The sequence below is a fragment of the Streptomyces sp. BYX5S genome (genome assembly GCF_054724165.1).
This window is the reverse complement of sequence record NZ_CM138829.1, coordinates 395644-855567: the sequence shown is the minus strand read 5'-3', so window position 1 is coordinate 855567 and position 459924 is coordinate 395644. Positions and strand designations below refer to the sequence as shown.

General features: G+C 71.0%; 381 protein-coding genes, 4 tRNA genes, 6 rRNA genes, 1 other RNA gene, 4 pseudogenes and 1 riboswitch (1 of these 397 only partly in view). Of the genes and pseudogenes, 149 read left to right on the top strand and 247 right to left on the bottom strand.

Annotation, left to right across the window (positions count from 1 at the left end; all coding sequences use genetic code 11):
* The 5 genes from ACYBSK_RS03805 to ACYBSK_RS03785 all read right to left on the bottom strand — a co-directional run.
* Positions 1-1050: the 5' portion of a (2Fe-2S)-binding protein gene (locus ACYBSK_RS03805; RefSeq protein WP_460245169.1), read on the bottom strand. Its footprint begins 282 nt before the window's first position; the window shows 1050 of its 1332 coding nt (coding positions 1-1050); the start codon lies at positions 1048-1050; its stop codon lies beyond the left edge, outside the window.
* Positions 1047-1946 carry an FAD binding domain-containing protein gene (locus ACYBSK_RS03800; protein ID WP_460245168.1) on the bottom strand — a complete coding sequence of 300 codons (900 nt, stop codon included), beginning with the start codon at positions 1944-1946 and terminating at the stop codon, positions 1047-1049. The genes ACYBSK_RS03805 and ACYBSK_RS03800 overlap by 4 nt, the downstream gene beginning before the upstream one ends.
* 311 nt (positions 1947-2257) lie before the next feature.
* Positions 2258-3880 (bottom strand): beta-N-acetylhexosaminidase, encoded by a 1623-nt coding sequence (locus ACYBSK_RS03795; protein WP_460245167.1) that lies wholly within the window; start codon positions 3878-3880, stop codon positions 2258-2260.
* Between the two features lie 160 nt (positions 3881-4040).
* Entirely contained in the window at positions 4041-4337 is a 297-nt protein-coding gene (locus ACYBSK_RS03790) for a DUF3039 domain-containing protein (RefSeq protein WP_457475389.1), read from the bottom strand.
* Positions 4338-4390: 53 nt separating this feature from the next.
* Entirely contained in the window at positions 4391-4960 is a 570-nt protein-coding gene (locus ACYBSK_RS03785; RefSeq protein WP_457475388.1) for a YqgE/AlgH family protein, read from the bottom strand.
* Positions 4961-5211: 251 nt separating this feature from the next.
* On the opposite strand from ACYBSK_RS03785, the gene murA reads away from it, so the two are divergent.
* Positions 5212-6552, top strand: a complete 1341-nt coding sequence (gene murA, locus ACYBSK_RS03780) for a UDP-N-acetylglucosamine 1-carboxyvinyltransferase (RefSeq protein WP_457475387.1) — start codon at positions 5212-5214, stop codon at positions 6550-6552.
* Between the two features lie 231 nt (positions 6553-6783).
* Here murA and ACYBSK_RS03775 read toward each other — a convergent pair whose 3' ends face one another.
* The 13 genes from ACYBSK_RS03775 to ACYBSK_RS03715 form a co-directional block, all read right to left on the bottom strand.
* On the bottom strand, positions 6784-7065 hold the full coding sequence (locus ACYBSK_RS03775; RefSeq protein WP_016645140.1) for an HU family DNA-binding protein: 282 nt from the start codon (positions 7063-7065) through the stop codon (positions 6784-6786).
* 297 nt (positions 7066-7362) lie between these two features.
* Positions 7363-8796: an NAD-dependent malic enzyme gene (locus ACYBSK_RS03770; RefSeq protein WP_457475386.1), complete on the bottom strand. Its 1434-nt coding sequence runs from the start codon at positions 8794-8796 to the stop codon at positions 7363-7365.
* Between the two features lie 325 nt (positions 8797-9121).
* Complete coding sequence (locus ACYBSK_RS03765; protein WP_460245166.1) at positions 9122-11485, bottom strand: HelD family protein; 2364 nt, start codon at positions 11483-11485, stop codon at positions 9122-9124.
* Between the two features lie 111 nt (positions 11486-11596).
* Positions 11597-12403, bottom strand: a complete 807-nt coding sequence (locus tag ACYBSK_RS03760; RefSeq protein WP_460245165.1) for an anti-sigma factor family protein — start codon at positions 12401-12403, stop codon at positions 11597-11599.
* Positions 12400-13005 carry a sigma-70 family RNA polymerase sigma factor gene (locus ACYBSK_RS03755; RefSeq protein ID WP_457475383.1) on the bottom strand — a complete coding sequence of 202 codons (606 nt, stop codon included), beginning with the start codon at positions 13003-13005 and terminating at the stop codon, positions 12400-12402. Before ACYBSK_RS03755 ends, ACYBSK_RS03760 begins: the two co-directional genes overlap by 4 nt.
* 135 nt (positions 13006-13140) lie before the next feature.
* The gene (locus ACYBSK_RS03750; protein WP_457475382.1) at positions 13141-13749 is read right to left on the bottom strand and encodes a CGNR zinc finger domain-containing protein; all 609 of its coding nucleotides are present in this window, start codon (positions 13747-13749) and stop codon (positions 13141-13143) included.
* A gap of 67 nt (positions 13750-13816) precedes the next feature.
* A complete protein-coding gene (locus tag ACYBSK_RS03745) occupies positions 13817-14359 on the bottom strand; it encodes a GNAT family N-acetyltransferase (RefSeq protein WP_460245164.1) in 543 nt (180 codons plus the stop codon).
* Positions 14360-14635: 276 nt separating this feature from the next.
* Positions 14636-15799 (bottom strand): uroporphyrinogen-III synthase, encoded by a 1164-nt coding sequence (locus ACYBSK_RS03740; protein WP_460245163.1) that lies wholly within the window; start codon positions 15797-15799, stop codon positions 14636-14638.
* Between the two features lie 125 nt (positions 15800-15924).
* Positions 15925-17295, bottom strand: a complete 1371-nt coding sequence (locus tag ACYBSK_RS03735) for a nitrate/nitrite transporter (protein ID WP_457475379.1) — start codon at positions 17293-17295, stop codon at positions 15925-15927.
* Between the two features lie 376 nt (positions 17296-17671).
* Positions 17672-19099 carry an acyltransferase family protein gene (locus ACYBSK_RS03730; protein WP_460245162.1) on the bottom strand — a complete coding sequence of 476 codons (1428 nt, stop codon included), beginning with the start codon at positions 19097-19099 and terminating at the stop codon, positions 17672-17674.
* Positions 19096-21291, bottom strand: a complete 2196-nt coding sequence (locus ACYBSK_RS03725; RefSeq protein WP_460245161.1) for a polysaccharide deacetylase family protein — start codon at positions 21289-21291, stop codon at positions 19096-19098. The genes ACYBSK_RS03730 and ACYBSK_RS03725 overlap by 4 nt, the downstream gene beginning before the upstream one ends.
* Positions 21292-21990, bottom strand: coding sequence for a hypothetical protein (locus ACYBSK_RS03720; RefSeq protein WP_460245160.1), 699 nt, complete (start codon positions 21988-21990; stop codon positions 21292-21294).
* Between the two features lie 215 nt (positions 21991-22205).
* Positions 22206-23183 carry a LysR family transcriptional regulator gene (locus ACYBSK_RS03715; RefSeq protein WP_457475375.1) on the bottom strand — a complete coding sequence of 326 codons (978 nt, stop codon included), beginning with the start codon at positions 23181-23183 and terminating at the stop codon, positions 22206-22208.
* Between the two features lie 106 nt (positions 23184-23289).
* Between ACYBSK_RS03715 and ACYBSK_RS03710 the strand changes: the two genes are divergently transcribed.
* A complete protein-coding gene (locus tag ACYBSK_RS03710; RefSeq protein WP_460245159.1) occupies positions 23290-24483 on the top strand; it encodes an MFS transporter in 1194 nt (397 codons plus the stop codon).
* A 4-nt stretch (positions 24484-24487) separates the two neighbouring features.
* Here the strand turns inward: ACYBSK_RS03710 and dacB are convergent, their stop codons facing one another.
* The 6 genes from dacB to ftsE form a co-directional block, all read right to left on the bottom strand.
* Positions 24488-26071 carry a D-alanyl-D-alanine carboxypeptidase/D-alanyl-D-alanine endopeptidase gene (dacB, locus tag ACYBSK_RS03705; protein WP_460245158.1) on the bottom strand — a complete coding sequence of 528 codons (1584 nt, stop codon included), beginning with the start codon at positions 26069-26071 and terminating at the stop codon, positions 24488-24490.
* Between the two features lie 120 nt (positions 26072-26191).
* Positions 26192-26579: a transfer-messenger RNA gene (gene ssrA / locus ACYBSK_RS03700) on the bottom strand.
* A 98-nt stretch (positions 26580-26677) separates the two neighbouring features.
* Positions 26678-27226, bottom strand: coding sequence for an SsrA-binding protein SmpB (smpB, locus tag ACYBSK_RS03695; protein ID WP_457481643.1), 549 nt, complete (start codon positions 27224-27226; stop codon positions 26678-26680).
* Between the two features lie 31 nt (positions 27227-27257).
* Complete coding sequence (locus tag ACYBSK_RS03690) at positions 27258-28430, bottom strand: S41 family peptidase (RefSeq protein ID WP_460245157.1); 1173 nt, start codon at positions 28428-28430, stop codon at positions 27258-27260.
* A gap of 79 nt (positions 28431-28509) precedes the next feature.
* Positions 28510-29427: a permease-like cell division protein FtsX gene (ftsX, locus tag ACYBSK_RS03685; RefSeq protein ID WP_457475371.1), complete on the bottom strand. Its 918-nt coding sequence runs from the start codon at positions 29425-29427 to the stop codon at positions 28510-28512.
* A 41-nt stretch (positions 29428-29468) separates the two neighbouring features.
* Entirely contained in the window at positions 29469-30158 is a 690-nt protein-coding gene (ftsE, locus tag ACYBSK_RS03680; RefSeq protein ID WP_457475370.1) for a cell division ATP-binding protein FtsE, read from the bottom strand.
* 290 nt (positions 30159-30448) lie between these two features.
* On the opposite strand from ftsE, the gene ACYBSK_RS03675 reads away from it, so the two are divergent.
* Positions 30449-30640: a hypothetical protein gene (locus ACYBSK_RS03675; protein WP_351338145.1), complete on the top strand. Its 192-nt coding sequence runs from the start codon at positions 30449-30451 to the stop codon at positions 30638-30640.
* Between the two features lie 94 nt (positions 30641-30734).
* Here the strand turns inward: ACYBSK_RS03675 and ACYBSK_RS03670 are convergent, their stop codons facing one another.
* The 4 genes from ACYBSK_RS03670 to ACYBSK_RS03655 form a co-directional block, all read right to left on the bottom strand.
* Positions 30735-31541, bottom strand: a complete 807-nt coding sequence (locus ACYBSK_RS03670) for a hypothetical protein (RefSeq protein ID WP_460245155.1) — start codon at positions 31539-31541, stop codon at positions 30735-30737.
* A gap of 341 nt (positions 31542-31882) precedes the next feature.
* On the bottom strand, positions 31883-32989 hold the full coding sequence (prfB, locus tag ACYBSK_RS03665; RefSeq protein WP_457475368.1) for a peptide chain release factor 2: 1107 nt from the start codon (positions 32987-32989) through the stop codon (positions 31883-31885).
* A gap of 67 nt (positions 32990-33056) precedes the next feature.
* Complete coding sequence (locus ACYBSK_RS03660) at positions 33057-34298, bottom strand: serine/threonine-protein kinase (RefSeq protein WP_457475367.1); 1242 nt, start codon at positions 34296-34298, stop codon at positions 33057-33059.
* Positions 34299-34441: 143 nt separating this feature from the next.
* Complete coding sequence (locus ACYBSK_RS03655) at positions 34442-36088, bottom strand: serine/threonine-protein kinase (RefSeq protein ID WP_460245154.1); 1647 nt, start codon at positions 36086-36088, stop codon at positions 34442-34444.
* Positions 36089-36549: 461 nt separating this feature from the next.
* Between ACYBSK_RS03655 and ACYBSK_RS03650 the strand changes: the two genes are divergently transcribed.
* The 7 genes from ACYBSK_RS03650 (at position 36550) to ACYBSK_RS03620 (ending at position 48257) form a co-directional block, all read left to right on the top strand.
* Entirely contained in the window at positions 36550-39681 is a 3132-nt protein-coding gene (locus ACYBSK_RS03650) for an FHA domain-containing protein (RefSeq protein ID WP_460245153.1), read from the top strand.
* A gap of 323 nt (positions 39682-40004) precedes the next feature.
* Entirely contained in the window at positions 40005-41375 is a 1371-nt protein-coding gene (locus ACYBSK_RS03645) for an ABC transporter substrate-binding protein (protein ID WP_460245152.1), read from the top strand.
* Positions 41376-41382: 7 nt separating this feature from the next.
* The gene (locus ACYBSK_RS03640; RefSeq protein WP_460245151.1) at positions 41383-42816 is read left to right on the top strand and encodes a carbohydrate ABC transporter permease; all 1434 of its coding nucleotides are present in this window, start codon (positions 41383-41385) and stop codon (positions 42814-42816) included.
* Positions 42813-43718 (top strand): carbohydrate ABC transporter permease, encoded by a 906-nt coding sequence (locus tag ACYBSK_RS03635; protein ID WP_457475362.1) that lies wholly within the window; start codon positions 42813-42815, stop codon positions 43716-43718. Before ACYBSK_RS03640 ends, ACYBSK_RS03635 begins: the two co-directional genes overlap by 4 nt.
* 112 nt (positions 43719-43830) lie before the next feature.
* Positions 43831-46095, top strand: coding sequence for a bifunctional glycosyltransferase/CDP-glycerol:glycerophosphate glycerophosphotransferase (locus ACYBSK_RS03630; protein WP_460245150.1), 2265 nt, complete (start codon positions 43831-43833; stop codon positions 46093-46095).
* Positions 46005-46826, top strand: coding sequence for a class I SAM-dependent methyltransferase (locus ACYBSK_RS03625; RefSeq protein WP_460245149.1), 822 nt, complete (start codon positions 46005-46007; stop codon positions 46824-46826). The genes ACYBSK_RS03630 and ACYBSK_RS03625 overlap by 91 nt, the downstream gene beginning before the upstream one ends.
* 111 nt (positions 46827-46937) lie before the next feature.
* On the top strand, positions 46938-48257 hold the full coding sequence (locus ACYBSK_RS03620) for a hypothetical protein (protein WP_460245148.1): 1320 nt from the start codon (positions 46938-46940) through the stop codon (positions 48255-48257).
* An 11-nt stretch (positions 48258-48268) separates the two neighbouring features.
* Here ACYBSK_RS03620 and ACYBSK_RS03615 read toward each other — a convergent pair whose 3' ends face one another.
* Entirely contained in the window at positions 48269-48682 is a 414-nt protein-coding gene (locus ACYBSK_RS03615; protein ID WP_457475358.1) for an organic hydroperoxide resistance protein, read from the bottom strand.
* Positions 48683-48786: 104 nt separating this feature from the next.
* Here ACYBSK_RS03615 and ACYBSK_RS03610 point away from each other — a divergent pair, with 104 nt between their 5' ends.
* Positions 48787-49245 (top strand): MarR family winged helix-turn-helix transcriptional regulator, encoded by a 459-nt coding sequence (locus tag ACYBSK_RS03610; protein WP_460245147.1) that lies wholly within the window; start codon positions 48787-48789, stop codon positions 49243-49245.
* Positions 49246-49324: 79 nt separating this feature from the next.
* Here the strand turns inward: ACYBSK_RS03610 and ACYBSK_RS03605 are convergent, their stop codons facing one another.
* Both ACYBSK_RS03605 and ACYBSK_RS03600 read right to left on the bottom strand, forming a co-directional pair.
* Positions 49325-51028 carry a threonine/serine exporter family protein gene (locus tag ACYBSK_RS03605; protein WP_460245146.1) on the bottom strand — a complete coding sequence of 568 codons (1704 nt, stop codon included), beginning with the start codon at positions 51026-51028 and terminating at the stop codon, positions 49325-49327.
* A gap of 103 nt (positions 51029-51131) precedes the next feature.
* Positions 51132-51755 carry a TetR/AcrR family transcriptional regulator gene (locus ACYBSK_RS03600; RefSeq protein ID WP_457475355.1) on the bottom strand — a complete coding sequence of 208 codons (624 nt, stop codon included), beginning with the start codon at positions 51753-51755 and terminating at the stop codon, positions 51132-51134.
* 150 nt (positions 51756-51905) lie between these two features.
* On the opposite strand from ACYBSK_RS03600, the gene ACYBSK_RS03595 reads away from it, so the two are divergent.
* A complete protein-coding gene (locus ACYBSK_RS03595) occupies positions 51906-52832 on the top strand; it encodes an ABC transporter permease (RefSeq protein WP_460245145.1) in 927 nt (308 codons plus the stop codon).
* Positions 52825-53667, top strand: a complete 843-nt coding sequence (locus ACYBSK_RS03590; RefSeq protein ID WP_460245144.1) for an ABC transporter ATP-binding protein — start codon at positions 52825-52827, stop codon at positions 53665-53667. Before ACYBSK_RS03595 ends, ACYBSK_RS03590 begins: the two co-directional genes overlap by 8 nt.
* Positions 53668-53733: 66 nt before the next feature.
* Here the strand turns inward: ACYBSK_RS03590 and ACYBSK_RS03585 are convergent, their stop codons facing one another.
* Positions 53734-58674, bottom strand: a complete 4941-nt coding sequence (locus tag ACYBSK_RS03585; protein WP_460245143.1) for an NAD-glutamate dehydrogenase — start codon at positions 58672-58674, stop codon at positions 53734-53736.
* Between the two features lie 461 nt (positions 58675-59135).
* On the opposite strand from ACYBSK_RS03585, the gene ACYBSK_RS03580 reads away from it, so the two are divergent.
* Positions 59136-59702 carry a DJ-1/PfpI family protein gene (locus ACYBSK_RS03580; RefSeq protein ID WP_460245142.1) on the top strand — a complete coding sequence of 189 codons (567 nt, stop codon included), beginning with the start codon at positions 59136-59138 and terminating at the stop codon, positions 59700-59702.
* 527 nt (positions 59703-60229) lie between these two features.
* Here ACYBSK_RS03580 and ACYBSK_RS03575 read toward each other — a convergent pair.
* From ACYBSK_RS03575 to ACYBSK_RS03565, 3 genes are all read right to left on the bottom strand, one after another.
* Positions 60230-62527: a helix-turn-helix transcriptional regulator gene (locus ACYBSK_RS03575; protein WP_460245141.1), complete on the bottom strand. Its 2298-nt coding sequence runs from the start codon at positions 62525-62527 to the stop codon at positions 60230-60232.
* A 142-nt stretch (positions 62528-62669) separates the two neighbouring features.
* Positions 62670-63341, bottom strand: coding sequence for an HAD family hydrolase (locus tag ACYBSK_RS03570; protein WP_460246954.1), 672 nt, complete (start codon positions 63339-63341; stop codon positions 62670-62672).
* A gap of 41 nt (positions 63342-63382) precedes the next feature.
* Positions 63383-63901 (bottom strand): DUF6912 family protein, encoded by a 519-nt coding sequence (locus tag ACYBSK_RS03565; protein WP_460245140.1) that lies wholly within the window; start codon positions 63899-63901, stop codon positions 63383-63385.
* Between the two features lie 276 nt (positions 63902-64177).
* Between ACYBSK_RS03565 and ACYBSK_RS03560 the strand changes: the two genes are divergently transcribed.
* Positions 64178-64624, top strand: coding sequence for an Rv3235 family protein (locus tag ACYBSK_RS03560; protein WP_460245139.1), 447 nt, complete (start codon positions 64178-64180; stop codon positions 64622-64624).
* A 232-nt stretch (positions 64625-64856) separates the two neighbouring features.
* Here ACYBSK_RS03560 and secA read toward each other — a convergent pair whose 3' ends face one another.
* Entirely contained in the window at positions 64857-67685 is a 2829-nt protein-coding gene (gene secA, locus ACYBSK_RS03555; RefSeq protein ID WP_457475348.1) for a preprotein translocase subunit SecA, read from the bottom strand.
* Positions 67686-67875: 190 nt separating this feature from the next.
* Here secA and ACYBSK_RS03550 point away from each other — a divergent pair, with 190 nt between their 5' ends.
* Positions 67876-68451: a GNAT family N-acetyltransferase gene (locus ACYBSK_RS03550; protein WP_460245138.1), complete on the top strand. Its 576-nt coding sequence runs from the start codon at positions 67876-67878 to the stop codon at positions 68449-68451.
* 316 nt (positions 68452-68767) lie between these two features.
* Positions 68768-69964: a winged helix-turn-helix domain-containing protein gene (locus ACYBSK_RS03545; RefSeq protein ID WP_460245137.1), complete on the top strand. Its 1197-nt coding sequence runs from the start codon at positions 68768-68770 to the stop codon at positions 69962-69964.
* A gap of 47 nt (positions 69965-70011) precedes the next feature.
* Here ACYBSK_RS03545 and ACYBSK_RS03540 read toward each other — a convergent pair whose 3' ends face one another.
* The 7 genes from ACYBSK_RS03540 to mtnA form a co-directional block, all read right to left on the bottom strand.
* Entirely contained in the window at positions 70012-70764 is a 753-nt protein-coding gene (locus ACYBSK_RS03540; RefSeq protein WP_457475345.1) for a response regulator, read from the bottom strand.
* A gap of 203 nt (positions 70765-70967) precedes the next feature.
* Complete coding sequence (gene hpf, locus ACYBSK_RS03535; RefSeq protein WP_457475344.1) at positions 70968-71663, bottom strand: ribosome hibernation-promoting factor, HPF/YfiA family; 696 nt, start codon at positions 71661-71663, stop codon at positions 70968-70970.
* Positions 71664-72000: 337 nt separating this feature from the next.
* Complete coding sequence (locus ACYBSK_RS03530) at positions 72001-72843, bottom strand: ComF family protein (RefSeq protein WP_457475343.1); 843 nt, start codon at positions 72841-72843, stop codon at positions 72001-72003.
* 142 nt (positions 72844-72985) lie between these two features.
* A complete protein-coding gene (locus ACYBSK_RS03525; RefSeq protein ID WP_460246953.1) occupies positions 72986-74803 on the bottom strand; it encodes an LpqB family beta-propeller domain-containing protein in 1818 nt (605 codons plus the stop codon).
* Between the two features lie 28 nt (positions 74804-74831).
* Positions 74832-76958: an MtrAB system histidine kinase MtrB gene (gene mtrB, locus ACYBSK_RS03520; protein WP_460245136.1), complete on the bottom strand. Its 2127-nt coding sequence runs from the start codon at positions 76956-76958 to the stop codon at positions 74832-74834.
* A 1-nt stretch (position 76959) separates the two neighbouring features.
* Entirely contained in the window at positions 76960-77649 is a 690-nt protein-coding gene (mtrA, locus tag ACYBSK_RS03515) for a two-component system response regulator MtrA (protein ID WP_323179534.1), read from the bottom strand.
* Between the two features lie 4 nt (positions 77650-77653).
* A complete protein-coding gene (gene mtnA, locus ACYBSK_RS03510) occupies positions 77654-78841 on the bottom strand; it encodes an S-methyl-5-thioribose-1-phosphate isomerase (RefSeq protein ID WP_457475341.1) in 1188 nt (395 codons plus the stop codon).
* A gap of 140 nt (positions 78842-78981) precedes the next feature.
* Here mtnA and ACYBSK_RS03505 point away from each other — a divergent pair, with 140 nt between their 5' ends.
* The 5 genes from ACYBSK_RS03505 (at position 78982) to ACYBSK_RS03485 (ending at position 84676) form a co-directional block, all read left to right on the top strand.
* On the top strand, positions 78982-80358 hold the full coding sequence (locus ACYBSK_RS03505) for a glycerophosphoryl diester phosphodiesterase membrane domain-containing protein (RefSeq protein WP_460245135.1): 1377 nt from the start codon (positions 78982-78984) through the stop codon (positions 80356-80358).
* Positions 80359-80362: 4 nt separating this feature from the next.
* Entirely contained in the window at positions 80363-81055 is a 693-nt protein-coding gene (locus tag ACYBSK_RS03500; RefSeq protein WP_460245134.1) for a DUF4129 domain-containing protein, read from the top strand.
* Between the two features lie 125 nt (positions 81056-81180).
* Positions 81181-82347, top strand: a complete 1167-nt coding sequence (locus tag ACYBSK_RS03495; protein WP_460246952.1) for a DUF4350 domain-containing protein — start codon at positions 81181-81183, stop codon at positions 82345-82347.
* The gene (locus ACYBSK_RS03490) at positions 82347-83336 is read left to right on the top strand and encodes an AAA family ATPase (RefSeq protein WP_460245133.1); all 990 of its coding nucleotides are present in this window, start codon (positions 82347-82349) and stop codon (positions 83334-83336) included. The genes ACYBSK_RS03495 and ACYBSK_RS03490 overlap by 1 nt, the downstream gene beginning before the upstream one ends.
* Positions 83337-83365: 29 nt before the next feature.
* Positions 83366-84676, top strand: coding sequence for a DUF58 domain-containing protein (locus ACYBSK_RS03485; protein WP_460245132.1), 1311 nt, complete (start codon positions 83366-83368; stop codon positions 84674-84676).
* A 90-nt stretch (positions 84677-84766) separates the two neighbouring features.
* On the opposite strand, the gene rrf (ACYBSK_RS03480) is transcribed toward ACYBSK_RS03485, so the two are convergent.
* From rrf (ACYBSK_RS03480) to ACYBSK_RS03465, 4 genes are all read right to left on the bottom strand, one after another.
* Positions 84767-84883: ribosomal RNA gene (rrf, locus tag ACYBSK_RS03480) — 5S ribosomal RNA — on the bottom strand.
* Positions 84884-84971: 88 nt separating this feature from the next.
* Positions 84972-88095, bottom strand: a 23S ribosomal RNA gene (locus tag ACYBSK_RS03475).
* 304 nt (positions 88096-88399) lie between these two features.
* Positions 88400-89925: ribosomal RNA gene (locus tag ACYBSK_RS03470) — 16S ribosomal RNA — on the bottom strand.
* Together the 16S, 23S and 5S rRNA genes form the textbook arrangement of a ribosomal RNA operon.
* A gap of 572 nt (positions 89926-90497) precedes the next feature.
* Positions 90498-91505, bottom strand: a complete 1008-nt coding sequence (locus ACYBSK_RS03465) for a stage II sporulation protein M (RefSeq protein ID WP_460245131.1) — start codon at positions 91503-91505, stop codon at positions 90498-90500.
* A 105-nt stretch (positions 91506-91610) separates the two neighbouring features.
* Between ACYBSK_RS03465 and ACYBSK_RS03460 the strand changes: the two genes are divergently transcribed.
* Positions 91611-92576, top strand: a complete 966-nt coding sequence (locus ACYBSK_RS03460) for an RDD family protein (protein WP_460245130.1) — start codon at positions 91611-91613, stop codon at positions 92574-92576.
* 10 nt (positions 92577-92586) lie between these two features.
* Here the strand turns inward: ACYBSK_RS03460 and ACYBSK_RS03455 are convergent, their stop codons facing one another.
* Both ACYBSK_RS03455 and ahcY read right to left on the bottom strand, forming a co-directional pair.
* The gene (locus ACYBSK_RS03455; protein ID WP_460245129.1) at positions 92587-93201 is read right to left on the bottom strand and encodes a hypothetical protein; all 615 of its coding nucleotides are present in this window, start codon (positions 93199-93201) and stop codon (positions 92587-92589) included.
* Between the two features lie 243 nt (positions 93202-93444).
* The gene (ahcY, locus tag ACYBSK_RS03450) at positions 93445-94908 is read right to left on the bottom strand and encodes an adenosylhomocysteinase (protein ID WP_457475333.1); all 1464 of its coding nucleotides are present in this window, start codon (positions 94906-94908) and stop codon (positions 93445-93447) included.
* Positions 94909-95324: 416 nt separating this feature from the next.
* On the opposite strand from ahcY, the gene ACYBSK_RS03445 reads away from it, so the two are divergent.
* On the top strand, positions 95325-97493 hold the full coding sequence (locus ACYBSK_RS03445; RefSeq protein ID WP_460245128.1) for a fructose-specific PTS transporter subunit EIIC: 2169 nt from the start codon (positions 95325-95327) through the stop codon (positions 97491-97493).
* Positions 97494-97673: 180 nt separating this feature from the next.
* On the opposite strand, the gene ACYBSK_RS03440 is transcribed toward ACYBSK_RS03445, so the two are convergent.
* The 7 genes from ACYBSK_RS03440 to ACYBSK_RS03410 all read right to left on the bottom strand — a co-directional run bounded on the left by ACYBSK_RS03440 (position 97674) and on the right by ACYBSK_RS03410 (position 105368).
* A complete protein-coding gene (locus tag ACYBSK_RS03440; RefSeq protein WP_457475331.1) occupies positions 97674-98651 on the bottom strand; it encodes a cation diffusion facilitator family transporter in 978 nt (325 codons plus the stop codon).
* 85 nt (positions 98652-98736) lie between these two features.
* On the bottom strand, positions 98737-99888 hold the full coding sequence (gene manA / locus ACYBSK_RS03435) for a mannose-6-phosphate isomerase, class I (protein ID WP_460245127.1): 1152 nt from the start codon (positions 99886-99888) through the stop codon (positions 98737-98739).
* A 136-nt stretch (positions 99889-100024) separates the two neighbouring features.
* Positions 100025-101152 (bottom strand): SIS domain-containing protein, encoded by a 1128-nt coding sequence (locus ACYBSK_RS03430; protein ID WP_457475329.1) that lies wholly within the window; start codon positions 101150-101152, stop codon positions 100025-100027.
* Between the two features lie 34 nt (positions 101153-101186).
* Complete coding sequence (locus ACYBSK_RS03425) at positions 101187-101357, bottom strand: Trm112 family protein (protein ID WP_457475328.1); 171 nt, start codon at positions 101355-101357, stop codon at positions 101187-101189.
* Between the two features lie 344 nt (positions 101358-101701).
* Positions 101702-103069, bottom strand: coding sequence for a phosphomannomutase/phosphoglucomutase (locus tag ACYBSK_RS03420; protein WP_460245126.1), 1368 nt, complete (start codon positions 103067-103069; stop codon positions 101702-101704).
* 162 nt (positions 103070-103231) lie between these two features.
* Complete coding sequence (locus ACYBSK_RS03415; protein ID WP_457475326.1) at positions 103232-104848, bottom strand: L-lactate permease; 1617 nt, start codon at positions 104846-104848, stop codon at positions 103232-103234.
* A 142-nt stretch (positions 104849-104990) separates the two neighbouring features.
* Positions 104991-105368 (bottom strand): DUF3499 domain-containing protein, encoded by a 378-nt coding sequence (locus ACYBSK_RS03410; RefSeq protein ID WP_457475325.1) that lies wholly within the window; start codon positions 105366-105368, stop codon positions 104991-104993.
* A gap of 321 nt (positions 105369-105689) precedes the next feature.
* Between ACYBSK_RS03410 and ACYBSK_RS03405 the strand changes: the two genes are divergently transcribed.
* Positions 105690-106175: a metallopeptidase family protein gene (locus tag ACYBSK_RS03405; protein WP_457481639.1), complete on the top strand. Its 486-nt coding sequence runs from the start codon at positions 105690-105692 to the stop codon at positions 106173-106175.
* Between the two features lie 45 nt (positions 106176-106220).
* Here the strand turns inward: ACYBSK_RS03405 and ACYBSK_RS03400 are convergent, their stop codons facing one another.
* The 3 genes from ACYBSK_RS03400 to ACYBSK_RS03390 all read right to left on the bottom strand — a co-directional run bounded on the left by ACYBSK_RS03400 (position 106221) and on the right by ACYBSK_RS03390 (position 111769).
* Positions 106221-107678, bottom strand: coding sequence for a DUF5719 family protein (locus tag ACYBSK_RS03400; RefSeq protein ID WP_457475324.1), 1458 nt, complete (start codon positions 107676-107678; stop codon positions 106221-106223).
* Positions 107675-111340 carry a glycosyltransferase family 2 protein gene (locus ACYBSK_RS03395; protein ID WP_460245125.1) on the bottom strand — a complete coding sequence of 1222 codons (3666 nt, stop codon included), beginning with the start codon at positions 111338-111340 and terminating at the stop codon, positions 107675-107677. The genes ACYBSK_RS03400 and ACYBSK_RS03395 overlap by 4 nt, the downstream gene beginning before the upstream one ends.
* Before the next feature lie 165 nt (positions 111341-111505).
* The gene (locus tag ACYBSK_RS03390) at positions 111506-111769 is read right to left on the bottom strand and encodes a WhiB family transcriptional regulator (RefSeq protein WP_127831770.1); all 264 of its coding nucleotides are present in this window, start codon (positions 111767-111769) and stop codon (positions 111506-111508) included.
* Between the two features lie 628 nt (positions 111770-112397).
* Between ACYBSK_RS03390 and ACYBSK_RS03385 the strand changes: the two genes are divergently transcribed.
* The 3 genes from ACYBSK_RS03385 to ACYBSK_RS03375 are packed head-to-tail and all read left to right on the top strand — an operon-like array spanning position 112398 to position 115226.
* Positions 112398-112892 (top strand): cysteine dioxygenase, encoded by a 495-nt coding sequence (locus ACYBSK_RS03385; protein WP_460245124.1) that lies wholly within the window; start codon positions 112398-112400, stop codon positions 112890-112892.
* A gap of 43 nt (positions 112893-112935) precedes the next feature.
* On the top strand, positions 112936-113904 hold the full coding sequence (gene cofD, locus ACYBSK_RS03380) for a 2-phospho-L-lactate transferase (protein WP_460245123.1): 969 nt from the start codon (positions 112936-112938) through the stop codon (positions 113902-113904).
* Positions 113901-115226, top strand: a complete 1326-nt coding sequence (locus tag ACYBSK_RS03375) for a coenzyme F420-0:L-glutamate ligase (RefSeq protein ID WP_460245122.1) — start codon at positions 113901-113903, stop codon at positions 115224-115226. The genes cofD and ACYBSK_RS03375 overlap by 4 nt, the downstream gene beginning before the upstream one ends.
* 34 nt (positions 115227-115260) lie before the next feature.
* On the opposite strand, the gene ACYBSK_RS03370 is transcribed toward ACYBSK_RS03375, so the two are convergent.
* The 3 genes from ACYBSK_RS03370 to ACYBSK_RS03360 all read right to left on the bottom strand — a co-directional run bounded on the left by ACYBSK_RS03370 (position 115261) and on the right by ACYBSK_RS03360 (position 118942).
* Positions 115261-116298, bottom strand: a complete 1038-nt coding sequence (locus ACYBSK_RS03370; RefSeq protein ID WP_460245121.1) for a DNA-3-methyladenine glycosylase family protein — start codon at positions 116296-116298, stop codon at positions 115261-115263.
* Positions 116299-116442: 144 nt separating this feature from the next.
* The gene (manB, locus tag ACYBSK_RS03365) at positions 116443-117525 is read right to left on the bottom strand and encodes a mannose-1-phosphate guanylyltransferase (RefSeq protein WP_460245120.1); all 1083 of its coding nucleotides are present in this window, start codon (positions 117523-117525) and stop codon (positions 116443-116445) included.
* A 91-nt stretch (positions 117526-117616) separates the two neighbouring features.
* Positions 117617-118942 carry a peptidoglycan recognition protein family protein gene (locus ACYBSK_RS03360; RefSeq protein ID WP_457475318.1) on the bottom strand — a complete coding sequence of 442 codons (1326 nt, stop codon included), beginning with the start codon at positions 118940-118942 and terminating at the stop codon, positions 117617-117619.
* Between the two features lie 241 nt (positions 118943-119183).
* Here ACYBSK_RS03360 and ACYBSK_RS03355 point away from each other — a divergent pair, with 241 nt between their 5' ends.
* From ACYBSK_RS03355 to ACYBSK_RS03340, 4 genes are all read left to right on the top strand, one after another.
* Entirely contained in the window at positions 119184-119936 is a 753-nt protein-coding gene (locus ACYBSK_RS03355; protein ID WP_460245119.1) for a TIGR03089 family protein, read from the top strand.
* 248 nt (positions 119937-120184) lie between these two features.
* Positions 120185-121447, top strand: coding sequence for an LCP family protein (locus tag ACYBSK_RS03350; protein WP_460245118.1), 1263 nt, complete (start codon positions 120185-120187; stop codon positions 121445-121447).
* 275 nt (positions 121448-121722) lie between these two features.
* A complete protein-coding gene (locus tag ACYBSK_RS03345; RefSeq protein WP_460245117.1) occupies positions 121723-123438 on the top strand; it encodes an LCP family protein in 1716 nt (571 codons plus the stop codon).
* Between the two features lie 84 nt (positions 123439-123522).
* Positions 123523-125199, top strand: a complete 1677-nt coding sequence (locus tag ACYBSK_RS03340) for an LCP family protein (RefSeq protein ID WP_457475314.1) — start codon at positions 123523-123525, stop codon at positions 125197-125199.
* A gap of 79 nt (positions 125200-125278) precedes the next feature.
* On the opposite strand, the gene ACYBSK_RS03335 is transcribed toward ACYBSK_RS03340, so the two are convergent.
* On the bottom strand, positions 125279-126334 hold the full coding sequence (locus ACYBSK_RS03335) for a glycosyltransferase family 2 protein (RefSeq protein WP_457475313.1): 1056 nt from the start codon (positions 126332-126334) through the stop codon (positions 125279-125281).
* Between the two features lie 123 nt (positions 126335-126457).
* Between ACYBSK_RS03335 and ACYBSK_RS03330 the strand changes: the two genes are divergently transcribed.
* Complete coding sequence (locus ACYBSK_RS03330) at positions 126458-127930, top strand: LCP family protein (RefSeq protein WP_460245116.1); 1473 nt, start codon at positions 126458-126460, stop codon at positions 127928-127930.
* Positions 127931-128021: 91 nt separating this feature from the next.
* Here the strand turns inward: ACYBSK_RS03330 and ACYBSK_RS03325 are convergent, their stop codons facing one another.
* Positions 128022-128561, bottom strand: a complete 540-nt coding sequence (locus ACYBSK_RS03325; protein ID WP_460245115.1) for an acyl-CoA thioesterase — start codon at positions 128559-128561, stop codon at positions 128022-128024.
* A gap of 108 nt (positions 128562-128669) precedes the next feature.
* On the opposite strand from ACYBSK_RS03325, the gene ACYBSK_RS03320 reads away from it, so the two are divergent.
* From ACYBSK_RS03320 to ACYBSK_RS03310, 3 genes are read left to right on the top strand one after another with little or no spacing between them, the layout of a single operon-like run.
* A complete protein-coding gene (locus tag ACYBSK_RS03320; RefSeq protein WP_457475310.1) occupies positions 128670-129932 on the top strand; it encodes an LCP family protein in 1263 nt (420 codons plus the stop codon).
* A 7-nt stretch (positions 129933-129939) separates the two neighbouring features.
* Positions 129940-130698, top strand: a complete 759-nt coding sequence (locus ACYBSK_RS03315) for an SDR family NAD(P)-dependent oxidoreductase (protein WP_460245114.1) — start codon at positions 129940-129942, stop codon at positions 130696-130698.
* A 12-nt stretch (positions 130699-130710) separates the two neighbouring features.
* Positions 130711-131448 carry an SAM-dependent methyltransferase gene (locus ACYBSK_RS03310; protein ID WP_457475308.1) on the top strand — a complete coding sequence of 246 codons (738 nt, stop codon included), beginning with the start codon at positions 130711-130713 and terminating at the stop codon, positions 131446-131448.
* On the opposite strand, the gene ACYBSK_RS03305 is transcribed toward ACYBSK_RS03310, so the two are convergent.
* The 5 genes and pseudogenes from ACYBSK_RS03305 to ACYBSK_RS03285 form a co-directional block, all read right to left on the bottom strand.
* The gene (locus tag ACYBSK_RS03305) at positions 131449-132129 is read right to left on the bottom strand and encodes a hypothetical protein (RefSeq protein WP_460245113.1); all 681 of its coding nucleotides are present in this window, start codon (positions 132127-132129) and stop codon (positions 131449-131451) included.
* Positions 132126-133103: a WXG100 family type VII secretion target gene (locus ACYBSK_RS03300; protein WP_460245112.1), complete on the bottom strand. Its 978-nt coding sequence runs from the start codon at positions 133101-133103 to the stop codon at positions 132126-132128. The genes ACYBSK_RS03305 and ACYBSK_RS03300 overlap by 4 nt, the downstream gene beginning before the upstream one ends.
* A complete protein-coding gene (locus ACYBSK_RS03295; RefSeq protein ID WP_460245111.1) occupies positions 133100-133318 on the bottom strand; it encodes a hypothetical protein in 219 nt (72 codons plus the stop codon). The genes ACYBSK_RS03300 and ACYBSK_RS03295 overlap by 4 nt, the downstream gene beginning before the upstream one ends.
* Positions 133319-133587: 269 nt before the next feature.
* Positions 133588-134823 (bottom strand): annotated as a pseudogene (locus ACYBSK_RS03290) (IS3 family transposase).
* Between the two features lie 207 nt (positions 134824-135030).
* Positions 135031-135573 (bottom strand): hypothetical protein, encoded by a 543-nt coding sequence (locus tag ACYBSK_RS03285; protein WP_460245110.1) that lies wholly within the window; start codon positions 135571-135573, stop codon positions 135031-135033.
* Between the two features lie 134 nt (positions 135574-135707).
* On the opposite strand from ACYBSK_RS03285, the gene ACYBSK_RS03280 reads away from it, so the two are divergent.
* Positions 135708-136889 (top strand): tyrosine-type recombinase/integrase, encoded by a 1182-nt coding sequence (locus ACYBSK_RS03280; protein ID WP_460245109.1) that lies wholly within the window; start codon positions 135708-135710, stop codon positions 136887-136889.
* 199 nt (positions 136890-137088) lie between these two features.
* Here ACYBSK_RS03280 and ACYBSK_RS03275 read toward each other — a convergent pair whose 3' ends face one another.
* On the bottom strand, positions 137089-138246 hold the full coding sequence (locus ACYBSK_RS03275; protein ID WP_457475306.1) for an acyl-CoA dehydrogenase family protein: 1158 nt from the start codon (positions 138244-138246) through the stop codon (positions 137089-137091).
* A 192-nt stretch (positions 138247-138438) separates the two neighbouring features.
* Between ACYBSK_RS03275 and ACYBSK_RS03270 the strand changes: the two genes are divergently transcribed.
* Positions 138439-139764, top strand: coding sequence for a UDP-glucose dehydrogenase family protein (locus ACYBSK_RS03270; protein WP_460245108.1), 1326 nt, complete (start codon positions 138439-138441; stop codon positions 139762-139764).
* A gap of 14 nt (positions 139765-139778) precedes the next feature.
* Here the strand turns inward: ACYBSK_RS03270 and ACYBSK_RS03265 are convergent, their stop codons facing one another.
* Positions 139779-140282: a CGNR zinc finger domain-containing protein gene (locus ACYBSK_RS03265; RefSeq protein ID WP_460245107.1), complete on the bottom strand. Its 504-nt coding sequence runs from the start codon at positions 140280-140282 to the stop codon at positions 139779-139781.
* 87 nt (positions 140283-140369) lie between these two features.
* Between ACYBSK_RS03265 and ACYBSK_RS03260 the strand changes: the two genes are divergently transcribed.
* Both ACYBSK_RS03260 and ACYBSK_RS03255 read left to right on the top strand, forming a co-directional pair.
* Entirely contained in the window at positions 140370-140735 is a 366-nt protein-coding gene (locus ACYBSK_RS03260; RefSeq protein ID WP_457475303.1) for a VOC family protein, read from the top strand.
* 72 nt (positions 140736-140807) lie between these two features.
* A complete protein-coding gene (locus ACYBSK_RS03255; RefSeq protein WP_460245106.1) occupies positions 140808-141197 on the top strand; it encodes a VOC family protein in 390 nt (129 codons plus the stop codon).
* Positions 141198-141204: 7 nt separating this feature from the next.
* Here ACYBSK_RS03255 and ACYBSK_RS03250 read toward each other — a convergent pair whose 3' ends face one another.
* A complete protein-coding gene (locus tag ACYBSK_RS03250; protein ID WP_460245105.1) occupies positions 141205-142290 on the bottom strand; it encodes a dipeptidase in 1086 nt (361 codons plus the stop codon).
* Between the two features lie 794 nt (positions 142291-143084).
* Positions 143085-143843 carry a DeoR/GlpR family DNA-binding transcription regulator gene (locus ACYBSK_RS03245; RefSeq protein WP_460245104.1) on the bottom strand — a complete coding sequence of 253 codons (759 nt, stop codon included), beginning with the start codon at positions 143841-143843 and terminating at the stop codon, positions 143085-143087.
* Between the two features lie 48 nt (positions 143844-143891).
* On the opposite strand from ACYBSK_RS03245, the gene ACYBSK_RS03240 reads away from it, so the two are divergent.
* Positions 143892-144275, top strand: a complete 384-nt coding sequence (locus ACYBSK_RS03240; RefSeq protein ID WP_460245103.1) for a DUF4406 domain-containing protein — start codon at positions 143892-143894, stop codon at positions 144273-144275.
* Entirely contained in the window at positions 144272-144946 is a 675-nt protein-coding gene (locus tag ACYBSK_RS03235) for an NUDIX domain-containing protein (protein ID WP_457475298.1), read from the top strand. The genes ACYBSK_RS03240 and ACYBSK_RS03235 overlap by 4 nt, the downstream gene beginning before the upstream one ends.
* 15 nt (positions 144947-144961) lie before the next feature.
* On the opposite strand, the gene ACYBSK_RS03230 is transcribed toward ACYBSK_RS03235, so the two are convergent.
* Genes ACYBSK_RS03230 through ACYBSK_RS03220 form a run of 3 tightly spaced genes read right to left on the bottom strand, consistent with a single transcriptional unit; the run spans position 144962 to position 147851 of the window.
* Positions 144962-146158 (bottom strand): dipeptidase, encoded by a 1197-nt coding sequence (locus tag ACYBSK_RS03230; protein ID WP_457475297.1) that lies wholly within the window; start codon positions 146156-146158, stop codon positions 144962-144964.
* Positions 146155-146694 (bottom strand): 5-(carboxyamino)imidazole ribonucleotide mutase, encoded by a 540-nt coding sequence (gene purE / locus ACYBSK_RS03225; RefSeq protein WP_457475296.1) that lies wholly within the window; start codon positions 146692-146694, stop codon positions 146155-146157. Before purE ends, ACYBSK_RS03230 begins: the two co-directional genes overlap by 4 nt.
* On the bottom strand, positions 146691-147851 hold the full coding sequence (locus ACYBSK_RS03220) for a 5-(carboxyamino)imidazole ribonucleotide synthase (protein ID WP_457481637.1): 1161 nt from the start codon (positions 147849-147851) through the stop codon (positions 146691-146693). The genes purE and ACYBSK_RS03220 overlap by 4 nt, the downstream gene beginning before the upstream one ends.
* Positions 147852-148039: 188 nt before the next feature.
* On the opposite strand from ACYBSK_RS03220, the gene ACYBSK_RS03215 reads away from it, so the two are divergent.
* Entirely contained in the window at positions 148040-148564 is a 525-nt protein-coding gene (locus tag ACYBSK_RS03215; protein ID WP_460245102.1) for a GtrA family protein, read from the top strand.
* A 23-nt stretch (positions 148565-148587) separates the two neighbouring features.
* Here the strand turns inward: ACYBSK_RS03215 and ACYBSK_RS03210 are convergent, their stop codons facing one another.
* Together ACYBSK_RS03210 and ACYBSK_RS03205 are read right to left on the bottom strand one after the other, a co-directional pair.
* Complete coding sequence (locus tag ACYBSK_RS03210; RefSeq protein WP_457475294.1) at positions 148588-149865, bottom strand: ATP-binding protein; 1278 nt, start codon at positions 149863-149865, stop codon at positions 148588-148590.
* Between the two features lie 117 nt (positions 149866-149982).
* Positions 149983-150660 (bottom strand): response regulator transcription factor, encoded by a 678-nt coding sequence (locus tag ACYBSK_RS03205; protein ID WP_457475293.1) that lies wholly within the window; start codon positions 150658-150660, stop codon positions 149983-149985.
* Between the two features lie 514 nt (positions 150661-151174).
* Between ACYBSK_RS03205 and ACYBSK_RS03200 the strand changes: the two genes are divergently transcribed.
* Positions 151175-152668, top strand: coding sequence for a peptide MFS transporter (locus tag ACYBSK_RS03200; RefSeq protein WP_457475292.1), 1494 nt, complete (start codon positions 151175-151177; stop codon positions 152666-152668).
* 132 nt (positions 152669-152800) lie between these two features.
* On the opposite strand, the gene ACYBSK_RS03195 is transcribed toward ACYBSK_RS03200, so the two are convergent.
* From ACYBSK_RS03195 to ACYBSK_RS03170, 6 genes are all read right to left on the bottom strand, one after another.
* Positions 152801-154135 (bottom strand): hypothetical protein, encoded by a 1335-nt coding sequence (locus tag ACYBSK_RS03195; protein WP_460246951.1) that lies wholly within the window; start codon positions 154133-154135, stop codon positions 152801-152803.
* A gap of 38 nt (positions 154136-154173) precedes the next feature.
* Positions 154174-155319 carry a hypothetical protein gene (locus ACYBSK_RS03190; RefSeq protein ID WP_460245101.1) on the bottom strand — a complete coding sequence of 382 codons (1146 nt, stop codon included), beginning with the start codon at positions 155317-155319 and terminating at the stop codon, positions 154174-154176.
* Positions 155316-156065, bottom strand: coding sequence for a COG1470 family protein (locus tag ACYBSK_RS03185; protein WP_460245100.1), 750 nt, complete (start codon positions 156063-156065; stop codon positions 155316-155318). Before ACYBSK_RS03185 ends, ACYBSK_RS03190 begins: the two co-directional genes overlap by 4 nt.
* 255 nt (positions 156066-156320) lie before the next feature.
* On the bottom strand, positions 156321-157067 hold the full coding sequence (locus ACYBSK_RS03180) for an LPXTG cell wall anchor domain-containing protein (RefSeq protein ID WP_460245099.1): 747 nt from the start codon (positions 157065-157067) through the stop codon (positions 156321-156323).
* A 147-nt stretch (positions 157068-157214) separates the two neighbouring features.
* A complete protein-coding gene (locus ACYBSK_RS03175) occupies positions 157215-157706 on the bottom strand; it encodes an ATP-binding protein (protein ID WP_460245098.1) in 492 nt (163 codons plus the stop codon).
* A 283-nt stretch (positions 157707-157989) separates the two neighbouring features.
* Entirely contained in the window at positions 157990-158373 is a 384-nt protein-coding gene (locus tag ACYBSK_RS03170; RefSeq protein WP_457475287.1) for an STAS domain-containing protein, read from the bottom strand.
* A gap of 243 nt (positions 158374-158616) precedes the next feature.
* Here ACYBSK_RS03170 and ACYBSK_RS03165 point away from each other — a divergent pair, with 243 nt between their 5' ends.
* Both ACYBSK_RS03165 and ACYBSK_RS03160 read left to right on the top strand, forming a co-directional pair.
* Positions 158617-159528, top strand: a complete 912-nt coding sequence (locus tag ACYBSK_RS03165; RefSeq protein WP_457475286.1) for an RNA polymerase sigma factor SigF — start codon at positions 158617-158619, stop codon at positions 159526-159528.
* Positions 159529-159764: 236 nt separating this feature from the next.
* Complete coding sequence (locus tag ACYBSK_RS03160) at positions 159765-161411, top strand: ricin-type beta-trefoil lectin domain protein (RefSeq protein WP_460245097.1); 1647 nt, start codon at positions 159765-159767, stop codon at positions 161409-161411.
* On the opposite strand, the gene ACYBSK_RS03155 is transcribed toward ACYBSK_RS03160, so the two are convergent.
* The 3 genes from ACYBSK_RS03155 to ACYBSK_RS03145 form a co-directional block, all read right to left on the bottom strand.
* Positions 161365-162294 carry a hypothetical protein gene (locus ACYBSK_RS03155; RefSeq protein WP_460245096.1) on the bottom strand — a complete coding sequence of 310 codons (930 nt, stop codon included), beginning with the start codon at positions 162292-162294 and terminating at the stop codon, positions 161365-161367. The two genes, ACYBSK_RS03160 and ACYBSK_RS03155, sit on opposite strands and share 47 nt — an antisense overlap.
* A 103-nt stretch (positions 162295-162397) precedes the next feature.
* Positions 162398-162598, bottom strand: coding sequence for a DUF397 domain-containing protein (locus tag ACYBSK_RS03150; protein WP_460245095.1), 201 nt, complete (start codon positions 162596-162598; stop codon positions 162398-162400).
* Positions 162595-163377, bottom strand: coding sequence for a helix-turn-helix domain-containing protein (locus tag ACYBSK_RS03145; RefSeq protein ID WP_460245094.1), 783 nt, complete (start codon positions 163375-163377; stop codon positions 162595-162597). The genes ACYBSK_RS03150 and ACYBSK_RS03145 overlap by 4 nt, the downstream gene beginning before the upstream one ends.
* A gap of 113 nt (positions 163378-163490) precedes the next feature.
* Between ACYBSK_RS03145 and ACYBSK_RS03140 the strand changes: the two genes are divergently transcribed.
* The 3 genes from ACYBSK_RS03140 to ACYBSK_RS03130 are packed head-to-tail and all read left to right on the top strand — an operon-like array spanning position 163491 to position 164659.
* Entirely contained in the window at positions 163491-163907 is a 417-nt protein-coding gene (locus ACYBSK_RS03140) for an ATP-binding protein (RefSeq protein ID WP_457475281.1), read from the top strand.
* A gap of 51 nt (positions 163908-163958) precedes the next feature.
* Positions 163959-164255 (top strand): type II toxin-antitoxin system Phd/YefM family antitoxin, encoded by a 297-nt coding sequence (locus ACYBSK_RS03135; RefSeq protein WP_457475280.1) that lies wholly within the window; start codon positions 163959-163961, stop codon positions 164253-164255.
* Positions 164252-164659 carry a type II toxin-antitoxin system VapC family toxin gene (locus ACYBSK_RS03130; protein WP_457475279.1) on the top strand — a complete coding sequence of 136 codons (408 nt, stop codon included), beginning with the start codon at positions 164252-164254 and terminating at the stop codon, positions 164657-164659. The genes ACYBSK_RS03135 and ACYBSK_RS03130 overlap by 4 nt, the downstream gene beginning before the upstream one ends.
* Positions 164660-164677: 18 nt before the next feature.
* On the opposite strand, the gene ACYBSK_RS03125 is transcribed toward ACYBSK_RS03130, so the two are convergent.
* Entirely contained in the window at positions 164678-164899 is a 222-nt protein-coding gene (locus ACYBSK_RS03125; protein WP_457475278.1) for a hypothetical protein, read from the bottom strand.
* A 128-nt stretch (positions 164900-165027) separates the two neighbouring features.
* On the opposite strand from ACYBSK_RS03125, the gene ACYBSK_RS03120 reads away from it, so the two are divergent.
* Positions 165028-166680, top strand: a complete 1653-nt coding sequence (locus ACYBSK_RS03120; protein ID WP_457475277.1) for a hypothetical protein — start codon at positions 165028-165030, stop codon at positions 166678-166680.
* Positions 166681-166691: 11 nt separating this feature from the next.
* Here the strand turns inward: ACYBSK_RS03120 and hutI are convergent, their stop codons facing one another.
* The 4 genes from hutI to hutU form a co-directional block, all read right to left on the bottom strand.
* A complete protein-coding gene (gene hutI, locus ACYBSK_RS03115) occupies positions 166692-167873 on the bottom strand; it encodes an imidazolonepropionase (protein WP_460245092.1) in 1182 nt (393 codons plus the stop codon).
* A gap of 138 nt (positions 167874-168011) precedes the next feature.
* Positions 168012-169349, bottom strand: a complete 1338-nt coding sequence (locus tag ACYBSK_RS03110; RefSeq protein WP_460245091.1) for a formimidoylglutamate deiminase — start codon at positions 169347-169349, stop codon at positions 168012-168014.
* Positions 169346-170548 carry an allantoate amidohydrolase gene (locus ACYBSK_RS03105; protein WP_460246950.1) on the bottom strand — a complete coding sequence of 401 codons (1203 nt, stop codon included), beginning with the start codon at positions 170546-170548 and terminating at the stop codon, positions 169346-169348. Before ACYBSK_RS03105 ends, ACYBSK_RS03110 begins: the two co-directional genes overlap by 4 nt.
* A gap of 263 nt (positions 170549-170811) precedes the next feature.
* Positions 170812-172476, bottom strand: a complete 1665-nt coding sequence (hutU, locus tag ACYBSK_RS03100; RefSeq protein WP_460245090.1) for a urocanate hydratase — start codon at positions 172474-172476, stop codon at positions 170812-170814.
* A gap of 172 nt (positions 172477-172648) precedes the next feature.
* Here hutU and ACYBSK_RS03095 point away from each other — a divergent pair, with 172 nt between their 5' ends.
* The 5 genes from ACYBSK_RS03095 to ACYBSK_RS03075 all read left to right on the top strand — a co-directional run bounded on the left by ACYBSK_RS03095 (position 172649) and on the right by ACYBSK_RS03075 (position 176357).
* On the top strand, positions 172649-173992 hold the full coding sequence (locus tag ACYBSK_RS03095; RefSeq protein ID WP_460245089.1) for an APC family permease: 1344 nt from the start codon (positions 172649-172651) through the stop codon (positions 173990-173992).
* Between the two features lie 213 nt (positions 173993-174205).
* The gene (locus ACYBSK_RS03090; RefSeq protein ID WP_457475272.1) at positions 174206-174619 is read left to right on the top strand and encodes a hypothetical protein; all 414 of its coding nucleotides are present in this window, start codon (positions 174206-174208) and stop codon (positions 174617-174619) included.
* The gene (locus tag ACYBSK_RS03085) at positions 174616-175374 is read left to right on the top strand and encodes a transcriptional regulator (RefSeq protein ID WP_457475271.1); all 759 of its coding nucleotides are present in this window, start codon (positions 174616-174618) and stop codon (positions 175372-175374) included. Before ACYBSK_RS03090 ends, ACYBSK_RS03085 begins: the two co-directional genes overlap by 4 nt.
* A 44-nt stretch (positions 175375-175418) precedes the next feature.
* Positions 175419-175922 carry a roadblock/LC7 domain-containing protein gene (locus tag ACYBSK_RS03080; protein ID WP_460245088.1) on the top strand — a complete coding sequence of 168 codons (504 nt, stop codon included), beginning with the start codon at positions 175419-175421 and terminating at the stop codon, positions 175920-175922.
* Positions 175923-175982: 60 nt separating this feature from the next.
* Complete coding sequence (locus ACYBSK_RS03075) at positions 175983-176357, top strand: roadblock/LC7 domain-containing protein (protein ID WP_457475269.1); 375 nt, start codon at positions 175983-175985, stop codon at positions 176355-176357.
* A 106-nt stretch (positions 176358-176463) separates the two neighbouring features.
* Here ACYBSK_RS03075 and ACYBSK_RS03070 read toward each other — a convergent pair whose 3' ends face one another.
* The 5 genes from ACYBSK_RS03070 to ACYBSK_RS03050 all read right to left on the bottom strand — a co-directional run bounded on the left by ACYBSK_RS03070 (position 176464) and on the right by ACYBSK_RS03050 (position 180459).
* Complete coding sequence (locus tag ACYBSK_RS03070) at positions 176464-176895, bottom strand: hypothetical protein (protein ID WP_460245087.1); 432 nt, start codon at positions 176893-176895, stop codon at positions 176464-176466.
* 97 nt (positions 176896-176992) lie between these two features.
* The gene (locus tag ACYBSK_RS03065) at positions 176993-177937 is read right to left on the bottom strand and encodes an ABC transporter substrate-binding protein (protein ID WP_460246949.1); all 945 of its coding nucleotides are present in this window, start codon (positions 177935-177937) and stop codon (positions 176993-176995) included.
* A 20-nt stretch (positions 177938-177957) separates the two neighbouring features.
* A complete protein-coding gene (locus ACYBSK_RS03060; RefSeq protein WP_457475267.1) occupies positions 177958-178635 on the bottom strand; it encodes an ABC transporter permease in 678 nt (225 codons plus the stop codon).
* A gap of 7 nt (positions 178636-178642) precedes the next feature.
* Positions 178643-179305, bottom strand: a complete 663-nt coding sequence (locus tag ACYBSK_RS03055) for an ABC transporter permease (RefSeq protein WP_460245086.1) — start codon at positions 179303-179305, stop codon at positions 178643-178645.
* The gene (locus ACYBSK_RS03050; RefSeq protein WP_460245085.1) at positions 179302-180459 is read right to left on the bottom strand and encodes an ABC transporter ATP-binding protein; all 1158 of its coding nucleotides are present in this window, start codon (positions 180457-180459) and stop codon (positions 179302-179304) included. The genes ACYBSK_RS03055 and ACYBSK_RS03050 overlap by 4 nt, the downstream gene beginning before the upstream one ends.
* A gap of 179 nt (positions 180460-180638) precedes the next feature.
* Here ACYBSK_RS03050 and ACYBSK_RS03045 point away from each other — a divergent pair, with 179 nt between their 5' ends.
* Positions 180639-182102, top strand: a complete 1464-nt coding sequence (locus ACYBSK_RS03045) for an aromatic amino acid ammonia-lyase (RefSeq protein WP_460245084.1) — start codon at positions 180639-180641, stop codon at positions 182100-182102.
* A 93-nt stretch (positions 182103-182195) separates the two neighbouring features.
* The gene (locus tag ACYBSK_RS03040) at positions 182196-183077 is read left to right on the top strand and encodes a MurR/RpiR family transcriptional regulator (protein ID WP_457475263.1); all 882 of its coding nucleotides are present in this window, start codon (positions 182196-182198) and stop codon (positions 183075-183077) included.
* 302 nt (positions 183078-183379) lie between these two features.
* Here the strand turns inward: ACYBSK_RS03040 and ACYBSK_RS03035 are convergent, their stop codons facing one another.
* Positions 183380-184771, bottom strand: coding sequence for a cystathionine beta-synthase (locus ACYBSK_RS03035; RefSeq protein WP_457475262.1), 1392 nt, complete (start codon positions 184769-184771; stop codon positions 183380-183382).
* A gap of 159 nt (positions 184772-184930) precedes the next feature.
* Here ACYBSK_RS03035 and ACYBSK_RS03030 point away from each other — a divergent pair, with 159 nt between their 5' ends.
* From ACYBSK_RS03030 to ACYBSK_RS03020, 3 genes are all read left to right on the top strand, one after another.
* Complete coding sequence (locus tag ACYBSK_RS03030) at positions 184931-185977, top strand: SGNH/GDSL hydrolase family protein (RefSeq protein WP_460245083.1); 1047 nt, start codon at positions 184931-184933, stop codon at positions 185975-185977.
* 422 nt (positions 185978-186399) lie between these two features.
* The gene (locus ACYBSK_RS03025; RefSeq protein WP_457475260.1) at positions 186400-187620 is read left to right on the top strand and encodes an acetyl-CoA C-acetyltransferase; all 1221 of its coding nucleotides are present in this window, start codon (positions 186400-186402) and stop codon (positions 187618-187620) included.
* Between the two features lie 225 nt (positions 187621-187845).
* A complete protein-coding gene (locus tag ACYBSK_RS03020) occupies positions 187846-188649 on the top strand; it encodes a hypothetical protein (RefSeq protein WP_457475259.1) in 804 nt (267 codons plus the stop codon).
* Between the two features lie 129 nt (positions 188650-188778).
* On the opposite strand, the gene ACYBSK_RS03015 is transcribed toward ACYBSK_RS03020, so the two are convergent.
* Positions 188779-189090, bottom strand: coding sequence for a hypothetical protein (locus ACYBSK_RS03015; protein WP_460245082.1), 312 nt, complete (start codon positions 189088-189090; stop codon positions 188779-188781).
* A gap of 87 nt (positions 189091-189177) precedes the next feature.
* Here ACYBSK_RS03015 and ACYBSK_RS03010 point away from each other — a divergent pair, with 87 nt between their 5' ends.
* The gene (locus ACYBSK_RS03010; RefSeq protein WP_457475257.1) at positions 189178-189408 is read left to right on the top strand and encodes a DUF4287 domain-containing protein; all 231 of its coding nucleotides are present in this window, start codon (positions 189178-189180) and stop codon (positions 189406-189408) included.
* Positions 189409-189508: 100 nt separating this feature from the next.
* Here the strand turns inward: ACYBSK_RS03010 and ACYBSK_RS03005 are convergent, their stop codons facing one another.
* The 5 genes from ACYBSK_RS03005 to ACYBSK_RS02985 all read right to left on the bottom strand — a co-directional run bounded on the left by ACYBSK_RS03005 (position 189509) and on the right by ACYBSK_RS02985 (position 193360).
* On the bottom strand, positions 189509-190411 hold the full coding sequence (locus tag ACYBSK_RS03005) for a Bax inhibitor-1/YccA family protein (RefSeq protein WP_457475256.1): 903 nt from the start codon (positions 190409-190411) through the stop codon (positions 189509-189511).
* Positions 190412-190556: 145 nt separating this feature from the next.
* A complete protein-coding gene (locus tag ACYBSK_RS03000) occupies positions 190557-191732 on the bottom strand; it encodes a 4-hydroxybenzoate 3-monooxygenase (protein WP_457475255.1) in 1176 nt (391 codons plus the stop codon).
* Positions 191733-191824: 92 nt separating this feature from the next.
* Positions 191825-192685 (bottom strand): hypothetical protein, encoded by an 861-nt coding sequence (locus ACYBSK_RS02995; RefSeq protein WP_457475254.1) that lies wholly within the window; start codon positions 192683-192685, stop codon positions 191825-191827.
* Positions 192675-193130, bottom strand: a complete 456-nt coding sequence (locus ACYBSK_RS02990) for a hypothetical protein (protein ID WP_460245081.1) — start codon at positions 193128-193130, stop codon at positions 192675-192677. Before ACYBSK_RS02990 ends, ACYBSK_RS02995 begins: the two co-directional genes overlap by 11 nt.
* A gap of 147 nt (positions 193131-193277) precedes the next feature.
* Positions 193278-193360: transfer RNA gene (locus ACYBSK_RS02985), tRNA-Leu, on the bottom strand.
* 431 nt (positions 193361-193791) lie between these two features.
* Between ACYBSK_RS02985 and ACYBSK_RS02980 the strand changes: the two genes are divergently transcribed.
* Positions 193792-194565, top strand: a complete 774-nt coding sequence (locus ACYBSK_RS02980) for an ABC transporter ATP-binding protein (RefSeq protein ID WP_457475252.1) — start codon at positions 193792-193794, stop codon at positions 194563-194565.
* A 146-nt stretch (positions 194566-194711) separates the two neighbouring features.
* Positions 194712-197243, top strand: a complete 2532-nt coding sequence (locus ACYBSK_RS02975; protein ID WP_460245080.1) for an ABC transporter permease — start codon at positions 194712-194714, stop codon at positions 197241-197243.
* 72 nt (positions 197244-197315) lie between these two features.
* Here ACYBSK_RS02975 and ACYBSK_RS02970 read toward each other — a convergent pair whose 3' ends face one another.
* The 16 genes from ACYBSK_RS02970 to ACYBSK_RS02895 all read right to left on the bottom strand — a co-directional run bounded on the left by ACYBSK_RS02970 (position 197316) and on the right by ACYBSK_RS02895 (position 217826).
* Positions 197316-198620, bottom strand: coding sequence for a class I SAM-dependent methyltransferase (locus ACYBSK_RS02970; protein WP_457475250.1), 1305 nt, complete (start codon positions 198618-198620; stop codon positions 197316-197318).
* Positions 198621-198821: 201 nt separating this feature from the next.
* Positions 198822-200234 carry an NAD(P)/FAD-dependent oxidoreductase gene (locus tag ACYBSK_RS02965; RefSeq protein ID WP_457475249.1) on the bottom strand — a complete coding sequence of 471 codons (1413 nt, stop codon included), beginning with the start codon at positions 200232-200234 and terminating at the stop codon, positions 198822-198824.
* A 436-nt stretch (positions 200235-200670) separates the two neighbouring features.
* Positions 200671-201615 carry a Ppx/GppA phosphatase family protein gene (locus tag ACYBSK_RS02960; RefSeq protein ID WP_460245079.1) on the bottom strand — a complete coding sequence of 315 codons (945 nt, stop codon included), beginning with the start codon at positions 201613-201615 and terminating at the stop codon, positions 200671-200673.
* A gap of 128 nt (positions 201616-201743) precedes the next feature.
* A complete protein-coding gene (locus tag ACYBSK_RS02955; RefSeq protein ID WP_457475247.1) occupies positions 201744-202262 on the bottom strand; it encodes a DUF501 domain-containing protein in 519 nt (172 codons plus the stop codon).
* 26 nt (positions 202263-202288) lie between these two features.
* On the bottom strand, positions 202289-202780 hold the full coding sequence (locus ACYBSK_RS02950) for an FtsB family cell division protein (protein ID WP_457475246.1): 492 nt from the start codon (positions 202778-202780) through the stop codon (positions 202289-202291).
* Positions 202781-202874: 94 nt separating this feature from the next.
* A complete protein-coding gene (eno, locus tag ACYBSK_RS02945; protein WP_385769806.1) occupies positions 202875-204155 on the bottom strand; it encodes a phosphopyruvate hydratase in 1281 nt (426 codons plus the stop codon).
* A 285-nt stretch (positions 204156-204440) separates the two neighbouring features.
* On the bottom strand, positions 204441-205154 hold the full coding sequence (locus ACYBSK_RS02940; protein ID WP_457475245.1) for a transglycosylase family protein: 714 nt from the start codon (positions 205152-205154) through the stop codon (positions 204441-204443).
* Between the two features lie 4 nt (positions 205155-205158).
* A riboswitch (cyclic di-AMP (ydaO/yuaA leader) is annotated at positions 205159-205315 on the bottom strand.
* A 180-nt stretch (positions 205316-205495) separates the two neighbouring features.
* Complete coding sequence (locus tag ACYBSK_RS02935) at positions 205496-206491, bottom strand: transglycosylase family protein (RefSeq protein WP_460245077.1); 996 nt, start codon at positions 206489-206491, stop codon at positions 205496-205498.
* 329 nt (positions 206492-206820) lie between these two features.
* Positions 206821-208059 carry a cytochrome P450 family protein gene (locus tag ACYBSK_RS02930; RefSeq protein ID WP_460246948.1) on the bottom strand — a complete coding sequence of 413 codons (1239 nt, stop codon included), beginning with the start codon at positions 208057-208059 and terminating at the stop codon, positions 206821-206823.
* A 35-nt stretch (positions 208060-208094) separates the two neighbouring features.
* Entirely contained in the window at positions 208095-210362 is a 2268-nt protein-coding gene (locus ACYBSK_RS02925) for a hypothetical protein (RefSeq protein ID WP_460245076.1), read from the bottom strand.
* A 42-nt stretch (positions 210363-210404) separates the two neighbouring features.
* Positions 210405-211412: a nucleoside triphosphate pyrophosphohydrolase gene (locus ACYBSK_RS02920; RefSeq protein ID WP_460245075.1), complete on the bottom strand. Its 1008-nt coding sequence runs from the start codon at positions 211410-211412 to the stop codon at positions 210405-210407.
* A 52-nt stretch (positions 211413-211464) separates the two neighbouring features.
* Positions 211465-212136 carry a SurA N-terminal domain-containing protein gene (locus ACYBSK_RS02915; protein ID WP_460245074.1) on the bottom strand — a complete coding sequence of 224 codons (672 nt, stop codon included), beginning with the start codon at positions 212134-212136 and terminating at the stop codon, positions 211465-211467.
* Positions 212137-212310: 174 nt separating this feature from the next.
* The gene (locus tag ACYBSK_RS02910; RefSeq protein ID WP_460245073.1) at positions 212311-213033 is read right to left on the bottom strand and encodes a hypothetical protein; all 723 of its coding nucleotides are present in this window, start codon (positions 213031-213033) and stop codon (positions 212311-212313) included.
* Positions 213034-213272: 239 nt separating this feature from the next.
* On the bottom strand, positions 213273-214730 hold the full coding sequence (locus tag ACYBSK_RS02905; RefSeq protein WP_460246947.1) for a serine/threonine-protein kinase: 1458 nt from the start codon (positions 214728-214730) through the stop codon (positions 213273-213275).
* A 74-nt stretch (positions 214731-214804) separates the two neighbouring features.
* Complete coding sequence (locus tag ACYBSK_RS02900) at positions 214805-215428, bottom strand: hypothetical protein (RefSeq protein WP_460245072.1); 624 nt, start codon at positions 215426-215428, stop codon at positions 214805-214807.
* Between the two features lie 259 nt (positions 215429-215687).
* Entirely contained in the window at positions 215688-217826 is a 2139-nt protein-coding gene (locus tag ACYBSK_RS02895; protein ID WP_460245071.1) for an N-6 DNA methylase, read from the bottom strand.
* Positions 217827-218054: 228 nt separating this feature from the next.
* On the opposite strand from ACYBSK_RS02895, the gene ACYBSK_RS02890 reads away from it, so the two are divergent.
* Positions 218055-218891, top strand: a complete 837-nt coding sequence (locus ACYBSK_RS02890) for a DUF4190 domain-containing protein (RefSeq protein WP_457475236.1) — start codon at positions 218055-218057, stop codon at positions 218889-218891.
* Positions 218892-218983: 92 nt separating this feature from the next.
* Here the strand turns inward: ACYBSK_RS02890 and ACYBSK_RS02885 are convergent, their stop codons facing one another.
* From ACYBSK_RS02885 to ACYBSK_RS02870, 4 genes are all read right to left on the bottom strand, one after another.
* A complete protein-coding gene (locus ACYBSK_RS02885) occupies positions 218984-219766 on the bottom strand; it encodes a GNAT family protein (RefSeq protein ID WP_460245070.1) in 783 nt (260 codons plus the stop codon).
* A gap of 92 nt (positions 219767-219858) precedes the next feature.
* Positions 219859-223398, bottom strand: a complete 3540-nt coding sequence (gene mfd, locus ACYBSK_RS02880) for a transcription-repair coupling factor (RefSeq protein WP_460245069.1) — start codon at positions 223396-223398, stop codon at positions 219859-219861.
* A 307-nt stretch (positions 223399-223705) separates the two neighbouring features.
* Positions 223706-226282 carry an ABC transporter permease gene (locus ACYBSK_RS02875; RefSeq protein WP_460245068.1) on the bottom strand — a complete coding sequence of 859 codons (2577 nt, stop codon included), beginning with the start codon at positions 226280-226282 and terminating at the stop codon, positions 223706-223708.
* Entirely contained in the window at positions 226279-227067 is a 789-nt protein-coding gene (locus ACYBSK_RS02870) for an ABC transporter ATP-binding protein (RefSeq protein WP_457475232.1), read from the bottom strand. Before ACYBSK_RS02870 ends, ACYBSK_RS02875 begins: the two co-directional genes overlap by 4 nt.
* Before the next feature lie 296 nt (positions 227068-227363).
* Here ACYBSK_RS02870 and ACYBSK_RS02865 point away from each other — a divergent pair, with 296 nt between their 5' ends.
* From ACYBSK_RS02865 to ACYBSK_RS02855, 3 genes are all read left to right on the top strand, one after another.
* Positions 227364-228941 (top strand): MDR family MFS transporter, encoded by a 1578-nt coding sequence (locus ACYBSK_RS02865; RefSeq protein WP_460245067.1) that lies wholly within the window; start codon positions 227364-227366, stop codon positions 228939-228941.
* Between the two features lie 116 nt (positions 228942-229057).
* Positions 229058-229450, top strand: a complete 393-nt coding sequence (locus ACYBSK_RS02860) for a DUF485 domain-containing protein (protein ID WP_460245066.1) — start codon at positions 229058-229060, stop codon at positions 229448-229450.
* Positions 229447-231084: a sodium/solute symporter gene (locus ACYBSK_RS02855; protein ID WP_460245065.1), complete on the top strand. Its 1638-nt coding sequence runs from the start codon at positions 229447-229449 to the stop codon at positions 231082-231084. The genes ACYBSK_RS02860 and ACYBSK_RS02855 overlap by 4 nt, the downstream gene beginning before the upstream one ends.
* Before the next feature lie 18 nt (positions 231085-231102).
* Here the strand turns inward: ACYBSK_RS02855 and def are convergent, their stop codons facing one another.
* The 5 genes from def to ACYBSK_RS02830 all read right to left on the bottom strand — a co-directional run bounded on the left by def (position 231103) and on the right by ACYBSK_RS02830 (position 237956).
* Entirely contained in the window at positions 231103-231705 is a 603-nt protein-coding gene (gene def / locus ACYBSK_RS02850; RefSeq protein ID WP_460245064.1) for a peptide deformylase, read from the bottom strand.
* 172 nt (positions 231706-231877) lie between these two features.
* The gene (locus ACYBSK_RS02845) at positions 231878-232777 is read right to left on the bottom strand and encodes a cellulose-binding protein (RefSeq protein ID WP_457475227.1); all 900 of its coding nucleotides are present in this window, start codon (positions 232775-232777) and stop codon (positions 231878-231880) included.
* 143 nt (positions 232778-232920) lie between these two features.
* Positions 232921-233919, bottom strand: coding sequence for an LCP family protein (locus tag ACYBSK_RS02840; RefSeq protein ID WP_460245063.1), 999 nt, complete (start codon positions 233917-233919; stop codon positions 232921-232923).
* A gap of 67 nt (positions 233920-233986) precedes the next feature.
* Positions 233987-236956, bottom strand: coding sequence for an SUKH-4 family immunity protein (locus ACYBSK_RS02835; RefSeq protein WP_460245062.1), 2970 nt, complete (start codon positions 236954-236956; stop codon positions 233987-233989).
* A gap of 7 nt (positions 236957-236963) precedes the next feature.
* Positions 236964-237956 carry an SMI1/KNR4 family protein gene (locus ACYBSK_RS02830; RefSeq protein ID WP_457475224.1) on the bottom strand — a complete coding sequence of 331 codons (993 nt, stop codon included), beginning with the start codon at positions 237954-237956 and terminating at the stop codon, positions 236964-236966.
* Positions 237957-238266: 310 nt separating this feature from the next.
* On the opposite strand from ACYBSK_RS02830, the gene ACYBSK_RS02825 reads away from it, so the two are divergent.
* Together ACYBSK_RS02825 and ACYBSK_RS02820 are read left to right on the top strand one after the other, a co-directional pair.
* The gene (locus ACYBSK_RS02825; protein ID WP_457475223.1) at positions 238267-238830 is read left to right on the top strand and encodes a YwqJ-related putative deaminase; all 564 of its coding nucleotides are present in this window, start codon (positions 238267-238269) and stop codon (positions 238828-238830) included.
* Positions 238830-239327, top strand: a complete 498-nt coding sequence (locus tag ACYBSK_RS02820) for an SUKH-3 domain-containing protein (RefSeq protein ID WP_460245061.1) — start codon at positions 238830-238832, stop codon at positions 239325-239327. The genes ACYBSK_RS02825 and ACYBSK_RS02820 overlap by 1 nt, the downstream gene beginning before the upstream one ends.
* Positions 239328-239496: 169 nt before the next feature.
* Here ACYBSK_RS02820 and ACYBSK_RS02815 read toward each other — a convergent pair whose 3' ends face one another.
* Positions 239497-240813, bottom strand: coding sequence for a sensor histidine kinase (locus ACYBSK_RS02815; RefSeq protein WP_457475221.1), 1317 nt, complete (start codon positions 240811-240813; stop codon positions 239497-239499).
* A gap of 183 nt (positions 240814-240996) precedes the next feature.
* Here ACYBSK_RS02815 and ACYBSK_RS02810 point away from each other — a divergent pair.
* From ACYBSK_RS02810 to ACYBSK_RS02785, 6 genes are all read left to right on the top strand, one after another.
* Positions 240997-241068 (top strand) — tRNA-Gln (locus ACYBSK_RS02810).
* Positions 241069-241249: 181 nt separating this feature from the next.
* Positions 241250-242641 (top strand): bifunctional UDP-N-acetylglucosamine diphosphorylase/glucosamine-1-phosphate N-acetyltransferase GlmU, encoded by a 1392-nt coding sequence (glmU, locus tag ACYBSK_RS02805; RefSeq protein WP_460246946.1) that lies wholly within the window; start codon positions 241250-241252, stop codon positions 242639-242641.
* 122 nt (positions 242642-242763) lie between these two features.
* Positions 242764-243741 (top strand): ribose-phosphate diphosphokinase, encoded by a 978-nt coding sequence (locus ACYBSK_RS02800; RefSeq protein WP_457475219.1) that lies wholly within the window; start codon positions 242764-242766, stop codon positions 243739-243741.
* Between the two features lie 188 nt (positions 243742-243929).
* The gene (locus ACYBSK_RS02795) at positions 243930-244523 is read left to right on the top strand and encodes a 50S ribosomal protein L25/general stress protein Ctc (RefSeq protein WP_457475218.1); all 594 of its coding nucleotides are present in this window, start codon (positions 243930-243932) and stop codon (positions 244521-244523) included.
* A gap of 87 nt (positions 244524-244610) precedes the next feature.
* Positions 244611-245210: an aminoacyl-tRNA hydrolase gene (gene pth / locus ACYBSK_RS02790; protein WP_460245060.1), complete on the top strand. Its 600-nt coding sequence runs from the start codon at positions 244611-244613 to the stop codon at positions 245208-245210.
* 85 nt (positions 245211-245295) lie between these two features.
* Positions 245296-245751: a hypothetical protein gene (locus tag ACYBSK_RS02785; RefSeq protein WP_457475216.1), complete on the top strand. Its 456-nt coding sequence runs from the start codon at positions 245296-245298 to the stop codon at positions 245749-245751.
* A 58-nt stretch (positions 245752-245809) separates the two neighbouring features.
* Here the strand turns inward: ACYBSK_RS02785 and ppc are convergent, their stop codons facing one another.
* Positions 245810-248548, bottom strand: coding sequence for a phosphoenolpyruvate carboxylase (gene ppc / locus ACYBSK_RS02780; protein WP_457475215.1), 2739 nt, complete (start codon positions 248546-248548; stop codon positions 245810-245812).
* 302 nt (positions 248549-248850) lie between these two features.
* Between ppc and ACYBSK_RS02775 the strand changes: the two genes are divergently transcribed.
* The gene (locus tag ACYBSK_RS02775; RefSeq protein WP_460245059.1) at positions 248851-249837 is read left to right on the top strand and encodes an acyl-CoA desaturase; all 987 of its coding nucleotides are present in this window, start codon (positions 248851-248853) and stop codon (positions 249835-249837) included.
* Positions 249838-249849: 12 nt separating this feature from the next.
* Entirely contained in the window at positions 249850-250551 is a 702-nt protein-coding gene (locus ACYBSK_RS02770; protein WP_457475213.1) for a TetR/AcrR family transcriptional regulator, read from the top strand.
* A 334-nt stretch (positions 250552-250885) separates the two neighbouring features.
* Here the strand turns inward: ACYBSK_RS02770 and ACYBSK_RS02765 are convergent.
* Both ACYBSK_RS02765 and ACYBSK_RS02760 read right to left on the bottom strand, forming a co-directional pair.
* Positions 250886-251098, bottom strand: a pseudogene (locus tag ACYBSK_RS02765) (VOC family protein); the annotation flags it as partial.
* Complete coding sequence (locus ACYBSK_RS02760) at positions 251095-251901, bottom strand: trans-aconitate 2-methyltransferase (protein WP_460245058.1); 807 nt, start codon at positions 251899-251901, stop codon at positions 251095-251097. The pseudogene ACYBSK_RS02765 and the gene ACYBSK_RS02760, both read right to left, overlap by 4 nt.
* A gap of 88 nt (positions 251902-251989) precedes the next feature.
* On the opposite strand from ACYBSK_RS02760, the gene tamR reads away from it, so the two are divergent.
* Positions 251990-252487, top strand: a complete 498-nt coding sequence (gene tamR / locus ACYBSK_RS02755) for a MarR family transcriptional regulator TamR (protein ID WP_457475211.1) — start codon at positions 251990-251992, stop codon at positions 252485-252487.
* Between the two features lie 137 nt (positions 252488-252624).
* Here tamR and ACYBSK_RS02750 read toward each other — a convergent pair whose 3' ends face one another.
* Complete coding sequence (locus ACYBSK_RS02750) at positions 252625-253374, bottom strand: LuxR C-terminal-related transcriptional regulator (protein WP_457475210.1); 750 nt, start codon at positions 253372-253374, stop codon at positions 252625-252627.
* Positions 253375-253659: 285 nt separating this feature from the next.
* Here ACYBSK_RS02750 and ACYBSK_RS02745 point away from each other — a divergent pair, with 285 nt between their 5' ends.
* Positions 253660-254115, top strand: a complete 456-nt coding sequence (locus tag ACYBSK_RS02745) for a GNAT family N-acetyltransferase (RefSeq protein WP_460245057.1) — start codon at positions 253660-253662, stop codon at positions 254113-254115.
* Between the two features lie 16 nt (positions 254116-254131).
* Here ACYBSK_RS02745 and galK read toward each other — a convergent pair whose 3' ends face one another.
* From galK to galT, 3 genes are read right to left on the bottom strand one after another with little or no spacing between them, the layout of a single operon-like run.
* A complete protein-coding gene (gene galK / locus ACYBSK_RS02740) occupies positions 254132-255295 on the bottom strand; it encodes a galactokinase (RefSeq protein ID WP_460245056.1) in 1164 nt (387 codons plus the stop codon).
* A gap of 27 nt (positions 255296-255322) precedes the next feature.
* A complete protein-coding gene (galE, locus tag ACYBSK_RS02735) occupies positions 255323-256285 on the bottom strand; it encodes a UDP-glucose 4-epimerase GalE (protein ID WP_457475207.1) in 963 nt (320 codons plus the stop codon).
* Positions 256285-257349 (bottom strand): galactose-1-phosphate uridylyltransferase, encoded by a 1065-nt coding sequence (gene galT / locus ACYBSK_RS02730; RefSeq protein ID WP_457475206.1) that lies wholly within the window; start codon positions 257347-257349, stop codon positions 256285-256287. The genes galE and galT overlap by 1 nt, the downstream gene beginning before the upstream one ends.
* A gap of 250 nt (positions 257350-257599) precedes the next feature.
* Here galT and ACYBSK_RS02725 point away from each other — a divergent pair, with 250 nt between their 5' ends.
* Both ACYBSK_RS02725 and ACYBSK_RS02720 read left to right on the top strand, forming a co-directional pair.
* A complete protein-coding gene (locus ACYBSK_RS02725) occupies positions 257600-259285 on the top strand; it encodes a sodium:solute symporter family protein (protein ID WP_460245055.1) in 1686 nt (561 codons plus the stop codon).
* A gap of 17 nt (positions 259286-259302) precedes the next feature.
* Positions 259303-259614, top strand: a complete 312-nt coding sequence (locus ACYBSK_RS02720; RefSeq protein WP_457475204.1) for a hypothetical protein — start codon at positions 259303-259305, stop codon at positions 259612-259614.
* Between the two features lie 253 nt (positions 259615-259867).
* Here ACYBSK_RS02720 and ACYBSK_RS02715 read toward each other — a convergent pair whose 3' ends face one another.
* From ACYBSK_RS02715 to rsmI, 9 genes are all read right to left on the bottom strand, one after another.
* Complete coding sequence (locus ACYBSK_RS02715) at positions 259868-260557, bottom strand: helix-turn-helix transcriptional regulator (protein WP_457475203.1); 690 nt, start codon at positions 260555-260557, stop codon at positions 259868-259870.
* A 212-nt stretch (positions 260558-260769) separates the two neighbouring features.
* Positions 260770-262536 (bottom strand): outer membrane protein assembly factor BamB family protein, encoded by a 1767-nt coding sequence (locus tag ACYBSK_RS02710; protein WP_457475202.1) that lies wholly within the window; start codon positions 262534-262536, stop codon positions 260770-260772.
* 97 nt (positions 262537-262633) lie between these two features.
* On the bottom strand, positions 262634-264442 hold the full coding sequence (locus ACYBSK_RS02705; protein ID WP_457475201.1) for an ABC-F family ATP-binding cassette domain-containing protein: 1809 nt from the start codon (positions 264440-264442) through the stop codon (positions 262634-262636).
* Positions 264443-264805: 363 nt separating this feature from the next.
* A complete protein-coding gene (locus ACYBSK_RS02700) occupies positions 264806-265699 on the bottom strand; it encodes a 4-(cytidine 5'-diphospho)-2-C-methyl-D-erythritol kinase (RefSeq protein ID WP_460245054.1) in 894 nt (297 codons plus the stop codon).
* Positions 265696-266562: a 16S rRNA (adenine(1518)-N(6)/adenine(1519)-N(6))-dimethyltransferase RsmA gene (gene rsmA / locus ACYBSK_RS02695; protein ID WP_457475199.1), complete on the bottom strand. Its 867-nt coding sequence runs from the start codon at positions 266560-266562 to the stop codon at positions 265696-265698. The genes ACYBSK_RS02700 and rsmA overlap by 4 nt, the downstream gene beginning before the upstream one ends.
* Positions 266563-266740: 178 nt before the next feature.
* Positions 266741-268087, bottom strand: coding sequence for a ubiquitin-like domain-containing protein (locus ACYBSK_RS02690; protein WP_460245053.1), 1347 nt, complete (start codon positions 268085-268087; stop codon positions 266741-266743).
* Between the two features lie 168 nt (positions 268088-268255).
* On the bottom strand, positions 268256-269134 hold the full coding sequence (locus tag ACYBSK_RS02685) for a TatD family hydrolase (protein ID WP_460245052.1): 879 nt from the start codon (positions 269132-269134) through the stop codon (positions 268256-268258).
* 24 nt (positions 269135-269158) lie between these two features.
* Positions 269159-269599 (bottom strand): hypothetical protein, encoded by a 441-nt coding sequence (locus tag ACYBSK_RS02680; RefSeq protein WP_457475196.1) that lies wholly within the window; start codon positions 269597-269599, stop codon positions 269159-269161.
* 198 nt (positions 269600-269797) lie between these two features.
* The gene (gene rsmI / locus ACYBSK_RS02675; RefSeq protein ID WP_457475195.1) at positions 269798-270673 is read right to left on the bottom strand and encodes a 16S rRNA (cytidine(1402)-2'-O)-methyltransferase; all 876 of its coding nucleotides are present in this window, start codon (positions 270671-270673) and stop codon (positions 269798-269800) included.
* A gap of 63 nt (positions 270674-270736) precedes the next feature.
* On the opposite strand from rsmI, the gene ACYBSK_RS02670 reads away from it, so the two are divergent.
* From ACYBSK_RS02670 to ACYBSK_RS02650, 5 genes are all read left to right on the top strand, one after another.
* Entirely contained in the window at positions 270737-272509 is a 1773-nt protein-coding gene (locus ACYBSK_RS02670; protein WP_460245051.1) for a dolichyl-phosphate-mannose--protein mannosyltransferase, read from the top strand.
* Between the two features lie 125 nt (positions 272510-272634).
* Positions 272635-274266: a penicillin-binding transpeptidase domain-containing protein gene (locus ACYBSK_RS02665; RefSeq protein ID WP_460245050.1), complete on the top strand. Its 1632-nt coding sequence runs from the start codon at positions 272635-272637 to the stop codon at positions 274264-274266.
* A 145-nt stretch (positions 274267-274411) separates the two neighbouring features.
* The gene (locus ACYBSK_RS02660) at positions 274412-276127 is read left to right on the top strand and encodes a penicillin-binding transpeptidase domain-containing protein (RefSeq protein WP_460245049.1); all 1716 of its coding nucleotides are present in this window, start codon (positions 274412-274414) and stop codon (positions 276125-276127) included.
* A gap of 55 nt (positions 276128-276182) precedes the next feature.
* Positions 276183-276662 (top strand): YbaK/EbsC family protein, encoded by a 480-nt coding sequence (locus ACYBSK_RS02655; RefSeq protein ID WP_460245048.1) that lies wholly within the window; start codon positions 276183-276185, stop codon positions 276660-276662.
* A complete protein-coding gene (locus ACYBSK_RS02650; protein ID WP_460245047.1) occupies positions 276659-277510 on the top strand; it encodes an EamA family transporter in 852 nt (283 codons plus the stop codon). The genes ACYBSK_RS02655 and ACYBSK_RS02650 overlap by 4 nt, the downstream gene beginning before the upstream one ends.
* A 14-nt stretch (positions 277511-277524) precedes the next feature.
* Here the strand turns inward: ACYBSK_RS02650 and ACYBSK_RS02645 are convergent, their stop codons facing one another.
* The 6 genes from ACYBSK_RS02645 to ACYBSK_RS02620 all read right to left on the bottom strand — a co-directional run bounded on the left by ACYBSK_RS02645 (position 277525) and on the right by ACYBSK_RS02620 (position 282593).
* Entirely contained in the window at positions 277525-277914 is a 390-nt protein-coding gene (locus ACYBSK_RS02645) for a VOC family protein (protein WP_457475189.1), read from the bottom strand.
* A gap of 88 nt (positions 277915-278002) precedes the next feature.
* Entirely contained in the window at positions 278003-278776 is a 774-nt protein-coding gene (locus ACYBSK_RS02640; protein ID WP_460245046.1) for an SDR family NAD(P)-dependent oxidoreductase, read from the bottom strand.
* A 9-nt stretch (positions 278777-278785) separates the two neighbouring features.
* Entirely contained in the window at positions 278786-279958 is a 1173-nt protein-coding gene (locus ACYBSK_RS02635) for a serine hydrolase domain-containing protein (RefSeq protein WP_460245045.1), read from the bottom strand.
* A gap of 46 nt (positions 279959-280004) precedes the next feature.
* Positions 280005-280781, bottom strand: a complete 777-nt coding sequence (locus ACYBSK_RS02630) for an energy-coupling factor ABC transporter ATP-binding protein (RefSeq protein WP_460245044.1) — start codon at positions 280779-280781, stop codon at positions 280005-280007.
* On the bottom strand, positions 280769-281530 hold the full coding sequence (gene cbiQ / locus ACYBSK_RS02625) for a cobalt ECF transporter T component CbiQ (RefSeq protein WP_460245043.1): 762 nt from the start codon (positions 281528-281530) through the stop codon (positions 280769-280771). Before cbiQ ends, ACYBSK_RS02630 begins: the two co-directional genes overlap by 13 nt.
* A 1-nt stretch (position 281531) precedes the next feature.
* Positions 281532-282593, bottom strand: a complete 1062-nt coding sequence (locus tag ACYBSK_RS02620) for an energy-coupling factor ABC transporter permease (RefSeq protein WP_460245042.1) — start codon at positions 282591-282593, stop codon at positions 281532-281534.
* Between the two features lie 176 nt (positions 282594-282769).
* Between ACYBSK_RS02620 and ACYBSK_RS02615 the strand changes: the two genes are divergently transcribed.
* Positions 282770-283144: an SsgA family sporulation/cell division regulator gene (locus ACYBSK_RS02615; RefSeq protein ID WP_460245041.1), complete on the top strand. Its 375-nt coding sequence runs from the start codon at positions 282770-282772 to the stop codon at positions 283142-283144.
* On the opposite strand, the gene ACYBSK_RS02610 is transcribed toward ACYBSK_RS02615, so the two are convergent.
* Together ACYBSK_RS02610 and ACYBSK_RS02605 are read right to left on the bottom strand one after the other, a co-directional pair.
* On the bottom strand, positions 283134-285338 hold the full coding sequence (locus ACYBSK_RS02610) for an MMPL family transporter (protein ID WP_460245040.1): 2205 nt from the start codon (positions 285336-285338) through the stop codon (positions 283134-283136). The two genes, ACYBSK_RS02615 and ACYBSK_RS02610, sit on opposite strands and share 11 nt — an antisense overlap.
* A 102-nt stretch (positions 285339-285440) precedes the next feature.
* On the bottom strand, positions 285441-286028 hold the full coding sequence (locus ACYBSK_RS02605) for a TetR/AcrR family transcriptional regulator (RefSeq protein ID WP_457475181.1): 588 nt from the start codon (positions 286026-286028) through the stop codon (positions 285441-285443).
* A gap of 169 nt (positions 286029-286197) precedes the next feature.
* On the opposite strand from ACYBSK_RS02605, the gene ACYBSK_RS02600 reads away from it, so the two are divergent.
* A complete protein-coding gene (locus tag ACYBSK_RS02600; protein WP_460245039.1) occupies positions 286198-289515 on the top strand; it encodes a S41 family peptidase in 3318 nt (1105 codons plus the stop codon).
* Positions 289516-289759: 244 nt separating this feature from the next.
* Here ACYBSK_RS02600 and ACYBSK_RS02595 read toward each other — a convergent pair whose 3' ends face one another.
* Positions 289760-290449 (bottom strand): MerR family transcriptional regulator, encoded by a 690-nt coding sequence (locus tag ACYBSK_RS02595; protein ID WP_457475179.1) that lies wholly within the window; start codon positions 290447-290449, stop codon positions 289760-289762.
* A gap of 119 nt (positions 290450-290568) precedes the next feature.
* On the opposite strand from ACYBSK_RS02595, the gene ACYBSK_RS02590 reads away from it, so the two are divergent.
* The 4 genes from ACYBSK_RS02590 to ACYBSK_RS02575 all read left to right on the top strand — a co-directional run bounded on the left by ACYBSK_RS02590 (position 290569) and on the right by ACYBSK_RS02575 (position 294222).
* Positions 290569-292104: a flavin-containing monooxygenase gene (locus ACYBSK_RS02590; RefSeq protein ID WP_460245038.1), complete on the top strand. Its 1536-nt coding sequence runs from the start codon at positions 290569-290571 to the stop codon at positions 292102-292104.
* Complete coding sequence (locus ACYBSK_RS02585) at positions 292101-293045, top strand: alpha/beta fold hydrolase (protein ID WP_460245037.1); 945 nt, start codon at positions 292101-292103, stop codon at positions 293043-293045. The genes ACYBSK_RS02590 and ACYBSK_RS02585 overlap by 4 nt, the downstream gene beginning before the upstream one ends.
* Entirely contained in the window at positions 293042-293917 is an 876-nt protein-coding gene (locus ACYBSK_RS02580; RefSeq protein WP_457475176.1) for an SDR family oxidoreductase, read from the top strand. Before ACYBSK_RS02585 ends, ACYBSK_RS02580 begins: the two co-directional genes overlap by 4 nt.
* Positions 293918-294039: 122 nt before the next feature.
* Positions 294040-294222, top strand: coding sequence for a hypothetical protein (locus tag ACYBSK_RS02575; RefSeq protein WP_457475175.1), 183 nt, complete (start codon positions 294040-294042; stop codon positions 294220-294222).
* Positions 294223-294296: 74 nt separating this feature from the next.
* Here the strand turns inward: ACYBSK_RS02575 and ACYBSK_RS02570 are convergent, their stop codons facing one another.
* Positions 294297-295157, bottom strand: coding sequence for an exodeoxyribonuclease III (locus tag ACYBSK_RS02570; RefSeq protein ID WP_460245036.1), 861 nt, complete (start codon positions 295155-295157; stop codon positions 294297-294299).
* 7 nt (positions 295158-295164) lie between these two features.
* On the opposite strand from ACYBSK_RS02570, the gene ACYBSK_RS02565 reads away from it, so the two are divergent.
* Positions 295165-295671 (top strand): GNAT family N-acetyltransferase, encoded by a 507-nt coding sequence (locus ACYBSK_RS02565; protein ID WP_460245035.1) that lies wholly within the window; start codon positions 295165-295167, stop codon positions 295669-295671.
* A gap of 62 nt (positions 295672-295733) precedes the next feature.
* Here the strand turns inward: ACYBSK_RS02565 and ACYBSK_RS02560 are convergent.
* The 7 genes from ACYBSK_RS02560 to galU form a co-directional block, all read right to left on the bottom strand.
* Positions 295734-295807, bottom strand: a tRNA-Ala gene (locus tag ACYBSK_RS02560).
* A 91-nt stretch (positions 295808-295898) separates the two neighbouring features.
* On the bottom strand, positions 295899-297200 hold the full coding sequence (gene sepX, locus ACYBSK_RS02555) for a divisome protein SepX/GlpR (RefSeq protein WP_460245034.1): 1302 nt from the start codon (positions 297198-297200) through the stop codon (positions 295899-295901).
* 171 nt (positions 297201-297371) lie between these two features.
* Positions 297372-298016, bottom strand: a complete 645-nt coding sequence (locus ACYBSK_RS02550) for a GNAT family N-acetyltransferase (RefSeq protein WP_457475171.1) — start codon at positions 298014-298016, stop codon at positions 297372-297374.
* Between the two features lie 20 nt (positions 298017-298036).
* Positions 298037-298585 (bottom strand): MogA/MoaB family molybdenum cofactor biosynthesis protein, encoded by a 549-nt coding sequence (locus ACYBSK_RS02545; RefSeq protein ID WP_460245033.1) that lies wholly within the window; start codon positions 298583-298585, stop codon positions 298037-298039.
* Positions 298582-299100, bottom strand: a complete 519-nt coding sequence (gene moaC / locus ACYBSK_RS02540; protein ID WP_460245032.1) for a cyclic pyranopterin monophosphate synthase MoaC — start codon at positions 299098-299100, stop codon at positions 298582-298584. Before moaC ends, ACYBSK_RS02545 begins: the two co-directional genes overlap by 4 nt.
* Positions 299101-299195: 95 nt before the next feature.
* On the bottom strand, positions 299196-300542 hold the full coding sequence (glp, locus tag ACYBSK_RS02535; RefSeq protein ID WP_460245031.1) for a molybdotransferase-like divisome protein Glp: 1347 nt from the start codon (positions 300540-300542) through the stop codon (positions 299196-299198).
* 133 nt (positions 300543-300675) lie between these two features.
* Positions 300676-301578: a UTP--glucose-1-phosphate uridylyltransferase GalU gene (galU, locus tag ACYBSK_RS02530; protein WP_460245030.1), complete on the bottom strand. Its 903-nt coding sequence runs from the start codon at positions 301576-301578 to the stop codon at positions 300676-300678.
* A 94-nt stretch (positions 301579-301672) separates the two neighbouring features.
* Here galU and ACYBSK_RS02525 point away from each other — a divergent pair, with 94 nt between their 5' ends.
* Positions 301673-302299 (top strand): 5-formyltetrahydrofolate cyclo-ligase, encoded by a 627-nt coding sequence (locus ACYBSK_RS02525; RefSeq protein ID WP_457475166.1) that lies wholly within the window; start codon positions 301673-301675, stop codon positions 302297-302299.
* Positions 302300-302389: 90 nt separating this feature from the next.
* Here ACYBSK_RS02525 and ACYBSK_RS02520 read toward each other — a convergent pair whose 3' ends face one another.
* Positions 302390-305143: a penicillin acylase family protein gene (locus ACYBSK_RS02520; RefSeq protein ID WP_460245029.1), complete on the bottom strand. Its 2754-nt coding sequence runs from the start codon at positions 305141-305143 to the stop codon at positions 302390-302392.
* 237 nt (positions 305144-305380) lie between these two features.
* Between ACYBSK_RS02520 and ACYBSK_RS02515 the strand changes: the two genes are divergently transcribed.
* The 6 genes from ACYBSK_RS02515 to mscL all read left to right on the top strand — a co-directional run bounded on the left by ACYBSK_RS02515 (position 305381) and on the right by mscL (position 311085).
* A complete protein-coding gene (locus ACYBSK_RS02515) occupies positions 305381-306922 on the top strand; it encodes a potassium/proton antiporter (protein ID WP_457475164.1) in 1542 nt (513 codons plus the stop codon).
* Between the two features lie 237 nt (positions 306923-307159).
* Positions 307160-308452, top strand: coding sequence for an MFS transporter (locus ACYBSK_RS02510; protein ID WP_460245028.1), 1293 nt, complete (start codon positions 307160-307162; stop codon positions 308450-308452).
* A 69-nt stretch (positions 308453-308521) separates the two neighbouring features.
* Positions 308522-308851, top strand: coding sequence for an FmdB family zinc ribbon protein (locus ACYBSK_RS02505; RefSeq protein ID WP_457475162.1), 330 nt, complete (start codon positions 308522-308524; stop codon positions 308849-308851).
* Between the two features lie 84 nt (positions 308852-308935).
* On the top strand, positions 308936-309790 hold the full coding sequence (locus ACYBSK_RS02500; protein WP_457475161.1) for an S-methyl-5'-thioadenosine phosphorylase: 855 nt from the start codon (positions 308936-308938) through the stop codon (positions 309788-309790).
* Positions 309791-309939: 149 nt separating this feature from the next.
* The gene (locus ACYBSK_RS02495) at positions 309940-310494 is read left to right on the top strand and encodes a hypothetical protein (RefSeq protein WP_460245027.1); all 555 of its coding nucleotides are present in this window, start codon (positions 309940-309942) and stop codon (positions 310492-310494) included.
* A gap of 117 nt (positions 310495-310611) precedes the next feature.
* Positions 310612-311085 carry a large conductance mechanosensitive channel protein MscL gene (gene mscL / locus ACYBSK_RS02490; RefSeq protein WP_457475159.1) on the top strand — a complete coding sequence of 158 codons (474 nt, stop codon included), beginning with the start codon at positions 310612-310614 and terminating at the stop codon, positions 311083-311085.
* A 19-nt stretch (positions 311086-311104) separates the two neighbouring features.
* Here mscL and ACYBSK_RS02485 read toward each other — a convergent pair whose 3' ends face one another.
* The 3 genes from ACYBSK_RS02485 to pflB are packed head-to-tail and all read right to left on the bottom strand — an operon-like array spanning position 311105 to position 314483.
* A complete protein-coding gene (locus tag ACYBSK_RS02485) occupies positions 311105-311305 on the bottom strand; it encodes a hypothetical protein (protein WP_460245026.1) in 201 nt (66 codons plus the stop codon).
* Between the two features lie 46 nt (positions 311306-311351).
* Positions 311352-312164, bottom strand: coding sequence for a pyruvate formate-lyase-activating protein (gene pflA / locus ACYBSK_RS02480; RefSeq protein WP_460245025.1), 813 nt, complete (start codon positions 312162-312164; stop codon positions 311352-311354).
* Positions 312165-312212: 48 nt separating this feature from the next.
* Positions 312213-314483, bottom strand: a complete 2271-nt coding sequence (gene pflB / locus ACYBSK_RS02475; protein ID WP_460245024.1) for a formate C-acetyltransferase — start codon at positions 314481-314483, stop codon at positions 312213-312215.
* Between the two features lie 304 nt (positions 314484-314787).
* Here pflB and ACYBSK_RS02470 point away from each other — a divergent pair, with 304 nt between their 5' ends.
* The 4 genes from ACYBSK_RS02470 (at position 314788) to ACYBSK_RS02455 (ending at position 319449) form a co-directional block, all read left to right on the top strand.
* Positions 314788-315972: a low temperature requirement protein A gene (locus ACYBSK_RS02470; protein ID WP_460245023.1), complete on the top strand. Its 1185-nt coding sequence runs from the start codon at positions 314788-314790 to the stop codon at positions 315970-315972.
* A gap of 63 nt (positions 315973-316035) precedes the next feature.
* Complete coding sequence (locus ACYBSK_RS02465) at positions 316036-317160, top strand: P1 family peptidase (RefSeq protein ID WP_460245022.1); 1125 nt, start codon at positions 316036-316038, stop codon at positions 317158-317160.
* Positions 317161-317304: 144 nt separating this feature from the next.
* The gene (locus tag ACYBSK_RS02460) at positions 317305-318486 is read left to right on the top strand and encodes a L,D-transpeptidase (RefSeq protein ID WP_460245021.1); all 1182 of its coding nucleotides are present in this window, start codon (positions 317305-317307) and stop codon (positions 318484-318486) included.
* A gap of 183 nt (positions 318487-318669) precedes the next feature.
* On the top strand, positions 318670-319449 hold the full coding sequence (locus ACYBSK_RS02455) for a DUF6227 family protein (protein ID WP_460245020.1): 780 nt from the start codon (positions 318670-318672) through the stop codon (positions 319447-319449).
* 150 nt (positions 319450-319599) lie between these two features.
* On the opposite strand, the gene ACYBSK_RS02450 is transcribed toward ACYBSK_RS02455, so the two are convergent.
* The 5 genes from ACYBSK_RS02450 to ACYBSK_RS02430 all read right to left on the bottom strand — a co-directional run bounded on the left by ACYBSK_RS02450 (position 319600) and on the right by ACYBSK_RS02430 (position 324999).
* A complete protein-coding gene (locus tag ACYBSK_RS02450; protein WP_457475151.1) occupies positions 319600-319857 on the bottom strand; it encodes a hypothetical protein in 258 nt (85 codons plus the stop codon).
* 92 nt (positions 319858-319949) lie between these two features.
* Positions 319950-321989, bottom strand: a complete 2040-nt coding sequence (locus ACYBSK_RS02445; RefSeq protein ID WP_460245019.1) for a PTS fructose transporter subunit IIABC — start codon at positions 321987-321989, stop codon at positions 319950-319952.
* An 82-nt stretch (positions 321990-322071) separates the two neighbouring features.
* On the bottom strand, positions 322072-323019 hold the full coding sequence (gene pfkB / locus ACYBSK_RS02440; protein ID WP_457475148.1) for a 1-phosphofructokinase: 948 nt from the start codon (positions 323017-323019) through the stop codon (positions 322072-322074).
* A gap of 223 nt (positions 323020-323242) precedes the next feature.
* The gene (locus ACYBSK_RS02435; RefSeq protein WP_457475147.1) at positions 323243-324004 is read right to left on the bottom strand and encodes a DeoR/GlpR family DNA-binding transcription regulator; all 762 of its coding nucleotides are present in this window, start codon (positions 324002-324004) and stop codon (positions 323243-323245) included.
* Positions 324005-324222: 218 nt separating this feature from the next.
* Entirely contained in the window at positions 324223-324999 is a 777-nt protein-coding gene (locus ACYBSK_RS02430; protein WP_460245018.1) for a glucose 1-dehydrogenase, read from the bottom strand.
* 272 nt (positions 325000-325271) lie between these two features.
* On the opposite strand from ACYBSK_RS02430, the gene ACYBSK_RS02425 reads away from it, so the two are divergent.
* Positions 325272-326573 carry an extracellular solute-binding protein gene (locus ACYBSK_RS02425; protein ID WP_460245017.1) on the top strand — a complete coding sequence of 434 codons (1302 nt, stop codon included), beginning with the start codon at positions 325272-325274 and terminating at the stop codon, positions 326571-326573.
* On the opposite strand, the gene ACYBSK_RS02420 is transcribed toward ACYBSK_RS02425, so the two are convergent.
* The gene (locus tag ACYBSK_RS02420) at positions 326533-328203 is read right to left on the bottom strand and encodes an MFS transporter (RefSeq protein ID WP_460245015.1); all 1671 of its coding nucleotides are present in this window, start codon (positions 328201-328203) and stop codon (positions 326533-326535) included. The genes ACYBSK_RS02425 and ACYBSK_RS02420 overlap by 41 nt on opposite strands.
* Positions 328204-328273: 70 nt before the next feature.
* Here ACYBSK_RS02420 and ACYBSK_RS02415 point away from each other — a divergent pair, with 70 nt between their 5' ends.
* Positions 328274-329248 (top strand): helix-turn-helix transcriptional regulator, encoded by a 975-nt coding sequence (locus ACYBSK_RS02415; protein WP_460246945.1) that lies wholly within the window; start codon positions 328274-328276, stop codon positions 329246-329248.
* 165 nt (positions 329249-329413) lie between these two features.
* On the opposite strand, the gene ACYBSK_RS02410 is transcribed toward ACYBSK_RS02415, so the two are convergent.
* Positions 329414-330421, bottom strand: coding sequence for a sigma-70 family RNA polymerase sigma factor (locus ACYBSK_RS02410; protein ID WP_457475142.1), 1008 nt, complete (start codon positions 330419-330421; stop codon positions 329414-329416).
* 176 nt (positions 330422-330597) lie between these two features.
* Between ACYBSK_RS02410 and ACYBSK_RS02405 the strand changes: the two genes are divergently transcribed.
* A complete protein-coding gene (locus tag ACYBSK_RS02405) occupies positions 330598-331113 on the top strand; it encodes a GNAT family N-acetyltransferase (protein WP_460245014.1) in 516 nt (171 codons plus the stop codon).
* A 45-nt stretch (positions 331114-331158) separates the two neighbouring features.
* Here the strand turns inward: ACYBSK_RS02405 and ACYBSK_RS02400 are convergent, their stop codons facing one another.
* Complete coding sequence (locus ACYBSK_RS02400; RefSeq protein WP_457481632.1) at positions 331159-331920, bottom strand: dioxygenase family protein; 762 nt, start codon at positions 331918-331920, stop codon at positions 331159-331161.
* Between the two features lie 99 nt (positions 331921-332019).
* Here ACYBSK_RS02400 and ACYBSK_RS02395 point away from each other — a divergent pair, with 99 nt between their 5' ends.
* Positions 332020-332520, top strand: a complete 501-nt coding sequence (locus ACYBSK_RS02395) for a MarR family winged helix-turn-helix transcriptional regulator (protein WP_460245013.1) — start codon at positions 332020-332022, stop codon at positions 332518-332520.
* Positions 332521-332535: 15 nt separating this feature from the next.
* Here the strand turns inward: ACYBSK_RS02395 and ACYBSK_RS02390 are convergent, their stop codons facing one another.
* Complete coding sequence (locus tag ACYBSK_RS02390; RefSeq protein ID WP_457475139.1) at positions 332536-334065, bottom strand: MFS transporter; 1530 nt, start codon at positions 334063-334065, stop codon at positions 332536-332538.
* Positions 334066-334147: 82 nt separating this feature from the next.
* Positions 334148-334816 (bottom strand): TetR/AcrR family transcriptional regulator, encoded by a 669-nt coding sequence (locus ACYBSK_RS02385; protein WP_460245012.1) that lies wholly within the window; start codon positions 334814-334816, stop codon positions 334148-334150.
* 261 nt (positions 334817-335077) lie between these two features.
* Between ACYBSK_RS02385 and ACYBSK_RS02380 the strand changes: the two genes are divergently transcribed.
* A complete protein-coding gene (locus ACYBSK_RS02380; RefSeq protein WP_457481631.1) occupies positions 335078-336370 on the top strand; it encodes a M6 family metalloprotease domain-containing protein in 1293 nt (430 codons plus the stop codon).
* 164 nt (positions 336371-336534) lie between these two features.
* Here the strand turns inward: ACYBSK_RS02380 and ACYBSK_RS02375 are convergent, their stop codons facing one another.
* The 4 genes from ACYBSK_RS02375 to ACYBSK_RS02360 all read right to left on the bottom strand — a co-directional run bounded on the left by ACYBSK_RS02375 (position 336535) and on the right by ACYBSK_RS02360 (position 343413).
* Positions 336535-338220: a class I adenylate-forming enzyme family protein gene (locus ACYBSK_RS02375; RefSeq protein ID WP_460245011.1), complete on the bottom strand. Its 1686-nt coding sequence runs from the start codon at positions 338218-338220 to the stop codon at positions 336535-336537.
* Positions 338221-338318: 98 nt separating this feature from the next.
* Positions 338319-339776, bottom strand: coding sequence for an amino acid permease (locus ACYBSK_RS02370; RefSeq protein WP_460245010.1), 1458 nt, complete (start codon positions 339774-339776; stop codon positions 338319-338321).
* 205 nt (positions 339777-339981) lie between these two features.
* Complete coding sequence (locus ACYBSK_RS02365; RefSeq protein WP_460245009.1) at positions 339982-341325, bottom strand: type III PLP-dependent enzyme domain-containing protein; 1344 nt, start codon at positions 341323-341325, stop codon at positions 339982-339984.
* Positions 341326-341610: 285 nt separating this feature from the next.
* Positions 341611-343413, bottom strand: coding sequence for a PucR family transcriptional regulator (locus ACYBSK_RS02360; RefSeq protein ID WP_460245008.1), 1803 nt, complete (start codon positions 343411-343413; stop codon positions 341611-341613).
* A gap of 138 nt (positions 343414-343551) precedes the next feature.
* On the opposite strand from ACYBSK_RS02360, the gene ACYBSK_RS02355 reads away from it, so the two are divergent.
* A complete protein-coding gene (locus tag ACYBSK_RS02355) occupies positions 343552-343848 on the top strand; it encodes a DUF6401 family natural product biosynthesis protein (RefSeq protein WP_457475133.1) in 297 nt (98 codons plus the stop codon).
* Positions 343849-344081: 233 nt separating this feature from the next.
* Here ACYBSK_RS02355 and ACYBSK_RS02350 read toward each other — a convergent pair whose 3' ends face one another.
* Positions 344082-344864, bottom strand: coding sequence for a mechanosensitive ion channel family protein (locus tag ACYBSK_RS02350; RefSeq protein WP_460245007.1), 783 nt, complete (start codon positions 344862-344864; stop codon positions 344082-344084).
* A 156-nt stretch (positions 344865-345020) separates the two neighbouring features.
* Between ACYBSK_RS02350 and ACYBSK_RS02345 the strand changes: the two genes are divergently transcribed.
* Positions 345021-345093, top strand: a tRNA-Arg gene (locus ACYBSK_RS02345).
* Positions 345094-345237: 144 nt separating this feature from the next.
* On the opposite strand, the gene ACYBSK_RS02340 is transcribed toward ACYBSK_RS02345, so the two are convergent.
* Positions 345238-346815: a site-specific integrase gene (locus ACYBSK_RS02340; RefSeq protein WP_460245006.1), complete on the bottom strand. Its 1578-nt coding sequence runs from the start codon at positions 346813-346815 to the stop codon at positions 345238-345240.
* Positions 346812-347501: a helix-turn-helix domain-containing protein gene (locus tag ACYBSK_RS02335; protein ID WP_460245005.1), complete on the bottom strand. Its 690-nt coding sequence runs from the start codon at positions 347499-347501 to the stop codon at positions 346812-346814. Before ACYBSK_RS02335 ends, ACYBSK_RS02340 begins: the two co-directional genes overlap by 4 nt.
* 95 nt (positions 347502-347596) lie before the next feature.
* Between ACYBSK_RS02335 and ACYBSK_RS02330 the strand changes: the two genes are divergently transcribed.
* The 5 genes and pseudogenes from ACYBSK_RS02330 to ACYBSK_RS02310 all read left to right on the top strand — a co-directional run bounded on the left by ACYBSK_RS02330 (position 347597) and on the right by ACYBSK_RS02310 (position 352606).
* The gene (locus ACYBSK_RS02330) at positions 347597-347827 is read left to right on the top strand and encodes a hypothetical protein (protein WP_460245004.1); all 231 of its coding nucleotides are present in this window, start codon (positions 347597-347599) and stop codon (positions 347825-347827) included.
* Between the two features lie 152 nt (positions 347828-347979).
* Entirely contained in the window at positions 347980-349209 is a 1230-nt protein-coding gene (locus tag ACYBSK_RS02325; protein WP_460245003.1) for a DUF3631 domain-containing protein, read from the top strand.
* 208 nt (positions 349210-349417) lie between these two features.
* Positions 349418-350179 carry a DUF2637 domain-containing protein gene (locus ACYBSK_RS02320; protein ID WP_460245002.1) on the top strand — a complete coding sequence of 254 codons (762 nt, stop codon included), beginning with the start codon at positions 349418-349420 and terminating at the stop codon, positions 350177-350179.
* A gap of 313 nt (positions 350180-350492) precedes the next feature.
* Entirely contained in the window at positions 350493-350897 is a 405-nt protein-coding gene (locus ACYBSK_RS02315; RefSeq protein ID WP_460245001.1) for a plasmid mobilization relaxosome protein MobC, read from the top strand.
* Positions 350894-352606 (top strand): annotated as a pseudogene (locus ACYBSK_RS02310) (relaxase/mobilization nuclease domain-containing protein). Before ACYBSK_RS02315 ends, ACYBSK_RS02310 begins: the two are co-directional and overlap by 4 nt.
* Here ACYBSK_RS02310 and ACYBSK_RS02305 read toward each other — a convergent pair.
* The 4 genes from ACYBSK_RS02305 to ACYBSK_RS02290 form a co-directional block, all read right to left on the bottom strand.
* Positions 352571-352957, bottom strand: a complete 387-nt coding sequence (locus ACYBSK_RS02305) for a WbqC family protein (protein WP_460245000.1) — start codon at positions 352955-352957, stop codon at positions 352571-352573. The pseudogene ACYBSK_RS02310 and the gene ACYBSK_RS02305 sit on opposite strands and share 36 nt — an antisense overlap.
* A gap of 61 nt (positions 352958-353018) precedes the next feature.
* Positions 353019-353783, bottom strand: a complete 765-nt coding sequence (locus ACYBSK_RS02300) for an NAD(P)-binding domain-containing protein (protein WP_460244999.1) — start codon at positions 353781-353783, stop codon at positions 353019-353021.
* A 109-nt stretch (positions 353784-353892) separates the two neighbouring features.
* Positions 353893-354342 (bottom strand): hypothetical protein, encoded by a 450-nt coding sequence (locus ACYBSK_RS02295; protein ID WP_460244998.1) that lies wholly within the window; start codon positions 354340-354342, stop codon positions 353893-353895.
* A gap of 71 nt (positions 354343-354413) precedes the next feature.
* Positions 354414-355376 carry an alpha/beta hydrolase gene (locus ACYBSK_RS02290; protein WP_460244997.1) on the bottom strand — a complete coding sequence of 321 codons (963 nt, stop codon included), beginning with the start codon at positions 355374-355376 and terminating at the stop codon, positions 354414-354416.
* A 132-nt stretch (positions 355377-355508) separates the two neighbouring features.
* Here ACYBSK_RS02290 and ACYBSK_RS02285 point away from each other — a divergent pair, with 132 nt between their 5' ends.
* Entirely contained in the window at positions 355509-356162 is a 654-nt protein-coding gene (locus ACYBSK_RS02285) for a TetR/AcrR family transcriptional regulator (RefSeq protein ID WP_460244996.1), read from the top strand.
* Between the two features lie 9 nt (positions 356163-356171).
* Here the strand turns inward: ACYBSK_RS02285 and ACYBSK_RS02280 are convergent, their stop codons facing one another.
* Positions 356172-356381, bottom strand: a complete 210-nt coding sequence (locus ACYBSK_RS02280; RefSeq protein WP_460244995.1) for a hypothetical protein — start codon at positions 356379-356381, stop codon at positions 356172-356174.
* On the opposite strand from ACYBSK_RS02280, the gene ACYBSK_RS02275 reads away from it, so the two are divergent.
* Positions 356311-356514, top strand: a complete 204-nt coding sequence (locus tag ACYBSK_RS02275) for a DUF5994 family protein (RefSeq protein ID WP_460246944.1) — start codon at positions 356311-356313, stop codon at positions 356512-356514. The two genes, ACYBSK_RS02280 and ACYBSK_RS02275, sit on opposite strands and share 71 nt — an antisense overlap.
* 272 nt (positions 356515-356786) lie before the next feature.
* On the opposite strand, the gene ACYBSK_RS02270 is transcribed toward ACYBSK_RS02275, so the two are convergent.
* Genes ACYBSK_RS02270 through ACYBSK_RS02260 form a run of 3 tightly spaced genes read right to left on the bottom strand, consistent with a single transcriptional unit; the run spans position 356787 to position 359302 of the window.
* A complete protein-coding gene (locus ACYBSK_RS02270) occupies positions 356787-357575 on the bottom strand; it encodes a WbqC family protein (RefSeq protein ID WP_460244994.1) in 789 nt (262 codons plus the stop codon).
* Complete coding sequence (locus ACYBSK_RS02265) at positions 357517-358188, bottom strand: YdcF family protein (RefSeq protein ID WP_460244993.1); 672 nt, start codon at positions 358186-358188, stop codon at positions 357517-357519. The genes ACYBSK_RS02270 and ACYBSK_RS02265 overlap by 59 nt, the downstream gene beginning before the upstream one ends.
* Positions 358189-358204: 16 nt before the next feature.
* Entirely contained in the window at positions 358205-359302 is a 1098-nt protein-coding gene (locus tag ACYBSK_RS02260; protein ID WP_460244992.1) for a helix-turn-helix domain-containing protein, read from the bottom strand.
* Positions 359303-359455: 153 nt separating this feature from the next.
* Between ACYBSK_RS02260 and ACYBSK_RS02255 the strand changes: the two genes are divergently transcribed.
* On the top strand, positions 359456-360253 hold the full coding sequence (locus ACYBSK_RS02255; protein WP_460244991.1) for an ATP-binding protein: 798 nt from the start codon (positions 359456-359458) through the stop codon (positions 360251-360253).
* A gap of 427 nt (positions 360254-360680) precedes the next feature.
* Here the strand turns inward: ACYBSK_RS02255 and ACYBSK_RS02250 are convergent, their stop codons facing one another.
* The 4 genes from ACYBSK_RS02250 to ACYBSK_RS02235 all read right to left on the bottom strand — a co-directional run bounded on the left by ACYBSK_RS02250 (position 360681) and on the right by ACYBSK_RS02235 (position 364245).
* Complete coding sequence (locus tag ACYBSK_RS02250) at positions 360681-361907, bottom strand: TerD family protein (RefSeq protein ID WP_460244990.1); 1227 nt, start codon at positions 361905-361907, stop codon at positions 360681-360683.
* A 344-nt stretch (positions 361908-362251) separates the two neighbouring features.
* A protein-coding gene (locus tag ACYBSK_RS02245; protein ID WP_460246943.1) for an IS5 family transposase occupies positions 362252-363042 on the bottom strand; the annotation gives its coding sequence in 2 pieces (ribosomal slippage) (positions 362252-362727 and positions 362727-363042; 792 coding nt in all).
* Positions 363043-363538: 496 nt separating this feature from the next.
* Positions 363539-363796 (bottom strand): hypothetical protein, encoded by a 258-nt coding sequence (locus ACYBSK_RS02240; RefSeq protein WP_460244989.1) that lies wholly within the window; start codon positions 363794-363796, stop codon positions 363539-363541.
* 116 nt (positions 363797-363912) lie between these two features.
* Entirely contained in the window at positions 363913-364245 is a 333-nt protein-coding gene (locus tag ACYBSK_RS02235) for a hypothetical protein (protein WP_460246942.1), read from the bottom strand.
* 75 nt (positions 364246-364320) lie between these two features.
* Between ACYBSK_RS02235 and ACYBSK_RS02230 the strand changes: the two genes are divergently transcribed.
* Positions 364321-365052 carry a transporter substrate-binding domain-containing protein gene (locus ACYBSK_RS02230; protein WP_460244988.1) on the top strand — a complete coding sequence of 244 codons (732 nt, stop codon included), beginning with the start codon at positions 364321-364323 and terminating at the stop codon, positions 365050-365052.
* Positions 365053-365080: 28 nt separating this feature from the next.
* On the opposite strand, the gene ACYBSK_RS02225 is transcribed toward ACYBSK_RS02230, so the two are convergent.
* Together ACYBSK_RS02225 and ACYBSK_RS02220 are read right to left on the bottom strand one after the other, a co-directional pair.
* Entirely contained in the window at positions 365081-366160 is a 1080-nt protein-coding gene (locus tag ACYBSK_RS02225) for a GNAT family N-acetyltransferase (protein ID WP_460244987.1), read from the bottom strand.
* 152 nt (positions 366161-366312) lie between these two features.
* Positions 366313-366891 (bottom strand): GNAT family N-acetyltransferase, encoded by a 579-nt coding sequence (locus ACYBSK_RS02220; protein ID WP_460244986.1) that lies wholly within the window; start codon positions 366889-366891, stop codon positions 366313-366315.
* A 367-nt stretch (positions 366892-367258) separates the two neighbouring features.
* Here ACYBSK_RS02220 and ACYBSK_RS02215 point away from each other — a divergent pair, with 367 nt between their 5' ends.
* Genes ACYBSK_RS02215 through ACYBSK_RS02205 form a run of 3 tightly spaced genes read left to right on the top strand, consistent with a single transcriptional unit; the run spans position 367259 to position 369546 of the window.
* Entirely contained in the window at positions 367259-368200 is a 942-nt protein-coding gene (locus tag ACYBSK_RS02215; protein WP_460244985.1) for a sugar kinase, read from the top strand.
* A 3-nt stretch (positions 368201-368203) separates the two neighbouring features.
* Positions 368204-368950 carry an IclR family transcriptional regulator gene (locus tag ACYBSK_RS02210; RefSeq protein ID WP_460244984.1) on the top strand — a complete coding sequence of 249 codons (747 nt, stop codon included), beginning with the start codon at positions 368204-368206 and terminating at the stop codon, positions 368948-368950.
* Positions 368938-369546, top strand: coding sequence for a bifunctional 4-hydroxy-2-oxoglutarate aldolase/2-dehydro-3-deoxy-phosphogluconate aldolase (locus tag ACYBSK_RS02205; RefSeq protein WP_460244983.1), 609 nt, complete (start codon positions 368938-368940; stop codon positions 369544-369546). Before ACYBSK_RS02210 ends, ACYBSK_RS02205 begins: the two co-directional genes overlap by 13 nt.
* Before the next feature lie 124 nt (positions 369547-369670).
* Here ACYBSK_RS02205 and ACYBSK_RS02200 read toward each other — a convergent pair whose 3' ends face one another.
* Both ACYBSK_RS02200 and ACYBSK_RS02195 read right to left on the bottom strand, forming a co-directional pair.
* Positions 369671-371548 (bottom strand): MFS transporter, encoded by a 1878-nt coding sequence (locus tag ACYBSK_RS02200; protein WP_460244982.1) that lies wholly within the window; start codon positions 371546-371548, stop codon positions 369671-369673.
* A 141-nt stretch (positions 371549-371689) separates the two neighbouring features.
* Positions 371690-374107, bottom strand: coding sequence for a D-alanyl-D-alanine carboxypeptidase family protein (locus ACYBSK_RS02195; protein ID WP_460244981.1), 2418 nt, complete (start codon positions 374105-374107; stop codon positions 371690-371692).
* Between the two features lie 223 nt (positions 374108-374330).
* Here ACYBSK_RS02195 and ACYBSK_RS02190 point away from each other — a divergent pair, with 223 nt between their 5' ends.
* The 3 genes from ACYBSK_RS02190 (at position 374331) to ACYBSK_RS02180 (ending at position 376888) form a co-directional block, all read left to right on the top strand.
* The gene (locus tag ACYBSK_RS02190; RefSeq protein ID WP_457475116.1) at positions 374331-375068 is read left to right on the top strand and encodes a GOLPH3/VPS74 family protein; all 738 of its coding nucleotides are present in this window, start codon (positions 374331-374333) and stop codon (positions 375066-375068) included.
* A gap of 310 nt (positions 375069-375378) precedes the next feature.
* A complete protein-coding gene (locus tag ACYBSK_RS02185) occupies positions 375379-376236 on the top strand; it encodes a helix-turn-helix domain-containing protein (protein ID WP_457475115.1) in 858 nt (285 codons plus the stop codon).
* Positions 376237-376687: 451 nt separating this feature from the next.
* Positions 376688-376888 (top strand): DUF397 domain-containing protein, encoded by a 201-nt coding sequence (locus ACYBSK_RS02180; protein ID WP_457475114.1) that lies wholly within the window; start codon positions 376688-376690, stop codon positions 376886-376888.
* Positions 376889-377003: 115 nt separating this feature from the next.
* Here the strand turns inward: ACYBSK_RS02180 and ACYBSK_RS02175 are convergent, their stop codons facing one another.
* Positions 377004-377840 (bottom strand): hypothetical protein, encoded by an 837-nt coding sequence (locus ACYBSK_RS02175; protein WP_457475113.1) that lies wholly within the window; start codon positions 377838-377840, stop codon positions 377004-377006.
* A gap of 116 nt (positions 377841-377956) precedes the next feature.
* On the opposite strand from ACYBSK_RS02175, the gene ACYBSK_RS02170 reads away from it, so the two are divergent.
* Complete coding sequence (locus tag ACYBSK_RS02170; protein ID WP_460244980.1) at positions 377957-378754, top strand: SDR family oxidoreductase; 798 nt, start codon at positions 377957-377959, stop codon at positions 378752-378754.
* A 181-nt stretch (positions 378755-378935) separates the two neighbouring features.
* Complete coding sequence (locus ACYBSK_RS02165) at positions 378936-380510, top strand: sodium:solute symporter family protein (RefSeq protein WP_460244979.1); 1575 nt, start codon at positions 378936-378938, stop codon at positions 380508-380510.
* Positions 380511-380615: 105 nt separating this feature from the next.
* Here the strand turns inward: ACYBSK_RS02165 and ACYBSK_RS02160 are convergent, their stop codons facing one another.
* Positions 380616-381740: an ADP-ribosylglycohydrolase family protein gene (locus tag ACYBSK_RS02160; protein ID WP_457475110.1), complete on the bottom strand. Its 1125-nt coding sequence runs from the start codon at positions 381738-381740 to the stop codon at positions 380616-380618.
* A gap of 200 nt (positions 381741-381940) precedes the next feature.
* Here ACYBSK_RS02160 and ACYBSK_RS02155 point away from each other — a divergent pair, with 200 nt between their 5' ends.
* Complete coding sequence (locus ACYBSK_RS02155) at positions 381941-383008, top strand: tyrosine-protein phosphatase (RefSeq protein ID WP_460244978.1); 1068 nt, start codon at positions 381941-381943, stop codon at positions 383006-383008.
* 12 nt (positions 383009-383020) lie between these two features.
* Here the strand turns inward: ACYBSK_RS02155 and ACYBSK_RS02150 are convergent, their stop codons facing one another.
* The 4 genes and pseudogenes from ACYBSK_RS02150 to ACYBSK_RS02135 form a co-directional block, all read right to left on the bottom strand.
* Positions 383021-383458 (bottom strand): PIN domain-containing protein, encoded by a 438-nt coding sequence (locus ACYBSK_RS02150; protein WP_460244977.1) that lies wholly within the window; start codon positions 383456-383458, stop codon positions 383021-383023.
* Positions 383455-383721, bottom strand: a complete 267-nt coding sequence (locus tag ACYBSK_RS02145) for a ribbon-helix-helix domain-containing protein (RefSeq protein ID WP_457475107.1) — start codon at positions 383719-383721, stop codon at positions 383455-383457. The genes ACYBSK_RS02150 and ACYBSK_RS02145 overlap by 4 nt, the downstream gene beginning before the upstream one ends.
* Before the next feature lie 62 nt (positions 383722-383783).
* Positions 383784-384404, bottom strand: a pseudogene (locus ACYBSK_RS02140) (helix-turn-helix domain-containing protein).
* Positions 384405-384663: 259 nt separating this feature from the next.
* Entirely contained in the window at positions 384664-385080 is a 417-nt protein-coding gene (locus ACYBSK_RS02135) for an ATP-binding protein (RefSeq protein ID WP_460244976.1), read from the bottom strand.
* Positions 385081-385163: 83 nt separating this feature from the next.
* On the opposite strand from ACYBSK_RS02135, the gene ACYBSK_RS02130 reads away from it, so the two are divergent.
* Positions 385164-385973 (top strand): helix-turn-helix domain-containing protein, encoded by an 810-nt coding sequence (locus ACYBSK_RS02130; RefSeq protein ID WP_457475104.1) that lies wholly within the window; start codon positions 385164-385166, stop codon positions 385971-385973.
* On the top strand, positions 385970-386152 hold the full coding sequence (locus ACYBSK_RS02125; RefSeq protein WP_457475103.1) for a DUF397 domain-containing protein: 183 nt from the start codon (positions 385970-385972) through the stop codon (positions 386150-386152). The genes ACYBSK_RS02130 and ACYBSK_RS02125 overlap by 4 nt, the downstream gene beginning before the upstream one ends.
* Positions 386153-386190: 38 nt before the next feature.
* Here the strand turns inward: ACYBSK_RS02125 and ACYBSK_RS02120 are convergent, their stop codons facing one another.
* Together ACYBSK_RS02120 and ACYBSK_RS02115 are read right to left on the bottom strand one after the other, a co-directional pair.
* Complete coding sequence (locus ACYBSK_RS02120; RefSeq protein WP_460244975.1) at positions 386191-387081, bottom strand: RNA polymerase sigma factor; 891 nt, start codon at positions 387079-387081, stop codon at positions 386191-386193.
* A complete protein-coding gene (locus ACYBSK_RS02115) occupies positions 387078-387980 on the bottom strand; it encodes a haloalkane dehalogenase (protein WP_460244974.1) in 903 nt (300 codons plus the stop codon). Before ACYBSK_RS02115 ends, ACYBSK_RS02120 begins: the two co-directional genes overlap by 4 nt.
* A 135-nt stretch (positions 387981-388115) precedes the next feature.
* On the opposite strand from ACYBSK_RS02115, the gene ACYBSK_RS02110 reads away from it, so the two are divergent.
* Complete coding sequence (locus ACYBSK_RS02110; protein ID WP_460244973.1) at positions 388116-389150, top strand: AraC family transcriptional regulator; 1035 nt, start codon at positions 388116-388118, stop codon at positions 389148-389150.
* A 223-nt stretch (positions 389151-389373) separates the two neighbouring features.
* On the opposite strand, the gene ACYBSK_RS02105 is transcribed toward ACYBSK_RS02110, so the two are convergent.
* Positions 389374-391965: a bifunctional FO biosynthesis protein CofGH gene (locus ACYBSK_RS02105; RefSeq protein WP_460244972.1), complete on the bottom strand. Its 2592-nt coding sequence runs from the start codon at positions 391963-391965 to the stop codon at positions 389374-389376.
* Between the two features lie 127 nt (positions 391966-392092).
* Here ACYBSK_RS02105 and ACYBSK_RS02100 point away from each other — a divergent pair, with 127 nt between their 5' ends.
* Positions 392093-393595: a CehA/McbA family metallohydrolase gene (locus ACYBSK_RS02100; RefSeq protein ID WP_460244971.1), complete on the top strand. Its 1503-nt coding sequence runs from the start codon at positions 392093-392095 to the stop codon at positions 393593-393595.
* Positions 393596-393836: 241 nt separating this feature from the next.
* Here the strand turns inward: ACYBSK_RS02100 and ACYBSK_RS02095 are convergent, their stop codons facing one another.
* The 8 genes from ACYBSK_RS02095 to ACYBSK_RS02060 all read right to left on the bottom strand — a co-directional run bounded on the left by ACYBSK_RS02095 (position 393837) and on the right by ACYBSK_RS02060 (position 405538).
* The gene (locus ACYBSK_RS02095; protein WP_460244970.1) at positions 393837-395393 is read right to left on the bottom strand and encodes an APC family permease; all 1557 of its coding nucleotides are present in this window, start codon (positions 395391-395393) and stop codon (positions 393837-393839) included.
* A gap of 211 nt (positions 395394-395604) precedes the next feature.
* Positions 395605-397305, bottom strand: coding sequence for a serine/threonine-protein kinase (locus tag ACYBSK_RS02090; protein ID WP_460244969.1), 1701 nt, complete (start codon positions 397303-397305; stop codon positions 395605-395607).
* Between the two features lie 174 nt (positions 397306-397479).
* Complete coding sequence (locus tag ACYBSK_RS02085; protein ID WP_460244968.1) at positions 397480-398940, bottom strand: aldehyde dehydrogenase family protein; 1461 nt, start codon at positions 398938-398940, stop codon at positions 397480-397482.
* Entirely contained in the window at positions 398937-400676 is a 1740-nt protein-coding gene (locus ACYBSK_RS02080) for an N-acyl-D-amino-acid deacylase family protein (RefSeq protein ID WP_460244967.1), read from the bottom strand. Before ACYBSK_RS02080 ends, ACYBSK_RS02085 begins: the two co-directional genes overlap by 4 nt.
* A gap of 347 nt (positions 400677-401023) precedes the next feature.
* Positions 401024-402142: an LLM class flavin-dependent oxidoreductase gene (locus tag ACYBSK_RS02075; protein WP_457475093.1), complete on the bottom strand. Its 1119-nt coding sequence runs from the start codon at positions 402140-402142 to the stop codon at positions 401024-401026.
* Between the two features lie 126 nt (positions 402143-402268).
* On the bottom strand, positions 402269-403057 hold the full coding sequence (locus ACYBSK_RS02070) for an SDR family NAD(P)-dependent oxidoreductase (protein WP_460244966.1): 789 nt from the start codon (positions 403055-403057) through the stop codon (positions 402269-402271).
* 38 nt (positions 403058-403095) lie between these two features.
* Positions 403096-404022: an LLM class F420-dependent oxidoreductase gene (locus ACYBSK_RS02065; RefSeq protein ID WP_457475091.1), complete on the bottom strand. Its 927-nt coding sequence runs from the start codon at positions 404020-404022 to the stop codon at positions 403096-403098.
* Positions 404023-404269: 247 nt separating this feature from the next.
* Entirely contained in the window at positions 404270-405538 is a 1269-nt protein-coding gene (locus ACYBSK_RS02060) for an amidohydrolase family protein (protein ID WP_460244965.1), read from the bottom strand.
* A 229-nt stretch (positions 405539-405767) separates the two neighbouring features.
* Here ACYBSK_RS02060 and ACYBSK_RS02055 point away from each other — a divergent pair, with 229 nt between their 5' ends.
* Both ACYBSK_RS02055 and ACYBSK_RS02050 read left to right on the top strand, forming a co-directional pair.
* Positions 405768-408761: an AfsR/SARP family transcriptional regulator gene (locus ACYBSK_RS02055; protein WP_460244964.1), complete on the top strand. Its 2994-nt coding sequence runs from the start codon at positions 405768-405770 to the stop codon at positions 408759-408761.
* Positions 408762-408982: 221 nt separating this feature from the next.
* Complete coding sequence (locus ACYBSK_RS02050) at positions 408983-409162, top strand: hypothetical protein (protein WP_457475088.1); 180 nt, start codon at positions 408983-408985, stop codon at positions 409160-409162.
* Positions 409163-409255: 93 nt separating this feature from the next.
* On the opposite strand, the gene hemB is transcribed toward ACYBSK_RS02050, so the two are convergent.
* The 6 genes from hemB to ACYBSK_RS02020 all read right to left on the bottom strand — a co-directional run bounded on the left by hemB (position 409256) and on the right by ACYBSK_RS02020 (position 416093).
* The gene (hemB, locus tag ACYBSK_RS02045; protein WP_460244963.1) at positions 409256-410248 is read right to left on the bottom strand and encodes a porphobilinogen synthase; all 993 of its coding nucleotides are present in this window, start codon (positions 410246-410248) and stop codon (positions 409256-409258) included.
* Positions 410249-410400: 152 nt separating this feature from the next.
* Positions 410401-412077, bottom strand: a complete 1677-nt coding sequence (locus tag ACYBSK_RS02040) for a bifunctional uroporphyrinogen-III C-methyltransferase/uroporphyrinogen-III synthase (protein WP_460244962.1) — start codon at positions 412075-412077, stop codon at positions 410401-410403.
* Positions 412074-413036: a hydroxymethylbilane synthase gene (hemC, locus tag ACYBSK_RS02035; RefSeq protein ID WP_457475085.1), complete on the bottom strand. Its 963-nt coding sequence runs from the start codon at positions 413034-413036 to the stop codon at positions 412074-412076. The genes ACYBSK_RS02040 and hemC overlap by 4 nt, the downstream gene beginning before the upstream one ends.
* Positions 413033-414667, bottom strand: coding sequence for a glutamyl-tRNA reductase (locus tag ACYBSK_RS02030; RefSeq protein WP_460244961.1), 1635 nt, complete (start codon positions 414665-414667; stop codon positions 413033-413035). Before ACYBSK_RS02030 ends, hemC begins: the two co-directional genes overlap by 4 nt.
* Complete coding sequence (locus ACYBSK_RS02025) at positions 414664-415464, bottom strand: redox-sensing transcriptional repressor Rex (RefSeq protein WP_457475083.1); 801 nt, start codon at positions 415462-415464, stop codon at positions 414664-414666. The genes ACYBSK_RS02030 and ACYBSK_RS02025 overlap by 4 nt, the downstream gene beginning before the upstream one ends.
* Positions 415465-415805: 341 nt before the next feature.
* Positions 415806-416093, bottom strand: a complete 288-nt coding sequence (locus ACYBSK_RS02020; protein WP_457475082.1) for a glutaredoxin family protein — start codon at positions 416091-416093, stop codon at positions 415806-415808.
* A gap of 105 nt (positions 416094-416198) precedes the next feature.
* Here ACYBSK_RS02020 and ACYBSK_RS02015 point away from each other — a divergent pair, with 105 nt between their 5' ends.
* The 3 genes from ACYBSK_RS02015 to ACYBSK_RS02005 all read left to right on the top strand — a co-directional run bounded on the left by ACYBSK_RS02015 (position 416199) and on the right by ACYBSK_RS02005 (position 419737).
* The gene (locus tag ACYBSK_RS02015) at positions 416199-417146 is read left to right on the top strand and encodes an HAD family hydrolase (protein WP_457475081.1); all 948 of its coding nucleotides are present in this window, start codon (positions 416199-416201) and stop codon (positions 417144-417146) included.
* A gap of 324 nt (positions 417147-417470) precedes the next feature.
* Entirely contained in the window at positions 417471-418274 is an 804-nt protein-coding gene (locus ACYBSK_RS02010; RefSeq protein ID WP_457475080.1) for an ECF subfamily RNA polymerase sigma factor, BldN family, read from the top strand.
* A gap of 260 nt (positions 418275-418534) precedes the next feature.
* Entirely contained in the window at positions 418535-419737 is a 1203-nt protein-coding gene (locus ACYBSK_RS02005; protein ID WP_457475079.1) for a DUF5667 domain-containing protein, read from the top strand.
* A 76-nt stretch (positions 419738-419813) separates the two neighbouring features.
* On the opposite strand, the gene ACYBSK_RS02000 is transcribed toward ACYBSK_RS02005, so the two are convergent.
* The 16 genes from ACYBSK_RS02000 to ACYBSK_RS01925 form a co-directional block, all read right to left on the bottom strand.
* Positions 419814-420857, bottom strand: coding sequence for a lysophospholipid acyltransferase family protein (locus tag ACYBSK_RS02000; RefSeq protein ID WP_460244959.1), 1044 nt, complete (start codon positions 420855-420857; stop codon positions 419814-419816).
* A gap of 14 nt (positions 420858-420871) precedes the next feature.
* Complete coding sequence (locus ACYBSK_RS01995; RefSeq protein ID WP_457475077.1) at positions 420872-421945, bottom strand: NAD-dependent epimerase/dehydratase family protein; 1074 nt, start codon at positions 421943-421945, stop codon at positions 420872-420874.
* Positions 421946-422175: 230 nt separating this feature from the next.
* The gene (locus tag ACYBSK_RS01990) at positions 422176-422274 is read right to left on the bottom strand and encodes a 30S ribosomal protein bS22 (RefSeq protein WP_003948845.1); all 99 of its coding nucleotides are present in this window, start codon (positions 422272-422274) and stop codon (positions 422176-422178) included.
* A gap of 150 nt (positions 422275-422424) precedes the next feature.
* Positions 422425-422634, bottom strand: a complete 210-nt coding sequence (locus ACYBSK_RS01985; protein WP_266711274.1) for a helix-turn-helix domain-containing protein — start codon at positions 422632-422634, stop codon at positions 422425-422427.
* A 129-nt stretch (positions 422635-422763) separates the two neighbouring features.
* On the bottom strand, positions 422764-423579 hold the full coding sequence (locus ACYBSK_RS01980) for a phosphatase (protein ID WP_457475076.1): 816 nt from the start codon (positions 423577-423579) through the stop codon (positions 422764-422766).
* A gap of 367 nt (positions 423580-423946) precedes the next feature.
* Complete coding sequence (locus tag ACYBSK_RS01975) at positions 423947-425122, bottom strand: acetoin utilization protein AcuC (protein ID WP_460244958.1); 1176 nt, start codon at positions 425120-425122, stop codon at positions 423947-423949.
* Positions 425073-426326, bottom strand: coding sequence for an MFS transporter (locus ACYBSK_RS01970; protein ID WP_460244957.1), 1254 nt, complete (start codon positions 426324-426326; stop codon positions 425073-425075). The genes ACYBSK_RS01975 and ACYBSK_RS01970 overlap by 50 nt, the downstream gene beginning before the upstream one ends.
* A 70-nt stretch (positions 426327-426396) precedes the next feature.
* A complete protein-coding gene (locus tag ACYBSK_RS01965) occupies positions 426397-427041 on the bottom strand; it encodes an HAD family hydrolase (RefSeq protein WP_460246941.1) in 645 nt (214 codons plus the stop codon).
* Between the two features lie 70 nt (positions 427042-427111).
* Positions 427112-427228, bottom strand: a 5S ribosomal RNA gene (rrf, locus tag ACYBSK_RS01960).
* Between the two features lie 88 nt (positions 427229-427316).
* Positions 427317-430440 (bottom strand): 23S ribosomal RNA (locus tag ACYBSK_RS01955).
* 307 nt (positions 430441-430747) lie between these two features.
* Positions 430748-432273: ribosomal RNA gene (locus ACYBSK_RS01950) — 16S ribosomal RNA — on the bottom strand.
* Between the two features lie 674 nt (positions 432274-432947).
* Positions 432948-433772 carry a pyrroline-5-carboxylate reductase gene (proC, locus tag ACYBSK_RS01945; protein ID WP_460244956.1) on the bottom strand — a complete coding sequence of 275 codons (825 nt, stop codon included), beginning with the start codon at positions 433770-433772 and terminating at the stop codon, positions 432948-432950.
* A 105-nt stretch (positions 433773-433877) separates the two neighbouring features.
* Entirely contained in the window at positions 433878-434642 is a 765-nt protein-coding gene (locus ACYBSK_RS01940; RefSeq protein ID WP_460244955.1) for an ABC transporter permease, read from the bottom strand.
* Positions 434643-434676: 34 nt separating this feature from the next.
* Positions 434677-435456 carry an ABC transporter ATP-binding protein gene (locus tag ACYBSK_RS01935; protein ID WP_460244954.1) on the bottom strand — a complete coding sequence of 260 codons (780 nt, stop codon included), beginning with the start codon at positions 435454-435456 and terminating at the stop codon, positions 434677-434679.
* A gap of 651 nt (positions 435457-436107) precedes the next feature.
* A complete protein-coding gene (locus ACYBSK_RS01930; RefSeq protein ID WP_457475070.1) occupies positions 436108-436614 on the bottom strand; it encodes an EamA/RhaT family transporter in 507 nt (168 codons plus the stop codon).
* Positions 436615-436670: 56 nt separating this feature from the next.
* On the bottom strand, positions 436671-436994 hold the full coding sequence (locus ACYBSK_RS01925; protein ID WP_457475069.1) for an SH3 domain-containing protein: 324 nt from the start codon (positions 436992-436994) through the stop codon (positions 436671-436673).
* Positions 436995-437173: 179 nt separating this feature from the next.
* Between ACYBSK_RS01925 and ACYBSK_RS01920 the strand changes: the two genes are divergently transcribed.
* The gene (locus tag ACYBSK_RS01920) at positions 437174-439396 is read left to right on the top strand and encodes a protein kinase domain-containing protein (protein WP_460244953.1); all 2223 of its coding nucleotides are present in this window, start codon (positions 437174-437176) and stop codon (positions 439394-439396) included.
* 9 nt (positions 439397-439405) lie between these two features.
* Here the strand turns inward: ACYBSK_RS01920 and ilvD are convergent, their stop codons facing one another.
* The 4 genes from ilvD to ACYBSK_RS01900 all read right to left on the bottom strand — a co-directional run bounded on the left by ilvD (position 439406) and on the right by ACYBSK_RS01900 (position 444018).
* Positions 439406-441259, bottom strand: a complete 1854-nt coding sequence (gene ilvD / locus ACYBSK_RS01915; RefSeq protein ID WP_457475067.1) for a dihydroxy-acid dehydratase — start codon at positions 441257-441259, stop codon at positions 439406-439408.
* 122 nt (positions 441260-441381) lie between these two features.
* On the bottom strand, positions 441382-441993 hold the full coding sequence (locus ACYBSK_RS01910; protein ID WP_457475066.1) for a TetR/AcrR family transcriptional regulator: 612 nt from the start codon (positions 441991-441993) through the stop codon (positions 441382-441384).
* Positions 441990-442814: a sugar phosphate isomerase/epimerase family protein gene (locus ACYBSK_RS01905; RefSeq protein WP_457475065.1), complete on the bottom strand. Its 825-nt coding sequence runs from the start codon at positions 442812-442814 to the stop codon at positions 441990-441992. Before ACYBSK_RS01905 ends, ACYBSK_RS01910 begins: the two co-directional genes overlap by 4 nt.
* A 271-nt stretch (positions 442815-443085) precedes the next feature.
* Complete coding sequence (locus tag ACYBSK_RS01900) at positions 443086-444018, bottom strand: Ppx/GppA family phosphatase (RefSeq protein WP_457475064.1); 933 nt, start codon at positions 444016-444018, stop codon at positions 443086-443088.
* Between the two features lie 80 nt (positions 444019-444098).
* Between ACYBSK_RS01900 and ACYBSK_RS01895 the strand changes: the two genes are divergently transcribed.
* A complete protein-coding gene (locus ACYBSK_RS01895) occupies positions 444099-444959 on the top strand; it encodes a hypothetical protein (RefSeq protein WP_460244952.1) in 861 nt (286 codons plus the stop codon).
* A 30-nt stretch (positions 444960-444989) separates the two neighbouring features.
* On the opposite strand, the gene ACYBSK_RS01890 is transcribed toward ACYBSK_RS01895, so the two are convergent.
* Entirely contained in the window at positions 444990-446756 is a 1767-nt protein-coding gene (locus ACYBSK_RS01890) for a BACON domain-containing protein (RefSeq protein ID WP_460244951.1), read from the bottom strand.
* Positions 446757-446988: 232 nt separating this feature from the next.
* Between ACYBSK_RS01890 and radA the strand changes: the two genes are divergently transcribed.
* Together radA and disA are read left to right on the top strand one after the other, a co-directional pair.
* Positions 446989-448395 (top strand): DNA repair protein RadA, encoded by a 1407-nt coding sequence (radA, locus tag ACYBSK_RS01885; protein ID WP_457475061.1) that lies wholly within the window; start codon positions 446989-446991, stop codon positions 448393-448395.
* Positions 448396-448486: 91 nt separating this feature from the next.
* Complete coding sequence (gene disA / locus ACYBSK_RS01880) at positions 448487-449611, top strand: DNA integrity scanning diadenylate cyclase DisA (RefSeq protein WP_457475060.1); 1125 nt, start codon at positions 448487-448489, stop codon at positions 449609-449611.
* A gap of 108 nt (positions 449612-449719) precedes the next feature.
* Here the strand turns inward: disA and ACYBSK_RS01875 are convergent, their stop codons facing one another.
* Positions 449720-450547 (bottom strand): hypothetical protein, encoded by an 828-nt coding sequence (locus ACYBSK_RS01875; RefSeq protein ID WP_460244950.1) that lies wholly within the window; start codon positions 450545-450547, stop codon positions 449720-449722.
* Between the two features lie 154 nt (positions 450548-450701).
* On the opposite strand from ACYBSK_RS01875, the gene ACYBSK_RS01870 reads away from it, so the two are divergent.
* From ACYBSK_RS01870 to cseC, 6 genes are all read left to right on the top strand, one after another.
* A complete protein-coding gene (locus ACYBSK_RS01870) occupies positions 450702-451367 on the top strand; it encodes a phosphatase PAP2 family protein (protein ID WP_457475058.1) in 666 nt (221 codons plus the stop codon).
* A 103-nt stretch (positions 451368-451470) separates the two neighbouring features.
* Entirely contained in the window at positions 451471-452370 is a 900-nt protein-coding gene (locus ACYBSK_RS01865; protein WP_457475057.1) for an HhH-GPD family protein, read from the top strand.
* Between the two features lie 199 nt (positions 452371-452569).
* Positions 452570-453121, top strand: a complete 552-nt coding sequence (locus ACYBSK_RS01860; protein ID WP_457475056.1) for a SigE family RNA polymerase sigma factor — start codon at positions 452570-452572, stop codon at positions 453119-453121.
* Between the two features lie 95 nt (positions 453122-453216).
* On the top strand, positions 453217-453894 hold the full coding sequence (locus tag ACYBSK_RS01855) for a hypothetical protein (protein WP_460244949.1): 678 nt from the start codon (positions 453217-453219) through the stop codon (positions 453892-453894).
* 33 nt (positions 453895-453927) lie between these two features.
* Complete coding sequence (gene cseB / locus ACYBSK_RS01850) at positions 453928-454656, top strand: two-component system response regulator CseB (protein WP_460246940.1); 729 nt, start codon at positions 453928-453930, stop codon at positions 454654-454656.
* A gap of 144 nt (positions 454657-454800) precedes the next feature.
* On the top strand, positions 454801-456288 hold the full coding sequence (cseC, locus tag ACYBSK_RS01845) for a two-component system sensor histidine kinase CseC (protein ID WP_460244948.1): 1488 nt from the start codon (positions 454801-454803) through the stop codon (positions 456286-456288).
* A 405-nt stretch (positions 456289-456693) separates the two neighbouring features.
* On the opposite strand, the gene ACYBSK_RS01840 is transcribed toward cseC, so the two are convergent.
* Positions 456694-458247: an MDR family MFS transporter gene (locus ACYBSK_RS01840; protein WP_457475053.1), complete on the bottom strand. Its 1554-nt coding sequence runs from the start codon at positions 458245-458247 to the stop codon at positions 456694-456696.
* Positions 458248-458388: 141 nt separating this feature from the next.
* Here ACYBSK_RS01840 and ACYBSK_RS01835 point away from each other — a divergent pair, with 141 nt between their 5' ends.
* Positions 458389-458970 (top strand): TetR/AcrR family transcriptional regulator, encoded by a 582-nt coding sequence (locus ACYBSK_RS01835; protein ID WP_460244947.1) that lies wholly within the window; start codon positions 458389-458391, stop codon positions 458968-458970.
* A 23-nt stretch (positions 458971-458993) separates the two neighbouring features.
* On the opposite strand, the gene ACYBSK_RS01830 is transcribed toward ACYBSK_RS01835, so the two are convergent.
* Positions 458994-459680 (bottom strand): M23 family metallopeptidase, encoded by a 687-nt coding sequence (locus ACYBSK_RS01830; RefSeq protein ID WP_457475051.1) that lies wholly within the window; start codon positions 459678-459680, stop codon positions 458994-458996.
* Between the last annotated feature and the right edge of the window lie 244 nt (positions 459681-459924).

The window sequence follows — 459924 nt, the reverse complement described above, 5'->3', positions numbered from 1 at the left end:
GCCGGGCACGCAGAAACCGCACTGCACGGCGCCGCACTCGGCGAGCGCCCGCTGCACGTCGGAGGGCCTGCCGTCACTGGCAAGACCCTCGACGGTACGCACCTCACTGCCGGCGGTCGTCGCCGCGGGCACCAGACAGGACGCCACGAGCCGCCCGTCCACCTGCACGTTGCACGCCCCGCACTCCCCCTGCGAACACCCGTCCTTGGCCCCCGCGAGCCCGAGCCGCTCCCGCAGCACGTACAGCAACGACTCCCCGATCCAGGCATCCGTGACGGGCCGATCCGCACCATTGACCCGCAGGACGTAGCTGGCCAGGGGGTGATCGTCGTGCAGCGAGGACCGGACGGGAACCGCGTCCTCGACTTCGGCCTCGACCTCGGCCTCAGCGGCGGGAGTCTCCACGTCGACGGGCTCGGGCACATCGACCGCTGGAGCGGCGGGCTCCGGCGCAGGGCTCGGCACATCAAGCCCCGCCGGCGCTTGAGGCGCGGGATCCGGGGCAGGGCTCGGCACATCAAGCCCCGCCGGCGATTGAGGCGCGGGGTCCGGGGCAGAGCCCCGCGACGCAGGCTCGGCCGGCTGCTCCGGGACCTCCGGCTGCGCAGCCCAAGGCGCAGGCGCCCCACCGGGAAGCGTCGCAGGCGGCTCCTGGCCCCACGCCCGCCCCACCGCGGCAGCGGATGCGGTGAACTCCCCGGACTCGTCCGGCAGTTCACCCTCCGCGAGCGGAATCGACCACTGCCCGGTCTGCCCCTGCTGGGGCGCGGGCTCCACGGGGACGGCCTGCTCCGCGCCGACCTCCGCACCGGGCCCGACCAGGTTCTCCGGCAGCACCCACACCCCGGTGGCCGCCGGATCCGTCGCCGCCGCCCCCGTCGCCGGGCTCACCGTTATCTGCGGCGGCACATACCCGTGCCCCGGCGCGGCCAGCGGGGCCGCGTCCGGGAACCCCTCGGGCGGCAACTGCACGAAGGCCGTGGCATCGGAGTCGTACTCGCCCTGCGGCACCGGCTCCCAGCCGTCGGGTCCGGGGTACTCGTTCGTCACGACAGCGCCCTCCCAAGTGCACGTCGGGCCAGCACGGCGACCGTTCGCCGCAGATGCAGAACGGCGGGCGGCAACGCCTGTTGCGTACCGTCCGGAGCGGGTTCCGGGTCGGGTACGCAGGCCGCGGCGACGTACTCCCCGAACGCGTGCACGGCCTCCGGCACGAGCGCGCCGCGCTCCCCGTCCCAGTCGATGAGGGAGGCCACCCACTGCTCGGCCTCCAGGGGCCGCAACGGCATCGGCGCGATGGCCCCGACGGCGCACCGCACCCCTCGCCGCGCCGGGTCGAGGACGAGCGCGACGGACGCCATCGCGCGCCCCGGCCCCGTACGCCCGGTCGCCTTCAGGAAGACCTGCGGCGCGTGCAGCAGCGGAACCCGTACGAACCCGATCAGCTCGCCCGGAGCGAGCATCTCCATGCCGGCCAGCAGATGCGAGACCGGCACCTCGCGGCGCGCGCCGCCCTGCCCCGCGATGATCAACGTGGCTTCCAGCGCGGCCAGTACGGGCAGCGTGTCGCCCGCGGGCGCGCCGGAGGCGATGTTGCCGCCGAGCGTCGCCGCGTTGCGGATCTGGGGCGGCCCCGAGGCGCGCGCGGCGGCGGCGAGGCCGGGGATGAGCGCGGCGAAGTCGGGGCGGCCGATGCGCGCGTGGGTGAGGCCCGCGCCGAGCAGCGCGTTCCCGTCCTGGTACTGCCAGCCGCGGATCTCGCTGATCCGGCCGAGCCCGACGAGGGCGGCCGGGCGGAGTTGACCCGCGTTGACCTGGGCCATGAGGTCCGTGCCTCCGGCCACCGGTACGGCGGCGGGCATGGCGGCGAGCGCCGCGACGGCCTCGTCCAGCGAACCCGGAAGTACCGCGGCCTGTGTCGTCGCCTGCGGTGCGTGCGTGGTCAAACCGGCTGCCCCTTCCCGATGTCCGGCCGCGTGCCTGACGACGGCGTCGGTCCCCCGCGTGGTCTGCGCGTGACCGCCGTTCCCGCCGTTACGCCTGTTCCGCCGTACGGTACGTGCTGACAGGCCGGACGTGGCAACTCTGGCACATCTTCCTCTCGGCCCGGAGAGGGGGTCCGGTAGGAGGCATTCGCCCCTTCCGCCTCATGGATGACCGAAATCGCACCACATCACCTGTGGGCGCGAATTGACACTCTTAGGTGACGTATGAGGCGACGTAAGAAGCGAGGGGCGGCTCTCGCCGCCCCTCAAGCTCACACGTTCGGGGGTTCCCCTTCGAAGGGGCGTCCGAGCACCCCCGGTCGCCGCTGCCACGGCAACGGGCCGCCCGGCGGCCGATGGGCGACACCGAGCGCTTCAAGTCGCCGGTAGTGCGCGCCCATTCGCCGTTCGAAGTCCGCGAAGTCCCGCGCACCGGGCGCCGGCAGCGCGCTCCACGCGACCTCGCAGAACGCGGCCAGGCGCGGGTACAGCTGGTAGTCGACGCGCTGCTCGTCCTCCGTGACCTCGGTCCACAGGTTGGCCTGCGTGCCGAGGACATGGCGCGCCTCGGCCTCGCTGAGCTGCGGGGGAACCGGCTCGAAGCGGTAGACGTCCTCCAGGGTGCGGACGTAGCCGATGGGGACCGGCTCGTCCTCGCCGGGCGCCTCGCGGTAGTTCAAGTAGACCTGCTGCTCGGGGCACATGACGACGTCGTGGCCCGCCTTGGCGGCGGTGATGCCGCCCTCGTAGCCGCGCCAGGAGGAGACCGTGGCGCCGGGCGCGAGACCGCCTTCGAGGATCTCGTCCCAGCCGATCAGCCGCCGTCCGCGCGCGCCGAGCCAGGTGTCGAAGTGCCGGACGAACCAGGACTGGAGCTCGTCCTCGTCCTTCAGCCCCAGCTCCTTGATGCGCGCCTGGGCCGCCGGGGAGGCCTTCCACTGGTCCTTGGGGCACTCGTCGCCGCCGACGTGGATGAACTCCGAGGTCTCGGCGGGGAACAGGTCGAGGAGTTCCTCGAAGACGTCCTCGTAGAAGCGCAGGGTGTTGTCCGTGGGGGCCAGCACGTTCGGGTTGACGCCCCAGGTGTCCCAGACGGGGAGGGAGGCCGTGTCGACGACGTCGCTGTTGCCGAGTTCCGGATACGCGTGGATGGCGGCCTGCGAGTGGCCCGGGATGTCGATCTCCGGGACGACGGCGATGTGCCGCACGTGGGCATAGGCGACGATCTCGCGGATGTCGTCCTGGGTGTAGAAGCCGCCGTGCGGCCTGTCGTCCCACAACGGCGAGTCCCGGTGGCCGAGTTTGGTCCGTGACCGCCAGGAGCCGCGCTCCGTCAGCTTCGGCCGGCTCTTGATCTCGACGCGCCAGCCCTGGTCGTCGGTGAGGTGGAAGTGCAGGACGTTGAGCTTGTGGGCGGCCATCAGGTCGAGTTGGCGCAGCACCCCGGCCTTCGGCATGAAGTGGCGGGCGACGTCGAGCATCATGCCGCGCCACCGGAAGCGGGGCGCGTCGTCGACGGCGACGTGCGGGAGGGTCCACGTACGGCCGGGGAGCGGGGCCCGGCGGTGGGCGTCGGGGCCGAGGAGTTGACGCAGCGTCTGGGCGCCCCAGAAGACGCCCGCCGCGCCGCCGCCCTCGATCGTGACGCCGGTGTCCGTCACCCGCAGCCGGTACGCCTCCGGCTCCAGGGCCGGGTCGAGGCTCAGGCGGACGGTGTCGGGGTCGTCGGCGTTCTTGGGGGCCAGTTCGAGGCCGGTGGCGGCGCCGAGCGTGGCGCGCAGCCAGCGCGCGGTGTCCCGGGTGCCCTCCCCCGCGGCGATGCCGGTGCGCTCGCCCAGCGCGTAGCGGCCGTCGCCCGCGCGCGCGGCGCTGCGGGGTGCGGGGATGAGATCCATGAGGTCAGGCCCTTCCGTGCGACACGAGGAGGCTAAGAGGACTGGACCAATTCCCGCAATGGTGCGGCGCGGAATCCCGGACACGCGGAATCCCGGACATGCGAAACCCCGGGCACGCGTCACCGCACGCCCGGGGTCCGCCGGGGAAAGGAGGGGCCGGTTACTTGCCCTTGCCGCCGTCCTTGCCGCCCTTGTCCTTGTCGCCTCCGGCGCCCATGGACTCGTAGATCTCCTTGCACATGGGACACACGGGGTACTTCTTCGGGTCGCGGCCCGGCACCCACACCTTGCCGCAGAGCGCGACGACGGGAGTGCCGTCGAGGGCGCTCGCCATGATCTTGTCCTTCTGGACATAGTGGGCGAAGCGCTCGTGATCGCCGTCGCCGTTCGACGTCTGTGGCGTCGGCTCTACGAGGGTCCCCGTACCTGTCCCGCGCTCGGGCTCAAGAGTGCTCATAACCGCCAAGGGTACTTAAGCCCACCGCGTCCCGGAACGGACCTGGTGCGGTGTCAGTTGAGCGAGGGGTCGTCCGGATACGTCGCCACCATCGCCAGCTCGCTGCGCTGGCGCCGCAGCACCGCCCGCCACAGCCCCTCGGGCCGGGTGGCGGACACGTCGCCCGGCTCGGACTCCACGACGTACCAGGCGCCCTCGGTCAGCTCGTCCTCCAGCTGTCCCGGGCCCCAGCCCGAGTACCCGGCGAAGATCCGCAGGGAGCCGAGCGCCGCGGCGAGCAGCTCCGGCGGGGCCTCCAGGTCGACGAGGCCGATCGCGCCGTGCACCCGGCGCCAGCCGAGCGGCGTCCGCCCCGCCTCGTCGCCGGGGATGACCGCGACGCCGAGCGCCGAGTCGAGCGAGACCGGTCCGCCCCGGAAGACGACGCCGGGCTCGCCCGCGAGATCGCCCCAGCCCTCCAGGATGTCCGCGACGTCCACCGGCGTGGGCCGGTTCAGCACCACGCCGAGCGAGCCCTCCTCGTCGTGGTCGAGGAGCAGCACGACCGCCCGGTCGAAATTCGGGTCCGCGAGGGCGGGTGTGGCCACGAGCAGCCGCCCTGTGAGCGAGGACACCTCGGTCATGCGTGACATGATCCCGCATCTGCCCGTCGTAGGGGGAGCCAAGCGCAACAACCGCGTGAACGCAGCTCAGCGCGCATACAAGCGGAAGCCCCTCACTTCACGGGGCCGTCACGCTTTGTGCCCCTTTCGGCGCGCTTCGTGTTGTAGCGAACTCATGACGCTTCAGGTCGCCCACGGGCATACGAATAACGGGTTGCACCCCCTTACTCTTGAGGCTTGGCCCTGCCCACCCTCTTCGGAACGCGAGATTCATGACCGTCACCGACGATGTACTCCTTGTCCACGGCGGAACCCCGCTCGAGGGCGAGATCCGTGTCCGCGGCGCGAAGAACCTCGTGCCCAAGGCCATGGTCGCCGCGCTGCTCGGCAGCGCTCCGAGCCGGCTGCGCAATGTCCCGGACATCCGTGACGTCCGCGTCGTACGCGGGCTGCTGCAGCTGCACGGTGTGACGGTCCGTTCCGGCGAGGAGCCGGGCGAGCTCGTGATGGACCCGTCGCACGTGGAATCGGCCAACGTCGCCGACATCGACGCGCACGCGGGCTCCTCCCGCATCCCGATCCTGCTCTGCGGCCCGCTCCTGCACCGCCTCGGGCACGCCTTCATCCCCGGTCTCGGCGGCTGCGACATCGGCGGCCGGCCGATCGACTTCCACTTCGAGGTGCTGCGCCAGTTCGGCGCCACCATCGAGAAGCGCGAGGGCGGCCAGTACCTGGAGGCCCCGCAGCGGCTGCGCGGCACGAAGATCAAGCTGCCCTACCCCTCCGTGGGCGCCACCGAGCAGGTCCTGCTCACGGCCGTCCTCGCCGAGGGCGTCACGGAGCTCTCGAACGCGGCCGTGGAGCCGGAGATCGAGGACCTGATCTGCGTCCTGCAGAAAATGGGCGCCATCATCGCGATGGACACCGACCGCACGATCCGCATCACCGGTGTCGACAAGCTCGGCGGCTACACGCACCGCGCCCTGGCCGACCGCCTGGAGGCGGCCTCCTGGGCGTCGGCGGCGCTCGCCACGCACGGTGACGTGTACGTCCGCGGGGCGCAGCAGCGCTCGATGATGACGTTCCTCAACACGTACCGGAAGGTCGGCGGCGCCTTCGAGATCGACGACGACGGCATCCGCTTCTGGCACCCCGGCGGCCAGCTGAAGTCGATCGCGCTGGAGACGGACGTCCACCCCGGCTTCCAGACGGACTGGCAGCAGCCGCTCGTCGTGGCCCTGACGCAGGCCACGGGCCTCTCGATCGTCCACGAGACGGTCTACGAGTCCCGCCTGGGCTTCACGTCGGCGCTGAACCAGATGGGCGCGCACATCCAGCTGTACCGCGAGTGCCTGGGCGGCTCGGACTGCCGCTTCGGCCAGCGCAACTTCCTGCACTCCGCGGTCGTCTCCGGCCCCACCAAGCTGGAGGGCGCCGACCTGGTCATCCCCGACCTGCGGGGCGGCTTCTCGTACCTGATCGCGGCGCTGGCGGCCCAGGGCACGAGCCGTGTCCACGGGATCGACCTGATCAACCGCGGCTACGAGAACTTCATGGAGAAGCTCGTCGAGCTCGGCGCGAAGGTGGAACTCCCCGGCAAGGCCCTCGGCTAGCCGCCGCGTACGCCCGTCGGGCCTCACCGGAACCTTCCGGTGAGGCCCGATCTGTTAGGGGCGCGGGGAACTGCGCGCCCAGCCCCGGCAGGGCGGGCCTGCGGGTGCCGCTCAGCACTGTGGCCCGTCGCGCCTTTTCGACTGGTTGCGTTCGCGCAGTTCCCCGCGCCCCCAAACAGAAAAGAACGGCCTCCCGGAATCGATCCGGGAGGCCGTTCTTGCGCCTAAGACTTACTTGCCCTTGGCGGCTTCCTTGAGCTTCGAGCCCGCGGAGACCTTCACGCTGTAACCGGCGGGGATGTTGATCGGCTCGCCGGTCTGCGGGTTGCGAGCGGTGCGAGCGGCACGGTGGGTGCGCTCGAAGGTCAGGAAGCCGGGGATGGTGACCTTCTCGTCGCCCTTGGCAACGATCTCGCCGACGGTCTCGGCGAACGCGGCCAGCACGGCGTCGGCGTCCTTGCGGGTCACCTCGGCGCGGTCGGCCAGCGCGGCCACCAGCTCACTGCGGTTCATGTTTGTACTCCCGTGTTCTTCTTGCCGTTGAGGCGTGCCACGCGGCCAGGCCGCGTGTTGGGCAACAGCGAAACCGATGCTGCCAGGGTCTCGGTCAGGCCCAGGACCCGGGTCCGTCTTCCAGACCCATGCGCCTGAAGAGGCATCCTGCCCCTACCCACGGCGGTAAAGCCAATCCGGCACCCCTGGGGGTCACACGGAAAGCGTCACCGCGCCGGTCGCAGAGGCGGGCCGGGGGCCTGTTTCCCGGCCAGCCTATGGGGCCCGTGGGCCCCGCAAACCGCGACGCGCCGGTGATCAGGCGGTCGTGGCACCCGTCACAGCCGCACCCTGGGCCTTCGCGGCATCGCGAACGGCACCGGCCACGGCGCCCGCGACCTTGTCGTTGAAGACGCTGGGGATGATGTAGTTCGGGTTGAGCTCGTCCTCGGTGACCACGTCGGCCAGGGCCGTCGCGGCCGCCAGCATCATCTCCGTGTTGACCGTGCGCGACTGGGCGTCGAGCAGGCCGCGGAAGACGCCGGGGAAGACCAGTACGTTGTTGATCTGGTTCGGGAAGTCGGAGCGGCCCGTGGCCACCACGGCGGCCGTCTGACGGGCGATCGCCGGGTCGACCTCGGGGTCCGGGTTCGCGAGCGCGAACACGATGGCGCCCTCGGCCATCGCCGCGACGTCCTCGCCGTTCAGCACGTTCGGGGCCGAGACGCCGATGAACACGTCCGCGCCGACGACCGCCTCCTTGAGCGTGCCGGTCAGGCCCTCGGGGTTGGTGTTGTCGGCGATCCAGCGCAGCGGCGAGTCGCTGTCGGCGTCCTTGAGGTCCTCGCGGCCCGCGTGCACGACACCGTGGATGTCGGCGACGACGGCGTTCTTGACGCCCGCCGCGAGCAGCAGCTTGAGGATGGCCGTACCGGCGGCACCGGCGCCCGACATGACGACGCGGGTGTCGCCCATGTCCTTGCCCGCGACGCGCAGCGCGTTGGTGAGCGCGGCGAGCACGACGATGGCGGTGCCGTGCTGGTCGTCGTGGAAGACGGGGATGTCGAGGGCCTCGCGCAGGCGGGCCTCGATCTCGAAGCAGCGGGGCGCCGAGATGTCCTCCAGGTTGATGCCCGCGAAGCCGGGGGCGATGGCCTTGACGATCTCGACGATGGCGTCGGTGTCCTGGGTGTCCAGGCAGATCGGCCAGGCGTCGATGTCGGCGAAGCGCTTGAAGAGGGCCGCCTTGCCCTCCATGACCGGCAGCGCGGCCTTCGGGCCGATGTTGCCGAGGCCGAGCACCGCGGAGCCGTCGGTGACGACCGCGACGGAGTTGCGCTTGATGGTCAGACGCCGGGCGTCCTCGGGGTTCTCCGCGATCGCCATGCACACGCGGGCCACGCCCGGCGTGTAGACCATGGAGAGGTCGTCACGGTTGCGGATGGGGTGCTTCGACGCCATCTCGATCTTGCCGCCGAGGTGCATCAGGAACGTACGGTCGGAGACCTTCCCGAGCGTGACGCCCTCGATGCCGCGGAGCTGCTCGACGATCTCGTCCGCGTGGGACGTGGACGAGGCCGCGATCGTGACGTCGATCCGGAGCTTCTCGTGACCGGATGCGGTGACGTCGAGGCCGGTCACCGAGCCTCCGGAGGACTCCACGGCGGTGGTGAGCTGCGAGACGGCGTTGCCGCCCGCGGGCACCTCCAACCGGACCGTCATCGAGTAGGAGACGCTGGGCGCCGTTGCCATGGCCGACTTCCTCTGCTTTCAACCGTGTTGCTGTTGCCGTCCGATGGTCGCACCTACCGACGAGTACGTGGTAGTCGCATCGGATTTTGAAGCTAACGTTCATTCATCTTTCGGAAAGTGGTTTCCACCATACGAGAAGTGAGGGGAAACAGAAAGAGGCCCACGTCACCGAAGTGACGTGGGCCTCGTCTCACGTTCACGACACCGACCCGCCATGCTCGCCTCGCGGCAAGTGGTCCCTCTAAGGGACGATGGTTGGGCCCGGGGGCTTGGATCGAGCCGGTGCCGTCATCAACGGTAACACCGGAGACAGCAGGAGCAAGAGTCAGTCGCGGAGCAGATCCGGCACCCCGTCCGCGTCCGGTTCGTCCCGTTCCCCGGAGACCACCGTGAGCTGCTGCGTCGCGCGGGTCAGAGCGACGTACAGCACCCGCAGACCGGCCGGGGACTCGTCGGCGATCTCGGCCGGACAGACCACGATCGTCGCGTCGTACTCCAGGCCCTTGGCCTCCAGCGAGCCCAGCGCCACGACCCGCTCGCCGAGCCCGGAGAGCCAGCGCGCGGCCTCCTCCCGGCGGTTCATCGCCACGACGACGCCCACCGTGCCGTCGACCTGCTCCAGGAGCCGGGCGGCCTCGGCCCTGACGGTGTCGCCCACCTTGTCCCGGGCGACTTCGAACCTCGGCCGTACGCCCGTCGAGCGGACCGCCGAGGGGGACGCGGAGCCGGGCATGGCCAGCGCCAGGACCTTCGCGGCCAGCTCGGCGATCTCGGAGGGGTTGCGGTAGTTCACGGTCAGGGTGAAGCGGCGGCGGGGGCGCGTGCCGAGCGCCTCGTCGCGGGCGGCGGCCGCCTCGTCGGGGTCGGACCAGGAGGACTGGGCCGGGTCGCCGACGACCGTCCACGTCGCGTGGCGGCCGCGGCGGCCGACCATGCGCCACTGCATGGGCGTGAGGTCCTGCGCCTCGTCGACGATGACGTGCGCGTACTCGGTGCGCTCCTGGGCCAGCCGCTCGGCGCGCTCGCGCTGGGACTCCTCGCGCTGCGGCATCAGCTCCTCCAGGCCGGTGAGCTGGTCCAGCGGGTCGTACTCGCGCTTCTTCTTCGGGCGGGCCGGGGAGCCGAGGACGGCGTTCAGCTCGTCGAGCAGGGCCACGTCGTGGACCGAGAGGGCGTCGCGGCGCAGGGACCTGGCGAGCTTGCGGACCTCGCCCGGGTTGAGGACGCGGCGGGCCCAGCGGCCCAGGCGCCGCTCGTCCGACATGGCGGTCAGCACCGCGCGCGGCGTCAGCTCCGGCCACCACGCGTCGAGGAACCGCAGGAAGTCGTCCTCGCTCGTGACGTCCTCGTCGAAGGAGGAGCGCAGCTCGGCCGCCAGCTCCGGGTCGGAGTGCCGGCCCGCGGCGCCCGACTGGTCCCACAGCGCGTCGAGCAGCAGCTTGCGGGCGCGCGGGCGCAGATGGTTCACCGGGGCCGTGCCGCTGAGCGCGGCCTGCCGGATCCGGTTCAGCTGCGCCGCCTCCAGCTCCAGGCGGCGGCCGAAGGCGACGACGCGGAGCCGGGTGGGGGTCGCGGCCGCGGTGGCCTCGTCGGGCTCGTCGTCGCCGAACGCGAGCTGCTCCTGGGCGGCGGGCCGCCGCTGCGACCCCGACTCCAGGGCGCCGCGCGCCGCCTTGCGCAGCACCTTCAGCATCCGCGAGGACCCCTTGACGCGGGCCACCGACGGCGAGTCGTAGACCGTGGCCTCGGCGCCGTCGACGAGCGAGCCCACCGCGCGGATCGCGACCTGGCCCTCCTCGCCGAGCGAGGGCAGCACGCCCTCGGTGTACGCGACGAGCAGCGGGGTCGGCGAGACGATCAGGATGCCGCCCGCGTAGCGGCGCCGGTCCTGGTACAGCAGGTACGCGGCGCGGTGCAGCGCCACCGCCGTCTTCCCGGTGCCGGGACCGCCCTCGACGTACGTCACGGACGCGGCGGGGGCGCGGATGACCTGGTCCTGCTCGGCCTGGATGGACGCCACGATGTCGCGCATCGAGTGGCTGCGGGCCTGGCCGAGCGCCGCCATGAGCGCGCCGTCGCCGATGGCGGGCAGCCGCTCGCCGTTCAGGTACGCGGTCAGCTCCGGGCGCATCAGGTCGTCCTCGACGCCGAGCACCTTGTGGCCCTTGGAGCGGATGACGCGGCGGCGGACCACCCGGCCGGGGTCGACCGGCGTGGAGCGGTAGAAGGGGGCGGCGGCCGGGGCGCGCCAGTCGATGACGAGCGGCGAGTAGTCCGCGTCGAGGACGCCGATGCGGCCGATGTGCAGCGTCTCGGCGATGTCGGCGGTGTTGTCCTCGCGCACGGCGCCGTCGGCCGGCTCGATCGCCGTGTACGCGCCGTCGGGGCCCTTCTTGCCGTCCTTGCCCTGGAGCAGGTCGATGCGGCCGAAGAGGAAGTCCTCGAACTCGTTGTTGAGGCGGTTGAGGTGGATGCCCGCGCGGAACACCTGGGCGTCGCGCTCGGCGAGCGCGCCGGGCGTGCCGACCTGGCCGCGCTTGGTGGCGTCCTCCATCAGGAACTCGGCCTCGTGGATCTTCTCCTCGAGGCGCTGGTAGACGGCGTCGAGATGGTCCTGCTCGACGCCGATTTCACGGTCGCGCACCGAGTCCGCGTTCGCGTCCCCGTTCGCTTCCGTATCCGATCTCACCGCTGAATCGTGCGGAGCCTGAGCGGCCACCGGGCCCCCTTCTGACGTGCTGGGCAGCCGTCAAAGGTACGCGAAAGGGGCCCCGGAGGGCTACGTGCTGCGCCCGAGCGGTCAGGCGTTCACCTCCACGAGCCGCTTCCCGTCGAGCGTCTCGACCTCGAAGTGGTCGATCTGGTTGCGGTCGAAGGCCGCGCCGCCGTGCACGTACAGGGGCTGCTTGGCGCCGTCCTCCTTGCTGTTCTCGATGCCGTAGCCCCATGTCGGGACGGCCCAGGTGGTGACGGTCTCGCGTTCGCCGTTCTTGCCGACGGCGACGAGGGAGCACTTCAGCGGGCCCTTGACGTTCTTCAGCTCCAGGACGGCGTGGGTGCCCCAGGCCTTCTTCTCCATGCCGATCGTCGCGGTGACGTTCGTCGTGGCGTCGGTGGCCCTCACCTTGTCGGGCATGTGGTTGAAGAAGGCGTCCTTGGCGGGGCTGGTGGGGTGCGGGTCCGCGAGGGTCGACGGGCCGCCGCCGTCGTCCGTCACCGCCATGACGGTCAGCGGTCCGCCGATGATCAGGGCCGCGGCGGCCGCCACCAGGAAGAAGCCGCGCCTGCGCTTCTTGGCGCGGCGGCGGCCCAGTTCGTCGGCGAGGGACTCCGCGAGGCGGGGGCTCGGACGGGCCGCGAGGGAGTCGCCGAGCTGCGGGGTGGGCAGACGCGGGGCGCCGCGGTCGGCCGGCAGGTCGGCGAGGGCGGCGAGCATCGGCTCCATGCCCGCGAACTCCTCCAGGTGGCGCGCGCACCGTTCGCACGTCGCCAGGTGCGCCTCGAACGCGCTCGCCTCGACGTCGTCGAGGATGCCCAGCGCGTAGGCGCCGACGGTCTCGTGCACGTCCCCCATGGGTCCCATCGGCTCGTGCCCGTACATCGTCATGCCGTCACCCCCCGCTCCTCCAGCGCCAGCTTCATCGAGCGCAGCGCGTAGAAGACGCGCGAGCGCACCGTGCCGCTGGGGATGCCGAGCTTCTCGGCCGCCTCGTTGACCGTACGTCCTTTGAAGTACGTCTCCACGAGTACTTCCCGGTGGGCCGGGGTCAAGTCCTCCAGCGCGTCGGAAAGCGTCATGAGCCAGAGCGCCTTGTCGATCTCGTCCTCCGCGGGGATGACCTCCAGCGGCGACGGATCGACCTCCTGCGGCCGGGCCTGCCGGCTGCGGTGGCCGTCGATGACGATGCGCCGGGCGACCGTCACCAGCCAGGGGCGTACCGAACCGGTCGCTCGGTTGAGCTGACCGGCGTTCTTCCAGGCGCGGATGAGCGTCTCCTGCACCACGTCCTCGGCGCGCTGGCGGTCCCCCGCCACGAGCCGCAGCACGTAGGCGAGCAGCGGTCGCGCGTGCTCGGCGTAGAGCGCGCGCATCAGCTCCTCGTCCGGCTCCGGCGGCCGGGGCGCACGATGTCGGGCCCGGGGCGGGCGTTCATCGGCCACGGCGGAATCCTTGCGCACGCCTACCTCCGGTGTCCCCTGTTCGGCCATGTCTCTCGGCTGGGCTCACGGGAGGGATACGCAGACGAACGTGCCGGTGTTCAAAGGGAGTTGAGGATCACCGTGGTGACGGATGTCACGCGGGCGCGGGGCACCGCGCATGGCCCGCCGACCGCGAGGAGCCCCTCACACCCTCGCGAGGGCCGCCGCCCGGCGGCGATGCCTGGCCACCCGTTCGCGGTTGCCGCAGACCTCGCTGGAACACCAGCGGCGTCTGCGGCCGCGGGAGGTGTCCAGGTAGATGATGGGGCAGTTGTCGCCCTCGCACTGGCGCAGGGCGCCGCGGGCGGTCGGGTCGGTGAGGAGGTCGACGGCGTCCCGCGCGACGGCCGCGAGCAGGGCCGGGCAGGCGGGTTCGGCGTGCAGGACGCGTACGAGGGTGCCGTCGGCGGCGCGTACGGCGCGGGGTGCGGGCGGGGCGGCGCGAGCGAGCAGGTTGACCCGTTCCAGGGCGCCCGGGGCCGGGCGGGCGGAGAGTTCGCCGCGCACCAACTGGCCGATGTGGCCGCGCAGTTCACGGAAGGCGGCGAGCCAGGCGGGGATACGTTCCGGCAGCACGGCGGTGTCCGGGACGAGTCCCGCGCCGACCAGCCACGCGCGCAACCGGTCCGGGGACGTGAGGCGTTCGTCGGGGTGCGCCGTGGCGACGAGGTCCAGGCACAGGCGCCCGGAGTCGAACCGCAACTCGTAGGGGGCAGGGGCAGGGGGGCGGGGCCCCGTGGGTACTGCTGCCATGCCCTCTACAGTGCCCGTCCGCGCGCGAGGCCGGAACCCCTGCCGCCGGAAGTGGAGTCGACCGGCCCTAGGACCGGCCGTACGCCGGCGGGTCGTCGTGCAGGATGCGCTGGAACAGGACGTGGTCGCGCCAACCCCCGTTGATGTGCAGGAACTTGGGCGCGACCCCGATCCGTTCGAAGCCGCACTTGGCCAGTACGCGCTGGGACGCCGTGTTGTCCGTGAGGGTGCCGGCCTCGATGCGGTGCAGCCCCAGTTCCTCGCGGGCGGCGCGGCAGATCTCCTCGACGGAGGCGGGGATCAGGCCGCGGCCGCGGTAGTCGGCGTCGACCCAGTAGCCGAGGTTGGCGCTGCACAGGGGGCCGAGGTGGATGCCGCTGAGCGCGGCGCGGCCGACCACGCGGTGGCCTGCGGCGCGGTCGAACAGCAACCACGTCGCGCCGCTCGGCTCGGTGATCCGGGCCGCCTGGTCCTCGGGGGTGTAGTAGCTCTCGCTGCGGTGGGGCTCGTAGGGGGCCATGAACTCCCGGTTGCGTGCGACGGCTTCGGCGAGGGCGGGGGCGTCCTCGCGGACGGCACGGCGCAACTCGATGTCGTGGCTGATCACCATCCCCGCACGCTACCCCTCCGCCCCCTCCCGACTGCCCCCCTCAAGCCTCTCCGGCTGCCCCTTCGACCCCTTCCGGCTGCCCCAATCAAGCCCCTCCGGCTGCCCCCTTCAGCCTCTCCGGCTGCCCCAATCAAGCCCCTCCGGCGATTGAGGAGCGGGGTATGGGGCAGAGCCCCAAGCCCAGCCACGGCCACCCGTCGCACACCCCGGGGCTCCGCCCCGGACCCCGCTGCTCAAACGCCGCAGGGGCTTAATGGGCTGGGCCGCGCCCAAGGGTTACGCGTCCGCGTACTTCGCATCGGCCGCCGGATCCAACGCCAACCGATACCCCCGCTTGACCACGGTCTGAATCAGCTTGGGCGCGCCCAGGGACGACCTCAGCCGCGCCATCGCCGTCTCAACGGCATGCTCATCGCGCCCCGCCCCGGGAAGCGCCCGCAACAGTTCCGCCCGGGACACCACCCACCCGGGCCTGCGCGCGAGCGAGCGCAACAGGGACATGCCCGCCGGCGGCACCGGCCGCAGCGCACCGTCCACCACCACGGCCTGCCCGCGGATCTCCACCCGGTGCCCGGCGACCGGCAACGTACGGGCCCGCGCGGGCAGTTCCTTGCACAGCAGCTGCACCAGCGGCCCGAGCCGGAACCGCTCCGGCTGCACCGTGTCCACCCCCCGCGCCTGCAACGGCAGCGCCGTCACGGGCCCCACGCACGCCGGCAGCACATCGTGGTGCAGCGCGGCGAGCAGCTCCGCCACGAGACCCCGCTCCTCCGCCCGGTTCAGCAGCGCCGTGGCGGCGGGCGCCGAGGTGAACGTCAGCGCGTCCACACCGCGCGAGACGGTCGCGTCGAGGAGCCGGTCGACCGGCCCTATGTCCTGCGGCGGCAGCCACCGGTAGACGGGGACGCCCACCACTTCGGCGCCCGCCTCCCGCAGCGCCTCGACGAAGCCGGGAAGGGGCTCGCCGTGCAGCTGCACCGCCACCCGCCGCCCCTGGACACCCTCGTCGAGCAGCCGCTCCAGGACCTCCGCCATGGACTCGGAGGAGGGCGACCACTCCTCGGTGAGCCCCGCCGCACGCACCGCGCCCTTCACCTTCGGCCCGCGGGCGAGCAGCTCGACGCCGCGCAGCCGCGCGACCAGGTCCTCGCCGAGGCCCCAGCCGTCGGCGGCCTCCACCCATCCGCGGAACCCGATGGCGGTGGTGGCCACCACGACGTCGGGCGCGTGGTCGATCAATTCCTTGGTCGCGGCGAGGAGTTCACTGTCGTCCGCGAGCGGCACGATGCGCAGGGCGGGTGCGTGCAGCACCTGGGCGCCGCGCCGCTGGAGCAGCGCGCCCAGTTCGTCGGCGCGGCGTGCCGCGGTGACACCCACGGTGAAGCCCGCGAGGGGCCCGTGGGGCTCCTCCGGCTTCATGACCTGCTGTTGCTCGTCCATGCTGGTTCTCGCCCCGCTCGACGTGTCTCCCGTACACCGGGTCCACCGGTGCGTCCTTCGAGCCTGTCAACGCTCCGTGTCGGGCCCGGATCAACGCTATTGCGTGCGTGTTACGGGGCCAAATGTCACACCTCCGCGTAGCTGAGCTGGGGCTTCGCCTCGGCGGCGGATCCGGCGACGGTCCGCGAGGCCGAGCGGCGAAGGTATACGGCCCAGGTCACCACGAAGCACACGGCGTAGAAGGCGAGGAAGGCGACGAAGGCCCCGGTGCCGGTGCCGGCGGTCTGGAAGGACTGCCGGAACGCCAGGTTGATGCCGAGCCCGCCGAGTGCCCCGACGGCGCCGATCAAACCCATGGAGGCGCCGGACAGCCGCCGCCCGTACGCGGCCGCCTCCTCGCCCGTGAGCCCCTTGGCCAGCGCCTTCGCCTGGAAGATGCCGGGGATCATCTTGTACGTCGACCCGTTGCCGAGCCCGCTGAGCACGAACAGGGCGATGAACGCGACGGTGAACAGGGCCAGGGACTTCTGGACCGACGCCAGGGTCACCACGGCCGTCGCGAGGGCCATCGCCACGAAGTTCCACAGCGTGATCCGCGCGCCGCCGTACGTGTCGGCGAGCTTGCCGCCGACAGGCCGGATGAGCGAGCCGAGCAGCGGGCCGATGAAGGTGACACCGGCCGCCTGGAGCGGCGTACGGCCGAACTGGGTCTGGAGGACCAGGCCGAAGGCGAACGAGTAGCCGATGAAGGAGCCGAACGTGCCGATGTAGAGGAACGACATGATCCACGTGTGGCCGTCGCGCACGGCGTCCTTGGCGGCTCCGGTGTCGTTCTTCACCGTCGCCAGGTTGTCCATGAACAACGCCGAGCAGACGGCCGCGACCACGATCAGCGGGATGTAGATGCCCAGCAGCACGCGCGGTCCGCCGCTCGCGCCGATGACGGCGAGCGCGACGAGCTGGATGACGGGGACGCCGATGTTGCCGCCGCCCGCGTTCAGGCCGAGCGCCCAGCCCTTCTTGCGCAGCGGGAAGAAGGAGTTGATGTTCGTCATGGAGGAGGCGAAGTTGCCGCCGCCGACGCCGGTGAGCGCCGCGCACCACATGAAGGTGGTGTACGAGGTGCCCGGCTCCATCACCGTGAACGCGGCGACCGAGGGCACGAGCAGCATGCTCGCCGAGATGATCGTCCAGTTGCGGCCGCCGAAGACGGCGACGGCGAAGGTGTAGGGCACGCGGGCGAAGGCGCCCACCAGCGTGGCCATCGACACGAGGAAGAACTTCCCCGCCGGGTCGATGCCGTACTCGGGTCCCATGAACAGGACCATCACCGACCACAGGGTCCAGATGGAGAACCCGATGTGCTCGGACAGGATGGAGAAGACGAGGTTGCGCCGGGCCACCTTGGCGCCCGTCTCCTGCCAGAAAACTTCGTCCTCGGGATCCCACCGCTCGATCCAACTCCGGCTCCGGGTCGAGCCGTTCGAGCCTGCCATCTCACGCCTCCAGGTCACGGTTCGCGTCTGCTGCGACCGAAGGTAGGGAGGCGGGATTTCCGCTTCGTGGCGTGAAGTGACCACGGGGGAACTTTGCTCTCACCTGGTGGGCGGGCCGGTGGTGAGGCCGGGGCCCCGGCCTCACCCACAGCGGCGGCCGCTCAGCGGCGGCGGATCATCCGTCCCACGACGACCACCGTGACGATCAGGCCGATCACCACGGCCCCGATCGCGACCTTCGTACCCGTGTCCATGACGCTGAACATGTGTCCCCCCTGGGTCCCTGCTCGCGCGTTCTCGCGTGAGCAGGGACATCCTCGGGGCCCTCGCGCGGGCGCGTGGTCCACTTGAGCGGAAATTGAGGGCGGGAGCGGGATCAGCCGTGGCGTGCCGTGGAGCGGCCCTTCCGCGTACCCACCCGGCCGTCCGGCCACAGGCGCGGGCGGCGTTTGGCCGCGAGGTCCTCGACCCAGCCGGTGGCGACGATCGCGAGGCCGATGAGCGGCCAGACGAGGACGAAGGACCAGAGCATGTGCGTCGAGTCCAGCGCCGAGCTCAGCCGCTCGTCCATGAACGGCAGCTCGTACAGCAGGTCGATCAGTGGGAACGTCGCCATGATCAGCAGGTTGTGCCACAGGTAGATCGTGACGGCCCGGTTGTTGGCCAGGGTCACCAGGCGGTCCCAGCGGGCGAGTCTGCCGGGCAGCTGCTGCCAGGACGGCGCGTACTGGAGCAGGATGACGACGAACCCGAGGGACCACGTCGCCTGCGCCAGCGGGATCTCGTTGAGGTCCCAGCCCTCTTCGGACAGGTGCCCCGAAGCCCACCACAGGCCGAAGCCCATGAGCAGCGCGGCGCCGGACACCGCGGCGTACCGCGGCACCTTCTGGAGCACGCCCTCCTGGTGCGCGAAGCCGAGGACCCAGCAGCTGCCGTACACGGCGAAGTCGGTGACGGCGTCGCCGGTGCGGCCGGGGATCTCCACGAGCCCGGTGCCGACGACCGCGGTGAGCGCGAGCGGCGCGCACAGCGTCGCCCACGGCAGCTTGCGGAACGCCTTGAGCAGCAGCGGGGACGCGAGCACGAACCACAGGTAGGCCCGCAGGTACCAGAGCGGACCGATGCCCTGCTCGGCCCACGTGCTCTCCAGGAAGCCGGGCGGGTTGGCGATCTCCCACGGGTAGGCGGGGGCGCCGAACGGGATGATGTAGTTGACGATGCCGAGCCAGCCCCAGGCGCCGCCGCCGGTGTCGGGGTCCTTGCCCGGGTTCCAGCCGCCGACGAAGAGCAGCGGCAGCACGAGTGCGCTGAACAGCCACATCGGCGGGAGCAGGCGCCGCAGCCGTCCCCGTACGACGCTGAGGGCAGGGCGGCTCAGGGAACGCGCCATCAGCGATCCGGCGAGCGCGAACATCACGCCCATGGACGGGAAGACGACCGAGAGCCAGACCCAGCCGAACAGGTGGTAGGCCACGACGCGGACGAGCGCGATGGAGCGCAGCAGGTCGAGGTAGCGGTCCCGGCCGGGCTTCTTGGGCGCGGGCGCCGCCGGTGCGGGCGGCGGTCCGGTGGGGTCGGCCTGCGCGGGCACCTCGGGGAACCGGGCGGTCGCCTCGGCCGCCACTCCCCCGCCGGCCACCGCCTCGGTGAGCAGCGGACCGCCACCGGGTCCGCGCGGCGGCGCGGCCGGCCACCCGGACTCGGAGGCGGACGCGGCCACGGGGCCGCGCTCCGGCTTGGCGAACCAGTTCCCCTGCGCCGAGGGCTCGTTCACGCCGCCCCCGCCGTTCGTCGGATGCGTCATGCCACGGGCCTCCGGTCGTCGCCGGGGACCGAGGCCGTCCGCTGCCGGGGCAGCCGCGTGCCGTGGTCGGCGCCCACCACTCCGGTGCGGCGCAGCTTCTGCCAGCGCAGGCGGCCGCCGGTGAGCGCGGTGATCCAGGACTGGAGCAGCACCACGTACATCAGCTGCCGGTACAGGAGTTGCTGGAGCGGCAGGGATATGAGGTGCGTCATGCGTTCCTTGTCGAGCCGGAAGGCGTACGCCGCGCAGACCGCCTGGAGGGCGAGCACGCCGAACCAGGCGCCGACCGTCTTCTCGGTCGGGCCGAAGACCAGCCCGTAGAGGAGGAAGATGTCGATCAGCGGCGCGAGCAGCGGGGCCAGCACCATGAAGAGCGAGACCAGCGGCAGGCCGACGCGCCCGAAGCGGCCCGAGGGCCCCTTGTCGACGACGGCCCTGCGGTGCTTCCAGATGGCCTGCATCGTCCCGTACGACCAGCGGTAGCGCTGCGACCACAGCTGCTGCACGGTCTCCGGGGCCTCGGTCCAGGCCCGCGCCCGCTCCGCGTAGACGACGCGCCAGCCGTCGCGGTGCAGCGCCATCGTGACGTCGGTGTCCTCGGCGAGCGTGTCGTCGCTCATGCCGCCGATGCGCTCCAGGGCGCTGCGCCGGAAGGCGCCGACGGCGCCGGGGATCGTCGGCATGCAGCGCAGCACGTCGTACATGCGGCGGTCGAGGTTGAAGCCCATCACGTACTCGATGTGCTGCCACGCCCCGATGAGCGAGTCGCGGTTGCCCACCTTCGCGTTGCCCGCGACGGCGCCGACCTTCGGGTCGCCGAACGGCTGGACGAGTTCGCGCACGGTGGCGGGTTCGAAGACGGTGTCGCCGTCCATCATCACGACGAGGTCGAACCGGGCGTTCGCCAGGCCCCTGTTGAGGGCGGCGGGCTTGCCCGCGTTGTGCTGGCGGACGACGCGGACGCCCGGCATCCGCAGGTTCTCGACGATGCGCGCCGTGCCGTCCGTCGAGCCGTCGTCGATGACGATCACCTCGATGGGGTGCTGGCTCAGCGCCAGCGAACGCACGGTGTTCTCAATGCACTTGGCCTCGTTGTACGCCGGTACGAGGACGGAGACCGGTTCGGTGACCGGCGGGCCCCACGCGAAGCCCCTGCGCCGCACCTTGCGCGCGTGGGCCGCGGACAGGACGAGCATCAGGCCGAAGCGGCCCATGACGAGGACGCCGATGACGGCGAGCCCGACGACGAGGACACCCGTGATGTTGTCCGAGGCCTCCACCGCCAGAACCCACGCCTTGCCCTTCCACAGCTCGACGCCGCTGACGGGTGTGTGCGCGCTGGGCATGTCGAGGGCCTCGGTGAGGTTGGCGAACCTGTAGCCGTCGTCCTGAAGGTCGGGCAGGAAGCGGTCGAGCGCGGCGACGGTCTGCGAGCGGTTGCCGCCGGAGTCGTGCATCAGGACGATCGCGCCCTTGCCGTCCTTCGGCGTGGCCCGGCGGATGATCTCGTCGACGCCGGGGCGCTTCCAGTCCTCGCTGTCGGTGTTGTTGACGACCGTGATGTAGCCGCGCGAGCCGATGTACTTGGTCACCGGCCACGACGCGTTGTCCATGGCGTCGGCGAACGAGGAGTACGGCGGCCGGAACAGGGAGGTGCGCACGCCCGCCGCGCCTTCGAGGGCCAGCTGGTTCTGCGACAGCTCCCAGTCGATGCGCTTGTTCGACTGGTAGGAGAGATCGGGGTGGTTGAAGGTGTGCAGGCCGATCTCGTGCCCCTCCTCGACCATGCGGCGCACCAGGTCGGGATAGCGGGACGCCATGGTGCCGGTGACGAAGAAGACGGCGTGCGCGTCGTGCTTCTTGAGGACGTCGAGGACCTTCGGGGTCCACTCCGGGTCGGGGCCGTCGTCGAAGGTGAGGACCAGCTTGTGGTCGCCTATGGAACGGCTGGACTCCTGCCCGCCGCGCGTGTCGATGACGGGGCCGCCGTCGAGGATCTTCTGCGGCACCTTGGTGGTGGCCGCCTCGGGGCGGATGCGGTGGTCGGCGAGGATCTCGCTGTGGACGTAGCCGCGCAGCATCAGCATCGCCATGATCGCGACGAGCAGCAGCGAGGGCAGCAGATAGCGCAGCGGAAGGCGGCGCCTGCGGGCACGGGGCCTGGCCCGGGTGGAGCGTGAGCGGTCGGACATCTACAGGACGCTGCTTTCCAGGGGCGGGACGAGGGTCGCGACGATCAGGTCGGTGAGACCTTCGACGGCGAGGGCGTCCGTGTCGGTTCCCGCACCGTCCGCCGGGTCGCTCGGGTCGGCGCCGGGCTCCGTCGCGGGGCCGGTGGAGTCGTCGGTCGGGTCCGTCGTCGGGTTCGTGCTGGTGGTCGCCTTGGGCGGCTTCGTGGTCGGCGCGGTGTCGCCGCCCGTGGGCCGGCCGGAGGGCGAGGCGCCGGTGGACGGGTCCCCGGACGCGTCGGCGTCGGTCGACGGCGAGGCGCTGACGCCGGGCACTCCGGAGACGCCGGGCACGACGCTCTCGGAGGCGCTGGGCTCCGGGGTGGCGCTCACGGACAGTGACGGCGAGGCCGACGGGGTGGGTGCGGTCGACTCGGTGCCGACCTTGCCCGCGCCCTTGCCCTCGGCGGGCATCGGCAGCCAGGGCGCGCTGGAGTTGCCCGAGAAGACGGTGGCCACGATGACGACGGCGTAGACGGCGATCGCCAGGCCGGCGGCCACGCCGACGCGTCGGAAGGTGCGGCCGCGCCGACCCGAGTCGTCGACGAAGACGGGGACTTCCTTGTCGTCCGGCCCGCCCTCGCCCGGCCGCTCGACGGCGCCCGGTCTCGCACCGACGAGCCCGGCCAACTGGCTTCCCGTGAGGTCGAGTTGGACCGTCACTTCGTGCGGGTCATGAGTCGGCCCCGGTCGGCCGTCCGCTCGTGAATTCTCCACCGTACGCACATCCCCCCAAGGACACGTTCACGGATGCGCCGGTGATGTCACGGAGTCCTCGTCGACCGAACCGGGCCCCCACCTGATTCGAGCGCCCCCTCTTATCACACTGCACCCAGCCCCAAAATGTAGCGCACACCGGTGACACTCACGCGCACACCTCATTCACGACTCCACATAATCTGCGCATCTGCGGCCGGAATCCATGCCTCCGGGGGTCTTTCCAGCCACCGGTTCTCGGCCGCCAACGCGGCAGCAGCCGCCCGAAGCGCCTCAATTCCCGGGTGTTTGCGCCCTTTTCGCCAGACGAGTGACACAGGCGACAGCGGGACCGGGTCGACGAGGGGCCGCAGCACCGAGCCTGGCATGGCCGGGAAGTCCACCCCGGTGAGGACCGGATTGCGGTATTTCTCCATGATCCGGCGGAACTCCTCCTTGCCGACGGCGAGCGGCGCGGGCGGCGCGACGTGGATGCCCCGGCCCTCGAACAACCGCCGGGCCAGGTCCGTCCATTCGGGCGTGCGGGGGTTGCCGGCGCCCGCGTAGACCGACTCCCCGGCGAGCCGCCCCAGGGGCACGGCGTCGAGCGCGGCCAGCGGGTGGTCCTCGGGCAGCATGACCGCCATCGGCTCGTAGCGCATGGGCTGCTGGTCGAGGCGGGCGCGCACGGCCGCGTCGAGCCCGGCGAACCGGCCGAAGGACACGTCGAGGCGGCCCGCGAGGAGTTCGGCGGCGGCGCCGGTGAGCCCGCTCTCGTAGCGGGCCATCAGCTCGTGCTCCGGGGCGAGTTCGCGGGCCCTGGCGAGGACCCGCTCGTGCACGAGCCCCGGGCTGTTCACGTCGACGAGCAGCGGGCGGCCGGTGTCGGCGGGCCCGGCGAAGGCGGTGAGCAGCTCGTCCTGCGCCTCGATCACCCGCCGCGCGTGCGGCAGCAGCCGGGCCCCGTCCCCGGTGAGCGTCACCTGACGGGTGGTGCGCACGAACAGCTCGGCGCCCAACTCCCGCTCCAGGCGCCGGATGTCACGGCTGAGCGCCTGCTGGGCGACGTACAGCCGGGCGGCGGCGCGCGTGAAGTGCAGCTCGTCGGCGACGGCGAGGAACGCGCGCAGCAGGCGGGGTTCGACATTCGCTGGGGGCATCGGGCGAACCTACAACGCGCGCGCGTGGACATTGGCACCACAGGTGCGTGAATCAGCGCCGAGCAGGTGTTGGACCCCGCGCGTGACCTGCGGTGATGCTCATGGCATGTCCACCGCCACGTCCTACACCCGTCTCTTCGCCATCCCCGGCGCCCGCGCCTTCACCCTCGGCAACCTCATCGCCCGCTTCCCGCAGGGCATGTTCAGCATCAGCGCCGTGATCATGATCTCCGGTGCGCGCGGCTCCTACGCGCTCGCGGGCGCCGTCACCGCCACGGGCCTGGTCGCCAACGCGGTCGTCGGCCCGTGGACGGCCCGTCTCGTGGACCGGTACGGGCAGGCGCGGGTCGCGGTCCCGGCGACCGTCGTATCGGCCTGCGGCTCGGTCGCCCTGCTGCTGTGCGTACGTTTCGGGGCGCCCGACTGGACGCTCTTCGCCACCTACCTGGCGTCCGCGACGACCCCGAACACGGGCGGCATGTCCCGGGCCCGCTGGGCGCACCTGCTGAAGGAGACCCCGGACGACCTGCACGCGGCGAACTCCTTCGAGCAGGCCGCGGACGAGCTCTGCTACATGCTCGGCCCCGTGGTGGCCGCCTTCCTGTGCGGCTCGCTCTTCCCGGAGGCGGGCACCCTGGTCAGCGCCGTCCTCATGGTGACCGGCGTGCTGATCTTCGCCGCGCAGCGCGCCACGGAACCGCCGCCCCACGCGCGCACGAAGGCGACGAAAACGCCACTGCGCGCGCGTGGCATCCCGCCCCTGCTGCTCGCCTTCCTCGCCACGGGCGTCGTCTTCGGCTCGCTGGAGGTCGTCACGGTCGCCTTCGCCGACGCGCAGGGCCACAAGGTGTGGGCGGGCGCCGTCCTGGCGCTCCAGGCGGCGGGATCCTGCGCGGCGGGCCTCGTCTACGGGGCGTGGCGGCCGTCCGGCCCGGCGGCCCGGCGCCACCCGCTCTGCGCGGCGGCGATGGCGGCACTGATGTCGCTCCCGCTGCTCGCCGCCTGGTCCACGGGCTCCCTGTACGTCCTCGGGGGCGCGCTCCTGATCGCCGGCATGGCCACGGCGCCGACGATGGTGACGGGCATGACCCTGGTCCAGCAGCGCACGCCGGAGGGCCAGTTGAACGAGGGCATGACGCTCGCCGTGACCGGCATCCTCGGCGGCATCGCGGCCGGTTCGGCCACGGGCGGCGCCGCGGTGGAGCACTGGGGCCCCACCGCGGCGTACACGGTGCCGCTCGCGGCGGCGGCGTGCGCCCTGCTGCTGTCGCTGTACGCCTACGTGCGGTCCACCCGCTGAGCGGTCAGCACGTGGCCGGCTTGCGCCAGGAGCACTCCAGGTCGCCGTCCCGCTCGGCCGCCGGGACGGCGCGCGTGGACTTCGGGACGACCGCCGTCGCCTCCTCGGCCGTCGACTTCGCGAGCGTCACGACGACGGCGTCCTCCAGGGGCTTCACGGAGTCGGCCAGGTAGTTGTTCTGGACGATGCTGTAGACGAGCAGCCGCCCGTCGGCGTCCTTCACGTACCCCGAGAGCGCCGACGCCCCCGTCAACGACCCGGTCTTTCCGCGGGCGTTGAGGGCGGCGGGCGTACCGCACATGCGGCTGCGCAGCGTCCCGCCGACGAAGCGGTCCGGGTCGCACGCCACGGGCAGCGACGCGGACCAGTCCGCGTACCAGGGCTCGTCCTGCACGGAGAGCAGGAGGTCGGCGAGCTGCCGGGCGGCGAAGTTGTCCTTGCGGGAGAGCCCGGACCCGTCGACCTGCCGGATCTTGGCCGCGTCGACCCCGGCGCCCTTCAGGTAGTCGGCGACGGCGTCGATGCCGTCGCCCCAACTCCCCGGCCGTCCGGTCGTCTTGAACCCCATGGCCTTGACGAGCGACTCGGCGTGCATGTTGTTGGAGAGCTTCATGAACGGGACCAGCAGGTCCTTCAGCGCCATGGAGTCGTGCGTGGCGAGCTTCTTCGCGCTCGCGGGCGTGGCCTTGCCCAGCCTGGTGGCCCCGCCGACCTTCACCCCGTGGGCGGCGAGCGCGTCCCGGAACACGGAGCCCGCGTACCCGGTCGGCTCCCACACGGTCACCCACTCCTTGGTGGTGTCCCCGCCCACCGGAACGCTGCCGGTGACGGCGATCGTGTTGGTCCCGTGCCGCCGCTCGACGGCCACGGTGTCCGCGCCGCCGGCCCCGACCGTGGACGCCTGGAGGTCGATGCGGACGTACCGGTTCTTCGGGGTGACGCTGACGGTGGGCTTCTCCCCCGCCCTGGCGCCGGGCTTCACCTCGACGATGACGGTCCCGGTGTCGTAGTCGGTGTCGGGCGCGACACTCAACGCGCTGATCTGGGCGGCGTAGTACGAGGACTCGTCGTCGCCGCCCCAGGTGTCGCCGATCCGGTGGTCGTCGAACCGGGTGTCGTCCGCGACGAGCCGCCCGCTCACCCGCTTCACCCCGGCCGCGGCGACGTCGGCGGCGAGCCGGTCGTAGTCGGCGGCGAGGGTGGTCGGATCGCCGGTGCCGCGCAGATACAGGTCACCGGCGAGCACCCCGCCGCGCACCGGCCCGGCCGCGAGCACGTCCGTGCTGAACCGGTGGTCGGGTCCGAGGACGCCCATGGCGGCGGCGGAGGTGGCGAGCTTGGTGTTGGAGGCGGGCATCAGCCGCCCGGTGGGATTGTGCTGGTACAGGGTCTCCCCGGTCTTCGCGTCGGCCACGACGACGCTCGCCGCGCCGCCCTCCATTCGCGGGTCCCCGAGGATCGTGTCGATGGCCTCGGGAAGCCCACTGGGACTGGAGTCGGCGCCCGCGGGGGCGCTCCAACTGAGTGCGGCGGCCACGACGACGGCCACACCGGACAGGGCCCATCTCGATCCCTTGCGTCTCCTCATGCCACAGGAGCATCCCGGACGCACGGGGCCCCGCCAAGACCGCGCGACCGCATGCCCGCACGACCTCATGACAAAGGCCCGGCGACCGAGACGGTCACCGGGCCCTTGCCCACATGGGATGAGTGGAGATGGCGGGAATCGAACCCGCGTCCAACGGTGCAGCAGCAGGGCTTCTCCGTGTGCAGTTCGCTTCGATTTTCTCGGCCCCGGTGATCACGCGAACAAGTCGCCGACGGGCCCAGTCACTGTTTGATTTCCTCTTCCGCCCCGTGACCGGGCGGAAGAGTTTAGTTTCCTAGATTATGCCAGGATCCGGGTCGGAAACATCCCCGGGCTGACACCCTTTTAGGGTCCTTCAGTCGCTGTTATCAGGCAGCGAGGGCGAAGGACTGGGAATCGCGCTTGGTGTTGGCGATTATTGGTTGCGACATATGGTTAACGAGATCATTGCCGCTTCCTCGACACGCTTCCCCTGCTTCGACATCCGCTGTCGAAACCGATCATCCCCATGTTGATTTTTCAATCCGCGTCCTCGCCGTGGAGGACGTGGTCCATCGTACGTGAACAACGCACGACGATGCCAGCGTATTCCTGACGGGGTGGGGGTCAGCCCATCCGCTCGTTGTTGCGCTGCCGCCGCTTCGCCGCCGCGATCGCCCGGTCCGAGTCCCGCCGGTCCTGCTTCTCGCGCAGCGTCTGCCGCTTGTCGTACTCCTTCTTGCCCTTGGCGAGCGCGATCTCGGCCTTCGCCCGGCCGTCCTTGAAGTAGATCGCCAGGGTCACGATCGTGTGACCGGTCTCCTGGGACTTCGACTCCAGCTTGTCGATCTCGTCGCGGTGCAGCAGCAGCTTGCGCTTGCGGCGCACCGCGTGGTTCGTCCACGTGCCCTGGTTGTACTCGGGGATGTGGGCGTTGTGCAGCCACGCCTCGCCGCCGTCGATCTGGACGAAGGCGTCGGCCAGGGAGGTACGCCCCTGCCGCAGCGACTTGACCTCGGTGCCGGTCAGCACGATGCCGGCCTCGTAGGTGTCCATGATCAAGTAGTCGTGGCGCGCCTTCTTGTTCTGCGCGACCATCTTGTGCTTGCCGTCCTTCTTGCCGGACGACGCCCCCTTTTTGCCCTGCTTGGGCTGGGACTCCTTCGGTACATACATTGCCTTGGCCATAGTGCTGACCATTTTCGCACTACGAGGGGTCCCCGAGGCCAGTCAATACTGTCTCCGCCCTGCGCAGGGTGTCCGCCTCGGCCTCGAGGTCCGGGGTGATGCCGCGGCCGTCGACGGCGCGGCCCGAAGGGGTGCGGTAGTGCCCGACGGTCAGCTCCGCCACGGAGCCGTCGGGCAGTCGGCTCGGCATCTGGACCGAGCCCTTGCCGAAGGTTCTGGAGCCCACGACGACCGCGCGGCCGCGGTCCTGGAGGGCGCCGGTGAGCAGTTCGGCCGCGCTCATCGTCCCGCTGTCGACGAGCACGACCACCGGTCTGGACGTGTCGGCACCGCGCTGCGCGTGCAGGGCCCGCTGCGCGCCGCGCACGTCGTACGTCGCCACGAGTCCGCCGTCGAGGAAGGCGGAGGCCGCCTTCACCGCCTCGGTGACCAGCCCGCCGGAGTTGCCCCTGAGGTCGAGGACGACACCCGCGCGCGCGGGTGCCTCGGCCACGGCCGTACGCACCTGCTCGCCGACGCCCTTCGTGAAGGCGCTCACCTTCACGAGCGTCGCCCCGTCGGGCAGGCGCGTGGAGGCGACGGACTCGGTCGACAGATTGGCGCGGCGCAGGGTCTCGCTCCACGCGCGCGTGCCGCGCTGGAGGCCGATGCGGACGGCGGTGCCCGCGTGCTCGCCGCGCAGCAGGGCGAGGACCTCGGTGACGGGACGGCCGGTGACCGGTTCGCCGTCGACCGCCGCGATGCGGTCGCCCGCGCGGATGCCGGCGAGCTGGGCGGGCGAGCCGTCGCGGACCTTGGTGACCTGGACGTGTCCCTCGGCGGTGCGGCGGGCGCGCAGGCCGATGCCGGTGTACTCGCCGTCGAGGGACTGCTCGAACTCCTCGTACTCGCGCCGGGAGTAGACGGCCCCCCAGCGGTCGCCGCTGCGGCTGACGGCCTCCTCGGCCGCCTTGCTGGGCGACTTCCCGTCGGCCAGCGCCTCGGCGGCGGCAGCGCTCGGGTCGGTCGGGCCGGTCATCGGCTTGTCGTCCGCCGCGACCAGGGAAGCCTCCGCGTTCTCCGCGGGCTTCTGGTGCCCCGCGGGCAGGGAGCCGGTCGCGGCGCCGCCCGCGAGGACCCCCACGAAGATCAATGTCAGGGCCGCCCCGCGGCCGATGCGGCGGGGCCGGTACAACGCGTCCGGACCTGACATGTCGGTGAGTCTAGGACAACGCAGGGCGTCGTACGGGCCGTTGACCCGCACGACGCCCTGTGGCGGCGAAGGACTCTCGTCACACCTTGAGGTACTTGCGCAACGCGACGAACGCGGCAAGCGCCGGCATCAGCACGCTCACGGCGAGGATGAGCGGCAGCTTCGTCAACACCGAATCCCAGCCGATGAAGTTGATGAGCTGGAGTTTGTCGGAGAGCGCCACGCCGTTGTCGATCACGAAGTACTGACCGGCCGCGAGGAAGACGCACGCGATGCCGCCGCCGATGAGTCCGGCGACCGCGGCCTCCATGATGAACGGCGCCTGGATGTAGAAGCCGGACGCGCCGACGAGCCGCATGATGCCGGTCTCGCGCCGGCGGCTGAACGCGGACACCCGCACGGTGTTCACGATCAGCAGCAGCGCGACCACGAGCATGACCGCCATGACGGCGCCCGCCGCGTAGTTCAGGTAGCTCAGCAGCCGGAAGAGGTTGTCGAGCACGCCCTTCTGGTCCTGCACGGACTGCACGCCGGGCCGCCCGTTGAACGCGGTCGCGATGACCTCGTACTTCTCCGGGTCCTTCAGCTTGATCCGGTAGGACTCCTGGAGCTGGTCCGGGGTGAGGGAGCTGGCGAGCGGGGAGTCGCCGAACTGCTCCTTGTAGTGCTTGTACGCCTCGTCCTGCGACTCGTGCGCCACGTTGTCGACCACGGGGAGCTTCTTGAGGTCCCCGACGATCTCCTTCTTCTGCTCGGCCGTGACCGGGCCCTTGGCGCAGTTCGGGTCGGAGTCCGCGTCTCCCTTGTTGCACAGGAAGATCGAGACGTTGACCTTGTCGTACCAGTAGCCCTTCATCTGGTTGACCTGGTCGCTCATGAGCAGCGAGCCGCCGAACAGGGCGAGCGAGAGGGCAACCGAGATGATCACGGCGAAGGTCATCGTGAGATTGCGCCGGAGGCCGACGCCGATCTCAGACAGAACGAATTGGGCACGCATAGCGCTTTCTGAGCCTTTCGCAGCTTCTCACTCGGTACTTCTCAGTGCTGGTAGCCGTAGACGCCGCGCGACTGGTCGCGCACGAGGCGACCGTGCTCCAGCTCGATGACGCGCTTGCGCATCTGGTCCACGATGTTCTGGTCGTGGGTGGCCATGACCACCGTCGTGCCCGTCCGGTTGATCCGGTCGAGCAGCTTCATGATGCCGACCGAGGTCTGCGGGTCGAGGTTGCCGGTCGGCTCGTCCGCGATCAGCAGCTTGGGCCGGTTCACGAAGGCCCGCGCGATGGCCACGCGCTGCTGCTCACCGCCGGACAGCTCGCCCGGCATGCGGTCGTCCTTGCCGCCGAGGCCGACGAGGTCGAGGACCTGCGGCACGGACTTGCGGATCTCGCCGCGGGACTTGCCGATGACCTCCTGCGCGAAGGCGACGTTTTCGCCGACCGTCTTGTTGGGCAGGAGACGGAAGTCCTGGAAGACCGTGCCGAGCTGGCGGCGGATCTGCGGGACCTTCCAGTTGGATACGCGGCCGAGGTCCTTGCCCAGGACGTGCACTTGGCCGTGGCTGCACCGCTCCTCACGCAGGATCAGGCGCAGGAACGTCGACTTGCCGGAGCCGGACGAGCCGACCAGGAAGACGAACTCGCCGCGCTCGACCTCCAGGGAGACATCCCTGAGGGCGGGCCGGGTCTGCTTGGGGTAGACCTTGGAGACGTTGTCGAATCGGATCACAGGTGCACCACGGGTAGCCGGGGGTAGGTGAGCGTGACCATACGCGAACCGGTGCGCGCGGCGCAGGCGCCGTCCCCGGTTGAGCGTTTTGTCCCCGTGTGACGCGCGGTACGACGCCGGTTATGTCCGTCCCGCTCCAGGTCAGGGGCGGTCCTTCCGGGGGGACGCGCCGAAATTCCGCGAAGCTGGCACAGTGGTAGGGGGAACGGTTGCGTTTCCCGGAGCGTTGAGCGGAGAGAACCCAGGGGTACCCGGTGGCGTGCTCCGCCGCGCGGGAGGAGGAGAAGCGCATGACCTACGACCGACTGGTGTGCGCGAACTGTGCGGCGCCCGTGAGCGAGGGCCGCTGCCCGGTGTGCCGGGCGAACCGCGAGCGGCTTCAGCAGCAGAACCCGCTGGCCGCGCTGAGCCCCATGGCGCTGGTCGCCCTGGTGGCGGTGCTCGTGGCGGCCGTGGCGCTGCTCGCGCATCAGACGGTGTAGCCCCACCCCTCGGCGGGAGGCCCCCGCCGGAACCTCAGTCATGCGAAAGGGCCCACAGCCGACCGGCTGTGGGCCCTTTCGGGTGTGCTTGGCGTTACGCGGCGGCGCCGCGGTTGCCCGCGAGGCGCGGCAGGAGCCGGAAGCCGACACCGCCCGCGATCATCGTGGCCGCACCGATCACCAGGAACGTGGTGCCGGAGGAACCGGTCTCGGCGAGCTCACCGCTCGCCTGGGTGTCGCCGGAACCCGTGCCGGTCTGCTCGACCGGAGCGGAGCCGGTGTCGTTCAGGCCTTCCTTGCCCTGGCCCTGCTCGACGGGGTTGTTGTTGCCGTCCGGGCTGGTGTTGTCGCCACCCGAGGCGGAGCCGCCGGTGGAGGCGTCACCACCGGTGGACGAACCACCGGTCGAGGAGGAACCACCGGAGGAGGACGAACCGCCGGAGGAGGACGAGCCGCCACCGTTGCCGTTGCCACCGGAGTTGCCGTTGCCGCCGGTGGAGTCGTCGCCACCGTTGCCACCACCGTTGGTGCTGGTGCCGCCGGTCGAGTCGTCGCCACCGGTGCCACCGGTGGAGTCGTCGCCGCCGTTGGTGTTGCCCTCGGTGACGCCGGCGACGCCGCCGTTGGTGTTGCCCTCGGTCACGCCCGCGACGCCACCGTTGGTGTTGCCCTCGGTGACACCGGCAACGCCGTTGCCCGGGTCGTCGTCGCCGGGCGGCTCTTCGTCCGCGCCGTCGTCCTCGGTGGGCCAGCAAATAAGGCCGAGCGGGCCGCAGGTCTCGCCGCTCTGCTCGTCGACGGTGGCGGCGGATGCCGCACCCGCGGCGGTCAGCGAGGCACCGGCCGCGATCACCGCACCGGCCGCTATCCGCGCCACGCGGATCCGCGTCTTCTTGGTCATCAGTCTGCTACCCCCAGTAGCCAATCGTCAGTGGAGCAGCGCCAGGGACTTCGTTCAACAGGAGGCAGCAGGGGCCTCGTTCACCCCTCCCCCGTTCACACGCGTCCCACTAATACGCATGCCGCGCGCAAGCCTTTCCACTTTTCGAATCAACGTCAAGGGCGTTGCGCACGCTATGTCCGTACTTGAGGGAGTTGACCGCACTACGGACATGTGACTGTGACGTAAATGCCGGTCCAGTCTTCACGACTGGGACACAACTGGACGCGAGAGGCAGAAAAAACGAAAGGCAACTACCGCTCAGCGAACGGTAGTTGCCTTCGTTTCGTTGAAATGCGGAGTTACTTCTCCGTCTGCTTGCGCCACCGGATGCCGGCCTCGATGAAGCCGTCGATCTCACCGTCGAGCACGGCCTGCGGGTTGCCGACCTCGAACTCGGTCCGCAGGTCCTTGACCATCTGGTAGGGGTGCAGGACGTACGAACGCATCTGGTTGCCCCAGGAGCTGCCGCCGTCGCCCTTGAGGGCGTCCATCTTGGCGCGCTCCTCCTGGCGCTGGCGCTCCAGGAGCTTGGCCTGCAGAACGTTCATGGCCGTGGCCTTGTTCTGGATCTGCGAGCGCTCGTTCTGGCAGGAGACCACGATGCCGGTGGGGATGTGCGTCAGGCGGACCGCGGAGTCCGTCGTGTTGACGCCCTGGCCGCCGGGGCCCGAGGAGCGGTAGACGTCCACGCGCAGGTCCGACTCGTCGATCTCGACGTGGTCGGTCTGCTCGACCACCGGGAGCACCTCGACGCCCGCGAAGGACGTCTGGCGGCGGCCCTGGTTGTCGAACGGCGAGATGCGCACCAGGCGGTGCGTGCCCTGCTCGACCGAGAGCGTCCCGTACGCGTACGGCACCTGGACGGTGAAGGAGGTCGACTTGATGCCGGCCTCTTCCGCGTAGGACGTCTCGTAGACCTCGGTCTTGTAGCCGTGCCGCTCGGCCCAGCGCAGGTACATGCGCTGGAGCTGCTCGGCGAAGTCCGCCGCGTCGACGCCGCCGGCCTCCGCGCGGATGTTGACGATCGCCTCACGGGAGTCGTACTCACCGGAGAGGAGCGTGCGGACCTCCATCTCGTCCAGCGCCTTCTTGACCGCCGTGAGCTCGGACTCGGCCTCGGCGCGGGTGTCCGGGTCGTCCTCCTCCTCGGCCATCTCGAAGAGGACCCCGAGGTCGTCGATACGACCGCGCAGCGCCTCGGCCTTGCGGACCTCCGCCTGGAGGTGGCTCAGCTTGCTGGTGATCTTCTGCGCCGCCTCCGGGTCGTCCCACAGGGACGGCGCGGCCGCCTGCTCCTCGAGCACGGCGATATCTGCCCTCATCTTGTCGAGGTCCAGGACGGCCTCGATCGACTCCATGGTCGAGGAGAGGGACTTCAGCTCTTCGGATACATCGACGACTGCCACAGGACCAGCCTAACGGCTGGTGCAAGTGATCCGTCCCGGCCGTCCCCGAGCCCCCGCGCGGGCGGTCCTACGGCTCCGTGGGCGCGGAATTGTTGCTGTCCGTGGGCGGCGCCTCGTCCGACCCCGACGACGTGGCCGCCCATACGCCGCCGCCGACCGCGGCCACCAGGACCACCCCGGCGACCCCGAGCGTGAGGCGTCTGCGGCGCGCCGAGTGCCGGTTGCGGGCCGAGCCGGGGCGGGGCGAACCGGAGGCCCGGGGGGCGCGTGCCGTGCCGCGGGCGCCGCCGGCCAGCTCGTCGGGCGCGGGGACCCGCATCGACGTGTGCGTGTCGCGGTTGGAGTCCTTCGGCGCGGAGCCGGGGATCAGGGAGACGGCGCCGCGGCGGGGGCGCTCCGGGGGCTCCTGCACCGTCTCGGCCTGCGGCTCCGGCTCCTCGGCCTCGGCCTCCGTCTCCGGCTCGTCCACGTCGAGCGGGGGCAGGCCCGCGAGCATCGGCTGGAGCTCGCGCAGGCGCGCGGCCAGCTCGGAGGCGCGCAGGCGGGAGGCCGGGGCCTTGGCGAGGCACTGGATGAGCAGCTGCCACAGCTCGTCGGGGATGCCGGGGAGCGGGACCACCGTCTCGGTGACGTGGCGGCGCAGGACGGCGCCGGGGTGGCCGCCGCCGAAGGGGGTGAAGCCGGCGAGGAGTTCGTACAGGACCGTCGCGAGGGCGTAGATGTCGACGGCCGCGCGCGCGGGCAGGCCCTCGATGACCTCGGGGGCCAGGTAGTCCGGCGTACCGATGATCTTCGTGGCGCGGGTGCGGCGCGGGGTGTCGATCAGCTTGGCGATGCCGAAGTCGGTGAGCAGCGCGGGGTGGGCGCCGCCGGGGCCGAGCTCGCCCTGCATGTCGAGCAGTACGTTCTCCGGCTTGACGTCGCGGTGCACGATGCCGGCGGCGTGCGCGGCGGCGAGGCCCTCGGCGACGTCCGCGACGATGGCGACGGCGGCCTCGGGGGCCAGGCGCTTCTCGCGCTCCAGGCGCGTGCGCAGGTCCGTGCCGCGGACGAGGTCCATGACGAGCGCCAGGTCGTTGCCGTCGACCACGAGGTCGCGGACGCCCACCACGCGCGCGTGGTCGAGGCTCAGCAGGGCGGTGCGCTCCTGGACGAAGCGGCCGACCAGTTCCTGGTCGGAGGCGAGGTCCTCACGCAGCAGTTTGATGGCGACCGGACCCTCGGGTCCCTCGCCCAGCCACACCGTGCCCGCACTGCCGCGCCCCAGGATCTGGTGTGCGGTGTACCGGCTGCCGATCTTCCGTGCCAAGACTGCTCCTACAGACGCGTGTTGGCGCCCAAGCTACGCGGCTCGGACGCCAACCTGCGCATCAGAGGGGGAAATCACCCGTCGGATGTCGACAAATCTCCAACGTCATGGCGGAGTTGCCCCTGCGGGACCGACAACAGGCCCTAGTTGCCGGTTTTGCTCCCCAGGTCGCCGATCCAGTCGGACGCCGTGGAGAACCAGTCGGAGATCTGGGCCCAGTACCCCTTGCCGGTGCCGATCCAGTCCTGGAGCGGGGTGAACTCCCAGACCAGCCAGCTCACCACGAACAGCATCACGATCATGAACAGGCAGCCCTTGAGGCAGCCCAGGCCCGGAATCCGCATCCGGTTGGGGCTGCGACGGCGCGGTTCGCGGGGCTCGCGCGGCTCCGGAGCCGGGCGCGGGGCCTGCCGGGGCGACGGCTGCTGCGGCGGCGGCGCGTACTGCTGGGGCTGGCGCTGCGGCTGTTGCGGCTGTTGGCGCGGCGCGTACTGCTGCGGCTGCTGGGGCTGTTGCTGCTGCGGGCGCGCGACCTGGCGCTGAGGGCGGCGGCGCAGCGGGTCCTGGTCCGGGTCGAGGTACTGGACCTGCGTCTGCTCGTTGCGGTCGCGGGCCGCGCGCAGCTGGTCGCCCCAGGCGTCGGGCATCTGCTGCGGCGGGCCCTGCGGCATCGGCGGCAGCACGGCCGTCGGGTCGGCCTCGCCGCCGTGCTGGTCGTTGCCCTGCTGCGGCATCACGCTCGTCGCCGCGTTCGGGTCGTACGCCGCCGCGGCCGCGGCGCCCGCGATCCCCGCGGCACCGGCCGCCGCCGCGTTGTGCGGCAGCACCTGCGTGGGGTCCGCGTCCGAGACGCCGGGGGTGTCCGGGACCTGGGCCGGGTCGGGGTCCGGCATGAGGAGCGCGCCGACGCCCTCGGCGGCGGCGATCTGCGCGCTGCTCGCGTGCACGCCGATGCCCTCGGCGACGGTGCGCAGGCCCCGCGCGAGGTTCTCCGCGCTGGGCCGTTCGTCCGGGTTCTTGCGCAGGCAGCGCTCGATGACCGTCCACAGCGGGTCCGGGACCGTCGAGGGGCGGCGCGGTTCGGCGCTGAGGTGCTGGTGCAGGACTTCGAGGGCGGAGCCGCCGGAGAACGGGGGCCGGCCCGTGACCAGCTCGTACAGCAGGATGCCCGCGCCGTAGATGTCGACGGCGCTGGTCTGCGGGCGGCCCTCGGCGGACTCGGGCGCCACGTAGGCGGGCGTGCCGACGAACTCGTGGGTGCGGGTCAGGCCCGGGGAGTCGGCGAGGCGGGCGATGCCGAAGTCGGTGAGCATCGGGTGCATGCCGCCCTCGTCCTGCTTCAGCAGGACGTTCGCGGGCTTCAGGTCGCGGTGCACGACGCCGTCGGCATGACTGGCGGCGAGCGCGTCGGCGATCTGCGCGGTCAGCAGCGCGGCCGCGACCGGCGAGAACGGGCCGTTCTCGCGGAGGTAGCGGTGCAGGTCGGGCCCGTCGATCAGGTCCATCACCAGGGCGAGCAGCTCGCCCTCGACGACCAGGTCGCGGGTGCGCACGATGTTCGGGTGCGTGAGGCGGAGCAGGACGGAGCGCTCGCGCAGGAAGCGCATCACCACATCCGCGTCGTTCGCCAGCTCCTCCTTGAGGACCTTGATCGCGACGGTCTCGCCCGGCTGGCCCGCGACGGCCGCCTCCGCGCCCGCCGTCTCGCGCTGGCGGGCCCGCCAGACGGTGCCCGTGGCGCCGCGCCCGAGCGGCTCCTCGAGCAGGTACTTGCTCCCTACCGGCCGCACGTCATGCGCTCCCTGCATCGGTACTTGCTTGGGTCACCCGGCTCCGGGTGTTCCGACCCACTCTAGTGGCGGATTCCCCCGTACCGGCTGTCGATCTTCTGTGGTCCGGGCCGTCCCGGCCCACCCGGGGCCGACCCGTGTTCGACGGAAAGACGCTCAGCTGGGGCCATTGGTTGCCGAGGGGTGACGTGAGCGATCTCAAGAGATTCGCGAGCAGGCACTTTGAGGACGGAGTCGGCCAATCAAGATCACTTAGGCGTGACGGGAAGGTAATCTGCGGCCTGCAAGTCCTCGTTCGAGGGTGGTGGAGGGCGACGGGCGGGCGTGTTGTCAGCGGCAGGTGCAAGGATGCTTTGCAGCACTGGCTGACGTGCCCGTAGCGGTGGGGGGAATCTGCGGTGGGGGACCGCGGGCCAGCCCCTCGTCTCCGGGCGCCCGCGCAGAAGGGACCGCAGGCGGCGATGCAGATCCGGCTTACCGTCGTAGACCCCCTGGGCACGCGCCCCGACGCACTCGCCCGCGGTGACGACACACTCGCGCGCGGTGTTGACGTGCTGGTCACGGCCCCCGCGGGCACCGCCCTCGCCGCGGTCTCCTCCGGCCTGGCCACGGCCGTCGCGGGCGGCGAGGCGGGGACGACGACCCTGTACGCGGGCATGCAGCGGCTCGACGCGCAGCGCTGTGTCCTCGGCGAGCCCCCGTTGATCGACGGAGCGGTGGTCGCGCTCGGCGCCCCCGTGGACCCGGGGCCCGAGCCGGACGACGCGGCGGCGCAGCTCCACGTGGTGGCGGGGCCCGACGCGGGCGGCGTCCACCTGCTGCACGGCGGGCAGATCCGCATCGGCCGCTCCGCCGACGCGGACGTCCCGCTCGACGACCCCGACGTGTCCCGGCTGCACTGCGCGGTGACGCTCGACGCCGACGGCCGGATCTCGGTGGTGGACCTGGACTCGACGAACGGGACGACGGTGGACGGCCGCCCCGTCGACGCCCGCCCCGTCCGCCTCTCCCCCGGCTCCCTCGTGCGCCTCGGCGAGTCCGCGCTGCGGGTCTCCGTGGCGGGCGACGCGGCCCGCCCGAGGCCGCTGCGGACGGCGCCGGACGGGGACGGACACGTCCGGGTGATGCCCGCCGAGGAGCAGCCGGCCGCACCGGCTCCGGCCTCCGTGCCCGACCCCGACCAGGAGACGCGGCACGCGTACGGGGACGCCGCCTGGGGCTCCGCGGGCGACACCGCCGACGGCGCGCTGGGCGGCTCCCGGCCCGTCGTGCCCGCGCCGGAGGCGGACGACGGGACGGACGGCGCGCGGGGCGGCACTCCCGCGCGCGGGACCTCGCTGCCACGCGCCCCGCGCAAGCGCGGTGGGCTCTCCCGGCTGCTGCGGCGCGGCAAGCGGGACGGGCGCGACGACTACGACTACGACGACTACGACGCGGACGACCAGCAGCACGAGATCCACGAACCGCACGTGATGCGCGCCCCCCAGCTCTCCGGCTCCCGCCCCGCCACGTCCTCCGGGGCCGCGTCCTCGTACGAGGAGGAGTCCCGGCCCGCCGCGGCCACCGCGGAGACGTGGCCGGACGCGGCGGCCCTGCTGCTCACCGCGCTCGGCCCGGGGCCGCGGCTGTGGGAGCGCGGGCCCGGTCACCCGGAGGCGCTCGCGGTGCGGCTCGGCAGCGTGGACCGGCCGGGGCCCGGCGGTGTGGGGCTGCTGCCCGCGGTGCCGGTGACCGTGGGGCTCGCCGAGGCCGGGGCGCTCGGGCTCGCGGGGCCGCGCGCGCGGCTGGCGGGGCTCGCCCGCTGCGCCGTCGCCCAGCTCGCGACGTTGCACGCGCCGGAGCGGCTGGAGCTGGTGCTGATCTCCGCGGACCGGGCGCGGCCCCTGGAGGAGCGGGTCGCCGAGTGGTCCTGGCTCGGCTGGCTGCCCCAGGTGCGGCCCGCGCACGGCCAGGACTGCCGGCTGCTGCTCGCGTACGACCGGGAGCAGGCGACGGCGCGTACGGACGAGCTGCTGCGGCGGCTCGACGACCACGCGGCGGGTCTTCGCCCCTCGACGCAGGACGACGACGAGCCGATGGCCTCCACGGTCGTCGTGATCGACGGCGATCCCGGGTGCGCCTCGCTGCGGGAGGCCACGGTGCGGCTCGCCGCCGAGGGCGCCGCGGCCGGGATCCACGTCGTGTGCCTGGCCGAGGCGCCGGCCGCGTCGCCCGCCTCGCCGGCCACGCAGAGCTACGAGGCGGCGTGCGCGGAGAGTCCGGCGTTCCGGGCGTGCGGGGCGGTGGCGCTGCTGAGCGGTGATGTCGCGACGACGCTGCGGTTGCACCGGGCGGCGCAGGGCCAGCTCGTCGGGCACGGCACGGTCGGGACGGCCGACGCGGTGTCGCTCGCCTGGGCGGAGCGGTTCGCGCGGGCGCTCGCGCCGTTGCGCTCGGACGCGGTGGGCGGTTCCGGCGACAGGCCGGGCGCCCGGGTGTCGGCGCCGCTGCCCCCATCGGCGCGGCTGCTGGACGAGTTGGGTCTTGCGCGGGCCACCCCGGCGTCGCTCATGGCGCGTTGGGCCGCGGCCGGGGACGATCCGGACTCGATCGGCGGCCGGGTGTGGGCGGTGCTCGGGGCCGGTCCGCGCGGCCCGGTGACCGTCGACCTCGCGGCCGAGGGACCGCACCTGCTGGTCGAGGGACCGGCGGGCAGTGGCCGTACGGAGCTGTTGCGCTCGGTCGCCGCGTCGCTCGCCGCGGCGGAGCGGCCGGACCGGCTCGGGATGGTGCTGGTCGACGGGACGTCGGGCGGGGAGCGCGCGGAGGGCCTGCGGGTCTGCACCGACCTTCCGCACGTCACGACGCACCTCGCGGCCAACGACCCCGTACGGATGCGGGAGTTCGCGCAGGCGCTGAGCACGGAGCTGAAGCGGCGGGCCGAGCTGATAGGGCGCACGCACTTCTCCGAGTGGCATACGCAGCGGGTCGTGGCGGAGCGGATGATCACGCAGCGCGGGGCGCCGTCCGGGGGTGCGGGTGATCTCGACGCGGCGCCGAGTTCGACGATGCGGCTGCGCCCCGGCGTGACGCGGGAGAAGACGGAGGCCGTTCCTCCGCTGCCCCGGCTCGTGGTGGTCGTGGACGACCTGGACGCGCTGCTGTCGCCGCCGCTCGGGTCGCCGGGCCGGCCGGCCGCGGGGTCCGTCGTGCGGGCGCTCGAAGCCGTGGCGCGGGACGGGGAGCGGCTCGGGGTGCACCTCGTCGCGGCGTTCGCCTCCGGCGGCGCGGTGGGGTGGACGGCCAGGCCGCGAGTGGTGCTCGACGCGGTGGGCTCCGGCACGGACGATCCCGCGCCGGGGCGCGGGGTGTTGCACGGGGCGGACGGGCGTGACGTGGCGGTGCAGGCGGGCCGGGTGACCGGGCGCATCCCGCGGACGGCCACGCAGCGGCCGACGGTGGTGGCGCTGGAGTGGGCCCGCATGGGCGATCCGCCGGACCGCCGCCCGGTCCGCGAGCTGGGCAATGGCCCCACGGACCTCGCCCTCCTCGCCAGCGCCCTGGAACGCGCCACGCGCTCCGTCTCCGCGGTAGAGGTCCCCTCCCTCCTGTAACCCCCGGCACCCCGTACCCACGTCACGGGGCTCCGCCCCGAACCCCGCTCCTCAATCGCCGGAGGGGCTCCAATGTGGGCAACTGGCCGTCCCTGGGCCCGGTACAGGCAATGAAGCCTCTCCGGCGATTGAGGAGCGGGGTCCGGGGCAGGGCCCCGCGGCGTAGGTGCGCGGGGCGGGCCGGGGCGTATCACGACCCCGTCACGATCACCCGGTTTACAGCCCTGGCACCCTTGCCGGTTCTCCCTGGCCGGGCGTAGACCAGTGCGCACGAGACTCGCTCAGTACGTACGTTCAACGTTCAGGACGAGAACGGGGCAGTGATGGGCAGCACTCTTCGCACACGCACCTTCCGCAAGGCCCTCGCGGGCATCACCATCGGATCCCTCGCACTCGCACTCACCGCCTGCGGAGGCGACGACGACAACGGCAAGGGAGGCGAGGGCGGCTCCAAGTCGCCCGCCTCCTCCGTGAAGTTGCCGAAGCTGGACGGCAAGTCGGTGGAGATCGCCGCGGTGTGGACCGGCGACGAGCAGAAGAACTTCAAGCAGGTGCTCGCGGAGTTCGAGAAGCGCACGGGCGCGAAGGTCACCTTCGTCCCCGCCCAGGACCCGATCATCAACTTCCTGGGTTCCAAGGTCGCGGGCGGCGCCCCGCCGGACATCGCGATGCTGCCGCAGCCCGGCGCCATCAAGCAGGCCGTCGACAAGAAGTGGGCGAAGCCGCTGGGCGAGGACGTCCAGGCGCAGCTCGGCAAGAACTACTCGCAGGGCTGGCAGGACCTCGGCAAGGTCGACGGCAAGCAGTACGGCGCGTACTACAAGGCCGCCAACAAGTCCCTGGTCTGGTACAACGCCAAGGTCTTCGAGAACGCCGCCGCCGAGGAGGCGAAGACCTGGAAGGAGCTGCTCAGCACCTCGCAGGCGATCTACGACTCGGGCGTCACCCCGTTCTCCATCGGCGGCGCCGACGGCTGGCCGCTCACCGACTGGTTCGAGAACATCTACCTCTCCCAGGCGGGCCCGGAGAAGTACGACCAGCTCGCCAAGCACGAGATCAAGTGGACCGACCCGTCCGTGAAGGAAGCGCTCACCACGCTCGCCGAGCTGTGGGGCAAGAAGGACTTCATCGCTGGCGGCAACAAGGAAGCGGTGCAGACCGAGTTCACGAAGTCCGTCGAGCAGGTCTTCACGGGCGGCGACCAGCCCAAGGGCGCCATGGTCTACGAGGGCGACTTCGCGCAGGTCAACATCCAGCAGACGAAGGCGAAGATCGGCACGGACGCGAAGGTCTTCCCGTTCCCGGCGGTCGGCTCGGGCGAGCCCCCGGTGGTCAGTGGCGGTGACGCCGCGGTGATCCTGAAGGACTCCGAGGCGGCGCAGGCGCTGGTGACGTGGCTGGCCTCGCCGGAGGCGGCCACCATCCAGGCCAAGCTGGGCGGTTACCTCTCCCCCAACAAGAACGTGGACCTCGCCTCGTACCCGAACGCCGTGCAGCGCGAGATAGCCAAGGCGCTCGTGGACGCGGGCGACGAGTTCCGCTTCGACATGTCGGACCAGACCCCGCAGGCGTTCGGCGGCACCCCCGGCAAGGGCGAGTGGAAGGCGTTGCAGGACTTCCTGATGAACCCGAAGGACGTCGCGGGCACGCAGAAGACCCTGGAGGCCGAAGCGGCCAAGGCGTACAAGGACTGACGCGGCGATGACCTCAGCCGCCGGCGGCGGCACCCCGGAGCCCGGGGTGTCCGCCGCGGATACCGCCGCACCCACCGCCCCGCCCCCGGGCGCCGGAAAGACCCGCAAGAGCGTCACCGGCACCCGCAGGACCGTCGCGGCCCTGTTCCTGCTGCCCGCCCTCGTCCTGCTCGGCGCCCTGGTCGTCTACCCGATCGGCTACTCGATCGTCCGCAGCTTCTTCGACGCGGCGGGCGACTCGTTCATCGGGTTCGACAACTACGAGACGCTGTTCACGCGCGAGGACACCAAGGCCGCGATCAACAACAACATCTGGTGGGTCGTCCTCGCCCCGACGGTCGCGACGGCGCTCGGCCTGATCTTCGCCGTGCTCACCGAGCGGATCCGCTGGGCCACCGCGTTCAAGCTGGTCGTCTTCATGCCGATGGCCATCTCGATGCTGGCCGCGGGCATCATCTTCCGGCTCGTCTACGACCAGGATCCGGAGAAGGGCGCGGCCAACGCCGTCGTGGTGTCCGTGCACGACACGTTCGCCGAGTCCTCCGCGTTCCCGAAGGCGCATCCACGGCCGAACGGAACGCTCGCCGGCAAGAGCGGCGGGCCGTTCCTCACCAAGGAGCCGGTGCGGGCCGGAACGCCCGTGCTGCTGCCCCTCGTCGGCGTGTCCGCCGACCAGATGCCGGAGAACGCCGAGCCCGCGAAGGAGCCCGCCACCGGGAGGGCCGGGGTCACCGGCACCGTCTGGCAGGACTTCACCCTCGGCAAGGGCGCGGGCGAACTCAACAAGATCGACGCGACCGAGAGCGGCTATCCCGGCATGCGCGTGGAGGCCGTCAAGAACGGCAAGGTCGTGGCCTCGACGACGGCCGCCGCCGACGGCACCTTCGCGCTCTCCGCGGCGGCGGACGGGGCTCAACTGCGGCTGCCCGCCGCGAACTTCAAGGAGCCGTACAACGGCGTCGACTGGCTCGGCGACAAGAAGTTCTTCACCGTCCACCTCGGCGGATTCGACCTGTACCTCAACATCGTGACGACCTCGATCATGGTCGCGTACGTCTGGATGTGGGCCGGCTTCGCGATGGTGCTGATCGGCGCGGGCCTGGCCGGCATCCCCCGCGAACTCCTCGAAGCGGCACGGGTGGACGGGGCGAGCGAGTGGCAGGTGTTCCGGCGGGTCACGGTGCCGCTGCTGGCGCCGGTGCTCGCGGTCGTCCTCGTCACGCTGATGATCAACGTGCTCAAGATCTTCGACCTGATCTTCATCATCGCGCCGGGCGCCACCCAGGACGACGCCAACGTCCTCGCGCTCCAGCTGTACCGGTCGGCGTTCAGCGAGGACAACGAGGGCCTGGCCAGCGCCATCGCGGTGCTGCTCCTGCTGCTCGTGATCCCGGTGATGTGGTTCAACATGCGGCGGCTGCGGCGGGAGGGGCGGCGATGAGCACCCACGGCGAGGCGACCGCCTCGACGCACGACGAGACGGTGAAGGCGCCGCGTTCGCTGGCCGGCCGCATCGGCGACCGGCTGAGCGGGGGCCTTCTCCAGTTCGTGCTGCTGCTGATCGGCGCGCTGTGGCTGGTGCCGACGATCGGTCTGCTGTTCTCCTCGCTGCGCTCGCCGGAGGACATGGCGGAGAGCGGCTGGTGGACGGTGTTCAGCAAGCCGGCGCAGCTGACCTTCGAGAGCTACAGCAGCCTGCTGGAGAACTCGGACATCACCCGCTCGCTGGTCAACACCGCGTTGATCACGGTGCCCGCGACGCTGCTGGTCATCGTGATCGGCTCGCTGGCCGGATACGCGTTCGCGTGGATGGAGTTCCCGGGCCGCGACTGGTGGTTCCTGATCGTGGTCGGGCTGCTGGTGGTCCCGGTGCAGCTCGCGCTGGTGCCGATCGCCCGGCTCTTCGGCGATCTCGGCATCTTCGGCTCGATCTTCGGCGTGATCCTGTTCCACGTCGGGTTCGGGCTGCCGTTCGCGGTGTTCCTGCTGCGGAACTTCTTCGCGGAGATCCCCCGTGAACTCCTGGAGGCCGCCCGCCTGGACGGCGCCGGGGAGATGCGCCTGTTCCTGCGCGTCGTGATGCCGCTGGGCGGTCCGGCGATCGCCTCGCTCGGCATCTTCCAGTTCCTGTGGGTGTGGAACGACATGCTGGTCGCGCTGATCTTCACGGACACCGACAGCCAGCCGATCACGGTCGCGCTCCAGACCCAGGTGCGGCAGTTCGGCAACAACGTCGACGTGCTCGGCCCCGGCGCGTTCATCTCGATGGTGATCCCGCTGGCCGTGTTCTTCGCCTTCCAGCGCCAGTTCGTGTCCGGTGTGATGGCGGGCGCTGTCAAATAGAGCCGTGGAGGCCTCCGCGAAAGTTCCCCCGTATGCCACACCAGACGTGACGTGACCTGCGAGTCGGCCGTTTCCGGGCAGCATGCCCGCACCGACTCATGGATGTGTCACGTTGCCCCGGTTCAGTGTCATCGTCCCCGTCCACAACGTGCAGGCGTACCTGCACGCCTGCCTCTCCTCGGTCCTCGGCCAGTCCTGGCCCGACCTCGAACTGATCGCCGTCGACGACTGCTCGCCGGACGGCAGCAGGAGCATCGTCGACGAGTTCGCGGCGCGCGACTCGCGCGTGCGCCCGCTCCGTCTGAGCGAGAACGTCGGGCCCGGCCGCGCCCGCAACGCCGGGCTCCGGCACGCCCGCGGCGACTACGTCGTGTTCCTCGACGGCGACGACACCCTCGCGCCCGGCGCGCTGCGCGCGATCGCGGACCGGCTCACGGACACCGGCTCGCCTGACGTTCTGGTGTACGACTACGTACGCACTTTCTGGGACGGCCGCCAGGTGCGCGAACAGCCGCCGCACCTGCTCTCCGAGGAGGGCGCGGCGCCCTTCCAACTCGACTCCAGGGGCGGCCTGTTGGCGCTGCCGACAGTGGCCTGGAACAAGGCGTACCACCGGGATTTCATCGAGCGGGAAGGCTTCTCGTTCCCTCCCGGCCACTACGAGGACACCCCGTGGACCTACCCAGTGCTGATGGCCTCCTCGACCATCGCGACCCTCGACCGGGCTTGCGTCCACCATCGGCAACGCCGCCACGGCGGCCTCCTCGGCACCACCTCCCGTGACCACTTCGACGTCTTCGACCAGTACGACCGCGTCTTCGACTTCCTCGACCAGCAGCCGGACCTCGACGCGGCCTGGCGCCCGCTGGTCTTCCGGCGGATGGTCGAGCACCTGTCCGCGATCTACGTCAGGAAGGAGCGCCTCCCGGCCCGCGCCCGCCGCGAGTTCCTGCACAAGTCCCGTGCCCACTACGCCCGTTACCGCACGCCCGGCGTCCGCGTCCCGCACCGCACCCGCTTCCGGCACGCCCTGGTCCGCCTCGGCACGCACCGCACCTACCGGACCTTGTGGACGGCGCGCCGCGCCACGGCCCGGCTGTCCGGCGCGACGGCCACCGCCCGCCGCGCCCTCAAGGGGGCCCTGCTCCAGCTGCACTACCGGTGCCAACTCCGGCTCCCCGTACGGCAGAACGAGGCGGTCTTCGCCAGCGGTGACGGGCGCGGCCACGGCGGCAACCCGGGCGCGATCGAAGAGGCCTTCCGCACGTACGCGCCGCGGGTGCGCACCTCGTGGATCGCGCGGCCCGAGCACCACGGCACGGTCCCGGCGCAGACCCGCGCCCTCACGCCCGGCACGGCCGCGTACTGGACGGCGCTGGCCCGCTCCAAGTACCTGGTCAGCGACGCGGGTTTCGATCCCAAGGCGGTCAAGCGGCCGGGCCAGACCGTGCTGCGGGCCCAGCACGGCACTCCGCTGAAGAAGATGGGCCTCGACCTACAGGACCACCCGGCGGCGGCCCGCGGCATCGACTTCGCGGCGCTGCTGCGCGACGCCGACACGTGGGACTACCTCCTGTCCGCCAACCGCCACTCCACGCTCGTGTGGGAGCGGGTGCTGCCCGCCGCGTACGAGACGCTGGAGTACGGCAATCCGCGCAACGACCGTCTGCACCAACCGAGTTCGCAGGACGTCGCGCGGGCCCGCCAGGACCTCGGCATCCCGCGGGACGCGACCGCGATCCTCTACGCCCCCACCCACCGCGACTACCGGACGACCCAGCGCTCCCCGCTCGACCTGGACCGGATGCTGCGCCAACTGGGCCCCGGTTTCGTGATCCTCACCCGCACCCGTCCCACGCACGAGGAGCCGCCGTCCCGTGAGGCGGCGGCGCGGCTCGTCGACGTGTCGGACCACCCGAGCGTGGAGACGCTCTGCCTGGCGGCGGACGCGCTGGTCACCGACTACTCCTCGCTGATGTTCGACTACGCCTGCCTGGACCGCCCCATCGTCGTCCACGCCGACGACTGGGAGGCGTACGAGGCCGCCCGCGGCACGTACTTCGACCTGCGGTCCTTCCCGCCGGGCGCCATCGCGCGCTCCGAGGACGAGCTGACCGACATCTTCGCGACCGGCCACTGGCGCGGCTCGCGCTCGGCGCAGCTGCGGGCTGCGTTCCGCGAGCGGTTCTGCGCGTACGCCGACGGGCGCGCGGCCGAGCGTGTCGTCCGCCGGGTCGTGCTCGGCGAGATCCCCTCCCCAAACCACCGATCCGCAACGGAGTTGACATGCAGCACGAGCTTCCCCGCCCCGGCGCGCTCGACGACGTCAAGGGCTGGTTCCACAACATCGACCAGGTCCTCTTCGACTGGTTCCTGAGCCGGCAGCGGACGCTCGGCCAGCGCGGCGACCTCCTCGAACTCGGCGTCTACCTGGGCAAGAGCGCCATCTTCATGGGCCAGTACCTGGACGAGAAGGAGACGTTCACGGTCTGCGACCTGTTCGACTCGCCCGCCGACGACGCGGCCAACGACAAGGAGATGAACAAGTCGTACAGTACTCTCACGCGCGCCGCCTTCGAGGCCAACTACCGCTCCTTCCATGATGAGTTGCCGAGGGTGGTGCAGGGCCCCTCGCACGTGATCACGTCGCTGGTGGCCCCGGGCAGCTGCCGGTTCGTGCACGTCGACGCCTCGCACCTGTACGAGCACGTGCACGGCGACATCGCGGCGGCCCAGGAACTCCTCGGTGAGGACGGCATCGTGGTCCTCGACGACTTCCGCGCCGAGCACTGTCCCGGTGTCGCCGCCGCGACGTGGGGCGCCGTCGCCACGACCGGGCTGAAGCCGCTGTGCATCACGGCGACGAAGTTCTACGGGACGTGGGGCGCGTTCGAGCCGGTGCGCGGCGAGCTGGGCGAGATGCTGGCGGGCCGCGACGACTTCTGGCACGGCGCGGAGGAGGTCGCGGGGCACTCGATGATCCGCATCGACGGCCGCAAGGCGAAGCGCCCGGCCCAGCCGGTCTCCCGCCACGAGCAGGCTCCCGCCGCCGTGCCCGCGCAGGCTCCCCGTTCGAAGGGCCGGCTGCGCGCGCTCCTCGGCCGCTGACCGCCCCACCTCCGGTGCGCGGGCCCGCGAGACGGCGGCGCGGGCCCGCGCACTCACCCGCACGGCCCACGAAAGGCGGGGCGGGCCGCCGCGGCGGGGCAGGCACACCCCATGCCGTACACGACGACCACCGCACTCGTCCGGGGAGCGGCGCGCGGCGCGACGGCGCTGCGCGGCGGCCGCTTCTGGCGCCCGACGCCGTTCTTCGTCTTCGGCGGCCTGTACTGGCTGCTGCTGACGCTCGCGTACTGGTGGGTGCCGATGGCCCACGACTACGGGCTGCACGCGGCGGTGGTCGAACGCCTGAAGGCGAGCCTGCTGCACCCCGGCCACCCGCTGGTCGACCTGCCGGGCACGGGCAGCCCGTACGTCTCCTCCCCCTACGCGATCGCCGAGGGCGTCTTCGCGCGGGCGACGGGCCTGACGGGCTGGGAGGTGGTGAAGCTGGCGGGCCCGTTCAATCTGCTGGTCGTGCTGACGGGCCTGAACCGTGCCGTCCGCGCCCTCACGGAACGCCCGTGGGCCCCGGTCTGGGCCCTGTTGACGACGACTCTGCTCTGGGGAACGCACACGGACTGGCGCAGCGCGCCCCTCGCGGCGCGCTCGCTGACGATCGACCTCGGCTATCCGTCGACGTTCGCGATCGGCCTCGCCCTGTGGATCTGGGCGTGGGCGTGGCGGCTGCGCCGGGTGGAGGCGCGGTGGGCGGTGACGGGGGCCGTGGCCGTGGGCCTCGTCGCGGTGTGGCCGAACACGGACGCGGCGCCGCCGCACTGGCCCTGGCTCGCCCTCGTCGGCGCCCCGGCGCTGTGGCTGCGCGTGCGCCGGGACCACGGGGACCCGCTGGTCGTGCTGTGCGGGGCGGGCGTCGCGGCTCTCGCGTACGCGGCGCTGACGGCCCCGTCCGCGTACGGCGCGGCGCTGCTGCTGGTGGCGCTGCCGCTCCAGTGCGCGCTCGCGATCGCCCTCGCGGCGCCCCGCCCCTGGGAACGACGACGCCGCGCCCTGGCCGCGCTGACGGCGGCGGGCGCGGCGCTCGGCCTCGCGGCGACGGCGGCGCACCCGCCGCCGGACTGGCCCACGTACACCTGGGCGGCGCGGCACGTCCCGCCCGGCGACGTGGTCCTGACGGACGGCTACCGCGCCACTCGCTCCCTGCCGGGACACGGCCCGCTGCTGGTGGCGCCGCCGCGTCCCGACGCGGTCGTCGACGCGGCGGCGTGGCTGCGGCGCCGGGCGGCGGTCCGCGCGTACCTCTCCCCGGACTCCACACGCGCCGAACGCCGGGCGATCGCCGACCGCTACCGGGTGCGCTGGCTCCTGCTGGACAAGGGCGAACGACTGCCGCCGGAGGCGGTGCTCGTGGCGTGGAGCCCGCGCACGGGCGAGGTGCTCGCGAGGATCAACGGGGCCACGCCCCGCGGGAGTTGACCCGGTCGCTCCTACTCGACGACGAGCTGTACGTCGATGTTGCCGCGGGTGGCGTTCGAGTACGGGCACACCTGGTGCGCCTGCTCGACGAGCTTGCGGCCGGTCTCGGCGTCGACCGAGTCGGGCAGCTCCACGCGCAGCACGACGGCGAGCCCGAAGCCCTCGCCCTCCTTGCCGATGGAGACCTCGGCGGTGACGGCGGCGTCGGCGACGTCCACCTTGGCGTTCCGGCCGACGAGGCCGAGCGCGCTGCCGAAACAGGCGGCGTAACCGGCGGCGAACAGCTGCTCGGGGTTGGAGCCCTGTCCGCTGCCACCCATCTCCGTGGGCACGCCGAGCTGGAGGTCGATCACACCGTCGGAGGAGACGGCACGGCCGTCCCGGCCGTGGGTGGCGGTGGCGACGGCGGTGTAGATGGCGTCCATGGGGACCTGCCTCTCGGGTTGTCGGTGACTCCAGTAGACCACGCAACTCAATGATGCGCAATTAAATTGTGCGCAACTCAATCGTGCGGGGCTACCCTTGACCCATGACCAGCACGGACGATCTCCTCCGGCTCGACCGCCAGATCTGCTTCTCGCTCAACGCGGCGTCGCGCGCGTTCGGCGGCGTCTACCGGGCGCTGCTCAAGGACCTGGGGCTCACGTACCCCCAGTACCTGGTCATGCTGGTCCTGTGGGAGGCCGCCCCCGAGGAGGGCCCCCTCCCGGTCAAGCGCCTCGGCGAACGCCTCCGCCTCGACTCGGGTACCCTCTCGCCGCTCCTCAAGCGCCTGGAGACCAACGGCCTGGTCCGCCGCGAGCGCAGCACCACGGACGAGCGCTCGGTGACCGTCACCCTCACCGAGGCCGGCACCGCCCTGAAGCCCCGCGCCGCCGAGGTCCCCCGCAAGATCGCCACGGCCACCGGCTTCGACCTCACCGAAATCGAATCCCTCCGCTCCCACCTCGACCGCCTGACCCGAGCCCTGGACAACGCCGACCTCTAAAACACCTCGGAGCGCTCCCCTTCAAGCCCCGCCGACCTTTCGAGCCCCTCCGACCTCCGAGCCCTCCCGGGCGCCCCCTTCAAGCCCCTCCGACCTTCGAGCCCCTCCGGCGATTGAGGAGCAGGGCCCGGGGCAGCGCCCCGATCTTCGAGCCCCACCGGCGGCCGAGAAGCAGGCCCCCCACCTTCGAGCCCCTCCGGCGATTGAGGAGCAGGGCCCGGGGCAGCGCCCCGATCTTTGAGCCCCTCCGGCGATTGAGGAGCGGGGTCCGGGGCAGCGCCCCGATCTTCGAGCCCCTCCGGCGGCCGAGAAGCAGGACCCCCACCTTCAAGCCCCTCCGGCGATTGAGGAGCGGGGTCCGGGGCGGAGCCCCGTGACGTGCACCCCGGCGCGGCGCACCGGAAACCCGCCGCCACAACTGCGCCCCCTCCCCCGCCAACCCCACCCCCACGGCAATCGCCAACACCACGGCCGCCGCATGCACCAACCCCCCAACCCCCACATCCGTCCGCCCGGACGCCATCGCCGCCAACGCCACGTACAACGCACTGCCCGGCAACAACGGCGCAATCCCCGGCACCACCAACGGCAACGCCGACTCCCGCCGCCGCCGCGCCACCGCATGCCCCGCACATCCGACCCCCGCCGCCACGACCACCGTCCCCACCAACGACGGCAACCCGAGCGCCGCGAACTCCGCCGCCACCACGAACCCGCCCAGCCCGAGCAGCGCCGCCGGCGCCCAGTCCCGCCGCGGCGTCCGCGCCCGCGCCGCCACGGCCACCGAGAACACCGCCGCCCCCACCACCGGCGCCCCGAGGTACTCGGCCCGCTCCGCCGTCGGCACGACCGGCGCCTCGAACCCGACGAGCCGCCCCATCCCGAGCACGGCCACCACCCCCGCGACCACCGCGGCGAACACCAGCAACGCATCGAACAGCCGCCCGAGCGCGGTCAGATAGTGCCCGGTCAGCGCGTCCTGCACGGCACTGACGAAGGTCACCGTCGGCAGCAGCCCCAGCACCCCCGCGACCACGACGGACTGGACGGTCGACGGCGGCGCGCCGTGACTGAGGAGGACGGCCGCCCCGGCCGCCGGCATCGCGGAGACGGCCGCCCGGTAGAACGCGGGCACCCCGTTGCGCCCCAGCCACCCGCTCAAGTACGCCCCGAGCAGCCCCACCACGAACGCGCACACGGAGGCCAGCGCCCCGCCACCGAACGCGATACCGCCACCGGCGGCCACGAACCCGGTCTGCACCGGAACCCGCCACACGGCCCACCGCCCACGGTCCGCGGGCGCGTCGAGGATCCGCGCCGCGCCGGCCCGCGCCTCGTCGAGCCCCAGCTGCCGCGCGCTGATCCGCTCGACGAGCGCGTGGATGCGCCCCAACGTACGGAAGTCCGTGCCGTGCTTACGGATCACCCGGTTCGCGTGCAGCGGCGTCAGCTCACCGGGCGCGTGCCCGGACAGCGCCACGGAGCCGAGCGTGACCTGCGGCTCGCAGTAGCTGAGCCCGTACGTCTCGGCGACGACGAGCATCCCCGCGACGGCCTCCTCCGCGGAGGCCCCGTACGACAGGAGCGCCTCCCCGAGCCGCGTCGCGAGCTCGGCGACCCGCGCGCCGTAGGCCTCCATGTCGGCCCGGCCGTCGTCGTGCAGCAACTCCCCGCCGTAGCCGTAACTCCTGGTCGGCTCGATGCCGCGCAGCCGGGGCAGCGCCTTGTTCAGCCAGGGGTCGGTGAGGGCGGCGGAAGCGGGGGTGCGGGTCCTCGAAGGCATACAAATGGAGCGTAACGGACATCACACTTGAACGACTTAAGAGTTCCGCTCCGAAAAACAGCCCCCGTCACGCCGACCGCGACTCCCGCCGCCGAGCCGGCCGTCACAACGCCTTGAGCGCCGCCGCCGTCCCCGCGGACAACCGCCCCAGATACCCCTTCGGCAGCTTCGGCGTCCGCACCACCACCGTGCGCCAGTACAGCGGCCCCGAGACGAGGTCCAGGGCGAGCTCCTCGTCGAGGCCCGCCTTCAGCTCGCCCCGCTCCACCGCCGCCCGCACGATCCCGCTCGCCACCCCGTGCTGCCCCTCGCGCAGCGCCTTCTGGAGCGCCTCGGCGATGTCCGGGTTGCGGGCCGCCTCGGCCTGGAGGTCCGGGATGATCTGGCCCGCCACGGGGTGGCGCAGCGCGCGCGACGTGACCTCGTACAGGAGCCGGAGATCGCCCTCCAGGGAGCCGGTGTCGGGGGCGGGCAGGCCCTGCACCGCTATCGCCGAGACCAGGTCGAGGACCAGGTGGAGCTTGGACTTCCAGCGGCGGTAGACGGCCGTCTTGCCGACGCCCGCGCGGCGCGCGATGCCCTCGATGGACATCCGGGCGTAGCCCACCGAGGCCAGCTCCTCGAAGACGGCGGAGCGGATGGCCTCCGTCACGTCCTCGCGCAGGACGGCCGCGCCGGCGGGGGCCCTGCGGCGCGGCGGCTTCGGGGATGCGGCGTTGGTCGTCATACGGCACAGCATAGGTGCGCGACGACGAAACGGTTGCGTTCCGACGTAAGAACGGCCTACGCTCACGTCACGACGATACGGACCCGTCCCGACGTGAACGGCGGATGAACACCGGTCGTCGCCCACCCCCCTCGACCGAAAGCAGCGGATGTGAGCCAGGTCCTGGACGCGCCTCCCCCGCAAGAGGCGCCGCGGTCCGTCCCCGCCCCGGAGGATCCGGCGGCCCTCGCCGCCCGGCACGGGCTGAGCGTCAGCGGCGCGCGGCCCTCGCTGCCCGCGTACGTACGCCAGTTGTGGCGGCGCAGGCACTTCATCTCGTCCTTCTCGACCGCCAAGCTCACCGCCCAGTACAGCCAGGCGAAGCTCGGCCAGGTCTGGCAGGTGCTGACGCCGCTGCTGAACGCGGCGGTCTACTACCTCATCTTCGGCAAGCTCATGGGCACCAGCCGGGGCGTGCCGGACTACATCCCGTTCCTGGTCACGGGCGTGTTCGTGTGGACGTTCACGCAGTCGTCGGTGATGGCGGGGACGAAGGCGATCTCCGGGAACCTGGGGCTCGTGCGGGCGCTGCACTTCCCGCGGGCCGCGCTCCCGATCTCGTTCTGCCTCCAGCAGCTCCAGCAGCTGCTGTTCTCGATGTGCGCGCTCGTGGTGATCCTGCTGTGCGCGGGCGTGCCGCCGGCGCCGTCGTGGGTGCTGGCCGTGCCCGCGCTGACGCTCCAGTTCACGTTCAACACCGGGCTCGCGCTGATCATGGCGCGGCTCGGCTCGAAGACCCCGGACCTCGCGCAGCTGATGCCGTTCCTGCTGCGTACGTGGATGTACGCGTCGGGCGTGATGTGGAGCCTCACGCATCTGACCGCCGGCCGGGACGTGCCGTCGGCGGTGACGGTCCTGCTCCGGGCGAACCCGGCCGCCGTCTACATCGACCTGATGCGCTTCGCGCTCATCGACAGCTTCAGCGCGGACCAACTGCCGCACCACATCTGGGCGTTGGCGGTCGGCTGGGCACTGCTCGCCGGGGTCGGCGGATTCATCTACTTCTGGAAGGCCGAGGAGACGTACGGACGTGGCTGAGCACACCGGACAACAGGTCCCGACCGTCATCGCGGACGGCGTCGACATCGTCTACCGCGTCAACGGCACCGGCGCGGGCCGCGGCGCCGCGACCGCCGCCCTCAGCCGGATCCTCGGCGGCCGCAAGAAGGCCGAGCGCCGGGCCGGGGTGCGCACGGTGCACGCGGTGCGGAACGTGTCCTTCACCGCCTACCGCGGCGAGGCCATCGGCCTCATCGGCACCAACGGGTCCGGGAAATCCACCCTGTTGAAGGCCGTCGCCGGTCTGCTGCCCACCGAGAACGGACGGATCTACACCGACGGCCAGCCCTCCCTGCTCGGCGTGAACGCGGCCCTCATGAACGACCTCACCGGCGAGCGCAACGTGCGGCTCGGCGGCCTCGCGATGGGCATGAGCCGCGAGCAGGTCCGGGACCGCTACGACGACATCGTCGACTTCTCCGGCATCAACGAGAAGGGCGACTTCATCACGCTGCCGATGCGGACCTACTCCTCCGGCATGGCCGCCCGCCTGCGGTTCTCCATCGCCGCGGCCAAGGACCACGACGTCCTGCTCATCGACGAGGCGCTGGCCACCGGCGACCGCGCCTTCCAGAAGCGCGCCGAGCAGCGCGTCAAGGAGCTGCGGCGGCGCGCGGGCACCGTGTTCCTCGTCAGCCACAGCAACAAGTCGATCCGGGACACCTGCGACCGGGTGCTGTGGCTGGAGCGCGGCGAGCTGCGGATGGACGGGCCGACCGCCGACGTCCTCAAGGAGTACGAGGCGTTCACCAACGCCACCGGCGACAAGCCGAAGCCCAAGGCGAGGAAGCCGAAGGCACCCGTGGCCGCGTAGGCCGCGCATACGGGGGCGCCCCGAGCCGGACCGACCGGCTCGGGGCGCCCCCGTATGCGCAGACCTTTACGAGTGCGTGCGCAGCAGCGTCCGCATCGTGCGCATCGCCACCGACAGGTTCGCCAGGTCGAACGAGTCCGAGCCCTGGATCTCCTCCAGCGTGGACCGCGCCCGGCCCAGGATCGCGGCGTTCTTCTCCTCCCACGCCTTGAACCGCTGCTCCGGCGTCGAGGTGCCGTTGCCCGCCGCCAGTACGTCGGCGGTGAGCGCCGCGTGCGCCGCGTACAGGTCCTCGCGGATGGAGGCGCGGGCCATGGACTGCCAGCGGTCGGCGCGCGGCAGCTCGATGATGCGGTCCATGAGCTGCGTGATGGCGAGCCGGTCGGCGAGGTCGTAGTAGACCTCGGCGACGGCCAGCGCGTCCTTGCCGTTCCGGTCGGCGATCTGCACGATGTCGAGCGTCGGGAACGCCGAGGAGAACCCGGCGACGCGCTCCGCCAGCTCCTCCGGCACCCCGGCGCCGGTCAGCTCGTCGAGGATGCCCTGGTACCACTCGGCGTCCGCGCCGCGCAGCGTCTTCGGCAGCTCGGCCCAGACCTTGGTGACGCCTTCCTTGAAGAAGTCGATGGTCTCGGCCAGCTGGAGCGGCTGCGGACGGTTGTTGAGCAGCCAGCGGGTGCCGCGCTCGACGAGCCGCCGCGAGTGCAGCCGGATCCGCGTCTGGACGTCGGCGGCGACGACATTGTCGAGCGCCTCGACCGCGTCCCACACCTCGCTCAGGCCGAAGATCTCGCGCGCGGCGAGCTGCGCCCGCACGATCTCCTCCAGCGACGCGCCCGTCTCCTCGCGGAGGCGGTGCAGGAACGTCGAACCGCCCGTGTTCACGGTGTCGTTGACGAGGACCGTCGTGATGATCTCGCGGCGCAGCGCGTGCGCGTCGATCGCCTCCGCGTACTTCTCCCGCAGCGGCTGCGGGAAGTAGGCGTGCAGCAGGCGGCGCAGGTACGCGTCGTCCGGCAGCGAGGTCTGGATCAGCTCGTCGGCCGCCGTGATCTTCGTGTACGCGAAGAGGACGGCCAGCTCCGGCTGGCTCAGCCCGCGGCCCGAGTTGAGCAGCTCCCGGATCTGCCGGTCGTTCGGCAGGAACTCCAGGGCCCGGTCGAGGTGGCCCTGCTTGCCCAGGCGGCGCATGAACCGCTGGTGGGCGTGGAGCAGGGACGGCGCCTGGGCGCAGGAGTTGGCCAGCGCCGTGTTCTGCGCGTAGTTGTTGCGCAGCACCAGGTGGCCGACCTCGTCGGTCATGGCGGCCAGCAGCTTGTTGCGCTGCTTGACCGTCATGTCGCCCTCGGACACCAGCCCGTTGAGCAGGATCTTGATGTTGACCTCGACGTCGGAGGTGTTCACACCGGCGCTGTTGTCGATGGCGTCGGTGTTCACCCGGCCGCCGCTGCGGGCGAACTCGATGCGGCCCAGCTGGGTCGCGCCGAGGTTGCCGCCCTCGCCGATGACCTTGGCGCGCACGTCCTGGCCGTCGACGCGGATCGGGTCGTTGGCCTTGTCGCCGACGTCCGCGTTGGACTCGACCGACGACTTGACGTACGTACCGATGCCGCCGTTCCACAGCAGGTCGACCGGAGCCTGGAGGATGGCCTTCATCAGCTCGGCCGGGGTCATCTTCGCCTGGCCGGACTCGATGCCGAGGGCCTCGCGGATGTGGGCGTTGAGCTGGATCGACTTGGCGGCGCGCGGGAAGATGCCGCCGCCCGCCGAGATCAGCTCCTTGTTGTACTCCGCCCACGACGAGCGCGGCAGCTCGAACATGCGGCGGCGCTCGGCGTACGAGGTCGCCGCGTCCGGCTTCGGGTCGATGAAGATGTGCCGGTGGTCGAAGGCGGCGACCAGGCGGATGTGCTCGGACAGCAGCATGCCGTTGCCGAACACGTCACCGGACATGTCGCCGACGCCGACGACCGTGAAGTCCTCGGACTGCGTGTCGACGCCCAGCTCCCGGAAGTGCCGCTTGACGGACTCCCAGGCGCCGCGGGCGGTGATGCCCATGCCCTTGTGGTCGTAGCCCGCCGAGCCGCCGGAGGCGAAGGCGTCACCGAGCCAGAAGTTGTACGACTCGGCGACCTGGTTGGCGATGTCGGAGAACGACGCCGTGCCCTTGTCGGCCGCGACCACGAGGTACGTGTCGTCCTCGTCGTGCCGCACGACGTCGGCGGGCGGGACCACTTCACCGGCGACGAGGTTGTCGGTGATGTCGAGGAGCGCCGAGATGAACGTCTTGTAGCTGGCGATGCCCTCCGCCATCCACGCGTCCCGGTCCACGGCCGGGTCCGGCAGCTGCTTGGCGACGAAGCCGCCCTTGGCGCCGACCGGCACGATGACGGTGTTCTTCACCATCTGCGCCTTCACCAGGCCGAGGATCTCCGTACGGAAGTCCTCACGCCGGTCCGACCAGCGCAGACCACCGCGCGCGACCTTGCCGAACCGCAGGTGCACGCCCTCGACGCGCGGCGAGTACACCCAGATCTCGTACGCGGGCCGGGGCTCGGGCAGGTCGGGGATGGCCTGCGGGTCGAGCTTCATGGAGACGTACGCGTGCGGCTTGCCGCCGCCCGCCTCCTGGAAGAAGTTCGTGCGCAGCGTCGCCTTGATGACGGTGAGGAAGGACCGCAGGATGCGGTCCTCGTCGAGGCTGGCGACCTGGTCGAGGGCGCCGTCGACCTCTTCGAGCAGCCCGTCGATCAGCTCGGTCCCGGCGCGCTGCCGGTCCGGCGACATCCGCGCCTCGAACAGGGAGACGAGCAGCCGGGTGGTGTGGACGTTGGTCCGGAGGGTGTCCTCCATGTAGTCCTGGCTGAAAGTGGACCCCGCCTGGCGCAGGTACTTGGCGTACGCGCGCAGCACCATCGCCTGACGCCAGTTCAGGCCGGCGCCCAGGACGAGCGAGTTGAAGCCGTCGTTCTCGGCGAGTCCGGTCCAGGTCGCGGCGAAGGCCTCCTGGAAGCGCTCGCGGCCGTCGGCGCCGAGGTCGTCCCCGTTGCCGTTCGCCGGCTTCGGCATGCGCAGGCCGAAGTCGTAGATCCACGCGGTCTTGCGGTCGCTGCACCGCAGCTCGTACGGCCGCTCGTCGGTGACCTCGACGCCCAGGCGCTGGAGCACCGGCAGGACGGCGGAGAGCGAGACGGACTCGCCGATCCGGTAGATCTTGAAGCGGCGCTCGCCGGGGGCCGCGCCCACCGGCTCGTACAGGGAGAGCGCGAAGTCCTGCTCGCCCTGCGCCAGTTGCTCCAGGTGGACGAGGTCGGCCACGGCGGCGCGCGGCGAGTGGTCCGCCTTGTAGCCCTCGGGGAACGCCTGGCCGTAGCGGCGCAGCAGCTCGGCGGCGCGCTCCTCGCCGCACTCGGCGTTCAGCGCCTCCCCGAAGCCGTCGGCCCAGGAGCGGGCGGCCTCGACGAGGCGGGCCTCGATGCGGTCCTTGTCGGCGTCGGAGAGCTCCGGCAGCTCGGTGCCCGGCGGGACGCGGACGACGAAGTGCAGCCGGGAGAGGATCGACTCGGTGTTCCAGGCGGTGAAGTCGACGCTGGTGCCGCCGAGCTCCTCCTTGAGGATGTCGATGATCCGCAGCCGGACGCCGGTGGTGTAGCGGTCGCGCGGCAGGTAGACGAGGGCCGAGTAGTAGCGCCCGTACTCGTCCTGGCGCAGGTAGAGCCGCAGACGGCGGCGCTCCTGGAGGTAGAGGACGCTCGTGACGATGGAGCGCAGCTCGTCGGCCGGGGTCTGGAACAGCTCGTCGCGCGGGTACGTCTCCAGGATCTGGAGCAGGTCGCGGCCGTCGTGGCTGTTGGGCGAGAACCCGGCGCCCTTGAGCACCTCGGCGACCTTGCGCCGGATGACGGGCACGCGGCGCACGGACTCGGTGTACGCGGCGGAGGAGAAGAGCCCCAGGAACCGCCGCTCGCCGACGACGTTGCCCTCGGCGTCGAACTTCTTCACGCCGACGTAGTCGAGGTAGCTCGGCCGGTGCACGGTGGCGCGGCTGTTGGCCTTGGTGAGGACCAGCAGCCGGTGCTCGCGGGCCTTGGCGCGGGCGTCGGCGGGCAGCCGGTTGAAGGACGGCGAGACGGGGTGGTGCTCGTCGCGCTCGTGGTGCGGGTCGGAGCGCAGGATGCCGAGGCCGGTGCCGGGCACGGCGGACAGCGAGTCGTCCTCGCTGAGGTCGTACTCGCGGTAGCCGAGGAACGTGAAGTGGTCGGCGGCCAGCCAGCGCAGCAGCTCGCGGGCCTCCTCGACCTCCTGGTCGGGCAGGTCGCCGGCGGTCGGCTCGCCGGGCAGCTCCTCGGCGATCCGCAGCGCCGAGTCCCGCATCTTCTCCCAGTCCTCGACGCACTCCCGTACGTCGGACAGGACGCGCAGCAGATCGGCGGTGATCTGCTTGAGGTCCGCGCGGTCGGTCTCGCGGTCCATCTCGACGTGGATCCACGACTCGGTGAGCACGTCGTGGCCCTCGGCGGACGTGCCGGCCGGCAGCACTTCGAGGAGCTTGCCGGTGACGTCGCGCCGCACGGTGATCTGCGGGTGGATGACGACGTGGATGCCGCGCCCCTGCCGGGACAGCTCGTTGGTGACGGAGTCCACCAGGAACGGCATGTCGTCGGTGACGACCTCGACGACGGAGTGGCTGCACGTCCAGCCGTTCTCCTCGACGGTCGGGGTGTGCACCTTCACGTTGGCGGTGCCCTGCGGACGGTTCTCCGCGAGGCGGTGGTGCGAGTGCGCCGCCCCGAAGACGTCGACCGGGTCGCGGTCGCTCAGGTCCTCCGGTGCGGTGTGCAGGTAGTAGCGCTGGAGGAACGCGAGCACGCTGTCGATGTCCTTGGTGGCGTTCGTGCCCGAGCCCGTCGCCCCAGTGGGTAGGTTCCCCCCTACCGGGCTGTTCTCAGCTACCCGTGCCGCCCTGGTGAGCAGCTCGGCTTTGGCTTCGTCCAGCTTGGTCTGCATTGTCCTCTGGCTCCTGTCGCGCGCCGTTGCGAGACGTAGATGTGGCGTAGATGAATCGCTCGGCACAACGCCTCGACGCGGGGTGTCCGGTCTGGGACGACGTTATGCCGGGATGGGAGAAGTGCGGACGACAATGCGCCGTTTTCAACGAAAAGGCCATCCGCCCGAAATGATCAGCGACTCGGCGCCGGGCACGGCCGCTGTGGCGGGTCGTGTTCTCCCGGCGCGGGCAGGGGGCGACGATGCCCCCGCGAGATATCGCGCTGATCACGGGACCAGGCTATCGCTCCCCCAGGGTGAGTCGTCATGAGCCGTATGTGTACAAAACAAGCGGTGGAACTTTGACACTCTGCACAGAACCCCTGAACCCCTTGCGCGGTACGGGCTCTTGCCGACGCGGCGGCACGGCGCCACGTTGGGCTGACGACACGACGGATCCCGGCGAGGGGAGCGTGTGACCAATGGCACCCAAAATCCTGATCGTCACCGGCGACGCGGCGGAGTCGCTGGAAGTCCTCTACCCGTACCAGCGGCTGCGCGAGGAGGGCTACGAGGTCGACATCGCGGCCCCCACCCGCAAGAAGCTGCGCTTCGTCATCCACGACTTCGAGCCCGGCTTCGACACGTACACGGAGAAGCCCGGCTACACCTGGCCCGCCGACCTGGCCTTCGCGGAAGTCGACCCGGGCCAGTACGCCGCTCTGGTGATCCCGGGCGGCCGGGCGCCGGAATACCTGCGCGCCGACGCCGAGCTCCGCAAGATCATCAAGTCCTTCTTCGACACCGACCGGCCCGTCGCGCAGATCTGCCACGGCCCGCTCCTGACGGCGGCGGTCGACGGCCTGCGGGGCCGGCGCGTCACGGCCTACCCGGCCCTCGAAATGGACATGCAGGCGGCGGGGGCGAGCTTCCAGGACGCGGAGGCGGTGGTCGACGGCACCCTGGTCTCCTCGCGCGCCTGGCCGGACCACGCGCAGTGGATGCGGGAGTTCCTCACGGTGCTGCGGGCGAAGGCGCCGATGTCCTAGGGCGGCCGGGAAAGTGCGGTGGCTGCCCCGCCGACGAGGGCAGCCACCGAAACGCGCGCCGCTTCGTATGCAGCGACGGGGGGCCGATGCCACGACAGCCGTGGGGAGTTGACCATTGCCGTCCGGCACCCCGCCGCGCGATTCCTCCGAAGCACGCGACACCCCTACAGCCTGCCGCGCCCACCCCTCCGGGACATCGGTATCGCCCGTTCCCCGTATACGCATCTCCCCAACACGAAGGGAATCCGTATACCTAGCCGAATCAAGCCCTCCGGCGCCCTTCCCAGCCCTCCGGCGCCCTTTCCAGCCCTCCGGCGCCCTTTCCAGCCCTCCGGCGCCCATTCCAGCCCTCCGGCGCCCATTCCAGCCCCTCCGGTGATCTTTCCAGCCCTTCCGGCGAACCATTCCAGCCCCTCCGGCGCTTGAGGAGCGGGGTCCGGGGCAGAGCCCCGATCTTTTGGAGCCCCTCCGGCGCTTGAGGAGCGGGGCCCGGGGCGGAGCCCCGCGACCGCAACAACCGGCTCCGCCTACGCCCGCTCGACCCCCGACCCCATCACGGGAATCTCCGTCCTCGACCCCACCCCCAACTTCGCCAAAATATGCTCCACATGCGCATCCGCCGTCCGCTTCGAAATCACCAACCGCTCCGCGATCTCCCGATTCGACAACCCCTCGGAGACCAACGCCGCCACCTCCCTCTCCCGCCGCGTCAACGCATCCACCCCACCCCCACGCGCCGCAGGCATCCGCACGCCCACCGACACCACCGGCACATCCGCCCCCGCCCGCACCGCATCCAGCACCTGCGCCCCCGACAACCGCGCCCCCACCCCCCACCACCGCCGGAACTCCTTCTCCCCCAGCCCGGCCCGCACCGCCTCCCGCACCGCCTCCTGCTCCTCGAAGAGCGACGGCAGCATCCCGACCGGGTCCCCGCCCCCCAGCCGCCGCGCGTTCTCCGCGTACCCGAGCAGCCACGCCGCCCGCACATGCCGCTCACCGTGCGCCGCGGACCATGCGAGCCCGAGGCAGCACAGCGCCGCGACCAGCACCTCGTCGATCTCCGCCGCCGCCTCCAGGCCCCGGCACAGCGCCGCGACGGCCGCCTCCCGGTCCCCGGCGAGCCAGAGGATCAGCCCCTGCACCATGAGCGTCGACCCGAACAGCTGCCGCTCCCCCGTGCCCTCCAGGTAGGCGAGCCCCGTCCGGCACAGTTCGAGCGCGCCGTCCGTGTCCCCCAGCACGCCGAGCAGCAGCGCCCCTTCGTAGTGGATGACGGCGATGCCGAGCCCGTCGCCGCCCGCGAGCAGCCGCTGCCGCGCGCCCTCCAGGGCGTCGAGCCCCTCCGGCTCCCCGCACAGCGCGGCGAGCCCGCCCAGGTACGCCTCGCAGAACAGCTCGACCCGGTCGTTCTCCGAGCGCCGCGCGATGTCGACGGCCCGGTGGAACAGTTCGAGCGCGCCCGGCAGATCGCCCCGCCACACCGCGAACAGGGAGATCATGAACCGCCCCCACGCCTGCTCCTCGCCCACCTCGTCGAGGAGCGCGAGCCCCTTCTCGATCCAGTACCGCCCCTCGGAGAGCAGGCCGACGGCCCGCCAGTACGGCCCGAGCTGCGCGGCGAACCACAGCCCCGCGGCCACCGTTTCGGGGCTCTGGTACGCGTACTCCAGCGCGGCCCGGACATCGGCCTGCGCCGCGCGCAGCGTCCGGTAGTGGCCGACCTGCTCGGTCGTCAGGAAGTTGTCCCAGTAGCGCTGCCCGAGGTCGCGGTGGTACGCGGAGTGCCGGCGCCGCACCGCGTCCCCCTGCCCCGTCTCCTCCAGCCATTCGGCGCCGTACTCGCGGATCGTGTCGAGCATCCGGTACCGCCCGCCGTTCTCCCCGATCCGCTGGACGACGGACTTGTCGACGAGTCCGATGAGCTGCTCCAGCACATCCCCGCCCGTCAACTCGCCGCCCGCGCCCACGACTTCGGCGGCCGCCAGCTCGAAGGAGCCCGCGAAGACGGACAGCCGCGCCCACAGCAGCCGCTCCTTCGGCGTGCACAGCTCGTGCGACCAGCCGATGGCCGTACGCAGCGTCTGGTGCCGCGTGAGCGCGGTGCGCCGCCCACCGGTCAGCACCTCGAAGCGCTGCCCGAGCCGCTGCACCAGGTGTTCGAGCGGCACCGCCCGCAGCCGCACCGCCGCCAGCTCGATGGCCAGCGGAATCCCGTCGAGCCGCCGTGCCAGCGCCGCCAGCTGCTCCCGGTTCGCCTCGTTCACGGCGAACCCCGGCACCACGGCGGAGGCGCGCTGCACGAACAGCTCCAGCGCGTCGTCCGGCCCGAGCGGCGCGATGGCGCAGCACCGCTCCCCCGGAACGTCGAGCGGCTGCCGGCTGGTGGCGAGCACATGGACGCCCGCGGCCTCCCGCAGCAGTACGTCGGTGAGCATGGCGCAGGCGTCGACCAGGTGCTCGCAGGTGTCGAGGACGATGAGCAGCCGCCGCTCCCGCAGGTGCGCGACGACGGCGTCGAGCGGCTCCATGCCCGCCTGCTCCGGCAGTTCGAGCACGGCGGCCAGGGTGGCGGGAATCAGCTCGGGGTCGCGCAGGGCGCTCAGCTCGACGAGCCACACCCCGTCCGGGAACCGCTCGGCGCTGCGGGCCGCGGCCCGCAGCGCCGTACGGCTCTTGCCCACTCCGCCCGGCCCCACCAGGGTGACCAGACGGGAGCTGTCGAAACCGGCCCGCACCTCGGCCAGTTCGGCCGCTCTGCCGACGAACGTGGTGACTTCCACGGGAAGTTGACCGCCCCGCCGCTGCCCGAATCCGAAACCCATTGGCTCTCGCCCCCGTCGCCTCACCGCGCCAGTGATCCCAGCACAGCGTACGCAGCCGACAGCGGAGGGTGAACTGGGTCAGGGCAAAAGGTGGCGGTTCCGGTTCACTCGGCCCGCTCCGGTTGACCGGGCCGTACGGGGCTCAAGCAGCCGCGACGATCCGTTCGGCCTCGCGCACCGCGTCCGCCAGGGTGTCGACGACGGGTGCGCCCACCCTTTCGAGACTGGCCCGGCTGTGCGAGCCACCGGTGTAGAGCACGGCCTGGGCCCCCACGGCGTGCGCGGCCACCGCGTCGTCGGCGGCGTCCCCGATGACCACGGTCCGCTCCGGGGCCACGGATTCGAGCACGCGCAGGTGCCGCACCATGTGCTCGGCCTTGCTGCCGCCGGAAGGACCGGTCCGCCCGTCGACGCGCACGAACCGCTCGGCGATCCCCAACTTCGTTACCAGCGGCACGAGATCCTCGTGTCCGGCCATGCTGAGGATGGACTGGCTGCGGCCGGAGTCCTGCCAGCCGGCGAGCAGCAGCTCGACGCCCTCGGTGAGCCCGCAGTCCACGGCGTGGCGCGCGTAGTGCTGGTGGAACGCGCCGTCCATCGCCGCCCACTCCGCCTCGGTGGGCAGCCGCCCCATCAGCCGCTCGTAGAACTTGGGGATGGGTATGCAGTAGAGCTCGCGGTACTTCTCCAGTGTGATCGGTGCGAGGCCGACCGCCGCGAAGGCCGCGTTGCTGGCGCGGATGACGGCGTCGTTGTCGTGGAACAGCGTGCCGTTCCAGTCCCAGACGATGTGTGTGGCTGCGTGCTTCCCCATGGCCATGGCAGGAATCTACCCACTCCCCCGCGCGGGCCCCCTCAGCGGCCGGCCCCGCCCACCAGGCCCGGGATCTCCTGCGTGGCGAACCACAGCAGCTCGTGGTCCTCGGCGCCGTCCACGACGAACTGCGCGTCGGCGTCGCCCTTGTCGGCCGCGGCGAGCGCGTCCGCGGCGGCCGTGACATCGGCGTCGGCGTCACCGGAGTCGACGTGCACGGCGGCGACCTTCGCCAGCGGCACGGCCTCGCGCACGGTCAGCCCGCCGAGCGCGGCCGGGTCCGCCCCGCGGTCCGCGTCGGCGACGGCGCCCTGGTCGGGTACGTCCACGGCGACGACGACCCGGCGGCGCGCGGCGTCCGGGTCGGCGGCGACGAGCCGCAGCGAGGCGAGCGCGGCCCTGCCCAGCGCCGCGTACTCCAGCTCCTCGATGTCGTCGGAGACGTACCACTCGCGCAGCGCGGGCGTCACGCCGAAGGCGGCGACGGGCGCGGGCCCGATCGCACCGCTCTTGTACGCCTCTGCGAGTCGAGGCAGGGAGAGAGGGACGTACACGCGCATGGTCCGGCTGCTTTCTGGTCTGCGGCGGGATCTTCAGGATACGTGCGACCGTCCCCCTTCGGGCCGCCACCCGCACCGCTCCCCACGTCAACGCCCACCCGCGCCCGTCCGCCGCCCGCTCCCGGAGCCGTGGCCCCCGCACCCCGCCGACCACCCTGATAGGCGAACCCTTCGCCGCTCCCCGGCCCCGCCCACCGGCCCTTGCCGGGACGCTCCCCGGCCTCGTACAAGATCCCCACAAGGAGTTACTCACCGGTATCCGGAGGCGATGTCATCGTGCAGAAGGTGCTTTCCCGGCGGGACGCGCAGCGGGCCACCCGTCCCCCGAATCGCAGGGACAGCCGTCGCCCCGCCGACCGCCGCAGGGCTCCCCAGCCCCCGCCGCACCCCGCGGACCACTTCACCCAGCTGCTGCTCCTGGTGCTGTGCGGGCACCGGCCCCCGCACTGGTTCGCCCGCCACACCGCGGACCGTGCCTACGAGGATCTGCTGTGGCTGGTCGGCCGCCGCCCGCTCGGGACGGCTGGCCCCAGCCCCAGGGTCCACGACATCGGCCACTTCGCATCCTCCGCGGGCGCCTACGAGGTCTTCGCCCGCATCGCCGTGGGCCCCCGGCTGCACGCCCTGGCGTTCCGGCTCCACCTCCACCGGGACCGCCGCTGGCGCGTCACGGCGGTGGAACTGGACGGCCGCCCGCCGCGCGACACCTACGACAGCCCCTGAGAGCCTGTGAACAAACCCCCGTCGTCCGCCCGAAGGGCGGGCGCTGCGGCGTCCGGTGCGTGCGATCGCAAGGCGCCGGAGCGTCCTAGTAGCGGAGCTACTCGGGCGGTTCGGCAACGCCGCGAGCGTGCGTGCCGGGCGTCGCAGCGCAGACGGGGGTTTGTTCACAGGCTCTGAACACGGCGGAGGGCCGGGCAACCCGTGCCCGGCCCTCCGCCGTGTCAGCGCGACGTCACTTCTTGCGACGGCGCCCCTTCTGCTGCTTGCGGCGCTCGGCACGGGTCAGACCGTCCGCGGACGAGCGCGTGGGACCGCCCTCGGTCACGAAGTCGCCCTCGTCGACACCGCCCTCGGCGTTCGGCGCCTGGAAGTGCAGGCGGTCCGGGCGCTGCGGGGCGTCCAGGCCCTTGGCCCGGATCTCCGGGCGGGAGCCGGCCTGCGCGGGCACCGCGTCCTGCTTCTCCAGGTTCGCGGCCGGCGCCTTGTCCTCGACCGGGACCTCCTCGACCTGCTGCTCGACCTGGACCTCCAGGTTGAACAGGTAGCCGACGGATTCCTCCTTGATGCCCTCCATCATGGCGGTGAACATGTCGAAGCCCTCGCGCTGGTACTCGACCAGCGGGTCCTTCTGCGCCATGGCCCGCAGGCCGATGCCCTCCTGGAGGTAGTCCATCTCGTAGAGGTGCTCACGCCACTTGCGGTCGAGGACCGACAGCACGACGCGGCGCTCCAGCTCACGCATGATCTCGGAGCCGAGCTGCTCCTCGCGCGCCTCGTACTGCGCGTGGATGTCGTCCTTGACGGCCTCGCTGATGAACTCGGCGGTGAGCCCGGCGCGGTCGCCGACCTCGTCCTCCAGCTCCTCCACGGTGACCTTGATCGGGTAGAGCTGCTTGAAGGCGCCCCACAGCCGGTCGAGGTCCCACTCCTCGGCGAAGCCCTCGGCGGTCTCGGCACCGATGTAGGCGTCGATCGTGTCGTCCATGAAGTGCTGCACCTGCTCGTGCAGGTCCTCGCCCTCCAGGACGCGGCGGCGCTCGCCGTAGATGACCTCGCGCTGGCGGTTGAGCACCTCGTCGTACTTCAGGACGTTCTTGCGCGTCTCGAAGTTCTGCTGCTCGACCTGCGACTGGGCGGAGGCGATGGCGCGGGTCACCATCTTGTTCTCGATCGGGACGTCGTCCGGCACGTTGGCCATCGACATCACGCGCTCGACCATCTGCGCCTTGAACAGGCGCATCAGGTCGTCACCGAGCGACAGGTAGAAGCGGGACTCGCCGGGGTCGCCCTGACGGCCACTACGGCCGCGCAGTTGGTTGTCGATACGCCGCGACTCGTGCCGCTCCGTGCCGAGGACGTAGAGCCCGCCGAGGTCCTTGACCTCCTCGAACTCCGCCTTGACGGCCTGCTCGGCCTTCTCCAGGGCGGCGGGCAGCGCGGCCGCCCACTCCTCGACGTGCTCGACGGGGTCGAGGCCCGCCTGGCGCAGCTCGGCCTCGGCGAGGTCGTCGGGGTTGCCGCCGAGCTTGATGTCGGTACCACGACCGGCCATGTTCGTCGCGACGGTGACGGCGCCCTTGCGGCCGGCCTGGGCGACGATCGACGCCTCACGGTCGTGCTGCTTCGCGTTCAGCACCTCGTGCTGAACCCCGCGCTTGGAGAGCTGCTGCGACAGGTACTCGGACTTCTCGACGGAGGTCGTACCGACGAGGATCGGCTGGCCCTTGCCGTGCTTCTCGACGATGTCGTCGACCACCGCGTCGAACTTGGCGACCTCGGTGCGGTAGATCAGGTCCGCCTGGTCCGCGCGGACCATCGGCCGGTTCGTCGGGATCGGCACGACGCCCAGCTTGTAGATCTGGTGGAACTCCGCGGCCTCGGTCATGGCCGTACCGGTCATGCCGGAGAGGCCGCTGTCGTAGCCGTCACGCTTGTAGAGGCGGAAGAAGTTCTGAAGGGTGATGGTGGCGAGGGTCTGGTTCTCATCCTTGATGTCGACCCCTTCCTTCGCCTCGATCGCCTGGTGCATGCCCTCGTTGTAGCGGCGGCCGGCGAGGATACGGCCGGTGTGCTCGTCGACGATCATGACTTCGCCGTCGATGACGACGTAGTCCTTGTCCTTCTTGAACAGTTCCTTCGCCTTGATGGCGTTGTTCAGGTAACCCACGAGCGGCGTGTTCACCGACTCGTACAGGTTGTCGATGCCGAGCCAGTCCTCGACCTTGGCGACGCCGGACTCGTGGATGGCCACGGTCCGCTTCTTCTCGTCGACCTCGTAGTCGCCGGTCTCCTCGATGCCCTTCAGCGGGTTGCCCGCCTCGCCCTTCTTGAGGCGGGTGACCAGCTTGGCGAAGTCGCCGTACCACTTGGTGGCCTGGTCGGCGGGGCCGGAGATGATCAGCGGCGTACGGGCCTCGTCGACGAGGATGGAGTCGACCTCGTCGACCACCGCGAAGTTGTGGCCGCGCTGGACGAGCTCGTCCTTGGACCACGCCATGTTGTCGCGGAGGTAGTCGAAGCCGAACTCGTTGTTCGTGCCGTACGTGATGTCGCAGTTGTACATCTCGCGGCGCTGCGCCGGGTTCATGTTCGCGAGGATGCAGCCGACGGTGAGGCCGAGGAACTTGTGGACGCGGCCCATCATCTCGGAGTCGCGCTCGGCCAGGTAGTCGTTCACCGTGATCAGGTGGACGCCCTTGCCGGACAGCGCGTTCAGATACGCCGGCAGTGTGCCGACGAGGGTCTTGCCCTCACCGGTCTTCATCTCCGCGACGTAACCGAGGTGGAGCGCGGCGCCGCCCATCAGCTGCACGTCGTAGTGACGCTGGCCGAGCACGCGCTTGGCGGCCTCACGGACGGTGGCGAACGCCTCGGGCAGCAGATCGTCGAGGCTCTCGCCGTCCTGGTACCGCTGCTTGTACTCGTCCGTGAGGGCGCGCAGCTCGGCGTCGGAGAGGCTGACGAAGTCCTCTTCGATGGAGTTGACCTGGTCCGCGATGCGGTGCAGCTTGCGCAGGATCTTGCCTTCGCCTGCACGCATGATCTTCTGGAGGACGGACACGGGGGTTGGTCTCCTTGCCGGTCGGGCCTGGCACGGTCGGGTTTCTCTGAAAGCAACGGCCATCGTATGCGAGGACCCCACCGTGCCGGGAGGTCTGCCATCACGTCCAACGCACGGGCGGCTCCGAAGGTGCCGGTACGAGCCATGAAAAGTCATGGCGCCCCTGCCGCGCGCCGAGCAGAATCGGGCGATGGACCCCGTGACGCTGACCACCGACCGCCTGAAGCTGCGCACCTTCGTGCCCGCCGACATCGACGAGGTGTACGTCGCGGCCCAGGACCCCGACATCCAGCGCTGGACCACGATTCCGTCGCCCTACGCGCGCGTGGACGCCGAATACTTCATCAACCGGATCGTCGCGGACGGCTGGCGCGACGACACGGAGTACACCTTCGCGATCCGCACGGAGGACCTGGGCCCGGTGGTCGGCGCGGTCTCCCTGCACCACCCGCGCGCGGGGGCCTGGGAGGTCGGCTTCTGGACGGCGAAGCGGTTCCGCGGCCGCGGCTACATGACGGAGGCCGTCCTCGGGGTGGCCCGCTGGGCCTTCACCGACCTCTCCTGCCCTCGCCTGGAGTGGCGCGCGGAGGTCGGCAACGTGGGCTCCCTGACGGTCGCGGAACGCGCGGGCTTCACCATGGAGGCCACCCTGCGCGCGGCCATGCCCAACAAGGGCGTCCTCCGCGACTGCTGGCTCGCCTCCCTCCTCCCCCACGACCTCACCCTCCCCACCCCCCTCCCCTACATCCCTTCCCGAACCCCGTAGAGCCCCACCCCGCCCCGCCTTGGGCGATCGGCCGACGTTCTCCCCACCCACCCGAACCGCCCCCGCCTTGGGCAATCTGCCGACGTTCCCCCACCCACCCGAACCGCCCCCGCCTTGGGCAATCTGCCGCCAAGGGCGGCAGGGTGGGCAAGGCGGCACCCCGGCGCGGGCAGCGCCCTCGGTCGGCCCCGCCCCGCCGCCGCAGCCCCGGAACCTCGCCCCGCCCCACCACAAGCCCCGGAACCCCGCCCCGCGGCACCGCACCCACACCCACACCCACACCCCGTTGTCAGTACCGCCCCCTATCGTTCCGCCCATGACGACCCCGCCGCGTCCCACCGCCGCCTTGTCCGCAGACGAAGCCCGCCGCCTCGCCCTCCGCGCCCAAGGCTTCCTCGGCGCCCCCGACCGCAGGGCCGGCGTCCGTGGCGTACTGCGCCACCTCGGAGCGGTCCAGCTCGACACCATCTCCGTACTGGCCCGCTCCCACGAGCTGATCCCCTACGCCCGCCTGGGCGCAGTCCCCCGCACCGCGGTCGAGGCCGCCTACTGGTCCCCCACCCCGGCCGCACCCGGCACCGCCCCCCAGCCCCACGCCTTCGAGTACTGGTCCCACGCCGCCTGCATCCTCCCCATCGAGGAATGGCCCCACTTCGCCTTCCGCCGCCGCGCCTACCGCGCCCGCCCCCACTGGAACCACCACCTGCCCGACGGCGCCTACGACCAGGTGATCAAGCAGCTGCGCACCGAAGGCCCGCTCACCGCCACGGAGTTGGGTGGCGCGAAGAACAAGGGCGAGTGGTGGGACTGGTCCGAATCCAAGATCGCCGTCGAGCGCGCGCTGATGTACGGCGACGTCGTCTGCACGGAGCGCCGCGGCTGGAAGCGGATCTACGACCTGGCGGAGCGCGCGATCCCGTCGGACCTCCTCCACGACGACCTGGACGACACGGAGTGCGTCCGCCGCCTGGTCCTCCAGGCCGGCCAGGCCCTCGGCGTCGGCACGCGCGCGGACATCGCGGACTACCACCGCCTCAAGGGCGAGCAGTTCGACGCGGTGATCGAGGATACCGGCCTGGTGCCCGTCACGGTGGAGGGCTGGGGCGGCAAACCGACCTGGGCCGACCCCGCGGCCCTGGAGACAACACCCCGCGGCCGCCACCGCACCACGCTCCTGTCCCCGTTCGACTCCCTGATCTGGGAGCGCGCCCGTACGGAGCGGATCTTCGGTTTCACCCACCGCCTGGAGGCCTACGTTCCCAAGCCCAAGCGCGTCCACGGCTACTTCACGATGCCGGTCCTGTCCGGCGGCCGTCTGGTGGGCCGCGTCGACCCCGCGCGCGCGGGCAGCACGCTGGTCGCCAAGCAGGTCTCCCTGGAGGGCCCGAAGGCCGTACCGGCGGTGGCCTCGGCGCTCCTCGAAGCGGCGAGCTGGGTCGGCTGCGACAGCGTACGAGTGGAACGCATGGAACCCGCCCCTCTGAAGCAGGCCCTCGTCAAAGCACTCACCTGAACCGCTGAACCACTGAACCGCTGAACCGCTGAACCGCTGAACCGCTGCTAGCGGATCTCCAGGATCTTCTCCCGCATCGCGTACACCACGGCCTCCATCCTGGAGTGCAACTGGAGCTTCTCCAGGATGTTGCGCACGTGGTTCTTCACGGTGTTCTCCGAGATGAACAACTCCTTGGCGATGTCCCGGTTGTTCATCCCCGTGGCCACCAGCTTCAGCACCTCCAGCTCCCGGTCGGTCAACCGGGGCGCGGGCACGAGGCGGCGCTCGTCCGTGCGCTGGATCATCGACTTGAACTCGGTGAGCAACTTCGACGCCATCGACGGACTGATCTGCGACTGCCCGTCGGCCACGGCCCGAATCGCGGTGGCCACCTCGTCGGTCGAGATCTCCTTCAACAGGTAGCCGGTCGCGCCCGCCTTGATCGCGTCGTAGAGATCCGCTTCCTCATCGCTGATCGTCAACATGATGATCTTGGCGCTGGGTGCGACCTCCTTGATGGAGGTGCACGCCTCGATGCCGCCTCTCTTGGGCATCCGTACGTCCATGAGGACGATGTCCGGGAGCAGATCGGCCGCCTTGTCCACGGCCTCCGCCCCGTCCCCCGCCTCGCCGACGACCTGGATGTCCTCCTCGGCCTTGAGGACGATCTCCAGGCCGCGCCGGAACAGGGCGTGGTCGTCCACCACGAGGACCCGGATGGGCTCCTCGCGCGGGGATCCGGCATCCGGCCCCATGTCGGCGCCGTCCTCACCGGCGCCGGCGTCCTCGCCCCGCATCAGTCCGAAGCTGTCCGCCATCATTCCTCCCCCTGAAGGCCGCGGCCCATGTTCCTGTGCCGCGCCAACCCGAGGCACCAGCACGCCGGTTGACCCGACTCGGCCATGATTTCATGCCGCGCCCCGGCGCGACGGCCGTGCGGTGCACCAAGGGGTCGCACAAGGGTGCCCCTGGGGGCGCACACGCGCCGCAGGGGCACCGGTTGAGTGGGTGTCGGTCGAGGTCAGCCGCCGATGGCGTCGCCCGCGTCGGCGCTCTTGACCTGCGACACCATGGGGTCGGTGTTGAGGTGGATGACGCCGTAGTCGTAGGCGTGACGCCGGTAGACGACGCTGGGTTCCTTCGTCTCGGAGTCGACGAACAGATAGAAGTCGTGCCCGACCAGCTCCATCTCGTAGAGCGCCTGGTCGAGCGTCATCGGCGCCGCCACGTGGGTCTTCTCACGGACCACGAGCGGGCCCTCACCCTTGACCTCGAGCGAACCGATCTTCTTGGTCGGTACGCCGTCGGACTCGGCCTCGTCGGACCGGGCGATCGTGCCGTCCCCGTTGAGCAGGGCGGCGTCCGGAACGTGCTCGGCGACCTCCGCCGCGGAGATCCGCTTGCCGCGCCGCGACGACCGCTTGTCGTGCTGCTTGCGCAGGCGCGCGTCGAGCTTGTCCGTGGCCAGGTCCAGCGCCGCGTACGGGTCGCTTGCCGCGGCTTCCGCCCTGATCACCGGGCCACGCGTGCGCAGCGTGATCTCCACGCGGTCGCACCGGTCCGCCTGCCGGGGGTTGGGCTCCTTGGACACCTCGACGTCGAGGCTGATCACCTTGCCGTCGAGCTTCTGGATCTTGTCCAGCTTCAGCTTCTCGGCCACGTGCTTACGGAACCGCTCTGGTACCTCGGTCTTGCGGCCCTTGACGACGATGTCCACGCAGAACTCCGTTCCCGGATAGCTCCACTCCTTGGCGGAGCATCTCCCTTTTGCACCAGACTCCGGCCACTTCCGGAGTCTCGGACTCGGTGACTTCCACCTCCTCCTCCCCCGTGGACAAGATCTACACCCCACCGTGTCGGGGGATTGCGAAAAACGCCCGTTGCAATGTCCTGGCAAGCCAATCCATTGGCCGGAAGCGGCTCTCGCGATTCCTTGCCGAGTTCCTCACAACTGAACATATCTCGCCCGGACGGATGTCGGCACCCTCTACTGACACGTACCTCCGTCCGAGCGAATGAATCCTGTCTCTACCTGCAACGAAGCAGAATCTCGGTCAGTTCCGGTTTATTTCGAAGGATTCCGGAGACGCGGCTACGACGGCCGCCGAGAACATGATCTCGACGCCCTCGTCCGCCTTTCCCGGACCCGCCGCGAAGGAGACCCGAACCGACCTGCGTTGCACGAACCCCTTCCCCGAGGTCGCCTTCTTCGAACTGACCGCGACCGTTATTGCCCGAGCCGCCTCCGCCAGGGAAGCGCCGGTGGTCATGAGGTCGTCGACCAGCACGATCCGGCCACCTTCGGCGAGCAGCCCACCGCCACCGGCCACCACGTCCAGCGCACCCGTCACGTTGGCCAGCCGCTGCCGGGCGTCCAGGCCCGCCTGGTCCGCCACCGCCCCCCTCTGCCGCAGCACGGCGAGCACCCGCGCCGCCACCCCCGTACGACGCAGCTCGGCCGCCGCCGCGTACGCCATCCGCCGCGTCGGATCGTGCCCGCGCGCCCGCACGGCCCGCGCCGCCGACGGCACAGGGACCAGCGTCACGGCCTCCAGAGCCCCACCAGGCGCCCCGTGGGCCCCACCGTGCCCAAGGGCCCCACCGTCCGCGAGTCCGGCCCGCACAGCCCCCGCCAGGGCCGCGCCGAGCGGCCGGGCGAGGCCGAGCGTGCCCCGCTCCTTGTGGGCGAGGAGGACGGCCCGCACCGCGTCCCGGTACGGCGCGGCGCCGTGCACGACGGGCAGCCCCGGCGGCGCGGGCGACGGCCGCACCCGGCCCGGGGCGGCGCCGCGCACCGCCGCCGCGCACCGCGTGCACAGCGTCGTACGAGATCTGCCACAGCCGGCGCACTCGGCCGGAAGCACCAGATCGGAGAGGTCCTGCCACCACCCCCGCATACCCACCACTGTGCCGAGCCGTGGGCCGCGCTGCCACCCCTGTGGACAACGCCCTGTGGACAACTCGACGGTTGTGAACAGGGGTTGAGCCCGTACGAGTGCGACGCCGGGCAGAACCCGGGCGCACCGCGAGCCCACCCGCCTACCCGGGGTAGACCGGAGCCGTCCCGTCCTTCAGCACGGACTGCCACGCCGCCCCGGAGGACAGCCGGACGATGCCGTCGTCGGAGTGCGCGAGCAGCGGCAGCTCGTCGTTGTCGGAGGCCGAGATCTCGCTGACCCGGGTCAGCCCCGGCAGCGCCTGCCCGGTCGGCGTCGAACCGTCGGCCAGCACGTACTGCATCTGCTGAAGTCCGCCGGGCTCCCTGCCGACCACGACGAGCCGGCTGTCGCCCGCCCACGACACGGCCGTGACCTCTTCCATGCGCGGCGCGGCCGGGCGCAGTTCGGTCACCGAGACCTCCGTGTCGCCGTTGGCGTCGGGGCGTCGCTCGACCCGCCCGATCCACAGCTTCGTGGTGTCCTTCTCCGCGACGAGGAGCGCGATGCGCGCGCCGTCGGCGGACATCTTCACCGTCTCGATGGCGGCGTCCTCGCCGAGCCCCTCGACGCGGACGTCCTGCACCTCGTCGGCCTGCCCCTGCCCGAACATCAGCAGCCGCTGGTGCTTGGGGTCCCGGTCGGCCACCCACAGGTCCCCGCGCCCGTCCCAACTGGGCGTCGTGAAGCCGTCCTTCTCCGCCTTCGCACGGCTGCGCGCGACCGCGTCCCCCAGCGAGGCGCCGGAGATCAGCGAGGCGACGTACAGCGACCGGCCGTCGTTCGAGACGCCCGCAGCGCGCTCCTGGTCGCGCGAGACGGCCACCGAACGCAGCACCTGCTCGCCCTCGCCCAGCGGCCCCGGCACCTGCTCGGGGTCCTTGGCGGAGCTGCTCTTGCCCGGCATCCGCACCAGACGGCCCTTGGCGTCGAGGAAGTACTGGTCGGGCACCCGCCCGTTGGACCGCGGCGCCGCGAGCGCGTCGGCGCCGTCCTCGGTCATCGCGCACATGAACCGGCCGTCGGACCGCTTCAGTTCGACCTCGTTCACGCTCGACGACGACAGGTCCCGCAGTGAGAAGAGCAGTTGGGCCGCCATCTCCTTGCACTTGGCCTGCCCGGCCCTGCTGCCCGCCGCGTTCAGCGGCACCGTCAGCTTGTTCGCGTCGTCGGGCGCCAGCGACTCGACGCCCTTCTTCAGCGCGGCATGCGTCGGGAACGCCGTCCGCACCACCGGGTCCAGCCAGCGCGTCGGCCCCCTGAGCAGCTCCGTGACGGTCTCCGTCAACGGATCGGTCCACTGCCGTACGAAGACGGGATCCGCGACCATGCGCCGCTGCCCGGCCTCGTCACCGGACGTCGAATCCACCGCGTAGTAGTACTTGTTGACGGAGCTGTAGATCCGCTGGAAGTCGGACTCGCCGAGGACCACGCCCTCCGGGAGGGCGTCGATCCGCCACTGCTTGCCCTTCGCGGTGTTCACCTGCGTCAGGTGCAGATCGCCCCGGTACGACGAGTCCCCCGGCTGGTAGGCCTGCCGCTGGTCGACCGTGGCGACCTGATGGCCGGTCAACTGGTAGGAGCGGCCGTCGTTCCCGGAGTTCGGCCGGTCCGTCTGGCGCCTGCTGGGGCCCTCGTCGAGCACGACGGTCCGCTGCTCGGGCTCCCAGCTCTTCGCCGCCTGCGGGGTGAGGTACTTGCGCGCGATCGTGTACGAGGGATCGTCGCTGGTCAGCGCCTCCAGGAAGCCGTCGACGATGGCGGAGGGCCCGACGTCGTCCTTCGGCGGCAGGGCGAAGACACGCACCTGCGAGTCCGGCCGCTGCGAGGCCTCGACCGATTCGAGGCCTCCGTTGTCCGGCATCGACGCGCATCCGGCGAGCACGAGTGCGCCGCACCCGGCCAGCACTCCGGCCCGCATCCCGCGCCGCTGACGCGGCGCCCGCTGCTCATCCACGACTGCCGTCGCTCCCCTCGCCCCGCGACGTCGCCGCCGTCCGCCCCGTACGTGCCCGCGCCGACGCCTCGTCCGCATCCGACCGCTCGTCCCGCTCAGGCTGTCCGTCCCGGTCCCCGTGCCCGGCGGCGTCCTCCGCCTGCCGCGGCCCGTTCACCGCCCCGCCGCGCGCGACCACGCGCGCGCCGCTGCCGGGCAGCGCCGTGGGATCGGCGGGCACCGACGCCTGGGCGTACCGGGGGGCGATCGGCGCCTTCGCCGGTACGGGCGGCGCCTGCGCCGGCACCGTGGCGAGCTTCCTGCCGTCGGCGCCCGGCAGCCCGGCCTCACCGAGCCCGCGGTTGCGCCGCGAGTCCTCCGGCTCCAGCGGTATCGGCGAACCGCGCAGCGCCTCGTCCACGGTCCTCGGCAACGTCAGCCGGAACTGCGAACCGCCACCCGGCTCACCCCACGCCTGCAACCAGCCGCCGTGCAGCCGCGCGTCCTCCAGGGCGATCGAAAGCCCTAGACCCGTACCACCCGTCGTACGCGCGCGTGCCGGGTCGGCCCGCCAGAAACGGCTGAACACGCGAGTCGCCTCGCCCGGCTTGAGCCCCACTCCGTAGTCGCGCACGGCGACGGCGACCGCGCCGCCCGCGGCCGCGAGCCGCACCACGACGTCCTTGCCCTCACCGTGCTCCACGGCATTGACCACCAGGTTGCGCAGCACGCGCTCCACGCGCCGCGCGTCCGCCTCCGCGACCACCGGCTGTTCGTCACCGACGATCCGTACGCGCGTGCCCTTGCGCTCGGCGAGCGGCTCGGCGCCGCCCACCACCCGCCGTACGACCTCGCGCAGGTCGATCGGCTCGGCCTCCAGCGCTGCGGCCCCCGCGTCGAACCGGCTGATCTCCAGCAGGTCGGCCAGCAGCGACTCGAACCGGTCCAGCTGGTCGGCCAGCAGCTCCGCGGACCGCGCGGTCACCGGATCGAAGTCGACCCGCGCCTCATGGATGACGTCGGCGGCCATCCGCACCGTCGTCAGCGGCGTACGCAGCTCATGGCTCACGTCGGAGACGAACCGCCGCTGCATCCGCGACAGATCCTCCAGCTGCTGGATCTTCAAATACAGATTCTGCGCCATCTTGTTGAAGGCCTCGCCCAGGCGCGCGATGTCGTCCTCGCCGGTGACCTTCATCCGTTCCTGGAGGCGGCCCGCGGAGAGCCGCTCGGCGACCCCGGCCGCCATCCGCACGGGCGTGACCACCTGCCGTACGACGAGCCAGGCGATGGCCCCGAGCAGCACGACGACGAACAGCCCGGCCGTCGCCAGCGTCCCCTTGACCAGGCCGAGGGACTTCTCCTCCTGCGTCAGCGGGAACAGGTAGTACAGCTGGTAGGCGTTGCCCCGCGGGTCGTTGAGCCGCTTGCCGACGACGAGCCCCGGCTGCGACTCCTTGCCGCCCACGTAAACGATCTTCGTGTACTCCTGGGAGGCGCCCGCGGTCCGGTCCACCTGCGCGCGCAGGTCACCGGGCACGCTGCGGTCGGGGTCCACGCCGCCGGAGCCGCGCGGCGCCCGCCCGTTGCCACTGCCGACATCGCTGGAGCCGAGGGTCACCACGTCGAACGCGCCCTTGCCGCCACTGGCGAGCTGGGTGACGAGCTCACTCATCCACACGTTGGAGCTCAGCGTGGAGCGGCTGTCGTCGGACGCGCCGTCCCGCATCCCGGCCGCCGCCGAGTCCGCCTTGTCCTTGGCCGCGCGGAACCCGCCCTCGGCCTGGCTCTGCGAGGCCCGCACCTTGGCGTCCAGCAGCCCGTTGCGCACCGAGCCGATGACGACGATGCCGAGCAGCAGCACGACACCGAGCGACATCAGCAGCGTCGTGACGACGACCTTCAGCTGGATGTTCCGCCGCCACAGCCGCATCGCGGGCAGCAGCGGACGCCGCACCCAGCGCGCGAACAGGCGCAGCACGGGGCTGCCCTTCATCCCGCCCTGGAGCAGCAGCCCGCCGTCGATGGCCCGGCGCAGCCGCGAACCGCGCGCGGCGGCCGGCCCCGAGCTCGATCCCACAGGCCGCTCCGGGCGGGACCCCGGGGCCCCGGGCGCCGAAGCGGCACTGTCACGGGACACGTCAGCTCGGTCCTGCCTTGTAACCGACACCTCGGACGGTCACCACGATCTCCGGCCGCTCCGGGTCCTTCTCGACCTTGGAACGCAGCCGCTGGACATGCACATTGACCAGGCGCGTGTCCGCCGCGTGCCGATAGCCCCACACCTGCTCGAGGAGCACCTCACGCGTGAACACCTGCCACGGCTTGCGCGCCAGCGCGACCAGCAGGTCGAACTCCAGCGGCGTCAGCGCGATCGGCTGACCCTCGCGCTTCACCGAATGCCCGGCCACGTCGATGACCAGGTCACCGATGGCGAGCTGCTCCGGCGCGGGCTCCTCCGACCTCCGCAGCCGCGCCCGGATACGGGCCACGAGCTCCTTCGGCTTGAACGGCTTCACGATGTAGTCGTCGGCCCCCGACTCGAGACCCACCACCACATCGACGGTGTCGCTCTTCGCCGTGAGCATCACGATCGGCACCCCGGACTCCGCCCTGATCAGGCGGCACACCTCGATACCGTCCCGGCCCGGCAGCATCAGATCGAGCAGCACCAGATCGGGCTTGGTCTCACGGAAAGCGGCCAGCGCCTTGTCGCCGTCTGCCACGAACGACGGCTCAAAACCTTCACCACGCAGCACAATGCCGAGCATCTCGGCCAGTGCGGTGTCGTCGTCGACGACAAGGACTCGTCCCTTCATGGACCACATCATCCCATTAGCTCATCGTTACCTGAGGTGAGCTGGCACACAGTTCACCCAAGGCCTCACTTGTCACAGGCGACACAACGCCCCACTCCGTGACGATCGCCGTCACCAACTCCGGAGGCGTCACGTCGAACGCGGGGTTGTACGCCTGCGTTCCCAGCGGTGCCACCGGAATCCCGCCACCTGCCTCCACTCCGGCCAGCGGCGCCCGCGGCGCCGTGACCTCCGTCACTTCATGTCCGGGCCGCTGCTCCACCTCGATGGCGGCCCCGTCCGCGGTGGCCAGGTCGATCGTCGTCACCGGGGCGACCACGATGAACGGCACGTGGTGATAACGCGCCAGCACGGCGAGCGGATAGCTCCCCACCTTGTTGGCCACCGAACCGTCGGCCGCGATCCGGTCCGCACCGATCAGCACGGCGTCCACCTCACCCGCCGCGAACAGCGATCCCGCCGCACTGTCCGTGAGCAGCGTGTACGCCATCCCGTTGCGCGCGGCCTCGTAGGCGGTCAGACGAGCACCCTGCAACAGCGGACGCGTCTCGTCCACCCACAGCCGCCGCAACCGCCCCGCCCGGTGCGCGGCGAGCGCCACCGCGAAGGCCGTGCCCTCACCGCCGGAGACCAGCGCCCCGGTGTTGCAGTGCGTCAGGATGCGGTGGTTGCCACCGGGCACCAGCTCGTCCAGCAGCCGCAGCCCCTGCCCGGCCATCCGGGCGCTGGCCTCGGCGTCCTCCGCGTGCAGGGCCCGCGCCTCGGCGAGCGCCGCCGCGGCGGCCCGCTCCAGCCCCTGCGCCCCGTCGCCCGCGCCTCCCACGAACGCGGCCCGGTACGCCTGCTGCGCCCTGCGCACCCCGTACGCCAGATTCACCGCGGTGGGCCGCGCCTCCGCCAGCGCCTCCGCCGCTTCCTCCACGTCGAAGCCGCGGGCCGCCGCGAGCGCCACCCCGTACGCGCCCGCGACGCCGAGCACCGGCGCACCGCGCACCGCCAGGGTCCGGATCGCCTGCACCAGTGCCTGCGGGTCCGTGCACACGAGCTCGACCTCTTCCGCGGGCAACCGCGTCTGGTCGAGGAGCACCAGTACCGGGCCCTCTGCCGGTTCCTCCCAACGGATCGTCGGAATGTCGACGGCCTCGGGCTGTTTGCCGTCGATGGGCCGTATGTCCTCGCCGGATTGCGCGTACTGATCAGCCATCCGCCCAGTCTGCCCCGGACCGACCCGACAATTGAAGGCGTGCAGCCCTTACCGGGGCCGGTCATCCGGCACCCGCCCCATGGCACGATGGCAGCCAACCTGCTGCCGCGACCGCGGACGGGCACTGTGAAGGAGCGACGATGAACGACACTCCGGGCTGGGCATCGCCCGGATCTGCCCCCTCCGACGGCCCGGACGGCAACCGCCAGGACGGTCCCGGCCAGAGCGGCGACGCACAGGGCAGCGGTCCGCAGGACGCGACCCCGCAGGACTCCGCCGGCCAGGGCCCGAAGTGGTCCAAGGAACAGCCGCCGCCCGCCCAGTGGTCCGCGCCCTCCGGCCCCGGCCAGACGCCTCCCCCGCCCCCGCCGGCCCCCGGCCAGGGCCAGGGCGGTCAGGGCTGGGGCAACCAGGGCTGGGGCAACCAGGGCTGGGGCAACCAGGGCGGACACGGCGGCTACGGCCAGGGGCCGGGCGGCCCCGGCGGCGGCTACCCCGGCTGGGGCGGCGGCTGGCAGGGCAGGCCCCCGGCAGCGAAGCCCGGCGTCATCCCGCTGCGCCCGCTCGGCGTCGGCGAGATCCTCGACGGCGCGGTGTCGACGATGCGCACCTACTGGCGCACCGTCCTCGGCATCTCGCTGACCGTCGCCGTGATCACCCAGCTCCTGACGGTCCTCCTGCAGGGCTTCGTCCTCAACGACGCAGCGACCAACACGACCCTCGACGACCCCGACGCCACCCCGCGCGAGATCTTCAGCGCCCTCGGCGCGCTCCTGATCGGCTCCGGCGTCGTCGCCATCGTCACGCTGCTCGGCACGATCGTCGCGACGGCCCTGCTGACGACGGTCACCAGCCACGCCGTGCTCGGCCGGCCCGTCACCATCGGGGAAGCCTGGCGCGACGCCAGGCCCCAGCTCCTGCGGCTGCTCGGCCTGACGCTGCTGCTTCCCCTGATCGCCGCCGCGGTCATGCTCGTGTCCGTCGCCCCCGGCATCCTCGTCGGCGTCCTCGGCTCCCCCGACGGCGGCGTCGCGCTCGGCATCATCGGCGGTCTCGCCGGCTTCGCGGTGACGATCTGGCTGATGATCCGCCTGTCGCTGGCCTCGCCCGCGCTGATGCTGGAGAAGCAGACCATCCGCAAGGCCATGGGCCGCTCCGCCAAGCTCGTCCGCGGCTCCTGGTGGCGCGTCTTCGGCATCACGATCCTGGCGTCCCTGATCGCCGCGATCATCTCGCAGATCATCCTCGTGCCGTTCACCGTCATCGCCGGTGTGGTCAGCGGAGACGGCTTCGCCGGCCTGCTGGAGAGCGGCGGGAGCCTCGGCTGGGCGTTCCTCATCGTCACGGGCATCGGCTCGGTGGTCGGCTCCACCATCACCTTCCCGATCACGGCCGGTGTCACGGTACTGCTCTACATCGACCGCCGTATCCGCCGCGAAGCCCTCGACCTCGAACTCGCCCGCGCCGCGGGCCTGAGCGGCTACGGGTCCGGCTCCGACGCCGCCACGGGGAGCTGATGGGGTGAGCGCACTGGGGGGAGTGCTCCACGCGACGGTCTCGTCGGTGCTCGCCGGGGGCGACGAGCCGCCGGTGACGATCTCGCGCGCCCCCGCGCGCGAGGCGGCGCGGCGCGAGCTGTCCAAGCCCGCGTACCAGCAGGACGACCCGAACTGGTTCATCCGCGCCCTGAACAAGTTCTGGGACTGGATCGACGAGCTGTTCTCCGCCGCGTCCGGCGCCACCCCCGGCGGCACGGTCGGCCTGCTCGTGATCCTGCTGGCCGTCGCCGCCGTGGTCGCCGCCCTGTGGTGGCGCCTCGGCACCCCGCGCCGCTCCCCCGGCTCCACGCCCCCGCTCTTCGACGACCGCCCCCGCAGCGCCGCCGAACACCGCGCGGCCGCCGAGGCGCACGCCGCCCAGGGCCACTGGAACCAGGCCGTCCAGGAACGGATGCGCGCCCTGGTCCGCTCCCTCGAGGAACGCGCCCTCCTCGATCCGCGCCCCGGCCGCACCGCCGACGAGGCCGCCACCGAGGCCGCCCGCCCGCTGCCCCTGCACGAGGAGCGGCTGCGCACGGCCGCCCGCGACTTCGACGACGTCACGTACGGCGGCCGCACCGCGTCCCGGGAGACGTACGAGCGGCTGTCCGCACTGGACACCGAAGTGGAACGCACCACCCCCGCCCTCACCTCCACGGCGGGAGCACCCCGGTGACCGAACAGACTCCGCACCCGGGCCACGAGCCGGGCCCCGCTCCCGAAGCGCACCCCGGCCCCGCCGCCACGACGACCCTCACCGCGCCGCCACCACCGCCACCGGCCCCTGACACGAGCACCTCGATCACGCCCACGCCCCGCCAGGTCTGGACCCGAACCCGCGGCATCGCCCTGGCCCTGGTCCTCCTCCTGGTCGCGGCCGTCCTCCTCGCCGTGATCCGCTCCGGCGAGCAGCACGGCGCCCTCGACCCGCGCTCCGCCGACGAGCGCGGCAGCCGCGCCGTCGCCGAACTCCTGGCCGACCGGGGCGTCGACACACGCGTCGTCACCACGACCGCCGACGCCCGCGCGGCGACCGGCCCGGACACGACCCTCCTGGTCGCCGCCCCCGACCTCCTCACGGACCGGCAGCAGGCCGACCTGCAGGCCGCCACCGCCGACTCCGGCGGCCGCACCGTCCTCGTCGCCCCCGGCGCTGCAGCCGCCGGCACGCTGGCCCCCGGCGTCACCGCGGACCCGGAGCCCGCCACCGAGAAAGCCCTCGCCCCCGACTGCGCGCTGCCCGCGGCCCGCCGCGCCGGCCCCGCCGCGACCGCCGGCCACCGCTACGACACGAAGCTCGCCGGCGCCGACGCCTGCTACCCGAGCCATGGCTCCGCCACGCTCCTGCGCGTGCCGGCCCCCACCGGCGACGGCGACACGGTCCTGCTCGGCTCCCCCGACATCCTTCTCAACGAAAGCCTCGACGAGCAGGGCAACGCCTCGCTCGCCCTGCAACTCCTCGGTTCCCACCCTCATCTGGTCTGGTACCTCCCCTCCCTCTCCGACGAGGCGGCGTCCAGCGACGCACAGAACGACCGCAGCTTCGTCGACCTGATCCCCAAGGGCTGGCTCTGGGGCACCCTTCAGCTCTTCATCGCGGCAGCCCTCGCCGCGCTGTGGCGCGCACGCCGTCTCGGCCCCCTGGTCCAGGAGCGTCTGCCCGTCGCGATCCGCGCCTCCGAAACCGTCGAAGGCCGCGCCCGCCTCTACCGCAAGGCGAACGCACGCGACCGCGCCGCCACGGCCCTGCGTATCTCCACCCGCACCCGCCTGGCCCCCCTCATCGGCGTCCCCGTGTCCCAGGCCCACACGCCCGAGACCTTCCTCCCGGCCCTGGGGCGCCAACTCCCCACGCCCGCCCGGGACCCGCACGCCCTCCTCTTCGGCCCGCCACCCGCGACCGACGCAAGCCTCATCGCACTCGCCGACCACCTCGACGCCCTCGAAAGAGAGGTACGGAACACATGATGGACCCGACCACTGACAACGCCGGGCCCACGACCGATCCCCGCAGCTCAAGGGCGTCCTTGGAGGCCCTGCGCACCGAGATCGCCAAGGCCGTGGTCGGCCAGGACCCCACCGTCACGGGCCTGGTCGTGGCCCTGCTCTGCCGCGGCCACGTCCTCCTCGAAGGCGTACCCGGCGTCGCCAAGACCCTCCTCGTCCGCGCCCTCGCCTCGTCGCTCGAACTCGACACCAAGCGCGTCCAGTTCACCCCCGACCTGATGCCGAGCGATGTGACGGGCTCCCTGGTCTACGACACGAACACCGCCCGCTTCTCCTTCCAGCCGGGCCCGATCTTCACCAACCTCGTCCTCGCCGACGAGATCAACCGCACCCCGCCCAAGACCCAGTCCTCCCTCCTCGAAGCGATGGAGGAACGCCAGGTCACGGTCGACGGCACGGCCCGCGAACTCCCCGATCCCTTCATGGTGATCGCGACCCAGAACCCGGTCGAGTACGAGGGCACCTACCCCCTCCCCGAGGCCCAACTGGACCGCTTCCTGCTCAAGTTGAACGTTCCGCTGCCCACCCGCCAGGACGAGATCGACGTCCTGACCCGGCACGCCTCCGGCTTCAACCCGCGCGACCTGCAAGCGGCCGGCATCCGCCCAGTGGCCACGGCAGCGGACCTCGAAACGGCCCGCACAGCGGTCGCCAAGACGACGATCTCCCCCGAGATCACCGCCTACGTAGTCGACATCTGCCGCGCGACCCGCGAATCCCCGTCCCTCACCCTCGGCGTCTCGCCGCGCGGCGCCACGGCCCTCCTCGCCACGGCCCGCGCCTGGGCCTGGCTGACCGGCCGCGACTACGTCACCCCCGACGACGTCAAAGCCCTCGCCCTGCCCACCCTCCGCCACCGCATCCAACTGCGCCCGGAGGCCGAGATGGAAGGCGTGACCGCGGACTCGGTCATCAACGCGATCCTGACCCACGTCCCCGTCCCCCGCTGACCCGACGCCCAACGGAGGACGACACGACCATGGCTCTGACCGGACGTACGGCACTGCTCGCAGCGCTCGGCTCCCTCCCCGTCGGCATCTGGGAGCCCAGCTGGACAGGCATCCTGGCCGTCAACACCCCCCTGGCCCTTGCCTGCGCCTGCGACTTCGCCCTGGCCGCCCCCGTACGCCGCCTGCGCCTCACCCGCTCCGGCGACACCTCCGTACGCCTCGGAGACCCGGTCGACGTCACGCTCACGATCACCAACCCCTCCCGCCGCCCCCTGCGCGCGCAGATCCGCGACGCCTGGCCCCCGAGCAGCTGGCGCTCCGGCACGGAGTACGAGGCATCGCGCCACCGCGTGAACATCCCCGCGGGCGAACGACGCCGCCTCACCACCCGTCTCCAGCCCACTCGCAGGGGCGACCGGAAGGCCGACCGCGTCACGATCCGCTCCTTCGGCCCCCTCGGCCTCTTCACCCGTCAGGGCACACACAGGGCCCCTTGGACGGTCCGCGTCCTCCCGCCGTTCCACAGCCGCAAGCACCTCCCCGCCAAACTGGCCCGCCTACGCGAACTCGACGGCCGCACCAGCGTGTTGACCAGGGGCGAAGGCACCGAATTCGACAGCCTCCGCGAGTACGTTCCCGGCGACGACACCCGCTCCATCGACTGGCGCGCGACAGCCCGCCACTCCTCGGTCGCCGTCCGCACCTGGCGCCCCGAACGCGACCGCCACATCCTTCTCGTCCTCGACACCGGCCGCACCTCCGCGGGCCGGGTCGGCGACGCCCCACGCCTCGACGCCTCCATGGACGCCGCACTCCTCCTGGGAGCCCTGGCCTCCCGCGCCGGCGACCGCGTGGACCTCCTGGCCTACGACCGCCGCATCCGCGCCCTGGTCCAGGGCCGCACAGCAGGCGAAGTCCTCCCGGCCCTGGTCAACGCCATGGCCACACTGGAACCAGAACTCATCGAAACCGACGCCCGGGGCCTCACGGCAACCGCCCTCCACACAGCGCCCCGCCGCTCCCTCATCGTCCTTCTTACGTCCCTGGACGCGGCCCCCATCGAGGAGGGCCTGCTCCCCGTACTCGCACGCCTCACAAAGCGTCACACCGTCGTCGTGGCCTCGGTGGCCGACCCGGCGATCGAATCCATGGCATCGAGCAGGGGCAGCACAGAAGCGATCTACGACGCCGCATCAGCAGCCCAGGCAAAGGCAGAGCGCCTCCGCACAGCGGAACAACTCACCCGTCACGGCGTCACAGTCGTGGACGCGACCCCTTCAGCCCTGGCTCCAGCCCTCGCGGACGCATACCTGTCACTGAAATCCGCCGGCCGCCTATGACACAGCGGGGCCGCAAAAGGCCTTCGCCAGGAACCCCTAAACGCAGAAAAGCCCGGACCGTATCCCGGTCCGGGCTTTTCTCTAAAAATAGTTCGGCGGCGTCCTACTCTCCCACAGGGTCCCCCCTGCAGTACCATCGGCGCTGTGAGGCTTAGCTTCCGGGTTCGGAATGTAACCGGGCGTTTCCCTCACGCTATGACCACCGAAACACTATGAAACTGTCAACCGGAGTCGTGGCCTATGACTACGACGGTTGTTCGTGGTTTCAGAACCAACACAGTGGACGCGAGCAACTGAGGACAAGCCCTCGGCCTATTAGTACCAGTCACCTCCACCCGTTACCGGGCTTCCAGATCTGGCCTATCAACCCAGTCGTCTACTGGGAGCCTTACCCCATCAAGTGGGTGGGAATACTCATCTCGAAGCAGGCTTCCCGCTTAGATGCTTTCAGCGGTTATCCCTCCCGAACGTAGCCAACCAGCCATGCCCTTGGCAGAACAACTGGCACACCAGAGGTTCGTCCGTCCCGGTCCTCTCGTACTAGGGACAGCCCTTCTCAATATTCCTGCGCGCACAGAGGATAGGGACCGAACTGTCTCACGACGTTCTAAACCCAGCTCGCGTACCGCTTTAATGGGCGAACAGCCCAACCCTTGGGACCGACTCCAGCCCCAGGATGCGACGAGCCGACATCGAGGTGCCAAACCATCCCGTCGATATGGACTCTTGGGGAAGATCAGCCTGTTATCCCCGGGGTACCTTTTATCCGTTGAGCGACGGCGCTTCCACAAGCCACCGCCGGATCACTAGTCCCGACTTTCGTCCCTGCTCGACCCGTCGGTCTCACAGTCAAGCTCCCTTGTGCACTTACACTCAACACCTGATTACCAACCAGGCTGAGGGAACCTTTGGGCGCCTCCGTTACCCTTTGGGAGGCAACCGCCCCAGTTAAACTACCCATCAGACACTGTCCCTGATCCGGATCACGGACCCAGGTTAGACATCCAGCACGACCAGAGTGGTATTTCAACGACGACTCCACAACCACTGGCGTGGCCGCTTCACAGTCTCCCACCTATCCTACACAAGCCGAACCGAACACCAATATCAAACTGTAGTAAAGGTCCCGGGGTCTTTCCGTCCTTCTGCGCGAAACGAGCATCTTTACTCGTAGTGCAATTTCACCGGGCCTATGGTTGAGACAGTCGAGAAGTCGTTACGCCATTCGTGCAGGTCGGAACTTACCCGACAAGGAATTTCGCTACCTTAGGATGGTTATAGTTACCACCGCCGTTTACTGGCGCTTAAGTTCTCAGCTTCGCCACACCGAAATGTGACTAACCGGTCCCCTTAACGTTCCAGCACCGGGCAGGCGTCAGTCCGTATACATCGCCTTACGGCTTCGCACGGACCTGTGTTTTTAGTAAACAGTCGCTTCTCGCTGGTCTCTGCGGCCACCCCCAGCTCAGAGTGCAAGACTCATCACCAGACGTGGCCCCCCTTCTCCCGAAGTTACGGGGGCATTTTGCCGAGTTCCTTAACCATAGTTCACCCGAACGCCTCGGTATTCTCTACCTGACCACCTGAGTCGGTTTAGGGTACGGGCCGCCATGAAACTCGCTAGAGGCTTTTCTCGACAGCATAGGATCATCCACTTCACCACAATCGGCTCGGCATCAGGTCTCACCCTCATGTCTCCCGGATTTACCTGGAAGACGGGCTACACCCTTACCCCGGGACAACCACCGCCCGGGCTGGACTACCTTCCTGCGTCACCCCATCGCTCACCTACTACCAGCTTGGGCCGGCGGCTCCACCACTCCGAACCACGTCAAAGACGAGGACGGCGGTTTCACGGCCTTAGCATCACTGGATTCGATGTCTTTCGCGTCACAGCGGGTACCGGAATATCAACCGGTTATCCATCGACTACGCCTGTCGGCCTCGCCTTAGGTCCCGACTTACCCTGGGCAGATCAGCTTGACCCAGGAACCCTTAGTCAATCGGCGCACACGTTTCTCACGTGTGAATCGCTACTCATGCCTGCATTCTCACTCGTGAACCGTCCACAACTACCTTCCGGTGCTGCTTCACCCGGCACACGACGCTCCCCTACCCATCACAGCAGGCGTTGGCCCTCTTGCTGCAATGACACGACTTCGGCGGTACGCTTGAGCCCCGCTACATTGTCGGCGCGGAATCACTTGACCAGTGAGCTATTACGCACTCTTTCAAGGGTGGCTGCTTCTAAGCCAACCTCCTGGTTGTCTCTGCGACTCCACATCCTTTCCCACTTAGCGTACGCTTAGGGGCCTTAGTCGATGCTCTGGGCTGTTTCCCTCTCGACCATGGAGCTTATCCCCCACAGTCTCACTGCCGCGCTCTCACTTACCGGCATTCGGAGTTTGGCTAAGGTCAGTAACCCGGTAGGGCCCATCGCCTATCCAGTGCTCTACCTCCGGCAAGAAACACACGACGCTGCACCTAAATGCATTTCGGGGAGAACCAGCTATCACGGAGTTTGATTGGCCTTTCACCCCTAACCACAGGTCATCCCCCAGGTTTTCAACCCTGGTGGGTTCGGTCCTCCACGAAGTCTTACCTCCGCTTCAACCTGCCCATGGCTAGATCACTCCGCTTCGGGTCTTGAGCGCGCTACTATACCGCCCTATTCGGACTCGCTTTCGCTACGGCTTCCCCACACGGGTTAACCTCGCAACACACCGCAAACTCGCAGGCTCATTCTTCAAAAGGCACGCAGTCACGACGCAAGGAACAAGTTCCTTGCGCGACGCTCCCACGGCTTGTAGGCACACGGTTTCAGGTACTATTTCACTCCGCTCCCGCGGTACTTTTCACCATTCCCTCACGGTACTATCCGCTATCGGTCACCAGGGAATATTTAGGCTTAACGGGTGGTCCCGCCAGATTCACACAGGATTTCTCGGGCCCCGTGCTACTTGGGTGTCTCTCAAACGAGCCGCTAACGTTTCAGCTACGGGGGTCTTACCCTCTACGCCGGACCTTTCGCATGTCCTTCGCCTACATCAACGGTTTCTTACTCGTCCCATCGCCGGCAGACGATGGAAGAGAGATCCCACAACCCCGCACACGCAACCCCTGCCGGGTCTCACACGTATACGGTTTGGCCTCATCCAGTTTCGCTCGCCACTACTCCCGGAATCACGGTTGTTTTCTCTTCCTGCGGGTACTGAGATGTTTCACTTCCCCGCGTTCCCTCCACACTGCCTATATATTCAGCAGCGGGTGACAGCCCATGACGACTGCCGGGTTTCCCCATTCGGAAACCCCCGGATCAAAGCCTGGTTGACGACTCCCCGGGGACTATCGTGGCCTCCCACGTCCTTCATCGGTTCCTGGTGCCAAGGCATCCACCGTGCGCCCTTAAAAACTTGGCCACAGATGCTCGCGTCCACTGTGCAGTTCTCAAACAACGACCAACCACCCGTCACAACCCACCGAAGCAGATTTTTACCGGGGCCGGCATCGAGGATCGGGACAAGCCCGCGCCCTCAGACACCCAACAGCGTGCCCGACACCCTCGCCCCTCCATCTCGCTTTCCACGCCGAAGCAGTACTCGCGACCAGAGCAGGTCAAGTGTGCCGAATAATCAACGTTCCACCCATGAGCAACCACCGTCGAACGTTTGCCGACGTAGTGGCCTCTGAACCAAGCAAGCTTGGCTTAGAAGTGCTCCTTAGAAAGGAGGTGATCCAGCCGCACCTTCCGGTACGGCTACCTTGTTACGACTTCGTCCCAATCGCCGGTCCCACCTTCGACAGCTCCCTCCCACAAGGGGTTGGGCCACCGGCTTCGGGTGTTACCGACTTTCGTGACGTGACGGGCGGTGTGTACAAGGCCCGGGAACGTATTCACCGCAGCAATGCTGATCTGCGATTACTAGCAACTCCAACTTCATGGGGTCGAGTTGCAGACCCCAATCCGAACTGAGACCGACTTTTTGAGATTCGCTCCACCTTGCGGTATCGCAGCTCATTGTATCGGCCATTGTAGCACGTGTGCAGCCCAAGACATAAGGGGCATGATGACTTGACGTCGTCCCCACCTTCCTCCGAGTTGACCCCGGCGGTCTCCTGTGAGTCCCCATCACCCCGAAGGGCATGCTGGCAACACAGAACAAGGGTTGCGCTCGTTGCGGGACTTAACCCAACATCTCACGACACGAGCTGACGACAGCCATGCACCACCTGTACACCGACCACAAGGGGGCGCCCATCTCTGGACGTTTCCGGTGTATGTCAAGCCTTGGTAAGGTTCTTCGCGTTGCGTCGAATTAAGCCACATGCTCCGCTGCTTGTGCGGGCCCCCGTCAATTCCTTTGAGTTTTAGCCTTGCGGCCGTACTCCCCAGGCGGGGCACTTAATGCGTTAGCTGCGGCGCGGACAACGTGGAATGTTGCCCACACCTAGTGCCCACCGTTTACGGCGTGGACTACCAGGGTATCTAATCCTGTTCGCTCCCCACGCTTTCGCTCCTCAGCGTCAGTAATGGCCCAGAGATCCGCCTTCGCCACCGGTGTTCCTCCTGATATCTGCGCATTTCACCGCTACACCAGGAATTCCGATCTCCCCTACCACACTCTAGCTAGCCCGTATCGACTGCAGACTCGGGGTTAAGCCCCGAGCTTTCACAATCGACGTGACAAGCCGCCTACGAGCTCTTTACGCCCAATAATTCCGGACAACGCTTGCGCCCTACGTATTACCGCGGCTGCTGGCACGTAGTTAGCCGGCGCTTCTTCTGCAGGTACCGTCACTTTCGCTTCTTCCCTGCTGAAAGAGGTTTACAACCCGAAGGCCGTCATCCCTCACGCGGCGTCGCTGCATCAGGCTTTCGCCCATTGTGCAATATTCCCCACTGCTGCCTCCCGTAGGAGTCTGGGCCGTGTCTCAGTCCCAGTGTGGCCGGTCGCCCTCTCAGGCCGGCTACCCGTCGTCGCCTTGGTGAGCCATTACCTCACCAACAAGCTGATAGGCCGCGGGCTCATCCTTCACCGCCGGAGCTTTTAACCCACCCCCAGGAGGAGGAGAGTGTTATCCGGTATTAGACCTCGTTTCCAAGGCTTGTCCCAGAGTGAAGGGCAGATTGCCCACGTGTTACTCACCCGTTCGCCACTAATCCACCCCGAAGGGCTTCATCGTTCGACTTGCATGTGTTAAGCACGCCGCCAGCGTTCGTCCTGAGCCAGGATCAAACTCTCCGTGAATGTTTCCCCGTAATCGGGGTGACACCACGAGAGCGGAACAGTCGGAGGAATAATCCGACCGTTCACAGCGTCCTCGCTGTGTGCCTTCCGAAGAAGGACTTTTCAAAGGAACCTCGTCCCAGCGGATGCTGGAGACGGGGTATCAACATATCTGGCGTTGATTTTTGGCACGCTGTTGAGTTCTCAAGGAACGGACGCTTCCTTTGTACTCACCCTCTCGGGCTTTCCTCCAGGCGCTTCCCTTCGGTATTTCGTGTTTCCAACCCTACCAGATCCGTTTTCCGTTCCGTTTCCGGTTCGGAATTCATTTCCGGTGGCCGTTGGAGGGTCTTTGCCTTTCGGCGGGACCGACTTTATCAGAAGTTTGGGGCCGGTCTGACCGGCTTGAGATTCTGATTAATCGGAGGGCTTCTCGAAGAATTGAATTTCGTGAAGCGCGGTAGATAATAACGGTTGCGATCGAACCTGTCGAGTTCGGGGCAACTGTTCGAATCTACCTCCCCGGTCTGGCCGTGTCAACGGTCTTTCCGGGGCGAAGAGGAGACTAGCAGGTCAGCGACGGCGAACGCACATCAGGCAGCCGTCGGCAGAAGCGCGCTGCGTTCGTCCGTGGCTACGTCTCCCGTTTCGCCCTCCCGGGCCGCCCTGCCACCGAGGACGTAGACGTACGCCAGGAAGGCGAGTTCTGCCGCGATGCCGATGGCGATGCGGGCCCAGGTGGGGAGGCCGGAGGGGGTGACGAAGCCTTCGATGGCGCCGGAGATGAAGAGGACCAGGGCCAGGCCGATGGCCATGCCCAGCGCGGCGCGCGCCTCTTCGGCTAGGGCGGTTCTCCGCGTGCGCGGACCTGGGTCGATCACTGTCCAGCCCAGGCGCAGGCCGGTGCCGGCGGCCACGAAGACCGCGGTCAGTTCGAGCAGGCCGTGCGGAAGGATCAGTCCGAGGAAGGTGTCGAGGCGGCCGACGGACGACATCAGGCCGATGCCCACACCTACGTTGAGCATGTTCTGGAAGAGGATCCACAGGACTGGCAGTCCCAAGAAGATGCCGAGGACCAGGCACATGGCGGCGGCCTGGGCGTTGTTCGTCCAGACCTGGGCGGCGAACGACGCCGCCGGGTGGCTGGAGTAGTACGTCTCGTACTGGCCTCCGGGGCGGGTCATCTCGCGCAGTTCGGAGGGGGCCGCGATGGAGGCCTGGACGTCGGGGTGGGTGCCAATCCACCAGCCGATGAGGGCGGCCACGGCAGTCGATATCAGTGCGGTGGGGACCCACCAGTGACGTGCTCTGTAGACCGCCGCGGGGAATCCGTGGGTCAGGAAGCGCGTCACGTCGCGCCAGGAGGCGCGGCGGGTGCCCGTCACGGCACTACGCGCGCGTGCCACGAGTTGAGTGAGGCGGCCGATGATTCGGGGGTCCGGTGCGCTCGACTGGATGAGCGAGAGGTGGGTGGCGGTGCGCTGGTAGAGGGTCACCAGTTCGTCCGCTTCCGCGCCGGTGAGCCGGCGTCGGCGGCGCAGCAGAGCGTCCAGGCGGTCCCACTCGGCTCGGTGGGCGGACACGAAGACGTCGAGGTCCATCCGGTCTGCTGCTCCTCGCTTTCCGGCACCTGTTCGGCGCGATGTGCCTTCAGCTTGGCAGACTGGCGGTTCCTGGGGCAGCTCGTTGAAGGGTGGGTGGCCGGCGTGAGTGAGCTGGTGACGGGTGAGGCGGTGGCGCTGGAGCTGCGGCCGGCGAAGTTGCCGAGTCGGGCGCTTGCCGTGCTCATCGATCTGGCGGTGGCGTTCGCCGTCTACATCGTGGTGACGATGGTGTTCGCGGCGACGACCTCGTCGCTCGACGATGCCGCGGTCGCGGCTGTCGCGGTGGCGAGCTTCCTGTTGGTGCTGGTGGGGATCCCGATCGCGGTGGAGACGTTGAGCCACGGCAGGTCGTTGGGGAAGCTCGCGTGCGGGCTGCGCGTCGTGCGGGACGACGGCGGGCCGATCCGGTTCCGGCACGCGCTGGTGCGAGGAGCCGTCGGGGTCGTGGAGATCCTCATGACGTTCGGGGTCGTGGCGTGCATCGCGTCCCTGGTGTCGGCACGGGGGCGCCGGGTCGGGGACGTCTTCGCGGGGACCCTCGTCGTACGGGAGAGGGTGCCGGCCGGGCAGATGGCGTTCGTGCCGCCTCCTCCGCCGTGGCTGGTGGGGCGGTTCGCGGAGCTGGATCTGTCGGCCGTGCCGGAACCGCTGTGGCTCGCGGTGCGGCAGTACCTGACGCGGATGGGGCAGTTGGACCCGCAGGTCGGGTGGGGCATGGCCGAGCGGCTGGCGCACGAGCTCGCCGCGCACGCGGGGGCGCCGGTGCCGAGTGACATGCCGCCCGCCGCGTTCCTCGCCGCCGTGACGCACGAGCGGCAGTCGCGGGAGGCGCAACGGGCCTTCGCATCGAGTGCGCCGAACGGTGCGGGCGCTCACGGGGCTGCGCAGGCCGCGGGCCCCGTTCCGCCCGCCGCTGTTTACGTGCCTCCTGGTACTCCGGGCCCGGACTCTGCCCCCGGGCCGTACGGCGGGCAGCCCTCGGCGGCGCCCGCAGCCCCGGCCGACAACCCCACGCCCCAGTCCGGGAGTTCGGACGGACCGGCCACCGGGTTCGCGCCGCCGGCCTGAGTGCGCGGCGTCAGCGGAACGTCGACGGCGGGTTCTCCAGGTCCTCCAGCTCGATGCCGGGGGCCGCGAGGACCACGTCGCCAGCGATGTGGACCGCCTGCTGCTCCCCCGTGTCCAGGGCTGTGACCTGGTATTCGTCCACGGTCAGAGGTCCGTTGTCAGTGGCGTGTGCTTCGCTGTTCAGCAAGGTCCAGGACTGGTCCACGGTGCGGGGGGCGAGGACGGGGTCCGTCAGCGCGACGAGGCGGACGCGGGTCGCGGGGGAAGCGGGGGTGAGGCGGAGCAGACGGGCGGTGGCGATGAGGAACGCGGGGGACGTGCCCGTGAACGCGTGCGCGGGGGCGTTTCCTTCAGTGGCGTGAGTGCCGGTGGGGTCGGTGCGGACCCAGGTGACGCCGTCGATGGCGGCGCCTCGCACCTGCCAGCTCGAGGCATTCACTTCGACGCGGATGGGGCGGCCGAGTTCGTCGAGGGCGAGGTCGATCGAGCCGGCGTGCTCGCCGGAGGGGGTGGTTCGTTGCGCTACGTAGCGCCAGCCGGAGGGGCCGGGCGCGCACTGGAAGTGCTCTTCGCCGAGGGGGGTGTGATCGTGCAGATCGTGAAGCGAATAACGGCCGCGGGGCATGGCGTTCGTGGGGTCCTCTGTCTGGCCTGGTGACGGCCGCCGTCGGGTGCGGGCAGGCGGGCGTCGAAGGACGAGTCCACCGTAGCCAGCGGTGTGGGCCGGGCAAGGGACAGGCCCCCGACACGGGGGTGCGGGGGCCTGTCCTGCGAAGCGGTTCAGCCGACGGGCGGCTGGTGCGCGGTGCCGGGACGCCTGCTGAACAGGCGAGTGCTCAGCGGAGGCGTGCCCGGCGGGTGCGCGGGCTCAGTAGCGGTAGTGGTCCGGCTTGTACGGGCCCTCGACCTCGACACCGATGTACGCGGCCTGCTCCGGGCGCAGCGTCGTCAGCTTCACGCCGAGCGCGTCCAGGTGCAGACGGGCGACCTTCTCGTCGAGGTGCTTGGGCAGCACGTACACGTCGGTCGGGTACTCCGAGGGCTTGGTGAACAGCTCGATCTGGGCCAGCGTCTGGTCCGCGAACGAGTTGGACATCACGAACGACGGGTGACCCGTCGCGTTGCCCAGGTTCAGCAGACGCCCCTCGGACAGCACGATGATCACCTTGCCGTCCGGGAACGTCCACGTGTGGACCTGCGGCTTGACCTCGTCCTTGACGATGCCCTCGATCTTCGCCAGACCGGCCATGTCGATCTCGTTGTCGAAGTGACCGATGTTCCCGACGATCGCCTGGTGCTTCATCCTGGCCATGTCCGAGGCCATGATGATGTCCTTGTTGCCGGTCGTCGTGACGAAGATGTCGACCTGGTCGACGACCTCGTCCAGCGTCGTCACCTGGAAACCGTCCATCGCCGCCTGCAACGCGCAGATCGGGTCGACCTCGGTCACGATCACACGCGCGCCCTGACCGCGCAGCGACTCCGCACAGCCCTTGCCCACATCGCCGTACCCGCACACCAGCGCGGTCTTGCCGCCGATGAGAACGTCCGTGGCCCGGTTGATGCCGTCCACCAGCGAGTGCCGGCAGCCGTACTTGTTGTCGAACTTCGACTTCGTCACCGCGTCGTTCACGTTGATCGCGGGGAAGAGGAGGGAGCCGTCCCGGTGCATCTCGTACAACCGGTGCACACCCGTCGTCGTCTCCTCCGTCACGCCGCGGATCTCGGAGGCGAGCTGGGTCCACTTCTGCGAACCGTTGGAGATCGTGCGGTTCAGGAGCTGGAGGATGACGCGGTGCTCGTCGGACTCGGCGGTGTCGGGCGAGGGGACCTTGCCGTCCTTCTCGTACTCGACGCCCTTGTGGACGAGGAGGGTGGCGTCACCACCGTCGTCGAGGATCATGTTGGGGCCGCCGGTGGGCGTGTTCGGCCAGGTCAGGGCCTGCTCCGTGCACCACCAGTACTCCTCCAGCGTCTCGCCCTTCCAGGCGAAGACGGGGACGCCCTGGGGGTTGTCCGGCGTGCCGTTCGGACCGACGGCGATGGCCGCGGCGGCGTGGTCCTGCGTGGAGAAGATGTTGCAGGACGCCCAGCGGACGTCGGCGCCGAGCGCGACGAGGGTCTCGATGAGGACGGCCGTCTGGACCGTCATGTGGAGGGAGCCGGTGACGCGGGCGCCCGCGAGGGGCTGAGCGTCGGCGTACTCCTTGCGGATCGCCATGAGGCCGGGCATCTCGTGCTCGGCGAGGGTGATCTCCTTGCGGCCGAAGGCGGCGAGGGAGAGGTCGGCGACCTTGAAGTCCTGGTCCTGTCGGTTGGCGACAGAAGTCATAAGTGAGCTGCTCCTCGGTGCTGTTGCAGTCGGTCGAGGTGGGCTGACGCGCCTGCCCGCGGTACGGGCGCCGGCGCGCATGGCTGACCTGCGGCGTCCTGGGACAAGTGTCCCCTGAACGCTCGCGGCGCAGTCCGTCGGAGGCCCTCTCTCCCTCGGGTCGACCCGGCGTACGGGCCGCCCGACCGCCATCAGCAGCGACGTCTGGCTCATCACAAAGCTACACCGATCGGCCCAGTTGGACCCAGCCCGCCTCCTGATCCGGGCGTTCCCGTTCCGTCACGTGGGACACATGACCAGGGACCAGGGGATCCGGGACCTTTGCGGTGTCGGGGGTGTGCGTACGTGTTGCACCATGCTGTTACAGCCGCAAAGATTTGCGCGCTCTTGCACGGAAACGCTTGAAGGAGAGCCACGTGACCAGTCCGGCCGACCCCCACGCGGGCGGAGGGGCCGTCGAGCAGCGGAAGAAGTTGAAGCTGCTCGCGGTGACCGCATGTCCGACCGGCATCGCGCACACCTACATGGCGGCGGAGAAGCTGCAGCAGGCAGCGGATGCCGCCGGTATCGACATGAAGGTGGAGACGCAAGGGTCCATCGGGGCCGAGAACGTTCTCACCGACAACGATGTCAAAGCCGCCGACGGCATCATCATCGCCGCGGACAAGGACGTCGACCGAGCCCGGTTCGCCGGGAAGCGGGTGTTGTCGGTGGGGGTGTCCGAGGGCATCAGCCACCCCGAGCAGTTGATCGAGCGCGTGCAGAGCGCGCCCGTGCACGGTTCGGGGGACGGCGCGGCGCGGGAGGCCGCGGCGTCCGGTGGCAAGGAGCGCAGCGCGGCGTACAAGGCGCTGATGAACGGGGTCAGCTTCATGATCCCGTTCGTGGTGGTCGGTGGGCTGCTGATCGCCGTGTCGCTGGCGATCGGCGGGCATGCGACGCCGGACGGGATCCAGATCCCCAAGGACACGTTCTGGTTCAACGTCAACGCGCTCGGCACGCTCGGCTTCAAGCTGATGCTGCCGATCTTCTCCGGCTACATCGCCTTCGCGCTCGGTGACCGGCCCGCGCTCGTGCCGGGCATGATCGGCGGCTTCCTCGCCGCCGACGCCAGCATCTACGGCTCCGACGCGAACGCCGGTTTCCTCGGCGCCATCGTGACCGGTTTCCTCGCGGGCTATCTGGTGCTCGCGATCCGGAAGATCAAGGTTCCGAAGGCCATCCAGCCGATCATGCCGATCATCGTGGTGCCCATCGCGTCCACGCTGGCCGTCGGTCTCGCCTTCATCTACATCCTCGGCGGCCCGATCTCCTGGGTGTTCACGCACCTCACCGACTTCCTCGGCGGGATGACCGGGTCGAGCGCGGTGCTGCTCGGGGCGCTGATCGGTCTCATGATCGCGTTCGACATGGGCGGTCCGGTGAACAAGACGGCGTTCCTGTTCGCCGTCGGTCTGATCGGGACGAACAACGCGGTCATGGGTATGGCCGCCGCGGCGATCCCGGTGATGCCGCTCGGCCAGGGCCTGGCCACGATGATCCGTCGCAAGCTCTATACGCAGCAGGAGCAGGAGGCCGGTATCGCGGCGCTGTTCATGGGCTGTTTCGGCATCTCCGAAGGCGCGATCCCGTTCGCGGCGGCGCGTCCGGCGCAGGTCATTCCGGCGAACATGCTGGGTGGCGCGGTCGCCGGTGCGATCGCGGGGCTCGCCGGGGTCGAGGACTCCGTGCCGCACGGTGGGCCGATCGTCGCGGTGTTCGGCGCGATCAGCGGGCTCGCCTGGTTCTTCCTCGCGATCGTCGCGGGCACCGTGGTCACCGCGCTGACGACGAACGCGCTCGTCGGCCTGAGCAACCGCCGTTCCGCCGCCAAGCAGGCCGCGGCGGACTCGGCCGGGTCCGCCGGGCCCGCCGAGTCCACCGGGTCCGCGCAGCCCGCCGAGCCCGCCCTGGCCGGTGCGGTTCCGGCCGTCGCCGCCGAGAGCGCGCCCGCGGCGCACGCCACGGCGACGGTCGCCTCCACGTCCGCCACCGCGTCGCTCCAGGCGGCCGCGGCCGGCTCCACCGCGGCAGGTGCGGCCGAGGCCGATGCCTCGGTGGCCGATGCCCCCGAGGCCGATCAGCAGCCCGAGGTCCTCTCCGGCTACCTCACCGGCCGGACCGTCAAGGTGCGGCTGGACGCCCAGGACAAGGAGGCGGCGATCCGCGAGATGGCGGGGCTCGCCGCCCGCACCGGCAAGGTCGCCGACGAGGAGGAGCTCGTACGGACCGCGCTGCGCCGTGAGGAGCAGGGCACGACCGGGCTCGGCGAGGAGATCGCCATCCCGCACGCCAAGACGGACGCGGTGACCGCCCCGGTCGTCGGCTTCGCCCGGTCCGACGAGGGCATCGAGTGGGGTTCGCTCGACGGCACGAAGGCCAAGCTGGTGTTCATGATCTCGGTGCCGGAGGCGGCGGCGGGCGACGAGCACCTGCGGATCCTGGCGCTGCTGTCGCGCAAGCTCATGGACACGGACTTCCGGGCGCGGCTCCAGGCGGCGCCGGACGAGGCGGCGATCCTGCGGGTGCTGGCGGAGGTTCAGTAGGACGGAGCCGATACGTGGACGGGGCCGGCGAAAGCGTACTCGCCGGCCCCGTCCACGGAGAGGTCGCGTCCGGTCACGGCCATGGGGCGGGGCCGCGGATCGCCTCGGTCTCACGCCCCGGTACGCAGGTGGGGGCGCGCCGATGTTCTCGGCGCGCCCCCACTCGCGTACGAGAAGCGCTCAGTGCTCCGGCGTCGGCGTCGGGCCGCCGGGGCGGGCCTCCGGGTCGGAGCCCTTCGCGGCCTCGGTCTCGCTGTAGATGTCGGGCTCGAGGTAGATCACGCGGGCGATCGGGACGGCGGCGCGGATGCGGGCCTCGGCTTCGTTTATGGCGCGGGCGACCTCGGTGGCCGTGTCGTCGTGCTGCACGGAGATCTTCGCGGCGACGAGGAGCTCCTCGGGGCCGAGGTGGAGCGTGCGCATGTGGATCAGGCCGGTGACGGTCTCGCCGTCGACGACCGCCTTCTCGATCTTCGCGACCTCGTCGGCACCGGCGGCCTCGCCGAGCAGCAGCGACTTGGTCTCCAGGGCGAGGACGATCGCGATGGCGATCAGCAGGACACCGATGCAGAGCGTGCCGATGCCGTCCCAGACGGCGTCGCCGGTGGCGAGGGTGAGGCCGACGCCGCCGAGCGCGAGGATCAGACCGATGAGCGCGCCGAAGTCCTCCAGGAGGACGACGGGCAGCTCGGGCGCCTTGGCGCGCTTGATGAACTGGCCCCAAGTGAGCTTCCCGCGCAGCGCGTTGGACTCCTTGATGGCCGTACGGAAGGAGAAGCCCTCCGCGATGATCGCGAAGACGAGGACGCCGACCGGCCAGTACCAGTGCTCCAGGTCGTGCGGGTGGCTGATCTTCTCGTAGCCCTCGTAGACGGCGAACATGCCGCCGACCGAGAAGAGCACGATCGAGACCAGGAAGGCGTAGATGTAGCGCTCGCGGCCGTACCCGAAGGGGTGTTGCGGGGTGGCCTCGCGCTGCGCCTTCTTGCCGCCGAGCAGCAGCAGGAACTGGTTGCCGGAGTCGGCGAGCGAGTGGACCGACTCGGCGAGCATCGACGAGGAGCCACTGAAGAGGAACGCCACGAATTTCGCTACCGCGATCGCTAGGTTGGCGGCCAGCGCCGCAACGATCGCCTTGGCTCCGCCTGAAGCACTCATGTCGTTCCTGGTGTCCTTTCGAGGGTCTGCGTACGTCCCGTGCGCGGTGGGTCATTGTTGCAGCACGGGACGCCCCAGTTGCCTCTCAGGCCACCACCGTCGCGCGGAAGAGAGTGCCGGAACCGGACACATTGACCTTTTCGCCCGCCTGGACGAACGCCGACTCGCCCGGCGCGAGCGTCAGTTCACCGGCCCGGACGGTGCCCGCCGTGCAGAGCAGGATCTGCGGGGTCGGGGCCGTCAGGTCGTGGTCGGCGCCGCCCTCGGGCAGGACGAAGCGCGAGAGGCGGAACTCGTCGATGGGGGTGTCGTAGACCTCTTCGCCGTCCGGGGATGCCTCGGGGCGCAGCACGCCGGGGTCGGTGGCCTCGAAGCGGACGATGCGCAGCAGCTCGGGCACGTCGACGTGCTTGGGGGTGAGGCCGCAGCGCAGCACGTTGTCGGAGTTGGCCATGATCTCGACACCGAGGCCGTCGAGGTACGCGTGCGGGACGCCGGCGCCGAGGAAGAGGGCTTCGCCGGGCTGGAGTTGTACGTGGTTGAGCAGCATCGCCGCGATGACGCCCGGGTCGCCCGGGTAGTGGTGGGCGATGCCCGCGTACGGCTCGTAGACGCCGCCGAGGCGCTGGGCTGCGGCCGTGGCGTCGGTGACGGTGCGCTCCATCTCGGCCGGGTCCGCGCTGAGCACGGCGGTGAGGACCTCGCGCAGCGCCGCCTCCTCGGGGTGGGCGCGCAGCAGGTCGGCGTACGGCTTGAGGCTGTCGACGCCGAGGCCCTCGAGGAGCTTCGCCGCTTCCTCGGGGGCGCGGAAGCCGCACAGGCCGTCGAACGGCGTGAGGGCGCAGATCAGTTCGGGCTTGTGGTTGGCGTCCTTGTAGTTGCGGTCGGGCGCGATGATCGGTACGCCTTTCGCCTCCTCGGCTTCGTAACCCTCCTTGGCCTGTTGGAGGTTGGGGTGCACCTGGAGTGAGAGGGGCGCGCCCGCGGCGAGCAGCTTCAGGAGGAATGGGAGGCGGGGGCCGAACTTCTCGACCGCCTCGGCGCCCAGTTCGTCGGCCGGGTGTGCGTCGATGACCTCGTTCAGCGGGCCGCGCTCGGTGCGGGAGGGGGCGCCGGGGTGGGCGCCCATCCACATCTCGGCCTGGGGTTCACCAGTCGGCGCCGCGCCGATGAGCTGCGGGATGGCCGTGGTGGAGCCCCAGGCGTAGGGGCGGATGGTGTTGGTGAGGCGGTCCATGAGGAATTCTTTCGGTACGCGGGCGGTACGTGGGCTGTACGCGGTCGGGCGCGGTCGGGGCGCGGGCTTTACGCGGTCCGGGGCGGGGCGGTGCGGCCGGGTGCCGTCGTCCGGCCGGGGAAAGCGTCGGTCCGGGTCAGGCCCGGGAGGCGAGGCCCAGGTAAACGGCGGCGAAATCCGTGACGGCGATCAGTTCCGCGAGGGTCTCCAGGTCGCTGCCCTCCTCCGGTTCCAGTTCGCTGATCGCGGTGTCGTACGAGAGCGCGAGTTCGCGGGCGGCGGGGGCGGCGGTGAGGCCGCCGGTGGGGCGGTCGCGCAGCAGGACGACGCGGGCGCGCATCATCTGGACCTCCTCCACCCGGTCGCGGAAGAAGTCGTCGGGGTCGGCGCCCGCGGCCATGTCGCCGGCGAGGAGCGCGCCGTGGGCGGGCATCGCCTCCGGCAGGTCGGCGGCGAGCGCGGGGCGCCCGGCGAGTTCGGCGAGGGCGGCGGCGAAGCGGCGGCCCGCGGGGCCCGCGGCGGCGCCCTCGGTCCAGATCAGCGGCAGCGCCTCGGCGAGCTCGGCGGCGAGCGTCTTGGCCGGGTTGCTGTACGTGGCGATGGCGGGGCCGCAGCGCTCGGCGACCTGGTCGAGGCGGTCGGCGACCTTCTCCAGGGTCTCCGGCGGCGCGGTGAGCAGGCCCGTGCGGTCGAGGAGCGCGAGGAGGGGCGTGAGCAGCGCCCAGAGCGCGCCCGGCGCGGACGCGGCGGCGGGCTCGTCCTGCTCGTACGGGGCCGTGGCCATCGGTACGAACAGGCCGTGCGCCCTGGCGACGGACTCGGTGAGCGGGGCATCGGAGGGGCAGACGGCCACGGCGGTGACGCCGCGCCGGTAGGCCTGCTCGACGAGGAGCGAGAGGCTCGGTTCGGTGCCGTCCGGGGTGACGACCAGGAGGAGGTCGACCGAACCGGCCCAGCCCGGCAGCTCCCAGCGCAGGGCGCCGGAGGCGGGGGCCACGCCGGTGGAGCGGAGGCGGACGACCGGGCAGGACGCGCCCGCGAGGCGGCCGATGAGCTCGGCGACGCCGGCGGCGGCCGTGCCGGGGCCGGCGATCAGGACGGCGCGGGGGCGGCCGTCCGGCTTCAGCTCGGCGATGCCGGCCTCCGCGGCGTGCCGGGCCGCCGTGCGGACGCGGGCGCCGGCTTCCGCGGCGCCGCGGAGCAGGCCGCGGCGGTCGGCCCTGGCGAGCGCGTCCGGGTCGTCCAGGAGCGTTTCGTCGAACATGGCGTCGGGCCTCCTGCGGGCGGCGTCTCGGGGGTTATGCCGGGCGGCGGGCCTCGTCGACGAGGAGGACGGGGATGCCGTCGCGGACCGGGTAGGCCAGGCCGCACTCCTTGCCGGTGCAGATCAGCTCGGTGTCGGCCTCCTTGAGGGGGGCGTGGCAGGCCGGGCAGGCGAGGATCTCCAGGAGGCCGGCTTCGAGCGGCATGGTTCCCTCCGGGGGGCGTGGGGTTCGGGTGGGTGCGCCGGGGGGGCGGTCTCTTGGGCGACCGGGGTGTGGCGCTGGTCATTAGCGTACCGGCGGGTGGGCGGGGTGGGGCGGTGGGCCGTGCCTGTGCCTGTGCCGGGGGCGGGGGCGGGGCGGGTGGGCGTGGTTTCCCGGGCCCGGCCGGGGTTGACGACACGGGGCTCCGCCCCGGGCCCCGCTGCTCAAGCGCCGCAGGGGCTGGAGATGCCGGCCCCGCCGGGGTTGATGACACGGGGCTCCGCCCCGGACCCCGCTGCTCAAACGCCGCAGGGGCTGGAAACGGGCAGGCGCAGCGGCGGGTGGGCTCAGGCGCGGATGATGGACAGGGCCTCGTCCCTCGTCTTTTCCATGGTGGGGGTGTCCCGGGCCTCCGCGTTCAGGCGGAGGAGGGGTTCCGTGTTGGAGGGGCGGACGTTGAACCACCAGTCGGTGGACGTGATCGTCAGGCCGTCGAGGTCGTCGATGGTGATGCCCTCGCGGCCCGCGTACGCCGCCCTGATCGCGGCGAGGCGGTCGGCCTGGTCGGCGACGGTGGAGTTGATCTCGCCGGAGGCGGCGTAGCGGTCGTAGGACGAGACGAGCGCGGAGAGCGGGCCGTCCTGGCCGCCGAGGGCCGCGAGGACGTGGAGCGCGGCCAGCATGCCCGTGTCGGCGTTCCAGAAGTCGCGGAAGTAGTAGTGCGCGGAGTGCTCGCCGCCGAAGATCGCGCCGGTCGTGGCCATCTCCTGCTTGATGAAGGAGTGGCCCACGCGCGTACGCACGGGCGTGCCGCCGTGCTCCTTCACGACCTCCGGGACGGACCAGGAGGTGATCAGGTTGTGGATGATCGTGCCCGAGCCGCCGTTCTTCGCCAGCTCGCGCGCGGCGACCAGCGCCGTGATCGCGGACGGCGGCACCGGGTCCCCGTTCTCGTCCACCACGAAGCAGCGGTCCGCGTCGCCGTCGAAGGCGAGGCCGAGGTCGGCGCCCTCGGCGCGCACGCGGGCCTGGAGGTCCACGAGGTTCGCGGGGTCCAGCGGGTTCGCCTCGTGGTTCGGGAACGTGCCGTCCAGCTCGAAGTACATCGGCACGACGTCCAGCGGCAGGCCTCCGAGGACCGTCGGGACGGTGTGCCCGCCCATCCCGTTGCCCGCGTCGACCACGACCTTCAGGGGGCGGATCGCCGTCAGGTCGACGAGGCCGCGCAGGTGCGCCGCGTAGTCCTTCAGCGTGTCCCGCCGGGAGAGCGTGCCGGGCGTGGCCGCCGGTGCCGGGGCGCCCGTCGCGCTCCACTCCTCCGCGAGGCGGCGGATCTCCGCGAGGCCCGTGTCCTGTCCGACCGGCGCCGCGCCCGCGCGGCACAGCTTGATGCCGTTGTACCGCGCCGGGTTGTGCGAGGCCGTGAACATGGCGCCGGGCAGGCCGAGCGCGCCCGACGCGTAGTACAGCTGGTCCGTGGAGCACAGGCCGATCTCGGTGACGTCCGCGCCGAGGGCCGCGGCCCCGCGCGCGAACGCTCCCGACAGGCCGGGCGAGGAGGGCCGCATGTCGTGGCCCACGACGATCGCGTCGGCGCCGGTCACCCGCACGAACGCGGCGCCGAACAGCGCGGCGAGGTCCTCGTCCCACTGGTCCGGGACCACCCCTCGCACGTCGTACGCCTTCACGATCTGCGACAGATCAGCAGCAGCCACGGTCTGCCCAGCCCTCCTGGAGTCCTGCACGGACCCACAAAGTACCTGGCCGCACCGACAACGGACCGTGAACCCCTCATTCCTCCCGGGGAACCCGGCCGCCGACGTCCTCACTGGTCACAGCCGTGACAATCGGCCAGTGCGTCCCGGTGCCACCGGGGCTCACGGCAGCATCCAGCCCAGGACCGCGGTGCTCTGCCCCCACACGATCAGGCACATCACGAGCAGCAGCCCGAGGCTCCACGGCAGCACCTTGCGCAGCAGGTCGCCCTCCCGGCCCGCGAGGCCGACGGCCGCGCAGGCGATCGTCAGGTTCTGCGGCGAGATCATCTTGCCGAGGACGCCGCCGGAGCTGTTCGCCGCGGCGAGGAGTTCCGGCGACAGGCCGGACTGCTGGGCGGCCGTCACCTGGAGGGCGCCGAAGAGCGCGTTGGCCGAGGTGTCGGAGCCGGAGACCGCGACGCCGAACCAGCCGAGGACCGGTGACAGGAAGGCGAGCCCCGCACCGGCCGCGGCGACGAAGTGCCCGATGGTGGCGGCCTGCCCGGAGAGGTTCATGACGTACGCGAGGGCCAGCACGCTCGTCACCGTCAGGATCGCGAACCGCAGTTCGTGCACCGTGGCGAACCACTCGCGCACCGCATCGCGCGCGTGCACGCCGATGACGAACGCCGTGAGGACGCCCGCGATCAGGACGAGCGTGCCGCCGGTGGAGAAGATCGGCAGCGTGAAGACGTTGCCGCCGACGGGCTTGCCGCTGGGGTCGGCGACGTTCAGGAAGGGCCAGTCGAAGACCCAGTTGGCGCCGGCGAGCCAGTCCTTGACGGCGGGGATCTGCGCCAGCGAGAAGATCGCGACGATGAGCGCGTACGGGGCGTAGGCCCGCACTACCTCGGACCGCTCGTCCTCCTGGTCGAGGTCCTCGCTGCGTACGCCGGTCAGAACGGCGGCGCGTACGGGCTCGGCGGCCGGCCTGCGCGCGTGCGGCACCGCGACGAGGGCGCCGGCGCCCACCAGGGCGGCGCCGATGTCGGCGAGTTGGGCGGAGACGTAGTTGGAGGCCACGAACTGGGCGACGGCGAAGGCGAATCCGCACGCCACGGCGGGCACCCAGGTCTCGCGCAGGCCCCGCTTGCCGTCCACCAGGCCGACGAGCACGAGCGGCACCACCAGGGCGAGCAGCGGCGTCTGACGGCCCACCACGGAGGCGACGGCGTCCAGCGGGAGGCCGGTGACCTGAGCGAGCGTCACGACGGGGGTGCCCATGGCGCCGAAGGCGACGGGCGCGGTGTTGGCGACGAGCGCGACGACCGCGGCCTTCACGGGGTCGAAGCCGAGCGCGACCAGCATCACCGAGCAGATGGCGACGGGCGCCCCGAACCCGGCGAGCGCCTCCAGGAGCGCGCCGAAGCAGAACGCGACGACGAGCGCCTGGATGCGCGGGTCGTCGGAGAGCCGCCCGAAGGAGCGGCGCAGGATGTCGAAGTGCCGGGTGCGCACCGTCATCCGGTAGACCCACAGGGCGTTGACGACGATCCACATGATGGGGAAGAGCCCGAACACCGCGCCCTGTGCGGCGCTGGAGACGGTCTGGCCGAGGGGCATGCCGTACGCGAGCCAGCCGACGGCGGCTGCCACGGCGAGGCCGATGAGGCCCGCGCGGTGCGCCTTCATGCGCACGGCGCCGAGCAGGACGAGGACGGTCACCAGTGGCAGGGCCGCGACGAGCGCGGACAGGCCGAGCGAGCCGCCGACGGGCTCCAGTTGCTGGACGAACACGTGCGCCTCCCGGAATCCCGGAGTCGGGTGGCGAGAATCGTCATGTCCTCAACAAACGCGGGTCAACGCGTGCGACTGTGAAGATCCCGTGAAGACGAACGATCCGCAGGTCCGTGCGGAGACCGCCCCGCGAGGGAGTCGATCAGTTGTCGGGCGAGCGCAGCACCCGGAGGTGGCCGCGGCGGGCGACCTCCATGGGGTCCGCGGTGCGCGCCCCGGAGCCGCCGGCCTCGGCCGCGCGCTCCTGCGGGCGGGCCGCCTCGCGCACGGCGTTGGCGAGGGCCTCCAGGTCGTCCCCGCTGGGGCGGCTGGGGCCGCTGCCGTCGGAGAGGCGGACGACCTCCCAGCCGCGCGGCGCGGTGAGGCGCTCGGAGTGCTCGGCGCACAGGTCGTAGCAGTGGGGTTCGGCGTAGGTGGCGAGCGGGCCGAGGACCGCGGTCGAGTCGGCGTAGACGTACGTCAGCGTCGCGACGGCGGGACGGCCGCAAGCGGTGCGCGAACAGCGACGTACAGGGCTCACAGCGTTGGACGGTACCGCACTCTTGAGCGGGCCGCGACGACTCTCCCCGAGGTCACCCCACCGTGTCGTGGCGTGATACGGCGCACACCGCCGCGCGCGGGCGCCCCCATGACCTGCGGTGACCCGGGGTTGTGCGCCCCGTACGGGAGTTGAAAGCGGTCACCACTTGGGACATACGGCGTCAATTGCGGCGAGATCACCGATCCGGGAGAGAAGTTGAATCAAGCCCAACTTTGGCTTGATCGGTCAGGAAGCGACATGAGGGCGCCGGTCCGCGGCCGTCCCGCCCACGGCGCCGCGGAGGACTACGCTGCGTCAGTGATGGAAAGGCCAGTCAACACAGACGAACCGGCTTCGCCGCCCTCCGGGGAGCCGCGCCCGCCGCGCCGGCGCGACCGGCACGGGCGGGGCATGCGCGGCCCTGTGGCGCCCCCTCAGGTGCCGCTCTCCGCGAGCCGCGCCGAGGCCTTCTCCGACCTCGTGCAGGACTCCGTGGAGCGCCTGGAGCGGCGCTGGCCGCAGCTCGCCGAGGTGGACTTCCTGATCCTGGACGTGCCGCGCCTGACGGCCGAGGACGAGGCCTGGGGCGGCGACACGGTGCCGCTCGGCGGCACCGTCCCCGCGCGGGACGACACCCCCGCGCGCGTGGTCGTCTACCGGCGGCCCGTGGAGATCCGCACCAAGGGGCGCGAGGAACAGGCGGCGCTCGTGCACGAGGTGGTCGTCGAGCAGGTCGCGGAGGTCCTGGGGCTCACCCCGGAGACCGTCGACCCCCGCTACGGGGACTACGGAGACGGCGAGGACTGACCCCGCCGCCCCCGGCAGCGGTCGCCTCCGCGGTTGCTTTCGCGGTTACTTCTGAAGGACCGAGAGGTCCTCGTCGGACGTCGGCACCGACACCATGCCCCGGTCGTCCGGCAGCGTCTGCACCGTGAAGGCGGGGACCGAGCCCTGCTTCTCCTCCAGCATCCGGGAGCCGTACACCGGGCCGCCGGAGACCGGCTCCACCGTCAGCGCGTACGAACCCTTCAGGCCGGACGGGACGGGCGGGGCGACCGAGAGGGTCGTGCCGCCCTTGACCGTGTACTCCTTCGAGGTCGCGGTGCCGCCCTCGGTGCCCGCGGACGCGGTGACCTTGACCCTGCCCGTCGACTCGGGGGCGGTCAGGGCGAGCGTGGAGCCCTTCGCGCGGTTGTCGGCGACCGTGGCGCGCGCGCCGATGCCGCGCGTGGCCGGGATGAACGCGGTCTCCTGGGCGGACCCCTTGCCGCGGGTGACGCGCAGGGCGGCCACGACCGGCACGGACTCCTCGGTGGGCGAAAGGATCAGCGAACCCGCGTCGCCGCGCGTCACGGCGCCGAGGTCGACGGACGTGGTCATGCCCGACTTCAGGTGCAGCGTGTCGTGCCCGGCGGGCGCGATCTTGCCGCTGGACGTGGCGAGTTGGACCTTCAGGTCGGCATCGTCCTGGCCCGGCGCGAGGGCGACCAGGCGCACGTTGGTGGCGTCCTCGGGGATGCCGGGCAGCACGAGGGAGCCCGCCGGGTCCGCGGACGCCGGCAGCCAGTCGCCGCCCACCTTGTCGTCCACGTCCGACACGGCCGCACCGACCCGGCCGCTGCGCGCGGTCACGTGCAGCGTCAGGTTCGGGTACTCCTTGTCGGTCAGCGTCGACAGCAGCACCGGGACGCTGGTGTGCGGTCCTACGGTGATGCCCTCGCCGACCTCGGACTTGACGGCCCCCTTGGGCCCGTACATCTGCACGTCGACGACCGCGGCCTCGTCGTCCGGGTTCGTGAGGTGGATGTAGTCGCTGCGGCCCTTCTCGGTGCTGGCGCCCGGGAAGTAGAAGTCCGTGTCGGGCTCCGTGCAGTTCACGCCGAGCAGGCCGCGGCCCGACCCGGCGTCCACGCTGGTGGTCTGCTGCACGGTCCAGCCGGGCGCCAGAGCGCCGTCGGCGGTGCCGGTGAGGGCGGGGGCGTCCGCGCCCGTGGCCTCGCCCGCGGCGGGCGTGCCGGGCTTCTCCGGCGTGACGACCGCCTTGGCCTTCTTGCCGCCCTTGGCGGGCGTCAGCCCGGCCTCGCCCGCCTCCTCGGTGCCCTCCGTCACGGGCGTGTACGAGGTGTACGCGGTCTCCGCCAGGTCGGACTGGCTGGGCTCCGGGCACAGCAGGCTGGAGCGCTCGACGGGCAGGCGCGCGGCGGCCCTGCCGTCGGTCTCCTCCCCGCCGGGCGTCGTGGCGGCGGCGAAGCCCGTGACGGCGGCCAGCGCGGTCACGGCGGCGATCAGGGACAGGGTCGTGCGGTTCACTGCTGGCTCCCGTCGGGGCGCTCACTGTCGGCGCCGTGGCCGTGGCCGTGCTGCTGCTCGTACGTCGGGTCGTACTGCGGCTGCTGGGGCATCTCGTACCCGCCCTGGTAGGCGTACGGGTCGTACTGGGCCGCCTGGTACGGATCGGCCTGCTGGTCGTATCCGTAGCCGCCCTGGTACTGCTGCTGCTCCCCCGCCGCGTAGGTGCCGTAGTCGGCGCCCGCGTAGCTGGGCTGCTCCCACTCGGCGTACTCCTGCTGGTGCGGGATGCCGACCGCCTCGGGAACCTCCTCCGAAGGAGGAGGCACGGTGGCGTCGGCCGCCTGCGCGGCCTGCTCCGCCTCGGCCTGGGCGCGCAGCCTGCGGGCCCTGCGGCCGTCGCCCGCGAGGTCCTCGGCGGTCACCACGGGCTCGTCCGGCAGGTCGTCGTCGATCTCCTTGCGGCGGCCCGGCAGGGCGAGCACCACGAGGACGACGGCGAGCGCGCCCTGCGCCCACAGCCAGGCGGTGTGCGTGACCGGCGCGTCGTACGTGACGTCCAGCGTGCCGCCCGACGCGGGGAGCGCGAAGCCCTGCGCCCAGCCGTCGACGGTCGTCTTCGGCAGCTCGGTGCCGTCCAGGGTGGCGGTCCAGCCCTCGGCGGACTGGTCCGCGAGGCGCAGGATGCGGCCGTTGGCGCCCTGCGGCACCGTCGTGTGCACCTCGACGGGGCCCGCCGCGACCGGCACGACGCCCTCCGAGGTGGACCCCACGCCGGCCTTCGGCAGGACGACGGCGCGCGCCACCTGCCGGTCGACGCGCCACAGCGCGGTGCCGTCCTGCTGGCTGAGCCGGGTCAGGCCGGGGGTGGCGTCGAGGACGCGGGTCATCTCGCGCGGCGCGCCGTCCCGTACGAGGACGTAGCGGACGGCGAAGCCGCCGAGCTGGTCGGCCTGGTCGGCGCCGGAGCCCGCGACCAGGTTGGCGACGACCTTGTCGAGCTTGGCGTTCTCGCCCGCGGCCGCCGTCAGCTCCCCGTCACCGAGGCGCGCGCCCGCGCCCCGCACCAGCGAGTACGCGACGTCGCCCGTGGAGCCGTCCATGACGAGCGTGCGGGCCTGGTCGCGGGTACCGGCCTCCTCGGCGACGAACGCGGGCACCTGCACCGGGTCCCGGCGCTCCACGGGCCCGTCGGCGCCGCCGATCATCCAGCCCGCCGCGAGCAGCAGCGGACCGGCCGCCGCGGCGAACGCGATGAGCGCGGCGACCGGCTGACGCCAGCCGAAGCTCTGCTCGGCCACGCGCGAGCGCGCGCCGTCGGCGCCGAGCGCGGCCGCGGCCAGGAGCGCCATGCCGTAGACGAGGGTGGCGGGTCCGGCCCACGCCGAGCCGTTGGACAGCGCCGCGAAGACCAGGGCCACGAGGGCGACGGCCCAGGCGGTGAGGATCGCGGGGCGGCGCTCGTCGCGCAGCAGCGCGGCGAGCGCGGCGAGGACGATGCCGATGAGGAGCAGGCTGCCCGTGGTGCCGGAGCCGCCCGGCGAGGCGCCGAGCAGTCCGAGCGCGGTGGCGGCGCCCTCGCCGTACGGGATTCCGGCCTCCTTGAAGAAGCCGAACGGGAGCAGCGAGAGCGACCACGGCGCGAGCAGCAGCAGCGGTGTGCCGAGCGCGGCCAGGAAGCGCAGGCCGTAGGCGGTGATGTCGCCGCGGCGTACGACGAGCGGCGCGATGCCGAGGACGAGCGCGACCGGCCACACGATCGGCGTGAAGGCCGTCGTGATCGTGAGCAGCAGGGCGTACGCCCAGGTGGCGCGCCAGCTGCCGCGACCGCCCTGAGTGTACGTCAGGCCCGAGGCGGCGAGACCCGCGCGCGCGAGGAGCGGCAGCAGGACCGCGAGCACCGCGGTGCCGAGACGGCCGCCCGCGAGGGCGCCGGTGACGGCGGGCAGGAAGGCGTACGCGACGGCCGCCCACGCGCGCAGCAGGCGCGAGGTGACGAGCGGCCTGGACGCGAAGTACGCGGTGAACCCGGCGAGCGGCACGGAGCCGACGAGCAGCACGGTGACCGCGAGCCCGGTGGAGCCGAAGAGCACGGTGGCCAGGGTGGCGAGGATCGCGAGGTACGGGGGCGCCGCCTGCGTGCCGCCCGTGCTCGTGGCGTGCCAGGCGTCGATGTAGCGCGCCCACAGGTCGGAGGCGTCGGCCGGGGCGGGCAGCAGCGCGCCGCCCGCGAGTGCCCCGCCGCCCAACAGCCCTCTGCACGCGATGAGGGAGACGAAGAGCAGCACCACGACGAGTACCGGTCCGGGGTTGCGGGCGACGCGCTTGAGGCGCGCGAACCGCTCGACGCGGACGAACTCGGCGTCGTCGGGGGACTCGAGGCCACCGCCGCCGTGCCGTCCCGCCTTGGCGGTCTCCGGGTCGGCGCCGCCGAAGAGGCTGCCCGCGACCTGCTCGACGGTGGCCCGCACCGTCGCTCCCGGCGGCGGGAACAGCGGGCGCAGTTCCTTGTGGTCGACGACGCCGCCGCGGCGCTGTCTGCGGGCGGCGAGGATCCGCCCCGGCCGCAGCAGTGTCGCCAGCAGGCCGGTGATCTCGTCGAAGGCCTGCCCCGGAACCTTGCCGACGAGGTAGGCGAGCGCGCGCAGCACCGTGCCGAACACGATGCGGATCAGGGCCCACGGAAGCGTCGCCCCGCGCGCGTTGGCGAGCAGGGTGTAGACGGCGCCCGCCTTGTCGACCTTGTGCGGCGACGTGGCGGTGCGGCCCACGCAGTCGACGGTGCGGCGCTCGCGGGAGGACGCCTCGGCGTGCCGCACGACGGCGTCGGGGGCGACGAGGACCCGGTGGCCCGCGGTCTGGGCGCGCCAGCACAGGTCGACGTCGTCACGCATCAGCGGCAGCCTGCGGTCGAACCCGCCGAGCTGCTCGTAGACATCACGCCGGATCAGCATGCCGGCGGTGGACACGGACAGGACCGGCCGCACGTGGTCGTGCTGCCCCTGGTCCTGCTCGCGGCGGTCCAGACCGGTCCAGCGGCGGCCGGAGTTGGCGATGGAGACGCCGACCTCCAGCAACTGCCTGCGGTCGTACCAGCCGCGCAGCTTGGGCCCGACGATCGCGACGTCGCTGCCGGCCTCGCGCTCCCTCTCGACGACGCGCAGCATCTGCGCGAGCGCGTCGGGGTCGGGCGCGCAGTCGTCGTGCAGCAGCCACAGCCACTGCTCGGGCTCGCCGTGCGGGAGGTCGGGCAGGTCGTACGCGTCGTCGCGCCAGCTGCGGCTTACGGGATCCCAGCCGCTCGGCCGCTTCAGGTACGGCAGTTCTTCCGGGGTGAGGACGCCCGCGCTGCGCACGGCTTCGTCGACGGCCTGGCCGAAGCCGGTGCGGCGCGCGAGGTGCAGCACGCGCTCGTCACCGAAGGCATCGGCGACGAGCGCCGCGGAGTCGTCGGCGCTGCCGGTGTCGGCGGCCATCGCGTTCTGTACGGGGCGCTCCTGCGCGAGCAGTCCTGACAGGACGTCGGGCAGCCAGCGCGCTCCGTCGTGCGAGACGAGGACGGCGGTGACGACATGCCTGGGGAACTCGGGGGCGCTGCTCGGGTCGACCCCTGCTGCGGGCCCCGGGTTGAACGCGGCGGCGGCAGTGCCGAATTGGCCTGCCGAGTGGCTGTGCACGGACATCGAGGTACGGGCCCCGGTTCGCTGGACTGTGGTGGACGCCCGCGACCACTGGGGACACGGTGGCGTCCGGGACGGGGCCCCACACTAACGGCTGCCAACAAGAGCAACCCGCCGCCTGTGGACAACCACGGGCAGCGGGCCGAAAAGCACCGCACATCCTGGGGACTAGACAGCGGCCTTCTTCAGTCGACGGCGCTCCCGCTCGGAGAGGCCGCCCCAGATGCCGAACCGCTCGTCGTTGGCGAGCGCGTATTCGAGGCACTCGGAGCGGACTTCACAGGCGAGGCAGACCTTTTTGGCCTCCCTCGTGGAGCCGCCCTTCTCGGGGAAGAAGGATTCGGGGTCGGTCTGGGCGCACAGCGCGCGCTCCTGCCAGCCGAGTTCTTCTTCCGCGTCCTCGACCAGCAGATCCTGAAACGACTCGGTCATAGTGCGCCCCTCGTCTGTCCGTGCGTCCCCGTGATGTTGCCGTTACCGATTTCGGCTGAACGACACGAGTGAAATTACAAGTGTGCCGATCCGGGGCAGTCAAGCCGAGATCTGCTACTGGGCCCCTTATTCACTCTGCGGAACCAAGGCTATGCGGAAAGTGTTCAAATCGCCAAAAACCGTGACACTTGCCCGCGGCCCATCCAGGGCTGATGACCCCTGCGGAAGGACGCCTCGGAGATTCCCGCCGTTCCGACCGCGCCCCTCGATGCGAAACGGATCACATTCGGATCACAGGATCACAACGGCGTTTGCGTGCCGGGTTGCTGCGCCACATGTCCCCTACCGCCACTGCACAAACCTTTCGCCTCACAAAGACACCGGATGAGGTGAACTATTTCCCACATAGCGGACATTGGGTTGACAACAGGGGCATGAACCTGTGTCCTGATGGGCATGCTCGCTCATTCGGCACCCTCGACGACCCGCCCCGGGTCGCTTCGCGCTGCCTTCGCGTGCTGTTGCTGTTCCAGCTGTTGATTCGTTGAGCCCGTCGGCTCCGATCGCGCTTCTTCTCATCCCAGTACGGCCTTGAGCACCGCACTCCCTTGAGGAACACCACCACTCCATGAACAGCAACAGCGACCTCCAGATCGCAGGCGACATCCTCGAAGTACCGCACCTCCTGCAACCCATGCGTGAACACCCGGAAACGGTGGCCGAATTCATCGGTCTCGCGCGCTCCGTCGCCGCCGACCGCTCCCAGTGGGAGCACCTCGTCGAGTACGACGCCACCACCCGCTGGTACCACCGCCTGCGCACCGGCCCCGGCTACGAGGTGTGGCTGCTGTCGTGGGTGCCGGGCCAGGGCAGCGGGCTGCACGACCACGGCCGGTCCTCCGGCGTACTGACGCTGCTGCGGGGCGAACTGACGGAGCGTACGGAGTCCGGCGTGCGCACGCTGGGCGAGGGCGCGCAGCGGGTCTTCGCGCCCGGCTACGTGCACGAGGTCGTCAACGACTCCCTGGAGCCCGCGGTCAGCCTGCACGTCTACTTCCCCGGACTGACCGACATGCCGATGCACAGCGCCGCCTGCTCCGTCACCGAAGGCGCCACTGTCTGAGACCGGCCGACGCGCTGTCGGACCTGCCTGCGATGCTGGGCACATGCGCATTGTGGTTCTGGCAGGCGGCATCGGTGGTGCCCGGTTCCTTCGTGGTCTCCAGCAGGCGGCACCGGACGCGGACATCACGGTCATCGGCAACACCGGGGACGACATCCACCTCTTCGGCCTGAAGGTCTGCCCGGACCTCGACACGGTGATGTACACGCTGGGCGGCGGCATCAACGAGGAGCAGGGCTGGGGACGTACGGACGAGGCGTTCACGGTCAAGGAGGAGCTCGCGGCGTACGGGGTCGGGCCCTCGTGGTTCGGGCTCGGCGACCGGGACTTCGCGACCCACATCGTCCGTACGCAGATGCTGAGCGCCGGCTACCCGCTCAGCGCGGTCACCGAGGCGCTGTGCGAGCGGTGGCAGCCGGGCGTGCGGCTCATCCCCATGTCCGACGACCGCGTGGAGACGCACGTGGCGGTGGACGTCGACGGCGAGCGCAAGGCCGTGCACTTCCAGGAGTACTGGGTGAAGCTGCGCGCCTCCGTGGACGCGCAGGCCGTCGTGCCGGTGGGGGCCGCGGAGGCGAAGCCCGCGCCGGGCGTCCTGGAGGCCATCGCCGAGGCCGACGTGATCCTCTTCCCGCCGTCGAACCCCGTGGTGAGCGTCGGGACGATCCTGGCGGTGCCGGGCATCCGCGAGGCCATCGCCGAGGCGGGCGCTCCGGTCGTGGGGCTCTCGCCGATCGTCGGTGACGCGCCGGTGCGCGGCATGGCCGACAAGGTCCTCGCGGCCGTCGGCGTGGAGTCCAGCGCGGCGGCCGTCGCCGAGCACTACGGGGCGGGGCTGCTCGACGGGTGGCTGGTCGACACCGTCGACGAGAAGGCCGTGCCGCGCGTCGAGGCGGCCGGGATCACGTGCCGGGCCGTGCCGCTGATGATGACGGACCCCGTGGAGGGCACCGCCGCCGCCGAGATGGCGCGCGAGGCGCTGAAGCTGGCGGAGGAGGTGCGCGGCGCGTGACGACCTCCTCGGACGCGGGGAACGCTCCGTCCTTTCACGCGTGGGCCGTCGCCGGGATCCCCGAGGTCCGCGAGGGCGACGACATCGCCAAGCTGATCGCCGCCGCCGAGCCGGGCCTCGCCGACGGTGACGTCCTGCTGGTCACCTCGAAGATCGTCAGCAAGGCCGAGGGCCGCGTGATGCTCGCCGACGACCGGGAGGCGGCGATCGACGCCGAGACCGCCCGGGTCGTGGCGCGGCGCGGCACGCTGCGGATCGTGGAGAACAAGCTGGGGCTGGTGATGGCCGCCGCCGGTGTCGACGCCTCCAACACCCCCGCGGGCACCGTGCTGCTGCTGCCCGAGGACCCGGACGCGTCGGCCGCCGCGATCCGTGCGGGCCTGCGCGACGCACTGGGCGTCGAGGTCGGCGTCGTCGTCACCGACACCTTCGGCCGGCCGTGGCGCAACGGGCTGACCGATGTCGCCATCGGGGCCGCCGGCGTGCGCGTGCTCGACGACCTGCGGGGCGGCACGGACGCGTACGGCAATCCGCTCAGCGCCACCGTGGTGGCCACCGCCGACGAGCTGGCGGCCGCGGGTGACCTCGTGAAGGGCAAGGCGGGCGGGCTTCCGGTCGCCGTCGTGCGCGGGCTCGGCGCGGGCCTCGTCGGGAGTGAACAGGGCGGTTCCGCCCGGGAGTTGGTGCGCGTCGCGCGCGACGACATGTTCCGGCTCGGTACGTCGGAGGCGGTGCGGGAGGCCGTGACGCAGCGGCGGACCGTGCGGGCGTTCACCGACGAGCCGGTCGATCCGGGAGCCGTGCGGAGGGCCGTCGCGGCGGCCGTGACCGCGCCGGCGCCGCATCACACGACCCCCTGGCGGTTCGTGCTGCTGGAGTCGGAGGAGTCGCGGACCCGGTTGCTCGACGCGATGCGGGACGCGTGGATCGAGGACCTGCGGCGGGACGGCAAGAGCGAGGAGTCGATCGCGAAGCGGGTGCGGCGCGGGGACGTGCTCCGCAACGCGCCGTACCTGGTGGTGCCCTGTCTCGTGATGGACGGGTCGCACACGTACGGGGACGAGCGGCGGGACGCCGCCGAGCGGGAGATGTTCGTGGTCGCCACCGGCGCCGGGGTACAGAACTTCCTGGTCGCGCTCGCCGGGGAGCGGCTCGGGTCGGCGTGGGTGTCGTCGACCATGTTCTGCCGGGACGTCGTACGGGACGTGCTCGACCTGCCGGAGACGTGGGACCCCATGGGGGCCGTCGCGGTGGGGCATGCGGCCGGGGAGCCGGGGGTGCGGCCGGAGCGGGTCGTCGCCGACTTCGTCGAGGTGCGGTAGCGCGCGGCGGGGCCTTCCGAGAGCCCTCGGCGGCTCACCACTCCGCGATGTTCACCCTGCGCATCTTCGGTTGCCTGCGCGGCGGTGAGACGCCGCTGAGCATGATCAGGCGGGCCGCGCGGTGGCGCTGGCCCGCGTACGGGGTCAGCAGGTCCAGCATGTCCTCGTCCGTCGCGTCCCGGTTGGCCGCGAGGGCGTAGCCGACGATGCCCGGCAGGTGCAGGTCGCCCGTCGTCACCTCGTCGGGGGCGCCGTGCGTGCGCTGGACCGTCTCCGCGGAGGTCCAGGGGCCGATGCCGGGGACCAGTTCGAGGCGGGTGCGGGCGGTTGCCGGTTCCATGTGCGCGGCCTCTTCGAGGCGGCGGGCGACCTTGGCGGCACGGAGGATCGTCGACGCGCGCTTGTTGTCGACGCCCGCCTTGTGCCACTCCCAGGAGGGGATCAGCGTCCACGTGCGCGGGTCCGGCATCACGCGCATCCGCAGTTCCACGCCCGCCGGGCCCGGGGCGGGTTCGCCGTACTTGTTCAGGAGCAGGCGCCAGGCGCGGTAGGCCTCGTCCGTCGTGATCTTCTGTTCCAGGATCGACGGGATCAGGGATTCGAGGATCAGGCCGGTGCGGGTGAGGCGGAGGCCGGGGCGGCGGTGGGCCGTCCGGGCGAGCAGGCGGTGGCGGGGCTCGAAGGCGCTGGCGTCGTCCAACTCCCCCAGCAGCGCGGGGAGTTGGGCCAGGAACCAGTCGGCTCCCGGGCCCCAGGCGCGGGCTTCGACCGCCCCGTCGGGCTGTTCCCTCACGCGGAGGGTGGCGGGGCCCTCCGGGGTGCGGCTGGCGCGCCAGAGGGAGCCGTCGGGGGTGGCGCGGAAGGTGGGGTCGGCGGGGCCGCGGCGGAGGGGGGCGAGGGTGAGGCCCAGGTGGAGGGGGGTTTGGGGGGTGTGGGTCGCTGCGGTGTGGTGTGTGGTGGGGGTGGGAGTGGGTGCGGTGGGGTGGGGCGGTTGGTGGGGTACGTGAGGGTTGCCGCCGCGCAGGGGGGTGCGGGTGGGGGTGGGGCGGGGGGTGTGTCGGCGGCCGGCCACGGGGTCCTTCGGGTGGGGCGGGTGGTGCTTCGAGGGTAGGGGGTTTTCTCCCCAAACCGGGGGCTCCGCCCCCGGGCCCCCGCTCCTCAATCGCCGGAGGGGCTTAAAAGCGGGAACTGAGGGGCGGGAGGGGCCCGGCAGCGGTTACTGGTCGGAGGAGAAGCGGATGGTGGCTGGGGGGAGGGTGGTGTCGCACCAGATGCGGGCGCCGGTCTGGAGTTCGTTGTCGGCGCCGACGTGCGCGGCGTCGCCGACGACCGCCCCCGTGAGGATCGTGCGGGCGCCCACCCGGGCACCCGCGCCCACCAGGGAGTCCGTGATGACCGCGCCGGGCTCGACGACGGCGTCGGGCAGGATCGCGGAGCCGGAGATGCGGGCGCCCTCGCCGATCGTCGCGCCCTCGCCCACGACCGTGCCCTCGGTGAGCTTCGCGTCCGGGGCCACCCTGGCCGTCGGCAGGACGAGGCGGTCGCCGCGGCGGCCGGGGACCGCGGGCGACGGGGCGCGGCCCATGACGAGGTCGGCGGAGCCGCGGACGAAGGCCTGCGGGGTGCCGAGGTCGAGCCAGTAGGTCGAGTCGACCATGCCCTGGAGGTGGGCGCCGGAGGAGAGCAGGTCCGGGAACGTCTCGCGTTCGACCGAGACCGGGCGGCCCGTCGGGATCGTGTCGATGACCGAGCGGCGGAAGACGTACGCGCCCGCGTTGATCTGGTCCGTGACGATCTCTTCCGGGGTCTGGGGCTTCTCCAGGAAGGCGGTCACGCGGCCCGTGTCGTCCGTGGGCACCAGACCGAACGCCCGCGGGTCCTCGACGCGGGAGAGGTGCAGGGAGACGTCCGCGCCGGACGTGTTGTGCTCGTCGACCAGGGCCTCGATGTCGAGCCCCGTCAGGATGTCCCCGTTGAAGATCAGCACCGGCTCGTCGGGGCCCGAGTGCAGGTGCGAGGCGACGTTGCGGATGGCGCCGCCGGTGCCGAGGGGTTCGACCTCGGTGACGTATTCGAGGTGCAGGCCGAGGCGGGAGCCGTCGCCGAAGTAGGGCTCGAAGACCTCGGCCAGGTACGAGGTGGCCAGCACGATGTGGTCGACGCCCGCCGCCTTCGCCCGCGCCAGTTGGTGCGTGAGGAACGGCACACCGGCCGCCGGGACCATCGGTTTCGGCGTGTTCACCGTGAGCGGCCGAAGTCTGGTGCCCTTGCCGCCGACCAGGAGGATCGCTTCTGTCACCTGTCGTCTCTGCTTCCTGCTGGGGCCGGCCGAACTGTCTTTCGGCCGGCCAGTGTATGCAGACCGTGCGAGGCGACCAGGCCGGCCGGCGTCAGCGGCCCTGGAGACGAGCCGAACTGTTGCGGGCGCTGCCGAGCTGGTTGTAGAGACGGCGTCCCGGACATTCGGTCGCGAACCCGTCCCTGTGCCCGGAGATCACCTTGAGTCGTACATTCTTTCCCTTGCGGTAGAGATTGCCACCGCCCGACTTCAGATATGTCGACCCGCGCGGATTCGCCCCGTGCAGGCCCAGCTTCCAGGCCGTGAGCCGGGCGATGGCCTTCACGGCGGCGGAGGGCGGGTTGGAGTTGCTGTACGAGCCCAGGACCGCGATGCCCGTGCTGTTGGTGTTGAAGCCGAGGGTGTGGGCGCCCATGACCGGCTTGGTGACTCCGCCGGCCCGGCCTTCGTAGATGTTGCCGCACTTGTCCACGAGGAAGTTGTAGCCGATGTCACGCCAGCCACTGCTCTTGACGTGGTAGCGGTAGATACTGCGGATGACGGAAGGGGCTTGCGAGCAGCGGTAGTTGTTGCCGGAAGCGCTGTGGTGGACGAAGGCCGCCTTGACGGTCTTGGTGTAGCCGAATTTGCGTTCCCGCAGCTTTTCGTTGGCGCCCCAGCCCTTGCGCGTGATGATGCGCGGGCGGGGGCCGATGAACGGGCGGGACTTGGCGGCGGCCGCCGTGCCGTCGCGGGCCGCCAGCAGTTCCTTCTCGGTCTCTTCCTTGGTCAGAGCGGGGATCGCTGCGGCGCCGGCCGCCTCGGCGCGGGCGCCCGGGGTGGGTTCCTTGCCGGGGTCGACGAGTTCGAGGCGGAGGCCCTTCGGGAGGGCGGCGGGTTCGGTGGCGCGGGGGGCGGTGGAGGTGTCGGCGCTGTCGTGGGTTTCGTGGGTGTGGGACGGGGTGGCCGCGGTGTCGGGCTTCACGCGTACCTCTACGCCGTCGCTGTCGCCGACCCAGAGGGGGGCGGTCGCGCCGTGCAGGCGGCCCGAGGTGCGCTCCGCCGCCTCCAGGTCGGGGGCGTCGTTGTGGGTCTCCACGTCCTGCCAGGTGGACCAGTCCGTGGTGTTCGTGGTGCGGGTGCGCACCTGCACGTGACCGTGGAGTTCGGTGTCCGGGTCGTCCCAGACGACGCCGACGAGGGAGAACGGGCGGACCTCGCGGCGGGTGAGCCCCTGCTCCGCGGGGACTCCCGCGGCGCGGGTCGCCTGGCCGGCGCGGGGGGCGAGGGGGTCGAGGGGGAGGGACTGGGTGGTGCCGGGGACCCCTTCGCGCGCCGGGGTGGGTGGCGCGGCGTGCGAGGCCGTGGGGAGGGTGAGGGGGAGGGTCAGGGCGGCCGCGCAGGTGACGCCGATCGAGGAAGCAAGGAATCCACGCATGCGGATGATCGTGTGCGGGTTGGGGGGAATCGGCCATCGGGGTGTGTCATACGGGTGCCAGGGGGTGGGCGGGTGTCCCTGGTGCGCCGCGACGGTGGTGCGCTCGCGGGGCTCCGCCCCGGACCCCGCTGCTCAATCGCCGCAGGGGCTTGAAATGGGCTGCGCTGCCCCGTCGCCGGAGGGGGGCCGGGGCGGAGCCCCGTGGTGTGGGGACGGGTGGGGGCGTGCGTAGGGTGGGGGTGTGAATGGTGTGCGTACTGCTGCTGGATGTCTTCAGGCCGCTCTGGGTGCCGACCCGGGCCGTCCGCTCGTCACGTTCTACGACGACGCGACCGGCGAACGCGTGGAGCTGTCCGTGGCCACGTTCGCGAACTGGGTCGCCAAGACCGCCAACCTGTTGCAGGGCGACCTCAACGCCGAACCCGGTGACCGCCTCGCCCTCCTGCTGCCCGCCCACTGGCAGTCCGCCGTGTGGCTGCTGGCCTGTTCGTCGGTCGGTGTCCTCGCCGACGTCGGCGGGGACCCGGCCGCCGCCGATCTCGTCGTCAGCGGGCCCGAGACGCTCGACGCCGCCCGCGCCTGCTCCGGCGAGCGCGTCGCCCTCGCGCTGCGGCCGCTCGGCGGACGATTCCCGCAGCCGCCCGAGGGCTTCCTCGACTACGCCGTCGAGGTCCCGGCCCAGGGCGACCGGTTCGCCCCCTTCTCCCCCGTCGACGCGGACGAGCCCGCGCTCGTCGTCGCGGGCGCCGAGTGGACCGGCGCGGAGGTCGTGGAGAAGGCCACCGCCGACGCCGCCGGGCTCGGCCTGACCGGACCCGGCTCGCGGCTGCTGTCCGGCCTCGGTTACGACACCTGGCAGGGCCTCGCCGCGGGGCTGTACGCGCCGCTGGCCACCGGCGGCTCCGTCGTGCTCTGCCGCAACCTGGACCGCCTCGGCGACGAGGCCCTCGCCCAGCGCGTGGAGAGCGAGCGGGTCACCGCCACCGCCCGCTAGGGCCTGTCGTTTGGATCAGGCCGGATCAGGGAGCGGGGGCTGGTGCGTGCGATCGCAAGGCGGAGGAGGGCGTCGACGCGGAGCGTCGGCAACCGACGACAACGCCGCGAGCGCGCGTGCCAGCCCCCGCGAGCCCGGCCTGATCCAAACGACAGGCCCTAGCCCGTTCGGCTCAGCTCCTCCGGCCCCGCGGCGCCGGCGGGTCCATGGTCGTAGGTACGCCTACGTTTCCAGAGGGGGACCTGTACGTGACCGACTCCGCTGACCTGCCCCCGGAACCCGGACCGGGCCACGGCTCCACGCCCACCGGTGCCGGGCGGATCCGGCGGCGCAGGAGGTGGCTGCGGTACGCGGCGGTCTGCGCGGCGCTGCTGGTGCTCGCGGCGGGCGGGGCCGGGTGGGTGGCGTACAGCAGGCTCGACGGGAACATCACGAAGGACCACGACACCGCCGACGAGCTCGCCCGCTACGAGAAGGAGCGGCCCACCGTGCTGGCGGAGGGCGCGCAGAACCTGCTGCTGATCGGTTCCGACTCGCGGGCCGGCAAGAACGGGAAGTACGGCCGCAACGACGGTACGCAGCGCTCGGACACCACGATCCTGTTGCACATCGCCGCGGACCGGAAGAGCGCGACGGCGGTGTCGTTCCCGCGCGACCTGATGACCGACGTACCGGCCTGCCGGGAGCGGGACGGGTCGCGGCACGACGCGATGTTCGCGATGTTCAACTACGCCTTCGAGGTGGGCGGTTCGGCCTGCACGATCCGTACGGTCGAGAAGATGACGGGGGTCCGCGTCGACCACCACATGGTGGTGGACTTCCAGGGCTTCAAGGACATGGTGAACGCGGTCGGCGGCGTGGACGTGTGCCTGGACCGGCCGATCGACGACGACGACGCCCATCTGAAGCTGGCCGCGGGCAACCACCACCTCGACGGCGAGCAGGCCCTGGGCTACGTACGCGCCCGCAAGAGCCTCGGCAACGGCAGCGACACCGACCGGATGGACCGTCAGCAGCGGTTCCTCGGCGCGCTCGTCGAGAAGGTGCAGAGCAACGGCGTGCTGCTGAACCCGGCCCGGCTCTACCCCGTGCTGGACGCCGCGACCTCCTCGCTGACCACCGACCCGGGGCTCGCCAGCCTGCGCGGGCTGTACGACCTGGTGCGCGGCATGCGGAACATCCCGGCCGAGCGGGTCCAGTTCCTGACGGTGCCGCGGGAGTCGTACGTGTACAACGCCAACCGCGACCAGCTCGTCCAGCCCGCCGCCGACCGGCTGTTCACGCATCTGCGGAAGGACACGCCCGTCAAGGTCGCCGACGTCGAGGACGAATACGGCGCAGACGGCGAATCGTACGGATACGACGAGTCCGGATCGTACGACAACTATGCGGATGAGAGCGGCTATTCGGGCGACAGCAAGCCCCGCTCCCCCGGCGACTCTCCCGCCGCCTCTCCCCAGCCCGCCCCCACCTTCCGCGGCAACACGGCGGCGCAGGCCGTCTGCGGCTGAGACGGGGCGCCTCGGCGGCGCCTCAACCACCCCTGGGTAAAGCGCGAGTCATCAGGCGGCTCACAGGTTCAAAGAAATGGTCCGTATTGCCCAGTTGTAGGGGAGTGGAATTTGTCACCGTCCTCGCTTGACGCTGAACTGGGCGGATAGTGTGAGCGATCCGGTGCACCCGGCCATGCTTGCGAGCCCGGTCGCGCACTACTGACCGACTTGACCGGGCGCCCGCTTTGAGGGGGGTGGGGCGCCGCGTGGCCCCGACGGAGGACCAGACAACCGTGGACGCGCAAGGCCGTGGGCGGGCTGAGAACATCGACCCCGCAGATCAGTGGGTGCTCAACCCGCACACCGGTGACTACGAACTGCGACTGACTCCTTCCGGAGGGCAGTCGGCGGTGCCGGGCCCCCGTCGCTCCGCCCCCGGCGGCAGCGGCCGCCGCGGCGATCCCGGTGGCCGGGGCGACTCGGGCAGCCGGCGCGACGTGCCTCCGCAGCGCAGGCGGCGCGAGCCGCAGAAGGCGCAGGACCAGGGCCCCGGCAGGCGGCGTTCGCGGCCGAAGAAGAAGTCGAAGGCCAAGAAGATCCTGCTGTGGACGGCCGGCGGCATGGCCATGGTCGTCGTGGTGGGCGCCGGTGCCGGTTACTGGTACTGGGAGCACCTGAACGGCAACATCACGACGCAGGACGTCGTCGGCGCGAAGGACGGCTTCGCCAAGGACGAGGCGATCAACATCCTCGTCATGGGCACCGACAAGCGCACCGGCAAGGGCAACGAGGGCTACGGCGACAAGGGCAGCGTCGGCCACGCCGACACCAACGTGCTGCTGCACGTCTCCAAGGACCGTACGAACGCGACCGCGTTGAGCATCCCGCGCGACCTCGTCGTCGACGTGCCGGACTGCCAGGTGAAGCAGAAGGACGGCACGCTCAAGACCATCAAGGGCACGCCGAACGTCCGCTTCAACACCAGCCTCGGCCAGTCCGACCGGGACGCGGGCTGCGTCATGAAGACCGTCAAGGCGGTCACCGGCATCACCGTCGACCACTTCATGATGGCGGACTTCAACGCGGTGAAGACGCTGTCCAGCGCGGTCGGCGGTGTCGAGGTCTGTGTCGCCAAGGACGTCGACGACCCGGACTCGCACCTGAAGTTGACCGCGGGCAAGCACAACCTGGAGGGCGAGCAGGCCCTCGCCTTCCTGCGCACCCGGCACAGCTTCGGCAACCAGGGCGACCTGGACCGCATCAAGGTGCAGCAGCAGTTCCTCGGTTCGCTGGCGCGCAAGATGAGTTCGAGCAACACGCTCACCAACCCGGGCAAGCTGACGAGCCTCGCCGAGGCCGCGACGAAGGCGCTCACCGTCGACAAGGGCCTCGGCAGCCTGAGCAACCTCAAGGACCTTGCTCTTGAGATGAAGAAGGTGCCGCCGAAGAACCTGTCGTTCACCACGGTTCCCGTGGTCGACAATCCGGCGGAGCCGACGCCCGTGACCGTCGTCGTCAACGAGCCCGTCGCGAAGCCGGTGTTCAACGCGATCATCAGCGACGTCTCCCTCACGGAGACCAAGAAGAAGAAGCAGAAGGCGCAGGCGGCGAAGCTCAAGGGCCCCAAGGCCGACGCCTCCGAGGTCCGCGTCAACATCTACAACGGCAGTGGCACCACGGGCGCCGCTCAGGAAACTCTCACGGAACTGCAGAACAATGAGGGCGTGCTGAAGTCGAGCCAGATGGGCAACAAGCCGCATCAGGCGAAGACGAGCCTCGAGTACGCGCCGGACCAGGCCGATCAGGCCCGGCGGCTCGCGGACATCATGGGCCTTCCGGCGTCCGCGCTGAAGGAAGGCAAGAGCGAGACCAACGATCAAGGGTTGCCGGCGATGACGCTCGTCCTCGGCGGCGACTTCAAGGGTGCGGGGACACCCGTCGACGGTGCATCGGCGAAGGCGCCGGACGTCGACAAGACAACGGCGGACAAGGCTGTGTGCGCCAAGTGACCAACCTCGGCCGCCTGTTGACTGTCTAAGCAAGTGACAGAGGGCGGCCGAGGCTGTCACAGGGCGGGGAGGGCGGGGTAGGACATGGGGCGAGGCACTGTGCGCGGGGAGCGCTCACGGCCCGCGGGGCGGGGCGAACCACCGGACCAGGCGTCGGATCTGGGCTGGGACGACAGCCTGTACGAGGACGCGGCCGGCGCCTCGGGCGAGGACGCGGACAGCCGCGGCCGGGCCAGCCGGGGCAGGCAGCGCGCCGCCGTCCGGCCGCGCCGCCGCAGGCGCCGAATACTGCGCTGGAGCGCGGGCATCCTCGCGCTCCTGATCCTCGGCACGGCGGGCGCCGGCTATCTCTACTACCGGCACCTGAACGACAACCTCAAGACCGGCAAGCTCAATCTGGGCGAGCACAAGGCTCCCGAGCCGACGCCCAACGCGGCGGGCCAGACCCCGCTGAACATCCTGCTGATCGGCTCCGACAGCCGGAACACCAAGGAGAACCTGAAGCTCGGGGGGCACAAGCAGAGCGTCGGCTCCGCCCCGCTGGCCGACGTACAGATGCTGCTGCACCTGTCGGCCGACCGCAGCAACATGTCCGTGGTGAGCATGCCGCGCGACACCCTCACCAAGCTGCCCAAGTGCACCGACCCGGAGTCCGGCAAGGTCTACCAGGCCACGCTCACGCGGCAGATGGTCAACTCCTCGCTCGCCCGCGGCGGCGCCGGCTGCACGGTCGCGACCTGGGAGCAGCTGACCGGCATCCACATCGACCACTACATGATGGTCGACTTCTCGGGCGTGGTGTCGATGGCGGACGCCATCGGCGGCGTACCGGTCTGCGTCAACGCGAACGTCTACTCCCGGAACAGCTCCGGGGAGGGCTCCGGCCTGAAGCTGAAGAAGGGCACCACGTACGTCAAGGGCGAGCAGGCCCTCCAGTGGCTGCGCACCCGGCACGGCTTCGAGGACGGCAGCGACATCGCCCGCGCCAAGGCGCAGCACATGTACATGAGCGCGATGGTGCGCGAGCTGCGCAAGAACGCGACGCTGAGCCACCCCGGAAAGCTCCGCTCGCTCGCCGAGGAGGCGACGAACGCGCTGAGCGTCGACGAGGGCCTCGACACCGTCAAGAAGCTGTACGACCTGAGCAACGAGCTGAAGGAACCCGAGCCGGACCGCATCACGATGACGACGATGCCGTTCGTGTACGAGGGCGCGCGCGTGGTGCCGAAGCCGGAGGACGCCGACGCGCTGTGGCGCCTGCTCCGGGACGACGTCGCGCTCGACGGCAAGGACAAGAAGAAGGACAAGGCGAAGGACGAGGAGTCCGACGATCCCGCCGCGGCCGACGACAAGATCGCGGTGCAGGTGCGCAACGGCACGCGCACGGCGACCGAGGCGGCGGTGCCGGGGCGGGCCGCGCAGGTCGCGCAGGCCCTCACCGCGAAGGGCTTCGAGCAGGCCGTCGCCGACCAGGCGCAGTCCCTCGTGGAGGACCGTACGGTGCTCCGCTATCCGTCGGCCGACCTGGAGGGCGACGCGCAGGCGGTCGCCAAGTCCCTCGGGATCCCGCTGAGTTCGGTGCAAGAGTCGACGGACGTGTCCGGCGTGACGCTCGTCGTGGGCGCCGACTGGAAGACCGGCGCCGCCTTCCCGAAGGCCTCGGCCGACGAGGACGCGGGCAAGGCGCTGGACAAGGAGCAGACGCAGAACGGCGCGGACGACTCCACGTGCATGCAGGTGGAGCGCGGGTACACCTGGTAACGCGGGTAGACCTGGGAGTGCCGCAGACACGGCGAGGGCGCGGGAGGTGAACTCCCGCGCCCTCGCCGTGTGGTGACGATCAGTTGGTCGCGGGCTCCTGGCTGACCGCCGGGCGGCGCGACGCGATGACCTTCTTGGCGAGCGACTTGGGGCTGGTGAGGAAGCCCCAGCCCCACGTCATGTGCATCGTGGCGAGCGCGACGGGGATCTGGGCGCGCGCCTTCAGCGGCAGCCCCTTGCCCGCCGGGATCGAGCCCGCGACGATCGCCGCGAGGTAGCCGCCGGGGATCACGAAGCCCCACGGCGTGAGGGCGACGCCGACGACGGCGCCCGCCGCGATGGCGCAGAGGGCCGTCGGCGGGGCGAGGTAGCGCAGGTTGATCGAGCCGGAGTGGAAGCGGGCCACGACGTGCCGCCAGCGCCCGTAGTTCCGGTACTGCTTGGCGAGCTCCTTCACGCTCGGCCGGGGCCGGTAGGCGACCTTCAGCTCCGGCGAGAACCAGATGAGGCCGCCCGACTCGCGGATCCGGAAGTTCAGCTCCCAGTCCTGGGCGCGGATGAACTCCTCGTTGTACCCGCCGAGCTTCTCCAGCATCTCGCGCCGGAAGACGCCCAGGTAGACCGTCTCGGCCTGCTGCGCCGCGCCGCCGGTGTGGAACACCGCGTTGCCCACGCCGATCTTCGAGGTCATCGCGGCGGCGACGGCCTGCTCCCAGGCGTTGGTGCCCTGGGCGTGCATGATGCCGCCGACGTTCATCGCCCCGGTCTCCTCCAGGAGGCGGACCGCGTTGGCGATGTAGCCCGGCGAGAGCGCCGCGTGGCCGTCGACGCGGACGACGATCGGGTGGCGGGAGGCCTTGATCGCGGCGTTCAGGGCGGCGGGGGTGCGGCCCGTCGGGTTCGGGACCGTGGACACGCGTTTGTCCGAGGAGGCGGTCTCGGCGACGAGCCGCGCGGCGACCTCGTCCGTACGGTCGGTCGAGGGGCCGAGGGCGAGCACGACCTCCATCTCGCCGTCGTACTCCTGCGCGAGGATCGCCTCGACGGCCTCCTTCAGGTGCCGCTCCTCGTTGAGGATGGGCATGATCACGGAGACGGCCGGGGGCTGCGTGACAGAGTTGGCGGTTGCGTTCATCGCGGGTCACGTTACCGCTAATGGGGGACACGGGCGCGCGCCGCTGAGTCGCTGCCGTGGGCAGCAGATCGTATGGGCCTACTGTGCTCGCGTCCCACGCCCACCGTCGCGGAGGTGTCCCACGTGCCCACGCCGCCCCGCTCCCCCGGCCGCCCGCAACGCCCTGCGCACCCCCCGGGGCGGCCCGGCAGGACCGGCCGCCCACCGGCCCGCAAGAAGTCACGGTGGGCCATGCGAATGGCGACGGCGCTCTCGGTCTCCGTGCTCGCCGCGGCCGGTGTCGGGCACGCGCTCGTCACCGGCATCGACACCGGGCTGCACCGGATCGACCCCTTCAAGGACATGAAGAATCGTCCCGCCCCGGGGGACGGCATGAACGTGCTGCTCGTCGGCACCGACGGCCGCGACAAGATCAGTGAGGAGGAACGGCAGAAGTACAGGCTCGGCGGCGCCCCCTGCCACTGCACGGACACCGTGATGATCGTGCACATCTCGGCCGACCGCGAGCGCGCCTCCGTCGTCTCCCTGCCCCGTGACAGCTACGCGGAGATCCCCGCGCACACCGACCAGAACAGCGGGGAGAAGCACCACCAGCACCCCGTGAAGCTGAACGCGGCGTACGCGGAGGGCGGGCCGCAGCTGACGCTGCGCACGGTCGAGCACATGACGAAGGTGAAGCTCGACCACTACCTGGAGGTCGACTTCACCAGCTTCATGAAGACGGTCGACGAGCTCGGCGGCGTCGACATCTGCACGGCGACGCCGCTGAAGGACTCCTACACCGGGCTCGACCTGGGCGTCGGCACGCACCGGCTGAGCGGTGGCGAGGCGCTCCAGTACGTACGGGCCCGGCATCTCGACAGCGCGGGGGACCTCGGGCGGATGCAGCGCCAGCAGCGGTTCATGGCGGCGCTGATCTCGAAGGCGACGTCGTCGGGCGTGCTGCTGAACCCCGTACGGTTCCGGGACGTCGCCTCGACGATGCTCAGCTCGGTCCGCGCCGACAAGGGGTTCGGGACGGACGAGATGGTGGACCTGGCGCGGGCCATGCGGCACTTCTCGCCGTCGTCCTCGGAGTTCACGACCGTGCCGATCGGGAACCTCAGCTACCCCGTGCCGAACATCGGGTCCACCGTGAAGTGGGACGACGCGAAGTCGGCGGCGCTGTTCACGGCGTTGCGCGAGGACAAGCCGCTGGCCTCGCACCGGCCGAAGGCGAAGAAGGCGGCGGTGGTGGACGTGGCGCCGGGCGACATCCGGGTGCAGGTGGAGAACGGGACGGCGAAGGACGGCCTGGGCAAGAAGGTCGACGCGGCGTTGGAGGGGACGGGGTTCCGGACGTCCGGGGCGCCGGTGAACGCGGACGACCGGACGCTGGAGCGGACGGTCGTGATGTACGACCCGGGGTGGGACCGGTCGGCCAAGTCGTTGGCGGCGGCGTTGCCGGGGGCGGAGATGACGCCGGTGGAGGGGTTGGGGTCGACGTTGAAGGTGGTGGCCGGGGCGGATTACCGGGGGGTGCGGGAGGTGCGGGCGCAGGATGCGGATGCGGGGGCGGACGGGGCGGTGACCGGGGACCAGGTCGTCTGTCCTTGACGTCACCCGGGGGTGCGGTCGCGGGGCTCTGCCCCGGGCCCCGCTCCTCAATCGCCGGAGGGGCTTGATCGGGCCGGGCCGGTGACTCTCCTCAATCGCCGGAGGGGCTTGATTGGCGGAGTTCCTTGATGGCGCGGCGGCGGGCCAGGCGGTGTTGGCGGCGGATTTGGGCTTCCTGGTGGCGGCGGCGGTCGCGGTCGGTCTCGGGGAGGACCGGGGGGACCGTGCGGGGCTTGCCGTCGGCGTCGACCGCGGCGAAGACGAGGTAGGCCGAGCCGACCTGCTGCGCGGGGGTCGACTCGTTCCAGCGCTCGGCGAGCACCCGCACGCCCACCTCCATCGACGTGCGCCCCGTCCAGTTCACCTGCGCCTTCACGTGCACCAGGTCACCGACGCGCACCGGCTCCAGGAACGCCATCTCGTCCATGGAGGCCGTCACCGCGGGTCCGCCCGAGTGCCGGCCGGCCACGGCGCCCGCCGCGTCGTCCACCAGTTTCATGATCACGCCGCCGTGCACCGTACCCAGGAGGTTGGTGTCGTTGTGGGTCATGATGTGGGACAACGTCGTGCGGGAAGCGGACGTCGGCTTGCCGGGAATGTCCGTCTCCGCGCCGTGGGCCTGGTCTGTCATGCCACCAACCATATGCGCGCGTCGATTGTGTTAGCTCTGCAACAGCACTGGTGCGATTTCTCTTCAGGGCTTGTAAGGCACGCTCTCGCGCACTGCACACTGACCTCTATGAATGATTGGCCCGACGGGCGAGGCGACAGGCAGGGCGGCGCAGGCCGCGGCGGATACGGCCGCGGCAGCGGCAGCGCGCGCCCGGAGGGCGCCCGCGTCATGCGGCACGTACAGCGCCCCGTGCCCCAGCAGCCGCCGCCCCCCGCGTACGACGAGCCGTCGTACGACAGCGGGTACAACACGGGCCAGGTCTACGGGCAGCCGAGCCGCGGGGACCGGGGGCCCGGTTTCGGCGACGGCGGCGGCGACTACGGGCCGCCGTCCGGCCGCCCCGCGCGCCGGCCCAACTGGGGACGGCGCATCAAGCTGACCGTCATCACCGTGGTCGTCGTGCTCCTCGTCACGTCGGTCGGCACGTACTTCTGGGCCGACTCGAAGCTGAACCGCGACGTCGACCTGTCGAAGGTCATCGAGCGGCCCGAGGCCGGGGACGGCACGAACTACCTGATCGTCGGCACCGACAGCCGTGAGGGCATGTCCGCCGAGGACAAGAAGAAGCTGCACACCGGCTCCGCCGAGGGCAAGCGCACGGACACGATGATGATCCTGCACGTGGGCAGCGCCGGCGACACCCTCGTCTCGCTGCCGCGCGACTCGAACGTCACGATCCCGAGCTTCAAGGGTGCCGAGTCCGGCAAGCTCTACCCGGGCACCGGCCGCCAGGTGAAGCTGAACGCCGCGTACGCGGAGGACGGCCCCGAGCTGCTCGTGCGCACGGTCGAGGCCAACACCGGGCTGCACATCGACCACTACGCGGAGATCGGCTTCGGCGGCTTCGCGAGCATCGTGGACGCGGTCGGCGGCGTCGAGATGAACCTGAAGGAGGGCTTCAAGGACAAGTGGTCCGGGGCCGACTTCAAGGCGGGCAAGCAGACCCTGGACGGCCAGCAGGCCCTCGCCTTCGTCCGTACGCGGCACGCCTTCGCCCAGTCCGACCTCCAGCGCACCAAGAACCAGCAGCAGTTCCTCGCGGCGCTCGCGCACAAGGTGTCCTCGCCCTCGACGGTCCTGAACCCGTTCTCGCTGTACCCGACGATGGGCGCGGGCCTCGACTCCCTCGTCGTCGACAAGGACATGGGCCTGTGGGACCTCGGCAAGATGTTCCTGGCGATGAAGTCGGTCAACGGCGGCGACGGCAAGTCGATGAACATGCCGACGTCCGGCTCGGTCGGCGGCAACCTGCTGTGGGACAAGGCCAAGGTCAAGCAGCTCGTCGACCAGTTCAACAACGACGAGAAGGTGACGGTGACGAGCGACTGACGTCGCCGTGACCACCGCACTCGTCCTCGGTGCCGCCGGTGGCGTGGGACGGGCCGTCACGGCCCGGCTCGCCGCCGGCGGCACACGTGTGATCGCCGTCGACCTGAACCCGACGGTACGTCAACTGCCGTGCGTGGAGGCGGCGTTGGTGGCCGACGCCACCGAACCAGGCGCCCTCGCGCGGGCCTTCGACGCCGCACCCGAACCGCCCTCCGTCCTCGTGCACGCACTGCTGCACGAACTCCGTTCTCCACTCGGCGAGTTGAGCCCGTCGCAGTGGCACACGGTCCTCGACGTCGGGCTCGTCTCCGCCTGGCAGGCCGCCGCCGAGCTGGTGCGGCGCAAGGGCGAGGGTCCCGCGTCCGTGGTCCTCGTCGGCTCGGTGCACGCGCACGGCGCCGTGCCCGGCTGCGCCCCGTACGCCGTCGCCAAGGCGGGCCTCGGCGCCCTCGCCCGCGCGGCGGCCACCGAGTGGGGGCCGCTGGGCGTGCGCACCAACGTCGTCGAGCCCGGCTTCGTACCCGTCGAGCGCAACGCCCACCGCTGGCGCGAACCGGCCGCCCGCGCCCGTGTCGAGGCCGACTACCCGCTCGGCCGGCTCTGCTCCCCCGACGAGATCGCCGCCGTCGTCGCCTTCCTGACGGGCCCCTCGTCCAGTTACGTCAACGGCGTCTGCCTCCCCGTGGACGGCGGCTACCTCGCGGCGCTCCCGGAAGTGCGTCCAGGAGAGGTGCGTAAAGGTGATGCGGCGGGGCCCCGCCCCTGACACGCTGCGCCCGTGCACAGCGAAGAGATCTCCCGCATCGCCCACACCGACCACCCCGTCAAGGCCCCGCTCGGCGACGACTCCGTACGCGCACTGCTGCGGCACGCCCTGCCGCGCGGCGACGAACGCGTCCTCGACCTCGGCTGCGGCCCCGCCGAATGGCTGCTGCGGGCGCTCACCGCGCATCCGGACGCGCGCGCCGACGGCGTCGACCTGTCCGAGGTCTCCCTGGCCGAGGCCCGCGCCCGCGCCGAGGCCGCCGGGGTGGCGGACCGGCTCACACTGCACCTGACGGCGGCCGAGGACTTCGCGCCGGAGCAGCCGTACGACACCGTGCTCAGCGTCGGCGCCGCGCACGCCTTCGGCGGCCTGCTCCCCACGCTCGACGCGGCGCGCGCGCATCTGGCGCCGGGCGGCCGGGTCCTGATCGGCGACGGCTACTGGGAGTCCGCACCGTCCCCCGCGGCCGTGAACGTGCTCGGCGACTTCGCCGACCTGCCGACCACCCTCGACCGGATCGCTGAGGCGGGCTGGACCCCGGTCGCGGCCCACCTCAGCACCCGCCACGAGCTGGACGCGTACGAGTGGACCTGGCTCGGCTCCGTCGCGAACTGGGCACTCGACCACCCCGACCACCCCGACGCCACCGACCTCCTGGACCTGACCGCCCAGCGCCGCACCGAATGGCTGCGCGACTACCGCCCCTCCTTCGGCTTCGCCTGCCTGGTGCTGCGCCGGACGCGGCCCTGACTACGCCGGGCGCGGGGCGCTGTACGGCAGGCGCCGCGGGAAGGTGCGGCCGACCGCGTGCGATCCGTCGCTGGTGAACAGGACGGTCGTCCAGGAGCCGTCGCCGAAGCCCAGCTCGTGGGTGTTGTGCTTGATGTCGTTGCGGCTGCGCACCCAGGTCAGCGCGGTGCGCGGCAGCGACCAGGCCAACTCGGCGCGCGGACCGACCTCGCCGCGCGCGATCCGGCCCTCGACCCGCACGAGGTGGTACGCGTCGGCGGCCGCCACCAGGACGTGGCCGGGGTTCTCCAGCTTGCGCGGCACGAGGGCGCGGACCAGCAGCCCCGCGAGCGACTCCCAGTCACCGCGCATCGCCTCGCGCTCCTTGCCGCCCCGGACGAGAGCGTTGACGGGGTTCAGCCGGAACAGCCGGTCGTCGATCTCCCCGGCCCGCGTCAGCAGCCCCGGCGCCCCGTCGAAGGCGTTCGGACGCAACCGGGCCGGGGGCCGCGGCACCTGCGAGTCGACCTGGACGAGGTGCGCCGCGGACGCCCCGGCGCGCTCACCGGCCGGCAGCACCCCCAGAGCGAGCTCCTTGGCCCGGCCCGCGGTCTCCTTGGCGTCCACGGGCGCGAGCCACTCCTTCACCGCCCGCAACAACCGGTCCTGCACGCGCATGGGCTGGTGGTTCGTTCCCGTCATCCGAAGACGTCCCTCACTGGCTTGTCCTGGGCGGCCCCCTGGGTCCGGGGGGCTTCCTGCTGCTGTTCCATCCGGTCGTCGAAGGTGCGCGAGTCGGGCCGGGTCGCGTACTCGACGCGCTCCTCCGCGTAGGCCGGAGAGCCCTCCACCATGGCACCGGTGACGGCGCCTGCGGGGTCGACGCCGAGGACGCCCTTGACGCCCGTCTTGACGCCCTGCACCGCCATGAACTGGGCGACGTCGGAGGCGTCGGGGCGGTTGCCGCGGGCGAGGTCACCGGCGATGCGCCACTTGGCCTTCTTCCAGTCCTTGATGGTGTCCTTGTCCGCGTTGCGCAGATAGCGGCGGAGCCTGGACGCCTTGGCCAGCAGTTGGGTCCGCTTGGCGAGGTCCTCCAACTGTGTCGCCAGCTTGCCGGCGATTCGGGTCGCCTTGGCAGCCTTGGTGGCGGCGCCCGCGGCCGCGGCGACCGGGCCGATCGCGGCGGCCGCACCGGCGGTGAGCAGGGACAGCACCGCGGTGGTGGCAAGCGAGGCGAGGACCACCTCCACCAGTTCGACGAGCAGTTCCTCCATCGCCTGCTCGGCGATCTTGCAGGCCTCCGCCGCCTGTTCCAGCAGCTCGGCAATGGTGACGCAGTCCTCGGCCTCGCCGCGCAGGGCCTGTTCGTACTCCGTCAGCGTGCGGGAGAAGCCCTGGGCGGCCTCACCGGTCCACGCCCGCTCGACGGTCCTGCGCTCGGCCTCAAGGTCGGACAGGATGTCCTGGATCTCCTTGGCGCAGGTGCGCCACTCACCGGCGGTCCGCAGGAGCGTGTCGCTCTCGCCGGTGACCCAGTCGAACCAGTCGTCGACGCCGAGCTGGCCCAGAACCCCCTTGATGACCTCGTCCATGGTGGCGGCCAGCGGGTTGGCCCAGTCGAGGGTCCAGCTGACGCGGTCGAGGGCGCTGCTCGCGGCCTGCCCGATACTCATCGGCCCCCACCGCCCACGGTGTGCGCGTTGGACTCCTCGGTACCGTCGTAGCCGTCACCGGTGGAGCGGGCGGCCTCGGCGATGGATTCAAGGGTCCCGGCGGCGTCGCCCATGTCCTCCTCGGCCTGCCGCTTCTTGTCGAGGTAGTCGGCGCGCAGCGCGTTGGCCTCCGGAAGTTGCCCGAACACCCCGTCCGACAGATCGAGCTCGGACATTCTCTGACGAATGCGGCGCATTCGGTCGGCGCTCTGCTCGGCCGCGTCCGCATAACGCCGGAGCACCTCGCTTTCGACGTCAAATCCCGCTCCAGGCACGGGGGCTCCCCTTTCCCCTGACTCCACTTCCTGCGTATGTGACGCGTAATGCGGAGCTAAAAGTTCCCCCATGGGGAAGGAAAGACGGATGAGCCCCGGGCCGGCGCCGCAAACGCGAAGGACACTCCCGCACGCGGCCGGGGTGAAGCGCTTCGGGATCGATGGAGTCTCTATGTGTTGACTCCAGCCGCCGGTTGGAGCTGATGTCGAGCGTAGTAGTTGGTCTCGTGTTCGTGGGGCGGAAGGTCGCCGGTGGCGGTGTGGAGGCGCTGGTTGTCGAACCAGTCGACCCATTCAGCGGTGGCGAGTTCGACGTCTGCCAACTCAGTTTCGTAGGGGCCGATCTGGGATTCCATGAGGGCGTTGTCCAGGACGTCTCCGACGGTGCCGCTCGAGGCGTCGATGCCGACCTCGAGGAGGTGGGCGGTGAACGCGAAAGACGTGCACTGGCTGCCCGCATCCGAATGACGAACCAGCCTCGGACCAGCGGGAGTTCCGGCACGGCCCCGACGCCACAAGGACATGTCGAGAGCGTCGAGGACGAGCATGGTCCGCTTGCTGGTGGCGGCGGACCAGCCCACGATCGCCCGGGAGAACACGTCCACGACGAACGCCACGCAGACGGTCCCCAACCAGGTGGCAACGTAGGTGAAGTCGGCCACCCACCGCTCGTTCGGGCGGGATGCAGTGAAGTCGCGTTGCAGCAGGTCGACAGCCCGCTCATGGCCGTCGTCCCGGATGGTGGTGCGGATCTTCTTTCCGCGTCGGGCGCCCTCCAGGCCGAGGACGTGCATCAGCCGGGGGACGGCGCGCAGGGCCGCCGGTATGCCTTCGCGGTGCAGTTGACGCCAGACCTTCCGAACTCCGTAGACGCTGAAATCGTCCGCGTGGACGCGGCTGATCTGCCTCTTCAGCTCCGCGTCGCGCAGTGTCCGGGTGCTGGGAGCACGGTTCCTGGCCGCGTAATAGGTGCTCGTCGCGATCTTGAGTCCGTGGCTGGTCAGGACTCGGCAGATCGGCTCGACTCCGAACACCCCGCGATGGGCGTCGATGAACGCTACGAGCGCTTTGACGGCCGGTCGAGCTCGGCCGCGAAGAAAGCGGATGCCGCCTTGAGGATCTCGTTGGCCCGCCGCAGTTCGGCGTTCTCCGCTTTCAGACGCTTGATCTCCGCGGTCTCGTCGGACGTGGTGCCGGACCGCCGGCCGACGTCGACCTCGGCCTTGCGGACCCACGTCCGCACCGTCTCAGCTGCACCAATGCCCAGCTTCGCCGCAGTCGCCTTCACCGCGGCCCACTCGGTTGGGTGGTGCGGCCCAGTCGGTTGGGTAGTTGGGGCGGATCTCCGTGACCATGCGCACCGCACGCTCACGAAGCTCGGGCGGATAGGGGGACGGACGTGCCATGACTCGATCCTCTCAGGGAATCGAGCCTCCACCAGACCCGGACCGCTTCCCCCCTCCAGTTCCCATAGACCCAAGACCGAGGCCTGTTGGAGTAGTTGGCCACGTCACCAACAGTCATCAGCTTGGTCAATTTCTCCTCCAGAAACAGAAGCGCCCCCGAGGAGTCTCGGGGGCCTTTTCAAACGGTTATCGGGGCGGTCGCCACAACTACGAATCGTCGCCTGACATGGACTCCAGAACGCTCGTTGCCTTCTCGGTCAACTCTCCTCCGGCCTTTCCAGTAACCGCGCTGAGGTAGCCGTCACGCCTAGCCTTCTTCAAGTGGTCCTTCACCGTCTCGGGCTGCCTCTCGATCAGCCTGGCCAACTGCCGCACGGGAGCCACCGCCCCCACGTCAGCCATACCCTTGTACGTGGCTGCGAGCAGAGCCAAGTAGCGCTCCGAGACGCCTTCGTTGGCCAGTAGCAGCCCTGCCGCCTCCCCCGACTGTGTGTGTTTCCGAGCCTCATCGCCCAAGACGCTTTGTGCCTCCGGCGCCATCTTGGCCAGCTTGAGTGCTGCGGCGAGGTCGAGCCTGCGCAGCACAGTGGTCGAGATGCCCCGCGCTACGTCACCGGGGGGTGCGTCAGCGGTCGGCTCGATGGCGATGCGCTGAGGGCCACCGGTCACAGGCCCAGTCGGCCACCACATCCGGATCGTCCACCCTCCTTGCTGCTGCTCGATCTCAAAGCCGCTCTCGTCTGCTCGCATGCCCTCACGGTACACCACCCTGGGTGACCCACTCTGTGTTGACAACCCAGGGTGGACCATGCGCAGACTGAAGCGCGCCGGGTAACCGGCGAGGCGCCGGGCGGTCCGTGCGTCATCGGCGGGAGGGGAAGCCTGTGGCAAGGGCGTGGGTGACGCGACCCAAGGACGATCCGAAGAAGTGGACGACGTTCTGGTACCACCCGGACGGCAAGCAAAGGCAGAAGAGCTTCGACACGAGGAAGCGTGCCGACGATCACCGCAAGCGGAAGGAGCAAGAGCTCGAAGGGGGCACGTACTTGGACGACCGGCTGGGCAAGCAGCCTGTGACGGCCGTCTGGGAGCAGTGGATGTGTCAGCGGAAGCTGACCAACAGCACCAAGAAGCAGTACCGATCCATCCTCAACACGACCGTTGAGCCCTTCTTCAATGCCCGGTCCATCGTGTCCCTCGAGGTCGCGGACATTGAGCAGTGGTTGTTGTGGATGGAGCAGGATCGCAAGCTGTCAGCTCGCACCCGGCGTCAGCGGTTCTCGTACTTCTCCGGAATGATGGACTGGGCCGTGATCAACGAGATCATCGGCCGCAACCCGTGCAAGAAGATCCGGCACGCGGGCAGCCGCGCCAAGGAGATCCGCGAGCACAAGAGCAAGGCAACTCGCCTGACGACCCGTGAGGTCCTGGCGATGCTGGACGGCTGCCCGCCCAGGTACCGGGCAATGATGTGGCTCATGGCGGGGTGTGGGCTGAGGCTCGGTGAAGCCATGGCCGTTGCCCGGGATCAGATCGACTTCAAGACCGAGACGCTGCGCGTGGACTTCCAGATCACCGAGGACGGCGAGACCGAATCCGGCAAGAACAGTGCGATCCAGCGGCGGCACATCAAGGCCCGGGATGAGGAAGAGCCGGGGCGCCTTGTGCCGCTCCCGCCCAACGTCGCCTTCGAGCTGCGGCGGCACATCAAAAATCACGACGTATGGGGGCCGGACAGACTCCTGTTCCCCAACGTCACGCGCACCAACTATCTCTACGCGTCGTACTTCTACCCAAGGATTTGGATGGTGGCGCTGAAGAAGGGCGGGGTGCCCTACTGCAAGCCTCACTCTCTCCGGCACTACTACGGATCGCGCCTCCTGTACTCCGGAGTCCCCGAGAACGACGTAGCCGACTGGATGGGCCACAGCAGCACCGACGTGCTCAGGGAGCACTACCACTACATCTTCGAGGGGGCCGAGCAGCGCGGCCGGGCTGCCATCGCGACCATGCTGACTCCGGGCGCCGACGACCCCACGGAGAAAGAGGCGCCAGAGGTCGCCTGAACCACGTACGACAACAGCCCCCGGCATCGCGCCGGGGGCTGTGTTGTTTTCGCAGGTAAGTGGCTATGCCAGGGGTCCAACTCCCCCAGGATTTCCCAAGGATGACGCCCATGAACGCCCTTGATCGGGCTGCAACGGGCGGGAAGCCGAAGGCTCGCTCGCCATGTCGCCAAACAGCTTGTGACCTGCAAAAACCCTGCTACGGAAGGTTCCTTGCCATCACGATCCGCTGCACCTGATTCGTGCCCTCATAAATCTGCGTAATCTTGGCGTCGCGCATCATGCGCTCGACCGGGTAGTCACGGGTGTAGCCGTAGCCACCGAGGAGCTGGACGGCGTCCGTGGTGACCTCCATGGCGACGTCCGAGGCGAAGCACTTGGCGGCGGCGCCCTGGAAGGTGAGGTCCTTGTCGCCGCGCTCCGAGGCCGCGGCGGCGGCGTAGGTGAGCTGGCGGGCGGCGGCGATCTTCATGGCCATGTCCGCGAGCATGAACTGGATGCCCTGGAAGTCGCCGATCGGCTTGCCGAACTGCTTGCGCTCCTGGACGTAGCCCTTGGCGTAGTCGAGGGCGCCCTGCGCGACACCGAGCGCCTGGGCGGCGATGGTGATGCGGGTGTGGTCGAGGGTCTTCATCGCCGTGGCGAAGCCGGTGCCCTCGGCGCCGATCATGCGGTCGGCGGGGATGCGCACGTTGTCGAGGTAGACCTCGCGGGTCGGCGAGCCCTTGATGCCGAGCTTCTTCTCCGGGGCGCCGAAGGAGACGCCCTCGTCGGACTTCTCGACGACGAAGGCGGAGATGCCCTTCGAGCGCTTCTCCGGGTCGGTGACGGCCATCACCGTGTAGAACTCGGACTCGCCGGCGTTGGTGATCCAGCGCTTCACACCGTTGAGGACCCAGGAGTCGCCGTCGCGCACCGCGCGGGTCTTCATGCCCGCCGCGTCGGAGCCCGCGTCCGGCTCGCTGAGGCAGTACGAGAACATGCCCTCGCCCTTGGCCAGCGGCGCCATGTACTTCTTCTTCAGCTCCTCGGAGCCGGAGAGGATCACGGGGAGCGAGCCGAGCTTGTTCACGGCGGGGATCAGGGAGGACGAGCAGCAGGCGCGCGCCACCTCCTCGATCACGATGACCGTGGCGAGCGCGTCGGCGCCCGCGCCGCCGTACTCCTCCGGGACGTGCACCGCGTGCAGGTCCGCGGCCACGAGCGCGTCGAGCGCCTCGCGCGGGAAGCGCGCCTCCTCGTCCACCGCGGCGGCGTGCGGGGCGATCTTCGCCTCGGCCAGCGCGCGGATCGTCTCGCGGAGCATGTCGTGCTCCTCGGACGGGCGGTACAGGTCGAAGTCAGCCGATCCGGCCAAGGTCTCTCACGCTCCAAGCCACGCTTTTACCGATGCTAATTACCGTTAAGTAACCCGAATCTTAGGTCGCCACCCACACCGGCGGATACGTGAGCTGTGCGACAACTGGGAAGTTGCCCGGTGAGGGGCCTCCACATGCCACGGCTATGCTCGGCAGCGCCCTGAAGCACCCACACCTCTGGAGCCCCCGTTATGGCCCTCAAGATCACCGTGATCGGCACCGGCTACCTCGGCGCGACCCACGCCGCAGCCATGGCCGAACTCGGCTTCGAGGTGCTCGGCCTGGACGTCGTGCCCGAGAAGATCGACATGCTCACGCGGGGCGAGGTCCCGATGTACGAGCCGGGTCTGGAGGAGCTGCTGCGCAAGCACGTCGCGGGCATCGAGGGATCGAGCGGCCGGCTGCGCTTCACGATGGACTTCGCCGAGGCCGGCGCGTTCGGCGACGTGCACTTCGTGTGCGTGAACACGCCGCAGAAGCACGGCGAGTACGCCTGTGACATGTCCTACGTCGACGCCGCCTTCGCCTCGCTCGGGCCGCACCTGAAGGAGGGCGCGCTCGTCGTCGGCAAGTCGACCGTGCCGGTCGGCTCGGCGGCCCGGCTCACCGAACTGCTGCCGGAGCACGCGGAGTTGGCGTGGAACCCGGAGTTCCTGCGCGAGGGCTTCGCCGTGAACGACACGCTGCACCCGGACCGCATCGTGGTCGGCGTGACCAGCGAGCGGGCCGAGGAGCTGCTGCGCGAGGTGTACGCGAAGCCGCTCGCCGAGGGCACGCCGTTCATCGTGACGGACTACCCGACGGCCGAGCTGGTGAAGACGTCGGCGAACTCCTTCCTCGCCACGAAGATCTCCTTCATCAACGCCATGGCCGAGGTCTGCGAGGCGGGCGGCGGCGACGTCGCGAAGCTCGCCGAGGCCATCGGCCACGACGAGCGGATCGGCCACAAGTTCCTGCGCGCCGGGATCGGCTTCGGCGGCGGCTGTCTGCCGAAGGACATCCGCGCGTTCATGGCGCGCGCCGGTGAGCTGGGCGCGGACCAGGCGCTGACGTTCCTGCGCGAGATCGACTCGATCAACATGCGGCGCCGCGGCGCGATGGTCGAGATGGCGCGCGAGGCCCTCGGCGGCGGCGCGTTCCTGGGCAAGCGGGTCGCCGTCCTCGGCGCGACGTTCAAGCCGGACTCCGACGACGTACGCGACTCCCCCGCCCTCAACGTCGCCGGGCAGATCCACCTCCAGGGCGGTCAGGTCACCGTCTACGACCCGAAGGGCATGGAGAACGCGCGGCGCCTGTTCCCGACCCTCGGCTACGCGGACTCGGCCCTTGAGGCGGTGCGCGGCGCGGACATCGTGCTGCACCTCACCGAGTGGCGCGAGTTCCGCGAGCTGGACCCGGCGGAGCTGGCCAAGGCCGCCGCGAACCCCGTGATCCTGGACGGCCGCAACGCGCTGGACAGCACGATGTGGCGGGCCGCCGGATGGACGTACCGGGCGATGGGACGCCCGAACGCCTGAGCCCTCCTCGGCCGTCACCTGGCGCGGTAGCGCCGCATCTTCGCACGGGCCCCGCAGACCGCCATGTCGCACCAGCGACGGCGGCCGGCGGGGCTCCGGTCGTAGTACGCCCAGTGGCAGTCGGCGGCCTCGCAGGCCTTGAGCCGGGTCCAGGTACCGTCGCCGCGCGCCTCGGCGATGGCCGCCGCGACCCGTCCGGCCAGGGACTCGGCGTCGACCGGGACCAGACTCGCCGCGCCGTCCCGCTCGTCGACGGCCACCCGCAGCGGGACCGGGGCGAGCAGCTCGCTCAGCGGGGTCACGGCGCGGTGCGGCGGGTGGCCCGCGTGGGCGAGGCAGGCCGCGCGCAGCGACTCGCGCAGCTCCCGCGCCGCGTCGACCTCGCCCGCCGCGATGCCGAACCGCTCGCGCGCCTCGGCCCGGTCCAGCGCGTCCTCGCCGGTGGTGATGTCGAGCAGCGTGTTCACCAGTGCCTCGATCAGGGCGAGGCCGCCGGGCGGGGTCTGGCGGGCATTCATGCTTGCGACGTTACCCCCAATGCGGGAGCATCCAGTAACGCCGAAGTTACCGGTTGACCCCGTATAGGGGTAACACGAGGAGGCATCATGCCCGTCGCACAACTCGGAGTCGTCGTCCTGGACTGTCCGCGCCCGCGCGAGCTGGCCGATTTCTACGCCGCCGTGCTCGGCGGCACCGTCACGGGCGCGGAGGAGGACTGGGTCGACGTGGAGGCGCCGGGCGGCCACGCGCTCGCGTTCCAGAAGGCGCCGGGGTACGCGGCGCCTTCCTGGCCGGCCGCCGACCACGACTCGCAGCAGTTCCACCTCGACCTGACCGTGGAGGACCTGGACACGGCCGAGAAGGAGGTGCTGGCGCTGGGGGCCACGGTGCTGGACGCGGAGGACCGCGCGCGCAGCTTCCGGGTTTACGCGGACCCGGCGGGGCACCCGTTCTGCCTCTGCGCCTGCTGAACGCTGCGCGGTGCGCGGTGCGCGCTGAGCCCGGAAACTTCACCCCTGAGTCCTGAGCACCAAGGAGTCGTCATGGCCTTCGCGAGAATCGGCACCATCGCCTTCGACTGCCCCGACCCCGTCGCGCTCGCCGAGTTCTACGCGGCCGTGCTCGGCGGCGACATCGAGAACTACGAGGGCAAGGGGTACTGGTACAACCTGCACGTGCCCGGCGGGCAGCAGCTCTCCTTCCAGCGCGTGCCGGACCACAAGCCGCCGCGGTGGCCGGCCGCCGACCACGACTCGCAGCAGCTCCACCTCGACCTCGACGTGGACGACATCGAGGCCGCGCAGGAGAAGGTCCTCGCCCTCGGCGCGACCGCGCTCGACCTGGACGACCGGGGTGGGGAGCGCGACTTCCGGGTGTACGCGGATCCGGCGGGGCACCCGTTCTGCCTGATCCGTCCGGACGCGGGGCAGTGAGCGGGGCCTACGCGTTCGGGGAACCGGGGCGGCTGTCGGGGGTGGCGGTGGACGGGCCGCGGCGCCGGCGTGCGGCGCGGGCCACGAACTCCGTGCTGCGCAGCACGCGCTGGACGTTGCCCCAGGTGAGCAGGGCGAGGTCGGTGTCGGTCCAGCCCCGGTCCTGGAGTTCCGCGATCAGGGCCGGGTAGCCGGCGGCGTCGGCGAGGTCGTCGGGGTGTGTGTCCCCGGTGTCGTACGCGCCCGACAGGCCGACCGACTCGGGGCCCGCGACGCGGTGCACGTGGTCGAGGTGGTCGGCGACGTCGCGCAGGGCGGGGCCGGTGCGCTCCGCCGAGCACGGCACGAGGCACAGGCCCTTGTTCGCGCCGAGCGCCGCGAGGACGTCGTCCGGGACGTTGTCGGGGTGGTCGTTCAGGGCGTGGGCACCCGAGCGGGTCAGGACGGCGGGGGCCTTCGAGACGTCGAACGCGCGGGTGATGGTCGGCGCGGAGGCGCCGGTGAGGTCGACGAGCATGCCGAGCCGGTTCAGCTCCCGTACGACCTCCTCGCCGAAGCGGGTGAGGCCCGCTTCCGACGCCCATGACGTGCCGCTCAGGGTGAGGGCGCGCAGGCCGAGGCCGTGCAGGCAGCGCAGGGTGCCGAGGGAGTCCGCCATGGCCGTGGCGGGGGCCGGGCCCATCAGGACGGCGATACGGCCGTGGGCGCGGGCGTCGGTGGTGTCGGAGGCGGAGCGGGCGAGGCGGAGGTCCTCCGGGTGGCGGGCGACGACGTTGGCGATCAGGTCGAGCTGTTCCAGCGTCGTGGTGACCGGGGCGTCCGGGGCGGTGTGGGGTGCCCACAACTGGGCGCCGGTGCCGCCCGCGCGCAGGCGGGGCAGGTCGGCCTCGACGGCGCTCTCGCCGAGCTCCAGGTCGTACCAGGGGAGCGTACGGAGCACCTGCGGGAGGCCGCAGTAGCCGTCGGCGACGGGGTGGCGGGTGAGGAGGTCGCGGGGCGGGGTGGGAAGGGTCTCCCGGGCGGGCGCCTCGGTGTGGGATTCCAGGGCGCCTGCCTCGGCGGTGGCGTTGAGTTGGTCCTGCAGGTCTGCCATGGCAGGGGCTCCGGGCATCGGTGGGACTGCTTCCGAACCAGCCTGGCACGGGGGGCGGCGGGGGTCTCGGCGAGCGGTGCCGTTCGGGTGGGCGGGTGTGTGGTTGCGCGTCCCCGGCGGTCCGGGGCGGGCCCCTCCTCACGTGCCGCGGCACCGGGGTCCCCTTTTGCCGAACCGGGGCCGGTCCCCCCTCTGCCTGGCGCGGCACCGTGCGCCGCCTTGCCCACCCTGCCGCCCCTGGCGGCAGATTGCCCAAGGCGGGGTGCGGCAGCCCTGCGGGGTGCGAGAGCCGGGGTGGCGGCGGATGGCCGGGGGCGGGGTGCGGCACCCCGGGAGGCCGACGCCCCCGGAGGGGGCGGGTGGGTGGGAGATGGGCGGGGAGAGACAGCGGGTACCGGCACCCCATCAAGCCCCTGCGGCGATTGAGCAGCGGGGGCCGGGGCGGAGCCCCGAGGCGTAGGGAACGACCGGCGCCACCAAGCGGGTGAGACCGGCCCCGTCAAGCCCCTGCGGCGTAGGACCGGCCCACGTTCCCGAGCGGATGAGACACGCCCCCTCAAGCCCCTGCGGCGATTGAGCAGCGGGGGCCGGGGCGGAGCCCCGAGGCGTAGGAAACGACCGGCGCCACCAAGCGGGTGAGACCGACCCCATCAAGCCTCTACGGCGTAGGACCGGCCCACGCCCCCGAGCGGATGAGACACGCCCCCTCAAGCCCCTGCGGCGATTGAGCAGCGGGGGCCGGGGCGGAGCCCCGAGGCGTAGGGAACGCCCCCTGCCCCCCGAGCCGCGGAGCGTCAGGGTTGTGGGAGGACGCGGACACCCGCGGCGGTGAGGTCCGTGAGGGTGGGGGTCGCGGACGGCGCGTCCGTGATCAGCGCCGTGATCGCCTCCCACGGCAGAACGCGGAAGCGGGACGCCGTGCCGATCTTCTCCGACGACGCGAGGATGTACGTCTCCGCCGCCCGCGCAGCCAACGCCCTCTTCATCGCCGCCTCCTCCGCATCCCCCGTGGTGAGCCCCGCCTCGGGATGCACCCCGGTGACCCCGAGCAGGCACAGGTCGGCGGAGACGTTCTGCGCGGCCTCGACCGCCGCCGCCCCGCACGCGACCGCCGAATGCTTGAAGATCCGCCCGCCCAGCAGGAACAGCTCCGCCCCGGGATGGTCGAGCAGCGCCGCGGCGATCGTCGGACTGTGCGTGATCACCGTGCAGTCGAGGTCCTTCGGCAGCGCGCGGGCCACGGCGAGCGCCGTCGTACCGCCGTCGAGGATCACCGAGCCCCCGGGCCGCACGAGCCCCGCCGCCACCGCCGCGACCTGCCGTTTGCCGTCCGGCGCCACCGCCTGCCGCGCGTCGTAGTCCACGACCGCCGGGGAGGCGGGCAGCGCACCCCCGTACACCCGCTGGCACAGCCCTTCGGCGGCGAGATCGCGCAGATCACGGCGCACGCTGTCCTCGGAGATCCCCAGCTCGGCGGCGACGTCCTTGGCCACGACCTTGCCCGTACGGGCGAGCAGATCGAGCAGGTGGTCGCGTCGCTCAGCAGCCAGCATTCACGTTCCTTCCTGATGTTGCACGTTTTTGCATGTATCTTAGCGTTCATGAACGACAAGCCCCTGATGATTCTGATCGCCGGCCCCTACCGTTCCGGCACCGACGGCAGCCCGGAGGCGCTCGCCGCCAATCTCGCCCGTCTGGAGAGCGCCGCGTGGCCCGTGTTCTCGGCCGGCCACCTGCCCGTGATCGGGGAGTGGATAGCCCTGCCGGTGCTGCACTCCGCGGGCGCGGGCCCCACCGACCCGCTCGCCGAGGACGTGCTCTACCCGACCGCCGACCGGCTGCTCGCCCACTGCGACGCCGTGCTGCGGCTGCCCGGCGACTCCACCGGCGCGGACCAGGACGTCGCCACCGCCCGCCGCCGCGGCCTGCCCGTCTACCACGACGTGAGCGAGATCCCCCGGCGCACTCCGCAGGAGACCGCGTGACCGGCCGCCCCGGCATCGACGTCCCCGACCACCGCGGCCGCACGGGACTCGACCGGGCCGGACGCGACCTCGACCGCAATCCGGACGTACGGATCGGCGACGTCGAACTCACCTCGCAGGGCTGGCACGTCCTGCGCCGCACCACCTTCGACTACCGCCGCCGCGACGGCCGTTGGGAGACGCAGCAGCGGGAGACGTACGACCGGGGCAACGGCGCGGTGGTCCTGCCCTACGACACGGAGCGCGGCGTCGTCCTGCTCACACGCCAGTTCCGCTACCCGGCCTATGTGAACGACCACCCCGACGGCATGCTCGTCGAGGCCGCGGCGGGGCTGCTCGACGCGGACGATCCGGACACCGCGATCCGCCGCGAGAGCGCGGAGGAACTGGGTGTCGAACTCGGCCCGCTCACCCACGTCCTCGACGCCTACATGAGTCCGGGGTCCGTGACCGAGCGCCTGCACTTCTTCGCGGCGCCCTACACCCCGGCCGACCGGACGGGCGCGGGCGGCGGCCTCGCGGAGGACGGCGAGGACATCGAGGTCCTCGAACTCCCCTACGCCGAGGCCCTCGCCATGACCCGCGACGGCCGCATCACCGACGGCAAGACGATCATGCTGCTCCAATGGGCGGCGCTGCACGGCCCGTTCGCCGCGCGGCCCACCCCCTGAAGCGGCACGCCGCCGTCAGCCGTCGAGTTGTGCCAGCGTCGCGTTCGACGGGCCGCGGCGGGACCGGAGGTCGGCCGCCACCGCCTCCGCGTCACCGAGGACACGGACCGCGTTGCGCCAGGTCAGCTTGGCGAGGTCGGCCCGCGACCAGCCCCGGTCGACCAGCTCGGCGATCAGGTTCGGGTAGCCGGAGACGTCGTCCAGGCCGTCCGGCGTGAACGCCGTGCCGTCGTAGTCGCCGCCGACACCGATGTGGTCGACGCCCGCGACCTCGCGCATGTGGTCGAGGTGGTCCGCCACGGTCGAGACCGTGGCGACCGGGCGCGGCCGCGCCTCCTCGAAGGCGCGGTGCAGCTTCATCGCCTCCGGCGACGTGTCCAGGTGGTGGAAGCCGTGCGCGCGGAGGTTGTCGTCGGCCGCGGCCGTCCAGTCGACCGCCGCCTGGAGCACGAACTTGGGGACGAAGGTGGCCATGGCCACTCCCCCGTTGCCCGCGAGGCGTTCCAGTACGTCGTCCGGGATGTTGCGGGGGTGGTCGCAGACCGCGCGGGACGAGGAGTGGGAGAAGATCACGGGCGCTTCCGAGACATCCAGCGCCGCGCGCATCGTCGTCGCCGCGACGTGCGAGAGGTCGACGAGCATGCCCTCGCGGTTCATCTCGCGGACGACCTCGCGGCCGAAGGCGGACAGGCCGCCGACGCCGGGCTCGTCCGTCGCCGAGTCCGCCCACGCGATGTTGTCGTTGTGCGTGAGCGTCATGTAGCGCACGCCCAGCGCGTACAACGCCCGCAGCGTCGCGAGGGAGTTGTTGATGGAGTGGCCGCCCTCGGCGCCCTTGAGCGACGCGATCCGGCCTTCCTTGCGCGCCGCCTCCATGTCGGCCGCGGTCCGCGCCTCGCGCAGCTCACCCGCGTACCGGGCGATCAACTGGTCGACGCAGTCGATCTGTTCGAGCGTGGCGCTGACCGCCGCGTCGCCCGCGAGGTCCGTGCGCACGTACACCGACCAGAACTGCGCGCCGACGCCACCGGCCCGCAGCCGCGCCAGGTCCGTGTGGAGATGGGCGCTCTGGTCGGTGGCGATGTCCCGGGCGCCGATGTCGTACGTGACCTGCTCGCGCAGCGCCCACGGCAGGTCGTTGTGCCCGTCGACGAGCGGGAACTCGGCGAGCAGCGAACGGGCTTCCTCCAGGGAGGCGGTCACGCGCGTCACTTCCCGAAACCGAAGCCGGAACCGGCGCCCTCGACCTTGGCCCGCAGCCGCTTGCCCTTCTCGGTCGCCTGGTCGTTCAGCTCCTGCTGGAACTCCCGCATGCGGCCGAGGAGTTCCTCGTCGTGGGCGGCCAGCATGCGCGCCGCGAGCAGGCCCGCGTTGCGCGCCCCGCCGACCGACACCGTCGCGACCGGGACGCCCGCGGGCATCTGCACGATCGAGAGCAGCGAGTCCATGCCGTCGAGGTACTTCAGCGGGACCGGCACGCCGATCACCGGCAGCGGCGTCACCGACGCCAGCATGCCGGGCAGGTGGGCGGCGCCGCCCGCGCCCGCGATGATCGCCTTCAGCCCGCGCGCCGCGGCCTGCTCGCCGTACGAGATCATCTCGTGCGGCATCCGGTGCGCGGAGACGACGTCGACCTCGTAGGGGATCTCGAACTCGTCGAGCGCCTTGGCGGCTGCCTCCATGACGGGCCAGTCGGAGTCGGAGCCCATGACGATCCCGACGACGGGTCCCACTGCGGCGCTGCTCATTCGGTGATCGTGCCCCTCAGGTAGCCGGCTGCGTGACGGGCGCGCTCCAGCACGTCGTCCAGGTCGTCGCCGTAGGTGTTGACGTGACCGACCTTGCGGCCGGGCTTCACGTCCTTGCCGTACATGTGGATCTTGAGCTGCGGGTCGCGGGCCATGCAGTGCAGGTACGCGCTGTACATGTCCGGGTAGTCGCCGCCCAGCACGTTGACCATGACCGTCCACTCGGCCCGCGGGCGCGGGTCGCCCAGCGGCAGGTCGAGGACGGCGCGCACGTGGTTGGCGAACTGGGACGTGATCGCCCCGTCCATCGTCCAGTGGCCGGAGTTGTGCGGGCGCATCGCCAGCTCGTTGACGAGGATGCGGCCGTCGCGGGTCTCGAAGAGCTCGACGGCGAGGTGGCCGACCACACCGAGTTCCTGCGCGACGCGCAGCGCCAGCTCCTGCGCCTCGCCGGCCAGGTCCTCGTCGAGCTCGGGGGCCGGCGCGATCACCGTGTCGCACACGCCGTCGACCTGCTGGGACTCGACGACCGGGTAGGCGACCGCCTGGCCGTGCGGGGAGCGCACGACGTTGGCCGCGAGCTCGCGGGCGAAGTCGACCTTCTCCTCCGCGAGGACCGGGACGCCCGCCTTGAACGGGTCGGCGGCGTCGGCCTCGGAGCGCACGAACCACACGCCCTTGCCGTCGTAGCCGCCGCGCACGGTCTTGAGGATGACGGGGAACCCGTCGCCCTCCTGCGCGAAGGCGACCACGTCGGCCGGGTCCTTCACGATCCGATGGCGCGGGCAGGGCACGCCGAGCGAGGTGAGCTTCGCGCGCATCTCGCCCTTGTCCTGGGCGTACAGCAGCGCGTCGGGGCCCGGCCGGACGGGGATGCCGTCCGCCTCCAGGGCCCGCAGGTGCTCTGTCGGTACGTGCTCGTGGTCGAAGGTGATCACGTCGCAGCCGCGCGCGAAATCGCGCAGCGTGTCCAGGTCGCGGTAGTCGCCGACGACGACATCGCCGACGACCTGCGCCGCGGAATCCTGCGGAGTGTCACTGAGGAGCTTGAACTTGATGCCGAGCGGGATGCCTGCCTCGTGCGTCATACGAGCGAGCTGGCCGCCGCCGATCATGCCGACTACCGGGAACGTCACGGGTCCAGGGTATCGGCCAATTGACCGGTTCCCGTACGGGGCTCTTTCTGTAGGAAAGAACGAGGGACGGCCGCGGCGAGGGCCGGGGTGCGGCCGTACCCGTCGTCCCCCGGCGTCCGGGAGAGCCCGCGGTTAGCATGGCTGGGTCGGTCGAGCACCGGACAGGACCACGACATCACGGGGACACCACGGGGGCTGAGGCGACCATCATGAGCATCACCGGACGGACCGGCCGCATCGGCGCACTGCGACGGCGGCTCGCGGGCGTGGCCCGTGAAGTCGCCAAGTTCGGTGTCGTCGGCGCCCTGGGCGTCCTGGTGAACTTCGCCGTCTTCAACCTCATGCGGCACAGCACCGACCTCCAGGTGGTGCGCGCCAGCGTGATCGCGACGGTCGTCGCCATCGCCTTCAACTACGTCGGGTTCCGCTACTTCACGTACCGCGACCGCGACAAGAGCGGGCGCGCCAAGGAAATGACGCTGTTCCTGCTGTTCAGCGCGGCGGGCCTGGTGATCGAGAACGGGGTCCTGTACGCGGCGACGTACGGGTTCGGCTGGGACAGCCAGTTGCAGAGCAACGTCTTCAAGTTCCTCGGCATGGGGCTCGCGACCCTGTTCCGGTTCTGGTCGTACCGGACGTGGGTGTTCAAGGCGCTGCCCGCGCGGGAGGCCGTCGCGAGTGCGGAATCGTTCCTGAACACGGACGGTTCGACCCCGGCGGTCCGCACCCGCTAGGGGCCGTCCTCGGGCTCCCGTCCTCACCTGATCATCTGCTCGTCCTCCTCCTGGCCCGTCGCCTTCTTCAGCGGCGTACGGGAGAGGAAGAGGCCGAAGACCGGTGGGACGGCCTGGAGCATTTCGAGGCGGCCGCCGTCGGCCTCCGCCAGGTCGCGGGCGACGGCGAGGCCGATGCCCGTCGAGTTGCGGCCGCTGATGGTCCGCTCGAAGATCCGTGAGCCCAGTTCGGACGGCACGCCGGGACCCTCGTCGGTGACCTCGACGATGGCCTGGCTGCCGGTGACGCGGGTGCGCAGGGCGACGGTGCCGCCGCCGTGCATCAGCGAGTTCTCGATCAGCGCGGCGAGCACCTGGGCGACCGCGCCCGGGGTGCCGACCGCCGTGAGGTGGCGCTTGCCGGAGGAGACGATGGCGCGTCCGGCGCTGCGGTAGGCGGGCCGCCACTCCTCCAGCTGCTGCTTGATCACCTCGTCCAGGTCGAAGGGGACGGCGGAGCCGGTGCGGGGGTCGCGGGAGTTGGTGAGCAGCCGCTCGACGACGTCGGTGAGCCGCTCGACCTGCGCGAGCGCGATCGTCGCCTCCTCCTTCACCTCGTTCAGGTCGTCGGTCATGGTGATCTCCTCCAGGCGCATGGAGAGCGCCGTGAGGGGCGTACGCAGCTGGTGCGAGGCGTCGGCCGCGAGGCGCCGCTCGGCCGTCAGCATGCGGGCGATGCGCTCCGCCGAACCGTCGAGGACGTCGGCGACGCGGTCCAGCTCCGGGACGCCGTAGCGCTTGTGCCGGGGGCGCGGGTCGCCGGAGCCGAGGCGCTCCGCCGTGGAGGCGAGGTCGGTGAGCGGGGAGGCGAGGCGGTTGGCCTGGCGTACGGCGAGCAGGACGGCGGCGACGATGGCGAGGAGGGCCACGCCCGCGATGATCAGGAGCGTGCGGCCGACCTCCGTGGTGACGGCCGACCGGGCCTCCTCGACGGTGACCTTCTCGCCCTGTTCACCGGTGGCCGTGTACGCGATGACGTCGCCCTCGGGCGGGCTGCCGATGGTGATGGGCTGGCGGCCCGGCATGTCGATCTCGGCGTAGCGGGCGCCGGCGACCTGGTCCTTGAGGATGCCGGACGTGATCTGTTCCTCGCCGAGGATTCTGCTGTCGACGATGGAGGCGAGGCGGACGGCCTCCGACTCCACGCGTTCCTGGGCGCTGTTGGTGATGGTTCGGGTCTCCACGATGACCAGGGAGACGCCGAAGACGGCGATCACCACCAGGACCACGGCGAGGGTGGAGTTGATCAGTCGGCGACGCATGTCTCTCAGTGTCCCGGATGCGCGCGCCGAACCGTGGTTCCGGCCACAGGGCCCGGCCGATCAAGCCCCTGCGGCGATTGAGCAGCGGGGTCCGGGGCGGAGCCCCGTGCGGGTGGGTCAGCTCTTCTCGAACCTGAAACCCACGCCGCGCACCGTGGCGATGTAGCGCGGATTCGCCGCGTCGTCGCCGAGCTTCTTGCGCAGCCAGGAGATGTGCATGTCGAGCGTCTTGGTCGACGACCACCACGTCGTGTCCCACACCTCGCGCATCAGCTGGTCACGGGTGACGACCCGCCCCGCGTCCCGCACGAGGACCCGCAGGAGGTCGAACTCCTTGGCGGTGAGCTGGAGTTCCTCGTCGCCCATCCACGCACGGTGCGACTCGACGTCGATCCGCACGCCGTGCGTCGCGGGGGCCTGGCTCGGCTCGGTGGCACCGCGCCGGAGCAGCGCCCGCACCCGCGCCAGCAGCTCGGCGAGGCGGAACGGCTTCGTCACGTAGTCGTCCGCGCCCGCGTCGAGGCCGACGACCGTGTCCACCTCGTCGGCGCGGGCGGTGAGGATCAGGATCGGCTCCGTGTGCCCCTCGGCGCGCATGCGGCGGGCCACTTCGAGGCCGTCCATGCCGGGCAGTCCGAGGTCGAGCACGACGAGGTCGATGCTTCCCTGCAGTCCGGCGTCGAGGGCGGCGGGACCGTCCTCGCGTACTTCGACCTCGTAACCCTCCCGGCGCAGGGCACGGGCCAGCGGCTCCGAGATGGACGCGTCGTCCTCGGCGAGCAGTACACGGGTCATGGGGTGATGGTAGTCCGCGGCGGACGACGCACGTGAGGTGATCGGCGACTGCGGCGCCCGCGAACATACGGAATTTTTGCCTCCGCGTTGCCGCCCTGCGGTCGGCGGGTGCCATCCTGGAGAACACCTTTGAAATAGTGCGGGCGGTTCCGCGAAGGCCTGTGATCCATCTCTCAAGTCCTTCCATATCCCACTGAGTCGTTCGTAAGGTGATTCAACGCCTGATGCACTACTGGGGGACCTTTGGAGCGCACCGCGCATCCAAGGTCCCTTTCTTGTGCGAGCTGACTTCGGTCAGCATTTTTAGGAATGACCTGTGGCCGGGCCCCGCGCGTAAGGATGCGTGCCGGGTGTGGATCTCGGGTCCGCCGTACCTCGTCCCGTCACGACCATCTCGTGCGGGCACATCCCCTCCGGGCGTGGGGAGGACGGTAGGACTCCGGTGCCGGCCGCCCCCCACCGGGCGCGTACTCGCTGCTGCGCGGCGCGTCCCGACACCCCACGAGGATCGACCATGGCGTCCAGCCTGACGAAGGACTCGGCCGGCACCCCCGGCTCGCAGAAGACCTTCTTCGGCCACCCCCGCGGACTGGCCACTCTCTTCATGACCGAGATGTGGGAGCGTTTCAGCTTCTACGGCATGAAGGCACTGCTCCCGCTGTACCTGATCGCTCCCGGCGGGCTCAGCATGAACCCCGCCACGGCCACGGCGATCTACTCGGTCTACATGTCCATGGTCTACCTGCTCGCCCAACCGGGCGGCTGGTTCGCCGACCGCTTCTGGGGCCCCCGCAAGACGGTGGCCTACGGCGCGGGCATCGTGATCCTCGGCCACATCACGCTGGCGCTGCCCGGCTCGGGCACGTTCTTCGCGGGCCTCGCGCTCGTGGCCCTCGGTTCCGGTCTGCTCAAGGCCAACATCTCCACGATGGTCGGCCACCTGTACGACGGCCCCGAGGACCCGCGCCGCGACAGTGGCTTCACTGTCTTCTACATCGGCATCAACCTGGGTGCCTTCCTCGCGCCGCTGACCATCGGCACCGTCGGTGAGAACGTCAACTGGCACTTCGGCTTCGGTCTCGCCGCGGTCGGCATGGCCCTGGGCCTGATCCAGTTCCTGCTCGGCACGCGCCACCTCAGCGCCGAGAGCGACGTCGTGGTGAAGCCCGCCACGCCCGCGGAGAAGGCGAAGTCCCTGCGGACCTCGCTGATCTGGGCCGCCGTCGCCGCCGTCTTCTACGTGATCGTCGTCGCCACGGGCACGTACACGCTCAACTGGATCCTCGTCCCGCTGACGCTGATCGGTCTGATCATCCCGGTGGCCGTCCTGGCGCGCATGAAGCGCGACAAGGAGCTGTCGAACGACGAGCAGTCCAAGCTCTCCGGCTACATCTGGTTCTTCATCGTCGCCGCCATCTTCTGGATGATCTACGACCAGAACGGCTCGACGCTGTCGATCTTCGGTGAGAACTCGACGACGAACCACCTGCTGGGCTTCGACTTCCCGACGTCCTGGTACCAGTCGCTGAACCCGATCTTCATCATGGCCATCGCGCCCGTGGTCGCGTCCGCCTGGCTGTGGCTGAACAAGCGCGGCAAGGAGCCGAGCACCGCGGTCAAGTTCGGTTCGGGCCTGGTCCTGATCGGCATCTCCTTCGTCGTCTTCCTGATGCCGCTGCTCGACACCGCCAACAACGGTGGCCGGGTCTCTCCGATGTGGCTCGTGTCGATCTACTTCATCCAGACCATCGGTGAGCTCTGCCTCTCCCCGGTCGGCCTCTCGGTCACGACCAAGATGGCTCCGGCCAAGTACGGCTCGCAGATGATGGGTGTGTGGTTCCTCGCGGTCACCGCGGGTGACTCCGTGACGGGTCTGCTCTCGACCGCCGGTGTCGACCTGAACACCACGGGGGCGGTTGCCGCCGAGGCGGTGCTGGCGATTGCCGCGGGTGTCGCGTTCTGGATGTACCGCAAGAAGGTCAAGGAGCTCATGGGCAGCGTGAACTAGCGCGCCCCCTTTGACCTGAGCGAAAGGGGTCGGCCCGCACCGCAATCCGGTGCGGGCCGACCCCTTCCCCCGTTCAAGCCCCCGCGCCTCAAACGCCGGCGAGGCTGGGTTGGCTCGGCGAGGCTGGGTTGGCTAGCGGCGGATCGTTCGCCTCGCGCGCGGAAGGAACGTGAAGATCGCGCCGCCCAGGAGGATGACCGTGCCGGCCGCCAGGCCGAGGGCGCGGAGGGCCGCGTCGTCGGAGGCACCGGTCTCGGCGAGGCCGCCACCCGTGGCCGCCGAACCGCCACCCGCCGAGCCGGAGGCCGAGCCACCCGCCGAGCCGCCGGCCGCGCCGCCCGCCTGGGCCGAGGTGTCCAGTTCCAGGGAGACCGGGGCATCGCTCGGGGTGCACGTGGTGGTCGTACCGAGGGCCTTCACCGTGAGCACGCCCGGCGACAGCGTCGACTTGCCGTCGGCGCCCGGCTTGTAGGTACCGGTCAGGTCGGGGATGGTCATCGGGTCACCGGACTTGATGGGCTCCTTGTTGGTCGGCCCCTCCACCGCGACCGTGCCCTTGTCCGCGCCGCCCAGCTTCACCGCCATCGACGGCTTCACCGAGTCGGCCGGGATGTCGGCGGGGCTGTCCATGACCGACTTCTTGAACTTGACCGTGAGGGCGAAGTTCCCGCCGTCCTTCTTCGCGTTGATCTGGACCGGCGACGTGGCGTTCTTGTCGCCGATGGGCGTCTTGCAGGCGTACGGGACCGAGACCTCCTTGCCCGTGAAGTCGCTCTGGCCGCCGCCACCACCCGTGGAACCGCCCGAGTCGCTGCCCCCGGAACTCGACGAACCACCACCGGACGAGCCGCCCGTCGCCGTTCCCGGTAGCCCGCCGATCACGCCGCCACCGCTCGACCCGGCAGAGCCGCCGGACCCGCCCGAGCCGCCCGAGCCGCCCGAGCCGCCCGAGCTCCCGGCGCCCTCGCCCACCTTGATGGTCGCGCCCGGCTTCACCGTCTCCTTCGGGGAGCACTTGGTGTCCGTCGACACCGGCTTGCTGACGTTGATCGTGTACTTGTCGGGCGTCAGCGTCACCTCGCCCGCCTTCTCCAGCTTCAGCTCGCCCTTCATCGTGGACAGCTTCATGGGGCTGTTCTTCGGGATCGCCGGGTTCTCCCGCGGCCCCTTCATGGCGATGTCCCCGGTCTGCGCGCCCGCCGCCTTCAGCGTGCCCGTGGGCTGCACGGTGTTCGCGTCGAGATCGAGGACGTCCGGGTTCTTCGACGCGCCCTGGACGAACTTCCAGGTCACCTCGACCGTGTCACCGACCTTCGCCTCGGCGGGAGCGGTGATGTCCGTGATCGTCGTGCCCTGCACCGGGTCGAGCCCGGAGATCGACGGCGGTATGCACTCCGTCGCGTACGAGCTCTCGGCGGCCTGCGCGGGCGACGCCGCCACGGCCAGCAGACCCGCCCCGCCGAGCATCAGGGCGACTCCGGCCGCGCTCACTCTCCGTTGGGTGCTCACGTGTTTCCTTTCGTCGTCGGGCTGTTGTCGTGCGGTGCGGAGAGTTGCCCGGCCGCGGGTTGCTCCGGACCGGTGTCCGGGGTGAACCAGGGCAGGGTCGTGTTCTGGGTGGTGCGGGCGCCGGGCGCCTCTACGGGTGCCTGCGGCGCGGGTCCCCCGGGCGGCTTCGCCTGCGGAAGCCGCACCTTGGGGAGCCGTACGGTGAGCGCCCCCGCGCCCCTGGACCTCGTACCGGAGCGCGAACCGGACCACGAGGAGCGGCGGTCGCGCGGGCGGACCCGGTCCACGACCGCCATGCCGATCCGGAACACGGCGGCGGGCACGACGACGCACAGCAGGATCCAGAAGAGCGTGACGCCCCAGGGACGGCCCACGCCCCACGGCTGTTCGGCGAGGACCTTGCCGCCGTACTTGAGGGAGACGAGGTAGTCGCCGTGCGCGCCCGCCGACAGCTCGACGGGCAGCTTGATCCGCGCCTTGTGCCCCGGCTGGATCGTGCCGCGCCACTGCTGGTCCTCCCACTGCGGCGCGAACACCCCGTGGGAGCTGCCGACTTGGAAGACGGGGTTCTTGACGGGGCTGGCGCCCACGTTGCCGACGGTGAACGTGAAGGTCCGCGAGGGCGGCGCGCCGAACCAGGTCAGCAGCCCGCTCGCCCCCTCAAGGCGGGTGTCGGCCACCATGGCGAGCTGCCCGCTGCCGGAGGCGTCCGGCAGTGTCTTCACCGGGTGCCCGGCCACCTGGAAGGCGGCGTCCACCTCGGCCTTCTCCCCGGTCACCGTGGCGACGTGCACCACGCACGGGCAGGGCTTCGGCGGCTCGGCGACCGGGAGCCTCTTGCTGAACGCCCCCTTGGAGTCGGTGGTGACCGCGCGTCCGTCGGAGTTGGCGCAGGAGTTGGTGCCGCCGACGACGCCGCGCGTGGGTGTCGCCTGCCCGCACACCAGCATCATCAGCAGCGTGTCGGGCCGCCAGTCCGCGCCCTTCACGGTGATCGAACCCCCGGTGCCCGCCTGGGACTTGGAGAGTTCCACGGTCGGCCGGTCGGCGGCGGCAGCCCACGGAGCGGTGCCCGCGAGCAGGGCCGCCACGAGGGCGAGGACGGTCAGCAGCCGCGAGGCGCGGGAGCTGCGGCGGTTCATGGCGCACTCCTTACGTTCCCTGGTCGGCGGAGCAGCTGGAGCAGGCGGGGCGGGAGCGCCGCGGGGCGGCGGCGCAGGTACCAGTACGTCGCGCAGGCCGCGCCCGCCAGCACGGCGAGCGCGCCGCCGACGGCGCCCCACGGCACGAACCGGGCGCTCGCGGTGGCCGAGTCCGCCGCGCCGCCGCCCGCGGTGACCGTCACCTTCACGTCGACGTCGTCGAGCGCGGGCGTGCCCTTCCACGGTTCGGTGAGGCCGACCCGCCGCCCCGGCAGGACCTCGACCGGCAGCTCACGGCTCCGGTCCAGGACGGTTCCGAACACCCCGTCCGCCGTCACCTCGATGCGCGGCGACAGCGTGGTGTTGCCGCGGTTCACCACGTCGTACGTGATCGCCCCCTCGGCCACCCGTACGTGTTCGACCGTGAGGGCGGACAGCGTGGGCCCGCTCACCCGCAGGTGCACCCTGACCCCGGCGTCCCGCCCGCCCGCGCTGACCACGACCGCGCCCGGGTGATCGCCGGGGGTGGCTCCCGGGGGCACGGTCACGGTGAACGGCACCTCGGCCCGCGTCCGCGCCGGCACCTCCACGGTGTCGTCGGCGAACCGGATCCAGGCCCCCGTGTCCGTGGCCTTCTTCCGGACGTCCAGCGCCCCGTCACCCTTGTTGTCGGCGTCGGCCCCCCGCAACCGGACCCTCAACGCCTTCGCACCCGGATTACTGACCGCGACCGAGTCCTCCAGCACGGTCCCGGCAGCCCCCTCCGCAAAGATGTACGGCCTCCCACCCCCACCCGAAGCCCCCACACTCCACTGCCCCCCGGCGGCATGAGCGGGCACCAAAGCCCCCCACCCCAAGCCCACCACCACCGCGAAAACCAGCCAGATCAAGCCCCTCCGGCGATTGAGGAGCGGGGCCCGGGGCAGAGCCCCGCGGCCGCAACACCGCGGAGCCTCACACCTCGTCGACGAGCGCAACGTCATCTCAGCGACTCACGCCCCCTACCGGGACGCCGCCTGATGCCGCCGCGTCAACCACAACACCCCACCCACTCCGGCCAGGAGCACGGTTCCGCCCAACGTCCCGAGCGCCACCGCCGAATCCTCCGGCCCGGTCTGCGGCAACGAATCCCCACCAGACGGCGCGGACTGCGAGGCCCCCGAATCGTCCCCGGCCCCGCCACCCCCACCTCCGCCCCCGGCACCGGCACCGGCACCGGCCCCGCCACCCGCCGCCTGCACATCCAGCTCCAGCGACGGCTTCGGACTGTTGGACGGCGTACACGTCGTCGTCGTACCGAGCGCCTTGATGGTGAGCACCCCGGCGGTGAAGTTCACCTTGCCGCTCTTCTTCGGCGTGTACGTCCCGGTCAGATCACTGATCTTGATGGGGCTGTTGGCCGGGATCGCCTTGTCGTTCGCGGGCCCGGTCGCCGTGAACTGCCCGCTGTCCGCGCCGCCCACCTTGATGACGGCACTGGGGTTCATCGCGCCCTTGCCCAGCTCGACCGGGCTGGAGGAGACACCCTTCTGGAAGGACATCGTGATCTTGTAGCCGCTGCCGCTCTTGGCGCTCTTCATGTCGATCGGGGAGACGGCCCCCTTGTTCCCGATCGGCGTCTTGCACTGGTAGTTGACGTTCTGCACGGTGGCCGAGGCGGTGGGGGCGGCCATCAGCACCGCCGAGCCCGCCAGGGCCGCGCTGAGCGCGAACGCGGCGGTTCGCTTCTGGTACGTCCGGTACGTCACCTCGAAGTCCCTTCAACCCGACGGTTACTGACGGTTCATCAGATGCGGGTGGCTCAAGGTACGCCGGGGACCTTGTCGAGGGAAGACAAAGAGCACGCCGGATCGAAGACGATCCGGCGTGCTCGAAGAAACGCACGTGAGGGGCGGTTACGCGGGGGCTCCGACCTCCGCCCACACGACCTTGCCCGTGACACCCGGGGTACGGACGACTCCCCAGTCGAGGCAGAGGCGCTGGACGATGAACATGCCGTGCCCGCCGGGGCGGCCGACCCGGTGCGGGGTGCGCGGCGCGGGCTGCCCGGCCCCTTGGTCGGCGACCTCGATGCGCAGCACCTTGTTGGCCCGCGCGTCACCGAAGTACAGGGCGATCTCGTCCGGACCCTCCGCGTGCAGGCACGCGTTCGTGACGAGTTCGGAGACGACGAGCAGCACGTCCTCCGCCGCGGCCCGGCGGTCCGCGGTCGCCGCCGGCAGCCAGCCCCAGGCGTGCAGCGCGTCGCGGGTGAAGTCACGGGCGAGCGGCACGATGCCGCTCTCACCGCTGAGGCTCAGCCTGCGGACCTGTGCGGCCGAGACGACCGGCTCTTCGCCGGGCTCTGGGCCGTGGTCGCCCGGCGAGTAGGGCCGGGTGGTGCTCATCAGCACTTCACCTCACCGATTCACCAATTCAGCTTCAGGATTCTGTGTTCAGGGTCCGAGTGCCCCCTGCCCGGCCGAGAAGTCCGGGTCGAGGATCGGGGTCGCAGGGTCGTCGAGGTCGCAGGGTCGAGGTCGTGTTCGGGGGGTCTCCTGCCCGACGGGACGACGGAAACACCCACTTGTTCGGAACGGCTCCTGTGACGCTGGTAACGCATCGATCACGCAGAGACAACTGGAGCGTAACTTCTGCACGTTGCCACGGTCCGCAACCGTCCGGTTCCGGTCAGTCGCCGGAGGGGTCCGGCTGGAGGGCTTCCTCCAGGGACGCGTGCACCGTAAAGACGGCATCCGCGCCGGTGATCTCGAACACCCTGGCCACCACCGGGAGCATGCCCGCGAGGTGTACTCCACCACCGGCGGCCTCGGCCTTGAGGCGGGCCCCGAGGAGCACGTTCAACCCCGTCGAATCGCAGAATTCGAGCCGAGAACAGTCGATTACCAGCCTGGAATGTCCATTGCCGAGGCATTCGTCCAGGGGTTCGCGCAACAAATCGGCCGTGTGGTGATCCAACTCACCTGCCGGGGTCACGACGGCGCTCGACCCCTCTTGTCGCACCTCGACCAGAAGCCGGCCCCGATGTGCACTGCCGACTGTCCCGCGGTCCATGACGACCCTCTCCCGCTGCCTACGACGTGCTGGTTGACGCCCTCGAACACTACGCCTTATTGGCATGTGCCGACACCCGAACAACCCCTAGGATTCGGACATTTCGCCCCAGAACGCACTTGCGACCAGGTAAGGAAAGCGGGTAGGCCTAGTAAGGACAGCAATCGACCACGGCCGGCTTTGGAGGCGCCGCACTTAGAAGCAGTGCAGGTATTGGCATCGGCAGCCATATGCCGAGAACGCATGGAGGACATCATGTCAGCCCGGATCGACGAATCGCGTACTGACCAGGCGACGTCGACACTCCCCCCGGAAACCCACACCGACGTCGAGACCGAAGGCCTCGAAGGCCTCGAAGGCCTCCCGGAGATCCCGCCTTACGACGAGGTGGGGCCGGTCGACGCCCGAGCCCTCTCCAAGACCCTCTTCGAGCGACTCGAATCCCTCGACGAAGGCACCCACGAATATTCGTATGTCCGCAACACGCTGGTCGAGCTGAACCTGGCTCTGGTCAAGTTCGCGGCCTCCCGGTTCCGTTCGCGCAGCGAGCCGATGGAGGACATCATCCAGGTCGGCACCATCGGCCTGATCAAGGCGATCGACCGCTTCGAGCTGAGCCGTGGCGTCGAGTTCCCGACTTTCGCGATGCCAACCATCGTCGGCGAGATCAAGCGCTTCTTCCGCGACACCTCCTGGTCCGTGCGCGTACCGCGCCGCCTCCAGGAACTCCGTCTCGACCTCGCCAAGGCGGGCGACGAACTCGCCCAGCAGCTCGATCGCGCTCCTACGGTGGGCGAGCTCGCCGAACGCCTGGGCCTGACGAAGGACGAGGTCGTGGAGGGCATGGCGGCGTCGAACGCGTACACCGCCAGCTCGCTGGACGCCCAGCCCGAGGAGGACGACTCCGAGGGTGCGCTCGCGGACCGCATCGGCTACGAGGACCACGGCCTCGAGGGCATCGAGTACGTGGAGTCCCTGAAGCCGCTGATCGCCGAACTTCCGCCGCGGGACCGCAAGATCCTGTCGCTGCGGTTCGTCGCCAACATGACCCAGTCCGAGATCGGCGAGGAACTGGGCATCTCGCAGATGCACGTGTCGCGGCTGCTGTCGCGGACGCTGGTGCGCCTGCGCAAGGGTCTGACGCTCGAGGAGTAATCGCTCGACCCCGCACCACCGGCAACATCGGCAACACCAGCAGCACCGTTAACACCCTGTCACGTCGAGGGGGCCGACCGTCACACGGTCGGCCCCCTCGGTGTGTTTGCGCCAACTGCCACTCCACTTACAGGAGTTACCAACGGAAACACCTTTCCGTACCACCACTCCTGCACCACTATGAGCACCCATCGAGGGCCGGCGCCCCGGGCCTGCTCCGGTGACAGGAGGACACGGTGTCCGTGAACGACTGGGGCCGCACCACGGCCCCCGACCACCGGCTCGTCGCCCTGCTGCGGGCCGACACCCCGACCGCGTACCCCGCGCTCGGCGAACTGCGCCGCAGACACCGGCACGCGCTGCTGTCGTACGCGGGGGTGTGCACGGCCGACGCGGACGCCGCGCGCCAGTTGGCGGCGCTGGCCTTCGCCCGCGCCGCCCGCGAGGTCGCGCGCGGCCTGGAACCGGCGGGCTCCTGGCGCCACCACGCGCTGCTGCTCGTGCACCGCACCGCCGTCGAGTGGGCCGCCGACGACCGCCGCGGGCGCCTGGCCCCCGGCTTACTGGGAGCGCTCGCCGCGCCGGACGCCGACCGGCCGCCCGCGCTGCTGCCCGCCTTCCACGCGCTGCCCCCGCGCACCCAGACGCTGCTGTGGCACGCGGTGGTGGACGGCGAGCCCGACGCGGCGACCGGACTGGCCGTCGGCGCGCCCGCGCGGGAGATCGCGCAGTCCCGCTCCGCGGCGCTCGACGCGCTGCGCGACGCCTGCCTCGCGACGCGGGCGGCCCGTACGCGGGGCACGTACTGCCGTGGCTACCGGCGCCTCATCGAGGAGGCCACGCGGCCGGGCCGCCCGCGCGGCACCGCCGATCTGGACGCCCACCTGGCCCGCTGCCCGAGCTGCACCGCCGCGTACCTGGAGCTGACGGCCCTGCGCGACGATCCGCGCCGGGCGCTCGCGGAGGGGCTGCTGCCGTGGGGCGGCACGGAGTACCTGGCCCAGGAGCGGCCCCCGGTCGCCGCCGCCCCGGCCCCGCCGCCCGGCAGACGCCCGCGGGCCACCGCCCCGCGCCGCCACCGCGCGGCCCCGGCCGCCCGCCACCGCCCGTCCCGCAGGCGCGCGGCCCGCGCCCGGCGGCCCCCGATGGGCGTGGCGCTGGCGACGACGGCGGCCGGTGTGGCGCTGGTGCCGCTGCTGATCCTGACGCTGACGGAGGGCCGCCCGGACCTGTCGTCCGTGGGCCGGGGCATGACCCCGACGACGCAACCGCCGACGACGGTCACGGCGACCACGACCACGACGACGACCGCCACGACCACGACGACGGCCACGGCGACCGCGACGAGCACCCGTACGGTCACGGCGCCCCCGCCGTCCGCGCACTCCACGTCGCCCACGCCTCCGGCCTCCAAGCCCTCGCGGCGAACGCCGAGTTCGACGCCCTCCGCCCCGCCGCCGTTCCGCCCGCCCGGCGAGGAGTACGCGGAGATGATCGACGTGGCGTCGGGCCGGTGCCTGGACATCTCCCGTACGCCCATGCGGGACGGCGACGACGCCGTGGCCGTGGAGTGCGACGGCACGAGCAGCCAGCAGTGGCGCGTGGACCCGGTCGACGGCTTCGTCCAGTCCGCCGCGAACCCCGGCTTCTGTCTCGACAACCGCGGCGACACCGACCTCACGATCGGCATCCGGCACTGCGCGGAGGCGGACGACGACACCCCCGACAGGCTGACGTTCTCCGTACGCCCCGACGGCTCCGTCCGCCCCGCGACGGACCCCCGGGCGGCGCTGACCGCGCTGGACGACGACTCCTTCCTCGTCGGCCAGCGGAAATTCAAGGGCGGGAAGGAACAGCGCTGGCAGGCGGGCAAGGGCCTGTGACCGGTTGATCGACGGGCCGCAGGGCGGCCCTGGCGAGGGCGATCACGTCGCGCAGCCCGGCCCCGGGAGCGGACGGCGCCGCGTCCGACGGCTTCCCGGCCGACCCGGCGCACCTGCGGCATACGCCCTTCCCTGTTCCCCGCGGCAACGGGTCACGGCACTCCGCGCACTCCCCGAGCGGCGCGACCCGCTTGCGCGGTGCGGGGGTGGGGAGGACGGCCGTGGGCGGTCGGTTCCGCAGCCGGTACTCGACGAGGGCGGCGGCCGAGCGGAGCGGGCTGGGCAGGTCCGCGGTCAGCTGGCGCCGGAGATCGGCTTCGCTCCGTCCGTCCTCCAGAGCGGTGCCGACGAGCGGCGCGAGGCGCTCGACGTCGCGGACGCCGAGGCGCAGGGCCGGTGCGTGCTCGACGAGTCGGGCGAGGAGCGCCGTGGCGCGGTGGGGGGTGTTGTCCTTCGGGGTTTCACCCAAGGGGTATGCGCCGACGGCCTGCGCGGTCGCGTCACCGACGGGCGGCGCGTGGCCACTCGGGGCGCTCGGAGCACTCGGAACGCTGGGGGCGAATACGGCGGCCACCTCCTCGGCCGACGTCAACGGCACGTTGGAGACGAGGACCTGAGTCGTCCAGCGCCCGGTCTCCGGGTCCTGCGACCGCCGCGTGTGGAGGTACCCCTCCTCCTCCAGCTGCCGCCTGGCCTTGCGCACGGCCAGGCGGCCTTCCGGCATCTTCTCGCCGAGGGACTGGACGGTCTCCCGGGACCCCTCGGGCAGGGACAGGGCCCAGAGGAGAAGCCGTACGGCCGTGCCGTTCAGACGCGGGTTCCGGATGATCTCGTTGGGAACCTGAGAGAAGAAACGGGCAGGCGGGATAGCATGCTTGAGCATCGCGATGGACCTCTGATCCATTCGTCGGTGAAGGCCCTCAGATTGGTGTTCGCAGCACCGCTGGGGGCCGCTCCGCGCTTGCGCACGGAGCGTGATGACGCGATTACTGTAGCGCGGACTTCGCGGCGAAGTTGACGAAAGCGGTCCAGCTGACGGCCGAAATGGCCAGCGTGGGGCCGGAGTTGCGGCCGTCGACGTTCTTCGAGTCGCGAACGCGGATCGCGGAGGCGCGGGCGACCTCCAGGCACTGGCCACCCTCTGCGCCGCTGTAACTGGACTTGAACCATGCGAGGTCGGCGTTCATAGCTCCCCTGCCATCTGCTCGATCAACTTCGCGGAGTCACCTGGGGTCAGGGCCTGCGTGCGGATCATGCCATAGCGCGCGTGCAGCACACTGACCTCGTCACGGTCGTCGATGATGCGGCCGTTCCCTTGCGTCTCAAGGTAAGCGAGCAACTGCCTTTGAGGGGTCTCCAGGAGCGTCATCGGGCCGTCCACACCCGCGTGCCCCTCGTACGAGGTCGGCATGATCTGGATGGAGATGTTCCGTTTCCGGCCGATCACGAGCAGCCGCTCCAACTGCCCCTTCAGGACCGCGACTCCGCCCATCGGGCGCCGCAGCACCCACTCCTCCACCACGAACGACAGCGAGATCGACGGCACGCGATCCAGCAGCACCTGCCGTGACAGACGACCCTCCAGCCGTCGCTCGATCTCCTCGTCCTCCAGTACCGGGAATCGAGCGTTGAGCACAGCGCGCGCGTAGCCCTCCGTCTGCAACAGCCCATTCACCAGATGCGTGTCGTAGACACTGAGACCGACGGCCTCGGCCTCCCTCTCCACGTACTCCCCGAACCACGACGGATGCGGACTCCGCTCAAGGTGTTCCGCCGCCGCCTCCACCGCCGCCCGCGCCTCCAGGAACTCCCCCGCCCGTGCAACGAACCGCGCGCTCGGCATCCGTTCGCCGCGCTCGACCATCGCGACCTGCGACGCCGAGTACCCGACGTACGTCCCGAAGTCCTCCCGCGAACCGCCCCGCGCCTCGCGCAGAGCCCGCACCACCGCACCGAACATCCGCATGCTCGACGACCCGTCGACACAGTCCTGCACAGGGCACCCCCTCGCCCGCACACCTCGTTGTGTGCAGCTCACAGTCCTGGTCAGGCTAGCCAGCGGTCACTCACTGTGAGGACATGAAGACGCAATCTCCACCCGAAGTCGTCATCCAACTTCGGGCGGATCCGGAGCAGTTCTCGGACGTACGGCGCACGGTCGCCACGCACCTACGGGCCTGGGGGCACCCCGCACTCGTCGACGCGGCGCAGCTCTGCGTGACGGAAATACTGGCGAACGTGCACCGGCACGTGGCGGTCCCCGAGTGCGAGGTGAGGTTGCGGGTACTGCCGGAGGCCGACGCGGTGCAGGTGTCGGTGGCCGACCGCTCGCCCGTGCTGCCGGTGCCGCGCGCCGAGCCCGACTGGGCGGCGGAGTCGGGACGCGGGATGTTCCTGATCGCGGCGGCGGCCGACCGGTGGGGCGCCCTGCCGACGCGGGAGGGGAAGTTTGTGTGGGTGCGGTTGGCGGGTCCCGCGCCTCGCTCGGGCGGGTGAAAACGCCGCACACTTCTGGAAAGCGCCGCACGGTGCTCCTACCGTGAGGCCATGACCACACGCGTGCCCATCCGGCAGCTTCAGCAGCACGCCAGCGAACTCATCGACCGGGTCGCGGCGGGCGAGCGGGTGGAGATCACCCGGAACGGCCGTCTGATCGCGGTCCTGGGCCCGCCCGATCCCGAGCAGCGGGTCATGGAAGATCTGGTGCGCACGGGAACAGTGGATCCCGACAACGCCGCGTCCGCGCGCGGTCTCGGGGACTGGCAGCCGCTGCCGGCCCGGCCAGGGGCTCCGGCGAAGCTCTCCGAAGTACTTCTCCGGATGCGCGAGGAAGAGGACCGGTGATCTACCTCGACTCGTGCGCGTTGCTGAAGCTGCTTCTGCCGGAGACCGAGACGGACGCCCTGCGCACCTTCCTGGCGGCACGGGCCGGCGAAGGGCATGTGACGTCGGCGCTCTCGCAGACCGAGGTCTTCCGGGCGCTGGTACGCGTGGGTGCCGACCCCGAAGTGGGCGACGCGGCGGAGGAGTTGCTGGATCGGCTGCTGCGGATCCGGGTCACTGACCCGGTGTTGCGGGCTGCCGGCATGTTCCCCGTACAGCACCTTCGCAGCCTCGACGCGATCCACCTGGCGAGCGCCGAGTACCTGGAGCACGCGTTGACGGCGTTCGTCACGTACGACAAGCGGCTGGCCGGGGCGGCGCTGGAGCGCGGGCTCCCCGTGGAGTCGCCCGGCGCCGCCGTCTGACCGTGACACCGGGGCCGCTCAGCGGTTCCGGCTGGCTACCAGGGCCGTACGCGTCCATGCAATGAGCTGGTGAACCATGGCCTTGATCCGCTCGCCTGCTGCCGGGAAGAAGGGCAGCAGAACGAGCGCGGGGACGTAGGCCAGGGTCACGACCAGCAAGGGCAGCAGCGCGAAAAGCACGATCAATACGCGCTGCGTCCAGCGTGCGCCCGCAACGAGGGCCGTCCAGGGGGATGCCACAGCGGTTCGGTTCCTTTCTTCGGAGAGCCATGGAACAGCTCGGGGAACTCCACTGTCAGTGGCGGGAGTTATGTTGCGACAGCGGCAACGGTTGCCGCTTCCAGGACAACGCGCCAGGGAGGCCCGACTTGTCCACGACACTGCCCTCACCTCGGAGTTCGGGGGAGATCGAGCGGGGTGACGTCGCTGAGGTTGTCGCGTTCGGCAACGCGTTGACCGAGTTGTTCAACGCGCTGGGGATCTCGCAGAATGCTTATGCCGTGCGCGTCCACCGGGACAAGTCGGTGGTCTCCCGCTACCTGCGTGGCAAGAAGGTGGCGTCACCGGACTTCGTCGACGGGCTCATCCGCGAAGTCGAGCGCCATCGGCACACACCCCTGAAGCCCGAAGTGCGCGTGCGGCTCGACCAGCTGCGGCTCGCCGCCATCAAGGCGACCGATCCCGCCGCGTACGAGCTGGAGTCCCTGCGGGCGGAGATGCAGCGGTCGCAGCGCGAGGTCGGTCGGCTCGTGCGGCAACAGGAGGCACTGCATGGCCTCCTGGAGCGGCGGGAGGCGGAGATCCGCGCCGTCCAGTGCGAACTGGCGCAGGTTCAGCAGGACTGGCGGGACGAAGTCGTCCTGCGGGTGCAGCGGGAAGACGACCCGGTCGACAGCGTGCGTGACCGCACGAGCCTCACCGACGAGGTGGCCCAGCTACGGGCCGATCTCCAAGAAGCCACCGAGCTTCGCGCGCACGCGGAACGCCGGTGCGAGGACCTCGAGCAGCGGGTCAGGGAGATGGAGGAAGAGCTGGCCGCGCGCGAGGGTGATATGCCCGGCGCGCTTCCGTTGGCCGCGTTCCAAGAGCGGCTCGTGGTGCTCTGGGAAGCCGGTAAGTCTCAGGAGGCGGGGCGTGAGCTGTCGGAGGCTGCTCAGGGGCGGTCGGTCGCGGAGCTGACCGAGTTGGTGACGTGGCTGGACGAGCGCGGTGACTCGGTCCGACGCAATCGTCTGGCTGAAGAGGTGGTCCATACGCGGACCGTGGACGTGGTGGCTGCATTCGGTAGCCAACTCATGAGGATCAAGACTCGCCCTCGGGACACCAGGGAGCGCCGAGGCACGCCCTCTGCGCTGTGGTGCGCAATTGACGGAGCCTGCGCAGCCATGGCTCCACAGGACCTCGTCACCTTGCACCGGATCTGGTCGCCACTGGCGAAGGCAAGACGACCTGCCGTGCAGTCCCCTGTCTTGGGGAACCTTCTCAACGGTCTCCGCTCAGCGGATGTCACAGCCGAGGTACTCGATCAGCTCGGTCCGGACGACGAGTCCGTGGTGCAGGCCGTGCACCGGATGAGGGTAACTCCGCGCTTCGAAGGAATGCTCATCGCGCTCGTACCCCGCCTGATCGCTCGTGGCCACGTCGAAATGGCTCACGAGTGCTGCCGAAGGCTGGCCCGTCACAGTCGGGAGCACAGGGAAGGGTGGAGACATCTGTCTCTCTGCGGCGCATTCGCTCTGGCTGAAATGGACTCCTCGCAGGTACGTGACTTCGTCGCCACTTGTGAGCAGCTCTCAACAGAAGAGCTGGCCTGGATCTTCTTGGGCTTGTTCGTTCCAGACGGCGCGACTCCCCGCGAGGCGAGGGAAGCGCGCAGGTTCTTCCAGCTGTGCCTGGCCCATCTGCGTACGCGGCGGACGCTCGCCGAGGTGGCGACAGCTTTGCAGACCACCACGTTCGCCATGTTGAAGGACGATGCGCCGGTCAGGCTCCGCAAGGCCCTGCTCGCATACCAACCCTGAAGCCGCCGCCCTCAGACCGCTCGCGTCCCGTGGCGCCATACCTCGCTGACCAGGGGGACGCCCGGTCGGTAGGCGAAGTGGACGTGGCTCGGGGCGTTCAGGAAGGTCAGGTCGGCGCGGGCGCCCGGGGAGAGGTGGCCGATGTCGGTGCGGCGCAGGGCCTTGGCGCCGCCCGCCGTCGCCGACCAGAGCGCCTCGTCCGGGGTCATGCCCATGTCCCGTACCGCCAGGGCGATGCAGAAGGGGACGGACGACGTGAAGGACGAGCCCGGGTTGCAGTCCGTGGAGAGCGCCACGGTCGCGCCCGCGTCCAGGAGGCGGCGGGCGTTCGGCCACTCGGCGCGGGTGGAGAACTCCGCGCCCGGGAGGAGCGTCGCCACCGTGTCGCTGTTCGCCAGGGCGTCCACGTCGGCGTCCGTGAGATGGGTGCAGTGGTCGGCGCTCGCCGCGTCCAGTTCCACCGCGAGCTGGACGCCGGGGCCGTACGACAGTTGGTTCGCGTGGATGCGGGGCAGCAGGCCCTTCGCCTTGCCCGCCGTGAGGATCGCGCGCGCCTGGTCGCCGTCGAAGGCGCCCTTCTCGCAGAACACGTCGATCCAGCGGGCGTGCGGGGCGCAGGCGTCCAGCATGTCGCCGGTGACGAGGTCGACGTAGGCGGCGGGGTCCTCCGCGTAGTCCGGAGAGACGATGTGGGCGCCGAGGTACGTGACCTCGTCGGTGTGGGCCGATGCGATGCGGAGGGCGCGTTCCTCGTCCTGGACGGTGAGGCCGTAGCCGGACTTCGTCTCGAACGTGGTCGTGCCTTGGCGGAGGGCTTCGGCGAGGTGGTGCTTGAGGTTGGCCTCCAGGGCCTCGTCCGTGGCCGCGCGGGTCGCGGCGACCGTGGTGCGGATGCCGCCCGCGGAGTAGCTCTGGCCCGACATCCGGGCGTTGAACTCGGCGGTGCGGTCGCCCGCGAAGACGAGGTGGGAGTGGGAGTCGACGAAGCCGGGGATCACGGTGCGGCCGGCCGCGTCGTGGGTGGTGTCGGTGGCGGGGGTCTTCGCTGTCGGGCCGGCCCAGGCGATCTTGTCGTCCTCGATGACGAGGGCGGCGTTGTGGAGTTGACCGAGGGGGCCCTCGCCGAGGGTGGGGGCGTTTGTGACCAGGGTGCCGATGTTGGTGATGGCCGTGGTGGTCGGGGTGTGCGTCATGGTTGCTCTCCGTGGGTGGTCACGTTCTTCCCTGTCCCCCGCCCCGCCCCTTCCCGAAAGTCCTCAATCGCCGGACGGGCTCCATTTGGAGCCCCTCCGGCGATTGAGGAGCGGGGTGCGGGGCGGAGCCCCGGGGCGTCAGGTGTGGAGGGTTGCGATGGCGGAGGTCAAGGCTGCGGGGGTGTTGGGGATGCGGGTGTGGGTGGCGTCGCGGACCACGATCCGGCCTCCCGCCACCACATCCGTGACGTCTCCCGCCCCCGCCGCGAAGACCGCCGTCTCCGCGCCGAAGCGGGGAGCCGGGCCCGCCGTGCGGACCGAGTCGAGCGTGATCGTGACGAGGTCGGCGACCGCGCCCGGTTCGATGACGCCCGCGTCGGACCAGCCCAGCGCCGCGTGCCCGTCGGCGGACGCCGCCCGCAGCAGCGCCGCCGCCGTCCAGTGGCCGCGGGTGCGCGAGCGCAGGCGCTCGTTGAGTTCCATCGCGCGGGCCTCTTCGAAGAGGTCGATCACGGCGTGGCTGTCGGAGCCGAGGGAGAGGGGAGAGCCCGCGCGTTCCAGGGCGACCGCCGGGCCGATGCCGTCCGCGAGGTCGCGTTCCGTCGTCGGGCACATGCACGTACCCGTGGACGAGCCGCCGATCAGGGCGATGTCCGCGTCCGTGAGGTGGGTGTTGTGGACGCCGGTCGTGCGCGCGCCCAACACGCCGTTGTCCGCGAGGAGTTGGGTGGGGGTGCAGCCGTGCGCCGCCTGGCACGCGTCGTTCTCGGCGGTCTGCTCGGAGAGGTGGACGTGGAGCGGGGCCCCGCGCGTGCGCGCCCACTGCGCCACCGTCGGCATCTGCTCCGCCGGCACCGCCCGTACGGAGTGGATCGCCGCGCCGATCCGGACCCCGGGGCGCTCCTTCAGCAGGGACGCCCGCTCGGCCCACGCCTCCGTCGTGCCGTCGGAGAAGCGGAGCTGGTGGCGGTCGGGTTCCTTGCCGAAGCCGGCGGAGACGTACGCCGTGTCGAGGAGCGTGATGCGGATGCCCGCCTCGTCCGCCGCCGCGATCAGCGCCTCGCCCATCGCGTTCGGGTCGGCGTACGGGGTGCCGCCGGGGGCGTGGTGGAGGTAGTGGAATTCGCCCACCGCTGTGATGCCCGCGAGGGCCATCTCCGCGTACACCGCTCGCGCGAGGGCGTGGTAGGTGTCGGGGGTGAGGCGGTCCGCGACCGAGTACATGACCTCGCGCCACGTCCAGAACGTGCCCGAGCCCACCTGCACCGTCGAGCGCAGCGCCCGGTGGAAGGCGTGGCTGTGGGCGTTCGCGAGGCCGGGGAGGGTGAGGCCGCGCAGGGCCGTCGCGCCGGGCGGGGGCGTCTCCACCCCGGTGCGGACCGCCGTGAAGCGGCCCTCCGCCGACACGTCCACCGCCACGCCCGGCTCCACGTGCGTGCCGAGCCAGGCGTGTTCCAACCAGTAGGTCGTCGTCACGTGCAGGCCAGTCCTTCCAGTACGTCCGCCAGTGCGCGCACCCCTGCCAGGCAGTCGTCCTCGGCCGCGAACTCGGCCGGGGAGTGCGAGACGCCCGTGGGGTTGCGTACGAACAGCATGGCGGTGGGGATCGACTGGGCGAGGATTCCCGCGTCGTGTCCCGCGCCCGTGCCGAGGACGGGGACCCGCAGCTCACCGGAGGTGCCGAGGATGCGCCCCATTTCGTCGCGCAGCGCGTCGTCGAACTCGACGATCGGGGTGAACGACTCGCGGGTCAGCGATACGTCGATGCCGTGGGCGTCGGCGTACTCGTGCGCCGCCTTCTCGATCGCCGTGACCGTACGGTCCAGGGCGTCCTGGTCGGCGGCGCGGGAGTCGAGCCAGCCGCGTACGAGGGAGGGGATCGCGTTGACGCCGTTCGGTTCGACCGCGATCTTGCCGAAGGTCGCGACCGCGCCCGCCAGTTGGGCTTCGCGGCGGGCGGCCAGGACCGTCTCCGCGTAGCTCAGCATCGGGTCGCGGCGGTCGGCCAGGCGGGTGGTGCCCGCGTGGTTGGCCTCGCCCCGGAAGTCGAAGCGCCAGCGGCCGTGCGGCCAGATGCTGCTCGCGATGCCGATGGCGTCGCCGGAGAGGTCCAGGGCGCGGCCCTGTTCCACGTGGAGTTCGATGAACGCGCCGATGCGGTCGAGGCGTTCGCGGTCGGGGCCGATCGCGTCCGGGTCGTGTCCGGCGCGCTCCATCGCCTGCGGGAGGGTGATGCCGTCGGGGTCCGTCAGCTGGTGGGCCGCGTCCCGGGTGAGGACGCCAGCGGTGAGGCGGGAGCCGACGCAGGCGAGGCCGAAGCGGGCGCCTTCCTCGTCGCCGAAGTTGGCGATCGCGATCGGCTTCGTGAACTCCGCTCCCCTGCGGCGGAGTTCGTCGAGGGCGGCGAACGAGGACACGACGCCGAGGGGGCCGTCGAAGGGGCCGCCGTCGGGGACGGAGTCGAGGTGGGATCCGGTGACGACGGCTCCGCCGGCGTTCGGGTCGCCGTGCCAGGCCCACTGGTTGCCGTTGCGGTCGAGTTCGTAGGTCAGGCCGCGGGATTCGGCCTGGGCCTTGAACCAGGTGCGGCAGTCGGTGTCGGCGGCGGTCCAGGCGTGGCGCCTGTAGCCACCGGTGTCGGGGTTGCGGCCGATCGGGTGGAGGTCACGCCACATCTCCGTGAAGCTGGGCGGCACCGGCGCCGCACCCTCGGGGCTCCGCCCCGGACCCCGCTCCTCAATCGCCGGAGGGGCTGAAAGCTCGGGGCTCCGCCCCGGACCCCGCTGCTCAAACGCCGCAGGGGCTTGATTGGCCGGGCCCCGCTCCTCGATCGCCGGAGGGGCTTGATGGGCCGGGTCGGCTGCAGAACCAGCCCCTCCGGCGATTGAGGAGGCCCGTCCGGCAGGGCTTTCGGGAAGGGGTGGGGTGGGGGACTGGGTCACGCCGACTCGCCCTCCCGCATGGGGACCCGTACGCCCCGCTCGTCCGCCACCCGCGCCGCGTGCTCGTACCCCGCGTCCACGTGCCGGATGACCCCCATCGCCGGGTCGTTCGTGAGGACCCGCTCGATCTTCGCGGCAGCGAGCTCCGTTCCGTCGGCGACGCAGACCTGGCCCGCGTGGATGGAGCGGCCCATGCCGACGCCGCCGCCGTGGTGGAGGGAGACCCAGGACGCGCCGGAGGCGGTGTTGACGAGGGCGTTGAGGAGCGGCCAGTCGGCGATCGCGTCGGAGCCGTCCTTCATGGCCTCCGTCTCGCGGTACGGAGAGGCGACCGAGCCCGAGTCGAGGTGGTCGCGGCCGATGGCGACGGGAGCCGACAACTCACCGCTCGCCACCATCTCGTTGAACTTGAGGCCCGCGCGGTGGCGCTCCCCGTAGCCGAGCCAGCAGATGCGCGCCGGGAGGCCCTCGAACGAGATGCGCTCGGCGGCCATGTCGAGCCAGCGGTGCAGGTGCTTGTTGTCGGGGAAGAGCTCCTTGATCGCCGCGTCCGTCTTGGCGATGTCCTCCGGGTCACCGGACAGCGCCGCCCAGCGGAACGGGCCGAGGCCCTCCTCGAAGAGGGGCCGGATGTGCGCCGGGACGAAGCCGGGGAACGCGAACGCCCGGTCGTAGCCCGCCTTCCTCGCCTCGTCGCGGATCGAGTTGCCGTAGTCGAAGACCTCGGCGCCGCGGTCGAGGAAGCCGACCATCGCCTCGACGTGCAGGCGCATCGACTGGCGGGCCTTGTCCGTGAAGCCCGCCGGGTCCGCCTCGCGTTCCTTGTCCCAGTCCTCGACCGCAACGCCGACCGGGAGGTAGGCGAGCGGGTCGTGGGCGGAGGTCTGGTCGGTGACGATGTCGATGGGGGCCTCGCGGCGCAGCAGCTCGGGGAAGACCTCCGCGGCGTTGCCGACGACGCCGATGGACAGGGCGCGGCGCTCGTCGCGGGCCGCGACCGCCAACTCCAGGGCGTGGTCGAGGTTGTCGGCCTTGGTGTCGAGGTAGCGCGTGCCGATGCGGCGGTCGATGCGGGTCTCGTCGACGTCGACGCAGATCGCGACGCCCTCGTTCATCGTGATGGCGAGGGGCTGGGCGCCGCCCATGCCGCCGACACCGGCGGTGAGGGTGATGGTGCCCGCGAGGGTGCCGTCGAACTTCTTGCGGGCGACCGCGCCGAACGTCTCGTACGTGCCCTGGACGATGCCCTGGCTGCCGATGTAGATCCACGAGCCGGCCGTCATCTGGCCGTACATCATGAGGCCCTCGGCCTCCAGCTTGCGGAACTCCTCCCAGTTGGCCCAGTCGCCGACCAGGTTGGAGTTGGCGAGCAGCACGCGCGGCGCCCACTCGCTGGTGCGCAGCACGCCGACCGGCTTGCCGGACTGGACGAGGAGGGTCTCGTCGGACTTCAGCGTCTTCAGCGTGCGCACGATCGCGTCGTACGCCTCCCAGGACCGGGCCGCCTTTCCGGTGCCGCCGTAGACGACGAGCTTGTCGGGGTGCTCGGCGACCTCCCCGTCGAGGTTGTTCATGAGCATCCGCAGGGCGCCCTCCTGCTGCCACCCCAGGGTGTTGAGCTCGGTGCCGCGCGGGGCTCGTACGGGGCGGGGTCCTGACATCGACGGCCTCCTGGGATGCGTGTCCACAAGCTGTTCAGCGACGACGGGAGCGTCCCCACTGTTGAGACTTCTATTCACATCCTGGCTACATGAATAGGGCTAGTCAATAGGTGCAGAGGGGAATCCATACCTCCGACGCGGACCACCACCTACGCACCTCCCGGGAGCCCACGTGACATCTGCGACCACCGACACCCCGCTGCACCGGGCCATCGGGCCGAAGCTCCTGATCCTGTTCGTGATCGGCGACATCCTCGGCACCGGCATCTACGCCACCACCGGCAAGGTCGCGGGGAAGGTCGGCGGCGCGCTGTGGCTGCCGTTCGCGATCGGTTTCGTCGTGGCACTGCTGACGGCCGCCTCGTACGTGGAGCTGGTCGGCAAGTACCCGAAGGCGGCGGGCGCGGCGCTCTACACGCAGAAGGCTTTCAAGGTGCCGTTCCTGACGTTCATCGTCGCCTTCATGGTGATGTGCTCGGGCCTGTCGTCCGCGAGCGCCGCCGCCCGCGCGTTCAGCGGCGACTACCTCGGCGAGCTGACGAACGGCGCGCTGCCGCCCACCCTGATCGCCATCCTCTTCGTGCTCGCGCTCGCCGCCCTGAACCTGCGCGGCGTCAGCGAGTCGGTGAAGGCGAACGTGGTGCTGACGCTCGTCGAGCTGAGCGGGCTCGCCATCATCCTCGCCATCGGCGCGTACGCCGTCCTCACCGGCGGCGGGGAGCCCTCCCGGCTCACCGACATCGAGACGGGCGGGACCGGGTTCGCCCTGATGACCGGGGTGCTGGGGGCGACGGCACTCGGCTTCTTCGCGTTCGTCGGGTTCGAGGACTCGGTCAACATGGCGGAGGAGACCAAGGACCCGGCCCGCACCTTCCCGCGCGCGATCTTCCTCGGCGTCGCCGTCACCGGCACCATCTACGTGCTCGTCGCGCTCGTGTCCTCGCTGCTCGTCGACCACAAGGTGCTGGAGGCGTCGAGCGGTCCGCTGCTCGAAGTGGTGAAGGCCGGCGGCGTCGAGTTCCCGCACGAACTCTTCGCGCTCATCGCCCTGTTCGCCGTCACCAACTCGGCGCTCATCAACATCATGATGGCCTCGCGGCTCTGCTACGGCATGGCCAACGAACGCATCCTGCCGAAGGCGATGGGCCGCGTACTGCCGCGCCGGCGCACCCCCGTCGTGGGCATCGTCTTCGTGTCGCTGCTCGCCGTCGGCCTCGTGTCGACCGGGGAGATCGAAGGGCTCGGCGACACCACCTCGTTCCTGCTGCTGTGCGTCTTCGCCGTGGTGAACGTGGCCGTGCTGGTGCTGCGCAAGGACCGGGTCGGGCACGAGCACTTCCGGGCGCCGACCGTCATGCCGGTGCTCGGCGCGCTCACCGCGCTGATCCTCGCCAGTCCGCTCGCCGACCGGGCCGCCGAGGTCTACATTCGGGCGGGCGTGCTCCTGGCCATCGGAATCGGGCTGTGGGCCGTCAACAAGGTGGTGCTGAGGACGCGCGGCGAGGACGCCCACTGATCCCTCGCGCGAACTCCTCGCGCGACCCCCGCGTGGCCTGAATGCGCCTCTTGGCGCGGCCAGTTGGCGGATTGTAGCCCCCTCGAAAATGTTCCACCGGAAAATGCCAGAAGCCTCACCTGGTCGCCGTACGTTGCGTAGCGTCGCCGTCACACGTGCACAAGCGGAGCACATGTGCAGCACAAAGTGGCGATCGGGTGGGGAGGTTCAGGGGTGCCCGGAATCGACGAGTGCCTCCTGGAAGTCATGAGGCTTCCGGGGGCACGTGGCGCCTCTGTCGTCGACTGGACCAGCGGGCTCGCCCTGGGCACGGTCGGCGAATCGCGCAACGGGGATCACGAGGCGAGCGCCGCCGAGACCGCCGAACTGGCGAGGCTCGCGGCCGAGCACCTGACGTTCGCCCCGGCCGAGGGCAGCGACTGGGCACCGGGCTCCGCCGCCGACAAGGCACCCCCCGTCGAGGACGTCATCGTCACCAACCGCGACGGCTACCACCTGGTGCGCTTCATGCGGACCACCTTCGACAGCAGCGTCTTCCTCTATCTGTGGCTGGACCGGGACGAGGGCAACCTGGCGCTCGCCCGGCTCCGGCTCGCCGACATAGCCGACCGGATGGTCCTGGGATGAGCACCGCCGTCCCCGCCGGTGTCTCGCCGATGCTGACCCGCCTCGCCGACGAGCAGGCCACCGGCGCGCTCATCCGGGAGCACGGCACGCTGTACCTGGAGGACGGCCGGGTGGTGCACGCCGAGTCGCCCGCGACACCGGGCATGGACGTGCTGCTCACGGCGGGCGGCGCGGTGCAGGCCGAGCGGTGGACGGAGGCCGTGGACCGGGCGGGCGCGCGGCAGCGGGTGGGCCGCTACCTCGTCGAGCAGGGGCGGCTGTCCGACGGCGCGCTCGAACTGTGCCATCTGGGCGCCCTGTTCGACGCCTCCTACTTCACGCTCGCCCCGAGCAGCGGCCCGACCCGGTTCCGGTACGGCGTCTCGCACTGGTTCGGCGCGGTGCGGCCGGTGCCGGTGGCCGCCGTCCAGCGGGAGACGCTGCGCCGCCGCGAACTGCTCCAGCGGATCTGGCCCGAACCCGACACCGACACGGCGCCGCTCAGCCGGATCATCCACCACACCGAGGCGTCCGTACCGCCGCGCAGGCGCCGCGTCCTCGACCTGGTCGACGGCGCGCGCACGGCCTCCCAGATCGCCCTCACCCTGGGCAGACCCGCCTTCCACACCCTGGTCGACCTGCGGCGGCTCGCCGCATGCGGGCTGGTGACCACGGCCCCCGCCCCGGCGCCGCCCGTCCTGCCCGAGCTGGCCGTCGTCGAGGACCCCGATGTGGCCCTGCTGCGGCGGCTGCGTGCCGGTCTGGAGGCCCTGTGAGACGCCTGCTGCGTTCCTCGCGTACCCCCGAAAGGAGACCTCCGATGGCCGACGAGGCCGAACTCCTCGCCGAACTCCAGCGGTTGAGAGTCCGCGTGCCCCAGGTCACCGGTGCCCTCGCCGCGAGCGTCGACGGCCTGGTCCTCGCCCAGGACACGCCGGGCGTCGAACCGGAGGGCGTCGCCGCGCTCACCGCCACCGCGCTCGGCGTCGCCCAGCGGCTCGCCGACGCGACGGCGCAGGGCGCCTTCCGGGAGCTTCTGGTGCGGGGCGCCGACGGCTACATCGCCACCTACGCGGCCGGGCACACCGCCGTCCTCACGCTCCTCGCGGAGGACCGGGTCAATGTCGGCCGACTGCACCTCGAAGGGCGCCGCTCCGGCACCCGGATCGGGGAACTCACCAAGCCCTCCGAGGAGGAAGCACAGCCCGAGTCGGCCCCCCGCACCCGCGGCCGGGCCCGAGCCCGCACGGCATCCACCACGACGACCGAGACCGGGCTCCCCGTCCGGCCACCGACCAACGTGCCGCCCCAGCCCACGCGTTGACCACCGGCACGACCTCAGGAAACCGACGCCAACAGGAACAGCACGGAAGGATCCAGCATCATGGCCAACACCGAGACTGCCCTCAAGGACGCCCTCGCCTCCATCGAAGGCGCCACCGCGGCGGCCCTCGTCGACTACACCAGCGGCATGGCCCTCGGCACCATCGGCGGCTCCAAGAGCTTCGACCTGGAGGTGGCGGCGGCCGGCAACACGGACGTCGTCCGCTCCAAACTGCGCACCATGGACCAGCTGGGGATCAAGGACGGGATCGAGGACATCCTCATCACGCTCGGCACCCAGTACCACCTGATCCGCCTCATCAAGGGACGCGGCGGCAACGGTCTGTTCCTGTACCTGGTGCTCGACAAGACCCGCGCCAACCTGGCGATGGCCCGCCACCAGCTGAAGAAGATCGAGAGCGAGCTGGAGGTCTGAGCGCGCGAAGGCGCCGCGCCGCGCTCCCGCGCCGCGGCGCCTTCCACGTGCCCGAATCCGTCCCCCGGGGCCGTCCCCCGGATCCGTCCCCCGGATCCGTCCCCCGCTACCCCTCCCAGTCGGACTCCTCGCGCTCGCGCCGCTCCCGGCGGCGAATGGGCCCCCACCGCACCGCGTGCAGCCCGTTGACCCCGACGATCCCGGCCCACGCCACGAACAGGCCGGGCAGGCCCGCCTGGACGACGGCGATCGCGGACAGCGGGATGGCGAGGACGAGGGAGACCACGGCGAAGCCGAAGCGCTCGCCCCAGTTGTCGCCACCGGTGTCACGGGCCCCACGGGCCACGGTGACGCGGTGCTCGGCCAGCTGTCGCCGCACCCTGCGGTCGACGAGGGAGTCGAGTCGCTGCTCGACCTTGTCGAGGAACGAGTCGACGAGCGCCGGCTCGTATTCGTCGCCCAGCTCCCTGCGGGCGTGCAGGGTGGCGTCGAGTTCCTTCTTGAGTTCGGCGTCGCGTGTGCGTTCGCGGGCTTCCATACCCCCCGACGTTACGGAGCGGCGGCCCCCATCGCAGTAGGGCTACCCCCCGTCTTCCCAGTGGGCCGCACCCCCGCCCCGCGACGCCAGCCGTCCCCTACTTCTTCTGCTTCTTCGTGATGCCGTGCTTGCGCGCGTAGTCGTCCGCGACGTCCTGCGGGTCCTTCTTGTCCTTGTCGACGAGCCGGTTCAGCTCGGTGAGGTGCTCGGTCGTCAGGACGTTGCCCAGGCGGGCGAGGGCCTTGCGGACGGTCGAGTCGGCCTTGCGGTCGGCGATCAGCGGGACGACGTGCTGACCGGGGACGAGGTTCTTGGGGTCGGTGAGGACGACCCAGTCGTTGGCGGCGATGTCGGTGTCGGTGGTGAACAGGTTCGCCACGTCGACATCGCCCTTCTTCAGGGCGCCCTTCACCAACGGCCCCGACGAGTCGAGGGACTTGAACTCCTTGAACTCGACGCCGTACACGTCCTTGAGGCCGACGGCCCCCACCTGCCGCTTCTTGACCTCGGGCGCGGCACCGATGACGAGCTTGCCGTTGTGCTTCGCGAGATCGGCGAGCGACTTCAGCCCGTACTTCTTCGCGGTCTGCCGGGTCACCACGAACGCGTCCGAGTCCTCGGCCATCCCGTACGGGAGGATCTGGAGGCCCGCCGGGAGCACCATGGCGAGGGCGTTCTGCATCTCGCCCTCCTCGGTGGCCTTCGACGTGGTGTCGAGGTAGTGCAGCAGGGCGCCCTGGTACTCGGGCAGCAGGTCGATGTCGCCGCCCTTGAGCGCGGGTATGAGGATCTCGCGGGTGCCGAGATTGGGCCGCACGCTCGTCTTCACACCGGCCGCTTCGAGCGCGGCCGCGTACAGGTAGCCGAGCACCTGGTTCTCGGTGAAGTTGGCGGTGCCGATGGTCACGCCCTTCTTGCTGGAGCCACCACCGGACAGTGAACCGCCCTGCTGGTCCAGGGAGGTGATGCCGCTGGAGCAGGCGGCGAGGGCGGGAACGGAGGCCGCGGCGGCGAGCCCGCCGAGGAGAGTACGTCGGTTCATCTTGCTCATCTGGCGCGCTCCTAGGCGGACTTGAGAGTGGTGGGACGGTGACGGAAGAGGAGCCGCTGAAGGCCGGACAGCGCCAGGTCGAGGACGACGGCGACGACCGCGACGAGCACGGCCCCGCCGAGCACCTGCACCAGGTCCCGCTGGGCGAGCCCGTCGAAGACGTAGCGGCCGAGCCCGCCGAAGGACACGTACGCGGCGATGGTGGCGGTGGCGACGACCTGGATGAGCGCGAGCCGCAGCCCGGTCATGATGAGCGGCAGCGCCAGCGGCAGCTCGACCTGGAACAGCACCTGGTGCGCCTTCATCCCCTGCCCGCGCGCCGCGTCCCGCACCTCGGGGTCGACGGCGGTCATCCCCGCGTACGTGTTGGTGACGATGGACGGCACGGCGAGCGCGACGAGCGCGATGTACACCGGCCACATCGACAGACCGCTCGCGAGGAACACCAGCACGACCAGGCCCACGGTCGGCAGGGCCCGCCCGAAGGACGACAGGTTGATGGCGACGAAGGCGCCGCGCCCGGTGTGCCCGATGAGCAGCCCCACCGGCAGGGCGATCGCGGCGGCGACGAGCGTGGCGAGCAGCGAGTACTGGAGGTGCTCGGCGACGCGCGTCGCGATGCCGTCGCTCCCCGCCCACTGCTCGCCGCCGACGAGCCAGGCCCCGAGGTTCTTGAAGAGTTCGAACATGGCGGGTTCAGGCCTTCCGGGTCCGAGTACGGGTACGGGTACGGGCCCACGGGGTGAGCAGCCGCTGCACGCCGACGAGAGCTGCGTCCGCGACGAGCGCGAGCAGCAGGGTCAGCGCGACGCCGACGATCACCGGGGTCGGGAAGTTCCGCTGGAACCCGTCGGTGAACAGCTGACCGAGCCCGCCGTCCCCGATGTACGTCGCCACGGACACGAGCGAGATGGCCATCACGGTGGCGATCCGCACCCCCGCCATGATCACGGGCAGCGCGAGCGGCAGCTCGACGGTGAGCAGCGTCCGCATCGGCCGCGTCCCCATCGCCTTCGCCGCCTCCTTCGTCTTCGCGGGCACCGAGTCGAGGCCCTCGACGGTGTTCCGCAGCAGGACGACGAGCGTGTAGATCGTCAGCCCGATGACGGTGGTGGTGCGGGTGAGTCCGGAGACGGGCAGCAGCAGCACGAAGACGGCGATGGACGGGATGGTGAACAGCACGTTCGAAAGACCGAGGAGGAACCCCCGCAGCGGCCGCACCCGGTGCGCGACGACAGCGAGTGGCAGGGATATGAGCAGCCCGAACAGCACGGCGCTGAGGGCGGCTTGAAGATGCGAGAGGGTGAGGGTGGCGAGATCGGCCTGGTGCGAGCCGATCCATTCCCAGTCGATGGTCACGCGACGTCCCCGGCCTTCTCGCCGCTCTCCGGTGCGGCGCCGTCGAGCCCCGGTGCGGGCACATCAAGCCCCTGCGGCGATTGAGCAGCGGGGTCCGGGGCAGCGCCCCGTGGCGTCACCCCCGACCGGGCGTCCAGGTGCGCCTGACCGGACCGCGCATGGACGTCGTCCCGCGACGACACACCCGTGAACACCCCCTCCGCGTCCACCCGGACCACCAACCCCACGGGCGACGCCACGGACTCGTTCAACGCGGAAAGCAAGGAGTCCTCGTCACGGAGCGCCCGGACGGGAGCCTCACCCCCACCCTCCCGCTCCCGCCAAGCGACCGGCCTACGCCCCTCGTCGAGCACCAGCTCCCACGAACCGCCCTCCGGCGCGGCGCCCTGCGCCACATCCGCCAACGTCGACAGCGACAACAACTTGAGCCCCCGCTCGGCACCGAGGAAGTCCGCGACGAACCCGTCCACCGGCCGCGCCAGCAACTCCTCCGGCGGCGCGCACTGCACCAGATGCCCGCCCTCCCGGAACACGGCTATCCGGTCCCCGAGCCGCACCGCCTCGTCGATGTCGTGCGTGACGAACACGATCGTCTTGCTCAACTCGGTCTGGAGCCGCAGCAGTTCGTCCTGGAGCTGCGTGCGCACCACCGGGTCGACCGCCCCGAACGGCTCGTCCATCAGCAGCACCGGCGGATCCGCCGCCAGCGCCCGCGCGACGCCGACCCGCTGCTGCTGCCCGCCGGACAACTGGTGCGGATACCGCTTCCCCATGTCCGCCGACAGCCCGACCCGCTCCAGCAGCTCCCCCGCCGCCGCCCGCGCCTTCCGCCGCCCCCACCCGAGCAGCAGCGGCACCGTGGCGACGTTGTCGAGCACCGTCCGGTGCGGGAACAGCCCCGCCTGCTGGATCACGTACCCGATGGAGCGCCGCAGCTCGGCGGCGTCCTGCTCCAGGACATCGCGCCCACCGACCCGGATGGTGCCCGACGAGGGCTCGACCATACGGTTGATCATCCGGAGGCTGGTCGTCTTGCCGCAGCCCGACGACCCGACGAAGACGGTCACGCCCCCTTCCGGCATGTCGAGCGAGAGATCGTGTACCGCTGTCGTGCCGTTCGGGAATCGCTTGTGGACCGCTTCGAACTGGATCATGGAGCGCCTCTGGAGTCCTCTTGCCCGTCCTGCATATCGTCATGCAGAGTTCTCGGTGCGTGAATAACTTGTCAATGCCTCCGCGAAAATCGTCGGTAAATCCGGAACCGGAGACCGATACGTGAGACGCGGACGCCCCATTTGGGGCATTTGAACATCGTTCAAGGGGGAAACAGCACATGGTGTCACAGCCGGTCGTCGTGCTCGACGGCCACGGTCTCCCGGTCGCCGACGTGGTCCGCCTCGCCCACGCGAGCGCCCGCCCGGTCCCCGGCACCGACGCCATGCAGCGCGTGGAGGACTCCTGGAACGCGGCGCGGGAGATCGCCGCGTGGGGCAGGGTCTACGGCCGCTCCACCGGCGTCGGCGCCAACCGCAGCGAGGACGTGCCCACCGAGGCCGCCGCCGACCACGGCCTGCGCCTGCTGCGCAGCCACGCGGGCGCGATCGGCGACGAACTGCCCGAGCGCGAGGTGCGGGCGATGCTCGCGGTCCGCGCGAACCAGCTCCTGGCCGGCGGCGCGGGCCTGCGCCCCACGGTCGTCACGGCGCTGTGCGAGGCGTTGGAGGCGGGCGCGTACCCGGCGGTCAACGAGCACGGCTCGGTCGGCACCGGCGACATCGCGCCGCTCTCCCAGATGGGCCTGGCCCTCGCAGGCGAGCACCCGTGGCGCGGCAAGGGCACCCCGCCCAAGCCCCAGCCCCTCGACAACAACGACGCCCTCGCCCTGATCTCCTCCAACGCCCTCACCCTCGGCCAGGCCGCCCTCGCCCTGCACGAGGTGCGCGACCTGCTCGCGGCGACGGACCTGGTCGCGGCCCTCAGCCTCCTCGCGGTCGACGGCTCCTACGAGGCGTACGCCCTGCCCGTGCACGAGTCGCGGCGCCACAAGGGCAGCTACGACGTGGCGGCCCGGATGCGCGGGATCCTCGGCACCGACGACCGCCCCACGCCCCCGCTCGGCCGCATCCAGGACCCGTACGGCTTCCGCTGCGTGCCGCAGATCCACGGCCCGGCGCAGGACGCGGCGGACGCGCTGGAGGACGTCCTCACCGTCGAGATCAACGCGGCGGCCGAGAACCCCCTGATCTCGTACACCGACATGGCCGCCTACCACCACGGCGGCTTCTACATGGCCCAACTCGCCCTCGCGCTGGACCACTTCCGGCTCGCCATCAGCCAGGTCGCCCGCCTCTCCACGTCCCGGCTCTCCACCCTCAACGAACCGGCCTTCACCCGCCTGCGGCCCTTCCTCGCCGACGGCGAACCGGCGTCGTCCGGCGTGATGATCCTGGAGTACGCCGCCGGCGGCGCCCTCGCCGACCTGCGCGCTTTCTCCGCCCCCGCGTCCCTCGGCCACGCGGTGCTCTCGCGCGGCGTCGAGGAACAGGCCAGCTTCGCCTCTCTCGCGGCCCGCCAGACCCTGCGCGCGTGCGAGGCGTTCCGGCAGGTCGTGGGCTGCGAACTGGTCGCGGCGGTACGGGCGTTGCGCCTGCGCGACCTGCACCCCGACGCGGATCTCCCGGTCGGCCGGGCCTTCGCCCTGGCCGCCGAGGAACTGCCGGAGGACGTGACGGACCGCCCGCTGACGGAGGACGTCGCGCGGGCGGCGACCCTGCTGAGCCGATTCACGGAGGCCTAGAGCCTGCCGTTCGGATCAACCCCTGGCCTCCGCCCCCGTACCCTGAATAAGATCATGCACAAATCGGGACCGTTGAATGGACCGGCGGGAGACATGAGCGAGCGCACGGACAGCACACCGAGCGGGCCGGGCAGCGGTGCGGGGACGCACAGCCCCGCCGCCCGCCTCCAGCACCTCTTCGAGGGCCACCGCCTCACCCCCACCCAGCGCCGCATCGCGCACTGCATGGTGCGCCGCGCGGCCGACGTGCCCTTTCTGTCCTCCGTGGAACTGGCCGAACTGGCAGGCGTGAGCCAGCCGTCCGTCACCCGGTTCGCGGTCGCGCTCGGCTTCGACGGCTACCCGGCGCTGCGCAAGCACCTGCGCGAGACGGCCCCCGCCGAACCGGCGGGCTCCTCCCAGGCCAACGAGTACCAGCAGGCCGTGGAGGCGGAGATCGCCAACCTGCGCCACCTCGCCGACCTCCTCGCCGACCCCGAACCGGTCGAGCGGGCCGGCCAACTCCTCGCCGCGTCCCCGACGTTGCCGGTCCTCGGACTGCGCGCGGCGGCCTCCCAGGCGTACGGCTTCTCGTACTTCGCCGCGAAGGTCCACCCCGACGTACGCCTCCTCGACGAGGGCGGCACCATGCTCGCCGACCGCATCGACGCGGCCGTCCGCGCCGGCGCCACCGCCCTGCTCTGCTTCGCGCTCCCCCGCCACCCCCGCGAGGTCGTCGACACCCTCGCGTACGCGCAGGAGTCGGGCCTCACCGTCGTCACGGTCGCCGACTCCGCCTTCGCCCCGGTGGCCCGCCACAGCGACCTCCTGCTCCCCGCCGCCGTCGGCACGGGCCTCGCCTTCGACACCGCGTGCGCGCCGATGCTGCTGGGGCGGGTGCTCCTGGAGGCGATGTGCGACGGCCTGCCGCAGGCACAGGCGCGACTGGAGGAGTTCGACACCCGGGCGGCGGAACGCGGCCTCTTCGTCGAGTAACACCCGTACGGGAACGACGAGTTGCGCGGGGACCGCCGCACCCCCGTGTGACGGGGGGCGGGACGACGGCGGTCCCCGCGAGGGGTCGACACCGGGTCAGGGCCGGGTGCCGCCCAGGGCGTCCGTGGAGGTCCGGGAGCCGCTCCGGAGTTCCTGACGCCGCTCGCTGCCGGATGGGGCGGGGAGCCGCTCCCGCCCCTTCCGACACCCACCAATGTGCCGGACCCGTGTTAAGCCGGTGCTGCGCGCACGTGACGCGCTCGTACCGTTTTCGCGAACCGGGGAGTCCGCCCGGCGACGGGCTAGGGCATACCGGCCTTCGCGAGGAAGGACAGCAGGTCCTGACGGCTCACCACACCCGTCGGCCTGCCCTCGACCAGCACGATCGCCGCGTCGGCCGCACCGAGCACGTTCATCAGGTCCCCCACCGGCTCCCCGGAGCCGACCTGCGGCAGCGGCGCCGACATGTGCTTCTCCAACGGATCGTGCAGGGAGGCCCGCTGGGCGAACAGCGCGTCCAGCAGCTCCCGCTCCACGACCGAGCCGATGACCTCGGCGGCCATCACGTCCGGGTGCCCGGCGCCCGGCTTCACGATGGGCATCTGCGAGACCCCGTACTCGCGCAGCACCTCGATGGCCTGACCGACCGTCTCCTCCGGGTGCATGTGGACGAGCGAGGGCAGCGCGCCGCCCTCCTTGTCCTTCAGCACGTCGCCGACGCGCGCGCTGGGCCCGGTGTCCTCCAGGAACCCGTAGTCGGCCATCCAGTCATCATTAAAAATCTTCGAGAGGTATCCGCGCCCGCTGTCCGGCAGCAGCACGACCACCACGTCGTCGGGCCCGAGCCCCTCAGCGACCCGCAGCGCCGCCACGACGGCCATGCCGCAGGAGCCGCCGACGAGCAGGCCCTCCTCCTTGGCCAGACGGCGCGTCATCTGGAACGAGTCCTTGTCGGACACCGCGACGATCTCGTCGGCGACGTCCCGGTCATAGGCGGTGGGCCAGAAGTCCTCCCCGACCCCCTCGACGAGGTACGGCCGCCCCGATCCACCGGAGTAGACGGAACCCTCGGGGTCGGCGCCGACGACCCGCACCCGTCCCTCACTCGCGTCCTTCAAGTAGCGCCCGGTCCCGGAGATCGTGCCCCCGGTGCCGACCCCCGCCACAAAGTGGGTGATCCGCCCCTCCGTCTGCTCCCACAGCTCCGGCCCCGTCGAGTGGTAGTGCGACGCGGGATTGTGGGGGTTGCTGTACTGGTCCGGCTTCCAGGCGCCGGGCGTCTCGCGGACGAGGCGGTCCGAGACGTTGTAGTACGAGTCCGGGTGCTCGGGGTCCACCGCCGTCGGGCAGACCACGACCTCGGCGCCGTACGCGCGCAGCACGTTGATCTTGTCCGTGGAGACCTTGTCGGGGCACACGAAGATGCACTTGTACCCCTTCTGCTGCGCCACCATGGCGAGCCCCACACCGGTGTTTCCGCTGGTCGGCTCGACGATGGTGCCGCCCGGCCGCAGCTCTCCGCTCGCCTCCGCCGCCTCGATCATCCGCAGCGCGATGCGGTCCTTCACGCTGCCGCCGGGATTGAAGTACTCGACCTTGGCCAGGACGGTCGCCCGCAGCCCTTCGGTCACTTTGTTGAGCCTCACCAGCGGGGTGTTGCCGACGAGGTCGATCATGGATTCGTGGATGCGCACCGTGGTCTCCGGGTTCTCCTCCGTAATGGTGCCGCCAGGGTAAGGCGCACACGGTTGGCCCGGGTCCCTCAACCCCGGGTTGCGATTGGCCGACGGTGATTACGGGGCAAGGAGTCCATGTAGCCGTAACTGAGTCGCAGAGGCAGGTGGCCGCGGAACATGTCGAGCAGGGCGAGGGTGGCACGACGGATCGCAGCGGGTGCGGCGTACGGCGGCGGCGGGATCGGGCTGCTGGGCGCGGCCACGGTCGGTGTGCTGCTGGCCGAGGTGCAGATCGCGCGCCGTCAGGTCGGCAACCACGGGCCGGAACCGGTGCGGGTACCGGCCGCGGACGGGGTGTACGGCCGGCGGATGTACGGCCCCCACGACGGTGAGCCGCTGCGTTTCCTGATGCTCGGCGACTCCACGGCGGCGGGCCAGGGCGTGCACCGGGCCGGGCAGACGCCGGGCGCGCTCCTCGCGTCCGGGCTCGCGGCGGTGGCCGAGCGTACGGTGGAGCTGCGCAACGTGGCGCTGCCGGGCGCGCAGTCCGACGACCTCGACCGGCAGGTGCCGCTGGGGCTCGCCGACCCCGATTGGCGGCCCGACGTCTGCGTGATCATGATCGGGGCGAACGACGTCACGCACCGCATCCCGGCGACGAAGTCCGTGCGCCATCTCTCGGCGGCCGTCCGCCGTCTGCGGACGGCCGGGGCCGAGGTGGTCGTCGGCACGTGCCCCGATCTCGGGTCCGTGGAGCCGGTGCAGCAGCCGTTGCGGTGGCTGGCCCGTCGCGCGTCGCGGCAGCTCGCCGCCGCGCAGACGATCGGGACGGTGGAGCAGGGGGGCCGTACGGTCTCGCTGGGCGACCTCCTGGGGCCCGAGTTCTCGGCGAACCCGCGGGAGCTGTTCGGCCCGGACAACTACCACCCCTCGGTGGAGGGGTACGCCACGGCGGCGATGGCGGTTCTTCCCACGTTGTGCGCGGCGCTCGGGCTGTGGCCTGAGGAGGAGCGGCCGGACGCCGCCCGTGCGGAGGGGTTCCTGCCGGTGGCGCGGGCGGCGGCGCGGGCGGCGCAGGAGGGCGGTACGGAGGTCACCGCCGCGCTTCCGACCGGGCCCCGGGGGCCCTGGGCCCTCCTGAAGCGCCGTCGCCGCCGCCGCCTCCCCGGCGAGGACCCGGTCCCCACCTCGGTGGCCCACTCGACCCCCACCCCGGGCGACTGATCCCGCATCCCCCTCTCCGCGGGTCAACCCCATCCCCTCCGGTGGCCACTCAAGCCCCTCAGGCGAGCCATTCAAGCCCTTCCGGCGAGCCAATCAAGCCCCTCAGGTGAGCCAATCAAGCCCCTCCGGCGATTGAGGAGCGGGGTATGGGGCGGAGCCCCAAGCCTTCGCCCCGTCCGGCGTACACCCCCGGGGCTCCGCCCCGGACCCCGCTGCTCAATCGCCGCAGGGGCTTGAATGGCCCACCGTTCAAGCGCGAAGGGCACACGTGGGCCGGGCCGAGGAACATGGTGACGCCTCGGAGGGGCTGAGCAAGCGCTTAGAAAAATGCGGCGGGGGTCACACACCTCACCCGGTGACCCCAGCGGTACGTACGGGTAGCTTCGCTGACGGTCAGCCGTACCGAACCCCTTGGAGCCGTGATGCCCGAAGCAGTGATCGTCTCAGCCGCCCGCTCCCCCATCGGCCGCGCCTTCAAGGGCTCCCTCAAGGACCTGCGCCCCGACGACCTCACCGCAACGATCATCCAGGCCGCCCTCGCCAAGGTCCCCGAGCTGGACCCGAAGGACATCGAGGACCTGATGCTCGGCTGCGGCCTCCCCGGCGGCGAGCAGGGCAACAACCTGGGCCGCATCGTGTCCGTGCAGATGGGCATGGACCACCTCCCGGGCTGCACCGTCACCCGCTACTGCTCCAGCTCGCTCCAGACGACCCGCATGGCGCTGCACGCCATCAAGGCCGGCGAGGGCGACGTCTTCATCTCCGCCGGTGTGGAGATGGTGTCGCGGTTCGCGAAGGGCAACTCGGACTCGCTCCCCGACACCCACAACCCGTTCTTCGCCGAGGCCGAGGCCCGTACCGCCGAGGTCGCTCAGCAGGAGAACACCACCTGGCACGACCCCCGCGAGGACGGCCTCGTCCCGGACGCGTACATCGCGATGGGCCAGACCGCCGAGAACCTGGCGCGCCTCAAGGGCGTCACCCGCGCGGACATGGACGCCTTCGGCGTGCGCTCGCAGAACCGTGCCGAGGAAGCCATCAAGAACGGCTTCTGGGAGCGCGAGATCACGCCCGTCACGACCCCCGACGGGACCGTCGTGAGCAAGGACGACGGCCCGCGCGCCGGCGTCACCCTGGAGGGCGTCTCGGGCCTCAAGCCCGTCTTCCGCCCCGACGGCATGGTCACCGCCGGGAACTGCTGCCCGCTGAACGACGGCGCCGCCGCCCTCGTGATCATGTCGGACACCAAGGCGCGCGAGCTGGGCCTGACCCCGCTCGCCCGCATCGTCTCCACCGGCGTCTCCGGCCTGTCCCCCGAGATCATGGGCCTCGGCCCGGTCGAGGCCAGCAAGCAGGCGCTGAAGCGCGCGGGTCTCGGCGTCGACGACATCGACCTGTTCGAGATCAACGAGGCGTTCGCCGCGCAGGTCATCCCGTCCGCCCGCGACCTGGGCATCGACGAGGACAAGCTGAACGTGAACGGTGGCGCCATCGCCGTCGGCCACCCCTTCGGCATGACCGGCGCCCGGATCACCGGCACGCTGATCAACTCGCTCCAGTTCCACGACAAGCAGTTCGGCCTGGAGACCATGTGCGTCGGCGGCGGCCAGGGCATGGCGATGGTCATCGAGCGCCTGAGCTGACCTGAAGTCGTCTATCGGTTCGTGATCCAATCTCCCCCAGGATGTGACGTGCATCTCGGGGGATATTGGTTTTTGCAGGTCAGCAGGGTTCCCAGGCCATATCGGGGCTAAACACCCGGACAAAAGACCTGTCCATTTCGTGACGTAATGCACTGACAGCTGGTTCGTCCAGGCTTCAAGCTGATGTAGGAAGTCGGGGGTCGACTTGAAACCGGGAGTACGTCAGTGAGCGCCATGCCCGCAGCCACCATCAGTGTCCTTGTGCTCGCTACGGCCGCTGCCACGGCCGTCGGGGCCGCCACCCTGCATCACGTCAGGGGGCTGCGCCGCCAGGTGGCAGAGCTCCGCGACGAGCTGCGCAGGGACCGCGCCGATCACGCGCTTCCCGGCGTCCCCGCCGCGCGCACCACACCGGACGCCGAAGCGATACGCAACGCCGTCGCCGACGCTCTCGCCGAGGAGCGGGAGCGGGAGCTGGCGGAGGCGCGGGCGTTCTGGGCCGCGCAGGAGGCGCGGGACAGTTCGGAGCTGCCGCCGTTCCTGACCGGCGGCGCGCTCGGCGACGACCTCTTCCTGCCGCGCCAGGCGGACCTCGTGGGCCTCGAACCCCTGGGGGAGCCGGCCCTGGAGACCGAGGACGAGATCGTCGAGGAGTCGCCCGAGCTGGCCGCCGCGCGGCGCCGGCACCCCTCGCACCCGGACTTCGTGCCGGTGCAGTCGCCGGTCGTGAGCGACCACGAGCGGACGGTGGCGTGTCTGGAGGAGCTGGCGCAGACGCGGACCGCGCTCGCCGATGTCCGGCCCGGTCCGCTCGGCACGCTGGACGTGTACGTGTTCGCGGACGGTACGACGCTGTGCATGACCCCGGGCCACCGGGAGACGGCCGAGCAGCTCGCCTCGGCGCTCCGGCAGGGCGAGGCCCCGGTGCTGCTCGGTGGCTCCGGCGTCTCCGGCGCGTACGCCCTCACCTTCGAGTGCGCCGACGCCAACATCTACATCCTCGCCGACCGCGTCATAGCCTCCGCCTGACACCCTGCGCCGAAACCCCGGGGCTCTGCCCCGGACCCCGCTGCTCAAACGCCGCAGGGGCTTGATCGGCCGACCCCATGGAGCCCCTCCGGCGATTGAGGAGCGGGGTCCGGGGCGGAGCCCCGGGAGCTAGACCCCGGCTCGCTTCATGGCCGCGTCGACCAACTCCACGGCCTCCGTGAGACCCGCCGGATCCCGGAGGGACACCGCCAAGTCCCGCCCCGCCACCGTCACCTGATCCGCCGCCGCGAACATCCCCGCGTCCGGCATCTCCCGGACGACCCCGCCCGGATCGTCCAATTCCTGCGCCCGCGCCGAGAGTTCCCTGGCCAGCGCCAGCGCCTCCGCCGCGGCCCCCCGCTGCAATCTGCTCTGCGGCGCGGCCCGGAGCCGATCGGCGAACTGATCCACTGCTGCGGTCAAAGGCGTCGTATCAAGCACGCGCCGACTGTAGCTGTTTACAAGGCTCCGACGCTCAGGCACGGTGGCGTGAAGGACCGGCCACATCGAAGCGTTCCGGAGGCGCCGATGTCCCAAGTCTTCTCCCAGGAGACCCACCGCAATTTGCTGGCTCGCATCCCCCACTGCACCGGTCGTGAACTCTCCGACTGGATGCGCACCGTCGAAGAAGGCCCCTGTTTCCTTCGCTTCGAAGAGAAGGTCAGTTGGCTGCGCGGTGAGCACGACCTCGCGTACGGCCACGCCAAGGCGATCATCCACGAGTACGACCTGAGGCGCGCCGCACGGCGCTTCGGTTGACCCCCGCCCCCTCACGAACCGCGATCCCCACACACGGCAAAAGGCCCGCGCACCCGGAGGTGCGCGGGCCCCTGACGCCTCAGGCGGCTGTGCCGTCGCCCTAGTCGTTGCCCTGCAGAATCGCGATGAGTCGCAGGAACTCCATGTAGATCCAGACCAGCGTCATGGTCAGGCCGAACGCGGCCAGCCACGCCTCGTCCTTCGGGGCGCCGTACGCGACCCCGTCCTCGACCTGCTTGAAGTCCAGGGCGAGGAAGCACGCGCCGAGCAGGATGCCGATGATGCCGAACAGGATGCCGAGGCCACCGCTGCGGAAGCCGAGGCCGTCACCGCCGCCGAAGACGGCGAACAGCAGGTTGATGCCCATCAGCAGCACGAAGCCCAGCGCCGCGGCCATAACGAAGCCGTAGAAGCGACGGTTGACGCGGATCCAGCCCGCCTTGTAGGCGACGAGGACGCCCGTGAAGACGGCCATCGTGCCGAGCACGGCCTGCATGGCCGCACCGCTGGCGATGTGGGTGTCCACGACGTTGGAGAGCACGCCGAGGAAGACACCTTCGAGGGCCGCGTACGCCAGGATGATCGGCGGCGACGCCTTGCGCTTGAAGGCCTGGACGAAGCCCAGGACCATCGCGACGAGGCCCGCGCCGATCGCGATGCCGTACGACTTGCCGAGGTTGGCCTCGTCGACCGGCAGCAGCACCCAGGAGAGCGCCGCGGTGACGATCAGGAGGCCGAGCGTCGTGGCGGTCCGCATGATGACGTCGTCCATCGTCATGCGGCCGGTGGTGGGCGCCTGCGGAGCCCCGTACTGGACGTCCTGCTGTGCGTAGGGGTTCTGCGCGTACGGGTTGCCGGCGGGCGCCTGGGCGTAGGGGTTGCCCTGCGCCGTGCCGACAGCGGGGCCCCCGGCCTGCGGCGCCTGCGCGTTCGCGTTGAACTGCGCGTAGCCGTTGTCGCGGCTGAACCCCCGTCGCGAGAAGACCGGGTTGCTGCTCCTCATTTCACTCCTCCATGGCCACCGTGTATGGCCTTGCCATCAAGAGTAATGGTCTGGCAAAGATCCGACCCTAGTGCTCAGGGAGGATCTTTCCCATCCTGTTACGAGGAACGGCCCAGGACCTCCTGTTGTTCCGCTCACACGAAGATCACAGCGGAAATCCGGTGTACGCCTCCGCGAGATCGGTCTCGGCCGCCTTCGACGTCGTCACGCGGTCCAGCTGGGCCAGCTGGATCTTGTCGTCGAAGGCGGTGGCGTCGGGGGCCCGGTGCAGCATGGTCGTCATCGCGTAGCTGAACCGTTCCGCCTGCCAGACGCGCCGCAGACAGGTCTCCGAGTACGTGTCGAGCGGCTCCGCGTCGCCCTTGTCCCGGTACGCGACGAGGGCGCGGGCGAAGGTGATGACGTCGCCGACGGCGAGGTTGAGGCCCTTGGCTCCGGTGGGCGGGACGATGTGCGCCGCGTCCCCGGCGAGGAAGAGGCGGCCGTGCCGCATCGGCTCGTGGACGTAGGACCGCATGGGCGTCACGGACTTCGACGTGATCGGTCCGCGCTCCAGCCGCCATTCGGGGTCGTCGACCTCCAGGCGGCGGTCCAGCTCGGCCCAGATCTCGTCGTCGGACCAGGTCTCGGCGTCGGTGCCGGCCGGGACCTGGAGGTAGGCGCGGGTGACGTGCGGGGAGCGCATCGACATGAGGGCGAAGCCGCGGTCGGAGCGGTTGTAGATCAGCTCGTCGTGGGAGGGCGCCACGTCGGCGAGGATGCCGAGCCAGGCGTACGGGTAGGTGCGCTCGTACGTCCGCGTGAGCTCCTCGGGGACCGCCCTGCGGGCCACGCCCCAGAAGCCGTCGCAGCCGACGACGTAGTCGCAGTCGAGGAGCTGCTCGCGGCCCTCGTGCCGGAAGCGGACGCGGGGTGCCTCCGTGTCGGCGCCCTCCACCGCCAGTGCCTCCGCCTCGAACAACAGGGGTCCGCCGTCGGCCAGTTGGGCCGCGATGAGGTCCTTGCAGACCTCGGTCTGCGCGTACACCATGACCTGCTTGCCGCCGGTCAGGGCCGGGAAGTCGACGCGGTGGCGGCGGCGGTCGAAGCGCAGCTCGATGCCGTCGTGCGGCAGCCCCTCGCGGTCCATGCGCGCAGCCACCCCGGCCTCGCGCAGTACGTCCACGGTGCCCTGCTCCAGGATCCCGGCGCGCTGGCGCTGCTCCACGTAGGCGCGGTCGCGGCTTTCGAGGACGACCGACTCGATACCGGCGTTGTGCAGAAGCCTGGCCAGGAGCAGTCCGGCGGGACCGGCTCCGATGATGCCGACGGTGGTGCGCATACGGGATCCCTCTCGCGTCATTGCGGCTGTTCGCCTGGTGAACTTTCGTTCATAACGAACACTGCGGATCCTCGCGCCGCTCCGGACGGGTGTCAATGGGTTCGCACGCCCGGCCTGATCTCGATACGGACGCTGCTGTCGTCCTCGATGACGTAGACGGGGTCGGTGTCGCGGTCCCAGTCCATCGGCAGCAGGTAGTAGCGGCGGTCGCGCTCGACCAGCAGCCGCAGCCCCTCGTAGCGGTAGCGGTAGTGGGCCCCCTCGCCGAGGTCCGTGGCGCCGGGGCCGGGCGGCGCGACGGACAGGCGGTGGGTGCTCAGGACCACGATGGAGTGGCGGCGCACGACCTGCCCCGCCGCGTCCTCGGCGTCCTGCCGCCCCAGCTGCCCCGCCGCGAGGGCCACCACCCAGATCAGGAAGAGCCCCGCCACGAGCAGCGACACCGCCCGCTCCCAGACGCTCTCCCGGCCCGCCGCGGGCGCGAGGCCGAGCAGCAGCCCCGCCGCCACGAGCAGCGGCGCCAGCCAGCCGTACGGCTGGATCCACCGCCACAGCAGCATGAGCACGGCCCCCGCGGCGACCGGCACGAGATGCGCGCGGGCCGCCGCCGCGCCCACGCCGCGCACCCGCTCGACGTGCTCGTCCGGGACCCGAAGGAGCGTCAGAAGCCGTGGCAGCGCGGGCGCGAGGAGGGCGAAGGTGAGCAGTTCGAGGACCGGCAGGGCGGCAAGTCGCAGGCTGCGCATGACCAGTTCGAAGGTGCTGAAGCCGACCGCGAAGGGGTTGAGCCGGAAGTAGCCGAAGTAGGCGCTGGTGTAGATGTAGCCCGCGTAGAGCATGAGGCCGGCCACGAACGACCCTGCTCCGACAAGGGCGTTGACGAGTTCCAGCCGGACGCCGCGGGCGGGCGGGGGCGCCGTGTTCCCGGGCCCCCGCTCGTCGTCACCCGCCACCGGTCGGCGTGCCCTCGGCCTCCGGGGCCCCCGTCGGGTCCACGGGGTCCGGGGCGGGGTCCGGGCCCGTGGTCTCGGGCTCCGGGGGCGGGCAGTCCGGGTCGTAGGAGGCCGGGTCCGGGGTGTCGGGGCAGGCCACGGGGGTCGCCGTTGGCTCCTGGTCGGGCGGCGTGATCCCGTTGCCGGGGCCCGGCGAGCCGCCCGTGTTCTCCGGCGGGGCCTGCACCGAGGGCACCCCCGGATCGCCACCGCCCGCGCTGCCGCCCTCCTGCGCGCCCCGGCTCAGCGAGGCTCCCGTCGCGGGGCCGCCGGCCGTCGGCACGTCGCCGCCCTCGTCGTCCCCCGGGCCGCCGCCCGAACCCCCGCCGCCCGCACATCCGGCCACCCCGAGGGCGACCGCCGCGACCGTGCTCACCACGCCGTACCGAATCGAAGCCCGCTTCATCCTGAGCCACTCCCCCGTGCCCCCGTGCAACCTCGGTGAGCAGCGTCCCACCGGGTCGCGGAGGGAGAGCGCGGGCAGGCGCGAATACCCTCAAAAATGAGGGGCATTGGGGAGGGGCGACGCGCAGCGGGAAGGAAAGTACGGAGGTGCCCGGAACCGGACTTGAACCGGTACGCCCGCGAGGGGCAGCGAGGTTTAAGCTCGCCGTGTCTGCATTCCACCATCCGGGCAGGTTGTGGGGCTCCGCGTCGACGTTCCGAGCCTATCCGTCGGCATCCCCCGATCAGCGGAAGTACGGCACCACGTTGTCTTATTTTATTGACGTCTGAGGGTGCATCAGCACACGTCCTGGCCCATCAGCACCTGCCGGGAGCCCTACCACCTCCGGGGGCCGCTCCCCAGGGAATGACGGAATATCACCGCCCCCGCAGCGCCCACACAAGCGGACCCGTCCGCTCCCCGGGCTCCGGCGCTTCTCAGGGGCCCGGGTCATCCCCAGGTATGACTCCGGCCGCCCCGGTCCCTCCGAGGTCGCCCTCCGGAACGAGAACTGCGGCTGACTTCCCGGGCCCGATCCACGGAGACGATGGAACGGTCCCGGTCGAGCGGTCCCCCGGATCCGCGTCCCCGACCTCGTCCCCCAGCGACAGGAGCACCTCCCGTGACCACCACCCCGCTCGCGGGCCGTACCGCCACGACGGCCGCCGCCCGCGCCACGGATCTGTCCAAGGTCTACGGACAGGGCGAGACCAAGGTGGTCGCGCTCGACCAGGTCTCCGTCGACTTCCGGCAGGCCGAGTTCACCGCGATCATGGGACCTTCGGGTTCCGGCAAGTCGACACTGATGCACTGCGTCGCGGGCCTCGACACGTTCTCCTCCGGGTCGGTCCGGATCGGCGAGACGGAACTGGGGTCGCTGAAGGACAAGCAGCTCACCAAGCTCCGCCGGGACAAGATCGGCTTCATCTTCCAGGCGTTCAACCTGCTGCCGACGCTGACCGCGCTGGAGAACATCACGCTCCCCATGGACATCGCGGGCCGCAAGCCCGACAAGCAGTGGGTGGAGAACGTGATCCAGATGGTGGGGCTCTCCGGGCGGCTCGGGCACCGGCCCGCGCAGCTCTCCGGCGGACAGCAGCAGCGAGTCGCGGTGGCGCGGGCGCTGGCGTCCAAGCCGGAGATCATCTTCGGGGACGAGCCGACGGGAAACCTCGACTCGCGGTCGGGGGCGGAGGTCCTGGGATTCCTGCGGAACTCCGTGCGGGAGCTGGGGCAGACGGTGGTCATGGTGACGCACGATCCGGTCGCGGCGGCGTACGCGGACCGGGTGGTGTTCCTGGCGGACGGGCGGATCGTGGACGACATGGTCGATCCGTCGGCGGACTCCGTGCTGGACCGGATGAAGAAGTTCGACGCCAAGGGGCGCACCAGCTGAGCCTCCCGCCCGAAGAGCCGGGGCTCCGCCCCGGACCCCGCTGCTCAATCGCCGCAGGGGCTTGATGTGCCCCGGCCGCCGCTCACCCGAGCCACACAGGCTTGATGTGCCCGGCCCCCTCGACCACCAGGACTGAGTAACCCGCCATGTTCCGAACCGCCCTGCGCAACGTGCTCGCGCACAAGGCGCGGCTGCTGATGACCGTGCTCGCCGTCATGCTCGGCGTCGCCTTCGTCAGTGGCACGCTCGTGTTCACCAACACCATCTCCGGCGCCCTGGAGAAGTCGTCGGCCAAGGGATTCGACCACGTGGACGTGGCCGTCACCCCGAAGTGGGCCGAGGACAAGGGCAACACCGTCGGCAAGGAGGCCCGGCTCATCGACGCCACGATCAAGGCGGCGCGCGGCACCGAGGGCGCCGGCTCCGCGTACGGCGTCGTCAGTGGGTACGCGGCCGTCGCCGACCAGAAGGGCAAGCTCGTCGGTGACGGGTTCTCCACGAAGGGCGGCAACTACTGGGGCTCCGACGACTCCCGGTACCCGCTGGCCAAGGGAACCGCCCCGCACGGCAAGGGCCAGGTCGCCCTCGACGCGAAGACCGCCGAGCGGGCCGGCTACAAGGTCGGCGACAAGGTCCGGATGTCCGTCGACGGGCCCGTGCTGACCCCGACCCTCACCGGCGTCTTCACCACCGACGACGGCAACGTCGCCGCGGGCGGCTCGCTCGCCCTCTTCGACACGGCGACCGCGCAGGAGCTCTTCCACAAGCCGGGCGCGTACGACGAGATCGACGTGACGGCCGCCGCCGGGACCAGCCAGGAGCAGCTGAAGTCCGCGCTGGACAAGTCGCTGCCGTCCAGGCAGACCGAGACGGCCACCGCGCAGCAGCTCGCCGACGACCAGGCCGAGCAGATCTCGTCGTCGATGAGCTCCATGAAGACGATGCTGCTCGTCTTCGCGGGCATCGCGCTCTTCGTCGGCATCTTCATCATCGCGAACACCTTCACGATGCTGGTCGCCCAGCGCACCAAGGAGCTGGCCCTGATGCGGGCCGTCGGCGCCTCCCGCCGTCAGGTGACGCGTTCGGTGCTCCTGGAGGCGTTCGTCGTGGGCGCCGTCGCCGCCGTGACGGGTCTCGCCGTCGGCATCGGCATCGGCGCGGGCATGCGGGCCCTGGTGGGCACGACCGGCGCGGTCATGCCGGACGGGCCGCTCGTCGTCTCCCCCGGCACCGTCGTCGCCGCGCTCGTCGTCGGCGTCCTGATCACGATGCTGGCCGCCTGGCTGCCGGGCCGCCGCGCCGCGCGGATCCCGCCGGTCGCCGCGATGAACGCGGTGCACGCCGCGCCCACCGCCAAGTCGCTGGTGCTGCGCAACACGCTGGGCGCCCTGGTGTCCGCCGCCGGTGTCGCCCTCGTGCTCGCCGCCACCACCATGAGCGGCGACAGCGGTCAGGCCCCGATGGGCGCGGGCGCCGCACTGCTGGTCATCGGCGTCTTCATCCTGACGCCGCTGCTGTCCCGGCCGCTGATCGCGCTCGCCGCTCCGGTCCTGCGCGCCTTCGGCATCTCCGGCAAGCTGGCCCGCCTGAACTCGGTGCGCAACCCGCGCCGCACCGCCGCCACCGCGTCGGCGCTGATGATCGGCCTGACCCTGATCACCGGCCTCACGGTGATCGCGGGCAGCGTGCAGTCGGCGATCAACAAGATGGCGGCCGACTCGCTGAAGGCGGACTACGTCGTCGCCATGGCGAACGGCAACCAGCTCTCCCCCGACGTCGTGAAGACCCTCGACCGGACGCCCGGCGTCACCGCCGTCAGCGGCATGACGAACTCGCCGGCCCGCATCGACGGCGGCACCGAGTTCCTCACCGGCGTCAACGGCGACACGATCAACAAGCTCGCCGAACTCCCGCTGGACAGCGGCACGTTCACGGTCAGCGGCAACAAGGTCGTCGTCGACGACAAGACGGCGAAGGACCACGACTGGTCCACCGGCTCGACCTTCACGACGCACTACGAGGACGGCAAGTCCCAGAAGCTGACCGTCGCGGGCGTCTACGAGGCCAACGAGATGCTGCGCGGCATCATGGTCGACAGCCCGACCCTCGCCCCGCACCTCAGCGCGGACTCCGGTGACATGCAGGTCATGCTGAAGACGTCCGGCGGCCCCTCCGACGCCACGAAGGACAAGCTCACCAAGGCGCTCGGCGAGAACCCGGCGATCAAGGTCCAGGACAAGCAGGACATCACCAACCAGGTCGCGCAGGTCTTCACGCTGATGCTGAACATGCTCTACGGCCTGCTCGCCATGGCGGTGATCGTCGCGGTGCTCGGTGTCATCAACACCCTGGCCATGTCGGTCTTCGAGCGCCAGCAGGAGATCGGCATGCTCCGCGCGATCGGCATCGACCGCAAGGGCATCAAGCGGATGGTCCGCCTGGAGTCCCTGGTGATCTCCCTGTTCGGCGGCGTCCTCGGCATCGGCCTCGGCGTGTTCTTCGGCTGGGCGGCCGGTCAGCTCATCGGCAACTCCATGGCGACGTACGAGCTGATCCTGCCCTGGGGCCGGATGGGGATCTTCCTCGCGCTCGCCGCGGTCGTCGGCATCCTGGCGGCCCTGTGGCCGGCCCGCCGCGCCGCCCGCCTGAACATGCTCGCGGCGATCAAGTCCGAGTAACGGCACGGCAGTTAAGTGCATCGGGGCGCATCCGCGAGTGGCGGACGCGCCCCGATTGCCGTGCGGGGAGAGCTAGTCGTTCCAGGTGCGCGCCCGCAGCGGCATGCCCGACGCCCCGCTCTCGGGCGTCTTCACGGCGAGGATCTGGTTGACCCCGATGCGGTTGCGCTCGAAGCTCAGGGCGGACGCCGCCATGTAGAGCCGCCAGACGCGGGCCCGGCCGGGGCTGACCAGCTTCAGGGCCTCGGACCAGCGGGCCTCCAGATTGCGCACCCACTGGCGCAGCGTGAGCGCGTAGTGCTCGCGGATCGCCTCGACGTCACGCACCTCGAAACCGGCCCGTTCCAGCAGGCCCGCGGTGGTGCCGACGGGCGCGAGCTCGCCGTCCGGGAAGACGTACGCGTCGATGAACTCGTCGACCTCGTACGCCGATTCGTCGCGCTGCGGCCGCCGCCCGATCTGGTGGTTGAGCAGCCGTCCGCCGGGCGTGAGGAGGGCGTACAGGTCGGACGCGTACTCCAGGTACTGCTCGGAGCCGACGTGCTCGGCCATGCCGATGGACGAGATCGCGTCGTACGGGCCGTCGCGCACGTCGCGGTAGTCCTGCACGCGGATCTCGACGCGGTCGGTGAGCCCCTCGTCGGCGATCCGCTTCCTGGCGTACGCGGCCTGCTCCTGGGAGAGCGTGACGCCGACGACGCTCACGCCGTACTCGCGGGCGGCGTGGATCGCCATGGATCCCCAGCCGCAGCCGACGTCGAGCAGCCGCATCCCGGGCTTCAGCCCCAGCTTGCGGGAGATGAGGTCCAGCTTGTCGCGCTGCGCCGCTTCGAGTCCCGCCCCGGGCGACTCCCAGTAGGCGCAGGAGTAGACCATGGAGGGGCCGAGGACGAGCTCGTAGAAGTCGTTGCCGACGTCGTAGTGGTGGCTGATGGCCTGCTTGTCGCTGCCCTTGGTGTGCAGGTGGAGACGGCCACCCCTGCGCATCTCCTCGGCGGGCGGGGCGGGCGGCAGGGCGGGTCCCGCGAGCTTGACCAGCTCCTTGACGGCCGCGCGCACCTGGGGGTCCCTGAGGGCCTGCGCGAGGCTCCTGGGCTCCTCGTCGGGGTCGCGCTCCCAGATGAGGCCGGCCATCCGGTCGAGGGCCGCGTAGAGGTCCCCCTCGACGTCCAGGTCGCCGGCCACCCAGGCCCTGGCGAGGCCCAGCTCTCCCGGCTTCCAGAGCAGCCTGCGCAGCGCGCGGCGGTTCCTGACGACGAGCACGGGGGCATCCGGAGGTCCGGCCTCGGAGCCGTCCCAGGCGCGCAGCCGCACCGGGAGCTCGGCGCCGAACAACTGCTCGGCGAGTTTCTTCAGCCGCTGTGCGGCGTCCTGCATGGCGCACACCTCCGTGACAGGGAAAATCCCGGAACGCTCCAACAGCAGGTAAACACCGACAGGCCACCTGCGCAGTCCCGTTACCGAGTCACGGAACGGCAAAATACCTGTAGCCACCATCTAAATGGCCCCGGAAACGCCGAAGGGGCCACTCGCACCACGGATGGCGAGCAGCCCCTTCGGGGTGGAACTATGCGCGGGTCAGGAGGCCTTGGCCTTCTCCTCGACCTTCTTCTCGGCGGCGGCGTCGGCCTTCGGCGCCTCGGCCGCGGGCTTCGGCGCCGGCTTGGCGGCCTCGTAGAACTCCTCGCGCGGAGTCTCCAGGGCGCCGAGCGCGGTGATGTCGCGCTTCTGGAACATGTTGATCGTCCACTCGGCGATCACACGGATCTTGCGGTTGTACGTCGGCATGGCCAGCCCGTGGTAGCCACGGTGCATGTACCAGGCGAGACGGCCCTTGAGCTTGATCTTCATCTTGCCCATGACGATCATCGCGACGCCCTTGTGGAGGCCGAGACCGGCCACCGCACCCTTGTTGGCGTGCTTGTACTCCGCCTGCGGGAAGCCCCGCATGCCGGAGACCACGTTGTCGCCGAGGACCTTGGCCTGGCGCATGGCGTGCTGGGCGTTCGGCGGGCACCAGGCGTTCGGGTTGCCGTTGGCGCGGCCGACCAGGTCCGGAACCTGGGCGTTGTCGCCCGCGGCCCAGATGTAGTCGCTGCCGGCGACCTGGAGGGTGGCCTGCGTGTCCACGTGACCGCGCGGGCCGAGCGGCAGACCGAAGCGGGAGAGCGCCGGGTTCGGCTTCACACCGGCGGTCCACACGATCGTGTTGGAGTCGACCTCGAGGCCGTTGCTGAGGACGACGTGACCGTCGACGCAGGACGGCATCGTCGTGGAGAGGTAGACCTCGATCCCGCGGGACTCCAGGTGCTTGCGGCCGTAGACGCCGAGATCCGGGCCCACCTCCGGCAGCACCTTGTCGGCGGCGTCGACCAGCACGAAGCGCATGTCCTCGCGCTTCACGTTCTTGTAGAACTTGGCCGCGTCGCGCGCCAGGTCCTCGACCTCGCCGATGGTCTCGGCGCCCGCGAAGCCACCACCGACGAAGACGAAGGTGAGCGCCTTGCGGCGGATCTCCTCGTCGGTCGTCGACTCGGCCTTGTCGAGCTGCTCGAGAACGTGGTTGCGCAGACCCACGGCCTCCTCGACACCCTTCATACCGATGCCGACCTCGGCGAGGCCCGGCGTCGGGAAGGTGCGGGAGACCGCGCCGAGCGCGATCACCAGGTAGTCGAAGGGAACCTCGTACGCCTCGCCGACGATCGGCGCGACGGAGGCGACCTTGCGGTCCTGGTCGATGGAGGTGACGCGGCCGGTGAGGATCTCGGCTCCCGGCACAGCGCGTCGCATGGGGACGACGACGTTGCGCGGCGAGATGCTGCCGGCGGCGGTCTCGGGGAGGAAGGGCTGGTACGTCATGTACGAGCGCGGGTCGACGACCGTGACGGTCGCCTCGCCGTAACGCATCTTCTTGAGAATGCGTCGCGCCGCGTACAGGCCTACGTACCCACCTCCGACAATGAGGATCCTGGGACGCTCCGTGGTGCTCATGCCATCGAGTATCCACCCGACTGGCGGGGGGTGCTCGTGCGCCCCTTCACAAGCTTGTAGGGACCCTCTGCTACACTGCGCCGCCCACGTGACCCATGTCATGACATCGGAGGGGAACCAGGGACCCGCCCCAGACGTTGCTCACCCCTCTTGAGCAGCCACGGTGAGCATTTGGCGGCACTGGACCACATCCCTCCGCAACCGGCTCGCAACACTCCGGCAACCTCACGCGCGGCCCGCGATCACGCCCCCACGGGTCCCCGAACGGGCCCGACGGCGCGTAACAGCCTCCAAGTGGGCCGATTTCCTTGTGAAGAACTTCACGAACTTTCCCGACAGCGTGTCGCGGCGGCGCGCCAAAAGCGCCCCACGCGGTGCTCAGACGCTGCGCGGGGCGCTCAGGAGAGACGGTTCCCGGGCCTTTCCCGGGGCCGTTTCAGGCGATGGACCAGGCGATCCCGTCGAGGATGTCGTGCTCGCTCACGACCACCTCGCGCGCCCCGGTCCACTCCATGATCAGACGCAGCACGAGCGCGCCGGAGGCGATGACATCGACCCGGCCGGGGTGGATGACCGGCTTCAGCGCACGCTGGTCGTGCGTGGACTCCAGCAGCCAGTCGGTGAGCTCGGCGACCTTGTCGAAGGAGATCCGGGAGTGGTGGATCGCCGTCGAGTCGTACTCGCTCAACCCGAGGGCGAGCGCGGCCACCGTGGTGACCGAACCCGCGAGGCCCACCAGCGTGCGGGCCGAGGTCAGCGGCACCGTCTGGTTGACCAGGTCGAGTGCCTCGCCGATGTCCTGCCGGATCGCCTCGATCTGCGCCGGGGAGGGCGGATCGGCGACCGTGCCGTCCTCGGCCACGAGGTGGCGCTCCGTCATCCGTACACAGCCGACGTCCACGGAGCGCGCGGCGCGCACGGTGTCGTCGCCGACGACGAACTCGGTGGAGCCGCCGCCGATGTCGACGACGAGGTAGGGCTTGTCCAGGTCGGCGCGGCCCGTGAGTTCCTTCGTCGCACCCGTGAAGGAGAACGTCGCCTCCTGATCACCGGTGATGACCTCCGGCTCGACCCCCAGGATGTCGAGGACACCGCTCACGAAGTCGTCCCGGTTCTCGGCGTCACGCGACGCCGAGGTCGCCACGAAGCGGAGCTTCTCGGCGCCGTGCTCCTTGATGACCTCGGCGTACTCGCGGCACGCCGCGAACGTCCGCTCCAAGGCCTCCGGCGCGAGCCGGCCCGTCCTGTCGACGCCCTGGCCGAGCCGGACGATCGTCATCCGACGGTCCAGGTCGACGAGTTCTCCGGTTTCCGGGTTCGCGTCCGCGACGAGCAGCCGGATGCTGTTGGTGCCGCAGTCGATGGCGGCGACCCTGGTCATGGCGGGTGAGCTCCTCAGGTCGTCGTTCAGTTACGGGAAGCCGCACGGGGGCTCCGCCCCCGGACCCCCGCTCCCCAGATCGCCGGAGGGGCTCCAAATGGAGCCCCTGCGGCGATCTGGGGAAAAGGTCAGTCGGCGGGGGTGACGCACGGGCCCTTGCGCCACCACTCCGGGAGCATCGCGATCGCCTCGTCACCCAGCGGATTCACACCGGGACCCGCGGCCAGGGAGTGGCCCACGAGGACGTGGAGGCACTTCACGCGGTCGGGCATCCCACCGGCACTGGGGAAGTTCTCCAGGACCTCGATGGCGTCACGGCGGGCGAGGTAGTCCTCGTGGGCCGCGCGGTACTGGCGCGCCAGCTCCGGGTCCGTCTGGAGACGCTCCGTCATCTCCTTCATCACACCGTTGGCCTCCAGCGTCCCGATCGCCGACGCCGCCCGCGGACACGTGAGGTAGTACGTCGTCGGGAACGGCGTGCCGTCCTCCAGACGCGGAGCCGTCTCGACCACGTCCGGGTTGCCGCACGGGCACCGGTGCGCGATGGCCCGCAGGCCACGCGGCGGACGCCCCAGCTGCTCCTTGAACGCGTGGATGTCGGCGTCCGTGGGCACGGTGGGCTCGGTCTGCGGCGGGGGAGTTTCCATCGCTCGGGTGTTTCCTTCAGTCCTTGTCAGTTGTCCGCCTGGTCGGCCTTGTCGACGCCGTCCCAGACGTTGGAGTACCAGGGGCGGTCCTCCGCGCCCTGCCGGGCGCGCTCCGCGTCCGTGGTGCGCGCGTTCGGCACCACGTAGCCGGTCTCACCCGGCATCACCATGTGCAGCCGCTCGCGGACGCGCTGCTCGGCGTACGCGTCGTCCTGCCAGCGCGCCTTCTCGTCCCGCAGCCTGTCGACCCGCTCCTTGGTCTCCTGCTGCTGGCGCCGCAGATCCTCGATCTCGCCGCGCTGGGACACGTACTGCCTCATGGGGTAGGCCAGGGCGACCACCAGGGTGCACAGGACGAGCGCCAGCAGGGCCGCGCGGCCGGTGAGCCGGGAGCGGCGGGCCTGGCGCTTGTTCTGCGAGCGGTAGACGCGCTCGGCGGTCTGCTCGCCGAGCAGCCGCAGCCGGGTGGCCGTCGAGAAGCGATCTCTGGAGTCCTGGTCACGGACCTTTCCGGGCATCGCCTGCTCCCGCCTCCCCGCTCACGTACGTACGTCCCCGCACACGGTACGGGACCGAGTGCGGGGACGTACGTATCTACGGCGTCAGGTGAGGTCAGCCCTTGAAGCGCGGGAAGGCCGAACGGCCGGCGTAGACCGCCGCGTCGTCCAGGATCTCCTCGATGCGCAGGAGCTGGTTGTACTTGGCGACGCGCTCGGAGCGGGCCGGGGCGCCGGTCTTGATCTGGCCGCAGTTGGTGGCGACGGCGAGGTCGGCGATCGTGACGTCCTCGGTCTCACCGGAGCGGTGCGACATCATGCACTTGAAGCCGTTGCGCTGGGCGAGCTCGACGGCGTCCAGGGTCTCGGTCAGCGAACCGATCTGGTTCACCTTCACCAGCAGGGCGTTCGCCGAGTTCTCCTCGATACCGCGGGCGAGGCGCTCCGGGTTGGTGACGAAGAGGTCGTCGCCGACGAGCTGCACCTTGTCGCCCAGCTTCTCGGTGATGACGTTCCAGCCGGCCCAGTCGTCCTCGTACAGCGGGTCCTCGATGGAGACGAGCGGGTACGCGGAGACGAGCTCCTCGTAGTACTCCGTCATCTCGGCGGCGGAGCGCTCCTTGCCCTCGAACTGGTACTTGCCGTCCTTGTAGAACTCGGAGGCGGCGACGTCGAGGGCGAGGGCGATCTGCTGGCCGGGAACGTAACCGGCCTCCTTGATCGCCTCCAGGATCAGGTCCAGCGCCTCGCGGTTCGAGCCCAGGTTCGGGGCGAAGCCGCCCTCGTCGCCGAGGCCGGTGGCCAGGCCCTTGCTCTTCAGGACCTTCTTCAGCGTGTGGTAGACCTCGGCGCCCCAGCGCAGGGCCTCGGAGAAGGACTCCGCGCCGATCGGGGCGATCATGAACTCCTGGATGTCGACGTTGGAGTCGGCGTGCGACCCACCGTTCAGGATGTTCATCATCGGCACCGGGAGCAGGTGCGCGTTCGGGCCGCCCAGGTAGCGGAAGAGCGGGAGGTCGGACGCCTCGGAGGCGGCGTGCGCGACGGCGAGGGAGACGCCGAGGATGGCGTTGGCGCCGAGCGAGCCCTTGTTGTCGGTGGCGTCCAGGTCGAACATCGCCTGGTCGATCAGGCGCTGCTCGGTGGCGTCGTAGCCGACGAGCTCCGGGCCGATCTGCTCGATGACGGCGAGGACGGCCTTCTCGACACCCTTGCCGAGGTAACGGTTCGGGTCACCGTCACGGAGTTCGATGGCCTCGAAGGCACCGGTGGAGGCACCCGACGGGACGGCGGCACGGCCGGTGCTCCCGTCGTCGAGGCCGACCTCGACCTCGACCGTGGGGTTGCCTCGGGAGTCCAGGATTTCCCGGGCTACGACGACGTCGATGGACGGCACGAGCATCTCCTTCTGGGATGTGACGCAGGCTATGCGGGCGGCTGCTTGGATACGTGGTCCCGCACCCCTGAGCGTAACCGGCCCGCGGGCATCGGCCAGCCGGACGACCGCCTCGTGGACAACGCCGAGAGCGAAATGTTCCTTAACGAAACAAAAACAGCGACCTCCGTCCCGGCTGTGCCGGGACGAAGGTCGCCGAAGTGAGCGGCCCGTGGGGACGGGGTGCGGCGGGACTCGGCGTCCGCCGATGCCGAGTCCGTGCCTGACGCGTTACTGGCTCAGCTATTAGCTGAGGTGCAGCTGCTGACCCGGGTAGATCAGGTTGGCGTCCTTGACGATGTCCTTGTTCTTCTCGAACAGCTTCTGCCAGGTCGTGTCGTGCGCCTCGGCGATCTTGCTGAGGGTGTCGCCGGACTCGACCTTGTACTCGCCGTCGCCCTTCTCGACCTTGTTGCCGGTCGGGGTGGTGACGGTGTCCTGCTTCGGGGCCTCCTGCTTCGGGGCCTCCTGCTGCTTCGGCTGCTCACGCTGCTCGGAGCGGTCGGCACGCTGCTGCGTGTCCTGCTGCTGGGTGCTCTGGGTGTCCTGCTGCTGCGAGGACGACTCGGCCGAGGCACCGTCGTACGAGGCGGAGGACAGGCCCGAGCCGCAGTTCGGCCAGGCGCCCGCGCCCTGGGAGGCGAGGACCTTCTCGCCGACGGCTATCTGCTGGGCCTTGGAGGCCTGGTCGGCGGTGGAGGCGTACTGGTCGCCGCCGTAGGCGGACCAGGTGGACGCCGAGAACTGCAGGCCGCCGTAGAAGCCGTTGCCCGTGTTGATCGACCAGTTGCCACCGGACTCGCACTGCGCGACCTGGTCCCACTCGGACGAGGTGGCGGCCGAGGCGGACGTCGCGCCCATCAGCGGGACGGCGACGGCGGCAGCGGCGACGCCGCCGAGCGTGGCGACACGGACAGCCTTGGACGGGCGACGGTGCTTGTTCTTGGTGGAAAACAGCATGGAGATATCCCCTCACCGACGCCTGCGAGGTGAGCTGTCGGGTTCGGACCAGTGAGTGTCCGGCGTCGCACCTTGTGCGCTGCTTCACCCCAAGCCCGTCCGGTCTCCCGGAAGGGCGGCTTACCTGGGTCCCCCGCTCCTGCCCACGGCGCTTACGCGTCGACTGTTCCCGTACGGACGTTGGCAGGATTCGGCGTGACATCCGTCGGGGCCCGCTGAAGCGAGCGGTCACGACCGTAAGCAACGGATCCGCCCGATTTCAAAGTCGATCAGGGGCTTTGAGACCCATGTCTCACTCGCTCAACACCGGACAAAGCCCCGTCAACCCCCCTGAAATCAAACTACTTTTTGTCCGATCCGTCCCCAAGATCCAGGCTCTGACCAGGAAGGATGAGGTCTGGGTCGGAACCGACCGTGTCCTTGTTCAACTCGTACAGCCCGTCCCACCCGCCGTGGACGTCCTGAGCCTTCGCGATGTCCCAGAGGTTGTCGCCGGCGCGGACCTTGTACGTGTCGCCGTCGCGCTTGTCGTCACGGGAGGCGTGACGACCCTCACCCGTACGGGAGTCGGAGCCGTCGTCGGCGGCGCGGTCGCCGCGGTGGCGGCCCGCCGAGGCCGCGCCGGAGGCCTCGGTGGAGGGCGTCGCGGACGGTTCGGCGGACTCGGTGGACTCGGTGGACTCCGTAGCGGAGTCGTCCGGGGCGTGGGACTTGTCACGTGAGGACTCGGCGGCCCCGTCGTCCGCCGCGCCCTTGCCGGTGGCGGCGTCCGACGCCGCGTCGGCCTCATTGTCCGAGGACGCGGAGCCGCCGGAGCCCTCGGCGGACTCGGCGGACTCGGCGGACTCGGCGGCCCCGGAAGGCTCATCCGACGCCGCCGGCTCGGACGAATCGGATGAATCGGACGAATCCGAGGGCTGCGGCGAGGCGGACACACCCGGGTCGACGTCCGCCGAGTCGTCGCTCTTCGTGAGGTCGGCCGTGAGGGAGCACATCGGCCAGGCACTCGGCCCCTTGTCGTCGAGAACCTTCTCGGCGACGGCTATCTGCTGCGAACGGCTGGCCTGGTCGGCACGCGGGGCGTAGTCGAGCCCCCCGTACTCCTCCCATCTCTCCTGCGTGAACTGGAGACCGCCGTAGTAGCCGTTACCGGCGTCCAGGCTCCACTGCCCACCGCTCTCGCACTCGGCGAGCTTGTCCCACGCCTGCGCGGTCGCGGCGCTCGCGCCACTCGCGGCGAACAGCGGGATCGCGATGGCGCTGCCGGTGACCCCGGCGGCGACGACGAGAGCAGGGGCCTGACGGGGGCGACGGTGACGACCGTTCCCGGAGAGCATGCGTTTGCCTTTCGCGAGACTGATGCTGCTACGCGCGACGGGTGGTGCGGTGGTGCAAGTTGTGCGTGTGTCGCGATGATCCGTGAACGTAGCTGCACTCGAACGCTTGTCACAAGTCGATGCAGCGTAGATCACGTGAAAGTCACAGGTTTGACGGTGCGTCAGCTCGCGTGGCGGTTCCGGTGGGTGTCTGACGGGGGGTGAACTCGACGGGGAGGGTGCGCAATCCGGACAAATGCGAGCCCGGGGCGTGCTGCCCGAGGGAGGATGCAGAGGCGAATTCCGCGCCCAGGAAGGCGGATCGGAGGACGGGTGCGGGGCGGTGTGCCTCAATCGGCCGCTGAAGCGTCCTGCGGCGTGAAGGTCACCGGCAGGGTGCGGAGGCCGCGCATGATCAGGCCGCCGCGCCACCTCAGGTCGGCCGGGTCCGCCGCCAGGGCCAGGTCCGGGAGGCGGCGGAACAGGGTCGCGAACGCGGTGCGGCCTTCCAGGCGGGCGAGCGGAGCGCCCAGGCAGTAGTGGATTCCGTGGCCGAACCCCAGATGCGGGTTCTCCTTGCGTGCGAGATCCAGTACGTCCGGGTCGGCGAATCGCGCCGGGTCCCGGTTGGCGGCGGCGAGAACCACCAGAACCGGGTCACCCACGGAGATCCGCCGGCCGCCGATCTCCAACGGCTGCGTGGCGAAGCGCCACGTGGCGATTTCCACCGGCCCGTCGTACCGCAGCATCTCCTCGATACCTGAATCGAGGAGAGCCCATTCCTCCCGGTCGATGGCCCGCTGCAATTCGCTTCTCTGCTCCGGGTTCCGCAGAAGCGAATAGGTGCCCGTGCCGATCAAGTTGATGGTGGTCTCGAAACCCGCGAAGAGCAGCACGAAACACATGGCCGCCACTTCGTTCTCGGTGAGGTGCTCCCCGTGGTCGGAGGCGCGGATCAGGTCCGAGATCAGGTCGTCGGTCAGGTCGTTGCGCTTGCGGTGGATGAGGTCCACCAGGTAGGCGCGGATCTTCTTGACCGAGCGCGCCACTCCCCCGCGCGGGCCCTTGCCGTGGCGGATCATCATTCCCGCCCAGTCGCGGAAGTCGTCCTGGTCCTCGCGGGGAACACCGAGCAGGTCGCAGATCGCGTAGATGGGGAGCGGGAAGGCGAAGTCGTGGATCAGGTCCGCCTCGCCCTCGGCCGCGAAGGCGTCGATGAGGTCGTCCGTCAGCTCCTGCACCCGCGGTGCGAATTCGGCCACGCGGCGGGGGGTGAAGGCCTTGGAGACGAGGCGGCGCAGGCGGGTGTGGTCCGGGGGGTCGATGTTGAGGAGATGGGTCATCAGCTCGGCCTTGCGTTCGCCGGGGATGCCCGTCTTGCCCTTGGCGTGGGACGGCTCGTCGTGGTGGTCCGGGTTCTTGCTCAGGCGCTGGTCGGCGAGCGCCTGGCGGGCGTCCGCGTACCGGGTGACCAGCCAGGCCTCGACGCCGCTCGGCAGCGTGGTGCGGTGCACGGGGGCGTGCTCGCGCAGCCAGGCGTAGGCGGGGTACGGGTCGCTGGCGAACTCCCAGGTGAAGAGTTCGGGCATGGCGGGCGCGTCGGGCGTCGGGGTGGGGCTCTCGGTCACTCCTTGACCGTATCCGGCGCCGGTGGGGTGAGCTTCCCGGTCTCCTTCTGAGCTCGGTAATGCCCGCGCTCGGCGGCTCGACGCAGGCGGCGGGCCCTGGTCTCGGGGCCGGGCGCGGTCAGCGCGAGGCGGTGGGCGGCCTCCGGGTCCAGAGCCTCGTCGCCCTTTCGGTAGTGGGCGTACGCGCCGCGGTGGTCGCCCTGTCGTTCCTTGAGCATGCCGAGCGCGGTGTGCGCGGCGGTGCGGCCCGCCTCGGCGGCGCGGGTCAGGAGGGCCTCGGCCTCGGCGTCGTGGCCGCCCTTGTCGTAGAGGAGGACGCCCAGGTGGTGCTGGGCCCTGGCGCTTCCCGTACGTGCAGCGTGGCGGTACCAGGACTCGGCCTCCGCCGCATCGCCCCGGGCGTGGAGGAGGCAGCCGATACGGAGCGCCGCGTCGGCGCTGCCGCCGTGCCAGGCCGTGAGGTAGTGGCGCATCGCCTCCGGCTCGCGGCCGGGGGTGCCGGCGATGAGGTCACCGAGGTCGCAGGCCGCGGCGGGGCTGGTCCGGGCCGCCTCGGTGAGAAGGTCCTCGGCCCTGGTCCGGTAGTGGCGCGCCAGTTGGTCGCCGGCCCAGGCGTTCCCCTCGGCGGCGCTCCTTTCCAGGTACGGGACGGCCTCCTGCGCCCGGTCGCTGTGGAGCAATACGACGGCGAGGTCGTTCGCAGCCTGCGGGTGCCCGGCTTCGGCGCTCTGGCGCAGCCAGAACTCCCCGCCGTCCTCGAAGTGAAGAATTGAGCCGAGCCGGGCGGCGGCCGTGATGTTCCCGCCCTCGGCGCGCGGACGCAGAACGGCGGCGAGTACGTCCGCCACAGCCCGTTCCTCCGGCGTCTCGTGCACGAAGAAGTCCCCGATAGCCGCATGCACCTCCCAGAGCCGGTCTTCCGTGAGTTGCGCCTCCGACGACCTCAACACCCCTGCCACCAGCGCCCCGTGCGCCCTCCAGGTCTTCGGTTTCTCACCAGGCATGAGGAAGCCGACGTTGCCGATCCGATCCTCGGCCGCCCAGTGCGTGGCACCCGGCGCGCCCAGGTTCTGGAGAAGCGGCAGCGGCACCGCCCCCGCCCACCCGGCCCGCGCCACGTCCAGCGCGGCCCGCACGATCGCGACGCCGTCCGGGTCCGCGTCGCGGGCGCTCAAGCGCTGCCACTCCTCGTGCAGAAGGTGGCCGAGGGCGAGGTAGGCGGCCGGGTTGGCGCCGTCGGTCCACAGGTACGCCTCGTACGCGCGCGGGTCGTCGGCCTGTTCGGCGAGGCGGCCGAACTCCGCTGCGCTCCAGGCGACCGGGAGTTCGACGGTGTGGGCGTGGGCGACGACGCGGTCGCCCGGTGCGGAGCCGGTCCTGCGCTCGTAGTACGTGTCGACGTCCATGGTGGCGAGCACATGGACGCCGAGCGCGGTGAGGCGGGCCAACAGGCCGGGGTCGAGGCCACGTTCGCCGAGGTGGCCCTCGATGTCGTCGAGCCAGAGGAGGGCGGGTGCGGGGTCGGTCCTGAGCGTGCCGAGCAGGGCACGCAGGTCGGCGCCGCGTTCGGGCGCGTACACCTGGTGGCCGTCCAGGCCGCGAGTCGCGTGCCAGGCCGTGTACGACATGCCGGTGACGGATTTGCCGAGGAGCAGGACGAGTCCGGGCCCGGCGAGTTTCGCGGCGAGTTCGGCGTCGCAGTCGCGGGGGACGTACGGCGGGACGTCGGGGAGGCCGGGGGCGCGGCGGGTGGGGCGTACGCCGAATTCGGCGGGGCCGATGTCGTGGATGGGTCGTCCGTCGACCGCGTCGGGGGCCGGGGCGAAGTGCTGGTGGAGCGTTTCGATGCGGGTGGCCTGGACGACGGAGTGGTGGGTGCCGCCGGTGACGGTGTTCGCGGTGGCGGTGGCCGTGCCGGGCTCGTCGGTGGCGGTGGCCGTGCCGGGCTCGTCGGTGGCGGCGTGGGGTGGTGCGAACTCGTCGTAGTGGGCGAGCACGGCGCGCAACTGCCCCGCGGTCCGAGGCGCGACGTCCAGCCGGTCGAGGAAGGCGCCGCGCCACACCCCGACGGCGCGCTCGGTGGAGGCGTTCGGCATCTGCACCTGCTCGTGGAGCTCCCGCAGCATGTCGTGGGCCTCTGCCTCGTCGACCCCTGTCGCCGTGAGGTACCGGGAGAACCGCTTCCAGTCCTTCGGCTGCCACAGCCCCGACCGCATCAGCGACACCAAGGTCTCGGCCGCCCGCCCCGCCAACTCCCGCTCCACACAGTCCCCCAGCCCCGCCGTCCGTCCCCTGGGACCACGGTACTAACCCTCCACCCCCTCAGCGGCGCGAACCGCGTCCCGGTACGCCCGTGCCGCCGCCCGCAGGGCCGCCTCCGGGTCGGTGCCCTGGGATTCGGCGCGCAGGGCCAGCGCCAGCAACTCGTAGCCGACGCCCTCCCCCGCGGGGAGCGGGACGTCGAGTTCGGCCGTGCGGACGCGGGAGCCGAGTTTGGCGGCGAGGGCGAGGCCCGGCTGGCCGAGGGGGACGCCGTCGGTGACGGAGGCGCGGCGCTTGGACTCGCCCTTCTTGCGGAGCCAGATCTCGCGGACCTCCTCCGGGGTGGCCGCGCTCTCGTCGCCGAAGACGTGGGGGTGGCGGTGGATGAGCTTGTCGACGATGCCGCCCGCGACGTCGTCCACCGAGAAGGGCGCGTCGGCGTCCTCCTCGGCGATGCGCGCGTGGAAGACGACCTGGAGGAGTACGTCGCCGAGTTCCTCGCGGAGCTCTTCGCGGTCGTCCGTCTCGATCGCCTCGACCAGCTCGTAGGCCTCCTCGATGGCGTACTTGGCGAGGTCCTCGTGGGTGCGCTGCTTCGACCAGGGGCACTCGCGGCGGATGCGGTCCATGACCTGGACGAGGTCGAGGAGGCGGGCGCCGGGCAGGTCGTAGGAGCCGGGCAGCAGTTCGAGGGACGGCATGTGCTCACGGCCGGAGCCGGCCAGGGTCGCGAGCCCGTCCGTGAGCCGCCGGTCGCCCTCGGCGGTGGCGAGGACGACAAGGGTGCGGCCGCCGTCCGCGCACCGGTCGACCAGCTCCCGGGCGGTCGGCGCGGCGACCGTGACCGGGACGCCGGCCTCCTTCAGGTACGGCAGCTGCGGGTGCGCGGCGTCGGCGCACAGCACCTCGTCGGCGCCGCGCAGCGTCTCCCACGCCTGCCAGGACAGCAGGCCGGGGGCGACGCGGTGGCTGGTGGTGAGCAGGACGACGCGGCCGGCGGGGTCGGGGGTGCCGGCGGTGGCGTGGGGGTCGAGCGCCTCGGGTTCGTTCACCCCTCGAACGTAACCCAGGCCACTGACAACCCCGCCGCCCGCCGGATGGCCGTTACGCGGTCTGCTGCTCCGCGCCCGCTTCCTTCGTGATCTGCCGCACCCACGGTGTCTTCTCGTCGACCCGGCTGTTCTTGGTGACGTCCCAGGTGCCGTAGCGGGGGTTGAGGTCGACCTTCAGTTCCTTGGAGGCGCTGGAGAGTGCCTTCCAGAAGACGGCCTTGCCCTGGTCGGTCTGCATGTTCGCGCCGAGGGCGGTGGCCAGCTTCTGGGCCTCGATCTCGGTGCGGAGGCTTTCGGTGAGACGCTTCGGCGGGATGTTGTACTGCTGGAGCCAGGCGGCCTCCAACTCCTTGGCGCCGCCCGCCTGTTGTTCCAGTCCGGCCCGCATGCTCTGCATCTCCTTGCGGGTGACGGTGACGCCGGCGTCGGTGGCGGCGCGGTGCAGGACGCGGTCGAGGACCATCGTGTGCAGCGTGTTGCGGGTGAGGCCGCCGGTCTTGGCGATGGCCTGTTCGTACTGCGCGGCGTCCTTGGTGGCGGTCTGTTGCGCGTCCCGCACCTCGTTCACGCGGCTCTCCAGCTGCGAGACGGTGATCCGCTGGCCGCCGACGACGGCCGCGGCACCGGGATGCGCCTCGCTGCCGCAGGCGGTGAGGGCGGGAACGGCGGCGATGGCGGCGGCGGACAGGATGAGCGCGGTGCGGCGGCTGTTGCGGCGGTGCAAGGTGGGCCTCCCTGCGACGAGTTTGTGCGTCGGTGCACAAAGTCCGGCGATGATCGATGTTAGGAGGTGGCCGCTTGCTCGGCCACCTATTCGACAACGATTGGCCACGACTTGAGGCACTAGCCGCGCGACAGCCCTGCCTCGCCACCGCCGCGTTCCCGGCGGAGGCGCGTGTCAGTCGCCGGCGGGCAGGGCGGCGGTCAGCTTCTTGGTGAGCTTCTTCGCCGTGGCCGCGCCGTTGTCGTGGCCGTCGGTCGACATCACCGACACGACGGCGGTGCCCTTGCGGGCGGCGATGAGGGTGGTGCCGTTCTCCCACGCGGGGTCGGTGAGCGTGATGGTGTACGCCTCGTCGCCGAGGCCGCCGGTGTCGGCGCCGGTCACCTTCACCTCGCTCTTGGTGTCCGTGTCCTTGTAGGACGGGCAGGCGGCGACGGCCTTCTTGAGGTGCGCGAGGACGGTGGCGGCCTGGTCGCCGCGGAAGACGTCGATCTCCTGGGCGATGTCGGCGGTGGTCTTCGCGTTCACGTAGTCGTTCTGCGCGAAGGAGACGCCCTCGTCGCCGGTGAGGGCGATCCAGCTGGTGCCGCCGAGCTTGGTGCAGTCCGGCTTGCTCAGGGCGGCCGGGTCGCTGCTCGGCTCCTGGTACGCGGTGCCGGTGTCGCGGGCGCCGTCCGGGTCGACCTGGTAGCCGGCGCCGAAGAACGAGGCGGGCGCGAGGGCCTTCTTCAGGTCGGCGCCCTTGGCCAGACCGGCGTTGGGGTCCTGGTCGCTCTTCTTGGCGGCGGGCTTGGCGTCGTCCTTGCCGCTGTCGGCATCGGAGCCGGAGCAGGCGGTCAGGGTGAAGGGCAGGGCGGCCATGGCGAGCACGGCGGCAGCGCGGACAGCGGTACGCATCGAGTGTTCCTTGAGGAATGCAGGAATGGGACTGCGTGGGGGGATGCCATGTGATCGCTGCCGGGGCGGAGAGTGCGTGGTCCCGGTGGGGCGGGACACAGGCGCGCCATGGAGAGCACACAGGGAGCGAACTGATTGTGCACGAACAATTCGGCGAAACCCCCGCTCAGCAGGGGTTTCGACCAGACCTTGACCATCGCTTGACCTACGCGGGAGGGCCCGGGGCCCCGCCCCTGGCGTCAGCCCCGCACCTGGCCCAGCCACTGCAACGTGCGCCGCACCTCCGCCGGGAACGGGTGGCCGGGGCCGTGCAGCCGCTCGGAGTCGTGCAGCAGCCGGTTCAGTGTGGCGTGGGCCGCGCCGCGGTCGCCGACGGCGAGCAGCAACTGTCCGATGCGGCGCCGTACTTCGAGGGCGAGGCGCTGGTCCGTCGTCGCGTACTGGTTCTCGTAGTACGGGAGGAGGGAGCGGTACTCGGCGAGGGCCGCGGCGGGTTCGCCGAGCGCTTCGAGGCACTGCGCGGCCTCGTAGCGGAACTGGAGGGACTGCGGGTCGGCGTGGCCGGCCTCCGCGGCGCGTTCATCGGCGAGACGGCGCAGTTCGGGCAGCGCGCGCCGGTACTGGCCGTCGTCCATGAGGGTGGCGGCGTACTGCTTGCGCAGGGTGCGGACGACGGGTGAGTGCTCGCCGTGCTGGGCGGCCGCGGCGGGCAGGATCGCACCGAGGATGTCGACGGCCTGTGTGATGCGGCCCTCGCCGAGCAGCACCTTCACCTCGTCGACGGCCCGTGCCACGTCGGGGCGGTCGCCCTGGACGTCGGTTCCGGCGGGCTGGGGCGCCGGGGTGACGGCGCGGTCGGGCCAGGGGGCGTGCGGGCGCAGGAAGGGGCGGGTGGGGTCGAGCGGGCGGCCGGTGGGGACGCCACGCGCGGGCAGCAGCGGGAGCAGTTCCTCGTAGGTCTGCTGGGCGGAGGCGGGGCGGTCCTGCGGGTCCTTGGCGAGCAGGCGCAGCACCAGGTGCTCCAGGGCCTGCGGTACTTCGGGGCGCAGTTGGCGGACCGGGGCCGGGGCCTCGTAGAGGTGGCGGTGCAGGATGCCGAGGGCGGTGGTGCCGGCGAACGGCACGTCGCCGCTGAGCAGTTCGTGCAGGACGACGCCGAGCGCGTAGAGGTCGGTGTACGGGCCGACGGCGCCGCCCATCGCCTGCTCGGGCGCCATGTACGCGGGCGTGCCGATCGGTGAGCCGGTGTGGGTGAGGCGGGTGGTGTCGGTGTCGAGGACGGAGGCGACGCCGAGGTCGAGGACGGTGAGCGTGCCGTCCTTCTTGACCATGATGTTCCGTGGCTTGAGGTCGCGGTGCACGATCGGCACGGCGTGCACCGCGGAGAGCACGGCGCACAGTTGCGCGGCGATGGCGGCCGCCCACTGCCACGGGAAGGGGCTGTGCTCGGCGAGGTGGTCGGCGAGGTCCGCGCCGTCGATGTACTGCATGACGAGGTAGAGCTCGTCGCCCTCGGCGCCCGCGTCGTGCACGGTGACGAGGCCGGGGTGGTCGACCTGGGCCGTGACCCGGCATTCGCGCAGGAAGCGGTGGCGCAGCTCGGCGGCCTCGGCGCCCGCGACGCGGTCGGGGCGCACCAGTTTCACGGCGACGCGGCGGTCGAGGCGCTGGTCGTACGCCGTCCAGACCTGCCCCATGCCGCCCTGGCCGATGAGCGTGGACAGTTCGTAGCGTCCGGCGACGACGCGGCCGCCGGCCTGGGGGTGCGCGGTCACCGGCCGCCGTCCTGCTTGCGCAGGTAGTCGCTCAACTCGTCCAGTTCGGCGCGGACCTGGTCGATGCGGTGGGGCGGCGGTGCCTGGTTCTGCGGGGGCGCGGGCGGCGGGGCGGGGGCGGGTGTGGGCGTGGGTGCGCCCATGGTCTGTGTCGGCATCGCGTGCTGCTGCGGCGGCGGGGGCGGGGCGGGCCAGGACTGCTGCGGGTGCGGCTGGGGCCGCGGGTGGGGTCCCGGCTGCGGGTGTCCGTAGGCGGAGGACGGGGTCGTCGGCGCGTACGGGTTCACGGGCAGCGGCGCGGACGTCCTGCGGATGTCGTAGACCAGGAAGTACACCGCGCTGCCCAGGGCGATGAGCAGCAGGATGGCGAGGGCGACGTCCGTGCGCGGGTCCGACTCGGGCAGGGAGCCGATGATGGCGAACAGCGTGATGTTGACCGGCAGCGAGGCGACGGCCAGGATCCAGTCGAGGGGTCTGCCGCGCAGGATCGCGATGCGGAACAGCGGGGCGCACGCCAGGATGCCGCAGGTGAGCACCGACAGCGCAGGGAACAGCACCCGCAGGGTGATGGTCGCGCCGTCGCTCTCGCGTCGGGGCGGTCCCGCGCCGGGCCCGTACATGGCAGCTCCTGGTGTCACTCGTCCGGGATAGGACGCACGGCAATGCGTTGCCGGCTCCTTCGAGCGTATAGGCGGACTCCGACAACCGGCCCGGGGTTGTACGGAACCGTTGTCTACCCGATCACATGCCCCCATCCGGAATGTTGCGCTCCACCCCCGGGGCTCCGCCCCGGACCCCGCTCCTCAATCGCCGGAGGGGCTTGAAGTACCCGGATCGAGCGCCCGACGCGAGGAAGCGCTCCTCAATCGCCGGAGGGGCTCAAGGTGCCGGGTCTGGACTGGAGACGGGCGCCAGGGTTCCGTCCGTGAGGCCGTCGTGGAGGCCCTGGACGAGTTGTTCGCCGAGGCGGGCGGCGTGGCGGAGGGTGTTCTCGAAGGAGGCCAGGGATTTGAAGCGCTCGCCGTACACGGCCTGTTCGGGCAGCGGCAGGCGCGGCAGCTGGAGGCGGCGGACGTCGAGGCGGGTGGCGGTGGAGGCGTAGCTGGAGGCCTGCCGGTTGTTGGCGGTGGAGCGCAGGAAGCCGGCGAGGAACCACGGGTCGAGCGCGGCCGGTTCGGGGCGCAGCAGCGCCAGGCCCCGGCCGAGCGCGGCCCCCGCGTCCGCCTCGTCGACGACGCGGACGACCGCCCCGCCGCCGACCACCGGCACCACCACGTCGCCGACTTCGAGGATCACGGGGTCGTCGTCCGCGGTCGGCGAGCCGGACGGCGTGGTCCCGGCCAGCACGTCGTGGTCGGTGAGTACGGGTACGCGCGCGTGCCCACCCGGACCCGTACCCGGCACGGCGCTCGCGTGCGTCGCCGCCGTGCGCAGCGTCAGGGCTCCCGCGCGCGCGAGTTCCCCGACCGTGGTCACCGGCCAGCGGGCCGGGGCCGCCGCGTCGGGCACGGCCCGCGGCGCGAGTTCCGTGGTCCGGCGCAGCGCGTCGGCGAGTTCCTCGCGCACGGCGGTCAGCTCCGCGGCCCCGCCACCCGCGGCGGGCGGCGGCAGGCGCCGGGCGGGCGCGAGGTCGACCTCGTCGTCGAGCAGGTCGATGACCGGCACCGACCGGGCGAGGCCCGGCTGTTCGGCCAGGGAGCCGTCCCGGTCGAAGGCGCGCCAGGCGTCGAGCACGGCGTCCCGTACGTCGCCCCACACCTGCTGCTCGCGCACGTCGCCGGACTCGGCGAGCGAGGTCGTGTCGACGAGCAGCAGTTCGGGGGCGGCGGGCGCGCCCGCGCCGGGGCGGCGCAGCACCCACAGGTGCAGCGGGATGTTGTTGGGCGGGACGGCTCCGGCGGGCAGCGCGATCACCGCGCGCAGGGCGCCGCGGCGCAGCAGGTCGGCGCGGATCCGGCGGCCCGAGCGACGGGAGGCGACGGTGGGCGGCATCAGCAGGACGGCGCTGCCGCCGTCCTTCAGGCGGGCCAACGCGTGCTGCACCCACGCCAGTTCGGACTCGGTGCGAGCCGGGAGCCCGTACTCCCAGCGCGGGTCGTAGGCCAGCTCGTCGTGCCCCCAGCCGCGCTCGTTGAACGGCGGGTGGGCGAGCACCGCGTCGGCCCGTACGTCGCTGAGGGCGTCGGCGCGCAGGGTGTCGGCGGTCGCGGTGCGCACGGTGGGTGCGTCCGCCCCGCCGTTGCCGTCGAGGGCGAGGCGGAGCGCGGTGAGCGCGGCGAGTTCGGCGGAGGCGTCCTGGCCGTACAGGGTGCGGCCGGGGCGCGGGTCGTGGGCGCGTACGGCGTCGAGGAGGGCGCCGGTGCCGCAGGCCGGGTCGAGGGCGGTGCCGGCCGGTCCGGCGAGCGCGGCCATCAGCTCGGCGGGGCCCTGCGGGGTGAGCGTGTACTGGCGCGGGTTGGCGTCGAGGTGGCGGCCGAGCAGGAACGCGAAGGTGCCGCGCGCGCCCAGTTCGGCGGCGAGTTCGGCGGCGCCGCGCAGCAGGGGAGCCGACGGCAGCAGGTCGGCGGGGCGCGGGGTGTCGACGGCGCGTTCGGTGGCGTGGCCGAAGCGGGGGGTGAGGACGCCTTCGAGGGCGGCCGACAGGCGGTGGGCCAGGTCCTGGTCGTCGTCGGTCGCGGCGAGCGCGAGCCATTCGGTGGGCCGGTCGTGCACGAGCAGCAGGGCGCAGCCGGTGTGCAGGAGGGCGGTGACGGGGCCCGCCGGGTGGCCCGCGAGCTGCTGCCACACGCGCTCGCGCAGCGGGACCTCGGCGAGCTTGCCCTGGTCGCGCAGCCACTCCTCGACCTCGGCGAGCGCGAAGGAGGGGCTGGTCTCGGTGCCGCCCACGGGCTTGGGGAAGTCGGCGTGCCTGCGGCGCCAGTTGCTGACGGCGGCGCGGCCCACCCCGGCGAGGCGGGCGATCCCGGCGGCGGTGACCTCCGTCGCGGCGTCCTGCCTCGATGTCGCGTTGTCCTGCACCGAGCCGACTCCTCCCCGGACGTCCGACCCGTTCCGACGTCCTGACGTGCCTGTGCGCCCGACCATACCGAGTGTCGCGTAAGAACCGCATTCACACCCGTGAGCAACGCAAGTCCTGTGAACCGGGTTGACTCGGTTCACAGACAATGCTGTTATTGCTTCAGCCAACCGCCGGATACACGGAATGCCGGGGGGAGGTTGGCTTCTCTCATCCACGGAGGAAGAGCTATGTCCCAGACCCAGCCGCCCCAGCCTCAGCAGCACCCGCAGTACCCGCCGTTCCAGGAGCAGCCCCCGCAGCGGGTCGCGCGGAACGGACTGGGGACGGCCGCGCTGATCCTCGGCGTCATCGGCGCCGTGTCGGGGCTGATCCCGCTGCTGTTCTGGCTCGCCGGGATCCTCGGCCTGATCGCCCTGATCCTGGGCCTGACGGGGCGCGGCCGGGCCAAGCGCGGCGAGGCCACGAACAAGGGCATCGCCCTGGCCGGCACGATCCTCGGCCTCGCGGCGATGGGCCTCGCGGTCTTCGGCGCGTACACGACGTTCAAGGCGGTGGACGACGCCGTGGACGAGATCAACAAGTCGCTGTCCGACACGAAGGCCAAGGACACGAAGGCCTCGGGCGACGGCAAGGACAAGGGCGGCGACAAGGCCGACGACAAGCCCGTCTCCGGCAAGACCCTCGACGCGGGCGACTCCGTGGTCTACGACGACGACCTGACGGTCTCCGTCTCCAACGCGGTCACGTTCAGCCCGAGCGAGTACGCGGCCGGCCACAAGAAGGGCAACCACGCCTACAAGGTCACGGTCACCGTCACCAACGACTCCAAGGAGAAGTTCGACGCGAGCCTGCTGACCGCCGACGCCCGCGCCGGCAAGGACGGCGGCACCGCCGAGCAGATCTTCGACGAGAACGTCGGCGACGCCTTCAGCGGCACGATCCTGCCGGGCAAGAAGGCCACGGTCGTCTACGGCTTCGACGCCCCGGCGGACGCGAAGAACCTGACCGTCGAGGTCACTCCGAGCTTCGACTACGACGGCTCGCAATGGGACCTGAAGCTGTAACCAGCGGCTTCAGCTGGGGGGAGTGGACGTGGCACGCGCTCAACGCGCGTGCCACGTCCGCGTTTTCACGGCCGCACGGCACGCTCACGTGTTCACAGCGCGTGCCGCACCCACACGTTCGGCTCGACGTACACCGCGTAGCCGTGCTCGGGCTCGCAGCGCACCGGAACCAGCGCGGCAGGGACCTCGACGGGGCCCTCCTCCTCGAAGGGCAGGCCGGTCCACTCCCGCCACTGCGCCAGCGATCCGGCGACGACCATCGACGCGGGCGCGACCTTCTCGACGACGCCGCCCGCCCGTACGTGCACCCGCAGCCACGGATCGTGCGGCAGCCCGTCCGACTCCCGCACCCGGAACGCGTACGCGCCGATGGGCGTGGCGGGTTCGAGGTACTTGTGGCTCGGCCGCACGGGCGCGACGACCTCCCGGAACCCGAGGGCCCGCGCGTTGTCCCGCATCGCCGCGAGCATCCGCCCGGACAGCCCGCGCCCCTGGAGCTCCGGCGCGACGGCGATCTCGATGGCGCTCACCGTGTCCGGGACGACTCCGGCGGCCCGGTCGGCGAACGCCCACAGCAACACCTGGTCCCAGCCGCCGTCCGGCAGCGCCCCGCGCCCCTGCGCGCCCAGCGCGAACGGGACGCTGTACGCCTTGGCGACGACGGTCCCCGCGGCGTCCGTGGCCACGAACGCGTACGCGGGCAGCTCCCGCCAGATCCGCCGCAGGAACGTGGCCGCCGCCACGTCGTGCCCGATGAAGGCGGGCCAGGTGTCCGGCATCGTCCACATCGCGTCGGCGAGTTCGGGACGCTCGGCCAGCGTGGTGATCGTGAGATCCGTGTCCATGTCCGTGTCCGTACCGGTGTCGGGGTGCATGCGGACATCGTGCGGCGGCCGGGGCGGCACCGCAGCCGATTTTCCCGCCCGGCCCGCCGCCCTGCCCGGAGGGCCTACGCCCCGCCGGAGGCCTACGCGCCCAGGATCGTCGCCAGGAACTCCCCCACCCACGCGAGCAGTTCCCGGCCGACCACCGGCTTGCCGCCCATCTTCTTCGGCTTCGGGCGCGGTACGAGGAGCTGCCCGGTGGCCGACTTGATGACGGTGCCGGGGTAGAGGCGCTTGAGGCGCAGCTCCTGCGACTCCCGCAGCTCGACCGGCGCGAACCGGACGTTGTTGCCCTGGAGGACGATCTCGCCGACGCCGCACGCCCGCGCCAGCATCCGCAGGCCGGCCACGAGCAGCAGGTTCTCCACCGGCTCCGGCAGCTTGCCGTAGCGGTCGACGAGTTCCTCGCGGACGTGGCGGACGTCCTCCTCCGTGTTCGCGGAGGCGATGGCGCGGTAGGCCTGCAACCTGAGCCGCTCGCCCGGCGCGTAGTCGTGCGGGACGTGCGCGTCGACCGGGAGCTCGATCTTGACCTCCAGCGGCGGCTCCTCCTCCACGCCGCCTTCGAGCGAGGCCCGGTAGTCGGCGACGGCCTCGCCGACCATGCGGACGTACAGGTCGAAGCCGACGCCCGCGATGTGACCGGACTGTTCGCCGCCGAGGAGGTTGCCCGCGCCGCGGATCTCCAGGTCCTTCATCGCGACGTACATGCCCGCGCCCATCTCCGTGTGCTGGGCGATCGTGGCGAGGCGTTCGTGGGCCGTTTCCGTGAGGGGCTTCTCCGGCGGGTACAGGAAGTACGCGTAGCCGCGCTCGCGGCCACGGCCGACGCGGCCGCGCAGCTGGTGGAGCTGCGAGAGGCCGAAGTTGTCGCCGCGCTCCACGATCAGCGTGTTCGCGTTGGAGATGTCGATGCCGGACTCCACGATCGTCGTGGAGACGAGGACGTCGAACTTCTTCTCCCAGAAGTCGACCACGACCTGCTCCAGGGCCTGCTCCGACATCTGGCCGTGGGCCGTCGCGATCCGCGCCTCCGGCACGATCGCGCGCAGCCGGGCCGCCGCCCGGTCGATGGACTCGACCCGGTTGTGGATGTAGAAGACCTGGCCCTCGCGCAGCAGTTCACGGCGGATGGCCGCGCCGATCTGCTTCTCCTCGTACGGGCCGACGAAGGTGAGCACCGGATGGCGCTCCTCCGGCGGCGTGGTGATCGTCGACATCTCGCGGATGCCGGTGACCGCCATTTCGAGCGTACGGGGGATGGGGGTCGCGGACATGGTGAGCACGTCGACGTTGGCGCGGAGCTTCTTCAGCTGCTCCTTGTGCTCGACGCCGAAGCGCTGTTCCTCGTCGACGATGACCAGGCCCAGGTCCTTGAACTTGGTCTCGGAGGAGAACAGACGGTGCGTGCCGATGACGATGTCGACGGAGCCGTCGCGCAGCCCTTCGAGGGTCGCCTTCGACTCGGTCTCCGTCTGGAAGCGGCTGAGCGCCTTCACGCTGACGGGGAACTGGCCGTAGCGCTCGGTGAACGTGCCGAAGTGCTGCTGCACGAGGAGCGTCGTGGGCACGAGGACGGCGACCTGCTTGCCGTCCTGGACGGCCTTGAAGGCGGCGCGGACCGCGATCTCCGTCTTGCCGTAGCCGACGTCGCCGCAGATCAGGCGGTCCATCGGGACCGTCTTCTCCATGTCCTCCTTGACCTCGGCGATCGTGGTGAGCTGGTCGGGCGTCTCCGCGTACGGGAACGCGTCCTCCAGTTCACGCTGCCAGGGGGTGTCCGCGCCGAAGGCGTGACCGGGGGCCGCCATGCGCGCCGAGTACAGCTTGATGAGGTCGGCCGCGATCTCCTTGACGGCCTTCTTGGCGCGCGCCTTCGTCTTCGTCCAGTCGGCGCCGCCGAGCCGGTGCAGGGTCGGGGCCTCGCCGCCGACGTACTTGGTGATCTGCTCCAGCTGGTCGGTGGGGATGTAGAGGCGGTCGCCGGGCTGGCCGCGCTTGGCGGGCGCGTACTCGACGACGAGGTACTCGCGGGTGGCGCCCTGCACCGTGCGCTGCACCATCTCGATGTAGCGGCCGACACCGTGCTGCTCGTGGACGATGTAGTCGCCGGATTCGAGGGTGAGCGGGTCGATGGTCTTGCGGCGCCGCGCGGGCATGCGGGCGCCGTCCTTGCCGGCGGCCTTCTGCCCGGTGAGGTCGGTCTCGGTGAGGACCGCGACCTTCAACCCGGGGTGCACGAAGCCGAATTCGAGGCTGCCGCAGGACACCTGGACGACGGACGGGGCGAGCTCGCCGAGGTCCTTCTCCAGGCGGGCCGCGATGCCCTCGCCGCCGAGCACCTCGACGGTGCGGGTCGCGGGGCCGTGGCCCTCGGTGACGTAGACGGCGCGCCAGCCGTCGGCGAGCCAGCCCTTGGTGTCGGCGAGGGCGCGGGCGGTGTCGCCGCGGTACGTCTCCGGGGCGTGCATGCCGAGCTGGAGGGTGTCGGCCTCCGAGTCCGCGCCCGCCTCGTCGGCGGCGAACGGGGACACCGACCACCACATCATCCCGAGCTCGCGCGCCCGGTCCCGGACGTCCGCGATCGCCCACAGCGAGGCGGCTCCCACGTCGATGGGGGCCTTTCCGCCGGTCGCGGAGGCCGCCCAGGACGCCTGGAGGAACTCCTGCGACGTCGCCACCAGGTCGGCGGCGCGCGTGCGCACCCGCTCGGGGTCGCAGACCATCGCCATGGATCCGGCCGGGAGCACGTCGAGCAGCAGCTCCATGTCGTCGACGAGGACGGGGGCGAGGGACTCCATGCCCTCGACGGCGATGCCTTCGGCGATCTTGCCGAGCAGTTCGTTCAGCTCGGGGTGCTGTTCGGCGAGTTCGGCGGCGCGGGCGCGGACGTCGTCGGTGAGCAGCAGCTCGCGGCAGGGCGGCGCCCACAGTCCGTGCTCGGCGATCTCCAGGGAGCGCTGGTCGGCGACCTTGAAGTAGCGGATCTCCTCGACGTCGTCGCCCCAGAACTCGACGCGCAGCGGGTGCTCCTCGGTCGGCGGGAACACGTCGAGGATGCCGCCGCGCACGGCGAACTCGCCGCGCTTCTCGACGAGTTCGACCCGTGCGTACGCCGCCGCGGCCAGCGCCTGGACCGTCTCCTCCAGGTCGGCGCTCTGCCCGGTGCGCAGGGCCACGGGCTCCAGGTCGCCGAGGCCCTTGACCTGCGGCTGGAGCACGGAGCGGATGGGGGCGACGACGACGGAGACGGCGCCCGTCTCGGGGTCGTCCGTGCTCGGGTGCGCGAGGCGGCGCAGCACGGCGAGGCGGCGGCCGACCGTGTCGGAGCGGGGGCTGAGGCGCTCGTGCGGGAGCGTCTCCCACGAGGGGTACTCGACGACGCCGCCGGCCGGGAGCAGGGAGCGCAGCGCCGCCGCCAGGTCCTCGGCCTCGCGGCCGGTGGCGGTCACCGCGAGCACGGGGCGCTGGGCCTCGCGGGCGAGGGCGGCGATGGCGAAGGGGCGGGAGGCGGGTGGGCCCACCAGGTCGACGTGCATCCGGTTGCCGTCCCCTGCGGCCTTCACCGCTTCAGCGAGGGCCGCGTCCTTGACGACGGCGTCGAGCAGTCCGTGCAGGCTCATGGGGAAGATCCGTCCAGGGTCAGTGGGCAACGCAAAGGGCCCGACACGTGGGACGGGCCGGGGGTTTCCAGAGTACGTCGTCCTCCGGAGGCCCACCCGTTCGAACGGTTCCGGTCACCCGTGGTGACACCCCTCGGGGCTCCGCCCCGGACCCCGCGCCTCAAACGCCGGCGAGGCTTGATTCGACCCGGCCCCATAAGAGCCCCTGCGGCGATTGAGCAGCGGGGTCCGGGGCGGAGCCCCGAGGGGCCCTGCCACGGAGCCGCCTGCTCAATCGCCGCAGGGGCTCAAGAAACGGAGCCGGAGGCTATTCCGTGGCGATGGCGTTCAGGACGTTCATGCGGCCCGCCCGGAACGCCGGGATGAGGGCCGCGAAGAGGCCCACGAAGGCCGAGGCGACGAAGACCGCGGTGATGGTCGGCCAGGGGATGTCCAGGACGCCGAGGCCCTCCAGGGCCAGGAGCCGCTGGGCCGTCGCGCCCCAGCCCATGCCGAGCCCGAGCCCGAGCAGCGCGCCGAAGACGGCGATGACCACCGACTCCAGGCGGATCATGCGGCGCAGCTGCCGTCGCGAGAGGCCGATGGCCCGCATCAGACCGATCTCCCTCGTCCGCTCGACGACCGAGAGCGCCAGCGTGTTGACGACACCGAGGACCGCCACGATGATCGCGAGCGCGAGCAGCCCGTAGATCATGTTCAGGAGCTGACCGATCTGGTCCTTGAGCGTCTGCTTGTAGTCGGTCTGGTCCTTGACGTGGACCGTCGGATCGGCGGCGACCGAGGCCTTGAGCGCCTTGTACGCCTGGTCGGCCTTCCCGGAGTCCGCCTTCGCGAACATCATCCCGTTCAGCGGCATCCGGTCCTTCGGGACGTACGCCGCGGCCGTCGTCAGGTTCGTGTACATCGCGCCCTTGTCGAACGTCGTGTCGTCCGACGTGACCGCGGCGACCTTCAGCTTCGCGGTGCGCCCGTGGTCGAAGGCGACGGTCATGGTGTCGCCGACCTTCACCCCGTGCTTCTCGGCGTAGCCGGAGCCGACCGACATCGCGTTCTTCCCGTACGCCGCCGACAGCTCGCCGGAGGTCGTCTCGCGGCGCAGGTCGTCCGCGTAGGAGGGGGTGGCGGCGACGAGTTCCTCGGTCTTCTTCGCGCCGTTCGGTGCCGTCAGGTCGGCCTTGACGTACTTGACCTCCGTGACGCGGCTGACGTACGGCGCCCGCTTGAGGTCCTCGGCGGCCTGCGGCTTGATGCCGCCCTGGCCCTCGACGATGAAGTCCGCGCCGACCGACTTGTCGAGCTCGCTGGTGGCCGAGGCGACCATCGAGGAGCCGACCACGGACAGGCAGGCGACCAGCGCGAGGCCGATCATCAGGGCGGCGCCCGTCGCTCCCGTGCGGCGCGGGTTGCGCAGCGCGTTGCGCTCGGCCATCCGCCCGACGGGGCCGAAGATCCGCAGCAGGACCGCGCTGATGACGCGGACCACGATCCCCGCGAGCAGTGGTCCGACGACGACGAAGCCGATGAGCGAGGCGACGATGCCGACGCCCAGCCACAGCGCGCCCTGGCTCGCCTTGTCGGCCTGCGCGGCCAGGTAGAGGGCGAATCCGCCGCCGCCCGTGAGGACGACGCCGATGACTCCGCGTACGACGCCGGCCTTGACGTCGGCGGGGGTGCCCGCGTCGCGCAGCGCGGCCATCGGGGAGACCTTGCCCGCGCGGCGGGCCGGGAGGTACGCGGCGAGGACGGTGACGACGATGCCGAGCAGGAGGCCGACCGCCGGGGTCGTCCACTTGACCGTGAGGTCGTTCGTGGAAAGCTCCATGCCCAGCGACGACATGAGGTTCATGAGGCCGACGGCGAGGCCCACACCGGCGCCGACGCCGAGGACGGAGCCGACGACGCCGAGCAGCAGTGCCTCGACGAGCACGGACCGGTTGACCTGCTTGCGGGAGGAGCCGATGGCGCGCATCAGGCCGATCTCGCGGGTGCGCTGGGCGACCAGCATCGAGAACGTGTTGATGATCAGGAAGATGCCGACGAGGAAGGCGATGCCGGCGAAGCCGAGCAGGGCGTACTTGATGACGTCCATGAAGGAGCCGACGTCGGAGGCGTTGGCGTCCGCGGCCTCCTGCTGCGTCTGGATCTTGTACGTGCCGTCCGCGCCGAGGGCCGTGGCGACGGCCTTCTTGAGCTGCGTGTCGCTGACGCCGCTGTCGGCGGCGACGTTGATCTGCGTGAACCGGCCGGTCGTGCCGATGAGTTCGCGCTGGGCGGTCGCCGTGTCGAAGTAGACGACGGCCGCGCCCGGGTTGGTCATCTTGAAGGAGGCGATGCCGGTGATCTTCGCCGTGAAGTCGCCGGTGGCCGCGATGGTGCGCAGCTCGTCGCCCATCTTCAGGTGGTGCTTCTTCGCGGTGTCGGCGTCGACCATGACCTCGGTGGGGCCGCGCGGCGCGTGTCCGGAGGTGATCTCCATGGAGCGCAGGTCGTTGCGCGTCCAGTTGCCCGCGATGGTGGGCGCTCCGGTGGTGGACCCCATGTTCTTGTTGTCGGAGTTCACCACGGTCACGTTCATCGAGACGACGGCGCCCTCGACGGACTTGACGCCGTCGGCCTCGCGGACGGTGGCGAGCGCGGACGCGGGCAGCGCCTCGGGCCGTCCGGTGGCGCTGCCCTCGGCCTCGGCGTCCTTGGGGCTGACGGACACGTCGGGCGAGGTGGCGCTGAACAGCTTGTCGAAGGTCTTGTCCATCGTGTCGGTGAACACGAGGGTCCCCGTCACGAAGGCGACCGACAGCAGGACGGCGACCGCCGAGAGGGCCATCCGGCCCTTGTGCGCGAAGAAGTTGCGCAGGGAGGTCTTCATGACCGTGTTGGCGCTCATGACGTGCGGCCCCGGGCGTCGAAGTCCTTCATGCGGTCGAGGACGGCCTCGGCGGTGGGGCGGGCCATCTCGTCGACGATGCGGCCGTCCGCGAGGTACAGGACGCGGTCCGCGTAGGAGGCGGCGACCGGGTCGTGCGTGACCATCACGATGGTCTGGCCCAGTTCGTCGACGGAGCGGCGCAGGAAGCCGAGGACCTCGGCGCCCGCGCGCGAGTCCAGGTTTCCGGTCGGCTCGTCACCGAAGATGATCTCGGGCCTCGATGCCAACGCCCGTGCCACGGCGACGCGTTGCTGCTGGCCGCCGGAGAGCTGGGTGGGCCGGTGCTTCAGGCGCTCCGCGAGGCCCACGGTCTCCACGACCTGGTCCAGCCAGCGGCGGTCCGGCTTGCGGCCCGCGATGTCCATCGGCAGCGTGATGTTCTCGATCGCGTTCAGCGTCGGCAGCAAGTTGAACGCCTGGAAGATGAAGCCGATCCGGTCCCTGCGCAGCTGCGTGAGCTTCTTGTCCTTGAGGCCGGTGATCTCGGTCTCGTCCAGGAAGATTTGCCCGGACGTGACCGTGTCGAGCCCCGCCAGGCAGTGCATCAGCGTCGACTTCCCGGACCCGGACGGGCCCATGATCGCCGTGAACCGGCCGCGGGCGATGTCCACGTCGACGTGGTCGAGCGCGACGACCCGGGTCTCCCCCGACCCGTACGCCTTCACGAGCCCTCGGGCCCGCGCGGCGACGGCCGACCTCTGTCCAGTGTCCCTGTGCCCGGGAATGGCTGCAGCCGTAGTCACGGTAAGTCTCCTCAGTCGGTCACGCGTGGGATGCGTCGATCGGTGCCCTGTGCGGTCAAGTCTGGTGGCGCGGGGTACCTCGGCGCGTTGCGGAAAAGCCCCGTCTTTTGCGGGGGAAAACCCCACCCCCGGAACGCTACGAACCTCCCCGTGCCGCCTCGTCCTCCGGCGGGACGAACGGACCCTGCCCCCTTCTGTGGAGGGCCCCTTAGGGGAAGTCCGCCCCGCGGTGGACCTCTACTCAGGGTCGGCTGCCCCGCATAAGCTCCTGAGGTAGATACGTGCAGGGGGAACACATGCAGCAGACCAGCGGCCGCGGCGGGACCGGCCGGCGCCGAGGAGCGGTCGTCGCCGCCCTGATGCTGAGCATGGCGCTCGCCGCGCTCGACTCGACCATCGTCTCGACGGCGGTCCCGCAGATCGTCGGCGACCTCGGCGGCTTCTCCCTCTTCTCCTGGCTGTTCTCGGGCTATCTGCTCGCGGTCACCGTCACCCTCCCCGTCTACGGGAAGCTGTCGGACACGTTCGGCCGCAAGCCCGTCCTGATCGCGGGCAGCGTGCTGTTCCTGGTCGGCTCGGTGCTGTGCGCGTCGGCGTGGAACATGGCCGCGCTCATCGCCTTCCGGGTGGTGCAGGGCCTGGGCGGCGGCGCGATCCAGGGCACGGTGCAGACCCTGGCGGCCGACCTCTACCCGCTGAAGGAACGCCCCAGGATCCAGGCCAAGTTGTCCACGGTGTGGGCCACGTCGTCGGTGCTCGGCCCGGCGCTCGGCGGGGTCCTCGCCTCGACGGTGGGCTGGCGCTGGATCTTCCTGATCAACCTGCCGATCGGCGCCGTCGCCCTCTACCTCCTCGTACGTCATCTGCACGAGCCGCGCCGGGAGCGGGCGGAGCGGACGCGGATCGACTGGGCGGGCGCGCTCGCCGTGTTCGCGGCCGGCGGGGTCCTGCTGACGTGGCTGGTGCAGGGCGGGGTCGCGTGGGCATGGGGGTCGGCGCCGTCGCTCGCCCTGCTGAGCGCGGGAGTCGTCCTCATCGGCGCCGTGTTCGTGATCGAGCGCAGGGTGCCCGAGCCGATCCTGCCGGGCTGGGTGTGGCGGCGGCGCACCATCGCGGCGGTCAATCTGGCGCTCGGCGCGATGGGGCTGCTGATGGTCGCGCCGACGACGTTCCTGCCGACGTACGCGCAGTCCGTGCTCGGCCTGTCCCCGACGGCCGCCGGGTTCGTACTGTCCGTGATGACGCTGAGCTGGCCGGTGTCGGCGGCCCTGAGCCAGCACGTGTACCGCAGGATCGGCTTCCGCGACACGGCCGCGCTCGGCATGACCGGGGCGCTCGTGCTGCTCGCCGCGTTCCCGCTGCTGCTGCCCTACCCGGGCTCGGTCTGGCAGCCCACGCTGCTCAGTGCGCTGCTCGGCGCGGCCCTCGGCCTGTTCCAGCTCCCGCTCATCGTCGGCGTGCAGTCCACCGTCGGCTGGGCGGAACGCGGCACCGCCACCGCGTCCGTCCTGTTCTACCGGCAGATCGGGCAGACGGTCGGCGCCGCCGTCTTCGGCGCGGTCGCCAACGGGGTGATCTCCGCGCGCCTCGGCTCCGGCAGCGACCTCGACTCGGTGGTCCGTGACAGCGGCGCCGACACGGTGCGGCGGGCCGTCGACGCGGCGGTCGACTGGGTGTACGTCGGGGCGGCCTGCGCCGCGGGCGCCGCGCTGCTCGTACTCCTGACGCTGGCGCCGCGCCGCTTCCCCGTCCTGGAATCGGAGCCTCCCGGTCCCCTAGCGGACACGGGAGGGCAGGAGAAGTCATCGGACGCACAAGTCCCCCACCAGCAACACTCACCCCAGGTACAAGAAAAGTCGCCCCGCGGCGACTGATCGTTCGACCAAACGCTCCCCAACTCGTCTACCTCCGAGTAACGTTCCGGCTCCCCACACGCTCCCTGCGGTCCGCCCCGTCCCCGGCGGACCCGAGGCATGCAAGGAGAACAGGGATGTCACAGCCGTACACGTTCCAGCCGCACCCCCGACCCCGCACGCACCCTCAGCCCCGCTCGCACCGCCTCCCCCGCCACCCCGAAGCACCCAGCACCGAAGTACGGATGCTGCGCACCGCCTACCGCTGGCAGCGCCGCGTCGCCACCCTCACCGCGCTCGGCTACTTCACGCTGTTCCTGCTGCTCTCCGCGTTCGCGCCCGGCCTCATGAACCGCTCGGCCACCGGCGGCCTGTCCACGGGCCTGCTCATCGGCCTGTGCCAACTCCCCGTCACCTGCGTGGCGTTGTTCCTGTACGAGTACACGGCGCGGCGCCGCGTGGACCCGCTCGTCCACCGGATCCGCCGCCAGGGCCGAACGGGCCGCTCGGACGGGAGCTACGCGCGATGACCGCGGGCCCGGCCGTCGCCGCCGCGTCCACCGACGCCATGTCCCTGGTCGCGTTCACGGCGGTGGCGACGATCACGCTGCTGCTGTGCATCATGACCGGCCCCGACCGCGACGGCCTGGAGGAGTTCTACACGGGCTTCGGCCGCCTCGGCCCGGTCCGCAACGGGCTCGCCATCGCGGGCGACTACATCTCCGCCGCCACCGTCCTCGGCACCGGCGGCATCATCGCGCTGGTCGGCTACGACGGCGTGGTCCTGGCCCTGAGCACGGCACTCTCCCTGATGCTGCTGATGTTCCTGCTGGCCGAACCGCTGCGCAACGCGGGCCGGTTCACCATGGGTGACACCCTCGCGCGGCGGATGCCGGGACGGTCGGCGCGGATGGCGGCCTGCGCGGCCACGCTCGCCGCCCTCATACCCATGATGCTGGTCCAACTGGCCGGCGCGGGCGACCTGTTGGCGTTCCTGCTCGGCTTCACCAACGAGACGTTCAAGACGGCCTGCGTGATCGCGCTGGGCGGCCTCATGATCAGCTACGCGGCGATCGGCGGCATGAAGGGCACGGCCGTCATCCAGATCTTCAAGATCGTGATGCTGCTCGGCTCCGGCGCGGTGATCGCCCTGCTCGTCCTGAGCCGCTTCGACTGGAACCCCGGAACGCTGCTCACGGCCGCCGCGCACGGCAGCGGCGCGGGCAACGCGTATCTGACCTCCGGCCTCCAGTTCGCCCACAGCGCCACCCCCAGACTCGACATGATCACCTCGGAGCTGACGCTGGTCATGGGCGGCGCCGCGCTGCCGCACGTCACGATGCGCATGTACACGGCCCGGCACGCGCGCGAGGTGCGGCGCTCGATGACCTGGGCGGTGTCCGCGGTCGGCGCCTTCGTCGTGATCATCTCCGTGGTCGCCTTCGGGGCGACGGCGATGCTGGGCAGCCAGGCGATCACACAGGCGGACCGGCAGGGCAACACGGCGTACCTGCTCGGCGCGCGGGCCGTCTTCGGCGCGACGACGACCACGGCGGAGTCACTGCTGTTCACCGCGGTCACCACGGCGCTCTTCCTCACGCTGCTCGCCTCGGTGGCCGGCATGATCCTGGCGTGCGCGAACTCCCTGGCGCACGACGTGATCGCCTACCGCAAGCGGGAGTTGACGCCGCGCAAGGAACTGACGATCGCCCGGATGTCGGCCCTCGGCGTCGGCGCCTTCGCCATCGCCCTGGCCTGCGTGTTCCAGCACCGCAACCTTCAGCCGCTGGTCACGCTCTCCTTCTGCCTCGGCGCGTCCGCCATCGCCCCGGCCCTCGTCTACAGCCTCTTCTGGCGCCGCTACACGCGCGCGGGCCTGCTGTGGACGCTGCTCGGCGGCTCGGCGAGCTGCATCGTCCTGATGACCGGCACCAACCTGGTCTCGGGCTCGCCGACCTCGGCCTTCCCCGGCATGGACTTCAACTGGTTCCCGTTCACGACCACGGGCATCGCGTCCGTGCCGCTGGGCTTCCTGTTCGGCTGGCTGGGCACGGTCCTCACGGACCGGCGCCGCGCCGACGGTCAGCGACAGCAGTACGAGGCCGTGGAGGCGTGGATCCTGGCGGGCTCGCCGACGGCCCCGGACTCCGGTACGCGACGCTGAACCCGGGCGCCGGGGCGGCTACTTGCCGAGCCGCTCCGCCAACGCGGCCCGCCGCGCGAGAACTCCGTCCTTCAGCTCCTCCATCTCCCGCAGCGCGTCTCGGCGTTCGCGCTTCGCGAGGCGGTCGATGTAGAGGCGGCCGTACAGGTGGTCGGTCTCGTGCTGGAGGCAGCGGGCGAAGTAGCCGCGGCCCTCCACGGAGACCGGGGCGCCGTTCTTGTCGTGGCCGCGGACGACGGCGTGGTCGGCGCGCGCCACGGACTTGTACGGGCCCGGCACGGAGAGGCAGCCCTCCATCTCGTCGACGAGCCGGCGGTCCGCCGGGGGCTGCTCGTCGAGGACGGGGTTGCAGATGTGGCCGGTGTGCCGCACGCCCCAGTCGTCCTCCATGTCGTAGACGAACAGCTGGAGGTCGACGTCGACCTGGTTGGCGGCGATGGCGGCGCCGTGGGCGACGTGGTTCGTGGCGAACATGTCGTCGATGAGGCGGTCGAGTTCGGGCGTCCCGAAGAGGGTGTCGGTCACGGGGGCGCAGCGGCGCCGCAACACGTCCTCGCCGACGATGGTGATGCGCCGGACCGCGCCGCGCTCCACCTCCGGCAACATCCGCCGCTCACCCATCCCGCACCGTCCCCTCACCCCCACGTCCCACTCGCCCCGCCACCTTAACGCCACGGGGCTCCGCCCCGGACCCCGCTGCTCAATCGCCGCAGGGGCTTGATCGTTCCAGCCCCGCCGGCGTTTGAGGCGCGGGGTCCGGGGCGGAGCCCCGTGGCGTGGGGGTGGGCCGGTGTCACTCCGCGTCGGCTGTCTTCCCCGTGAGCGCGGCCAGCGACGCCCGCACGTGCTCCATGTGCGCGCGAAGCTCCTCCCGCTCCTCCTCGTGCCCCTCCAGGACGGACTCCGTCTCCCGCTCGATCCGCTCCACCCGCGCCCTCGCCTGCGCCAGCACCTCCGCCGCCGCGGCCTCCGCGTCCTCCAGACCGTGCCGCGCCTCCTCCTCGGCCTCGCCGAGCCCCCGCTTCGCCTCCGAGAGCCGCTCCTCCGCCTCGGCCACGGCCCCCGCCTCCCACGCGTCGGACGCCGCGACCTGATCGGCCGCCTCCCGGTCGCACGCCTCGGTCCGCTCCGCGTGCTCCTTCGCCTGGTCGGCCAGCTCCGCGTCCGTGCGCTCCCGCATCTCCCGCAGCGCCGCGAGCGCCGCGCCCCGCAACTCCTTCACGTCGCGCCGGGCCGCCGTCCGGATCCCGTCGGCCTCCGCCTGCCCGGCGGCCACGCGCCGCTCGGCGTACTCCTCCGCCTTGCCGCGCACCTCCTCGGAGTGGGCCAGCGCGTCCTCGCGCGCCTCGTCGCCCGCGGCCCGCGCGGCGTCGGCCTCGGCGTCCGCGTCGGCCAGCGCCGCCCCGCGCACCGCCGTGGCCTCCTCCTCGGCCAGCTCCAGCAGGTACTGCGCACGCTTGCCGAGCGATTCGTACGTCTGCGGGGCGAGGTTCGCGACGGCCTCCCGCAGCCGCTCGGCCTCCTCCTCCATCTCCTTGGCGAGGACGGTCAGGCGCGCGGCCCGCTCCCAGGCCTCGTCGCGCTCCCCGGAGAGCGCGGCGGCGGCGGCCTCCACCTGCTCGGGCCGGTAGCCCCGTCCTCGTACGACGACGAAGCCGTACTGCGACGCCCCCGCTCCACCCGCAGCGCTCATCCCGACTCACCTCTCCGGCAGGGCTCCGACAAGCCCGATCTACGACATTCTGCGCGATTGGCGCACATCCTGATGGAACCAACCGAAGCACCGGCATTTCGACACACCTGGCACTCGGATCGATCCACTCGGTCCAGGATGCGTCAATTGCTGTCGAAAGTCGGAATCGCGGTGTCCTCGCGGAGGGCGGAGAAGAGCTGCTCGGCCTCGCTCTCGTTCCACATGACCACGTCCCCGACCCCGGAAACGTAGGGCTCGCTGCCCACCGGGACGGTCGTCGTCGAGACCGGGTCGGAGATCTTCACGCCCATGTTCGCGAGCGCGGCGACCCCGGTGTCCGTGTCGACGGTGAGCGCGTCGAGCGCGGCGCTCGCGAACGGGATCAGGTTCCACGGCGGGATCAGCACGCCCGGACTGAGCGCCTTGTTCCCGATCGCGTCGACCAGCTGCTGCTGCCGCTTGACCCGGCCCAGGTCACCGGTCGGATCCGCGTACCGGGCCCGCGCGTACTGAAGCGCCTGCGTGCCGTTCATCGTCTGGCAGCCCGCGTCGAAGTCCGCGCCGGACTTCTCGTCGTGCAGCCCGCCGTCCGCGACACAGATCTCGACCCCGCCGAGCGCGTCGACGACGTCGACGAGCCCCAGGAAGCTGATCTCCGCGTAGTGGTCGACGCGCAGCCCCGTGGACCGCTCCACGGTCTGCGTGAGCAGCTTCGCGCCGCCCACCGAGTACGCGTAATTGATCTTGTTCTTGCCGTGGCCGGGGATCGAGACGTACGAGTCGCGCGGCAGGGAGACGAGGTACGGGCCGCTGTCGCCGTAGTGCAGCAGCATGATCGTGTCGGTGCGGTTGCCCTCGTCGTTGCCGACGTGCAGGTCCTTGCGCTGTTCGGGGGTCAGGTCCGCGCGCGAGTCCGAACCGACGAGCAGCCAGTTCGTGCCCGCGCCCGCCGTCGGCCGGCCGTCGTAGCCGCCGAGCGCGTCCGTGGTCTGGAGGCGCGAACCGGCCCAGAAATAGAGGCCGACGACGTACGCGAGGAGCAGCACGAGGACGACGAGCAGGGCCAGCAGGACCCGCTTGGGCCGGCTGCGCCGTTTCCGCGCCGCCCGCACCGTCGTCGGCTCACTCCACTCACCAGCCATGTGCGCATGATCGGGGCGCCCGACCGATCCCGCAGGTCGAGCGCCCCGCACACCACCGCCTACGCGGCTACAGCAAGCCGTCCCACATCTGCTCAAGCAGCACCGACCACCAGGTGTCGGGGGAACCGAGCGCGGCCTGGTCGATCGCGTTCAGCTCCGCCTGGAAGTCGACGGTCCAGCGGCCCGCCTGCTCCTGGTTGAGGCCGAAGCGCAGCCGCCACATCCGGCCCAGCAGGGCGAGGGACCGGGCGAACTCCGGCAGCCCGCTGTTCACGAACTGCGGCGCGGCCGGGGCTCCGTCGGGCCCCGCCTCCACCGGTACGGCCACGATGTTCGCCGTCCCGTACTGCACGCACAGCGCCTTGCCGAAGTCGCTGCCCATCACCAGGTACGAACCCGCGTCCGACGCGGGCTGGACGCCGCGCTCCTGCGCCAGCTCGGCGAGTGTCGGCACCGGGCGGCCCGGCTGGGCCTGCGCCCAGAAGAACGGCCCGAAGTCGGACGGCAGCCCCGCGACGACGAGCACGCGCGCCACGACATCGGGCACGCCCTGCCGCGACACGGCCCGCTGGTCGAACCGGAACACACCGGGGCCGAAGGCCGCGGCCAGCTCCTGCGCGATGCCCTCCGGGGGGACCGGCGGGGCGGGCTGGGCGGGCGGCAGCGGGGCGCGGACCGGCGCAGGCCGGGCCGGGCCGTCGGCGACCTGGTGCAACTCCCCCTGGTGCGCGAGGAGTTGCCGCATGCCCTGCTGGCGGCTCGCGTGATCGGTGCCGTACGGCGCGATCGACGTGATCCGCGCCTGCGGCCACTGCTCCTTGATCATGCGGGCGCAGTACGCGCCGGGCAGCGAGCAGGACTCCAGCTCCGTGTGGAGTTCGAGGACCTGGTCCGGCGGCACGTTCATCCCGCGCAGCTCGTGGAAGATCTGCCACTCCGGGTGCGGCGTCCCCGGCGCGGACCGCCGGATGAGCTGCTGCTCGGCCCCGTCCGGCGCCCGGTACCGCAACACGGCCTGATACCCCGGCCCCACCGTCGGCTGCCCCGACCCCACCGCGACCTGCGCCTGCGGCGCGGGCTGCGGATACCCGTACGCCGCGGGCGGCATGGCGCCGGGAGGCGTGTGGGTGCCGGGGGGCGGCGTGTGGGCGTGCGGGGGCATGGCGCCGGGGGCGCCGGGGGGCGGGACGTGACCGGCGCCGGGGGTGCCCGGAGCGCCGGGGGGCGGCGGGGTGCCGGGCGGGGTCGGGCCGCCACCCGGGGCACCCGGAGCGCCGGGAGGCGGTGGGGTCGCCGGGCCAGGGCCCTGCGGGCCGGGGCCGGACAGCATCGTCGCGGCGTGGTGCATGCCCTCGCCGGGCGGCGGGGTGTGACCACCACCGGGGGCACCAGGGGCACCCGGCGCGCCCGGAGGCGGCGGAGTGCCGGGACCCTGCGGGCGGGGCCCCGTGAGCATGGTCGCCGCGTGGTGCACGCCTTCACCGGGCGGCGGCGTCTGACCGCCACCGGGAGCGCCGGGCGGGGCGGGCGGCGGCGGGGCCTGCCCACCGGGCCCACCGGGCGTCGGACCGGACAGCATCGTCGCGGCGTGGTGCACGCCCTCACCGGACGGCGGCGTCGCACCGGGAGGCGCGGGCACGCCGGGCGGACCGGGCGGCGGGGGCGTCCGGGGAGGACCGGGGGGCGTGGAGGCGCCGGGAGTGCCGGGCGCTCCGGGAGGCGCGGGCGGACCCGGCCGCTCGGGCGCACCCGAAGCCCCGGGACCGCCGGGCGCGGACGCACCGGGCTGCGGCGGCTGCCCCGGCGCACCGGGCCGGCCGGGAGCGCCGGAAGCACCACCCGACCCGGCCGACGGGGGCGCGCCGGGAACGCCGAGCTCACCGGACGACGTGGCCGACGCGGGCTGCCCGGCGGCACCGGGCGCACCCGGCGGCTGCGGAGCGCCCGGCTGTCCGCCGGGACCCGGCGCCTGGACCATGCGCGTGGGGACGTAGCCGCCCGCCGGGGCGCCGGGCGGGCCCGGGGGCGGCGGGGTCGGGGCGCCGGCCCGCGGGGGGCCCGCCTTGCTGGTCGCGGCGTTGGCGATGTCGCCGGCCTCCGGCGCGAGGGGGCGGCCGGAGGCGTCCCGGCCCTCCTGCGGGTAGCCGTACGAAGCGCCCGGAGGCGGCGGACCGGGCACCGCGGTCCCCGGAGTGGGCGGCGGGAACGAGGCACCGGCCGCACCCTGCGGGTAGCCGTACGAAGAACCGCCCTGCGAAGCACCACCCGCACCCTGCGGATACCCGTACGACGAACCCCCCGGCCGCCCCTTCTCCAGCGCGTCGAACCCCGCCGTGGCCGGGAGCGCGCTGCCGTTCGGGAGCCGTTCCGTCTCGGAGTCCGGTGTGACGCCGGGCGGCGGCGCGTCCTCGGCGAGCGGCGGGGAGAACACCGTGTCGGGCAGCGGCACCGAACGGTCCTCGTCGTCCCCGATGCCGTTCGTGTCCGTACCGGCCCACGGAGTCACCCCCGGCGGAACCACCGGAACCGCGTCCTGAGGCACCGCGTCCTGCGGCTCGGCACCACGCCGCCCGGCCTCCGCCGGCACCGCGTCCCGCGGCCCCGCCTTCGGCCGCACCAGCTTCCTCGTGCCCTCCGACGCGACCGGCTCCGCGTCCGCCACCGCCGCCGCGTCCGCCGCCTCCTGCAACCACTCCGGAGGAGTCAGCAGGAACGACGTCTGGTTCAGGTCCACCCGCTCCGGCGGCCGCGGCGCCGGGGACACGGCCGACGCGTCCGGCAGCCCGTACTCCTCCTCGTACCGCCGGATCACCTCACCCACCGGCAGCGCGGGCCACAGCGACGCGTCGCCGCTGTCCCGCGCGATCACGAGCCGCTGGCGACCGCCCTCGGACACCGGGCCGGCCTCCCGGTCCTCCGCCCACACGACGAAACCCAGCTCGAACTCCCGCACCCGCACCTCCCGGTGCTGATACGCGGGCACGTCCCCGTTGATCCATTCCTCGGCGCGCTCCTGCGCCTGCGCGAAGGTCACCATCGCAAGCTCACTCCCCACCCGCGACCGGGACCGCGGTCGCGAAACCGCCGTCCACCATCAGGTTCGCCACCGTCTCCAACTCCGGCGGATTACCGGCCAGTCGGGACAGAAAACCGTCGAAGTCCTCACCACAGGGCAGCAACAGCCGCTCCACCCGCTCCGCCACCGGCAGCTCCGCCGTCTCCCCGCTGTCCCGCGCGTCGTCGTACGCGCAGAACCACACGGAACCGGTCCCCGCCCCCCGCACCTTCACCGCGAGCAGACCGCCCTGCACGAACGCGACACCCAGATAGTCCTTCGTCAGGTGATCGCGCAGACACTTGTTGACGTACACCACATCGTTCACGGCCGCCTCGTCGCGCACCGTGAAGAACGGCTGGTCGACCAGGAGCCCCAACTCCGCGTCCAGACCCGTCCCCACCGGCGCGCAACCGCCGCCCGCCTTCAGGAACGAGCGGTACGAGCCCGGCAGCCGGTACCCCAAGTCCTCTTCCACACCGGCCACTTGACTCTCGGTGACCGCGACCCCGGACTTCGGAAGGCCGAAGTGCACGGGCCGCGTGTCCTGCAAGGGGCGCGTGCCGCGCTTGTCCTGGTCCACCGCCGCCGTCGCCAGCCCGCCGTGGTGCCGCAGCAGCGCCTTCACCTCGACGGGGATCAACTCCAGGCGCCGCGACCCGCGCACGTGGTGCCACGTCCAGCCGTGCGGCGTCGCCACCGGCGGGATCGTGTCCCACAGTTCGTGACCCGACGCGGCGAGCACCGCGTTCGCCGACACGTAGTCCGTCAACCGCAACTCGTCGACACCGAAACCCTGCGGCGGCTCCGCGATCTCCGCGGCGGCACGCGCGTACGACGAGAAATCCGGGAAACCCTCACCGTCCACGCGCACCCCGCGCGGATGGCGGGCGGCACGAACGGGGTCCGGGAAGTGCACGACCTGCCCGGCATACGCCGCGTTCGGCGGCGCGGCCTGCTGCCCGAGCCGACCTGTCGTCATGTCGGTTGCCCCCTGCGGCGCTGTTGACGTTGCGGATCTGTCCCGGCCCGGTCGCGGACCTGTACCGGACGCGCGCCGGACTGTTCCGGATCCGCACCTGACCCGTACGAATTCAACGACAGCCTATGCGGTTGTACGACACCGGTCACCGGCCCTCCGGTTCCATGACCAGCAGTCACCCGAGCATCACCGCCACGTGACGATCGGGCGTGTCGTCGGGTACCGGCTTCCGCACCCGCAACCCCGTTTGGCAGTCTGTGCAGGCAACCAGGGGGATTGCAGTGGGGAACTGCAGGAGGGGAAACAACAGATGCGCAGCGGTACCGCAGAGGACACGGCACCCGCGGACGAGCGACAGGGCGACGACCCGCGCGTGGGCTGGAGCGCCACCGACGACGGCGCCGTGCCCACCCTTCGCGTACGCCGCGACGGCATACTCCCCACCGTCGCCGCCGCGCTCTCCGTCCGCGGCACCACCCTCACCGCGACCGCGGCCCGCGGCGAACAGGCGCCGGTCCTGCACCCGTTGGTCCAGGACTTCCTCGATACGCTGACCAGCGGGCAGCGGGACCGTTTCACCGGGCGCTGCGCCGAGGCCATCCTCGTCTCCCGGCACCTCACGGCGAGCGACACCGAACGCACGGAGAAGTCGAAGCGGGCCCGCCGCCGGCCCATGACCGTCGGTGAGGCCCGCAAGGCGCTCAAGCAGTCCAAGCTCACCACCCGCCGCATCCGCGAGGACGGCGACCCGCTGCACGGCGGCTTCGCGCGTCCGTGCCGCGCCTGCACCGCGCTGACGGCCCACTTCGGCGTACACGTCGTGGCGCCCGACGCCGACAGCACCCCGCACGACGACAACGAGGCCGCCCGCTGATGCCCCACCCCACCTCTCAGGAAGCCCGCTTCTCCGACCTGGTCGACGCGACCCTGCGGGTCGCCGGCTGGCAGCCGGGCCGCTGGGACATCAAGCAGGCCGAATTCTGGGCGGACGCCCTGCGAACGCACGTCTCGCCCGCGGGCCACCGCCACTCGGTCTTCCCGGCGGCGGTCGAGGCCTGGGCCGAATTCGGCGGCCTCCACCTCACGCCGACCGGGCCCGGCCGCCACATCGCGCCCGCCCAGCCGCACCTGGACCCGCTCCACGGCCTCCACGCCGCGCGCACGCTCGGGGACCTGGGGCGCGCCCTCGACACGGAGCTCGCTCCGCTGGGGGCGGAGTCGGGGACGGAGGCGTTGCTGGCGATCGACACGGACGGGCGGGTCTACGCGCTCGACCACAGCGGTGACTGGTACCTCGGGCCCGACATGGACAAGGCCCTCACCACCCTGATCACCGGCCACCAACCCCCCCGCCTGAGCCCCCCGGCCTAACCCCCCGGGGCTCTGCCCCGGACCCCGCTCCTCAATCGCCGGAGGGGCTCAAAAGGGGTTACCTTGCGACGGTACGCGACCTATCAGCTCAAGTCCGGGCAAATCAAGCCCCTGCGGCGATTGAGCAGCGGGGTCCGGGGCGGAGCCCCGGCCGTTGCCCCGGCACGGGTCACGCCACCGTCGGCAACACCGCCGACACCCGAAAACCCCCCGCGTCCGTGGGACCGGAAACGAAGACGCCGCCGAGCACGGCCACCCGCTCCTTCATCCCCACCAACCCGTTCCCCCCGGAGGGCAACCCCGCCGACGCCGCCGCACCCGGCACCGGCGGCGGCTCGTTCTCCACCTGCATCGCCACCTCCGCCCCCCGATGCGCCAGCCGCACATACGTCTTCGCACCCGCCGCGTGCTTGTGCACGTTCGTCAACGCCTCCTGCACCACCCGGTACGCCGTCTGCTCCACCGCCGCCGCATACGCCCGCACCTCCCCCTCCACGGACACCTGGACGACCATCCCCGCCGCCCGCGACTGCTCCACCAGCTCCTCCACCTCGGACAGCAACGGCCCCCCGTCCACCTCCGCCTCGGCCCGCGACGCCGCCGCCGCGGCCGCCACCCCCACCGCCTCCAACGGCACCTGGTCCGCCGGCCGCGGCACCGGATCCCCGGCCCGCAGCACCCCCAGCATCTCCCGCAGCTCCGTCAGCGCCTGCCGCCCCATGTCACCGACCAGCGCCGCGTTCTTCACCGCCTTCTCCGGATCCTTCCGCGCCACCGCCTGCAACGCCGCCGCGTGCACCACCATCAACGACACCCGGTGCGCCACCACGTCGTGCATCTCCCGCGCGATCCGGGTCCGCTCCTCGCCCCGCGCCCACTCCGCCCGCTCCTCGGCGCGCTCCGCGAGCAGCCCCAACTCCCGCTCCAACGACTCGTTGCGCTCCTGCAACGACTCCATCAGCCGGCGCCGCGCCCCCACGTACAGCCCCAGCAGCAACGGCGGAGCCGTCACCCCCAGCGCCGTGGTGATCGCCAGGAACGGCACCGCCCAGCTCGCCACCTGGAACGTCTCCGCGTGCGCCGCCGAGTCCTGCTGCACCCGCACCACGGACACGATCAGCGTCCCCGCGAAGGACATCCCGGCGAGCGCCCCGATGATCCGCCGCGGCATCTCGGACGCCGCCAGCGTGTAGAGGCCGACGACCGTCAGCATCACGCCCATCTGCGCGGGCGTGACCGCCACCGACACCAGCACCACCGCGATCGGCCACCGCCGCCGCAGCACCAGCGTCGCGCCCGTGAGCACGCCGAAGACGATCCCCACCCACGCCGGCAGCCCGGCCTTGTGCGCGAACGGAACCCCCTCCACCGCGCACTCCACGGCCGACGCCACCGCGAGCACCACATCCAGCGCGGCGGCCCTGCGCCGCGCCCACCACCACGGCCCCCCGGCCGCGCCTCGGTGAACTTCCCCCGCTGTGGTCATGCCTCCAGACTACGGGCGCGAGGTGCCCCTTTTCCGTCGAGTTTCGCCGCCCTGCACCGGTGGACGACCCTCCGGGCCCGCCAGGCAGCCGACCTGTACCGTCGCATCGAAGGCTCTTGGTACGGCATAGTGTTGGGAGCCCGGCCGACGGCCTGACGTAATGTCCGGTTCAGGTCGAAATAATCCCCCGTGGTGTAATTGGCAGCACTGTGGCTTTTGGTGCCATCTGTCCGGGTTCGAGTCCTGGCGGGGGAGCTGTACGAAGATGCGGGGCCCGACCGATCCGGTCGGGCCCCGCCCCCATGCCCGGCCCAAAACGCCCCGGTATCCTGCGGATGTCCACCCCCACATGCATCCGAAGCCGAAGGGCCCACCCGTGAGCAGCGCCAATCACCCGGCCGCCGTCGTCGTACTCGCAGCGGGTGAGGGCACCCGTATGAAGTCGGCCACGCCGAAAGTCCTGCACGAACTCTGTGGCCGTTCGCTCGTCGGCCATGTGCTCGCCGCCTCGCGCGAGTTGACACCCGAGCAGCTCGTCGTGGTCGTCGGTCACGAGCGCGAGAAGGTCGCCGCGCACGTGGGCGAGATCGACTCCGCCGCCCGCACCGCCGTGCAGGCCGAGCAGAACGGCACGGGGCACGCCGTGCGGATGGGGCTCGAAAGCCTGGACGAGGCCGTCGAGGGCACCGTCGTCGTGGTCTGCGGCGACACCCCGCTGCTCACCGGCGAGACCCTCAAGGCCCTGTCCGCCACGCACGCCGCCGACGGCAACGCGGTGACCGTGCTGACCGCCGAGGTCCCGGACGCGACGGGATACGGGCGCATCGTCCGTGACAACGTCTCCGGCGCCGTCACCGCGATCGTCGAGCACAAGGACGCCAGCGAGGCGCAGCGCGCGATCAGGGAGATCAACTCGGGCGTCTTCGCGTTCGACGGGCGGCTGCTGGTCGAGGCGCTGAAGAAGGTGCGGACCGACAACTCGCAGGGTGAGGAGTACCTCACCGATGTGCTCGGGATCCTGCGGGAGGCGGGGCACCGGGTCGGCGCGTCCGTCGCCGGGGACCACCGTGAGATCGCCGGGATCAACAACCGGGTGCAGTTGTCGGAGGCGCGTCGCACGCTGAACGACCGGTTGCTGGAGCGGGCGATGCTCGCCGGTGTGACCGTGGTGGATCCGGCGAGCACGTTCGTCGACGTGGGTGTCACCTTCGAGCGGGACGCGACGGTGCTGCCGGGTACGCAGCTGCTGGGCGGCACGCATCTCGCGGAGGGCTCCGTGGTCGGGCCCAACTCCCGTCTGACGGACACCCGGGTCGGTGCGGGCGCGCACGTCGACAACACGGTGGCGTACAGCTCGGAGATCGGGCCGGAGGCGTCGGTGGGTCCGTTCGCGTATCTGCGGCCGGGGACGCGTCTGGGTCTGAAGTCGAAGATCGGGACGTTCGTCGAGGCGAAGAACTCGTCGATCGGTGAGGGCACGAAGGTTCCGCACCTGTCGTACGTGGGTGACGCGACGATCGGTGACCACACCAACATCGGCGCGGCCAGCGTGTTCGTGAACTACGACGGCGAGAGCAAGCACCACTCGGTCGTCGGGTCCCACTGCAAGACCGGTTCGGACAACATGTTTGTGGCTCCTGTCACTATCGGGGACGGCGCGTACACCGCCGCCGGGTCCGTGATCACGAAGGACGTACCGGCCGGTTCGCTGGCCGTGGCCCGGGGCCAGCAAAGGAATATCGAGGGTTGGGTGGCTCGAAAGCGACCCGGGAGCGCGGCCGCGAAGGCGGCCGAGGCGGCCTCGCGGGATCCGGAAAGCCGGGGCTGACCGGAAACAGGTGCGCCCGACACGGCGTACCGTGATAGGTGCACACGATTCGCCTGGCTCGCTGCTAATGGGACGCGCGGGCAGCTGCGGCGGACGAACTCGCGTCTGAGGAGACTAGTGCTGTGAGCGGGATCAAGACGACCGGCGAGAAGAAGATGATGCTCTTCTCCGGCCGCGCCCACCCCGAGCTTGCCGAGGAGGTCGCGCACCAGCTCGGTGTCGGGATCGTCCCGACCAAGGCGTTCGACTTCGCCAATGGCGAGATCTACGTCCGTTACCAGGAGTCCGCTCGCGGCGCCGACTGCTTCCTGATCCAGAGCCACACGGCTCCGATCAACAAGTGGATCATGGAGCAGCTGATCATGATCGACGCGCTGAAGCGTGCGTCGGCCCGCTCCATCACGGTGATCGTGCCGTTCTACGGTTACGCGCGGCAGGACAAGAAGCACCGTGGACGTGAACCGATCTCGGCGCGTCTGGTGGCGGACCTCATGAAGACCGCGGGTGCGCACCGCATCCTCACGGTCGACCTGCACACGGACCAGATCCAGGGCTTCTTCGACGGCCCGGTGGACCACCTGTTCGCGCTGCCGATCCTGGCGGACTACGTGGGTGCGAAGGTCGACCGCAGCAAGCTGACGGTGGTCTCCCCGGACGCCGGCCGCGTGCGGGTCGCCGACCGCTGGTGCGACCGGCTGGGCGCGCCGCTGGCGATCGTGCACAAGCGCCGGGACAAGGACGTCGCGAACCAGGTGACCGTGCACGAGGTCGTCGGTGACGTGAAGGGCCGCGTCTGCGTCCTCGTCGACGACATGATCGACACGGGTGGCACGATCTGCGCCGCCGCCGACGCCCTGTTCGCGCACGGTGCGGAGGACGTCATCGTGACGGCGACGCACGGTGTGCTCTCGGGTCCCGCCGCGGACCGTCTGAAGAACTCGAAGGTGAGCGAGTTCGTGTTCACGGACACGCTGCCGACGCCGGGCGAGCTGGAGCTCGACAAGATCACGGTCCTGTCGATCGCCCCGACGATCGCCTCCGCGGTGCGCGAGGTCTTCGAGGACGGCTCGGTGACCAGCCTCTTCGAGGGCGAAGCCTGATCGTGAAGTAGAAGATCCATTTGGGTGCGGCCTCCCGCGCCGAGTAGACTGCTGAAGTTGCTCGGCGAGGGAGGCCGCACTTCTGTTCTCGGAAGTGTTGACTGTCCGTTATCGACGCGCTCTTCGTAGCAGGCCGTTCGTGGCCGGGTGACCATTCCCCCTAGAGATCTACGAGGAGTTGAGAGCACATGGCCGAGGTCAAGCTTTCCGCCGAGACCCGCACCGAGTTCGGCAAGGGTGCCGCCCGTCGTCTGCGCCGCGTCGAGAAGGTTCCGGGTGTCGTCTACGGCCACGGCAACCAGCCGCTGCACATCACGCTGGACGCCCACGCCCTGATGCTGGCCCTGCGTACGCCGAACGTCCTGATCAACCTGGACATCGACGGCAAGTCCAACGAGCTGGTCATCCCGAAGGCCGTCCAGCGCGGTGCGCTGCTCGGCTTCCTGGAGCACGTCGACCTGCTTCAGGTGAAGCGCGGCGAGAAGGTCACCGTCGAGCTCCCGATCCACACCGAGGGCGAGCTGGCCCCGGGTGGCAACCTGCTCGAGCACGTGCTGAACACGCTGGCCGTCGAGACCGAGGCCACGCACATCCCCGAGTCGGTCACCGTCTCCGTCGAGGGCCTCGACGCCGGTGCGTCGGTCCACGCCAAGGACATCAAGCTGCCCGAGGGCACCACGCTGGCCGTCGACGAGGACGCGGTCGTCCTCCAGGTCCTGGCCGCGCAGGCCGAGGAGGCCCCGGCCGAGGCCGAGGGCGAGGAGGAGGCCGCGGAGGCCTGAGCCTTCGAGGTCCTCTGACAGGTCTGACCTGGTGTGCGGGGTGGTGGGCGCGGCCCACCACCCCGTACCGCTCTCTCTACCGGAGGAATGTGCATGTCCGACGAGAACGCTCCCTGGCTGATCGCCGGCCTTGGCAACCCCGGCCCCGAGTACGCGATGAACCGGCACAACGTCGGCTTCATGGTGGCCGATCTGCTGGCGCAGCGGATGGGCGCGAAGTTCAAGCGGGCCACGAAGGGCAAGGCGCAGGTCGTCGAGGGGCGGATCGGTCCGCCGGGTCCCCTGAACCGCCGGGTGATCCTCGCGAAGCCGATGTCGTACATGAACGTCTCGGGGGCTCCGGTGACGGCGCTGCGGGACTTCTACAAGGTGCCGACGGAGCGGATCGTGGCGGTCCACGACGAGCTGGACATCGACTACGGGGTGCTGCGGCTGAAGCTGGGCGGTGGTGACAACGGGCACAACGGCCTGAAGTCGCTGACGAAGTCGATGGGTGCGGACTATCACCGGGTGCGGTTCGGGATCGGGCGTCCGCCGGGGCGGATGCAGGTCGCGGACTTCGTGCTGAAGGACTTCTCGTCGACGGAGCGCAAGGAGCTGGACTACTTCGTGGACCGGGCCGCCGACGCGGTGGAGGCTTTGGTGATCGAGGGTCTTGAGCGGGCGCAGTCGACGTACAACTCCTGACGTGCGGCGGACAACTGCTGACGTGTACTGACTTGTCGGCGGCGGGAGTTGACCGTACGCGGGGTCATGGCCAAGGATCCCGGCCATGGTTTCGGTCACCCGGTTGATCGCGACGGGCGCGGTCGTGCTGCTGCTGCTCGTCGCCGGGTTCTGGGCGTCGTGGGACTCGGCGCAGCACGCGATGTTCCCGCGCGGGCGCGAGCGCGGAGTGCTGACGGTGACGGGGTGCACGGACGCGGTGTGCGTCGGTCCCTTCGCGCCCACGTCGGCGTCCGCGGTGCGGCACGCGCGGGTGGCGATCGAGCGGTCGGTCGGCGTGCGCAAGGGTGCCCGGGTCGAGGTGGTGCTCAGGCCGGGGACGCGTGAGGCGGTGCGGGCCGGGGCGAGCGGCTTCTTCCACGCGTGGATCCCGTTCGGTGGCGCGCTGCTGCTGGCGGCGCCGTTGCTCGCGGCGGGCATCCGCAACCGGCGGCTGACGTGGCTCGCGGCGGGTGCGGGTGGCGCGGTGCTGACGGCGGCGTTCGTCGCGGTCGCGTTCTGAACACGTGTGAGGGGCGGCTCCCGGTCGGGAGCCGCCCCTCACACGTGTGCCGTTCGGATCAGCCGGTGTTGCGCAGGCCCGCGGCCACACCGTTGACGGTGAGGAGCAGGGCGCGGCTGAGCGTCGGGTCTGGGGTCTCGTCGGCGGCGGCCGCCTCGCGCTGCCGCTTGAGCAGCGCGACCTGGAGGTACGAGATCGGGTCGAGGTAGGCGTCGCGGATCGCGAACGTCTGCTTCAGGACGGGCTGCGTGTCGAGGAGTTCCTCGCCGCCGGTGATGCGCAGCACCTCGGCGACGGTCAGCTCGTGCTCGGTCACGATCTCGTCGAAGACGTGCTTGAGGTTGTCGGGCACGAGGGTGTCGACGTAGTGGCGGGCGATCCGCAGGTCGGTCTTGGCGAGCGTCATCTCGACGTTGGAGATGAAGTTGCGGAAGAAGTGCCAGCGCTCGTGCATCTCGTCGAGGACGGTGTCGAGGCCGGCCTCGCGCAGCGCCTTCAGTCCCGATCCGACGCCGAACCAGCCGGGGACGATCTGCCGGGACTGGGTCCAGCCGAACACCCACGGGATGGCGCGCAGTCCGTCGAGGGAGACGCCGGAGCCGGGGCGGCGGGAGGGCCGCGAGCCGAGGTGCAGGTCGGCGAGCTGGTCGACGGGCGTCGAGGCGAGGAAGTAGTGCGGCAGGTCCGGGTCCTCGACGAGCTTGCGGTACGCCGTGTGGGCGGCGTCGCTCACCACGTCCATGGCGGCGTCCCAGCGGGCGAGGGCCTCGTCGGACTGGCGCGGCGCCGTGTGCAGGGCGGAGGCCTGCAGCGTCGCCGCGACGGTCAGTTCCAGGTTCTCGCGGGCCAGGGACGGCACCAGGTACTTGTCGGAGATGACCTCGCCCTGCTCGGTCACCTTGATCTCGCCCTCCAGGGTGCCCCAGGGCTGGGCGAGGATCGCGTCGTGCGAGGGGCCGCCGCCGCGGCCGACGGTGCCGCCGCGGCCGTGGAAGAGGCGAAGCCGCACGCCGTAGCGGTGGGCGACGTCGCGCAGGCGGCGCTGGGCGCGGTGGATCTCCCACTGCGAGGTGGTGATGCCGCCGAACTTGGAGGAGTCGGAGTAGCCGAGCATGACCTCCTGGACGTCGCCGTTGAGCGCGACGAGGCGCCGGTACGACGGGTCGGAGAGCATGTCCTCCAGGATCGTGTCGGCGGCCTTCAGCTCGTCCGTGGTCTCCAGGAGCGGCACGATGCCGATCTTCGCCCAGCCGGCGTGCAGGTCGATGAGGCCCGCCTCGCGCGCGAGGACGGTCGCGGCGAACACGTCGTCGGCGCCCTGGCACATCGAGATGATGTACGACTCGATGACCTCGGGCCCGAACACGTCGAGCGCCTTGGCGATGGTGTGGAAGACGCCGAGGGTCTTCTCGCCCGCGGCGTCGAGCGGTGCCGGGGTCGGGGCGAGGGGGCGCCGCGAGCGGAGCTCCTTGGCGAGCAGCTTGCCGCGGTAGTCGCGCGGCATGTCGGCGTAGCGCCAGGACTCCTCGCCGAGCCGGTCGAAGAGCTGGCCGAGCGTGTGGTGGTGGGCGTCGGCGTGCTCGCGGACGTCCATCGTGGCGAGCTGGAGGCCGAAGGCGGAGAGCGTACGGATCGTACGGTTCATGCGGCCTTCGGCGAACAGGCCGCCGCGGTGCTCGCGCAGCGAGGTCTGGATGAGGGTGAGGTCGTGCAGCAGCTCGGCGGTGCCGAGGTAGTCGCGGCCTTCCTGGTGCGGCGTGTTGTTGGCGAGCCGCGTCTTGGTGTTCTCCAGCTTCTGCCGGATCGCGGTGGCCTTGAGCCGGTAGGGCTCCTCGGCGTTGAGCCGCTTGTAGCGGGGGCTGATCTCGGGCAGGCGCTCCAGGTCGCACTGGAGCGAGGTGAGCAGCTCCTCGGTGGCGCCCGTGTACCGGATGGAGTTGGAGAGGAAGCCGCGCAGCTCGTCGATCATGTCGAGCGCGTCGTTGATGCCGTGCTCGTGCTGGAGGATCAGGACGTCCCAGGTGACCTGCGGGGTCACGTTCGGGTTGCCGTCGCGGTCGCCGCCGATCCAGGTGCCGAAGGTGAGCGGGCGGCTGTCCTCGGGGAGCTGGAAGCCGACGCGCTCCAGTTCGGCGGTGAGGTCCTCCAGGACGTCGCCGACGGCTCCGGCGTGCAGCTCGTCCAGGTAGTAGATCGCGTTGCGGGACTCGTCGGTGACCTCGGGGCGTACGACGCGCAGCTCGTCCGTCTGCCACACCAGGTCGATGTTCTCGGCCAGGCGGGTGTCGTAGCGGCGCCGGTCGGTCTCCAGGACGGGGGTCTCCAGGAGCTCGGCGATGCGGCGCAGCTTGTTGAGGACCGAGCGGCGGGCGGCCTCGGTGGGGTGGGCCGTGAAGACGGGCCGCACGTTCAGGTTCTTGACCGTCGCGCGCAGGTGCTCCGGGTCGGCGTCCTTGAGGCGGTCCGCGGTGCGGGCGAGGAGCCCGCCCTCGGCGGCCCGCATGGCGCGCAGCTCGCGGCCACGGTGCACCTGCTCCGTGACGTTGGCCAGGTGGAAGTACGTGGAGAAGGCGCGGACCAGCTTGGCCGCGGTGTCCAGCTCGGTGCCGCGCAGCAGCTCGGCGGCGGCCTCGCCGTCCTCGCGGGTCAGGCGGCGGACCTTCTCGACCAGTTCGAGGAGCTCCGGGCCCTCCTGGCGGACCAGGGTCTCGCCCAGCAGGTCACCGAGGCGACGGATGTCGGCGCGCAGCTCGGCGCTGGTGCTCGTCGCAGCGGTCTGTTCGTCGGCACTGCTCACAGGTGCGGCTCCTTGCATGGTGAAGCACGTCTGGCACGTGGTGAAGCACGTCGGGAGGAAGGATCCCCGGATCCGGGTACACAACCCGGGGGTGGAGATTCAGAGCGGACCGCGCTGTCCGACCGATTCCAAGGATATGTGCCACAGCAGACGGGGAGGTCGGGGCCTCTTGCCGCCCGGCTGCACGCTGACATACTTACGGTGCCGTAGGTTACGGAACCGTAGGCAAACTGTCCGCGGATACCCGTGGATCTCCTGACCCGTCTCAGCCCGTCTCAACCCTCGACTTACAGGGGACTCCCATGGCAACCAGTACCGATGTGATCGAAGACGCCCCCGGCACGGCGTCAGGGCCGCCGGCGACGCCCTCGGCGACGCTCGGCGGGGAACAGAAGCGCTCCGTGGAGCAGATCACACTGCTCCTGTTCATCGCCGTCCCGTTCCTCGCCCTGGTCGCGGCGGTGCCGCTGGCCTGGGGCTGGGGTGTGAGCTGGCTCGATCTCGGGCTCCTCGTCGCGTTCTACTACATCGGCTGCCACGGCATCACCATCGGCTTCCACCGGTACTTCACGCACGGCTCCTTCAAGGCGAAGCGCCCGCTGCGGATCGCGCTGGCCATCATGGGCTCGCTCGCCGTCGAGGGGCCCCTCGTCCGCTGGGTCGCCGACCACCGCAAGCACCACAAGTTCTCCGACGCCGAGGGCGACCCGCACTCGCCGTGGCGGTACGGGGAGACGGTTCCGGCCCTGATCAAGGGGCTGTGGTGGGCGCACATGGCGTGGATGTTCGACGAGGAGCAGACCTCGCAGGAGAAGTACGCGCCGGACCTGATCAAGGACCCGGCGATCCGCGCGATCTCCCGCCAGTTCGTGCTGTGGACGGCGCTCTCGCTCTTCCTGCCCGCGCTGATCGGCGGGCTGGTCACGATGTCGTGGTGGGGCGCGTTCACGGCGTTCTTCTGGGGCTCGCTCGTGCGGGTGGCGCTGCTGCACCACGTGACGTGGTCGATCAACTCGATCTGCCACGCCGTCGGCAAGCGTCCCTTCAAGTCCCGTGACCGTTCCGGCAACGTGTGGTGGCTGGCGGTCCTGTCCTGCGGCGAGTCCTGGCACAACCTGCACCACGCGGACCCGACGTCGGCGCGGCACGGTGTGGAGCGCGGCCAGATCGACTCCTCGGCCCGCCTGATCCGCTGGTTCGAGCAGCTGGGCTGGGCGCACGACGTGCGCTGGCCGTCGAAGTCGCGTATCGCGTCGCGCCGCAAGGAGCAGGTCGCCGACGCGGCCTGAGCCCCACACGGCATGATGGGAGACGTGGCGACCGACTCAGACACCCCTGGCAACGCGAGCAGTGACCGGCCCGAGCGGCCGGAGAAGGTTCGCCGTGCGCGCAGAACGCGGATGACGGGGGCGGAGCGGCGTCAGCAGCTGCTGGAGATCGGTCGCGTCCTCTTCGCCGCGAAGGGCTTCGAGGGCACGTCGGTGGAGGAGATCGCGGCGAAGGCCGGGGTCTCCAAGCCGGTGGTGTACGAGCACTTCGGCGGCAAGGAGGGGCTGTACGCGGTGGTCGTGGACCGCGAGATGCGCCAGCTCCTCGACATGGTGACCAGCTCCCTGACCGCCGGTCACCCCCGCGAACTGTGCGAACAGGCCGCGTTCGCGCTCCTCGACTACATCGAGGAGTACACGGACGGCTTCCGCATCCTGGTCCGCGACTCCCCCATCCCGCAGTCGACGGGTTCCTTCGCGTCCCTGATCTCCGACATCGCGACGCAGGTCGAGGACATCCTCGGCCGGGAGTTCAAGACCCGCGGCTTCGACCCGAAGCTGGCGCCGCTGTACGCGCAGGCGCTGGTCGGGATGGTCGCGCTCACCGGGCAGTGGTGGCTGGACGCCCGCAAGCCGAAGAAGGCGGAGGTCGCGGCGCATCTGGTGAACCTGGCGTGGCACGGCCTCGACGGCCTCGAACCGAAACCGCGCCTGATAGGGCACCGCAAAAGCTGACCGCACCCCGACCACGGGGCGCGCCCCCGCGCCGGTTCGTCATTCCAAGCCCCTGCGGCGCTTGAGCCGCGGCGCCGGGCACCCTCAAGCCCCTCCCGCCTTTGAGCAGCGGCGCCGGGCACCTTCAAGCCCCTCCGGCGTTTGAGGAGCGGGGTCCGGGGCGGAGCCCCGATCTTGTGGCACGGCGCCGTGGCGGGGCTCGCGGGGCGCTGCCCCGGACCCCGCTGCTCAATCGCCGCAGGGGCTAAAAGTGCCCCGACCCAGCCGCTCACGCGACGCAAGGCTGGAAGGATTCAGGGGGATGGTGGCGCGAGGAATTCGAGGCGGTTGCCCGCGGATGCGCCTTCCGCGCAGGCCGGAACTCCACCTCGACGCCCACGTGCAACCGAACCGCACCGCCCCGGAACCAGCACCCACCCCGCCCCGCAAGCCCAGCGGGCTTCGGCTCCTCCGTCATCCCGAGAACACCCACGTAGAACGCCCGCAGGGCCTCCTCACTCCCCGGCGGCGCCGCGAGCTGCACATGGTCCACGGCGACCAGCGTCATGAGCGCCTCGCCACCACGAAGATCCGCCGGAACGGCAGCACCGTGCCGTGGTCCGTCGCCGGGTACGCCTCCCGCAGCAGCCCCCGGTACTCGTCGACGAACGCCTCCCGCGCCTCGGGGTCGTCGGCCAGGGCGGTGAGGACGGGGCGCAGTCCCGTGCCCTTGACCCAGTCGAGGACGGGGTCGGGGCCCTCCAGGAGGTGCAGGTACGTCGTCTCCCAGGCGTCGACCTCGCACCCGAGCCCGGCGAGGCGCGCCAGGTACTGCGCGGGCGTGAGCACCGCGTCCCCGTGCCGCAGCACTCCGGCCAGGCGGTCCTTCCAGCGCGCCGACTCCGCCAGCTCCCGCATCAGGGCGTGGCTGGGCGCCGCGAAGTTGCCCGGCACCTGGAAGGCGAACGTGCCGCCGGGCGCCACCGCGTCGATCCACCGCGGGAAGGCGTCGGCGTGGTCGGGGACCCATTGCAGCGTCGCGTTGGACACGATCAGGTCGTACGTCTCCGTGGGCGTCCAGTCGGCCGCGTCCGCGTACGCGAAGTCGAGGCGGTCGGTGGCGTGTTCCGCGGCGCGGGCCAGCATCTCCCGGGAGTTGTCGTAGCCGGTGACGCGGGCGGTGGGCCAGCGCACGGTGAGCAGCGTCGTGACGTTGCCTGGGCCGCAGCCCACGTCGGCGACGCGGGCCGGTTCCCCGGGGAGGGCGGGGACGCGGGCGAGCAGGTCGACGAAGGGGCGGGCGCGGTGGTCCGCGTGCCGGAGGTACTGCTGGGGGTCCCAGCGGGGCGGGTGCGCGGGTGAGGTCGTCATGGTTTCAGGGTCCCCACCAAAGTATCTCGATGTCAAGATAATCGACCTCAAGAGACTTCACATCGACACACCCCCTACACTGATCGTCATGGAGGACGAGGTCGACCGTCTGGTCTCAGCGTGGCGCCGAGAGCGCCCCGACCTCGACGTGGAGCCCCTTGAGGTGCTCAGTCGGGTCAGCAGGCTCGCGCGCCATCTCGACCGGGCCCGTCGCCTGGCCTTTTCCGAGCACAACCTGGAGCCGTGGGAGTTCGACGTCCTGACGGCGCTGCGCCGTGCGGGCACGCCGTACCAGCTCTCCCCCGGTCAGTTGCTCACGCAGACGCTGGTGACGTCGGGCACGATGACCAACCGGATCGACCGGCTCGCCAAGAAGGGGCTCGTCGAGCGCCTGCCCGATCCCAGTGACCGGCGCGGTGTGCTGGTGCGGCTCACGGACGAGGGGCGGGACCGGGCGGATCAGGCGTTGTCGGGGCTGCTCGACCAGGAGCGGGCGATCCTGGCGGAGTTGTCGCGTGGGCAGCGCGGTGAACTCGCGGGTCTGCTCCGTCAGTTGACCGCGCCGTTCGACAACATTCCCGGCTGACCGGATCAAGCCCCTGCGGCGATTGAGCAGGCGGCGCCGTGGTCGAGGCCGCGGGGCTCCGCCCCGGACCCCGCTCCTCAATCGCCGGAGGGGCTTGATGTGCCCGGCCCTCGAATCGCCCCAGGGCTTGATCGCGCTCAGCTCGCCGCTTCCAGGTCGACCGGGCCCACGCCCGCCCTGCGCGCGAGCGCGACCGCCGCGAGCGTCGAGTGCACCCCGAGCTTGCCCAGCACGTTCTGCATGTGGGTGCGCACCGTGTGCGGCGACAGGAACAGCCGCTCCGCCACCGCCTTGCGGCCCAGGCCCGCCACCATGCAGCGCAGCACCTCCCGCTCGCGCGGCGTCAGCGACTCGACGAGCCGCTCCGACTCGGTGCGGTGCTTGCGGGCGGCGGTCAACTCCCGCAGAACGCCCGTGAGCAGCGCCGGCGGCAGATGCGTCTCGTCCCGCAGCACGCCCCGTATGACGGTCAGCAGGCGGGACAGGGAGCAGTCCTTGGCGACCCAGCCGGACGCCCCCGCCTGGAGCGCGAGCGCCGCGCGGCGCGGGTCGTCCCGCTCGGCGAGCACCACCGTACGCGCGGCGGGCTGGGCCGAACGGACGCCCGCCACCAGGGAGATGCCGTCGACGAGGCCGTCCTGAGCGGCGCTGTCGGGCACGGCCGCCGGCGCGCGCATGCCCTGGAGCGACGCCGCGCCCAGGTCCGCGTCGATCAGCAGGACGTCGAAGCGGCGGCCCTCGGCGACCGCCCGGTCGAGACAGCGCAGAGCGGCGGGGCCGCTGCCCGCGGCCGACACGTCGACATCGGGCTCGGCGGCGAGTGCCGCGGCGAGCGACTCGGCGAAGATGCGGTGGTCGTCGACGACCAGGACCCGGATGCGTACCACGTGATTACCCCCTTCCCCGAGCTCCGTGCGGAGCAGGGGATACCTCGTCGGGGAAGGGACCAACGCAGGTACGGCGCCCGGAGTGCGGTCCGCCGCGGCGGCACGGCCGCCGCCGTGCGCGCAACTGCTGCCCCCACTCCGGGCGTCGTACCCGGCTGTCTCGCCCCCTGATCGGCACCGGCCCCCACCGGTGCTAGCCATCAGAGTAGAGGGGACGGCTCCGAGGGGAAGTCAATTCGCAGAACTGGTTGCCGGTTGGCGGAGCAGTGACTGTCCTGCGCGTTTATGGTGATGCGCATGTTTCGCATGGAGACAGAAGTCGACAAAGAGCGCGGTCTGCTGCTCCGGTCGCTGCTGAGGGACACCAATACGGAGGCGTCACCGCGGCTGCGGGAACTCCGCGGCACCCCCGCCGATCAGCATGTCCCGCTCCAGGTCTGGGCGTTGGAGGAGAACGGCGAGCTGGCCGCGGGGATCGACGCGTACACGTGGGCGTTCTGGCTGCACGTGGACCTGCTCTGGGTCGCCGAGCGGCACCGCGGCGAGGGCCTCGGCTCCCGCCTGCTCGCGGAGGCGGAACGCATCGCCCACGAGGAGCGCGACTGCGCCAACTCCCGTGTCGAGACGTGGGACTTCCAGGCGCCGGGCTTCTACCGGCTGCACGGGTACGAGGTGATGTCCGTGATCCCCGACTACCCGCCGGGGATCAAGGAGTTCACGCTGACGAAGCGGCTCGGCTGAGGCGTCAGGACTGGCGTCAGGACTGGCGGCGGGCGCCCGCGGAGGGGACCGCGGGGAACACGCGCGGCGCCGTGAAACCGGCATCGGCGAAGGCGGTGGTGATCGCCTTCGTGACGGTGTCGGCGTCGTCGGCCTCCACCAGGACGACCGCGGAGCCGCCGAAGCCGCCGCCCGTCATGCGGGCGCCGACCGCGCCGGAGGTCATGGCCGTGCCGACGACCAGGTCGAGCTCCGGGCAGGAGATCCGCAGGTCGTCGCGGAGCGAGACGTGGCCCTGGACGAGGATCGGGCCGATGGCGCGCACGTCGCCCGCGTCGAGGAGTTCGATGACGCGCTCGACGCGGTGGTTGTCGGTGACGATGTGGCGGACGTAGCGGACGACCTTCTCGTCGACCCCGGCCAGCTCCAACTCCGCGACGGAACTTCCGAGTTCGGCGTACGACACGTCACGCAGGTGCGAGACGCCGAGGACGCGGGCGCCCTCCTCGCAGCCCGCCCGCCGCTCCGCGTACGCGCCGTCGCCCAGCTCGTGCTTGACGCGGGTGTCGACGACGAGCAGCTGGAGGCCGTGGGCCGGCAGGTCGAACGGGACCTGCCGGATCGACAGGTCGCGGCAGTCGAGGTGCAGGGCGTGCCCCTCGGTGGCGCACGCCGAGGCCATCTGGTCCATGACGCCGCAGGGCACGCCGACGAAGGCGTTCTCGGCGCGCTGCGCGAGGACCGCCAACTCGGCTCCGGCGAGACCGAGTTCGTACAGGTCGTTCATCGCGTACGCGGTGACGACCTCCAGGGCCGCCGACGAGGACAGGCCCGCGCCGGTCGGCACCGTGGAGGCGAGGTGGATGTCGGCGCCGCCCACCGAGTGGCCCGCGTCGCGCAGCGCCCAGACGACGCCCGCGGGGTACGCGGCCCAGCCGCCCTGCCCGTACTTCGACAGAGGGGCCAGTTCGTCGACGCGCAGTTCCACGACGGGGGCGTCGATGTCGGCGGAGTGCAGGCGCAGCACGCCGTCCTCGCGCCGGGCCACCGCGGCGACCGCGGTGTGCGGCAGCGCGAGCGGCATGACGAAGCCCTCGTTGAAGTCGGTGTACTCGCCGATGAGGTTGACGCGGCCGGGGGCCGCCCAGACTCCGGCGGGCTCGTACCCGAACAGGTCCTTGAACTGCGTGGCGACGGACATCAGTTGGCTACCTGACCCTCGTAGTGACTACTGCTGCTCACGGGCCTGGGCGAACGCCCAGGCGTCGGCGACGATGCCCGCGAGGTCCGCGCGGGACGGGTTCCAGCCGAGGCGCTCGCGCGCGGCGTCGGCGGAGGCGACGAGGACGGCCGGGTCGCCGCCGCGGCGCGGGGCGACGACCTCGGGGATCGGGTGCCCGGTGACCTGGCGGACGGTCTCGATGACCTCGCGGACGGAGAACCCGTTGCCGTTGCCGAGGTTGCAGATGAGGTGCTCGCCGGGCCGCGCGGCCTCGACGGCGAGGAGGTGGGCCTCGGCGAGGTCGGCGACGTGGATGTAGTCGCGGACGCAGGTGCCGTCGGCGGTCGGGTAGTCGTCGCCGAAGACGCTGATCGCCTCGCGCTTGCCCTGGGCGACCTGGAGGACGAGCGGGATGAGGTGCGACTCGGGATCGTGCCGCTCGCCGCAACTGCCGTACGCGCCCGCCACGTTGAAGTACCGAAGGGACACTGCACCCAGTCCGTGCGCGGCCGCCTCACCCGTGATCATGTGGTCGACCGCGAGCTTGGAGGCTCCGTACGGGGAGGTCGGCGCGGTCGGGTCGGTCTCGGTGATCGGGGTGTTCACCGGCTCGCCGTACGTGGCGGCGGTCGAGGAGAAGACCAGCTTGCGGACGTCCGCGGCGCGCATCGCGGCGAGCAGCTCCATGGTGCCGCCGACGTTGTTGGCCCAGTACTTCTCGGGCTTCACGACGGACTCGCCGACCTGCGAGAACGCGGCGAAGTGCAGCACGGCGTCGTAGGAGGAGTCGAGCCACTTGCCCGCGTCGCGGATGTCGCCCTCGACGAAGGCGGCGCCCGCGGGCACGCCCTCGCGGAAGCCGGTGGAGAGGTTGTCGAGGACGGTGACCTCGTGGTTCGCCTCGATGAGGTGCTGGGCGACGACGGAGCCGACGTATCCCGCACCACCCGTGACCAGGTACTTGCCCATTACTTGCTCGCTACCTCTCGCAGTCGCTCGGCCGCGGCCTCCGGCGGCACGTCGTTGATGAACACACTCATGCCGGACTCGGAACCCGCGAGAAACTTCAGCTTGCCGGAAGTGCGGCGGATGGTGAAAAGCTCGAGGTGCAGCGCGAAGTCGTCACGGTTGACGCCCTCGAACTCGTCCAGCGAGCCGAACGGGGCCTGGTGCCAGGCCGCGATGTACGGCGTCGCCGGCTGGTCCTCACCGAAGATCCGGTCGAAGCGCCTCAAGAGTTCCAGATAAATCTTGGGGAACTCTGTGCGTGCGTCCTCGTCGAGCGCGAGCAGGTCGGGGACCTGCCGCTTGGGGTAGAGGTGCACCTCGTAGGGCCAGTGCGCGGCGTAGGGCACGAAGGCCACCCAGTGCTCGCCGTCGACGACGACCCGGGAGCCGTCCTCGACCTCCTTCTCCACGACGTCGGCGAAGAGGTTGCGGCCGCCGGTCTGCTCCTTGTGCTCGGCGGCGTTGCGCAGCATCAGCGCCGTGCGCGGCGTGGTGAAGGGGTAGGCGTAGATCTGGCCGTGCGGGTGGCCGAGGGTGACGCCGATCTCGGCGCCGCGGTTCTCGAAGCAGAAGACCTGCTCGACGGAGTCGAGGTGGGAGAGCTCGGCGGTGCGGTCGGTCCACGCGTCGAGGACCAGGCCGGCCTGCTCCTCGGTGAGGTCCGCGAAGGACTTGTCGTGGTCGGACGTGAAGCACACGACCTCGCAGCGGCCCGAGTCCCCGGCGAGCGAGGGGAAGCGGTTCTCGAAGACCACCACGTCGTACGAGGAGTCGGGGATCTCGCTCAGCCGCTCCCCCTCGGAGGGGCACAGCGGGCACTCGTCGGCCGGCGGGTGGTAGGTGCGGCCCTGCCGGTGCGAGGCGATGGCCACGGAGTCGCCGAGCAGGGGGTCGCGGCGGATCTCCGAGGTGGTGACGGTGCGGTCGAGGGGGCGGCGGTCGGCCGCTTCCCGGACGACGTCGTCGCGCGAGTCGTAGTAGATGAGCTCACGACCGTCGGCGAGCCGGGTCGACGTCTTCTTCACGTCCGATGCTCCTCATCGCACCAACCAAACAGAACCAAACACAACAAAGCATAAGCCAACAGCAGCGTCAAGGGAAGGAACCGGCACGCGTCGCGTGGGGCCGCCGTGCGCTTTCTGTGCTCTCACGAGCACTCCGAGAGAGTCCTCGATCACAATCCAACAAAGAACATCAAGAGAACTGTTCACTTATTGAAGCCGGAGGCGTAGGTTCCGGACTGTTTCAGTTCGCGCAACGAAGCGAGATCTACACATGCTGTCCCCCACAACAACCCTGGCCGAGGGGCTCCGGCTGCCCACCAACGGCCTCGACTACGCGATCATGGCGATCTACTTCGTCGTGGTCCTGGGCATCGGCTTCGCCGCACGCCGCTCCGTGAAGACCAGCCTCGACTTCTTCCTGTCCGGGCGTTCGCTGCCCGCGTGGGTCACCGGTCTCGCGTTCGTCGCCGCGAACCTCGGTGCCACGGAGATCCTCGGCATGGCGGCCAACGGGGCGCAGTACGGCCTCTACACCGTCCACTGGTACTGGATCGGCGCCATCCCGGCGATGGTCTTCCTCGGCCTCGTGATGATGCCGTTCTACTACTCGTCGAAGGTGCGCTCGGTCCCCGAGTTCCTGCTGCACCGCTTCGGGCCCTCGTCCCACCTGCTCTCCTCGATCATCTTCGCCGTCTCCTCGGTGCTGATCGCGGGCGTCAACCTGTACGCGATGGCGCTGGTCCTCCAGGCGCTGCTCGGCTGGCCGCAGTGGGTCGCGATCGTCATCGCCGGCCTCTTCGTCCTCGCGTACATCACGATCGGCGGGCTCTCCTCGGCGATCTACAACGAGGTGCTCCAGTTCTTCGTCATCCTCGCCGCGCTCATCCCGCTGACGATCGTCGGCCTCAAGCGCGTGGGCGGCTGGGACGGCATCACGGACTCGCTGTCGAACTCGCACGGCGACTCGTTCATGACCGCCTGGCAGGGCACCGGCATCGGTGAGGCCAACCCGCTCGGCGCCAACTGGCTGACCATCGTGCTCGGCCTCGGCTTCGTGATGTCCTTCGGCTACTGGACGACGAACTTCGCCGAGGTGCAGCGCGCGCTGTCCGCGAAGAACCTCTCCGCCGCCAAGCGCACGCCGCTGATCGCCGCCTTCCCGAAGATCCTCATCCCGATGGTCGTCGTGGTCCCCGGTCTGATCGCCCTCGTCATGGAGCCCTCGCTGGGCAAGGGCGGCGCGGACGGCCTCCAGTACAACGACGCCATCCCGGTGCTGATGCGCGACCTGCTCCCGAACGGTGTCCTCGGCATCGCGGTCACGGGTCTGCTCGCCGCGTTCATGGCGGGCATGGCGGCCAACGTGTCCTCGTTCAACACGGTGTTCACCAACGACATCTGGGCCGCGTACATCAAGAAGGGCCAGAGCGACCGGTACTACCTGAAGACCGGCCGGGTCGTCACCGCCGTCGGCGTGCTGATCGGCATGGGCACGGCGTTCATCGCGGGCAGCTTCAGCAACATCATGAACTACCTGCAGACGCTGTTCTCGTTCTTCAACGTGCCGCTCTTCGTCGTCTTCATCATCGGCATGTTCTGGAAGCGCACGACTCCGGCGGCCGGATTCTGGGGCCTGCTGTCCGGCACGGTGGCCGCGATGGTGAACTACTTCTGGTTCTACAAGCAGGGCGTCATCTCGATCCCCTCCGACCAGGGCGCCAACTTCGTCTCGTCGATCGTCGCGTTCGTGGTCGGCGCGGTCGTGATGTTCGTGGTCACGCTGTGCACCAAGTCCAAGCCCGCCGAGGAGCTGGCCGGTCTCGTGTACGGCACGAAGTCGCCCGGCATGGAGGAGCCGCCGGCCGAGGGCGACGACGCGTGGTACCGCAAGCCGGCCCTGCTGGGCTGGGGCGCGATCATCCTCGCCGCCATCTGCTACATCCCGTTCTCCTTCTGAGGTCCGAGGTACACGACATGAGCGACGACATGAACCAGCACGTCGAGGAAGTGAAGGAGCTGGAGGCCAAGTCGGCGACGGCGGCCCGCCTCTTCGACGTGCGACGCATCATCGGCGGCCTTTTCGTGGTGTACGGCGTGATCGTCACGATCGCCGGCTTCACCGCCTCCGACGCCGACCTCAAGAAGGCCCAGGACATCAACATCAACCTGTGGACCGGCATCGGCATGCTGCTCCTCGGCGTGTTCTTCCTGGCCTGGATGAAGCTCCGCCCGACGGTGCCGCCGTCCGCGGAGGAACTCGCGGAGGCCACCAAGGCAACCGAGTAACACCCACCGCACACAGCCCTGGGGCCCACCACTTGCTCAAGTGGTGGGCCCCAGGGCTGTTCAGCTGGATCGGAAGAAACCCCGCAACGACGAAGTCCCACCCCGCCGGGGCGGGATGGGACTTCGTTCGGTGGAGCGCCGGGCAGGCCTTGCACCTGCATTTCCCCGCAGGAAGCGGGGCGTCTTTCCTTGGACCACCAACGCACTGTTGTCCGCCGCGAGTTGCGCCGTTCAACGTGTGATCAACTTTAGCCTAAGACTCCGGTTCTGGCGAACCCACCGGGCCCGCGCGGTCCAGGAGGCCCGTCCGCGCGGCCAGCGCCGCCGCTTCGAGGCGGGAGCCGACGCCCAGTTTCATCAGGACGCGCTGCACGTGGGTGCGGGCCGTGGACGGGGCGATGCCCATGCCCGCCGCGATCAGCCGGGTGTCCTCGCCGTCCGCGACTCTGACCAGCACCTCCACCTCGCGCGGCGTGAGCATCTGGAGCAACCGCTGCCCCTCGTCGTCGGGTTGCGCCGCCGGATTCAGCAACTCCCCGAACGCGCCCTGGAGCAGCGCCGGCGCCACCGCCGCCTCCCCCGCCCGCGCCTTCATCAGCGCGCGCTCCACACCCTCTATGCGCTCGTCGTGCCGTACGTAGCCGGAGGCACCCGCCGCGAACGCCGACGCGATGCCGCGCGGGGACGGAACGGGGCCGAGCACCACCACCGCCACCTGCGGCCGCTCCCGCTTGATACGGACCACCGGGTCGAACGTGCCCGGCTCCGCGGGGGTCGCGGTGCCCAGGAGGCAGACCTCCGGCGCCCGCGAGATGACGAGTTCCGCCGCACCGGCCGCCGGTGCGGCCGCCGCGAGCACCCGGTGCCCGCGCAGCTTCAGGGCCGAGGCCAGCGCCTCGGCGAGCAGTCGGTGGTCGTCGACCACCATCAGCCGCACTCCCATCGGGCCAACCCCCCAATCCACCCCGGGTGTCCCCGCGAACCCCCGGGCCCCCCAAGGACAGGCGAGCCCCCCGACTCCCCGTCCTTCTTCATCCCCCGGAAGCTACACGCTTGTTCGAGGTTGCGCGCCCCCTACCGGCCAGAAGCGGCCCTGAATGCTGAAATCCAGTCCATTGAGGGATGTTTGGGGGTACAGGAGCTCAAAGGCAGTGCTCAGCCGGTGCTGAATCCGAGTGCCGTGTACCGCTTGTCGTCCTTGCCGTACGGAGCACTGATCACGGCCGCACCCAGGAACAACCTGCCGTTGGCGTAGTGGAGTTCGGTGGTGGACTGACCCGGCGCCATGCTGGTGATCGCGTCCTGGACGTCCTCCGTGTCCGGGGTCCTGAGCAGCGTGCGCTGCTTCCTGGTGCGGGGGTCGATCGTGACGACCTCGCTGCCCTCGCCGTACACCCCCGTCTTGAACGCCAGCACGTTCCCGCCGTCCATCCGCATCGGGAAGATGTCGTACCTGCCGCCCGCTACGCGGTCACCGGTGCGCTTGCCGGTCTCCAGGTCGTACGACACGATCTCGTTGCCCGCACCGGACTTCGCGGTCTTCCCGGTGGCCCCGGTGCTGCCGGTGGCGGACCGCTGCCGGGTCGCGAGGTAGACGCGCCCGTTGCCGACCGTGGTCTTCGCGCAGCCCTCGGTCTTCCCCGCCTCGCACCCGAGGTCGTACTTCTCGGGGTCGACGGCGAACTTCGAGGTCAGCTTCCCGCGGTCGTCCATGGTGAGGATCTCGTCGATCGTCCCCGACGCGTTGTCCCCGGCGCCGATGCCGACGACGACCGGCCTCGTGGACAGCACCTGCACGGTGGTCGGGCCGGTGGCCAGCGCGTAGGACCACTTGGGTCCGCCCGTCGTCGGGTCCAGGAGCTGCACCTGGTACTGCTCGTCGCCGTACCCGCCGCACTTGCGGACGGCGACGAGGCGCGCGCCGCCCCGGTAGCCGAGGTCCTGGCAGCTGCCGGTGTCCGGCTGCCACAGGATCCGGCCGGTCCTGAGGTCGAAGGCGGCGCCGCCGTCGAACGCGCCGCCCGCCGCGAGCGTGCCGCCCGAGATCGAGAGCTCCTCGAACCGGCGGTCCTTGGTGCCCTGCCGCACGGTCTTCGACCAGACCTCGTCCCCGGTGTTGAGGTCGAAGACGGTGATCCGGGTGCAGGGCCGGGGCTTGTGGTCCGCGGACCGCTTGCCGTCCTCGCTGACCACGGCGGCGTACCCGTCGTCGGAGACGCCCGCCGTCCCCGCGCACGACTGTCCCGGCAGCGGCAGCGTCCACGTCTTCCTGCCGGTGTCCGCGTCGTGGCCGACGATCCGGTTCACTTCCGCCTTCGCGTACGTACCGCCGCTCAGCCAGGACCCCTTGACGCTGTCCACCTGGCGCTTGGCCACCTTCGGCGCGGCCAGCCGCAGCGTGTTCCCGGCGGACGGGTCGGCCGGGGGCCGCTCCGCCGCGGAACCGTCGTAGCCGTCGCCGTCCTTGCCGCGGGCCGCGGAGCCCGTTCCGGTGTCGTCGCCGGACACCGCGACGTAGGTGACGGCGCCGGCGATCAGGGCGACGGCCAGGACACCGGCGCCGATGAACGCCAGCGGCGAGAGCCTGCCGCCGCCGAACTTCCGCGGCGGATCGGGCTGTTGCGGTTCGTCGGGGTGCGGTCGGCCGTCGGGGTGCTGCGGCGCGTCGGGCTGCTGGTGGCCGTACGGCTGCCGTGCGGGCGGCTGGGGCCGGTGCGCGTGCGACTGCTCCTCGTTCGGCTGATCTCCGGACGACGGTTGACCCGGTGAGCGCGTCGGGCGTGCGGACGGGTCGTGCCGCGGGGGCCGTTCCGCGTAGTCGTGACCGGGCCGCTCCCGCGGCGGGGCCGGGGGCAGCTCGGGCGGGAGCGGTATGTGCCTGTCGAATCCGCCGGGCGGCGGCCAGTTGGGCGGCTGAGTCATCAGCACTCCCCCCAGTTCCTACTGACGTACCAGCGGCCTTTCTATCACCCGGCACGCCGGCGCGGCGGGCACGCGGGCGCCCCCGCCGTCCGCACCGTCACGCGTCCTCGGCGAGCTCCAGCCAGCGCATCTCCAACTCCTCGCGCTGGGCGACGAGTTCACGCAGCTCCGCGTCCAGCTTCGCGACCTTCTCGAAGTCGGTGGCGTTGTCGGCGATCTGCGTGTGCAACTTGGTCTCCTTCTCGGAGATCTTGTCCATCTGCCGCTCGACCTTCTGGAGCTCCTTCTTCGCGGCGCGCGCGTCCGCCGCCGAGGGGCCCGCCTTCTCGGCCGCGGCGGGCGCCGCCGCGGGCGCGGGGGACGCGGCCTCGATCATGCGCTGCCTGCGCTCCAGGTACTCGTCGATGCCGCGCGGCAGCATCCGCAGGGTGGCGTCGCCGAGCAGGGCGAAGGTGTTGTCGGTGGTGCGCTCCAGGAAGAACCGGTCGTGGGAGATGACGACCATCGAGCCGGGCCAGCCGTCGAGCAGGTCCTCCAGCTGGGTCAGCGTCTCGATGTCGAGGTCGTTGGTCGGCTCGTCGAGGAACAGGACGTTCGGCTCGTCCATGAGCAGGCGCAGCAGCTGGAGGCGGCGGCGCTCACCGCCGGACAGGTCGCCGACCGGCGTCCACTGCTTGTCCTTCGCGAAGCCGAACTGCTCGCACAGCTGGCCCGCGGTCATCTCCCGGCCCTTGCCGAGGTCGACGCGGTCGCGGACCTGCTGGACGGCCTCCAGCACCCGCAGGGTGGCGGGCAGTTCGGTGACGTCCTGGGAGAGATAGGCGAGGCGGACGGTCTTGCCGACGACGATCTTCCCGGCTGCGGGCTGCACGTCGCCGTCGCTGCGGGCGGCGTCGGCGAGGGCGCGCAGCAGGGACGTCTTGCCCGCGCCGTTCACGCCGACCAGGCCGACGCGGTCGCCGGGGCCGAGCTGCCAGGTGAGGTGCTTGAGCAGCACCTTCGGTCCGGCGGTGACGGTGACGTCCTCAAGGTCGAAGACGGTCTTGCCGAGCCGGGCGTTGGCGAACTTCATCAGCTCGCTCTTGTCGCGCGGCTCGGGGACGTCGGCGATCAGCTCGTTGGCGGCCTCGACGCGGAAGCGGGGCTTGGAGGTGCGGGCCGGGGCGCCGCGGCGCAGCCACGCCAGCTCCTTGCGGACCAGGTTCTGCCGCTTGGCCTCCTCGGTCGCGGCGATGCGCTCGCGCTCGGCGCGCGCGAACACGTAGTCGCTGTAGCCGCCCTCGTACTCGTACACGTCGCCCTTCTGCACGTCCCACATGCGGGTGCAGACCTGGTCGAGGAACCAGCGGTCGTGGGTGACGCAGACGAGCGCGGAGCGGCGGGCGCGCAGGTGCTGGGCGAGCCAGGAGATGCCCTCGACGTCGAGGTGGTTGGTCGGCTCGTCGAGGACGATCAGGTCCTGTTCGGCGATGAGGAGCTTGGCGAGGGCGATACGGCGGCGCTCGCCGCCGGAGAGCGGACCGATGACGGTGTCCAGGCCCTGCGGGAAACCGGGCAGGTCGAGCCCGCCGAAGAGCCCCGTCAGCACGTCGCGGATCTTGGCGCTGCCGGCCCACTCGTGGTCGGCCATGTCACCGATGACCTCGTGGCGGACGGTGGCCGCCGGGTCGAGGGAGTCGTGCTGGGTGAGGACGCCGAGGTGCAGGCCGCCGCTGTGGGTGACGCGGCCGGTGTCGGCGTCCTCCAGCTTGGCGAGCATGCGGATGAGGGTGGTCTTGCCGTCCCCGTTGCGCCCGACCACGCCGATCCGGTCGCCTTCTTGTACGCCGAGGGAGACGCCGTCGAGGAGGGCACGGGTGCCGTAGACCTTCGAGACGTTTTCGACGTTGACCAGATTGACTGCCATTTCGCTCCGCTCCGGGGGGGGTGGGCCAGTCCTCCAGCGTAGTCGGCACGCCGAAGCCGCCGGTCACCCGTTCCCACGCCCTCGGGGCTCCGCCCCGAACCCCGCTCCTCAATCGCCGGAGGGGCTCGATGTGGGCCGGCAGGGCTCGATGCGTGCCAGCACTGCTTCTCAATCGCCGGAGGGGCTCGATGTGTCGCGGGGCTTCTTCAGCCCCGCCGGTGCTTGAGGCTTTTCAGCCCCTCCGGCGATTGAGGAGCAGGTGGCCGGCGCATCACGCCCCTCCGGCAGGTGGAGAGCAGGGGCCCGGCACATCAAGCCCCTCCGGCGATTGAGGAGCGGGGTCTGGGGCGGAGCCCCAGGGGGTTAGAGGAGGGTGGCGCCCGGGGCGGGGGATGGGGCCACGCGGGCCGTGCGGCACAGGTCCGACCCGGCCAGGGCCGCCGCAACCTTCCGCGCCGAGGACTCGTCACCCGCGAGGAACGCCGTCGTGGGCCCGGACCCCGAGACGAGCGCGGCCAGCGCCCCCGCCGAGGTACCCGCCTCAAGCGTGTCCTTCAGGGACGGGAAGAGGGAGAGCGCCGCGGGCTGGAGGTCGTTGGTGACCGTGGCGGCGAGCGCCTCCACGTCGCCGGTGCGCAGCGCCTCCAGGAGGGCGGGCGCGGCGACGGGCTCCGGGGGCGCGTCGGGGCTGAGGCGGTCGAACTCGCCGTACACCGCCGGGGTGGACAGCCCGCCGTCCGCCGCGGCGAACACCCACCAGAACTCCCCGCCCACGTCGAGCGGCTGAAGCTTCTCGCCCCGCCCGGTGCCGAGCGCCGCCCCGCCGACCAGGCTGAACGGCACGTCGCTGCCCAGCTCGGCGCAGATGTCGAGGAGTTCCTCGCGGGACGCGTTCGTGCCCCAGAGCGCGTCGCAGGCGACCAGCGCGCCCGCCGCGTCCGCGGAGCCGCCCGCCATGCCCCCGGCGACCGGGATGTCCTTGGCGATGTGGATACGGACGGTGGGCTCGCCGAGACCGTGGCGCTCGGCGAGGGCGAACGCGGCACGGGCCGCGAGGTTCGTACGGTCCAGCGGGACCTGGTCGGACCCCGGACCCGTGCAGGTCAGCGCGAAGGCGTCCGCCTCCGACACCGTCACCTCGTCGTACAGCCCCACGGCGAGGAAGACGTTCGCCAGGTCGTGGAAGCCGTCCGCGCGGGCGCCGCCGACGGCGAGCTGGACGTTGACCTTGGCGGGTACGCGTACGGTCGCACTCACTGGTTCCTGGCCTCCGCGATCCGGGCGAACTCGTGGACGGTCAGCGCCTCGCCGCGCGCCTGCGGGGAGACGCCCGCCGCGACCAGCGCCTCCTCGGCGGCCTGCGCCGAACCCGCCCACCCGGCGAGCGCGGCGCGCAGCGTCTTGCGGCGCTGGGCGAAGGCGGCGTCGACGACCGCGAAGACCTCCGCCTTGGAGGCGGTGGTGGGGATCGGTTCGGCGCGGCGGACGAGGGAGACGAGGCCGGAGTCGACGTTCGGGGCGGGCCAGAAGACGTTGCGGCCGATCCGGCCGGCGAGCTTGACCTCCGCGTACCAGTTGGCCTTCACGGACGGGACGCCGTAGACGCGGGAGCCGGGCCCGGCGGCGAGCCGGTCGGCGACCTCGGCCTGCACCATCACCAGTGTCCGCTCGATCGTCGGGAACGTGTCGAGCATGTGCAGCAGGACGGGCACGGCGACGTTGTACGGGAGGTTCGCGACGAGTGCCGTGGGGGCGGGGCCGGGGAGCTCGGTGACCTGCATCGCGTCGACGTTGACGAGGTCGAAGGCGTCCTTCTTCGCCGGGAGGCGGGCCTCGATCGTGGCGGGGAGCGCCGCGGCGAGCACGTCGTCGATCTCGACCGCCGTGACGTGGCGGGCGGCTTCGAGGAGCGCGAGGGTGAGTGAGCCGAGACCGGGTCCCACCTCGACGACGGCGTCGTCCTCGGTCACGTTCGCGGTGCGGACGATGCGGCGGACGGTGTTGGCGTCGATGACGAAGTTCTGGCCGCGTTGTTTGGTCGGCCGGACGTTCAGCGCCGCGGCGAGTTCGCGGATGTCCGCGGCGCCGAGAAGGGGACCCTGAGGCTCTGTGCTACTCACCGTTCAAGGGTAGCCGTGCCCACCCCGCGACCTCACGGCCACGGGGCTCCGCCCCGGACCCCGCTGCTCAATCGCCGCAGGGGCTCCATCAACCCACACCCGGGACCGCAGCCCCCATCCAGCCCCGCCGGCGTTTGAGGCGCGGGGTCCGGGGCGGAGCCCCGGGGGTGTCACCCCGTTACAGGCGGGAGCCGCAGTGGGGCCACGGGGAGGCGCCGCGGCTGACGTAGAGCTTCTTGGCGCGGTAGGTCTGCTCGGAGGCAGGCGCGTCCTGGGGGCGCCCCGAGCCGCCGAGGCTCTGCCACGTCTGCGTGTCGAACTGGTACAGCCCCCCGTACGTCCCCGACGGATCCGTCGCCCCCGGCCGCCCACCCGACTCGCACGCCGCGAGCCCGGACCAGTTCAGGGAGTCCGCGCCGGCCACCGAGTCCGGCATGGTCTTCGTGCCCACCCGCACCACCTGCGTTTGCGGCTCCCGCACGACCTCCTGCTTGATCCGGCGCGGCTTCATCCTGACCCCGTTGACCGTCCGCACCGCGTAGGTGACCCGCTTCATCCCCGGCTCCCCGGCCCGCGTGACGACCTCCGTGCCCTGGAACAGCGAGTCGTCCTCCGTGCGCTCGGTCGCGTACGGGATCGGCACCTCGCGCACCTCCTTGGAGCCGGTCACCCGCATCACCGTGATGACCTGCCCGTCGCGCGGGAAGCCGTTCTGCGGCACCGACGTGGTGTCCTGCCCGCGCAGCGTGACGCCCGCGTCCGCGACGGCCTCCCGCACGGTCGCCGCGTTGGTGCGGATGGTGCGCCGGTTGCCGTCGGCCATGATCGTGACGCTGCGCTCGGTGCGGACGTCGAGGGCCAGGCCGTGCCGGGCGATCCGCTGGGAGCGGGAGGCCGAGACGTACGCGCCCTCCGCCCGCACCCCGAGCTGTTTGAGCGCGCCGTGCACGGTCTGCGCCGTCGTCCACACCTCGCGGCGCTGTCCGTCGAGGGTGAGCCGGACGGGCCGCCCGTAGCGGACCGCGACCTCGTCGCCGCTGGCGAGGGCGGCGTCCGCGCCGGGTGCCACGACGTCGTGCTCGCCGACGTCGACGCCTTCGTCGGCGAGGAGTTCGGTGACGTCGTCGGCGAAGGTGTGCAGGGTGCGTTCCTTGCCGTCGACGCTGAGGCGGATCGCCTTGTCGTCGGCGACGAACGCGGAGGTGCCGCCCGCGAGGAACGCGACGACGAGGGCCTGCGGCACCAGCTTGCGCAGCCCGTCGGGCCGCGGCGCCGCCTTCTTGCGCCGCGCCGAGCGGCGCGCGGCGGCCCGCCCGCCGGGGGGCGCGGCCGCCGGTTCGGGGGCGGGCCCGGTCTCGGGCGTCGCCGTCGGCTGCGGCAGCCACGGCTCGGTCGGCGCGGCCGCGAAGTCCTGGGCCTCGTACGAGGCACCGTGCGCCGCCCCCTCGTGCCCCTCGTACCCGTCGTACGCGCCGTAGTACGGCTCGTACGGCGGCTCGTACGTCTCCTGCGGCGTATGACTCACGACGACGCTCCAGGCTCAAGGCACTCACGGCTGTCCGGGCCCGGGAGGGTCCGGATCGGGCGAGCAGAACCTAGCGGAGCAGTCGTCACTCAACAAAGCACCACGACTACGCTGCGTCGCGACTTTGCCCGGAGCTGACCGGACGTGAGCACGCCCGACCGTTATCGCTCAGTAATCGAAGGCGCGCGCGGTATTGGCGGAGACCGACGTCGCGAGGGCTTCCTCGGTGACGTCCTTGACCGCGGCCATGGCCCGCAGCGTGACCGGAATGAGATACGGGGCGTTAGGCCGACCGCGGTACGGGGCGGGGGTCAAGAACGGCGCGTCCGTCTCGACGAGGACCAGGTCGAGCGGGGCCACCGCGAGCGCGTCGCGCAGCGGCTGCGCGTTCTTGAACGTCATGTTTCCCGCGAACGACATGAAGTAGCCGTTGCGGGCGCAGATCTGAGCCATCTCGGCGTCGCCGGAGTAGCAGTGGAAGACCGTGCGCTCGGGCGCGCCCTCTTCCTTCAGGACGCGTAGCACGTCCGCGTGGGCCTCGCGATCGTGGATCACCAGGGCCTTGCCGTGCCGCTTGGCGATCTCGATGTGGGCGCGGAACGACTTCTCCTGCGCCGCCTTGCCTTCGGGCCCCGTACGGAAGTAGTCGAGGCCGGTCTCGCCGACGCCCTTCACGTGCGGGAGCGCCGCGAGGCGGTCGATCTCGGCGAGCGCCTCGTCGAGGCCCGCGTCGCCGAGGGCTTCCCGCGCCCCCTGCCGGGACCAGCCGTCGGGGTCGCCGTGCACGATGCGCGGCGCCTCGTTGGGGTGCAGGGCGACGGTCGCGTGCACGGCGGCATGCGCCTCGGCCGTCTCGGCGGCCCACCGCGAGCCCGCGAGGTCGCAGCCGACCTGCACGACCGTGGTCACACCCACCGACGCCGCCTTGGCGAGGGCCTCCTCCACGGTGCCCGCCTGCATGTCCAGGTGGGTGTGGGAGTCGGCGACCTCGCACTCCAGGGGCGCGGGCAGCGGCGGCGGGGTGACGTCCTTGGTGCTGGGGCTCATGCCCCCGATCCTACGAAGCCGCGCTCATGCGTCCCGCTTGTGGTGGCTGAAGGGGTGCAGGAGGTCCGACAGGTGCCAGTGGTGTCCTTCGCGCTCCGCCGCGTCCGGTTCCGGCACCTCGACGGGGCCGGCCTGCGGGGTGCGGTGGTGCTGGAGCGCGTCCCGGGCGGAGGAGACCCGGCCGGCGCGCATGATGCGTACGACGTGGCCCCCGCAGTTCAGGCACGTGGGCCGGGTCAGCGGCGACGGCACCCGCTCGCCCTCGACGACGTACATGACGAACTCCGCACCGTCCCCGTCGACGTGGTGCTCTATCTCGTAGGACTGCTCCCAGCCGTGCCCGCAGCGCATGCAGGCGAAGGAGTACGACTCGTGGGCGATGGATGTCGCCGTGCCGCGAGGCGTTGCCGGTACCGGGGGCGTCTGTGCACCGATGGGTGTCTTGGAGACCGCGAACTCGCTCATGCCAGCTCCTCTTGCCCGCTGGACAAACGCTGCGCTCACGCAGCGTGGGGACGGGTGCGTCCCCTTCAACCAGTGGACGCCTCCGTGGGGCCGAGCGCAAAAGACCTGTCGACTGTTGGATTCGATTTGGCTTTTCCCTGCCGAAAAGGCCCCGGCGCGCGGTCTTCGCTTTGCCTTTCAGGTTAGTCCTTTACGCCCTTATGGGGTGGTCCGAGCCGCATTCTTTGCCGCCACGACGGCATCGAACACCTCGCGCTTGGGCAGCCCGGCGTCGGCCGCGACGGCGGCGATGGCCTCCTTGCGCCGCTCCCCCGCCTCCTCGCGCACCCGCACCCTGCGCACCAGCTCATCGGGGGTGAGGTCGTCGCCGGACTTCTCCGGGGCGCCCTCGACGACGACGGTGATCTCGCCGCGCACACCCTCGGCGGCCCACTCGGCCAGTTCCTTCAGGGGGCCGCGCTTCACTTCCTCGTACGTCTTGGTGAGCTCGCGGCACACGGCGGCGCGGCGCTCCTCGCCGAACGCCTCGACCATCGCGGCGAGGGTGTCGTCGAGGCGGTGCGGCGCCTCGAAGTAGACGAGGGTGCGGCGCTCCTCGGCGACCTCCTTGAGGCGGGAGAGGCGCTCGCCCGCCTTGCGCGGCAGGAAGCCCTCGAAGCAGAACCGGTCGACCGGGAGGCCGGAGAGGGCGAGGGCGGTGAGCACCGCGGACGGGCCGGGCACGGCCGTGACCCGGATGTCCCGCTCTACGGCCGCCGCGACGAGCCGGTACCCGGGGTCGGACACCGACGGCATCCCCGCGTCCGTCACGAGCAGCACCCGCGCCCCGCCGGCCAGCGCCTCGACCAGCTCCGGCGTACGGGCCGCCTCGTTGCCCTCGAAGTACGACACGACACGCCCGCCGACCTGCACCCCGAGCGCCTGCGTGAGCCGCTTCGTGCGCCGGGTGTCCTCGGCGGCGACGACATCGGCGGTGGCCAACTCCTGGGCGAGCCGCGGCGGCGCGTCCGACACGTCACCGATCGGGGTGCCGGCCAGTACAAGGGTTCCGGGGGATTCTGCGGTTCCTGTCACTGTTCCAGTCTCGCAGGGGCGGGCGACAGGACTCGCACAGTCGGGTTCCCTACGATGGCGCGCGTGACCAGTACCGCGTCGTCGTCCGGGGCGACTCCGACCAGCGCACCGACCGAGCAGGCCGCCACCGCGGAGCCGGAGCAGTCGTCGTGGCTGCGCGGGCTGCGCGGGTTCGGATACCGGGCTGGGGAGAAGACGGCCAGAAGCGGTGACGTGGGCACGCGCCTGGTGCCGCCGTTCCCGCCGCTCGGCAGCCGCCTGTGGGCGTCGTTCGGGCTCAGCCGGTTCAGCGCGGCGCAGGCGGAGCGGATCGTCGGCTGGGCGGGGCCGCTGCTGGTCACGCTCGTCGCGGGCCTGGCGCGGTTCTGGAACCTGGGCAGCCCGAAGGCGGTGATATTCGACGAGACGTACTACGCGAAGGACGCGTGGGCGCTCATCCACCGCGGCTTCGAGGTGAACTGGCCGAAGGACGCCAACGACAAGATCCTGGCCACGGGCGGAGACGTGCCCATCCCGCACGACGCCTCGTACGTCGTGCATCCGCCGGTCGGCAAGTACGTCATCGGCATCGGCGAGTGGATGTTCGGGTTCGACCCGTTCGGCTGGCGGTTCATGACGGCGGTCCTCGGCACGCTGTGCGTGCTGATGATCTGCCGGATCGGGCGGCGCATCTTCCGCTCCACGTTCCTCGGCTGCCTGGCGGGCGGCCTGCTCGCCGTCGACGGGCTCGCGTTCGTGATGAGCCGCACCGCGCTGCTCGACTCGGTACTGGTCTTCTTCGTGGTGGCGGCGTTCTGCTGCCTGGTGCTCGACCGGGAGCGCTCGCGCGAACGGCTGGCCGCCGCGCTGCCCGTCGACGAGCGCGGCCTGCCGCGCCCCGACGCCGAGGTCGCCGAGACGCTGCGCCTGGGGTGGCGCCCGTGGCGGCTGCTCGCGGGGCTGTGCCTCGGGCTCGGCGCCGCGACGAAGTGGAACGGCTTCATCTTCCTCGCCGCCTTCGCCCTGATGTCGGTGCTGTGGGACGTGGGTTCGCGGCGGGTGGCGGGGGCCCGGCGCCCGTACCTGGCGGTGCTGAAGCGGGACGTCGTCCCGGCGTTCGTCTCGACGGTCCCGGTGGCCGTCGCCACGTACGTGCTGTCGTGGCTCGGCTGGATCCTCTCCCCCGACGACGGCTCCGGCGGCTACTTCCGCAACTGGGCGGTGACCGACGGCAAGGGCGGCAACTGGACGTGGCTGCCGGACTGGGTGCGCAGCATGTGGCACTACGAGCACGAGGTGTGGAACTTCAACACCAACCTCAGCTCGCCGCACACCTACCAGTCCAACCCGTGGAGCTGGATGGTCGACGGCCGCCCGGTCTCGTACTTCTACGAGTCGCCGAAGCCCGGCGCACAGGGGTGCCCCGTCGACGCCACCGAGAAGTGCGCCCGCGAGGTCCTCGCGCTCGGCACGCCGCTGCTGTGGTGGGCGGCCTGCTTCGCGCTCCTGTACGTGCTGTGGCGCTGGTTCTTCCGCCGCGACTGGCGGGCGGGCGCGATCCTGTGCGGCATCGCGGCGGGCTACCTCCCCTGGTTCCACTACCAGGAGCGCACGATCTTCTACTTCTACGCGGTCGTCTTCGCCCCGTTCCTCTGCCTGGCCCTGGCGATGATGCTCGGCGCGATCATCGGCAAACCGGGCTCGTCGGAGCGCCGCCGGGTGATCGGCGCGACGGGCGCGGGCGCGCTGGTCCTGCTGATCGCCTGGAACTTCATCTACTTCTGGCCCATTTACACCGGCGACGCGATCCCGATCGACTCCTGGCGTTCACGGATGTGGCTGGACACCTGGGTGTGAGTCGCTTTCGGTCAGTTTTGTGATCTCAATCCGGACACCTTCGGACATCATCTGCGGAACTCGCGGCTCTCCGGCCACCCGACGTGCTTACAGTCCCTTCCGTAAACCTGGGGAGGGGGCGCTTCATGCGCAAGGGGGCCAAGGTCGCCGTCGTCGGCGGGGTGTTCGCCGTGATGGTGGGCGGCGCGGGGTACGGGGCGTACAACCTCGTCACGGCGGTCACGGGCGGGAACACCGTGTCGTCGCAGGGCTCGGAGTACAAGTCGGGGCCGCCGTCGGGCGACGAGGTGAAGGAGACGTCGGAGCAGTTCCTGGAGGCGTGGGCGAAGAACGATCCGGCGGCCGCGGCGCGGCTCACGGACTACGCCGACAACGCGATGCGCGTCCTGGAGGACTGGCACGACAGGGCGCACATCACCCGCACCGAACTGACGGCGACGAAGGCGGACGGCGCGAAGGTCGCCTTCCACGTCAAGGCCACCGTCACGTACGGCAAGAGGACGAAGACGATGGCGTACGACTCCTCGCTGACGGTCGTCCGCGGCAAGACCACCGGGCGGGCGCTGGTCGACTGGTCGCCGACCCTGGTGCACCCCGCGATGAAGGCGGGCGACACGCTCGTCACCGGTGAGGCGGCCGTGCCGTCGATCGAGGCCGTCGACCGGAACGGGACGGTGCTGACGAAGGACAAGTACCCCTCCCTCGGCCCCGTCCTGGACCAGCTGCGCGCCAAGTACGGGGATTCCGCCGGGGGTTCGTCCGGCATCGAGACGTACGTGGAGCGGACCGACGCGAACGGGGAGACCACCACCGCGAAGACGCTCCTCACGCTCGCCGAGGGCGAGCCCGGCAAACTGCGCACGACGATCAGCGCGACCACGCAGGCGGCCGCCGAGCAGGCCGTGAGGAAGTACCCGGACTCGTCCGTGGTGGCGGTCAAGGCGTCCACCGGTGAGGTGCTGGCGGTCGCCAACCAGGCGAAGGGCGAGTTCAACGCGGCGTTCCAGGGCGGCACCGCGCCCGGCTCCGTGATGAAGATCCTCACCGCGGCGGCGCTGATCGACAACCGGGTCACCTCGGCGAACGGCCCGGCGCCCTGCCCCGATTCGGCCGTCGCCATGAGCCAGACCTTCCGCAACCTCAAGGGCCTGCGGGCCAACGAGAACGCGACGCTCGCCGACAGCTTCGCGCGGTCCTGCAACACCGCCTTCATCAAGCTCTCCGACGACCTGGGCGCGGCGAAGTTCGCCGCGGAGGCGGAGGACCGGTTCGGCCTCGGCAAGGACTGGAAGACGGGGATCGTCTCCCGCGACGGCTCCGTGGAGCTGCCCGGCGACTCCGACGACGCCGCCGCGATGATCGGCCAGGGCAAGGTCCAGATGAACCCGCTCAACATGGCGTCCGTCACGGCGACCGCCATCACCGGCACGTTCCACCAGCCCGTCCTCGTCTCCCGCAAGGTCGACGACCACCCGCTCGCCACGGCGAAGGGCCTGCGGCCCGGCACCTCCGACCAGCTCCGGCAGATGATGCGGCTGACCGCGACCAGCGGCACCGCCGCCACGGCCATGGCGAACGTCCCCGGCGACAAGGGCGCCAAGACCGGCTCGGCCGAGGTCGACGGGCAGGGCGACGCCAACTCCTGGTTCGCGGGCTACACCGGCGACGTCACGGCCGCGGCGACGGTGCCGCGCGGCGGACACGGCGGCGACGCGGCGGGCCCGATCGTCGCGACGGTGCTGCGGTCGGGTACGTAGAGGACATACGCATCAGGGCGTAACAAAGCCTCAACAAGGGCGAACAGACGCATCCGCCGCCACTACCACGTCGTTCAGTCCTGTGGAAAGTGCGCTCAGGACCACCCCGTACCCTGGGCCACCCGTAGATCTCCGGAGGACTCAGGTGGGCAGCAGAGGCAGGCGTCGCGGTGAGACGCGGCGCAACACGAACGCCCTGGTGATCGGTGGCGTCGCCGCCGTCGCCGTGATCGGGGCCGGCGTCGGCGCGTACGCCCTGATCGGGAACGGGGAGTCGACGGGCAGCACCTCCGCATCGGCGGACGACGGCAGGCCCGAGGTGCCGACGGGCCCGCCCTCCGCGAAGGAAGTACGGGCCACCGCCGAGGGGTTCCTCACCGCGTGGCAGGCCGGGGACGCCGCGAAGGCCGCCACGTACACGAACGACCCCACCGCCGCGAAGAAGGCGCTCGCCGCCCTCGCCGAGGACGCCCACCTCACCGGGCTGAAGCTCACGCCCGGCACCCGCAAGGGCGCCGGCCTGCCCTTCCACGTCACGTCCACGGTGAAGTACAAGGACGGCAACGGCTCCGGGACGTCGTCGGCCGAGCTGACCAAGCCGTTCGCGTACGACTCGGCGCTGACCACCGAGCGCCGCAAGAGCGACGGCAAGGTCCTCGTGGACTGGCAGCCGTCCGTGCTGCACCCGGACTTGAAGGAGGGCGACCACCTGGCGACCGGCGAGGCCGGCGACCCGCCGGTCAAGGCCGTGGACCGGGCCGGGGACGAGCTGGACACGAAGAAGTACCCCTCGCTCGCCACCGTCGTCGACGGCCTGCGCGACAAGTACGGCAAGAAGGCGGGCGGCACCGCCGGTGTCGAACTGCGCGTCGTACGGGGGAAGTCCGAGGGGAAGTCGGACAAGAACGCGCTGCCCGACAAGACGCTGCTGACCCTCTCCAAGGGCACGCCGGGCACCGTGAAGACGACGCTCGACCCGGCGCTCCAGGCCACCGCCGAGAAGGAGGTCGGCTCGCGCGAGAAGGCCTCGGTCGTCGTCGTGAAGCCGTCGACCGGCGAGATCCTCGCCGTGGCGAACTCCAACCCCGGCTTCAACACGGCGTTCCAGGGCTCGCTCGCGCCCGGCTCCACGATGAAGGTCGTCACGGCGTCGATGCTGCTCGACAAGAACCTCGCGGACGTCGACAAGAAGCACCCGTGCCCGAAGTACTTCACGTACGGGCACTGGAAGTTCCAGAACGACGACAAGTTCCAGATCAAGAACGGCACGTTCAAGGCGAGCTTCGCCGCGTCCTGCAACACCGCCTTCATCAGCCAGGCCCCGAAGCTCGACGACGACTCGCTGACCAAGCAGGCGCAACAGGTCTTCGGCCTCGGCCTCAACAACTGGTCGATCGGGGTGTCGAGCTTCGACGGCGCGGTGCCGGTGCAGTCGCAGGCGCAGATGGCGGCCTCGCTGATCGGGCAGGGCGGCGTCCGGATGAACCCGCTGAACATGGCGTCGGTGTCGGCGACGGTGAAGTCCGGCACGTTCCGCCAGCCGTACCTGGTCTCGCCGGACGTCGACAACCGGACGCTCGCCAAGGCGGCGAAGCCGCTGTCCGCCTCGACGGCCGCGAAGCTGCGCGACCTGATGCACTACACGGCGGTCGCGGGGACGGCCGTGAAGCCGATGTCCGGGCTCGGCGCCGACATGGGCGCGAAGACCGGTTCGGCGGAGGTCGACGGGCAGAAGGAGCCCAACGGCTGGTTCACGGCCTACCGGGGCGACCTCGCGGCGGCGGCCGTGGTCCAGCAGGGCGGGCACGGCGGCGACTCGGCGGGTCCGGTCGTCCGCAAGATGCTGCTGGCGGGCGGCTGACCGAGGGCCGAAACAGGGTCGCGTGCCCCGTACACGGAGGGCTAGCGTGCGGGGCATGACGACAGCAGCGCACCCCCGTTTCGCCGAAGCGGCCGAGGCCATGGGCCTGGCCGAGCTCCTCCCGCGCGTACGCCGCTTCCCGGAGGCGACCCGGACCGCGCAGGAGGCGGCGGCTGCCATCGGCTGCGAACTCAGCCAGATCTGCAGGTCGTTGATCTTCGCGGCGGACGGGGTGCCGGTGCTCGTCCTGATGGACGGCGCGTCCCGGGTCGACCTGGACCTCGTCCGCGCCGAGCTGGGCGCGGAGAAGGTGACGCGTGCGAAGGCGGACGTGGTGCGGGAGTTCACCGGGTACGCCATCGGCGGCGTCCCGCCCTTCGGTCACGCGCACAAGACCCGGGTCCTCGCCGACCGTTCGCTGCTCGGGCACGACACGGTGTGGGCGGCGGCCGGCAGCCCGTACGCCGTCTTCCCCATGGAGCCCAAGGAGTTGATCGCGCACGCGGGCGCCGCGCTCGTGGACGTGCGCGAATGACTCCGGTGGTCACCGCGGCGGTCCTGCTCGCCGCGGTGACCCACGCGTCGTGGAACGCGCTGGCCCACCACATCACGGACAAGCTGGTCGGCTTCACGCTGATATCGGGCGGCGGAACGCTGATCGGTCTCGTCCTGGCGTTGTTCGCGCCGGTACCGGCGGCGGGGGCGTGGCCCTACCTCGTGGCGTCGGCGCTCCTGCACATCGCGTACTACGCGCTGTTGATGACGTCGTTCAGGCTCGGCGACTTCGGGCAGGCCTACCCGATCGCGCGCGGCACGGCGCCGCTGGTGGTGACGGTGCTCGCGGCGGTCTTCGCGGGCGAGGTGCCGGGCGGCTGGCAGGCGGCGGGCGTGGCGGTGTGCTGCGCGGGGCTGACGGGGCTCGCGGTGTGGGGGCTGCGGGGGTCGGGGCGGCGGCCGGACTGGCGGGCGCTGGGCGCGGCGCTGGCGACGGGCGTGTCGATCGCGTCGTACACGGTGGTGGACGGCCTGGGGGTACGGGCCTCGGGGTCGTCGGTCGGCTACATCGCGTGGCTGATGGTGCTGGAGGGGATCGCGGTGCCGGTGTACGCGGTGTACCGCTGGCGCGGCGAACTGGTGGGGCGGTTGCGGCCGTTCGCGGGGCGGGGGCTGCTGGGCGCGGCGCTCTCGGTCCTCGCGTACGGCTTGGTTCTCTGGGCCCAGACCCGCGCGGACCTCGCCCCGATCTCCGCGCTCCGGGAGTCGTCGATCATCGTCGGGGCGGTGATCGGGGCGGTCTTCTTCAAGGAGCGGTTCGGCGCGGCGAGGCTTGTCGCGGCGGGTGTGGTGGTGGCGGGCATCGGCCTGATGCTGCACGCCGGGTGAGGGTGGTCCGCTCCTCAGTCGCCGGAGGGGGCCGGGTGGTCCGGGATCGGGCCGCGTTCCACGCAGAGTTCGTTGCCCTCGATGTCGTGGAGGGTGACCCAGCCGCGGCCGTCGGGGCGGCGGTGGTCCTCGTGGAGGGTGGCGCCGAGGGCCAGCAGGCGGTCGACCTCCTGGTCGCGGCTGCGGTCCTGGGGCTGGAGGTCCAGGTGCACCCGGTTCTTCACGCTCTTGCCCTCCGGGACCCGGATGAACAGCAGCGTCGCGTTCGCGCTCTCGACCAGCGCCTCGTCGTCGCCCGGGGCGTCCTCGTCGGAGACCTTGGCGTCCAGCACGGCGGCCCAGAACGTCGCCAGGACATACGGATCGGCACAGTCGAAGCTGATGTGGCGCACGAGTGAACTCATGCGTGCAGCTTGGCCATTGACGATCGCCCCCGTCCACCCCTTTTCGTTTCGAGCCCCTGCGGCGATGGAGCAGCGGAGCCCCGTGGCGTCAGCCGCGCAGGGCCATGAAGCCACTGCTGACCGCGGTCGTCCCGCCGTCGACCGGCAACGTCACCCCTGTCACCCACCCCGCGTCCCCGGACGCCAGGAACGCCACCGCCGCCGCGATGTCTTCCGGCTCCCCGACCCGCCCGAGCGGATACAACGTCCGCATCCGGTCGAGCTGTTCGTCCCGCCCCGCCCACGCCGTGGTCCGCACCGTCCCGGGCGCGACCAGGTTCACCCGCACGCCCCGCGGCCCGGCGTGCCCGGCCAGGGTCCGCGTCAGGGACCCGAGCCCCGCCTTCGCCGCGCTGTACGCGTGATTGCCGAAGTCCTGGATCCCGTTCACGGAACCGATGTTGACGATGGCGCCGCGGCCGGAGACGGCCAGGTGCGGCAGCGCGGCCCGCGCGCACCGGTAGGCGCCGGTGAGGGTCAGATCGAGGTCGCGGGCCCACACCTCCTCGTCCTCGTCCTCGAAGAGCGGGGCGTCGGGATGGCAGGAGTAGGCGTTGTTGACGAGGACGTCGAGCCGGCCGAAGGTCTCGACGGCGCACGCGACGGCCGCCTCGACGGCGGCCCGGTCCCCGACGTCGCAGCCGAACTCCCTCGCCGTACCGCCCCGTTCACGGATCTCCGCGGCGACCTTCCCGGCCGCCGCCTCGTCGATGTCGCTGACGAGGACGCTCGCGCCCTCCTCGGCCAGCCGGTGCGCGGTGGCGGCGCCGATGCCGCGCCCGGCGGCGGTGATCAGCACCCCGTACCCCTCGAATCGCTTCATACGCGGACGCTAACCCGCGTTCAGCGCCTCCCGCAGGGACTTCACCAGCGCCTGAGCCCGCGGGTCCGCCGTGACGCCCGTGCGCATTCCGTTCGTCACGTAGCCGAAGGCGATGCCCGTCTCCGGGTCGGCGAAGCCGAGGGCGCCGCCGCGGCCGGGGTGGCCGAAGGAGTGCGGGGACAGGAGCGGGGACGCGATGCCGTGGAGCATGTAGCCGAGGCCGAAGCGGGACGGCGATATGAGCGTGCGGTCGGGCCCCGCGGAGTGTTCCGCGCGGGCCCGCTCCGCCGTCTCCGGCGTGAACAGGCGGGCGCCGCCGTCGACTTCGCCGATGAGCGAGGCGTAGAAGCGGGCCAGGCCCTCCGCCGTGCCGATGCCGTTGGAGCCGGCGAGTTGCGCCGCGCGGTACGCCGGGTCGTTCTCGTCCGCCGCCGGGGCGATCGTGCCGAAGGCGCGGCGGGTGAGCGACTCAGGGTTCTCGTACGCCTCGCGGATGGCGCGCTTGGGGCGGGCGCGGAGGCCCTCTGCGGTGGCCGGCGGCTCCACCGGCCCGACCCGGCCCGCCCGGTGGGCCTGCCCGTCCGGGAGACCGATCCACACGTCGGCGCCCACCGGGCCCGCGATCCGTTCGGCGACGTACTCCCCGATGGTGCGGCCCGTGACGCGGCGCACCAGCTCGGCCGTCAGCCAGCTGTACGTCTGCGCGTGGTACCCGTGGTCCGTCCCGGGCGCCCAGAACGGCTCCTGCGCGGCGACGGCCGCCGCGGCCAGGTCCTGGTCGGCGGCCTCGGCGAAGGTCAACGGGCGGTCGAGGGCGGGCACCCCCGCCCGGTGGGCGAGGACGTCCCGTACGCGGGCGTCCTCCTTGCCGTGCGCCTTGAACTCGGGCCAGTACGCGCCGACGGGCGCGTCGAGGTCGAGCTCGCCGCGCTGGTGGAGCAGGAGCAGCGCCGCGGCGGCGATCCCCTTGGTGCCGGAGCGCAGGAGCTGGGCCGTCCCCGGCTGCCACTCCTCGTCCCCGTCGACGTCCCGGGTGCCCGCGTACAGGTCGATGATCCGGTGGCCGTCCCGGTACACGACGAGCGCGGCGCCGCGCTCACCACGGGCCGCGAAGTTCTCACCGAAGGCCGTGCGTACGCCGTCGAATCCGGGGGCCGTCGTGCCGTTCACTGCTGTGTCCACGAAAGGGTGCAACAGGGGGCGCCGCCCCCGCATTCCGGATGATCGATCACATCGCGGGGTCCGCCACCGACCGCGGGTCGAAGCCGAACGGCAGCTCCAGGCGGTGCGCCGCCATGAGGTCCGCGTCCCCGAGCAGCCCGCCCGTCGGCCCGTCCGCCACGATCTCCCCGCCGCTGAGGATCACCGAGCGGGGGCAGAGCTCCAGGGCGTACGGGAGGTCGTGCGTGACCATCAGGACCGTGACGTCCAACGAGCGCAGGATGTCGGCGAGTTCGCGGCGGGAGGCCGGGTCGAGGTTGGAGGACGGCTCGTCGAGGACGAGGATCTCCGGTTCCATCGCGAGGACCGTCGCCACCGCCACCCGGCGGCGCTGGCCGAAGGAGAGGTGGTGCGGCGGGCGGTCCGCGAACTCCTCCATGCCGACCAGCGCGAGCGCCTTGCGGACCCGCGCCTCCAGCTCGGCGCCCTTCATGCCCGCCGCCGCCGGGCCGAACGCGACGTCCTCGCGGACCGTCGGCATGAACAGCTGGTCGTCCGGGTCCTGGAAGACGATGCCGACCTTGCGGCGGATCTCCGCCATGTTCTTCGCGGAGACCGGCAGCCCGGCCACCGTGACCGTGCCCGCGCCGCCGGTCAGGATGCCGTTGAGGTGCAGGACGAGGGTCGTCTTGCCCGCGCCGTTCGGCCCGAGCAGCGCGACCCGCTCGCCCTTGCCGATGGTGAGGTCGACGCCGAAGAGGGCCTGGTGCCCGTCGGGGTAGGCGAAGGCGAGCCCGGAGACGTCCAGGGAGGCGGGTACGGAGGAATCAGTCACAGCGTCCATCCCATCAGGCACACCACGAGCGCCGCACCCGGCAGGGTCAGCGCGTACGACCACTGCGCGCGGGTGGCCGCCAGATCGTCGATCACCGGCATCGTCCCCGCGTAACCGCGGCTGACCATGGCGAGGTGCACCCGCTCCCCGCGCTCGTAGGAGCGGATGAACAGCGCGCCCGCCGACTTGGCGAGCACGCCCCAGTGCCGGACGCCCTTCGCCTCGAAGCCGCGCGACTGGCGGGCGATCTTCATGCGGCGCATCTCGTCGGTGATGACGTCGCCGTAGCGGATCATGAACGAGGCGATCTGGACGAGGAGCGGGGGCAGCTTGAGGCGTTGCAGGCCGAGGATCAGTTCGCGCAGTTCGGTGGTCGAGGCGAGCAGGACGGCGGCGGCGACGCCGAGGGTGCCCTTGGCGAGCACGTTCCACGCGCCCCACAGCCCGCTCTCGCTCAGCGACATCCCGAGCACCTGGACGCGCTCGCCCTCCGCCACGAACGGCATGAGGACGGCGAACGCCACGAACGGGACCTCGATGAGCAGCCGCTTCAGCAGGAAGCCCGCCGGGACCCGCGCCGCGTACGCCACGGCCGCGAGCAGCACCGCGTACAGGCCGAAGGCCCACATCGCCTCGCGCGGCGTGGAGACGACGACGAGGACGAAGCAGAAGACGGCCGCGAGTTTGGTGTGCGGCGGCAGTCCGTGCACGGGCGAGGTCCCGGCGCGGTAGAGCTGGTGGGCGTGGCCCGCACCCATGTCAGGACACCGTCTCCCGCGCCGGCACCTCGGTCGACGTCGCGTCGCTGGTGCGCCGCCTGCGCAGCGCCCAGAAGACGCCGGTTCCGGCGACGACGGTGACGCCGACGCCGATGACCCCGGCGAGGCCGCCGGAGAGGCGGGCGTCGGTGATGTCCTTCACGCCGTAGTCGGCGAGCGGGGAGTCGGAGGAGGCGTGCTCCTCGGTCTTCTTGTCGATGCCCTTGTCGTGGGCGACCTTCTCCAGGCCGTCGGGGTCGGCCGAGGCGTAGAAGGAGACGAAGCCGGCGAGGACGACGGAGGCGGCGAGGCCGGTGAGCCAGACCTTGCGGCTGGAGCGGGCCGCCACGGGGGTGGCCACCGGGGCGGGCGCGTCGACCAGCTCCCCGTTGACCTTCAGCTTCAGCGGCTGGTGCAGGCCGCGGGCCCCGTACACGAGGTCGGGGCGCACGGCGACGACCGCGCCGACGGTGAGCGCGGTGATCACGGCCTCGCCGATGCCGATGAGGACGTGCACGCCGACCATCGCGGTGGCGACCTTGCCGATGGAGACGTCGGTCGTCCCTCCGATGGCGTAGATCAGGGTGAAGACGACGGCGGCGGCCGGGACGGACAGCAGCGCCGCGACGAACGACGCCGCGGTGATCGAGCGGCGGGTGCGCGGCAGCAGCTTCACTAGGCCGCGGAAGACGAGGTAGGCGACGACGGTCGTGGTGATCGCCATGTCGGTGATGTTCACGCCGAGCGCGGTCAGGCCGCCGTCGGCGAACAACACGCCCTGCATGAGCAGCACCACGGACACACAGAGGACCCCGGTGTAGGGGCCCACGAGTATCGCGGCCAGCGCGCCGCCCAGCAGATGGCCGCTGGTGCCCGCCGCGACGGGGAAGTTGAGCATCTGCACGGCGAAGATGAACGCCGCGACCAGGCCCGCGAGGGGCGCGGCCCGCTCGGAGCCGAGTTCCCGCCGGGCGCCGCGCAGGCTGACGGCGACGGCGCCCGCGGCGACGACGCCCGTGGCGACCGACACGGGGGCGTTGATGAATCCGTCAGGGACATGCATGGCAGGGAGCTCCGCTCGGGGTCCGGGAAGGGCGTTCGGTCCGGCGTTCGGTCCGGCGTTCGGTGAACCGTTCGATGATAGTGGTTTGTTGCGAACGCCTTGCAATAACGTCTCAGCGCCAGTTGAGCCCAGTCATCCCTGGTCTGTACACACCGCCTTATGCGACATTTGATGACATGACGGAAGCCGAGCAGTACGTAGAGCAATACGCGCGGGCCCGTGTCGTCACCGACTCCCCCGAGGCGCACCGCGCGGTCCCCGTCGTGCTGCGCCACGAGCACGGCACCGTCCACGTCGCCCTGCCCGGCTCCGGCGAATGGGGCGCCTTCCCCCGCGAGCTGCTCGAACGCGGACTGCGCGCCCCGGTCTCCGGCGGCAGCGTGCGCGTGTGGCCGTGCGGGCGCGTGCAGACCGTCATCGAGTTCCACGCCCCCCACAAGCCGAGCGGGGTGACGGTCGTGCAGTTCGACACGAAAGCGTTGATCCGCTTCCTGCGCCGCACCAGCACGACCGTCACCCCGGCCGGAGCCCCTCAGGGCGTCACGCGCTGACGAGCTCCCGCTCGTCGTCCGGACGGTCCTCGGCCGTCCGCAGGCCCTCGCCCTCGACGTCCACGTTCGGCAGCGCCTTCTGCAGCCACTTCGGCAGCCACCAGGCCTTCTTGCCGAGCAGCGCCAGCACGGCCGGCACCAGCGTCATGCGCACGATGAACGCGTCGAAGAAGACGGCGATGGCGAGACCGAAGCCGATCATCTTCACCATCTGCTCCGAGCTCCCGATGAAGCCCGCGAACACCGCGATCATGATGACCGCCGCGGCCGAGACCACCCGCGCCCCGTGCTTGAACCCGGTGACGACGGCCTGCGCGGGCCGCTCCCCGTGCACGTACGCCTCCCGCATGCGGGTCACGAGGAACACCTCGTAGTCCATCGCGAGGCCGAAGACCACGCCCACCATGAAGATCGGCATCATCGACATGACCGGACCGGTCTGCTCGACGCCGAACAGCGAGCCGAGCCAGCCCCACTGGAAGACCGCGACGACGGCGCCGAGCGCCGCGAGCACGGAGAGCAGGAAGCCGAGCGCCGCCTTCAGCGGAACCAGGATCGAGCGGAAGACCACCATCAGGAGCAGGAACGCCAGGCCGACGACGAGCGCCAGGTAGGGGATCAGCGCGTCGTTGAGCTTCTGCGACACGTCGATGTTCATGGCCGTGGAGCCGGTGACGCTCAGCTCGGCGCCGGTGTCCGCCGTGATGTCCTTTCCGGCGTCACGGATGTCGTGCACGACGTTCTCGGTGTCGACCGAGGACGGCTTGTACTTCGAGATGACGCTGATGACGGCGGTGTCGCCCGCCTTGTTGAACGTCGGCGGGGTGACCGCGGCGACGCCGTCCGTGCCCTTGATCTCCCGGACCACCTCGGAGACGGCGGCCTTCGGGTCGTCCGAGCCCTTGGCGTCGACGACCGTCATGAGCGGGCCGTTGAAGCCCGGCCCGAAGCCCTCGGAGAGCAGGTCGTACGCCTTGCGCTGGGTGGTGCTGGTCGGCTGCGCGCCGTCGTCGGGCAGGCCGAGTTCGAGCGAGGCCACGGGCACGGCCATGGCGCCGAGACCGAGGACGCCCACGATCAGGACGGCGACCGGGCGACGCAGCACGAAGCGGGCCCAGCGGGTGCCCATGTTGTCCTTGGGCTCCTTGCCCTCGCCGGCCTCGCCCAGCTCCTTGCGGGCCTTGCGGCCGTGCACCCGCTTGCCGACGTAGCCGAGCATCGCCGGGATCATGGTCAGGGCGATGAGCACCGCGATGGCGACGGTGCCGGCCGCGGCCACACCCATCTTGGTCAGCATCGGGATGTTGACGACGGCGAGGCCGACCAGCGCGATGACGACGGTGAGGCCCGCGAAGACGACGGCGGAACCGGCGGTCCCGACGGCCCGCCCGGCCGCCTCCTCGCGCTCGCGGCCCTCGGCCAGCTCGGCGCGGTACCGGGACACGATGAACAGGGCGTAGTCGATGCCGACCGCGAGGCCGATCATCATCGCCAGGGTCGAGGTGGTGCTGCCGAGGTCGAGCACACTGGCCAGCGCCGTGATGGTGGAGACGCCGATGCCGACACCGATCAGCGCGGTCAGCAGCGGCAGCCCCGCCGCGATCAGCGAACCGAAGGTGATCACCAGGACGACGGCCGCGATCGCGATGCCGATGATCTCGGTGGCGCCGGTCTCCGGCATCGCCTGGAGCGCGTCACCGCCGACCTCGACGGTCAGCCCGGTCTTCTGCGCGTCGTCGATGACCTCCTGGAGCGCGTCCCGGTCGGCGTCGGTCAGCTCCATCGAGGAGACCTTGTACGAGGCCGAGGCGTACGCGATCGTGCCGTCCTGGCTGACCGTCTTCGCGAGGAACGGGTCGGCGACGGACGCCACGTTCTTCGAGCTCGACTTCAGCTCGGCGACGGTGTCCTGGATGTCGGCCTTGTTGCCGGCGTCGGTGAGCTTCTCGCCGTCCGGCGCCTGGAAGACGACACGGGCGGTCGCCCCGTCGGCGGCCGAGCCGGGGAAGCGCTGGTCGAGGAGGTCGAAGGCCTTCTGCGCCTCGGTCCCGGGGATCGAGAAGGAACTGGAGGCGGCGGTCGGCGCGGACGCGGCGCCGACACCCGCGAGGGTGAGCAGCGCCACCCATATCAGGGCGACGAAGTGGCGTCGGCGGAACGCGAGTTTGCCGAGCTTGTAGAGGAATGTGGCCACGGAGGCGTACTCCCGGTCAGTCGTGGGCGTGGAGCAGGGCAGGGGAGATCGGCCCGACGACGTGAGCGGTGGCGCGTCAGGTGAACTTGTGGGGTAAACGGGTCAGGCGCTGAGGGCGGGGAGGACCACAGCGTCGATGTACGAGGCGAGGTATTCCTGCGTGGGTGGCTGCTCGTCGATGAGCGTGCGGGTGACGAACGCTCCGATCAGCATGTGGATCAGATAGTTGAGCGCCGGGTTGTCGGCCCGGATCTCCCCTCTGTCCACCGCTCTGCGCAGCATCCGGTCGACGCCCGACATCTCGGGCTCGACGATCCATTCCTTGACCGCCGCGAGGAGATCGGGGTTGGCGTGCACGGCCACCATCAGGCCGCGCATCAGCGCGCTGTTCTGCTCCATGTGACAGTCGTCCTCGCGGAGCGCCATCGCATGGAGGTCACCGCGCAGTGAGCCGGTGTCGACCTCGTCGAAGTGCGGCTTCTGGCTTCGCAGTGCACGCACCACCAGCTCGGCCTTTCCGCCCCACTGGCGGTAGAGCGTGGCCTTGCTGGACCGCGTGCGCGCGGCCACGGCGTCCATCGTCACGGCGTCGTAGCCCACCTCACGGAGAAGTTCGAGCACGGCGCCGTACAGCTCGGCCTCGCGCTCGGGCGTGAGCCGGCTGCGGCGCGACGCTGCCTCCGCCACCATGACACCCACCTGACCTCTCCTGATCCGTACGCCATAAAAGTACCCCCACCTCTAGCGAAACGAAACGGTTTCGTACGTGCCGTGCGCCACATCTTCTCCACGGACTCCTTCTCGGCGATCTCCGCGAGCCCCGGTTGCCGGAGCCCGCGTCGCGGAAAAGCATGAGGAGGTGACTGAGGCAACCGAGGATGCAGACGGCCCGGCGTACCTGCGCTTCCCGCACATCAGCGGCGAGCGGCTGTGCTTCGCCGCCGAGGACGACCTGTGGGTGGCACCGCTCGACGGCTCGGCGCGGGCCTGGCGGGTCACCGTCGACCGCACCCGCGTCGGCCACCCGCGCTTCTCCCCCGACGGCCGCCACATCGCGTACACGACGTGGCGCAGCCTCGACCCGGAGATCTGCCTGGCGCCAGTCGACGGCGGCTCGGCGCGCCGCCTCACCTACTGGGGCAGCCAGGACACCCAGGTGCGCGGCTGGTCGCCCGACGGGCACGTCCTCGCGGTCGCCTCGCACGGCGAGCCCTTCTCGTACTTCACCTTCGCCTACAGCGTCCCGACCGACGGCTCCCCCGGCGGCAAGCTGCCCTGGGGCCCGGTCTCCGACATCCAGGTCGCCGACATCGACGGCGAGCGGCAGACGCTGCTCCTGACCGGCACGCCGCCGCACGAGCCCGCCGCCTGGAAGCGCTACCGGGGCGGCGCGCAGGGCCGGCTGTGGGTGCACGGGCAGCGGATCCTCGCCGACCTCGACGGACACCTCGACGACCCGATGTTCGTGGACGGCCGCATCGCGTTCCTCTCCGACCACGAGGGCATCGGCAACGTCTACTCCTGCCTGCCCGACGGCACCGACCTGCGCCGCCACACCGACCACGACGCCTTCTACGCCCGGCACGCCTCCACCGACGGCAGCCGCGTCGTCTACCAGTGCGCGGGCGAGCTGCGGATCCTCGACTCGCTGGCCGCCGACTCCGTGCCGCGCCGGCTGACGGTCCGGCTCGGCGGGCCGCGCGCGGGGCGGCGCGGCTACCAGGTGCCCGCGGCCAGCCACGTCGACTCGCTCTCGGTCGACGAGACGGGCCGGGCCAGCGCCGTCGTCGTCCGCGGCAGCCTCTACTGGCTCACCCACCGCGACGGCCCCGCCCGCACCATCGCCGACACCCCCGGCGTCCGCGTCCGGCTGCCCGAGATGCTGGGCTCCGGCGGGCAGGTCGCCTACGTCACCGACGCCGACGGCGAGGACGCCGTCGAGATCGCCTACCTGCCGCGGGCCAGCGGCGACCGCAGCCCGCGCCGGTTCGCCTCCGGGCGGCTCGGCCGCGTCCAGGAACTGGTCTCCGACCCGGCGGGCGAACGCCTCGCGATCGCCTCGAACGACGGGCGGCTGCTGCTGATCGACGTCGGCGAGGAGGAGGGCGGCGAGGCACCACTGCGGGAGCCCACCGTCACCGAGCTGATCCGCTCCACCAACGGCCCCGTCCGCGACCTGGCCTTCTCCCCCGACGGATCCTGGCTGACCTGGTCGCACCCGGGCATCGGCCGCTCGCTGCGCCAGATCAAGATGGCCCGGATCAACCGGGGCGGCGGCTCCACCGCCCTCGGCGCCACCAAGGCCGAGACCGCGACGATCGTCGACGTCACCAACGGCCGCTTCGAGGACGAGAATCCCGTCTTCACCCGCGACGGCCGCTACCTCGCCTTCCTCTCCTGGCGCGGCTTCGACCCGGTCTACGACGTGCACACCGGCGACCTCTCGTTCCCGCTCGGCTGCCGCCCCTACCTCGTACCGCTGTCGTCCGCGACGCCCTCGCCGTTCGCGCTCTCCCCCGACGGGCGGACCGCGGCGGGCGGCCTGGACCCCGTCGAGGACGCGGGCGGCGACGGCACGCCGACCGTGGAGATCGAGGGGCTCGCCAACCGCGTGGTCCCGTTCCCCGTCTCGGCGTCCAAGTACTCGGCGCTGCACCCGGTCGCGGGCGGCGGCCTCGTCTGGCTGCGCTGGCCGATCTCGGGCGCGCTCGGCGAGACGTTCGCCAACCCGGCCGACCCCTCGGCCCAGCCCACCCTCGAACACTTCGACCTGCTCAAGGGCAAGAAGTCGGTCCTCGTCGCCCACATGGACTGGTTCGCGGTCAGCGGCGACGGCTCCCGGCTCGTCGTCGTCGACGAGGGCGAACTGGAGGCCGTGCCGTCCACCGAGGCCGGCGACAACGACACCACCGTCTGGATCGACCTGCGCCGCATCCTGCACGAGGTCGACCCGGCGGCCGAGTGGCGGCAGGCGTACGACGAGGCGGGCCGGATCATCCGCGCCTACTTCTGGGAACCGCACATGTGCGGCATCGACTGGGACGCGGTCCTCGACCAGTACCGCCCGCTCGTCGAACGCGTCGCCTCCCCCGACGAGTTCGCCGACCTCCTGCGCGAGGTCCTCGGCGAACTCGGCACCTCCCACGCCTACGTGGCCGCCGCCCGCCGCAACGAGGGCCCGCCGCACTACCAGCGCGCGCAGGGCCTCCTCGGCGCCAACTTCGTGTGCCGTGAAGGCCGTTGGACGCTCCAGCGCATCCTGCCCGGCGACTCCTCCGACTCCAAGGCCCGCTCCCCGCTGGCCGGCACCGGCATCCGCGACGGCGCCGTCCTCACCCACGTCGACGGCCGCCCGGTCGACCCGGTCACCGGCCCCTACCCGCTGCTCGCGGGCGCGGGCGGCACGACGGTCGAGCTGACCTTCACCCCCGCCGAGGGCGGCGGCCGCCCCCGCCGCGTCGCGGTCGTCCCCCTCGTCGACGAACGCCCCCTGCGCTACCAGGACTGGGTGGCCAAACGCCGCGCCGTCGTACGGGAGTTGAGCGGCGGCAAGTGCGGGTACCTGCACATCCCCGACATGGGCGGCTCCGGCTGGGCCCAGTTCAACCGCGACCTGCGCATGGAGGTCTCCCGCCCCGCCCTCATCGTCGACGTGCGCGGCAACGCGGGCGGCCACATCAGCGAGTTGGTCGTCGAGAAACTCACCCGAAAGATCATCGGCTGGGACCTGACGCGCAACGCCCAGGCGGTCTCCTACGCCTCGAACGCCCCGCGCGGGCCGGTCGTCGCCCTCGCCGACGAAGCGACCTCCTCCGACGGCGACATGATCGCGGCGGCCTTCAAACTCCTCGCCCTCGGCCCGGTCGTCGGCCAGCGCACCTGGGGCGGCGTCGTCGGCATGACCGGGCGTCACCGGCTCGGCGACGGAACGGTGATCACGGTGCCGATGAACGCGGCGTGGTTCCCCCAGTACGGCTGGTCCATCGAGAACCGGGGCGTCGAACCCGACATCGAGGCGCTGCGCACGCCCCTCGACTGGGCGGAGGGCCGCCATGCGCAACTGGACGACGCGGTGGACCTGGCCCTGAACCTCCTCGCGCAACAGGGCGCGACCACGCCCCCGGACTACTCCTCGGTCCCCGACCGCCGCCGCCCCCCACTCCCACCCCGCCCTTGACCCCTCCGGCTGCCCCTCCAACCTCTCCGGCTGCCCCGTTCAAGCCCCTCCGGCTGCCCCCATCAGCCTCTCCGGCTGCCCACATCAAGCCCCTCCGGCGATTGAGGAGCGGGGTATGGGGCAGAGCCCCAAGCCCAGCCACGGCTCCCCGGCGCACACCCCGGGGCTCCGCCCCGGACCCCGCTGCTCAAACGCCGCAGAGGCTTGAAGGGGTTGCGCCACAGAGCCCGGGACGGCCCACCGGCTATCGCGCCGACGGCCCCATCCGCCGATCGATCGCCAGCGACAACTCCGCCTCCACCACACCCTTCGCCAACGGCCGCAACCGCTCAACATCCCCGTCGGAGGCATGCACCGCCACCAACTCCGTGAAGAGCGCCGCAATGGCATCCGCATGCTCCCGCAGGCGCCGGGCCGCCGCCAGCACATCCGCCAGCGGAATACCCTCCCGCACGAGCGCCGCCGAGATGTCGAGCAGCCGCCGGCTGATGTGCACGATCTCCTCGCCGTCGATGCCCAGGTACCCGAGATCGAGGGCGGCCTGGAGGTTCTCGGGCGTGACGTCGTCCGCGAAGTAGTCGGCGAGTTCCGCGGCGGAGAGCCGGACCGGGACCTCCTCCGTCGGCTGGACGCCGAGGAGTTCGCCGACGTCGCGACCGCGGTCGAAGGCCTCGGAGAGCTCGCTGATGCCGTTCAGGGTGTGGCCGCGCTCCAGCAGGGACGCGATCGTGCGCAGGCGGTCGAGGTGCGTCTCGTCGTACCAGGCGATGCGCCCCTCGCGCCGGGGCGGCTTGATGAGGCCGCGCTCCCGGTAGAAGCGCACGGTGCGGACCGTGATCCCGGCCGCCTTCGCCAGCTCCTCCATGCGGTACTCGCGCTTGCCGCCGCCGCGTCCCGTCGCTGCCTTCTGCACGTCCTCCACGCCGGAAACCATATGTCGTACTGCCGGTAACTTTCCTTCGCCCGACCCCTACCCATGAGTACGCGAAAGCTCTACTCTCCGAATTACGCCAGTGTTCACTGGCAGAGTCGCGCGGCAAGGGAGGCGCAGGGATGGCCGAGCGGGAGCACGAGCACGTACGAGTGGCGGTGATCGGGTCCGGGTTCGGCGGGCTCGGCGCGGCGGTCCGGCTGCGGCGCGAGGGGATCACCGACTTCGTGGTCCTGGAGCGGGCCGGCTCGGTCGGCGGCACCTGGCGCGACAACAGCTATCCGGGCTGCGCCTGCGACGTGCCGTCCCACCTCTACTCGTTCTCCTTCGCGCCGAACCCGGACTGGCCGCGCACCTTCTCCGGGCAGGAGCACATCCGGGCGTACCTGGAGAACGTCGCCGACACCTTCGGGCTGCGGCCGCACATCCGGTTCGACTCCGAGGTGAAGGAGCTGCGCTGGGACGGCGAGAAGCTGTGGTGGGAGATCGACAGCGCGAGCGGGAAGCTCACCGCCGATGTCGTCGTCTCCGCGACCGGACCGCTCTCCGACCCCAAGACGCCGGACATCCCCGGCCTCGACACCTTCCCCGGCAAGGTCTTCCACTCCGCGCGCTGGGACCACGACTACGACCTGCGCGGCAAGCGCGTCGCCATGATCGGCACGGGCGCATCGGCGATCCAGATCGTGCCCGCCATCCAGAAGCAGGTCGGGCACCTCACCCTCTTCCAGCGCACGCCCCCCTGGGTGATGCCGCGCGCCGACCGGCCCATCTCCCAGGGCGAGCGCTGGCTGCACCGGCAGCTGCCCTTCACCACCCAGGCGCGGCGCGGACTCCTTTGGGGCATCCGGGAGTTGCAGGTCCAGGCGTTCACCAAGCGCCCCAACGAGCTGGGCGCCGTCGAACAGCTCGCCAAGCGCAACATGCACCGTGCGATCAAGGACCCGGAGCTGCGCGCCAAGCTCACCCCGGACTACCGCATCGGCTGCAAGCGGATCCTGCTCTCCAACACGTACTATCCGGCGCTCGCCCAGCCGAACGTCGACGTCGTCGCCTCCGGGCTGCGCGAGGTCCGCGGCAACACCCTCGTCGCCGCCGACGGCACCGAGGCCGAGGTCGACGCCATCGTGTTCGGCACCGGCTTCCACGTCACGGACATGCCGATCGCGCAGCGCGTCGTCAACGGCGAGGGCCAGAGCCTGGCCGAGAGCTGGAAGGGCGGCATGGCCGCCCTGCGCGGCGCCACCGCCGCCGGATTCCCGAACTTCATGACGGTCATCGGGCCCAACACCGGCCTCGGGAACTCCTCGATGATCCTCATGATCGAGGCCCAGCTGAACTATCTCGGCGACTACATGCGGCAGTTGGACGTCCTCGGCGGCCGCGTCGCGCTGAACCCGCGCACGACCGCCGTCACCGGCTGGAACAACCGCGTGCAGGACCGCATGAAGCGCACCGTCTGGAACACCGGCGGCTGCAACAGCTGGTACCTCGACGAGAACGGCGTCAACACGACCGTGTGGCCCGGCACCACCACCGAGTTCCGGCACGCCACCAAGCACGTCGACGTGGGCGAGTACGAGGTGGTGCGCCCGCCCTCGGCCACGTCACCCACGTCGCCCACCAAGAAGGAGAAGGCAGAGGTGAACGCCGCATGAGCCGCCTGATGCGCCATGTGACGACGGGGCCGTACGCGCCGCCCGTCGCCGCCCGGGAACTGACCGTCACCTCCGCGGACGGGGCCCGCCTCCACGTCGAGGTGCACGGCCCCGAGGAGGCCCCCGCCGTGGTTCTCTCGCACGGCTGGACCTGCTCGACGGCGTTCTGGGCCGCGCAGGTGCGCGCCCTCGCCACCGACCACCGGGTGATCGTGTACGACCAGCGGGGTCACGGCCGCAGCCCGGCCGCCCTCCAGCCCCCGTACACCACGGACATGCTGGCGGACGACCTGGAGGCCGTGCTCGCCGCGACGCTCGCGCCGGGCGAGAAGGCCGTGCTCGCCGGGCACTCCATGGGCGGCATGACGATGATGGCCGCCGCGGGACGCGCGACGTTCCAGGAGCACGCGGCCGCCGTCCTGCTGTGCAGCACCGGCAGTTCGCAGCTCGTGGCCGAGGCGACCGTGGTGCCGCTGATACGGACCGGCGCCATGCGCACCCGCATCACCCGCGCGATCCTCGGCTCGAAGGCGCCTCTCGGCCCGGTCACCCCGATCGGCAAGCGGGTCCTCAAGTACGCCACGATGGGCCCCGGCTCGGCCGCCGACAAGGTCGAGGCCTGCGCGCGCATCGTCCACGCGTGCCCGCGCGGCGTCCGGTACGGCTGGTCGCACGTGCTGGAGCAGCTGCAACTGGACGTCAATGTCGGCCGGTTGACGATGCCCGTCGCCGTCGTCGCCGGCACCGAGGACCGGCTCACCCCCGTCGTGCACGCCCGGCGGATAGCCGCCGCGCTGCCGAACTGCGTGGGCCTCACCGAACTGGCCGGACTCGGCCACATGACACCCGTCGAGGCCCCCGAGGCCGTCACGGCGAAGATCCGGGAACTGTCGCAGCAGTACGTCGATTCACACTCGCCGAAGGGGGCGGACGCCGCATGAGCAGGGTCAGTCTTGAAGGACAGGTCGCGGTCGTCACGGGCGCCGCGCGCGGCGTGGGCGAACTCCTCGCGCGCAAGCTGTCGGCGCGCGGCGCGAAGATCGCCCTCATCGGCCTGGAGCCGGACGAGCTGAAGCAGGTCGCCTCGCGGCTGCACTCCGACGCCGACTGGTGGCACGCGGACGTCACCGACCACGAGGCGATGGCGCGGGTCGCGCAGGAGGTCAAGGAGCGGTTCGGGAAGGTCGACATCGTCGTCGCCAACGCGGGCGTCGCGACCGGCGGCCCCTTCGCCGACTCCGACCCGGTCGCCTGGCGGCGGGTCATCGAGGTCAACCTCATCGGCTCCGCCGTGACGGCGCGCGCCTTCATGCCCGTACTCGTGGAGTCGCGCGGCTACCTGCTCCAGATCGCCTCGCTGGCCGCGCTCACCCCCGCGCCCATGATGACCGCGTACTGCGCGTCCAAGTCGGGCGTCGAGGCGTACGCGCACGCGCTGCGCGCCGAGGTCGGCTACAAGGGCGTGCGGGTCGGCGTCGGCTACCTGTCGTGGACCGACACGGACATGGTGCGCGGTGCCGACCAGGACGACGTGATGCGCGATCTGCGCAAGCAGCTGCCGTGGCCGACGAACCGCACGTATCCGCTGGGCCCGGCCGTCGACCGGATCGTGGCGGGCATCGAGCGCCGGTCCGCGCACGTGTACGCGCAGTGGTGGCTGCGCGGCATGCAGGGCATCCGCGGCTACCTGCCCACGGCGATCGGGATCGTGGGCCAGCGCAAGGTGAGCCGCTTCGAGGGCCGCCTCGGCACGGTGTCGAAGGGTCTGGTGGGCGCAGGCGGCGCCGCCGACGAGGCAGCACGAGGCCGCTGACCTGGGGTTTCGTCGGCCGGTCCGTCCTCCGCACACGGTCCGTCATCGTCCAAAATGCGCCATATGGGGGCCCGTGTCAGTCTGGTCGAGGTTCATCCCCGATCCTTCACGGAGAGCATCAAATGGGTATCTCTGACCAGTTCAAGGACAAGGCCGAAGAGCTTCAGAACAAGGCCAAGGAAGCCATGGGCGGCTCCGAGGGCAAGTCCGAGGAAGGCCAGGACCGCGCCAAGGACGGCATGGACCAGGCGAAGGACAAGGCGCAGGACGCCGCCGACGAGGCGAAGGACCGCTTCCAGCGGTAGCACCGCCCGTACGCACGCGACGGGGCCCCGTCCGGAGGAACCGGACGGGGCCCCGTCGCGTCACCCTTCGGCGCCTACTCGAAGACGACGGTCACCGGCGCATGGTCCGACCACCGCTCGGCATGCGTGGCAGCCCGCTCGACGTAGCCCTTCACCGCGCGCCCGGCCAGCCCCGGCGTCGACACCATCAGGTCGATCCTCCAACCGCTGTCGTTGTCGAACGCCCGCCCGCGGTACGACCACCACGAGTACGGCCCCTCGACATCCGGATGCAGCGCCCGCACCACGTCGACGTACCCGCCGTCGGCCGGCGAGAAGACGGACGACAGCCACGCGCGCTCCTCCGGCAGGAAGCCGGAGTTCTTCTTGTTGCCCTTCCAGTTCTTGAGGTCGGCCTCCTGGTGCGCGATGTTCCAGTCGCCGCAGACCACGACCTCGCGGCCGTCGGCGGCGGCCCGCTCGCGCAGCTCCTTCAGATAGGGCAGGAACTCCCCCATGAACCGGATCTTCTCGTCCTGGCGCTCGGTGCCGACCTCGCCGGAGGGCAGGTAGAGACTGGCGACGGTGACGCCCGGCAGGTCCACCTCGACGTAGCGGCCGCTGTCGGCGAACTCGGACGAGCCGAAGCCGATCTGCACGCGCTCCGGCGCACGCCGCGAGTAGAGGGAGACGCCGGCCCGGCCCTTGGCGGCGGCCGGGGCGTGCACGACGTGCCAGCCCTCGGGCTCCCGCACGTTCTCGGGCAGCTGGTGCGGCTCGGCGCGCACTTCCTGAAGGCAGACGACGTCGGCGGAGGTCTCGGCGAGCCACTCCACGAAGCCCTTCTTGGCGGCGGCCCGGAGCCCGTTCACATTCACAGAGGTCACAGTCAGCACCCCGGCACGATACCGGCAGACTGGACAGCCGGGCCGTAAGCGTCCGCATAGAGTTACCATGCCTCGTATGACTATTCAGTTCGCCGGGGCCGCGTCCCCCACCCTGCGCCCCACCTCCTTCGGCCACCCCGACGCGATCGCGCTGAACGACCGCGTGCAGCTCGAATACGCGGAGCGCTACGGGGACGAGGGCGACGTCACACCGCTGGACCCGACGATGTTCGAGCCGCCGCGCGGCCTGTACCTGCTCGCGTACGACGCGTCGGGGACCCCGCTGGCGACGGGCGGCTGGCGCACGCAGGACGCGAACGACGAGGGGTACGCGGACGGGGACGCCGAGCTGAAGCGCATGTACGTCACGCCGGAGGCGCGCGGCCTGGGGCTGGCGCGCCGGATCCTGGCGGCGCTGGAGGAGGACGCGCGGGCGGCGGGGCGCACGCGGATGGTGCTGGAGACGGGGACGAAGCAGCCGGAGGCGATAGCCCTGTACACGTCGAGCGGGTACGAGCCGTGCGCCAAGTTCGGGCACTACCGGTTCGACGAGTTGAGCCGGTGCTTCGCGAAGCAGCTGTGAGCTACTGCCTCCTGAACGTGCGAAAGCCCCCGACGGTTTCCCGTCGGGGGCTTTCATTGCAGTGGACCTGAGGGGATTCGAACCCCTGGCCCCCTCGATGCGAACGAGGTGCGCTACCGGACTGCGCCACAGGCCCTTGCAACGAGTGAAACTCTAGCACCCCGATCCGGGTGCTTGGAAATCCGTTCCCTGGCTGGTCAGCCGGGAGGGCTCCGGCGTGGTCCGGCTCACTCGTTGGCGGCGCGCGGCCGGCCGTCGGTCCCCTCGTCGAACTGGTCGAAGAGCGGGGTGCGTCCGCGCTCGCGGGAGCGGCGGGCGGAGGCGGCGCGGCGGGCGTCGCTGCGTCCGTCGTCGGCCACCGGCTCGGCGGACTCCGGGGCGGGCTCGGCGGCCCGCTCCCGCTGCTCGGCCTGTTCCGCGGCGGAGGAGCGGGCGGCGCTCCACGTCTCGGGGGCGTTGTAGTCGATGCCGCTGGTGGCGCGCGGGGCGACGGGGGCGGTGACGTACGTGGGCAGGGGGACGGGGACCGGGTCCCAGCTGTCGCCGGGGCCGGGGTGGCGCTGCCGTTCGCGCTGCTGGTCGACCCACTCCTGGTGGTCGGTCTGCTCGACGAGGGCGCGGCGGTCGGCGGCGAGGGCTTCGAGGCCGGGGTCGGTGGCCGTCTCGTCCGCGGCTGGTCCGTCCTCCAGGTCCTCGGCCGCGGCGTGGGCCGCGGCCGGCTGCCGCCTGCGCGGCTGACGCTCGCGCAGGCGCTGGGCGGCGACTTCGGCGCGGCGGCGGTCCATGACGTAGGCGAAGCGGCGTCGTTCCTGGGTGCGCAGGTAGACGATGTACGCGCTCAGGAGCAGGGCGGGGGCGGCGGGTGCCCAGAGGAAGGCGATGCCGCCGACCGCGGCGACGACGGCGCCGACGGTGAAGGCGAGGAAGAGCAGCACGGTGGTGCGGCGGCGCCGCGCGAGCACCTTGCTGCGCCGGGCGCGCGCGGCCTGCGCCTGGGCCGCGACGGAAGCGGCGCGGGCGGAGCGGGACTTGGCGGCGGTCGCGGCCGCGGCCCCCGACTCGGCGCCCTCGCGGGCGGAGGCGGGTACGGGCACGCGCGCGGAGTCCCGGACGGAACCGGGCGCGGGCTCGCGCCCGGAATCGCGTCCGGTGTCGCGGACCGGCTCGCGCACCGAGGGGCGGGCGGACTCGCGGGCGGGTTCGGGGCGTTCGCGGCGTTCTCGCCCGGTTCGCGGGGGGTGCTGCTCCCCGGCCGGGGGCATGCCGATGTCCCGAACGTCCACCCCTTCGGTGGGCGCGTCCGGGTCGACCGGGTCGCCGTGCTCGTCCGACTCGGGCGAGCGTGCCTGGAGGTCCTTGGCGTACCGGCGCTCCATGCCCGCCCGACCGGAGAGAAGCCGGATGGCGGTGCTGAAGCGTTCCGTCGGACGAGCTTCGTTCAACTCGTCCTGCCTACGGAGCCACATCGGCACCAAGTAGGCGGCCCAGGCCCCGACGATGACTGCGTAGATGAGGCCGCTGCTGCTCACGGACACACCGTAGAGGGGTTTGCACGGGGCCATCCGCCAATTGAGCCGGTGTGTCGCACGATCTGGCTGATAATCCGAGCTTTTTTGCGACCGATGTGATCAACAGGCCGACGTTCGGGGGAATTCAATGGGCCGCCGGAGTGTCCCATCGATCAATTTCGAACATTTATTTCATTTCGAAGGGGCGCCCGGGTCAACCGTGTTGGGGGCTCCCGGACCTGCGGCATTGCCCCGGCGCTCGCGCCGGCGTCGCTTCAGGAGCCCTTCCGGGACCTCCTCCGCGGTGAGCGCGAAGACGAGGTGATCGCGCCAGGCGCCGTCGATGTGGAGATACCGTGGACGCAGGCCCTCCTCGCGGAATCCGAGTTTCTCCACGACCCTTCGGCTCGGCCCGTTCTCCGGCCGAATGCAGACCTCGATGCGGTGCAGCCCCACGGTCCGGAAGCAGTGGTCGACCGCGAGCGCGACGGCCGTCGGCATCACACCGCGGCCCGCCACCGACTGGTCCACCCAGTACCCGACGTGGCCCGAGCACATCGATCCCCAGGTGATCCCGGCGACGGTCAACTGCCCGACGAGGCGGCCCTGGTACTCGACGACGAAGGGCAGCATCCGGCCCGCGTTCGCCTCCGAGCGCAGGTGGCGCACCATTTGACGGTATGTCGGGCGGTGGGTGACCGGGCCGCTCGGCGTGGGCGGCGGGATGGTCGCCTCCCAGGGGCGCAGCCAGTCGCGGTTGCGCCGGTTCACCTCACGCCAGGCGCGCTGGTCGCGCAGCCTTATGGGGCGCAGGACGACATCGCCCTCCGCCAGCACGACGGGCCACGACGGGCTGTTCAGTGCGCACCCCCGGATGCCTGGGCGTCGGGTCTGGACCCGCTGCCGCCGGGTCCGGAATCGCTTCGCGGATGGTCGCCGCCGTGGATCTGGTCGACGGCGTGGGTCAGCAGCGGCCCGAGGACGGCGAGCCCGTCCTTCACGCCCCCGCTGGACCCCGGCAGGTTCACGATCAGTGTGCGCCCGGCGACCCCCGCGAGACCACGCGAGAGCGCCGCCGTGGGCACTTCCTCCCGGCCGTACGCCCGGATCGCCTCCGGGATGCCCGGCACCTCCCAATCGAGGACGCGGGCCGTCGCCTCGGGGGTGCGGTCGGTGGGCGAGATGCCGGTGCCGCCGGTGGTGACCACGACGTCGTAGGCCGCCTCGACGGCGGCGCGCAGGGCGGCCTCGACCGGGTCGCCGTCCGGCACGACCTGGGGGCCCTCGACGGCGAAGCCCAGCTCCCTGAGACCGGCGGCGATCAGGGGGCCGCCCTTGTCCTCGTAGACCCCGGCGGCGGCGCGGTTGGAGGCCGTGACGACGAGGGCGCGGTAGCGGTCGCTCATGCCCGCTCCTCCCGGTTCCAGGTGCCGGACTTGCCGCCCGTCTTCTCCTCGACCCGTACGTCGCTGATGACGGCTCCCTTGTCGACGGCCTTGACCATGTCGACGACCGTGAGCGCGGCGACGGAGACGGCGGTGAGCGCCTCCATCTCGACGCCGGTGCGGTCGGTGGTCTTCACGGTGGCGAGGATCTCGACCGCGTCGTCCGCGACGGACAGGTCGAGCTTCACACCGGAGACGGCCAGCGGGTGGCAGAGCGGGATCAGGTCGGGCGTGCGCTTGGCGCCCATGATGCCCGCGATCCGCGCCGTCGCGAGGGCGTCGCCCTTGGGGACGCCCTCGCCGCGCAGCAGTTCCACCACGCGCGGCGAGACGAGGACGCGGCCGCTGGCGCGGGCGGTGCGCGCGGTGACGTCCTTCTGCGACACGTCGACCATGCGGGCGGCGCCCGCCTCGTCGATGTGGGTGAGCCGGTCGGTCCGGTCCTGCTGGTTCTGCTGGTTCTGCGAGGTGCTCATGGTGCTGTGGCGCTCCCGATCCGAGCCGTGCGCGGTGCGGCGCGCCGGACGATTGTGCGCGACACGGTATCGCGCGCCTCGGACAGTGGGGCCTGTCAGCCCAGCAGGACCACGTCGACCTCGGTGCCGGGCTCCACGGACGTCGTGTCCTCGGGCACCACGATCAGCGAGTCCGCGTGCGCGAGCGCCGCGATGAGGTGCGAGCCGGCGCCGCCGACGGGGGCGACCTCGCCGACCGCCTCGTCGTAGGCGCCGCGCAGGAACTGGCGGCGGCCGGAGGGCGAGGTGAGCGCCTTGTCCGCGGTGAGGCGGGCGCGGACCGTGGGCCGGTGCACGGAGTCCCCGGGCAGGCCCATCAGGGCGCGGATGGCGGGGCGTACGAAGAGTTCGAAGGAGACGTACGACGACACGGGGTTGCCCGGCAGGGCGAGCAGCGGGGTGTGGTCGGGGCCGATGGAGCCGAAGCCCTGGGGCTTGCCGGGCTGCATGGCGAGCTTGCGGAACTCGACGCCGCTGCCCGCTGCGATGCCGTCCTCCTCGTCGGGGTCGCCGATGCCGCTGAGGGCCTCCTTGACGACGTCGTAGGCGCCGACGCTGACGCCGCCGGTGGTCACGACGAGGTCGGCGCGGATGAGCTGGTCCTCGATGGTGGAGCGGAGCGTCTCGGCGTCGTCGGCGACCGCGCCGACCCGGTAGGCGATGGCTCCGGCGTCGCGGGCCGCGGCGGTGAGGGCGAAGCTGTTGGAGTCGTAGATCTGGCCCTGCGCCAACTGCTCGCCGGGCTGGACGAGTTCGGTGCCGGTGGAGACGACGACCACGCGCGGGCGCGGGCACACGCGTACGGTGCCGCGGCCGATGGCGGCGAGCAGCGCGATCTGCGGCGGGCCGAGGACGGTGCCGGCGGCCAGGGCCCGGTCGCCGGCCTGTACGTCGCTGCCCTGCGCGCGTACGTGCGCGCGTGCTTCGGCGGGGCGGTGCACGCGGACCTCGCCCGACGCTCCCTCAGGGGAGGCGCTGTGGGCGGGCATCGAGGTGACGGGGCCCGCGCCGAGTCCGCCGTCGGTCCACTCGACGGGGACCACGGTCTCGGCGCCGGGCGGCAGCGGGGCGCCCGTCATGATGCGGGCGGCCTCGCCGGGGCCGACGGTGGGCTGTTCGGCCTGGCCGGCCGCGACGTCGCCGATGACCGTGAGCACGGCGGGGAATTCCTCGCTCGCGCCCGCGATGTCGGCGACGCGCACGGCGTATCCGTCCATCGAGCTGTTGTCGAAGGGCGGCAGCGACAGCGGGACCGTGACGTCCTCGACGAGGACACAGCCCTGCGCGTCGAGGAGTTGGAGCTCGATGGGGTCGAGCGCCCGGACGGTGCCGAGGATGTCCGCCAGGTGCTCGTCCACCGACCAGATCTGCGCTCGGTCCGTCGTGGCACTGAAACTGTTCACTGCTGCTCCTCGTTCCGGCGTGCTGGTTCTCCGGTGTCCTCCGGCTTTACTACCACGGGCGCAAAGTGCGGCCCATGAGGCGGTGTGCGGGAGGGGTTCCCAGGTCGGCCGGGGTGGTGGCGGCAGCTTGTGCTCAGATGCCCTCGGCTACGTAGTCGCGCAGCCATGTGCGGAAGTCCGGCCCCAGGTCCTCTCGTTCGCAGGCGAGGCGGACGATCGCCTTGAGGTAGTCGCCGCGGTCACCGGTGTCGTAGCGGCGGCCCTTGAAGACGACGCCGTGCACGGGGCCGCCGACCTTCTCGTCCGCGGCGAGCTGCTGGAGGGCGTCGGTGAGCTGGATCTCGCCGCCGCGGCCCGGCTCGGTCTTGCGCAGTATGTCGAAGACGGCGGGGTCCAGGACGTAGCGGCCGATGATGGCGTAGTTGGAGGGGGCGTCGGCCGGGTCGGGCTTCTCCACGAGGTCGGTGACCTTGACGACGCCGCCGTCGTCGGTGGACTGGACGGCGGCGCATCCGTAGAGGTGGATCTGCGAGGGCTCGACCTCCATGAGGGCGACGACGCTGCCGCCGTGCTCCTCCTGGACCTCGACCATCTTCTGGAGCAGCGGGTCGCGGGGGTCGATCAGGTCGTCGCCGAGGAGGACGGCGAACGGTTCGTCGCCCACGTGCGGGGCGGCGCACAGGACGGCGTGGCCGAGGCCCCGGGGGTCGCCCTGGCGCACGTAGTGGATGGTGGCGAGGTCGTTGGACTCCTGGACCTTGGCCAGCCGGTCAGCGTCGCCCTTCTTCTCAAGGGCGGACTCCAGCTCGTGGTTGCGGTCGAAGTGGTCCTCGAGCGGCCGCTTGTTGCGGCCCGTGATCATCAGTACGTCGCCGAGTCCCGCTGACGCGGCTTCTTCGACCACGTACTGGATCGCCGGCTTGTCGACGACCGGAAGCATCTCTTTCGGCGTCGCCTTGGTGGCCGGGAGGAACCGGGTTCCGAGGCCGGCTGCGGGGATGACAGCCTTGGTGATCCTGGTGTGCGCGTCAGTCATGCGGGTCACCATATCCGGCGGCTATGGGCGGAATCTGTGGGTCCGCTTTGTAGCTACATATATGAGCCGAATAGGAAAGGTTTGTGCCCCGGCTATGAGTCCGCACACGACAGACCCGCGCGGGTCCCACCCTGACAAGCGTTCATTGCGGCGGGAGCTCCTGCGGGTGAGGAACGCGTTGACAGAGGATGACGTGCGGGAGACGCAGAAGGTTGTGGCGCGACGCGCGCTGGAGCTCGACGAGTTGGCGGCGGCGCGCACCGTGGCGGCCTACGTCTCCGTGGGCGGCGAGCCGGGGACGGGGGCCCTCCTTGACGCCCTCCGCGCGCGCGGGACGCGCGTTCTGCTGCCGGTGCTGTTGCCCGACAACGACCTGGACTGGGGTGTGTACGCCGGGGCCGGGTCGCTGAAGAGCGTGCAACACCCGGGGCGGATCACCCTGTTGGAGCCCGGCGGCGAGCGGCTCGGCCCCGAGGCCGTCCTGGCGGCGGACGCCGTGCTGCTGCCGGGGCTCGCCGTGGACGACCGCGGGATGCGGCTGGGGCGCGGCGGAGGCTCGTACGACCGGGTGCTCGCGCGTCTGGAGGCGGCCGGGGTCCGGCCCGCTCTGGTGGTGCTGCTGCACGACAGCGAGGTCGTCGCGCACGTCCCGGCGGAGGCGCACGACAAGGCGGTGGACGCGGTCGTCACGCCCTCGGGCGTGCGGCGGTTCGGCCGGTAGCCCGGGAGGGCTCCGGCGGGGTCGGGAACACGGGAAGGGGCCTCCACGCGCGCGTGGAGGCCCCTTCCCGGTTCTACGGCGTTGCTCCGGCTACGGCTTGAGGACCAGCGTGTCCTCGGTGCTGTCGCCGACGGCCTTCTCGGAGAAGTGCCAGGGCAGCAGGTCACCCGCGACCCACTTCTCGGTCTGGTCCGTGTAGTGGTCGCTGTAGGTGTGCCCCGAGGCGCCGGTGAGGTTGATCCACTTCGACTTGTCGAGGTCGGCCATGTTGACCACCATCCGCATGGACGGCACCCAGTCGACCCCGTAGCCGCCCGCGGCGTTCCAGCCGGTCGCGTTCACGGCCGCCTCGCCGCCGCCCAGCTTGAAGGGGCCGCGGTTGAGGACGTACTGGAGCCAGCCCGGTCCCTCGGTGCCGAGGGTCTGGTTCTTCAGCTCCAGCTTGTGCAGCCGGCCCCAGCTCCAGGTGTCGATGTCCTTGCCGAGCTTGGCCGTGAGGTCCCAGCGGGCGTCCTCCATGGCGCGCGAGAACAGCTGGTCACGGTTCTTGGTGGGGTCGTTCGTGCGGCTGCCCGACGTCTTCCACCAGTCGTTCTTCTCGTCCTTGATGATCTTGCGGACGACCTCGAACCAGCGGTCGCCGCCGTCCGGCTGCGCCTGGGACGCGTCCCGCTCGCCGCACTCGCGCACTTCCTGGTCGTCGTCGGCCGGCCCGCTGTTGTCGACCGGCTCGACGTTCAGGCACTGGCCCTCGATGCGCAGCTCCTTGGGCAGCTTGTTGCCGAAGGCGAGCTTCAGGATGTTGCGCCACACCGAGTTGAAGTAGGCGGCGGCCGCCGAGTCCGGGTTCTGGGTGTAGTCCCAGTTCTCCAGGAGCTGCTGCGCCTGCCGGACGTCCGGGTCGTCGACGTCGATCTTCATCAGGTAGGGCACGAGCAGCTTGGCGATGTCGCTGCTGTTGTCCATCTGCATGGTGCGCATGTCGTCGGTGGAGACCTTGCCGCCGTCCTTGATCTTCGACTCGATCAGGTCGGTGATGCGCTGGCTGCGGGCGCCGTAGCCCCAGTCCTTGGTCAGCGTGTACGGGTAGTTGTCGTCGACCACGGCCTGGTTGGCGGTCACGATGTAGCCGCGCTTGGGGTTGAACTCGTACGGCAGCTCGGACTGCTTGATGTAGCCGGTCCAGCGGTACGCGGAGTCCCAGCCGGGGGACGGCAGCGAGCCGTCGCCCTCGCCGCGGACCGGGATGCGGCCCGGCAGCTGGTAGCCGATGTTGCCCTCGGTGTCGGCGTAGGTGAGGTTCTGCGAGGGGACCTGGAAGTCGGTCGCGGCCTCGCGGAACTCCGACCAGTTCGACGCCCGGTCGATCTCGAAGACGGCGTCCATGGTGTTGCCCGGCTGGAGCGCGGTCCAGCGCAGCGCGACGCCGTAGCCGTCGCCGCGGTCGGGGGCCGCCGCGTCCACGCCGGCCTTCTTGCCGACCTTGACGAGTTCGGTGTTGCGGTCGGACAGCAGTGGCCCGTTGTCCGTCTCGCGGATCGTGATCGTCTTGGACTCGCCGCCGGCGACCTTGATGGTCTCCTTGCGGGTCTTGAACGGCACGGTCTTGTCGTCGACCAGGTAGCCGTCGCCGCTGAACTTCTCCAGGTACAGGTCGGTGACGTCGACACCGGAGTTGGTCAGGCCCCAGGAGATGTCCTGGTTGTGGCCGATGATCACGCCCGGCATGCCGGCGAAGGTGTAACCCGCGGCGTCGTACTGGCACTTGCTGGACACGCTCGTGCAGTGCAGGCCCATCTGGTACCAGACGGAGGGCAGTTGCGGCGCCAGGTGCGGGTCGTTGGCCAGCAGCGGCTTGCCGGTGATGGTGTGGTCGCCCGAGACCACCCACGAGTTGGAGCCGATGCCGTTGCCGTTCGGGCCCAGGCCCGCGGACTCGGGAATCTTGTCCAGGACGTCCGTGAGACCGCCCAGCTGGCTCTCCAGGCCGCTGGGAGCAGCCGCGTCGCCCGTGAGGCCGGTGCCCGCCGCCCCGGCCGTCTGCGTGCCCGTGCCGCCCTGCGCGGAGGTGTCGTAGGACTTCGTGGCGCTGTTGTAGCCGCCCTCCTGCACGATCGGCTTGTGCCGCGTGTACGGGTAGTCCGGGTACAGGTCGGCGATCTGCTTCGGGCCGAGCCGGCTCGTCATCAGCGAGCGGTCGATCTCCTCCTGCATGTTGCCGCGCAGGTCCCAGGCCATCGCCTTGAGCCAGGCCACCGAGTCGACCGGGTCCCACTTCTGCGGCTTGTAGTCGTTCTCGAAGCCGAGGGCGACGTATTCGGCGGAGATCTCCTTGCCGCTCTTGCCGGACAGGTAGGAGTTGACTCCCTTGGAGTACGCCTGGAGGTACTTCTTCGTCGAGGGCGACAGCTTGGAGTCGTACTCCTTCTTCGCCACCCGGTGCCAGCCCAGGGTGCGCAGGAACTCGTCCGTCTTGACCTGGCCCTTGCCGAACATCTCGGAGAGCCGACCGGAGGTCGTATGGCGCCGCACGTCCATCTCGTAGAACCGGTCCTGCGCCTGCACGAAGCCCTGCGCCATGAACAGGTCCTCGTCCGAGGACGCGTAGATCTGCGGGACCCCGTAACTGTCCCGCTTGACCTGAACCGGCCCGTCGAGGCCGTCGAGTTGGATCGACCCCGTCGTCTGCGGCATGGACGCGCGGACGCTGTCGACGCTCCAGTAGGCGCCGAATCCGATGCCCGCCAGAACGGCCAACACCAGGACGATCACGATCAGTCGGGCTCGGCGCCCCTTCTTCTTGCCGGGCGGGCCACCGGCAGAGGCGTTCGTAGTGGAGGGCATCGGGGTCCTTGCTGTCCTTCGCTAACCGGGCGGGGAGCGAGAGCAACCTTACGAGCAGCGGGATGCGTGCCCGGACGCGGACCAGGGAAGCGGGGCTCCACAAGGGGTGGGCGGGCGGATCCGGCATCAAGAAAGCGTTAACGATTAGGTAAGGTAACGAAGTAACTCCCGCCCCTCTGGAAGGACCGGCCCCTGACTGTCCACCACCTCAACCAGCTCCTGCTCGTCAGCGCACTCGTGCTGCTCGTGGCGGTCGTCGCCGTGCGCATCTCCTCCCGCAGCGGACTGCCGAGCCTTCTGCTCTACCTCGGTATCGGCGTCCTCATGGGCCAGGACGGGATCGGCAACGTCTCGTTCAGCAACGCCGAACTGACGCAGGTCATCGGATACGCGGCGCTCGTCGTGATCCTCGCCGAAGGTGGTCTGGGCACGAAGTGGAAACAGATCAAGCCCGCACTGCCCGCGGCCGCCGCCCTGTCGCTCGTGGGCGTCACCGTGAGCGTGGGCGTGACCGCCGCCGGCGCGCACTACCTGGTGGGCCTGGAGTGGCAGCAGGCGCTCATCATCGGCGCGGTGGTCTCCTCCACGGACGCGGCGGCCGTCTTCTCCGTCCTGCGCAGGGTGCCGCTCCCCTCGCGTGTGACCGGTGTCCTGGAGGCCGAGTCCGGCTTCAACGACGCCCCTGTCGTCATCCTCGTGGTCGCGTTCTCCGCCAAGGGCCCCATCGAGCACTGGTACGTCCTCGTCGGCGAGATCGCCCTGGAGCTCGCCATCGGCGCCGCCGTCGGCCTCGCGATCGGCTGGCTCGGCTCGTACGGACTGCGCCACGTGGCGCTGCCCGCCTCCGGCCTCTACCCGATCGCCGTCATGGCCATCGCCACCGTCGCGTACGCGGCGGGCGCCACCGTCCACGGCAGTGGCTTCCTCGCCGTCTACCTGGCCGCCATGGTGATGGGCAACGCCAAGCTGCCGCACTGGCCGGCCACCCGCGGCTTCGCCGAAGGGCTCGGCTGGATCGCGCAGATCGGCATGTTCGTCCTGCTCGGCCTGCTCGTCACGCCGCACGAACTGGCCGACGACATCGTGCCCGCGCTCCTCATCGGCCTGGTCCTCACGATGGTCGCGCGGCCCCTGTCGGTCGTCATCAGCCTGCTGCCCTTCCGCATACCGTGGCCGGAGAAGGCCCTCATGTCGTGGGCCGGGCTGCGCGGCGCCGTACCGATCATCCTGGCGACCATCCCGATGGTCACGGGGGTCGCCGACAGCCAGCGCATCTTCAACGTCGTCTTCGTCCTGGTCGTCGTCTACACGCTCATCCAGGGGCCCACGCTGCCGTGGCTCGCCGGGAAGCTGCGGCTGGGCGGCTCCACCGACGCCGCCGACCTCGGCATCGAATCGGCGCCCCTGGAGCGGCTGCGCGGGCACCTGCTGTCCGTCTCCGTGCCGAAGACCTCGCGGATGCACGGCGTGGAGGTCGGCGAACTGCGGCTGCCCAAGGGCGCCGCCGTGACCCTCGTCGTCCGCGACGGAACCTCCTTCGTGCCCTCGCCGACCACCGTGCTGCGCCGGGACGACGAGCTCCTGGTGGTCGCCACGGACCCGGTGCGGGACGCCGCCGAGGCGCGGCTGCGGGCCGTCGCCCAGGGCGGCAAGCTGGCCGGCTGGCTCGGCACGGACGGGCAGAACGGCCAGGTCGGGCGGGACGGGCCCGAGGGGAGGCGGCGGCGCCAGGGGACACGGGACGCCCGCGGGGTCCCTGGGAGCCCGGACGCCCGTTAGCATGGATGCACAGACCATGTACGACCGACTCTGCCTGACGTAGAGCCGGCGCGACCGCAAAGCGGCCGCGGTCCCCTTGCAGCACTGTGCTTCGCAGCGCCCGAACTGCTTGGCCCAGGGCCTCTCCTGGCGCGGACCGTAGGTATCACTCGGTTCCCGGCGCATGAGGACGGCTCTCGGCGCGCACCCCTCGACCAGGAGGCCCGCGCGCTACCAGGCGGCAGAAAGGCGAGGGCCGTGCCACAGAAGGCCACGGTCACCGACCCCCGCACCGAGCGGGCCCCGCGTCCGGGCTACGGACAGCTTCTGCGCACCCGCGGCGCCTGGACGTTCCTGCTTCCCGGCTTCGCGGCGCGCCAGCCGTTCGCGATGCTGACGATCTCCATCGTGCTGCTCGTGCAGCACACCACCGGCAGCTACGGCACCGCGGGCGCGGTCTCCGCGACGACCGGTGTCTCCATGGCGCTCTTCGCGCCCTACAGCGGCAAGCTGGCCGACCGGTTCGGGCAGCGGGCCGTGCTGCTGCCCGGGGTGCTCGTGCACTCCGCCTCGGGGCTCACGCTGACGGTGCTCGCACTGTCCGGCGCGCCCACCTGGGCACTGTTCCTGGCGGCGGTGCCGACCGGCGCCTCCACCCCGCAGGTCGGGCCCATGGTGCGGGCCCGCTGGGGCGTGAAGCTGAACGGCTCGCCCCTGATGCAGACGGCCGCCGCCTTCGAGTCGGTCACCGACGAGTTCACCTTCGTCCTCGGCCCGCTGTTCGCGACGGCCCTGTGCACCGGCATCGATCCGGCCGCCGGGCTGCTCACCGAGGCCGCGCTCACGCTCGTCGGCGGCCTGCTGTTCGCCGCCCAGAAGGGCACCCAGCCGCCCGTGGCCGGACTCGGGGAGCACGCGCGCGTGCCGCACACCTCCGCGCTGCGGGTGCCCGGTGTGCGCGTCCTGATCGTCACGTTCCTCGGCATCGGCGCCGTCTTCGGCGGCATGCAGGTCTCCCTGGCCGCGTACACCGAGTCGATCGGCGAGCCCGGCCTCAACGGCGTCCTGTACGGGATCTTCGCCGCGGGCAACATGCTGTCGGGCCTCGTCTGCGGCGCCGTCGCCTGGAAGGCCGCCCCGCAGCGCCGCCTCCTCGTCGGCTACACGGCGCTGGCCGTCATGGCCTCGGGGCTGTGGGCGGCGCAGTCCGTGGTCCTGCTCGCCGGGCTCGGCCTGCTGGTCGGCGTGTGCATCGCGCCGTCCCTGATCACGGGCTACACGCTGGTCGAGAGGATCGTCCCCGCGGGTGCCCGCACCGAGGCCTTCACCTGGCTGACCGGGGCGGTCGCGCTCGGTCAGGCGGCCGCCGTGACGGTGTCCGGGCAGCTGGAGGACCGCTTCTGGGACGGGGCCGGATTCCTCGTCCCGATGGGCGGCACGGTGCTCGCCCTGGTGGTCATGTTCCTGCTGCGTTCCCGGCTCGTGCCGCCGCCCGTGGGGCGGACGGTGGCACGTGGTGTGGGTCACCGCGAGCCGGTGGCAGTGGACTGATCCCGCGGAATAGGTCACTATGGAGCGTCGTTAGCACTCATCGAGTGAGAGTGCCAGGAGGAAGACACAGTGCCGACTTACCAGTACCAGTGCACCGAGTGCGGCGAGGGCCTCGAGGCGGTGCAGAAGTTCACGGATGATGCCCTGACCGTGTGCCCCAACTGCAACGGCCGCCTCAAGAAGGTGTTCTCGGCCGTCGGCATCGTGTTCAAGGGCTCCGGCTTCTACCGCAACGACAGCCGTGGCTCCTCGTCGAGCAGCAGCCCGGCGTCGTCCTCGAAGTCGTCGTCCGAGACGAAGTCCTCGGACGCGAAGTCGTCCTCCGACTCGAAGTCCTCGACGTCGGCCTCGTCGAGCTCGTCGAGTTCGTCCAGCTCCTCGACGTCCTCCGCCGCGTAGGCGGAGCCGCGAAACCTTACGAGACCCTGTCGTCCTCGGACGACAGGGTCTTCGGCGTTCCCGGCGTGACTACTGTGCTGACCCATGGCGACCAACGTGCACGCAAGCGCCGCCGCCGAGATCGGCGTGATCGGCGGCTCCGGCTTCTACTCGTTCATGGACGACGTGACCGAGGTCCGCGTCGACACCCCCTACGGGCCGCCGAGCGACTCGCTCTTCCTCGGTGAGGTGGCGGGGCGCCGGGTCGCCTTCCTGCCCCGGCACGGCCGCGGCCACCATCTGCCACCGCACCGCATCAACTACCGCGCCAACCTGTGGGCGCTGCGCTCGGTGGGCGTGCGCCAGGTCCTCGGCCCGTGCGCGGTGGGCGGGCTGCGCCCCGAGTACGGCCCCGGCACGCTGCTCGTGCCCGACCAGTTCGTGGACCGTACGAAGGCGCGGGCGCAGACCTACTTCGACGGGCAGCCGCTGCCGGACGGCTCCGTGCCGAACGTCGTGCACGTCTCCCCCGCCGACCCGTACTGCCCCACCGGGCGCCGGGTCGCGGTGAAGGCCGCGCGCGGCAAGGGCTGGGAGCCGGTGGACGGCGGGACGCTCGTGGTGGTCGAGGGCCCGCGGTTCTCCACCCGCGCCGAGTCGCGCTGGCACGCGGCGATGGGCTGGTCGGTGGTCGGCATGACCGGCCATCCGGAGGCGGCGCTCGCCCGTGAACTGGAGCTCTGCTACACGTCGTTGACCTTGGTCACGGATCTGGACGCGGGCGCCGAGAGCGGCGAGGGCGTCTCCCACGAGGAGGTGCTGCGGGTCTTCGCGGCCAACGTGGACCGGCTGCGGACGGTGCTGTTCGACGCGGTGGCGGGGCTGCCGGCGGACGGGGAGCGGGACTGTGCGTGCGCGGGGGCGCTGGGCGGGATGGACCCGGGGTTCCGGCTGCCGTGATCCCGGAATTGCCCCTTCGCGTGAAGGAGTTGTCCACAACCGCTCGGTAGTGCACGGGGCTCAGCGGGGTCCGGCGGCGAGACGGATCGTGGTCGGCGAGACGGGCGCGGTGTCCGTCCGGCCCGACCGATCCGCAGGCGGTGGCGACTGTGTCCGCATCTGTCCCGTACCAGCTCAGCATTCCTCCGACGACCGAGGTGCCGCCCTTCGCTCCCGTGCGGGTGCGCGGTGCGCGGTGGCGGCCGGGGCGCGCGGGCAGGCGCCGCCGCGGCCCGGTCGTCGCGGTGGGCCTCGCCCTGACGGCGGCGGCGCTGGCGGCCGCGGTGCCGTCGTCCGGCGCGGGGCAGGAGGCCGGGCCCGCGCGGGGCCGGGCGGCGCCGGCCGAGCGGGCGGCCCCGGCGGCCGTGACCGTGTCGGCGCCGGTGCGGATCGCGGACGCGGGGGCGGTGCGGCTGTTGCGGCCGGGCGACCGGGTCGACGTGGTGGCGGCGCGGGCGGACGGCAGGGCCGGGGTGCGGGTGCTGGCGTCGGGGGCGCGGGTGGCGTCCGTGCCGAAGCCGGGGCCAACTCTCGGTCACGGCGCGCAGATCGGCGAAACCTCGGCCGAGGGCGGCGCGTTGGTGGTGCTGACGGTGGCGCGCGCGACGGCGACACGGCTCGCGGGGGCGGGCGCCGCTTCCCGGTTGGCGGTGACGGTGTGGTGACGTATGTCTCTCCAAGTCCCCCGATCGAGCTACCGAATTGGACAGGTCTGACCCGAACTGTCGTAGGTTGCGGAAGCGTTTACTCCACAACCTGGACATGTGAAGAGAGGCCTTCTGGTGAGCGAGAAGAACGAACCGGGCGTGTGGGAAGGCTTCAAGGCCTTCCTCATGCGCGGGAATGTGGTCGACCTGGCCGTCGCCGTGGTCATCGGCGCCGCGTTCACCAAGATCGTGAACTCGGTGGTGGAGGGGGTCATCAACCCCATCGTCGGCGCGTTCGGCACGCAGGACCTGAACAAGTACGCGTACTGCCTCAAGGACCCGTGCGAGAAGGCGGCGGACGGCACGACCACCGGCATCGAGATCATGTGGGGCACGGTGCTCAGTGCCGCCATCAGCTTCCTGATCACGGCCGCCGTCGTCTACTTCCTGATGGTGCTGCCGATGGCCAAGTACCTCGCCCGGCAGGCCGCGAAGAAGGCCGAGAGGGAGGGCACCCAGGAGGTGCTGGAGGTCACCGAGCTGGAGGTCCTCAAGGAGATCCGCGACTCCCTCGTGGCGCAGCGCGGCACGGGGCACGACGAGTCCTAGCGCGGAGCGCCCAGGCCCTTCAGATGTGGTGGGGCGGCTTCTCGTCGAGGAAGCGGGCCAGGTCGGCGGCGCTGTTGTCGCCGGCCGCCGGCCGCTCGCCCCAGCCACGGTCCGAGTCGTCGGCGGACTGCGCCGTCAGCGGGTCGTCGAAGATCAGCGCGGCCTTGGGGTCACGCTTCTTCGGGTCGCGCTTGGCGGGGTCGGGGGCGGGACTGCTCATGGCTCCAGGGTACGTCGACCGGGGCGGTGGCCCCCGGAGTGCGGGTTCAGACCGCCGTGAGGCCGTGGGACTCGAAGATCGCCTTGGCGGCGGCGACCTGCTCGGGAGTGGGCGAGGGGGTGTCGTGCAGCGTGAAGGTCTTGCCGAGCGCCTGCCACTTCGCCTCGCCGAGCTTGTGGAAGGGCAGCACGTCGACCCGGGAGACGTTGCCGAGGGAGCCCGCGAAGGCGGCGACGCCCTCGATGTTGGCGGGATCGTCGGTCAGGCCGGGCACGAGCACGAAGCGCACCCACACGTTCTTGCCGAGGTCGGCGAGGCGGTGCGCGAAGTCCAGGGTGGGTTGCAGCGGACGCCCGGTGACGTGCTTGTACGTGTCCCGGTCCCAGGACTTGATGTCGAGCAGCACCAGGTCCACGTCACGCAGCAGCGCGTCCGTGGCGCGTACGCCGAGGAAGCCCGAGGTGTCGAGGGCGGTGTGCAGGCCCAGCTCGTGCTTGAAGCGGTGCAGCAGCTCGCCGGCGAAGACCGGCTGGAGCAGGGGCTCGCCGCCGCTGATGGTGGCGCCGCCGCCGGCCGCCTCGATGAATCGGGTGTACTTGGCGGCTTCGGCGACGAGCCGGTCGGCGGAGGTGCGCTTGCCGTTGCGCATCCTCCAGGTGTCGGGGTTGTGGCAGTACAGGCAGGTCAGCGGGCAGCCGGAGAGGAACGTCACGAAGCGGGTGCCCGGCCCGTCGACCCCGGTCGACAGGTCCCAGGAGTGCACCGATCCCTCGACGGGGCGGTGGGTCGCGGCGGCGGCCGGGGTGGCGGCGTCGTTCGCCGCCGGCTTCTTGGCGGGCTGGGTGAGCAGCACGGTCATGGCGTTCCTCCTCGTGTCCTTCGGGGTGTCCCGGTCCGGCGGACCGGCTCAGAGGGAGCCGTGGAAGGTGCGGTTGATGACGTCCAGCTGCTGCTCGCGCGTCAGACGGACGAAGTTCACCGCGTAGCCGGAGACCCGGATGGTGAGCTGCGGATAGTTCTCCGGGTGCTCCATCGCGTCCTCAAGGGTCGCCTTGTTGAGGACGTTGACGTTCATGTGGAAGCCGTCGCTGGCCATGAACCCGTCGAGGACGCCGGACAGGTTGCCGATCCGCTCGGTGGGCGTGCGGCCGAGCGCGTCCGGGGTGATCGTGTTGGTCAGCGAGATGCCGTCCTCGGCGTCGTCGTAGGGCAGCTTCGCGACCGACAGCGCGGAGGCGATGTAACCGTGCTCGTCGCGCCCGTTCATCGGGTTGGCGCCGGGGGCGAACGGGGTGCCGGCTCGGCGGCCGTCCGGGGTGTTGCCGGTCTTCTTGCCGTAGACGACGTTCGAGGTGATCGTCAGCACGGACTGGGTGTGCACCGCGTCGCGGTAGGTCGGGTGCTTGCGGACCTTCTCCATGAAGCCGTGGACGATGCGCTGGGCGATCTCGTCGGCGCGGTCGTCGTTGTTGCCGTAGGCCGGGTAGTCCCCCTCGATCTCGTAGTCGACGGCGAGGCCGGTCTCGTCGCGGATCACCTTGACGTCGGCGTGCTTGATCGCCGAGAGGGAGTCGGCGGCGACCGAGAGGCCCGCGATGCCGCACGCCATGGTGCGCAGGATGTCCTGGTCGTGCAGGGCCATCTCGATGCGCTCGTAGGCGTACTTGTCGTGCATGTAGTGGATGACGTTGAGCGCGTGGACGTACGTCTTCGCCAGCCAGTCGAGCATCGCGTCGTAGCGCTCGGCGACGACTTCGTAGTCGAGGTGGTCGCCCTCGATGGGCTCGAAGCCCTCGACGACGCGCTTGCCGGTCTTCTCGTCGCGGCCGCCGTTGATCGCGTAGAGGAGCGCCTTGGCGACGTTCACGCGGGCGCCGAAGAACTGCATCTGCTTGCCGACGGCCATCGCGGAGACGCAGCAGGCGATGGCGGTGTCGTCGCCGTACTTGGGGCGCATCAGCTCGTCGGACTCGAACTGGATGGCCGAGGTGTCGATGGCGACCTGCGAGGCGAAGTCCTTGAAGCCCTTGGGCAGTTCGCGCGACCAGAAGACCGTGAGGTTCGGCTCGGGGGCCGGGCCGAGGTTGTAGAGGGTCTGCAGGGCGCGGAAGGTGGTGCGCGAGACGAGGGGGCGGCCGTCCTCGCCGATCCCGGCCATCGACCAGGTGACCCAGGTCGGGTCGCCGGAGTAGAGGTCGTTGTACTCGGGGGTGCGCAGGAAGCGGACGATGCGGAGCTTGATGACGAAGTCGTCGATGAACTCCTGGGCCTCGGTCTCGGTGATCCGGCCGGCCTCGATGTCGCGCTGGAGGTAGATGTCGAGGAAGTTGTCGATGCGGCCGATCGACATGGCCGCACCGTTCTGCTCCTTCACGGCGGCGAGGTAGGCGAAGTACAGCCACTGCACGGCCTCGCGGCCGGTGCGCGCCGGACCGGAGATGTCGTAGCCGTACGCCATGGCCATCGACTTGAGTTCGTTCAGCGCCTTGATCTGCTCGGAGATCTCCTCGCGGTCCCGGATGACGTGCTCGGTGGGCCACTCGGCGCCGAGCCGGTCCTTGTCGGCCTGCTTGGCGGTGATGAGCCGGTCGACGCCGTAGAGGGCGACGCGGCGGTAGTCGCCGATGATGCGGCCGCGGCCGTAGGCGTCGGGCAGGCCGGTGATGATGCCGGAGGAGCGGCAGGCGCGGATCTCGGGGGTGTAGGCGTCGAAGACGCCTTCGTTGTGGGTCTTGCGGAGGTGGGTGTAGATCTCCTTGACCTCGGGATCGGCCTCGTAGCCGTACGCGTTGAGGGCGCCCTCGACCATCCGCCAGCCGCCGTTGGGCATGATGGCGCGCTTCAGCGGGGCGTCGGTCTGGAGGCCGACGATGAGGTCGTTGTGGTCGGCGGGCGTGCCGTCGATGTAGCCGGGCTTGAAGGCGTCGATCCGGGACGGGGTCTTCACGTCGACGTCGTGGACGCCGCGCTCGATCTCGGCGGGGAACATCCCCAGGAGCTTGTCCCAGACGGCCGTGGTGCGCTCGGTCGGTCCCGCGAGGAAGGAGCCGTCGCCCTCGTAGGGGGTGTAGTTCTGCTGGACGAAGTCGCGGACGTCGATGGCGTCCCGCCACAGCCCGCCCTTGAAACCCTCCCAGGCCTCGCCGTGCGTCGTCTTTTCCGCGGGAGTGGCAGTCATCTGCGGCACCTTCCCCATCTCTTCGACCGCTGGGTTGCTACCTGTTCATTGCACTCCTGTCGGGGTCGTCGGAGGGGCCGCAATAGTCCCGACTTCAGGACCGTAGGACCCTATTTGGCGCCGAATCACACCCCGATCACCGCGCTGAGCTGGGGTTTTGTTCGGGACTTTCGACCCAGGTTCGCTTGTGAACACATTCACAAGAAATGTGCCGCTTTTCCGTGCTACCTGATCCTGCGGTCGGGAATGCGTGGGACGCGTGCCGATTCCGCCGCGGCGCGACCCGATCTGCTGTCCTGGGCGCATGACGTCCACGCCGCACTCGCGCTCACCGATCCGCCGCATGGTCGAAAGGGGGCGCGACGAGGAGCACCGGGCCGCGTCCCCGCTGGAGCTCTTCTTCGACCTGTGCTTCGTCGTCGCCGTGGCGCAGGGCGGGGCGGAGCTGGTGCACGCGGTCGCGGAGGGCCACTCGGGCTCCGGAGTCGCCGACTACGCGCGCGTCTTCTTCGCGATCTGGTGGGCGTGGATGAACTTCACGTGGTTCGCCTCGGCCTACGACAACGACGACGCGGTCTACCGCGTGGTGACGCTCGTCCAGATCGCGGGTGTGCTGGTGCTCGCCGCGGGGGTCTCGCAGGCGTTCGAGCACGACAACTACACGGTGGTCTGGCTTGGCTACCTGATCATGCGGATCGCCATGGCCACGCACTGGCTGCGGGCCGCCGCCGCCACGACGGGCGCCGAGCGCCGGGTCGCCCTGCGGTACGCGGGCGGGGTGCTGGCCTGCCAGGTCGGCTGGCTCGCGCTGCTGTTCACGCCGCACGGCGCGCAGGTCTGGGTGTTCCTCGCCCTGGCGATCCTGGAGATGTGCGTCCCCGTGTACGCGGAGCGGGACCGGCAGACGTCCTGGCACCCGCACCACATCGCCGAGCGGTACGGCCTGTTCACGATCATCGTGCTCGGCGAGACCATCGCCGCGGCGACGGTCGCGGTGAAGTCGGGCATCGAGGAGAACGACGCGCTCGGCGAGCTGCTGCCGATCGCGGCGGGCGGCCTCCTCGTCGTCTTCGCCGCCTGGTGGATCTACTTCGCGGTGCCGATCCACGACCGGCTGCGCAGCAACCGGCAGGCGTTCGTGTGGGGCTACGGCCACTTCTTCATCCTCGCGTCGGCTGCGTCGATCGGTGCGGGCATCGAGGTCGCCGTCGAGCAGGCGGTCGGCGAGGCGCACCTCTCCACGGCCGCGGCCTCCGCCGCCGTGACCGTCCCGACGGCCGTGTTCCTGCTGCTCGTGTGGGCGCTGCACGCGCGGTACTTCAAGGCGGGGGCGGCGCAGCAGCTGACGCTGCCGGTCAGTGCGGTGCTGGTGCTCGTGTGCACGTTCGCGGGGCACTGGGCGGTGCTCGCGGCGGGGATCGTCGCGGCGCTCACGGTGGCGGTCGGCGTGACCCTGTCCGCGCGGATGCCCCAGGACCGGCCCGCCTGACCGGCCCGGACTCCGCCGCCCGCCACGACCGGAATGCGTCAACTCCCGTGGTAGGCATGGGACATGACGACACGCAACGATGCCCTCACGGACGTTCCCGGCCTGCGCGTCGGACACGCCACCCGGACCGGCGACGGATTCCTGACGGGTACGACCGTCGTGCTCGCCCCCGAAGGCGGGGCGGTCACCGCGGTCGACGTACGGGGTGGTGGGCCCGGCACCCGGGAGACCGACGCGCTCGACCCGCGCAACCTGGTGCAGCGGATCGAGGCGATCGTGCTCACCGGCGGCAGCGCGTTCGGGCTCGACTCGGCGTCGGGGGTCATGGCGTGGCTGGAGGACCAGGGGCGCGGCGTCCCAGCCGGCGCCCGCCCCGGCGAGGTCGTGCCGGTGGTGCCGGCGGCGTGCGTGTTCGACCTCGGCCGCGGTGGCGACTGGCGGGCCCGCCCGGACGCAGCGACGGGCCGCGCCGCGGTCGAGGCCGCCGCCGCGACGGAGCCCGGCTCCCCCGTCCAGGTGGGCAATGTCGGGGCGGGCACCGGCGCACTCGTCGGCAGGCTGCGCGGTGGCATCGGCACGGCGTCCACGGTCCTCGACTCCAGCGTCACGGTCGCCGCGCTGGTCGTCGCCAACGCCGCGGGCTCCGCCGTGGACCCCACCACGGGAGCGCTCTACGGCGAGTTCTTCACGACCTCCGGCCCGGTGACGTACCCCACCCCGGCCACGCACGAGGCGGCGACCCGGCGGGTGGCGGAGGCGGCCGCGACGGGCGGGGCGGGAGCGTTGGAGGGGGGCGGGGTGCCCGGTGGCGCGCAGGAGGGAGGTGCGGACCGGTCGGCCGACGGGCCCGCGCCCTTGAACACCACCCTCGCCGTCGTCGCCACCGACGCCGACCTCAGCCGTGCGCAGGCGCAGAAGGTGGCCGGGACCGCGCACGACGGGATCGCGCGCGCGGTGCGGCCGGTGCATCTGCTCAACGACGGGGACACCGTGTTCGCGCTCGCCACCGGGGAGCGCCCCCTCGACGCGGCGAACCCCCTCGCCCTCAACGAGATCCTCGCCGCCGGGGCGGACCTCGTGACGCGGGCGATCGTGCGGGCCGTGCGCGCGGCGGAGACCGTCTCGGCCGGTGGCCGCACCCACCTCTCGTACGGCGACCTCTACGGAGGGCGCTCCGACGCCACGTAACAGAGATCCACCGATGCGTAACAGGACTGTCCCTGTGGTCGCGTTCACAGCAAGCGGACGGAACCCTTCCGCCCGTATGACGCTCTTCCCTCACATCGGTGGAGAAGCACCGGAAACGCAGGAACCGCAGAAAAGGAGCAGACCGTGAGCAGGCAGAACATAGCCGTCGTGTGCGCGGGCCTCGTGGTCGGCGCACTGACCCTCACGGCCTGCGGGGGCGACGCCACCGCCGACAACGACAACGACAAGGGCGGCGACGCCCCGAAGATCACCATCTCGGCGAAGGACGGTTCGACCGGCGCGTCGATCAACGCGACGGGCGTGAAGGTCAGCGACGGCAAGCTGACCAGCGTGAAGATGACCGAAGCGGCGAGCGGCAAGAGCGTCCCCGGCGCGATCAGCGGGAACGGCGCGACGTGGAAGCCGAAGGAGCAGCTGGAGCGCGGCACCAAGTACCGGATATCCGCCGCCGCCAAGGACGACGGCGGGCACAAGGCAGCCGCCAACTCCATCTTCACGACGGTCTCCGGCGCCAACAGCTTCATCGGCACGTACACACCGGACAACGGAACGACGGTCGGGGTCGGGATGCCGGTCTCGTTCACGTTCGACAAGGCGATCACCGAGAAGAAGGACGTGCAGTCGCACATCACGGTGACGTCGAGCAGCGGCCAGAAGGTCGTCGGCCACTGGTTCGGTGCGCAGCGCCTGGACTTCCGGCCCCAGGAGTACTGGAAGGCCGGTTCCAAGGTCACAATGAAGATCGACCTCGACGGTGTCGAGGGGGCGAACGGGGTGCACGGCGTGCAGGACAAGACGGTGACGTTCACCGTCGGTCGCTCGCAGGTCTCCACGGTCGACGCGAACACGCAGGAGATGACGGTCGTCCGCGACGGCAAGACGCTCAAGACCGTGCCCGTGTCGACCGGCAGCGCCCAACACCCGACGTACAACGGGCAGATGGTGATCTCGGAGAAGTTCGTGCAGACGCGCATGAACGGCGACACCGTCGGCTTCGGCGGCGAGTACGACATCGCGGACGTGCCGCACGCGATGCGCCTGTCGCAGTCCGGGACGTTCATCCACGGCAACTACTGGAGCTCGCCGGGCATCTTCGGCGCGCAGGCCACCAGCCACGGCTGCGTCGGCATGCGCGACGTGAAGGGCGCGGGCGGCGACACGACCGCGAAGTGGTTCTACGACAACTCGCTGATCGGCGACGTGGTGGTCATGAAGAACTCGAACGACGAGACGATCGCCCCCGACAACGGCCTGAACGGCTGGAACATGGCGTGGAGCGAGTGGACGGCGGGCAGCGCGGCCTGACCCGCCCCGCCCCTCCCACCTCGTTGCCCCCGGGCCGTACGGGAACCACCCGTGCGGCCCGTGCGTTGTCCAGGCACGTTGCTCAAATACCGTCCCCCGTTTGTCATTTCGCGGACATGATGTCCCACCCAAGGGCTACGGTATGCACCCACGAGGTGACACGAAGCAATACTGGGAGGTGCCTTGAGCGTTCCGCGTGACCCCGAGTCCGGCGTCGGCTTCGAACCCGATGCGGACCCGTCACCCGAAGCGCAGCTCGGGCGGCTGCTCGGACGCGCGCTCAACTCCTTCGACCTCCCCGACGAGGCGCTGGAGCGGCTCGACGGCGCGCTCGCCTACGCCGGTTCCCTGCACTCGGCCCACCACAGCGGAGGCCGCCACCGCGAGACGTACCGGCACAACTGGCTGCTGGTCGACGGCAGCTCCTTCACCCTCTGGGAGCTGGTGCACAACACCGGGCGGGACGGCCGGCCGCAGCACGAGGTCTACGTGACCGTGGACGAGCTGCACCTGGCGACGGGGCGGCTCCCGCTGCCCCAGGAGGCCGAGCCGGAGTTCGACCTCCAGGTGCCGATCGCCCCGGTCCAGCTGCCCCCGGTCCCCCCGGTACGCCGCGCCTTCGGCCCCGGCGACCCCGAAAGCTCCGTCGACCACGCCCGCCGCCTGCTCCGCCGCGCGGAGAACCCCGACGTCACGACGCGTCCGGGACCGAGCACGGCACGCCTGCTGCGGGAGGCGTGCGCCCACCAGATCACGCAGGCCTTCGGCTGCCGCGTCGCCCAGGGCTTCTCGCTGTACGAGCACGCGTTCCTGCTGCGGGACGGCTGCGAGCTCAGCCTCTGGGAGATCGAGCACACGGCGACGCCGGACGGGCGGCACATGTGCGAGGTGTACGCGACGCAGGAGGAGGCGCGGACGGCGATGGACCACCGGGCGGCCACCCACCCGCGCGCTGGCCGTTAGGTGCTGGGCGCTTGCCGCGGGGCGCTTGCCGCTAGGCGCTGGGCGCTTGCCGCGGGGCGCTTGCCGCTAGGCGCTTGTCGGTGAGGGCTGGGCGCTAGGCGCTGTTCGCGGGGGCCGAGCCACTTCCCACTGCTGTCGGTTCCGGCTCGGCTACTTCCGGCTGAACTCCCGCACCAGGCCCGCGAACGCGTCCTGCTCGTCGGCCGTCAGCGGCACCGATTCCAGCGCGGGCGCCCGGGACTGCGTCGGCAGCGCGCCCATGGGCAGCGGCGCCATCCGGTCCCGCGACCGCGGCGGACCGAAGGCCACGGTGCGCACCAGCCGGGCCACCGCGACTCCCCAGGCCACCACGGCGAGAGCGACCAGGGCGAGACCCAGCTGCTGAAGGATCGACACGTGCTCAGGCATGCGTTCCAGTGAACACCACGGTCCGGGACTTTGGTCCCGGACCGTGACGTATCTCGCAAGACCCCTGACGCTGCGCTAATCCGTCGTAACCGTCACACCTTGGCGGGCTGCGCGACCGCCGGCTCCGGGGCGGCCGCGGCCGCGGGTGCCGTGTGTTCGGGCTGTGGGGCGGTGGGCCTGCGCAGGGACTTCAGTACGACGGTCAGCGCCGCCGTGACGCAGGTGCCGGCCGCGATCGCGACCAGGTACAGCCAGGCGTTGCCGATCAGCGGGACCACGAAGATGCCGCCGTGCGGGGCGCGCAGGGTCGCGTCGAAGGTCATCGACAGGGCGCCGGTCACTCCGCCGCCGACGATCGACGGGACAATCACACGGAACGGGTCGGCCGCGGCGAACGGGATCGCGCCCTCGGTGATGAACGAGGCACCGAGGACCCAGGCCGCCTTGCCGTTCTCCCGCTCCGCCTTGGTGAAGAGCTTCGGCCGGACGGCCGTCGCCAGTGCCATGGCCAGCGGCGGCACCATGCCCGCCGCCATCACGGCGGCCATCACCTTGAGCGAGCCGTCGTTGGGGGTGGCGAGGCCGCCCACGGCGAAGGCGTACGCGACCTTGTTGAGCGGGCCGCCCAGGTCGCTGGCCATCATCACGCCGAGCACGACGCCCAGGATGATCGCGTTCGAGCCCGACAGCGAACCCAGCCAGTCGGTCAGACGGGTCTGCACCCAGGCGATCGGCTGGCCCACGACAGCGAACATCAGGAAGCCGACGAGCGCCGACGAGACGAGCGGGATCACCACGACCGGCATGATGCCGCGCAGCACATCGGGCACCTTGACCCGCTGGATCGCCATGACCAACGCACCGGCGATCAGACCGCCGACCAGTCCGCCGAGGAATCCGGCGTCGATGGTGACCGCGATCGAACCCGCGACGAAACCGGGGACCAAGCCGGGCCGGTCGGCCATGCCGTAGGCGATGTATCCGGCGAGCACAGGGACCAGGAAGGCGAAGGCCGCCTGGCCGGTCCAGAACATCAGGGCCGCCCAGCTGTGCGTCGAGCCCCAGTTGAAGGCGTCGACGACCGACTGGACGTCGGTGTTGGCGATCTTGTAGCCGCCGAGTGCGAAGGAGAGCGCGATGAGCAACCCGCCCGCCGCCACGAACGGCACCATGTAACTGACGCCTGACATAAGCCACTTGCGCAGCTTTGTACCGTAACCGTCCGTGGATTCACCGGAGTTGTCCACAGGTGTGGATGACGCGTCGGCGTGGCCCGTGACCTCGCCGCGGGACGCCTTCTCGCGGACCTCCGCGATGAGTTCGGCGGGGCGGTTGATGCCCGCCTTCACGCCGACGTCGACCGTGGGCTTTCCGGCGAAGCGTTCTTTCTCGCGTACGGGGACGTCGTGGGCGAAGATCACGCCGTCGGCGGCGGCGATGACGGCCGGGTCGAGGCGGGTGAAGCCGGAGGAGCCCTGGGTCTCGACGACGAGTTCCACGCCGTCCGTGTCGCGGCCGGTGTTCTCCAGGGACTCGGCCGCCATGTAGGTGTGGGCGATGCCGGTGGGGCAGGAGGTGACCGCGACGATCTTGAAGGTGCCGTTGTTGCCGGATTCCGCGGGCTCTGCGGGCTCTGTGGGCTCTGCGGGCTCTGCGGCTTTCTCTGGCGCTTCTACGGGGTCCGGGGCCGGCTCGTCGCCGCGTATCAGCGCTGCCGCCGCCCCGGCGTCGGTCGCCGCGCGCAGGGACGCCTTGAAGTCCTCGTCCATCAGTTGGCGGGCCAGGGAGGACAGGATCGCGAGGTGGGCGTCGTCCGCGCCCGCCGGGGCCGCGATCAGGAAGATCAGGTCGGCGGGGCCGTCCGGGGCGCCGAAGTCGATGCCGGTGGCGCTGCGGCCGAAGGCGAGCGTCGGCTCGGTGACGTGGGCGCTGCGGCAGTGCGGGATGCCGATGCCGCCGTCCAGGCCGGTCGGCATCTGGGCCTCGCGGGCCGCGACGTCGGCGAGGAAGCCGTCGAGGTCGGTGACCCTGCCGAGGGTCACCATGCGTTCGGCCAGCGACCGGGCCGCCGCGTCCTTCGTTCCGGCGGACAGGTCGAGGTCGACCAGGTCCGCGGTGATCATCTCCGTCATCGCGGGCTCCTTTGCCTACGCATGCGTGGGGTGGCGGGGAAGGGGGCTGGTGCTCTTACGGGTACGTGGGGTGGCGTTGACGTCATCGCGCGGGCTCCTTCAGGGCGCGGTCCGTCGGCACCTCGGCCGTCAGCTCCACCGCGTCCGGGCGCAGGTCCCGCGGCGTCGGCATCGCGCTGCCGGGCAGTTGGACCGCCGCCGCGCCGTGGGCGACCGCGGAGGCCAGCGCCTTCGGGCCCGCGCCGCCCGCGATCAGGAAGCCGGCGAGGGAGGAGTCGCCGGCCCCGACGTTGCTGCGCACCGCGTCGACGGGCGCCGAGGCGAACCAGGCGCCGCTCGCGTCCACCAGGATCTGGCCGTCCGCGCCGAGCGAGGCGAGCACGGCGACCGCGCCCCGCTCACGCAGTTCCTCCGCCGCCTTCACCGCGTCGCCGACCGTGGTGAGCGGGCGGCCGACGGCCTCGGCCAGTTCCTCGGCGTTCGGCTTGACGACGTCGGGGTGTTCGCCGAGCGTCGCGAGGAGGGCGGGGCCCGAGGTGTCGAGCGCGATACGGGCGCCCGCGGCGTGTGCGCGGGCGACCAACTCGGCGTACCAGGAGGGTTCCAGGCCGCGCGGGAGGCTGCCGCAGCAGGCGATCCAGTCGGCGCCGGCCGACTGTGCGCCGACCGTGGCGAGCAGTGATTCGGCTTCCGCGGGGGTCAGTTCGGGGCCGGGGGCGTTGATCTTCGTGAGGGTGCCGTCGGGTTCGGCGAGGGCGATGTTCGAGCGGGTGTGGCCGGTGACGGGGACCGGGGCGACCTGGATGCCCTGGTCGGCCAGGAGTTCGGCGACGAGGGCGCCGGGGGCGCCGCCGAGGGGGAGGACGGCCAGGGTCGGGGTGCCGGTGGCGGCCACCGCGCGTGAGACGTTGACGCCCTTGCCGCCGGGGTCCATGCGTTCGCCGGTGGCGCGGACGACTTCGCCGCGGGTGAGGGTGGGGAGTTCGTAGGTGCGGTCGAGGGAGGGGTTGGGGGTGACGGTGAGGATCATGTGGGGGGTGTCGCCTTTGTGCGGGGGTGGCGGTGGGGTGGGGGGTGGCGGTGCGACGGGGGTGCGGTCGCGGGGCTCTGCCCCGGACCCCGCTGCTCAATCGCCGCAGGGGCTTGAGTGGGGCGCCGTCCCGGGCCCCGCTGTCCGAGCGCCGCAAGAGCTTGATGGGGGCGCCGCACCTGGCCGCGCTGTCCGAGTGCCGCAAGGGCTTGGGGCGTGGGGGTCATACGCGGAGGACCTCCGTGCCGGATCGTTCGATGGTCGTCGCGGTCTCCGGAGGGAGGCCGGTGTCCGTGATCAGGAGGTCGACGTCGGTGAGGTCGGCGAAGCGGGCGAAGTGCTCCTGGCCCCACTTGCCGGAGTCGGCCAGCAGCACGACGCGGCGGGCCGCCGCGACGGTCGCCCGCTTGACCGCCGCTTCCGCGAGGTCCGGCGTGGTGAGGCCGGCCTCGGCGGAGAAACCGTTGGCCGCGAGGAAGACGACGTCCGCGCGGATCTCCCCGTACGCCCGCAGCGACCACGCGTCGACGGCGGCGCGGGTGCGGTGGCGGATGCGGCCGCCGACGAGGTGCAGCTGGATTCCCGGGTGGTCGGCGAGGCGCGCCGCGGTGGGCAACGAGTGCGTGACCACGGTCAGTTCGGACTCCAGCGGCAGCGCGGCCGCCAGGCGGGACACCGTCGATCCGGCGTCGAGGACGACGCTGCCCTCCGCCGGGAGTTCGGCGAGCGCGGCGCGGGCGATGCGGTCCTTCTCGTCGGCCGCGGTGCCCTCGCGTTCGGCGAGGTCGGGTTCGAAGTCGAGGCGCCCCGCCGGGATGGCGCCACCGTGCACGCGTCGGACGAGACCCGCGCGGTCGAGGGCCTTCAGGTCGCGCCGGACGGTCTCGGCGGTGACCTGGAACTCCTCGGCCAGCGACAGCACGTCGACCCGGCCGCCGTCGCGGGCGAGGCGGAGGATCTCCTGCTGGCGCTCGGGTGCGTACATGTCCGTTTACCTCGCTCGGCTTGCCCGAATCTGTTGCTCTTCTCTGAGGCTACGGCCGGATTTCCGGAAAGTAAACAGGTTCGGGCGCCGGGCGGGCGTAAACGGGCATCCATGGAGTGGGGTGGGGTGGGGTGCAGTCGGGTGGGCTGGTGTTCGGGCGTGGCAAGGGCCCGGCGCTTTGCTGGTCGGCGGCCGGGCCCTCGCGTGACTGGCGGGGCCTACTGGCCCATCACGTACTTCGGCGTCGGGCCCGTCGTCCAGCCGCCGTCCACCGCCAGCTCCGCGCCCGTCACGTACGAGGAGTCGTCCGACAGCAGGAACACGACCGCCTTCGCGATCTCGTCGGCCTCGCCCACGCGGCCCATCGGGGTGTTCGGGTAGTTGCCCTCGCCCTGCTGGATGCCGACCTGCGCGGTCATCGGGGTGTACGTCATTCCGGGGTGCACGGAGTTCACGCGGATCCGCGCCGTGCCCTGCTCGACCGCCGCGATCTTCGTCAGGCCGCGGACGCCCCACTTCGAGGCGCCGTACGAGGAGGTGAGCGCGAGGCCCATGAGGCCGGCCGCGGAGGAGATGTTGACGATGGAGCCGCCGCCGGCCTCCCGCATCGCCGGGACGACGGTCTTCATGCCCGCGAAGACGCCGACGAGGTTGACGTCGAGGACGTGGCGGAAGCGTTCGACGGATTCCGTCTCGAAGGGCATGCCGGTGGAGATGCCGGCGTTGTTGACGAGGCCGTCGAGGTGGCCGAACTCGGTGGTGGCGTGGGCCAGGGCCGCCTGCCAGTCGTCCTCCGACGTGACGTCGAGGTGGAGGTAGCGGGCCTGCGGGCCGTGGTCGGTGGTGAGGGTGGCGGCGAGGGCGGTGCCTTCGTCGTCGAGGACGTCGGCGATGAGGGTGTTGGCGCCGGCGGTGGTGGTGAGGCGGGCGATCTCGGCGCCTATTCCGCGGGCACCTCCGGTGATCAGGACGGTCTTGCCGGTGAGGTTGTGCATGTTCGGCTCCCTAGTGGATGACGCCCCCGTCGGCCGACGACTCGGGGCTCCGCCCCGGACCCCGCTCCTCAATCGCCGGAGGGGCTTGATGGGCGGACCCTCGCGCTCGGCCACCGGAGGGGCTTGACTGGCGGACGCTCGCGCCTCAATCGCCGGAGGGGCTTGATGGGCGAACCCGTTCGCCTTGGGCGACGGAGTCATGACGTCACCATATGCCTGTGTGGCACAATGTGCCATCAGCGCGAAATGATCATGCCAAGTGGGCCAACCACGTGAGCGAGGCGAGAGCGGTGCGGCGGCGGCACTTTCTGAAGGCGGCGGGCCTGGCGGGCGCGGGGGCCCTGGCCGCGGCCGGCTGCGGAACGGGCGACGACGGCGGCAGCGGCGGCACGCTCCGGCTCCTCGTCGCCAGCTACGACGACAGCGTCGGCTCCGCCATCGGCGACCAATGGGACGACGTCGTACGGGACTTCGGGAAGAAGCACCCGGACATCCACGTCGACGTGGAACGCGTCCCCTTCCTGAAGATCGACGCGACCCTCGCCCGCCGGGTCAAGGACGGCCGCGCCCCCGACATCGCGCAGGGCCACCTCTTCGCCCCGTACGCCGAGATGGGCCTGATCCACCCGGCCGAGGACCTCTTCGACGTGCCGACGCAGGCCAATTTCATCGGCTCCTTCGCCGACGCGGGCCGCATCGACTCCGTCCAGTACGGCATCCCGATCCTCGCCAGCACCCCGCGCCTCTTCTACAACACGGGCCTCTTCAAGCAGGCCGGTGTATCGGGCCCGCCGCGCTCCTGGGCCGAACTCCGTTCCGCCGCCGAGGCGTTGAAGGGCGTGGGCGTACCGACCCCGTACGCCCTCCAGTTCGGGCCCGAGGCCGCGGAGGACGAACTCCTCGCCTGGCTGCTCTCGGGCGGCGGCGGTTACGCGGACGTGGGCGGGTACGACTTCGGCTCCGCCGAGAACCGGGCGACCCTGGCCTGGATCCGCGAGGAACTCGTCGCGCCCGGCCTCGCGGGCGCAGCTCCGGCGAAGCTCACCAGGACCGACGCGTACGGGCAGTTCCTCGCGGGGCGGGTCGGCATGCTGATCGCCCACCCGGTGCTGCTCGGCGCCGCCGACAAGGCCCGGCTCCCCTACGCGCACGCCCCGTTCCCCCGCAAGGAGGGGAACGGGGCGGCGCCGCCGGTGGGGCTCAACGACTGGATGATGGCGTTCAGGAGCGAGGGCCGTGCGGAGGCGGCCGGGGCGTTCCTGACGTTCCTGTTCAGCACCGGCTCCGCCACCACGTACGGCGGCGCCCAGGCCACCCTCCCGGTGACCGTGACCGCCTCCGACCGGCTGCGGGCCGACCGTTCGCAGCGGAAGCTGTGGGAGTTCGTCGACCAGATGCCGGACGCCGAGTTCCACCCGGTGGGCCTCCGCTCCTGGCCCACCGTGCGCTCCGCGATCCGCGACCGCATCGGCCACGCGGTCCTCCCCACCGGCAACCCGGCCCGGGTCCTGGAGGGCCTCGACAACGTCAGCCTCACATCAAGCCCCGCCCCCTCAAGCCCCGCCGGCGATTGAGGCGCGGGGCCCAGGGCCGAGCCCCGCACATCAAGCCCCGCCGGCGATTGAGGCGCGGGGCCCGGGGCAGAGCCCCGCGACCGTCACACCAGCTCCCGCTCCCGCTCCGACACCCGCTCCCCGCCATCCCCGGCACCGAACCGGGAGCGGGAGCGGCCCCCGCAACCTCACCCACCCCACCAGCCACCTTCGGCAACGCCCACATCAGCACGAAGATGCCGACCAGCACCCCGGCCACCCACACCAACGCCCCCCGGAACCCGTCCACGAACGCCTCGCTCCCCGCGCCCCGCGCGACCCCGTCCTCCACCACGTTGAAGAACACGACGGAGACCAGGCTGAGCCCGAGCGCGTTGCCCATCTGCATCACCGTGTTGATGAGCCCCGACGCCGACCCCGCGTGCTCGCGCGGCACCTCGGAGAGCACCGCGTCCGTCAGCGGCGCGACGATCAGTCCCATCCCGAGCCCCATCACGACCAGCGGCAACGCCATCTGCCAGGAGGCGATGCCGAGCCCGTAGTGCCCGGCCTGCCATACGTAGATCAGCACACCGGCCGCCATCGTCAGCGCCCCCGCCTGCAACACCTTGCGCCCGAACCGCGGCACCAGCTGCTGCACGGAGATGCCCGCCGCGACCGACACCGCGATCGAGAACGGGACACCCGTCAGGCCCGCCCGCAGCGCGCTCCAGCCGAGCCCGAGCTGCATGTAGAGCGTCCAGGTCAGGAAGAAGATGCCGGTGGCGATGCCGAAGACGGTCTGCACGGCGATACCGGCCGCGAAGCTCTTCACCTTGAACAGCGACAGCTCGATCAGCGGCGAACCGTCCCGCCGCGTCTTCGCCCGCTCGTACGCCACGAGTACGCCGACGAGCACGGCGGACGCCGCCATCATCACGTACCCCCACAGCGGCCAGCCGTTCTCGCGGCCCTGGGTCAGCGGGTAGACCAGCGCCAGCATGGCGAGCGTGACGAGCACGACGCCGACGAGGTCCAGCTTCAGCGCCTTCGGCGCCCTGGACTCGCCGATGACGCGCGAGCCGAGGATCAGCGCGGCGATGCCGACGGGGAGGTTGATGAGGAAGATGGGCCGCCATGCGAGGCCGGCGATGTTCCACTCCGTGAGCAGCGCGCCCAGCAGCGGGCCGGTCACGGCGCCCATGCCGACGATCGCGCCGAACAGGCCGAAGACCTTGCCGCGTTCGTGCGCGGGGAACGTCGCGTGCACGATCGACAGGACCTGCGGCACCATCAGCGCCGCCATGCCGCCCTGGAGGATCCGCGACGCGACCAGCATCTCCGGGTTCGCGGCGAAGCCGCACAGCGCGGACGCGACCGTGAAGCCGGCGACCCCGAGCAGGAACAGCCGCTTGCGGCCGAAGATGTCGCCGAGCCGGCCGCCGGTGATCAGCAGGGCGGCGAAGGCGAGCGCGTAACCGGCGGTGATCCACTGGATCTGCCCGGTCGAGGCGCCCTCGTCGTGCTGGATGGTGGGCAGCGCGACGTTGACGATGGTGACGTCGACGAGGTCCATGAAGGCCGCCGTCATCACGATGGCGAGAGCGAACCAGCGCCTGTTGGTGGGGTCTGCGGTATCAGCGATGTCCGCGGTCTCTGCGGTTGAGGTCATGCCGAAAAGCTAGAAGGCATCTAGGCCAGAACGTGTCCTAGATGCGCGGCATTCTGAAACCATGGAGAACATGACGCCGTCCCCGACGGACACCCCGGCCCGGCTCCTTTCCCTCCTGTCCCTGCTCCAGACCCCGCGCGAATGGCCCGGCGGCGAACTCGCCGACCGGCTCGGGGTCTCGCGGCGCACCGTGCGCCGCGACATCGATCGGCTCCGTGATCTCGGCTATCCCGTGCAGGCCACGCTCGGCGCGGACGGCGGCTACCGGCTCGTCGCCGGCAAGGCGCTGCCGCCGCTCGTGCTCGACGACGAGGAGGCGGTGGCCATCGCCGTCGGTCTGCGGGCCGGGGCGGGGCACGCGGTGGAGGGCGTCGAGGAGGCGTCGGTGCGGGCGCTCGCCAAGCTGGAGCAGGTGCTGCCGTCGCGGCTGCGGCACCGGGTGGCCACGCTCCAGACCGCCACCATTCCGTTGACCTCGGGCGACGGCGCCACGATCGCCCCCGAGACGCTCACCGTGATCGCTTCGGCGGCCGCGGGCAGCGAGCGGTTGCGTTTTCACTACCGGGCGCGTGACACCGCGGAGTCGCGGCGCTTGGTGGAGCCGCACCGGCTGGTGTCGACGGGGCGTCGCTGGTACCTCGTCGCGTACGACATCGATCGCGACGACTGGCGTACGTTCCGCGTCGACCGGGTGTCGGAGCCGTTCGCCACCGGTGCGCGGTTCGCTCCGCGGGAGGTGCCGGAGGGGGATGCGGCGGAGTACGTGCGGAGGTCGGTGTCGTCGTGGGGCGGGGGCGCCGCCTACGAGCTGGACGTCGAGTTCGCGGCCCCGGCCGGGACGATCGCGCAGCGGATCCCGGCGGTGGTCGGGGTTCCGGAGCCGCTCAACGAGGAGCGGTGCCGCCTGCGCGCGACGTCGACGGATCCCGTCCACTGGACGGCGGTCCGGTTGGCGATGACCGGGGTCGACTTCCGGGTCCGGGGGCCGGAGGAACTGGTCGCCGCGGTGCGGGAGTTGTCCGGCCGCCTGGCCCGCGCCACGTGAGGCCCCGGGGCTCCGCCCCGGACCCCGCTCCTCAATCGCCGGAGGGGCTCAAAGAAGCGCGACCAGGAGCCGGGATCCCTTCAAGCCTCGCCGGCGTTTGAGGCGCGGGGTCCGGGGCGGAGCCCCGCGGCCGTAGCCGCGGGGGGGGCGCAACAAAGAATCCGGTCAGGCCGCCGCGTCGAACCCCGTGTCGTGCGCCAGCTTCTTCAGTTCGAGGAGGGCGTGCTTCTCGATCTGGCGGATGCGCTCACGGGTGAGCCCGTGCTCCTTGCCGACCTCCGTGAGCGTCCGCTCGCGCCCGTCCTCGATGCCGTACCGCATCTTGATGATCGACGCGGTGCGCTGGTCGAGGCGGCCGATGAGGTCGTCGAGCTCCTCGCTGCGCAGCAGCGTGAGCACGGACTGCTCCGGCGACACGGCCGACGTGTCCTCCAGCAGGTCGCCGAACTGCGTCTCGCCCTCGTCGTCCACCGACATGTTCAGCGAGACCGGGTCGCGGGCCCAGTCCAGGACGTCGACGACCCGCTCCGGCTTCGCGCCGAGCTCCTCGGCGATCTCCGTGGGCTCCGGGTCGCGCCCGTGCTCGCGGTTGAACTCGCGCTGCACGCGGCGGATCCGGCCCAGCTCCTCGACCAGGTGGACGGGGAGGCGGATCGTGCGGGACTGGTCGGCGATGGAGCGCGTGATGGCCTGGCGGATCCACCACGTCGCGTACGTGGAGAACTTGAAGCCCTTGCGGTAGTCGAACTTCTCGACCGCGCGCACCAGGCCGGCGTTCCCCTCCTGGATCAGGTCGAGCAGGGGCAGGCCGGACCGCGGGTAGCGGCGGGCGACCGCCACGACCAGCCGCAGGTTCGACTTGATGAAGATGTCCTTGGCCTTCTCGGACGCGTCGACCAGCGCCTCCAGCTCCTCGCGGGAGGCCTCGACCGCGGCCTTGCTGTCGGAGACCGTCCCGTCGAGGATCTGCTGGGCGTAGACGCCCGCCTCGATGGTCTGGGACAGCTCGACTTCCTTTGCGGCGTCGAGCAGCGGTGTCCGCGCTATCTCGTCGAGGTACATGCCGACCAGGTCGCGGTCGGCGATCTCCCCGCCTCCGGCGCGAACACTGCGTGCCGCATCAGTCTCGCCGGTGGCGGCAGACTTACGACGGGCTACGGCACGGGTTGCCATGCGTGCTCCCTTGCGGTGGTAGGTCGGCTGTATTGCCCCTGCAGGGGCCTTTCGGGTGCCCTGCATCCGATGGATTCAACGACTGGAATCCGGACAGAATTCCCAAGCCGCCCATCTTTTTTCTGATCATGCAGTACCCTGTCGCGCCACAGCGGGCGAAGAGGGGCGGCAAGAGGGTGTCCGAGACCACAGAGGTGCAGGTCAGGCCAGGAGTCGAGAGTGACCTCGAAGCCCTCACGGACCTCTACAACCACTACGTGCGTGAGACGCCGATCACCTTCGACACGGTCGTCTTCGCTCCCGAAGAGCGACGTCCTTGGCTGCTCTCCCACCTTGAAGACGAACGTCATCCCCTTCTGGTTGCTACGGAGACGGCCTCGGGCCGGCTCCTCGGCTACGCCACGGCGAGCCCGTTCCGCCCCAAGGCCGCGTACGACACCTCGGTGGAGGTGACGGTCTACCTGGCCCCCGAAGCGGGCGGGCGCGGCGTCGGCACGCTGCTCTACAAGGCCCTCTTCGAGGCCCTCGCGGACCAGGACCTCCACCGCGCCTATGCGGGCATCGCACAACCGAATGCCCCCTCCACCCGTCTCCACACACGCTTCGGCTTCCGGTACGTGGGGACGTACCGCGAGGTGGGCCGCAAGTTCGGCAGGTACTGGGACGTCGCCTGGTACGAGAAGGAGCTGTGAGCGCCCTCAAGCAGCGCCCTTGAGCGGCGCCCTTGAGCGGCGCCCTCAGCCGAACTGGACCGACCGCTTCGCGAGCCCCATCCAGAAGCCGTCGATGACGCTCCGCTGCCCGCCGAGATCGCCGAAGGCGTCCGCCGCGCCCATGGTCACGAACAGCGGGGCGAAGTGCTCGGTGCGCGGGTGCGCGAGCGCGCCCGCCGGGGACTTCCGCGTGAAGTCGAGCAGCCCGTCCACGTCACCGGCCTCCAGCGCCCGGTGCCCCCAGTCGTCGAACTCCGACGACCACGCCGGGATGCCGCCCTGCCGCAGCGCGGCGAGGTTGTGCGTGAAGAAGCCGGAGCCGACGATCAGCACGCCCTCGTCGCGCAGCGGCGCGAGGCGGCGGCCGATGTCCATGAGCCGCGCCGGGTCGAGGGTCGGCATGGAGACCTGGAGGACGGGGATGTCGGCGTCCGGGTACATCTCGACGAGCGGCACGTACGCGCCGTGGTCGAGCCCCCGGTCCGGCACGTCCTGCACGGGGATGCCGGGCGCGCGCAGCAACTTGCGTACGGAGTCGGCGAGTTCGGGTGCGCCCGGCGCCGCGTACGTCACCTCGTAGTAGTGCTGGGGGAAGCCCCAGAAGTCGTACACGAGCGGGACGGCCTCGGTGGCGCCGAGGGCGAGCGGGGCGTTCTCCCAGTGCGCGGAGATCATCAGGATCGCCCGGGGGCGCGGGAGGTCGGCGGACCAGGCGGCGAGCTGGCCCGGCCACAGCGCGTCGTCGGCGAGCGGCGGGGCACCGTGGGAGAGGTAGAGCGCGGGCATCCGGTTCACGGTGACCTCCTTGAAGTTTCAAGCTCTGGGTACCAATAAAAGTAAGCCTTCTTTGTTTAAGATTCAAGAAGAGGGACTACGATGGAGAACATGGAGCAGCAGCACACCACCACCGTCTGGCTCACCGAGGACGAGCAGCGCGTCTGGCGGGCGTATCTCCACGCCACCACGCTCCTGGAGGACCACCTCGACCGGCAACTCCAGCGCGACGCGAAGATGCCGCACCTCTACTTCGGCCTCCTGGTGAAGCTGAGCGAGTCGCCCCGGCGGCGGCTGCGGATGACCGAGCTGGCGCGGGAAACGAAGATCACCCGCTCCCGGCTCTCGCACGCGATCGCCCGCCTGGAGAAGAGCGGGTGGGTGCGGCGCGAGGACTGCCCGTCCGACAAGCGCGGCCAGTTCGCGATCCTCACGGACGACGGCCTGGAGGTCCTGGAGAAGACCGCACCCGGGCACGTCCGGACGGTCCGCCAGGCCCTCTTCGACCGTCTCAGCCCGGAACAGCAGAAGTCCCTCGGCGAGATCATGATGATCCTCGCCGAGGGACTCCAGCCGAAGGACGCCGGGGCGGACCTCCCCTGGCTCCGTTAGGGATTGCCTACGGGGTCAGTGCGCGACCACCGGCACCAGCACCTCGTCCCGCGCGCCCTCCGTGTCACCGGAGGCCGCGGCCGGACCCGCGCCCGGCGCACCGGTGTTGACCAGCGCGAAGGCGATCAGGGACGCGACGACGAGGATGCCGACCGCCCACCAGATGGCGTGCGTGTAGCCGTCCACCATGGCCTGCGCCTGGACCAGCTGCCGGGCCGCGGCGTTCGTGGCGCCGGCCGCGTGGTCCGCGAGGTACGCGGTGGTGGCCGAGGCCGCGATCGTGTTCAGCAGCGCCGTGCCGATGGCGCCGCCGACCTGCTGCGAGGTGTTGACCATCGCGGAGGCGACACCCGCGTCCCGGGCCTCGACGCCGATGGTGGCGAGCGACATGGCGGGCATGAACGCCGTACCCATGCCGAGGCCGAGCAGCAGCTGGGCCGGGAGGATCAGCGCCGGGTAGGACGAGTCCACCGACAGCTGGGTCAGCAGCAGCATGCCGAGCGCCGCCAGCAGGAAGCCGGGGCCCATCAGCAGGCGCGGGCGGACCCGCGTCATCAGGCGGGCGCCGATCTGGGTGGAGCCCGTGATCATGCCCGCGATCATCGGCAGGAACGCGAAGCCGGTCTTGACCGGCGAGAAGCCCTTCACGACCTGGAGGTAGTAGGTCAGGAAGAGGAACAGGCCGAACATCGCGATGACGGCGAGGCCGAGCGAGGCGTAGACACCGCCGCGGTTGCGGTCGGCGACGACGCGCAGCGGCAGCAGCGGGTGCTTCACGCGGGCCTCGACGGCGACGAAGGCGAGCAGCAGCACACCCGCGGCGACGAACATGCCGATGGTGGTGGCGTCGGACCAGCCGTTGGTCTCGGCGCGCGTGAAGCCGTAGACGAGCGAGACCAGGCCGAGCGTGGAGAGCAGCACGCCGGGGATGTCGAGCGGCGAGCGGTTGCGCGTGCCGGCCGGCTCACGGATGACGAAGTACGCGCCGGCGGCGGCGATGATCGCGAACGGGATGTTCACGAAGAACGTCCAGCGCCAGTTCAGGTACTCGGTGAGGAAACCGCCGAGGATCAGGCCGACGGCGCCACCGCCACCGGCGATCGCACCGTAGATGCCGAACGCCTTCGCGCGCTCCTTGGCGTCGGTGAACATGACGGCCAGCAGGGACAGGGCGGCGGGCGCGAGCAGCGCGCCGAACAGGCCCTGGAGGGCGCGGGCGCCGAACATCATGGCCTCGTTGGCCGCCGCGCCGCCGAGCGCGGAGGCGAGGGCGAAGCCGATCAGGCCGGTGACGAAGGTGCGCTTGCGGCCCCAGAGGTCCGCGATGCGTCCGCCGAACAGCAGCAGACCGCCGAAGGCGAGCGCGTAGGCGGTGATGACCCACTGCTTGTTGCCGTCGGAGATGCCGAGGTCCTGCTGTGCGGCGGGCAGGGCGATGTTCACGATGGTGGCGTCGAGGACCACCATCAGCTGGGCGAGCGCGATGAAGGCGAGGGCCTTCCAGCGGCGCGAATCGGGTGCCGTTTCCGGCAAGGGGGTACCCACAGCGGGACTCCAAGTCGTGAATAAGCGTGAGAAATCGGTTTGTTACGACGTCATGGGCGGAGGGCCGGGCCGGGGCCGGGCGTCAGTCCTGGCGGAGGTCCTCCAAGGTGGCCGCCGCGCCGGGGAGTTCCGAGCGGGCGGGTGTCATCAGGCCGTCCAGGAACAGCTGAAGATGACGGTGGACGAAGCGGTCGAAGTCCATGCAGCCGCTGCCGGGCAGCGGCCGGGTGAGCTGGGAGAGCGCGACCATCAGGTCCCCGACGCCGACGTCGGTGCGCAGCTCCCCGGCCGTCCGCGCGCGCTCGATGAGCCGCTCGATGGCCTCGGTGAGCTGGTCCCGGGCGGCGACCAGGTCCTGGTGTTCGGTGTCGAAGGTGGCGTCGAGCATCGGGCACAGGGCCCCGACCCGCTCGTCGGCCGCGGCGTGCACGAACGTGCGCAGCGCGCCGAACGGGGTCGTCTCGCCGGCTTCCTCGGCGGCGAGGCCCTGCTCCACATGGTCGGTGAGGTGATCGGTGACCGTGAGGACGACGTGGTGCATGAGTTCACCGCGGTCCTTGAAGTTCCGGTACAGCGTCGCGTTGCCGACGCCCGCGCGGCGGGCGACCTCGTCGAGCGGCAGCACCGGGCCGTGCTCGACGAGCAGTTCGCGCGCGGCCGCGACGATCCGCTCCCGGTTGCGCACGGCGTCGGCCCGCGGGCGCGGGGCGCGGCGCCGCGGCGTCTCGGTGGCGGTGGTCGCGACGGTCACGGCGGTCTCCTTCACGGTGCGGCGATCGGTGGTTCTCGGTGAACCGGGGACCAGGTCCCTCGGTGAACCGGGGACTCGCTCCCCGGTTCGTGCGGACACGGGTCTAAACGGGGAACGAGTCCCCGGTTATTTCCCGCCCCTCGTGTGACCTGCCTCACACGCCTCTGGCCTCGAAAACCCACGATCGGCGCACCCAGCGCGCGGCCCGACACGCCTCGACACAGGGTGATCGAAACGGACCCGAGCGTTAAGGCGGTGCTGATGCGAAAGCGGCGGATACGCGGGGTTCGGCGGGGCGGACGGCGTGGGATGCTCCTGGCCGCGAGCACGGCGGTGGCGCTCACCGTGACGATGACCGCGAGCACCGGCAGGCTCCTCGACGACTCGGCGACCGCCGCCGGGCCGGTCGCCGTCTCCCGCACGGCCACCTCCCTGGCCCCGTGCATGATCCGCGGCGCGCTCGGCGTGCAGATGTCGGAGGGCCTGCCCACCTCCCCCGGCTACGCCCGGTCGACCGGCACGGTGCGGGCGCTCAACCTCATGGTCGACTTCCCCGACGCGCCGGGCGAGGGCACCGCGATGGAGCGGTACGGCGAGTTCTTCCCGCAGACCCGGGACTGGTTCCGCACCGGTTCGTACGGGAAGCTCGACTACGTTCCCGAGACCCCGGTCGACCACTGGCTGCGGATGCCGAAGCCGTTCGCCGCGTACGGGATGGACCGCGGCGCCCCCTTCGACCCCGGCTACCGCGAGTTCGCCCAGGACATCGTGGCGGCGGCCGACCCCGACGTGGACTTCCGGCGGTACGACCTGGTGAACATCCTGGTCACCCCGAACGCGGGGCCCTCGGCGCTGGACACGGTGCTGTCCGTGACGTTCGCCGGGAACCAGGAGGCGCCGGTCGCCGACGGCGTCCCGCTGTCGAACGTCTCCTTCGTGTACTCGCGTCAGGACGACGGCTCGGGCTCGTACGCGAAGACCGGCTACCGGGTGCTGCCGCACGAGAACGGGCACGTGTTCGGGCTGCCCGACCTGTACACGCAGGACGGCGGTGCGGCCGTCGGGCACTGGGACATCATGAGCGAGGACTGGGGCGCCGGGAACGACCTGCTGGGCTGGCACAAGTGGAAGCTCGGCTGGCTCGACGACAGCCAGGTCGGCTGCGCGGGGCAGTCCGGTACGAGCGAGTACCGGCTCTCGCCGCTGGCGCGGGCGGACGGGCGCGCGAAGCTGGTGTTCGTGCCGTTGAGCGCGAAGAAGGGGTACGCGATCGAGGTGCGTACGCCGGAGGGGAACGACGAGGCGGTGTGCCGTTCCGGGGTGCTGGTCTACAAGGTCGACGCGGATGTGGACACCGGGCAGGGGCCCGTGGAGGTCGAGGACGCGACGCCGGACAGTGGCGGGTGCACGCGGCAGCCGAACGTCCACGCCGAGTTGTCCGATGCGGCGTTCCAGGCGGGAGAGGTGTTTCGGGACGAGGGGGCGGGTGTGCGGATCACTGTGGGCGGGACGGACGCGGACGGCACCACGCAGCTCTACGTCACCCGCCCCTGAACCCCCGGGGCTCCGCCCCGCACCCCGCTGCTCAATCGCCGCAGGGGCTCCACCCAAGCCCCTCCGGCGTTTGAGGAGGCCCCTTCAGCCCCTCCGGCGATTGAGGAGGTCTTTCCAGCCCCTCCGGCGTTTGAGGAGCGGGGTCCGGGGCGGAGCCCCGGCCTTCAGGGCGTGGGGAAGGAGGCGCGGAGGGTGCGTTTGAGGATCTTGCCGGTCGCGTTGCGGGGGAGCTCCGTCTCCTGGAGAAGGACATGCGCCGGCACCTTGAACGCCGCGAGCGACTTCGCCACGAACGCCCGGATGCCGTCCACCGTCACCTCCGCCCCGGGACGGACCCGCAGCACCGCCCCCACCTCCTCCCCGAGCACCGCATGCGGCACCCCCACCACCGCCGCCTCCAGCACGTCCGGATGGTCGTACAGCACCCCCTCCACTTCCACGCAGTGGACGTTCTCCCCACCCCGGATCACCAGGTCCTTGATGCGGTCGACCACACTCACCCGCCCCTCGCACCGCACCGCGAGGTCCCCCGTCCGGAACCACCCGTCCTCGGTGAACGCCGCCGCCGTGGCCTCGGGCGCGTTCCAGTACCCGCGGATCAGCGGCTGCCCGCGCAGCCACAGCTCGCCGACCTCGCCGTCGGGCACCTCCTCCCCCGCCGGATCGCTCACCCGCACCTCCACCGCGGGCGCGGGCCGCCCCACGCTGCCGGGCCAACTGCGGTACTCGTCGCCGGAGTTGGAGAGAACGCCGCCGAGGGTCTCGGTGAGCCCGTACCCGTTGCGCGGCTCGATGCGCTCGCCGTAGCGGTCGGTGAGCCGGGCCACGATGCCGGGCGGGGCCGCGGCGCCTCCCGTGCTGAAGCCGGTGAGGGTGGGGAGTTCGTCGCCCCGTTCCCGTGCGCGTTCCAGGAGTTCGAGGGCCGTCGCCGGTACGCCGCCGAAACTCGTGATGCCGTGCTCGCGGATCATCGCGAGGGCCACGTCCGGATCCCACTTGCGCAGCACCACGATCGTGCCGCCCGCCGCCATCGCCGCGTAGAACCCGGTGAAGGCCGCCACGTGGAAGAACGGGAACGTCAACAGGCCGATGGGGGCGGGGCCTTGACCCGGCATGACGCCCCGCAGGAGCGCCGCGCGCGCGGCGCCGTAACGCGGTCCCGCGATGGCGCCCATGTGTGCGTGGTGGGTGGCCACGGCGCCCTTGGGCCGGCCCGTCGTACCGGAGGTGTAGAGGATCGTGGCGTCCGCCTCCGGCGCCACCTCGACGTCGGGCGGCCCGAGTTGAGGGTCGGGCGCGGGCAGGTCCGCGTACCGCTCGACCCGCTCGCCGCCGACCGCCTCGCGGCCCTCCTCGTGGCAGACCACGGTCCAGGGCCGGTCGGCGGCCGCGTCCAGCCACGGCCGGACGCGTTCGTAGCGCTCCCCGTCGACGACGAGCACGCCGGGCCGGCAGTCGTCGAGGGCGTACGCGAACTCGTCGGCGGTCCACCACCCGTTGAGCGGCACCGCCACCAGGCCCGCCAGCTGCGCCGCCCAGAAGGCGACCTGCCACTCGGGGTGGTTGCGCATGGCGATGACCGCGCGGTCCCCCGGCCGCAGCCCGTGGACGTCGGTGAAGCGGCGGGCCAGCGCGCACGCCGCCGCGAAGAACTCCCCGTACGTCATGCGCCCGTTCTCGGTGACGACGAAGGGCGTGTCGCCGAACGCCCAGGTCGTCTCGGCGAACTCGCGCAGCGTGCGCGGCCCGTCGGCATACGAAAGGCGCCCGTCCTCGCCGCGTACGACGGCGAAGGGGGCGCCCGGACCGGTGAGCAGCGCTTCCACGGATTCCACGGCATCAGCGTCCATGGTCGGACGGTACGTCCGCACGCCCGACACGCGTCAAGACACGTGCACCGGCCAACCACCGCCCGCCGCGCGACGTGCCGCACGGCGGGGGCCGGCCGCTACGAACCCGACGACACTCCGGACCTGGCCTGCTCGGCCACCCGCCCCCGGACCGCGTACCAGCCGATCACGAGGCCGAGCACGATCAGCGGCGAGCAGTACACCGAGACCGCCGAGTCGCCGCCGCCGACGACCATCAGCACCACGACCGCCACCAGGAAGACGATGGTCAGCCAGCTCGTGAAGGGGGCGCCCGGCAGGCGGAACGACGGGCGCTCCAGCTCGCCGCGCAGGGCCTTGCGGCGCAGCACCATCTGGCAGACCATGATCATCACCCAGGTGCCGATCATCGTGATCGCGGAGAAGTTGATGACGATGGAGAACGCCCGCTCGGGAACGATGTAGTTGAGGACGATGCCCGCGATGTAGCAGCAGGCAGTCAGCAGCACGCCGCCGTAGGGCACGCCCTTCTTGCTCATCTTGGTCGTGAAGCCGGGCGCGGAGCCCGCGAGGCCCATCGAGCGCAGCACGCGGCCGGTCGAGTACAGGCCGGAGTTGCAGCTGGACAGCGCCGCCGTGAGGATCACGAAGTTCATGATGCCGCTGATGCCGGGCACGCCGAGCTTCCCGAGCAGCGTCACGAACGGCGACTCGCCGGCCTTGTACGCGCTCCAGGGCAGCAGCAGGACGAGCAGCAGCACGGACCCGACGTAGAAGAGCACGATGCGCCACGAGACCGAGTTGATGGCGCGCGGGATGACCTTGCGCGGGTTCTCGGTCTCGCCGGAGGCGATGCCGACCATCTCGATCGCGGCGTACGCGAAGACGACGCCCTGGATGAGGACGATGGCGGGGAGCAGGCCGTTGGGCAGCATGCCGCCGTGGTCGGTGATCAGCTGCGGGCCCGTGCTGTGGCCGTCGACGGGGTGGCGGCTCGCGAGCAGCCAGCAGCCGATGCCGAGGAAGCCGAGGATCGCGGCGACCTTGATGATCGAGAACCAGAACTCGAACTCGCCGAACCAGCGCACCGAGATCAGGTTGGCGCCGAGCACCACGAGCAGCGCCACGAGCGCGAGCGTCCACTGGGGTATGTCGCGGAAGGCGGCCCAGTAGTGCAGGTACATCGCCACCGCGGTGATCTCCGCGATGCCGCTGCACACCCAGTGCAGGAAGTAGACCCAGCCCGCCGTGTACGCGGCCTTCTCACCGAGGAACTCACGCGAGTACGAGACGAACGAGCCCGAGGTGGGCCGGTGCATCACCAGCTCGCCCATGGCGCGCGTGATGAAGAAGGCGAACAGGCCGGTGATCGCGAAGATGACCACCAGGGACGGGCCCGCGGTGTGCAGCCGCTCCCCCGCCCCGAGGAAGAGGCCGGTGCCGATGGCGCCGCCGATGGCGATCATCTGGACCTGGCGATTGCGCAGGCCGGCCGCGTAACCCCCCTCACGGATGGCTCCGGCCTCGGCCTCGCCGCCCGTGGTCACACCGCGTTCGGCTTGTGCTGTGTGCTCCATGGTTCTCCGACGTTCGTGCAAAACGGCATGCCGCACCCACGCGAGCGCCCGCATTCGCGAACGCGGGCAGGCGTGTGCGGCGTACCTGTTGGACAGGACTGGTCCGCCGGATTCGGCGAACTACGAGATCGGAACGGATCCCGGTGGAGTGTGCCGCGGGCGGACCACGCGACGACACGCCACCTTAAACCGTTCGCAGGGGCAACTAATCCACGAGCCCGAGGAGTGAACCGGCGTACGGGGCACCGGACTCGGCGAGCACCTCGTCGAGCGACTGCGCCGCCCGCACGGGGGCGAAGGCCACCTTGCCCGCTTCTGCCCCATTCTCATTCAGGACATACCCATACACAGCGGGGCGGGGAAGGCTGTTGTAGTGGAAGTGCGTCGAGAAGTAGTACGCGCCGGTGTCGTACAGCGCGACGAGATCGCCGGGCTCCAGTTCGGGCAGCTCACGGCCGCGCGCCACGAGGTCGCCCGCGAAGCAGCAGGGCCCGGCGACGTCCTGCACCACCGTTTTGGTGGTCTTCGCCCGGCCCTCGGCGTCGTACGCCCCGACCCGCAGCGGCCACGACTCCGGCACGAAGACGGTACGGGTGGCCACCTGGGCGCCCGCGTGCGTCACTGCGATGCGGCGGCCGCCGGAGGTCTTGGTGTACTCGACGTGCGCGGCGATGAAACCCTGCTTGGCGAGGAGCGAGCGGCCGAACTCGGTGACGAGGGTGTACCGCCCGTCGAACAGCCCGGGAACGGTGCGGCGCAGCAGCTCGGCGTACTCCTCGAACCCGGGCGTGACCTCGTCGGACGCGAAGTTCACGGGCAGACCGCCACCGATGTCGAGGGTGTCGATCTGCTGCCGCCCGACATGGGCGTTGATCTTCTCGGCCAGCTCGTACGCGGCCCGCACGCCCTCCGCCATCAGCTCCAGGGCGACACCCTGCGAACCGGTGTGGGTGTGCAGGCGCGTCATCCACGGCCGAGCCCTGTACGCGCCGAGGACCCACTCCTCCGCGCCCTCGTCGCGCAGCGCGACACCGAACTTGGAGGTGGCGGTCGCGGTGCTCATGGCGCCGATGGACCCGCTGCCGACCTGCGGATTCACGCGCAGCCCGACGGGCGAGGCGGTGGGGTTCTCCGCGACGAGCGCGTCGATGCGGGCCAGTTCCTGCGCGTTGTCCGCGTTGACGGCGATGCCGCTGCCGAGCGCGTCCCGCAGCTCCCCGACCGTCTTGGCGGGCGAGTCGAACACGATCCGCCCGGCGGGCACCCCGGCCGCCCGTGCGAGGGCCAGCTCCCCGGGGCTCGCGACCTCGGCCCCGATGCCCTCCTCGTTCAGGAGCGCCAGCACGGGCACGAGCGAGGCGGCCTTCACCGCGAACGTGTGCACCACGTCGACCCCCTCGAACGCCGCCTTCAGCGCCCGCGCGGCCTCCCGGACCCCGACGACGTCGATCAGCCCGACCACGGGCGCGTCGGCCCCGACCAGCCCCTGCGCGACGGCGGCACGCAGGGCGGCGTCGCGACGGGCGGCGGAGGCGGGGGGCTGCGGCATGAGAGGTCCTGCCTTCTGCTTCGTACGGGCGGTGGGAGCCGGCAAATGGTCCGACTACCCCGTCACTGTGCAGTCAGCCGGGAGGGCGTGTCTGCGTGCGCTGGCACGAAGTACGGGGCCGGGACGTGGTGGCCGGGTACCACCCGCGCCGGAAGGGCACGCGGGCGTGGTGCGCGCGCACGACGCGGGGGTGTTGCGGGTTGTGCGGCCGCACCATGTGCCTGTGGTGCGGGCGCACCATGGCCCTGTCCCTGCCCCCTACGACAGGGGCCCTACGACAGGGGCCTACGGCAGGGGAATCAGCCCGGCCCGCCGCAGCCCCAGCTCGGTGACGAGCCGGACATCGGGATCGTCCAGGTCGAGCCCGCCCAACTCCCGGGCCCTGCGCAGCCGGTACCGCAACGTATTGGAGTGAATCCCCAGATACCGGGCGGTCGCCCCGGCGTCCCCGAAGAACGCGAGATGCGCGGCGACGGTGCGCGGCAGATCGGTCCCGTGCCGCTCGTCGTGCGCGAGCAGCGCCGCGACCGCGTCACCGACCGAGGGCACGTGCGCGGCGACGGCGTCCGACACCCGCAGCGCGTCCAGCGCGAACCGCACGTCGTCGGCGCCCGCCACCTCCGGCTCCCCGCGCTCGCGGAGCACCCGCAGCACCTCCCCGGCCCCGGCCCGGGACCGCGCCGCGTCCTTCAGGGCCCCGACGACCGGCCCCACGCCGATGAAGGGCTCGACCCCGGCGCCGCGCAGGACACCGACGAGATCCCGGGCGAGCCGCACGGCGGCGTCGGCCCGGGAATCGACGACCAACACGTCAAACCGATCCCCTCCGACCCCCACCCCACCGGGGTAGGAACGTCCAGCCCCACCGGGGTTCGCATTTCCAGCCCCGCCAGGGTTCGCATGCCCAGCCCCTCCGGCGTTTGAGGAGCGGGGTCCGGGGCGGAGCCCCGAGACCGGGCCACGGGGGGCCGCCCCGTACGCCGCAGGCAGTCCGCCCTCCACCCGATACGCAAACGCCGGCAGGCCATGCGCAGCAACCCGCAACGCCGCCCCCCGCAACGCCCTCTCCCGCACCTCCACCGCCACGTCCCCCACGACCACCCCGGAAAGCACCACGCACGGCTGCCCGGGATCCACCCCCAGCGCAGCCCCCGCGGCGGCCACATCGGGCGACCGCTCCTCGAACAGGGCCCGCACCGCGTGCCGCCGCCGCCCCTCGGCCGACCGGGACCGCAACCGGTGATGCAGCAGATGCGGGACCGCGATCGTGGCGGCCTGCCGGAGCGCGTCCCGCGCCCGGTCCGGCAACGGCTCCCCGTCGGCGGCCGCCCACAACGACCCCAGCACCTCGTCCCCCGCCCGCACCGCGACCGCGAGCCGCTCGGGGAACCGCCCGTCGGCGGGCCGGTGCACGACGTCCCCCGCCCACAGCGCGTCGAGGAACCCGCTCTCCGCGAGCTCGGCGACCCGCCACCTCGGCACCTGCCGCCCGAGGATGGTGAGCCGCCGCAACGGATCGGCGGTGTCGGCGGTGGGCGAGTACGCGAGCACCTGGGACTCGGGGTCCTCGATGGTGATCGCTCCCCCGACGAGCGCGGCGAGCGCCACCGCGAGCGCCGGCAGATCCCCGAGCCCCACCTCGACGGAGGCGTCCGGGGCCCGCTGCCCGCCCGCGGCGAGGGCGGCCCGCAGCAGCCCGATCAGCTCGCCCCAGTCGACCCACGGGGCGCGTGCGAGGAGCGCGGTGGACACGCTCTGGGCGACCTCGTCGACGAGCGGCGACACACCCTCGGCACCCCGCCGCACGACGAGCGCGGCAGCCCCGGCCCGGTCGGCGGCACGCAGCACTTCAGCAGCGGCCGGATCGGAGGTGTCGACCCCCACCGCGATGAGCACCCGCCCTCGCTCCCGCAAGCTCTCCCCGGCGTCGAACACCCCGACCCCGGTGACCTCGACCTCCGTCCCGCACGGCGCCCGCACCACCTGCACGACGTCCCGGCCCACGACCCGGACGACCTGCGCCAAGGTCACACCGGCGCCCGCGACGGACGGTTCGGGCTGCGGTCCGCCGGACCCGGAAATCTCCATGGCCCCAGTCTCACCGATGCCGCGGGAGCGCCCGCCCCGTCCGCGCCCCACGCGCACCGCCCGGCCTGTGACGACCGCCACCAGTCGACCGCATCACAATCACCACCAATTGCCCCTTACCGCCCATAGCTTGGAGGAATGTCCCCTCTTGCCCGGGTGAGCGAGGCGTACGGGCCGCGCTTCGCCGAATTCGCCTTCGAACCCGCCTTCGTGGCGACGGTCGACCAGCACGTGGCGTCCCTCCGCGACCGCCTGGCGGCGGGCTCGGCGGCCCTGCACCCGCCGGCCCCCGACCCCGAGGCCCTGACGGCGTACACCCTCGGCTTCCTCGACGCCCTCGCCGAGACCGACTGGCGCGAACCGGTGGGCCACGACTACGCGGTGTGCCGCCTCACCGCCATCAGCTGGCTGGCGAGACGGCACGACCTGGTCTAGGGCCCTTCTGACGGATCTTGCTGGAGTCGCGGGCCCTGGCACGCACATCTGCTGCGTTGTCGTCAGTTGCCAACGCTCCGCGTTGTCGCCCTCCTCCGCCTTGCAGCTGCACGCTTCCCCGAGCTCTCGGCTTCGCTCGAGCAGGGGAGGCCCCATTACCCCGCTCGCGGAACCGAACGATGCAGCCTCCCGGGCCCAGCCTGATCCGTCAGAAGGGCCCTAGGGCCTGTCGGCTACGCGTTGTCCGTCCGCTCCCGATCCTGCACGGGCTGGTTGCTGAGCGCGTCCTCCCGCCCGTACTGATAGGCGCTGACGCTCCCGCGCGCCCGTCCGGTCTCCTCCTCGGCCCTGGTCAGCCACCGCTCCCACCGCTGCCGCATCGGCCCGATGAGCCCGCCGCCGACGCCGACGATCAGGATTCCGGCCGCGGTCGCGAGACCGGCGATCAGCACCGGCTGCGTGACGGACGTGGCGATCCCGGCCTGCCCGAGCGCTGCGATGGCACCGAGGACCACGATGCAGGCCCACACGATGGTGCCGACGGTCTTCCCGTACGAGACGGAGGACAGGGCGTTGCTGACGATGTCCCGTACGAGGTTGGCGACGGCCATGGCGACCACGATCAGGACGACCGCGACGATGCCGCGCGGCAGCCAGGCCACAATGCCGTTGATCATGTCGGACACGGGGTTGTCGCCGAAGACGCCGAACCCGAGCTGGAGCACGATCAGCATCAGGGCGACGTAGACGACCTTGCACAGGATCGCGGTCGTGTCGTACTTCGACCCTTCGAGCATCCTCGCCGAACCGGCGCGCTCGGCGAGCTTCTCCGAACCGATCTTGCGCAGCCCCCGGTCCAGGAGTTTGGTGATCATCTTGGCCACGAACCAGCCGATGGCCATGACGACGAGGAAGCCGAGCAGCTTCGGCACGAACTGCGCGACCTTCGACCACGCGTCGTTGAGCCCCTGAGTGAAGTCGACGGCGAGGACGGACGGACTGGGATTCTGGATCATGAGTGGTACCTCCACCCAGCGGGGATCGGAAACGGGCTCCCCCCTCGTTTTTCTTCGCCCTTCCGGCATAACACCCCAGCCCACCCCCCGCCCGCCCCACGTCCCCCATTGGCGTGACCCCCACATCCCAAACCCGATCCGCTAGGCTGTTCCCGCGCCTTCGTAGCTCAGGGGATAGAGCACCGCTCTCCTAAAGCGGGTGTCGCAGGTTCGAATCCTGCCGGGGGCACAGCGCATGAAGCCGCTGACCTGGGGTTTCTCCCCCAGGAAGGCGCAATATTCGGCCTCGGACTCCTCGTCCGGGGCCGTTTGCGTGAGCGCTGCGCGAGCGGACGGAGCGTTGCGCTCCTAAATCACTCCCAATGGATCAGCATCATCTGGCACGGAACTCCGGGCCAGGTTGCTCCGCATCTTCGGGCTCGGCCTCCGCTTCGGGGGCGATGTTTTCGGAGGCGGCTCGGGCACGCGGGACGAGCCGGGCTGCAGCCTCGGCGATGGCGAGATCGGCCTCGGGGAGCAGGCTGGTGTACGTGTCGGCCGTGATGGTGATCGAGGAGTGACCGAGCATCTCCTGGATGTCCTTCAGGTCGGCACCGGCCGCGTGGGCCAGCGTCGCCGCGCCGTGGCGAAGGTCGTGGAGCCGGACCGGCGGAAGACCGAGCTCCTCGCACAGCTCGACGAAGTGCCGTGTGACAGTGGCGGGGTGGAGCATCTCGCCGTTCTCCTTGGTGAAGATGCGCCCCGTCTCCACCCAGGCGGTCCCCCACTCCTCGCGCTCCTTGTCCTGCTGGGCACGGTGCCGCTTGAGCGCCTGGACCGTGTCGGAGTCGAGCGCGACGGTGCGTGCACCGGCGTCGGTCTTGGGATCGTCCTCGTACACCTCCCACCCGTCGACAACGAGTTGCTTGGCCACGGTGAGGAGACCAGCGTCCAAGTTGGTGTCGGTCCACTTCTGGCCGCACGTCTCACCGCGCCGCAGCCCGCGGAAGGCGATCAGGTGGAACAGCGCGTACAGGCGGTCCTCCGCGACATGGTCGAGGAAGGTGCCGGTGTGCACCGGCGTCCAGACCATCACCGGCGAAGGTTTCTCGCCGGTGCGCCTCCAGTGCAGGATCCGCTCCTCGGTCCACACCAGCGCCTTGGGGCGCTTGCCCGCCTCCAACTCGACGTGGGCCGCCGGATTGAAGGTGATCAACTGCTGGGCGATGGCGGCGTTGAGCGCGGCCCTCAGAGTGGAGCGGACACGCTGGCGTGTGGCCGGTCCCACGATGCGGCGGTACGGCTCCATCTCTGCGATGGCGGCCTTCATCGCCTTGCGACGGGCGCGGTGTTCGCGGCCCTTCCAGGGGATCCGGGCGAGGTCCTCGATCGCTTTGCGGCGGGCTGTGTTGCCCTCCGCGATCTCGACGTTGTCCTCTGCGATGGCCTCGAACAGCTCCGAGAGGTGGGCGACCCGAAGGCGATCGAGCCGGTGATGCCCGATCCGCGGTTTGAGGTGCACCCTGATGTTGCTCTCGTCGCGGCTGATGGCGCTCTGCCGCCCCTTCTTGCCCGCCAGCCAGGTGTCCAGCCACTCGCCGACCGTGAGGCGGCTCGTCAGGTCCAGTCCATGGCTGAGGCGCCTGCGGGTCGACTCGATGTCCGGCAGTGGCGTCTTCTCGTCGGCCACCTTCTCCAGCAGGTCGCCGACCTGAGCCAGCCCCTCCGGGTCGTCCGCCTCCGCCAGGCCGAGGATCGCGCGGACATGGTCGAGGTCGGCTTGGGCCGCCTTCAGGGTCTCGTAGCCGGCGCGACTGAAAGAGCGGCGGGTGGCGTCCTCGCGGGGTGGCAGCTCCTGGCGTATGGAGTAGGAGCCATGCTTGCGGCTGTTGAGCTTGGGGCACTTCTTGCCGAGCGGCTTGCCGGTTTCGGGGTCGCGGCAGTAGCAGCGGCGGTGGGTGGATCCCTTCAAAGGCTGTTCTCCTCGGTGGGGTTGGGGTCGATGCCGTAGTCGACGAGTTGAGGCGGGAGGTCGGGCGGCGTGCCGCCTTCGGCGCGGATCCGGCGGCGGTACTCGCTCAGGGCATCGCGGGCGTTGGCGGCCCGGTCGGCGTAGCGGGCCAACGCGCGCTCGGCGGCCTGCTGGTGGACGCGGTTGGCGGCCGTCTTGACCTTCCAGCGTTCGTGCTCCTCGCTCTCCATGGCAGCCAGGGCCTCGTGGAGTTCGAGGTCGTGGGCGAGGAAGTGGTCCAGCATCGAGTCCTCGGATCCGAAGTCCGGGGCGTCGCCGGTGAACCACTGGAGGGCGGACCAGGTCGGCATCGGGTCCTGGTACGGGAGTGCGCGGACCTCGGGGACGTAGCCGACGGGGTAGAGCAGGCTGATCGGGGTCACGCGCAGGGCCTTGGCGAGCACCATGACCTCGACGAGGGGGAGGGTGGCGCGGCGGCCGGACTCCATGTTGGCGATCACGTTCCGGGGGATCGGGTAGCCGATCTCCTCGCAGGCGTCGGCCAAGTCCTGAGCGCTCCACCCCATCTCCTTCCGCCGTCTGCGGACCGCGCCGGCCACGGTGGCCATGACGTGGTCCTCCCATTCGAGGACGTCGTCGCCTTCCTTTTCTCTTTCGCTTCCATGGTCGGAACGGCGTTGTGTCATGCAGACACATTAACTCGATCATCCTGATTCCTGGACGCCTGGAGACGGACGTGGTCGTCGCGTTCGCCGAGGGCTCAGCCATGGATGGAGTACGTATGCGCGAGAACGAAGCCACCGGGCGGGTGGACGGCATGAGCCGGGACGAGCTGCTCGCCCTTCCGGTCTCCGTTGACCTGGAGACGGGCAACCGAGCTTTGGGACTCGGGAGGAGCAAGGGGTACGAGCTGGCCAAGCGCGGCCAGTACCCCTGCAGGGTGCTGAGGCTCGGGAACGCCTACCGGGTGGTGACGGCCGAACTGCACCAGTTGCTGGGGCTGGCTGCATGAGGGGTCGTACGCGTCGGCAGCGCTTCTGCGCTGAGCTGACACAGAACCGCTGGACTGTGCCGGGGTGTGGTCATACCGTTCCTGGTCGCTCGCGGGGGCCGTGTGCCCGCGAGAAAGGGGTGAGCCTCCGGCGGTGCGACGCCGGAGGCCCGATGACTCCCCTGTGGCCCGAAGCGAACCGACCCGGCGGCAAGGGCGTGCGAGCCCGCCACCGCCAGACAAGGAGCTGCCCAGTGCAACCCCCGACCCCAGATCCCTATTCCTCCGATTCGGTGGCCGTATCGAGGGACGGGACCGAGCTGCTGGACGAGCTGCGAGCGCAGATAGCCCGGTTCGTGATCCTGCCTACCGAAGAGGCGCTGCACGCCGTCACATTGTGGGTCGCGGCCACGCACCTTCAGCCCGCGTGGCAGCACGCCCCGCGCCTGGCGGTCGTCGGCCCCGCCAAACGGTGTGGCAAGTCGCGACTCCTCGACGTGGTGACCGAGACGGTGCGCAACCACCTGATCACGGTCAACGCCAGCCCGGCAGCGATCTTCCGCTCCATCACCGACGAGGACCCGCCCACGCTCCTGGTCGACGAGGCCGACACCCTCTTCGGCACCGCCAAGGCGGCGGAGAAGAACGAGGACCTGCGCGGCCTCCTCAACGCAGGGCACCAGCGAAACCGACCCACGCTGCGGGTGTCCGGACCCGAGCACAAGCCACACACGTTCCCTACGTTCGCCATGGCTGCGCTCGCCGGGATCGGCGACCTGCCCGACACGATCATGGACCGGTCCGTGGTGATCCGAATGCGGAGGCGGGCAGCCGGTGAGGAGGTGGCCGCCTTCCGCACCGGCCGGGACACCCCGGCGCTGCACGCCATCCGCGATCGCCTGTCCGCCTGGCTCCAGCCGCTGTACCCCCAGGCACTGGAGATGGAGCCGGTGATGCCGGTCGAGGACCGCGCGGCGGACACCTGGGAGCCACTGATCGTGATCGCCGACCTTGCCGGTGGCGAGTGGCCCGGATTCGCCCGCACCGCCTGCCGCTCCATGTCCGACTATGAGGCGGGCCAGGACGAGGAAGGTGGTCTGCGGACCCGCATCCTGGTCGACATCCGCCGGGTGTTCGCCGCCGAGGGCGATCCCACCGTGCTGCGTACGAGCCGTCTGCTCGACGAGCTCAACGCGGACAAGGAAGCGCCATGGGCCGAGTACGGCGCCGGTGGCCTGACCCCGCGTGGGCTGCAACTGCTGCTGAAGGACTACGGCATCGGCTCGGCCAATCGCCGCTTCCCCGACGGCACCCAGGCCAAGGGCTTCGCCCGCAACCAGTTCCTCGACGCCTGGGGTCGCTACTGCCCTGAGCCGGAGGCCGCGCCCGACACCGCAGCCTGACCCGACTCGACCCGTCGCACTCGTCCCCGTGCAGGTCAGCGCGGGGACGAGTCCGGGACCCGCAACGAGTCGACCCGACATCGCCACACCACTCGTACCTGCGCTGACCTGCACGGGGACGAGTGGTACGAGTCTCCGCCCCACACGGTGGCCGCCCCCTGCCCGCAGCGCCCGCGGCCACCGCCCAGTTCACAGGGAGTCCCTCCGCTTGACCTCCACCACTGCCACCGCCCCATCTGCGATACCGGGGACTTCGGCGATCCGCGCCGGCATCGCGCTGCTCGCCGCGTTCGCCTTCGCCCTCTCCTACGACGCCCTGCGGCAGATGGCCGTCGCCATCCACGTCCGCGGGCTGCTCACGTACGCCTTCCCACTCGTGATCGACGGGTTCATCGCCATCGGCGTGGGCGCCCTGCTCATGCTGCGCACGGCCCCGCTGCGCTCGCGGGTGTACGTGTGGGCGCTGGTCGGCGCCGCCACGACGACGAGTATCTGGGCCAACGCCCTGCATGCCGTGCGCCTCAATGAGCAGACCCGCCACGGCGGCGGCCTTCAGCTCGACGACGTCACCGTCGGGGTGCTGTCCGCCATCGCCCCGCTCGCCCTGGCCGGCGCCGTCCACCTCTACATCGTCATCCGACGCCAACCCACGGCCCGCCACGATGAGGCCGCTGCTCAGTCGCGTCCCGACGATGTGGCTACAGACGCCACCGACGTGGCGGAGGCCCACAGGCCCGCCAGCACACCGCACGACCAACTGCCCGCCGACGTCTCCGGCGATCGGCTGACCCTCGCCCGCTCTGCGCCCCTTGGCCGCCATGGCCGTGCCTCGCGCCGCCACATCGAAGCCACCTTCCGCGAGAAGGAACTGACGATCGGGCGGATCGAGGCGGACCAGCTGAAGGGGCTCGTCCAGGCGGAACTCGACGCCGCCGCCGATCGCCCAGAGCTCGGCGCGGAAGCTGCCTGACGCCCGAACCGTCCTCCGATCCGACCACGGCCCCGTACTCCCGGAGAACCAGTCCATGCACAACCCGCACGACGAACCGCCCACCGCCCAGCAGGAGATGATCACCGGACCAAACAGCGGAGCAAGGTATCCCGTTGGACCGTCCAAGGGCCGGTCCAACGGGGAAGCCTCCGCTCCAGGGGTGGCGGAGGCGGCGGTCGGGCGCCAGGGGGCACCCGACCACCAAGACACGGGAGAAGCACACCGCGCGCCCTCCCGAGCCGCCGACGAAGCCGCCCTACACCGCATCGCCCGCCGCCGACGTCGCAAGCCCGTGCAGCGCAAGGACCGCGTAGACGTCCGCTACAGCAGCGCCGAGAAGGCCGACATCCTCGCCAAGGCCCGCTCCCTGAACATCGCCGCCGCGCACTACGTCGGCGCCGTCGTCACAGCCCACCTCCACGGCGAACTCGCCCTGCCCGGCCAGCGCACCCAACTCGACGACTACATCGACGAACTGGCCGCCCTGCGCGCACAGGTCGCCGCGATCGGCCGCAACGCCAACCAGATCGCCAAGAAGATCAACTCCGGCGGCACACCGCACCCCGGCGACACCGCCCTGCTCGCCCAGGCAGAACGCACCCTCACCACGGCCGCCAGCACGGTCGCCGACATCGCGACCGCCGCCAACCAGGCCGTCGCCACGGGCAAGAAGCCCGGCAAGACGGTGCCCCGTTGATCGCGAAGATCAGCAGTGGCAAGAGCACCGGCGGCCTCCTCCGCTACCTCTTCGACACCAAGAAGGCCACCGACCACACCGACCCGCACCTGGTCGCCTCCTGGGACGACTTCGCACCCGACCCCGGCCGCACCACCGAGAACCCCGACGCGGTCCGCAAGCAGCTCGTGGCGGACCTCGACCTGCGCGTGAACCAGGCCCGCCGCCACGGCCGCGCCCCCGAGCGCCACGTGTGGCACTGCTCGATCCGCGCCGCCCGGGCCGACCGCCACCTCGCCGACGACGAGTGGGCCGACATCGCCCACCGTGTCGTCGACACCACCGGCATCGCTCCGAAGGGTGACCCGGACGGTTGCCGCTGGGTCGCCGTCCGCCACGCGTCCGACCACATCCACATCGCAGCCACCACCGTCCGCGCCGACCTGCGTCCCGCCCGCCACTGGAACGACTACCTCACCACCGACCGCGAACTCGCCGCCATCGAGAAGGAGTAGGGCCTCTTCCAGATCGCACGCGGAGACCGCACCGCCGCCAAACGCCCCACCCGCGCCGAACAGGAGAAGGCCCACCGCAACGGACGGACCGCCACCCCGCGCGAGCACCTGCGCACCACCGTGCGCACCCTCGTGGCCGCCGCCCGCAGCACCGAGGAATTCCTGCACCTGCTCGCCCACACCGACGGCGTGCAGATGCAGATCAAGCACTTCCCGTCCGGCGACATCCGCGGCTACACGATCGCCCTCACCGGCGACACCAACCAGGCCGGCGAACCCGTCTGGTTCTCCGGCTCCGAACTCGCCCCCGACCTGACCTTCCCAAAGATCAAAAAGCGCCTCGACGACCTCGCCCCGCACACCGCAGAGCAATCCGCCGGACGCCGCACCAACCCCTGGCACCAGGCAACAGCCGCCACCGAACGCATCCCCCACCACCTCGACGGCAACATCGACGACGAGGCCGCCCAGGCACACATCAACGCCCTCGGCGAAGCCCTCGACGCCCTGCCGCTCATCGCGCCCGAACCTCTGCAGGCTCCACTCCGGAAGGCAGCAACGGAGTTCGAGCGAGCCGTCCGCTCCCGCGTCCAGGCCGACCACCAGCATGCCCGTGCCCTGCGAGGTGCAGTCCGCGCGATCCTGCGCGAACCGTCACCGAAGGACAGCGCCGCCCTGGCGATGCTCCTCGACGCCGCGCTCCTGGCCGTGATGGCTGCTGCCCGCTGGCACCAGAACCGCCACCACAACCAGCAAACCGCCGCCGCTCTGCGCACACTGCGCCAACTTCAGCCCGCATACGACGAGGCAGCCGCCGCGCCCATAACAGCGCTCAGCCAGCAACGACCGACCCAGCCCACGGTGGAACGGCACATCGTCCTGGTCCACCACGTCGTACCCGAACACGCCGAGAAGATCGTCAAGGACACCGCCTTCGACGCACTCACCGCGACCTTCGCCCAAGCAGAGAACGCCGGACACGACGCCGAACAGATCCTGCGCACCGCAGTCGGCCGACGCACCCTCTCCGATGCAGACCATCCCGCCCGGGTCCTCACCTGGCGCATCCAACGCCTCGCCGCACGACGAGCCCCCAGCTCGCGAGCCGTTGCGGCACAAGCCCGCAGTGGTCACCAGAGCCGCGTGTCAGCAGGCCCGCAGACAGTGTCCGGGCCGATTTCACCGGTGGAGCACCGAGAGGGGCGACGCAGGTAGCAGTTCATGTACGAGGGCATCCGGACCGTGCAGCATCACTTCGCGAAGGGCGCTGACGCGGCGGGCGTCTTTCCACATCCCTGTGGACGGCGTTCGGAAGGGGATGACTTCGACGCCCCGGTCGATGAACGGCTCGGCCTGGAGATACCTCATGCCGCCGGTTCCCCAAAGGTATGCCCTCGCGCCCGTCAGACCTGCAAGATCGACAAGCCGTTGCGACCCTCCTGGACGAGAGGGCAGAGGGGAGGAGCCAAGAATCCGTCCCTCCCAGCCGAGCAGTCTCGGCAAGAGAAGGGTGGATGCCTCGGTGAGGTCTGCTGTCTTCCCGTCGGCCGCGAACAGGTTCAGCACCGGATCGAGGGCGCAGGGGAGCGCCGTTCCAGGTCGTGGACGCCGATTGCAGCCGGGAGGATTACTTCAGATCCGAGAGGAGGCCGTCCAGGGCCTCCTTGAGGGCCGCCGTGTTCGCGGGGTCGAACCAGGTGGTGCGGATGCGCTCATTGTTCCCCTTGGGCGTCTCATGGTCGGCGGCGAGTTGGTGCAGGGGGCGGGTCTCGTCGCTCAGGGAACGGCCGACGTTCTGGAACAGGCTGCGCACATACCGGTCGGCGGTGTCGGAGGCGATGCCTTGGCCGGTGGCCCACGAGGTGAGCGTGGAGAGGTAGGTGTAGTGAGCGGTGAGCGTCCCGGTCAGTGCGGAAAAGACGTTGAAGGCGTCCTCGTCCGGGACGGGGAGCGCTCCGCCCAGATGCTCGAAGAGGGAGTCCACCACCGGGTGCGATGGGCAGGTCGCGGTGACGGAGCGGCGCTCGCGCACCGCGGGCAGTGGGATGGCCCGGACGATCGGGGCACCGGTGTCGAGGGTCCGGCGCAGGTCGTCGAGGGCGACGCCGGCGATCAGACTGACCACGATCTTGTCGTTGTCCAGCTTCAGTCCGGTGAGCGCCTCGTGGTGGTCTTGGCGGCGCACGGCGATGATCACTATCTCGGAGCGGTTCACCACCTCCTGGTTGTCGGCGCACACCCGCACGCTCTCGAAGCGTTCGGACAGGGCGGCGGCAGTGCGGGCTCCCCGGGGAGAGAGGAAGACCTCCGGTGATGCACCGCCCTCGTCGCGCAGGCCCTCGACGATGGCCCGGGCGATCTCGCCCACTCCGATGATGCCGATGCTCTGCACTGTGTCTTCCTCCAAGATGTGTGGTGATCGTGGGCCGTTCCGGTGGGAGTCTGTGCGGTCGGGATGAATGCCGTCGGCGCCTTGGGTGCGGCGCCGCGTGGAACCCTGGTCACGTCCGTCGCCGTCTGCTCCACAGCAGTGCAACCGCGACGAGACCTGCCAGACAGGGAAGCATCCCGGCCAGGCCCAGCACCGGTGGTAGACCCGTCGCACCGGAGGTGTCCTTGGTGAGCAGCCCGGTCAGTCCGATGCTGGTACCGATCACGAACATCGCGGTCGCGGTGGAGCGGGCCCACCGCTTGCCCTCCCTGACAGACCAGACCGCGGTGAGCCAGGCGAGGACGCCGAGCGCTCCGATGACGGACAACACGGCCAGGTAGGTGGTGACGGCAGAGTCGACCCGCGCCTGGGGGTACGTGGAATAACTGGCGCGGATGTGGTCGGCCAGCAGATGAGTGGTGCTGTGGTCGACGTACGGAACGCTAGTAGCGAGGACAGTGAGCGCAAGGCCCGTGTACATCGCTCCGAGCGGCCCTGGAGCGTGGAGTGACTTCGTCATCAGAGCGCTTCCCTCTTCATTCGTTCGCCGGGCCGTCGGACCCGAGCCCGGGTGCACCGTTCGTTCCTCCGTCACTCCGCCAGGGCCTCGCGGAGGAACGCGAGGATCTCCGTCTGGGCGGACTCGGCCTGCGGTTCCACGCCGGGCAGGGTGAGGAACGCGTGCTTCGCGCCCGGGTATTCGGTGAGCCGCACGGACGTCCCGGCCGCGCGCAGCCGCTCGACGTAGCGACGGCCGTGATCAGCGACCGCGTCCTGAGTGGGCACCACCACGAGCGCGGGGGCGAGCCCGCTCACGTCGTCCGCGTAGAGCGGTGAGACCGCGCGCGCTTCGGTTCCCTGCGGGACGGCGAGCCGCTGGAAGAACTGCAGTAGCGGCAGGGCCCGGGTCGGGCTGTACGCGTACTCGGCCATCGAGGGGTGGTCGAACATCGTCCCGGTCACGTCGACGGCGGGGTTGACCAGCACCTGCGCCGCGAGCTCCAGACCGGCCTCCCGGGCCCGGATGGCCGTCAGGGCGCTGATGAGCGCACCGCAGCTCTCGCCGAAGACAGCCGTGCGCGCCGGGTCGACGCCCCACTGCGCGGCGTGCCGCCTCACGTGGACGAGCACGTCCCAGCCGTCCTCGGCGGCGTTCGTGAGCGGGCTGTCCGGGGCGAGGAGGCGGTGCTCGACCGAGACGACGAGCGCGGGCAGCCGGGCGGCGAGGTGGCTGTTGGTCCAGTCGCACTGCGCCGCCGTGCCCACGAAGCCGCCTCCGTGGACGTGGATGACGAGTGGCAGGTCCGTCCGGGCTGCGGTTTCGTCGTCTCCCTCCGGGTCCGGCCGGTAGACCCGGACCGGGAGGGCGCGACCGGGCAGCGCCAGTTCCCGCCACTCGATCGCGGCGCCGGGATTCGGCTCTCCCAGGATCTCCCGCGCCGCGCTGGAGGTCCGGAAACGGTTCTCCGCGTTGCGGTAGGCGAGCAGTTCTTCGGCCGTGATCGCTGAGAAGTCCGGCTCCGGTGGCCGTATCGCGGTAGTGGTCTCGCTCATGCGTCCTTCTCCCCTCCCGGCCGGACGCCGGGTGTGTTGTCGTGACTGGACCGCGCGCTGCACTCGATTATGCACGCAGTGCGTGCATCAGCAAGTGCATAGGTTAGGCTGAATCCTGACGAGAGGGGCGGGATGACGGGCCGACGGCGATGGTCGACTGAGGAGATCTTGGACACGGCGGCGGAACTGCTACGCACAAGCGACGCCGAGTCGTTCAGCGTGCGCAAACTCGCCGCAGCGCTCGGGACCGACTCCTCCAGCCTCTACCGTCACTTCCGCAATAAGACCGAACTACTGCGCGCGGTTGCCGATCGGATTCTCCAGGCCGCCATGGACGGCTATCGACCCGAGGGCGACTGGAAGCAGCGCGTCACTGCCCTGGCCCTGCACCTGCGCGAGGCCTTCGGCGAGCACCCCCAACTCGCCGCGGTGTGGGGACGCTACGGGTCCGGCGGTACCGGATCCCGATTGGTCATGGAAGAGGTGCTGCAGGCCCTGAGCGCGTCCGGCCAGCCCGACGAGGAGGTCCCCGTGCGCTACCACCGCATCGTGATCCTCCTCGCCGCCCTGATCTCCTCCGAGGCCGGCATCAGCACCATCACCCCCAAGGAGTACGAACAGGGCATGGAGCAGTTCCGCGTCGCGGTGCTCGGCGCCGATCCCGAACGCTTCCCCGCCCTGGCCCATTTCGCCCGCGACATCCGCCCTCTCGGAGCAGACCGCCGCGCTGCATTCGAAGAGATCCTCGCCGCCCAACTCGCCCACATCGAGGCCCAGATCCCGTGACGTGCCGGATCACAAGCGCGATGCGGTCGGGCCCTGCTGCTGCCATAGGCCCAGTCCCACCACCTGCGATGCCTTCTCCAGCCGGGGCAGCGTCGACAGGCGGTCGTTGTTTGTGGCCCGCTTCGCCGAGCTGATCAGCTTGACCTGAATCAGGAGCGCGAACAGGTCCAGGGCATCGTCGACCGCCGCCTGGTGGCCTGGCTCGCGGGACCTGACCACGCAACTCCCCGCGCTGATCGGCGTACTCGATCCGCTGTGGGGCCGTATCACGCGCGTCGCCGTCAATCCGATGCTGTGGCCCGTCGTCCCGCGCGAGGTTCCCGTGGACGGACGTGTACTGAAGATCGGTTAGCTCACTCCCGGACTCGACCTGCACCAGCTGTTGTTGCTGGCTTGTGGGATCAGCCGGTTCGACCTCTTGGTGGTCCCGCCCGAGACGAGTGACTCGAGCGCCGCCCGGCTCATGACCGGCGCCTGCACCCCGGACGGGCCCCACTGACCGCAACCGCCCTCGTTGCCAGCGAAACCGCGCGCCTGCGTGGTGAGAGAGGGGTTTCTGTGCCGCAGGCCAGTCTTCGAGAGGCCCTCGACTGTGGGCCGACTGCCCGTTAATGCCGCCACTGTTCACTTGTGGAGCACCGAAGCGAACGACGTAGGTGCCAGGGAATCCGGACCATGCAGCATCAGTTCGCGAAGGGCGCTGATGCAGCGGGCGTTTTCCCACATCCCTGTGGACGGTGTACGAAAGGGGATGACCTCGACTCCCCGCTCGGTGAACGGCTCGGTCTGGAGATACGTCATACCGCCAGTCCCGCACAGGTAGGCGCTCGCGCCCGTCAGGACTGCAAGATCGGCAAGCCGTTGCGACCGTCCTGGACGGGAGGGCAGACGGGAGGAGCGGAGAATCCGTCCCTCCCAGCCGAGCAGTCTCAGCACAAGAAGCGTGGATGCCTCGGCGACGTCTGCTGTCCTCCCGCCGACCTCGAACAGGTTCAGCACCGGATCGAGCGCGTCCCGCAGAAGCGGCCAGTGCGGGCTCGCGCCGTAGTGCTGTTGCAGCATCCGGGCGGTTCGCCGCCGCGAGCGGACCGGGTCCACGAGCAGCGCGTCCTTGATCGCGGTCCCACGTCCCTGGGGCAGATGGGTGGGCAGGGAGAGCCACTGCCACCGCGTCGGGTCGTCCAGGGCGGCGAGTCGGGCGCGGTGCTGGTAGTCGCGGCGGGCGAACTGCACGTCGTCCAGGACGATCCAGTAGTCGGCGGCGTACAGCTTGGCCAGGGTGGAGAGCCTGGGGAACCAGTTGGGCTGGTGGATCGCGCACAGCCCGCCTGGCCGGGGTAGTTGGAGGCTTGGGTCAGGGCTGGATGAGGCGGCTGGTGAAGCCGGAGCGGATGAGAGATTCGTACGCGGCATGCACGTCCCCCGGAACGTCCTGCTCGATGGCGAAACCGAGCTTCGGATACTCGATGACCCGCTGCAGATCGCCGACGAGCATGTCCAGGACGAGCTTCTCGTCGCCGATGGACTTCACGTACTCGTCGAACTCCAGCGGCTCGGAAGCACAGAGGACATCCTCCACTTCGGGCCACATCTTGCGGGCGGTCGCGAACGACCGGCGCTCCATATAGGGCTTCGAGACCAGCAGCATCGAGCGCGGGGTGATGCCGGCGGCTGCCAGGACCTCGCGGGAGAAGGCGATGTTCTGCCCGGTGTTGGCGGCGTTCGGCTCCAGCAGGATCGCCTCGGCGGGCACGCCGAGGGCGATGGCGTGCTCGCGGAAGTGCACGGCCTCGCCGCGCGGGAACACCTTGGCAGTGGTGGGGCTGTTGCCGCCGGTGAAGACGAGGGTTTTGAAGAGGCCGGAGTGGTAGAGGTCGGCCGCGGCGGTCGCGACACCGAGATCGTGGCTGCCCAGGCCGATGGCCACGTCGACGGGGCGTACTTGGTGGTGCATCTGGTGGAAGTCCCAGATCAGTTCGGCCTGGTGCCGCTGGTCGTCGGTGATGGTCTGCTGGTGGTTGCGCACGCGATCTTCTCCCTGGTCACCGTTGCCGGGGCCGGGCAGGCCCCTCGCTGGCCTTGATGCCCTCGATACTGCGCAGTTGGTGTACGAGTCCGTACTGCGCGGCCGTCCGGGCGGCGCGGTCGAGGACAAGGAGTCCATCATCGCGGGTTGCCGCGTCGGAGAGCAGGATGTGGCCGTGGGCGGTGTCCAGTCGTACGCGTTGCATCGGTGACTCGGAGGTGCCGCTGCTTCGGGCGGTGTCGATGAACTGCTGGGCCCCGGTGAGGTCGCCGGCGCCGCGGCGGGCGAGGGCGAGTTTCTGGTGGGCCACCGACCAGTCGTCGGGTTCCGTGAGGTCCTCGAAATCGCGGGTCGCGGCCTGCATGACGCGGGTCGCGTAGTCGTGCTCGCCGTCCTTGCTGAGCGCTGTGCCCACCCAGAGCCGGGCGCGTGCGCGGTCGCGGGGGGAGAGCCGGTCGTAGACGGCGAGCGTCTCGTAGTGGCGGGCCGCGATCTCCAGGTTGCCGGACATCTCCGTCACGACGGCGAGGGACAGGTCGAGCTGGGCGACGCGGCGGGGGATGTCGAGCTGGGAGAAGACCGAGCGGGCAGTGGAGTAGGAGTGCTGGGCCGACAGCGGTCCGAGCACAGCCCCTTGGTCACGCTTGACGTCACCGAGCAGGGCGGTCGAGCGGGCGAACAAGTAAAGGCCCTTCTCGTCCAGACCGGCAGGCGGGAACCGAGACAGCCACCGGCCGAGCAGGCTGTCGGCGAAGGCGAAGTTCTGGCGGGAGAGCGCGACGACGACCCGGTCCAGGTCGTCGGTCCACGACTCGTACTCCCAGGCTCGGGGGCCGGAGGCGGTCACACGTCTGCTGACGGTGGCGACGGTGCCGGCCATTTCCGACAGGAGGGTCTCGAAGCGCAGGTGGACGGCGGCGTCCGCCCGGCCGAGCGCGGTGTCGAGGATGGCCTGGGTGTCGGGCCGGGGCTCCGTGCCGGCGAGCTTGCTCTCCCACTTGGAGACGGTCGCGACGGCCAGGCCGAGGTGCTCGGCGAAGGCCCGCACGCTCATCCGCAGGGCGAGCCGCAGAGCCTTGGCCTCCAGGCCGGTCCAGTGGTGCACGGTCGCCACGCGTCGCTCCCTTCCACTGGTCATCGAAGCAGAAGCGGCGAAGCGACGGGACGCAAGTAGAACGGAAGTGGAACAGCCGGCGATTGGCCGGGAGTCGCGGAGCAACCACGCTCAAAGGGCCATCAGTTGTCGAGTCTCCTGGACGGTCCCGGCATGGAACCCCTCACAGAGCATCGCCCGGTCAACGGCCCCGTCGTGTACGGCTATCTGCGGCTGGTGCGGGTGCCCGCAGCCCGGCAGGCAGCACTGACCGCCTCGCTCGCCGCGTACTGCGACAGCCACGAGCTGCTGCTGTCCGGCCTCTTCTTGGACCGTGAGATCAGGCCGGAGCCTTTCTCGGCGGCGTTCACGGGACTGCTCGACGTGCTGGAACTTCCCGGCCATGTCGCATCTGGGACCGAAGGCCGTGGCAACCGAGCGCGGCCGGCGGATCGAGGCCGCCGGTTCACGGTTGCTGCTGCTCCGTCGGCCCGTCCTCGACGGGAAGAACATCCGGCCCCGAAGCCCCGGCCTCGTTCACGTTCCGGAGGCCGAGTCATGAGCACCAGGCCAATCGAGTCCGCCCAGCAGTTCTTCGATGCCCGGCCCGAAGCCGTCCGACAGGCACGGAAGTTCGCGACCGCGGCCCTGGCCCGTTGGGGCCTGCAAGACCGTGCCGAGGACATCCGAACCTGCGTATCCGAGCTGGCGACGAACGCGCTGCTCCACGGCACCGTCGCCGACCGGGGCTTCCTGGTCAGGCTCGATGCCGACGAGGACGTCGTACGGCTGGAAGTGCACGACAGCCGAAGCCAACCACCCAAGCCTCGCCAAGCCGCCGAAACAGACGTCACCGGACGCGGACTGACGATGGTCGACGCGCTCGCCGACGGCTGGGGTGTGATGGACCGCGACCCGCTCGGAAAGATCGTCTGGACTGTCTTCAAGACTGCGGACTGGATGTGCGGCTGACGACCCGACCGGGGTCGGACGGAGACGACCGTCCGGCAGGGCCGGGCAGTCCTGCGGTGCTCGGCCGCATGGACGACGGTGCTAGCCAACTGCACCGTACTTTGCTGGAAAGCCCCGGCACAGAAACTGGGCTGGGGCCTCCGTAATCAACACTGCATGAGAGGTTCGGAGCCCAATCAGAGGAATACGCCGAAGTAGAGTCAGTCCCCGTGGATGTGGGCTTCGATTTCATCGCTAAGATGAGGGACTTCATTGATGCTGCTCGTCCGGTACTCGACAGGGGCGGGGCTGAGCCTGCGTGACCGTATGCCAGTCAGTAATTGACCACTTCGGCTTGCTGCCGTGCTACATCGCGCCAGGGCGACCGGGGAACGACAGGTATGAAGTTGGCCGTGCGCTGCAGATGCAAGAGGAGCCTTCGGTTCGACTACCTCGTCTTGAACTCGACTTTTCCGGTACTCATTCGGAAGTTCCCGCTCGAGTACAGCGTGGGCCGGGCCTCAACATGGTTTCCGCTGTACTTCTCAACGTGTCGGATCTGCGCACCACTAGGAACAGTGAAGTCAATCAAGGCGATGGCGACCCAGTAGGACAGATTACGGTTGTTGAATAGAGGCACCGTCACGGTAGAACCTCGCCCATCGGTGACGACGGCTCGGGCACCATAAGACTTGAACGAACCAGTTCCGTTCTCCACCGCGCTGTAAGCGCATAGAAGGACGTAGCCCTGGAGGTCGGGGCGACGGATGGTGATTGTCTCGCGACCCGGCACCTTGGAGTCGCCGTCCAACAAGATGTATGGCGGCGCAACTGACGATCCAAGCTGTCGGTAGTAGACGACCTGATCCGACTTCATCGGGCGCTTCCCAGGTGGGGTAACCAGATTTCGGGGGACGTAGAGAGCGTAAAGATCGAGGTCGGCGCCGGCCTGCCTGCGTGCCGCGCTGCCGCCGTTCCACTCGAGGGTGGCCGTCACTACGAGGCTCGGATCATCCTTACGCATGTCGATAGTCGCCTGACCTGCCTTGGTGAGGACCACTTTGCCCAGCGGAACGGAGGGGCGGGCTGGTGCCGTTGACGGCCTTGGCGGAGACATCGGCGCTGACGACTGTCGGGGTTGCGCGGGCGTCGCGAACGAAGACGTAGCCGCAGAGGGGCCAGGGTCATCTACAACGATGCCGAAGTCCGAGGCCAGCCCCGCCAGCCCCGTGTCCCACCCCTGACCCACCGCTCTTGCCTTCCAACTGCCTGCGCGCCGGTAAAGCTCGATGAGAACGGCCACCGTCTCCTGATGCATGAGCGGCGGTGGCACAAAGGTGATCCGAGCGTTTCCGCATTCGATGACCGCACGAGGGGTGTTCCTCGCGTCGAAATGAGTAGCCCGCAGCTCTGGGTCGATGCTGGCAACAATCGCGACGCGGTCTACTGTCGCCGGGACTGCGGCAAGATCCGTGACGATGGTTTGCCCGTTCAGCTTGATCCCGTCCTGCGAAGCGTGGTTGTAGAAGACCAGGTCGTCATCGTTCCGCACCTTGTTGTCCGACCCGAGCAGGACAGCGGACACATCGATGCCCGTAGTGGGGGAGCTGAGAGTGACGCGGCAGACCGCGGCGGACAAGACGATGTTGCTGCCTTTAGCAAGAGCAGTACTCATGGGTGGCCTCTCACCGGGGTTCGTACATGGTGGTACCTCTGGGCGCTCCAGGTAGGACAAACACAGATCTCCTGCGGCTGAGCACCGTCCGGGTCGCCAAGCAGGGGGTACCCACCCGCCATGCTTGTAACGAGACAGTGAGTGTCTACCCACGCCATCTCTCTGTGAGAGAAGCGGCCCTCCATGCGTGAGCGATGCGTGAGCGGACGTGCCGCCACAGCCCGTCATGCGGCGGACCCAGCCATCCGGCACCAGCTCTCTGACCTGGTATTTCCGGACAGTGGGTCAGCCCTCGCGACCACCCACCACAAGATCGCGGGCACTCCTAAGAGCTCGTAACGCGATCATGCTCCGGCCTTCTTGAGGCGGCGCCAGCAGATCAGGCCGCAGGCCAACGAGATGAAGGCGTCGTGGAGATCGAGGCGTCGTTCCCAACGGACGGCGAGGCGTTTGAACTGATGGAGCAGGGCGAAGGTCTGCTCGACGACGTAGCGGAGCTTGCCCAGACCCTTGATATTCGGGGCGCCCTTGCGGGAGATGACGGGCATGATCCGGCGTTTGCGCAGTTCACGGCGGACGGCTTTCGAGTCGTACGCCTTGTCGCCGAGCAGAGCCTCGGGGCGTCGGCGGGGACGGCCGGGCCGTCCCGCGACCGGTGGGATGCCGTCGATCAGGTTGAGGGTCTGGGTGATGTCGTTGACGTTCGCCGCGGTGGTGAGGGCATGGAGTGGGGTGCCCTTCCCGTCGCAGATCAGGTGGTGCTTGCTGCCCGTTTTCCGGCGGTCGACCGGCGACGGACCGGTCGCGGCTCCCCCCTTTTTGCGCGGACGTGGGAGCCGTCCACGCACGCGCGAGTCCAGTCGAGTTCGCCGGCCGCGTTCAGCTTCGCGAGCAGGATCTTGTGCAGCTGCTCGAAGACCCCCGCCTGCTGCCAGCGGTCCAGGCGCCGCCAGCAGGTCTGCCCGGAGCCGAACCCCAGCTCCAGAGGCAGGAGTTGCCAGGCGATGTCCTGGTGCAGGACGTACAGGATGCCCTGCAGGCACAGCCGGTCCGGCACCGGTTTCGGGCCCGGCGACCGCTTCGGCCAGGGCGGCAGCAGCGGCGCGATCAGCGCCCACAAGTCGTCGTCCACGATCCACGGCCGAGTCGTCACACCCACCCGAACGGTCGGATCGTCACATCAGTCACGCCCGACCAGGGCACTACAGCAAGATCCTGTTATGAGCTCTAAAGCGGGTGTCGCAGGTTCGAATCCTGCCGGGGGCACGCGACCAAGGGTCGGTTCATGGGGCACTCTCCCCTCGAACCGACCCTTCGCCGTGACCGCGGAGGTCACGACCTCAAGGCTGAGCGCAGCCCTATCCGCACGCCACCACATCGTCCGGCGAAGGTGCCTGTTACGGGCACGCAGGCGAACGGGCGGCGTTCCGCGGACTGCCGCGAATGCTCTCCGCGCCCTTCGTGGCATGCGTGATCTGCGACGTGCTGGGCTTCGTCCTGCTGCTCGCGTGTGTCGTACTGGGCACCCGCGCAGAACTCAGACAGTGGGTACGGAGCGTCCAGCCGGCGCGACGAAGTCCGAAGTGAGCGGTCGGCAGTTGGGAGGAGCACCAGGCTTCAGGGCCTGAGTGTCACTTGGTGGACGGTGGCTTCGTGGCGGGGGTGGCCTCGGAGATTTCCGAGACGTCGAGGTCGACCTCGCATCCCTCGGGCATCTTGTCGGCGGAGGTCGCGCACCTTGAGGGGTCGGGCTCGGCCCGGTCCGCCTCGCGCTGACTCGTCCTGTCGTCGGCCGGCGTCGAGCTTCCGGACGGCGGGGCGCTGTCGGCGGAGGACGAGCACGCCGCCGAGCCCAGCACGGCGCACAGCACCAGAACGGCAGAAGCCACGACCGTACGCATACGCATGAAAGTCCCCCTGTGCCCCGTGCGGACGCCCCCCGGCGTCCAGCTCATCAGTCGGTACACCATGCCACTTGCCGGTCGATCCCGACAGAGAGCGCGGATCACTCCGGATGCGCCACCGCGTCCCTCTGGAGTTCCACCGCCGCCAGCAGGCTCAGCGACGGTTCCGCCTGGCGGAGGGCCTTGACCGCCGCGACCGAGGTGATGTCGCCGTCGAAGCCGACGGCGGACCAGCGGGCGCGGGTCCAGCGGGCGCGCAGGGCGGGTTCGGAGGTGGTGGCGGTGGAGGCGACGAGGGCGGCGGCGCGTTCCAGGCCGGGGCGTTCCTCGGGGGAGGCGTCGAGGAGGGCCTGGCGCAGGGTTTCCGCGAGGATGTCCGTGTCCCTGACGAGCAGGACCGTGGCGCGCTTTCCGGTGAGACCGGGGATTCCGATTCCTGGTATGGGGTGATCCTTTCACCCGGTGGCGGGGCCCTCGCCGTCGTATCGCGGCGCCTACCCTCGGGGTCTATGGCTGCCATCGACAGTGACATCGCGCGCGACCTCGCCCCCACCGGCGTGCTCCGCGCCTCCATCAATCTCGGTAATCCGGTTCTCGCCCACGGCACCCCCGACGAACCGTCCGGCGTCACCGTCGCGCTCGCCCGGGAGGTCGCGGCGCGGATCGGGACACCGGTGCGGTTCCTGTGCTTCGACGCCGCCCGCAAGTCGTACGCCGCGATGGCCGACGGGGACGCCGACCTGTGTTTCCTCGCCGTGGACCCGGACCGCGAGAAGGAGGTCGCGTTCAGCGCGCCGTACGTGCACATCGAGGGTGTGTACGCGGTTCCCGTGGGCTCGGAGTTCGCCGGCGCGGCCGACGTCGACCGGGACGGGGTGCGCATCGGCGTCAAGAAGGGGTCCGCGTACGACCTCCATCTGAGTCGGCACCTGCGGCACGCCACCGTCGTACGCGGCACCGACGGCGTCGACGTCTTCCACGGTGAGGGGCTCGACGTCGCCGCCGGCATTCGTCAGCCGCTCACCGCACACGTCGCCGCCCGGCAGGACGAACTGCGGCTGCTGGAGCCCGCGTTCATGACCATTCGCCAGGCCGTGGGCACCACCAGGGACCGGGCGCCGCGGACCGTGTCCTTCCTCAGCGAGCTCGTCGCCGAGCTGCTGGCGTCCGGTTTCGTCGCCGAGGAGCTGCGCCGGTCAGGACAGGACCCGGCGCTCGCGGCTCCGGTCGCCGCCGTCTGACACGACCGGGCCCGCGGGCCCGTGTCGCTTACCGCTGGCGCATCGAACCCACCGTCCGCAGCAACCGGTCCGCCCGCTCCCGCAGTTCCGGGTGCGCGAGCACCGTGTTGCGCAGGCCGCGGACCGGGCGGCGCCACAGGCGGTGGGCGGTGGCCACGGGGTGGGGGCGGCTCGCGAAGCCTTCGGCGACACGGAGTTCGCGGGTCTTGAGCCAGTCCTTGTACTCCTTCTCGCCGCGGCCCCAGTCCATCAGCCGGATGCCCTGCCGGCCCGCGGCCTCGACCATGCGCAGGTGCATCAGCAGGCCCGGTGAGTAGTAGGAGAACTCCGGGTCGTACGCCGTGAACCACGCCGCGAAGACCGTCCGCGACGTCGGGCCGAAGTGGGCCGCGACCGGGCGGTCACCCGCGTACACGACCGAGAGGACGCCCGTGAAGTGGTCCTCGCGGACCTGGAAGAGGTGGTTCGTGAGCTGGACGATCCACGGGCGGGCGAAGCGGTCCATGCGGCCGGTGCGGCGGTACTGGGCGGACTTCCAGCGCATCAGTTGGCGCAGCACCGCCGGGTCGCGCTCGTCGTAGACGAAGCGCAGCTCCCCCACGTTGCGGGTCAGCCGGCGTTCCTTCTTCAGCGTCGTCTTGGCCTGGCCGGGGTACGTCGCCCGCAGCCACTCCGCGTACGACTCGTGGCCGCCGTCCTTGAGGTCCAGGACGGGCGACGAGAACGTCCCGGTGACGTAGCGGCTGAAGGGCTTCTGCTCCTCCACGAGGTGGTCGAACTCGAAGACCGACAGGCCGCAGGCGCGCAGGAGTTGGCGGGTGTCCCAGGTGACGCCGGGGCGGTGCACCAGGGCCTGGCAGTCGGACAGGCCCATGCCGATGGCGCGGCCGACGCCCGCGGGGCCCTTCTCGTACGGGAGGAATCCGACGGGTTCGCCGCCCTCGCGCAGCACCGCCACGTGGGCGCGGCCCTTGAAGCGGGCGATACCGGCCGCGAACTCCGGTGCCAGGAACGGGTTCTGGTAGTCCGGGGACTGCTCCATCGTCTCGTGCCAGGCCGCACGCAGGGACGCGCTGAGCTCGTCGGCTCTGTACGTCGTGATGTTCACCGTCGGTTCGACCGCCCTTCGCCGTGGGCGCACGGGGCGGTGCGCGGACAGGTGTGTCGATACGTGAGCATGCAGCTCATGGGCCCCCCTCTTCCCCCATGGGGCTCAAAGGTCGCGAAACAGTACGCACGCTGTCAAGAGGGCTTCTGTGCCTACGAGTTGATCCTCGCGTGCACGTGCATGTCGTGCCAGCCGTCGGCGTGCAGCGCCGAGCTGCGGCGGGTGCCCTCCAGCGGGTAGCCGGACTTGAGAGCCACGCGGCAGGAGGGGGCGTTGCGGGTGGAGTGCTGAAGGTCGATGCGGTGGAAGCCGGTGGCGAGGGCCCAGTGGGTCATCGCGGTGAGGGCTCTGGGGGCTACGCCGAGGCCTCGGGCGGCCGGCAGCACCCAGTAGCCGACCTCGGCCACACCTTCCTCCAGGTCGAGGGCGCGCAGTGCCATGCGGCCGAGGGGGGCGCCGTCGGTGGTGCGGGTGACGAACCAGGTGGCGGCGGTCTCCTCGCGCCAGCCGTCGTGCGTCGAGGCGATCCAGGCGCGGGCCTCGGCCTCGTCGGCCATCCCCCGGAGGTGCCAGTGGCGGAGGGTGGGGTCCTGGAAGGCGGTGTGGATGGCGGGGGCGTCGGTGAACCGGGGTGTGCGGAGGGTGAGTTCGCCGTCGGTGGAGTGGAGGGTGGGTTGGGGGGTCCCGGAGAGGGTGCCGGGTGGGATGACGGGTGGGACGTCGGTCGGCATACGCGCATCATGTCCGCCCCGCGCCGTCCCCCGCACCCGTATTCCACGGCCCCCACCCGCCGGGGCTCCGCCCCGCACCCCGCTGCTCAATCGCCGCAGGGGCTTGAAATGCCCACCCTTGGGAGGCCGGGCACGTTGAGCCCCTCCGGCGATTGAGGAGCGGGGTCCAGGGCAGCGCCCCGGGGTGTCACGTCTGGGTGGGGGATCTCGGGGGATCTCGGGGGATCTCAGGGAGGCCCAGGAGGGCGGCTCGGGCCCCTGTTGTTGCAACATGCGCACGTCTGTTGCGCAGTGGCTGCTAGTGTTCTTCACGGCCCCAGCGGGATGTCAATGGCGGGATGCGGTGGACGCGATGGAGGGACGGCGAATGACCGGTACGGCTGTCTGCCTCGGCGAGACGATGGCGCAGGTCACCCCGGCCGACGGGGAAGGCCTGGAGCGCAGCCGGGAGCTGCGGCTCGCGGTCGCGGGCGCCGAGTCGACCGTGGCCCAGTACCTCGCCGACCTCGGCCACGGGGCCGCGTGGGTGAGCCGCGTCGGCGACGACCCCTTCGGGCGGCGGATCGTCGCGGCGGTCGCCTCGCGCGGCGTCGACGTCGGCGGTGTCCTGGCCGACCCCGGGGCCCCGACCGGCGTCTACTTCAAGGACCCGGGCCCCGACGGCACCCGCGTGCACTACTACCGGGCGGGCTCGGCCGCGTCCCGGATGACGGCGGCGGACGCGGACCGCGTCGACCTCACCGGCGCCCGGCTGCTGCACCTGACCGGCATCACCCCGGCGCTCTCCGAGGGGTGCGCCGCACTCGTGGACACCCTCGTGGCGCGGGCGAAGGACTCCGGGACGCTCGTGTCGTTCGACGTCAACTACCGCCCCGCGCTGTGGAGTTCACGCGCGGTCGCGGGCGAGACGCTCCTCTCCCTCGCCCGGCGCGCCGACATCGTGCTCGTCGGGCGCGACGAGGCCGAGGCGCTGTGGGGCACCCCCACCGCCGACGACGTACGGGACCACCTCGCGCCGCGCGGCACGCTCGTGGTGAAGGACGGGGACGTCGGCGCCACCGAATTCGCCCCGGGGGCGCGGGAGTTCGTGGCGGCCCCGGCCGTGGAGGTCGTGGAGACGGTCGGCGCCGGGGACGCGTTCGCCGCCGGGTATCTGAGCGGGCTGCTGAACGGGGCTCCGGCCCGGGAACGGCTCGCCCTCGGCCACCGGCTGGCCGGGCGGACGCTGCGCAGCATCGAGGACTACGTTCCCGCCGACCCGTACTCGCCGCCCGCCTCCTCGCCCTCGCCCTCGCCCGAAGGGAACTGAACCGTGTCCCAGACCGTCCGCCGCGCCATCGACATCCTCGAATTCGTCGCCCGCCGCCCCCGCACCCAGACCGAGGTCGGCGAGCACCTGGGCGTGCACCGCTCGACCGCGCTGCGCATCCTGGAGTCCCTCACCGAGGGCGGCCTCGCGCGCCGCCTCCCCGACGGCCGGTACGCGGTCGGGCACCGGCTCGCCGGGCTCGCGCACCTCGCCCTGGAACAGTTCGGGCTGAAGGACGTCGCCGGTGAGCACCTGCGGCTGCTCGGTGAGCGCTGCGGGCACACCGTGCACCTCGCCGCGCTGGAGGGCGACCGGATCGTGTACGTGGACAAGGTCGATCCGGTCGACGGGGTGCGGCTGTACTCGCAGATCGGCCGCCCCGTCACCCTGCACACCGCCGGGGTCGCCAAGGCGATCCTCGCGCACCTGCCGCGCGAGCGGGCCGGGGACCTGCTCGCCGACTGCGACTTCGCGCCGCACACCGGCACGACGATCACCTCCCCCGACGCCTACCGCAAGGCCCTCGCCGAGACCCTGGCGCGCGGCTGGGCGGTCGACGACGGGGAGTACGAGGACTTCGTGAACTGTGTGGCCGTACCGGTGCGGGACAGCGGCGGCGAGGTCGTCGCCGCCGTCTCCGTCACCGCCCTCAAGGCCAAGGCCGACCTGGGCGCACTCGAAACCGATGTGCTGCCCGACCTCATGACCACCGCCGACACGATCTCCAAGGAGCTGGGATGGCGTCCGTAACGTTCGACGATCTGTTCGCCGGGGTGCCCGTGATGGCGATCCTGCGCGGCATGCCCGCCGACAAGTCCGTCGAACTCGCCGTACGCGCATGGGATTTGGGCATCGAGTGCGTCGAGGTACCCGTGCAGACCGAGGAGGCGGCGCGGGCGCTCGCGGCGGTCGTCGCCGCCGGGGCCGAGCGCGGCAAGCCGGTCGGCGCGGGCACCGTCACCACGGCCGAGCGGCTCGACCGGGCGGTGGCGGCGGGCGCCGCGTTCACGGTGGCCCCCGGGCTGAACGTGGAGGTGGCGCAGGCCAGCGCGGTGGCCGGGCTGCCGCACCTGCCGGGTGTGGCCACGGCCACGGATGTGCAGGCCGCGCGCGGGATCGGGCTCACGTGGCTGAAGGCGTTCCCGGCGAGTGTGCTCGGGGCGGAGTGGTTCCGGGCGATGCGGGGGCCGTTCCCGGAGGTGCCGTTCGTGGCCACGGGCGGGATGGACGCGGGGAACGCTGCCGCTTATCTGGCGGCCGGGGCGAAGGTCGTCGCCGTGGGGTCGGCGCTGGAGGACCCCGAGCAACTGCCGTTGCTGGCGCAGCTGTTGCGGCCCCAGGGCTGAACGCCTCGGGGCTCTGCCCCGGACCCCGCTCCTCAATCGCCACATCAAGCCCCTGCGGCGATTGAGCAGCGGGGTACGGGGCGGAGCCCCGGCCTTTCAGGCCGTCGGGGCGGCTGAGGCGGGCTCAGCGCAAGGCGTCGGGGCAGGGCGTGCCGCGGGGCAGCTGGTACGGGGCCGCGAGGTGGTACGTACCGGCACGCGGAGCCAGAAGCTCCGTCCACGTGTCCCCCGCCTCGTCCTCCTCCGTCTCCCTCAGGCACCCGTACACGTTCGCGTACCGCTTCGGCGCCCCCTCGTCCCCCTCCCGCGCCCGCTTAGACGCCTCCGTCTCCTTCGGCGCCCCCAGGCTCTTCCCGTCCTCGTCGACGACCGACAGCCACGGCGAGTACGGCACCCGGATCAGCACCCGCCCCGGCCGCGTCACCTCGATCGTCAGCTCCCCCTGCTCCGCCGCGTCGACCACCGCATGCGGCTCCGCCAGCGGTGTCGGGTCCGTGACGGCGAACAGCTGCCAGTTCGCGTCACCCCACACCTGCTTCAGGTACGGCAGCCCCCGCTGGACGAGCTCCCGCTCCCGCTCCGCCCCCTTGCCGTCCGGCTCCCCCTTGGGCAGCACCACGTAGTGCACCGCCCAACGCCGCAGCCACTCGCGGTAGTTCGCCGAGTTGAGGGTGTCGTCGTAGAAGAGCGGGTTGCGCTCCATGTCGGCCTGCCGGTTCCAGCCGCGCGCCAGGTTCACGTACGGGGCGAGCGCCGAGGCCTCGCGGTGCGAGCGCGCGGGGACGACCTCGACGCGGCCGTGCTCGGCGCGGACCTCCTGCAACTCGTTGACCAGCGGGGCGAGTTCCCGCGCCCAGGACGCCTCGGGCGTCGTCCGCACCACGTCGTCGACCGACTTGAAGCCGATCCACGCGTTGAAGCCGACGAACGCGACCACGACGACGTACCACTTGCGCGAGCGCGGCACCGTGAACGGCAGCGCCGCGAGCAGCGCGACGCCCGCGAACAGCATCGGGAGCCGGGTGATGTTGGAGCCGATCTGCGAACTGATCAGCCACACGAGGAGCACGGACAGGGTGTAGACGGCGGACGTGATCCGTACCGTCACCCACCCCTTGGGCACGAGCACGCACACCAGCACGCCGTAGACCATCGGCAGCAGCGCCGATCCGAACGACATCGGCTGCGTACCGGAGAACGGGAACAGCCACGCCGACAGGCCGACGACGGCGGTCGGCGCGAGCCCGAGGGCGTACGCGCCGGGGCGCCGCTTCTGAAGGAACAGCGCCACCGCGACGAGCCCGACGAACAGCCCCGCCACCGGCGAGCACGCCGTCGCGATCCCGGCGAGCGGCGCCGCGACCGCGGCCTTCGCCCAGCGCCGGTAGCGCCAGCGGTACGGCCAGCAGAACACGGCCGCCGTCGCCGCGAGCCCGAACATCATGCCGAGACCGAACGTGACCCGGCCCGACGCCGCGTTGCACAGCAGGGCGAAGACACCGGCGAGCGCGGGCCACAGGGGCTTCGCCACCACTCGCGTACGGATCAGGATCATCGTCAGCAGCGCCGCCGACAGCGTGCCCGCGCCCATCATCGTGGTGCGCACGCCGAACACCGACATCAGATACGGCGACACCACGCTGTACGAGACCGGGTGCATGCCGCCGTACCAGGCGAGGTTGTACGCGGAGTCGGGGTGCCGGCCGACGAACTCCGCCCAGGCGTCCTGCGCCGCGAGGTCCCCGCCGCTGTTCGCGAACGTGAAGAACCAGATGAGGTGGAGGAGTCCGGCGGCGGCCGTGGCGAGGGTGACGGGATGCCGGGCGAGGTACCGCAGGCGGGCGCCGCCACCCAGTACGCGGGAGACCGCGGCGGCCGCCTCGTCCGCGGCGGAGCCTGCGGGTTGCTCGGGAAAATCTATCCGAGGGCGGCCCTCACCGGACCCGCGTCCGTCCGGTCCGGGCTGTGCGTCATCGGCTCGCGTCGGCCTCGCTGTGGCCACTGCTGACACTCCCGTATGCCCGTGTGCCGTTGTGAATGTCCGGTCGGGCGTCCCGTCCCTGCCCGGTCTCGCGACGCTAGCACGGCGTCCGCGCGCGGGCGCCGTGGGAGGCCGAGGGTCCTCGGCCTCCCACGGGCGGCGTCAGCCGACGCGGGTCAGCTTCGGCCCGAACCCGGGCTCGGCGAGGTCCTTCTGGAGGGCCACCGGCACCTCCACGGCACCGCCGTCACCGTCGCCGACCTCCAGGACGCCGACCTCGTCGCCCGCCTTGCCGGTGTGCGGCACGGCCGTGCCGTCCTGCGCGGCCAGTTGCAGCCGCACGGTCTTGCCGGCCCAGCCGACCGCCTTCACGTCCTTCGTGACCGTGACCGGCGTGTGCCCGCCGAGCTGGTCGTCGACGTAGCCGACGACGTCGCCCTTCTTCAGGACCGTCGACGAGGTGACGGCGTCCTGGGCGGCGAGCATCGCGGTCTTGCTGACCGCGTTGACCGTGTCGATGATCGGCGCCCGGTGCTGGCCGAGGATCGCGCCGACGACCGTGACGGTCTCGCCGCCGGTGTCCTTCGTCGCGGCGAACAGCAGGTTGCCGCCGGCCTTGGTCGTCGTACCGGTCTTGATGCCGATGGCACCGTCGTACGGCACGAGGCGGTTGTAGTTGGTCCACTTCTTGCCGGACGGGTCGGTCCAGGTGGGCAGCTTGGTGATGTCGGTCAGTGCCGGGATCTGCACCAGCGCGTTGCCGAGCTTCACCTGGTCCTCGGCGGTGGAGACGGTGCTCTCCTTGAGGCCGGAGGGGTCGGTGTACGTGGTGTTCTTCATCCCGAGTTCCTTGGCGGTCGCGTTCATCTTCTTGACGAACGCCTCCTCGGAACCGGCGTCCCAACGGGCCAGCAGCCGCGCGATGTTGTTCGCGGAGGGGATCATGACCGCCGCGAGCGCGTCCTTCTGGGAGAGCTTGTCGCCCTCCTTGACCGTGTTCAGCGTCGACTCGTTCTGCCCGTCGGCGTCGTAGCCGCCCTCCTTCTCGGCGGTCGCGTCGACGGTGATGTCCGGCCCGTCCGCGCCCGCCTTCAGCGGGTGGTCCTTGAGCACGATGTACGCGGTCATGGACTTCGCGACGGAACCGATCGGCACGGGCGTCTGCTTGCCGAAGTCGTCCATCGTGCCGATGCCCTGGACGTCCATCCAGCCCTGGCCCTCGTCCGGCCACGGCAGGGACGCCTTGTCGCCGTCGAAGGTGTACGTGCTGTCGGCGGTGAGGGAGAGCTCGGGCGTCGGCAGCGGACGCACGGCCTGCACGACGCCGAACACGACGATCAGCAGGATGACGATCGGCGTCCACACCTTGACCCGGCGCACCGCCGTACGCACCCGGGTCTCCGGGGGCGGCGGGGTGTTGGTCAGCTCGGCGAGCAGGTCCAGCGGGGGCTTCGGCGGCAGCGGCTGCTGCGTGGTGCGCTCCGCGGGTTCGACCGAGGGCTGCGGGCGCTCGGCCTCGGCGGGCAGTTCCTTGCCCGCGCCCGTGCTCATCGCGGAGCCCTCGTCGAGCGGCTTGAGCGGAACGAATTTGCTGCTCTTGGCGGTCCCGGCCGCCTTGAGCGTGGTCGTCGGCTGGTCCACGGGCGGCGGCACGGCCTTGAACACGGCGGTCGGCTGATCCACCCCGGCCCCGGCCTTGCTGTCCGGCTCGGCCTTGCTGTCCGGTTCGGCGTCACCGCTGGACTTGGCGTCGGTCTTTTCGTCGGCCTCGGCGTCGCTTTCGGACGTGGCGTCCGACGTGGCATCGGCTCCAGGCTTCGCGTCGGCCGTGGCGGCGGCTCCCGCCACGGCACCCGCCTTCGCGCCGTCGCCGGGCTTCGCGTCGGACTTCTCGTCCGCGTCGGCCTCGGGCTCGGGCTCGGGCTCGGGCTCGGCGTCCGGCTCGGCGTCGTCACTGGCCTTCGCGTCCGGCTCGGCGTCGTCACTGGGCTCCGCGTCTGCCTCGGCATCGGCGGCGGCCACAGCACCCGCCTTCGCGTCCGGCTTCTCGTCCGCGTCGGACTCGGCATCCGGCTCGGCGTCGTCGTCGGACGTCACGTCGGCCTCGGCGCCCGCCTTCGCGTCGCCACCGGACTTTACGTCGCCACCGGACTTCACGTCCGACTCGTCGTCGTCCGAAGACCCGGCCTCCGGCTTCGCCTCCGCGGCAGCGTTGTCGCGCTCCTCGGCGGACTCGCCGTCATCGTTTGCATTCGCAGACACCTCGCCGGAGTCGTCCGCAGACTCAGCGGGGTCGTCGGAGCCGTCGGCGTCGTCGCCCGACACCCACGCCGCCACGGCCGCCCGCAGGCGCTCGTCGCCGGCCTCCTCGGAGGCCGGGGGCGACGCCGCCTCACCCTCCCCCTCGCCGGAGGCGGAGGCACCCGCCGCGTCACGGACCGAGAACACCGCCGTCTCCTGATCCACGCCGGACGACGCCACGTCCCGCGACACCGCGAGCCGCGGATCCCGCTTCTCCGGAGCCGGGCCTCCCGACGCCTTGTGCTCACCCGAACCCGACTTGTCGGGGGTCCCCGCCACCGATGCCTCCTCGACCGATCAACCACTCAAACCGCTTGAACCTGGACAGGAAGCCTCCGTCCGGCCCTGTCCGAACCATGTACCAGTGTCCTGTGTGGGGGCTTAACCCACGTGGTAGACGAGAACGACATACCTACAGGTTCCCGTCCAAAGCCCCCACGCACTCTCGACAGACCAATGTGAGAGGGGTCACCCTGTCAGACATCCACGCGGGGAGGCATGGATGGGCAGGAGCCGCAGAACACTTCCGGAGGAGCTTCTGCTGCTGGCGCTGGACCCGACCACGGGTACCACCGCACAGCCGCAGTCGCTCGACCTAGGTCTGGCCGGAGCACAGCTAGTAGAGCTGGCGCTGGCCGGACGGATAGCCCCAGACGGGGATCGTATCGCCGTGGTGGCACCACGGCCGACCGGAGATCCGACACTGGACTGCGCGTTGGAGTTGCTGCGAAGGCGTGGCGCTCCCGTACGGGCCGTCCACTGGATTGGCGGGCCACGTCTCGGGCTTCGCCAGACCTACCTCTCGCACCTGGAGCGGTGCGGCATGGTGCATGCCGTCGCCGGCCAGATGTGCGGGGTGCTGCCGACGACTCGCTATCAGGCGACGGACACGGCGATCAGCCGGGAGATCAGGTCCCGGCTGGATTCAGCGATCCGTACCGGCGTTCCGCCGGACCCACGGACCGCGGCGCTCGCCGCGCTGGCCCACGCGGTCGGACTCGGCAAGCACCTGTATCCGGGCAACGAGGGCAGGTCCTCGCGCTCCCGGCTGCGGGACCTGATCAGGCACGACCCGATGGGCGGCCTCGTGGCGCACGCCGTGATGGACGTCCAGAACGGTGTGGCGGCACAGCCACGCCGCTCACCGGCCGCTCCGGCGGGCCGGCCCGCACCGGAGCCCGCGCGCGGCGTTCCGATGCAGCCACGCCGCGGTTCCATGGCTCGCGCCGTGGCGCACTAGGCACACCGCAGGACCCGCACGACCCGTAGCACCACAGCGCCGCACCGTAGTCCCCACGATCCGGTCCGGGAGCCGCTGTACCGCGCGGGGTGATGCGCCGGACGCGTTGACGACGCCCCGGCCCGTCACCCCGCGCGGTCGCGTTTGCGCTGCGCAGAAGGCACGTGCGCGGTGCATGTGCGTCCCGTGCACATCCGCCGTTTCCCAGCGCTGGGCCGCCTTCGAGTGGCAATGTGCTGAACAGCAGATACGCAACGTATGCGGAAGATACGCAGAACAACGAAATGCACGTAGCCGGAGGTGCACGTCCGTGGCGTCCAACGTCAATCCCACCGTCAGGCGACGCCGGTTGGGCCAGGAGCTGCGCCGGCTCCGCGAACTCAAGGGCATGACCGCCGAGGAGGTCGCCGAGCGCCTGCTGGTGTCGCAGTCGAAGATCAGCCGCCTGGAGAACGGGCGGCGCAGCATCAGCCAGCGCGACGTACGCGACCTGTGCGGGGTGTACGAGGTCGAGGACCACCGGGTCATCGACTCGCTGATGCAAATGGCCAAGGATTCGCGCCAGCAAGGCTGGTGGCACTCCTTCGGCGACATTCCGTACAGCGTGTACATCGGCCTGGAGACCGACGCCGCGTCGCTGCGCGTGTACGAGTCGCAGTGCATCCCCGGCCTGTTGCAGACCCGCGGGTACGCGGAGGCGCTGATCCAGGGCGCGATGCCGGAGGCCTCGCTCACGGACGTCGAGAAGCGCGTCCAGGTGCGCATCCGCCGCCAGGAGCGGATCAACGACGAGGCGAACTCGCTGCGCCTGTGGGTGGTCCTGGACGAGGCGGCGCTGCGCCGCGCCGTCGGCGGGGCCGTCGTGATGCGGGAGCAGCTGGAGCACCTCGCCGAGCTCTCCCAGCTCCCCCACGTGACCGTGCAGGTGCTGCCCTTCGAGATGGGCGCGCACCCGGGGATCACGGGCCAGTACGCGATCCTCGAGTTCCCCGACGCGGCGGACTCCAGCGTCGTCTACATCGAGGGCGTCACCAGTGACCTGTACCTGGAGAAGACGCAGGACGTGCAGAAGTACAGTGTGATGTACGAGCATCTGCGGGCCCAGGCGCTGAACGTGGACCAGTCCCGGCAATTCATCCTGGAAGCCGCGAAAGGGCATACGCGCTAGGGCCTGTCGTGTGGATCAGGCCGGATCAGGGAGCGGGGGCTGGTGCGTGCGATCGCAAGGCGGAGGAGGGCGTCGACGCGGAGCGTCGGCAACCGACGACAACGCCGCGAGCGCGCGTGCCAGCCCCCGCGAGCCCGGCCTGATCCACACGACAGGCCCTAGGTCTCCGGCACCTTGCTGAATCGACACTGCGATCTTCAACTCGCGTGACACAGGTCGCAGTTCAGGCCTCCGCTCCGGGCCCCACCCGTGGGAAAGCGCCGCACAGTACACCTTTTCCACGGGCTCATGGAAGACCCACCTGGAATATGCCATCCGGTCGAGTGAATGGCCCCACCGCTGCCCCGGGTCGGCGAGTAGCGTCGATCACGCCACCACAGCACGAGTGTTGGCGCAAAGCCACGGCAAGTCCGCGGCCCAGCAAGGAAAACTGGCCAGACCGGAGCAGATCATGGCAATCATCAAGGGCGCTCAGCCCACCTGGATCAAGTCCTCCTACTCCGCCGGGAACGGCGCGTGCGTGGAGATCAAGTCCCCCGCGGCGCACGCCGTGGCGGTGCGCGACTCCAAGGACCCGCAGGGTCCGAACCTCGCGTTCGCCCCGTCCTCGTGGAGTGCCTTCGTCACCGAGATGGGCCGGATCGAAAGCTGATCCCGCCTGGTGGAACAACTGCACGTGAGACAACCGAATACGCACCATCGCACCACTGACAGAGCCCTCTCGACTGGTCCGCCGTCCTGGCCGAGGGGGCTCGGCGCTGTCCGGATCAGCGCAGCTGGTCCACATACCGGTCCGTCCCCGGCACCGTCGGGACGAACGGGGCGACCAGCTCCACCCGGCCGAGCCCCGACGCGGCCACGTCCTCGCCGAGGCCGGCGAAGTGCTCCTGCCAGCACTCGCGCGGGTCGGCCTGGAGGAACCACAGCAGGGTGAGCCGGGTGTCGACGCCCTCGACCTGCTTGACGTAGGTCATCCTGTCGCCGGGCAGTGGCGTCGGCCGGAAGACCGTGACCATCGCGGCCGGTGAGCCCGCGAGCCGCCGCGGCAGATGCTCGGAGCGCAGCCACTCCAGCAGCTCGGCGCGCCGCTCGGGCCCTTCGGCGTCGACGACCTCCACGACGAGTCCCTGGTACGGGTGGTCGAGCGCGTGGAAGTCGCGCGGGCCCTCGTCCCCGTCGCGGTACACGGTCGCCTCGTGGTCCTGGAACGACGTGAAGACGTGGGTGCGCTCCTGGTGGACGCGGTCGTCGCGGTTGAGTCGCTTGTTGATGCCGACGGTCCACTTCATGTGGTCGGCGTAGCGGCCCTCGGTGATCCAGTACGTGGAGATGTAGCAGCCCGCCGTGACCGGCTCGGCGACCGCCGACTTCTCGGGGTAGCGCAGGAGCTGGAGGTCGCGGGTGGCGACCCAGCGGCGGCCCGCGTACATCCACGGCATGGCCATCGCACCGGCGTAGTAGTGGTCGTCCTCGTACCAGCGGTTGTACGCGTGCTCATGGCCCGGGTGCGGTTCCACCATGGTGATCAGGGCGTGCCCGGGGTGCACCCCGTACGGTCCGACGGCCGCCAGTTCCGCGTAGGTCTCGCTGCGCGTGTCCTCCATGCCGCTCTCCCCTTCCGCCGTGCGCTTCCCGTCGTGTGCGTGTGCCTTCCATCTCCCGTGCGACGCCCATACTCTGACGCCCCGTCAGACAGAAGGCCAGAGCCGGGAGGCAACCGATGGGGAATGACGCTGGACTGCTCGCGGGGAAGACCGTGCTCGTCTCCGGGGTCGGCGCCGGGCTCGGCCGCCAGGTGGCCGGCGCCGTACTGCGCGACGGCGGGAACGCGGTGCTGGGGGCGCGTACGGAGGCCCATCTGGCGGCGTGCGCACAGGAGTTGGACCCGGACGGCAAGCGGACCGCGTACCGCTCGACGGACATCGGCGACGAAGCGCAGTGCGAGGCGCTCGCGGACCTCGCGCGCGAGCGGTTCGGCGGGGTGGACGCGGTCGTCCACGTGGCGGCGTGGGACAGCTACTTCGGCGGCCTCGCGGACGCCGACTTCGAGACGTGGAGCCGGGTCGTCGACGTGAACCTGCTCGGCACGCTGCGGATGACCCGCGCCTGCCTGCCCGCCCTCAAGGAGCGCGGCGGCTCGGTCGTCTTCATCGGGACGCAGTCCGCGATCGCGGCGCCCTCCCAGGTGCGGCAGGCGGCGTACGCGGCGTCGAAGGGCGCGCTGACGAGCGCGATGTACTCGCTGGCGCGGGAGCTGGGGCCGGACCGGATCCGGGTGAACACGGTGCTGCCCGGCTGGATGTGGGGCCCGCCCGTGCAGGCGTACGTCCAGATCACCGCGCAGACCGAGGGCGTGTCCGAGGCCGAGGTGCTGGCGCGGCTCACCGAGCGGATGGCGCTGCCGGAGCTCGCGACAGACGGGGACGTGGCGGACGCGGCGGTGTTCCTCGCCTCCGACCGGGCGCGCGCGATCACCGGCCAGCAGCTTCTGGTGAACGCGGGGGAACTCATGCGATAGCCGGCCGATCCGCTCCCACCGCTCCGCCGCGAGCACGTCAAACGTTCTGAATTCTGGCCGCTGTTCATATCCGTGACTGCAAAACCCTTGACCGGCCCCATGCGCGGAGGTTCAATCCCCCACGTCCCCAACTCCCTTACCGGGGGCAACCGTTGTGCTGCGGAACCCCTGGAGGGGGTACATGAACAGTCTCGACTGGGCCGTGCTCATCGCTTACTTCGGCGTGATGGTCGCCATCGGCGTCTGGTCCCACAAGCGCGTCGACGACGTCTCCGACTTCTTCACCGCGGGCGGCAAGATGCCGTGGTGGCTGTCGGGCATCTCGCACCACATGTCCGGCTACAGCGCGGTCATGTTCACCGGGTACGCGGGAATCGCGTACACCTACGGCGTGACGTCCTTCGTCACCTGGTCCTTCCCCATCGCGCTCGGCATCGCCATCGGCGCCCGGCTCTTCGCCCCGCGCATCAACCGGCTGCGCTCCAGGCTTCATGTGGCCTCCCCGCTGGAGTACCTGAAGAACCGCTACAACCTTCAGACGCAGCAGGCGCTCGCGTGGTCCGGGATGCTGCTGAAGATCGTGGACGTCGGAGCGAAGTGGGCGGCCATCGCCACGCTCCTGTCCGTGTTCACAGGTGTGTCCCTGAACCAGGGCATCCTGATCACCGGCGCCATCACCGCGATCTACTGCACGATCGGCGGTCTGTGGGCCGACGCCCTCACCGAACTCGGCCAGTTCGTCATCCAGTTGCTGGCCGGTGTCGCGATGTTCGTCGCGGTCCTGATGGAGCTGAGCAACAAGCACATCGGCTTCTTCGAGGCCTGGAGCCGGCCGGAGCTGGAGGGCCACGGCAAGCCGCTGGTCGGCCCGTACGGCACGGTCTTCCTGCTCGCGTTCCTCTTCATCAAGCTCTTCGAGTACAACGGCGGCATGCTCAACCAGGCCCAGCGCTACATGGCGACGAGCAGCGGCCACGAGGCGAAGCGCTCCGCGTACCTGTCGGCGGCACTCTGGCTCATCTGGCCGGTCGTGCTCTTCTTCCCGATGTGGATGTCGCCGCTCCTGGTCGACGCGCAGAAGCCGGACGGCTCCGACAGCTACGGCCTGATGACCGAACAGCTGCTGCCGCACGGCCTGTTGGGCCTCGTCATCGTCGGCTTCTTCTCGCACACGATGGCCATGTGCTCCTCCGACGCGAACGCCATCGCGGCCGTCTTCACCCGCGACGTGGCGCCCGCGCTGTCGCGGCGGGCCCGCGCGTGGGGTCCGCGCACCGGCCTGGTCGCGGCGCGCCTGACCACCGTGATCTTCCTGGGCCTGTCCATGGCGGTCGCCACGCAGGTCAACTCCCCCACCTTCAAGGACATCATCACCGTCGTCATCAAGTGGGTGGCCGGTCTGATGGGCCCGATCGCGATCCCGATGATGCTGGGCCTGCTCCGCCAGTTCCGCCGCTCCGGACCGACCGCGGCGCTCACCAGCTGGGGCATGGGCCTGCTCGCGTTCTGGCTGGTCAACTACCCGATCAGCTGGAACATCGAGGGCGGCGTCCCGCTCCAGTACCAGGTCTCGATCCCGCTCGCCGTCTCCCTGGTCCTCTACATCGCCATCGGCTTCATCAAGCCCGAGGACACCCCGGAACGCGACGCCATCATCCGCCGCATCAACTCCGACGACGACGACACGGCTGCCGCCACCATCCCGACCCCGTCGGACGCGGGCGACAACGTGGTCATCACCCGTACCAAGGACTGACCCACCGCCCGGGCCTCCCACCCAGGGGGCCCGGGCGGCCCTTTTAAGCCCCTGCGGCGATTGAGCAGCGGGGTCCGGGGCGGAGCCCCGAGGCGTCAACCACGGCTACGTGGACCGCGGATACCGCGCAAGCCACCCCGCCGAAGCCGACGCAGGCCCATGCAGCGCAGCCCCTTGCGTCATCTCCATCGCAAAATCATCCGCCAACTCCAAAATCGTCGGCCTCCCCTCGATCTCCGCCACCCACGCCGGAGGCAACGCCGTCTCCCCGTGCATCGCCCCGAGCAACCCCCCGCACAACGTCCCCACCAGCGCCGACGGCCCGTCATGATGCACGGCGAGCCCCAGCCCGTGCCGAATGTCGTCGCTGACCAGCGCGCAGTACACCGCCGCCGCCAGCACCCCGGCCGCATCCCCCTCCCCGACCAGCTCCCCCACCCGCGCCGCGGTCGGCATCCCCTGCCGTACGGCGCCCAGCGCGTGCTTGAGCGCGTCCGAGACGGGCGGATGCCCGGGGCGCGCGGCGAGCAGCGCCAGCGCCCGCTGCACGGCGGCGTCGAGCGAGTCGCCCCGCGCGAGGGCGTGCACGAGCACCGCGTACGCACCCGCCGCGAGATACGCCTCGGCCGCGCCGTGCGTATGGACGGCGCACTCCACGGACAGCTGGAACACGAGCTGCGGCTCCCAGCCCACGAGCAGCCCGAACGGCGCGGACCGCGCCGCCGCCTCGGCCCCCTTCGCGTCCAGGTTCTTCGGCCGGTCGAGCGTCCCCATCACGTCGTTGCCGAGCCCCAGCAGACACGCCTGCGCGGCGCCGCGCCGCGAGTACAGCCACTCCTCGCGCGCCAGCCAGCCGTCCTCCTTGCGGCGCAGGTCGGGCCCCCAGTCGCGCTGGGTCGCCGCCCACCGCAGATAGGCGCGGTGCACATCGGTCGGCGGATGCCAGGCCCCGGTGTCGCGGCGCACCTGCGCGCGGATCAGCCCGTCGACGGTGAACAGGGACAACTGCGTGGCGGCGGTGATCGCTCCGGTCCGCCCGTACACGGGCACGAGCTGCTTGAGCCCTTCGTCACCGTGCTCGGCGTGGATCCCGTCGAGGGAGAGACCGTCGAGCGGCGCGCCGAGGGTGTCGCCGAGGGCGGCCGCCAACAGCGTGCCGCGCACCCTGCTGCGGAAGTCCTGCTGTTCGGTACGGCCCCAGACGGCCGCGGCGTTGGGCGCTGCGCCCATGGGGTTCTCCTCCCGTCACGACCCTCGACCCTCCGGCTTGCAGCACTGTAATCGACCGGGGTCGACCGGGAATGTTCACGAAGTGATGGGTTCGTGGACGCCTGCGGCCACCCGGCCCCGCACGGGCGCTCGCCGGGCATTCGTTCCCCGTTCACCGCCCGGTCGCGCCCCGGCCCCCGTCGCCGCGAAACATCCACGCCATGACGCACATCACCCCCGTACGCACCGTCGGCGCGGTCTCGGCCGCCGCCCTCCTCGCGGCCCTCGCCACCCCGGCCGCCTCGGCGCACCCCTCCCCGGCCCCGTCCTCCCGCATACCGTTCACGCAGGCGACGGTGGTGGCGGCCGCGACCCCGGGAACGTACGAGATCGCCTGGAAGGCGCCCGGTACCCGGCACGTGACGATCACGACGGACGGCGGCCGGAAGGTCGCCTCCGGCGGCTCGTCCGGCAGGGTCACGGTCAGCGGTCTGCCCGCGCACGCGGACCGCCAGTGGTTCGACCTCACCCCCGACCACGGCAGGGGCCTGCACCTCGCCGACCGCCTCATCAGGCTCGACGGGACGGTCAACTTCCGCGACGCGGGCGGCTATCGGACCCGTGACGGGCACTGGGTGAGGATGGGCGAGGTCTACCGCTCGGACGCCCTCGACAAGCTGACCGACGCCGACCTGGCGAAGCTGAAGCGGCTCGGCATCGACACGGACTACGACCTGCGCACGGCGTCCGAGCGGCAGTCGGCGCCGGACCGCGTCCCGTCCGGCACCTCGTACGAGGTCGCGGACGTCCTCGCGGGCTCCGACATGACGACGACGATGCCGACGACCGAGGCGGGCGCGGTCGAGATGATGACCTCTGGCGAGAAGTTCATGGTCAGCGGCGACTCGGCGAAGGCGGCGTACGAGAAGGTCTTCGCGGGCATCGCCTCCGGCGACAGCGCCCTGTTCCACTGCACGGCCGGCAAGGACCGCACGGGCTGGGCCAACGCGGCCCTCCTCACCGCCCTCGGCGTCCCGCGCGACACCGTCATGACGGACTACCTGGCCTCGAACGACTACCGCGCGGAAGCGAACGCGGCAGCGCTGGCCGCGATGACCCCGGAGCAGGCGAAGGTCTACAAGCCGATGCTGGACGTGCGGGCCGAGTACCTGAACTCCGGGTTCGCGGAGGTCCGGGAGAAGTTCGGCTCCTTCCGCGCGTACGAGAAGAAGGCGCTGGGCCTGGACGCGGGTGAACTGCGGCGGCTGAAGCGCGAGTTGCTGGTCTGACGTGCCCCGGAGCTAGAGATCGTCCGGAAGAATCCGGAAGTACCCGGACCTGCGGCCGAGCGGCCGCACGGTCCGGAAGTCCCGGAGGTCCCTGGTGAGCACCGCATCGGTGTCGTACTCGGCTGCGAGGGCGATGTTCACGGCATCCACGAGATCGAGGTCGAGGTCGTCGTAGCGGGCCCGCACGGTCAGGGCCATGTCGAGCAGCGCCGACGTGACCTCGGCCAGGACGAGACGGGTCTCCCGCACGTGCCCCATCAGCACACGCATGACGCCGTCGGCAGCGCGTCTGCCCGCCCGGACCGAGGCCACTTGGTGGACCTCGGTGAGGGCCATCGGGCTCGCGACCAGCAGACCGCACTGGTCGACCGCCTTCCGCGCCGCCAGGTGATCCGGATCCGATCTGTTGCAGAGCGTGAGAAGCCCCGACGTGTCGGCGACCACGATCACGCCGCGCGTCCCCCGCGCCGCCGGTCGCCCGCGCCGCCTGCGGACCTCGCCGCACGCACGTCGTCGTGTGTCACGGGCCCGCCCAGGTCGATGGTCTCCTCATCGGCGATGAAGGGCTCGTCCCAGACCCGGCGGGCCATCGCGATGCGATGGATGCCCTCCCGGATCATCTCGGCCTCGGACACTCCGAGGCGCGCGGCGGCCTCCTTGATGAGCGCCAGATCCGCGTCGTCCGCGTAGACGTTCGTACGCTTCAGTGCCATACCCAAGATGGTACACATCCTGTACCACCGGGGCGCGGGCTCGGCCCGGACTCCCGTCCGGGTCATGCGGCACGCACCTCGCACCCACGGCACAACCCCGGATCCGCCGCACGGAACGCGCGGTCGCAGCCGTCGCAGTTCTGGAGCGGGAGGGGTCGGGGCGCGCGGCGGGGGGTCGGCCGGGGGCTTCGAAGGCAGTTCAGGTGGGAGGGCGGCGGTCAGGCGGTGGGCCATGAGGCCGGCCGGGAAGCGGATGACGCCGACGGGCAGGCCCGCCGTCAGGGCCCGTTTCACGTCTCCGGGGGTGCCTGGCCGCGCAGATGCGGGGGCTTGTTGTACGAGATCGTGCGCGTGACGATCCGCCCGGACGGCAGCCGTTCCTTGATCCGCTCCAGGTACCCGTGCGTCTCCAACTCCCGCAGCGCGGCAGCGATCCGGACCTCCCCCTCGGGGAATCTCGCGGCGAAGTCCTTGATGGTGACCCTCGACCCGTCCGGCAGCGACTGGATGTGCGTGGCCAGGCCGATCGCGGTGAGGGAGAGGTCGGCGTGCTGGGCCAGGTGATGCCCGACGACGGTGAACTCGGACATGTGACGCTCCCGGGAGCGGTGAAGACCACGTGACGGAGTGGCCGAACGGCCAGAAAGTGCGCGCTTGGGCGCGCTAATCTGTAGCTCAGACATCGGGAAGGTCTCTTCTTCCTAGGTGGATAGGCCCTCGTCCGGGATGCCAGTCCCGGGGGGGGCCGCTTTGCGTATGCGGTGGCATATGCGGCGACGTATGCGGCAGAGAGTGCACCCCGAACTCGCCTGTTCGCCAGTCGAGTTGGCGATCGTCACTCGCGCGAGTGACACGCCTCCGCAGGCTTACGTCCGGGGGCGGGGTGGGGGGGTTGGTTTTTCCCAACCCTTTCTTTGGGGGTTGGTCGCCCGGAACGCCGGATCACGCCAACTCGGTTCCCGGCCGGTCGAGTTCGGCCCACACGACCTTGTGCGGCACGGGAGCGTCCCCGCTGGCCACCCCCCACCGGTCGGCGTACGCCGCCACGATCACCAGTCCCCGCCCGCCCTCCCCGTCCGCGACGCGGACCCGCGGGACCCGGTCCGGCCGCGCGTCGGCGACCTCGATACGGAGCGTGTGCGCGGCATCGAGCGTGAGCGTCAGCCGGAAGTCCCGGCCGGGCACCCTTCCGTGCCGCACGGCGTTGGCGGCGAGTTCGGCCACGACGTGTTCGGCCTCGGCCGACTCCCACTTCCACTCGGCGAGTTGGCGCTCCGTGAGCAGTCTGGCGAGGCGGGCGCCGCGCGGGGTGGCGGAGAGGAGGAGCGAGAAATGCCGTTGCTGCGTTGAGCCGTTCATGCTGCACAGCGTTGCGGCTCGTCACATACTGTGACCAGAGTTGCGCACCGTCCGTGCGTGGCTGTGCACGTTGGGAGGGCGTTGTGCACTTCGGGGAACGTGGGTCCAAGGCATTCGGCGCGCTGCTGCGGTTCCACCGCGAGCGGGCCGGACTGACGATGGAGGCCCTCGGCAAACACGTGGGGTACTCCAAGTCGCAGGTGGCGATGGTGGAGCGCGGCGAGCGACCACCGAAGGGCCGCTTGGTGGAGCTGGCGGAGCAGGCGCTGAACGCACAAGGTGCACTTCAGGCCGTCGCCAACAGGGAGTTCGGCCAGGGCGGGCTGCGCCCGTGGACGGAGGACTACCTGGCGGAGGAGCGCAAGGCGCATGCGCTGCACGTGTACCAGAACCACTTGGTGCCGGGGTCGCTCCAGACGGAGGCGTATGCGCGAGCCGTGTACGCAAGCAACTGCTGTCCGACTCTGGACGACGCCGAGATCGACGAGCGAGTAGCCGAACGTCTGGCGCGGCAGCAGCTCTTCACTCGCAGGCCACAGCCGACCGTCAGCTACGTCATCGAGGAGTCCCTGCTCACTCGGCCGTTGGGCGGACGCTGCACGCTGCGGAGCCAGCTGCACCACATCCTGGACATCGGCCGCCTGCGCAACGTCGAGATTCAGGTCATGCCGCACAACCGGGAGACTCATGCCGGGCTCAACGGCCCCGTGATCCTTCTGGAGACGACCAAACGTACTCATCTCGCCTACGTCGAGGGCCCGGGCGGCGGCTACTTCATCACCGAACACCCAGACCTGGGAGACCTGTTCGGCAGATATGGGATCCTGCGAGGGCAGGCTCTCAACTCCGAGGAGTCCGCATCGCTGATCGAAAAGGTGGCGCGGGAACTATGAGCACAGACCTCAACTGGTTCAAGTCGAGTTACAGCGCCGAGGGCGAATGCCTGGAGGTGGCCCCCGGCCCCACCGCCGTCCACATCCGCGACTCCAAGCAACCCCACACCCCCGACCCCGGCCCCATGCTCACCGTCACCGCCCCGGCGTGGACCGCCTTCCTGTCCGCGCTGCGGTGAACCGCGCCTGAAGGGCTCGTTGCTGGTCCGAGTCCCCCTCAGCCGTGATCCGGCGCTTCCGCCAGCAGCGGGAACCGGCCCGAGCCCAGGACGGTCAGGATCGCCCGTGTCCTGGCCTCGGGGGCCGCGTAGTCCGGATGCGAGCGCAGCACCGTGGCGACGTCGTGGAGGCGGCCCATCTGCGCCGAGGCCCGCGCCAGATCGCGGCCGCCGGGCGTCACGGGGTGGGTGGCGAGGGCCGGGCGCCGGGGGTCGACGCGGCCGGACGCCACCGCGGCCCCGACCCGGCGGGAGCAGCGGCAGGGCGCGGCCGGGTTGGCGAGCCCGCAGGTGGCGTCCATGAAGGAGCGCAGGCGGGTCCGGGCGCGTTCGAGCCGCTTGCGGTACGCGGCCGGTGACACGTCGAGGATCCACGCGGCGTCCGCCGACGACAGGCCGAACACCTCGGCCAGCACGTACGTGACCCGTTCCTCGCGCTCCAGGCACTGGAGCATGGCCTGGGTGCACGTGAGGCGGACCTCGCGGGCCAGCAGCTCCGCGTCGGGCCCCGCGTGGTCCGCCGCGGCGAGCCCCGCCACCAGGTCCTCGCCGAGCGCGTCCAGGCTGAGGCCCGCCGCCTCCTGCGGTGTGCGGCGCCGCAGGTTGAGCAGATAGTTGACGCCGACGCGGTAGGCCCAGGTCAGCAGCCGCGCCTCGGCCCGCCAGGTGGCGAGCCGGGTGACGACGCGGATGAGGATCTCCTGGGCCGCGTCCTCCGCGTCGGCCGGCCGCCACACCATCCGCAGCGCCAGCCGGTACAGGGGGTCCTGGAGACGCCGTACGACGTCCTCCAGGGCCTCCTTGTCACCGTCGACGGCCCGGTCCACCAACTCCCGCTCCCGCGCCAGCAGTTGCGGGTCCGCCACCGCGGCCACCTCTACGTCGCTCATACGGACATGGTGAACGCGGCGGCGTTGCGGCGCAGCCAGTCCGCCAGGGCCGCGCCGATCTCGTCCGGCCGGTCCTCGGGCGCGTGGTGCCCGGCCGCGCCCACGTTCACGGTCTCGACGTTCGTGAACGTCCGCGCGGCCCACTCCACGACCTCCCCCGACCCCATGCCTATGCCCTGGTCGACGTGCATCACGAGCTTCGGCACGGCCGCGGACTCCGCCGACCCCAGCCACGCGCCGTACGCCACCATCCGGGCGTGCACGTCGGCCGGTTCCCCGTCGAAGGGGATCTCGCGCGGCCACACCAGCAGCGGCCTGCGGGACTCCTCCGTCGGGTACGGCGCCCGGTACACGTCGTGGTCCTCCGGGGAGAGGTGGTCGATGCCGTGCGTCAGGTTGAACTCGATGAACATGTTGTCCCGCAGCACCATCTCCTCCCCCGTACCGGGCGCCCGGAACTTGCGGAACAACTCCTGGCCGAGCGGCGGCATTTCGGCCCAGGACAGCGGGCGCAGGAACGTCTCGACGACGGCGAGCCCGCGCACCCGGCCCGGGTGACGCGCCGCGAAGTCCATGGCGAGGGCGCCGCCCCAGTCGTGCCCGACGAACACGACGTCGCCGAGACCGACCGCGTCCGTCCAGGCGTCCAGGTACCGCGCGTGGTCCGCGAACCGGTAGCCGATGTCCGGCTTGCCGGAGGCGCCCATGCCGATGAGGTCCGGCGCGAGGACCCGCGCCCGGTCCGCGACGTGCGGGACGACATGCCGCCACAGGTGGGAGGAGGTGGGGTTGCCGTGCAGGAAGACGACCGCGGGTCCGTCCGCCGTGCCGCCCTCGACGTACGACATGAAGGAGTCGAGAACGGGAACGGAGACGGTGGAAGTGGAATCGACCGGCATGAGCGTGCCCTTCACTGGGATCGGGACCGGGGTTCCGGGCCTTCACACGGGTTGGACACGGGCCAGACGCCGACTGTGACAGCGGCCGGCGAACTTTCTTCTGGTGCGGCAGAGCGCCGGGGAGGACCGGACATCGTGGATGCGGGCACAGGACAGGACCTCACGCGTACGGCCAGCCGATTCACCACTCGCTCCGTGGACGAGGCGCGGGCCGTGCTGTCGGAGCAGTTCTACGACATGAAGCTGGACACGCCCACGGCACGGGACTTCGCCTTCGAAGCGGATGTCGTGGTGCTGGGGGGCGTGACGATCGGGCGCATGTCTTTCGGCACCTCCATCCGGGCCTTCATCCCCGACCTGGCGGGCTACCACGTGGTGGCGCCGTCGGTCGGGTCCTTCGGGATCGGTCAGGGCCGGGCGGCCGACACCCGGGTCACGGCGCACACCGGGGGCCTGCTGAACCCCACGGCCGGCTTCCGGGCCGTCGACTTCTCGCCGGACTGCGACACCCTCACCATCAAGGTCGAGCGGGCCGCGGTGGACCGGCAGCTGGAGATCCTGCTGGGCAGGCCGGTGCGCCGGCACGCGGGCTTCACGCCGAGCTTCGACATCTCCAGCGGCGCGGGGCTCAGCTGGGCGCGTCTGGCGCGCTGGGCGGCGCTCGACGCCAGTGTCCCCGACGGCCTGTTGCAGAGCCCCATGGTCCGCGGACGGCTCGAACAGGCCCTCCTGGAGGGCCTGTTGCTCGCCACCGACCACCGCTACCGCGACGCCCTCGACGCACCACCGCCCGCCACGCGCGCGGCAGCCGTCCAACGCGTCATGGCCGCCGTGCGCGACAGCCCGGCCGAGCCGTGGGACGCGAACCGGCTCGCCGCCGTCGCCCAGGTCAGCCTGCGCACCCTCCAGGAGGCGTTCCGCTCGCAGGCGCACACGACACCCATGGCGTACGTGTACGAGGTGCGGTTGCAGCAGGTCCGGATGGCGCTGCGCACCGGCGAACCCGGCTCGACCACCGTCACCGGGACCGCCTACCGCTGGGGCTTCACGCACCTGGGCCGCTTCGCCCGGCGCTACCGGGAGCGGTTCGGCGAGTCCCCCTCGCACACGCTGGCCACGCGAACCGGACAGCGACCACGCGCGATCCGGCGCGCCGCGCCACCCTCGTAGGAGTACGGTCCTGGATGCCGCCCCCGTGCCTGGGATGTCGCGGACGATGGACGGTGTCGGCGCCGCCCACCCGCCGCTCCCCTTCCGTCCCACGCCCGGCGGCGGACCGTGGCGCGGGCAGCGCGGGAGTGCGCCACGCGCCGCCGGGCCCGGCCGTCCGCTCCGTGAACGGCGCCGGGCCCGGTCCCTGGCCGCCCGCGACCACAGCCGTGGGCGTGCGCCGCTACGGCTCCAGCACCGGCAGCAGCTCCGGCAGATGCCCGTCCGACGCCTGCGCCGCCCGCACCCGCTCCTCGGTCACCTCGCCGTACAGCGTCGTGCGCGGCTTGGCCGGGCGGCCCGCCGCGTCGGCGACCGCGATGAGGTCCTTGACCGACTTGTACGAGCCGTAGGAGGAGCCCGCCATGCGGGAGATGGTCTCCTCCATGAGGGTGCCGCCCAGGTCGTTGGCGCCCGAGCGCAGCATTTCGGCCGCGCCTTCCGTGCCGAGCTTCACCCAGCTCGTCTGGATGTTGGGGATGTGCGGGTGGAGCAGGATCCGCGCCATCGCCGTGACCGCCCGGTTGTCGCGGGTCGTCGGGCCGGGGCGCGCGATGCCCGCGAGGTAGACCGGCGCGTTGGTGTGGATGAACGGCAGCGTCACGAACTCCGTGAAGCCGCCCGTCTCCTGCTGGATCCCGGCGAGCGTCCGCAGATGGCCGAGCCAGTGCCGGGGCTGGTCCACGTGCCCGTACATCATCGTCGAGGACGAGCGGAGGCCGAGTTCGTGGGCGGTCTTGACGACCTCGATCCAGTCGGCCGCCGGCAGTTTGCCCTTGGTGAGGATCCAGCGGACCTCGTCGTCGAGGATCTCCGCGGCCGTGCCGGGGATCGAGTCGAGGCCCGCCTCCTTCGCGGCCGTCAGCCATTCACGGATGGACATGCCGGTCCGCGAGGCGCCGTTGACGACCTCCATCGGCGAGAACGCGTGCACGTGCATGCCGGGCACGCGCGCCTTCACCGCCTTCGCGATGTCGAAGTAGGCCGTGCCGGGCAGGTCCGGGTGGATGCCGCCCTGCATGCAGACCTCGACGGCGCCGACGTCCCACGCCTGCTGGGCCCGGTCCGCGACCTGGTCGAGCGAGAGCGTGTACGCGTCGGCGTCCGTGCGGCGCTGCGCGAAGGCGCAGAAGCGGCAGCCGGTGTAGCAGACGTTGGTGAAGTTGATGTTCCGCGTGACGATGTACGTGACGTCGTCGCCGACCACCGACTTACGGATGTCGTCGGCGATACCGCACAGCGCGTCGAGCGCGGGGCCGTCGGCGTGCAGCAGGGCGAGCGCCTCGTCGTCGGTGAGCTTCGTCGGGTCGTCGGCCGCCTGTTTGAGGGCCGCGCGCACGTCGCCGTCGATGCGGGACGGCTCCATGCCGGGGGCCGCCTGCTCGCGCAGCGCCTCCCAGTCGCCGTACACGACGTCGAAGTCGTCGCGGCGGTCGCCGGTGCGGCCCTCGGTGTCGATGGTGCGGTGCAGGTCGGTGCGGCCGGACGCCGCCACGTACCCCTCGTCGGGCTCCTGCCAGGGTCGGCCGACGACGGGCGCGTCGGCGACCGCGAGACCGTCCGCGTCGGACAGCGCCTGCACGTGCGGGAGCAGCCGCGGGTCCAGCCACGGCTCGCCGCGCGTCACGAACTCCGGGTACACGCACAGCCGTTCCCGCAGCTCGAAGCCGACCTCCGCCGACTGCGCGGCCAGCTCCTCCAGCTTCGGCCACGGCTTCTCTGGGTTCACGTGGTCGATGGTCACCGGGGAGACGCCGCCCCAGTCGTCGATCCCGGCCGCGATGAGCCGCGCGTACTCGCCGTCGACGAGGTTCGGCGGGGCCTGGATGTTCCCGGCCGGGCCCATGATGTGGCGGGCGACGGCCACGGTCGCGACGAGGTCGTCGAGTTCGGCGTCGGGCATGCCGCGCATCGCCGTGTCCGGCTTGGCGCGGAAGTTCTGGATGATCAGCTCCTGCACGCCGTGGTACGAGCGGGCGACGCGGCGCAGCGCGAACAGCGAGTCGGCGCGCTCCTCGTACGTCTCGCCGATCCCGATGAGCAGCCCGGACGTGAACGGCACGGACGAGCGGCCCGCGTCCTCCAGCACCCGCAGCCGGACGGCCGGTTCCTTGTCCGGGGAGCCGTAGTGCGGCATGCCGGGCTCGGACCACAGGCGCTCGGCGGTCGTCTCCAGCATCATGCCCATGCTCGGCGCGACGGGCTTGAGCCGCTGGAAGTCCGTCCACGACAGGACGCCCGGGTTGAGGTGCGGCAGCAGCCCCGTCTCCTCCAGGATCCGGATGGATATGGCGCGCACGTAGGCGATGGTGTCGTCGTACCCGTGCGCGTCGAGCCACTCGCGGGCCTCGGGCCAGCGGTCCTCCGGCTTGTCGCCGAGGGTGATCAGCGCTTCCTTGCAGCCGAGTTCGGCGCCCTTGCGCGCCACGTCGAGGACCTCGTCGGGCGACATGAACATCCCGTGGCCCTCACGGCGCAGCTTGCCGGGGACGGTCACGAACGTGCAGTAGTGGCACTTGTCGCGGCACAGCCGGGTGAGCGGGATGAACACGCTCTTGCTGTACGTGATGACCCCCGGCCGCCCGGCCGCCTCCAGGCCCGCGTCGCGCACGCGGGCGGCGGAGGCGGTGAGGTCGGCCAGGTCGTCGCCGCGCGCCTGGAGCAGGACGGCGGCCTCGGTGACGTCGAGAGCGACACCGTCCCTGGCCCGTTTGAGCGCGCGGCGCATCGAGTTGGCAGTGGGCTGGCTCTGCTGTACGGCGTCCTGATCACTCATGAATCGAGCATACGAGCGCCATCCGGCCACTTCGAGGGTGCCCGTCGGAGCCCTTCCATTGCACCGCGGTTCACGGCTCAATACGAGGGTTGCACGCGTCACACCAGCCACCTTGGGGAGCCGCCACATGTGCACCGACAGCGAACACGCGATGGCCAGACGGACCTTGCTCGTGACCGGCGCCGCGAGCGCGCTTACGCTCACCACCATGAGCTTCGCCAGCGCCGCCGAGGGCTCGGTCTCCACGAAGACGCTCAAGGGCACCCTGCCGCCCGGCTCCCCCGACTACGTGTACCTGCCGGTCGACGTCCCCGCGGGGGTGCGCGAGATCAAGGTCTCGTACACGTACGAGAAGGCCACCGGGCTGCCGGCCGGAACGCAGAACAACGCCCTGGACATCGGCCTCTTCGACGAGCGCGGCACGGCGCTCGGCGGCAAGGGCTTCCGCGGCTGGTCGGGCGGCGCCCGCACCGAGTTCTTCGTGCGCGCCGACGACGCGACGCCCGGCTACCTCCCGGGCCCGGTCCGCCCCGGCACCTGGCACATCGCGCTGGGCCCGTACACGGTGGCGCCGGAGGGCCTGCCCTACGAGGTCACGGTGACGCTCACGCACGGGAAGCCGGGTGAGACGCCCCGTCCGACGTACCCGCCGCAGCGGGCCCGGGGCCGGGGCCGCGCCTGGTACCGGGGCGACTGCCACCTGCACTCCTGGTACTCGGACGGCCGCCGCACGCCCGCGGAGATCGGCGCGCTCGCCCGCGCGGCGGGCCTCGACTTCATCAACACCTCCGACCACAACACGCACGCGGCGCACGCCCACTGGTCGGACGTGGCGGGCGACGACCTCCTGGTGATGCTCGGCGAGGAGATCACCACCCGCAACGGTCACGTGGTCGCGCTCGGCACCGAACCCGGCACGTTCGTCGACTGGCGCTACCGGGCCCGCGACAACCGCTGGGCCAAGTACGCGCAGCAGATCCGCCGCGCGGGCGGCCTCGTCGTCCCGGCCCACCCGCACGCGACGTGCATCGGCTGCGGCTGGAAGTTCGGCTTCGGCGAGGCGGACGCGGTCGAGGTGTGGAACGGCCCGTACACCCCGGACGACGAGGTGTCGCTGGCCGAGTGGGACAACACCCTGGTCGCGTACGCCCGTTCGCACCGCCGGACCGGCTGGCTGCCCGCGATGGGCAACAGCGACGCCCACCGCGACCCGGACCGGGTGGGCGGCCCGCAGACGGTGGTCCTGGCGGACGACCTGACCCGCGAGGACATCCAGGCGGGCATCAGGGCGGGCCGCTCGTACGTGGCGGAGTCCTCCTCCGTCGAGCTCTCCTTCACGGCGACCGGCGGCAAGGGCGAGGTCGCGGGCCTCGGCGAGCGCCTCGCGGTCGACCCCGACACCCCGGTCACGGTGACCCTGCGGGCGACGGCGCCGGCCGACTGCACGCTGCACCTCGTCACGGACCAGGGCACGCTGTTCACGTCTGCCGCGGGGGCGTCCACCGCGACGTGGCGGACGACGGGGGCGTACGCGGCGTACGTCCGGGCGGAGGTCCGCCACGCCCCGACGACCCCCGGCCTCCCCGGCCCCCTGGCCGCCTTCACCAACCCCATCTTCCTGGGCCGCTAACCCCCTGCGGCGCGGCCATTCCCGTTTTAAGCCCCTCCGGCGATTGAGGAGCGGGGTCCGGGGCAGCGCCCCGCGGCCGCAACACCGGCGCCGATACCCACGTCCTGGGGCGCTGCCCCAGACCCCGCTGCTCAATCGCCGCAGGGGCTTGAGGGGCCGCGCCTCAATCGCCGGCGGGGCTCAAAGGGCTCAATCGCCGCAGGGGCTTGAGGGGTCGCGCCGCAAGCCCCGCAGGGGTCGGCTACTCCTCGACGACCAGCACCGGCGTCTCCCGGTTCAACACCTCACCCCGGAAGAACCCCGGACTGCGCCGCCCCATCACCAGCATGATGACCACGCCAACAAGCAACAGCCCCACACCGATCACGAAGACCGAACCGACCCCGAACACCGAGGACCCGCTGCCGTACGCCGGGTTCCACATGTCGACGAGCGTCTTCACGAAGACCGCCGCCAGGAGCACACCGCCGAGCAGCGGGAAGAGCCCCTTGAAGGCGAAGTCCCGCGCGGAGGAGCGCAGTTCCGCCTTGAAGTACCAGGCGCAGGCGAACGCCGTCAGCGCGTAGTAGAAGCAGATCATGAGGCCGAGCGCGTAGATCGTGTCGACGAGGACGTGCTCGGAGACCAGCGTCATGACCGTGTAGAAGACACCCGTGGCGACACCCGCCGTGACCGTCGCACGCCCCGGCGTACGGAACTTCGGGTGCACGCGCGCGTAGGAGGCGGGCAGCGCCTCGTACGTGGACATGGCCAGGACCGTGCGGGCGACCGGGATGAACGTCGTCTGGAGGCTGGCCGCGGCCGAGGCGAGGACGGCGAGGAAGAGGAGGATGCCGAGGGTGGGGCCCATGACCGGGCCCGCGAGCGCGGCGAAGACGTTGTCGGACGTCTCGGGGTTCGCGAGGCCGAGGCCCTTCTCGCCCGAACCGACGATCATCTGCGCGGCGACGCCGGTGGCCAGGTACGAACCCACCAGCACGACCATCGCGATGAGCGCGGCGCGGCCGGGGGTCTTGTCGCTGCCGATGGTCTCCTCGTTCGCGGTGAGGCAGGTGTCCCAGCCCCAGTACATGAAGATCGACAGGGACAGGCCCGCCGTGAACGCGCCGAAGGACTGCACGGAGAACGGGTTCAGCCACGACCAGGAGAAGTCCACGGAGGTCGCCGCGAAGTCCGCGGAGCCCGCCTTGGCCACCGCCATCGCGACGAAGACGGCGAGCACCACGAGCTGGAGTCCGACGAGCGTGTACTGGACGCCCTTCGTCGCGGTCATGCCGCGGTAGCTGATCGCCGTCGCGGCGGCGATGAGGATCAGGCAGGTGACGATGTGGACAGCCTTGTCGTCGTCGAGCGCCGCCACCGAGGCGTTGTTGGTGATCTCTCCCGCGAGCAGCCAGAAGTACGAGGTCGCGACACCGGCGAGGTTGGAGAGCACGATGATCGTCGCGATCACCAGGCCCCAGCCGCACATCCACCCGACGCGCGGCCCGAACGCCTTCACGGTCCAGGTGAAGGACGTGCCGCAGTCCGGCATGACCTTGTTGAGCTCCCGGTACGCGAAGGCGACGAGCAGCATCGGTACGAACCCGGCGAGGAACACGGCCGGCATCTGGAGGCCGACCTCCCCCGCCGTGGAGCCGAGCGTGGAGGTCAGGCAGTAGACCGGGGCGACCGTGGAGACGCCGATGACGGCGCTGCCGAGCAGCCCGACGGAGTTCCCGCCGAGGCCCTTGCCGCCGCCGCCCGCGCTGGTGTCTGCGGCCCGCCCCGTCGAGGGCCCTGCGTCCAACTGAGTCATGAACAGGACGTTAAATCCTGCGGTTTCCACATCTGGCGGGCTTTGTCACGACCCGACCACTTAGTGATCCACGGGCAATCCGGACAACCGCTTTTAGTATCCCAGGCCGATCGCCGAGTCTAGCGGCAGATAGCAAGGCAAAGGACCCGGCGTTCGATATTCGGTAATCGAAGCCGGGTCCGTTTTGACCTGATTCAAAAATTTCCCGTGGCTACTGCGTCACGTGCGGGACGTCCTTGCGGAAGCGGAGGAAAGCCGCGGGTACGACATAGATCAGCGAGAGCGAACCGAGGGCGAGCAGGAACTCGAAGAGGCCGTCCACGGACCCCACGAACTTCTGGTAACCCGACAGGGCCCACTCCTCGTCGCTCTGGTGCTGGGCCTGCAACCCGATCAGGCTGTACTCGCTCACGCCCCACCAGGCCTGCACGACCAGCAGCGCGAGCCCGATCCAGTACAGCAGGTACACCTGCCGGGGCCCGCCGCGCGCCGCCAGCGCGACCGCCAGACCGAGCAGCACCGCCGCGCCCGCCACGCGCACCAGGCCCATGAAGGTGGCGTCGGCGAAGAAGACGAGCAGCGAGCCGAGGCCCGCGGGCGCCACCCACAGCAGACCGAGCAGCGGCCGCTCCAGCAGCCCGCGCCCTCCGCCCCCGCCACCCCACGGCTTCGAAGGCGTGGCCGCCGGACCGGTTCCCGACCCCGAGTCCGGCCCCGAGTGCGGCCCGGCGGATCCGTACGGCGGCCCGTACCCGGACCGGGGCGGCGGCGCGCCCTGCGTGGTCGCCCCGTGGAAGCCGTCGGAGGCGCGCGGCGGTGTCTCGGGTCCCGGCGGGGTCGACGGCGGCGGCGGAGTGCTCGGGCCCGGCGGGGCCGAGGGCCTCGGCCCGGCGTCGGCCGACCGGGTCGCCGCACCGTGGAAGTCCTGCCCCGCACCGCCGTCGTACGCGGTGTACCCGGGACCGGAACCCGCGTGCTGCCCCTGCCCCCGCTCCTCCTGGCCCTGCCGCGGGATCTGCTGACCGTGCAGTTCCGTGTCGGCCCGCGCCTCCAGGTTCAGCAACTGCCCCGACGTGCGGGCGATGAGCGAGACGACCTGCGCGGGCAGCCACGTATCGCTCGTCGCGTCGTGCATCCGGGCCTGGACGACCAGGTGCGCCGCGTCCGGCCGCCGCTCGGGCTCCGGGTCGAGGCAGTGCCGGATGAGGTCGCGCAGTTCCTTGCCGACGCCCGGCAGCTGGGGGTCGAGACTGCCCCGGTGCGGCTGCACCCCGGTGGCGGCGAACGCGAGCGTGAGCCCGTAGCTGTAGACGTCGGTGGCGGCGGTCACCTTCTCGCCGTACGCCTGCTCCGGCGACATGTAGGCGGGCGTGCCGATCCGCGCCCCGGTCGAGGTCAGCACCCCGATCGTGGTCAGCCCGGCGTCCAGCGCGGCGTGCACGATCCCGAAGTCGATGAGGCGGGGCCCGTCGGCGGACAGCAGCACGTTCGACGGCTTGAGGTCGCGGTGCACGAGCCGGGCGCGGTGCACGTGCTCCAGCGTGTGCGCGAGATCGGCGGCGAGCCGCCACACGGACTCGGCGGGCAGCGGCCCGAACCGGTCGACGGAGTCCTGGAGGGAGGGGCCCGCGACGTACTCGGAGGCGTACCACGGGTGCCGCTCGTCGAGGCCGGTGTCGACGACCGGCACCGTCCCGGGCGCCCCGACCCGCCGCACCACGTCCGCCTCGCGCCGGAACCGCTCCCTGAAGCCCGCTTGCGCCGCCATGTCGGCGTGGATGAACTTCAGCGCGACGTTCCGGCCGCCCGTGTTGCGGGCCAGATAGACCCGCCCCATGCCGCCCTCACCGATCCGCCCGAGCAGCCTGTACGGGCCGACCGTGCGCGGATCCCGCGCCTCCAGCGCCTCCATGGAACCCCCGGTTCCGCAGTAGTGACCGTCTACAACTGAACACTTTGACATGCCCAGTTGTAGACACGCACAGATGCGGCCCGTGGGTTCCGTGGGACGCAAGTGACCAGCGTTTCCGCCCCGGCGCCGCGCCCTCGGCCACCCCGGGCGGAGTGGCCGACCCGCCCGGCGCGACTACCCCGGCCAGACGATCGACTGCCACTCGCTGTACGCGTGCAGGGCGTACGACCCGACGTCCCGGCCCACCCCGCTCTTCTTGAACCCGCCGAACGGGGCCTCCATGTTCCGCCCGATGGTGTTCACGCCGACCCCGCCGGCCCGCAGCCGCCGCGCGACGCGGAACGCGCGGGCCACGTCGCCCGACCACACGTAGTCGATGAGGCCGTAGTCGGAGTCGTTGGCGAGGGCGACCGCCTCGTCCTCGTCGCCGTCGAAGGGGACCACGGCGACGACGGGCCCGAAGATCTCCTCCCGTACGACCCGCATGTCGTTGGTGCAGTCGGCGAGGAGCGTGGGCGCGACGTAGAACCCCCGCTCGGCCTCGGGCCGTTCGCCGCCCGCGACGACCGTGGCGCCCTCCTTGCGCCCCAGCTCCACGTAGGACTCGACCCGTTCGCGGTGCGCGCCCGAGATGACGGGCCCGACGACGGTCCCCTGCGCGCGCGGGTCACCGACCTTCATGAACCCGATGTAGCCGGTGAGCTTCGCGACGAACTCGTCGTACACGGACCTGTGGACGATCGCCCGCGTCGGCGCGGTGCAGATCTGCCCGCTGTAGAAGGCGTACGTGGTCCCGATCCCGGCGACGGCGGAGTCCAGGTCGGCGTCGCCGAACACGACGGCGGCGCCCTTCCCGCCCAGCTCCATCAGCTGCCGCTTCATGGACCGCCCGCACACCTCGCCGATCCGCTGCCCGACGGCCGTGGAGCCGGTGAAGGAGACCATGTCGACGTCCGGGGAGTCGACGGCCGCCTCCCCGACGGCGACGTCCGTGCCGCCGACGACGTTCACGACACCGGGCGGCACACCCGCCTCCTCCAGGGCCGCCGCCATCCGGAACACGGACAGCGGGTCCTGCGGCGCGGGCTTCACGACGACGGTGTTGCCCATGGCGAGCGCCGGGGCGACCTTGCCCGCCGGATTGGCCCACGGGTTGTTGTACGAGGTGACGCAGGTGACGACGCCGACCGGCTGGCGCACGGCGAGCGCGCCCATCACGCCCGCCTTCCCCATCGGCCCGGCCTCGTTGATCTGCGGCGGCAGCCCTTGCTCGACGGGCTCCAGGGCCCCCTTGGCGTACCGCCGGAACCGGGCGACCCCGACCGCGACCTGCATCCCGCGCGCGGTCCCGCTGGTCGCGCCGCTCTCGGCCTGCGCGAGCTCGGCGTGCGCGGCGAAGTCCCGCTGCATGAGGTCGGCGGCCCGGTCGAGGATCGCGGCCCGCTCCTCCGGCTTCGTGCGCGACCACGGCCCGAAGGCGTCGCGGGCCGCGCGCGCGGCGTCGTGCACCTGCTGCCGGGTGGCCTCCGGCGCGTGCCCGACGACGCTCTCGTCGGCCGGGTCGACGACGTCGTAGTACCCGCCGCCGGGCTCGATCCACTCGCCGCCGACGAACAGCCGCTGTCCCTCGCTCACTTGGTGCTCACCGTCCGGGTGTCGGTACCCGAGCGCAGCACCTTGCCGGGCACGGCGCCACTGACGACATCGCCGCGCATGGCCTCGACTCCGTTGACCCACACGGCGGTGATGCCGATGGCCTTGGAGTCGAGCCGGGGGCTGTCGCCGGGCAGGTCGTGCACGAGGGTGGCCTTGCCGGCGTCGATGGTCTCGGGGTCGAACAGCACCAGGTCGGCGTGGAACCCCTCCTGGATACGCCCGCGCTCGCGCAGCCCGAACAGCTGGGCCGGATCATCGGTGAGCATCTTCACGGCCTGCTCAAGCCCCATCAGCTTCCGCCCGCGCAGACAGTCCCCGAGGAACCGGGTCGTGTACGGCGCCCCGCACATCCGGTCCAGGTGCGCGCCCGCGTCGGACCCGCCGAGCATGACGTCCTCGTGGTTCCACGTCTCGGCCCGCAGCGCCCACGAGTCGGGGTCGTTGTCGGTCGGCATCGGCCACAGCACGGTCCGCAGCCGGTCGTTGGCGCAGATCTCGACGAGACACTCGAAGGGCTCCTGCCCCCGCTCGGCGGCGATGTCGTTCACGACCCGCCCGGACAGGCCCTCGTTCGCCTCGGAGTACGTGTCCCCGATGACGTACCGCCCGAAGTTGGCGAGCCGCCGGAAGACCCCGGCCTCCTTGCTGTCGGCGCGGCGCAGCATCTCGGCACGCACGTCGGGGTCGCGCAGCTTCTCGATCCGCTCATCGACGGGCAGCCCGAGGATCTCACCCCACCCGGGTATCAGATTGAGCGCGCAGAACGTCCCGAGGCTCATGTTCATCGGCGTGAGGATCGGCATCGTCAGCGCGACGATCCGCCCTCCGGACTTGCGGGCCCGTTCGCTCGCCTCCAGCTGCCGGGGCACGCGCTCGGGCACGGCGGCGTCGATGGTGAGCACGTTCCAGTTGAGCGGCCGCCCGGCAGCAGCACTCATATCGACGAACAACTCGATCTCATCATCACTGAACTGATCGAGACACCCGGCGACGATGGCCTCGATCTGCGTCCCCTCGTGCTCCCCGACGGCCTCGCTCAGCGCGATCAGCTCGGCCGGCTTCGCGTGCCGCGACGCCACGGGCTTGCCGTCCCCGTCGGAGTGCGAGGAGGACTGCGTGGTGGAGAGCCCCCAGGCCCCGGCATCCATGGCCTCCTTCAACAGCCGCACCATGTCGGCCAGTTGCTCGGGACTCGGCTGCCCACCAACGGCGTCCTCCCCCATCACGTACCGCCGCAGGGCGCAATGCCCCACCATGAAACCGGCGTTGACGGCGATCCGCCCGTCGAGTGCGTCCAGATACTCCCCGAACGAACTCCACGTCCAGGGCGCCCCTTCCTCCAGAGCGACCAGCGACATCCCTTCGACCTTGGACATCATCCGCCGCGTGTAGTCGGCGTCCCCCGGCCGCTGCGGATGCAACGGCGCGAGCGTGAACCCGCAATTGCCCCCGGCCACGGTGGTCACGCCGTGATTCAGCGAGGGCGTGGCGTACGGGTCCCAGAACAACTGCGCGTCGTAGTGCGTGTGCGGATCGACGAACCCGGGCGCGAGCACCAGCCCCGAGGCGTCCTCGGCGCTCCGCGCCTCCTCGGCGACCTTCCCGGGCTCGGCGACGACGGCAACCCGCCCGTCCCGAATCCCGACATCAGCGATGAACGCGGGCCCACCACTCCCGTCGACGACGGTGGCGCCCTTGATGAGGTGGTCGAGCATCTGTCTCCGTCTCCCTCCCTCTCGATCGAAGCCCCTCCGGCGATTGAGGAGCGGGTTCCCGGGTCAACACCCCGGCCTTCCAATCCCTCCCAGCAACCTGCCTTCAAGCCCTCCCGGCGACCTGCCTTCAAGCCCTCCCGGCGACCTGCCTTCAATCCCTTCCGGCGGCCTGCCTTTAAGCCCCTCCGGCGATTGAGGAGCGGGGTCCGGGGCAGCGCCCCGGCCTTTCAAGCCCCTGCGGCGATTGAGCAGCGGGGCCCGGGGCAGCGCCCCGCGACCTCGACCACGCCAAGGCCAAGGACCCCGGCCTCCGTCCGGGAGGGGAAGCCGGGGCCGGTCCAAAGGGACTACGCCGCCGACCTGAACCGCGTAGTCCGATGCACGGGATCCGTATCAATCTTCGGAATGACGTGCTCCCCGATCAGCCGAATCGAATTGAGCGTGTCCTCGTGCGACACCCCGATCGGCAACCCGAACGACAACTGGTCCGCCCCCGCCTGCTCCCACCTCTTGCACTGCCGCAACACCTCGTCCGGATCCCCGCAGATCATCAGCTCCTCCGCGATGAGCAGCTCGATGATCTCCTCGGAGTAGTCCGGAAGCAGCTCCGGCCACTCCGGTATCCCCTCCGGCCGAGGAAACGTGTCGTGGTACCGGAACAGCAGCGACTGCAAGTAGTTCAGCCCACCCCCGACAGCGATCTGCACGGCCTTCTCATGCGTCTCGGCGCAGATGGCGGTGGACGTCACCATGACGTTGTCGTTGACGAAGTCCCCGACGGGCTCGGCGTCCCGGATGGCGGTCTTGTACTGCTCGAGGACCCACTCCATGTCGGAGACCTTCTGCACGCTGAAGCCCAGCACCCCCAGCCCCTTCTTCGCCGCCATGGCGTACGACGGCGGGGACCCGGCCGCGTACCACATGGCGGGGTGGGACTTCCCGTACGGCTTGGGCAGCACCTTGCGGGGCGGCAGCTCCCAGTGCTTGCCCTTGAACCCGACGTACTCGTCCTGGAGCCACATCTTCGGGAACTCGGCGATGGTCTCTTCCCAGATCTCCTTGGTGTGGTTCATGTCGGTGACACCCGGCATGAACCCGAGGATCTCGTGGCTGCCGGCGCCCCGCCCGCTGCCGAACTCGAAGCGCCCCTCGCTGAGATGGTCGAGCATGGCGACCTTCTCTGCGACCTTCACGGGGTGGTTGACGGGCGCGAGCGGATTGAAGATGCCGGATCCCAGATGGATCCGCTCGGTCGCGTGCGCCAGATACCCGAGGAACACGTCGTTCGCGGAAAGGTGCGAGTACTCCTCCAGGAAGTGGTGCTCGGACGCCCAGGCGTACTTGAAGCCGGACTTGTCCGCCTGGATGACGTACTCGGTCTCGTTCATGAGCGCGCGGTGCTCGGCCGTGGGGTCGGTCAGCGCCTTCTTGCCCAAGTATCCCTGTACAAAGAGCCCGAATTCCAAGGAGGTTCACCGTCCTCGTCAGTTTCTGACGCATCGTCAGATTGCTTGGATCGACTGTTCCACCGAGCGGTCCGACCGTCAATACCTGACGCCTCGTCAGCTACCGTCGGCCGAAGCAGGCAGCGGTCAGAGCACACTGACCCCCGCCAGCCACCCTCCGTCCACGACGAACGGCTGCCCGGTGATGTACGCCGAGTCCTCCTCGGCGGTGAGGAAGAGCGCGAGCCGCGCCACCTCCTCCGGCCTCCCGACCCGCCCGAGCGGCACGAGCTTGCGGTACAGCTCGTCGAGGGCCTGCCCGGCCTCCTCGGTACTGGCCCCGGGGTCGAGCTGCGACGGATTGCTCATGGCGGTGTCGATGGCCCCCGGGCACACGGCGTTGACCCGGATCCGCTGCCCGGCCAGCTCCATGGCGGCCACGCGCGTGAGCCCGACGATGGCGTGCTTGGTGGCGGCGTAGGCCCCCACGTACGACATCCCTGTCAGCCCCGTGTACGAGGAGGTGTTGACGATCGAGCCCCCGCCCGCGGCAGCGATCTCGGGCGCGACGGTCTTGATCCCCAGAAAGGCGCCCACCTGGTTGACCTGCACGACCAGCTGGAACTCCTCCAGCGGCGTCGAGACCAGCTCGTTGAACCGCAGGATCCCCGCGTTGTTGACGAGTCCGTCGATCTTCCCGAAGGCGGCCTTCGCGGAGCCGACGGCGGCGACCCAGTCCTCCTCCTTGCTCACGTCGAGATGCACGTAGAGCGCCGTGCCGCTGCCCAGATCCTTGGCGACGGCCTCCCCCTGATCGTCGAGCACGTCGGCGACGACGACTTTCGCCCCCTCGGCGGCGAACAGCCGCGCCTCCTGCTCCCCCTGCCCGCGCGCCGCACCGGTGATGAGGACGACCCGTCCATCGAGCTTGCCCATGCGTCAAACCCCTTACGTAGTCCTGCGGTTGAAGGTGATCAGGTGAGGTGCGGAGCCACGTCGGCGGCGAAAGCCGCCATCTGATCGGTGAGCTCGGTACGGGACCGGCTGCGGAACCGGACCTGGATCTGGTGCACGCCCATCGCGGCGTAGGCGCGCAGCGACTCGGCGATCGCCTCACCGGCGCCGGTGAGGGTGCGCCGCCCGACGCTCCAGGCGGCTTCGCCCACGTAGAGCGGTTCGGTGATGGCGCCGACGGTGACGGGCGCCTGTATCCCGGCCTCGGCGCGCAACCGCCGAAGCTTCTCGATCTGCTGGGGAAGCCGCTCACGCGGGTCGCCCTGCGGCAGCCACCCGTCACCCTTGAGCGCGGCGCGCCGCACGGCGGGGGCGGAGGACCCGCCGACCCAGACCGGCACGCGCGCCTGAGCGGGCCGGGGCCGCTGCCCGAGCCCCTCGAAGGAGAAGAACTCCCCCTTGAACGAGGGAAACTCCTCATTGCCCAGACAAGCCCTCAACGCATCGACGCACTCGTCGAGCACGGCCCCCCGCCGCTCGAAGTCGACCCCGAGCGCCTCGAACTCCTCCCGTACGTGCCCGGCCCCGACACCGAGGACGAGCCGGCCGCCGCTGAGGTGGTCGAGGGTGGCGTACTGCTTGGCGGAGACGAGCGGGTGCCGCAGCCCGACGACGGCGACGTGGCTGAGCAGCCGGACCCGTTCGGTGACGGCGGCGAGGTGGGCGAGCGTGGCGACGGGGTCGTACCAGGTCGTCGACATGGCGTCGGAGAGGCGGCGCGGGATGGCGACGTGGTCGCAGCACGCGATGTAGTCGAAGCCGGTGCGGTCGGCGGTGCGGGCGATCTCGGCGAGATCCTCCGCCCCGGCGGCCGCCTCCCACGGCTCGGCGAAGAGGGTGCTCTGGGACTGAACCGGAAGTTGCATGCCGTATGCGAGTACCACCATGGCCCCCTACGCGTCGCTCACCTGACGCTCCGTCACATCCACGAAATCGCCCCCATCCTCACGCCTGACGCACCGTCAGACAACCCCTCACGCACCCCCACCCACACCCCGGGGCTCCGCCCCGGGGCCCCGCTGCTCAATCGCCGCAGGGGCTTGATCCCGGCCACGCATCAAGCCCCGCCGGCGATTGAGGCGCGGGGTCCGGGGCAGAGCCCCGTGGCGTCCACCACGGCATCCCGCAACAGAACTACGGCCGCCAGCACCCCTCCCCCGAAAGCCCGAGCAGCTCAATCGCATTGCCCCGCACAATCCGCTCCACCACATCCGCCCTCAAATGCCCCATCTGCGCCTCCCCCACCTCCCGCGACTTCGGCCACGTCGAGTCCGAGTGCGGATAATCCGTCTCGTACAGCACGTTCCCGACCCCGATGGAGTCCAGGTTCCGCAAGCCGAACGCGTCGTCGAAGAAGCAGCCGAAGACGTGGTCCGCGAAGTACTCGCTCGGCGGCTTGCGCACCTTGTCGGCGACGCCGCCCCACCCGCGGTTCTCCTCCCACACCACGTCGGCCCGTTCGAGGATGTACGGGATCCACCCGATCTGGCCCTCGGCGTACATGATCCGCAGCTGCGGGAACCGCTCGAACTTCCCGCTCATCAGCCAGTCGACCATCGAGAAGCAGCAGTTGGCGAACGTGATCGTCGACCCCACCGCGGGCGGCGCGTCCGGCGACGTGGACGGCATCCTGCTGCTCGACCCGATGTGCATCGCGATGACCGTCCCGGTCTCCGCGCACGCCGCGAGGAACGGGTCCCAGTCGTCCGTGTGGATGGACGGCAGCCCGAGGTGCGGCGGTATCTCGGAGAACGCGACCGCCCGCACCCCCCGCGCCGCGTTCCGCCGCACCTCCGCCGCCGCCAGCTCCGCGTCCCACAGCGGCACGAGCGTCAGCGGGATCAGCCGGCCCTCGGCCTGCGGCCCGCACCACTCCTCGACCATCCAGTCGTTGTACGCCCGCACCCCGAGCAGCCCCAGCTCACGGTCCTTGGCCTCGGTGAACGTCTGACCGCAAAAGCGCGGGAAGGTGGGGAAGCAGAGCGCGGACTGGACGTGGTTGACGTCCATGTCGGCGAGCCGCGACGGCACGTCGTACGACCCCGGCCGCATCTGCTCGTAGGTGATGACCTCCAGCTTGATCTCGTCCCGGTCGTAGCCGACGGCCGTGTCGAGCCGGGTCAGCGGGCGGTGCAGATCCTCGTAGACCCACCAGTCGCCGATCGGTCCGTCGTCGCCGGGCGCGCCCATGACCGGCGCGAACTTGCCGCCCAGGAAGGTCATTTCCTTCAGCGGGGCGCGCACGATGCGCGGACCGGTGTCGCGGTACTTCTTCGGCAGCCGGTCGGACCAGACGTTCGGCGGCTCCACGGTGTGGTCGTCGACGGAGATGATCCGCGGGAAGTCTGCCGATTTCAGGGGGGATTGGGCGTTCCGGGTGCTTTCTGTCTCCGTGGTCTCCATGTGCTCACGGTAGCGCCGATCTGACGACCCGTCAGCTAGTGAGGATGCAGTGCTTGCCGACACCTCACGCGTGAGGTGTCTGTGATGGGAGCCCTCCATGGCTGACGTATCCGCCAGGAACAAGGCAAACTGACGGCAGTTGTCATTGATGTGCGCGCATACCACGGCGTGCCGGTTGGACAGCACGACAGAATGACGTGTGGCGAAGCGGCGGCAGGGAGCAGGGAAGATGGTCGGTGGACCGCGGGTACCGGAGCAGCGGCGCGCCGCCGTGCCCGACGACGCCTCGGACCCCACCCCGGCCACCGGCGCCGACCTGCGCTTCAGCGTGCTCGGACCGGTCCGCGCGTGGCGCGGCGGAGAGCCTCTCTCCACCGGTTCCCCGCAACAGCGCGCGCTACTCGCCGCACTTCTGCTCCGCCAGGGCCGCACGGCGACGGCGGCCGAACTCATCGACGCCGTATGGGGGGACGACCCCCCGTCCCAGGCGCTGGCCGCGATCCGCACGTACGCCTCCCGGCTGCGCAAGATCCTCGGTCCGGGCGTCCTGGAGACCGAGGCGGGCGGGTACGCGCTGCGGATGGCGCGGCCGGACGCGCTGGACCTCGCCGCCGCCGAGGAGCTGGTCGCGGAGGCCGAGCAGGCGCGCCAGGCCGACGACCTGTGCCAGGCCCGCGCCCTCGTGAACAAGGCGCTGGGCCTCTGGGACGGCGAGCCGCTGGCCCACGTCCCCGGGCCGCACGCCGAGACCGAGCGCGCCCGCCTCGACGAGTGGCGCCTCCAACTGCTCGAAACACGCCTGGACATGGACCTGGAGCAGGGCTGCCACGCGGAGTCGATCTCGGCGCTGACGGCCCTGACGGCGGAGCACCCGCTGCGCGAGCGCCTGCGCGAGCTGCTCATGCTCGCGCTCTACCGCTCGGGCCGCCAGGCCGAGGCCCTCGCCGTGTACGCCGACACCCGCCGCCTCCTCGCCGACGAGCTGGGCGTGGACCCGCGCCCCGGCCTCTCGGAGCTCCAGCAGCGCATCCTCCAGGCCGACCCGACCCTGTCGGAGCCCTCGGCCCAGCCCGCCGAGCCGTCCGCCGCCCCCCGCCGCCCGGCCCAACTCCCGGCTACCGTGCCGGACTTCACGGGCCGCGCCGCCTTCGTGACGGAGCTGAGCGACACACTCGCCGCCGCGTCCTCCGAGTCCGGCAGCGGATCCGTGATGGCGGTGTCGGCGGTGGCCGGCATCGGCGGCGTCGGCAAGACCACCCTCGCCGTGCACGTGGCGCACGCGGCGCGCGCCGCCTTCCCCGACGGCCAGCTCTACGTCGACCTGCAAGGCACCAGTGCGCGCCCGGCCGAACCCGAGACGGTCCTCGGCTCCTTCCTCCGCGCCCTCGGCATCCCCGACTCGGCGGTCCCCGACTCCCTGGAGGAGCGCGCGGCCCTCTTCCGCTCCACCCTCGACGGCCGCCGCGCCCTCGTCCTGCTCGACAACGCGCGGGACGCGGCGCAGGTCAGACCGCTGCTGCCGGGGACGGCGGGGTGCGCGGCGCTGATCACGGGGCGGGTGCGGATGGTCGACCTGGTCGGCGCGCACCTCGTGGACCTCGACGTGATGTCGCCCGACGAGGCGCTCCTGCTCTTCACCCGCATCGTGGGCGAGGAGCGGGTGACGTCGGAACGCGAGGCGGCCCTCGACGTCGTCGCGGCCTGCGGCTTCCTGCCCCTCGCGATCCGGATCGCGGCCTCCCGCCTGGCCGCCCGCCGCACCTGGACGGTCTCGGTGCTGGCCGCCAAGCTGGCGGACGAGCGCCGCCGCCTCGACGAGCTCCAGGCGGGCGACCTGGCCGTCAAGGCCACCTTCGAACTCGGCTACGGGCAGCTGGAGCCGGCCCAGTCCCGGGCCTTCCGCCTCCTCGGCCTCGCCGACGGCCCCGACATCTCCCTCGCCGCGGCCGCCGCCGTCCTCGAACTCGACACGGAGGCGACGGAAGACGTCCTGGAGACGCTGGTCGACACCTCCCTCCTCGAATCCGCCGCCCCCGGCCGCTACCGCTACCACGACCTCGTACGGCTCTACGCGCGTGCCTGCGCGGAGCGGGACGAGGCGGAGAAGGAGCGCGACGAGGCGATGTCGCGGCTCCTGGACTTCTATCTGGCGACGGCGGCGGGCGTGTACGCGATCGAGCGCCCCGGCGAGCGGGTCAGCGACCACTTCTCGCCCACGGCCCGGCCCGGCCTCGTCTTCCGCGACCGGGAGCGGGCCCTGGAGTGGCTGTTCAACGAGTCGGGCTGCCTCCTCGCCTGCGTCCGGCAGTCGGCCGCAGCGGGCCTCCAGACCAGGGCCGCGGACCTGCTGATGGCCTCGGTCGACCTCGGTGAATCGGGCGCCAACTCCCTCCAGTTCACCCAGGCGGCCACCGCCGTGAGCACCGCCGCCGAGAAGAGCGGCGACGCCTGGGCCGAGGGGCGCGCCCGTACGATGCTCTCGCACGTCCACAGCGTGTGCGGACGCTTCCCCGAGGCCGAGGGAGAGGCCAGGCGCGCCATGGAGCTCGGCGCGGCCACGGGCGACCCCGTCGCCTCCGGCCAGGCGCCGAACCAGCGGGGCATCATCGCCCTCTACGAAGGCCGGCACCTCGACGCGGAGGCCCACTTCGGCGTCGCGCTGACGGCGTTCCGCACCGACGGCAACCTGCCGGGCACGGCGAGCGCCCTGTGCAACCTCTCGCGGGTCCACCTCGCCACCGGCCGCACCGACGACGCGATAGCGCTCGCGCGCAAGGGCATCGCCATCTACGAGCAGGACACCTCCCGGCAGGCGCTGCGCCTGGCGAACGGCAAGTACGCGCTCGGGCTCGCGCTCACCGACGCGGGCAAGACCGAGGAGGCGCGCACCGTCCTGCTCGACGCGCTGGACGTCTTCCGCGGCAGCCGGCAGCACCTCTGGCACGGCATGACGCTGTTCCGCCTCGCGGAGGCCCACCTCGCCGAGCACGCACCGGCCAGGGCCGCCTCGCACGCGGAGCACGCCCTCGCGGTGCTGCACGGGATCGGCGGCGAATGGCGGCGGGCCAACGTGCTGACCGTGCTGGGCCGCGCGCTGTCCGCGATCGGGCACACCGACCGGGCCCAGGTGTGCTGGTCGGACGCCCTCGCCGTCTTCGATTCCCTCGGCTCGCCGGAGGCCCAGACGGTGCGCGGACTCCTGTCGCGCAGAGCCCTCGCCTGAGCCCGTTCGGGCGCGGTGTACGCCCGTTCATCGTTCGTTTATCGCGGACCGGCACTCTCATGAGTGCCGGTCCGTCGCGTCGGGGGGCAGACGGCTCGGAAGCCGGCCGTCTCACTAAGGTGAACGGCCTCGCGAAAGCTCGTCCGGCGGCCCACGGGGGAGCCGCCGGACGAGTTCGTCCGACTCGATGCACCACCGAGACTCAAGAGGAGTTGACCGTCATGGCCGACAACACCACGGGGACCGCGAAGCCCGAGGACGCCCACGCCACCGGCGAGGAGCTCACGACCCTGGACGCCCACGCGACCGGCGGCGACCTGAAGCCCACCGACGCCCACGCCACGGACGAGGAGCTGTCCACGCAGGACGCCCACGCCACCGGCGGAGGAACCACCAGCTGACTTTCTTCCTGACGGGGAATCGGCCGCGGCGGACCGGAGGGGGAACCGCCGCGGCCGAGGCTTGCCCGCACCGCGCCCGGCCCCCCGGAGGGCTCAGCCCAGCTTCCGCGCCACCTCGGTGGCCCAGTACGTGAGGATCATGCTGGCGCCGGCCCGCTTGATGCCGAGCAGCGACTCCATGATCGCCGGGTCCCGGTCGATCCAGCCGTTGCGCGCCGCCGCCTCGATCATCGAGTACTCGCCGCTGATCTGGTACGCGGCGACCGGCACGTCGGCCTCGTCGGCCACGCGCGCCAGGATGTCGAGGTACGGACCGGCCGGCTTCACCATCACCATGTCGGCGCCCTCCTCAAGGTCGAGCGCCAGCTCCCGCAGCGACTCCCGGATGTTGGCCGGGTCCTGCTGGTACGTCTTGCGGTCCCCCTGGAGCGAGGAACCGACGGCCTCGCGGAACGGGCCGAAGAACGCCGAGGAGTACTTCACGGTGTAGGCGAGGATCGACACGTCGTCGCGGCCGATCTGGTCCAACGCGTCGCGGATGACGCCGATCTGACCGTCCATCATGCCGCTCGGGCCCACGATGTGCGCGCCCGCGTCGGCCTGCACCTGGGCCATCTCCGCGTACCGCTCCAGCGTCGCGTCGTTGTCCACGCGGCCCTGCTCGTCGAGGACGCCGCAGTGGCCGTGGTCCGTGAACTCGTCCAGGCACAGGTCGGACATGACGAGCAGGTCGTCGCCGACCTCGGCCCGCACGTCCCGCAGCGCGACCTGGAGGATGCCGTCGGGGTCGGTGCCGACCGTGCCCCGGCCGTCCTTCTTCTCCTCCAGCGGCACACCGAACAGCATGATCCCGGAGACGCCCGCCACGGCGGCCTCGGCCGCGGCCTTCTTCAGGGAGTCACGGGTGTGCTGGTACACGCCCGGCATGGCGCCGATCTCCACCGGGGCGTCGATCCCCTCGCGCACGAACGCGGGCAGGATCAGATCGGCCGGATGCAGCCGTGTCTCGGCGACCATGCGCCGCATGGTGGGAGTGGTCCGCAGCCGCCGCGGCCGCGAACCGGGAAAAGAACCGTACCGAGTCACCGAAAATCTCCTCGAACCACGTTCAACACCGCTGGAAGGCGGTCGGCCCCGCCCCCGCCTTGGGCAATCTGCCGCCTGGGGCGGCAGGGTGGGCAAGGCGGCCCCCGGCGCCGCGCGACGACACCGGGGGCCCGCCCCGTAAGACCTGAGACCTACGGCGCCGCGCGCCTGCGCCGCGACCCGGGCCGCCGCTCGCTCGGCCGCGTGACCGGATCCCCGGCCTCGATGGCGGCCAGCCGACGCTTCGCACCGAAGTCGGCCAGCGCCGCCGCCAGCTTCAGCACCGACGGCTCGGGCGCCATCACATCGACCCGCAGCCCGTGCTCCTCGGCCGTCTTGGCCGTGGCCGGACCGATACAGGCGATGACCGTCACGTTGTGCGGCTTCCCGGCGATGCCCACCAGGTTCCGCACGGTGGACGACGACGTGAACAGCACCGCGTCGAAGCCACCACCCTTGATCGCCTCGCGCGTCTCCGCCGGCGGCGGCGACGCCCGCACGGTCCGGTAGGCCGTGACGTCGTCGACCTCCCAGCCCAGCTCGATGAGCCCGGCCACCAGCGTCTCGGTCGCGATGTCGGCACGCGGCAGGAAGACACGGTCGATCGGGTCGAAGACCGGGTCGTACGGCGGCCAGTCCTCAAGGAGACCGGCGGCGCTCTGCTCACCGCTCGGCACCAGATCCGGCTTCACGCCGAAGGCGATCAGCGCCTGGGCCGTCTGCTCGCCGACCGCCGCGACCTTGATCCCGGCGAACGCACGCGCGTCGAGCCCGTACTCCTCGAACTTCTCGCGGACGGCCTTGACCGCGTTCACGGAGGTGAAGGCGATCCACTCGTAGCGGCCCGTCACCAGGCCCTTGACCGCGCGCTCCATCTGCTGCGGCGTGCGCGGCGGCTCGACCGCGATGGTCGGGACCTCGTGCGGCACGGCGCCGTAGGAACGAAGCTGGTCGGAGAGCGAGGCCGCCTGCTCCTTCGTCCTGGGCACGAGCACCCGCCAGCCGAACAGCGGCTTCGACTCGAACCAGGACAGCTGGTCGCGCTGGGCGGCGGCGCTGCGCTCACCGACCACGGCTATGACCGGCCGGTTGCCCTCGGGCGACGGCAGCACCTTCGCCTGCTTCAGGGTCTGCGCGATCGTGCCGAGCGTCGCCGTCCACGTCTTCTGCCGCGTCGTCGTACCGGCGACCGTCACCGACAGCGGGGTGTCGGGCTTGCGGCCCGCCGCCACCAGCTCACCGGCCGCGGCGCCCACCGAGTCGAGCGTCGTCGACACGACGACCGTGCCGTCGGACGCGCCGACCTCGGCCCAGCAGCGCTCGGAGGCGGTCGCCGCGTCCACGAAGCGGACATCGGCGCCCTGCTGGTCACGGAGCGGCACACCGGCGTACGCGGGCACGCCCACGGCCGCCGCGATCCCGGGCACGACCTCGAAGGTGATCCCCTCGGAGGCGCAGGCCAGCATCTCCTCGGCCGCGTACGTGTCGAGACCGGGGTCCCCGGTGACCGCACGCACGACCCGCTTGCCGCCCCTCGCGGCCTCCATGACAAGATTGGCCCAGTCCCTCAGAGCCGGGACAGCGACGGCAGTTGACGAGCCGTCAGGCGTCGCCTGCTCCGGGGCGCCCGTGGCGTCGAGGACGGTCACGCCCGCCTTGGCGTGCGTCCGTACGACGTCGAGCACTTCGGGCTCGGCGATCAGCACATCCGCTCGGGTCAGGGCCTCCACGGCCCTGAGGGTCAGCAGTCCTGGATCACCGGGACCCGCACCCAGGAAGGTGACGTGCCCAGGTGCCCAGGCGGTCGATACAGCGGTGGTGGGGCTCATCGTGCTCGCTCCCCCATCAGACCGGCCGCGCCCTTGGCCAGCATCTCGGCGGCGAGTTCCCGCCCGAGTGCCAGCGCCTCGTCGGTGGACGAGGGCACGGGACCGGTGGTGGACAGCTGCACCAGTTCGGAGCCGTCGGTCGAGCCGACGACGCCGCGCAGGCGCATTTCCTTGACAATCTGCCCGTCGGCCAGCAGGTCGGCCAGCGCACCCACAGGTGCGCTGCAGCCGGCCTCCAGGGCGGCGAGCAGGGACCGCTCGGCGGTCACGGCGGCCCGTGTGAACGGGTCGTCCAACTCGGCGAGCGCGGCCACGAGCGCGCCGTTGTCTGCGGCGCATTCGACAGCCAGTGCCCCCTGGCCGGGGGCGGGCAGAATCATGTCGGTCGGGAGGAACTCGGTGACTTCCTCGCTGCGACCGATGCGGCTGAGGCCGGCGGCCGCGAGGACCACCGCGTCCAGCTCGCCCTTCTCGACGAAACCGATCCGGGTGTCGATGTTCCCACGGATCGGCACCGTCTCGATCCGGATGCCGTGGCTGCGCGCGTACGCGTTCAGCTGAGCCATGCGGCGCGGCGAACCGGTACCGACGCGGGCACCCGCCGGGAGATCGGTGAACTTCAGGCCGTCCCGCGCGATCAGCGCGTCCCGCGGGTCCTCGCGCACCGGTACGGCGGCCAGGGCCAGCTCCTCGGGCTGCGCGGTCGGCAGGTCCTTGAGGGAGTGCACCGCGAAGTCGACCTCGCCCTTGGCGAGCGCGTCGCGCAGCGCGGTGACGAAGACACCGGTGCCGCCGATCTGCGCCAGGTGCTCACGGGAGACGTCCCCGTACGTGGTGATCTCCACCAGCTCGACCTCGCGGCCGGTCAACTGGCGGACGGCTTCGGCCACGTGCCCGGACTGGGCCATGGCCAGCTTGCTGCGCCTGGTGCCCAGCCTCAGGGCTTTCTCGGCGGTCATGCCGGGCCTCGATTCTTGCCTTCGTGGGGGGTGGCCCGGGAGACGGCGGCCACCGTCTCCTGGTCCAGGTCGAACAGGGTCCGCAGAGCGTCCGCGTACCCGGCGCCGCCGGGTTCGGCGGCCAGCTGCTTGACCCGTACGGTCGGCGCGTGCAGCAGCTTGTCCACCACGCGCCGGACGGTCTGGGTGATCTCCGCGCGCTGCTTCTCGTCGAGGCCGGGGAGCCGTCCGTCGAGCCGGGCGATCTCGCTGGCCACCACGTCCGCGGCCATCGTGCGCAGCGCGACGACGGTCGGCGTGATGTGCGCGGCCCGCTGCGCGGCGCCGAACGCGGCGACCTCGTCGGCCACGATCGTCCGCACCAGGTCGACGTCGGCGGCCATCGGCGCGTCGGCGGAGGCGTCGGCGAGGGACTCGATGTCGACGAGGCGGACCCCGTCGATGCGGTGCGCGGCCGCGTCGACGTCACGCGGCATCGCCAGGTCGAGCAGGGCCAGCGCCACCTGCCGTACGGGCTCGGGGGCGCGCTCGCGGCGCATCTCCGGCACCCGGCCGGCGACGGCGAGCGCGGCGATGGTCTCGGCCTCGGAGGCCTGGACCGGGCGGACCTGCTCGCCGGGCGCGTTGTCGACCCAGGCGCCGTGCTGTTCCAGGGCGGCGGCGTCGAACCCGGCGACCGCGGCCTCGCCCTCGACGGAGAAGCCGCCGCGCACCGTCTCGACGACCGGGCCGCTCTCCCCCGCGGTCCTGCCGGGGGCGGACGCCGGAGTGCCGGGCACCTCGGCGCCCGCGGTCGGCGTGCGACCGGCGACGGCGGAGCGGATGGCCTCGGCGGTGAGAACGAGACCGGTGGCGCCGGTGCAGGAGATGGCGACGTCGGCACGTGTCAGTTCGTCGGCCACCGCGTCCATGGCGACGGCACGGGCGGCCGTACCGGCCTCTCCCAAGATCTCCACCAGCCGGTCGGCGCGCTCCAACGTCCGGTTCGCGACGACGACTTCGGCGACCCCGGCGCGCGCGAGCGTGGCCGCGGCGAGCGAGGACATGGAACCGGCGCCGATGACCAGCGCCCGCTTCCCGGCCGCCCACGCGTCCACCGGCTGCCCGGCGGCGAGCTGTTCGAGGCCGAAGGTGACGAGCGACTGCCCGGCCCGGTCGATCCCGGTCTCCGAGTGGGCGCGCTTGCCGACCCGCAGCGCCTGCTGGAACAGGTCGTTGAGGAGCTTGCCCGCGGAGTGCAGCTCCTGGGCGCGCGCGAGGGTGTCCTTGATCTGGCCGAGGATCTGGCCCTCGCCGACCACCATCGAGTCGAGCCCGCACGCCACCGAGAACAGGTGGTGAACCGCCCGGTCCTCGTAGTGCACATAGAGATAAGGAGTGAGCTCCTCGAGACCCACACCGCTGTGCTGGGCGAGCAGCGTCGACAGCTCGGCGACACCGGCGTGGAACTTGTCCACGTCCGCGTACAGCTCGATGCGGTTGCAGGTGGCGAGGACGGCGGCCTCGGCGGCCGGCTCGGCGGCGAGCGTGTCCTGGAGCAGCTTGGCCTGGGTGTCCGCGTTCAGCGCGGCGCGCTCCAGCACGCTGACGGGGGCGCTGCGGTGGCTCAGACCCACGACGAGGAGGCTCATGCCGGCATCACGGCGGGAACGTCCCCGTCGGGTCCCTTGCGGTCGGCCTTGGCGCCGTCCACGGAGGCGGGCTTGGTGACCTTGGCGGCCGGGCCCTCGACGCCCACGGCGCCCTCCGCCGCGTCGACCGGGTTCTCGCCGGCCTTGCGCTGCTCGTGGAAAGCGAGGATCTGGAGCTCGATCGAGAGGTCGACCTTGCGCACGTCGACACCGTCCGGCACGGACAGCACGGTCGGCGCGAAGTTCAGGATGGAGGTGACACCGGCGGCGACGAGCCGGTCGCAGACCTGCTGCGCGGCACCGGCCGGGGTCGCGATGACGCCGATGGAGACGCCGTTGTCGTCGATGATCTTCTCGAGGTCGTCAGCGTGCTGCACGGCCATGCCCGCGACGGACTTGCCGGTCATCGCCGGGTCGGCGTCGATCAGCGCCGCGACCCGGAAGCCGCGCGAGGCGAACCCGCCGTAATTGGCCAGCGCCGCACCGAGGTTACCGATACCGACCATCACGATCGGCCAGTCCTGGGTCAGGCCCAGCTCGCGTGAGATCTGGTAGACGAGGTACTCGACGTCGTAGCCCACGCCACGGGTCCCGTACGAACCGAGGTACGAGAAGTCCTTGCGCAGCTTCGCGGAGTTGACGCCCGCCGCGGCCGCGAGCTCCTCGGAGGAGACCGTGGGCACCGAGCGCTCCGACAGTGCGGTGAGGGCTCGGAGGTACAGCGGAAGCCTGGCGACGGTGGCCTCGGGAATCCCTCGGCTGCGGGTCGCCGGTCGGTGAGTTCGGCCAGTTGCCACGGTGCTCCTGCGGGTAGAGCGGGGCTGTGGGCGGCACCCTGCTACTCGACCGCCCCGTCGAATGCAGGCTATGTCTTTGTGAACGCGTGCACAAAGATGGTGTCCGATTTGCCCGGCCAACGTGACCGGGCTCACGCGCACCCCGCGCGCATTATTGGAACCGGCGCGCAGGCAGCTTCGTTGCTCACCTGTGGGGGCCAAAACGGCACACACTCCTCAACGTTGCCAAGATCTACGCCCCCGAGACCAAAACCGCCCTCGATCCTAAGCGACTTTTGGGATCAGTTGGACTCCTCGGTCAGTGACGTGTGCGACCGCTTCGAGGATGCGTACGCACCGCGTCACCGCGTGAGCGCACGCCGCAACCGTTCCTCCTGAACGCGCCAGAAGTCGTGCTGCGCCCCGTCGACCAGAACGACCGGGATCTGCTCCCAGTACTTGCGGTACAACTCCGCGTCCTCGTTGATGTCCTTCTTCTCCCAGGCAGCACCGACCTCGGCGCACACCTTCTCGATCACCGCCTGGGCGTCGTCGCACAAATGGCAGCCCGGCTTACCGATCAGCGTGACGACCCGCTCACTCGGATCCTTCTTCTCGCGCGCACGAAAAATGGGACTCATACCGGCCATTCTCGCTCCGCGCGCGACCGTTCGGACGCCGAGAATTCACACGCGGTCAGACTCCCGAAACCCGCTCGACTCCGGTGCCCCGAACAAAATGGCTATGCTCACGACATGGCCGCTCTCGGATGGCTCACACCCCGTAGGCGCTCCGCCACCGCGCGGAGCGTGCTCGCAGGCGAGGCTTCGGCCGAGGCCGCCCGCAAGTCCTCCCAGGAGCTGGAGAGGCTGGAGGACCGGGCACCGCTGGCGGACGAGGACACCCGGGAACCGGAATTCCCGGTCGCGGGCGACGACAAGGCCGCCGCCTTCTTCGACCTGGACAACACGGTGATGCAGGGCGCGGCGATCTTCCACTTCGGCCGCGGCCTCTACAAGCGGAAGTTCTTCGAGCGCCGCGAGCTGACCCGGTTCGCCTGGCAGCAGGCCTGGTTCCGGCTCGCCGGCGTCGAGGACCCCGAGCACATGCAGGACGCCCGCGACAGCGCGCTGTCCATCGTGAAGGGCCACCGCGTCTCCGAGCTGATGTCCATCGGCGAGGAGATCTACGACGAGTACATGGCGGAGCGGATCTGGCCCGGCACCCGCGCCCTCGCCCAGGCCCACCTGGACGCGGGCCAGAAGGTCTGGCTGGTCACGGCCGCGCCCGTGGAGATCGCCACGGTCATCGCCCGCCGCCTCGGCCTGACCGGCGCGCTCGGCACGGTCGCGGAGTCCATCGGCGGCGTCTACACCGGCCGCCTCGTCGGTGAACCGCTGCACGGCCCCGCGAAGGCCGAGGCGGTCCGGGCCCTGGCCTCCGCCGAGGGCCTCGAACTGGGCCGCTGCGCCGCGTACAGCGACTCGCACAACGACATCCCGATGCTCTCCCTCGTCGGGCACCCGTACGCGATCAACCCGGACACGAAGCTGCGCAAGTACGCGCGCGAGCGGGACTGGCGACTGCGGGACTACCGCACGGGCCGCAAGGCGGCGAAGGTCGGCCTGCCCGCCGCGGCCGGCGTCGGCGCGGTCGCGGGCGGCACGGCCGCGGCGATCGCCCTGCACCGCCGCCGTCGCTGACGGTCACCCGCCCCTGCGCGACGACATTCCGAACGTCTTACCCGGGCCCGGCCGCGGCCAGTCCCGTTGGTACCACTCGGCCACAACATGTCACCGCCAGACACGGATTGTGAACGTAATCGATCAACAAACGGTCACTCTCTGGTGCTCAAACCGCCCCCGAGTGATTACAGAAGTGACGTAATCGATGATTTGAGCAACTGGGTGTAGTGCTCCCTGCACGAAGCGTTATTCTCCTCAGACGCAAACCGGTACCCACGCGTCAGCACGACGGGTGAACGGTCCCGTACTGCACGTGATGGAAGCTCTGCCTCTGGGAGTCCCGTGTACCCACACGTCGGGGTTGACGCCTCGGGCCTGGCTACGCTGCACGCTACGGTCGTGGACCGCCTGCGCGGTTTCGTCCCCACCGCGTACGCCGTCCCCGCCCTTGCCGCCGCGGCGGCGGCCGCGCCCGCCCCTGCCTCACCCTGCTACGCCATGGCCGAATCGACGGCCGCCACCGTTGGCAGACGCGCGCGCTCCGGCTCCGCCGGCGCCTCGGGCACGTCCACGGCCCGCAGGCCCGCCGCCGACAGCGACAGCGCCCGCATGATGGACCTGGTCGAGCGCGCCCAGGACGGCGAGGCCGACGCGTTCGGCCGCCTCTACGACCAGTACAGCGACACGGTGTACCGCTACATCTACTACCGCGTCGGCGGAAAGGCGACGGCGGAGGACCTCACCAGCGAGACCTTCCTGCGCGCCCTGCGCCGCATCGGGACGTTCACCTGGCAGGGCCGCGACTTCGGCGCCTGGCTGGTCACGATCGCGCGCAACCTGGTCGCCGACCACTTCAAGTCGAGCCGCTTCCGTCTCGAAGTGACCACCGGCGAAATGCTGGACGCGAACGAGGTGGAGCGTTCTCCCGAGGACTCGGTCCTGGAGTCGCTCTCCAACGCGGCCCTGCTCGACGCGGTGCGCCGTCTCAACCCGCAACAGCAGGAGTGCGTCACGCTCCGCTTCCTCCAGGGCCTGTCCGTCGCCGAGACCGCTCGCGCGATGGGCAAGAACGAGGGAGCGATCAAGACCCTCCAGTACCGGGCGGTGCGCACGCTGGCGCGGCTTCTGCCGGACGACGCCCGCTGACCCGACCCGTCGTTTCTTCACCCCTGGGGCCGTTACGGATCGCAGTCTTCAACTCACCTACGGTGAAAGCGAGATGGGATCACGTTCGGATCATCTTTCGCGCGTAACCCAAGTGCCGAGCCGCTCGTTGTGCGGGATGCAGGCTCCCTGTGGTCACTCCCGACCGGCACACACTCACTCGTTGGTGTGTATCTGGACCGGGGGTGCAACCCCAGGACCCCCTGGGGAGTCGACCGTCATGATGAGAGGAGGTGCCGCCAGTGATCGCGAACGTCTCGGCACACCGGCGGGCGAACGCCTTCGCCCAGGCCCTGGAGGACCAGTCCGACCAGGACCCGGCGGCGCAGCAACCGGAACAAGACCCGGCGGCCAAAGAAGGCGCGCTGCTGGCCCTGTCCTCCGCCCTCGGCGAGCTGCCGAAGCCGGAGCTCGACCCCGAGGTGAAGGTGACGCAGCGGGCTCAGCTCGTCGCCGCCATGGAAGCCATGGTCCAAGAGGGCGGCGCGGGCGCCTCCGTTCCGAAGCAGCGTCAGGGCAAAGGTGCGCACCGGGCCAGTCCCCTGCGGAAGCTGCGGCCCCGCTCCCGCCTGACCAAGGGCATCGCCGCGGGCGGGCTCACGGTGGGCGTGGCCGCGGGCGCGTTCAGCGGCGTCGCCGCCGCGTCGTCCAACGCGCTGCCGGGTGACCACCTCTACGGCCTCAAGCGCGGCATGGAAGACCTCAAGCTGGGCATGGCCAACAGCGACTCGGACAAGGGGCGCGCCTATCTCGACCAGGCGTCGACCCGGCTGAGCGAGGCGCGGCGGCTCATGGAGCGCGGCCGCGCGGGACAGCTCGACCACGAGTCGGTGGGCGAGGTCCGGCGCGCGCTCTCCGGCGTGCAGTACGACGCCTCCGAGGGCCACCGGCTGCTCAGCGACGCGTACAAGCGGGACGGCGCCCTCGGCCCGATCCAGGCCCTGTCCGCGTTCTCCGACTCGCACCGGCAGGCCTGGAGCAGTCTCAGCGACCGCCTCCCGGTCCAGCTCGGCGACGTGCGGGACCAGGTCAGCTCGGTCTTCGACGCCATAGACGAAGAAGTCGGCCCGCTGCGCTCCCTGCTGCCGAAGACCCCGGACAAGGGCGACGCGACGAGCCCGGACCGCCAGGACGGTACGACGCCGGGCACCCCGAGCTCCGGCGGCTCCACCCCGTCCGGCTCCGCAGGCAGCGACGACGCGACGTCGACGAAGCCGAAGCCGTCCACGTCCGACAGCGGCAAGGACGAGGAGGGCCTGCTCGGCGAGTCCACGGGCGGCCTGCTCGACCCGCCCAAGGACAAGACGACGCCGACCCCCTCGGAGGGCGGCGCCACCGGCTCCGACAGCGGCGGCACGGACTCCCCGGACCCCGACGTCACGGTGCCACCCCTCCTCCCCGGCCTCCTCCCGGGCCTGGGCATCGAGGGCGAGGACGCGCAGTAACACGTAGGGCCCGAGACACACCTCGGGCCCTACGCCGTTCTCCAGCTCAGAAGAACACCGCTCAGAGAAACACCACTCAGAAGAACACCGACCGCCGCTGCACCAGCAACTTATAGAGCGTGTGCTGGATCTGTTCGCGGACCTGGTCCGTCAGGTTGAACATCAGCATCGGGTCCTCCGCCGCCTCCGGCGGATAGCCGTCCGTCGGGATCGGCTCGCCGAACTGGATGGTCCACTTCGTCGGCAGCGGCACCGCCCCCAGCGGCCCCAGCCACGGGAACGTCGGCGTGATCGGGAAGTACGGGAAGCCCAGCACCCGCGCCAACGTCTTCGCGTTGCCCACCATCGGGTAGATCTCCTCCGCCCCGACGATCGAGCACGGCACGATCGGCGTCCCGGCCCGCAGCGCGGTCGACACGAAGCCGCCCCGCCCGAACCGCTGCAACTTGTACCGCTCGCTGAACGGCTTGCCGATGCCCTTGAAGCCCTCCGGCATCACACCGACCAGCTCACCGCTCTCCAGCAGCCGCTGCGCGTCCTCCGCGCAGGCCAGCGTGTGCCCGGCCTTGCGCGCCAGTTCGTTGACCACCGGCAGCATGAACACCAAGTCGGCCGCCAGGAGCCGCAGATGCCGGCCCGCCGGATGGTTGTCGTGCACGGCGACCTGCATCATCAGGCCGTCCAGCGGCAGCGTCCCCGAATGGTTGGAGACGATCAGCGCCCCGCCCTCCGACGGGATGTTCTCGACGCCCTTCACCTCGACCCGGAAGTACTTCTCCGCGATCGGCCGCAGCAGCGACATCAGGACCTGGTCGGTGAGCTCCGCGTCGTAGCCGAACTCGTCGACCTCGTAGTCCCCGGTGAGCCGCCGCCGCAGAAACGCGAGCCCGCCCGCGATCTTCCGCTCCCAGCCGCCACCCTGCTCCGGCCCGTCCGACGCCTCCTCCGGCTCGGGCCCCGCCGCCTCCTCGGGCTCCGGCGTCTGCAACGCCCGTACGGCCACAGGCTCGCCCTTGCGTCGCGCGCCACCGACCAAACCCCGGCCGCGGCGCGCGGCGCCCTTCCCCGTCGCCCCTCGCGACCTGTCGTCGTCGAACGGAATGACCTTGGCGTCCGCCATCGTTGATGCGCTCCTCAGTTGGCGCTCTGCGTCGGGGGGTGGCTGGGCGTGCGGGTGCCGCCCAGGAAGGGCAGCGCGGCGATCCGGTCCACGGCCCCCGAAAGGGCCTGCGGCGGCAGCAGTCCGGGCCCGCGGCCGCGTACGAACTCCGCGAAGGCCTCCGCGGTCGAGTACTTGGGCCGGAAACCCAGCGTGTCGCGCATCTGGGCCGTCGACACCACCCGCCCGTGCGTGAGCAGCCGGATCTGCTCGGGCGAGAAGTCCGTCGCGCCCAGCGTACGCAGCGCGCTGCCCACCCAGGTCACGGCGGGAAGCATCACGGGGACGGTCGGCCGGCCGAGCCGCCGCGAGCACTGCGAGAGCAGCAGTACCCCGTCACCGGCGACATTGAACGTGCCGCTGTTCAGCGTTCCCCGCGCCGGCTCGTGCGAGGCGATCCGCAGCACCTCGATCACGTCGTCCTCGTGCAGGAACTGGAGCCGCGGGTCGTAGCCGAACACGGTCGGCAGCACCGGCAGCGAGAAGTACTCGGCGAGCGGCGAATCGGCCGTCGGCCCCAGGATGTTGGCGAAGCGCAGCACACACACCGCGACGTCCGGGCGGCGCCGGGCGAACCCGCGCACATACCCCTCGACCTCGACGGTGTCCTTGGCGAAGCCACCGCTCGGCAGCGACTTCGGCGGCGTCGTCTCGGTGAACACGGCGGGGTCGCGCGGCGCGGACCCGTACACGTTCGTACTGGACTTCACCACGAGCCGCTTGACGTTCGGCGCCTTCTGGCACGCGCCGAGGAGCTGCATCGTGCCGATGACGTTGGTCTCCTTGACCCCTCCGCGGCCACCACTGGCCAGCGGGGTCCCGGTCACGTCCATGTGCACGACGGTGTCCACGGCGTACTCCGCGAGCACCCGCGCGATCGTCGGTTGTCGGATGTCGGCCTGGAGGAAATCCGCCCCGCCCAGATGGTGCGCGGGCGGCACCGCGTCCACCCCGATGACCCGGTCCACCTCGGGGTCCCGCTGGATCCTGCGTACGAACCGGCCCCCGAGCTGCCGGGCCACCCCGGTCACGAGCACGACCTTGCCCAAGATCAGCGCCTACCTTCCGTCCCAGCCCCGCCGCGCTCCGCAATCACTGCCTGCGGGCCACGTTAGCGGTTCGATGTTGCGCTGTGATGACTGCTTGATGCAGGAAGTGACGACAGCCACACGACCAGGTAACGGGCCGTTTCGCGCTAAACATATGACTGTTCAACGCATTGTGGCCCTCCCACCGTTCGGTGAGAGGGCCACAAGGTGCGCTTTTCAGCAGCTGTCGCTTACTTCTTGTTACGACGCTGCACGCGCGTGCGCTTCAGCAGCTTGCGGTGCTTCTTCTTCGCCATCCGCTTACGCCGCTTCTTAATGACAGAGCCCACGACTACCCTCGCTCACTTCTCGGACAACCCCCGCTTCGCGGGGACAATCACTCGGTGCGGGGCTGCATTGGGGCCCACACGACCTACGAGGGGCTAGCCTACCCCGCCCCGAGCGCCGAGCAGAAATCGAGGTCCGCAGGATCCTGTGGATCAGCCGGCGTCCACCCCCACATAGGAGTCGCGCAGGTACTCGTGAACCGCGTTCTCCGGGACTCGGAAGGACCTCCCCACCCGGATCGCGGGCAGATGACCGCTGTGCACCAGGCGGTACACGGTCATCTTCGATACGCGCATCACCGCGGCGACCTCCGCCACGGTCAGGAACGCCACCTCGGATAGAGGCCTCTGGTCAGCAGCCATGACACACCTGAACCTTCCGCACTCGACGGCCACCGGCTTCCCCTTCCGGTGACTCAACGTCGTTGCGTGCTCACTCCCCAATGTAGAGGCGGGTGATGCGAGTGGGGAAGAGGAGCAGCGATCGGCCGCCTACTGTGACAGACACGCTCGATTGAGTACATAGCGAGTAAGCGGTCGGTAGTAATCAGACCGCACAGCGTCATCAAGTGGAACGACGACGGACACCCGCCCCTCGGCCTCACCGACGAACAGCGCGGGATCGTCCGTATCGGCCAGACCGATGGCGTCGAACCCCAACTGACCTGCACCGCAGACCCATCCGTGGTCCCCGATGACCAGCTCCGGCAGCGGCCCGCCGGCCTCCGAAAGCACCCCGAGAGCCAGCCGAACCGGGAGCGGTGAGTGGGTGTGCGCGCCGGTCTCACCACCCCCCGGGTACGCGCCCGGTTCACGCACCAGCGCGACTCCTCGGTCGTAGTCGAGGTTGTACGTGCGTAGGCCGAACCGGGTCGTTATGTCGACACTGTGACCCTGCGCCGGAGTGAGGACGGGGCATCCCACCGCCGACAGGGCGTCCGCCAACGCGGCGTAGAAACCGAGCAGTCGGTGCGGATGTCCCGTCCCGAACAGCACCGGGGAGCGGGAGACGGCGGCCTTCCCGAGCCGCTCCGCAAAGGCGTCCAGCGCGGCCAAGGTCCGTTCCGGATCGATGACATCGTGCCCTGTCCGGTGTCCCGGGTCCCGGGAAACCCCGCACTTGTCCGCCATCAGCGCGAGCAGATCCCGATGCCCCCAGACCCACTCGGGGTCGAGGCCGAGCATCACTCGCGGATCCCGCGCCTCGAACAACCGATAACTGCGCAGACTCTCCTCACGGGAGGTCGCCACGGGCCCGGCAAGCCGGGCCGCCAACAGGTGCGCCCGCAGGGCTCCGACGCTCAACACCCTTGCGATGGTGCTCCATCACCCCTCCCCCGCACCCCCCTTTCCCCCAAACACCCCACAGTCGGAGTAACCCCCACCCCTAACGGCCAACCCCACGCCGCCTCAGGCAATCCACCACACCCCACCTCCCCACCCATAACGGCCAACCCCACGCCGCCTCGGGCAATCCGCCGCACCCCGCCTCCCCACCCATAACGGCCGACCCCGCGCCGCCTTGGGCAATCTGCCGCCAAGGGCGGCAGGGTGGGCAAGGCGGCACCCCGGCGCAGGGCGCCGGAACGACGACATCCACCCCGGCACCGGCCACCGACCCCGCCTCCGGCCACCCACCGCCGGCACCCGCACCCGCACCCGCACCCGCAGGCACTCACGCCAACAACCCCCGCAACGGATACACCGCCTTACGACTCGCCAGAATCGCCTGATCGAGCCGATCCGCCGGGTCGTAACCCTCTTCCCACCCCCGATACCCCACCGGCCACCGCCCATCGGTCATCCGCATCGGCGCCAACTGCCGGGTCCGCGCGAACACTTCCTGCCGCCACCCGTCAGGAATCACGCTCTCCGGCGCGATCTCCCGCCCCGCCACGATCCCCACCAGATGCGTCCACGACCGCGGCACCACATCCACCACGGCGTAGCCACCCCCACCGAGCGCGACCCACTTCCCGTCCGCGTACTCGTGCGCCCACTCATGGCACGCCACCTGCACCGCCCGCTGCGCGTCCAGCGAAACCGCCAGATGCGCCAGCGGATCCTCGAAGTGCGTATCGGCCCCGTGCTGCGTCACCAGCACCTGCGGCCGAAACTCCCCCAACAACTCCGGCACCACCGCATGCAGCGCCCGCAACCACCCGGCATCCCCGGTCCCCGCCGGCAACGCCACGTTCACGGCCGTCCCCTCCGCGTCCCCCGCGGCCCCGGTCTCCTCCGGCCACCCGGTCTGCGGGAACAACGTACGGGGATGCTCGTGCAACGAAACCGTCAGCACCCGCGGGTCCTCCCAGAACGCGGCCTGCACCCCGTCCCCGTGATGCACGTCCACATCGACGTACGCGACCCGCTCCACCCCCAGCTCCAGCAACCGCGCGATCGCCAGCGCCGCGTCGTTGTACACGCAGAACCCGGACGCCGCCCCCGGCATCGCGTGGTGCAATCCACCCGCGAAGTTCACGGCGTGCAGCGTCTCCCCCCGCCACACGCTCTCCGCGGCCCCCACCGACTGCCCGGCGATCAGCGCGGAGACGTCGTGCATCCCGGCGAACGCGGGATCGTCGACGGTCCCCAGCCCGTACGACTGGTCGGCGGCCGCCGGATCCACGGACGCCGCCTTCACCGCCTCCACGTAGTCCTCGCGGTGCACGAGCCGCAGCGTGGACTCGCCCGCCCGCTTCGCGGCGACGACCTCGACGTCCCGGTCGAGCCCGAAGGCGTCCACCAGTCGCCGGGTCAGTTCCAGCCTGACCGGATCCATCGGGTGTCCGGGCCCGAAGTCATACCCCGTTACTGCCGGGTCCCACATCAATTGCGCGCGGCCGCTCATGCCCGCCACCGTATCGGTCCGACGGCTCCCGGAAGGAAGGGGCGTACACGAGCGTCACCAGCACCAACGCCATCGGCACCAGCATCGCCCCGCGATAACTCCACGCATCCCCCAAGGCCCCCACAAGCGGCGAACCCACCAGAAAACCCACGTAGTTGAAGATATTGAGCCGCGCCACCGCCGCGTCGGACGCCCCAGGAAACAGCCGCCCCGCCGCCGCGAACGTCTGCGGCACGATCACGCACAGCCCGAGCCCCAGCAACGTGAACCCGAGCATCCCCACCCAGGCCCCCGGCGCCAGCGCCACCACCCCGAACCCACCGGCCGCCACCACGGTCCCCAGCCGCACCACGGCCACCGCCCCGAACCGCCGCACCCCCACATCCCCCACGGCCCGCCCCACGAGCGTCATCACCATGTAGACGTTGTACGGAACCGTGGCCAGCTGCTCCGAGCTCCCCAGCACGTCCTGGAGGTACTTGGCACTCCAGTTGGAGACCGTCGAGTCCCCGATGTACGCGAACGACATCACCAGGCACAGCGGCAACAGCACCTTGAAGACGACCTGCCCGCCGCCCTCCTGCCCCGGCACGGCGTCCTCGGGGCCACTCGCGCGCCCGTCCACGTACCACCGGCTCCCCAGGAGACACAGCGGCACCAGCACACAGGCGACCGGCAGATACAGCACGAACAGCGTCAGATCCCAGTGTGCCCCGCCCCACGCGAGCGAGGCCCCCACGATCCCGCCGAAGCTGTACGCGGCGTGAAACCCGAGCATGATGCTCCGCCCGTACGCCCGCTGGAGGCTGACGCCGAGCATGTTCATCGAGGCGTCCAGCGCGCCGACCGCCAGCCCGAACGCCGCCAGCGAGACGGCCACTTCGGCCACCGAGTCCCCGGCACCGACCCCGAGCAGCGCCAGGAGCACGACGGGCTGCGACCACCGCAGCACCCGACTGGGCCGCACCCGCTTCACCAACTGCTCGGTGCCCACGCTCCCGACCCCGGCCAACACCGGTACGGCCGCCAGGAACACGGGCAGCAGCGCGTCGGATATCCCGTACTGGTCCTGAATCGCGGGGATCCGCGTCACGAGCAACGCGAAAGCCGCGCCCTGCGCGAAGAAGCTGAACCCGAGGGTCAGGCGCCCCCACCGCAGCCGCCCACCCGCCGTGCCGACTGTGCCGGCCATGCCATCGGTCATGGCGGCACAGCGTAGGCCGCGGCCTTACCCGTGGGTAGATGGATCACAAAACCATGGGCCGACCGTGACCTCAGCCGAGCAGCCGCGGCAACTCCCGCATGTCGCCGAAGAGTTCGTTCGCCCCGTCGAGCCGCTCGGCCGGCGTCATCGCGGTGAACCCGTACACGTCCATCCCGGCGGCGACGGCCGCCTGCACCCCGAGCGGACTGTCCTCGACGACGACGCAGCGCTCCGGCGCCACTCCCATCCGCTCAGCGGCGTACAGGAACAGGTCGGGCGCCGGCTTCCCCCGCCCCACGTCCTGCGAACTGAAGATCCGCTCGTCCCCGAACCACTTGTCGAGCCCCGTCCTACGGTGCCCGACCCGAATCCGCTCATGGCTCCCAGAGGAGGCGACACAGTACGGCACCCCGTCGCCCGCCAGCCCCTCCAACACCTCGACGACCCCGTCGACGGGCTCCAGCTCCCGCTGAAACGCCGCGAACACCCGTTCATGAAACCGGTCGTCGAAGTCCTCGGGCAGCCTCTTCCCGGTCCGCTCAAGAATCACATCGTGCACGCGGTGCATGGCAGCGCCCATGTAGTCGCGCAGGGATTCCTCGTACGAGGTCGGATGCCCGAGTTCGGTGAGATAGCCGGCCAGAAGCGTATTGGAGATCGGCTCACTGTCGACGAGCACGCCGTCGTTGTCGAAGATGACCAGGTCATAGCGCATTCCCATGTCTCCGACCCTAAACGCAGAAAAGCCCGGACCGTATCCCGGTCCGGGCTTTTCTCTAAAAATAGTTCGGCGGCGTCCTACTCTCCCACAGGGTCCCCCCTGCAGTACCATCGGCGCTGTGAGGCTTAGCTTCCGGGTTCGGAATGTAACCGGGCGTTTCCCTCACGCTATGACCACCGAAACACTATGAAACTGACAACCGGAGTCGTGGCCCATGACTACGACGGTTGTTCGTGGTTTCAGAACCAACACAGTGGACGCGAGCAACTGAGGACAAGCCCTCGGCCTATTAGTACCAGTCACCTCCACCCGTTACCGGGCTTCCAGATCTGGCCTATCAACCCAGTCGTCTACTGGGAGCCTTACCCCATCAAGTGGGTGGGAATACTCATCTCGAAGCAGGCTTCCCGCTTAGATGCTTTCAGCGGTTATCCCTCCCGAACGTAGCCAACCAGCCATGCCCTTGGCAGAACAACTGGCACACCAGAGGTTCGTCCGTCCCGGTCCTCTCGTACTAGGGACAGCCCTTCTCAATATTCCTGCGCGCACAGAGGATAGGGACCGAACTGTCTCACGACGTTCTAAACCCAGCTCGCGTACCGCTTTAATGGGCGAACAGCCCAACCCTTGGGACCGACTCCAGCCCCAGGATGCGACGAGCCGACATCGAGGTGCCAAACCATCCCGTCGATATGGACTCTTGGGGAAGATCAGCCTGTTATCCCCGGGGTACCTTTTATCCGTTGAGCGACGGCGCTTCCACAAGCCACCGCCGGATCACTAGTCCCGACTTTCGTCCCTGCTCGACCCGTCGGTCTCACAGTCAAGCTCCCTTGTGCACTTACACTCAACACCTGATTACCAACCAGGCTGAGGGAACCTTTGGGCGCCTCCGTTACCCTTTGGGAGGCAACCGCCCCAGTTAAACTACCCATCAGACACTGTCCCTGATCCGGATCACGGACCCAGGTTAGACATCCAGCACGACCAGAGTGGTATTTCAACGACGACTCCACAACCACTGGCGTGGCCGCTTCACAGTCTCCCACCTATCCTACACAAGCCGAACCGAACACCAATATCAAACTGTAGTAAAGGTCCCGGGGTCTTTCCGTCCTTCTGCGCGAAACGAGCATCTTTACTCGTAGTGCAATTTCACCGGGCCTATGGTTGAGACAGTCGAGAAGTCGTTACGCCATTCGTGCAGGTCGGAACTTACCCGACAAGGAATTTCGCTACCTTAGGATGGTTATAGTTACCACCGCCGTTTACTGGCGCTTAAGTTCTCAGCTTCGCCACACCGAAATGTGACTAACCGGTCCCCTTAACGTTCCAGCACCGGGCAGGCGTCAGTCCGTATACATCGCCTTACGGCTTCGCACGGACCTGTGTTTTTAGTAAACAGTCGCTTCTCGCTGGTCTCTGCGGCCACCCCCAGCTCAGAGTGCAAGACTCATCACCAGACGTGGCCCCCCTTCTCCCGAAGTTACGGGGGCATTTTGCCGAGTTCCTTAACCATAGTTCACCCGAACGCCTCGGTATTCTCTACCTGACCACCTGAGTCGGTTTAGGGTACGGGCCGCCATGAAACTCGCTAGAGGCTTTTCTCGACAGCATAGGATCATCCACTTCACCACAATCGGCTCGGCATCAGGTCTCAGGCACAAGCTGTCCGGATTTACCTAGACAGCGCCCTACACCCTTACCCCGGGACAACCACCGCCCGGGCTGGACTACCTTCCTGCGTCACCCCATCGCTCACCTACTACCAGCTTGGGCCGGCGGCTCCACCACTCCGAACCACGTCAAAGACGAGGACGGCGGTTTCACGGCCTTAGCATCACTGGATTCGATGTCTTTCGCGTCACAGCGGGTACCGGAATATCAACCGGTTATCCATCGACTACGCCTGTCGGCCTCGCCTTAGGTCCCGACTTACCCTGGGCAGATCAGCTTGACCCAGGAACCCTTAGTCAATCGGCGCACACGTTTCTCACGTGTGAATCGCTACTCATGCCTGCATTCTCACTCGTGAACCGTCCACAACTACCTTCCGGTGCTGCTTCACCCGGCACACGACGCTCCCCTACCCATCACAGCCTCCGTTGGGAGTATTGCTGCAATGACACGACTTCGGCGGTACGCTTGAGCCCCGCTACATTGTCGGCGCGGAATCACTTGACCAGTGAGCTATTACGCACTCTTTCAAGGGTGGCTGCTTCTAAGCCAACCTCCTGGTTGTCTCTGCGACTCCACATCCTTTCCCACTTAGCGTACGCTTAGGGGCCTTAGTCGATGCTCTGGGCTGTTTCCCTCTCGACCATGGAGCTTATCCCCCACAGTCTCACTGCCGCGCTCTCACTTACCGGCATTCGGAGTTTGGCTAAGGTCAGTAACCCGGTAGGGCCCATCGCCTATCCAGTGCTCTACCTCCGGCAAGAAACACACGACGCTGCACCTAAATGCATTTCGGGGAGAACCAGCTATCACGGAGTTTGATTGGCCTTTCACCCCTAACCACAGGTCATCCCCCAGGTTTTCAACCCTGGTGGGTTCGGTCCTCCACGAAGTCTTACCTCCGCTTCAACCTGCCCATGGCTAGATCACTCCGCTTCGGGTCTTGAGCGCGCTACTATACCGCCCTATTCGGACTCGCTTTCGCTACGGCTTCCCCACACGGGTTAACCTCGCAACACACCGCAAACTCGCAGGCTCATTCTTCAAAAGGCACGCAGTCACGACGCAAGGAACAAGTTCCTTGCGCGACGCTCCCACGGCTTGTAGGCACACGGTTTCAGGTACTATTTCACTCCGCTCCCGCGGTACTTTTCACCATTCCCTCACGGTACTATCCGCTATCGGTCACCAGGGAATATTTAGGCTTAACGGGTGGTCCCGCCAGATTCACACAGGATTTCTCGGGCCCCGTGCTACTTGGGTGTCTCTCAAACGAGCCGCTGACGTTTCAGCTACGGGGGTCTTACCCTCTACGCCGGACCTTTCGCATGTCCTTCGCCTACATCAACGGTTTCTTACTCGTCCCATCGCCGGCAGACGATGGAAGAGAGATCCCACAACCCCGCACACGCAACCCCTGCCGGGTCTCACACGTATACGGTTTGGCCTCATCCAGTTTCGCTCGCCACTACTCCCGGAATCACGGTTGTTTTCTCTTCCTGCGGGTACTGAGATGTTTCACTTCCCCGCGTTCCCTCCACACTGCCTATATATTCAGCAGCGGGTGACAGCCCATGACGACTGCCGGGTTTCCCCATTCGGAAACCCCCGGATCAAAGCCTGGTTGACGACTCCCCGGGGACTATCGTGGCCTCCCACGTCCTTCATCGGTTCCTGGTGCCAAGGCATCCACCGTGCGCCCTTAAAAACTTGGCCACAGATGCTCGCGTCCACTGTGCAGTTCTCAAACAACGACCAACCACCCATCACCCCAAACCATCCGGTTCGAGTGCACTGGGGCCGGCACTGAAGGCGACCTTGCGGCCGTACCTTCAGACACCCAACAGCGTGCCCGACACGTCCAGTTGAAGCTCTGTGTTCCACGCCGAAGCAGTACTGACAGTCCTCATCCTGATCGTGCCGAATAATCAACGTTCCACCCATGAGCAACCACCGTCGAACGTTTGCCGACGTAGTGGCCTCTGACCTCGTCCCGAAGGACTCGGTAAGAAGTGCTCCTTAGAAAGGAGGTGATCCAGCCGCACCTTCCGGTACGGCTACCTTGTTACGACTTCGTCCCAATCGCCGGTCCCACCTTCGACAGCTCCCTCCCACAAGGGGTTGGGCCACCGGCTTCGGGTGTTACCGACTTTCGTGACGTGACGGGCGGTGTGTACAAGGCCCGGGAACGTATTCACCGCAGCAATGCTGATCTGCGATTACTAGCAACTCCAACTTCATGGGGTCGAGTTGCAGACCCCAATCCGAACTGAGACCGACTTTTTGAGATTCGCTCCACCTTGCGGTATCGCAGCTCATTGTATCGGCCATTGTAGCACGTGTGCAGCCCAAGACATAAGGGGCATGATGACTTGACGTCGTCCCCACCTTCCTCCGAGTTGACCCCGGCGGTCTCCTGTGAGTCCCCATCACCCCGAAGGGCATGCTGGCAACACAGAACAAGGGTTGCGCTCGTTGCGGGACTTAACCCAACATCTCACGACACGAGCTGACGACAGCCATGCACCACCTGTACACCGACCACAAGGGGGCGCCCATCTCTGGACGTTTCCGGTGTATGTCAAGCCTTGGTAAGGTTCTTCGCGTTGCGTCGAATTAAGCCACATGCTCCGCTGCTTGTGCGGGCCCCCGTCAATTCCTTTGAGTTTTAGCCTTGCGGCCGTACTCCCCAGGCGGGGCACTTAATGCGTTAGCTGCGGCGCGGACAACGTGGAATGTTGCCCACACCTAGTGCCCACCGTTTACGGCGTGGACTACCAGGGTATCTAATCCTGTTCGCTCCCCACGCTTTCGCTCCTCAGCGTCAGTAATGGCCCAGAGATCCGCCTTCGCCACCGGTGTTCCTCCTGATATCTGCGCATTTCACCGCTACACCAGGAATTCCGATCTCCCCTACCACACTCTAGCTAGCCCGTATCGACTGCAGACTCGGGGTTAAGCCCCGAGCTTTCACAATCGACGTGACAAGCCGCCTACGAGCTCTTTACGCCCAATAATTCCGGACAACGCTTGCGCCCTACGTATTACCGCGGCTGCTGGCACGTAGTTAGCCGGCGCTTCTTCTGCAGGTACCGTCACTTTCGCTTCTTCCCTGCTGAAAGAGGTTTACAACCCGAAGGCCGTCATCCCTCACGCGGCGTCGCTGCATCAGGCTTTCGCCCATTGTGCAATATTCCCCACTGCTGCCTCCCGTAGGAGTCTGGGCCGTGTCTCAGTCCCAGTGTGGCCGGTCGCCCTCTCAGGCCGGCTACCCGTCGTCGCCTTGGTGAGCCATTACCTCACCAACAAGCTGATAGGCCGCGGGCTCATCCTTCACCGCCGGAGCTTTTAACCCACCCCCAGGAGGAGGAGAGTGTTATCCGGTATTAGACCTCGTTTCCAAGGCTTGTCCCAGAGTGAAGGGCAGATTGCCCACGTGTTACTCACCCGTTCGCCACTAATCCACCCCGAAGGGCTTCATCGTTCGACTTGCATGTGTTAAGCACGCCGCCAGCGTTCGTCCTGAGCCAGGATCAAACTCTCCGTGAATGTTTCCCCGTAATCGGGGTGACACCACGAGAGCGGAACAGTCGGAGGAATAATCCGACCGTTCACAGCGTCCTCGCTGTGTGCCTTCCGAAGAAGGACTTTTCAAAGGAACCTCGTCCCAGCGGATGCTGGAGACGGGGTATCAACATATCTGGCGTTGATTTTTGGCACGCTGTTGAGTTCTCAAGGAACGGACGCTTCCTTTGTACTCACCCTCTCGGGCTTTCCTCCGGGCGCTTCCCTTCGGTCTTGCTGTTGTGCGTTTCCGACTCTATCAGATCGTTTTCCGATCCGTTTTCCTCGGTCCCGCTTCGCTTTCCGGCCTTTCGGCTTTCCGGCGAGTCCGACTCTATCAGATCCTTTCGGGCCTGATTCCCAGTCAGTTGGGTTTGTCCTCGCGGCTGTTGGGCCGTTCCGACGAGTGAGACATTAGCGGATTCCCGGCCCCTGACGCTAATCGGGGTCCCGTTCTTTCGAACGTGGATTCCTCATTTCGCAAAAGCGCACAGAAACGCATACGGCGAGCGTGCAGAAGCCAGCCGTCGAACGTTTTGGAGGTCTTGCGGAATGGCTGTCCGGGGACCGACCGGGGTCGGCGCTCACAGCGGACAACTCGGAGAACACTACGGATGGGCCCGGGGCGTGTCAACTTCGCGCCCCGGGCCGTCGGGCGGTCAGCTGTTGTTGCCGGAGGCCAGTTCGCGGCTGCGGTCGCGGGCGGCTTCGAGGGCGGCGATGAGGGCGGCGCGTACGCCGTGGTTCTCGAGCTCGCGGATCGCGTTGATCGTGGTGCCGGCGGGGGACGTGACGTTCTCGCGGAGCCGGACCGGGTGCTCGCCGCTGTCGCGCAGCATCGTGGCCGCGCCGATGGCGGACTGGACGATGAGGTCGTGGGCCTTGTCGCGCGGGAGACCGAGGAGGATGCCCGCGTCGGTCATGGCTTCCACCAGGTAGAAGAAGTAGGCGGGGCCCGAGCCGGAGAGGGCGGTGCAGGCGTCCTGCTGGGACTCGGGGACGCGAAGGGTCTTGCCGACCGAGCCGAAGAGTTCCTCGGCGTGGGCGAGGTGGGCGCTCGTCGCGTGGGTGCCGGCGGAGATGACGGACATCGCCTCGTCGACGAGGGCCGGGGTGTTCGTCATGACGCGGACCACCGGGGTGCCCTCGGGGAGGCGTTCCTCGAAGAAGGTGGTGGGGATGCCCGCGGCGCCGCTGATGATCAGGCGGTCGGCGGGGACGTGCGGGGCCAGCTCGGTGAGCAGCGTGCCCATGTCCTGCGGCTTGACCGTGAGGATCAGGGTGTCGGCCTGCTTGGCGGCTTCCTGGTTGGTGACGGGAGTGACGCCGTAACGGGTGCGGAGTTCCTCGGCGCGCTCGGAGCGGCGGGCCGTGACCATGAGGTCGCCCGGTGCCCAGCCGCCGCGGATCATTCCGCTGAGCAGGGCTTCGCCGATCTTGCCCGTGCCGAGTACGGCGACCTTGTGGCGGGATTGCTGGCTCATGAGCGGTGCCTTCCGTGTGCGTCGTCCGACCGGGGCATCCTCGCATCGGGCGGGCCCGGGGTTCGCGTGGTGTCCGGTGGGCGGAACGGGGCGAAGGCCCCGGGGTCACGCCGTACGGCGGCGCAGGGTCGCGGCGCCGAGGGCGAGGACGAGGACGGCGCAGCCGGCGACGATCGCGACGTCGCGGAGGTAGGTGGCGGTGAGGTCGGTGTGCTTGAGGACCTCGTTCATGCCGTCGACTGCGTACGACATGGGGAGCACGTTGGAGATCGCTTCGAGGACCGGATGCATGGTGGCGCGGGCGGTGAACAGGCCGCAGAGGAGGAGCTGCGGGAAGATCACGGCCGGCATGAACTGGACCGCCTGGAACTCCGATGCGGCGAACGCCGAGACGAAGAGGCCGAGGGCCGTGCCGAGCAGGGCGTCGAGGAGCGCGACCAGGAGCAGGAGCCAGGCCGAACCCGTGACGTCGAGGTCGAGGACCCAGAGGGCGAGGCCCGTGGCGAGGACCGACTGGACGACGGCCACGGTGCCGAAGGCGAGCGCGTAGCCGCCGATCAGGTCCGCCTTGGCGAGGGGCATGGACAGGAGACGTTCGAGGGTGCCGCTGGTGCGTTCGCGGAGGGTGGCGATCGAGGTCACCAGGAACATCGTGATCAGCGGGAAGATGCCGAGGAGCGAGGCGCCGATGGAGTTGAAGGTGGCCTGGCTGCCGTCGAAGACGTAGCGGAGCAGGAAGAGCATCACGCACGGGACGAGCAGCATCAGGGCGATCGAGCGCGGGTCGTGGAGGAGCTGGCGCAGGACGCGGAGCGCGGTGGCGGTGGTGCGGTACGGGTTCATGACGTTCGTGACGTTCATGGCGTTCATGGCGGGGCTCCTGGGGTGTGTGGGCGGGGGCGGGTCAGTGGGATGTGGGGTGGGTGGGGGTTGCCGCTGCGTTCGCCTCGTCGACGAGGTGGAGGAAGGCCTCTTCGACGGTGGGGGCGGCGGTGCGGGTGCGCAGGGCGTCGGGGGTGTCGTCGGCGAGGAGTTCGCCCTCGCGCATGAGGAGGAGGCGGTGGCAGCGTTCGGCCTCGTCCATGACGTGCGAGGAGACGAGGATCGTGGTGCCTCGGGCGGCGAGGTCGTGGAAGAGGTTCCACAGGTCGCGGCGGAGGACCGGGTCGAGGCCGACGGTCGGTTCGTCGAGGACGAGGAGTTCCGGGGTGCCGAGGAGGGCGACGGCCAGGGAGACGCGGCTGAGCTGGCCGCCGGAGAGGTTGCCGGCGAGGGCGTCGGCGTGGGTGGCGAGGTCTACGTCGGTGAGGACGCGGTCGACTTCGGCACGGCGGTGGGCGGCGGCGGACCTGCCGGGGAGCAGGACGGAGGCGAAGTAGTCGAGGTTCTGGCGGATGGTGAGGTCGAGGTAGACGGAGGGGGCCTGGGTCACGTAGCCGGCGCGGGAGCGGAGTGCGGGGTGGCCCGCGGGGTGGTCGAGGACGGTGAGGGTGCCGGTGACCTTGGCCTGTGTGCCGACGACCGCGCGCATGAGGGTCGACTTGCCGCAGCCGGAGGGGCCGAGGAGGCCGGTGATCTGGCCGCGGGGGACGGTGAAGTCGAGGTCCCGCAGGACGGGGCGGGGGCCGCGGGTGACGGTGAGGGTGGTGGCGGAGACGGCGGGTGTCCGCGGTTTATTCATCATGTGATGAATAGTGGGCCGGGGTGGGGGTGGCGTCAAGGTGTGAGGGTGCCGCGGTCGGGGTGGGGTGTGTCGTGGTGGGGGCCGTGGTCTCGGTTGCGCGGCGCCGGGGGCCGTCGGCCCACCCGTGGCCGGGGCCCGTCTTCCTGGTGCGCGGCACCGGGGGCCGCCGACCTACCCGTGGCCGGGCCCCGTCTCCCCATTGCGCCGCACCGGGGGCCGCCGACCCACCCGTGGCCGGGGCCCGTCTCCCCGTTGCGCCGCACCGGGGGCCGCCTTGCCCACCCTGCCGCCCCAGGCGGCAGATTGCCCAAGGCGGGTGCGGCTGCCCTGCGGGGGCGGGAGACGGGGTGGCGGGCGGGTGCGGTAGCCCTGTGAGGGCGGGAGACGGGGTGGCGGCTGATTAACCGAGGCGGGGCTGGCGTAGCCAGGCCTTCACGGCCGGGGTGGCGGCTGGTCGCACGAGGCGGGGCCGGTGTAGGCGTCGGCGTGGCGGCTGATCACCACAGGCGGGGGTGCGTCGGCCGCAAGGTGGTGAGGGCCGGGTGATGGAGCCCCTCCGGCGATTGAGGAGCGGGGGCCGGGGCGGAGCCCCGTGGCCTGGGTGGTGGGGGGGGCGCAACCGGGCGGGGGCGTGTTCAGGCCCCCGGGGTGTCAGGGCTTGCGCTTCTTCTTGGACGGGTTGCGGGTGCGGCGCGCCGCACGGCGCTCGTACTGTTCGCGCGCGGCCTCGTACTCCTGCCTGCGGAGCTTCTCCCCGGGCGCCTCCACGAGGCAGCGCAGCGCGTACGCGAGCAGGACGCCGACGAAACCGATCGCCATGAAGCCCCGCAGGGACGCCTGCTTCTCGGGGTCGGGGCGTTCCGTGAACCCCGTACGGGTGCGCGCGAAGGCCAGCGCGCTGCAGACCGCGAACATGACCACGAGCAGCAGGTTCACGAGGGAGCCGACGTCGGCGATCGCCAGCCCCTCGTAGGCGAAACGGAGCACGAAGCAGCCCGCCGCCGCCAGGACGAGCGCGCCCACGCCGACCGCGGCCCGGCGCAGGCCGTAGTGGCCGCTGTGGTCGACCCAGGTCGTACCGAAGAAACGGATCTCCTCGGGCCGGGGCCCGGGGGCCGGAGCCGGGGAGGTGCTGGGGGTGCCGGTTTCGTCGCTCACGCCCCCGATTATCACCGGACCGGGCCCCGGACCCCGCAGCCCGGCCCCAGCGGCACTCACCCGCAGCGCGGTGCCACGTACCCGTCGCTGCCGGTCTGCACGTACGTGTCGGAGATGTACTCGCCGACGCCGATGTTGTCCCAGATGCGGGAAGTGCCGTACGGGCCCGCGACCGTCTGGCCCGGCTTCTGGCAGAAGATCGGGACCCTGGCGCCCAGCGGGAGCACCCGCACCACGCGGTACTGGGTGCCGGGGCCGCTGCGCACGTTCACGTTGTAGCCCGGTGCCACCGAGTAGTACATGGCGGCGGCCGCCGCCTCCACGGACGGCATCGTCTGCGCCGACCCGGCCGGCTCCGCCGCCTGTTCGTCCACTGCCATGTCGTGCCTCCCCCGTCGCACGGGCCTCGTTCAGCGTTCATTGAGGGCCCGTTGAAATGTTCCTGCTGAACTGTCGAACACGCAGGCTAGCAAGGCTCGTTCGTCTCGTACGAACCATCGACTAGGCTCCGAGCGTCGCGCGCGCACGAAAGATCGCGACGTCATCCACGGGGGTGGACATGCCGTCACACAACAGCATCGGGACCGGCGCGGAAGCGGAGCTTCCGGAGTACGCCGGGCACTACCGGCTGGAGGAGCGCCTGGGTTCGGGCGGCATGGGGGTCGTGCATCTGGCGCGGTCGGCCGCGGGACTGCCGATCGCGGTGAAGGTGGTGCACGCCGAGTTCGCGGCGGACCCCGAGTTCAGGGGACGCTTCCGGCAGGAGGTCGCGGCGGCGCGACGGGTCAGCGGGGCCTTCACCGCGCCGGTCGTCGACGCCGACCCGGACGCCGAACTGCCGTGGATGGCCACGCTGTTCATTCCGGGCCCGACCCTCGCGGAGCACGTGAAGCGGAACGGGCCGATGGCGCCCGCCCAGCTGCGGCACCTGACGGCGGGGCTCGCGGAGGCGTTGCGCGACATCCACCGCGCCGGGGTCGTGCACCGGGATCTGAAGCCCAGCAACGTGCTGCTCGCCGAGGACAGCCCGAAGGTCATCGACTTCGGCATCTCGCGGCCCAAGGACAGTGAACTGCGCACCGAGACGGGCAAGTTGATCGGCACGCCGCCGTTCATGGCGCCCGAGCAGTTCCGGCGGCCGCGTGAAGTCGGCCCCGCCGCCGACGTGTTCGCGCTCGGCTCGCTCCTCGTGCACGCGGCGACGGGCCGTGGCCCGTTCGACTCCGACAGCCCTTACCTGGTGGCGTACCAGGTCGTGCACGACGAGCCGGACGTGTCCGGTGTGCCGGAGGAGCTGGCGCCGCTGGTGCTCGACTGTCTGGCGAAGGAGCCGGAGGACCGGCCCACGCCCGACGAGCTGATGGCGCGGCTGCGGCGGATCTCGGCCCGGTACGACACCCAGGCGTTCATACCGGCACAGCGGGAGGGGCGGCGGGAGGCGGGTGGCCTCTCCGGGGGCGGCGGTTCCAGGGCCGAGCGGGCGGTCCCGGCGAGACCGTCCGCGGCGTCCGAGCCCGCAGTCGAGCCCGTGTCCGAACCCGTGCCCGCGCCCGCCCCGCGCAAGCGCCCCCGCCCCCGGCTCCGCCCCCGAACCCTCACCGGCGCGCTCGCCCTCGCGCTCACCGGCGCCCTCGCGGTCCCGTTCCTCTGGGACGGCCTGGGCGTTTGGGACGGCCTGGGCGGTGGCGACGGGACCGGTACGCGCAGTGCCCCGGTCGGCTCCCCCGCCACCTTCCACCCCTGGCAGCGCAAGCTCGGGTCCGGCCCGGCGCCCGCCTGCTCGTACGGGGCCGGGAGCCTGCACTGTGCCGTGCCCGGGGTCCTCGCCGTGGCGCTGGATCCGCGGGACGGGTCGGTGCGGTGGCAGCGAAAGGCCTCCGGCGGGGCGGCCGACGGCGTCGGCGGGGCGGTGCCGGTGGTGTCGGGCGGGCTGGTGCAGGCGCTCGGCCCGGACGGGTCCCGGCTCGTCGCCATGGACCCCGGCACCGGCAGGACACGCTGGTCGGTGGATGTGTCGCGGTTCCAGGGGCAGGTGCGCCAGGCGGCGGGCCGGGTGCTCCTCGCCGCGCCGGACGGAACGCTGAGCGCGCTCGACAGTGCGACCGGGAAGCAGGAATGGCGGCACCGGCTCCCCGGCGCCCCGACGAGCCAGCCCGTCCTGTCGTACGTCGGCGGGGACCTCGCCTACGCGACGACACCGGCGCCCGACGGGGTGAACACGCTGGTCAGCGCGGTTGATCCGGAGACGGGGGCCGTCCGCTGGCAGCGCACCTCCCCCGGCACGGCGACGCCGCTCGGGGTGTCGGGCGGGGTGGTGTGGTGCACGGAGCGCAACGCTTCGGACGAGACCGTCGGCCTCGTGGGCCATCGCCTCACGGACGGGGCGGTGGGGCGCCGCGTACGGCTGTCGCTGCCGCTGCCCGCCGCGACCGCGACGCTGCACGGTGACTCGGCGTATCTGCTCGCCGCGGGCGGGGCGCTGGTGGCGCAGGACCTGGCGACCGGCAAGCAGCTGTGGCGGTCGGAGACCTCCGTGAGCCGGGGCTCGGCGCCCGCCGTCGACCCCTCGTCGAACCGGGTGTACGTGACGGCGCCCGACGGGCGGCTGCTCGCCGTGGACCGGCGGAGGGGCCGCCCGGTGGGTCAGAGCAGCCCGCACCCGGCGGAGCGCTCGGACCGGGTGGTGGCCGATCTGCCGGCGCCGGTGGTGCACGACCGCCGGGTGTTCGGGAGCGCGCCGGACGGCACCGTCTCCGGTGCCGCCACGGCGGACGATCCTTAGGGGCGGGCCTCAGCCGAGCTTCGACACGTCGCGGACCGCGCCCTTGTCGGCGCTGGTGGCCATCGCGGCGTACACGCGCAGGGCCGTGGAGACCTTGCGCTCGCGGGCCTTCGGCGCGTAGACGCCGCCCAGGGCCTCGCGGCGGGCCGCCAGCTCCTCGTCGGAGACGACGAGTTCGATGGTGCGGTTCGGGATGTCGATGCGGACGCGGTCGCCGTCCTCGACGAGCGCGATGGTGCCGCCGGCGGCGGCCTCGGGCGAGGCGTGGCCGATGGACAGGCCCGACGTACCGCCGGAGAAGCGGCCGTCCGTGACGAGCGCGCAGGCCTTGCCGAGGCCGCGGCCCTTCAGGTACGAGGTCGGGTAGAGCATCTCCTGCATGCCGGGGCCGCCCTTGGGGCCCTCATAGCGGATGACGACGACGTCGCCCTCCTTGACCTGCTTGAGCAGGATCTTCTCGACGGCCTCCTCCTGCGACTCGCAGACGACGGCCGGGCCCTCGAACGTCCAGATGGACTCGTCGACGCCCGCGGTCTTCACGACGCAGCCGTCCTCGGCGAGGTTGCCCTTCAGGACGGCAAGGCCGCCGTCCTTCGAGTAGGCGTGGGCGACGTCGCGGATGCAGCCGCCCGCCGCGTCCGTGTCGAGGCTCTCCCAGCGCTTGGACTGCGAGAAGGCGGTGGCGGAGCGCTCGCAGCCGGGGGCCGCGTACCAGAGGTCCTCGGCCTCGGGGGAAGCGCTGCCGCTGCGCACGTCCCAGGTGTCCAGCCACTCCTTGATCGAGGGGCTGTGGACCGTGTGCACGTCCTCGTTGAGCAGACCGCCGCGGTACAGCTCGCCGAGGATCGCCGGGATGCCGCCCGCGCGGTGCACGTCCTCCATGTAGTACGTCTTCGAGCCCGCCACGTTCGGCGCGACCTTGGCCAGGCACGGGACGCGGCGCGAGACCGCGTTGATGTGGTCGAGGTTGTAGTCGACCTCGGCCTCCTGGGCGGCGGCCAGCAGGTGCAGGATCGTGTTCGTGGAGCCGCCCATGGCGATGTCGAGCGCCATCGCGTTCTCGAACGCGGCGTGGGTGGCGATGTTGCGCGGCAGGACCGAGGCGTCGTCCTCGCCGTAGTAGCGCTTGGTCAGCTCGACGACCGTGGCGCCCGCGCGCTCGTAGAGCTCCTTGCGGCCGGTGTGGGTGGCGAGCAGCGAGCCGTTGCCCGGCAGGCTCAGGCCGATGGCCTCGGTCAGGCAGTTCATCGAGTTGGCGGTGAACATGCCGGAACAGGAGCCGCAGGTCGGGCAGGCGTTCTCCTCGATGCGGAGGATGTCCTCGTCGGAGACCTTCTCGTTCACGGCCTCCGACATCGCGTCGACCAGGTCGAGCGTGCGGACGGTGCCGTCGACGAGGGTGGCCCGGCCGGACTCCATGGGGCCGCCGGAGACGAAGACCGTCGGGATGTTGAGGCGCAGTGCCGCCATCAGCATGCCGGGGGTGATCTTGTCGCAGTTCGAGATGCAGATCAGCGCGTCCGCGCAGTGCGCCTCGACCATGTACTCGACGGAGTCCGCGATCAGGTCGCGGGACGGCAGCGAGTAGAGCATGCCGCCGTGGCCCATCGCGATGCCGTCGTCGACGGCGATCGAGTTGAACTCACGGGCGATGCCGCCCGCCTGGGTGATCGCCTCGCTGACGATGCGGCCCACGGGCGCCAGGTGCGTGTGGCCGGGCACGAACTCGGTGAACGAGTTGGCGACGGCGATGATCGGCTTCCGGCCGATGTCCGCACCGGGTACACCGGAGGCACGCATAAGGGCGCGGGCGCCCGCCATGTTGCGGCCGTGGGTGACTGTGCGGGACCTCAGCTCGGGCATCGTCGCTCGCTCCTTCGGATGTATCAAGACTGGCTCACGAGCCTACGCCGCCGCTCTGACACTCGGACAGGGCGTCCGGATGGCGGGACAGCCGTCTCATTACGTGCTACGGCTCGTCGGCCTCACGGCGCCGTCAGGTGCTGCTGCACCACGGGGGCGAGCCGGGCGACGATCCGCTCCACGTCCGCCGAGGCCAGCGGCTCCACCCGCATCACGTACCGGAGCATCGCCGTGCCCACGAGCTGCGCCGCGGCCAGCGTGACCCGCAGCTCCGCCTCGCCCTCCGGCAGCTCGATCCGCTCGGCGATCCGCGCGAGCATCCGGTGGGCGATGAGGCGGCGCAGGACGCCCGCCGCCACGTCGTTGTTCACGGCCGAGCGCAGGATCGCGAGCAGCGGGGCCCGCGTCGCGGGGGACTCCCAGACGCCGAAGAAGAACCGGGTCATGCGCTCGCCGACCTCGTCCAGCGGCCCGTCCTCCACGGCGGCGGGCGCCTGGAGCGCGGGGGCCAGCGCCCGCTCGACCGAGTCGGCGAACACCTGTTCCTTGGTGCCGAAGTAGTGGTGCACCAGGGCCGAGTCCACCCCGGCGGCCTTGGCGATGCCGCGCACGGAGGTCTTGTCGTAGCCGTGCTCGGCGAACTCCTCGCGGGCGACGTCGAGGATGCGGGCGCGGGTGTCCCCGCTCTCCGTGCGGGAGGGCCGGCCCCGGCGGCGTACCGGCTGCGCGGTCATGAACGCGGGACCCGCGCGGCCGACGCCAGGTGGAGGCGGGCGAAGGCGAGGGCCTCCGCCAGGTCGGCCTCACGTTCGGCGCTGGACATGGCGCGCCGCGTATTGACCTCGATGACGATGTGGCCGTCGAAGCCGTTCACGGCGAGGCGCTCCAGGAGCTCAGCGCAGGGCTGGGTGCCGCGGCCGGGGACGAGGTGCTCGTCCTTGTTCGACCCGCCGCCGTCGGCGAGGTGGACGTGGCCGAGGCGGTCGCCCATGCGGTCGATCATCTGCATGGCGTCCGTGCGGGCCGTCGCGGTGTGGCTCAGGTCGACGGTGAAGTGCCGGTAGTCGTCCTTCGTCACGTCCCAGTCGGGGGCGTACGCGAGCATTTCGCGGTCCCGGTAGCGCCACGGGTACATGTTTTCGACGGCGAAGCGCACATCCGTTTCGTCGGCCATCCGCCAGACGCCCTGGACGAAGTCCCGGGCGTACTGGCGCTGCCAGCGGAACGGGGGGTGCACGACCACGGTCGACGCGCCCAGCTTCTCGGCGGCCGAGCGGGCGCGCTGGAGCTTGACCCACGGGTCCGTGGACCACACGCGCTGCGTGATCAGCAGACATGGCGCGTGGACGGCGAGGATCGGGATCCGGTGGTAGTCGGAGAGGCGGCGCAAAGCCTCTATGTCCTGGCTGACGGGGTCGGTCCAGACCATGACCTCGACACCGTCGTAGCCCAGGCGCGCGGCGATCTCGAAGGCCGTCGCCGTCGACTCCGGGTAGACGGAGGCCGTCGAGAGGGCGACCTTCGCATCCGGGATGCGCACCACTGGTTCTGCCACGGGGACAGGGTACGGCCCTGGCGTCCGGGCGGGGTCGCCCACCCGGGTTCCCGCCCTCCGGACCCTCGGGCCCCAGCCGTCCCCACGCCTCGGGGCTCCGCCCCGGACCCCGCTGCTCAATCGCCGCAGGGGCTCGAAATGACCACGCCCACGCGCCACAAGTGCGGGAGGGGCTTGAAATGCCCCGTCCCAGGCGCCGCTCCTCAAGCGCCGGAAGGGCTTGAACGGCCCCGCTCCTCGAACGCGGGAGGGGCTTGAACGGTGGTCGAGCTCACGTCGACGGCATGTGGTCCAGGCGGCGGAGGATGACGCCCTCGCGGAGGGCCCAGGGGCAGATTTCGAGGGTTTCGACGCCGAAGAGGTCCATCGCGCCCTCGGCCACCAGCGCTCCGGCGAGGAGTTGCCCGGCGCGGCCCTCGGAGACTCCTGGTAGTTCGGAGCGTTCCTCGACGGTCATCGCGGCGAGCTGCGGCACCCAGTCCTCCAGGGACTTGCGCTTCAACTCCCGTTGCACGTAGAGCCCCTCGGCCGACCGGGCCGCCCCGGCCAGCCGCGCCAGCTGCTTGAACGTCTTGGACGTCGCCACGACGTGGTCCGGCGCCCCGAACCGGCTGAACTCCCCGACCGTGCGCGCGATCTGCGCCCGTACGTGCCTGCGCAGGGCCTTCACGTCGTCCGCGTCCGCCGGGTCGCCGGGCAGCCAGCCGGCCGTCAACCGCCCGGCCCCCAGCGGCAGCGAGACCGCCGCGTCCGGGTCCTCGTCCAGGCCGTACGCGATCTCCAGCGAGCCGCCGCCGATGTCGAGCACCAGCAGCTTCCCCGCGGACCAGCCGAACCAGCGGCGGGCCGCGAGGAACGTGAGCCGCGCCTCCTCCTCGCCGCTGAGCACCCGCAGTTCGACGCCGGTGGCCTCCTTCACGCGCGCGAGGACGTCGTCCGCGTTGCTGGCCTCGCGCACCGCGGAGGTGGCGAACGGCACCAGGTCCTCGACGCCCTTGTCCTCGGCCGCCTCCAGGGCTCCTCTGACGGTCGCGACGAGCTGCTCCACGCCGTCGGGCCCGATCGCCCCATGATCGTCGAGGAGTTGGGCGAGCTTCAGCTCCGCCTTGTGCGAGTGCGCGGGCAGCGGGCGGGCGCCCGGGTGCGCGTCCACCACGAGCAGATGGACCGTATTCGAACCCACGTCGAGGACACCGAGTCTCATGTAGGGAACGCTACTGCGCCGCGCGGCTTGCCCGTCCGGGAAGGTCGGAGTGAGGGCGTTAACGCCCTTACTCTGGAACGGTGCCAAAGACGAAAAAGGCCAAGGCCGACAAGAGCGACAAGAAGACGAAGTCGGCAAAGCAGGAGCTGAAGCAGCAGAAAGAGGCCGGGAAGGCCTTCCGTAAGCAGGACGAGAAGCCGCTCGACTTCCCGCGCGCGTGGGTCGAGTTCCCGGATCCGGCGGACGACGAGCAGGTCTTCCGCTGCGATCTGACATGGCTGACCTCTCGTTGGACCTGCATCTTCGGCAGCGGCTGCCAGGGCATCCAGGCGGGCCGCGCCGACGACGGCTGCTGCACGCTCGGGGCCCACTTCTCCGACGACGAGGACGAGAAGCGGGTGGCGCAGCACGTGGCACGCCTCACGCCGGACATCTGGCAGCACCACGACGTGGGCACGGAGACCGGCTGGGTGTCGACGGACGAGGACGGGGAGCGCCAGACCCGCCCGTACCAGGGCTCGTGCATCTTCCAGAACCGGCCGGGCTTCGCGGGCGGCGCGGGCTGCTCGCTGCACATCCTGGCGCTCAAGGAGGGCCGCGAGCCCCTGGAGACGAAGCCGGACGTCTGCTGGCAGCTCCCGGTCCGCCGCACGTACGAGTGGGTCGAGCGCCCCGACGACACCAAGGTGCTCATGGTCTCGATCGGCGAGTACGACCGGCGCGGCTGGGGTCCGGGCGGCCACGACCTGCACTGGTGGTGCACGTCGGCGACCTCGGCGCACGGCGCGGGCGACCCGGTCTACGTCAGTTACGGGCCGGAGCTCACCGAGCTGATGGGCAAGGCCGGCTACGACAAGCTGGTCGAGCTGTGCGAGGAGCGGCTCGCGGCCGCCCCCAAGGGCCTGCCGCTGATCGCCCCGCACCCGGCCGACCCCGCGTAACGCGCACATCCGAAGCTCCGCGGGCCGGGCTCAGGGGTTCTGCGACGGCGAGCCCGTCGCGGAGCCCCCGGTCTCGGACGGCGAGGGCGAGTCGGTCGGGTCCGGCGGGTCGGACGGCTGGGAGCCGCCGCCCCCGTCGCTCGGGTCCGAGGTCGGCGACGGGCTTCCGGGGTCCGTCGGCGGGGGCGAGGAGTCCGTCGGCGACGGTGTGGGCTCCCCCGGGTGCGTCGGGTGGGGGTGCGAGGGCGAGGGGCGCGAGCTGCCCCCGCTGCCGGACCCCGAACCGCCGTGGCCCTCCAGGGAGATGACCGAACCGGAGGGGTCGATCCCCACGTGCGCCGTCCAGGGGCCGCGCGGCTCCCGGTACTGATCCACGTACACGTGGATCGTGAACGACTCGCCCGGACGCAGCGTTCCCGACGTCCGGCTCAGGTACAGCCAGGACGCGCCCGTGGAGGCCGTCCAGTCGACGGCGGCGCTGCCCGAGGCGGTCAGCGTGATCAGCGTCGCGTTCCCGCTGGGCTGGGCCTCCACGGTGAGGCGGCCGGGGCCGCGGTTGTGGCCGGGCGGCGATGTGACCTCCACCGAGACGTCGGGCGAGCGGCTGCCCGCGGTGAAGCTCGGGTCGGGGCCCGTCCGCGCGTTCCCCGCGTTCTCGTACGCGCCGCCGGTGCGCTCTCCGTCGAGGTTCTCGGCGGCGCCGTCCTCGCTGGCCGTCACGGAGCGGCCGTCGGCGGCCTCGCCGGTCAGCGGGGCGCCCCGGTAGGCGGCCCACAGGGCGAGCACGGGGGCGGCGACCACGGTGGCGACCACGGTCGTCGTCACGGCGCGCGAGCGCATGCGGTCGCGGCGCGCGGCGCGGTCCTTGGGGTCCATCGGGTAGCCGCGCCGGTCGAAGCGCGGGGCGCCGGGGTGGCGGCCGTGCATCGCGACGTGCAGGGCCTGCCGGGGCGCCTCCACGAGGGGCAGCGCGGCGGGCGTCACCGTGGTGCCGGGCCAGGCGCGGGGCGCGGCGCGCTCGGCGGTGCGGCGGCAGCGCGGGCAGTCGTCGACGTGGCGGACCAGCTCGCGGCGCAGGGCGGCCGAGAGGAGCACCTGGTTGTCCCCGGTGAGGCGGGCGACGCTCGGGCAGTTGCCGGTCTCGACGACGGCGAGGGCGGCGCGGGTCCGCTCGACCTCGCAGGCGGCGGCCGAAAGCAGCTCGCGGGTGGCGGTGGGGTCGCTGCCGAGGACGGCGGCCACCTCACGCGGGGACAGCTGGTGGCGCACGGCCAGCTCCAGCGCCTCGCGCTGCTCGGGGGTGGTGCCGGCGGCCTCCGGCCAGGCCAGCTGGGCCAGTTGGCGCCTGCGCTCCTCTTGAAGGAGGCCGTCTTCGTGGCCGCCGTCGCGGCCGCCACCCTGGCCGTCCTTGGAGGCGCGGTTCTTCTCGGGCTCAGGGGCGCGCTGGCCACTCGCGTGCGCTCCCTGCCTGCGCCGGTTGGCTTCGGCCAGTCGGCGCAGACAGGCCCAGCGGGCCAGCGCGTAGAGCCAGGCCCTGCGCTCGGCCGGGGAATCACCGGCCGGCGCGCGCGAGCCGCGCCGCTCGGCCAGCGCGAGGGCGTCACCGAGGGCGGCGGTCGCCTCGTCGTGGTCGCACAGCACGGAGAGGCAGTAGGTGAACAGGCCGTCCAGACAGGGCTCGTAGCGGGTGGGCGGCCGCTGCGGCGCGGAGGCGCGCGGGCCCGGCCGCCGCGCTCCGGCGCGGTGCGCCCGGTGTGCGCCGGTGGTCTGTGTGGGAGTTTCCGGCCTGCTGCTCATCACCGTGCGACCGTAGGCTTCGCGTGAAGGGGGCTTCCTCCCCCTTGAGCACATTTAATCCTTACGGGTGAAACGATCCCTCAAAAGAGGACAGGAACCGCTCATTCCGTGGCCAGCACGGCTACGCGGGGCGACCGCCACCGGCACATGCCGCCCGCACGCGACCGCGGAGAACCCGGCCGCGGCGGGCGTGCCCGGCTCGTTGTCAGTCCCGCCCGCTACGGTTTCGTCCATGGCTGCCCGTACGAAATCCAAGGACCGTCCGTCCTACCGCTGCACGGAATGCGGCTGGCAGACGGCCAAGTGGCTGGGCCGCTGCCCCGAGTGCCAGGCGTGGGGGACGATCGACGAGTACGGCGCGCCCGCCGTGCGCACCACCGCGCCGGGCCGCGTCACGACGTCGGCGGTGCCCATCGGCCAGGTCGACGGCAAGCAGGCGACGGCCCGTACGACCGGGGTGCCCGAGCTCGACCGGGTCCTCGGCGGCGGCCTGGTGCCCGGCGCGGTGGTGCTGCTCGCGGGCGAGCCCGGTGTCGGCAAGTCCACGCTCCTGCTCGACGTGGCGGCCAAGTCGGCGAGCGAGGAGCACAAGACCCTCTACGTGACGGGCGAGGAGTCGGCTTCCCAGGTCCGCCTGCGGGCCGACCGGATCCACGCGATCGACGACCACCTGTACCTGGCGGCCGAGACCGACCTGGGCTCCGTCCTCGGCCACCTGGACGCGGTGAAGCCGTCGCTGCTCATCCTGGACTCCGTACAGACCGTCGCGTCCGGGGAGATCGAGGGCGCACCCGGCGGCATGGCCCAGGTCCGCGAGGTGGCCGGGGCGCTCATCCGCGCCTCCAAGGAGCGCGGCATGTCCACGCTCCTGGTCGGCCACGTCACCAAGGAGGGCGCCATCGCGGGCCCGCGCCTCCTGGAGCACCTGGTCGACGTCGTCCTGAACTTTGAGGGCGACCGGCACGCGCGCCTGCGGCTCGTACGCGGCGTCAAGAACCGTTACGGGACGACGGACGAGGTCGGCTGCTTCGAGCTGCACGACGAGGGCATCACGGGCCTGGCCGACCCCAGCGGCCTGTTCCTGACCCGGCGCGACGAGCCGGTGCCCGGCACCTGCCTGACGGTCACCCTGGAGGGCCGTCGGCCCCTGGTCGCCGAGGTCCAGGCGCTCACGGTGGACTCGCAGATCCCCTCCCCGCGCCGCACGACGTCCGGCCTGGAGACCTCCCGCGTGTCGATGATGCTGGCCGTGCTCGAACAGCGCGGACGGATCAGCGCGTTGGGCAAGAGGGACATCTACTCGGCGACGGTGGGCGGCGTGAAGCTGACCGAGCCGGCCGCCGACCTGGCGGTGGCGCTGGCCCTGGCCTCGGCCGCGAGCGACACCCCGCTGCCGAAGAACCTCGTGGCGATCGGAGAAGTGGGCCTTGCGGGCGAGGTCAGAAGGGTCACCGGCGTGCAGCGCCGGCTCGCCGAGGCGCACCGCCTCGGGTTCACCCACGCCCTCGTACCGGCCGATCCCGGAAAGGTCCCGGCCGGTATGAAGGTCCTGGAAGTCGCCGATATAGGGGACGCGCTCAGGGTGCTGCCGAAGGGTCGTCGTCGAGAGGCCCCACGGGAGCCGGAGCAGCGCCGGTAGACTTTGCCCTGGTCTCGCCCGTGCGCACGCAGCGCCGGACGCAGGCCCCGAGCCCCAGGGCACCCCAAAGTCTGCGATCCGGAGGAGTGCAGTGGCAGCCAACGACCGGGCGGCAACTCCCGGCAAGTCCGGCGGAAGCTCCGGCGCGGACGGTCTGATGCGCGCCGCCCTGAGTGCCGTCGCGCCCGGAACCGCCCTGCGTGACGGCCTGGAGCGCATCCTCCGTGGCAACACCGGCGGACTCATCGTCCTCGGCTCCGACAAGACGGTCGAGTCGATGTGCACCGGCGGGTTCATCCTCGACGTGGAGTTCACGGCCACGCGCCTGCGCGAGCTGTGCAAGCTCGACGGCGGGATCGTGGTCTCCTCGAACCTCGACAAGATCCTGCGGGCCGGCGTCCAGCTGGTGCCGGACCCGACGATCCCCACGGAGGAGACGGGCACCCGGCACCGCACGGCGGACCGGGTCTCCAAGCAGGTCAACTATCCCGTCGTCTCGGTCTCCCAGTCGATGCGCCTGATCGCCCTCTACGTGGACGGACAGCGCCGCGTCCTGGAGGACTCGGCGGCGATCCTGTCCCGTGCCAACCAGGCCCTCGCGACCCTGGAGCGCTACAAGCTCCGCCTCGACGAGGTGGCGGGCACGCTCTCCGCCCTGGAGATCGAGGACCTGGTCACGGTCCGGGACGTCACGGCGGTCGCGCAGCGCCTGGAGATGGTGCGCCGCATCGCCACGGAGATCGCCGAGTACGTCGTCGAGTTGGGCACGGACGGCCGCCTTCTGGCGCTCCAGCTCGACGAGTTGATCGCGGGCGTCGAGCCGGAGCGCGAGCTGGTGGTGCGGGACTACGTGCCCGAGCCCACCGCCAAGCGTTCGCGCACGGTCCCGGAGGCCCTGGCCGAGCTGGACTCGCTCAGCCACGCGGAGCTGCTGGAACTGCCGACGGTGGCACGGGCGTTGGGCTACACCGGCTCCCCCGAGGCGCTGGACTCCGCGGTCTCGCCGCGCGGCTTCCGCCTCCTCGCCAAGGTGCCGCGCCTCCCCGGCGCCATCATCGACCGCCTGGTCGAGCACTTCGGCGGCCTCCAGAAGCTCCTCGCCGCGAGCGTCGACGACCTTCAGACGGTCGACGGCGTCGGCGAAGCCCGCGCCCGCAGCGTCCGCGAAGGCCTCTCCCGCCTGGCGGAGTCCTCGATCCTGGAACGCTACGTATAAGCGCACATGCGCACCATCAAGCCCCTCCGGCGATTGAGGAGCGGGGTCCGGGGCAGCGCCCCGTGACGCCCACCCCGGAGGGGCGCGGCGCCTAGGGTCTGTCGTGCCCTAGTCCTCCTTGAGGACGAACGACGTCTGCACGGCGGCGAGTTGCGCCGCCTTCACCTCGACCAGATACGTCCCCGGCCCCGCGACCCCGGCCGACGGAGTCGCACACCGCGGGGCGCTGGGCCGCAGGTCCCACGTGAGATCCCGCTCCACCGAACCCCCCGCAGGGGCCCTCAGCACCAGGCTCCCCGCCCCGGCGGGACAGTCGTCCGACGACCAGAACGGCTTGTCCGCCTCCGCCTTCGTGATCGTGACCACCGCGGTCTTCGGCCCGAGATCGACCTTGCAGGACTTGTCCGTCGTGTTCTCCGCGACGAGCTTCAGCTTCGGCTTCTCCCCGGGCGCGTACGAGTTGTGGACACTGCGCACCTTCAGGGACACCCCACCGGCGGTGCAGTCGGGCAGCTTGGACCCGGCCGGGACCTGGTCCCCGGACGACGTACCGCCGTTGCCGTCGCCGCCGTCCCCGCCCGCCGCGTCGTCGGACCCGCCGCCGGAGCCCGCGCCGTCACCGGAACCGGCCCCGTCGCCCGAGCCGGACCCCGAACCCGAGCCGTCGCCGGAGCCGTCTCCGGAACCGCCCGACTCGTCGCGCCCGCCCGGGTGTTCGCTGATCGCGGGCCCCGAGCCGGAGGGTCCGGGCGTGATGGACTCCGTCGGCTGCTTGCCGCCGGGCCCCTCCGCGCCGTTGTTCCCGCCCCCGCCGCCCCAGTTGACGATCCATACGATCAGCAGCGCGAGCAGCGCCACGATGGACAGCAGAACAACCCTCCGTCGCCAATAGATGGAGGAGGGAAGCGGCCCGATCGGATTGCGCAGAGATCCCACGGCTCAAACCTTACGAGAGATCGGGCCGTTGTCCGGTGCCACCCGCCGCCAAGGGCACCAAGTTTTCCGGATCATCATCACGCGTGTGGCGTTCGTCGCTGCCCCGCCATCGCCGGATGTGACGGTCCAGGGGTCATGCATACTGTCCGTCACCATGGGAACCATCGACTCCGACCTGTATCGCGGCATCCTCGACTTCGCTCACGACACGCCGTCGTGGGTCCAGCACCTCATGGAGGTGTGGACCGAACTCGGTCTGCTGCTGTTCGCCGTGCTCTTCGTCGTCGCCTGGTGGCGGACGCGGAGGGACGACCCGAGGGCGCTCGCCGTCGCGGTGCTCGCGCCGCTGGGGACCGCGGTGGCCTACGTGATCAGTGAGTCGCTCAAGTCGGCGATCGACGAGGAACGCCCGTGCCGGGCCGTCGCCGGAGCCGTGGCTCCGCTCATCGACTGCCCCGCGTACGGCGACTGGTCGTTCCCCAGCAACCACGCGACCATCGCCGCCGCGGCCGCCGTGGGCCTCGCCCTCGCCTGGCACAGGATCGGCTGGCTGACGGTGCCGATGGCGATCCTCATGGCCTTCTCGCGCGTCTTCGTGGGCGTGCACTACCCGCACGACGTCGCCGCGGGCCTGCTGCTGGGCACGCTCGTCGCGATCCTCTTCGTACGTCTGCTCACCCGGCCGGGAGCGCGGGTGGTCGAGGCGATGCGCGGATCGCGGAACGGGCTGGTGCTCTGGTTCGCCGGTCCGGGGCCCGCCGGGTCCGGGCAGCACGCGTCGGGCGCCTCCCGTCCGCGGCACGGCGCGCACCGGCGCTGACGGAAGTGAGGGGGCGCTCCGGGGGCGCACGGCGCACCGTGGCGACCGGGACGGTGTCGCCCGCCCGGAGCCCGCTCGTTCGCATGGCAGGATCGGAAGTGCCATGACTGCGCTCACGAAGACCCCCGAGAACGCCGATCTCCACGCACCGGTCATCGACTGGTTCAGCGAGCACGCCCGCGACCTGCCCTGGCGCCGCCCCGAGGCGGGCCCGTGGGGCGTGATGGTCAGCGAGTTCATGCTCCAGCAGACCCCCGTGAACCGGGTGCTCCCGGTGTACGAGCAGTGGCTCGCACGCTGGCCGCGCCCCGCCGACCTCGCCGCGGAGGCGCCCGGCGAGGCCGTCCGTGCCTGGGGCAGGCTCGGCTATCCGCGCCGCGCCCTGCGCCTGCACGGCGCGGCCGTCGCCATAACGGAACGCCACGGCGGCGACGTCCCCACCAGCCACGCGCAGCTCCTCGCGCTGCCCGGCATCGGCGAGTACACGGCGGCCGCCGTCGCCTCGTTCGCGTACGGGCAGCGGCACGCGGTGCTCGACACGAACGTGCGGCGGGTGTTCGCGCGCGCCGTGGGCGGTGTCCAGTACCCGCCGAACGCCACGACCGCCGCCGAGCGCAAGCTCGCCCGCGCGCTGCTGCCCGAGGAGGACGACACGGCCGCCAAGTGGGCGGCCGCCTCCATGGAGTTGGGCGCCCTGGTGTGCACCGCGAAGAACGAGGAGTGCCACCGCTGCCCGATCGCCGCGATGTGCGCGTGGCGGCTCGCGGGCAAGCCCGCGCACGAGGGCCCGCCGCGGCGCGGGCAGACGTACGCGGGCACCGACCGGCAGGTGCGCGGCAAGCTGCTGGCGGTGCTGCGCGAGGCCGTCGGACCGGTGCCGCAGGCCGCGCTCGACCGGGTGTGGGACGAGCCGGTGCAGCGGGCCAGGGCCCTGGACGGGCTGGTCGACGACGGGCTGGTGGAACCGCTCGCGGGCGGTCTGTACCGGCTTCCGCTGGGCTGATCCGGGGGCGGTTCCGGGCCCGCCCGGCGCCGCCTCTTGGCTCGCTCTTACGTTCGTTACACAACCGACGGACAGTCGTGCGTTCGCCGGTGGCCGGCGCGGACAACGCCGTGACAACTCCTCCGTAACTTCTTCCTCGTAGCCGCACACGATCTGTGCGGAACCACGGGGTTGAGCGGGAATCGGGAGGCAGTTGATCATGGCGCACGGCGGTGAGGTGCTCGGGTTCGAGGAGTACGTGCGGACGCGTCAGGACGCTCTGCTGCGCAGTGCCCGGCGGCTGGTCCCCGATCCGGTCGACGCGCAGGACCTGCTTCAGACGGCGCTCGTGCGGACGTACGGGCGGTGGGACGGCATAGCGGACAAGCGCCTGGCGGACGCGTATCTGCGCCGCGTCATGATCAACACGCGGACCGAGTGGTGGCGGGCCCGCAAGCTGGAGGAAGTGCCGACCGAGCAGCTCCCGGAGTCCTCGGTCGACGACTCGACGGAGCAGCACGCGGACCGCGCGCTGCTGATGGACGTCATGAAGGTGCTGGCTCCGAAGCAGCGCAGTGTCGTGGTGCTGAGACACTGGGAGCAGATGTCCACAGAGGAGACGGCCGCCGCTCTCGGAATGTCGGCCGGAACCGTGAAGAGCACGCTGCACCGGGCCCTTGCCCGGCTCCGTGAGGAGCTGGAGAAGCGGGACCGCGAGGAACTGGTGGATCGCGCGCTCGAACGTGAGGAGCGGGAGCGTTGCGCGGCCTAGGCACACGTGCCTCTGGGATTCGTACGTCCCTGTCGAGGGGGCGTATTTCCCTGTGGTGGGGGCGTACGTCCCTGGCGCGGGGGCGCGCGTTGCTGATGCGGGGAGCGAAGGCGGGGAGCGCGGCGATCGCCGGGCTCGCCGCCCTCGGGCTGTGCGCCGGACTCCTCGCGGCCTGCTCCACGGGTGGCACCGGCGCCCGGGACGAGGGCCCGGCCCGTACGGATCCGGTCGGTTCGACGGCCGTCGCGGGCAGCGCGAGCCCGTCCGCCTCGCCCTCCGCCTCCGCCTCGCCGTCCGCCCCGTCCTCGGCCGAGGCGGTCCGCCTGGTGAAGAAGGACCCGGAGGTCAGCGCCGACATCAAGGCCGACCTCAAGCCGTGCGTGGCCGACGAGTACCCGGTCGACGTGAGCTACGGGACGCTGACCGGCAGCTCCGGCCGTTCTGGCAGCTCCGGCAGCGACGTCGTGGTCAACGTGATGACCTGCGGAGACGCGGTGGGCATCGGCTCGTACGTGTATCGCGACGTGGGCGGCACGTACAAGAATGTGTTCCGGGCCGAGGAGCCCCCGGTGTACGCGGAGATCGACCGGGGTGATCTCGTGGTGACGAAGCAGGTGTACGAGAAGGGCGACTCGGTCGCCTCCCCCTCGGGCGAGGAAATCCTCACGTACCGGTGGAACGGGGACCACTTCGCCCAGGAGAGCCGCACGCACAACGACTACAGCAGCGCGGTGGACGGGGCGGCCCCCTCGCCCTCGGACGACGACGGCTGACCTACGTGGTGGAGGAGAGAACGGATGGGCGCCATGGGCGGTGACCGCAAGAGCGAGCCGACGCACGTCCTGTTCGTCGAGGACGACGACGTCATCCGCGAGGCCACCCAGCTCGCCCTGGAGCGCGACGGGTTCGTGGTGACCGCGATGCCGGACGGGCTCAAGGGCCTGGAGGCGTTCCGGTCGGACCGGCCGGACATCGCGCTGCTCGACGTGATGGTGCCGGGGCTCGACGGTGTCTCCCTGTGCCGCCGCATCCGCGACGAGTCGACGGTCCCGGTGATCATGCTCTCCGCGCGCGCGGACTCCATCGATGTCGTGCTCGGCCTGGAGGCCGGAGCGGACGACTACGTGACGAAGCCGTTCGACGGGGCGGTGCTCGTGGCCCGCATCCGTGCCGTGCTGCGGCGCTTCGGTCACGCGGGCGGGCCGGGAGCCGGTTCCGCTGCGGCCGAGGAGAGCCCCGCGCCCGACCACGGCGCGCTGCGCTTCGGCGACCTGGAGATCGACACGGACGGCATGGAGGTCAGGAAGGCCGGGCAGCCGGTGGCCCTGACGCCCACCGAGATGCGTCTCCTCCTGGAGTTCTCCTCGGCGCCCGGCACGGTGCTCTCCCGCGACAAGCTCCTGGAGCGCGTGTGGGACTACGGCTGGGGCGGCGACACCCGCGTCGTCGACGTCCATGTGCAACGGCTGCGTACGAAGATCGGCCAGGACCGCATCGAGACGGTCCGCGGCTTCGGCTACAAGCTCAAGGCCTGAGCGGCGGATGGATCAGCGCGTGTATGGGCCGGTGGGGTCGATGGGTTCGGCGGGGCCGATGAGTTCGGCGGGACCGACAGGTTCGGTGGGATCGATGGGTTCGATCGGACCGATGGGTTCGGTGGGGCCGATGGGGCATCGCATATGAGGAGGGGGACCGCGGGCATCGGGCGCGGGCGCGGGCCGGGGCACCCGCAGCGGTCGGACGCCTCCGCCGCGGGGCGGGGCGAGGAGGCGGCTGCCGTACCGGCGCCGCGCGCCACGCGGCCCGCGGGGCAGCCGTCCGGTGCGCGGACGAGCGGCCGCTCGTGGATTCCGCACGGTCTGCGGACCGGCGTGCGGTGGAAGATCAGCGTGGCGATCGCCTTCGTAGGCGCCCTCGTCGCGGTGGCACTCAGCCTCGTCGTGCACAACGCGGCCCGCGTCTCGATGCTGGACAACGCGCGGGACGTGCAGGACGAGCGCATCCAGTTCGTGCAGCGGCAGTACGAGGCGCGCGGCGGGAATCTGCCCGTCGGCTTCGAGGTGGACGATCCGGCGCTCCCGCACGACCTGCGCGCGAAGGCCCGGGAGGGCCGCCGCGTCACCTTCGTGTCGGAGTCGGCCTCCGGCGTTCCCGACATCTGGGCCGCGGTGCCGCTCAGCAGTGGCGAGATCCTCTCGGTGCACTCGCGGTTCGCGGACCGCAGCGCCACCGTCATGGACGACCTCGACAAGGCGCTGCTCATCGGCTCGATCTCCGTCGTACTCGGCGGCAGCGCGCTCGGTGTGCTCATCGGCGGTCAGCTCTCGCGCCGGCTGCGCAAGGCGGCGAGCGCGGCCCGCGATGTCGCCGCGGGTCAGAGCGATGTGCGGGTGCGCCGTGCCATCGGCGGTGTCGTACGGGACGAGACGGACGATCTGGCGCAGGCCGTCGACGCGATGGCGGACGCCCTGAAGCAGCGCCTCGAGGCCGAGCGGCGGGTCACCGCCGACATCGCGCACGAGCTGCGCACGCCGGTGACCGGGCTGCTGACCGCGGCCGAGCTGCTGCCGCCGGGGCGCCCCAGTGAGCTGGTCAAGGATCGCGCGCAGGCGATGCGGACGCTCGTCGAGGACGTACTGGAAGTGGCCCGGCTGGACAGTGCGGCCGAGCGGGCCGAGTTGCAGGACATCATGCTGGGCGAGTTCGTGGAGCGCCGGGTCGCGGCGCGCGCCGCCGACGGGGTCACGGTCCGGGTGATACACGAGTCGGAGGTGACGACGGATCCGCGCCGGCTGGAGCGCATCCTGTTCAACCTGCTGGCCAACGCGGCGAAGCACGCGCGTCCGCCGATCGAGGTCAGTGTCGAGGGCCGGGTGCTGCGGGTGCGCGACCACGGGCCCGGGTTCCCGGAGGATCTCCTGGAGGAGGGGCCGAGCCGGTTCCGTACCGGTGCAGCGGATCGTGCGGGGCACGGGCACGGGTTGGGGCTGACGATTGCGGCGGGGCAGGCGCGGGTGCTTGGCGCGCGGCTGACGTTCCGGAACATTCGGCCGCAGGGGGTGGAGGACGGTGGGGCTCCCGCGGAGGGGGCGGTGGCGGTTCTTTGGCTTCCGGAGCATGCGCCGACCAATACGGGGAGCTTCCCCATCATCCGCCTCCCCGACTAACCCCTCCGGGGCCTTCCCGCCACCTCTGAGCGCCGCCGGCCCTCTCCGGCAGCGCTTCGGGCGCCGACGCCGCCGCCACCAAGCCCTCCTGGGCTCCTCCGGCAGCCCTCCAGGCTCGGGTGTCCCCACTCCAGCCCCTCCGGCGATTGAGGAGCGGGGTTCGGGGCGGAGCCCCGAGGCCGCAACCACCGGCACCGTCGCCCGCCCTGGGGCTCCGCCCCAGACCCCGCTCCTCAAACGCCGGAGAGGCTTGATTGGGGACCCGGCACCGCTCCTCGTACGCCTGAAGGGATTGAAGGGGAGACCCGGCACCGCTCCTCGAACACCCGAGGGGTTCGAACACCCGAGAGGTTGGAGTGAGCCCCCCGCACCCGCCCCTCAAACGCCCGAAGGGCTTGGGCGCGCCTACCCCACCCGGTCCTCCGGCCCCGCCCCCCGCAGCGCGACCTCCTTGACGAAGAGGGCGGCGAGGAGGGAGCCGAGTGCCACCACGGAGCCGAGCAGGAACGCGGAGTGCGTCCCCGACGAGACCGCGAACTGGTACGCGTCCCGCGCCCGCTCCGGCAACCTCGCCAGACTCGCCGCATCCAACTGCGCCGACTGCTCCGTCATCTTCCCGCCGAGCGCCCCGGCCTTCTCGGCCATGACCTCCTGCACCCGGTTGTTGAACAGCGCCCCCATGATGGCGACGCCGAACGACGACCCCAACGTACGGAACAGGGTCGTGGACGAGGACGCGACGCCCATGTCCTTCATCTCCACGCTGTTCTGCGCGACCAGCATCGTGATCTGCATCAGACAGCCCATCCCGGCTCCGAGCACGGCCATGTAGAGCCCGGACGTGACCCGCGAGGTCCCGGTGTCCATCTGCGCGAGCAGGAACAGCCCGGCGATCATCAGGACGCTGCCCGCCACCGGAAACACCTTGTACTTGCCGGTGTTGGTGGTGACCCGCCCCGCGATCAGCGAGACGACCATCATCGCGAGCAGCATCGGAAGCAGCAGCAGCCCGGAGTTGGTGGCCGACGCCCCCTGCACGGCCTGCTGGTACAGCGGCAGGAAGAGCACCGCGCCGAACATCACGAAACCGGTGATGAAGCCGATCACGGACATCAGCGTGAAGTTGCGGCTGCGGAAGATGTGCAGCGGCACGATCGGCTCGGCGGCCCTCGTCTGGGAGAACACGAACCCGACGAGCGCGGCGACCCCGATCCCGATGAGCTCCATGATCACGGCGGAGCCCCAGGCGTACTCGGTCCCGCCCCACGTGGTCACCAGGACGATCGCGGTGATGCCGACGGTGAGCAGCGCGGCCCCGAGATAGTCGATGGACCCGCCGGCCCGCTTCTTCGGCAGGTGCAGCACGGCGGTGATCGCCACGAGGGCGACGATGCCGATCGGTACGTTGATGTAGAAGGCCCAGCGCCAGCCGAGGTGGTCGGTGATGGTGCCGCCGACGAGCGGCCCGCCGATCATGGCGAGCGCCATCACGCCGGCCATCATGCCCTGGTACTTGCCGCGCTCACGGGGCGGGATGAGGTCACCGATGATCGCCATGACGCCGACCATCAGTCCGCCGGCGCCGAGACCCTGCACGGCCCGGAAGCCGATCAACTGCCCCATGTCCTGGGCCATTCCGCTGAGCACGGAGCCGAGCAGGAAGATCACGATGGAGGTCAGGAAGGCGCCCTTCCTGCCGTACATGTCGCCGACCTTGCCCCAGATCGGGGTGGAGGCGGCGGTCGCGAGCGTGTACGCGGTGACGACCCACGACAGGTGTTCGAGCCCGCCGAGTTCGCCGACGATGGTGGGCATCGCGGTGCCCACGATCATGTTGTCGAGCATCGCGAGCAGCATGGCGATCATCAGCGCAAGCAGCACCACGCGCACACTGCGCGGCTGTTTCGCCTGTTCCTGGTCCGAATCCGATATGGCGGGCTGCGCCGCTGCCTGAGTCATGTTCCCCCACTCCCCTGAACCCCCCGGGACTTACTTGTCGCCCGGCTAGTTACCTACAATGGGGAAAGTAGAGCGCCAACTAGCCGGGCGTCAAGTAAGTTTTTTCCCAAGGCCCGACAAGGGCACGAAGGGCAGCAGCCGATGGTCACGGGCAGCAGCAAGCCGCAACAGCGCCGCGGGGACACCCGCCAGCGCATCCAGGACGTGACCTTGGAGCTCATCGCCGAGCAGGGCTACGAGAAGACGTCGCTGCGGGAGATCGCCGAGCGCCTGGGCGTGACCAAGGCCGCGCTCTACTACCACTTCAAGACCAAGGAAGACATCGTCGGCAGCCTGTTCGCGGACCTGATGGCGCCGATCGACGAGCTGATCGTCTGGGCGCAGGACCAGCCGCCCACTCTGGAGACGAAGCTGGAGATCCTCACCCGCTACAGCATCGCGCTGACCGCCGCCGCCCCGCTCTTCCGCTTCATGCAGGAGAACCAGGCGACGATGCGGGAGCTGAGCATCGGCGCGAACTTCAAGGACCGGATGCAGACCCTCGTCGGCCTGCTGCTGCCCGAGGACGTCACGCTCACCGACCGGGTGCGCTGCATCAGTTCGCTGTTCTCGATGCACGCCGGGATGTTCGTCCTGAAGGACGTCGAAGGCGACCCCGAGGAGAAGCGCAAGGCCATCCTCGAAGTCGCCTCCGATCTGGTCACCAGGGCCCATCAGGACTGACGGGCCGGGGCGGCGGGCGCCGGTCAGACGCTCACGCCCTCCTTCTTCAGGAAGGAGACGGGGTTGACGGCCGAGCCGTAGTCGGCGGTCGTCCGGATCTCGAAGTGCAGGTGCGGGCCGCTGGAGTTGCCGGTGTTGCCGGACAGCGCGATGTGGTCGCCCGTCCCCACCTTGTCGCCGACCTTCACGTCGATCCGCGACAGGTGGGCGTACTGGGAGTACGTGCCGTCGCTGTGCTTGATGACGATGGCGTTGCCGTACGCGGGGCCGTCACCGGCGCCGTTGCCGCCCGCCTTGACGACGGTGCCGCCGTGCACGGCGACGACCTCGGTGCCGACCGGCACGGCGAAGTCCTGGCCGGAGTGGTGGCCGCTGGCCCACATGGCGCCGCCCTGCGAGTAGCCGGCGGAGAGCTCGTAGTCCTTGACCGGGTCGACCCAGGACTTGGCCTTCTTCTCCTCGGCCTCCTTCTTCTTCGCCTCGGCCTCCTTCTTGGCCTTCGCGGCGTGGTCGGCGGCCTTGGCCTGCGCGTCGGCCTGGGCCTGCACGGAGCTCGCGGCGGCACCGGTCAGGGTGGCGGCGTCAGCGGTGTCGGCGACCGCGGCCCCGGTCCCGAGCAGCGCCGAGACGCCGAAACCGGCGGCCACGACGGCAGCCCGCTTGCGGAGCATCGACGTGCTGGAGAAGTGGGACTTGGTGCGCTTCGACATACAGCTGGACCTCTCGGACTTCTGAAGCCGTGACGGCTCGGGGGGCATGAGGGGACCCGGCGCACTCGGTCGTGCTGCCGGGTCGGCCATCCCTTGGTAACCCCACCGCCCATCACCACCCAAAACGCCCATCTACGACACGGCTTCGTACCCCCGCCCCGAAAACGTCCCGGGTCGACCGGCCTTCCGACCGGGACCGAAGTCGTCCGATTTATGCCCTCATCCTGGGTTTAACCCCACTTCA

What these genes read in the sequence shown, in the direction of transcription:
- ACYBSK_RS02645 (WP_457475189.1), bottom strand. Translation starts at nt 277,914, where the DNA reads ATGAGTTCACTCGTGCGCCACATCAGCTTCGACTGTGCCGATCCGTAT.
- ACYBSK_RS02295 (WP_460244998.1), bottom strand. Translation starts at nt 354,342, where the DNA reads ATGACGAAGTCACTCCACGCTCCAGGGCCGCTCGGAGCGATGTACACG.
- ACYBSK_RS02215 (WP_460244985.1), top strand. Translation starts at nt 367,259, where the DNA reads ATGACCGGTACGGCTGTCTGCCTCGGCGAGACGATGGCGCAGGTCACC.
- ACYBSK_RS03050 (WP_460245085.1), bottom strand. Translation starts at nt 180,459, where the DNA reads ATGATCCAGTTCGAAGCGGTCCACAAGCGATTCCCGAACGGCACGACA.
- ACYBSK_RS02900 (WP_460245072.1), bottom strand. Translation starts at nt 215,428, where the DNA reads ATGTACGGGCCCGGCGCGGGACCGCCCCGACGCGAGAGCGACGGCGCG.
- ACYBSK_RS03610 (WP_460245147.1), top strand. Translation starts at nt 48,787, where the DNA reads ATGACCAGCACGGACGATCTCCTCCGGCTCGACCGCCAGATCTGCTTC.
- tamR (WP_457475211.1), top strand. Translation starts at nt 251,990, where the DNA reads ATGGAGGACGAGGTCGACCGTCTGGTCTCAGCGTGGCGCCGAGAGCGC.
- ACYBSK_RS02355 (WP_457475133.1), top strand. Translation starts at nt 343,552, where the DNA reads ATGTCCCCTCTTGCCCGGGTGAGCGAGGCGTACGGGCCGCGCTTCGCC.
- ACYBSK_RS02375 (WP_460245011.1), bottom strand. Translation starts at nt 338,220, where the DNA reads ATGGACGCTGATGCCGTGGAATCCGTGGAAGCGCTGCTCACCGGTCCG.
- ACYBSK_RS03750 (WP_457475382.1), bottom strand. Translation starts at nt 13,749, where the DNA reads ATGGCAGCAGTACCCACGGGGCCCCGCCCCCCTGCCCCTGCCCCCTAC.
- ACYBSK_RS03040 (WP_457475263.1), top strand. Translation starts at nt 182,196, where the DNA reads ATGAGCGAGCGCACGGACAGCACACCGAGCGGGCCGGGCAGCGGTGCG.
- ACYBSK_RS02715 (WP_457475203.1), bottom strand. Translation starts at nt 260,557, where the DNA reads ATGGGAGTGCGGCTGATGGTGGTCGACGACCACCGACTGCTCGCCGAG.
- ACYBSK_RS03710 (WP_460245159.1), top strand. Translation starts at nt 23,290, where the DNA reads ATGTCCACCGCCACGTCCTACACCCGTCTCTTCGCCATCCCCGGCGCC.
- ACYBSK_RS02325 (WP_460245003.1), top strand. Translation starts at nt 347,980, where the DNA reads ATGACTCCCCTGTGGCCCGAAGCGAACCGACCCGGCGGCAAGGGCGTG.
- ACYBSK_RS03150 (WP_460245095.1), bottom strand. Translation starts at nt 162,598, where the DNA reads ATGAACGCCGACCTCGCATGGTTCAAGTCCAGTTACAGCGGCGCAGAG.
- ACYBSK_RS03140 (WP_457475281.1), top strand. Translation starts at nt 163,491, where the DNA reads ATGAAGACGCAATCTCCACCCGAAGTCGTCATCCAACTTCGGGCGGAT.
- manA (WP_460245127.1), bottom strand. Translation starts at nt 99,888, where the DNA reads ATGGACCGCCTCACCAACACCATCCGCCCCTACGCCTGGGGCTCCACC.
- proC (WP_460244956.1), bottom strand. Translation starts at nt 433,772, where the DNA reads ATGAGCCAGCAATCCCGCCACAAGGTCGCCGTACTCGGCACGGGCAAG.
- ACYBSK_RS02350 (WP_460245007.1), bottom strand. Translation starts at nt 344,864, where the DNA reads ATGATCCAGAATCCCAGTCCGTCCGTCCTCGCCGTCGACTTCACTCAG.
- ACYBSK_RS03200 (WP_457475292.1), top strand. Translation starts at nt 151,175, where the DNA reads ATGGCGTCCAGCCTGACGAAGGACTCGGCCGGCACCCCCGGCTCGCAG.
- ACYBSK_RS03715 (WP_457475375.1), bottom strand. Translation starts at nt 23,183, where the DNA reads ATGCCCCCAGCGAATGTCGAACCCCGCCTGCTGCGCGCGTTCCTCGCC.
- ACYBSK_RS03145 (WP_460245094.1), bottom strand. Translation starts at nt 163,377, where the DNA reads ATGCGGATGTTCGGTGCGGTGGTGCGGGCTCTGCGCGAGGCGCGGGGC.
- radA (WP_457475061.1), top strand. Translation starts at nt 446,989, where the DNA reads ATGGCTGCCCGTACGAAATCCAAGGACCGTCCGTCCTACCGCTGCACG.
- ACYBSK_RS03465 (WP_460245131.1), bottom strand. Translation starts at nt 91,505, where the DNA reads ATGGACCTCGACGTCTTCGTGTCCGCCCACCGAGCCGAGTGGGACCGC.
- ACYBSK_RS02745 (WP_460245057.1), top strand. Translation starts at nt 253,660, where the DNA reads ATGGTGATGCGCATGTTTCGCATGGAGACAGAAGTCGACAAAGAGCGC.
- ACYBSK_RS01900 (WP_457475064.1), bottom strand. Translation starts at nt 444,018, where the DNA reads ATGAGACTCGGTGTCCTCGACGTGGGTTCGAATACGGTCCATCTGCTC.
- ACYBSK_RS01870 (WP_457475058.1), top strand. Translation starts at nt 450,702, where the DNA reads ATGGGAACCATCGACTCCGACCTGTATCGCGGCATCCTCGACTTCGCT.
- ACYBSK_RS02855 (WP_460245065.1), top strand. Translation starts at nt 229,447, where the DNA reads ATGACCGCGGGCCCGGCCGTCGCCGCCGCGTCCACCGACGCCATGTCC.
- ACYBSK_RS02285 (WP_460244996.1), top strand. Translation starts at nt 355,509, where the DNA reads ATGACGGGCCGACGGCGATGGTCGACTGAGGAGATCTTGGACACGGCG.
- ACYBSK_RS03620 (WP_460245148.1), top strand. Translation starts at nt 46,938, where the DNA reads ATGCCGTACACGACGACCACCGCACTCGTCCGGGGAGCGGCGCGCGGC.
- ACYBSK_RS02445 (WP_460245019.1), bottom strand. Translation starts at nt 321,989, where the DNA reads ATGACGGAGATGATCACCGCGGACCTGGTCGACCTCGACCTGTCCGCC.
- hutI (WP_460245092.1), bottom strand. Translation starts at nt 167,873, where the DNA reads ATGACGCACACCCCGACCACCACGGCCATCACCAACATCGGCACCCTG.
- ACYBSK_RS03530 (WP_457475343.1), bottom strand. Translation starts at nt 72,843, where the DNA reads ATGCGGGGGTGGTGGCAGGACCTCTCCGATCTGGTGCTTCCGGCCGAG.
- ACYBSK_RS02070 (WP_460244966.1), bottom strand. Translation starts at nt 403,057, where the DNA reads ATGGGCAAGCTCGATGGACGGGTCGTCCTCATCACCGGTGCGGCGCGC.
- ACYBSK_RS02665 (WP_460245050.1), top strand. Translation starts at nt 272,635, where the DNA reads ATGCGCAAGGGGGCCAAGGTCGCCGTCGTCGGCGGGGTGTTCGCCGTG.
- ACYBSK_RS02770 (WP_457475213.1), top strand. Translation starts at nt 249,850, where the DNA reads ATGATGGGAGACGTGGCGACCGACTCAGACACCCCTGGCAACGCGAGC.
- ACYBSK_RS03550 (WP_460245138.1), top strand. Translation starts at nt 67,876, where the DNA reads ATGGACCCCGTGACGCTGACCACCGACCGCCTGAAGCTGCGCACCTTC.
- ACYBSK_RS02795 (WP_457475218.1), top strand. Translation starts at nt 243,930, where the DNA reads ATGGCCGAGGTCAAGCTTTCCGCCGAGACCCGCACCGAGTTCGGCAAG.
- ACYBSK_RS02525 (WP_457475166.1), top strand. Translation starts at nt 301,673, where the DNA reads ATGAGTCCGCACACGACAGACCCGCGCGGGTCCCACCCTGACAAGCGT.
- ACYBSK_RS03735 (WP_457475379.1), bottom strand. Translation starts at nt 17,295, where the DNA reads ATGGCAGGCTCGAACGGCTCGACCCGGAGCCGGAGTTGGATCGAGCGG.
- ACYBSK_RS02775 (WP_460245059.1), top strand. Translation starts at nt 248,851, where the DNA reads ATGGCAACCAGTACCGATGTGATCGAAGACGCCCCCGGCACGGCGTCA.
- cseC (WP_460244948.1), top strand. Translation starts at nt 454,801, where the DNA reads ATGAGGAGGGGGACCGCGGGCATCGGGCGCGGGCGCGGGCCGGGGCAC.
- ACYBSK_RS02020 (WP_457475082.1), bottom strand. Translation starts at nt 416,093, where the DNA reads ATGGCCGGTATGAGTCCCATTTTTCGTGCGCGCGAGAAGAAGGATCCG.
- ACYBSK_RS03730 (WP_460245162.1), bottom strand. Translation starts at nt 19,099, where the DNA reads ATGACGCATCCGACGAACGGCGGGGGCGGCGTGAACGAGCCCTCGGCG.
- ACYBSK_RS03430 (WP_457475329.1), bottom strand. Translation starts at nt 101,152, where the DNA reads ATGTTCGACGAAACGCTCCTGGACGACCCGGACGCGCTCGCCAGGGCC.
- ACYBSK_RS03085 (WP_457475271.1), top strand. Translation starts at nt 174,616, where the DNA reads ATGAGCACCGCCGTCCCCGCCGGTGTCTCGCCGATGCTGACCCGCCTC.
- ACYBSK_RS02250 (WP_460244990.1), bottom strand. Translation starts at nt 361,907, where the DNA reads ATGAGTACTGCTCTTGCTAAAGGCAGCAACATCGTCTTGTCCGCCGCG.
- ACYBSK_RS02840 (WP_460245063.1), bottom strand. Translation starts at nt 233,919, where the DNA reads ATGGCTGGTGAGTGGAGTGAGCCGACGACGGTGCGGGCGGCGCGGAAA.
- ACYBSK_RS03770 (WP_457475386.1), bottom strand. Translation starts at nt 8,796, where the DNA reads ATGGCAACGGCGCCCAGCGTCTCCTACTCGATGACGGTCCGGTTGGAG.
- ACYBSK_RS03440 (WP_457475331.1), bottom strand. Translation starts at nt 98,651, where the DNA reads ATGAGTGCTTCAGGCGGAGCCAAGGCGATCGTTGCGGCGCTGGCCGCC.
- ACYBSK_RS03640 (WP_460245151.1), top strand. Translation starts at nt 41,383, where the DNA reads ATGACCTCAGCCGCCGGCGGCGGCACCCCGGAGCCCGGGGTGTCCGCC.
- ACYBSK_RS03010 (WP_457475257.1), top strand. Translation starts at nt 189,178, where the DNA reads ATGTCCCAAGTCTTCTCCCAGGAGACCCACCGCAATTTGCTGGCTCGC.
- ACYBSK_RS03285 (WP_460245110.1), bottom strand. Translation starts at nt 135,573, where the DNA reads ATGCGAGCAGACGAGAGCGGCTTTGAGATCGAGCAGCAGCAAGGAGGG.
- ACYBSK_RS03405 (WP_457481639.1), top strand. Translation starts at nt 105,690, where the DNA reads ATGGAAAGGCCAGTCAACACAGACGAACCGGCTTCGCCGCCCTCCGGG.
- ACYBSK_RS02330 (WP_460245004.1), top strand. Translation starts at nt 347,597, where the DNA reads ATGCGCGAGAACGAAGCCACCGGGCGGGTGGACGGCATGAGCCGGGAC.
- ACYBSK_RS03390 (WP_127831770.1), bottom strand. Translation starts at nt 111,769, where the DNA reads ATGACCGAGTCGTTTCAGGATCTGCTGGTCGAGGACGCGGAAGAAGAA.
- ACYBSK_RS03060 (WP_457475267.1), bottom strand. Translation starts at nt 178,635, where the DNA reads ATGTTCGAACTCTTCAAGAACCTCGGGGCCTGGCTCGTCGGCGGCGAG.
- ACYBSK_RS02960 (WP_460245079.1), bottom strand. Translation starts at nt 201,615, where the DNA reads ATGACCAGGGTCGCCGCCATCGACTGCGGCACCAACAGCATCCGGCTG.
- ACYBSK_RS02860 (WP_460245066.1), top strand. Translation starts at nt 229,058, where the DNA reads ATGTCACAGCCGTACACGTTCCAGCCGCACCCCCGACCCCGCACGCAC.
- ACYBSK_RS02650 (WP_460245047.1), top strand. Translation starts at nt 276,659, where the DNA reads ATGACTCCGGTGGTCACCGCGGCGGTCCTGCTCGCCGCGGTGACCCAC.
- ACYBSK_RS02865 (WP_460245067.1), top strand. Translation starts at nt 227,364, where the DNA reads ATGCAGCAGACCAGCGGCCGCGGCGGGACCGGCCGGCGCCGAGGAGCG.
- ACYBSK_RS02430 (WP_460245018.1), bottom strand. Translation starts at nt 324,999, where the DNA reads ATGCACAACCTCACCGGCAAGACCGTCCTGATCACCGGAGGTGCCCGC.
- ACYBSK_RS03305 (WP_460245113.1), bottom strand. Translation starts at nt 132,129, where the DNA reads ATGACGGGAACGAACCACCAGCCCATGCGCGTGCAGGACCGGTTGTTG.
- ACYBSK_RS02970 (WP_457475250.1), bottom strand. Translation starts at nt 198,620, where the DNA reads ATGCAGGACGCCGCACAGCGGCTGAAGAAACTCGCCGAGCAGTTGTTC.
- ACYBSK_RS03675 (WP_351338145.1), top strand. Translation starts at nt 30,449, where the DNA reads ATGACCTACGACCGACTGGTGTGCGCGAACTGTGCGGCGCCCGTGAGC.
- ACYBSK_RS02955 (WP_457475247.1), bottom strand. Translation starts at nt 202,262, where the DNA reads ATGGAAACTCCCCCGCCGCAGACCGAGCCCACCGTGCCCACGGACGCC.
- ACYBSK_RS01835 (WP_460244947.1), top strand. Translation starts at nt 458,389, where the DNA reads ATGGTCACGGGCAGCAGCAAGCCGCAACAGCGCCGCGGGGACACCCGC.
- ACYBSK_RS03320 (WP_457475310.1), top strand. Translation starts at nt 128,670, where the DNA reads ATGAATGATTGGCCCGACGGGCGAGGCGACAGGCAGGGCGGCGCAGGC.
- ACYBSK_RS02680 (WP_457475196.1), bottom strand. Translation starts at nt 269,599, where the DNA reads ATGAGCGAGTTCGCGGTCTCCAAGACACCCATCGGTGCACAGACGCCC.
- ACYBSK_RS02400 (WP_457481632.1), bottom strand. Translation starts at nt 331,920, where the DNA reads ATGCCCGCGCTCTACCTCTCCCACGGTGCCCCGCCGCTCGCCGACGAC.
- pflB (WP_460245024.1), bottom strand. Translation starts at nt 314,483, where the DNA reads ATGACTGCCACTCCCGCGGAAAAGACGACGCACGGCGAGGCCTGGGAG.
- ACYBSK_RS02935 (WP_460245077.1), bottom strand. Translation starts at nt 206,491, where the DNA reads ATGCTCTCCGGGAACGGTCGTCACCGTCGCCCCCGTCAGGCCCCTGCT.
- ACYBSK_RS02615 (WP_460245041.1), top strand. Translation starts at nt 282,770, where the DNA reads ATGACGGAAGCCGAGCAGTACGTAGAGCAATACGCGCGGGCCCGTGTC.
- ACYBSK_RS02785 (WP_457475216.1), top strand. Translation starts at nt 245,296, where the DNA reads ATGGTTTCGGTCACCCGGTTGATCGCGACGGGCGCGGTCGTGCTGCTG.
- ACYBSK_RS02370 (WP_460245010.1), bottom strand. Translation starts at nt 339,776, where the DNA reads ATGGAGCACACAGCACAAGCCGAACGCGGTGTGACCACGGGCGGCGAG.
- ACYBSK_RS03385 (WP_460245124.1), top strand. Translation starts at nt 112,398, where the DNA reads ATGAACAGCAACAGCGACCTCCAGATCGCAGGCGACATCCTCGAAGTA.
- ACYBSK_RS03360 (WP_457475318.1), bottom strand. Translation starts at nt 118,942, where the DNA reads ATGCGTGGATTCCTTGCTTCCTCGATCGGCGTCACCTGCGCGGCCGCC.
- ACYBSK_RS03605 (WP_460245146.1), bottom strand. Translation starts at nt 51,028, where the DNA reads ATGCCTTCGAGGACCCGCACCCCCGCTTCCGCCGCCCTCACCGACCCC.
- ACYBSK_RS02015 (WP_457475081.1), top strand. Translation starts at nt 416,199, where the DNA reads ATGGCCGCTCTCGGATGGCTCACACCCCGTAGGCGCTCCGCCACCGCG.
- ACYBSK_RS01860 (WP_457475056.1), top strand. Translation starts at nt 452,570, where the DNA reads ATGGCGCACGGCGGTGAGGTGCTCGGGTTCGAGGAGTACGTGCGGACG.
- ACYBSK_RS02885 (WP_460245070.1), bottom strand. Translation starts at nt 219,766, where the DNA reads ATGCACCCCGACACCGGTACGGACACGGACATGGACACGGATCTCACG.
- ACYBSK_RS03045 (WP_460245084.1), top strand. Translation starts at nt 180,639, where the DNA reads ATGGTGTCACAGCCGGTCGTCGTGCTCGACGGCCACGGTCTCCCGGTC.
- ACYBSK_RS03005 (WP_457475256.1), bottom strand. Translation starts at nt 190,411, where the DNA reads ATGAGGAGCAGCAACCCGGTCTTCTCGCGACGGGGGTTCAGCCGCGAC.
- ACYBSK_RS02910 (WP_460245073.1), bottom strand. Translation starts at nt 213,033, where the DNA reads ATGCGTACCGCTGTCCGCGCTGCCGCCGTGCTCGCCATGGCCGCCCTG.
- ACYBSK_RS02825 (WP_457475223.1), top strand. Translation starts at nt 238,267, where the DNA reads ATGCGCAGCGGTACCGCAGAGGACACGGCACCCGCGGACGAGCGACAG.
- ACYBSK_RS02905 (WP_460246947.1), bottom strand. Translation starts at nt 214,730, where the DNA reads ATGGGGCAGGTCTGGACGGCGTACGACCAGCGCCTCGACCGCCGCGTC.
- ACYBSK_RS03615 (WP_457475358.1), bottom strand. Translation starts at nt 48,682, where the DNA reads ATGGACGCCATCTACACCGCCGTCGCCACCGCCACCCACGGCCGGGAC.
- ACYBSK_RS03325 (WP_460245115.1), bottom strand. Translation starts at nt 128,561, where the DNA reads ATGACAGACCAGGCCCACGGCGCGGAGACGGACATTCCCGGCAAGCCG.
- ACYBSK_RS02705 (WP_457475201.1), bottom strand. Translation starts at nt 264,442, where the DNA reads ATGGCAGTCAATCTGGTCAACGTCGAAAACGTCTCGAAGGTCTACGGC.
- ACYBSK_RS03545 (WP_460245137.1), top strand. Translation starts at nt 68,768, where the DNA reads ATGACGACCCCGCCGCGTCCCACCGCCGCCTTGTCCGCAGACGAAGCC.
- ACYBSK_RS02060 (WP_460244965.1), bottom strand. Translation starts at nt 405,538, where the DNA reads ATGGAGACCACGGAGACAGAAAGCACCCGGAACGCCCAATCCCCCCTG.
- ACYBSK_RS03650 (WP_460245153.1), top strand. Translation starts at nt 36,550, where the DNA reads ATGCAGATCCGGCTTACCGTCGTAGACCCCCTGGGCACGCGCCCCGAC.
- ACYBSK_RS02845 (WP_457475227.1), bottom strand. Translation starts at nt 232,777, where the DNA reads ATGAGCGCTGCGGGTGGAGCGGGGGCGTCGCAGTACGGCTTCGTCGTC.
- ACYBSK_RS03070 (WP_460245087.1), bottom strand. Translation starts at nt 176,895, where the DNA reads ATGGAAGCCCGCGAACGCACACGCGACGCCGAACTCAAGAAGGAACTC.
- ACYBSK_RS02080 (WP_460244967.1), bottom strand. Translation starts at nt 400,676, where the DNA reads ATGCTCGACCACCTCATCAAGGGCGCCACCGTCGTCGACGGGAGTGGT.
- ACYBSK_RS02965 (WP_457475249.1), bottom strand. Translation starts at nt 200,234, where the DNA reads ATGAGCACCACGGAGCGTCCCAGGATCCTCATTGTCGGAGGTGGGTAC.
- ACYBSK_RS03210 (WP_457475294.1), bottom strand. Translation starts at nt 149,865, where the DNA reads ATGCGTCGCCGACTGATCAACTCCACCCTCGCCGTGGTCCTGGTGGTG.
- ACYBSK_RS03245 (WP_460245104.1), bottom strand. Translation starts at nt 143,843, where the DNA reads ATGCTGGCTGCTGAGCGACGCGACCACCTGCTCGATCTGCTCGCCCGT.
- ACYBSK_RS03195 (WP_460246951.1), bottom strand. Translation starts at nt 154,135, where the DNA reads ATGCTCGGCGGGGCGGGTCTGCTGGCCGTGGCGGCGTCGCCCGCGCAG.
- cseB (WP_460246940.1), top strand. Translation starts at nt 453,928, where the DNA reads ATGGGCGGTGACCGCAAGAGCGAGCCGACGCACGTCCTGTTCGTCGAG.
- ACYBSK_RS03485 (WP_460245132.1), top strand. Translation starts at nt 83,366, where the DNA reads ATGGCTCTGACCGGACGTACGGCACTGCTCGCAGCGCTCGGCTCCCTC.
- purE (WP_457475296.1), bottom strand. Translation starts at nt 146,694, where the DNA reads ATGAGCAGCGCCGCAGTGGGACCCGTCGTCGGGATCGTCATGGGCTCC.
- ACYBSK_RS03775 (WP_016645140.1), bottom strand. Translation starts at nt 7,065, where the DNA reads ATGAACCGCAGTGAGCTGGTGGCCGCGCTGGCCGACCGCGCCGAGGTG.
- ACYBSK_RS02205 (WP_460244983.1), top strand. Translation starts at nt 368,938, where the DNA reads ATGGCGTCCGTAACGTTCGACGATCTGTTCGCCGGGGTGCCCGTGATG.
- ACYBSK_RS03250 (WP_460245105.1), bottom strand. Translation starts at nt 142,290, where the DNA reads ATGGCAGACCTGCAGGACCAACTCAACGCCACCGCCGAGGCAGGCGCC.
- ACYBSK_RS02930 (WP_460246948.1), bottom strand. Translation starts at nt 208,059, where the DNA reads ATGCCCGAACTCTTCACCTGGGAGTTCGCCAGCGACCCGTACCCCGCC.
- ACYBSK_RS02565 (WP_460245035.1), top strand. Translation starts at nt 295,165, where the DNA reads ATGACTATTCAGTTCGCCGGGGCCGCGTCCCCCACCCTGCGCCCCACC.
- ACYBSK_RS02450 (WP_457475151.1), bottom strand. Translation starts at nt 319,857, where the DNA reads ATGCCTGAGCACGTGTCGATCCTTCAGCAGCTGGGTCTCGCCCTGGTC.
- smpB (WP_457481643.1), bottom strand. Translation starts at nt 27,226, where the DNA reads ATGTATGTACCGAAGGAGTCCCAGCCCAAGCAGGGCAAAAAGGGGGCG.
- ACYBSK_RS02575 (WP_457475175.1), top strand. Translation starts at nt 294,040, where the DNA reads ATGGGTATCTCTGACCAGTTCAAGGACAAGGCCGAAGAGCTTCAGAAC.
- ACYBSK_RS01975 (WP_460244958.1), bottom strand. Translation starts at nt 425,122, where the DNA reads ATGAGCGGCCGCGCGCAATTGATGTGGGACCCGGCAGTAACGGGGTAT.
- ACYBSK_RS02030 (WP_460244961.1), bottom strand. Translation starts at nt 414,667, where the DNA reads ATGAGCCTCCTCGTCGTGGGTCTGAGCCACCGCAGCGCCCCCGTCAGC.
- ACYBSK_RS03795 (WP_460245167.1), bottom strand. Translation starts at nt 3,880, where the DNA reads ATGGATCTCATCCCCGCACCCCGCAGCGCCGCGCGCGCGGGCGACGGC.
- ACYBSK_RS01890 (WP_460244951.1), bottom strand. Translation starts at nt 446,756, where the DNA reads ATGAGCAGCAGGCCGGAAACTCCCACACAGACCACCGGCGCACACCGG.
- ACYBSK_RS02500 (WP_457475161.1), top strand. Translation starts at nt 308,936, where the DNA reads ATGGCGACCAACGTGCACGCAAGCGCCGCCGCCGAGATCGGCGTGATC.
- ACYBSK_RS03455 (WP_460245129.1), bottom strand. Translation starts at nt 93,201, where the DNA reads ATGCCCCGCGGCCGTTATTCGCTTCACGATCTGCACGATCACACCCCC.
- ACYBSK_RS03525 (WP_460246953.1), bottom strand. Translation starts at nt 74,803, where the DNA reads ATGCGGGCCGGAGTGCTGGCCGGGTGCGGCGCACTCGTGCTCGCCGGA.
- moaC (WP_460245032.1), bottom strand. Translation starts at nt 299,100, where the DNA reads ATGAGCACCTCGCAGAACCAGCAGAACCAGCAGGACCGGACCGACCGG.
- ACYBSK_RS03395 (WP_460245125.1), bottom strand. Translation starts at nt 111,340, where the DNA reads ATGTCCGTGCACAGCCACTCGGCAGGCCAATTCGGCACTGCCGCCGCC.
- ACYBSK_RS01865 (WP_457475057.1), top strand. Translation starts at nt 451,471, where the DNA reads ATGACTGCGCTCACGAAGACCCCCGAGAACGCCGATCTCCACGCACCG.
- ACYBSK_RS02640 (WP_460245046.1), bottom strand. Translation starts at nt 278,776, where the DNA reads ATGAAGCGATTCGAGGGGTACGGGGTGCTGATCACCGCCGCCGGGCGC.
- ACYBSK_RS02590 (WP_460245038.1), top strand. Translation starts at nt 290,569, where the DNA reads ATGGCCGAGCGGGAGCACGAGCACGTACGAGTGGCGGTGATCGGGTCC.
- ACYBSK_RS03025 (WP_457475260.1), top strand. Translation starts at nt 186,400, where the DNA reads ATGCCCGAAGCAGTGATCGTCTCAGCCGCCCGCTCCCCCATCGGCCGC.
- mfd (WP_460245069.1), bottom strand. Translation starts at nt 223,398, where the DNA reads ATGAGCCTGCACGGACTGCTCGACGCCGTCGTCAAGGACGCGGCCCTC.
- ACYBSK_RS02520 (WP_460245029.1), bottom strand. Translation starts at nt 305,143, where the DNA reads ATGCCCTCCACTACGAACGCCTCTGCCGGTGGCCCGCCCGGCAAGAAG.
- ACYBSK_RS02190 (WP_457475116.1), top strand. Translation starts at nt 374,331, where the DNA reads ATGGGCAGGAGCCGCAGAACACTTCCGGAGGAGCTTCTGCTGCTGGCG.
- ACYBSK_RS03505 (WP_460245135.1), top strand. Translation starts at nt 78,982, where the DNA reads ATGAACGACACTCCGGGCTGGGCATCGCCCGGATCTGCCCCCTCCGAC.
- ACYBSK_RS03105 (WP_460246950.1), bottom strand. Translation starts at nt 170,548, where the DNA reads ATGTGGCGTGACCTCCACCCGATCGGCCGCAACCCCGACACCGGTGGC.
- ACYBSK_RS03570 (WP_460246954.1), bottom strand. Translation starts at nt 63,341, where the DNA reads ATGGGGAAGCACGCAGCCACACACATCGTCTGGGACTGGAACGGCACG.
- ACYBSK_RS02175 (WP_457475113.1), bottom strand. Translation starts at nt 377,840, where the DNA reads ATGGAGGACACGCGCAGCGAGACCTACGCGGAACTGGCGGCCGTCGGA.
- ACYBSK_RS02290 (WP_460244997.1), bottom strand. Translation starts at nt 355,376, where the DNA reads ATGAGCGAGACCACTACCGCGATACGGCCACCGGAGCCGGACTTCTCA.
- ACYBSK_RS03425 (WP_457475328.1), bottom strand. Translation starts at nt 101,357, where the DNA reads ATGCCGCTCGAAGCCGGCCTCCTGGAGATCCTCGCCTGCCCGGCCTGC.
- ACYBSK_RS02435 (WP_457475147.1), bottom strand. Translation starts at nt 324,004, where the DNA reads ATGTACGCACCCGAGCGCCAGCAGGAGATCCTCCGCCTCGCCCGCGAC.
- ACYBSK_RS03190 (WP_460245101.1), bottom strand. Translation starts at nt 155,319, where the DNA reads ATGAACCGCCGCAGCTCCCGCGCCTCGCGGCTGCTGACCGTCCTCGCC.
- ACYBSK_RS03260 (WP_457475303.1), top strand. Translation starts at nt 140,370, where the DNA reads ATGCCCGTCGCACAACTCGGAGTCGTCGTCCTGGACTGTCCGCGCCCG.
- ACYBSK_RS02570 (WP_460245036.1), bottom strand. Translation starts at nt 295,157, where the DNA reads ATGGTAACTCTATGCGGACGCTTACGGCCCGGCTGTCCAGTCTGCCGG.
- ACYBSK_RS02585 (WP_460245037.1), top strand. Translation starts at nt 292,101, where the DNA reads ATGAGCCGCCTGATGCGCCATGTGACGACGGGGCCGTACGCGCCGCCC.
- ACYBSK_RS02410 (WP_457475142.1), bottom strand. Translation starts at nt 330,421, where the DNA reads ATGGCAACCCGTGCCGTAGCCCGTCGTAAGTCTGCCGCCACCGGCGAG.
- ACYBSK_RS02055 (WP_460244964.1), top strand. Translation starts at nt 405,768, where the DNA reads ATGGTCGGTGGACCGCGGGTACCGGAGCAGCGGCGCGCCGCCGTGCCC.
- galE (WP_457475207.1), bottom strand. Translation starts at nt 256,285, where the DNA reads ATGGGCAAGTACCTGGTCACGGGTGGTGCGGGATACGTCGGCTCCGTC.
- ACYBSK_RS03690 (WP_460245157.1), bottom strand. Translation starts at nt 28,430, where the DNA reads ATGTCAGGTCCGGACGCGTTGTACCGGCCCCGCCGCATCGGCCGCGGG.
- ACYBSK_RS03670 (WP_460245155.1), bottom strand. Translation starts at nt 31,541, where the DNA reads ATGACCAAGAAGACGCGGATCCGCGTGGCGCGGATAGCGGCCGGTGCG.
- hemC (WP_457475085.1), bottom strand. Translation starts at nt 413,036, where the DNA reads ATGACCGCCGAGAAAGCCCTGAGGCTGGGCACCAGGCGCAGCAAGCTG.
- ACYBSK_RS03165 (WP_457475286.1), top strand. Translation starts at nt 158,617, where the DNA reads ATGGAGGACATCATGTCAGCCCGGATCGACGAATCGCGTACTGACCAG.
- ACYBSK_RS02365 (WP_460245009.1), bottom strand. Translation starts at nt 341,325, where the DNA reads ATGCCGCAGCCCCCCGCCTCCGCCGCCCGTCGCGACGCCGCCCTGCGT.
- ACYBSK_RS02620 (WP_460245042.1), bottom strand. Translation starts at nt 282,593, where the DNA reads ATGCATGTCCCTGACGGATTCATCAACGCCCCCGTGTCGGTCGCCACG.
- ACYBSK_RS03540 (WP_457475345.1), bottom strand. Translation starts at nt 70,764, where the DNA reads ATGGCGGACAGCTTCGGACTGATGCGGGGCGAGGACGCCGGCGCCGGT.
- ACYBSK_RS03335 (WP_457475313.1), bottom strand. Translation starts at nt 126,334, where the DNA reads ATGAACGCAACCGCCAACTCTGTCACGCAGCCCCCGGCCGTCTCCGTG.
- ACYBSK_RS01830 (WP_457475051.1), bottom strand. Translation starts at nt 459,680, where the DNA reads ATGTCGAAGCGCACCAAGTCCCACTTCTCCAGCACGTCGATGCTCCGC.
- pflA (WP_460245025.1), bottom strand. Translation starts at nt 312,164, where the DNA reads ATGACCGTGCTGCTCACCCAGCCCGCCAAGAAGCCGGCGGCGAACGAC.
- ACYBSK_RS03240 (WP_460245103.1), top strand. Translation starts at nt 143,892, where the DNA reads ATGAACGACAAGCCCCTGATGATTCTGATCGCCGGCCCCTACCGTTCC.
- cbiQ (WP_460245043.1), bottom strand. Translation starts at nt 281,530, where the DNA reads ATGGGTGCGGGCCACGCCCACCAGCTCTACCGCGCCGGGACCTCGCCC.
- ACYBSK_RS02820 (WP_460245061.1), top strand. Translation starts at nt 238,830, where the DNA reads ATGCCCCACCCCACCTCTCAGGAAGCCCGCTTCTCCGACCTGGTCGAC.
- ACYBSK_RS01985 (WP_266711274.1), bottom strand. Translation starts at nt 422,634, where the DNA reads ATGGCTGCTGACCAGAGGCCTCTATCCGAGGTGGCGTTCCTGACCGTG.
- mtrA (WP_323179534.1), bottom strand. Translation starts at nt 77,649, where the DNA reads ATGATGTGGTCCATGAAGGGACGAGTCCTTGTCGTCGACGACGACACC.
- ilvD (WP_457475067.1), bottom strand. Translation starts at nt 441,259, where the DNA reads ATGCCCGAGCTGAGGTCCCGCACAGTCACCCACGGCCGCAACATGGCG.
- ACYBSK_RS02160 (WP_457475110.1), bottom strand. Translation starts at nt 381,740, where the DNA reads ATGGGCGCAGCGCCCAACGCCGCGGCCGTCTGGGGCCGTACCGAACAG.
- ACYBSK_RS02725 (WP_460245055.1), top strand. Translation starts at nt 257,600, where the DNA reads ATGCTGTCCCCCACAACAACCCTGGCCGAGGGGCTCCGGCTGCCCACC.
- ACYBSK_RS01935 (WP_460244954.1), bottom strand. Translation starts at nt 435,456, where the DNA reads ATGATGAATAAACCGCGGACACCCGCCGTCTCCGCCACCACCCTCACC.
- ACYBSK_RS02000 (WP_460244959.1), bottom strand. Translation starts at nt 420,857, where the DNA reads ATGGCGGACGCCAAGGTCATTCCGTTCGACGACGACAGGTCGCGAGGG.
- ACYBSK_RS02580 (WP_457475176.1), top strand. Translation starts at nt 293,042, where the DNA reads ATGAGCAGGGTCAGTCTTGAAGGACAGGTCGCGGTCGTCACGGGCGCC.
- ACYBSK_RS03725 (WP_460245161.1), bottom strand. Translation starts at nt 21,291, where the DNA reads ATGTCCGACCGCTCACGCTCCACCCGGGCCAGGCCCCGTGCCCGCAGG.
- ACYBSK_RS02050 (WP_457475088.1), top strand. Translation starts at nt 408,983, where the DNA reads ATGGCCGACAACACCACGGGGACCGCGAAGCCCGAGGACGCCCACGCC.
- ACYBSK_RS03585 (WP_460245143.1), bottom strand. Translation starts at nt 58,674, where the DNA reads ATGCAGACCAAGCTGGACGAAGCCAAAGCCGAGCTGCTCACCAGGGCG.
- ACYBSK_RS03080 (WP_460245088.1), top strand. Translation starts at nt 175,419, where the DNA reads ATGGCCGACGAGGCCGAACTCCTCGCCGAACTCCAGCGGTTGAGAGTC.
- ACYBSK_RS03755 (WP_457475383.1), bottom strand. Translation starts at nt 13,005, where the DNA reads ATGGCCGAACAGGGGACACCGGAGGTAGGCGTGCGCAAGGATTCCGCC.
- ACYBSK_RS03155 (WP_460245096.1), bottom strand. Translation starts at nt 162,294, where the DNA reads ATGCTCAAGCATGCTATCCCGCCTGCCCGTTTCTTCTCTCAGGTTCCC.
- ftsX (WP_457475371.1), bottom strand. Translation starts at nt 29,427, where the DNA reads ATGCGTGCCCAATTCGTTCTGTCTGAGATCGGCGTCGGCCTCCGGCGC.
- ACYBSK_RS03265 (WP_460245107.1), bottom strand. Translation starts at nt 140,282, where the DNA reads ATGAATGCCCGCCAGACCCCGCCCGGCGGCCTCGCCCTGATCGAGGCA.
- ACYBSK_RS03645 (WP_460245152.1), top strand. Translation starts at nt 40,005, where the DNA reads ATGGGCAGCACTCTTCGCACACGCACCTTCCGCAAGGCCCTCGCGGGC.
- ACYBSK_RS03575 (WP_460245141.1), bottom strand. Translation starts at nt 62,527, where the DNA reads ATGGGTTTCGGATTCGGGCAGCGGCGGGGCGGTCAACTTCCCGTGGAA.
- ACYBSK_RS02395 (WP_460245013.1), top strand. Translation starts at nt 332,020, where the DNA reads ATGGAGCAGCAGCACACCACCACCGTCTGGCTCACCGAGGACGAGCAG.
- ACYBSK_RS02465 (WP_460245022.1), top strand. Translation starts at nt 316,036, where the DNA reads ATGACGACACGCAACGATGCCCTCACGGACGTTCCCGGCCTGCGCGTC.
- ACYBSK_RS02170 (WP_460244980.1), top strand. Translation starts at nt 377,957, where the DNA reads ATGGGGAATGACGCTGGACTGCTCGCGGGGAAGACCGTGCTCGTCTCC.
- def (WP_460245064.1), bottom strand. Translation starts at nt 231,705, where the DNA reads ATGGGTGAGCGGCGGATGTTGCCGGAGGTGGAGCGCGGCGCGGTCCGG.
- ACYBSK_RS02975 (WP_460245080.1), top strand. Translation starts at nt 194,712, where the DNA reads ATGTTCCGAACCGCCCTGCGCAACGTGCTCGCGCACAAGGCGCGGCTG.
- ACYBSK_RS02065 (WP_457475091.1), bottom strand. Translation starts at nt 404,022, where the DNA reads ATGGTGGTACTCGCATACGGCATGCAACTTCCGGTTCAGTCCCAGAGC.
- ACYBSK_RS02830 (WP_457475224.1), bottom strand. Translation starts at nt 237,956, where the DNA reads ATGACGACAGGTCGGCTCGGGCAGCAGGCCGCGCCGCCGAACGCGGCG.
- ahcY (WP_457475333.1), bottom strand. Translation starts at nt 94,908, where the DNA reads ATGACTTCTGTCGCCAACCGACAGGACCAGGACTTCAAGGTCGCCGAC.
- ACYBSK_RS02710 (WP_457475202.1), bottom strand. Translation starts at nt 262,536, where the DNA reads ATGACTCAGCCGCCCAACTGGCCGCCGCCCGGCGGATTCGACAGGCAC.
- ACYBSK_RS02990 (WP_460245081.1), bottom strand. Translation starts at nt 193,130, where the DNA reads ATGAAGCGGGCTTCGATTCGGTACGGCGTGGTGAGCACGGTCGCGGCG.
- ACYBSK_RS02100 (WP_460244971.1), top strand. Translation starts at nt 392,093, where the DNA reads ATGTGCACCGACAGCGAACACGCGATGGCCAGACGGACCTTGCTCGTG.
- ACYBSK_RS02815 (WP_457475221.1), bottom strand. Translation starts at nt 240,813, where the DNA reads ATGACCACAGCGGGGGAAGTTCACCGAGGCGCGGCCGGGGGGCCGTGG.
- ACYBSK_RS02595 (WP_457475179.1), bottom strand. Translation starts at nt 290,449, where the DNA reads ATGGTTTCCGGCGTGGAGGACGTGCAGAAGGCAGCGACGGGACGCGGC.
- ACYBSK_RS02135 (WP_460244976.1), bottom strand. Translation starts at nt 385,080, where the DNA reads ATGAACGGCTCAACGCAGCAACGGCATTTCTCGCTCCTCCTCTCCGCC.
- pth (WP_460245060.1), top strand. Translation starts at nt 244,611, where the DNA reads ATGTGCATGTCCGACGAGAACGCTCCCTGGCTGATCGCCGGCCTTGGC.
- murA (WP_457475387.1), top strand. Translation starts at nt 5,212, where the DNA reads ATGACCGTCACCGACGATGTACTCCTTGTCCACGGCGGAACCCCGCTC.
- ACYBSK_RS03625 (WP_460245149.1), top strand. Translation starts at nt 46,005, where the DNA reads ATGCAGCACGAGCTTCCCCGCCCCGGCGCGCTCGACGACGTCAAGGGC.
- mtnA (WP_457475341.1), bottom strand. Translation starts at nt 78,841, where the DNA reads ATGGCTGATCAGTACGCGCAATCCGGCGAGGACATACGGCCCATCGAC.
- ACYBSK_RS03785 (WP_457475388.1), bottom strand. Translation starts at nt 4,960, where the DNA reads ATGACCGAGGTGTCCTCGCTCACAGGGCGGCTGCTCGTGGCCACACCC.
- ACYBSK_RS02335 (WP_460245005.1), bottom strand. Translation starts at nt 347,501, where the DNA reads ATGACACAACGCCGTTCCGACCATGGAAGCGAAAGAGAAAAGGAAGGC.
- ACYBSK_RS01910 (WP_457475066.1), bottom strand. Translation starts at nt 441,993, where the DNA reads ATGACCGCGCAGCCGGTACGCCGCCGGGGCCGGCCCTCCCGCACGGAG.
- pfkB (WP_457475148.1), bottom strand. Translation starts at nt 323,019, where the DNA reads ATGATCCTCACCGTCACCCCCAACCCCTCCCTCGACCGCACCTACGAA.
- ACYBSK_RS02145 (WP_457475107.1), bottom strand. Translation starts at nt 383,721, where the DNA reads ATGGCACTGAAGCGTACGAACGTCTACGCGGACGACGCGGATCTGGCG.
- dacB (WP_460245158.1), bottom strand. Translation starts at nt 26,071, where the DNA reads ATGAGGAGACGCAAGGGATCGAGATGGGCCCTGTCCGGTGTGGCCGTC.
- ACYBSK_RS02420 (WP_460245015.1), bottom strand. Translation starts at nt 328,203, where the DNA reads ATGACCTCAACCGCAGAGACCGCGGACATCGCTGATACCGCAGACCCC.
- ACYBSK_RS02630 (WP_460245044.1), bottom strand. Translation starts at nt 280,781, where the DNA reads ATGGACGCTGTGACTGATTCCTCCGTACCCGCCTCCCTGGACGTCTCC.
- ACYBSK_RS02950 (WP_457475246.1), bottom strand. Translation starts at nt 202,780, where the DNA reads ATGCCCGGAAAGGTCCGTGACCAGGACTCCAGAGATCGCTTCTCGACG.
- ACYBSK_RS03295 (WP_460245111.1), bottom strand. Translation starts at nt 133,318, where the DNA reads ATGTCCGAGCTCGATCTGTCGGACGGGGTGTTCGGGCAACTTCCGGAG.
- ACYBSK_RS01920 (WP_460244953.1), top strand. Translation starts at nt 437,174, where the DNA reads ATGCCGTCACACAACAGCATCGGGACCGGCGCGGAAGCGGAGCTTCCG.
- ACYBSK_RS02875 (WP_460245068.1), bottom strand. Translation starts at nt 226,282, where the DNA reads ATGAGCGCCAACACGGTCATGAAGACCTCCCTGCGCAACTTCTTCGCG.
- ACYBSK_RS03175 (WP_460245098.1), bottom strand. Translation starts at nt 157,706, where the DNA reads ATGAGCACCACCCGGCCCTACTCGCCGGGCGACCACGGCCCAGAGCCC.
- ACYBSK_RS03205 (WP_457475293.1), bottom strand. Translation starts at nt 150,660, where the DNA reads ATGACCCGTGTACTGCTCGCCGAGGACGACGCGTCCATCTCGGAGCCG.
- ACYBSK_RS01965 (WP_460246941.1), bottom strand. Translation starts at nt 427,041, where the DNA reads ATGCGCTATGACCTGGTCATCTTCGACAACGACGGCGTGCTCGTCGAC.
- ACYBSK_RS03300 (WP_460245112.1), bottom strand. Translation starts at nt 133,103, where the DNA reads ATGAGTATCGGGCAGGCCGCGAGCAGCGCCCTCGACCGCGTCAGCTGG.
- ACYBSK_RS01925 (WP_457475069.1), bottom strand. Translation starts at nt 436,994, where the DNA reads ATGGCAGTGGACGAACAGGCGGCGGAGCCGGCCGGGTCGGCGCAGACG.
- ACYBSK_RS02230 (WP_460244988.1), top strand. Translation starts at nt 364,321, where the DNA reads ATGGCTGCCATCGACAGTGACATCGCGCGCGACCTCGCCCCCACCGGC.
- ACYBSK_RS02155 (WP_460244978.1), top strand. Translation starts at nt 381,941, where the DNA reads ATGACGCACATCACCCCCGTACGCACCGTCGGCGCGGTCTCGGCCGCC.
- ACYBSK_RS02380 (WP_457481631.1), top strand. Translation starts at nt 335,078, where the DNA reads ATGCGAAAGCGGCGGATACGCGGGGTTCGGCGGGGCGGACGGCGTGGG.
- ACYBSK_RS03255 (WP_460245106.1), top strand. Translation starts at nt 140,808, where the DNA reads ATGGCCTTCGCGAGAATCGGCACCATCGCCTTCGACTGCCCCGACCCC.
- galK (WP_460245056.1), bottom strand. Translation starts at nt 255,295, where the DNA reads ATGTCCGTCGCCACGCAGTTCAAGGACCTGTTCGGGTACGAGCCCGCC.
- ACYBSK_RS03565 (WP_460245140.1), bottom strand. Translation starts at nt 63,901, where the DNA reads ATGCGCGTGTACGTCCCTCTCTCCCTGCCTCGACTCGCAGAGGCGTAC.
- ACYBSK_RS02180 (WP_457475114.1), top strand. Translation starts at nt 376,688, where the DNA reads ATGGCAATCATCAAGGGCGCTCAGCCCACCTGGATCAAGTCCTCCTAC.
- ACYBSK_RS03490 (WP_460245133.1), top strand. Translation starts at nt 82,347, where the DNA reads ATGGACCCGACCACTGACAACGCCGGGCCCACGACCGATCCCCGCAGC.
- ACYBSK_RS02105 (WP_460244972.1), bottom strand. Translation starts at nt 391,965, where the DNA reads ATGAGTGATCAGGACGCCGTACAGCAGAGCCAGCCCACTGCCAACTCG.
- ACYBSK_RS03135 (WP_457475280.1), top strand. Translation starts at nt 163,959, where the DNA reads ATGACCACACGCGTGCCCATCCGGCAGCTTCAGCAGCACGCCAGCGAA.
- ACYBSK_RS03790 (WP_457475389.1), bottom strand. Translation starts at nt 4,337, where the DNA reads ATGAGCACTCTTGAGCCCGAGCGCGGGACAGGTACGGGGACCCTCGTA.
- ACYBSK_RS02685 (WP_460245052.1), bottom strand. Translation starts at nt 269,134, where the DNA reads ATGAGCCCCAGCACCAAGGACGTCACCCCGCCGCCGCTGCCCGCGCCC.
- ACYBSK_RS03580 (WP_460245142.1), top strand. Translation starts at nt 59,136, where the DNA reads ATGGCACCCAAAATCCTGATCGTCACCGGCGACGCGGCGGAGTCGCTG.
- ACYBSK_RS03170 (WP_457475287.1), bottom strand. Translation starts at nt 158,373, where the DNA reads ATGGACCGCGGGACAGTCGGCAGTGCACATCGGGGCCGGCTTCTGGTC.
- ACYBSK_RS02655 (WP_460245048.1), top strand. Translation starts at nt 276,183, where the DNA reads ATGACGACAGCAGCGCACCCCCGTTTCGCCGAAGCGGCCGAGGCCATG.
- ACYBSK_RS02415 (WP_460246945.1), top strand. Translation starts at nt 328,274, where the DNA reads ATGACGCCGTCCCCGACGGACACCCCGGCCCGGCTCCTTTCCCTCCTG.
- ACYBSK_RS03740 (WP_460245163.1), bottom strand. Translation starts at nt 15,799, where the DNA reads ATGGACGAGCAACAGCAGGTCATGAAGCCGGAGGAGCCCCACGGGCCC.
- ACYBSK_RS02940 (WP_457475245.1), bottom strand. Translation starts at nt 205,154, where the DNA reads ATGCTGTTTTCCACCAAGAACAAGCACCGTCGCCCGTCCAAGGCTGTC.
- ACYBSK_RS02360 (WP_460245008.1), bottom strand. Translation starts at nt 343,413, where the DNA reads ATGGAGATTTCCGGGTCCGGCGGACCGCAGCCCGAACCGTCCGTCGCG.
- ACYBSK_RS02255 (WP_460244991.1), top strand. Translation starts at nt 359,456, where the DNA reads ATGGAACCCCTCACAGAGCATCGCCCGGTCAACGGCCCCGTCGTGTAC.
- ACYBSK_RS03270 (WP_460245108.1), top strand. Translation starts at nt 138,439, where the DNA reads ATGGCCCTCAAGATCACCGTGATCGGCACCGGCTACCTCGGCGCGACC.
- hutU (WP_460245090.1), bottom strand. Translation starts at nt 172,476, where the DNA reads ATGTCAGGACCCCGCCCCGTACGAGCCCCGCGCGGCACCGAGCTCAAC.
- ACYBSK_RS02545 (WP_460245033.1), bottom strand. Translation starts at nt 298,585, where the DNA reads ATGAGCGACCGCTACCGCGCCCTCGTCGTCACGGCCTCCAACCGCGCC.
- ACYBSK_RS02605 (WP_457475181.1), bottom strand. Translation starts at nt 286,028, where the DNA reads ATGGTGGCGGAGGCAGCGTCGCGCCGCAGCCGGCTCACGCCCGAGCGC.
- ACYBSK_RS02270 (WP_460244994.1), bottom strand. Translation starts at nt 357,575, where the DNA reads ATGCCGCGTACGAATCTCTCATCCGCTCCGGCTTCACCAGCCGCCTCA.
- ACYBSK_RS02165 (WP_460244979.1), top strand. Translation starts at nt 378,936, where the DNA reads ATGAACAGTCTCGACTGGGCCGTGCTCATCGCTTACTTCGGCGTGATG.
- galU (WP_460245030.1), bottom strand. Translation starts at nt 301,578, where the DNA reads ATGACTGACGCGCACACCAGGATCACCAAGGCTGTCATCCCCGCAGCC.
- ACYBSK_RS02470 (WP_460245023.1), top strand. Translation starts at nt 314,788, where the DNA reads ATGACGTCCACGCCGCACTCGCGCTCACCGATCCGCCGCATGGTCGAA.
- ACYBSK_RS02040 (WP_460244962.1), bottom strand. Translation starts at nt 412,077, where the DNA reads ATGAGCCCCACCACCGCTGTATCGACCGCCTGGGCACCTGGGCACGTC.
- ACYBSK_RS02485 (WP_460245026.1), bottom strand. Translation starts at nt 311,305, where the DNA reads ATGAGCAGTCCCGCCCCCGACCCCGCCAAGCGCGACCCGAAGAAGCGT.
- ACYBSK_RS02835 (WP_460245062.1), bottom strand. Translation starts at nt 236,956, where the DNA reads ATGGTGACCTTCGCGCAGGCGCAGGAGCGCGCCGAGGAATGGATCAAC.
- ACYBSK_RS03600 (WP_457475355.1), bottom strand. Translation starts at nt 51,755, where the DNA reads ATGACGACCAACGCCGCATCCCCGAAGCCGCCGCGCCGCAGGGCCCCC.
- ACYBSK_RS03215 (WP_460245102.1), top strand. Translation starts at nt 148,040, where the DNA reads ATGAGCATCACCGGACGGACCGGCCGCATCGGCGCACTGCGACGGCGG.
- ACYBSK_RS01840 (WP_457475053.1), bottom strand. Translation starts at nt 458,247, where the DNA reads ATGACTCAGGCAGCGGCGCAGCCCGCCATATCGGATTCGGACCAGGAA.
- ACYBSK_RS02220 (WP_460244986.1), bottom strand. Translation starts at nt 366,891, where the DNA reads ATGCCGACCGACGTCCCACCCGTCATCCCACCCGGCACCCTCTCCGGG.
- ACYBSK_RS03340 (WP_457475314.1), top strand. Translation starts at nt 123,523, where the DNA reads ATGGGGCGAGGCACTGTGCGCGGGGAGCGCTCACGGCCCGCGGGGCGG.
- ACYBSK_RS02095 (WP_460244970.1), bottom strand. Translation starts at nt 395,393, where the DNA reads ATGACTCAGTTGGACGCAGGGCCCTCGACGGGGCGGGCCGCAGACACC.
- cofD (WP_460245123.1), top strand. Translation starts at nt 112,936, where the DNA reads ATGCGCATTGTGGTTCTGGCAGGCGGCATCGGTGGTGCCCGGTTCCTT.
- ACYBSK_RS02090 (WP_460244969.1), bottom strand. Translation starts at nt 397,305, where the DNA reads ATGGAGGCGCTGGAGGCGCGGGATCCGCGCACGGTCGGCCCGTACAGG.
- ACYBSK_RS01970 (WP_460244957.1), bottom strand. Translation starts at nt 426,326, where the DNA reads ATGACCGATGGCATGGCCGGCACAGTCGGCACGGCGGGTGGGCGGCTG.
- glmU (WP_460246946.1), top strand. Translation starts at nt 241,250, where the DNA reads ATGAAGTCGGCCACGCCGAAAGTCCTGCACGAACTCTGTGGCCGTTCG.
- ACYBSK_RS02890 (WP_457475236.1), top strand. Translation starts at nt 218,055, where the DNA reads ATGTCCCAGACCCAGCCGCCCCAGCCTCAGCAGCACCCGCAGTACCCG.
- ACYBSK_RS03760 (WP_460245165.1), bottom strand. Translation starts at nt 12,403, where the DNA reads ATGACGATGTACGGGCACGAGCCGATGGGACCCATGGGGGACGTGCAC.
- ACYBSK_RS02125 (WP_457475103.1), top strand. Translation starts at nt 385,970, where the DNA reads ATGAGCACAGACCTCAACTGGTTCAAGTCGAGTTACAGCGCCGAGGGC.
- ACYBSK_RS01855 (WP_460244949.1), top strand. Translation starts at nt 453,217, where the DNA reads ATGCGGGGAGCGAAGGCGGGGAGCGCGGCGATCGCCGGGCTCGCCGCC.
- ACYBSK_RS01940 (WP_460244955.1), bottom strand. Translation starts at nt 434,642, where the DNA reads ATGAACGCCATGAACGTCACGAACGTCATGAACCCGTACCGCACCACC.
- ACYBSK_RS03030 (WP_460245083.1), top strand. Translation starts at nt 184,931, where the DNA reads ATGTCGAGCAGGGCGAGGGTGGCACGACGGATCGCAGCGGGTGCGGCG.
- ACYBSK_RS03065 (WP_460246949.1), bottom strand. Translation starts at nt 177,937, where the DNA reads ATGAACCGACGTACTCTCCTCGGCGGGCTCGCCGCCGCGGCCTCCGTT.
- ACYBSK_RS03000 (WP_457475255.1), bottom strand. Translation starts at nt 191,732, where the DNA reads ATGCGCACCACCGTCGGCATCATCGGAGCCGGTCCCGCCGGACTGCTC.
- ACYBSK_RS03635 (WP_457475362.1), top strand. Translation starts at nt 42,813, where the DNA reads ATGAGCACCCACGGCGAGGCGACCGCCTCGACGCACGACGAGACGGTG.
- ACYBSK_RS03745 (WP_460245164.1), bottom strand. Translation starts at nt 14,359, where the DNA reads ATGGTGATCAGCCACGACATCGAGTTGCGCCGTGCCGTCCGCGAGGAC.
- ACYBSK_RS02115 (WP_460244974.1), bottom strand. Translation starts at nt 387,980, where the DNA reads ATGCCGGTCGATTCCACTTCCACCGTCTCCGTTCCCGTTCTCGACTCC.
- ACYBSK_RS02120 (WP_460244975.1), bottom strand. Translation starts at nt 387,081, where the DNA reads ATGAGCGACGTAGAGGTGGCCGCGGTGGCGGACCCGCAACTGCTGGCG.
- ACYBSK_RS02720 (WP_457475204.1), top strand. Translation starts at nt 259,303, where the DNA reads ATGAGCGACGACATGAACCAGCACGTCGAGGAAGTGAAGGAGCTGGAG.
- ACYBSK_RS03075 (WP_457475269.1), top strand. Translation starts at nt 175,983, where the DNA reads ATGGCCAACACCGAGACTGCCCTCAAGGACGCCCTCGCCTCCATCGAA.
- ACYBSK_RS02760 (WP_460245058.1), bottom strand. Translation starts at nt 251,901, where the DNA reads ATGACGACCTCACCCGCGCACCCGCCCCGCTGGGACCCCCAGCAGTAC.